The sequence below is a fragment of the Cochleicola gelatinilyticus genome (genome assembly GCF_001637325.1).
Taxonomy (GTDB): domain Bacteria; phylum Bacteroidota; class Bacteroidia; order Flavobacteriales; family Flavobacteriaceae; genus Cochleicola; species Cochleicola gelatinilyticus.
Genome location: NZ_LRXL01000026.1, coordinates 1 through 461,373, shown reverse-complemented (window position 1 = coordinate 461,373; position 461,373 = coordinate 1). Strand labels below are relative to the sequence as shown.

The window sequence follows — 461,373 nt, the reverse complement described above, 5'->3', positions numbered from 1 at the left end:
AATTGTTTGCCATTTCTTTGTTTTATAAATTTTCTTTGTTGACGTAAAGTTCTAACACCATAATTTATTCTTTCAGAATCAGATACTTTACTTGTGTCCATTTTGGCAAGTTGTATTGGTTTGCCATTTTGATATTGAGTTCCATAAATTTGAGGTTGATCTTTACTTAACAATAATCTGTCTACTGCCGCTGCTAAAAGCCATTTATCTGCGGTAGAGTCTAATTCAATAGATTTACGCATTAATTTAACAGCCATGCCATAAGCAATAGAATCTCTGCCATGTTGAAATATCATAGCTGCATGATGATAATCTTGTGATGTTCTCACCATATTTGAGTCTAAAAGTTGAGATACTCTAACTTCTCTCAAACTATCTCTTTTTAAAACTAAATTCCTATCCATATTATTCCTGCCTCGATCAGATTGATCATTTTTATAGATTTCAACTAATTCGGCATTGTCCATTATAGGATCAGTAAATACGTTTTTAGAGTTTTTCATTTTGCAGGAAGCAAGTACGAAAGTCAAAGTGATCACAATTGTGAATTTCATATAGTTTGGTTTTAATAAAGCATAACAACGTATATAGCTCATAGCTAATCAGTTGTTTATTTCAAAGTTAAGGCATATTTGCAAGTCCGCAAATTTTTTTAATTTGGCTTATTGAAAAGAAAAGGCAATAAGAAAATTAAAAAATTCGGCTCGAACTTAACCGAAAAGTTATCGCTAATTTGCACGCTACGAGCCATATACAAGGCCGTTAAGTACAGTTATTCTCCTTCTATTATTTCCAAAAGTCTATTCAGTTGATAATCTTCTTTTAAGAAAATTTGCTTTAAACTTCTTTCTATTTTAATGTCAGGTTCTGTTCCAATTCCATCTAATATTTTACCGTTCTTTTGAAAAGAAACCATTGTGCTTATTTTTCCGCGTAATTCTGAACTTGGTAATTCAAATCTTTCGCTGTTACCACTTGAACCATCTGTATTTACACCAACTATTTTTATGTTTGGTAAATTCTTAAATACAGAAACTAAAACAGAAGCAGCACTAAAACTCCTTTCATTCGCAAGTATATATATTGGTTTATTGTAATGAAATTTGCCTTTAGTTATTTTATGACCATTGAGAATATAATAATGAAATTCACTAAATTTTTCTTTACTCAAATCATACATTGGCTCAAATGAATGCATAAACTTGTCAACTGCATTTTGCTCGTCAATGTCTAAATCATCTCTTGAAAATAGATAACGACTTTGTAGTCTCTCTTTAAGTTCTTTATTTAAAGGTAGTTTTCCTCTTTGCTTGGTTGCATTAACGACATATACAGAATCGGGATGAATAAAATAGCCAGCCAATTCTTGGATTAAGTCACGAGTTCCACCTCCATTGTCTCTGACATCTATAATTAAAGCATCACTTTTTTTAGCTTCTGTCATAAATTCATTTAGATAATTGAAGAAAATTGGACAACTCTCTTTTTCTAACATTTCTCCAATTTGGATATAGCCAACATTATTTTTTAAGCTAAAAAATCTTTTGATAAAATCTATATCGTTATACTGTTCTTCCTTGACACGAAAAGTATTTTTAAAAAACCTTTCATCCCATAATGTTGCTCTGTTTTTACCATCAACAAGTTTTACGCTTATTTCTTTTTTATTTCCTTTATTGTCAGATAATGTTATTGGTAATGGATTTGGTAACTCTAATTTAAGTGTTCTAAAAATAGTTTCTATGTCTCTTAAATCTCGTATTGCACTTGTCGCATAAGCATCTTTTGGCGCAAGAATTTCGCCAATATGGATTTTTGGAAGAATTTCTTGGATAGGTGTTTTATTGATAGAATGTAAATATGGAAATTCTGAATTCCAAAATTTATATTCTTTAATATCTCTGTCAAAATCGACCACCAAAACTTTGTCCTTAAATGGTGCAAATGCAAGTGTTAGATAAAGTGAATCTCGTATATCATAATCTTTTATAAATGAATGTCTGTCCCCAATTTTCCCAATAGTTTTAGATAAGAACAGTCCAAAATCAAATTGGGTGATTTTATTGTCAACAACAGTAATTAAATAATTTTCAAAATCTACTCTGTAGTCATATCCGTTTAATCCTTGATAAGAAGATTTGTTTTGAAGAATGTCGTCAACTATTGCTAAATCCCTTTCGATTTGTGCTTTGGATAAATATTCAGTTTCACTTTGAGCCTTGCAAGAAAGCGTGAAGATTGATAATAAAATGATAAAGTAAATTTTCATTGACGATTGTATTTTTAATTGTGCCTAACAAATATATAAGAACCGAAAATAAAAAAGTTAAGATTCAAATGTATAATGAGTTACAGCTTACTTTAGAAGTTAAATTAGTTGAAGGCTGGATTTATTAATGAGTACCTTTTGCCTTAAACGCTCTCCCTTTCCATTCGTAACTTCCCGATACACTTTGTAAGAGTATCGTAACCGTTAGTAACGGATAGACCAACAACGAGGCTATCAGTGCTTTTGCGTTAATTTTAAGTTCAAAAAAATGTGCGGAGGTGTAAAGCATATAACTATCGATTCCCCATTTTAGAATTACAAATAAGAAGTAAAAATAGAAAGTCGATGGAGATATAAATGCAGAAACCCATCCTAAGAGCAATCCCAAGTTTGTCATCAATACCCACATTCCTAGTAGTTTCGAGATCCAATTTTCCTGTTGTGAAGTTTTCGAAGCCCACCGTACCCGTTGTGCAAGTACTTTTTTCCAAGTGGGTTGTGGATGTGTGGAAACAACCGCATCTTTCGATTTTAAATACGTAACCTGTTTTGGAAAATGGTCCCTGATTTTATCCAATAAAAAAATATCATCCCCACTCGCAATATGATCATTTCCCGAAAATCCGTTTACCGTTTCAAAAGCATCTTTCTGGTAGGCAAGATTAGCGCCATTGCAGAGTAGCGGATGTTGTAATCCGAAGCCACCCATAGTGACCATTTGTAGGCTCAGTCCGTCTAATTGCTGAAATTGTTGCACGACCTTAGTAGTGCTTGTATACAAAATAGGCGCGGCAATTAGCACCGGGTTTTGCAAAACGATGCAATTATGGAGTGCTGTGAGCCAAGTAGGAAGTACTTCACAATCCGCATCGGTAGTAACGATCCACTGGTTTTTTGCGTGGTGTAGGGCTTCAGAAATAGCATCTTTTTTAGGGGAAGCTGAGGTTCGTTTATTTTTTAAAATAGTATGTCTAAATTCAGGATGAGCTTTTAAGGTGTTACCTAGAATTGCTTCGGAAGCATCTTCGGAAGCATCATCTACAAAAAGCACTTCAAAAGCTTCAGAAGGATATGAAAGTTGTAATAAAGAGGCTACTAACTTCGGAAGGTGCTGTGCTTCATTTCGAAACGGAATAATAATAGAAAACCGGGTAACTTCTTCCGAAGCAGTTTCAGTAGTAGGTACTTTTTTATCTTCCAAAGCAGTTTCCGAAAGTGATCTAAAACCATACAATAGCATCCCTAGACTAAAAGCGTATCCTAACAATAGTATTCCGAAGATATAGATCATTCCTTTTCCAAAGTATAAGTGGCAACATACAGACTTCCCCAAACTGCTGGAATTACAAAATTAAGCAGCCACATGAGTAATACGGTAGAAAGTACGATTATTTCAGAAACGCCGGCGAGCGAAAATAACCAAACGGCGACTCCTCCACGTACGACAACATCTAATACAAATAACGTGGGAATGGCAGATACAAATAAGTACATGGCAAAAATGAGACACATGCCTTCCTGCCAAGAAATAACCGCTCCAAAGAACCATAGCGTAAGAAGAAACAAACTGCTAAATAGGGTGTATCGAATTAAGGAGAATAGAATAGTTTTTAATGTTACGTTCGTTGGTAGTTGCTTAATGTAGGCCGTCACATTTACAATCGAGAGTCCTTTGGTTAAGAAATCTCGCTCTTTAAAAAGGTATCCAAATACTACTAATAGTACAAAAATAACAAGGAATAATAGTGTATTTAGTATCGAAAAAGTTAGTACTTGTTTGTTGAGTAAATACGCAAGTCCGATACCACCAAAACAACCCGTAGCTGTAAGTTGCATTCCGTTCGAAAAAAACGTGAGTAGCAGTATTTTCTTTCGGTCTTTCTTCGGAAAAAAATAGGCTTTGGCTCCGTACTCTCCAATGCGATTAGGTGTAGCTAATGAAACTGTAAGCGAAGCTAGCGATTGTTTCAATGCTGTTTTAAAGGGTATGTGCCGCACTACTGAAGCTATTGTCTTCCATTTTAAAATCTCGAAAAACCAATTTAAAGCAGCGAGTAAAACAAACAAACAAAAAGAGCGAAGTACATGTTGTTTAGAAGCAATGAACTGTACAAAATCCGAAAACCTCAGTGTCTCGCTGTGAGTTACTTTGTAATAGATATACCCAAAGGTGATCGTTAGTATAAAAACCTTTAGGGCAACGAATAGATATTGTTTAGATTTGTGGGAAGGCTGCATACGCGTGCTAAAGTACTAAATTTACCCACGAATGACTTCAGAAAAAATCATATTAGGCATCGACCCCGGGACGACCATCATGGGGTTCGGACTCATAAAAGTGGTGGGAAAAAAAATGGAGTTTCTTCAGTTAAACGAACTGCAACTTTCTAAATACGACGATCATTATGTGCGTTTGCGCTATATTTTTGAACGCACCATCGAGCTCATAGACAGCTACCATCCGGACGAAATTGCGATCGAGGCTCCTTTCTTCGGAAAAAACGTGCAATCGATGTTAAAGCTAGGAAGAGCTCAAGGAGTTGCCATGGCAGCAGGATTATCACGGCAAATTCCCATTACTGAATATTCCCCTAAAAAAATTAAAATGGCGATCACCGGAAACGGAAATGCCAGTAAAGAACAAGTGGCTAAAATGTTGCAAAGCACACTTGGATTAAAAACGCTACCAAAAAACCTAGATAGCACCGATGGTCTTGCGGCAGCGGTGTGCCATTTTTACAATGCAGGACGTATCGAAACGGGAAAAAGCTACACGGGTTGGGCGGCATTTGTAAAGCAAAATGAAGATCGAGTTAAGAAGTAATTCTAAGCAAGGAACCAACAATGAGCGGCATCTACATCCACATCCCATTTTGTAAGCAGGCGTGTCATTACTGTGACTTTCATTTTTCAACCTCACTAAAACACAAACAGCGCGTTATCGATGCGATCTGTAACGAATTACTACTTCGGAAAGATGAAATTAATGAGGTCGTACAAACCATTTATTTTGGTGGAGGAACACCGTCTTTGCTTACTTCGGAAGAACTTATACAACTTTTTGAAACCATTCAAAAACACTACGTCCTCTCTGAAAATCCAGAGATCACACTAGAAGCCAACCCTGACGACCTTTCTGAAGCAACCCTCGAAGCTTTTTCAAAATCACCCATTAACCGACTTTCCATCGGAGTCCAATCCTTTTTTGAAGAAGACCTTACTTTAATGAACCGAGCACACAACGCAGAGGAAGCATTGGCGTGTATTAAAATGGCAACCAAATATTTTCCGAATAGTAGTATCGATCTTATTTACGGCGTTCCAGGAATGCCTGTCGAACGATGGATTAAAAACCTCGATATCGCGCTTAACCTAAATGTGCCACATCTTTCCTGTTATGCCTTGACTGTTGAGCCCAAAACCGCATTAGAAACTTTTATTAAAAAAGGAATAGTGCCTCCCGTCGAAGATGCTTTAGCGGCAGCCCATTACGAACATTTGTTGGAAAAAACCGAAGCCGCTGGATACGAGAATTACGAATTTTCAAACTTTAGTAAACCTGGTTTTTACTCTCAAAACAATACAGGCTACTGGATGGGGAAACCCTATTTAGGCGTAGGACCTTCTGGACATAGTTACGATGGTACACGCAGAAGCTGGAATGTGAGCAACAATACTAAATATATAAAGGCGATCGAAGCAGGCATTCTTCCTATAGAACGCGAAACACTTTCGGTAAGAGATCGGTACAACGAATATGTAATGACCCGTCTTCGCACCATAGGAGGTATTTCTTTGGAAGAAGTAGCAGCCAACTTCGGAAAAGATTATAAAACGTATGTATTACAACAAGCTGATCAACATCTTAACACTAAATTACTAGTACAGGAAGAAGACCGATTAAAAGTAACCCGAAAAGGAAAATTTTTAAGCGATGGAATCGCTAGCGATCTGTTTTTAATTTCACTTGATTAAGTATTATCTTCTATTATCGTATCTTGTTATCTCAACTTGATGGTACTATGCACGCAACTTTTAAAATTAACGATACGCTCTTAACTGCCGATCTTTCCAAACCATTAGATATATCGATTCCTTTATGTAATTCAGAAAAAAATCCATTAGCGTGGTATTTGGAGGCACCTAAAATAGAGCCCGTAAAGCTCGACAATTGGGTGGGAAAAGTGAGTGAGGGAGCTTCCGTAAATTTTAATACTATTATGTTTAATCCGCATGCACACGGTACACACACCGAATGTGTGGGGCATATTTCGAAAGAGTTTCATTCGGTGAACGAAGCCCTGCAATCGTTTTTTTTTCATGCAAAAGTGATTTCAGTCGTGCCAGAAACCATAGGAGAAGACGCAGTCATTCCGAAGTCACAGATCGAGAAAGTGCTTAATGGAACGATTCCCGAAGCATTAATTATAAGAACGCTTCCCAATACGGCTTCAAAAAAACACCGGCATTATTCTCATACCAATTGGCCTTACTTGCATGAGGAAGCTGCGTTACTTATACGTGAATTAGGAATACAGCATCTTTTGATTGATCTGCCTTCCGTAGATAAAGAAAAAGATGAGGGTGCTTTATTGGCCCACAAAGCCTTTTGGAATTACCCCGAAGCACCACGATACCAAGCCACTATTTCAGAATTAATTTATGTCCCTAATTCTATCCAAGACGGGGAATATCTTTTAAATTTACAAATAGCACCATTTCATAATGATGCTGCGCCAAGTAAACCTATTCTTTACACGTACATATAACATGAACCGCATTTTAAAAATCGAGGAATTTGCTCAGTTTGTCTTAGGTATCGCCCTATTTTCACAGCTTTCTTATGTGTGGTGGTGGTTTCCAGCATTATTGTTAGTGCCAGACATCGGAATGCTCGGCTATTTAATTAACCCCAGACTTGGTGCCATAACATACAATGTATTTCATCACAAAGGAATTGCAATCGGCATACTCCTTGCAGGAATGTTTTTATTCGGAGACCTTTGTACTTTAATTGGTGTAATTTTGTTCTCGCATTCGGCAATGGATCGCATGTTTGGCTACGGATTGAAATATCCCGATAGTTTTCAAAACACACATCTTGGAACGATAGGAAAAAAATAACAATGGAATTATTATTTATAGGATTAGCGTTTGGAGCGGTTGTCGCGTATTTTGTGTTCTCTTTTTTCAGTAAAGGAAGAAAGAAACAACGCGTTAATTCGCAGTCGGTTATTTTGATGGAAAAAATTCGAAGTGTCTGTAAATTTATTACGGTGGAAGGGGATTTTTCAGAAATATACCATTATGAAAATGTAAAAGATAAATGGCTCAATCTCTTCCTCGGAAGTAAAAAGGCACTCGTACTTATTGAAGCCAAAGCACATATCGGGTTCGATCTTACCAAAATAAAAATGGATGCCGATACGAATACGAGAACGATCACCCTTACCAATTTTCCGCAACCAGAAATGCTTACCATCGAAACCGACTTTAAATATTACGATAAAAAAGAAGGGTGGGCAAATCCGTTTACCGCGACCGACCTCACAGAAATTAACCGAGAAGCAAAACAACATATTGTAGACAAAGTGCCAAGTAGTGGCTTGTTACAGGAAGCATCTAAACAAGCTTTAGAAACCATTCATTTAATGGAAAAACTGGTAGAAACCATTAATTGGAAACTCGATTATTCGGCATTGCAGATAGAGACACCAGTAAAAAAAATAAGCTCAGAAAAAAATGAGATCGCTTAGTAGACTACAAATTAGGGGCGCCAGATTGGTTTTATTCGTATTGCTCTTCGTGGGAAGCTTTTCAATATCTTTTGCGCAGGATTACGAGCGCGTAGATGCTACCATTCAATTATACCCTGAAGAGTTTCAGAACGCGGAAGCACTCTCTAAATTAATAAGCCGTGATTTTTTTACTTCGGAAGAAAAAGTGCGTGCCATTTACAGTTGGATCATTCAAAATGTAGCGTACGATCCAGAAGAGTATAAGCAATTTAATTTCAGTTTTAAAGATTATAGGGAACGGAATACTAAAGAAGAGAAAACACGCGAACAGATCATAAAAAGAACGCTTCAAAAAGGAGTTGCCGTGTGTGAAGGGTATGCGCTGTTATTTGAAAAACTATGTGAATTACAAGGCATTCCTAATTATCTCGTGCGTGGAGACACCAAAGCTGGGTTTCAAGATATAGGAAGACCTTTTAAGAAAAGCCATATGTGGAATGTAGCAACCATCGATGGTAAGTCGTATCTTTTCGATCCTACCTGGGGTGCAGGAAGATACAACGGAACCTTTATAAAGGATCCAAGCTATTTCTATTTTAAAACACCGCCGGAATTATTTTTTAAAAACCATTATCCCGACATGTACGAAGATGCCTTTATCGATGAGGTAATTTCTAAAGAAGTGTTTGCGAGCATGCCAATTATAATTCCCGAAAAGTTACGTCGTGAGGATGTAGAAATGCCGCTTAACGGAATTATTTCTTCCCAAGGTGCCAACGGTGAAGTCACGTTTCAGTTACGAAATGTAAATCCGGAATTGATCTCATATTCGTATGGGGCTTCAAAAAAGGAAGTAACTCGTATTAAAAAAGAAGACAACCGGTTGCATTTTGTAGTGCCTTTACAAATTGGTGTTGAAAATCTGTTAATCTATTTCGACGGAGAACCAGCATTGGGGTATAAAATTCAATAATATGAATGTAGAAGAATTTAGAAGTTATTGCATGGCAAAAAAAGGCGTCACCGAGTCCTTCCCTTTCGATAACAGCACCCTTGTGTTTAAAGTAATGAATAAAATGTTCGCGTTGTGCTCGCTCGAAAAACATCCCTCTTCCGCCAATTTAAAATGCGATCCCGAACGTGCCCTCGAATTGCGGGAAGAATACGATGGAATAATTACCCCCGGATACCACATGAATAAACAACATTGGAATACGGTTGTATTGGAAGGAATTCCGAAGAAATTAGTGCTCGAACTTATCGATCATTCTTACGATCTAATAGTAAAAGGTCTCACAAAAAAATTACAAGCCGAATTAGCTGCTTTATGAAACAATCGCCCCTCGAATTTTATACCGCCCAAATTGAAAAATATCGTCAGGAATTACAGGTTCTAAAGAAAAAACTTACCCTGTCCAGTACATTACGGTTACTGATTTTTATAGGAATTTGCGTTGCAATTTATTTTGCCTTTGGAGATACTCGTATTGTTATTGCTATCATTCTAGCCGGAATTGTAAGTTTTATCTGGATGGTTTCACGACATAGTAACTTACAATACCAACGAGATCTTAAAAAAGCACTTATCGCGGAGAATGAAACAGAATTGGAAGTATTGAGTGGCGTATTTCATCACCTTCCTGAAGGTGCAAAATACCATGATCCCCTGCATGCGTATTCACAGGATATTGATCTCTTCGGAAGGGGTTCGTTTTTTCAGTACATGAACCGAACCGCATTAGAAAGTGGAAGCGATGAACTTGCACACTTATTTACTGAAAACTCGATTGAAAATATTCCAGAAAAACAGCAAGCAGTTGCCGAACTTTCTAAAAAAGCTTCTTGGCGACAACAATTTTCTGCCATCGGCTCTTTAGTAAAAACGGAAGTTTCATCGCACTTTGTAACAGATTGGTTGCAACACTATACAGCGTTTATACCTAAAGGGATCAAAGCCATATCGTATGGTTTCTCTATAGTGTCTGCACTTTTGCTGGGACTCTATTTTTTCGATCAGATATCAGGTTATATTGTTTTTGGGTGGTTTTTGTTAGGATTAGCAATATCGGGGCGGTATTTAAAAAAGGTAAACGAATTATCTTCTAAAACGAATGCCATACAGAGTACGTTCGAGCAATTTTATAAATTAATCGCTGCAATTGAAGGCGAAACATTTACTTCGGAATTATTATCGGAAAAAAGAAATGCAGTGATAACAAGCAACCGAAAAGCCTCTGAAGCGTTACAGCAATTCTCAAAACATCTCGATGCGCTCGACCAACGGGCGAATATGCTAATTGGTGTGATCGCTAACGGATTCATGCTACGCGATTTGTTACAGTCACACCGTATTGAAAAATGGATTTCTGAAAATAAAGATCAGGTGAACGGATGGTTTAAGACCGTGACTTTTTTCGATGCGTACAACAGTCTTGGAAATTATGCTTTTAATCATCCCGATTATGTATTTCCCAAAATAGCCAGCGGAAATGAACTACTTGCGATAACAGAAGCGGCACACCCGTTATTAAACCCGGACGTAGCTATACGCAATGACATTCAAATCGATTCTGAGGAATTTTTTATTGTCACCGGTGCGAATATGGCGGGGAAAAGTACGTTTTTACGAACGGTTGCTTTACAGATTGTTATGGGTAATGTCGGGTTGCCAACCAATGCAAAAGAAGCCCTCTACAAGCCAGTAAAATTAATCACGAGCATGCGTACCACAGACAGCCTCACCGATGATGAATCGTATTTTTTCAGTGAATTGAAACGCTTAAAATTCATTGTGGATGCGATAGAAAAAGACAGCTACTTTATTATTTTAGATGAAATATTAAAAGGAACCAACAGTACCGATAAAGCCATCGGCTCCCGAAAATTTGTAGAAAAACTAGTGGCGAGTCACTCCACGGGAATCATCGCAACCCACGATCTTAGTTTGTGTGAAGTTTCAGAAACATTGCCCGAAGTAAAAAATTATTATTTCGACGCACGAATAGATAACGACGAATTGTACTTTGATTATACGTTCAAGCCCGGAATTTGTAAGAATATGAACGCCTCTTTTCTCTTGAAAAAAATGAATATTGTAGACTAACCACAATGGACTCACTTACACAAATCGTTTTAGGAGCTGCCGTTGGTGAAGCGGTCTTAGGAAACAAAGTTGGAAACAAGGCGATGTTATACGGTGCCATTGCCGGCACAATCCCAGATTTCGATGTGGCTGCTCGATTTTTAACCGATACGGTCACTGCCTTGGAGATGCATCGCGGGTTTACACATTCTATTCTTTTTTCGGTGTTGTTTGCCCCTATCTTTGGATGGCTCACTTCCCGTTGGGAGCAGCGAGCCAGTTGGAAACAATGGTCGTGGCTTTGGTTTTTTTGTTTTGTCACACATCCGCTGCTGGATGCTCATACTACTTGGGGAACGCAATTGTTCTGGCCGTTTGATCTTCGAATGGCGTACAAAAATATTTTTGTGATCGATCCGCTGTACACGCTCCCTTTTTTACTCTTTTTGTTGTTGGCGTTATTTCAGAAGAAAGGCAGTGACCGACGAAGAAAATTAAATACCCTCGGACTAATTGTAAGCACAAGTTATTTAGCCATTACCCTTGTGTTAAAAGGAATTACCTATGTAAAATTTGTGGATGCGCTTGAGGATCAGAAGATTCTGTATACCGATATTGAGACCAAACCGAGTCCTTTAAATAGCATTTTATGGACCGCAAATGTTGAAACGGAAGATGCTTTCCTTATTGGAGATTATTCTTTTTTCGACACCCAGCCCATTGCCTTTCATTCCCATCCTAAAAATCATGCGGCTTTGGGTTCGCTTGAGAACGAAGACAAAATACAGCGATTAATAGACATTACGAACGGCTGGTATACTGTTTCAGAAAAGGAAGGAGCCCTTTTTTTCAATGACCTTCGATTTGGATTGCTTAGTGTCGATCCTAAAACCGATCGCTATGCTTTCAGTTACAAAATTGAAACCTCTTCAGAAGGAATAAATATTATTGAAGAACCCAAGGAACGTGGAGATGCGAAACAATTATTATCTGACCTTTGGCAGCGAATAAAAGGGAATTGAATTTAGCACTGCGAACAATCTACCCACAACTCATATCGGCAACAATCTTCCATTCCCCATCGATCTTTTTAAAAATGATCATAAAAATACCATTGGCATCGCCTATTTTTCGTTTCAGAAAAAATTCACCCATGACCCAATAACTTCCAGCTTCAATCTGGGAAATATCATTGATTTTAAAATTTAATGTTCCGCTGTGCTCTTTCGTGGGGTAGCCTTTTTTATAATTGTCGAGCGTTTGTTGCCAGCCTTTAGTTAATCCGCTTTTTCCGTAGAATTTAAGAGAATCACTTTTCCAGTAGCCTTGCATAAAAGCTTCTAAATCGTTGTTAGACCAAGCTGTTTGCTGGGTTTTTAGTACGGCTAAAATGGCCTCCTTGTCTTGAGCCTGTGTAGTTTTTTGCGCCGAACAGCTCACTATTACAAGCATGAAACAAAATACGAGTAGTTTCTTCATGGGTACGTAAGTTTATTTGTATTAAGATCTAATGTTCATTATTCTACGGGAGATTTATGTAAAGTGCGATTAGTTCTTAGCACTTTAATAAGTGGTCATAAAATCTTCCGCAAAAACGGTTTTCAGTCTAAAGATAAGTTCTTTAGCGTTGTCTTTGCTAAAAACCATTGGCGGTTTTATTTTAAGTACGTTGTAATCGGGGCCGTCGGTGCTCATTAAAATGCCCAGTTCTTTCATACGGTCGGCGAGGTAGGCTGCATGTTGCGGTAATGGCTTTTTCTCTGTGGTGTTAAGTTCAAAACCTAAGAAGAGACCTTCTCCCCGCACATCCCCAATAATAGGGAACTCTTCTTGTAAAGCAATGAGTTCATTTTTTAAGAAGCTACCAACGTCCAATGCGTGCTGTTGTAAACCTTCATCATCAATAATTTCCAGCACAGTTCTCCCAATCGCACATGAGACAGGATTGCCTCCAAACGTATTAAAAAATTCCATCCCGGTGTCGAAGGCTTCGGCGATTTCTTGGGTGCATGCGACCACTGCAAGGGGATGTCCGTTTCCGGCAGGTTTTCCCATGGTAACAATGTCAGGAATTACATCGTATAACTCGAATGCCCAGAAGGTTTTTCCCATACGCCCAAATCCGGTTTGTACTTCATCGGCAATGCAAATCCCACCTTCTTCTCGAATGTATTGATAGATTTTTTTAAAATAGTTTTTTGGCGGGACAATTTGCCCTCCACAACTCACCATAGATTCTCCAATAAACCCAGCTACTTTTTCGTCGATTATTTTTAAATGCTCAATATGACGTTTGGCATAGCTGGCGTATTTGCTGCCACTATCGGCATCGGTATGCCGTCCACGATAAGGGTCGGGCAGTGGGAGAATATGAGTGTGTTCGGGTTTTCCGCTGCCGCCTTTTCCATCGAATTTATAAGAGCTCACATCCATTGCGGCGTTGGTGTTTCCATGGTATCCAACTTCGATCGCCATGATCTCTTTTCTACCAGTGATAGATCGTGCCATGCGTAATGCTAATTCGTTGGCTTCACTTCCTGAATTCACAAAATGTAATACCGATAATTCCTTCGGAAGTTTTTTTAATAACGCATCGGCATAATTAATGATTTCTTCATGAAGGTAGCGGGTATTAGTATTTAACACTGCCATTTGTTGTTGTCCGGCGGCCACTACACGTGGATGTTGGTGTCCTACATGATTTACATTATTTGCCGTGTCCAAATATTTTTTACCCTCAATGTCAATAAGGTATGCACCTTCTCCCCGAACAATATGCAGTGGTTTTGAGTACGACAAACTTAGGCTTCTTCCTAAATGTTCTTTTCTGAAATCAATGATGGCTGTTTCTGAAAGTGAACTCTTTGAAGGAGAAAGATTTTCTTTAAAAATTAAATTTGGATCGGGGCAGATGCTTTTCCAAACGGGTATTTCTGAAGGAAACGCTACTCCATTAAAATTTTCGTTGTTTCCAAGCAGGTCCAAGATGAGCTGAAAATGTAAATGAGGTGCCCAGTTTCCGTTTTCAAAATGTTCACCGATACGTGCAATCTGTTGTCCTTGTTTTACAATGTCACCCACATTAAGTTGCTCGAGTGTCTCCAATGTTAAATGACCGTATAATGAATAAAATGTTCCTTCGGTAAAGGTATGTTCCAGAATAAGCATGGGACCATAATCTTTGTCGTAATCGTTATGGTGAACAATTTTTACAATTCCGTCGAAAGGTGCATGTATCGGCGTTTGTGCAGGTACCCAAAAATCGGTTCCCAAATGTGTGCTGCGGTATTGCGGACCGTTATTTCCTTCACTTTTAAAAGCTTCGGTCGTGTAAAATGGTCGTGTTTCTAAGTATCCATTTGCCAGAATTGTCGTTGGATTTGTTTTAGAAAACTGCTTCAGTTTAAATTCTGAAACCTCCGGATCGCTGTATTCTGAAAGGTTCCCAAGCAAGGTACTTCCCACACTCATGTCGAGCACGGTAACACTGTCGATGTGTTGTGTAGGAAAAAAGGTTGTAAGTGAAATGGTATTTGAAAGCGCCCATTTTTTAAAGGCTTCTTCGGAAGGGTGTGCAGGATATCCACAGGCATTTCTGAAAGTATAATGAGCAAAATTGTTATTCACTTCAGCCCATTTCTGAAGCGCTTGCCAAGCGGGTTTTTCACTAATTACATGATAGGTATTCGAAGGGTCTTCTTCTTTCCGAAGGGACGATTTTGTAACCGAGACCACCAACCGCATTCCAATAAGGACGTAGAGGAGTTCCAATTCTTTTTCTGAAAATGGGTACTCACTATGATAGCCTTTTACTACTTCGGCAGCTGCAGCCAATGGATCGGGAAGCTCCATAATCGCGTAGCAGATGGTAATGGCTGCATCGTTTATGGTTTGTGTGTATACAGCATCACCAAAATCGATAATACCGGCAACCTCCGGGTCTTTAAGATTGTTAGAAACGAGAATGTTGTAATCGTTTATATCGTTATGAACCACACTTTTAGGAAGCGTTTCATATTTTTTTTGAAGTGATTTAAACAGCCGTTGGAAATGTAAAATAAGATGTTGTTCTTCTTCTGAGAATCGATCGGCATATGGTACGGTCCAAGCTGCTTCAGCGAGATCCCATTCTAACGTACGTTGTGCGTGAGTATGTTTAAAATCTTGTAAAGCACATGTAATAGTTCCGGCTGCTATTCCTAAACTTTTACGAAGGCTTGTAGTCTTAGGATTTACACGTGCCCACAATCTTCCTGGCACCCAACTTAACATACGTAGTTGGTAAGTTGTACCGTTTAAAGTTAGGGTTTTTATATACGAAGCATCGGAAGTTGCCATAGCTTCGGGAAGCGCAATGGCTCGTGTTTTCTTTTTTAAATGTTGAAGAAGTTCTATCTGAAAATCTAAATATCCGGTGTCTGGTGTCGCTTCAGAAATTTTTAAAACTGCTTCTGAACCCGATTCGGTTTTAACATGAAAATTTATATCCATATCACCCGGTAACGGGGTTGTTTCAGAAGTTATTCCGAAGTGATTAAAAACCAGTTCTGAAGCTTTTTCCGTAGAAATAAGTGGTACCATAACATACATATTACAGTAACAATAATACTGAAAAAGTGTTAGCAGTCCCTTAAAATAATAGAGGAACTTTCTTAATTATATTAGGGGATGTTTTATAAGATACTTTTTTGTTTTTTATAAAAAGAATCGGCTTGTAACTGCATTAATTCTCTCGCTTTTTTACGTTTGTAGTCGTATAATTCTTGTTCTTCTGCGATATCGGCATACACCTTATTATTTATATTTCTATCTGTAGCAACTAATACATCACGCTGTAACTTTTGTTGGACAACCCAAGATTTTAAAGCACTTTCCTGTTCTTCTAATTTAAGATCGTAAGCACCTTTTGGTGCTAATAATTTGGCAATAATTGGTGACGTCTCGATTGCTAGAAACAATAAAAAGATAAAAAAGGAAGGAAGCCAGGGAAGTTTGTCTAAAGCATTCACTCTTGCCATTAGTCCATCGAAACCATCAATTACTGGTTGGGTTTCGGCTACTTTTGCATCATATTCGAGAGCGAGCGTCGCCATTTGTGCTTCTAGTCCTGAGATTTTTTCGGCATTCATCACCTTCAACGCTTGTAGCGCTGTTAATTCTGCATCATGTTTCTCTCGCTTCTCTTTGTATACAGGTCCTTTTCCTAATCGCTCAGTACCTTTTCTCCCTTCAGCTTCGGCAATATAAGTATCGTATAATTCATTAACAGATGCCTCCTTATTTATCACTTCATTTTTTAATCCATCGATCTCAGCTTCTAACGCTTGTAAAGAAGGGGTATATTGTAAAGCTAACTGATCTTTATTTGCTAGTGTTAAGTCATTTTTTTCTTGCAGAAGCACTTGATTTATCTCTTTTTCAAAAATTTTCATTTCAAGTGGTTTAGAGATTACAATGGCAATTATAATCGCTAAAACGATTCTAGGTGAGGCTTGTAAAATTTCGTCGAAAAAATTTCCTCTTTTTTTAATAGTCGAAACAATAAAACGGTCTAGATTAAAAATAAGAAGTCCCCAAATTATTCCGAAGAAAATCGCGGAGAATAGGGTGTCGAAAACAGTATATAGCGCGTAAGACCCTGCAATAGTCGCCATCACAGCGGTAAAGAAAACCGTAGCGCCAATGCCTGCGTATTTGGTGCGTTCCCCGGGTGAGCATTCTTTTAAAATATCGGTATCGGCACCGGAGCAGAAAATAAAAAAGCGTTGTAACATAATTTGAATGATTTTGATTGACACCATACAAAACGTTATTTCAAATAATTTGTTGTCACGATTAAAAGTATAAATAATCGTTAAAAGGTAATTAAAGTCGATTAAATACAATAATTTTTGTATTTTTGTTTTTCATTAACGTAACTTTAACAAAGTTTCGTCCTCAAATCTTAAGCTATGAGATATTTTGCCTATATACTATATATTTTTTTAATACCCTTTACGATGGGTGCACAAGTTGGAATTGGTACTACCAATCCACATCCGTCATCCATTATTGATATGACCTCTACCGAAGGGGGATTACTAACACCTAGAATGAATACTTTAGATCGTGTGGGTATTTCGAGTCCAGCCAAGGGATTGTTGGTGTTCGATACCGATTTAGATCAATTTTATTATTTTGATGGAACAGTTTGGACTCCCATTGGAGCAAACGATAAAAGAAACAATTATAAACTGGTAAAAGATATTTCTGATTTAGCTGACGAATTAGTCGCTGGGGGTGGCTCTAGGTATTTAATGAATGCTAATTATTTATATGAAATTAATGGTATCATAACGTTCGACTTTCCCATAGAAATGAATTCTTCTTATATAGAAGGGGTCGACGTAAGTGAAGATGTATTATATAATAATTCCGGTTCAACTTTATTTATTGGAACTACGGGAGGAAGTATGCGAAACCTTACAATTAACGCAAACGGAAATCAAATATTTAATATTACAGGATCGGGAGCTTCTAATATCATCTGTAACAGTATGATTTATCTAGGTGCAAGTTCCATTGGAAGCATAAGTGGAATGAATGTGGTTTATTTTAATGTATCGCAATATGTAGGGAATACTACGGGATTGTCTATGAGTAATATTTCTACTGCTTTTATGCAAAATGTCTTTTGGACAGCGTCTAATACAGGTACTTTTTTAACCCTAACCGGATCTATTACGAATTTTCAGGCTGCTAATGGAAGAATCGTTGTCGATAGTGGTGAAACGGGTGTAAATGTAAGTGGTAATCCGACGATTGTAAATTCTGCAGCCATTAGTGCCATTAGTTTTATTGGTGCTGGTGATCGGGTAAATGGATATACTTCGGGAAGTTATACCGGGTTTAATTTTACTAATGCATGGAACGTTCGATGCCAGGGAATACCAGAAGAAACAGATAACGAAGCAGCGGGAAATTTTTATAACACAAACACCCTTTCTACAGGTTTTACACAGTCTATTACTAATGGAACTGCACAGGAAATACAAGGGAACGGTACTTTTGCTGCCGATAAATTATTCCGTTTTAACGCAACAGGCGGAAACCGGTTAACCTACACAGGAGTGGATGCACGAAATTTTCAAGTGAGTGCTTCTGTGTCCTTGCGTGTAACCAATGCTGACACTAATTTTTATGCCGTAGTTCTTGCAAAAAACGGAGTTCTAGTAACCGAATCTAATGCCGTAGTATATATTGCTAACGATGCTCAAATCCAGAATGTCTCTATAAATAGTGTTGTATCTTTAGTTAGCGGAGACTTCATAGAATTATATGTGCAACGTCTTACCGGATCGGGTACAGATACTTTAGTGGTGTTTTCGGAAAATTTAAGTATTAAATAGACATATATAAAGAAAAAGAGCTTCGGTGATTTCGAAGCTCTTTTTCTTTTTTTACAAGTTACTCTTCCAGTTTAATACCCTTCTTCGAGATATTCACAATCGGATTGCTATTATTAAATGTCTGAGTTGAAATATTTAAATTCCGATTTTCTTTTATAAGTTCGATTGCTTTGTCTGATGAGATTCGCTTATTCTGATATAAAAATGCTGCGTTTTCTTTGGCCATTCTCACGATGTGATCAAGCGGATCTGTAGAGACTGGAGCAGGAGGTGGTGGTGGTGGCGGTAAAACCATTTTATTACTGTTATTTTTTCCAGTAGTTAAATATGCCCCTATCTGCTTATCTTTAGATTCACTCACAAAAAAATCATACTTCTTGGTTTTACCTACAAAGTCGATCGCCTTTTCTAACGTCACCACTTTGTCATTAATATAATAAGTCGTCTCTTTTTGGTTAAGATTTCGTAATCCTTTTTCAATTTCTGAAATGGAAAGATTCTCAGTTTTATAGACCGTGATTAAGGGACTCTCCGGTGCATGTGGAGGCGCTGGTGGAACTACAGCTGTAGGTTCTGAGGCTGGTGCAGGAGGCATTGGCGGTACAGGTTCCTTTGGTAGTTTTGGGAAATTGGGATACGGAGCTGCATTTTTGCGTTGCGCCACAGACATCAATCCGTATAAATACGTCAAGCGATCTATATCTCTTTTGTAAACTGTCATATTATTCGGATCCATCGCGTTATATTTTCTGGCTAACGTATTGTATTCAGCAAGTTGCTCCGGAGTTGCTTTCTGCTGTAACGGTTCGAATACAGGTATTTTAGCTTGTAGTTCCATAGCAGTAGTTTTAGAAAACACAGATTTTTTAAATGCGTTGTTTGCCTTGTCTATAAATTCACTCGAACTACTAGCAATAAGAATGGATGGATGCGCATTTTCATGATCGGTTTTTGACCAGTTTTCTGTGAGTGCATCCATATCTTCGGTTAAAGTTTCCAGAGAAGAGGTTCTCCCGTTAAGCATAATTTCATCTAAAGTAATCATAAGCACAAATGCTTTCTTATGGTTTCGAGCCGCCCCATTTAAATACTGTTGCGTGTAACCTTCTTGTAGTGGTGGCGTACACTCTGGAAAGGGTTGGGCTTCGTTTTTCTGAAGCGGAGACATTAGTCTATAGATGGTTTCTAACTTTTTTAATTCTGAAAGTGGCATCGTTCGATCTTCCGGATTTGCTTCAAAACGGGCATTCCAATACGACGCCATTTTGTTGTATGCCGTCAATTGTTCGGGTGTTACTTTTTCTTCGGAAACAATTTTTTCAGAATTCCTATCCGAAGCATTTATTTGCTGTACTTCTATAGCACTATCTGAAAAAGTTGTGACCGTCTTCGTACTACTGAAGCTGTACAATACAATACTTACTAAGGGAATAACCAAGAGGGTTCGAACCCACATGGCTCTTTGAGATGTTTGATGTTTCATAACTGTAAAACGTTTTTTGATTGATGAATAATTGATTGAATGTGCCATCGAAGGCGTTTGGACATTTGATGAGAATGCCAATACTAATTGTTGATAATGCTTTGCAGGAACCGACTGATTAAGAACAGATTGGTCTGCAAGAAATTCATGATTTAATTTAATGGCTTTTTTAATAAAATAGAGAAGGGGATTAAACCATAATACGATTTGTAAAAGCTCGAGTAGAATGACATCTATACTATGAAGTTGTCTTGCATGGGTTTCTTCATGCCAAAAAACCTCTTTCGGTATTGCTCCAGCATTATAACGTTCTTTATTAAAAAATATATGATTAAAAAATGTGTGCGGTATTATAGATTCGGTAAGCAGAACATGATACAAACGATTTTGACCGAACTTCGGATTTCGATACATCTTTCTAACAATATGATGTAGGTTCAAATAAAATCGAATGCTGAAAATTAAGACTCCAACTCCGTAGATACTCCAGAGTAGATAGGGGATGTAGTTTATTTTTTCTTCTAAAATAACTCCCGTACTTTCTATAGGCATCGAAGTGGCTAGTAATGACTCTTCCAAAGAAGGAATTTCTACATAATTGGTAAATGTAATTAACGGAATTAAAAGTGACGCTAAAAGACCTCCTAATAAATAATAGCGCTTAAACCTATGCAACGAACTGTTTTCAAGAAGTGCTTTATAAAAAACATAAAACACTAATAAACATGCGGCCGAATTTAAAAGATACCCTTCCATCTTATTTCTTTTTAATTTCTGAATCGATTAACTTTTTTAAATCTTCTAATTCTTTTTTAGTGAGATCGGTCTCTTTTGTGAAAAAGGAAGCAAATTGTGACGCCGAATCGTTAAAAAAGTTTTTAATAAGTCCGTTTACATGTTTCGAAAAATAAGCATCTTTCTTAACCAACGGAAAATATTCTCGTGAACGCCCTAACTTTTTATAATCAACAAAATTTTTGTCCTGCATTCGTTTTAAAAGTGTGGCAATGGTAGTTCCTGCAGGCTTTGGGTTGGGATAAGCTTCAATGAGATCTTTCATGACTGCTTTTTCCATACGCCATAGATGGTTCATTAATTCTTCTTCCGATTTAGATAATTTCATGAGATATATTCTTAATGCTCTACAAACATAGAGTAAAATTTTTAATTCTACAAGTGTAGAGTGTAATAAAGTTTTTAAATTCAAGCTTTTTAGTAAGTTATTTTTGTTTTCTTCGGAATACTACGTAGAAAGTTGTTAGCACAATCTTTTAAAAAAACAATCATGTTTTCAGCTACCTTTGCGTAAAATAATACTCATGAGTCTAGAAAGAGAAGTCTCGAAACGAGCAGAAAATAAATGTGAATTGTGTAGTTCGGTCGAAAAACTGAAGGTGTATCAAATTCCTGAAACCCCGGCACGAATTGAAGGAGCTGATGGCGCTATTTTAGTTTGCAACGTATGTGAATCGCAATTCGACGCGGAGGTGCGAGATGCCAATCACTGGCGTTGTTTAAACGATAGTATGTGGAGTACAGTACCTGCAGTGCAAGTAATGGCATGGCGCATGTTGCAACGGTTAAAATCTGAAGGCTGGCCGCAGGATCTTTTAGACATGATGTATATGGAAGAGGAAACAAAGGAATGGGCAAAAGCAGCGGGAGATGGTGTCGACACGAGCAATGCGTTAGTGCATCGTGATAGTAATGGGGTGGTGTTAGAAGCCGGAGATTCGGTGGTGCTTATTAAAGACCTAAAAGTTAAAGGATCGAGTATGGTCGCAAAGCAAGGTACTGCAGTACGGCGTATTTCTTTAGATCATGAAAATGAAAAATACATTGAAGGCAAAGTAGACGGGCAACAAATCGTGCTTATCACCGACTTTGTAAAGAAAACGTAATGTAAACTACGGAGTATGTTTTTTTCAAGAAGCACTAACATATGGCATGCTGCATTAATTACAATATTATTATTGGTAATTAATTCGGGTTATGCGCAAGAGAAAAAAAATACAACGCATTGGGACAATGGCAATCCTAAAGCTATTGGTTATAAAAACGATCAAGGTACGGCGATAGGGGAATGGACCTATTATAGAAAAGACGGGTCGATGGATGCCATCTTGAACTTTAATGATGAAGGAATTACAGAAGGTACTTTTAGTATGTTCTTTAAAAACGGACAGCTTCAAACGAAAGGAAGTTATTCGGGTGAAGGTTCTTATGAGATGGATGATGCCTATGAAGACTATTATAGCAATGGTCAGTTACGATCTAAAGGAACTTATAAAAAAAACAAACCTATTAACGAATGGATAAGGTATTGGGAAAATGGGACTCTTAAATCCCAAACAACCTATTCTGAAAGCGGAAATATTGAAAAAAACACAGAATATCATAAAAATGGTCAACTGCGTCTTGATGCAACGTATAACGAAAGCGGTGATTTTACGGGAAAGTTTGTTATGTATTACGACAACGGACAAATAAAATCTGAACAGGACTTTGATGCGATGGGGAATAAAACCGGTTGGTATACTGCCTATTTTAAAGATGGAACACTAAAAGAAAAAGGGGAATACTCCGGCGCCGATTATTTTCAGAAAAAAGGAATTTGGAACTCTTTTTACGAGGGCGGAAGTATTAAAAAGATAATTGAATACGATGGCAACGGAAAAAGAATCGGAGCTCCAAAATTATATGACGAACAAGGGAATTTAATTCCTCTTTCAACAAAAGACTAGGGCTTTCGGGTTAGGGATTGCAGCGGTTACCCCACAGCCGTCTTTTACGGCGAGGAGTAGTAGCGGAAAGCCCGACCTTCCCGATCGGGATCGGGAAGGGAACCTCCAAATAATATTACTTGTTCATCTTCGTAAAATGATGGTAGAATTGTGGAATGGTTTCAATACCTTTTAAATAATTCCATACGCCGAAATGTTCGTTTGGTGAGTGAATCGCATCACTATCTAAACCAAATCCCATTAAGATGGTCTTACTCTTTAGCTCTTTTTCGAACAACGCAACAATAGGAATACTTCCTCCGCTTCGTTGTGGAATTGGTGTTTTTCCGAACGTAGATTCGTAGGCTTTTTCTGCTGCTTTATAACCAGTACTTGTGATTGGAGTTACATATGCTTGTCCGCCGTGATGTGGCTTCACTTTCACAGTAACACCTTTAGGCGCGATGCTTTCGAAGTGCTCTTTAAAAAGTTGCGTGATCTTTTTCCAATCTTGATCGGGAACCAAACGCATGCTAATCTTGGCAAATGCCTGGCTGGCAATAACAGTCTTGGCACCTTCACCAATGTAACCACCCCAAATACCATTTACATCTAGTGTTGGCCGAATGGAATTTCGTTCATTGGTAGTATATCCTGCTTCACCGTACACATCCTCGATGGCTAAAGCTTTTTTATAGGCCTCTTTATTGAAAGGAGCTTCTGCCATTTTTGCTCTTTCTTCGGAAGATAATTCATCTACATCGTCGTAAAACCCAGGAATGGTAATGTGGTTATTTTCGTCGTGTAGCGAAGCAATCATTTTAGTGAGGACATTAATAGGATTGGCAACCGCACCACCATAGAGTCCACTGTGAAGATCGCGATTCGGCCCTGTAACTTCTACTTCTACATAGCTCAAGCCTCGTAATCCCGTTGTGATTGAAGGAACATCGTTAGCGATCATTCCGGTGTCGCTAATTAGTATTACATCGTTGGCAAGTTTTTCTCGATTGCGCTCTATAAACCAGCCGAGACTTTCGCTTCCTACTTCTTCTTCGCCTTCGATCATGAATTTCACGTTGCAGGGAAGTTGGTTGGTTTGGGTCATGTATTCTAATGCTTTAACGTGCATGTACATTTGTCCTTTATCGTCACAACTTCCACGGGCAAAAATTGCTCCTTCTGGATGTAATTCGGTTTTTTTAATGACTGGATCGAACGGTGGATTGTGCCAAAGATCTAACGGGTCTGGTGGTTGTACGTCGTAATGACCATATACTAAAACTGTAGGCAGGGATGTATCGATAATTTTTTCACCGTAAACAATCGGGTATCCGGGAGTTTCGCAGATCTCTACATGATCGCAACCTGCTTTTTTCAAGCTGTTTTTAACGACTTCGGCTGTTTTAATCACATCGCCTTTGTACGCAGAGTCGGCGCTAATGGATGGAATTTTAAGCAAGTCGATAAGCTCGTTTAAAAATCGTTGTTTGTGTTCTTGTATGTAAGGTTTTGCGTCTTTCATAGGTGTGAGCCCTTTTGGTACAGGGTAACTTTTTAAAAATTCGTCTTTTGTATTTTCACGAAGGTACGAAAGAGATGAATTTTTAATCGTTAAATAGTTTGTAAATTCTGAAAATCGATTATCTTTGCCGTCCCTAAGCGGATGTGGTGGAACTGGTAGACACGCTAGACTTAGGATCTAGTGCCGCAAGGTGTGCAGGTTCGATTCCTGTCATCCGCACAGAGCCTCTGAGAGATCGGAGGCTTTTTTTATGCTGTTTTTTTATACCTATAAGCAGGAATATTATACTGTGAAAACTTATTTCTAGTGCTTTTGTATGCTTCAAAGCGTATGGTTCTAGCTATATATTTGGAAAATGGGCTGGTTATTTAAAAGGATGAATCATTTCTAGTATATTACAGAGAGAAAATTCAAACTTTTTTTTGAAAATCATCTAGCCTATATGAATCAACAAACAGTAGCTTATTTAAAAGATCAACTTAGTAGTGCATTTAGAGAAACTATCCGGAATGATATTGGGATGGGGAAAGCAGGTGCTGTACTTTTTTTTTGGTATAGCTATCGGCAATTTAATAATGAGGAAGATCTTAAAACTTGTGCTACCCTTCTTGAGGAACTTTTGGAAAATCTAAATAAATCGTTGCAAAATCCTACCTCGTTTATTTTTGTTGAACTTACGGAAGTTTGTTATTTACTGTCTATACTTGAATCTTCTGATCTAAATAAGATTATTGCTCTCGATGAAATACGAAACGATTTAGAAAAGATTTTAAAAGAGACTACCTCAAAATTCATCACAGTTAAAAATCTAGATCCTTACAGTGGGGGTGGTTACATTTTTAATTATTTTGCAGACAATTATGACAAGGCCACCAGTGCTCTTTTTATAAATTTCATAAAAGAAAATTCCTATACAAATTCAAAAGAGAATTTAGTATTGTCTTTAAAAAAGGACGAACCAATTCAATTAGGAATCACTCACGGACTAAGCTTTATCGTGTTGTATCTTTCAAAAATAGCACCGTATACAGACCCAGACATTCTTCCTTTACTAGCGTCATTTTGTAGGACAATTGTTTCTCAAAGAAGAGCAAAAGATCACGAAGGATCTTTATTTAGTGAGTACTTAGAAGATGATCTGAAAAACTCTAAAATAAGTCTTTGCTATGGTGATCTCGGAATTTTTTACAGTCTCTATCGAGGATATGAGATTCTCGAGGATGACCAAAAAATGAAAGAACTTACTCCTTATATGATAAAAGAGGTAAATCGCTTAGAGGAATATTTTAAAAACACAGAGGACACCTCATTACTGTACGGCTCAGGAGGGGTTTTATTGTTGCTTTACTTTTTGAAACCATACGTACAACTCCCCGAACTAAATAGTTTATACGAAAAACAACTCGGTATATACAGGCAAAAGGTATTAACTACGCTAGCAGATTATTGTAATAAAAACACATTGCTAAGCAAAAAAGAATTGTCCTTTTCGCAAGGTATCTCTGGAAGTCTGATACTTCTAATGGGACTTGAACAAAACAACCTCTCTTCTGCTAAGCTGTTTTATCTAGATCATTAAATATTTTACTTCTGTGAAGGTCTATTAATAGGACAATTCGTTTTTCGTTAGTATGGTTCCAAGCTTCATGAATAAAGCTGTCATCGAAAATTAAAAACTCCCCTTCATTCCATTTTTTTTCTTTTCCATTCACTTTTAATTTACAGTCTCCCTGTGGAATAATTAATCCAAGGTGGCATCTTAAAACGTCATGCGGGCTTTTACGATCAAAATGAGGAAATATTTCTGTTCCCGGATTTAAGCTAGAGTAGGCAAGACTATAAATATAAGGCTCATATTTCTTGAAAAATGAAGTTAATACCGGACAGTGTTCCAAAATAGATTCATTCAATAACGTTTTGCCTTCATATCGGGTTCCAAGTACTTTCCATCCTTCATTGTAAATCTGCTTGCTTAACCATTCTAACAACATGTTATTTTTATAAATTTTCTCTGCTTCTTCTTTAAATTTTTCCGACTCTTTTTTAAAATCTTCTAATAAGGGATGTGTTACGTGCAGGTATTCTTCGTTTTGAATTTCCATATTTCAGTATTTAAAATTATTTATATTGATTTTATTTTTTTGAAAGTGTAAACAGATTTTCGTATAATTTTTCATGTGATTTTTCTTGATAAAAAAGTTTTGCAAACACTTTTTTACGGTGTATGTTTTCTGCTGAAAGACTGGGAACACTCATTTGAATCCAGGTATTCTGATTTTCAACTTTTATTGATTTAAATTCTGCGAAGTAATTTTCGTCTTCAACAATGAGCTTTACACTTGCCGATGCATCTTTTTCGATGACAGAGATAACAGTATCTAATCTAACACGCCACATTCCTTCTTGTAGTTCTTCCATTTCTGAAACCTGAACAAAATTCACGGAGTGTTTTACTCCATTTGTATTCAGAATAAAAAGTAATAGAAATACTATAAAACCCGCATACAGGAGAATAGCAGTTACTAATAATCGGGTGGGTTTATTTTCTATATCTCTCATAAGCTAACAGGACTTAATTGTTGTTGAACTAAATGATAATACCTGCCTTTTTTATCTATTAAAGCTTCATGCGTTCCGGTTTCAATAATTTGCCCATGATTAAATACCATTATTTTATCTGCATGCCGTACGGTGCTTAATCGGTGAGCCACCAAAATCACTGTTTTTTCCTTTGTATGCTTTTTAAGATTATTCATGATGTTAGTTTCTGTTTCAGAATCGAGAGCATTTGTAGCCTCATCGAACATAAGGATTTCAGGATCTCTATAAACAGACCTCGCAATTAGAATGCGCTGTTTTTGTCCTTGACTTAATCCTTTTCCATCGTTTCCTATTACGGTATTATGTTTTAATGGAAGTCCATCTACGTAAGAATCCATTTCTGCTATTTGAAGCGCTCTTATAAGTTTTTCTTTTTTATAGGGGGCTCCCATGGTAATGTTATGTGTTATAGTGTCTGAGAATATAAAATTGTCCTGCAAGACAACGCCACAATACCTTCGCCAAATATCTATATCGAGATCTCTCAACTCAAGACCATCGGCATGTATAGACCCTTTATAGTCTGAATAATACCCTAACAATAATTTTAAAATGGTGGTCTTTCCGCTTCCGCTTGTTCCTACTAAAGCAATAGTTTCACCTTTTTTAATTGTCATATTGATATCTTTTAAGGTAAAGTTGGAACCTTGTCCTCGGTGGTGAAAATTGAGATCTTTAAACGTAATGTTATTGGTAAACCCTTTCGGGATAAGCTGTTCGTCGTTTGTTTCTTCTTCGCTATCCCATAACTCATAAATTCGATCCATACTTAATTTGGCTTCAACTCCTTTTATTACAGACATTAAAATTTGTTGTACCGGACTTACCAGTTGACCAATAATAAATTCAATAGATAGCATGGCTCCCAACGTTAATTGATTGTTGAGGATGAGCCTTGCAGAATAATATAGTATAACGATTTGAGCCGCTTGATACAAAAAGGCTGCTCCTGTTTCTTGAATTTGATTAATTCGCAATGACTTAAAAGAAGTATTGATATAATCACGTTGATTTGCATCCCATTTATTAAACAGAAAACGATGAGCCCCATAAATTTTAAGGTCCTGGATTCCGTTTATCACCTGTATTAATATCGTCTGGTTTTGAGAATTTACTTCAAATCGTTCCCAATCTATTTTTTTTCTTGCATTCAGAAAAATAAGAATCCAGCTTACATAAAGTACGGTAGCTCCCAGAAATAAGAAAAAGAATATTTTATTGAAGATTAAGAGCACACACGAGAAAACAATTATTGTTAGTGTAGATATTATCACGTTTAAAACAGACTTTGTAATAAAAAGTTCTAACCGTTGATGATCTCTAATTCGTTGTAATAAATCTCCAATTTTTCTGTTTTCAAAAAAAGGAATGGTTAAACGAAAAAGTTTCCTTAGAAAATTAGAAAGTAGCGAATAATTTATTCGAACACTTAAATGTTGTACTACATAATTTCTAATTATTTCAAATCCCGCTTTACTAGCCATTAATACGGCTTGCCCCAATAATAAATATTGGATCATCTGCAAGTCGCCACTTTTAATCCCAATATCTACGACATTCTTAGTAATAAATGGAGTGACAAATTGAATCGACATTAACGCCAGTAATCCGAAAAGGATCACTAAGAAATACCGTTTCTTTTCACGTAAATGTGAATATATAAATTGGAGTTTGGGGATTTTAGAGGAGCTATCTTCCTCTAAAGATTTAAATTCTTCTGTAATTTTTAAAATCAGTACATAACATTCTTTATCTTCTTCATTGAGAATACTTTTTCTGAAAGCACGTCTGTAAAATTCATCGTAATCAACTTTTACCATTCCTCTAGATGGGTCGGCAATCGTTACCTTGTTTTTCCCAATGGCATACACCACTACAAAATGATTAGAATTCCAATGAACAATTACAGGAAGTTTGGAAGTCAGAAGTCGGAGTTGCCCAACGTTTTGAAGTCGCTTACCACTAGCTTTCAGCTTTAATTTTTCGGCTGTTTGTTTTATAGCAGCTAACGATACCCCGACCGATTCTATCTCTGTTAGAGAACGTAATCGCTTGGTGGAAATACGTTTGCCGTAGTATTTACAAACCATTCGCAAGCACGTAATACCACAATCTATAGCACTTTTTTGCCGATAAAGGGGCCATCTTTTAAACATGGCTTTCTAGCTTTTCTTTTTTCTTGGCAAGTGCATTTCTTTTCCCCACCTTCATTCTGTAATAATTTTCAAGAACAGAATAAATAAAATACTCATGTTTGCGATTTTTAGCAGGTAAATACCGCAGTAAAAACATATGAATAAAGCTTATGAGTAGGCGGTATTTCTTTTCTTTTGAAATTGTTTCATACACTGTATCAACTAATTCATTCATCTCATTCTCAAAAGCAGAGAATAACTGGTTAATTTCTTTAGACCAAAAAGTGTTATTAGTTTCTTCTAAAGCTTCTTCTATAGTAGATTGATAGTGTTTGTATTTGTTTAAAAGCTTTCTTCTTTGGGTTTTGTTAGCACTAAATTCTGTAGCAAAATGTTCTCTGTTTAATTCTGAAAACCACTTTTTACCGTCTAGATTTAGTGAAAATGCATTCATGTAGCTTTGGCAGACTTTAAGCGCTAAAAGCCAATAAAAGTCTTTGTTTTTTGAAGTTTCCACTATCTGTGAAAATCGCAGCGACCAAGTACTGTCTAAGTCAAAAACTTGCTCTGCAGCCTCAATAAGCTCACTTCCGCCATACCGCTCTAATTCGCGCTCGTAGGTGTCGATCTGAATTTTCCTGATAATTTTAGATTCTACGAGATCCTCCAAAGATTCGTAAAAGTGATTTATAATTGTACCTATAAATGATAGGTTTGTCACTCTAAAACGCACCCGAATGTGAGTGTCCGGATCGGAATAATTTATATAGAACCAACGGTCAATCCATTCATTTTCTTTAGCCATTTCCACAATTCTGGCTAGTTTATTTCTTACTTTTTGTCGGCTATGCAGTCCGGTGTAAATTTTAAAATAAATCCATTCTGAGCCAGGTAAAAAGGTACGTTTGCCTTCATCCAATTCAAAATTCAATTTTTCTTCTGAAGGAATACTTTCCAGCAAAGACATATTCTTAAATGGAATAATGAGTTCGTGAAAATAGGTTCCAGCTTCATTACTAACGATCCCTTTTTCAGTGTCTGAAAATGGGTTCTCTTCAATAATTATGACACCCTTTTTTTCAATTTCTTCTGTAAATAAGATATACGAAGCCTTAGGAGTTTTATTGAAATCAAGAAACAATCTATTATCTCCAGATTTTATAGAAAAGGACATCGGAAGTTTTTTCTCTGTGAGATACGCCTTCAGTTTTTCTAGACGCTCTTCTGTAGGTTGCATCCATAGCCAGTCGTAGTCTTTCTTTAAAAGTTTCCAAGTAGCCAAGCGAAAAATGTAATTTTCAAAACTAATTCTTGGTACATGATCTAACAACTTTGTAATGGGCCCTAAATGCAAACTCATATACGAAGTTTCTTGATCCGATTCATTTTGTATGTCGCTTAAAAATCGATATACAGGCAGTGTATCTTTATTAAAATTATGGGCATTGGAGAGCATTGGTATAATTTGCAGATCTTTCGTAGAATCGAGCACTTGAAATTTACCATTATGGAGACGAATGTGCAGATCGTGTACATTTATAAGCCGCTCTTTGTTTTCAGTATTTGATTTTGTGATGTAAGGAATTTCGAAATCACGAAACTTATTTCTGGCGGTGATATTTCCAATACGTGGACTGGCGAGATGATTTAATTCTGCAAGAACTTTGTTGTTGGGAAGGCAATCTTGCTCATGTTGCGCAATTTCTTCCACTATTTCATTTATTTCGGGACTTACACTTGAAAACCTCCCCAAGATGGTGGCTGCAGAGTCTGATCCCCAACTTCTAAAGTTGATTAATGGGTCATTTTTTTGCTGCGGAATCATTTGTACAAAAGCGACTAGACTAGCCGGAATTTTAGATTGATCGAATGAGAATGTATTAATCTCATTTTTGGTAAGCGCTACTGAAGTTTTATTCTCTATAGCTTTCACCATCTTTTTAAACAAAAAGTAGTGAATTCGGTTATCCCATTTAAAAGTGTCAAAATCTTTTTGTCGGGAACCAACCGGAATGTCATCAACAATCGGGGAATGAAACAACTGGTTGTCTGAAAACTTTCCGTAGTTAAGCCCCGATTCCGGATCTAGTAAATCGACCAACCGAACACATTGCGTACCATACCGATCGATGAAATTTTTCTTAAAAGCAGAAATTTTATCGTTTTGTTGTACAGCTGAAGCTAATTGAAAATATGCTTTCATTCCTTTTTTTACATTCCAGACATCATTTTTTTCCAAGTTTGCATTGGTGTGTCTTGAAACCGCATCTATTTGAATGAAATGCTTGGTATTCTTTATGTTATGTTTTTTGAAGTTCTTTCGAATTTTTCGATACTGTTTTGGACTCACTGTATCTGCTCCAATTTTCTGTAATTTTTGGTGGGTAGTGGTTAATTCAGAAATAATGGATTGCAATGAAGCGCTACATTGCATTTTGTCAAGCTTTGAAAAAATTTCAAGTAAATGTGTATCATAAGAATTGTCACTTACAATTAAGGGTTCGAGTTCAGAAAGTAATATTTTAGAATCGATAAGATTGTGGATAAACTCTGAAGCACTATCACTATCTATATTTTCATCCGTAAGGGATTTCAGTAAGGTTTTATAAGAAGCACCTTCACGCGCCAAAGCTATAAGTGCATCTAAATATTCATTTCTCTTTATATTGGTTAAAATGTGTTTTCGTCCTTTCGCCGTTTTCTGAAATTCAACGTATCGATATTCTTTTCCCTGAGCATACAAGGAATTATTTGTAAAGTATAAGAAGAGTTTGCGGTCTTCCTTGTTGGATAAAATGCGATCTTTAATTTGATCCAAAAACGCTATATCCAGACGGGCACTTCTTTGAAATGTATTTTGTTTTTGAGGATTTATTTGTGTTTTTTCTTGATTAATGGTTCCAACACCACAAGCTCCGAATAATCCGAAAGGAGTCGCTCTTGTACAAATTCGATTGATGTATCGTATGGAAGAATAACGAAAGCTATCCATCCGTTTTTTATTCTTAGCGATGTACTCTGTGTCTTCCAGAAAACGTTTCATTTCTCTAAAGAAGTCCGGAGAGGCTACATACAAAGCCTCTTGCATTTCTTTCTGACTAAAAAAATCTTTTATATAGGTGTCTATATCTTCATATGCTCCGGAAGCAAACCATTGATCAACGGGTTGGTTGGGAATTCTATAAACAAACTTTTGTAAAGGTTCAATATCAAACTTCATGATTCACTTTTTTATGGTTAGAAAGTATTAGTTTTTCGCTCAAAGACTCGAGTCCGTTGATGCGTTCAGAATTCAATGGATTTGCATCGTGAAAGATAAATTCATCGACTCCGAAATTTTCTTGGTGCTCCAGAAGTACATCTTGAAATTTACTAGCAGGGCCTAGTATGGCATTATGAAAATTTTTGTAGCCTGACATGGAAGCCAATTTTTGCGCTTCTTTTTCAGAAGGAGCACAGATTCCTGTAAACGCTACCGATGCTTTAGGGGTATATCCGTATCGATTTCTGAATTCACTTTTGTACCGTAGTACTTCTTCCTTTTGATAATTCATACTTTCTTTTTTATGAAAAATCGACTTTGAAATATTTAATTTTGAGGATAATGCCTTGTCAACCTTGTTGAATGAACTGCTCAATAAGAACATTTCCGGAACACGACCGCGATACGGCGGAATAATTATTTTATCACGTTCAGCGACCATATCTTCTGCATAAAAGAAATCGTGAATTTCTTTCATTTTTCGTTCTACAGTATCAGGTTTCTTTTCAAAATCTTGTTGGCTTAATAATTGAGAAATTTTTAAGGGAGGTGTTCCAGCCGCAAATCCCAGATCTACTCTGGATGGAAATAAATTTTCAAGCATTTTAAAGTTGGTGGCTATCTCATAAGATGAGTAATAGTTAATTAAGACTCCTGCCATTCCAATATTAATTCTTTCAGTTTCACATAAAAGCATTGGTAGTAGCATTTGCGGACTTGACCACGCTTCAGAAGAAGAGAAATTATGATGTTCTGCAAGCCAAAACCTTGAAAATCCAAGCTTGTCTGCTGCAATAGCATAATCGATAACATCCAATACTTTTCCCATACTGCTGTATTCTGTATTACGTTTACCAAAGTCGAGTAAGCCGAGTGATATTTTGTTGTTCATAATTTTTAAATTTTTAGTGAAGTAGAAATAAATCGTTCCAGGCGCTTGCCTTTTGATCGTGACGCGATAGTAGCGTTAAAATAACTCCCGCTCTACCATTAAGAAGGCAGTTTTTCGAGGTGTTTAGAATCACCTCCAGTTGTTCGTCGAGTACTGAAAGCGTGTCTATAAGAAGTGTGTTACTAGCCTCTTTATATCTTACATCGCCTGTTTTTTTGTAGAGTTGAAAAAACATGTTTGATACTCCTGCAGAGCCGTGACAGAAAAAAGCATTTTTAATTTTAGATTTTTCAGGAGTGATTCGCTTTGCTGCTTCAAGACCAATATAATTTGCTTTTTCTAACAGTTCTTTTTTGCCAAAAACCTCATATAATTTTAAGAACATAATGGCGTAGTTGAGGTCCCCATAACACCAAGCAAGGCGAGAGTCATAAAATGCTAAATTCTCTGGATCATCTGCCGGAATGTCTTCGATAATACTAACCGGGTACATGCCTCTATATCCTGTAGTTTTGGAATCTTTAAAAGATTGCTCGAAATAGCGAAGTCCTTGCTCAATGATATGCTTACACGTTTCTTTTTCAATTCCTTTTTGATATGCTTCTGCAATAATGATTAAATGACCTGCAAGACCATGAGCTAGACCTAGGTCATATTCTTCGGGTTTGCGCTCTAATAAGACTGTATTTCGCATGCGCAACCCTTTGTCATCTATCTTTGCGTTTTCTAAATAAACAGTGATCATTTTAGAAACACGTTCACGGTTATGAGGGAAACGAATTCTTTTCAAGAAATAATAAAGAACTCCCATGCCCCCATGTAAAAAATCACTTTTTTCAACACGTAATGATTTAAGTCCCATTTCATAAAGAAAGGTTTCGATCTCTTCAAGGCCTTCTGCATATTCTTTTTCCACAAACCCTTGATCGACTAAATGTTCTAATAAATAACATACTCCTGCAAGTCCATTGCAAAATGAAAACATATTAGATAGTTGAAAGGTTTGATTGTTTAGGTTCTCAATACAAAAGTCTAAGAGTGACTCGGCTTTTTTGGTAATTTCATTAGATGCTGTAAAACGACCTACGTAAAAACCACATAGAATTTTGCCGGAGGTTCCGGAAATAAGCCCCATGTTTTTCTTTTTTTCCTCATCATTTGTATCCCAGTCTCTAAACATTTCTAAAATATGTGACTGAATACGATCTTTTAATGTCGTTTCTATATTTCTAAAATCATCCTCTTTAGCGAATCGATATTTAGAGTTATTTTCTAGGGTTTGCAACATGCTGATTTTGTTTAGGATAAAACTATTTATTATCCTAAAGAATCTTTTTGGTGTTTTACACCCTTCTGTTACGGTTAAACCGTAGATATGCGTGTCGCAGGTTAAAACTTCAGAATTATTCTGTAGTTTGGTACTAATTAATATGGATTTAGATGTAAAATGATGATTGAACAACCGAAGAGCAGGCACCCAAAACTAGAAGATTTTTCGTACCCTTTACGAACTATTTCGAATGGATACACCTTTGTGACCAAATATGGAAATGAGATCGATCTAACTTTTTCAAAAGTGGGATTTTCATTAGAAGATATTATTTATTATCCCGAAGCTGATATTGATATTTATGAGTTTCAATTTGAAAGAAGAAAGTTTATTTCAAAAAAACACGATATAAAAGTATCACTTACAATTTTAAAGGGTGCTATTGAATATTTAAATAAAAACCGAGTTCTCTTTTTTACAGCAGATAGTCCTACTCAAAAAGACTTAGAACTATTTAAGCTATACGACCGGTGGTATGAAAAATATGTAAATAAAAAATACGTAACAAAACTAAATCGCATTGTTCATCTTGGTACAAACAATATTTATTTCTCCTGTTACATAAGGGATGATTTTATCTTTAGTAAAAATAAAGTGAATTCATTGTTTGATATTTTGTTGTTGGAAATTTACCCTAGATCAACCCTTTCAGAATTCAATATTTAAAATCATAAGGTTTATTAGAAAGTATAATATATGTTAGAGAATGATTTTAAATACATTACCTTATTTATTGAAAATAACTATCCAGGATTTCAAATTGCTATTCGAGAAAAAGGGATGCCAGCTTATAATGCTCTTAAATCGGAAGTAGAAATCTGGATATCACAAAACCCCGACGCAACTTCTACGCAATTTTTAAAAGCTATAAAGCCATATCTCTCCTTTTTTAAAGACAAGCATTTAAGAGCTTACGATCCTGAAACAATAGATGAAAAGGGATATTTTGAAAACATAAAAGAAGAAAAAAAACCCAAAATTAATCTTATAAAAGGCTATAAAAAAGGTGTTTGTTGTCTTACAATTCCTAGTTTTAATCTTAGGTTATGGAAAGAACTTGATGCCGTATATACTATTCTTCCAAAAGTAGCTAAGAATAAAGATCTTATAATCGATCTTCGGAATAATTCGGGAGGAGGAGAACGAATGTATAAAGAACTCTTACATATTCTGAAAAAAAGAAATGCAGATCAGACTGTTTTATTAATAAATCGAAATTGCGCAAGCGCTACCGAAGCATTTATTTTTAAGGCCTCTAAATTTAAAAAAGTTCTTTCGATGGGAGAGAATACAAATGGCCAGTTTGCGTATGGAGAAATAAAAAGAAATGTAACACCCCACTTAGGCATAGTTATTCTGATTCCCACAAAGGTTTATAAACAATGGTTGCCATATGAATATATAGGTTTAGCTCCAGATAAACATGTCGATACGAAGACGAGCATGAGCTATGCTTTAGAGTATCTAGAAGCATTGTACAATTAATAGTCTAAAAATGGTAAGGAAAAACCTTTTCAAGATTAAAATTACGACTTTCACATAAGGGAATTACGGTATTTACATACATCAATACTTTAGGCTATATGTAGTTTTACAATAGTATTAACAAACAAAACAATTATATTATGAAATTATTTTATGTCGTTGTATCATTATTGATTTCCCTGCCCTTAGTCACTTCTTGCGAAGCTGATTCTCTCGAAGAAGAACAGTTGCTAGATAAAAATATTGATAAAGAAGTTTTTCAAAACCTAAAAGATAATCCAAAAACACAATACAGTTCTCGTGAAGAAGATTCGACAGATACTTCTGACCCACAACGAGACCCAGATACTGGAGATCAAGGAAATCCAATCGACGAAGGTCATGATGATGACGATTAAAACAGATTGATTACCATACAATTTTGCTTTTTCTTATCTTTAAAAAAAAGCTTATTGATTGGTGTCTCGACTATTTTTTATACTTACTTGCTCGTTTTTCTTCATACAATGTGATACAGAAGAGGAAGAGAGAGAAATTCAGTTTAGTTCCGAAAACTATAAAATTGCGGAAGTCTCTAAATTGTTAAATACATCACCTAGGAACTATCCAACATCTTCTACAAAGATGTTGGATAGTGCATATCAAATAACAAATGAAATTCTAGAAGATTCCGTTAGGCTTGAAAAATTATCTGATATTTCATATGCGTACTATAAAATTGGAGATTCAGCTAAATTTAGACAGGGGAACCGTCGGGCGAGGCGTTTAGCGCAAACTCTTAAGGATACCAATAAATTAGCAAGATTGCATTGGGATCTAGGAAATTTTTTTTACGGCTCTGTATATAAAGACAGTGCTTTCTACCACTATTCTAAATCTGAACGTCTATATAGAAAGACAAATAATATGTTTTATGCGGGAAGAATGCAGATTAATAAAGCTATTATTCTTACTGCTATTGGTGATTACACGGGAAGCGAAATTGCTACATTTTCAGCTCTAAAAACATTACAGCCATTAAAAAAGTATAATCAAATATATCGATGTTATAACAACCTGGGTATTGTTAATAATGAATTGGAGCAGTATGAAAAGGCGTTGTATTATCATGAAAAAGCACTAGAAGTTCAAGATAAAATTTCGAAAGATAATTTTTTTGAAACCAATTCGATAAATAATATTGGAGTTGTAAAAAGAAATCAAAAAAAGTTTAAAGAGGCTCAATTCTATTTTAAAGAAGCATTAAATATTGATAGCCTTTATGTTAAAAATCCAAAATTATATGCGATGGTCTTGGATAATTATTACTACAGCACCTTTAAAAATGGAGAAGAAAAAGGTGTATTGGAGGGACTTCAAAAAGCACTGAAAATTCGTGATAGTATTAATGATTTTTTTGGAATTTCGATAAACCAGCTTCACTTAGCAGAGTATTTGGTTCGCAAAGAAGATACGTTGCAGGCATTAGATAAAACAATGAGCGCATATGATGTAGCCAAACAATCTGAAAACTTTAGAGATGTTCTCTCCTCGTTACTTTTATTATCAAAACTAAAGCGTGATCAAACTTCAGAATTTCTCACCGAATACATTACTCTAAAAGATTCATTACAGAAAGCAGAACGAAGAGAGCGCAATAAATTTACAAGAATAGCTTACGAGACCGAGCAATTTAAACAGGAAAACGCAACTTTGGAAAATCAAAAGGCTTTATTAATTAGTTTAATAATATCATTTGTGGTGGTAGCTTTTTTAATTGTTACCACGATCATGAACCGTTTAAGAAATAGATCGTTGTTGTTTAAACAAAAAGAGCAAAAAGCAAATGAAGAAATATATACACTCCTCTTATCTCAGCAATCAAAAATGGAGCAGGGTCGCTTACAAGAGAAAGAACGAATTTCTGAAGAATTACATGATGGCATATTGAACAAACTCTTTGGACTGAGGCTTAGTCTCGATAGTTTAAATAACCGGGATGATATTGAAGCTGTAAAACAACGGAAGCAAATCATTGATGAAATGATGGTTCTTGAAAAAGAAATCAGGGAAATTTCACATGAGCTTTCAGTTGGAGAAAACCTTCTTGACGTAGGATTTGATTTGCTAATTACTGAATTAGTTAAAGAAACTAGTAAAATAAGCGAATTACCCTATGAACTTGTCATCGATGAAGAAATACAATGGAATGAAATTAATAATTATATAAAAATCAATGTATATCGTATCATTCAAGAATCATTTCAAAATATTATTAAACATGCCGAAGCTACTTCTTTTCAATTATACCTTACTCTAAAGGGGAGTAACCTTGAAGTAATTGTAAGTGATACGGGCAAAGGTTTTGATATCGAAAAAAAGAGAAATGGTATTGGAGTAAAAAACATGACAGGTCGTATCAAGAAAATGGATGGAACGATTTCATTTAGCTCTCGAAAGGGAGAAGGAACTGTTATAACATGTATGATTCCAATTCAAAAAGAAAAAAATTGATTCCCTAAAACTAATTACTATGAAAAAAGAAATTAAAGTACTCATTGTCGATGATCACCCCATGATTTTGGAAGGATATAAAAATGCCATATCAGATCTTGAAAGTGATACATTAAAAATTGACTTGTTTAGCGCTCAGGATTGTGATAGTGCCTTTCAAAAACTTAAAAAAGCTTCCGTTACGAAGCCATTCGATATTGTACTGTACGATATTAATTTACCACCATCATCTGATCATAAAATTCTTTCAGGGGAAGACTTAGCATTAAAAACTAGAGCGCTTCAGCCAGAGACAAAAATTATGGTGTTAACCATGCATAGTAATAATTTCAGAATTCATAATATTTTAAGAAATATAGATCCGGAAGGTTTTTTAATTAAATCTGATTTGGGTTCCGAAGAATTAAAGAAAGCATTTGTTACTGTAATGAAGGACCCTCCTTATTATAGCCATACAGTTACGAAATTATTTAGATCGCAATTAAGCAATGATTTTATAATTGATGATCTCGATAGAAGTATACTGTATCATATATCTGTAGGAACCAAAACTAAGAACCTTCCAAATTACATTCCTTTATCCCTTGCGGCCATTGAGAAAAGAAAACGAAATTTAAAAGATGTATTTGATGTTACGGGTAAAGGGAATAAAGCACTCATCGAAATATCGAAAGAAAAAGGCTTTATTTAACATTAAGCCATTGAAACAGGGTCCTTTAGATTGTATAATTTATTGAGTCCTAATAACACCTCTTTCTCTATAAATTTCCATTGATCTTTTGGAGTATATCCACTTTTTACAGAACGACACACTGTAATAAGAAGAGGATTAATGTTTAAAGATTTTAAGGTGTTAATAAAAGTATCTATACGATCTTTTATAAGGGTTTCCGAGACTCTTCTGGGACTTGGAAAAACATCTTTATAGTAGTTTATAATTAAGAAATAAGAATCTTCTACAGATCTTGTCATTACTGTGTTAGAAATAAAACGTATTGGGTGGTAAGGATCGCTTTTAAAATTATTATACTCTTCTTGAGTCACTTCTATTATAATTTCTTTATTGTTTTCAGGCTGAATATTACAACTAAAATAATCTAAGTCAATATCCAAAAGTACATCTCCATACTTCTTATTTTCTAGATGCTTTACACCTAATTTTGTATAAGAAACTACTTCATGGTCAAACTCCAGCAGTGGGTTGTTTTTGGTTTCGGTGCCAGATAGTAAGTTTTTATAATCATTATTGTAAGAGGTAATAAAATATTTTGAAGAGACCTCTCTACCAGCATCAACTTTGCACCAAACCACATTTTTGAAAATACCCACGAAAGAGGCAGCTTTTATAAATGAAGCTATGGTTAACTCATCTCTCGCAAAGGTTTCTAATTGGTTATAAGACCAATCGAAAACCGATCGCATTGGTGTATTTACGCGGAGAGTTGTCATGTCACTATGATCATCAAAATGTAAGAGGGTATGACCACGTTTTGATAAATCAAAGTTGTTAATTGTTTTTATCCAAACTGGAAATGCTTCATTATGTTCTTCCAGGATGTAAATGGGAATTCTATGAGGTCTTTTACTATTAGATAAGTTAGTTTTTAAATCGTCCGGTTTCATCTGTGTCATCATCATTTAAATTATTGGTTGCCTTTTTCCATCCTAAATTAAGGTCATAGCTTAATGATAATCGAAAACGTTGCAAAGGTAGATCTCTACTGTAGCTCTTTTCGAATTCATCATAAAATGTTCTGTTGTTATAATCATAACTATCAAAAATATCATCAATACCAGCTGTGATTTTCATTTTGTTATCTAGCATAGATAGCGTTACACCTAAGTCTAATCGCCATCTGTTTTGCTGGTAAATTTGATAAAAGTTTGAATTAGACCGATATGAAAAACGGTTGTAAACTTTCAGGTTTTCAAATAATTTATAGGAATTATCAAAACGGAAAGTGAAATATGTAAAGTTATCCAGATCTTCTTCGTCTGTAATAAAGGCAGGGTCAATGTCGTAATTATAAGTTTCCCCATAGAGACTTAACTGACCATTCCATCTATTATTTAACAGACTAAAATAAACTGAAACATTTGCAAAAAAATCGTTTAAAGATGCTGCATTCTCAGGACGTGACAACGTTTGTAACCCGTTGTCTAATTGTCTTTTTACAACAAATATTTGATCGTTATACCTATGATATCCCATAGAAATGCTTAAAAAGTCTGAAATATTTGTCTCGAGACTCACCGTGTTTCTTTTTAAGGGCTTCAGGTTTGGGTTTCCTTCTCGAAACTCGAATTCATTAATGTAGTATCGATAGGGGTTAAGGTATATGTAATCTGGCCGGGTGATACCAGAGGTAAATTTTAAAGTTGAAGAAATATTCTTTCCTTTATAACTTAAGGCAACATTAGGTAAGATGTTTGTATACGAGTTTTCAGCAACGGTTTGAGTTGAAATATAAGAAGAGCTGTTATCGGTATGTTCTAGTCTGGCCCCAGCTTGTGCAGAAAAGGAATTAAACTTAAAACGAACTAAAGCATATGCTGCGAATACATTTTCCTTGTATGTTAAACTATCTGATCGGGATGTGTCTAATACGGTACCTTCGGGTAATTCATTAAAATATGTTACAAAATTATCAATTTCGCTATCCGTATATTTTGTTCCCATTTCTAATTTGATGGGATCTAACGGTAATTCAAAATCGATTTTTCCAATGTATTGGGATCCATTTAAAGGAATATTTGCGGTACCTGAGGCTAAAGAATCGGCAGGAGGGGAAGCAAATGTATATTCATTATTAAAATCCTGTTGTTCTTTTATGAAACCATCCAGATATCCTATTTTAGCTTTAAACTGAATGCCAGTAGTATCTACAGAATGCTCATATATGAAACTGGCATTTGTTAAGTTGTCTTTAATGTTTTTGTCATTATTAAAATCCAGCTGAAAATTAGAAGCTCCCGAATAAACACTGTTCTGTTGAACATGTAAATTGTTCTTATTGCTGTTGCTACTAAAAATTAGTGCCACCATATTTTCTCTGTCTATTTTGTAATTTAAATTTCCATAAAAATTTAAAGTTTTTTTCTTTCCATTGTAATCTAGCGTATAATCTTGTTTGGTTTCATTATTACTTTCTTTTCTGTAAAATGCAGTTCCCGTTTCATTATAATAGTTGTAAATATTTCCATAACCGGCAGATAAGGAAGCTGTGAAATTTCCTTTAGTGGCATTAAAAAAAAGATCGTGTGAATTACTTACCTCTTCATTGATAATTAAATCGTTAGACAGCCCTATGTAGATACCATCATATTTTTTGCTTTTAGTAATAACATTTATAATAGAACCACCAGTAGCATCATATTTAGCAGAACCTCCAGAGATAATTTCAACACGCTCTATGTTTTCAGCTGAAATTGATTTTAGTAAATCTATATCTTGCGAATTACGAAAACCTTGGCGTTGACCATTAATTAATATGGTTACATTTGCGCTACCGTTCAGTTTTATAGCATCATCCCCTTCTGTCCATACCCCAGGAAGTTTCCCCAATAGCTCAAAAGAATCGTTTCCTTCAATACCAGGAATACGGTTTACATAAACTTTTAATTTGTCACCTTCCATTTCAGCAACAGGATTTCGAGTGTCTAGAATTACAGCATCAAGTTCATATGATTTTACCGATAAGCTAAAATCTAAATTTGTAAAATGGTTATTAATAAGAAATGTTTCTTTGTTTAATACTGCATATTCTGGGTGTGAAACTCGCATAAAATAGGAGCCTTTTGATACAGAACGAATCGTATAGCGACCATTTTCATTCGTGTTTTGAAAAGAAACCAGACTCGAATCTGAAGCTTTAAATAATTCTACAAATCCTTGTTGAATTACCTTCTTAGTAGTTTGATCAGTCACAGTACCTTCAATAGAAAAGGTTTTTTCCTGCCCTACCACTGTATGTAGCGTTAATAGAAGTAGTACGCTGAGAATAAATATGTTTCTGTTAATTTTCAAAATAATTTTTTTGGATAAACATTCCGATCAGTTTAAAACTCAATCGGAATGTTTTATAAATAGAATTCTATTCTTGCAAGGTAATAATGCGCAACCTGATAGACCATAACTTTAAATCAATTAGATTAATAGGCTCGAACTACAACTTGTTCTTGTAGACACCTTGCTTCTTTAAAATAAATAAACATTTTAAAGCGTTCTTTTTAAGAGTTACATGATCTTCGGCAACAACTATCTTCAATAATATTTGTTTCAATAGTATTGCCACAGGCAGCTCCAGAGTCGTCCGACATATCATCGGCTCCGATTAAGGATTTCATCTGGTTTTCCTGAAGACTCATTAATGACTCTTTCTCTAAAATAATTTTCTTTTTTTTCATAAGGCTTATTTTAGTTTCCATTACAAGATCTACGGCAGCAAGATTCGTCAATCTCTATCGCCATTTCTACTGTGTTTTCGCAAACAGCTCCGGAATCATTAGACATTTCGTCTGCACCGATTAATGCACTCATCTGATCTTCTTGAAGATTCATCAAAGTGTCTTTCTCTAATTTTAACTTCTTTTTATTCAAAATATAAAATTTTAATTAATGTTAAATACATAGTACTTTACTATGTATGATGTTAACAGGATCTTCTGCAACAGCTTTCTTCAATTGCCGCGATTGGCACATCCACTGTATTGTCGCAAACTGCTCCCGAATCGTCAGACATGTCGTCTGCACCTAAAAGCGATTTCATTTGATCCTCTTGGAGATTCATCAAGCTCTCCTTTTCTAAATTGATTTTCTTTTTTTGCATTTAAAAAGATTTTAAATTAAACTTAAATTTGAATACCCTATAGCTAATAGAGTAATTGCTGAATTCAACATCTCAAATGTAAAAGAAGTCGTAAGTGTCTCTCGATGTTAAAAAAATGTTTATAGTAAGGTTATACCGTACTATTCTATTTGTTTCTTCTAAAATAGGCGTATAATAGATTTGTTTATAGGTGGTTAAGACACTATAGTTTCTGTTAAGATTAATAGTTTTTAACTGTCTGTGAGTTGCTCTTAATACTAAAGGTAGGTTGGAGATCTAGATGATGAATTAACGAATAACGCAACAAAAATTAAAGATCAGTAAGGGAAGTCATAATAGGAAGAAGGATGGGTGTACGTGCTTTGAGAACTGTAAATACTTAGAGAGATGTTGTGTTTCATTAAAATACGGCCTCTATAAATTTTAGTAAGGCAGGCTTTACAATGTCTATTCGCTCCCAGGCTAAGTTATGACCTACATTGGGAATAATCTTTACCGTGCTGTTAGGAAAAATACTATCTGTATATTTTAAATTTCCCACAGGAACGACATTGTCTTCAGATCCATGAAGATGGACGATGGGAATTTTAAGATTGTGCCAGTCTTGTTCTATTTTTTTTAATTCTGAAGCGTGTACCTTTTTCTCGTCCCCGGCGACCCTGTATCCTGTAGGAACCATCCAACGAGTTAGCCACCATCTGGTAAAACGGGATGCCCAAATATCTTTTTCCTGTGAAGGATCCATTGCAGCAGATAATAGCATCACCCCCTTTACATTTTTATTGTGTGTCGCGAGTCGTGCGGCCAATGGTCCACCATAAGAGGTTCCCACTGCAATTACATTGGTTAATTGTAGATCGTCTATAATCGCACTCATTAGTACAGCTTGGTTGTCTATGGAAGGCATTTCTTTTCCGAAATTTGAATACCCGTATCCAGGTCTGTCTATAGCATATAAATTAGCAGCCTCGGCAAGGTATTCATCTCCCATGTAGGCTTGCCATGCGGTAAGTGAACTGGGAGATCCGTGAAAAAAAATGACATTAACTTTTTTATTCGAATTGGATGCCTCTACATTTTGAATACGGATATCAAGGTCTAGGCTATCAATACGGTAATAACTTAGTTCGGTAATTATATCTTTTTCCGCAAAGCTCTTTACAATTTCTTTGTCAGTTCTTCTGTATTGAAGTGTAGTACAAGATAGGGTGAGGGTAGCAAACATCCATATTAATAGTACAGTGGAATATGGCTTTTTACTTTTTATCACTAGATCGTTCTTAAAATTGCATTCTTTTTCTCTATTTTTCAGCTTTGTCACGATAGGGGGATGAGGTCATTTTCTTTTCCTCTTTCTTCTACGACTAATTAGTTTAAAATTAGAGGCTAATGTTCTCTTTCTGAAAGTATTTTGCTTCACTGGTAGAGAGAATTTTTATATAGGCAGATTAATTGTTTTTTTCTGATTTATATTCTGAAATAATTTGAAAAATTGATTTATGAGCTCTGTCGGCTGCAGTTTCAAAATCTGAAGGAATATCGTTTGCTCCCATCTGGATGCCTTCATAAATACCTGCAATGACAGTGCCTAAGAAGGCTCCTAGCGCTGCTTTTCTTTCCTGTTCATAAGCAGATATAGACATAGGTTTATAGATTAAATTGGTGTGATAGACCTGATTTATCAATCTTGCTAATTGTTCCTGTGAAATTGCTTCACCGGCTAAATTATAGATTTTTCCGTGGTGATTATCTTCCAACAGCATTTTTGCGTATGCAAACGCTAATTCTATTCGGCTTGTATAGGCACATTTTCCGTCCCCAGCACAATTACTAATTGCGCCTTCTTTTTTATACGTTTCAATATAATCAAGATCGGGTTCAATATAGATTCCATTTCTTCCAATGGCCCATTGCAGTCCAGAATTTTGAATATCCTGTTCTGTTTGGCGATTGCTTTGAACTATCGGGCTAAAAGCCGTACCCTTTTCTGCACCAATAATACTCGTGTAAACTATTTTTTCTACATTATTAGCTTTTGCCGCTTCAATAATATTTCGGTGTTGTTGTATTCTTTTTTGGGGCGCATCCATTCCCGAAATCAATAATACAACATCAATATTTTTTAATGCAGTGTTAAAATCTTCTCGGTTATTGTAATCGCCTTGCCTAACTTCTATTGCTAAGTGAGCTGCTTTATTTGGGGTACGGGCTATACCTACTATGTTCTCTTTCCCAATTTTATTAATTAATTGTTCTATTATTGCTGTGCCTAATTTCCCGCTAGCGGACGTGACTGCTATTTTCATATTACTTTTTCAATTTTATTTTTTTTAGTTCTTTCTCTAGGGTCTCCGCTTTTGTTTTAAATTTTTCCATAGCGATTTTGAGCTGTCCAATTTTTTTGAATGCCTCTTCGTTTTGTACCGCTTCATAAATTATTTTTCCATCTTTCTCTTTGATTTTTGATGTACTTCCACAGGTTGGACAATTTGCTATTGTACTCATAATTTTTACTTGTTTAGGGTTATGAAGACTACTTTGTTACCAAACTTAGGCTGTAATTTATACATTTCATTTTCAGCGATCTTGTTTAAAAATAAGCGGCTCTCTTTCATATCTGCATTGTCAACATAGATTATCGTTTTTTTATGAAAACATTTTTCCAGAAGTAGAAACAATGGTAGATACAAATCCTTCCAACCATCCAATAGCAATAAGTCTATGGGGTCGGTATAATGTTTTAAGGTCTCCATCGCATTACCCACACGAACCTCAATTAAGTTAGACACTCCGGCCCTTTTAAAATTTTCGATGGCTCGTTGTGCTTTAGACTCAATTAATTCTGTGGTTATTATGTGACCTTCTGTTTCCAGTATTCCCTGTGCTAAAAAAAGGGTAGATATCCCAAATGAGGTTCCGAATTCAACGATATTTTTAATGTTTTTTTCTTTTATTAAAGCTGCCAGATCCTCACCTTGTTCTCTGGAAATGCTTAGGTAGGCATCTTTAAAATCGGATGGGCGCATCGGTCTCACTACACTTTTTGTGGCGCCTTTTATCATTTTAAGACGGTCGTATTTTGAATCGTTAAAAAGTTTAATGAGAACGGTCTCAACTTTTTCTTTTTCAATCATCACGCTTTTTATTTTTAGGACTAAAATATTATTTCATTGTATTAATAATGCTGTTATGCATTACTTAAAATAAGAATCCAAAAATACCTTGTAAGCTTATATTGAGAAAGGTGAAAATATTCCTGTTAAGTGTAAAAGTGTAACCTTCTAACTAATTTATAGAATTTCTGTATTGAAGAGGAGTTAGGGAAGTGTTTTTTTTGAAGAATTTAGACATATTAGCAGGTTCATCAAATCCGGTTAGGTAGCAAATTTCTTTAACTGTATAAGAGGTAGCTGCTAGATATCGTTTTATTTCAGTCGTCACAAATTCATCAATAAAAGATTTGGTTGTTTTTCCTCGAAGCGATTTGGTTATATCATTAAGTAGTTTGTAAGAGATGTTTATTTCTGAAGCATATGATCTTGAACTTCTTGTCTTAACATAATTTTTTTCTAGCAAATTTTTAAAATCGGTAAATTTTTCAATCCATCGGGGTTTTAAGATTTCTGAAGGAAGTCGATGCTTAATACGTTCTGCTTTCAAAAGAATAAGATGCAGTTGGTGTCTAATAATTTCATTTTTAGCGAAGGTGTCGGGAAAATGGTATTCAAAATACATTTTTGAAACAATCCCTTTAAAGTCATCTAAACCCATATCGACTTGATGAATAACAGGGGATTCAATATGGTAATTGTATAACCTATAAAGTTTAAGGTTTTTAGAATAAATATAGTGTTGCTCAAAAAATTTAGTGCTAATCACTATAAAATATCCTTCTGTGTTCTTTAGACTTTCCGTAAAATGATGAACTTGGTTTTTTGCAATAAATAAAACACTTCCTTCCTTTAATGTGAATGTTTTAAAATCTACAAAGTGAGAATATGTGCCTTTAGTAACCAGTAAAATTAAATAAAAATCTATGCGGTGCGATGAAAATGGGTCATGGTCGAGTTTAGCAGTAATACGCTCATACATCTCTGAGAGCTTCATTACTTCAATGTCTAATGGTTTCTTTTTATCGAAACCTACCCTTGGAAGTTCGCTGTTCATTATACTTCAGAAATTATGCTACATTAAAAGAGATCTTGATTCCTTCTATGATCATACTTGTTCCTATTATACCAATAATTAATCCCATAATTTTTCCAATTACAGAAATAACATTATTTCCTAAAAACCTTACAATTAAGTCACTAGCACGAAAGGTTGTATACATAAGAAGGCACATAATACCAAAAATAAGAATTACCAAACCTATTTTTAAATTGGAAGCATTTGCAACAGAATTCATAGCTGTTACAATAGTTCCCGGTCCTGCAATAATGGGTATAGCTAGGGGAGAGATAGCAATATTTTCATCTATGTCTACTTCCTTTAAATGTTTAACATTAGATTTTTTAGATTGTAGCATATCTAAGCCTATAAAAAATACTAGAATTCCTCCAAAAATTTTGAAGGCGGGTATGGTAATATGAAAAAGGTCAAAAATAAAATTTCCTAATACGACAAATAGTGAAACAATTATAAAGGCAACTATATTCGCCCTTTTATTAATGCTCTGTTTTTTTTTCTTGTCTGCTCCTTGTGTAAGAGACAAAAAAACGGTCATATTCGAAATAGGATTTGTAATTGCAAAAAAACCAGTAAAGACAGTAATCGAGAAAGTAATAAGATTATCCATTTAGCTATTTTTATTCTTAATTTAAATAGTAGTTTTTTTGTCTCCAACAGAACTACGTCCCACTTTTAAATCCTCTATTAAAAGTTTTTCTTGTTGTGCTATTTCTTCTTTAGCTTTAAAAATATATTCTTTCCCATTTTTTGGAGTAGTTGCTAACCGCTGCAAACTAGCCACGTCGAGTTTTATAAATTTTTGAGACTGCTCATCTGTTGCTTCTCTGTCAAATCCCATAAAATGAAGGACGTCACTCGCCATTTTCACTGAAGTATCAAGGGATTCCCGGTAAATATGCTCAATTCCGATATTGTGTAAATCGTATGCATCGTACCGATTTTTAGCACGAACCAATAGTTTTACGTTGGGATATTTTTCTTTTACTTTTTTTACAATTCCGTATGCTGCATCTGGATTGTCTATGGCGCAAATTAAATAATCGGCATCTGCAATGCCAGCAGATTCTAGAAGATCCATTCTTGATGCATCTCCATAAAAAACTTCAAATCCCATTTTTCTCAAGAAATCTACCCTATTAGAGTCAACATCGAGAATTGTCGTAGGCACACCGTGGGCACGGAGAAACCTTCCAACGGTACTTCCAAAATGCCCAAACCCTACTAAAATCACCTTATGGTTTTTCTGAATTTCATCCATAGGCCTTTTCTCAGATTGTTTTGTCCCTACTTTAGGAAGACAAAGGCGCTCGTTTAAAATCCATAGTATTGGAGTGAGTGTCATAGTAAGCGCTGTAACTACAAGCATTATATCGAGTTGTTCTCTTTCAAAAATGTTTAATTGAAAAGCAAAGGATAATAATACGAATGCAAACTCTCCTATCTGAGCTAACCCAACCATTAACATTAAACGCTGGTCAATTTTCAGTTTAAAAACAAGACCAACTATAAATAGAACAAGGGCTTTTATGAGTATAACTGATAGTACAAGACCACTGATTAACAGCGGATTATCGCCAATAACAACGAAATTTATAGAGGCTCCAACGGCCATAAAGAATAAGCCCAACAATAGTCCTTTAAAAGGGTCGAGCGTACTTTCTAATTCATGTTTAAATTCACTAGTAGCCAGTACAACGCCACCTAAGAAAGCACCGAGAGCAGGACTAAGACCAACCAATTCCATTAAAAATGAAATTCCTACTACGATAAGCAAAGCAGAGGCTACTAATAATTCTCTAACACGCGCTTTTGCTACTATTCTCAGCATTGGGACAATTAAATACCTTCCAATTAAAATAATTAGTGCTATTGAAAATACAATGGCTAATGCCTGTAGTCCCAATGGTAAGCCTTCTAATAAATTGGTATGACCACTATGTGATTTTGTTGAATTCGATGCATTATCTGAAACATTAGAAAGTAATGGTAATACACCCAGCATTACAATCACAATAATGTCTTGAAATAATAATATAGAGAAAGAGGAGGTACCATAGGTGGTTTCCATTAACCCTTTCTCTTTATTCGTTTGAAGCGTGATTGCTGTAGAAGATAATGCCACCGCCATCGCAACAGTCAATGACAAGCTCCAGTCTATTCCGAAGGCATTTAAAACAAAAAAGGTGAGTGCCATTGTGCCAAAAACCTGAATGCTTCCCATACCTAAAACAAGTCGTCTCATTTGCCAAAAGCTCTTTGGTTTTATTTCTAAACCAATTATAAAGAGCATCATCACAACACCAAATTCAGCAAACTCAAGAATGTCTTGCCCTTCTTGTCCTATAAACCCCAAGATATAAGGACCTATAAGCATACCCGCAACTAAATATCCAATTACAGAACTTAACCCCAGTCTTTTAGCTAGAGGAACGCATAAGACCGCACCTGCCAGAAAAATAATGGCTTCAAATAAAATACTTCCATTCATAAAGTGAAATTAGTATTTTAATACTAATTATACAGGCTTCTACTTAATTTTTGATCTATGGTTTAGGGCAGTAATCACTTTTTCTTTAAAGCAATTTCTTCAATTAACGGTATTCAGGGTTTTCAAAATTCCATCGAGAACCATCATCCCATTTTTCACGCGAATTTCCATAATTAGGATATCCTCCTTGACTTTTTAACATAGCCGCTAAATGAAGCAGGTTATACGTCATAAATGTTGTATTCCTATTTGTAAAATCGGAATCTGTTCCTAATGGAGGTGTAATTTCTTTTCCTTTCCATTCGGTATCTCCATAACTAGGCCCTGGTCCAACTTTACCTATCCATCCTGCATCAGCTTGTGGAGGAATAGAATATCCAATATGTTGCAAAGAATATAGAATTCCCATAGCACAATGTTTAATTCCATCTTCATTCCCTGTTATAATGGTGCCCCCTACTTTTCCGTAGAAAAGATATTGTCCTTTTTCATTTGTTTTCCCACTCATTGCATACAAGCGTTCAATTAGCTTTTGTGCAATAGAAGATTTTTCACCCAACCAGATAGGAGTTCCTAAAATTAAAATATCTGCATCAAAAATTTGTTCGAAAAGTGTGGGCCACTCATCTTCTTTCCATCCGTGTTCTGTCATATCTGGATACACACCAGTAGCTACATTATGGTCGATTAATCGAATTTCTTTAACCGTGACATGTTCTTTTTCTAGTATGGTTTTTGAAATTTGAAATAACGTATCTGTATGGCTGGTCTGTGGCGATTTTTTTAAAGTACAATTAACAAACACTGCTTTTAAATCGCTAAAAAATTTTTTTTTCATCTCGATGTTTTTGTAATTTATTCATTAAAGATACTGTATGAAGTACAGAATAGGGGGCGTATTAGCTTGTAATTTAATTGTGTCTTAAATTAAGTCGGGCAACAATTCCTTCAGATCAAGGTGATAAAATTCATTTTATTTTTTTCTGAAACAGCCGAGGATCATATCAATTTTTCATACATTGAAACGAAACATTTAAAATGAAGAAAACGATATTTTGTTCAACTTCTTCGGAAGCGAAACAATGAGATATACAGCTACCGTACATCGGTTAATCCCCAAGACAACAGCACTCTGGGCATTTAGTGAAAGCGGCTTAGGAGGAATTATGCATGCCATTCGAATTCCATTTAGTGGGATTTTCCTTGGAAGTATTTCGGTCATTCTTATCACATTTCTTGCATTTCATAGCAAAAATCGCTGGAAAACAATCATACAGGCATTGTTGCTTGTACTCATGCTAAAAGCAATGATTAGTCCTCATTCTCCAGTTATGGCCTATGTGGCAGTGGCGTTTCAAGGTGTTTTAGGAGCCACATTATACAGCATTTTTGGAGTTAATAGGTGGTCTGCTATTTCCTTTGGATGCATTGCCTTACTGGAGTCTGCGTTTCAGAAAATACTTACTCTTACCCTAATTTTTGGAGTAGAACTTTGGGAAGCGCTCGATACTTTTTTTCAGGAATTAACACAGAAGTTGCAGCTCGACGGATTTGACAACATTCCCATTATGTTAATTACTGCTTACGGAATTCTCTATGGCATCGTGGGAATACTTGCGGGAAATTTTGCCTTTCTACTTCCTAAAAGAATCGAGGAAACTGCAGCCGAATTGGCTACAAGTACTTGGACGAAAACAGCTGTAGATCCCTTACAACGCAAAAAATCGAAACGGTTTAAAAGACTTTTTTTCTTCGTAAGCATCCTTTTATTCATTCTTACATTATTTCTATTTACAGGTAAAGAAGAGAAAATAGGATATGTGGTGTTACGGTCGCTCTTGATTATTGCTCTTTTTTTATGGGTGATTACCCCTCTGGTGCGCTACCTTTTGCGACGATGGGTAGAAAACCGAAATCAGCACCAAAAAAAATTGCTGGACGAAGTATTGGTAGAGCTGCCTTTAATTCGTGAAAACACTAGCTTGGCGAATCAGTTAACGGGTACGATTAAAAATCCGTTGCGACGAGCTAAGCGTTTTTTACTAGTGTGGTTTAGCCTTTCTTTGTATTTTGAAAAAGAATGAATACTCAAGTCCTTATCGTATCCGATGCCATAGGAAGCGGCAAAACTACGGCGCTTAAAGAATGGTTGCGCACCAAACAAAGCATAGGGGGAATACTCACGCCGAAAGTTAATGGAAAGCGTGTGTTCGAATTCCTTCCGTTAGGTGAAACCCTGCCTATGGAAGCTGAAAATTCTGGACTCACCGTGGGCAAGTATCGATTTAACATTGCAAACTTTCAGAAAGCGGAATCAACTCTTTGGAACTGCTGGACGGATTCAGAAATAACGACCGTGGTGATCGATGAAGTTGGTCCGTTAGAACTAAAAAAGCGACAGGGGTTTCATGAGTTATTGGTAAAGATGGTCGCCACCCCTTCCGAAGTAAAAAAAACTCTAATTGTTGTGGTTCGCGATTATTGTCTTCAAGATTTTATTAAAACCTATCCCTTTCAGCATGTAAAAGTTTGTACCATTAAAGAATTTAAAATTAACAGTATAAAACCACCCATTGGTGTGGTGCTATGTGGAGGGAAAAGCCGTCGAATGCAGAAAGACAAAGCGCTTCTAGAATATCATTCTATGCCACAATGGAACTATGTGAGTCATTTAATACAGCCTTTTTGCAAAGAAGTTGTGCTCTCTGTAAATCTACAGCAACAACAAACGTGGGTACCCGACTCTATCGAGCATATTGTGGATAAAGAATACTACAAAAACCATGGTCCTTTGACGGGTGTTCTGTCTGCTATAGAAGATAACAAAAACCAAGCGCTGTTATTTGTTGCTTGCGATTATCCATTATTACGAATGGAACATATACTTGAAATTATGAAAAATAGGGCTCCAGAATTTGATGTGGTTTGTTATAAAAATAAGGACCAAATAGAACCTCTCATATCTCTTTTTGAAGTCTCAGCGTTTCAGAAATTAACGTCCTTTTTTGAAAGCGGTAATGATTCTATGGCTACCTTTATTGCAAGTGTAAGAACACATTATATTTCTGTCTCTGAAGTGGATTTTTTAAAAAATGTTAATCACCTAAAGGATTTCGAACAACTGAAGACAACAAAACAATGATTAAAGAAGTAACAATCATTCGTACTAAAGAAAAACAGCGTCAGACCTTGCAGGATGTTGTAGCCATAGAGGAGCCTCTTGAAATTCAGCTTGAGACAGGACCAGAGAACCAGAGAAATATACAGTCACTTTCGGTGACCATGAGAACGCCTGGAAATGATGAAGAACTTGCCGTAGGATTTTTATTTACCGAAGCACTTATTACCTCCCAGAAAAACTTAGCGACCCCACCCAGCAGTGTTCCAGCAGAGAACAAAATTATAGTTCGACTGCACGAGAATTTCGACGCACAATTAGATAAGGTAAAACGGAATTTTTACACGACCAGCAGTTGCGGAGTGTGTGGAAAGGAAAGTATCGAAGCTATTCATCAAGTGTGTAACATTCAGCCAGAACGTAAGCGTATTATCATCCCTGTAGCTGTAATCTCTCGACTCCCAGAACAATTGTATAAAGTTCAGAAAACATTTGCTTCCACCGGAGGAATTCACGCTGCAGCCTTATTTACTTTTAATGGCGATTTGGTATCGTTTCGTGAAGATGTGGGAAGACACAATGCGCTAGACAAAGTGATCGGGGCGGCATTTCTGGAGCAGGAAACTTCATTATTTCGCTTAGATCAAGTGATTTTACTATTAAGTGGGAGAGCGAGCTTCGAGTTAATTCAAAAAGCTGCGATGGCGGGCATAAAAGTGGTTTGCGCCATAGGAGCTCCAAGCAGTCTGGCGGTAGAAACTGCGGCTTCTTTCGACATGACCTTGATCGGATTTTTAAAAAATACCTCTTCTAACATTTATTGTGGGGAGCAACGTATAAAATTGTAAAAATGAAAATAAGAATTAAAGACAATAGCATTCGACTTCGATTAACCAAGACCGATGTAGACGATTTAAGAAACAAACATGTTGTTGCTTGTAGAACTGTAATTTCTAAAAAAAAATTGTTTCAATATGAATTGCGAATTCTGAAAGATGCCACGAAAATTTCGGCAGCCTTCGGTAACGGGAAAATAACGCTAACACTTTCGCCAGAAATAGCCCACGTGCTTACTGAAACCAATGAGATCACCGTAAAAGGAGAACAGAACAATGGATCCAATGAAAAACTTTCTCTACTAATTGAAAAAGATTTGCAATGCCTAGATGAGACCGAAGAGGATCAATCTGATATGTATGACAATCCAAATTCTGCTTGTTGATGATAGTATTTAATACTATCGAAATAAAAATCGTATTTTTAAATAAATAAGAAAATAATTCCTTTGTCGAAAAAACCACCCTATAAAGCAGATCCCGAAAACCCTGAAACATTTAGGGATATTAAAATAAGTCCTGTAGATAAAACTGCTGCAGGAGGAAAGGCAGTTGCGGTATCGGTAAGTCATATTCTGGAAGAAATGAATGTGTCGCGGGGATTTATCGCATTGCAAAAGTTAAATCAAGTAGACGGGTACGATTGTCCCGGTTGTGCTTGGCCCGATCCCGACGACCATCGAAGTAGCTTAGGCGAATACTGTGAGAACGGGGCCAAAGCAGTAGCGGAAGAAGCTACCACTAAGACATTACGTCCCGATTTTTTTGCGTCTCATTCTTTAGAAGAAATGAGTTCATGGGATGATTACGATATAGGGAAAAAAGGTAGAATCGCTCAGCCCATGTATCTTCCAAAAGGAGCAATGCACTACCAACCCCTTTCATGGGACGATGCTTTTTTAAAAGTTGCAACACACTTAAAAGCACTTACAACACCCGATGAGGCTATATTCTATACTAGTGGAAGAACCAGTAATGAAGCTGCTTTCCTGTATCAGCTTTTTGCTCGTGCTTACGGAACCAATAACATGCCCGACTGTAGTAATATGTGTCATGAGAGTAGTGGTGTTGCGCTTGGTGAGTCTTTAGGTATTGGAAAGGGCTCGGTGAAATTAGAAGATTTCTACAATACTGAGGTAATATTTATATTAGGGCAGAATCCTGGAACCAATCATCCCAGAATGCTAAGTGCTTTAAAAAAAGCGCAAAAGAATGGAACATATATTGTTTCGGTGAATCCGTTGCCAGAAACAGGACTTTCAGAATTTGCAGATCCACAGACCGTTTCAGGAATGTTGGGTATTGGTGCAACCATATCGAACATGCATCTACCAGTAAAGATTAATGGGGACATGCCGTTGTTACAGGCAATTAACAAGCTTCTAATTGCTGAAGACAAAAAAAATCCTGGAGCTGTATTAGACCATGACTTTATTGAAAAAGAATGTCATGGATATAAAGAATATGCAAAACACCTTTCAAATCAAAACCTTGAAGATTTAGCGAAAGAATGCGGAATTGAATTAGCACAAATTTACGAATTGGTCGATCGAATAAAGCACTCAAAAAAAATAATTACCTGCTGGGCGATGGGACTTACACAGCATAAAAATTCGGTTGATACCATTAAAGAAATTGTAAATTTATTATTGTTAAAAGGAAGTATTGGTAAACCTGGCGCTGGAACCTGTCCTGTACGTGGGCATAGCAATGTTCAAGGAGATAGAACCATGGGGATCTATGAAAAACCGTGGGATTGGCTCCTTGAAAATCTAGAGAAAAATTTCAATTTTACACCGCCAAAAGAGTACGGTTACGATGTTGTTGATGCTATTGAAGCCATGCACAAGGGAGATGCAAAAGTGTTTTTTGGTCTTGGCGGAAATTTTTTAAGCGCAACACCCGATACCCATTTTACAGCAGAAGCATTGCAGAAATGTGATTTAACCGTCCATGTAAGTACCAAACTAAATAGAAGTCATTTAATTACTGGAAAAGAAGCACTTATTTTACCTGTATTGGGTAGAAGTGATAAAGACATTCAAGCTGGAGAAGCGCAGTTTGTTACTTGTGAAAATTCGATGGGGGTTATTCAGAAAAGTCAAGGTGTTTTAGATCCAATTAGCGATGACCTCATTAGCGAACCCGAATTAGTGTGCCGTTTAGCCATGGCTGTCTTGGATGAAAATTCAAAACTTCCATGGCATTCCTTCTATAAAAATTATGATACCATTCGTGATGTTATAGAACAGAACATTCCGGGATTTAAAGATTACAATAAAAGAGTACGGGATTTCGGTGGATTTTACTTGCCTAACTCAGCACGTGAGGGTACGTTCCCTACAGAAACATCCAAAGCAAATTTTACAGTTTCAGAAACAACATCGATTCAATTAAAAGAAAATGAATTACTCATGATGACCATTAGGAGTCATGATCAATACAACACGACCATCTACGGATTAAATGATCGTTACCGAGGCATTAGAAACGAACGACGCGTTATTTTAATGAACATAAAAGATATGCAGGAGCGTAATTTAAACCAATTGGATGTGGTAGATCTATACAATTTCAGCGACGGGAAAGAACGTGTTGCAAAGAAATTCTTAGTGATCGAATATGCAATTCCAGAGCAATGTGTCGCTACCTATTTCCCTGAAACCAATGTTTTAGTGCCCATTAAATCGGTTGCTAAAAAAAGCAATACTCCTACCAGCAAATCGGTAGTAATCGAAGTAAAAAAACACGGAGTTAAAGAGAAACCTTTAGAAAAAGAACCTATTTAAAAATATGTAAGGGTGTCATTATCGCCAGACAGTTGGAGTAGTGCCTTCAATACGTTTAAATTGTTTTGAAAAATAGTTGAGGTTATTAAAACCACACTGGTAACAAACATCGGTAATTGTTAACAAGGGGTTTTTTAGAAGTTCTTTTGCTAGGTGAATACGCTGTCGGAGTACAAATTCAATCGGACTAATACCAAAATTTTGTTTAAAATTCTTATAAAAAAGAGGTTTGCTCATACAAGCAATTTTTGATAAATGATCTACTGTAATTTTTTGTGACAAATGCTGATGTATATATTCAATCACAGCTGTTAGTCGCTCGCCTAATTGTTTCGTGTCATGTTCAGCAAGGCTTATATTTTGTGTTTGAATAATACGTAAAAGCAAAAATTTTAAAGATAAATCGGCAAGCGCATCTTTAGCTGAGTTGTCTTCCATGCTTATACTAATAAGCTTGTTTACGCTTCCCGCCAATTCTCTGTTATTCTGAAAATGATATCGGTTAAAATTTAGTTCCCACAAGTATGGGGCCTCTATATTTGGATATGTTTCATTTAAATAATCGATATTTTTTTTTACCATATCCCAATCTAAAGCGAGGGTAGCACATTGTACCGGGTGGGATATATCAGCTTCGGGAAAATCAACCTTCATTGAAACTCCCTCAGGAATAATCACACTTTCACCTGGAACGAAATTAAAGCTTTTGGAACCGTCAATAGACATCGATTTTTTCCCCAACATCATACTCGACACCACTAAACCATTATACGATAGAAACACATTTTCACAAGCGTGAAAGGTTTCAAAAATACTTAATTGGCAATCTTTAAGATTGAAAATACGCTTATGTTCGACCAATGTGTCAAGTTGAGAAACGTCACTTAAATTAATTGGAGTTATATGGTTTTCGCTTAGTAACAAAATCGAGTTTTATTGATGAGTTATATTTAATACAAAGTACTTAAAATTATAGATGTTTTATAAATTTTAATTATAATTAATAGAATTCGTAAAAAAATAGAGGATTGTTTGTTGTGTTTATAGTATCGTTACAATAAGTAAGAGTAATTATTATTACTATTAATATATAAATAATTTAAAAAAAATACTATGAATATAACGTTAGAACAAGCGCAAAAAGTGGTGGCAGCAGCTATCTCGAAATCAAAAGAATTAAAAGTATTAATGGATATCACAGTAGTAGACGCGGGAACCAATTTGGTTGCCTTTGCAAGAATGGATGGTGCGTGGCTTGGCTCCATCGATATTTCAGCTAAGAAAGCACGTACAGCACGTTATTTTAATATGCCAACCGGAGAGATTGGAAAGCTTTCACAACCGGGCGAAGCTCTTTTTGGTATAGAACATTCTAATGGAGGATTAATTTCTTTCCCAGGAGGTGTGCTAATTAAGAACAGTAAGGGCGATATTATCGGAGCGATAGGTGTGTCGGGCGATTCTGTAGATAACGATCATACAGTAGCTCAAGCCGGTGCAGATGCACTTTAATAATTAAAATAAATAGGTATGTGTAAAAATCATGGAGTAGCTTACGTAAAGCCCGGTGTGGTAGAAGTAAGAGAGATAGCCTATCCTAAATTAGCATTAGGAAACAGAAAATGTGAACACGGTGTTATATTAAAAATCGTATCTACAAACATTTGCGGTAGCGATCAACATATGGTGCGGGGACGTACCACTGCACCAGAGGGTCTAATATTAGGTCATGAAATCACTGGTTTGGTGATCGAGTGTGGAAGAGATGTTGAGTTCATTAAAAAGGGAGATTTAGTTTCTGTGCCGTTTAATGTTGCTTGTGGAAGGTGTCGTAATTGCAAAGCGGGACAAACGGGAATTTGTTTGAACGTTAATCCCGAAAGACCCGGAGCAGCTTATGGGTATGTAGACATGGGTGGCTGGGTAGGAGGTCAGGCAGAGTATGTCATGGTTCCTTATGCGGATTTTAATTTATTGAAATTTCCAGACAAAGATCATGCTATGGAAAAAATCAAAGACTTAACTATGTTATCCGATATTTTTCCAACAGGATATCATGGAGCAGTTACCGCTGGTGTTGGTCCAGGAAGTATTGTATACATCGCAGGAGCGGGACCTGTAGGACTTGCATGTGCTGCCTCGTGTCATTTATTGGGTGCGGCTGTAGTGATAGTTGGAGATATGATCGAGGAACGTCTAGCACAAGCAAAATCATTTGGTTGTGAAGTAATCGACCTAAAAAAGGATGCTACTTTATCTGAGCAAATCGAACAAATTATAGGGACACCCGAAGTAGATTGCGCGGTAGATTGTGTAGGTTTTGAAGCTAAAGGACACGGATCTAACAGCGGCGAAGAGCAACCAGCTACAGTTTTAAATGCGATTATGAACGTTACACGTGCCGGAGGACAATTAGGAGTTCCGGGACTCTATGTAACTGGTGATCCGGGGGGCGTTGATGAAGCAGCCAAAAAAGGGAGTTTAAGCATTCGAATTGGTTTAGGCTGGGCAAAATCTCATTCAATCCATACAGGACAGTGTCCCGTGATGAAATACCACCGACAATTAATGAATGCCATTTTATTTGAAAAAGTACATATCGCTAAAGCAGTAAACGTTCAAGTAATTTCTTTGCAGGATTCCGTAAAAGGATACGACGCTTTCGATAAGGGAGCAGCAAAGAAATTTGTAATCGATCCTCACGGAATGATCGCTTAAAGAAGCTGAAAATTCTGGTAAGTCATTCAATTATTTTCGGATATTGAATGGCTTTTTTTATAGTTTTTCCTGAAAATTAAATCACATTAGTAACAATCCATCTTAAGTTGTTCCTGAAACAATAAGTCGTCCATCTGTAGGGTTTCAGAAGAAGCTAGGAGCACTTCTAAGGTTTCGAGAACTCCATGTTGCATCGATAACGACCCGCAAAGCATTAAACAGCCATTATTCTTTAAACTATTCAGAATTAATTGCGGATGTTTGGCAACCAGATCTTGAACATATTCTTTGTTGTCTTCTCTCGAAAAGCAAGTATATAATTGAAGCTTATTCTGTACTGAAAGATTCAAGTCCAGAAGTTGTTGATATATGGCTACAGATGCTTTCGTGCGTCCCCCCCAGAATAGATGAATTTCTACCTCCTTGTTTTCATGCAACATACCTAAAAATGGAGCGATACCAGTACCGTTTGCAATAAGTATCACAGAATTATTTTTCTTCGGAAAGTGAAAGTGCTTATTAGTCTCGATGGCCGCATGAATTGTAGTTTCTAACGGAAGGTTATATAGAAGATTAGAAGCCTTTCCCATGTCGTGCTTTTTAATACTTAACACAAGTGTATCCTCTATTTTAGCAATAGAATAGGGCCTCGAAATAGTACTGCCCTCTGGAAATATATGCAATAAATCTCCCGACACAAACGTAACTTTTTTTAAAGGCTGTAAGTGAATTATAAAAGTATCATCAATATTTAATTCGGTTCTTTTAACAACTTTAAAGGGAAGTTGTTTTAATTTTTTCTTTTTTTCTTCTGAAAGCTCAACATGTAATGGAATGCGCATCACTTCACTCCACTTTTTTATCCAGTTTTTAAAATCTGAAATGTCCGAATTGTTAATTTTATACAACGGCAAAACAGGTTGAAAATTTGAGTGCATCTGAAGCAATCCGTCTACTTTAATTGCAAATTGGCAGTAATCCGGATATTCTAACGATCCAAAACCAACGACAGAATAAGTAATAGCATGTGGCTGTTGCACGCCTGAAAATATGGTTTCAAATTTACGTGCATTGGTGGTTGCCTCTCCTTCCCCATAAGTCGCAGTAAATACAATGACATGTCGAGCAGCTTCGAAAGTGGTGTAGTTATTTAGTTCTGTTAAATAGACTTTTTTTCCACTATGGGTAAGAGCATTAAAAAAGGATTGTGCAAAAGTGTAAGTCTTGCCTGTCTCCGAACCTACTAAAATTACATACTCGCAACGATCTTTATCTGGCATACTAATAGGTGGTTTTTTAGTGTTTTTTAATCGCTTTAGCGTCATTACAAATCCCGAATACATAAAGAAAACAATCGAGGCGCTTGCCAATAATAACACGATCGACCATAACACACTTCCTTCTCCTGTGTGCAAGGCTAAACTAAGTCTAGAAGCCAAAGTCACAAACGGATAAGGAGCACTGCTTACTACAGCGCCTGTGACTTGATGTACTTTTACTTCTTTATCCTGTAATGAAACTTGAAAATATTCTTCGGGGTCTTCAGAAAAGGGAAATGCAATACTCCGAATTTCATTTAGGGTTGTTGTTTCAAAAAAGGATTTGCCTGTAGCATGCGCAGCCGTTTCAGAAGTAGATTCTTCAAATAATAGGGGTGTTTTGGGTAGCAGATCAAATTTTTCCGCAGAAAGATATACCCCAGTTGCTGCCACAATTAAAATGGGAATAAAGAACCACCGACTTAAAACTACATGGTAGCGCATTTCGAAATATTCTTTTTGAACTTTCGCAAACAACTTTTTAATACCTCCCTGTCGCTTTGCTAATAATACAATTCCAGTAACCGCAATAAAACAAAGTATTAAAGAGATAAGACCTACAAAAACTCTTCCTATAGTTTTAAGAAATAAAGAACGGTGTAGATTGGTGGAAAAACTATAAATAAACGGCCGTTCGGGGACCTCGCCTAATGCTTCGGAAGTGATTGGGTCGATGTAAATGTCTTTGGTTTCAAGATCTTGAGTGAGTACAGAAGCCTTTACAAATCCCGACGGTTCTACTTCCAATTCAAATACTTCATCATACTTTTTCTGAAGCGCATTTATGGTTGTGCCTACCGAGACAGTATTTAGGTCTGTAACCGCATAGCCCTTTGCCTGATGGGTAATAGGTTCCATGGCAAGAATCACCCCGGTTACAGAGGCAATGAGTAAAAAAAGGGAAGAAACAATAGCCAGCAAAAAATGACTATACCTCCAAACGGAAATGGTCATAGGTGTTTTTTATTGCGGAAGCATGCGTACGTATCGAATCCAGCCTTTGCCTTCTTGTTTGCTTTTTAAATTTTCGATGGTAAGAGCAAACTCTAGATCGTTGGTGTAATATTCCTGATCTTCAACCGATGTCTCAAACCGAATGGAATAACCTTGATCGACCTTGTCTTCTGGAATTTGGAGTACCGTTACCGTGCGCTCGCCACCACTTATGGTCGCTCCCGATATCGCATCAATATTAGGACGGTGCTTTCCGTAGAATTTCCACCATTCGGGAATTTCGCTGTACCATTCACTGTCTTTTCCCTGCACGTAAAGCGTTTCTTCGTATTCCCCTTCAGGATTTAACAACGACACAACAACATAGGCACCTTCACCACTATAGTTGGTCATTTGTATTAAACATTTTACTGCTTTACTTTCTAAGGTTGTAAATGCAGTAAAGACAAGCACGCAAACCAGTGCTATGGGTAGTATTTTAATTAACTTTTTCATATTATTTTAAAAAATTCAATGAGGTTTTATTTTTAGTCAACAATTCATTCTCACTTGCGAGATCGTAAACAGATTCTTCAAAATCGGTTTTAATAGTGGTGTCTGCATTCAACGCAATTAGATACTTTAACATTGCATCATCTTTCGCTTTCATTGCGGCTAAGTGCAAGGCAGTAAGTCCTTCGTTGTTTTTAGCATTTACCGGAATGTTATATTCTGAAAGCTTTTTTAATAAGCTTAGATCGTTGGCTTTAGCAGCCAGATGATAGAGGGTATTGCCTTCTGCTTGAACCTCGTTGAAAACAACTCCGTTTTTCTGAAGCATTGTCGCTTTCTTTTCAAATTCCTCTATTTTTTTAGCATTGAACGATTCAACCAAATAATAGGCGAGGGTATTGCCAGAGGAGTCTTTCGCCTGTGCATTACTCCCTTTTTTAAGCAAAAATTCTGTTACTTCAGGACTGTTCCCTTTTACCGCGAGCATTAAAGCAGTTTCTCCTTTTACATTTGCTCCGTTAAAATTAGATACTCTTTCTGCAAGTAATTTTACCATATCTAACGAATTACGTGATGCGGCATTTAGAAACGGTGTGTTTTTATCCATGTCTTTCTGATTCACGTCGGCTCCTGCCGAAAGAAAAAAGTTGAGAATGGCCGGATCGGTGGTGTTATATGCGAGTCGGTGTAATGGACTACCTCCTTTCTTGGTGACGATATTTGGCTCTAGACCGATTGTCTTCAGATAGGTGTACACGGCTAACGGATTGCTGTATCCACGGCTTCCCTGTGCTGCAAAAAGAAATGCGTTTCCACCTTCATTATTAAGGGTTTTGTAATCCACTCCTTTTTTCACTAAAAGTTTCAGAAAATCGATATTTCCTTTTTTTGCAGCATAATTAAAAATACCGTTGCCTTGAGGGTCGGTGCTATTCAGAAGTAATCCTTTTTCAGTAAAATAAGTGAGTTGTTCTTCATTTTCTAAGAAAGGAGCTACTAGTAAAAGTACGTTGGCTCCCTCTTCATTTTTTTCTTCAACCAGATCCACCCCGTTTTCAATAAATAGCTCATAGACCTTAGGGTTTAACTGTCCTGCACCTGCGGCAAAGGTAAGAGGTGTGTTTCCATGACTGTCTAAAGCCGTAACAGAAGAACCTCTTTCTAATAACGTTTTAACCATTTCGGTATTCCCAGCATAGGCAGCCCAGTGTAAATAGATACGACTGTCGTGAGTTCGTTTGTCCACAGGATTGCCTTGTTGATCCAGCAAATGCTTTACAACATCACTATTAGCATTTTCCAATAAGGCGTACACCACGCCGTCGAAAGCATTGGTGTTAAATGCTGTGGGGTCGTTTCCTTCCTTGATATGCTTCTTTACTGTTTCTAGATTAGGATCACCTTTCCAGAAAGAACGCTCTAAGAATACATTTTCTTTTTGAGCAAAGGTAACAGCCGATACGAGAAGGAGGATAAAAGTTGTAAGTTTCTGTAGGGTTTTCATGGTATGTTATTTTACGAACGATTCGATAAGTGCATCAATTTTCTCGCCAGTTTCGTAACCGTCGTCGAAAAGATATTTGTACAACACTTTGTTGTCTACTTTTTCTTCTAAAACGAGATCTTTATTACGGCTGTATACTTCGTCCCATTTTGAACGAACTAGCGCCCACTTTTGGTTGTTTTCTTTCCACCAGTTAGCGGCAGCTTCACAACGACTGTCGGGTACTTGTTTGTATACGTTGTAGCCTTTTTCTTTTGCCAACACAACATCTTCCTTGCCAGCTTCACGAATTACTTTGTCATTATTCTGGTCGTGAATCCACCCAAAATCTGTTATTTCATGGCGGTTGCCGCGTACGGTAAGATTGTAGTCGCTACGCTTGGTGTACTCACGTCTAGGAAGTGGTGCATTTGCGGTGTTTTCCCAAAAGCTTTTTCCGTCGACATGCACCCAAGTTGCAGACCCTTCGTACCTCGGACTATCATCTACCTGAAATACTTTTTGCGTCCATTGTCCTTTTACATCGTCTGCAGATTTTTTCTGAAACTCCCACTCGTTATTTGCATTGTAGGTATATAAATCGGTGTTTTCGAACAACCAATCTTGACGCCAGTGCTTTATGATCATAGGATCTGCAGGATTTCCCACTTGTAATAAATGCTGAATCACAATTTTATCATCTTTATCGGTTACGAGTTGCGCCCATTCCAATCCTTTGTCTACCTTGTTTTCCGAAGGTTTATACAAACTATCATTGCTATAATTAAAGGTTTCAGCAAAATTGAAGGTCACTTCATAACAGCCACACATTTTTTTGATGGCTTCCCGGTCTTGTTGTTTCTTAGTTTGTGCCATAGCCCCAAAGGTAAGGGTTACGGCAAAAAGGGTTGCTATTACTTGTTTCATTATTCTATTAGTTTAAAATTAATTTCTTTGTTGTACGGTTGTCTCCATTTGTAAAGGCTACAAAATAGATCCCGTTTTGAAGGGGAGTAAGGTCAAGTTGTTTGTTATAAAAACCTTCCGATTGAGATACGTATGTAGAAAACACGTTTCTTCCGTTGCTATCGTAAATCTCAATCTTATTTTCAGCAGTGTTGAAGGTATTAATGTCGTACACAATATTCACCTTTTTATTTTGTGACGGATTTGGATACATTCCGAAGGAAACCTCGTTTGTTACGTTTTCAATACCGAGAATGTCGGACACGTCTTCCATGTCGAATGTTATATTTCCGGTACTACTTCCTTCAAAATTGGTGAAGGTCACTCGGTATATAGTATTTTCTGAATGCTTTATGTAATAAGCCATATCGCTGTTTACATCGTATCCAGTTCCGTTGAACGATTTCCAGTCGTATCCGATGGTATTTATTTCTTCTGAATATTCCTGTGCATTAGGATCTCCTTCGCCCGAAGGTTCTTCATTCTGAGCCACAGTTACCCCAGGATTGTGTAACGCTCCAGTCACGATATAATTAGCTCCCGGAGGATCTAAATAGGTATTGTATTTTGTAAAAACGAAATCCCAGGCGTCTACTGCAGGTTCGGCAATTACTTCTTCGTTGTTCTGAAGAGAATAGTAATTATATCTGGTTTCAGGGTTGTTTGCATTCGATACGGTTTCGGTCGTTTCATTTACCCAGTCGGTACCATTCCAGGTCGCATATTTAAAAGTGTAACCTCCAAAATAGTCTTCATTAATAAATTTTATATATGTTCCGTCGGTATATTTTAGTACAAAAACAATGGTTCCTTCCACGTGGTGACTTACCGGATTGTATTCTCCCCAACCATATGTGGCAGATCCCTGCATAAAAGCACCATTGTCCCAATTGGTATCGTCGTTAAATAAGGGGGTCCAGTTCGCTTCATTCGAAACATCGATCGCATCAAAATCGGATGCATTGTTAGCAGCTTCAAAAACCTGAATGCCGATTCCGTCGTTTACACGAATACCAATACTCTGAGCATTTTCTCTAAGAAAAGCAATGTCCCAACTCGCTGCTTCGTAAGTGTTTTCGGTTTGGTCTGAAAGATTAAAATATACGTCATTTTCATATCCAGTTCCCATAGAAATCGTTACCGTTTCTTGAGCGGAGAGGAGGGTTGTGGCTAAGAGTATAGCCGATAGTAGTAGTTTTTTCATAGTATAATGTTTTAAAGTTTTTGTTCAGTTTATTGTAATAGATTGTATTTGAATTCTGGATAGCCGCGTTCGCCACTATCATTTAATAAGGCAGTAAATTTTAATTTATATTGGTTGCCATTTGGATCTTGGATGACATAAAAAATAGTATCGACAAGAACTTTATCGTCATTAATTACATCTCGCCAAGTGCTTCCAATGGCGCGTTGATCGAGCTCGAAACTGGATGGATTGACATCGGCTAGTTGAAATGCATCGTAAGCAATATCCTCGGTGCTTACTGCATAAACCGAAACGCCTCCTTTTCGGTTGTGAAGTACCCCGTCTGAAAAGCCGTACGAACCGGCACCCTCTAAAATATTGGTAAAGACCGTAAAGTTGAGGTCCCAGTTCTCTGCTTCCGGTTCTACGGAAAGTGTGTTGTTAGAATCGAAACTGAAAAAAGTAAAGTTATAAGCGGTATTTTTCTGAATAAAGACCTCATTGTGTGAAGTGTCATTTAGATCCGCGTACTGAAGCAAGTATCCATTATCTTGCTGCAACACCCGTATCTTTTTCCATCCTCGTGCTTCGCCTGCTACCGCGACGCTTCCAGGTGCTGGATTTTCGGTACCTACTTCGTATCCCAAATTAACCAAATACACCTTGTTTTCAGCTTCTATTGCGCTTACTGCTTCAAGTGCTGTTTTGGTAATTGTACCATCAGGATGGTCGATGTACGCTTCGTTTGCTGGATCGAAAGTTCCTACTGCCACTTGAGCTTGAAGGTCTGAGACATCTGCTTCAGAAATGGCATCGATATTTGTTTCCTCTAGTTGTGCTGCTGCCATATAAATCGATCCGTTAATAGCAACACGAAATTCATTTCCGCCGTAAAAACCAAGATCCCAACTGTCTCTTCGCACTTCGGTCTGGGTTTCGGTACTTAAATCGATATAGACTTGGTTGGGCTGATTGGGACCTCCTACATTAGGTTCGAAACCGCGGCCTAATGAAGCAGAACTATTTAAGGTAAAGGTGGTATTTCCTTGAATTTGTGAATTGGGATAGTCTACAGAAATAATACTGAATTTTATTTCTACAGTTTCATCTAGCGATGTATTCAATTTTGTGAATGTAAAATTGGTGTTGTTTGAACCTTGGGAAAGCGGTAATGTAATCGTGGTTTCTTCAGAAATCGGATTCGTAGTAAAATCTTCTCCATATACAGCGTTTGTACTTTCTAACAGCAAGGTCATGGTTCCTCCTTCCGAAGTAGTTTCAGAAAAAACCAAATTGATTTCTTGGCTATCATCGATGTCGTTTAAGTTTGCCGACAGGTTTTCAAAAGCAACCACAAAAGGATCGCTGAGTGTTTCTGAAGTATCGTCATCACTACACGAGATGGTTACTAGTCCTACGAGGAGCAAGAATATAGCAGTTTGATATGTTTTGAATTTTTTCATGGTTATAAGGTTAAATTGTAGGTGAGTTTTAGAAAGTATGAGCGTCCGTATCCCAATGGAACTTGAGTGGGTGGTCCGTTATGAGTGCCGCCTTCGAAGGCAGTGGTATTTACTTCTGTTACATCAAAAAGATTTCGGCATCCCAATGTGGTGGTAAAAGCTCCGTCGAAAAACGACTTGTGTATCGTGGCATCCATCCAACTGTAAGCTGCGGTTTCTCCCTGCACAAATTCCTGCTCTCCTTCGGCGTTGGTTTTTTCCACGAATTGTTGCTGGGTACCGATGTGTTTAAAAAAGACCGAAAAAGTAGTGTTCCAGTCAGGCAAAGAATAGGCAAGGTTTGAATTTAGTTGCACATTAAACAGGAAATCATCGTTGCTTTGTGTTTGGCTGTCTAGCACTTTGGAAACCCCTTGTACGGAACCTCCTAGTTGTGCTTTGAAATTTTTATAAAACACTTCGTTTTCTGAAAATACCCCAAGGGCAGTAAAGCGGTCGATGTTATTGTATTGAAACGACAACGGACTTTGATTCACAACAATCAATTCAATACGGTCGTTTAACCCTAAGTAATTAAAACTGAGTTTGTTTTTTAAGCGAATCGTATTGTTTGCTAGGGTGCTTTTCTTTTTAATATGAAAAAAAGCAGAGACTCCGTTTTCCGGTTTTAAATCTGGATTTCCCTGTACATCATGGTTTACATCGACAAAGTAGGTGTAGAGTTCATTGTAATTTGGAGTTCGGTTAGCAGAACCTAAAATGGCTCGCAATTCCCAGTCGTTGCTTAGTTGCTGTAAAGCACTTAGAGAACCGGTATATTGGGTATTAAATAAATTACTAAAAGAAGCTCTAAATCCGGGACGGAGCGAAAAGCGTTCGGTTACTTGTATTTCTGAAGCTGCAAAGAAGTCGTAATTATTAAGTTTTTGAGTTACTTCGTCGGAATCGGGATTAAGCACGATGGCAAGGGACGAACCGGAGCCTTTTTCATTAGTAATTTCATAACCTATCTGAAGATTAGCTTTTTCAGAATTTATACTATTACTGAAGGTCCCTCGCGAGAAAAAAGCGCTTCGTTGCTGGTATTCGCCTTCTTCAATATTTTCTTTCTGGCGGGTTTTAATGCGGTAGGTGTACCGTTCTAGGTCTTTGGTTTGTTCCTGATATGAAACTGAAATATTGTAACCTACTCGTTCGAAAAATGTTCCAGTACTATTTAAATGATGATAAAATCGGTTATTCGTATATAGTTCATCCAGTGCAGAAGGATTTGTGGTTCCTGTCGACGGATTTTCATTTAAAGAAACCGTTTCGTTGTATTTTTCGATACGTTCGTTTAAATAATCGAATCGGTAAAAGATATTGAACTTCTCTTTTTCGTATGCAAAAACTACTTTTGTATTTTGTTGAAGTTTGGGCAACCATTCATGCCCTCGTAATCCGTCATTTAGTGCATAGTTTTCACCCTGTTTATTGTCGTAAAAACCACCAAAATCGTTTCGGGTATACGTGGCATTGGCATAGAAATTTTCAGAAAAATTGTGCCCCACCTTCAACGATTGGATATGTCGGCCCTTATCGAACCATTCATATTCATCACCCACAGTTTCTTCTTGAACATATGCGGTAATATCCCAATCGTTGCGGGAGGACTTTTTAGTAATAATATTTATAATTCCAGAAACGGCGTTGGCTCCATATTGCACCCCCATAGCACCTTCTACAATCTCGATGCGTTCTATATCATCGAGGTTAATTAAGGAAAGGTCGGTATTGTTTCCTACTCCTTCTTCGTTAATTATAGGGATGTTGTCGATAAGCACTTTAAAATACTGACTGTCTAGGCCGAACAAACTCACTCCGCTTTTTCCAGTGGCGGTATTTGGTGTGATGTTAAGATTTAAGGTGGTGTTTAAAACATCGGCAAGAGTGTTTCCTGCCTGTCGATCGATGTCGCTTCTGGAAATAACTTTTACCTCGACCACAGATTTCGAAACCGACTGAGGATTAAGCTGCCCCGTAACAATAACTTCGTCTAAACTTTCGGGTTTTATAGTATCGTTTTTTTGCCCCACTTGGGCAAAGCAAAGAAAGGGGCAAAGTGAAAAAATGACTAGTGAAAAGTGGCGCATTAAGTTTGTTGTTATGAGCGCACAAAACTAGTTATTTTTATTTATTCTAAATAAGAATAGAGACAGATTTTTATTTTAATTGAGACTCAATCTAAATAATATTATTGTTAATATGTTGTGCTAGAGTTATTTATACGAATCGTTCTAAATAACAATAGAATTTGGTGATTGATTTAGGTTTAGGGTAATGGGCTGGACAGAAGGGTTTTGAGGGTGAGGTTTAAAGCATTAATTTGTAGTGAAAAGGTGTGCTAAAAGTATCGTTCCCTAAATTAAAACTTGTGAGTAATATTATGATTTGCCATCTTCAATTTTTTCTTCGATTTCTTCTCTCTCATCTCCGTTTAATTTTGTTTTACCTTGAATTTTCGCTTTTTTTTTATGGTATATCTCGTAATACATCGCAAAGTGATCGCTACCAAACGTCTTGGTACGTATCATTTTACCCACAAAGAGATCTTTGGTATGAAAAAGATGATCTAAGGGAAAACGCATAAACCAATATCCTGCGTGGTACGTAGGGAAAAAGCCACGTCCTATTCTTGGATCGATCATTCCCGACATTTTTTTAAATAGACGAGTTACTCGCGACCATACTACATCGTTCATGTCCCCACAAACGACCACCGGTTTTTTAAGTTCTCTAATTTTTTTGCCCACAATCATTAATTCGGCATCACGTTCTTTAGAAGTTTCATTTTCTGTCGGACTAGGAGGGGCAGGATGGAGACAGGCAAAAAATATATTTTCTTTTTCATTCACTGAGACTTCAAAAAAAATGGAAGGTACGTTGTCTTCAATAAAGAAATTAATTTTTGAATTTTTAAGGGGAATTTTAGAATACACGTGCATGCCGTAGAATTCTTCATTCGCAACTTTTACAGAATGAGAATAAGTTGGTTCTAATCGATTAAGATTTTTCTCCCATTCTTTATTCGATTCCATAGTTAAAACAATATCGGGATCAAATTTTTGGACCTCCTCTATGAACTTATCATACTCGGTGTTGGTCTGCAAAATATTTCCAGCTAGAATAGAAACCATACCATCGCTAGGAAAATCTGGTTTTTTTCTGGGGTATAGCGAACTGTATGGATATACTTTCGCAAGTTGGTATAGCATTGAAGCCACAATACTTCCTAGCACTATACAGTTGAAAACTGTATAATCATTTATAAATACCACTAAAAGTATTAATAAAATTAGCTGTATTACTATAGATTGCAATCTAACAAAATCTGCGGTGCGAAAGAACCAATGGGGATGTTCCGTTGCTGGTAGAAACGGGGAAAGTGAAAAAAAAATACTCAAGCAATACAGGAGAATCATCATTCTATAAAATTAGTATTTTTTGATTTCATAAAAACATTCTAAAAAAATAAATAATAAAATTTTAAATGAACTAAGAGAGGATTTTTAATAAGACAACAAGAATAAGTATTTTTATACTTCAAAATAAAAATATGAAAAAAACGACTCTTCTTACCGCATTCTTTTTTGTGTACTCTTTAATACTAACCGCACAGACTTATACCACGCCAAACACAGGAGTAACATGGACGCTCGACGATATCGCTGCTGCTAGTACTACAACTGTTTCAGGTTCGGGAAATGCTTATACTTTATCAGAAAACCTTGTTATCGCGGAAAACGACACCTTTATTATTGATACAGATCTTACCCTATCCATTGAAGCAGATCTACTAATAACGGTCTTTGGGAGCTTTTCTATTTCTGCTGCTGATGTTACCATAACCTCTGCCGAAACTTCACCATACGAAGGATTTCGATTTGAAGAATTTTCAGTAATAACAATACAGAATACAACTATCGAAAATGGAGGAGGGCTCCGCGTTCTTACTGAAGAATTTACATTAGATAATTGTGAAATTACAAATAACGTAGCAGGTGGTGCTACTACTGGGGCCGTAATCTCCTTGTCACGAGGAACCCCACAAATTACCAACAATACGATTACGTTTAACGAACTTCCGGCAATCGCCTCGGCAGCCAATTCTTCTGTTTCCGCAAATATCTCAAACAATTATATTGAAGGCAACAATATGGAAAATTCGAACCGCCCACAAATAAATATTGGAACCACACAAAATGCCATTCCCTTAATTATTTTTCAAAATACAATTATTGGAAATCCAGATCTAGATCAAGTAGGTGGAATTGCAGTGTCTAATTTTGTTGGAGGAGCAATTAATGCTGAAATAGACGAAAATGAAATACGTAACAACCGCTACGGAATCTCGATACTTGGAACCAATTCGTTTGCATACATACGAAATAATATTATTGAAGATAATAATACGCAAGGAAATCCACAGTTAGGTGGAAGTGGAATCTCTTTGAATTCGTCTTCTCCAGGAATGGATGTAATTGCTTCAGGAAACGAAATAAGAGGAAACCTTTGGGGCATCACCGTTATTGGAGAAGCAGCTATTAATTTAGGAAATGATATTCCCGAAAGTACAGGAGAAAACATTTTTTCTAATAATGGAAATGGAGGTGTAATTTACGCCCTTTATAATAATACTGCCAACACCATTCCTGCAGCAAATAACTGTTGGGTAGAAGGGGAAATAAACACATTAGAACTTGCCGAGTCGGTAATTTTTCATCAAGTTGATGATGCAGCTTTAGGAGAAGTATTGTTCGATCCAGTAGGCTGCGCCACGCTTTCTTCGGAAGATTTTAATATAAGCTCTATTTCGATCTATCCAAATCCGACGACAGGTACGATCCAATTTCAGAATAACCGAGAGATTGCAACAGTAGATGTCTTCGGAATTCAAGGGAATAAAGTAGCCTCTTTACCCGTTTCTGAAGGTTTAAACACACTTGAACTTGTGTTAACATCAGGGATGTATTTTCTAAAATTTAACACGACTGAAGCTTCATTTGTTCAAAAACTAATCATAAAATAACAGGAAGGCGGTCTGCTTAGAAAGCTGTACTTTTGCAGCCGAAAAGAAAACCGATTCCTGTGAAATTAACAGCCTTAGAAAAATTAGAACTTTCCAAAGATGACATGCGTTCGTATGGATATGCTGTGGTCGATGCTATTGTAGAACATTTTGAAAATCAGCACACAAAACCTCCAGTGGCAGTTGCTTCTAGAAAAGAAATGGATTCATTATTTCTTGAAGCTGCTCCAGAAAAACCATCAGACGCTAACGAAGTGCTTCAATTTGTGCTAGACAATGTAATGACGAAAAGTGCAATTGTTTCGCACCCTAAATCGTATTCATTCGTTCCAGGGCCAAGCAATTATATTAGTACAATGGCAGATACACTTGCCACAGGTTTCAATATTTTTTCGGGAGGTTGGGTCGCTTCTCCTGCAGCAGCAGAACTAGAAATTGTGACGTTACAATGGTTGCTTAAAATCTTCGGTTTCCCTCAGAAAAAAGGGGGTGGTATCTTTACAAGTGGTGGTTCTATGGCTAACTTAACAGCTATTGTTACTGCACGAAGAGTGAAATGTGGAGACGATTTTAGTAACGCAGTTATTTATCTTTCCGATCAGGCACATTCGTCGAATATTAAGGCCATACGCATTCTTGGTTTCCGAAAAGAACAAATTCGCATCATTCCAACCGATTCCGAATTTAAGTTTTCTGTAAATAAATTAAAGAACGCCATTGCGAAAGACCGTATTGAAGGCATGCATCCGTTTTGTCTTGTTGCAACTGCAGGAACCACGAATACAGGTACTGTAGACCCATTATCGGCACTTTCTAAGATCTGCAAAGAAGAAGACATTTGGTTCCATATCGATGGAGCCTATGGTGGTGCTGCTATTCTTGCCAAAGATGGAAAACAGTTATTAAAGGGAGTAAATAAAGCAGATTCGTTAACAGTAGACCCCCATAAGTGGTTTTTTCAACCTTATGAAATGGGATGCTTATTAGTTAAAAATCATAAATGGCTTAAAAGCACTTTTACCGAAAAACCTGAATATTTAAGGGATGTTGAAGGTAATGAATCTGAAATTAATTTTTACGATCACGGGGTGCAGTTAACCCGACGTTTCCGAGCACTGAAGTTTTATATGTCGATAAAAACCTTTGGTCTTAAAAGCTTCAGAAAAGCGATTACTTACAATATAGATCTTGCGGAACGAGCAGAAAAACACCTTCGAAAAAGTAAGAATTGGGAAATTATCTCTCCCGCAACCCTTGCTGTGATTAACTTCCGATTTAATCCGATAGGAAATTCTTTTTCAGAAAAAAAATTAGACGCACTTAATCAACGTATTTCAGAAAAAGTTATCCAGTCGGAAGAAGCCTTACTAGTCACAACCGTGCTTAATGGGCAGGTCGTTTTACGTATGTGTCTAATCAACCCAAGAACGACATTCGAAAATATAAAAGAAACACTTGCTGTGTGTGAGTCGTTTGCAGAAATTCTAGAAACCGCGTGAGAACTGCCGATATCGTAATAATTGGTGGCGGTGCTGCAGGGTTTTTTACAGCGATTAATGCTGCGGAAAATAATCCCGATGCCGTTATACTTATATTAGAACGAGGAAAAGAAGTGCTCACCAAAGTAAAGATTTCGGGTGGTGGAAGATGTAATGTTACCCATGCTGAATTTATTCCGAAAGAACTTTCTAAAAATTATCCAAGGGGTGAAAAAGAATTGTTGGGGCCATTTCATACTTTTATGACAGGCGACACCATTGCGTGGTTCGAAGCTCGGGGAATTGCATTGAAAATTGAAGAAGACGGCCGCATGTTTCCAGAAAGCGATACGTCACAAACGATTATCGATTGCTTTATTTCTGAAACCGAACGCTTGGGGATTGACGTGTTGAGAAACCAGGCAGTTAAAACTATTACAAAGCGACAGGAGAAATGGCAACTTGAGACCACTACTGAAATCTTTGAAGCAGAAAAAATAGTTGTTGCTACAGGAAGCAATCCGAAGATCTGGAAATTATTAGCGTCTCTAGGTCATACCGTAACGGCGGCAGTACCCTCTTTGTTTACTTTTAATATAAAAGATTCTCGAATTTCAGAATTGCCAGGGGTTGCGACAGAAGCTTCTGTAAAAGTGCTTGGTACGAACAAAAAAGTACTCTTAGAAAGTGAAGGACCTTTGCTAATTACCCATTGGGGAATGAGTGGACCGGCCATCTTAAAACTGTCTGCATGGGGAGCGCGTTTATTAGCACCAACAAAATATCATTTTACGATTCAGGTGAATTGGTTGCGGGATGTTTCCGAAGAAGAAGTTATAATAAGTTTAAAAAGTGTTCGCATTCAGAGTGGCAAAAAACACGTGTTGAAAAATCCTCAGTTCGATTTGCCCAAACGGTTATGGTATCAATTAATTCGAGCTGTAGGTGTTTCTGAAAATGATACTTGGGCAGCTCTTACTCGAACGCACCTTGAAAATATCGCGCAACAACTTGTAGCTTCCCCCTTTGAAGTAACTGGAAAGAGCACTTTTAAAGAAGAATTTGTTACTGCGGGAGGAGTGGAGCTAAAAGAAGTAAATTTTAAAACATTTGAAAGTAAGCTGCAACCAAATTTATTTTTTGCGGGTGAGGTATTAAATATTGATGCCATTACAGGAGGATTTAATTTTCAGAATGCATGGACTGGTGGATTTATTGTTGCTAGCGCACTTTCAAAAAATTGAATTCCAAAGTTTTAGTTTGAATTGCAATAGGAATTGTACCTTTAAGAAGATTTTTCTATTGTCATTTCTAAACACCAACCGCCATGCAAGCACAAGATCTACAGAAACACAAAGGCAGCGACCGAATTATAATAATTTCTTCTCCAGAGTTTGGAGATAAAAAAGCGGAAGAGCAAGTTGCTTTATTACGTTCACAAAAGGACGAATTAAAAGATCGTAAACTTATCGTGTACCAAGTAACTAACCATGGGTATGTAGAGAATTTTGGGTGGGGTATTGAGCCGTCGGTACGTACTCAATCGAAGATAGACGGCTTTTATGTAACACTTATTGGCTTAGATGGTACCGAAAAATTTTCTTCAGAAAATGTAGAACAGCCAGCAACATTTTTTAACCTAGTTGATTCGATGCCGATGCGCAAAGAAGAACTGCGTGAAAACGAATAATTGTTTTTTAAACAAAATTGATTTTTTATCAAACTCCTTTTGTACTGGAGTTTTCTAGTGACTCACTACGTTAAGGAAACGGTTACGATAATTTTTTTTCATGTAATTTGCACTTGAGTGATTGCTTCAAATTAAACTATCTTTGCGTTCAAACTATACATTTTTATGGCTGAACACCGCTTTATTATTCCATCGTATGAACATGAGTTAACTGCTGGAATTAGTGCATACCGATCGCCTAGCAATATCGCTTTGGTAAAATATTGGGGTAAGTATGGAGAACAACTTCCAAAGAATGCCTCTATTAGCTTTACACTTACCAACTGCCATACAAACACCACCCTTACATATAAAGAAAAAAGTACCAAGGGGTTCGATTTTCAAGTTTATCTCGACGGAAAAAGAGAGGAAAGTTTTGAGCCAAAAATCGAAAAGTTCTTTCACCGTATTACTCAATACCTTCCCTTTTTAGAAAAATTTACGTTTAAGATCGAAACCCATAACAGCTTTCCGCACAGTAGTGGTATTGCTTCTTCAGCCAGTGGGATGAGTGCACTTGCATTGTGTTTAATGAAGATGGAACAACAAATGCAACCCGAAATTGACACCGAATACTTCAATGAAAAAGCATCTTTTTTAGCGAGGTTGGGTTCTGGAAGTGCCTGCAGAAGTATTGAAGGTGATTTGGTAGTTTGGGGAGAACACCCCGATATTGATGGCAGTTCTAATAGCTTCGGAAAAAAATATCCTTATCAAGTTCATGAGGTATTTAAAGAATATCAAGACACGATATTATTAGTCGATAAAGGTGAAAAACAAGTAAGTAGTACGGTGGGGCATGAGCTTATGCACGATCATCCATTCGCAGAACAACGCTTTCACCAGGCAAATGAAAATTTATCGAAATTAATTCCAGTATTAAAAAACGGAAATCTTTCTGAATTTATAAAAATTGTAGAAAGTGAAGCTTTATCGTTACATGCAATGATGATGACCTCGATGCCGTATTTTATTTTAATGAAACCAAACACTTTAGAAATCATTAATAACATATGGAATTATCGGAAACAAACGGGTAGTAATCTTTGTTTTACGTTGGATGCAGGTGCCAATGTTCATGTGTTATATCCTAAAAAGGAAGCTGCCACAGTTTCAAAATTTATCGAAAATGAGTTAAAACCCTTTTGTAAAAGTGGGGAATATATTGAAGATATAATTGGATTTGGAGCTCAAAGGATAGACTAAATGGTTACGTTTAATGCAAAATTAATTTCGAACGGGCGATGACCTTGTTATTGCTTTCAAGTTGTAATAGATACACACCATCTAATAGATTACCACGTTCCACCTTTGTAATTCCTTTGGAAAGATGTTCGATACCATGTATTTTTTGTCCTAACGAATTAAAGAGTTGGATTGTGAATCCGGTTTCAGAAACTAATAAAGTTTCAGAAAAATTTAGCGAGATGTAAAAAAAATCGTCTGCAGGATTGGGATAGGGTGTAAAAGAAATAGCATCTTTTAAAAAATCTTCGTTATTTAATACGGCAATATCGGTTACTTTTAATGTTACAGATTCTGTATTGCAATCCACATCAAAAATATAATAATGATGGTCGTATAGCGCATAGACTTCTGCTGGAAGATTACAAGACGAAATAGCGTTGGTAGTTAAAATGGTAAATTCATCATCTAGTTCAAGATAGTCTGAGACGTTTACTTCAATAGTTCCATTTAGGTCGGGAAAGCCAGTAATATATAAATGATCGTAAGCACCTTCTTCGGCACCCTCAATATCGATTTCCAGCACCGCTTCCGAAGGGAAATCAAACGAATTTACTACCTCTAGATTTCCAACAAATTCACCACCTGGAGCTATGGTTCCTGTGTTTACAAAGGGGGCTGTAATGTCGTAGATGCCATTTCCTTCTATAACCCCATTATGGAAATTGGTAAGAGCTGCTTGTTGCGAAAGAATTAATAGGGTGGTGTTTTCATCGGTGCGAATTACTCCATGGTTCTCAATAGTTAAAATAAGATAGGAAGCCGCGTGGTCTGCGGTATGCAATGATTTTTGAATAAGACCTTCATTGTAAAACACTGCTGTTCCCGAGTTTTTAATGACAGAACCAACACCTTTCATTCGAAATATACCTTCAGGGCCATTCGTAATAACGGTGGTGCCATTAAGCCTCCAGATGCCTGTATCTAAAACTTCAATAAGTCCATTGTTAGTAATCGTAAGATTGGTGCAAGATTTTGCATTGTTTTGCATTACTCGTAAGGTACCCTCGTTCTCGATCGCTCCTCCAGAAATCACGCCGCTTATATAAGTTAATTGTCCTAAGAATGGAATGATCATCTCACCTGTAATTGTAAGATTGTTGGTGAGTTCCAGTTCGGCTGTGCCTTCCAATTCGATACTTTCAACAGCAGCTTCAGAAGTGCTAATGGTTACAAAAAATCCGTCGGGAATGTTCACTTGGCTGTTAGACTGTGGTACGGAATTAACATCCCAGTTTTCAGCAGTAAACCAATCCGAAGTACCCCCATTCCCCGTAAATATATGGGTTTGCGCCATTAAAAAAGTAGTGCTAATGCTTAGTAGGATACTAAATAATAGCACATTGAGTTTCATGATTTCTAGGGTTAGATGCCTTCTAAGGTACTAAAAAAGTGCTAGATAAAGATGTCTTTAATCTATAAAAAATGTCCAGAAAACGATATTTATATAGGAGTTAAACTATATCTTTGTATTAAATTTGTGTCAATACCCAGTTAAATCTGTATTTTTAGATCAATATTTAAAGCGTATGAGAGGTCCCTTATTTTATTCTAAGATCTTATTATTTGGAGAGTATGGAATTATTAAAGATTCTAAAGGACTCTCTATTCCTTATAATTTTTACAAAGGCGCTTTAAAAATAGATACTCACAAAACCATTTCCACAAAAAAATCGAACGATAGTTTACATCGGTTTGCGGTCTATTTAGAAACCCTTCAAAGTGAGAAGCCTGAATTAGTGAGCTTCGATTTAGAGGCATTAAAAAAAGATGTTTCTAAAGGATTGTATTTTGATTCTAGTATTCCACAAGGATATGGGGTAGGAAGTAGTGGAGCATTAGTAGCTGCTATTTACGACCAATATGCTTCAGATAAAATTACGGTACTTGAAAATTTAACGCGCGATAAGTTGCTTCAGTTAAAAGCAATTTTTTCAGAAATGGAATCCTTTTTCCATGGAAAATCTTCTGGTTTAGATCCCTTAAATAGTTATTTAAGTTTACCAATTTTAATTAATTCACACGACAATATTGAGCCTGCGGGAATTCCATCACAGACTGAAAACGGAAAAGGCGCTGTATTTTTATTAGACAGTGGTACAACGGGTGAAACAGCACCGATGGTCCAAATCTTTATGGAGAACATGAAGCAAGAAGGATTTAGAAGCATGTTAAGTGACCAGTTCGTAAAACATACCGATGCATGTGTCGAAGATTTCTTAAAGGGAGATGTAAAATCGTTGTTCGGAAACATGAAACAATTAAGTAAAGTGGTGTTGGATAACTTTAAACCCATGATTCCAAAGCAATTTCATACCCTATGGAAAAAAGGAATCGATTCTAATGCCTACTATCTAAAATTGTGTGGGTCTGGTGGCGGAGGCTATATGTTAGGCTTTACCGAAGATATCGATAAAGCAAAAAAAGCCTTAAAAGATTATAATTTAGAAGTAGTCTACAACTTCTAAATACTTCCTTTTTTTATTTAAAAGTAGCCTCATGCTGAGTAGAAAACAAAAGCACTTTTTATTAAAGTTTTTTAGCTTGTTTTCTATTGTCCGCGGATACAATATTTTGGTAATTGTATTAGCGCAATACCTTACCTCTATATACATCTTAGCACCCGACCTTCCCATTAGAGAAGTCTTGTTCGACCCTAATTTATTAATGCTCGTATTAGCTTCAGCTTCAGCAATTGCAAGTGGATACATTATAAATAGCTTTTACGATAGCGAAAAAGACTTAATTAATCGGCCTCGTAAAACGTTATTAGATAAATTAGTAAGTCAGCGTACCAAGTTGACCAGCTATTTTGTGCTTAATTTTCTATCGGTCATCTTTGCAAGTTATGTTTCGTTTCGTGCAGTGATCTTTTTTTCAATCTACATTTTTGCGATTTGGTTTTACTCACACAAGCTTAAAAAATATCCATTTATTGGAAATATCATCGCTGCAATTTTGGCGGTGATTCCTTTCTTTGCGGTGTTTATACATTATAAAAATTTCGATTTTGTAATTTTTGTTCATGCGACCTTTTTATTTTTATTAATCGCTATGCGAGAACTTACTAAAGATCTTGAAAACTTAAAAGGAGATCTCGCTCAAAATTACCGAACTATTCCAGTTGTGTATGGAGAAAGAGTGTCAAAGCGAATGCTCACTTTACTATGTATCTTAACCTTTGTTCCTACACTGCTTTTAATCACAACATTTCCTATTGGTTACATGGTATATTTCTTTTACGGAAGCATCCTTGCATTAGTCGTATTCCTCTTCGTATTATGGGTTTCAGAAAAAAAAATACATTATATACTCCTTCATAACATTTTAAAATTCATCATCGTAACAGGTGTTTTTAGCATAGTACTCATAGACATCAACGTATTGTTAAATCGTTTTTTATAACCTCTTGGGCGTGTCCCTTCCCTCCTTTTAAAAGAAGGAGCAAAGGGTCAGGCTTTCCGCTGTATCTCTAGTTTGCCTTTTAAGGGCAAACAAGAGGATGCCGCTGCAATCCTTCACGCAATAAACAGAAACTTTCAATAGGCACTAATTATTTCCCTTCTAACGTATTAAGGGTATTTCAGTATTTCTAACTATATTTAAATTTCAAAACCCACATCATAAGGAATAGGCCTAGAATTAATGCATGCATTGAGACAAAGAAGATAATTTTGTTTTAAAAAGTTCTTGTTGAATCGTTTCCGCTAATAATTATAAAAACGCTTATGAAATTAAACTACCGTAGTTTCTTACTACTTGTCGCTCTAACTTTTATCTTTAGAGCTGGGTTCGCCCAATCCAATGAAATCACGATTGAATTTTTGGGCAATTGTGGATTATATATGACTGATGGAACCTCGCATATCTACACAGATTTTCCCTACAAGTCTGGAGCTTTTAACTACATGGAGTTCAATGAAGCAGAACTCGACAGCATAAAAGAAAATGCTATATTTATTTTTACACATAAGCATGCTGATCACTATTCGAAAAAAATTTTAAAGAAAGTTCTAAAGGAGAAAAATGGTGAAAAATATGGAGTTTGGGATGTCTCAAAACTGGAGCGTTTACGTGAAGTTATCGATGATTTTAAAATAGAGGCCTTTAAAACCAATCATAAGGTATTCGGGATAAATTTTAAGCATTATTCGTACTTAATAACTTGGCATGGAAAGAGAATTTATTTGTCTGGCGATACGACCATTCCCGAAACAATTGGTAAAATGAAGAATATCGACATCGCATTTATTCCTAATTGGCTTTATGATAATGCCAAAGAACAAAATATTGAAATAGATGCCAATGAAATTGGAATTTATCACTTGTCTCCAGCAGAAATTGAATCAGCAGAGAAATTCTTTAAAGACAAAGAAAATGAGTATCCTTTAACAGAACAAGGCACAATAATTACAATCAAATTTTAACCGAATATTTCATAGGGTCAATCACATAAATAACTCCATAATTAATTTTTCGTGACATTAAATTATTATGACGGTTCCGTAAATACTTATCTTCAATTTTTGATTGAAAAATTTTAAAGTTAGAAGTAAAACATACCCTCTTATAATTAACAAACTCTCGTAACGTTTACTACAACTCTAGTTGTACACAAACCAATTAAGATGTTTTTGTTGTATACACTAAATAGGCGTGTGTTAATAATGGCAAGAGCTTTATAATAGGAGGAAAGAAAACAATGCATGAAAGATATTGAAATAAGAACTGTAGCAGTAACACAATACCTTCAGCCCTTACGGGAAGGAGGGTCGCTTCCCGCTATTGTAAAAGCTGAAGATGGATTTCTCTATGTATTAAAATTTAGAGGAGCAGGACAGGGAAAACGAGCATTAATTGCAGAACTCTTAGGCGGCGAGCTAGCTCGGGTTGTTGGTTTAAAAGTGCCCGAACTTGTTTTTATGGAGTTAGATGATTCTTTTAGTAAGACCGAACCCGATGAAGAAATTCAAGATTTGCTTTCTTTTAGTGTAGGTCTTAATCTTGGATTGCACTTTTTAAGCGGCGCCATAACCTTCGATCCTTTAGTAAATACACTAGACCCGGTAATCGCTTCAAAAGTAGTGCTAGTAGATAGTCTAATTAGTAACATCGATCGTACGGTTAAAAACACTAATTTATTGCTTTGGAATAAAGAATTGTGGGTGATCGATAATGGAGCTTCTTTTTATTTTCATCACAATTGGAATACGTGGGAAGAGCATCTTACGCGAACCTTTCCGTTAGTAAAAAACCATGTATTATTAGAGCAAGCAACTCGTTTAAAGGAAACTTCGAAAGAAATATCTCAATTACTTACTTTAGAAAAGATTCAAGAAATAGTAGCTTTAATACCAGAAGATTGGCTTATCGAAGAAGGAGAGTTGCTTACCCCAAATGAAATGCGTTCGGCATATCTTAAATTTTTAACCACCAGACTCTCCAAAATGGATTTGTTGGTAAAAGAAGCTGAAGATGCAAGATAAAGTTACATTCGAGTACGCGGTTATACGAGTAGTTCCTAAAGTAGAGCGGGAAGAGTTTTTTAATGTTGGAGTTATATTATTTTCAAAACGAAAAAAATTTCTAGGAATTAAATACAAAATCGACCCAAAACTTCTTGCTGCATTTTCTGAAGATTTGGACATTCAAATTTTAAATGAGAATCTACAAGCTTGGCAACAAATATGTAAAGGAAATCCTTTCGGCGGAGCCATTGGTAAGTTAGAAATATCAGATCGGTTTCGGTGGCTTACAGCTTGCAGAAGCACTATAATTCAAAGTTCTAATGTGCATCCAGGCCTCTGTAGTGATCCCGAAAAAATATTGGAGGAACTCTATAATACGTATGTACTCTAAATAAATAAGCTTCAGAAAAGTAAAAAACTCTTTTCTGAAGCTTACAGTTAGTTGATAAAATGATGAAGCTATCTGTTACTTTTTCAAATCAAATCGATCTAAATTCATCACTTTTGTCCAAGCTGCAACAAAATCTTTCACAAATTTATCTGATGCATCTTCAGAACCATACACTTCAGCAATAGCTCTTAATTCAGAATTAGATCCAAATATAAGATCGACTCTGGTCCCCTTATATTTTACTTCACCTGTTCGGCGATCGGTTCCTTCAAAAACAGTGTCATCGGCATCAGTAGCTTTCCAAGTAGTTGCAAAATCTAAGATATTCGTAAAGAAATCGTTCGTTAAAGCTCCTTTTCGATCTGTAAATACCCCATAATTTGAACCATTATAATTGGTGTCGAGAACTCTTAATCCACCTAAAAGCACTGTCATTTCGGGAATTGAAAGTGTTAGTAAATTAGCACGATCAATTAATAGTTCCTCAGGCGCTGGTTTCTGATTTGGTTTTATATAATTTCTAAATCCGTCTGCTCTTGGCTCCAAATACCCAAACGATTCTAAATCGGTTTGCTCTTGCGATGCATCACCACGTCCCGGTGTAAATGGAACATTGATTTCACGACCCGCATTTTTTGCAGCTTGTTCAATTGCAGCAGAACCTCCTAAAACAATAAGGTCCGCCATTGAGATTTGCTTGTTTCCAGATTGAGATTCATTAAAGTCTTTCTGAATGTTTTCTAAAATTGACAACACTTTTGAAAGTTGCTTCGGATTGTTTACTTCCCAATTCTTTTGAGGAGCTAAACGAATGCGACCTCCGTTGGCGCCACCTCGCATATCAGATCCTCTAAAAGTAGAAGCTGATCCCCAGGCAACTGAGACCAATTCTGAAATTGATAATTCTGAATCGGTAATCTTTTTCTTCAAATTAGTAACATCATGTTCATTCACCAATTCGTGATCGCTCATTGGGATAGGATCTTGCCAAATAAGTTCTTCTTTAGGAACTTCGGGTCCTAAATAACGAGAAATCGGCCCCATATCACGGTGCGTCAATTTATACCACGCTCGGGCAAAGGCATCTTCAAATTCTTTAGGGTTTTTATGAAAACGCTTAGAGATCTCTAAATATTCTGGATCCATTTTTAGCGCCATATCTGCTGAGGTCATCATTAAAGATTGTGTCTTAGAAGAATCTCCAGCTTTAGGTGCCATTCTTGCTTTTGAAGCTGCTGTGGGGGCATATTGATGTGCTCCAGCAGGACTTTTTGTTAATTCCCAGTCATAGTTTAATAGTACATCAAAATAATCATGATCCCATTTTGTAGGGTTCGGAGTCCAAGCTCCTTCAATACCACTCGTAATTGTGTCATCTAATACACCCGATCCAAATGAATTTTTCCAACCCAAACTCATTTCTTCAATTCCTGCGCCAGCGGGTTCGGCAGCAACATATTTTTCAGGATCTGCAGCACCATGAGCCTTTCCGAAAGTGTGACCACCTGCCGTAAGTGCTACTGTCTCTTCATTATTCATTGCCATACGACCAAATGTCTCTTTCATATCTTTTGCAGAACCAAGCGGATCTGGCGTACCATTAGGTCCTTCAGGATTCACATAAATTAATCCCATGTGTGCAGCAGCTAGGTCTCCCTCTAAATCCCCATCTTCATATCGTGCCTCATTTCCTAACCATTCGGTTTCAGAACCCCAATAAATATCTTGCTCTGGCTCCCATACGTCTTCACGGCCTCCGGCAAAGCCAAAAGTTTTAAATCCCATAGATTCTAATGCACAATTACCAGCAAGTACCATAAGGTCTGCCCATGAAACTTTATTTCCGTATTTCTTTTTTACCGGCCATAATAACAAGCGAGCTTTGTCTAAATTTCCATTATCGGGCCAACTATTTAAAGGAGCAAAACGCTGCGATCCAGAATTTGCACCACCACGACCATCACCTACACGGTAAGTACCAGCACTATGCCATGCCATACGAATCATGAACGGCCCATAATGACCGTAATCTGCAGGCCACCAATCTTGTGAGTTGGTCATTAGGTCGATAACATCTTGTTTCAATTGCGCAAAGTCAACACTTTTAAAGGCTTCTGCATAATTGAAATCGGCACCCATCGGATTAGATTTAGCACCTTGTTGTCTTAAAATATTTAGTTTTAATTCGTTGGGCCACCAATCGCGATTTTTAGTTCCACCACCAGCAACGGTTTTATGTTCCCCTCCAAAATAAGGGCATTTACTTGCATTGCTATCATTGATTTCCCAAACTTCTCCGTTTGTTCCTGTGTCTTTACTCATAATATTGTTAGATTTTAAAATGTGGTTTTTCAAATCTATAAAAATGTTTCTCTAAAACCATTGTTTTTGTATATATAAAATTAAACAAAACATCGATAAATTCTATAGTAATGCAAAGTTGTACAGTTTAAATTTTCTTCATTTATATTTGAACTTTATAGAAATGCATTTAAAAAAGTGCTTACATAAAACTTAAAGATCAATGGCATTAAGTAAAGGAATAGACAAGTTGCTAGCAGCATTTGGAAGTGAAAAGGCAGGGAAACGATTACAAGAGGAACCTATGTCGGAAACAAGAATCGAAGGTTTAGAAGAGAATCGAATTGCTGTTTCTGAAGACGCCATACTTTATGGGCAAATAGAAGAATTAAATGAATACCTGTTTTTGGAAACTATTCTCGTAACTCGATCGAAAATTAAAACTCTTAAAGGAGCTACATTAACCTTTAAAGGAACGACAAATTTTAAATTAATATCAGATACACAGGAGATTGAATCGGATCTATCAAATGTTTCTAACCGAATTTTAACCCGTATTAGTTTTGATATTACTGAAAAAGAAATCAACCTTATTAAAAATAAACAATACGAGAGTGTGATTTTTGAATGCAAAAAAATAGTTTTAAATCTTTCGAAGTCTACTTAAATTCCATTCCTTTTGTGCTTAGCAATTCATAGCCGAATAACCATTATTCTAGCTTGTTAGCACAAAGGCTTTCCGTATCTTTGCAAAAATATTAATTAAAAGATTTCCGCACAAGCGGAGTAAAAGTATGAGCAGAAAAGACAGCAAGGATAATGGAAAAGCTTCGGGTAGAGGAGATAATAATACCCGAAATAAAAGCTATTCAAGAGGAAATGCTCCCATAAAAAAAAATACGTCGAATAAAGCAACACCAAGTGGAATTGCGAAAAATAATACTCCAAAAGCCGGCGGAATTCGTTTGAATAAATATATTGCTAATAGTGGGATTTGCTCTCGACGTGAAGCAGATACTTACATTGCCACTGGTCTAGTTTCAGTAAATGGTAAAATCATTAATGAAATGGGATATAAAGTACAACTTTCCGACGATGTTCGCTTCGACGGAAGGCGTATTAATCCAGAGCCAAACACCTATATTTTATTAAACAAACCAAAAGGTTTTGCTACAACGACAAGTGAGAGCAAAGGACAAACCGTGATGGATCTTATTTCGAATGCGACCAATTCTAAAGTAACTCCTATTGGAAGGCTAGGAAGAAACGCAACCGGATTGTTGCTGTTTACTAACGATGATAAACTCAAAGAGAAGTTAAGTAAGAAAGGAATGGAGCGACTTTTTCATGTTGAACTCGATAAAAATTTAAAAGGCGATGACCTTAAAAGTATTAAAGAGGGACTTAAAGTTGACGGAAAAAAAATCACTGTTGAAGAAGTAAGCTATGTGGAAAATGCTCCAAAAAAAGAGGTGGGGCTTAAGATAAAACATATGGGGAACAGTGTAATTCGCGATATCTTTTCGCAATTAGGATACGATGTTGTTCGTATAGATTGTGTGACCATTGCACATCTTACTAAAAAGGACTTGCCGAGAGGACGATGGAAGGTGTTAACTCAGAGAGAAGTAGAGTTGTTCTCAATGTTGTAATTTTTCAGAAACAGTATAAAACGAACGCTAAATTGCTTGTTATTAAACAAATAAGTTGGCGTTTTTATATATAAGGTAAGGCTTCATTTTTTCTGAAAAAGTTATTGCAATTCATTTTTTTTTCATTCATTTGCATCGCATTTTAGCTGAACCATTGAAGAGTGTTTCTTTGTTCGGGTTTTTGAAAATCAGGAAGTCATATTCAAAAACAGCTCGCCAGGCGGGTGACCGAATTTTAAAGCTAGCTTCCGACTCCTTACTTCTAAATAGGAGAACTAATAAACCGGGTACTGCCTATAATAATAGGAACTCGGCTTCCTTTCAACGCTCGGCATATTGGTTAAACCCATTTCGTATCTGATTTTAAATTGGGTTAAATTTCTGTTATACTTTTCAATTCTGGGAAGTATCCATTATCATTTATTTATTTTTAGTTACAAGAAACGCTATAATGAACACAAAATATATCGACTTAATTAGTCAGACCTACGATTTTCCTCAGGATGAATTTACCTTAAAAAATAACACCCTTAATTTTCACGATATCGATCTCATGAAACTCGTGGAAGAATACGGAGCTCCTTTAAAATTCACCTATCTCCCTAAGATATCTGAAAATATAAATAGGGCAAAAGGTTGGTTTTCTGAAGCCATTCAAAAGAACAATTATAAAGGGACTTATAATTATTGCTATTGTACAAAAAGCTCGCATTTTAAACACGTCTTGAACGAAGCTTTAAATAACGATATTCACATTGAAACCTCTTCGGCGTTCGATATTAATATTGTTGAAAATTTAAAAGCAGAGGGAAAGATTAACGATAAAACGTATGTTATATGTAACGGGTTTAAACGAGACCAGTATATCGATAATATTTCAAGACTTATAAATAATGGACATAAGAATTGCATTCCGATTATCGATAATTATGAAGAGATCGGATTACTCTCGGAAGGAATCGATAAAAAGTTTAAAGTAGGAATTCGAATAGCTTCAGAAGAAGAGCCAAAGTTCGAATTTTACACATCCCGTCTTGGAATTGGATACAAAAACATTGTTCCGTTCTACGAAAAACAAATAAAGGAAAATAAAAAAGTAGAATTAAAAATGCTCCACTTTTTTATTAATACAGGAATTCGTGACAATGCTTATTATTGGAACGAATTGGTAAAATGTTTAACAGTGTATACCAAGTTAAAGAAAATCTGTCCTACATTAGATAGTCTTAACATTGGCGGTGGATTCCCGATTAAAAACTCACTTGCTTTCGATTATGATTACCAATACATGATCGATGAAATTGTGAATCAAATTAATTTAACGTGTGCGGAAGCCGATGTTCCAGTACCGCATATCTTTACAGAATTTGGTAGCTTTACAGTAGGTGAGAGTGGCGGTGCGATTTACGAGATCCTGTATCAGAAACAACAGAATGACCGCGAAAAATGGAATATGATTAATTCTTCATTTATTACTACATTACCAGATACTTGGGCAATCAGCAAGCGATTTATTATGTTAGCGATTAATCGATGGAATGAAGAGTACGAGCGTATTTTGCTAGGAGGTTTAACTTGCGATAGTGATGATTATTATAATAGTGAACAACATATGAATGCTATCTATCTTCCAAAATTCAAAAAAGAAAAACCCCTGTATATTGGATTTTTCAACACAGGAGCATATCAAGAAACTATTGGTGGATTCGGCGGATTGCAGCATTGCCTTATTCCATCACCCAAGCATATTTTAATTGATAAAGATGAAGATGGAAACATCTCAACAAAACTATTTTCTGAACAACAAACAAGCAAACAATTGTTAAATATTTTAGGTTATGAGCACTAAGACGTATGCAGGGATCCCGCAAAAATATGCGACCCTTGAAACTTCAAAAATTGTATTAATTCCAGTTCCTTACGACGGGACAAGTACCTGGCAAAAAGGTGCAGACAAGGGTCCTGAAGCTTTTTTAAATGCTTCAGAAAATATGGAATTGTACGATATCGAAACAAAAACGGAAGTGTATAAACAAGGCATCCACCTTACCGAGCCGATTGAAGAAAATTCTTCTCCAGAAGCGGTGGTCGATGCAGTACATAAAATGACGAAAGATTTTATTCTTCGGAATAAATTTGTAACTGTTTTTGGAGGAGAACACAGTATTTCGATAGGAACAATTCGTGCCTTTAATGAATGTTTCGACGATCTTACCGTATTGCACATTGATGCACATGCCGATCTTCGTAAAGAATATGATGGTTCAACCTGCAATCACGCATGCGCAGTTTATGAAGCCAGCCAGAATACCAATTTAGTTCAAGTAGGAATTCGAAGCATGGATGTTTCAGAAACTACAATCATAGATGAAGAGAAAACATGGTTCGCACATGACATGGCAGGCGATGAATATTGGATGGATAATGTGATTGAAGCATTGGGAGACAATGTGTTTATAACATTCGATTTAGACGCGTTCGATCCTTCAATTATGCCTTCAACTGGAACGCCAGAACCAGGAGGTTTGTTTTACTACGAAACATTAGAGTTCTTAAAACAAGTATTCGCAGAACGCAATGTGGTAGGCTTCGATATTGTAGAGCTTTGCCCGAATGAGAATGAGAAGTCTTCAGATTTTCTAGCAGCAAAATTATACTATAAGATGTTAAGCTATAAGTTTGAAGGAGCCGAAGAGGAAGATGAATTTGAAAGTAATTTCAACGATTCAAAAAGAGGAATTTCAAAATTTAACGACAACGAAGATGACAACTAATAAAGGAGCGATTTCAGAATTTATTCAAAAATATTACCTTCATTTTAATGCAGCGGCTTTGGTCGATGCCGCGAAAGGATACGAAGAACAACTCAATAATGGCGCAAAAATGCTTGTGTCGTTAGCTGGTGCAATGAGTACGGCAGAGCTTGGTAAAATATTCGCAGAAATGATCCGTCAAGATAAAGTGCAAATTGTTTCTTGTACAGGTGCAAACCTTGAGGAAGATATCATGAATTTGGTGGCGCATAGTCATTACAAGCGTGTGCCAAACTATAGAGACCTTACTGCTCAAGACGAGTGGGATTTGTTGGAAAAAGGATTAAACCGAGTAACCGACACCTGCATTCCAGAAGAAGAAGCGTTTCGAAGAATACAAGAGCATATCGTTAAAATATGGAAAGATGCCGAAGCGAAAGGTGAACGATACCTTCCGCATGAATACATGTATAAATTATTATTAAGTGGGGTATTAGAAGAACACTATGAGATCGACCTAAAAGACTCATGGATGTATGCCGCAGCAGAAAAGAATCTGCCTATTATTTGCCCAGGATGGGAGGATAGTACGATGGGGAATATTTTTGCAAGCTATGTGTTAAAAGGTGAGCTTAAGGCATCGACCATGAAAAGCGGAATTGAATACATGACATTTTTAGCCGATTGGTACACCGACAATTCTAAAAATGGAATCGGGTTTTTCCAAATTGGTGGAGGAATCGCTGGTGACTTTCCAATTTGTGTGGTACCCATGCTATATCAAGATATGGAACGAACCGAAACCCCTTTTTGGAGTTACTTTTGCCAGATAAGCGACTCTACAACTAGTTATGGAAGTTACTCAGGTGCGGTACCAAACGAAAAGATCACTTGGGGGAAATTAGACATCGATACACCAAAATTTATTATTGAAAGTGACGCGACAATTGTGGCGCCTCTTGTTTTTGCATACCTTTTAGGAATGTAATTTTTAAGCAGTAAGGCTAACTAGCAAAGGGAATCTTTCATCGCATAATCGCTTCGACAAGCTCAGCGTGACTCCTTTTATTAGTTGGCTTTATAAAAAAATAATGCAATATCTTTAAAAAAAATCCACAAACTAAATTTTACTCAATACTCAACATCTAAATGGATACTTCCAAAATTGAAAATATAGAATTAAAGTTTTTAACGCTCGAAGATTACGATGCGTTAAAAGAAGCCACGCTTCAATCCTACGGTGGACTTCCCAATTCGTATTGGAAACTGGAAGAGATCGGGAAGCTTATTTCGTTGTTTCCAGAAGGACAAGTTGTAATTAAAATCGACGGGGAGATCGCAGGTTGTGCGCTGTCTATTATTGTCGATTACGATAAAGTAGAAGATCAACACACCTACGACGATATCGCCAGCGACCCTAATTTTAAGATCCACGACCCAGAAGGAGATGTATTATACGGGATCGATGTATTTATTAAACCCGACTTTCGAGGTTTGCGTTTAGGAAGACGTTTATACGATTACCGAAAAGAGTTATGTGAAAATCTAAATTTAAAGAGCATTGTTTTTGGCGGACGAATGCCGAATTATCACAAGCATGCCGATAAGTTTTCACCAAAACAATACATTCAAAAAGTCAAGCGAAAAGAAATCGAAGATCCAGTTTTAAATTTTCAAATCTCGAACGATTTTCATCCAGTACGTGTATTAAAAGGATACCTTGAAGGCGATACAGCTTCAGGAGAATTTGCTGTATTAATGGAATGGGACAATATTTACTACACCAAACCTACCAAGAAGCCCAGCGCGACCAAAAGTGTAGTGCGACTAGGGTTAATACAATGGCAAATGCGACCGTATAACGATTTCGATGAACTTATGCATCAAGCAGAGTATTTTATCGATAGTGTAGCAGGATACCGTTCCGATTTTGCTGTTTTTCCAGAGTTCTTCAACGCCCCTTTAATGGCAAAATACAACCATTTAAGTGAGCCCGATGCCATTCGTGAATTAGCAAAATATACGAAAGAGATTAAAGAAAAAATGTCTGAGCTTGCCATTAGTTATAACATCAATATAATTACTGGAAGCATGCCCGAAATAGTTCGTAACAAGCTTTACAATGTAGGGTATTTATGTCGTAGAGACGGAAGCGTAGAACGTTACGAGAAAATTCACTGTACCCCCGACGAAGTAAAAGTATGGGGGATGCAGAACGGAAATACCCTGCAAACTTTCGAAACCGACAGTGGAAAAATCGGAATTTTAATTTGTTACGATTCTGAGTTCCCAGAACTTTCCCGCCTGTTGTCCGATGAAGGGATGGACATATTATTTGTGCCTTTTTTAACCGATACACAAAATGGGTATTCCCGCGTCCGACTCTGTGCCCAAGCCCGAGCGGTCGAAAACGAATGCTATGTAGCCATTTCAGGTAGTGTAGGGAATTTGCCTAATGTGCATAATATGGATATTCAATACGCTCAATCAGCGGTATTTACTCCTTGCGATTTTTCATTTCCGAGCAATGGTATTAAAGCCGAAGCCACTGCAAATGCCGAGATGATACTTGTAGCCGATGTCGATCTCGATCTGCTTCGTGAGTTACATTCGTTTGGTGCTGTAAAAAACTTAAAAGACCGACGGAAAGATTTTTATCGTCTCGAACGAGTAAAAAAGAATTAAGATCAAGATCGTGTTCTATTATGTGGGCAAGCCCCTTTTTCGCTGTCGCTACAAAGGGTCGGGCTATACGCGCTACACGGTAGCTTGCTGCTATCCCTCTTGCAGTGTTTGAGGCTTTAGTGTTGCTATTTCCCATACCGCATACCCAATAACTACTAGATACTCCATCGCTACCAACCAAAGATTTTCAGAAAAACCTTCAGCTCCATATGCCGAATAGCTCAATACCACAAAACCACTCCACACCAGCGGAAACCGATAACGGGTAAATAAGCAAAGTAGTAGAGGCGTCGCTACATACCAAGGATGCACCGTAGTGGAAAGCAGGAAATAAAAAGACATCCCAAAAAGCATCGCAGTAATAAGTTGTCGCATGGTTGCATTCTTTCGGAATACCGCTAATCCTAATAAGAATAAAATTACGATCAAAGGCAAAACCTTCCCAACACTAGCAATAATGTTCCATCCTACAGTTTGAAATCCGATCCATCGAATGATATAATACACACTCGCATTAAACTCGAAATTCTGAAACCATAAGGAGATCGTCGCCGAAAAATTCTGAATAAATTCTGAAGAAACAAAGGGTAGAAATGTACAAACTACCGTTCCCAATGTGATGAGATAGAAAAGCAATAACCTACTAAAGTTTAATCCGGTGGAATTTTCCTTCCGAAGAAACCATGATAAGAACAGCGGTAAAAACAGCAAAGGAAGTAGTTTTACCGAAACTGAAATACCTAATAAGACTCCCGCTAATACCCATTTCCTTTTGTGAAGTAGATACAGCGACCAGACCACAAAAAAGAGCATCACCCCTTCAAAATGCAAGTTTCCTGTCATTTCGATAACGATAAACGGATTCAAAAAATACCAAAACATGGTGTGTGGATTCAGATCGAGATTTCGCAATAGTTTTCTTCCGAAGTAAAGAATTCCAACATCTGCAGCGATTAAAAGTATTCGAAGTACGATCACAGAGCCAAGAATAGAATGTTTTGCAAACAATGCAGCAATGGCAAAAAAGAACTGATTTACCGGTGGGTAATTGGTAAAATGACTAGCGTTTAAAGCTCCCATTCCAGCTACTAATTCGTGAGCCTGTGGGACGATATTAGGAAGGGATGTCATATAAGTTTCGGGTGTAACTAAATATGGATTTATTCCTTGTAAAAGCAACCTTCCATCCCAAAGAAAACGATAAAAATCTTGAGACAGATTCGGAATACTCCCCATAAAAACCAAACGAAAAGCGATTCCGAATCCGGCAAGTACCCAAAAATTGCCTTTAGTGATCTGGATGAGTTTGTAGGCAAAAAAGAACAAAGCCCCGTACAAAGCAATGAGTTTAGGAAAATCGTTTCGTTGCAGGTCATAGGCAAAAGTCGCATAAAAGGCTATGCTGAGCAAGGCGAAAAGTAAGGGAGTGCGATATAATTTAAGAAAGTCTAATACGTTTATAGCCATAAAAAGATCTTTTTAAAATTAATTGTTATTGTTCGTGTTGCATTTTCCCTTTAATCCTGCCACTCTGCGATAAAGAGATTGGTATCGCGCCCGCCACCATTGTTTCGGTTGGAAGAAAATACCAGTTGTTTTCCATCGTTCGAAAATACAGGAAAAGCATCGAATGTTTCCCCGTGTGTCACACGTTCAAGATTCTTTCCATCGAGATCGATCATGTACAGGTTAAATGGAAATCCGCGTTCGGCTTCGTAATTACTTGAAAATAATACCTTTTTTCCGTTAGGGTGAAAGAACGGACTCCAATTTGCATTACCAAGATTTGTGATTTGACGCAGGTCACTTCCATCGGCATTACAGATGTAGAGTTCCATCTCGGTGGGTTGCACCAGTCCTTGCGCTAGCAGATCCTTATATTCTTTTATTGCTTCTGGAGTTTTAGGGCGAGAAGAGCGAAAGATGAGCTTGGTGCCATCGGGAGAGAAAAAAGCACCACCATCGTACCCCAGTTCGTCTGTAATTTGTTGCACGTTGCTTCCGTCGAGATTCATGGTGTATAATTCAAGGTCGCCGCTGCGCATGGAGGTAAATACGATCTTATCACCCTGGGGAGATACTGTTGCTTCGGCATCGTATCCGGGTTCTGTAGTGAGTTGTGCAGTGATGTTTCCGTCGAGATCAGAAACAAAAATATCGAAGCTATCGTATACGGGCCATACATATTTTCCGTTTTTCCGAAGAGGGACTTCCGGACATTCTTCGTCCACTAAATGAGTAGATCCGTAAACGAAATGTTTGTTATCGGGCAAAAAGTATGCACAAGTAGTACGACCTTTACCAGTGCTAATCATGGGTGGTTTTTTATCTTTAAAGTTTTCCGAAGCATTCATTAAAAACATCTGGTCGCATTCTAATCCCCATTCGTTGTAATTTGATTGAAACACCAGTTGTTTGTCATCGAAACTCCAGTAGGCTTCAGCGTTATCACCCCCAAACGTAATCTGTCGAATCGATTTAAAATGTTTTTCTTCTGGGTAAATAAGCGAATCGTTTGTTTGAATGGTACTTTCTTTAGAAAGGGGTGTTGCGGTAGTTGTAGTTTCTAAAGTACCTTCTGGATTTTGGACTTCATTTTTACAAGAAAAAATAGTGACAAGTGAAGCGAAAAGAATGATTAATCTCATATTTAACCTAATTTTGTACAAAAATAAGAATATGAGATTTGTTGCACTCCTTTTTTTAGCAGGAATACTAGTTAGTTGTAAAAAAGAAATCGTAAAAAAAGTATCTATGAAAGAGGATGTTACAATTCTCGCAGATGATACCTTTAACGGAAGAGAAACTGGAACCGAAGGAGAACTCCAAGCAGCAAAATATATTTTAGGTCGGTTTAAGGAAATCGGACTACTACCGAAAGGAAGCCAGGGTTCATTTACCCAAACATTTACTTTTAGACCTTCGTTAAATCCACACGAAGAAGCCGAGTTTACAGGAATGAAAACCGATAGTACCTTAACTGGAACAAATGTCGTAGGGTATATCGATAATAATGCAGAAACTACGGTGGTAATAGGTGCTCATTACGATCATCTAGGAATGGGAGGAGAGGGATCGTTATATCGAGAAGGAGAAGCGATTCATAATGGGGCAGACGATAATGCCAGTGGTGTAGCAGTGATGCTTTATCTCGCTTCCCGATTGGTAAAAGTAGACTCTGTAAACACTAAGAATAACTATTTATTTATTGCATTTTCCGGAGAAGAAATGGGGTTGTTAGGGTCTAACTATTTTGTAAAGAACCCGACGATAGATACAAAGAAAGTAAGCTATATGATTAATATGGATATGGTGGGGCGACTTAATAACGAACGAACTTTAGCTGTTCACGGGGTAGGAACCTCGCCTATCTTTAAACAAACTTTATTTGCCAATAACAAGGTTGACCTCAATATAGCGGAGCATGAAAGTGGGGTGGGGCCTAGCGATCATACCTCATTCTATTTGGCAGATATTCCAGTCCTTCATTTTTTTACTGGACAACATGAAGATTACCATAAACCAGGAGATGATGCTGAAAAATTAAATTATAAAGGCATGGAAACGATCGGAAATTATATCTACAGTATTATTTCAGATCTTGACGATAATGGAAAAATCGCTTTTAGAAAAACTAAAAATGAAAGTGAAGCCGTACCTGACTTTAAAGTAACATTAGGAGTGGTTCCAGATTACCTTTATACTGGTGAGGGAATGCGAATCGATGGGGTTAGTGAAGACCGTCCGGCGCAAAAAGCTGGATTACAGAAAGGAGATGTGGTTCTCCAATTAGGCGAACATGAAACTAAGTCTATGATGAAGTATATGAAAGCGCTCTCGAGATTTGAGGAGGGTCAAAACACTACTGCAATTATAAACCGAAATGGTGAAGTCATGGAAGTGGCGATTACTTTTTAAATTACAATTTATTTTTTTCGGCTTCTAGTGTTTGAAAGTACTTGCTTTCTTCTTCCGTTAGGAGTCGTGACTGTATTAAAAAACGAAGTCCTAATGGAATCTCTACCGAAAAGCTGGAACCTCGTCCTTTGGTAATAGCCACAGTAAGGTGAGTATGCTTCCAGTATTCATACTGATCTTGATTCATATAAAAATGTACGCCTGCAACTTCTCCTAAAAGAATGTCACTTTCGTCAAGATAAAAATCATCTTTAGTTAATAGCATGGGGGAGGACCCATCGCAACACCCTCCGCTCTGATGGAAAATTAATTCGCCGTGTTGCGACTTCATTTTCTCTACGATCTCGGCTGCTTCTTCTGTTATAATTACACGGGATTTTTTCATAATGTATCGTATTAAAAAGGGGTCGAAAAAGTTTTCGACCCCTGGGGAGTTAGAATTAGCAATTGGTTTAAAAGAAACCTAATTTCTTTTTATCGTATGAAATTAACATGTTTTTGGTTTGGCGGTAATGGTCGAGCATCATCTTATGGTTTTCTCTTCCAATACCTGATTTTTTGTATCCTCCAAAGGGCGCATGAGCTGGATATGCATGGTAGTTATTAACCCATACTCTCCCTGCCTTAACTTTTCTAGCTACTGTATAGGCTTGATGTGTGTCGCGGGTCCATACTCCAGCGCCTAATCCGTATAAAGTGTCGTTTGCGATTTCAATCGCTTCTTCTTCATCTTTAAAAGTTGTTACACAAACCACTGGTCCAAAAATCTCTTCTTGGAACACACGCATTTTGTTGTTTCCTTTTAGTATCGTGGGTTGAATGTAATAACCTCCTTCAAGTCCTTCATTATAAGCAGCTTCTCCACCCGCCAGTACTTCGCAACCTTCTTCTTTTCCGATTTTAATGTAGTTCAGGATTTTTTCATACTGATCGTTCGACGCCTGTGCACCCAGCATGGTTTCTGGGTCTAGTGGATGTCCAATTTTAATAGCATTGGTGCGTTCAACCACTCGTTTTATAAAATCATCGTAAATACTTTCTTCCACTAAAATCCTAGACGGGCATGTACAAACTTCTCCTTGATTAAAAGCAAATAGCACTGCACCTTCTATAGCTTTATCAAAATAGTCATCATCAGCGTCCATGATACTTTTAAAGAAAATATTTGGTGATTTACCTCCAAGTTCAAGGGTTACTGGAATAATGTTTTTAGAAGCGTATTGCATTATGAGTTGTCCAGTTGTAGTTTCTCCAGTAAATGCAATTTTGCTAATTTTAGGGTGAGATGCTAATGGCTTTCCTGCTTCTAATCCAAATCCATTTACAATATTTAATACCCCTGGTGGAATCACCTCTTCTAGCATTTCTGCTAATATCATAATGGCTACAGGAGTTTGTTCTGCAGGTTTTAATACCACACAGTTTCCAGCTGCCAATGCAGGTGCTAGTTTCCAAGTTGCCATTAATAACGGGAAATTCCAAGGAATAATTTGTCCGACCACTCCTAAAGGCTCCCAGATATTGAGTGATAGTGTATTTTCATCTAATTCGCTGGCGCCTCCTTCTTCAGCACGTATAGCTCCGGCGAAATATCGAAAATGATCTACTGCTAAAGGTAGATCAGCATTGATGGTTTCTCTAAAAGGCTTTCCATTATCCCAAGTTTCGGCTTTCGCTAACACCTCCATATTTTTTTCAATAATGTCTGCAATTTTTAAGAGCATATTGCTTCTTTCAGTTGCTGAGGTGTTATTCCATGATGCTGCTGCTTTCCAACCTGCTTCAACGGCTAAGTCGATGTCTTCTTTTGTAGAGCGAGCTATCTTTGTAAAGGTGTTTCCATCTACTGGAGAAATACTTTCAAAATATTCGCCTTTTACCGGACTTACCCATTTACCTCCAATAAAGTTATCGTACTGATTTTTAAATTGTGGTGCAGAAATTGTTTTTCCCTCTGCCGTTTTTACCGTGCTCATATTCGTAAAATTTTAATGATTATTATACAGTTATCTTAATGATCCTAAAGATATTTTATAAAAAAAACAATATCTTGAACAATCCTGCATGATCCTAACACATTTCTGCTTATAGAGTTACGATCAGTTAAAATTTTGTAATATTGATTATGGGACACTCTTTATCACGACATAGAGAAAGTAGAAAGATCTACACATTGGTTGAAAATAAAACCACATATAATTCTGCGTATTCTGAATTAAATATTTTTGAAACTCATAAAGTAGCCGAAAAGGTTTCACTTACATTCGATTTTCCAGTTATTGCCAGTATGCTAACAGGTAAAAAAGTAATGCATCTTAATGGCTTGCCTTCCTTCGAATTTTTGCCAGGTGAGTCGGTGGTAATGCCTACAAACGAAGAAATGGTAATCGATTTTCCTATAGCGACCCTCGAAGCACCAACACAATGTCTGGCACTAGGGATCGATCCTGATAAGATCATGGAGGTAGCGTATCGATTTAACGAGGATGTCGCAATCGAACGCGAAAATAATAATTGGAATTTGGAAGAAGGCGTTGCTTCACATTTAACCAATCAACAAGAAGTAAACATTTTAATCGATCGAATGGTACGTACCTTCACTCATACTATAAATTCTAAGGATGTTTTACTTGACTTAATGATTCAGGAATTAATTGTACGGTTGCTTCAAACAAAGGCTAAAACCAGCATTTTAAATGATACTTTAAACGTTTTTCGAGATACTCGCATTGGATCGGTTGTGAAGTATATACGAGAAAACTTAACCAATAAAGATATTAGCGTAGATATGTTAGCACAACAGGCTTATATGAGTACATCGAGTTTTCATAAGAAGTTTAAAAATACGCTGGGTATTTCTCCTGTGGATTTTATGAATTCAGAAAAAATAAAATTTGCCAAAAAATTAATGAAACGAAATAAAAAGTTGTTAATTTCTGAAGTAGCGTTTCAATCGGGATTTAACAATGTTAGTTATTTTAACCGTCAATTTAAAAAACTGGAATTAATGACACCGCAGCAGTTTAAGAATTCGCTTCAGTATTAAGCTTTACTGAAGATACTTTTAAAAAATACAAAGGCAAAACCTACAAAGAGCATTAAATGAAAAGGGAACAACCCAAAGTCACTTTCATCGGTTCCTACTATAAATGCACTATACATTCCGAAAGCAAAATAGAGCATTAAAATCCCTTCAATAACAGTGTTGAATGAAAAATTGTGGGTGATATACTTATTGTCTTTCCAAGAATCCTTTAATGCATTAATATTAAATTTTGGAGTTCGAATAAAATCGCTTTTTTTTCCGAAGTGACCTTCTAGAACTGCTAGAGAATTATGAACCGAAAAGCCCATCGCAATCGAAAAGAAGGTAAAAAACATGCCAATATATTGTATAAAATTCTTTAACCCACCTCCATGAATTTTGGAGTATGTGCGCCAGTAGCAGATAAAAAATATTACTGTGCTTAATGCAAAGCCTGCAAGCACATAAAAGATAGGTTTCCACTCAGGATGCGCAGCTTTTATATATAGCATTGGAACACTTAATACCGCAACAATTAATACTAATAAAAACATGCTGCTATTAAGCAAATGAAAAAAGCTGTGAAATTTTGTTTTCCAAGAAACCGATGCATCGGTAAGTAATCGAGGATATAATTTCTGAAAATTTTCTGCCGCTCCCTTATTCCATCTAAATTGTTGTGATTTTGCTGCACTTATTACGACAGGCAATTCTGCAGGAGTTTCTACATCTTCAAGGTATTTAAATTTCCAATGTTTTAATTGAGCTCTGTAGCTAAGGTCAAGATCTTCTGTAAGAGTGTCTCCCTGCCAATTTCCTGCATCCAGAATACATTGCTTTCGCCACACTCCAGCTGTACCGTTAAAATTTATGAAGTGGTTGCCAAAATTTCTTCCGACTTGCTCTAGTATAAAATGGAAGTCTAGCGCAAAAGCCTGAATTTTAGTAAGCAAAGAATAATTCCTGTTTATATGGCCCCACCGTGTTTGCACTACACCAATCTTAGGATCTTTAAAATAGGGTATGGTTTGTAGTAGCCAATTTTTCTTCGGAAGAAAATCCGCATCAAAAATTGCAATAAACTCTCCTTTAGCTGTTTTTAAGCCTTCTTTTAGAGCGCCTGCTTTAAACCCTGAACGGATCTCTCTACTTAAATGCGTAATGTCTAGTCCTGTAGCCTGTAATTTTTTTATATGTAATGCGGTTGCTTGAAACGATTCATCGGTTGAGTCGTCGAGTACTTGTATTTCAAGCTTGTTCTTTGGATATTCTAAGGCGGCAATGTTGGTAAGCAAACGTTCCATCACATACATTTCATTGTAAACAGGCAGTTGTATGGTTACGTATGGGATTTCATTAGAATTCGTGAAATCGTATTTTGGTGCAGTACGATTCTTTTTTTGCGCCTTTAGGTAATTAACGTACAAATTGAGTTGCGCCAACGCATAGAAAAATATGATGAAAAGAGAGAGGGTATAAATTGCGACTATGCTAACGTCCAGAATCATTTTTTAAAGCTATATTTAAATATCCAGGTTAGGATTTTTACGCCTGCAAATATAGCACCTTTTACGGTACCAGAAACTTTTGAAACGCCTATTCTATTACGATATCTCACGGGAACTTCGGTATAAGTATATTTTCGTTTTAATGCCTTCAATTGCATCTCTACGGTCCATCCATATGTTTTATCTTCCATATTTAATGCTACCAACTTGTCATATTTTATAGCACGGAAGGGGCCCAAATCTGTAAATTTAGATCCAAAAAATAGGCTCATTAAACTTGTGGCCAACCAATTTCCAAATCGCTGTGGGAGGGTCATCGATCCTGGTTCTCTTAAAATTATATGTCGTGCTCCTACAACGAAATCGATATTTTTTTGGATAATCGGAGCGACAATAGCTGTTAATTCTGATGGATAATCACTATAATCGCCATCCAGAAATACAATAATATCTGGTTTTTTTTCTTGTTGGGAGACATATTCCATACCTTTTAAACATGCATATCCATATCCTCTTTTTTCTTCGGAAAGAACCGTCGCACCTGCTTCTTTAGCAATAGCGGCGGTGGCATCGGTAGACTTGTTACTCACTACGATCACTTCTGAAACTATTTTCGGAATAGCCACGATCACATGAGCGATAGAATCGGCTTCATTATAAGCAGGAATAATAACTTTAATTGTAGGTTTCATACTATTGGGGAACAAGAAATCCTGAGAGGCGAAGGTCGTATATTTTTTAGAATGTATTAAATAATTAGACGATTAAAAGAATTGTACCTAACACAAAAAAACGAGTCAACTTTTTTTTGAATTTGGCACCTAATTCATTTTAATATGGCGCTATAAAATGATTATTTTCTATTTACTAAGTCCATTAAATTAACATCGTTTCCTAATAAAATTTCGTTGCTATCTATGCGCCCGTTCATGCCATCGTTTTCAAGCTTTAAAACACCTCGTGGACAAACAGCAGAACAAATTCCACAACCTACACAAGAACTGCGCACAATATTTTCTCCTTTTTGAGCATAGGCACGTACATCAATACCCATTTCGCAATAGGTTGAACAATTTCCGCAGGAAATACACTGTCCGCCATTGGTGGTTATTCTAAATTTTGAGAACAAACGTTGTTGAAAGCCTAAGATCGCCGCCATTGGGCATCCAAATCGGCACCAAACTCTGCTTCCAAAAATAGGGTAAAATCCAACTCCGATTACTCCGCTAAACATGGCTCCAATGACAAAGCCGTACGTTTTGCGTAATTGATACGCATCGAAGAAAAATAGTTTTCCCGGACTGCTAAAATAGGTAAACAATAAAATAGATATAACAACCACAAAATATCCAATAGCACCATACGTAGCATCTTTCGCTAATTCTTTTCTTTTAAAAAGCATTACCCATCCAAAGACTAGTGTGAGTAAAATAATAACAAACCAGATAAAGACATCTTTTGATAGCCATAAATTATCATAAAATACCGTTTCCTGTTTTTCAGCTATGGAAAAGTTCGGGCCGTTGGGATAATCATTTAAGAGTACGGCACCTTTTCCGTTTTCGATATTTTTTAATGCTTGTGCATTTTCCGATTCTGAAACTATGGCATAATCTATTGTAATTCCTTCTGTTGCCTCAATATTTGGAGGCTGTTTTGTAGGGTCTTCATTTATAAAAACGACCCCTTTCGCACCTGCTTTTTGAGCTGCTAAAATACGTTCTCCAATAGGCTTTCCTTCTGCATCACTCATAAATATAACTTTATTCTCGAGCTGACTCCATTCTGAGATTTGCTGCGATTCGTTTCCTTTTAGGTAGGAAAAGACGACAGCAGTAGTCATAACAGTTACAAATACCACAACACTATGAACGACCCATCGTTCTATTTTCCATGCAGCCTGACTTTTATCACTTAAATGCCGAAAAGGATCTCCCGCTGTTTCAGCAAGGCCTCCGCAACCACAAACCCAACTGCAATACCATCGTTTCCCATATTTGTAGGTTAATATTGGAGTGATCACAAAAATGGAAAGTATTCCGAAGATCAACATAATAAGCCCTACATCTCCTGCACTTAAAAACTCATCGATCTTATACCCGGCGAATAACTCGTAATTAAGCGGCCAGATATTTTTAAAATCGTAATACGGCTGATTTAACCGCACTAAAATTTCAGGGATAATAAAGGCTAAACTTAACTGAAAGAACATAACCGAAATAGTTCGTATTATTTCGTATTTATTGTGTCTGTATTTATAGATGAATTTTATACCAAAAGATAGAATGGCAAGCGTATATAAAGTTCCATATAAAAACCATTGACTGGCAGGGTTTCCACTTAAAAATTTACTTAATGGGTCAAACAAAGCAACTACACCAGTATTATCACCATCTTTTACAACACCTAAATATTGGGGAAACCAGTAAAGAGCCACATAGAATAATGTAAGGGCAATTCCAATAAGGTACGCCCACAACCCACGGGAAGAAATAGACTTAAAATAAACTCCGTCGTTTTTAATCCCTGCATGTTTATGTACATAGGCAGCTCTTGCAAACCAAACAATTCCAGTGCCCATTGCAACTAATGAAATTGTTAGCCACAGCGTTTTGTTAGGAAAATTAACATTAAAAAGTGCCGCCATTAAAATAGCAAAGCCGGTTAATCCTAGTGCACTAGCAATTTTTTGTTGGGTATTGATCGATTTAGGATCGCCCGTAAGCGACATATCCCGTTGAATTGTGCTCATATTATGCGGTAATTGTTTGTTGATTAGTATATGCCGAACAGATTTCTGGCTCGTATTTTTTATAAAATTCGGGATCGAAATTAGCCTCTTTGAGATGTTCAATTACATAGTCGATAGATCGTTTCTCTGTGAGCCATCGATCTATTACTTCATGGCGCATTCTAATTCCGAAGGTGTTAATACCTAAAAAGACATTCGTGTCTTTATGAAACGATATGGTGACGCAACGTTGGTCACTTTCACATTTCCAATGGAACTGTGCTTCGTGATCTTTTAATTTTCGTTTAGAATGAACCCATCCATACGTCTGGTATTCGATGTCGAAAAATTTAGCACTGTTGAACCAATGACCTGGATTGTATTCCATATTGTTTCCACACAGGGTTTGCGCAAGTACCTCGCCCATCATTCTACCGGTATACCAAACTGCTTCCACTGCTGGACGATACCCAATGGGTTCCCGTTGTTGAGCACAATCACCAATGGCAAAAATGCCAGGAATATTAGTTTCAAGGTTCCTATTTACTAAAACCCCTTTATCGGTTTCTATCTTTGAATCTTGTAAAAAAGCAATATTTGGTTTTACTCCAGTGGTTATCCCTACAATAGAGCAAGGAATTTCTTCTCCTTCTTTGGTTACTACTGCTCGTACATTCCCGTCGGCATCGCCTAAAATTTTGTCAAGATTTGTTTCATGTCTCAGGTCAACACCATGGGATTGAATATGTCTGGAGATCATTTCAGCTTCTGGATTTGGTAATACCCCAGTCCAAAATCCTTTTTCACGAACCAAAAATGTAACCTCTATATTACGGGTACGTAACATTTCAGCTAATTCTACTCCAATTAAACCACCGCCAACAATTACTGCTCTAGGACATTCTAAATTGTTCGGCGCATATTGTTCTAAAGATTCAAGGTCTTGTTTCGATACAAGGCCCAAAACACCTTTAAGATCTAATCCTTCCCAGCCAAACGTATTTGTGGTCGAACCGGTCGCAAGAACTAGTTTGTCATATCGAAGTGTATCTCCTTCTTTAAAAAATAATGTTTTAGTTTCGGTATCGATTTTTTCTACAAAACCTTTTTTTAGATCCAACCGATTTTTCTCCCAAAACCAAGATTCGTAAGGTTCTAAATGATTCCATTTCATATGACCCATATATACATACATAAGTGCCGTACGTGAAAAGAAATATTCTGTTTCAGCAGAAATAATAGTAATTTTTTTGTCGGAAAGTTTTCGAATGTGTCTTGCCGCAGTAATGCCGGCGATGCCATTTCCGATAATAACAATGTGTTCCATGTTGTAGAAGTAATGACTATTCTGTCGTATTTAAAAATACATATTTACAATTCGGTAATATGTTTTTTTTTCTGAAATCTTTTTTGAAAGGATGTAAGTTCTTTGTGAGGTATACCGACTGAAACTACCTAGCTATAACAAAACATGAAAAAAGCAATTGTTTTATTCCTCATTATTTTTACCAGTATTCTTACAAATGGATTTTCTCAAACCACCACAGAATTCTTTCGCGATGCTGATACGTTTTTTAAGACTTATGTGAAAAACGGAAAAGTAAATTATAAAGAGATTAAACAAAACGAGGCTTCTTTATCTTCTCTTTTAGAAAAAGCTTCAAAAATCACGGTGGCTTCTTCGCGTGCAGCCGAATACCAATCGTTTTGGATCAATGCGTACAATCTTTCAGTAATTCAAGGAGTTATAGCCAATTATCCAATCGAATCCCCTTTAGACATTGATGGGTTTTTTGATGCCACGACCTATTCTTTAGGTGGTGTAGATATTACTTTAAACGATATTGAAAATAAAAAATTACGCGCCCAATTCGACGAACCTCGATTCCATTTTGTACTCGTGTGCGGGGCAAAAGGCTGCCCGCCATTAATTGCCGAAGCGTATAAACCAGCAACACTTGAAAAACAATTGCAAAGACAAACAGTAAAGGCGTTAAACGATTCTTCTTTTATAAAAGTCTTTGAAGCAAAAATTGCTATTTCCGAAATATTCTCATGGTATAAAGAAGATTTTGTAAAGAACAGAATGAATGAAATTGATTTTTTAAATCTTTATAGAAAGGAAAAAATTTCTTCAGATTGTATTATTGAATATTATTCTTACGATTGGCGATTAAATTCTTATTAGATCCTTCATTTAAATTGTTTCCGCTTGTCGTAACTCGCTCTAAATTGGCAGGTCATGGGAAACATTTTAGAATACTTTACGAGATTCATTTTTGAAGGGATGCCCATAGTATCCATTTAAATTGTATTTTTCGTTCTGAAGAGAATTCAATTTTTTATGAACCATCGATGTTTCTTTCTCGTAGTAATTTTAGCGACTGTCTTTTCTGGATGTGCGCAAAAACAGACGTCCCCTTCTGAAGCCGTACAACTTAATAATCCAACATCAAAGATAAATGGAGTGAGTTTTGTTGCATCTAGAAACACGGTAATACAAGAGCATATAGATCCTTTGATACAATTGCATGCCAATTATGCTGCCGTTATGCCATTTGGATTTATACGCAATATTGAAACGCCAGAAATTCTTCATAACAACGATCGACAATGGTTTGGTGAAACACGATCTGGGGTAAAGCAATATGTAGAAATGCTTCATAAAAATAACATTCGAGTCATGATAAAACCCCAATTGTGGTTGTGGCATGGAGAATATACGGGGTTTTTAAAAATGACTTCAGAAAAAAATTGGACCACGTTAGAAGCATCATACCGAAGTTTTATACTCGAATATGCCGAAGCAGCTTCAGAATTAGGAGTTGAAATATTTTGCATTGGGACCGAATTAGAGCAATTTGTTTCGCAACGACCAGAGTATTGGTCTCAACTCATTTCAGAAATTAAAACTGTGTACTCAGGAAAACTTACCTATGCTGCTAATTGGGATGAATATAAACGAGTTCCTTTTTGGAAAGAATTAGATTATATTGGCGTAGATGCTTACTTCCCAGTTTCTGAAAATAAAACACCAACTGTAGAATCGGTTCGAAAGGGTTGGGCGCCGTGGAAGCAGGAACTAGAAAATATAGCACGTCAAGAGAACCGAAAAATATTATTTACCGAGTTTGGATACCGAAGTGTTGATTTTAGTGGAAAAGAGCCATGGAAAAGTGACCGACACGAACAAGTTGCCAATATGGTAGCACAAAACAATACCACTCAAGGGTTGTTTGAAGAATTTTGGTCTGAGGATTGGTTCGCAGGCGGATTTATATGGAAATGGTTTATAGATCACTCGAAATCTGGCGGGCCAAAAAATAATCAGTTTACGCCACAAAACAAACCTGTGGAAAATTTAATAAGAAACCATTATAAGAACCACAGGGAGTAATTTTCTATAATTTATTTGGTTCTTCTTTCTTTCATTGATTCTTGATATGCTTTAGAAAGATCGGTCTTTTGTTTTTCGGTAAAAACTTTTCCTGCTAATTGAAAAAAAGATTTTTCCTCATCTTCTAAATGGTGGTGTACCTTATCACAAAGTTGTTTTGCGTACGTTAACCAAGCGGGAGAATCCATTTCGGCTTCTTCTACCTTTTCAATGAGTTCGTCGATTTCGTGATGTTCGGCAATTCCATGTCGAGCGTGTTCTTGCATCATATCGTTATGGATAAGGGGAGAGTAGAAATGACGTTCCTCTGCATCTTCATGATGAATTAATTCGCTCTTTAACGCTTCGAACAATTGTTTTCTATCTTTCGATTTTCCACTAGTATCAAGGACACGTTTGCATAAATCTCTCTGAATATCGTGGTCTTCTCTAATGGCTTCAAATATAGTTTTCATAGGGTTGGTTTTTGTGAATTCTGAAAATACAATGAATCCTTCAGTTTTAATGTTTACAAAGTATTAAAATTGTGGAATTAATTTTCAGAAGAAAAAAAGGAGAATGCTAATTTATTTATCTGAAAAAACTTCTTTGGGTTGCACGCCCTTTTCTGAAAGAGTAGCTGAAGTCTTACGATGCAATTTAATATGCTTAACGTAATAGGCGTAAAGTTCTTCTGCATCGGCCCCCAACCATCTCTTGACATAAATCGCCCAAAAATGATACTGTAAATTCCAAATTCCTTTTTCTCTGTACAAACGAGCGGAGGACGTGATCCATTCTTGTATAACGATAAATTTATTTCGCGAGTAAAGTTCGTTGATGAGAATATTATCCTCATAAATTACAAATGTTTCATCGAAACCTCCAATTTCATCGAAAAGTGCTCGGGTAATAAACTGACTTTGATCGCCACCTCGACAGGCTCTCCAATTAAATTTAGTGAGCCAACTAGCCAAACGAAGCCACCAATGATCGCTGTCGAACTTCATTTTAAAACATCCCGCTGGATTCCCTTTTTGCACTGCTTCGGAAATCAAACTATCATATCCTTTGGGAGGAAAGGAATCTGCGTGAAGAAAGTAAAGAATAGTTCCAGTAGCATGCTGTGCTCCTGTGTTCATTTGTTTTGCTCTTCCCTTTTCTGAAGCAATAAGTTGAATAGGAAATGTGGAATTTCTTGAAAAACGCTGCACAATTGTACGCGTATCATCGGTACTTCCACCATCGATCACCAAAATATCAGCGATTTGTGTTTCGGAAGCATTTTTACACAAATGAAGCAGTAACGACTCGATCGTTACTGCTTCATTTAATACGGGAATGATGATACTAATCATACAGGCGTAAACATACAAAAATATAAAAGAGTGTTACAGGTTTTATTTTTGTTCGTTTAAGTTCCAATCGTATTCTTTAAAAACGATGGGTGCTCTGGTATTGATCTCAATATCGCTATATTGATTAATATATCCAGCTAGATTTTCTTTACCGGCTACTTTAAAATCTTTGGTGTAAAAGTCGAAAATTTTTGAAAGTTTTGGAGAATTTGGAGTAATCTCGTTTTTATCACTATTAATAAATTCGTTAGTTACACGTTCTAACTGCTCATTGATCTTTCCGGCCGTATACGCTTCATTTAATAATTTTGGACACGAGATAGACGCACAGTTAATGGCAAAGTGTATTCGTGGTTCGTCCATTTTCCGAAGAATTCCATTTTCAATACCTCCTAGGGAAAGCTCTCTATTTCCAACGGGAATAAACCCTTTTGTAAATGCACCTTTAATATCTTGAATACTTTTTGTTGGGTAATTGTCTAGAATTAAATCTACGGTATATACATTATAAAGATTTATATAATATGCTAATAACTCCTGTACACTCCAGTCATTGGTGGGGTCATACGACGATAAATTAGTCATGTATGCGTTTAGTTCGGCACGGTCTTTTTGAAATCCTTTGTAATCAACTAGTCCGTTTTTATCCACGTGCTTTTTAAGCAATTTGTCCCATGCGGAGTGGTCTACATTTACTTCAGAATTTGCTGTTGTGGAAGTTAATTCCCCTTCTACTTGTTTGGTAGGTTGTCCGTTGCTGGTAATTCCTGCTGCACTTGTTAAATTGCAACTTTGTAATGATATAAAGAACGTTGCGAGTACAGAAAATTGTAATAGAAATTTCATAAAAATAATGTTAGATGGTTTAAAAAATACGCAGAAACTTACTTTTTGGTTTTAACAGGATATACTCCCTGTTGCACAAATCCTTTCGGAAAAGCATCGTCTCCTTCGAATCCCAACTCTATATCACGCCCATCGTGGGGAATATGGTTGGTTTTGAAAAGATAATCCCAAACACTTAAAGTGAGACCGTAATTAACACCGTATTTAGTGTGTTTTGGCAAAACTTTAGCGTGATGCCAGATATGCATTTTCGGATTATTAAAAATGTATTTTAAAACTCCATAATCCCATCCAAGGTTTGCGTGATTTAAATGTCCTACTGTAAGAGCGAAGAAATGAACAATAGCTACCGCCTCTATTTCGAAGCCTCCAATAATGGCTAAGGGAATATATAAAATGGATTTGTACACAATAGGTTCCATCCAATGGTATCGTAAATGTGCAGCAAATCCCATCTCTTTTACAGAATGATGTAGTTTATGAAAATTCCAAAGAAACGGAACCCTATGTAAAAGTCGGTGTGTATTCCACTGTACAAAATCTGATATGAGGAAAAAAATTAAAAGTCCGAGGCCAAAAGGCAAGGCATTTAGCTCAAGTAGTTGAAAATTGGATAACTCGATTCCTGCGAGACCTAAAATGTCATTTAATAAAGCTTCAGCCGTGTTGGAAAGAAAAATAAGTACAATAAGATTCAGAAGAAAAAAATTAAAGAACATATAGAATGTATCGAGCCAAAAATCTTTACGAAATATTTTCTGATTCTTTCGCCAAGGAAAAGCCAGTTCTAAGCCCCAGACCACCAAAGAAACAATGATCAATCCGTAGAAATAATTCTCCCAATGAAAACTAGTAATTTCTTTGAGCAGATAGTTGAAATATCCTGAATACGAATCTTTGAATATGTTGCTATATTTTTCCATAAAAAAACCTGCTTTCGTAGTCGGAAAGCAGGTTGTGAAATTACAGGTTTCTTAAAAGACTAGCAACATCCACCACCATCGTAATGAAAGGTAGACTCACTAAAATAAATATCTTCTCTGCCAAGATTTTTTAAGGCGCTTGCTGTTTTATCGCATATAGCAAGCGGTTGATTTTTAAGTAAAATATGACCTTTATCATCATCGAAATAATCTTGATCTCCATAATAAATAGCAGCTTTCCCAGTAAAAATACAAGGACCATCTTCTGGCATCGGATCTTTAATGGCAGCTACTTCTATAGATTCGATGTAGATGAGTTCGTCGGTAGGATAGTTTTTTGGGTCTAAAATTCGGTATGGTTTACGAGCACGTATTTCGATAGTTCCAAAGCCTACATCTGTTAATGCTTTTACATATTCTGAAATTGGAAGGCTGCCACTTAAACAAAGGGCTCGCAGGCGCTCATCGCTTCTAAGGGTTTCGTTCATTTGTTGTTCACAGGTAGGATCGCTCATGACCAATTTACCATGAGGTTTTAAAACCCGATACATTTCTTCGATCGCTTTTTTTAGATCTTCTGCCTTAAAAATGTTGAAGAGGCAGTTCTGTGCAGCTACATCTATAGAGTTATCGTCTACTGGAAGATTTAAAGCGTCACCTTTTTTAAGGTCGACAAATTCACTTTTAAACCAGTCATTTTCTTTTTCCGCAACTTTAAAATTTTTACGGGAAGCTTCTAGCATTTCGTCTACTACATCGATACCTACAACACCATTTTTTTGACGATTAAAGTAGGAAAACTGAAGTAATTCCATTCCACCACCAACACCTACATATAGCATTTTAGGATTGTTAGAAAGATCACGGGCATGTACGGTACTTCCGCAACCGTAATTCATTTCCTGCATGATCTTTGGGATTTTTAATCCAGGGAGTTCCCAAATAGGGTTTGTTGTACAGCACAACCCTACATCTGGGGTAAGCGCGGCTTCTTTGTATACGTCGTGTGTAGTGTCTAGGTAACTCATAAAGTTTTAAAGTGATTTTATTAATTCTGTGAATAGCGTAATCATATTTGGTTCTGCTTTTCCCGCTGCTGCAATAATGTCGGGAATGTCTACTGGTTTTAAATTATCGGGATCACACTCGTCTGTTAAAACAGAAACTGCAGAAACGGGCAGTCCTAAATGATTTGCCACAATGATTTCTGGTACGGTGCTCATTCCAACTGCATCAGCTCCAATAATTTTTAAATAGCGGTATTCTGCGCGAGTTTCCAGCTGCGGTCCTACAACGCTTGCATAGACACCTTTGTGAAGCGTAATATTATTTTTTTTAGCTATCGACTCTATTGTTTCATTCATTTTAGAATCGTATGGAGCACTCATATCTACAAAACGTTCTCCCATTTTCTCTACTCCTCGGAAAGCCAATGGCGATCCTCCCTGTAAATTAATATGATCATCGATAAGCATGATTTCTCCTTTTTTATAGTTGAGATTAATCGCGCCAGATGCGTTACTTACCAATAATTTTTTAATACCTAATTGATACATTACTCTAACTGGAAACGTAACATCTAACAAGGTGTACCCTTCATACAAGTGAAAACGACCCTGCATAAGAATCACTTTTTTTCCACCTAAGATTCCGTAGATAAGTTTTCCTTTGTGAAATTCTACGGTCGCTGTTGGAAAGTTAGGGATATGGTTGTAACTAACTTCGGCGATTACTTCTACATTTTCTATAATTTGTCCTAATCCGGTGCCAAGAATAATTCCTATTTCAGGAGCTTCAAAACCACGTTCTTTTAAAAATTCTACCGATTGTTTAATAAATTTTTTCATGAATCTTTTTTAGGGTTGGTTGGTACACTTAAAAATTGTTTAAATACATCAATATCTTTTATGTCTTCGTAATAATCTACGTCATTACGGATGGACAATTTGCATACAGAATGGTCTTTAAGGTCTTTAAGTGTTTCTTCAAGGACAGTATTGGTTCCCCAAGTTTTGTTTCTAAAAACCGAAGCGGTTAGATGTTTCATCCCTAAAAGATAATACCCGCCGTCTTCGGCAGGACCAATTACAAACTCATTATTTTCTAAGGCAGAAAACGCTTCGTTTAAATCTTGAGTGCTTAAATCGTACATATCGCTGCCAATAACAATTGCATTTTCGTATCCTCTTCTAAAAACATCGGCAAATGCATGATACATTCGTGCTCCAAGATCTTCTCCAACCTGCTCTGTTTTGCTGTAAATCATATTTTCCCATTGATCATTATTCTGCACATTTTCAGAATAGAAAACAAATTTGTCTGCATTGGCTAGTTTAGTGATCGAAACAGTATGCTGAATTAGAAATTCGTAAATTTTTAAGGCACTTTCATCTCCTACAGTTGCTGCAAGCCTCGTTTTACATTTTCCTAATTCTGGATTTCTGGTAAATATAATCAATGCATTTTTTGACGTAGGAAAATGAAATACATCTTTTGCATCTTCTTTATTATCATGATTTTTTGTGCCTAGAATTGCCATTCTATATGTTTTTTGCTTTTATAATTTTCTTTAAAATAACTCATTCTTCATTGTACACTTTTTCTCCTTCTGTTAACCATTTGCTCCAAGCTTTAGAAAACGCATGTATTTTTTGAGTTTCAGTTCCTGTAGAATCTATTACAGGATAGTTTTTATTTTTCCATTCAAAGATACCTCCATATAAATTATGAACATTTGTGAATCCGGCTTTTTGTAACTTCTCACCTATTTTTTCGGAACGAATTCCGAGGGAACAATACACAATAATTGGAGCGTGTTTATTAGTTATTTTTTCTGAAACTTCTTCCGAAGAAAAATTAGTATATCCAATAAAACTTGAAGACTCAATATGACTTATTTTAAATTCTTCTTCTTCTCGGGAATCTAAAATAACCACTGCTTCGTTCATTTGAAGCATACGTAATTCTTCGACTGAAATATACGGAATACTTCGCGTATTGTATTGTTTTAATAATGTATCTATCGATTTTTGAGCCATTGTGGCTGTCGAAACAAAAATGAATAGTATGATAAGTAATTTTCGCATTTATATCTGTTATACGGTAATTCCGAAGCCTTGCAGACCACTTTCTACCGGAGGCAAAATCTCTGTGTTGTCCCAAATTCCCGTTATAATCGTACGGGCATATTCTTCGGGTAACAATCCGTTTTGCATTAATTTGCTGGTTAACTGATAGTGATAATCGAACGATATATGCTCAAAGATCAATCCGTTTTTAGTTTCCTCCATTATGGCACACCAGACTTGGGGTGTACCATCGTTAGCGGGCATTCCAATAACCCCAGGATTCAGCCAGAGTAGATCTTCATGTTGATCGTGAAAAGGCAAACCACAGTGCCCCGCTATAATTACGTCACTTTTCATAGCTATAAAATTGGGCGCTTTTACTTCCCAAGGTGTCGACTTAAAGATAAATTCAGATATGTTTTCTGAAGATCCATGAACTACAGTTGCTTTCTTCCCTGCATACCTAAATTGAATATGATCTGGTAATGTTTTCATGAAATTAAGCGAATCTTGCGATAATTTGCTTTGAGCAAACGGATACCATTGTTGCGAAAAAGTATCACAACGCGACCCTTTTTTAAAATCACACCCACAATCTTCGGCTCCCTCTTGTAACTGAAGCTCTACATTTCCAGCAATACTTTGTGCTCCCCATAATTTAAACAATTGTACAGTTTCTTCAGGCTGCGCACAATAGCCTACAATATCTCCAGTGCAAATACAATTCTCGGGAGGAATCCCATGTTGTTCTGCCATGTGTTTTAATTGTTCGAGTGCTTGCAAATTACTATATACCCCACCGAACAGTAGCACTTTTCCCTTTAAGGTTCCAATATTTTTTATCGTTTTATCCATACCGGTATAAAATATAAAATGATGCATGTTGTAATTCCCCAAGCATTGATCCATAGTAAGTCTGCATATTTTCCACTTGTAAAAATTAATTGCTTCGGAAAGAGATCAAGCACGAGTAAAAATCCGAAAACCAATCCACAGATTACACTCGCATAAAAGCTAAGTTTTGGTGCTTTTATGTTCCAGAATAAAAACACAGGAGTTAACCCTATAACCATCGTTCCTGAAATGGTAGTAGCAGATAAAATTTCGGCATTCAAAAAAACGGGAATGGTCCCTAACATAGCAATAGCTACCATGGCGGCTCGTCCAAAAGTAAGATCGATTCCCATTTTAAGGTCGACGGCAGTTAGTTTTGAAAATGACGAGAACGTCGAATCTAAGGTGGAAGCAGCTGAGGTAATCATGATAAAATTAATAACCAAAAGAATAACCACTCCAAAAGCTTTTCCTACTTCAACGGCAGCTTGTCCTTTCATTCCCTGCGATTGCGCATATACACCCACTAAACTAAATAATACAATGCAAATTGCACCTAGTACACTAGCCCAAAGAAAACTTGTTCTTGTCACTTTCGGAGAACTTAGAAAAGCTCTATCGGTAAGTACAGGATCGTGAAAGGGATAGCTAAAAGATTGTATAATAGCAGCAAATAATAAATTTAAACCGAGCTCGAAACTCCAAACTCCAGAGGTAGCTGCTTCTGTAACTGTAAATTTTTCCGAAGAAAATATAACGAAAAGTATGACCGATAGTAATACAGCAAACAATCCCATTTGAATGACATCTGTAAAAATAGAACTGCTTAGCCCTCCTTTTACTGCGTAAGCGAGGGTGAGGCCTGTAAATAGTAGGATTGCTATATAATAGGGCGTACTTCCTTGATCTCCAAAGTAGGTTCCAATAACCATTGTATTGCTCCATACTTCATTAAACAATCGAATGGCAATTAAGATAGAGAACAATGCCATAGCACCTCTTCCAAAACGAGAGGTAAGAAATTCATGAATACTTTTAAAACCACCTTTGGTTCGCATGTTATAAATAAGAACTCCCGCTACAGCAAAAGAGAGATAATATCCCGCATAGGCAACGCCACCCACTATACCAAAATCAAGACCTAGGTTTGCTGCGTTGGTAATGCTTTTTGCGAAAATCCAGGAAATAATAAGACTTCCTGTAAGCATAAAAACATTCGGACTTTTTTTAAGATGTGTCGCTTTAAAGAACTGATCTGTGGTTTTTGCCAATGGAGAAAGAAAAAACAATACCAAACTTGATACTGTGATTAGACCCCATTGCCAAATATAAATGCTCATAGTATGTTACCTATACAATTAAAACAGATATTAGTTTTCGTCCCACCAAACTGGAACGTTGATGCTATTGCCATCTGTATTGGCTGCTGCTTGTTGATAATTTTCAGCGTTTAAAGCTTCTTCTTCGGCTGGGTAAGGCATACGAACAGGAATTAACCCTCCGTTAAGACTTGCTGCTACAGAATTAAATTCTGGAAAACCAGTTCTTCGATATTCTACCCATCCTTCATAACCATTAATAATGTTGGCGATCCATTTTTGTGTTACAATTTGTTGTATTGGGGTAGTGCCGGTTGCATTGTAAGCTGCCGGCCCAGATAAATAAGCTGCAGGAAGGGGTGTGTTCCAGTACTCAAAAGCTAATTGAACTCCAGTCTCATATAATGTTCGAGCATCTGCAGCGATTAGTCCTCTCTCTGCTGCTTCTGCAAGATTGAAATACGTTTCCCATGCTGTTAAAAAGTTTGCGTCTAATGTCGATGTATCTTCACGAAAAATGGTGCCAGCCAACGAATATTCTGACAAATCAATAGAGGTTGATGAAGCATCAATACCGTTAATAAGCCCGTTGAAATCTCCAGTAGTTGAATCTTCGAATGGGCGAAAAAAGGTGGCATCACGTGGGTCATTTAGGTTTTCGAATAGGTCATCCATGGTTTTCGATAACACAAAATTATTGAAGTCTCCAACCCTTAATTGTGCAAGTCTGAAGCTATTCGGATCTGTATTTGTAAAATCGAACGTTGCATTTTGTGCGTTGGAAGTAAAATAATTTCCAGAATCGAAAATAGTTTGTAGTGCTTCGGAAACTGCTACCTTATCTGAAATACGAAGCAATTGTTTAATTTTAATTGAATTAGCAAAAGTGACCCAACTTTCTAGATTTCCATTGAAGAGAATATCTCCTTCTAAAGGAATTACATCATCGTATGCTTCAATAGCGGCAATTCCTTTGTCAAGATTGTCTAAAATTCCATTCTCTAAAAGATAAATATCTTCTTGATTATCGTAAACGGGTGTTACAGTTCCATTAATACCATTAAATGCTTCAGAATAAGGAACGTCACCAAAAAGATCGGTTAAGCCAGCCGTCATGAAAGCTTTCAGAATTAAGGCTGGTCCTTCATAAACCGTAAAATTTTCAACAGTTTGTGATTGCTGTATGATAATTTCATTGTCTCTTAAATTGGTGTAAAAAACAGGCCATGGATTTCCACCTAATTGCGGCGATTTTAACGCATGGCGGTCAAATAAATTAAAATCGATTGCAGTACGATGTTGAGATAATAGGTCTCCTGCCACGAAGCCTTCGTAACTCATTTCTTCTCCAAAATTGTAAATAACTTGTCTTAATAATAAACTAGGTTGTACATTATTTGGTGCATTAGGATTTGTATTAATCGTTTCAAAATCTTTCGTGCAGCTGCTTCCGAAAAGTAGAAGAATGATGCTGCTTATATATGCTATATTTTTCATGTCTTTATTTCTTAAAAATCAATACCTAATTTAAATCCTAAACTTCTGCTCGTTGCATAGCTCATATCCTCTACACCGCTCACAAATCCATTACCTTGTACGGCTAATTGTTCGGGGTCGAAATGTGGATTTTCGGTGATTGCAAAGAGGTTTCTTCCGATAAGTGATAGATTAATTTTCATCCCGTCTTCGATACCTAGAAAACCGTCGGCTGTATTAAAAGAATACCCAATAGAGGCCTGTCTTAATTTTACATAGGAAGCATCATAGATATTATTTTCTTCGTGATTTCGGTCGTAAAATTGCCGATAGTAACTTTCGGCAGAAATAGGGAAGGTGTTTGGGGTGTAATTGGGTTGCTCTGCAGTTCCTATATTCACTACTCCTTCTGCAATAATGCCTTCGTCTGGACGTACGGTGGTCTCTGCTAACTGCCCACCTACATTTCCTAGAGCTCGGGTACGAGAAACAATTTCACCACCCTGTCGCCAATCGATTAGAAAACCGACGTTCCAGTTCTTTATTTGAAATTGGTTGTTCCATCCCACCATAAAATCGGGGTTGTAGTTCCCTAATTTCTGAAGTTCGTTGTTGGCAATATAGTTACCAAATTTATCGATAAGGAAATCTCCGTTTTCGTTTCGTAAATAGCCTGTACCGTAAAAATCACCAATCTCGCCACCTTCTTCAACTTGAAACCAAACGGTTTGGTTGGCACTGTCGTAAATACGACTAAAACCTAATGTTAGACGTCCGTCATTTTGGGGTAATTCTTCTACAATAGATTTGTTGGTGCTAAAATTAAAAGTAGAATTCCATCGAAAGTCATTTTGTCGTACTGGGGTAAGTCCTAAAACTGCTTCGATACCTTGCGTGCGAACCTTACCTGCATTTACAACTTGTTGAGTGTAGCCCGAAGCTACTGCAATAGGAAGAGAGACAATTTGATCTTCTGTTAAAGCATTGTAATAAGTTACATCCAGTCGAATTGCATCATTAAGAAAACGAACATCGGCACCTACTTCGTATGAGGTTACCTGTTCTGGCTTCAGTGCGTTGTTTGGAATTATATTTTGGTTGCTGGTAGTTGGTTGTCCTAAATAGGAAGTTTGCGAATTAAATGAATTTGAAGTTTGATATGGATCTGTATCGTTTCCTACTTGTGCAATACTGGCTCTTATTTTTGCGAACGAAATTGTTTCCGGAAGAAAAATGGCTTCAGAAACAACAAAACTTAACGACGCTGAAGGATAGAAGAAAGAAGTGTTGTCTACCGATAGCGGTGTAGATAAAGCACTTGACCAGTCGTTACGCCCAGTGATATCTAAAAATAAAAAGTCTTGATATCCAAATTTCGCAAGTCCGTAAAATGAATTGATACGTTTTTCAGATTTAAATTGAAAAACTTCTATAGGGGAAGCTGCGTTATTAAGGGTGAAAATACCTGGTTGTGCCAGATTAACGGTTTGCGATTGCTTGGTCGATGCTTTTTGGTCAAGTCGATTACCTCCTAATGAAATGTCGAATGTAACATCGCTAAGCTCCTTTTTATAATTTATTAAAAAGTTGGTATTAACTTCTCGGTACAACACATCGTGTTCAGCGTAGGCTCCGTTTTTAAAGCGATTAGAGCTAAATGCACGTCGAAGTTGTCTTGTTTCGGTCGAAAAATCCATTCCGCTATTTACCGAGATGGATAAATCTTCGGTCAAGTTTTGTGTAATACCAATAGTTCCGAAGACGCGATCTCTATTAAAAGAGTTCCTGTTTTCATATAAAATAAAATAAGGATTATCAAAGAAGGTATAATTAAATGAATATTGTTGTATTCCTTCTAAACCTGGTTGCCAGTAATCTTTAAGGTTCTCAATATTTAAGGAGCGTGGTCCCCAAGCTACAAGAGAATAATTCACATTTTCACTTCCATACCCATTGGAAGGGCGGTTGTCACTTCCAGAGTTCATATAACTCACAGAAGCTTTAAATCTTGTTTTCTCGGAAGGTTCGAAGTTTAATTTAGTTGCAACAGTTTGTCGGTCTAAATTTACTCCCGGAATAATCGATTCGCTTCTTAGGTCTGTAAAAGAAAGGCGGTAATCTCCTTTTTCAAAACCACTTGAGACCGATGCATTATTAATGGTAGTTATACCCGTCTCGTAAAAGTTTTTAAGGTTGTCTGGTTGCGATACGAAAGGGGTCGGAGTAATGGGAAGACCATTATGTACCGAAGTATCTCCTCCTCTAACTACACTGCCATCGGGAAGCGTTACAGGACTGTCGTATTGCGGAATTAATAGCCCGTCATTTAATCTTGGTCCCCATGAGTAGGTTATGTTGTCGTTGGTTCCTCCTCCGAGCCCATCAACATAAGCAAACTCACCAGAATTTCCTTGTCCGAACTGGTTTTGAAATTCCGGAAGTTTAAAAGCGGTGTCCATAAAAATGGAAGAATTAATACTAATTCCCATTCCTTTGCTTCTTTTCCCATCTTTCGTTTCAATTACAATTACTCCATTAGAAGCACGAGTACCATATAACGCGGCCGCACTAGCTCCCTTTAAAACCGAGACAGAAGCAATGTCATCAGGATTTACCTCCATAGCTCCGTTCCCGAAATCAATTTCTTGAAATCCAGCGGCTGCTTCATTTGTAAAATTAAATACAGTACTATTGTTAATTGGCACCCCATCTACCACAAATAATGGGTTGTTGTTTGAAAAAGACGCTTCACCACGAATAGTGATTTTAGAAGAAGATCCTACGCCGGTAGCTCCTTGTGATATTGTAACTCCTGCTAGTTTTCCAGAAAGATTATCGAGAAAGTTAACAGCCTTAACTTCAGAAATCTCTTCAGCTTCTAGCGACTGAATTGCATACCCCAATTCTTTAGTTTCTCTTTTTAACCCCAAAGCCGTTACAACAATTTGGTCTAATGTTGTTTGAGAAACATCGAGTATTACATTAATAACGGTTTGTTCACCCACCGTAATATTTTGCGATTTAAATCCAGTAGACGAAAAATTCAAGACATCATATTGATCTGAAACTTGAATGCTGTACGTTCCATCTTCTTCAGTAAATGTGGTTTCGCCATTAGAGCAGATCACATCTACATATGGAACAGGTTCATTGTCGATCGTGCTTTGTACAACGCCAGTGATCGTTGTTTGTGCATAGGATAAAACCGAGCAAAACAACAAGGTGAGAAGTAATGTTTTTTTCATAAAAGTTTGATAAGTTACTAATTGTGAAATAAGAAATGACTTTGAGTAATCGAATAATAACAATAAAAATTGGACAAGAACAGCACGGCTAAATTTAATACGTTATTAAAATTATTAAATGCTGAAATAAAAATTTATTGTCGCATTAATATCGGGGAGCCTTTGTTGAGAAAGATATTCTTGAATAATGAAGAAATTAGTAGTTCCTTTTTAATTTGGAATTTTTTCTTCGGAAGAATAATGTGTTTTAAAAGACTAATTAGCTTTTCTGAAAATAATTTACTGTCTTGTAAAACGGCGAATATATCTGAAGCAGAATCAATATCTGAAAGTGTCTTAAGAAGCACTATATCGAGTTGCCTTTCTTTGAGAAATTGAGAAACCTCTGCTGCAAGAGTATCTGTTTGCCACGAAAAATTTAAAAATTCATTTTGATTAAAATGAGATTTATTTATCCCTAGTAAATAATAACCGCCATCGCAAGAAGGCCCCAGTACCATCTTATTGGTTGCAAGCAAATCTGCTGTTTTAAGCAGTTGAGAGGATTGTAAATGTGGGGTGTCGTTTCCAATGGTGATGACATTGTCGAATCCTTGATCGAAAACTCCTTGAACTGAATGTGTGTAGCGCTGCGCAAAAGAGTTTCCTATTTGTTCTTTTTCTGAACTTATAAAATAAGGAAGCCCAGTGCTTATTACTTTTTCAAGTATATTTTTGTTTAATTCACGAAATAGCACAACCGACTTCCGAAAAGATTTTAAAGAGCCTTCCCGTTTTGCGGAATTGGCAAAAATCAATATAGCGGTTTTTGGTTGGGTCATATTGTATGGTTTCAAAATAGAAACACTTTGCTATTTTTAATACATTATTCTGCTACAGTTCCTTGACAGCTACTTCCAGCTCCTGCCGTGCATCCATAACAGTGTTGCGAAATTAGAATATTTCTATCATTTAAGATCGCTTCATTATAGTCTTTTATATGCTGCACTTTACTAGCAACCTTTAATCCTAACATTTGGTTAAAGTCGCAATCGTATAGCCAGCCATCCCAGCTAATTGATATTGTGTTGGTACACATTACATTAGCTACTGCAGAAGGGTTGTATGCCTCGACTAATTGGTACATGTAATCTTCGTAATTTTCCGAAGCAATTAAATAATCTAAAAATCGTGCAATAGGTAAATTCGTAATGGCAAAAAGATTGTGAAACTGAATATCGAAATCTTCTTTCAATGCTTTTTTAAAATCTTTTTCCATGGCAGCTTGGTCGCCAGGTAGGTACGCGCCGTTCGGATTGTAAACCAAATCGAGTTTTAATTCACTGTTTGGCATTCCGTATCCTCTTGCGTTTAGTTCCTGCAATGCCTTAATAGATTGATCGAACACACCTTCTCCTCTTTGTTTGTCTGTCTTTCCTCGTGTCCAGTGCGGCATCGAACTTACCACATGTACATTGTGTTTTTTAAAGAAATCGGGTAAATCATAGTATTTTTTATTCGCCCGAATGATAGTTAAGTTACTTCGAACTATAAAATCTTTAATACCAGCTTTGCTAGCTTCCTCAACAAACCATCGGAAATTAGGGTTCATTTCGGGTGCTCCGCCAGTAAGATCTAAGGTGTGTGCTCCTGTGTTTTTTATAACATCCAAGCATTGTTTCATGGTTTCGACCGTCATGATCTCTTTTCGATCTGGACCTGCATCTACATGACAATGTTCACATACTTGATTGCACATGTACCCAACGTTAATTTGCAAAATCTCTAACTTTTTGGGTCGCAAAGGAAATTGGTTTGTTTCTTTAATTTTTTTTGCAAAAGTAGGGAGTTCGCCACTTTGAAAAATTCCATTGGAAAGTATTTCAAGCTGCCGATTGGCATTGGCTAATTCGTCTTCTCTTTTATGTAGGGATTGGGTTTTAACTTTTGTCATACTTTTTTCCCGGAATGCGGGAAGCTATTTTTTTTAGAATAATGATTTACTTCTATAATTACGAAGTTTACATTTCTAATTTATTTACTTTATTCATCATCATAGTTCCATGTACCAACGTGGCGCCACTTTTAATAGCTGCACCAACGTGAATTGCCTCCATCATTTGTTCTTTTGTAACGCCACGCTGCAAGGTGTCTTTAGTGTAAGCATCAATGCAGTAAGGGCATTGTTCTGTGTGAGCAACAGCCAAAGCAATTAATGCTTTTTCTCGAGCAGTTAAAGCACCTTCTTCAAAAACCTTTCCGTAGTAATCAAAGAATTTTGTACCTAATTCTTCGCTCCATTCTGTGATCTTACCGAATTTGCGTAAGTCGGATGGATCGTAATAATTGTTGTTTGCCATAATATATTATAAACGTACGAAAGTTAGTATCGTATGGTTTTTCATTTTTGGTAAATATACTAATGTAGTATGTTTTTAGCCGTTAGCCTTACGAAAGTTTTAGAAAATCAGTCGAATGTATAGGCAATGCCTGTGGTGAGATCGTATTGGGAGGTAGGAATTCCGAGAGCTGGTAGTGCGTCGTACGTAAAGGTATAACTCGTTTTTAACGCAAAATTTTTAAATAAACCTACTAGCAAACTCGTCTGACTCGATATGCGGTAATCATTAAAGTTTTTAATAAGCGGTTGATAGTATGTGGTACTTACCACACTCATATTTTCATTGGGATAGATACTAAAAGAAAAATAAGCACTTCCACGGAAATTTCTTTGAAGTGGAGTAACTCCATCGTTGACCTCTTCTTGCTCTAACATAGCTAGGGTGCCTAAATAAAACTTATAAGTGTCTGAAGTTGTAATTTTAAATCTAGGCCCTGTTCCAAATAAACCTCGAAAATCAATTTTCGATATTTTATTATATTGGGCTTGGGCAAATACTTCCCAAGAAATGCGAGGTTTTATTTTATAATTATATCGTATGTGTTGAATTCCGCTGTTTTCAAAATTAGCACCTTCAATTTTCTGAAACGCAATGTCATTTTTAAACAATACGAGATGATTGTTCATTTTATATTGTACATGAATGTTGTTAGAAAGCTTAAAAAACGTATTCGTATTTCGCTTTAAGTTTACATCAAGACTTGCTGCACCTGAAAAACCAGAAGTATCTGTAACCTTTCTAAGTGATTCTGCATTTAATATTTGGGCATGTGATGCAAAGGTGGAAACTAAAAAAAGAAGAATAATTTTATACATTTATGCGGTTTCAGAAATGTCGCAAAATTAAAAAATCTATTATTTCTGAAGATGATTTTCACGAGATAATGTTTCATTGCAAAGAGTAATATTCCGAAGAAAATGAACTACCTTTTCTGAAGCCATTTCACAGGGTTTTAATAAAAAACCTCTTTTAGTGATGTAATAGTTCAAGCTAATAAAATCTGAACCATCGGAGGCTTCGGCAAAAATTTTTCCAGATTTCCCTTTGTTAAAGATTTGTTTTGTAATTCGGTAGGGAGTCTTATTATAAAATCCTTTACAAAATCCTTCAGGAATACTATTTAGATAGGGCAACATCATTTTCATACAGATAGTTTAATTATACAAGTAATTTAAGGTAGTTCGAGGAGTTTTTTTACTATTTAACAGCGCAATGTGGAAAAGTAGGTGTTAAAGTTTTGTTTAACCCGTAGGCGTATCATTAAAACGGTTGTACTTTGGGCGGATTAAAAAATTCTTTGGATATGGATATTATTGAAAAAGCAGAACGCTTCGAACAAGAAAAAACAACCTTTAAAACTACCAGCGAGCGTATTGAAGCATCAAGAAAAGCAAAAGAGCTTATTTTGGGATTAAACGAAGTTTACAAACAAAATAAAGAAGCAGCAATCATGGATCTTATGAAGCGGCTTACTGTAATAAAACAAAAGATCGAAAAACGATTAAAGGGAAGGTTAACAGTTTAACTTTTTCTGTTACTTCGGAATTAAAAAAAAATATTTAAAACAAAAAACTCCCAAAACGTAAGTTAAGGGAGTTTTTGTGGTACCTCCAGGAATCGAACCAGGGACACATGGATTTTCAGTCCATTGCTCTACCAACTGAGCTAAGGTACCAGTATTTCAATATTTTTTCTTACCCTAAAAATCCATTTTGTTTTAGATAAACTACCAATGGTAATTGTAAGAGGGTGCAAATATAAACCTATTTTATCTTTTGCAAAATTTATACACGAAATTTTACAAGATATTTTTTTTCAATTTAATACCCCGTTAACAATGCGCATGGCAATGATGTTGTATTTTTAGCCTCTCAATAAATAAAATGAAGTTAATAATTGACGTTGGAAATACGCTTGTAAAAGTCGCAGTGTTTGAGAATAAGACACTCCAACTGAAAAAAATTTTTATAAAAAAGGATTTTCTTGACGTACTTAAAGATGTGGCAGAAAAATTTCCTTCAATAAATCAGTGTATTGTCTCTACCGTTGGAAATCTTTCAGAACACCAATATAAAATTTTGCGTAACTATTACGCTACTTTAGAGTTATCACATACAACTAAAGTGCCCTTTATAAATAATTACAGTACACCCACGACATTAGGAGTAGATCGTATAGCATTGGTAAGTGCTGCTGCAGTACAATACCCTAGAAAAAATGTTTTAATTATAGATGCGGGTACTTGCATTACTTACGATTTTATTACAGAAGAAAATAAATATCAAGGAGGAGCGATTTCTTCTGGGATAAGTATGCGCTATAATGCATTGCATACGTTTACCGCCAAACTACCGTTGTTAGATGCAAGTGTCCCTAAAATGTTAGTTGGGAACAGTACAGCATCGTCAATTCATTCGGGAATTTTAAATGGTGTTTTGTTTGAAATAGATGGTTTTATTGAAGCTTATAAAATTAAGTATTCCGATTTAACAGTTATTTTAACAGGAGGAGATGCACATTTTTTGCGAGATCGCTTAAAAAATGACATCTTTGCCAACTCAAATTTTTTGCTAGAAGGCTTACTTTATATATTAGAACATAACAATACCTGATGTTGAAACATATTATAATTGCAGTATTTATAGTTATTACAGGAGCTACTACTTTCGCACAGGAAGGAACCTCCTCACCTTATTCTTATTATGGTATTGGACTTCCTAAATTTAAAGGAACTGCCGAAAATAGATCCATGGGAGGGATTAGCATATTATCTGATAGTATACACTTAAACCTTCAAAACCCTGCTTCTATTGCAGATTTGCGATTGGTTAATTTCACAGTTGGTGCGAGTCATAAATCTTTTACACAAGAAACTAGTAGCGATTCTCAAAAAACTTCTGCTACAACTTTAGATTATTTGGCTGTCGGAGTTCCTTTAAGTCCGAAATTTGGAGGGTCCTTTGGATTAATACCTTATAGTTCGGTTGGATATAGTGTTTTAAATGAAAACTCTGAAGGCTTTTCAACTTTTGAAGGAGAAGGTGGTTTAAATAAAGCATTTATTAATTTGGGGTATAAAATTACTCCAGAATTAAGTGTAGGTATCGACGCAAACTACAACTTCGGAAAAATTGAAAATGATTCTTTTACTCGTATTAATGATGCTGAATTTGGTACACGAGAGTCTAATCGCTCAGACCTTTTAGGTTTTAGTTATAATTTTGGAGCACAATATAAAACGATGGTTTCAGAAAACTTGCAACTATCAACTTCATTGAGTTATACTCCCGAAACAAGTTTTACTTCAGAAAATTCCCGAGAAATAGCAGCTATTGTTATCACGGGAACTGGGCAAATTGCCGAAGCAGATGTTAGAAATGTTCCAGTAGATGATACCGAGTTTACATTCCCCTCACAATATACAATTGGTGTTGGTATAGGAAAACCTAAAAGCTGGTTTGCTGGATTGGAGTATCAAGATCAAAAGACAAGTAATTTTACAAATCGTGCTCTGGATATCGATGATGTTTCATTTAATGATGCTACAAAGATTAGGTTAGGTGGGTATTATATCCCCAATTATAATTCTTTTGGTAATTACGCGAAAAGAATCGTATATCGGGGAGGATTTAGAATGGAAGAGACAGGAATTACCGTGCGTGGCGAAGAGATTAACGAGTTTGGCATATCTTTTGGAGTAGGATTACCTGTTGGAAGATTGTTCTCAAATGCAAACCTCGGTTTCGAGTACGGACAACGAGGAACTACAAATAGTGGTTTAGTACAAGAGAATTTTTTCAATGTTTTCTTAAGTTTGTCTCTTAACGACAAATGGTTCGAAAAAAGATACATAGATTAATATAATAAACACTTAACATTATGAAAACGAAAGTAATTTTACTATGCACTATGCTGTTTTGTGCACTTGGTGGAAATGTAAAAGCACAAGCGCCAGATGACTGTGCAGCAACACTATCATTATTTGTTGAACCAGCCAAAGCAAAAAACTACGAAGCTGCGCTACCTCATTACGAAAAAGTCGTTAATGAATGTCCTAAATATAGTTTAGCTACATATCAGTACGCTGAACGAATGTTTAAACATTTTATAGAAAAAGGAGATAAGACAAAAGTTAATGACCTAATTAAATCGTTTCAAATGCGTTTGCAAAATTTCCCAGCAAAGACCAAAGAGGGGGATGTGTTAGCAGATATAGCGCAAGTGAAGTATGATAATGATATGGGTACTAAAATGGAGCAGTTTAAAGCTTTCGATGACGCCTTTAAAAAAGACAGCGAAAGTTTTACAAGTCCTAAAAGTATTTATACGTATTTCTCTCTAGGAGTAGATCTTCAAAAAGAGGGGCAAATGGATATTCAAGATGTTTTTAATCTTTATGATACTCTTATTGAAAAATTAGAGAACGAAGAGAATGATCTTGCGAAAAGATTAACTCCTATCATTGAAAAAGAAGACGCAGGAACTGCTCTAAATTCTAAGGAGCAAAAATTTAAAAAAGCTGCAGAAACAAACTTAGGGGCTTATAGTAAAGTAAAAGGGAGTGTGAATGGTAAATTAGGAATTCTTGCCGATTGCCCTAACTTAATCCCAATGTATGAGCGTGATTTTGAAAACAAAAAGAACGATGTACAGTGGTTAAAAAGCTCAGCTGGAAAATTAAGTGCAAAAGATTGTGATACACCTATGTTCTTTAAAATGGTGCAGCAATTACACAATTTAGAGCCTTCAGCAAAATCAGCTTATTACTTAGGGAAATTAGCGGATAAAGATGGAAACTCAAGTAAAGCCTTAGAGTACTATAATCAAGCAGCCGACTTAGAAACAAATTCTAACGATAAGGCTAGAGTGTATTACAGTATTGCTGAAAACTTTCGTAAGAAAGGAAGTTACGGTTCAGCTAGAAGTTATTACTTAAAGCAAGTTGAAGCTAAGCCATCTGCAGGTATCGCATATTTAAAGATAGCGCAAATGATTGGTTCAAGTTCTAACAGTTGTGGAGCTACTCCATTCGAGAAAAGAGCTATCAACTGGAAGGCAGCAGAATTTGCAGACAAAGCGGCTCGTGTAGATCCTTCATTGGCATCAAACGCTCGTTCGGCAGCGAGTAGTTACCGACAGAGAGCTCCTAGTAAAAGTGATATCTTTAATGCAGGGATGCAAGGAAAGACAGTAAGCTTTAGCGGATGCTGGGTTGGTGGAAGCGTACGAGTTCCTAACCTATAAGAATGCAAACTCATAAACATATGTATAAGGGCGTGATGATACTCATTAGTATCATCACGCTTTTTGCATGTGACGGAAGTTATAAAGACAAGCAACGTCTTAGCTTAGCCGATGAGGCCCCGCTTGCAGAAGGCACTGCTATTAATTTAAAATATACCGACTCGGGTAAGGTTGTAACCAATTTACTTGCACCTCGATTACTCGATTTTTCAAATTATGAATTTCCCTACCAAGAATTTCCCGAAGGCGTTGAAGTAAGATTTTGGGATAAGGACAATAAGAAAAGTACGATTACCTCAGATTATGCCATTCGTTTCGATGGTACCGATATGGTAGATCTTCGCAAGAATGTAAAATTAGTTACAAGCGATAGTCTTGTGCTAGAAGCAGAACAATTGTATTGGGATCAAAAAAATCAATGGGTATTTACAGATCAACCCTATCGAATTAAATTTAAAGATGGCTCCTATAACGACGGTGCTCGTTTTGATTCTAACGAAGATTTTACTAACTTTTTATCTCGAAAGAACGAAGGAGTTCAACTAGTAGAAACAAAAGAAAATAACGATGAGAACTAAAATTTATCAACTTTTTGAATATGCATATCTTGTCATGGCAGCATTTTCTCTATATTTAGTGTATACAAACTGGTACGAAAACAGAACCCGTGCCTATTTATTCGCTTTCTTTGCAGTAGTTGCTGTGTTCATGTTTTTCTTTAAAAGAAGATTTCGTAAAAACATGGAAGAACGTTATAAAAAATAAATTACAATTCTGAATGTTAACTTCAGAATTCATCTATGGAAGTAAGCCTGATCATTATTGTATTGTCTTTACTCTTTTCCGCTTTTTTTTCAGGAATGGAGATTGCATATGTTTCTTCTAATAAGATTCATATAGAAATTGAAAAAAAGCAAAATAATTTCTTAGCAGGTGTGCTTCAAAAAATAACCAACCGGCCTTCAAAATTTATTGCCACCATGCTTGTGGGAAATAATATTGCGCTGGTTGTTTACGGGTTCTATATGGGCGATCTGCTCGTTCAGTACTTTCCTTTTGAGGGATTTACAGGATTGTTAATCCAAACCGTGATCTCTACCTTGGTTATATTATTAACGGCAGAGTTTCTTCCAAAAGTTTTCTTTCAGATTTATGCAAACGACCTTGTTAAGATATTCGCGGTTCCTGCCTATTTCTTCTATGTGTTCTTTTCTCTTATTTCTGAATTTATTATCTGGATATCAGACCTGGTTCTGAAGATCTTTTTTAAAACTGAAGGTGATATTGTGCAATTAAGCTTCAGTAAAATTGAACTCGGAAACTACATTAGCGAACAAATGGACAGTGTGGAAACCGATGAGGAGATGGATTCCGAGATTCAAATCTTTCAGAATGCATTAGATTTTTCTGAAGTAAAATCGAGAGAAGCCATGATTCCTCGCACAGAGATCGTTGCTGTAGATATTGCTACTTCTCCTAAAGAGCTAGGGAAATTATTTACCGATACGGGACTTTCAAAAGTGCTTGTGTACAACGAAAACATCGATGATATTTTGGGATATGTACATTCGTTCGAATTATTTAAAAAGCCTACATCGTTAAAAAAAGTACTAATGCCAGTGAATTTTGTTCCTGAGACAATGTTAGCAAAAGATGTATTGAATATCCTTAGTAAAAAAAGAAAAAGTATTGCTGTAGTTATAGATGAATACGGTGGGACTTCGGGAATTATTACGGTTGAAGATATTATAGAAGAACTCTTCGGTGAAATTGAAGACGAACACGATAGTGTCGAACTTATTGAAGAGGAGTTAAAAGAGAATCATTTTAAATTTTCCGCGCGGTTGGAGGTCGATTATCTCAATGAAATGTACAAACTCAATCTTCCAGAAAGTGAAACTTATGAAACCCTTGGAGGAATGATTGTCAACTTTACAGAGCAAATCCCAGATCAAGGGGAACAGGTTGAAATTGAGGGGTATACCTTTACGGTTCTTGAAGTTTCAAATACAAAAATAGAATTGGTCGAGGTTAAAAATACTTCCGAAGACTAATTTTTTTGCATTTCCTTCATTTTTTCAAATTAACTTTTTTATTAATGGTAGGAAAATGGTATTTTCGCCCCCTTAATACATAAAAATAAACCCCAAAAGATTTAGAAACTTCAATTTCAAATTTTTGGGAATATAGAACACATACCGCTTGAATAGGAATACTTTACAAGCGCAGTTAAATAAAAACGACAGATGGCAGTTTTAAACAAAATTAGACAACGATCGGTATTTTTGATCATCATTATCGCTTTGGCATTATTTTCTTTTGTCCTTGCAGACGTGATTCGTAACGGCGGATTTTCTTCACAGAAAGACCAAACTACGGTTGGTACAGTGAATGGTATAGATCTTCCACGCGAGGATTTTATGCAGCAAGTAGAGTTACAACAACGTAACTTAGGGCCTAATGCGAATGCAACACAAGCAATGAATTCTGTTTGGGAGCGTGAAGTACGTCGCGTATTGCTAGAAGAGCAATTCGAGGAACTTGGTTTAACAGTAGAAAAGGAGCAAATTAATAATGCACTTAGAACTAGTTTAGCAAACAATCCTACCTTTCAAAATGAGGCAGGTCTTTTCGATGAAGGAAAAATGCAGGAGTATATTGCCGATGTAAAACAAAATTCACCACAACTGTATCAGCAATGGTTGGATTTTGAAACGAATACTGCACAAACGTTGCTTCAAACTACCTATTACAACATGATTAAAGCAGGAATGGGTGGTACTATGGCAGATGGAGAACAGGCATATCGTTTCGAGAACAATAAAATTAATATGGAATATGTATATGTTCCTTATTCAAAAATTCCAGATGCTGATGTTGCGGTAAGTAATGAAGAGATTCAAACATATGTAAAAAATCATGCTTCAGAATTCGAAGTAGAAGCACAGCGTGATATTCAGTATGTGTCTTTTACTGAAGAGCCTTCACAGGCAGACATCGATGGTTTTAAAGGGGAAATGGCTTCTTTGCTAGAAGATCGTATCGAAGGAACCGATACCATCCCTGGTTTTAGAAATGCCACAGATAATGAAGCATACATTAATTCTAATTCAGATACTGGTTTTGTTGATAGATGGTGGTTTAAAAAAGACTTACCTCCAACAGTAGCAGATAATATTTTCGCTTTAGACAAAGGGGGAATTTACGGACCGTACCAATTAAACAACTCATACAACATCACGAAAGTACTTGAGGTAAAGCAATTGCCCGATTCAATTCAGTCGAAGCATATTTTAATTCGTTATGAAGGTACTTTAAGAGCAACTCCAGATGTGACTCGTACTAAAGAAGATGCTAAGAAACTAGCCGATAGTATTCTTACCGTAGTAAAACGAGATGACGCAAAATTTGCAGAATTAGCTGGAAAATTTTCAGACGATTTATCTAATAAAGATAAAGGAGGTGATCTTGGATACAATGCACCGGGAAGAATGGTACCAGAATTTGATGCATTTACAATCGATAACAAAGCCGGAACGGTTGGTGTTGTAGAAACAGATTTTGGATATCATGTTGTAAAAGTGGAAGATCAAAAGAATATGCAAAAAGCAATTAAAGTTGCAAAACTTACTAAAGAGATCGAAGCTTCAGAAAAAACTATAAACGAAGTATTTGCGAATGCTACAAAATTTGAAGTAGCGTCTCAAAAAGGAGATTTCGTAGAAGTTGCTAAAGCACAAAATGTTTCTCCAAGGCCAGTAAATAAAATCGGAAGAATGGATGCTACAATTCCAGGTATTGGAAATAACAGAACAATAGTTTCATGGGCATTTGGAGAAGACGCAAAAGTTGGTGATGTTAAGCGTTTCAATGTACCTAATGGTTATGTAATTGCGCAGATAACACGCAAGAGTCCAAAGGGTTTAATGAGTGTTTCAGAGGCGTCAGCTAAAGTAACTCCAATACTAAGAAATCAGAAAAAAGCTAAGAAAATTCGTGAAGGTATTTCTGGAGACGAACTTCAAGCTATAGCAAGTTCGCAAGGAGTTTCTGTTCAAAATGCAACAGCGGTAACTATGGCAGCTCCAACGATACCAGGTGCGGGAAGCGAACCTAAAGTTGTAGGTGCAGCTTTTGGTAAAAAAGCAGGAGAAACTACTGGATTAATTGATGGAAAATTAGGGGTATATAAAGTACGAGTTACTGCGGTAAACGAAGCTCCTAAATTAGATAACTACGTAGCTTATACTAATAAATTAAATACTGCTACAAGTCCTGTTGTTATTAATAATGTATATCGTGCTTTAAAGAAAAATGCTGAGATTGATGATAATCGTGCAACCTTCTTTTAATAGGGCTAGGCGTTAAAAACCATAAAAAATCCTCTTCTTTTTTAGAAGAGGATTTTTTTATTTTAATACCCTCGCAAGGCAGTCTTTATTGTAAAAGAGAATTATTTAACCTCGCTTTTTTAATCATTTCTGAAAATGGAACGATTGTTTCAAATCCTTTTTCTCTAAAATAATTTAGGGTAGTTTTCGTGCCTGTCGCAAGAAAGAAATCACCACCCCAAGCTCCTAAGCTTTTTACTACATTCGGGTAATCTGGAAATGTACTTTCTTTAAGAGTTGGCAGCCCAATTATTTCTGAAACAACCCGTTCGTGTGCTACAATAAGTTGTTCAAATTCTGAAAGTGTGTAACACAACAATAATTTTTTGCTAAGATCAGATATGTATTCAATTTGCTTTTCTGAAACCGTCGTTTTCCGATAGTGGGCAATTCCTTCTTTACTGTCCTTTTTTTCATTTAAATAAATAAAAAAAAGCGAATCGGTAAATTCCCAAGGAAGATGCACTTCTCTAAAGGTACTTGCATTTTCACTTACTTCATATAAAATGGGGGCATTACACTGCGCAGAAGCAATGTCGTAACCACTACCTCCAAAGCTTTTTTGAAGCAACGTAAAAGCATCAACCTGTGCCCACTGTGCGATATTATTTATAAGAGTTGAGGAAGTGCCCAGACCCCAATTACGGGGAAAATCTAAGTGTGTAGAAATTTGATATCCAGTGTTTGTCTGAAGAAAAGCAGGGTTTAATTTTCGTGCGATATTTAATATATTCAATAGAGTTTTAGCGGTCTCTAGATACGTATCTGCGCAGGTATGTAATTGAAAGGTAGTACCATTATTTTTAAATGTTGCTTCAAACCAAATAGCATTATGTATGTCGAAACTTTTCCAATGAAGTAGGTCACTTTCCGAAGTGTGTATCTTTAACGATTGCCCATAGCGAGTGGGGATCGATAAAGCAGTAGCACCATCGAGCACAAGGTACTCTCCGGTGAGTAATAATTTTCCGTTGCTGTAGAATGTCTTGTTCAAAATTAGTTGCGCATCGATTCAACAAAGGTTAATACAGAACTATGAGAGATGGGGTGATCTTTAAAGTATTGAACCGCTTTTTGTTTTTCTTCGGAAGTGGTTTGCAACTGATTTAAAATATTCATTAAATGCATTTTCATATGCCCTTTCTGAATGCCTGTAGTAACTAACGAACGAATGGCAGCAAAATTTTGAGCAAGTCCGGCGACCGCAGTAATTTCCATTAATTGTTTAGCGTTGGGCGATTGCAATAAGTTAAACGCAAATTTTACCATAGGGTGCAACGATGTAAGTCCGCCAACAGTTCCTAGGGCTAAAGGGATTTCGATGCTGAAGGTGAACACATCATCTTTTACTGAAGCGTGCGTTAGACTGGTGTATGTGCCGTCTTTGGCTGCATAGGCATGAACACCTGCTTCTACTGCTCGGAAATCGTTTCCAGTGGCAAGTATTACTGCGTCGATGCCATTCATAATTCCCTTATTGTGGGTTACTGCTCTTCTTGGTTCTGCTTTTGCAATATTTACGGCTCGAACAAATTTAGCCGCAAACGTTTTTCCGTCAAAGTCTTTGGTGTCGAGTTGTGAAACTTGGCAACTCACTTCTGCTCGCACTAAACATTCGGGTACGTAGTTAGAAAGAATGCTTAATACTACCTCTGGTTTTTCGGTTTCAGAAAAACTTTTAAAGGTAGTAGCTTCCGTTTCGAAAGTTCGGGCGATTTCTTCTAGGCAACTGTTTATAAAATTAGCTCCCATTGCATCTAAGGTTTCGAACGTACAATGCAGTTGATAATATCCCGATAATTTTTCAGAAGAATTTTTTAACACAATATCGAGTAGACCTCCACCTCGACGTTTCATGTTTGTTTGGATAGCTTCAATACTTGCAATTAGTTTCGGTTTTACAGCTTCAAAAAAATGTTTTAGAAGTGTTTCTTTTCCGAAGAAATTAAGATGAATTTGTCCGTTCTTTTCTGTGCCAATAACTTTTGCTTTAAATCCGCCACGTTCAAGCCAGAATTTTGCTGCATTACTCGCAGCTGCTACCACAGAGCTTTCTTCAATTACCATGGGTAACGTGTATAGTCTGTCGTTAATTTTAAAATTAGGTGCGACGCCCAAGGGTAGGTAGTAGTTTGAAATTGTATTCTCTATAAAGTCGTCGTGTAATTGTTGAAGTGCTGTGTCGCTATTCCAATACTTTTTTAAAGTAGCTAATGCTTCTGTGTCGTTTTGAAGGTAGGTGGAAAGCAGCCAATCTATCTTTTCTTTTTTAGTTTTTTTTGAGAATCCGGTTACAGGGGCGATCATACTATATTCTATTAAGTGACAAAGATAGTATTTTCATATTCTTCATAAGATTTCATTTACGAATATTGATGCTGTGTAACTTACCTTTGAAAGGATAAATGTGTTGCTCTTTAAAGGGGTTAAAATGCTTCAAAATTCATGGGTTTATCCCCAATAAAACTGTTCATTTAACACAAAAACCACCCGAAATTAGCGAAAATTTTAGTAAACTTGGCATAACAAAAATGTAACAATTTGAAAACAAAAAATCTCACCCGATTTTTGGTGCTGTTTCTTACTGCCACCACCATACTTTCCGCACAACAAGATATTACGTTAAACGACATTTACGGAGGTGCTTTTCGCACAGAAGGCCTTGATGCTCTTAGATCATTGAAAAATGGTACGGAGTATTCGGTATTAAATTACGATCGTGATGCGAAAGCTTCAACTATTGATGTTTATAATTATAAAACCGGAAAAAAAGAACGAACATTATTGAGCTCTAATGATCTTCCAGGGATCGATTATCTTATTTCATACGAATTTAGTGATGATGAGTCTAAATTATTATTAGCAACTAAATTAGAGCAAATCTATAGACGCTCTTCTTTAGGAACGTATTATGTGTATGATTTGAAGTCTAAAGACCTTACATTGGTTTCTGAAAATCAGATTCAAGAACCTACTTTTAATAAGAATGGAAGCAAAGTAGCATATGGTTATAACAATAATTTATATATTAAAGACCTTAAGTCTGATGCAACTAAGCAAATTACTTTTGATGGGAAGAAAAACAGTATTATTAATGGTATAACTGATTGGGTATACGAGGAAGAATTTGGCTTTGTACGTGCTTTCGATTGGAATAATGCTGGAAATAAACTAGCTTTTATTAGGTTTGATGAAACCGACGTCCCCCGTTTTTCTATGGATGTGTACAAGGAAACATTATATCCCGATCAACAGGTTTTTAAATACCCTAAAGCGGGAGACCCTAATGCAAAAGTATCATTACATATATATGATGTGACATCCGAAAAGACTTCAAACATTGGTCTCTCAGACTACAACAGTTATTATATCCCGAGAATACAATGGACCAAGCAAGATAATATTTTAAGTGCTCAGTTAACAAACCGGTATCAGAATACGGTAGACCTTATCTTTGTTGATGCTGAAACTAATACGAGTAAATTAGTTCTTCAAGAAAAAGATGATGCATATGTTGATATTACCGATAATCTTACATTTTTAAATGATAATAGTTTTATTTGGACCAGTGAAAAAGATGGTTGGAATCATATTTACTTATATGATAAAACTGGAAAGTTGCAAAATCAAGTAACTAAGGGAGACTGGGAGGTTACTAATTATTATGGATTCGATCAAAAAACTGGTCGTATTTATTATCAGAGTACCGAAAACGGAAGCATAAATCGTGATGTGTATTCTGTATTAAGTTCGGGCAAAAATAAAGCCAGACTTACTCAAAACACCGGGTCTAACAGTGGCGCCTTTAGTGCAGATTACACTTATTTCATCAATACTTTTTCTAGTGCAGATACCCCTTACAAATTTAGCTTACACAACGCGCTTAATGGGAAAGAAATTAGAGAGATTGCTTCGAATGATGCCCTTGTTACTAAATTGAAAAATTACAACATGTCACCTAAAGAATTCTCGACTATTACGGTAAATGGGAACGAGTTGAATATGTACATGATTAAACCCAAAAATTTCGATCCTAATAAATCATATCCTTTATTTATGTATCAATATTCTGGACCTGGGTCTCAGAATGTAGCGAATCGCTGGAATGGAGCAAACGATTACTGGCACCAGATGCTCGCACAAGAAGGATATGTAATTGCTTGTGTAGACGGTCGTGGTACCGGATTGAAAGGGCGTGATTTTAAAAAAATGACTCAAAAAGAACTTGGGAAATACGAAGTAGAAGATCAGATAGCAGCGGCTAAAAAATTAGGAGCGCTACCTTTTATCGATGCAAACAGAATTGGTATATGGGGATGGAGTTATGGTGGTTTTATGGCGTCAAATTGTTTATTTCAAGGAGCAGACACTTTTTCTATGGCAATTGCAGTAGCACCAGTAACTAGTTGGAGATTCTACGATACCATTTACACAGAACGATACATGACAACTCCACAGGAGAATGCTACAGGGTATGATAATAATTCACCAATTTCGCATGTTGAAAAACTTGAAGGGGACTTCTTATTAGTCCATGGAAGTGCAGACGATAATGTGCATGTACAGAATACAATGCGTTTAGTAGAAGCTTTGGTTCAAGCTGACAAGCAATTCGATTGGGCGATCTATCCAGATAAAAATCATGGAATTTACGGAGGAAACACTCGCCTGCACTTATTTAAAAAATTGACCAATTTTGTTTATGATACATTAGGAGAATCTCAACCTGTCATGACAGAAACTAAAAAATAAACAACTCTTTACTAATTAACACTTAACTATATGGAATTTAAATTTGGAGGTTCAGAAACGAATCAAAAAACCGTACTAGGACATCCTTCGGGACTATTTGTATTGTTCTTCACGGAAATGTGGGAACGTTTCTCATATTATGGAATGCGTGCCTTACTCGTACTCTTTTTAGTAGCATCTATACTTGATGAAGGATGGGGCTGGGATAGAGCAGATGCTTTAGTCTTATATGCATGGTACACAGGGCTTGTTTACGTAACTCCAATTTTAGGAGGATTAATTGCAGATAAAATCATGGGGTATCGAAATGCGGTGATCGCTGGAGCCCTACTAATGACTTTAGGCCACGCTTCTATGGCACTTGAAGTTTTTTCAGATCCTTTTTTCTTCATCGGACTCGGTTTACTAATTGTTGGAAATGGACTATTTAAACCGAATATCTCTTCGATGGTTGGTCAACTATATAAAAACCAAGGAAAAGAAAAAGATGCTGGGTACACCATATTTTATATGGGTATTAATGCTGGAGCCTTTTTAGGAATTCTTTTATGCGGATACATAGGAGAGAAAGTAGGATGGCATTACGGTTTTGGATTAGCTGGGGTATTTATGTTCTTCGGAATGTTACAATTTTATTTCGCTCAAAAAATCTTTGGGAGAATCGGACTTTCACCTGCAGGAACTAAAGATTTTGATGCTTTAGAAGATTCTCTTGAAAAAACTGAGGACGCTATTGAAGATACTATGGATGATGCCAAAAGATCGAAAGTTACTCGTGACAGATTAATTGTGATTGGAGTGTTCGCCTTCTTTACTGTATTCTTCTGGTGGGCGTTTGAGCAGGCAGGTGGATCGATGACCATTTTTGCAGCCGATTATACCGACCGTGTTTTAGTGGATAATGGAGCATTAATTTTTAAGATATTCAACACGTTATTAACTGTAATACCTATGTTAATTATTAGCTGGGTTCTTATAATGCTTTTTAAACAAACTTTTTCTAAATACGCTTTATCAAATATCCTGTTAGGAACAAGCTTTGTTATAATTTGGGGAATTGTTATTTGGATGCTTCAAAGAGAATTCGTAGCCGAAAGTGCAGAAGTACCTGCATCTTGGTTTGGTATTTTAAATTCCTTCTTTATCATTGCTTTTGCACCGTTATTTTCAAAAATATGGCAGAGTAGACTAAATCCATCAGGTCCGGTTAAATTTGCAATTGGATTAATTCTTGTAGGACTCGGATTTGGAATACTTGCGTATGGGTCTATGGGAATACCATTAGGAGCTAAAACCGCATCTGTAAGCATGATCTTCTTAATTCTAGCTTATTTATTCCATACATTGGGAGAACTATGCGTGTCTCCAGTAGGATTATCGTATGTAAGTAAACTAGCACCAGTAAAATTGGTTGGATTAATGTTTGGAGTGTGGTTCGTAGCGAACTTCATCGCAAACCTTACTGCAGGTGTTACTGGTAGTTATATCGATCCAATTGTAGAAGAATATGGGATGACAACATTCTTTATGATATTTACACTTATACCTATCGGAGCAGGTGTAGTAATGTTAATTTTAAACAGAACACTAATTCGTATGATGCACGGTATTCGATAAGTCATACAATACATTTAAAAAAAAAACGTTCCCATTATTGTGGAACGTTTTTTGTTTTAAGTGGTTACACTCAATAATATACTATGAAAAGAATACTACTACTTCTTGTCTTATGCATGGCAGGAACAATCACAGCTCAAAAGATTAATTGGATAACCATGAATGAAGCTTTAGAAGCTCAAAAAAAGGTTCCCAAGAAAATATTTATGGATGTTTATACGGTTTGGTGTGGACCGTGTAAAATGCTCGACAAAAATACTTTTAGCAACAAAGATGTTATTGCGTATGTAAATGAAAATTTTTACGCAGTTAAATTTAATGCCGAAGGAACCGAAGAAGTCGTTTTTGAAGATTTTACATATACCAATCCTAATTACCAAGAGGGTAGAAAGGGACGAAATGCAACTCATTTCTTTGCAGATGCATTAAAATTAAGAGGCTATCCTAGCATGGTTTTCTTTAAAGAAGATGGAACGTTAATTCAGCCCATTACCGGATATCGAACACCACAACAATTAGAAATATACTTAAAAATGATCGCTAAGGATGATTATCTAGCTGTTAACACAGTTGAAGACTGGGAAGAATATCAAGCGAATTTTAAGAACACATTCAACGAGTAGGGTTTTTAGTTAAGTGTTTCGCTACTCTGCGATAAAAGCTCCCTTACTGCCAGTATGGTAAAAGGGGAGCTTTTTTATGTTACATGTGTTTCGCCAACGATTCACATACGAATTATAGTTGCTCCCATCAGCAATTATAAACTTTGGTTGCAAGGAATCAATAAGTCGTTCCAAATGTATTTTTGGACTATCGATTAAAAGTACGATTGAATTTTTTATTCGTTTTAAATAAATACCCGTACTATCTATTACTTGAACGTGCATATTGTTATACTGAAATTGCTTTGGAAGTGGTTCTTCTGAATACCTTGAAATAAAAGCCTCGATTCTATAGTCTTTAACAGGATTTAAATTCTTTTGAAGCATTGTGTCACTACTGAAAACTTTCAATTTATCTCCAGATTTATAGGCTATAAGTGTTTTTGCGTGCTTATGAAAAATTATTAAACTATTTGAAGCAGAACTATATTTTTCGAATATGAGAACTCCTAAAACTATTATAGTGCTAAATAAACAAAGTTGTATTCGATAATACGTAATACGATACCCTATTGCAATTAGACTTGTTATCAATAAATAAAATGCAATTACATATGTCCCAGGAAAGCTTATGTCGGTAAAAATGAAATGTTCTTGATGTGCTATAATACTTATAACCTTATTCATGTATTCTATGAGAGTACTGTACCAGATTGCTAGCTTTTCAAAAAGAAGTTCGAAGGCAGCAAGTACCACCACTATAATCCCAAAACACAATATAAATCCCAAAAACGGAAGGATAACTAAACTTGTAATAAAAAAGAGACTAGGAAACTGATGAAAATAATATAAGGTTAGGGGTAGAACTCCAAGCTGGGCAGCAATAGAGACTGTAAAGATATTCCATAGTAAACGATCTAAATAAAAACGGGGTTGGTAAAATCTTTTTAAAAGAGGATGTACTAATACTATAAAAAGTACAGCCAAATAACTTAATTGAAACCCCACTTGAAATAGCCATAACGGATTTATGGCTAGCAACACAAAATAAGATAGAAACAATGTATTTATTGTTTGGGTGGGTCGATCTAAAGTTTTTGCCAGAGCAAAAAATGTGAACATTGTTACTGCTCGGGTTACAGAAGGAGAAAGCCCTGTGATAAAAGCAAACCCCCATAAACAAAGAATTATAACACTTATTTGAACTCCTTTTCCAAATCTAATTCGCCGTAATGGATTAGATATAAAAAATAAAATAGCATACAATATGCCTACATGTAATCCAGAAACTGCCAGAATATGAATTGCTCCCGCCGCAGCATAATCAGAACGTAGATCTTCCGAAATATCACTTTTTTCTCCTAAAACTAACGCTTGTAGTATTCCTCTTGCGTCTTCCGATATAGGTGTCTTTTTTAATTGTTTAATTAAGTATAATCGAAATTTCGAGGCCTGTCCTCTTAAACTAAAGCTTCCTTTTCTTTGTTTTAAAATTGAAGCTGATTCGATAGAAACTTGATGTGAAATTCCTAAAGTTCTTAGATAGGCACCATAATTAAATTGAAAAGGGTTTAAAGGTTTTGTAAGTGCTTTAACTTTAACTGGCACTAAAATAATAGCGTCTGCAAGTAATAAGTATGGTACAGTGTCTTGTTTTATTGAGAGCAACACTTTACCTTGGGTACTTTGTTTGTTAGTTACTATTACTTGAGCAATATATTTTTGGCTATACCGATTTGGTTTTAATGTTTCAATGATTTTTAATTGTAGAAGCGTGGAAGAAGCTTCAGAAGAGCGGGAAGCATTTTCAATAAGATGTTGAGAAAAATGCTTTGGTTGAAATTCTGGGAGGCGAAGGTGATAATGAAAATAACCTATTCCGAAGAAACAGGCGTAAGAGAAAATTCCGAAGTAAATATGTTGAATTAATTGTCTTCGTGCAATCCACCAAAAGAAAAAGAGAACTATAAATAGAATAGGAATAGCAAATACTACCCACGTATTAGGTGACGAAAAATAATGTCCTGTCAGAATTCCTAAGGTGAGAAACACTGAAAATTTTACTATTGCTGTATTTATAAATTGCATGGTTGGCATTTAGAAGGCCAACAGGGGAGGAATTTAAATGTACAATTTTTTTAGAAAACTTACATTCTACATTTTTAGAATAAATTCAAAAGAATTTAGCGTACTTTATCGATGTGTTAAATAACTCTTCTAGCTTCTATAAAAGCACTTTTCCAATAATTTTCTTCAAGAGAAGAAATTATAACACCCCGGGAAGTAGTGGAATGGATAAAGAAAATTTCGCCGCGTTTGTTTTCTACTACAAGTCCTACATGATTTATAACTTTACGGTTTTTATTGGTTTGAAAGAATACTAAATCCCCCTCGTTGGTTTCTCGAAGCGAAATGCGAATGCCTCGCTTTGCCATATCCCTAGAAATACGGGGCATTATAATATCTTCTTCTTTAAAGGCAGTATATACTAGGCCAGAACAATCCATTCCTTTTTTAGTAGTACCTCCAAATTTATAACGGGTACCTTCAAAACGCTTTGCGTGATCCACTACTTTTTCAACCGTGTTATTCGAAATTAACACCTTATCGGGCTTATTTACAGTTTTATTGGGAATACGGCGTGAGCTTCCGCAAGAGGCTAAAAATATCGGGAAAAGTGCTAATAGAAGTAGTTTTTTCATGTAGGTTTTATAACGTTCTAAAATTATAAAAATTTCCTTCTAATTGGGAGGTGTCGTTTCCTAAATTTTTAATCATTAACTACATTTATGCGTTCTGTAAATAAAGATATAAATACATAAATGTAAAGTTTATTTGTCAAAATGTAAAATATATTTATATTTGTGTAAAGAATACTTGTTTTATTAAAATTATACTATTATGAATGTAAAGTCATTTATGGAATGTGAAAGAAAAAGTCTCGTAAATATGAAGCGATACCAGCTTCCGAATATATTCAAGAAAATTGGTGTAGGAATCATTATACTGTCTCTGGTTGTTTTAATTGTGAATAAATTTTCAATCGAGAATATCGACTTAAAGCTAACAGCCAAATATGGGATACTTGTAGGTTTATTGTTGATATCCATTTCCAAAGAAAAAATAGAGGATGAATTGGTTACTTCGCTTAGAATGCAATCGTATACCTTTGCATTTATTGCGGGTGTAATTATTACGCTATTAACAAACCCTTTGTTTAATTATATTTCTAATTTAATTTCAGAAAAGCAAGCTGAACATTTTGAAGGTGTTGGAGATTGGGAAATATTATGGATTCTGTTAAGTGTGCAGGTTTTTTATTTTGAATTCTTAAAACGAATGAATAAATGAAAAATCGATTAAAAATTGAAAGGGCAATACTTGAGCTTACACAAGATGAACTTGCTAATAAAATAGGAGTCTCTCGACAAACGATAAGCTCGATCGAAAAAAATAGATATGTTCCTTCAACGGTACTTTCATTAAAGCTTTCACATTTGTTCGGTAAACCTGTAAATGAGATTTTTATATTGGAAGAAAGTGAAATGCCTTCTTAAAGAAATGTATACTAGTTGCCAGAAATTAATATCTGTAGTGGTGTACATCCTTTTACGCAGCTTATAAGGTCTAAATTGAGTTTAATATTTTAAAAAGAAATAGATGTTACTTTGCCAGTTTAAGGGGCATTATGTATTATTTTTTTTCCCATTTCTCCTTATTTCAAAGCTTCTACAATTAACGTCGCAGTTTTTTCACTAGCACCTTTACCACCTAACTTATTTTCAAGATCGTAATAGTCTAAAAATAATGTAGCACGTTGATAAGGATCAAGAATATTCTTGAGTTCTTTTTTAAGCCGTTTTTTATTGAAATCGGTTTGAATGAGCTCGGTTACGACTTCTTTATCTAGAATAAGATTTACTAATGAAATGTATTTTAAATTAATTACACGTTTAGCAATTTCATACGAAATACGACTTCCTTTATAACAGACTACTTGTGGTACTTTAAAAAGACCTGTTTCTAGTGTTGCTGTTCCCGAAGTAACCAATGCTGCAAACGAGACACTCAACAGGTCGTATGTCTTGTTGAGGAGCAAATGCACGTTTTGTTTCTTAATAAAAGGTGCATAGAAATCGGCTTCTTGGCTAGGGGCTCCAGCAATCACAAATTGATAATCGGAAAAATCTTCAACTACCGAAAGCATCACTTCTAGCATTTTTGAGATTTCTTGTTTTCTACTTCCCGGGAGTAACGCAATAATGGGACGTTCGTCTAAGCCATGCTTTTCTTTAAATGTAGTAGGGTCGACTTGTTCTCGGTTCGAAATTTCATCTAGGAGCGGGTGTCCTACAAAATGAACGGGAAAATCATGTTTGTTTTCATAGAATTCTTTTTCAAAGGGTAGAATTACATACATGCTATCCACATCACGTTTTATCTTTTTTATACGATTTTCTTTCCATGCCCAAATCTGTGGAGAAATATAGTAATGTGTTTTAAACCCTTCTTTCTTTGCCCATTCTGCAATACGCAGGTTAAAACCAGGGTAATCAATAAAAATGATCACGTCAGGCTGAAAGCTTTCAATGTCTTTTTTACAGATTGAAATATTTTTTAGAATCGTACGTAAATTAAAAAGCACTTCTACAAAACCCATAAAAGCGAGATCTCGGTAGTGTTTTACTTGCGTGCCTCCTTGTTGTTCCATTAAATCTCCGCCCCAATACCGAAAGTTTGCTTTAGCGTCTTGACGCTTTAAAGCTTTCATTAAGTTGGCTCCGTGTAAATCTCCGGAAGCCTCTCCGGCTATGAGGTAGTATTTCATTTTCAGTAGAATTTAGAAATAAGGACAATGATCGATGCTAAGATTACAGCAAAAACAGCACCTCGAGCTCTGTATATCTGATTTTTTTTCAGAAAAATAAAAAAAGCGCATAACGTTAATACAGCTCCCAATGCAATAATATTTCCAAGAACATCTTCTTCTAGCGCAATTTGGAGCGTAGTTTCTAGGGTATATTCAGAAAAGAAAAAGATATACAAATAGCTCCCGGCAATGTTGGCCGCAATACCAATTAGAAATCCGATGAGTAATTCTTTCTTCATGATAACTCCCAAGTGTTAATGTCTTTAATTGCGTGATGCGCTGTTAGGTCAAATTGCACAGGAACCACAGATACGAATCCATTAGCAAGTGCCCATTCGTCGGTGTCTTCTCCTTTGTCATTATTTACAAACTCGCCCGTAAGCCAATAATAATCTCGTCCTAAAGGATTGGTGCGTTTGTCAAATTTTTCTTCCCAATGTGCATTGGCCTGTCGACATACTTTGACTCCCTTAATCTCTTTTGCGGATAACTTTGGAATATTTACATTAAGAACCACTCCTTTTGGCAATCCGTTTTCGATACATTGATTAACTAGTAATTTAATATATTTTTTTGCAGGTTCGAAGTCTGCTTCGAGCGAATAATCAAGTAAAGAGAAACCGATTGAAGGAATTCCCAATGTTCCTGCTTCTACTGCGGCACTCATGGTTCCACTGTAAATTACATTGATTGAAGAATTACTCCCATGATTTACGCCACTTACACAAAGATCAGGTTTTCGTTTTAAAATTTCGTTCACAGCAAGTTTAACACAATCAACTGGAGTTCCACTGCAACTATATTCTTGTTGTGGTTCGTCTTTGGTTACTTTCAATTTGTTGCAATACAGGGTGTCGTTAATAGTAATTGCGTGACCCATTGCACTTTGGGGGGCATCGGGAGCGACAACATATACATCTCCAATAGTATTCATTACTTCGATTAGGGCGCGAATACCTGGTGCGGTGATTCCGTCATCATTGGTCACTAATATAAGGGGTCTTTTCTTTGCCATTTTTAAATTTTCAAACAGCTAAAATACGGCTATTAATTTTGAATGCCATATTCGGAAAACTATTAATAATTACGAGTTTATTTTCCGAAGAAATAATACAATAAACCATTTTTCTGAAAGTTATCTAGTCAATTACTTTGTTTTGCTTATTTTGGTTTAACAAAAAATTAGTATCGATAAGGTTTATTGGCACAGTTTTTTATATACTTTAGAAGACTCAAATTTAAGATGATTGCTATGCGAATTATGAAAAAGAATTTTAAAATATTATTCCTTGCGGTTTTTGTAGCCGCAGCCTCTTGTAGTTTTACTACTAAAGAATTTAATGACCCCGATAAAGATAAACTTCTGGTAGACCTTATTACTCATGTATTGCAGCGTGGTCACTATGATTCTAAAGATTTAAACGATGAGTTTTCTGAAGGGGTATATACTAATTTTATCGATGGACTGGATCCTATAAAGAGGTATTTTCTTGCTTCAGATATTGCCGATTTCGAACAATTTAAATATGATATCGATGATCAGCTAAAAGAAAAGGACATTACTTTTTTCAATTATGTGTACGAACGTTTTGAAAAACGATTGGAAGAAGTAAAAGGAATGTATGCAAAAGTACTTGAAACACCTTTTGATTATACAGTAAATGAATCTATTAACGTAGATTATGACCATATGGCCTTTGCAGCAACACAAGCAGAGCGAGAAGAACGTTGGAGACAACAGCTTAAATTTTCTACTATATCGTCGTATTATGATCTTATTGAAGAAGAAAAAACTAAAGCGGATACCGAAGAAGACCACACCCCTCTTACTTCTACCGAATTAGAAAATAAATCGAGGGAACAAACACAAACTTCTTTGAAAGAATATTTTGACTTTACGAAGGATCTTGAACGCAAAGATTATTTCGCAATCTTTTTAAATACTGTTGTTGAGGAGTTCGACCCTCATACCAATTATTTCGCTCCACCAGATCGTGATCGTTTCGATTTACGCATGTCGGGTAAGCTGGAAGGTATTGGAGCGCGTCTTCAAAAAAAGAACGACTATATCAATGTAGTTGAAGTTATTAGTGGTGGTCCCGTTTGGAGAGGCGAGCATCTAGAAGTTGGAGATGTATTGCTAAAAGTACAACAAGAAGATGAAGATGAAGCTGTGAGTATTGTTGGTATGCGAATCGATGATGCTATTAAGTTTATAAAAGGGCCAAAAGGTACTAAAGTAACACTTACTGTAAAGCGAGTGGATGGCACGATCGATGAAGAAACGATCACAAGAGATGTGGTAGAATTAGAAGAGACCTACGCAAAATCTACGTTAATTAATACTGGAGAGAGAAATTTTGGCTTAATTAATTTGCCTCAGTTTTATTTTGACATGGAAAATTACAAAGAACGAAATGCAGCAAGCGATGTTAAAAAAGAAATAGTTCGCCTTAAAGAAGAGGGGATGGAAGGTCTAGTGTTAGATCTTAGAAACAACGGTGGTGGATCCTTAAGAACGGCAATAGATATTGCGGGACTTTTTATTAAGAAAGGGCCTGTAGTGCAAGTAGCCTCAAATGGAACTAATAAAGAAGTTTTAGAAGATGAAAGTGATGAGGTAGTTTGGGATGGTCCCTTAGTAATCTTAGTAAACGAATTATCTGCTTCTGCTTCAGAAATTTTAGCAGCAGCTATGCAGGATTATAAACGTGCAATAATTATTGGAAGTGCTCAAACTTATGGAAAAGGAACGGTACAAAATGTGATCGATCTAAACCAATGGATACGTCAAAGTGACCTTGGAGATATGGGAGCGTTAAAAATGACCACTCAAAAATTTTACCGAGTTAATGGTGGTTCTACACAATTGGAAGGTGTTAAAAGTGATGTGGTAATGCCAGATCGTTATAGCTACATAGAAATTGGAGAACGTGATTATGACAATCCGTTACCTTACGATAAAATTGAACCTGCCGATTATGAGATATGGGACGGATATGTGGATTTTCAGCAAACTATAGAAAAGAGTAAAGAGCGCATGAAAAAAAGTGAGCAGCTATCTTTAATTGATGAAAATGCACGATATATAAAAGATCGTCGAGATGAACTTGAAGTGGATTTAAACTTTAATAATTACACAGCAGAAATCGATCGCAGAAAAAATGAAACTAAGAAATTTGATGCTATCGACGAATACGATAATAAATTAAATTACACTTCTTTACCTGCCGAAATCGCATTAATGAAACAGGATACAACATTGCGAGAAAAGCGTAAAAGGTGGCATAAAAACTTATCTAAAGATATTTATGTTGAAGAAGCGATACATGTATTAGAAGACTTAAAATTAAATAACATTAAGGCATCTAAAGTAGCAAATCTTAAAAATTAGAATAGCTTGGTAAAGTACTCGGTATTTGTAATCCGCAACTTTTCCTTCCTCGATATTTTAAGTACATTTACGAGGTGAAAAAAGCAACCTCATTGACAAAAATTGCGCTCCAAAAGTTTAAGAAAAACTTTTGGGGCGTTTTTAGTTTTTGTTTTTTAGTAGCCTGTTTACTTGTTGCGATTTTTGCATATGCTATTGCCCCAGACGATTCTCAAAATGCAAATCAGATGCATTTGTCTATTCATTCAAAAAAGCCAGGATTTCAGGTTACCATGTTGACAATACCTTCGGCTGTAGATGAGGGTAATGGGATAACCGATTTTTTCTTCGGAAAAAAAAACACTGCCACAGAGATCCCGATCACACAATATAAGTTAAAGAAACAAGCAATTGAGATTACAGAGTACACAGCCGATGATATGGAGGGGCTTGAAAAAGAATATGCGCTTAGCTTATTTCCTAATGCACAAACAGTAACGGAAATTCCGAAGCAATATATAACTCAGCGTACATTTCATTTAGGAACCGATAAATATGGAAGAGATCTTTTAAGTCGTATGCTTATTGGTATTAGAATTTCTCTATCTATTGGTTTTGTGGCGGTGTTTATTTCGCTAGTAATAGGTATAACATTGGGTGCAATAGGAGGTTATTTTGGGGGTAAGATTGATGCTGCTATAATGTGGATAATAAATGTGACTTGGTCTATTCCTACCTTGCTTTTAGTAATAGCGATTACGCTCGCCTTAGGTAAAGGGTTTTGGCAGGTGTTTATTGCAGTTGGGTTGACCATGTGGGTAGAAGTAGCGCGAGTGGTAAGAGGGCAGGTTATGAGTGTAAAAAGAATGCAGTATGTAACTGCGGCACGAGCATTAGGATATACCGATTTTAGAATTATTACCAAGCATATACTTCCTAACGCAATGGCGCCAGTGATAATTATTAGCGCAGCAAATTTTGCCGGAGCGATTCTTATTGAAAGTGGCCTAAGTTTTTTAGGAATCGGGGCGCAACCACCAATGCCGAGTTGGGGTGGTATTATTAAAGATCATTATTCTTATATAATCTTAGGAAAACCTTTTTTAGCGATTATTCCTGGAATCGCCATTATGAGTTTGGTAACTGCATTTATGCTCATTGGAAATGCTTTACGAGATGCCTTAGATGTACGGAATACTTAATTTGTCCCTATGAATAGAAAATACCTTTACCCAATTTTAATTGTGCTCATAACCGCTGGTTTGTATTATGCAGAACAATATGTTGATAGAGAGAACGAACACTATCCCGATATTGAAAAGGAAAATAAAACAACTATTTCTTCGGAATTTAATAGCTCTTTCCTGCCAACCTCTACGACAGGAGCCATTGTGGAACATGTATATTATACACTATCCTATTCTGAAGCACATGAACAAGCCGAATGGGTAGCTTATTCTTTAGACAAATCACATTTTCGAAAAAATGACTTTAAAAGACCTTATTTTGTGGAAGACCGAGATGTAACGACTAAATCTGCCGACTGGCGTAATTACAAAAAATCAGGCTACGATCGTGGACATTTATGCCCAGCAGGAGATCGTGGTTTTTCGTACGATGCCTTTCATGAAACTTTTTTAACCAGTAATATTAGTCCTCAAAATCATGAATTCAATTCTGGAGTTTGGAATTATCTCGAGCAAAAAACAAGATATTGGGCTGAAAAGTATGATGGTGTATATGTAGTCACTGGGGGGGTGCTAAACAACGGACTAAAAGGGATTGGTTACGAAAATGTTTCAGTTCCTGAAGAATTTTATAAAATAGTTCTAGATGTGTCTCACGGAAACTATAAAACAATCGCATTTTTAATTCCCAATCAGCCTACGAACCAATCATTCTACGATTACGTAGTGTCCATTGATGTAATTGAAGCTAAAACAGGCATCGATTTCTTTCCGAAGCTATCAGAAAAAATAGAAAAAAAACTTGAATCTACGATCGATATACAGGCATGGGGAAAGAGAAATTAGTGTCTATTTCTAAGTATAATAATAATTTGAGCCATCTAATCGTACAAAGATAAATAGGAGAATTGTAAAGCCCCAAAGTCCAGAGCCTCCATAACTAAAGAAGGGGAGTGGTATTCCTACCGTAGGAAAGAGTCCCGTTACCATCCCTACATTCACAAAAAAGTGAAGAAAGAGAATAGCAGCTACACTATATCCATATACCCTGCTAAATTGGTTTTTTTGCCGTTCGGCTAACACGAGAGTTCTTAGAATTAGCCCTACAAATAGAGCTACAACAACAAGACTTCCTGCAAAGCCCCATTCTTCCCCTACGGTACTAAATATATAATCTGTATGTTGTTCTGGGACAAAATTTCCTTTTGTTTGTGTGCCTTGCGTCCATCCTTTTCCAAACCAACCTCCGCTTCCGATGGCAATCTCACTTTGGTTTGTATTGTAGCCAATACCTTTTGCATCTACTTCTTTTCCTAAAACAATATTAAATCGGTCGCGGTGACGTTGCTCGAATACATTGTTAAAAATATAACTTACCGAAAATGCAAATCCAATACACGCGATGGCAATTGTAGCGTATTTTAAAAGGTTTGGTCGGCGCTTACGGTTCTTCAAAAATACTAATACAGTTGCAAGCAATACGGCAAGCATTACCCAAATGGCCCCAAAGGCAAGTGTTGAAACAAATAAAGCAGCAGCAAAAAATCCTAATAAAAGGTATACGAAGTGTAGGCCTTCACGATAGAGTGGAAAGACAAATGCAGCATATACTAAAGCACTTCCAGGGTCGGGTTGCGGAACAATAAACAAAGCAGGAAGAGCTATTATAAGGAATGCGAATAACTGATGCCTAAACTCATTCATATTTGTTTGTATGTCACTCACATATTTCGCCAATGCTAAGGCGGTTGCTGCTTTGGCAAACTCACTTGGCTGTAAACTAACACCTCCAAATACATACCAAGAGGTGGCTCCAGAAATGTTTTTTCCGAAAACAAAAAGTCCTATCAACGAAAGGAGGGATACGATATATATAATACTAGCAAAGCGCTCATAAAATTTTGCGTCGAGCGCGAGTATAAAAATGATTAGCACGATACTTAATCCAATCCAAACTAATTGTTTTATATAGATCTGATTCATATCGAAAAACCCCGCTGTAGAATCACTTAATGAAGCAGAGTAAATATTCATCCATCCAATAGCTACTAGAGCAAGAAATAACACTATAGTGATCCAATCGAAACGAACAATGCTCTTGCCAAATGCCATTAGATATTTATTCTAAAAGGTTCGCCACTATGTGGTTTGGCATATTCTTCTTCCAGACTTCCTTCTAGCACGAACTTTTCCATATCGGTACGAGTAATTTCGCCTTTAATGTATTTTTCAATCATTAAACTGGCAATTCGTCCAGCCCATCTTGAACCCCAATATCCATTTTCTACAAATACTGCGATAGCGATTTTAGGATTGTCTTTTGGTGCGAAAGCAATAAAAATAGAATGGTCGGTGAGCTGAACCCTTTTTCCATCAATTTTGGTATAATTCTCGGCAGTACCTGTTTTACCACAAATTTCAATATCTGGAATACGAAGTCGTGTAGCGGTCCCGTTATTATAAACATCGTGCATTCCATCTACCACGGGTGTAAAATATTGTGGATCGATCGTGGTATGGTGCTTCTCTTTGTACACATTCGGGATAGTGTCTACTTTTTCTACATTCTTAATTATATGTGGTTTATAGTACCAGCCTCTATTTGCAATAGTAGCAGTAAAATGTGCCATTTGCATTGGGGTTAATGAAATTTCACCCTGTCCTATCGCATTTGAGATGGTTGCTGTAGCATACCATCTTCGTTCTGGATAATCATGAATCTTGTTGTAATATTTAGCATCTGGAATAAAACCGGGTCGTCCGCTGGGTAGATCATAGCCTAAAAAATCTCCTAAACCAAAACTACTTAAATGATTATTCCACCTATCTATGCCTTCTTGTGGAGTTGGATATTTTTCGACGGCCCTACGATACACAGTACAGAAATAAGCGTTACAGGAATTAGCGATTCCACCAACCATGGCTAACGGACTGCTATGATGGTGACACCCTAGTTTTCGGCCTCTGCCATAAACATATCCACCATGACAAGAGATACGTTCTTCGGCGTCTATAACGCCTTCTTCTAACCCAATAAGTGCTGTTAATGTTTTAAACGGCGATCCAGGAGGATACTCTCCTGAGAGTCCTCTATCGAATAGTGGCTTTGCAATGGTATCGTAATAGAGTTTCGTAAAATTTTTAGAGCGCTCTCGACCTACTAATAATGCAGGATCATAATAAGGCGCTGTTACCAAAGAAAGTATTTCTCCGGTAGCGGGTTCGATTGCAACAATGCCCCCCCGTTTGTTGACCATGAGTTCTTCTGCATATTTCTGAAGTTGTGCATCAATAGTAAGTGTGATGTCTTTTCCTCTTTCGGGCAGGGTGTCGAAAATACCATCTTTGTAAGGACCGATATCACGATTGAAGCGATCTTTCTGAATGTACTTTACACCTTTAACTCCACGGAGCACATCTTCATATTGGCGTTCTATTCCATTCATCCCGATAAGGTCTCCCATTTGATAGTATGGATTTTTATCGATGATACGATCGTTTACTTCAGCAATATACCCCAACACGTTGGCAGAATGAGAAACTTGATAATCACGAAGGGATCTTTTCTGAATATAAAAACCTTCGTATTTGTGCATTTTTTCTGATAAATATGCATATTCCGCTTTTGTTAATTGCGGAATAACAGGAGAGGGTAAACGAGGAGAGTATACCCGTGCCTTCTCAAGAATAGTTTCTAAACTTTCTTTATTTAGTTTTAATAAATTACAAAATTCTAGCGTATCGAAAGGTTGTACTTCTCTAGGAATCACCATTACATCATAAGAAGGTTGATTCGAAACTAAAAGGTCCCCGTTTCTATCGAATACATACCCGCGTTGTGGATAATCATATATTACTTTAATCGCATTATTATCAGATAGTTGTTTAAAGCTCGTGTCGTAAATTTGAAGATAGAAAAGTCTGCCCGCGAATACAACGCCAGTGATTAAGACTAGGGATAATAGTAATAATTTTCTCATTTGTTTCCGAAGTAATTTTCGGGGATTTTCAAATTAGTTCTTGCGGCTGAACAAAAGTAAGGTGCACAAAATTAATATCGTACTGAATACTCCTGAAAATAACGTAGATTTTAGTATCAAGAGTATGTGTTGAAGGCTAAAAATTTCAAAAATAAATAAAATGAAATGATGAAGCAGTACCATGATGGTGATATAAACAATTCTTTCGGTTACCGGGGCTTTGTTTAATTTAATCATGTTGTATTCGTAACTTACTCCAAACGAAAACTTTAAGGCTAGTGGGCGAATATAAGCGATAAAAACGGAGGCGGCTGCATGAACTCCTCCAGAATCACTAAATATGTCGATACTTAGTCCTAGTAAAAAGCTTAAAAATATTAGCAATGATTTGTTTCCGTCGAAGGGGAATACTAAAATGAAAATAATATAAAGATAGGGGTTAATGTATCCTAAAAAATTAATATGGTTTAAGAGCAGGGCTTGAAGCAATACTAGAGCAACAAATCGAAACAAGTTTGTTATAATGTCACTATTCTGCATCGTTTACCGATTTTTCCAGTTCTTTAATCTCTTCCGCTTCGGTGTTCTTTATGAGGTAAACATGATCTATACTAGTCATGTCGTTAAATAATAATATATCCAGATCGTAATAATTATCGTCTTTCCCCAGTTCAAATTCTTTGATAATTCCAATTAATATACCTTTTGGGAAAATGGTTGAGCGTCCTCCAGTAACAATAGTATCGCCTACCATCACAGGTGCTAAGCGAGGAACATCAATAAGTTGTACTACATTTGGATCTTTAGTATTCCAGACCAACGATCCAAAATGATTCGATTTTTTCAGTTTCGCATTAATTTGGCTGTTCGTGTTTAGAATCGATTGCACTGTAGCGTAATTCTTAGAGGTTTTATTAATTATACCCACAATACCTTTTGAAGTAATGGCGCCCATATCGGCCTTTAAACTATCGGAAGCCCCTTTATTTAGTGTAATAAAGTTTTTAGATCTTGAATACGAATTATTTATTACTCTCGCGCTACTAAACATATAGCGTGAAGGCAATAGGCTGCTATCGATTTTAACACTTATTTCTCCATTTTTAAAACCTTCTAATTGCTTTCGAAGGCGCATATTTTCTTCGATCAGATTTTTATTCTCATCTCCTAGTCTAAAATAATCGGTCACATTATTTCTAATAGAATAAATTCCGCCGCTAAAAAAATTCGCAGAACTTACAAATTTAGAAGTATGAAACGAGTGTGATTGAACGGTAAGAATAAAAGAGATAAAAAAAAGCAATGCAAACAACAGGAAGTTCTTATTCCGAATAAAAAAGAAAATGATCTGTTGCACGCTTTAGGGGTTTTAGCAGTGACGTAAATTAATCAGCTTGTTATTTGATCAATACGCTCTTGTATTTACTTAGGTTTTTAAGACAGATTCCTGTGCCACGAACTACTGCTCTTAATGGATCTTCGGCAATATATACAGGAAGATCTGTTTTTTGTGATAGTCGTTTGTCTAGTCCGCGTAGCATAGATCCACCACCAGCAAGATAGATTCCAGTATTATAAATATCAGCGGCTAATTCGGGTGGTGTTTGCGATAAGGTTTCCATTACTGCATCTTCAATTCGAAGTATGGATTTGTCTAATGCTTTTGCAATTTCACGATAGGAGGCTTGTACTTGTTTTGGTTTTCCTGTGAGTAAATCACGTCCTTGCACTGCCATATCTTCTGGAGGAAGTTCAAGGTCTTCAGTAGCGGCACCAATTTGTATTTTAATTTTTTCAGCAGAACGCTCTCCTACGTATAAATTGTGTTGTGTTCGCATGTAATACACAATGTCGTTGGTGAATACATCTCCTGCAATTTTAACCGATTTGTCACAAACAATACCACCCAGCGCGATTACCGCGATCTCTGTGGTACCACCTCCTATATCTACAACCATATTTCCTTTGGGTTGCATAATATCAACTCCAATACCAATAGCCGCAGCCATAGGTTCGTGAATGAGGTATACTTCTTTTCCGTTTACTCGTTCTGCACTTTCTTTTACTGCGCGCATTTCAACTTCGGTAATACCACTTGGAATACAGATCACCATACGAAGTGATGGGGTTAACCATTTCTTTTTTAGCGCAGGGATGTCTTTAATGAACATATTGATCATCTTCTCACTGGCATCGAAATCGGCAATAACACCGTCTTTTAAAGGACGAATGGTTTTAATGTTTTCGTGTGTTTTTCCTTGCATCATCGCAGCCTCTCTTCCCACTGCGATAATTTTGCCTGTGGTGCGGTCGCGTGCTACAATGGATGGAGCGTCAACAACAACTTTATCATTATGAATAATAAGTGTATTGGCTGTTCCTAAATCGATCGCTATTTCTTCGGTTAAGAAGTCAAAAAATCCCATAAGTTATTGGTGCAGTATTGGTGATAAAACGTGTTAAAATTCTGTATGTCACAAATGTAATAAAATTTAATGCTTAAAATGACGAGTACCTGTAAATACCATCGCCATTTTATGTTCGTTGCAATAATCGATGCTCTGCTGATCTTTAATAGAACCTCCAGGCTGAATTACTGCAGTGATCCCTGCGTTATCTGCTATTTCTACACAATCTGGAAATGGGAAAAATGCATCACTTGCCATCACCGCTCCATTAAGGTCGAAATTAAACGATTTTGCTTTTTCTATAGCTTGCTTTAAGGCATCAACTCTTGAGGTCTGTCCCGTACCACTTGCACACAACTGCCTTCCTCTTGCGAGCACAATTGTATTAGATTTTGTGTGTTTACAAACCTTAGATGCAAAGATCAAATCTTTTAACTCATTTGCGTCGGGTTTATTGTTAGTTGCATGAGTTAATCTGTCAATGCTGTCGGTAATATTATCTTTATCTTGAACGAGCGCTCCGTTAAGGCAACTCCGTGTGGTAGTTTGCGGTAAGGCAGTCTCTTTCTGAATTAATAAAATTCGGTTCTTTTTTCCTTTTAATATTTTTAAAGCAGCTTCAGAAAAAGAAGGAGCGATTACAACTTCACAAAATAATTTATGTATTTCATCTGCGGTAGGTTCATCTATTTCAGTATTACAAATTAAAATTCCACCAAATGCTGAAATTGAATCTCCAGCTAAGGCTGCTTCATACGCTTCAAGGATACTGTCCCGCTGAGCAATTCCACAAGCATTGTTGTGTTTTAAGATTGCAAAAGTTGGATCTTCTCCGGTAAATTCATTCATTAAATTTACTGCGGCATCAACATCTAACAAATTGTTATAACTTAATTCTTTTCCGTGAAGCTTGTCGAACATGGCTTCGAAATCACCGAAGAAGTATCCTTTTTGGTGTGGATTTTCTCCATAACGCAACACTTTCCCATTCGTCTCACTTATCTTTAATGCAGGAATACTACGGTCTAAATTGAAATAATTGAAAATCGCTGTGTCGTAATTTGAAGAAACATTAAACGCTTTTGCAGCGAATTTTTTTCGTGTTGCTAATGAAATATTTCCTTGGTCTTCTGAAAGTGCTTCCAAGAATTCTGAATAATCTTCCATAGAAGATACACAGACGGTGTCTTTAAAATTCTTTGCTGCAGCACGAATTAATGAAATACCGCCGATATCGATTTTTTCAATTATATCTGCTTCGGAAGCGCCTGAAGCTACAGTTTTTTCGAAAGGGTATAGATCAACAATTACCACATCTAATTGCGGTATATTATATTGCCCCATTTCCCGAACATCATTCTCGTTGTCTTGACGGTTTAGAATTCCTCCAAAAACTTTTGGGTGCAATGTTTTAACCCGTCCTCCTAGAATGGAAGGGTAATCTGTAACATCCTCCACAGGAATTACATTAATTCCTAGATCATTAATAAATTTTTGAGTACCTCCTGTAGAGTAGATCATCACACCTAGTTCGTCCAGTTTTTTTACAATAGGCGCAAGCCCGTCTTTATGAAATACAGAAATTAATGCTGAGGTTATTTTTTTTGTGGCACTCATGGAAGTTATGTGTTAAGAAATTTTGGTCTTAAAAGGTGCAAAAATACATAATCAACGTATAATTTTGTAACAATTGTTAATAGAAAACGTCATACGTTTCATAACTTTATTGTTCGATGATGTTACTGTTTTTATAGATTGAAGGTGCGCTATGTTTCGAATAGCAGAAATGAATTAAAAAGAATAAGGTTTTACACTTAAACTATGAATGCATAATTTTAACCAATTACCAGTATAACCCACATGCTAATTTATCTTCGTGTTCTTAAAGAAAGTTTTAATTTTGCGATTAACGCATTAAAAAACAACAAACTACGCACATTTTTGTCGTTGGTAGGTGTTACAATTGGTATCTTTTCTATTATTGCTGTACTGGCGGCAGTCGATTCGTTGAAAAAAGAAATTGAAGGAAGTATTAGTAGTTTAGACACTAGTACTATAATTATTATGCGTTTTTCTTTTGGTCAAACTGATATTCCACGATGGAAATCACAACAGTTTCCAGACGTGACTTACGAAGAATTTCAACACATCGAACGATATACTCCTAATCTCGATGCCGCAACATTTACTATGAATGTTCCCAATGAAACTATTAAATATGAAGATCGACAAGTAGATGATGTACCAGTAGCTTCGGTGACCGATAGTTATTATTATATCGAATCGCTTCAGCTTGCAGAGGGACGTTTTTTCAATGAATCTGAATCGAACAGTGGTTCTCCTGTAGTTGTGTTAGGAGATAAAATTGCTGAAGAATTATTTGGAGGTGCACAAAATGCAATAGGTAATGAAATACGGCTCTACGGAAGAAAGTTTTCGGTAATTGGTGTGCTGGAAAGAGAGGGCTCTGGTTTGTTTGGAGGCTCAAAAGATACTTCAGTTTGGATTCCTGTGAATATGGTGCGTCGTATTTTTGGCGATAATAACAAAAGTACCTTTCCGCAAATTGTTGTGAAACCTGAGAAAGGTGTCGATAATGCTGAGTTTATAGCTTTATTAACTCAGCAACTACGATTAAAACGAGGATTACGGCCTGATGAGGGAAATACTTTCTTTGTGAATCAGTTGCAAGGGTTTGCAGATTTTATCGATGATATTACGGGTACTATGAATTCAATCGGATGGCTTATCAGCGGATTTTCATTGTTAGTAGGTGGCTTCGGAATTGCCAATATCATGTTTGTAAGTGTAAAAGAACGAACGAATTTAATTGGAATTCAAAAATCATTGGGCGCCAAAAACAAATTTATACTGTTTCAATTTTTATTTGAAGCAGTGATCCTGGCAGTTATTGGAGGATTAATTGGACTTGTTTTAGTGTTTTTTGTTTCGCTACTGGCATCGCAGTTTACTGGTGATTTCGAATTTGTACTTTCTCCCTGGAATATGTTTTTAGGAACAGCGATTTCTGCAATAATTGGATTGATAGCGGGAATACTACCTGCGATTTCTGCTTCAAAATTAGATCCAGTAGAAGCAATTCGTACAGGAATGTAAGTTCGATCAAGTGCTTAAACTAAAAATATGGAAGTGTACAGATAAAATAGCTAGTGGTGCTGTTATAGTAGTTATAAAATCAACGCTACTTTTTCATTAACCCATTCTAAAAATCGTTCGTCTTCAATAGAAAAGGGATCGGCAATATGAGAATCAATATCTATTTGCCCAATATTCACTCCGTCTTTAAATAAAGGAACCACAATTTCAGCTTTTACATACAGATTGCAGGCGATGTAGTTGTTTTGTGCTTTTACATCTGGTACTACAAAATTTGCATTGCTTTCGGCAACTTGTCCACAAATACCTTTTCCAAAAGGAATAACGGTGTGTTCTGTGGGTTCACCTGCAAAAGCTTTAAGGTGCAAGGTTCGTTCGGCTTCGTTCGCAAAATAAAATCCAACCCAGTCGTAATATCCAATAGAGCTTTGTAGCAGCTCACATACTTCGATAAGTCGTTGCTCGCTAGTTTCACGGTCGTTCGCTAAAATTGTATTTACTTTAGGTTTTAAAGCATCAAAAGGCATGGTGTCTAATTTTAAGTAAATGTATTTTAAAAACGCTTCATCTGCCAACATAGAATGCTGTATTTTTGTTAAAATCATAGAATCGATTGAAATCACTCTTTTTAAAATATGCAAGCGTTGTTCGGTTTATAGGGTTGTTTTTTGGAACATACCTAATACTTAGCTTACTTTATGCAGGGTACTTGCACCTGTCTACAAACAGTATGTATTATCCCGATCCTATTACCCATTTAGTAGCAAAGCAAAGCACAAATGCCATCCAAGGATTTGGTTATAATGCGACAATTCTTCCTCACGAGTTTAAGCCTCAAATGGTTTTAAATATGAATGGAACTTATCTTGCTAGCATTGTTGAAGGTTGTAATGCTGTTAGTATTATAATCTTGTTTTTTGCTTTTGTAGTTGCTTTTGCAGAAGGTTTTAAAAAAACATTTCTATTCTTAGTTACAGGAGCGGTTTTAATTTACGCGATGAATATTGCCCGAATTATCATTTTAGCTATAGCGCTACATGCATACCCACAACACGAAAAAATATTACACGGTGTTTTGTTTCCTGCGCTTATCTATGGAATGGTGTTTTTATTATGGGTTTTTTGGATTCGAATGTTAAACACAAATGCGGTCGAAAAAAATGAATAAAATTTTAAAAATAGGGTTTCTAGCACTTTTAGGTTTTGGATTTTTAGTGATACGTATGTTCGAAGAATCTCTTTTTTATGATCCTTTGCTTGCCTTCTTCAGAAGTGATTATAGCCAACAATCACTTCCAGATATGAATACGTTCAAATTAATTGCAAATATTGGTTTTCGCTTTTTTCTAAATACGGTTCTTTCGCTAGCCGTTCTTTTCGTTTTATTTCAGAAAAAAGGAATTCTATTATTTTCCGTAGTAATGTACATTTTGTTTTTTGGGGTGCTTTTGCTGTTATTTTTATTTTTTCTTTTCACTTCAGAAACAGGTGAGTATATGGCATTGTTTTATATAAGGCGCTTTTTAATTCAGCCAATATTATTACTTCTTTTAGTGCCTGCATTTTATTTTCAACTTAGTAAGAAGTAGAAAATTTTGGTATCTTTGAAAAGCTAAAGAAACGCACTATGAAAAATTATATCTTTATTACTTTTTTGGTTAGTTCACTTGTTTTTATTGGGTGTAAAAATGAAACCAAAGAAGCAACTCCCGAAATTAAAACTGTAGAAACTACCCTTGAGAAAGACAAAGATGTGGCAGCGGTAACGGGAGTGGAATTTGAAGATCCCAAAATTGGAAGTGCTTATACTGCTTACATTAATCTTAAAAAAGCATTAGTTTATACCGATAATGTAAAAGCTTCGGCAGCCGCATCAAACTTAATGACGGCCTTTGCAAATGTTGGTGTAGATAAAGAGTTACTTCAAGCTACTCAAAACCTTCAAGATGCTGCGGATGTAGAAGTACAACGCAAAGAATTTGTTTCAATTACTAAAGGGGTTGAGAAAATGATCGATGGGGCCTTAACTTCAGGTACAATTTATAAACAATATTGTCCAATGGCTTTTGGGAATACTGGAGCCTATTGGTTAAGTGAGAGCAAGGAAATTAGAAATCCATACTTTGGTGATAAAATGCTAAAATGTGGTAGAGTAGAATCTAAGATTGAATAAAAGACTATAATTTAAAAGGAGTTTCTTCGCTTATTTAAAGTAAGTTTAGTTTTATATCTTTGCATTGGTGAAAAAAATTATTTCCATAGTAATGATTCTTTTGCTGCTCACAAGCAGTACAGGTATTTCGTACGCACAACATTTTTGCGGTGATTTTGAAATTCTTTCAGAAATAACTTTTGGTAAAAAAGAACTTTCTTGTGGAATAGACATGAAAGGTCCTAATTGTGATATGAAGGTTTCAAGTCACAATTGTTGCGATAATCATTACACCAGTATTAGTACCGACGATCATTTTGCAAAAGTGCAATTTCAGGTCGATTTTACTACAATTTATATTACTTCATCCGTTCCTGTTTATGAGTTGCAGAGCGAAATACAATACAATGCATCATTACTTTCTTATGCGGAAAATCATCCGCCACCGTTAGAGCAAAACCTTCTTATCTTGTTCAGTACCTTCCTTATTTGATTTCTTTTTTTAATTGAATTTTCACGAATACGTATTTATCGTTCGAAAATTCTAGTACACTTTAATAATTACAAAAACAGAACTTCAAGAAGGAGTTTTAAACCTATATATTTTTTTAATTTTTAATGTTATGAAAAAAATCTTATTTGTAACGGTAACCATTTTGTTGTTAATGGGCTGTAATAAATCATCAGAAAGCATAGTTTGGCAATATGTTAAGACTATAAAGACAGAAGGAGTTCAGCCAGAAGGAATTATTAATTCAGATATTGGAATCTGGTTGAGTGATCCGAATAAAAATCGTCTAGTTTTAATTGATTCTGAAGGTGTCATTAAGAGAACAGAAGACTCATTAAATAAACCCATGCACCTTGCTAGCGATGGACGTTTTATTTTTATTCCCCTATCAGGAAGTGCACAAATTACCATGACCGATGGTGTAAACAGTGGAGTGGTTCCTATGGAAGAGAAGTTGAATGCTCCTTCGTCGGTTTCTGTGTATCAGCGAGAAATGGGGATTTCCGATCAAAATAACCATAGGATTTTATTTTCTACAGACGGCCAAATATGGAATAGTATTGGTAGCAAAGGAAATAAAAAAGGAGAGTTATTAAATCCATCCGATGTACATATTTCTACCGATAAAATATGGATTGCAGATACCGGAAATAACCGTATTCAGGCTTTCGATAAGAGCGGAAATTCAATGTTACTAATTGGTGAGGATAACAAACTGAAGCATCCTAAGGGACTTTTTGTAAATGAAACTAATGTTTTTGTTTCCGATACCGGGAATGATCGGGTTTTGGTATTCGATTTAAAAGGGAATTTGCTACATGAAATTACAGAACACATTAAAGCTCCTTCAGATGTTTTAATTATCGAAGGTAAACTCTATGTAATTAATGGTAAAAATGGAGAACTCAATATTTTTCAATTACCTCAATCTCATATTACTTCGGAAAAATAAGTCATCTCAAATGAAGATTCTAAAATATATATTTTTATTCTTTCCAGCCCTTTTGTTTGCTCAAGATTCACTCAATGGGGTGATTTTTGAAGTCGATGAAAATGATTCTGAAATTGGATTGTCGGGTGCGAATGTGTATTGGTTAAACACATCTATTGGAACGGTTACCGATCTCGATGGTAATTTTAGCATTCCCTATAATTCTCAACAGAAAAAATTGGTTGTTAGTTATGTTGGTTACGAAACAGACACGCTCACCGTTACTACAAAAAAAATGGTTCGCCATCAACTATCCCCAAAAGGGAGCCTTGATGAAATTGTAATTCGATCAGAACAAAAAGCCAGCTCCAGATCTTTCTTACAATCACAAAATGTATTAAATGTAAGTAGCGATGAGTTGTTGAAAGCAGCTTGCTGCAACCTCTCAGAAAGCTTTGAAACCAACCCATCGATCGATGTTAATTTCGCCGATGCAATCACGGGAACTAGACAAATAAAAATGCTGGGATTAACCACACCCTATACATTAATTACCCTCGAGAATATCCCTGCAATACGAGGAGCTGCACAAGCATACGGATTTAGTTTTATTCCAGGAACATGGGTGGAAAGTATTCAAATTACGAAAGGCGCTGGAAGTGTTGTGAACGGATTCGAAAGTATTGCTGGACAAATTAATGCTGAATTGCAAAAACCTTCAAAAGATGATAAGTTGCTTGTAAACCTTTACGGCGCGACAAATGGCAGGTATGAGATTAATACGCATATTAATACTCAACTAAGTGAGCGTTGGTCTACAGGACTTTATATGCATGGAAATATAAGGGATACAAAATTCGATAAAAATGATGATGGCTTTCTAGATACACCACTTGCAAATCAAATTAACCTGTTAAATCGCTGGCAGTATACCGATGCCGAAAAGGGATTTGTTACTTTTTTTAATTTTAGATATTTAAAAGATGAAAAGCAAGTCGGGCAAACAGATTTTAACCCAAATGAAGATCGTTTTACAACCAATGCATGGGGAGGCGAAATTAATACAGAACGCTTTGAAGTTGCAGGAAAATTGGGGTATGTATTCCCGGAAGCTCCTTATCAAAACATTGGCGTACAACTCGCTTACAGTCACCACGATCAAGAATCTTATTTTGGTTTAAGACCTTACAATATAGAACATAGTAGTGCCTATGGTAATGTAATTTTTAAATCTATTATTGGCGACTCACGACATAATTTTAAAACAGGGATTAGCGCCACACATGATGACTACAAAGAATTTGCAGATATCGAGGGTTACAATAGAACCGAAAATTCTTTGGGTGCCTTTTTTGAATATGCTTATGATGATCTTGAAGATTTTACAGCAACTGCGGGACTTCGTGTAGACACGCATAATTTGTTAGGTACTTTTATAACTCCAAGAGTTCACGCCCGATACACCCCTTGGGAAAAAGCTGCCCTACGAGTTTCTGCAGGACGAGGAAAGAAGAGCGCAAATATATTTACTGAAAATCAAAGTTTATTCTCAACATCAAGAGCGATAGTTATTGAAAACTCTGGAGGTTCTATTTATGGGCTTGATCCCGAGATTGCATGGAATTATGGGATTTCCTATTTACAAGGATTTAATCTCTTCGGAAGAAAAGCAGATGTAGCGTTCGATTTTTATCGTACCGATTTTCAGAATCAAGTGGTAGTAGATTGGGAGAATACACGAGAAATTCGATTTTATAATCTGAAGGGTTCCAGTTTCGCCAATAGCTTTCAGTTCGAGTTCAACATCAATTTATTAAAAGGGTTAGATCTAAGATCGGCGTATAAGTATTATGATGTACAAACCGATTATAATTCTGGTAGATTTGAAAAGCCACTAACTCCAAAGCATCGAATTTTTGGTAATATAGGGTATGAAACTCCCATTACTTTAAAAGGATCACGCTGGAAGTTTGATGTTACTTATAATTGGCTGGGAGAACAACGATTTTCGAATACGAGCCAAAATACAGCTGACTTTCGTTTACCAGAATATTCGCCCACGGTTGGTACTTTAAACGCTCAAGTTACCAAAGTGTTTTCTCCAAAATTTGAAGTATATTTAGGAGGCGAAAATATTACAGATACAAAACAAAATAATCCTATTCTTAGTGCTGAAGATCCGTTTAGACCCAATTTCGATTCCACATTTGTGTATGGTCCGATTTTTGGAAGTACGTACTACGCAGGATTACGATATAAATTATAAAAACTATAAAATTATGAAGAAGCTAGTAATTACAACATTATTAATTTGTTTGAGCATCACTACATATGCACAGAATAAGAATGCGAAAGCGACATTAGAAGTAGATGGCGTATGTATGATGTGTAAAGAACGAATAGAAAAAGCATCTATTAAAACTAAGGGAGTGAAGTCTGCCGTATGGGATGTAGAAACCCACGAGCTAAAAGTTATTTTCGATGAGCGAAAAACCGACCTAGCAACCATTAATGCTAATATCGCAGCGGTTGGACACGATACTAAAGAAGTTAAAGCAACCGATGAAGCATATAACAGTGTGCATCCATGTTGTTTATATCGAGATGAGGATGTAAAGAGTGATCATAAAAACGACTAGTTTTAGTTAAATATTAGCTAATAAAAATTGAAAATTGAAAACTGCGATGTACATTTATTCTATTCTTAAATGAATATAATTATGGCACAAAAGTCAAACAGCAAGCCGCAGCCTAAACAGGCTCAGCCTAAAAAACAGGCTAATAAGGCACCGCAGACTGCTCCTAAAAAGAAGTAATTTGCGAAGAGGTTTGTTTCGAACAGACCTGATTTCAATTAATAAGAAATTAGAAAAAAACCACCTCCTAAAAAAGGTGGTTTTATATTTTTTAGAATGTTAGAACCATAAAAAAAGTCTCTGTTATTAACAGAGACTTTTTAAGTGATAAATGTGATGATCTAAAATTAGATTACATCATTCCAGGCATCCCGCCGCCACCCATAGGAGGCATTGCTGGAGTATCTTCTTTTATGTCAACCAAAGCACATTCTGTAGTAAGGATCATTCCTGCAACCGATGCGGCATTTTCTAATGCAATACGTGTTACTTTTTTAGGATCGATGATTCCTTCTTTCAACATGTCTACATAGGTTTCAGTCTTGGCATCGTAACCAAAGTTTTTCTTTCCTTCTAGTACTTTGTTGATAACAACCGAACCTTCACCACCTGCATTTTCAACAATAGTACGTAAAGGTGATTCAATTGCTTTAGATACGATTTGGATTCCAGTAGACTCATCTAGTGTGTCAGTAGTAAGCTTTTCTAGCACTTTTTGTGCACGTACCAATGCAACACCACCACCAGCAACAATTCCTTCTTCTACCGCTGCACGAGTTGCATGAAGAGCATCGTCAACACGATCTTTCTTCTCCTTCATTTCAACTTCAGAAGCAGCACCTACATATAATACAGCAACACCACCGGCTAATTTTGCCAAACGCTCCTGTAATTTTTCTTTATCGTAGTCACTGGTCGTTGTTTCAATCTGAGATTTTATCTGATTGATGCGTCCTTTAATGTTATTCTTATCGCCAGCACCATTAACAATCGTAGTATTGTCCTTATCGATTGTAACGTTTTCAGCAGAACCTAACATGTCTAACGTTGTGTTCTCTAATGTGAAACCACGCTCTTCACTTACGACAGTTCCTCCGGTAAGAATAGCAATATCTTCTAACATTGCTTTTCTTCGGTCACCAAATCCAGGTGCTTTAACCGCAGCAATTTTTAAAGAACCTCTTAATTTATTAACAACCAAAGTAGCTAATGCTTCACCATCTACATCTTCAGCAATAATTAAAAGTGATTTTCCTTGTTGCACAACGGGTTCAAGAACTGGCATTAAATCCTTCATTGAAGAGATTTTTTTGTCTACTAAAAGAATCATTGGATTCTCCAGTTCTGTTTGCATTTTTTCAGAATCGGTTACAAAATATGGAGATAAATATCCACGGTCAAACTGCATTCCTTCCACAACATCTACATAGGTATCGGTTCCTTTTGCTTCCTCTACAGTAATTACTCCTTCTTTACCAACTTTTCCAAAAGCTTTTGCTATTAATTCACCAATTACATCATCGTTGTTTGCTGAAATAGAAGCAATCTGCTTTATTTTATCTGATGAGTTTCCAACTTTTGTTGCCTGCTTTTCAAGGTCTTTTACGAGTGCTTCTACCGCTTTGTCGATTCCTCTTTTAAGATCCATTGGGTTTGCACCTGCAGCAACATTCTTAAGGCCTTCTTTTACGATAGCCTGTGCAAGAACAGTAGCCGTTGTAGTACCATCACCAGCAAGGTCGTTAGTTTTAGAAGCTACTTCTTTTACCATTTGTGCACCCATATTTTCAAGTGCGTCTTCTAGTTCTATTTCTTTAGCAACAGTAACTCCATCTTTCGTTACTTGTGGAGCTCCAAAGGATTTACTAATAATTACATTTCGTCCTTTTGGTCCTAATGTTACTTTTACTGCGTTTGCTAATGCATCTACACCACGCTTAATTGCGTCCCGTGCTTCTGCATCAAATTTTATATCTTTTGCCATCTTTATATTGCTTTATGCCATAAGCGGTATGCTTTAGGCTATTAATTTTTGTTTGAGTGAATAAATTTTCAGCCTCGAGCCATTAAATAATTGCAAGAATATCTTCTTCCTTCATGATTAGGTAATCTTTACCCTCATACTTTAATTCACTTCCTGAATACTTTCCGTAGAGAACAGTATCACCAACTTTTACAGTCATTTTGTAATCTTCTTTTCCTTTTCCTACAGCTGCAACAGTTCCTTGTTGAGGTTTTTCTTTAGCAGAATCTGGAATATATAATCCCGATGCTGTCTTGGTTTCGGCTTCTTGAGGCTCCACCAAAACCCGGTCTGAAAGTGGTTGAATTTTTAATGCCATTTCAATTGTATTTTTAGTAGTTAATTAATGTTTCTTTTGTCCTTCCCATAAGGCAGAAACTATGCCACTGCCTGTTATCTGACATATTGAAACAAAAAATGCCAGCTTTGTGACAAGCTGGCATTTGTGTAATTTATGTTGTAAAGTACTAGTTCTCTTCTGTACCGGTAGAAGTGTCTGCTGGAGGAGTTACCGGAAGAGTAGTTTGTACTGCATCTTCATCGAATGCTTTCGACTCTGCTACTCCGTTTCCACCCATGATCGGGATGTTCGATAATAAAATAAGTGCAAGCATTAAGGTAGCTAGGGTCCAAGTACTTTTATCTAAAAAGTCTCCTGTCTTTTTTACACCTCCTAATTGCTGTGTTCCACCTCCACCAAAAGAAGTAGATAAACCACCACCTTTAGGGTTTTGTACCATGATAACTACGACCAGTAAAAAGGCCACTAAAATAATTAAGATCAAAAATATTGTAAACGTGCTCATTTCTCTTCAGTATTTGTCAATTTTTCTATTGCCCGAATTTGGTCTGCAAAGAAACCACTTTTTTCGGGATTTTTCAAAATTAAAATTTTATATGCTTGAATCGCTTTTTTATAATTCTTTTGTTGCAGATATACCTTGGCTAAAGTCTCTGTCATTAGGGCGTCTGGCGATTGTGTAAAAGGTTTCGCCAGATTTTTATTGTCGTTCGAAATTGGTTTAGGCTCCATTTTTGGTTTTTCCTGAATAAACTTATCGATGAGTTCGAACTTTCGCACTTTAATATCTTTTACTTCGTCACTTTCTAAACTATCCTCAATAATGGCAATCGTCTTAGATGGAGATCTGTCGATAGGTTTGGCGCGCGTAAGTTTTAACCATTCGCTAAAGGAGTGCGTATCTTTTTTGGTAAAAGGCAATGGAGTGTCAAGCTCAAGAGAAGAGGAGGTTTCTTTTGTCCTTTCCTGTGTTGGTGTGTTTTTTTTAGGTGTTTCGGAAACCGTCCCACTAGTACTTGTTGTTGCTTCGGAAGTATTTTCAGGAGGTAAATTTGTTTCAGTCATTTCTGAAACAGCTTCTTTTTTTCGTTGAAACAATTCTGGATTCAAGATCGCTTCTGCTTTCTTTAATTCCGCTTTAAGACTGTTGTCGATTTCGATACTTACTTGTTCCGAAACATTTTCAGAAATCACTTCTAATGTGTTTACAGCTTCGTCGTGCTGTAGAATTTGTTGAGAAATTTCATTTTGCACAAAACTTTCCGAAGTAATATATTCAAACAAAATATCGCGATCGGTGGTGTAAGCAGCGGTTACCTTAAGTGCATCATTGTATAAAAAACTGTTTTGATCTTTTAAACTTTTTAACTGCAACGCTCTTGCACTTTGAACATACGGGTATTTTTCGATCACTTCTGCCAACGCTTGTTGATGCGTCTTAGAAAGATGTTGCGGATGGGCGAGCAGGTATGTGTATTGATCTTTATTCAAAAGCTACCAATTTGCGAGTGATTTGTTGAAAATATCTTGTGTAATTCGTTCGAAGATTACAGCTATAGCGTCGTTTAACTGACTGCCCGTTAAAAGGTTTTGTCCGTTGTAATCGAAATAAAATGAAAAGCGTTGCTCAAAATCTTTTTCAGCGTTCTTGGTGTTAAAAAACCGCACATTTACAATAATAGTTAATCGGTTTTGGGCAGCGGTACTTTGCGATGTGGCTGTGATGGGCGCAGTGTAATATTCAACGATTTCCCCTTCATACACAAGATCGCCATTATTATTTACCAGATCGAGGCTGGTTTGATTTAATAAAAGATCTTGCAGTAAAATTGTAAAATCTCTTGCAATACCGGGCTCTACCTGTGCAGCATTGTTCTGAAAATAATTAACCTGAAAGGTCTTTGTTTTCGAATAATCGATGTCAGCACCCGTAAAAGAATAGGCGCCACACCCTTGAAATAAGGCTGTAATACTAAGTATGCAAAAAAGTTGAATGAGGTATTTCATAAATATTTCTGAAAGATACGTGCTTTCAATTTATAAATTATATTGTTTAATTTTACGGTAGAGCGTGCGTTCGGAAATCCCTAGTTCGTCAGCGGCATCTTTTCGTTTCCCTTGATATTTTTCAAGCGACTTTTTAATAAGTTCTAATTCTTTTTCCTGCAAAGAAAGGTTTTCTTCTTCTTCTATTTCTTCTGCAAAATCATACTTGCTTTTCTTTCCCTCTAAAGTGCCTCCCGATGAAAGTCCTAATACCTCCACGTCGTTAGAAGATTGTTCGGTATCGCTATCTTCTACAAATGAAGCCAACTCTTCTTCATGATTATTATCCTCATAAATTTTATTGATAAGGCCCGAATTTTCTTCTTTCACTTTCGCAGCATTGCCATTTTTCATTAATTCGAGTGTTAACTTTTTAAGGTCGTTCACGTCGCGTTGCATATCGAACAATACTTTGTAAAGAATCTCTCGTTCACTACTAAAATCGCTTTCAGATTTTTTAGAAGAGATCACAGCAGGTAGATTACTTCCCATGTCGGGGAGGTAGTGGCGCAGTGTCTGGTAATTAATTTCCCGATCTTGCTCCAGCACCGAAATTTGCTCGGCTACATTGCGTAATTGACGAATGTTCCCACTCCAACGGTATTTTAATAGCAATTGTGTCGCCTGCTCATCCAACCGGATTGTGGGCATTTTATATTTTTGTGCAAAGTCTGAAGCAAATTTTCGAAATAATAAATGAATGTCTTCGCTTCGTTCCCGTAAGGGTGGAATGTTAATGTCGACAGTGCTTAAACGATAAAAAAGATCTTCTCTAAATTTTTCTTTCTGAATGGCTTCTACCATTTTTACATTGGTTGCCGCAACAATACGTACGTCGGTCTTTTGAAGTTTAGAAGACCCCACTTTTAAGAACTCACCATTTTCTAACACCCGAAGCAAACGTACTTGTGTTGGCAACGGAAGCTCTCCAACTTCATCTAAAAATATAGTTCCCCCGTCGGCAACTTCAAAATATCCGTTACGAGTTGCGGTAGCTCCTGTAAAGGCTCCCTTCTCATGACCAAATAGCTCACTGTCGATTGTCCCCTCGGGGATGGCACCACAGTTCACGGCAATGTATTTTCCGTGTTTTCGATGGGAAAGGGAATGAATAATCTTTGGAATACTTTCTTTACCCACACCACTTTCTCCAGTTACTAACACCGAAATGTCGGTTGGTGCAACCTGAATCGCTTTTTCTACGGCGCGATTTAACTTAGGATCGTTTCCTATAATTCCAAATCGCTGTTTTGTTGCTTGTACACTTTCCATAGGCCGTCAAATGTTTCTTGAGAGTTTAATAGCTATTGTTAGTAATATTCAAAAGTAAATTCCTCTGTGGTCTCATCAAATTTACTTACTGTCGCATTTACCAGATATCCGCTGTCATTATACGTATTGGAAACTTCTCTATTTATATAAGAATTGTTGTAAAACGTATCGTGTATTGTTTCTCGTGTAATATTACCCTGCAGATGACTGTAGATTCCAGTAAAATCAATATCCTGTAAACTATGATTTAAAATTATGTACTGTAAAGGTTTTTCGAAAAAAAGTGTGTCAAAAAGTGGGTTGGTATTGTCATCTGTTTCGTAAATGAATACATAAGACCCTTGCTGATATGGTATTCTTACTTCAGATACTTTGTTGTTTTCATAAATAAGCTCTTGTTCAATAATCCCACTTGGTCCTGCGGTATGACCTGTTTTTGAAATTCTGCCTAAATCATCTAAAAGAATATAACCAGTTTTATTGGTTTCCACTTCAACATAGTCAATTCTATTATTAGAATAAGAAAAAGACGTGGTATAAGGTCCGTTCTCCCCATCACCATAGTCGATTACCGATGTTAATATATTCTGAGAATTGTACATATAAACACGTTCATTTCGAATAAATTCGTTGTCAGAGTTAAATATTTTTTTTGCAATTAGGTTTCCTTGTTCATTATATTCATAAATATTATAACCAGCATTATCTTCAGTTATATTTGAAAAAAGACTTAAAGATTTTTCTAATGTTCCATTTGTATTAAAATATAGAACTGATGAATTATCAAAATCCACATTCTTATATGTAAATTTTTTTAAAATTAAATTTTGTGGATCTTCCTGATTATTACTATTGTTATCATCATCGCTTGAACAACTAAATACGATAATTGCAGTAAGGAAAATAAATATTTTTTGTAGCATACGAATAATTTTAATTTTAATGTTTGTCTTACTATTCAACAGCCTCTCCTATGAGTGTGGCGCTGGTGCAGTCGTTTATCTTTACTTTTACAAAATCTCCTGGTTTATACTGTTCTTTAGGAAATACAACTACGATGCTTTGCTCGTTTCGACCGCTCCATTCGTTTTCGTTTTTCTTTGATTCCCGTTCAATTAATACTTCGGTAGTTTTGCCAACAAATTGTTGCGTTCTATAAGCGCCATGTTTTCTTTGGGCATCGACTATTTCTACCAGTCTCCTTTTCTTTGTTGCTTCAGGAATATCGTCTTCAAATTTTCTTGCAGCCATGGTTCCGGGACGTTCTGAATATTTATACATGTATCCGAAGATAAATTTTACTTCCTCCATTAATCGTAGCGTATCGTTGTGATCCTCTTCGGTCTCACCCGGAAAACCTACAATGATATCTTGCGAAATGGTACAGTTGGGAAGTATTTCCCACATTCTTTTAACCAACTTTAAGTATTCTGCTGCTGTGTGCTGGCGATTCATTGCTTTTAACATGCGGTCACTACCACTCTGAAAAGGTAGATGAATATGATTGCAAATATTAGCATGTGCTGCCATGACATGAAATACATCTTCGGTCATGTCTTGTGGGTTCGAAGTTGAAAAACGAATACGCATTTTAGGTTGTGCTTCTGCGACCAACGTTAATAATTCGGAAAAACTCGTTGCTGTTGCCTTTTGCATTTCCGAAGCCTTTTCAAAATCTTTTTTAAGTCCGCCGCCATACCACACATAACTATCCACGTTCTGCCCAAGTAAAGTAATTTCTTTATACCCTTTCGCCGCCAGATCGTTCACTTCTTTTAAGATACTTTGTGGATCCCTACTTCGTTCTCTTCCGCGTGTAAACGGAACCACACAAAAGGTGCACATGTTATCACAGCCCCGGGTAATACTAACTAAGGCGGTAATGCCATTTGTGCCTAAACGTACTGGAGCAATATCACCATAGGTCTCATCTTTCGAGAGTACTACATTCACTGCGTCACGACCTTCGTCCACTTCTTCCAGTAAATTAGGTAGATCCTTATACGCATCGGGACCAACAACCATGTCCACAATTTTTTCTTCCTCGAGAAATTTGCTTTTTAACCGCTCTGCCATACAGCCAAGCACTCCTACTTTCATCTTCGGATTGTGATCTCGCTTTACAGCATTAAATTTTTCGAGACGTTTGCGAACGGTTTGTTCTGCTTTATCACGAATGGAACAGGTATTTACCAAAACAAGGTCGGCCTCTTTTAGATCTTGAGTCGTACTATATCCTTGTTTTGTAAGAATAGACGCTACAATTTCACTATCGCTGAAATTCATTTGGCATCCGTAACTTTCAATATAGAGTTTGCGACTCGTGTCGCCTTTTACATCTGTTACGAGCGTAGTTCCCTGTTTTTTTTCGTCAATAATCTTTTCCATAGTGGGTTGTCGCGACATAGTTTCTATTCCTGTATCAATGAACATGCAAAGATACAAATTTTATGCACTTATGACAATCTGGCAGATTTCTTTTTTATAGCTTTACCGCTTTTATAAAAATAACCAACGTTATATGAAGACAACCATTTTTCAACGAATTGAACGAGCTACGACTTTCGATTTTGGTGATGTGCTTTCCAAAAGTTTTGAACTTTTTAAAAAAATATGGGTCGAAGGATTGATCCATATATTACTGTCTATTGCGGTGGTTCTCCCTATTCTTCTCATTGTATATGCACCGCTGATCCCTCTATTACTAAATGCACAAGAAACAACGTATGCAAGTGAATTTAATCCTTTTGTTGCGTTTCCTGTGGTGTGGATGATTGGTTATTTTATCCTTGTATTTGCACTTATTTTAGTCCTTCAGGTTTTTGTAACCTCAATAACGGTCCATTTCTTCAGGCTTTGTAAAAAAGAAGATATGGGCATACAAGAACCTATCGGGGGCTATTTTAGTTTTATAAAAGAAGCAACTTTCATGAAAATTTTTATGCTTCAACTCGCTGTTGTGGGAATATCTATTGCAGCAATGCTCTTGTGCTACCTTCCTTTATTTTATGTAATAGTCCCTTTAAATTTAGCTATTGTAATCTTAGCGTTTAATCCCAAACTAACTGTTTCGGAACTACTTAAAGCATCATTTAAACTTGGAAATAAATTCTGGTTATTGCTTTTTGCCATGATGCTGGTTTCGGGGCTTATTGCTGAACTGGGAATTATTGCTTGCGGTATTGGTATTCTAGCAACGGTCTCGTATGTACATATAGCTATGTATTATGTGTATAAAGACACTGTAGGTTTTGAAGAAACAGATTTTGAAATGAACAATGAAACTTTAAAGCTTTAAGGTTATTTTTAGTGCTATATAACAACAATTGTTTTCTTTATTTCTGAAAGAGCTTCGATCTCATCACCCCAGCCTAAAACTTTAATAGGTTCTGTGTCATAATTTAAAAACCAAAGCTGAATAATCTCAACAGCCTGTGGATAGTTGCTTTTAAATTCACTAAAGGTTTTAGCCGTCACTGTTTGCAAAGCAGGATCTGAAGGAATGGCAAGAATTTTATAATCTTCTTCTCCATCATCTATAAGTTTTAAAACACCTAAGGGAATGGTTTGTAAAATTGTGCCCGACGGAAGGGTTTCGGCAATCACCAAAACATCTAGTGCGTCACCATCGCCACCTTTCTCAGGATCGGAATAAGTGCCTGCAATGTATCCGTAATTTCCAGGGTAGGGCAGGAATTGAATCACTCGGTCTTTGCCATCCCGTTGATCGATCTCAAAACGATAGGTTTGTTTGTTTTGTTCAATCTTTTTATTAGTACCTGCTGGAATTTCAATGACACAAGTTACTGTATCGGCTTCAGAAAGGGTGGTGAGCACGGTGTATTTTTCTGAAGAACTACAACAAGAAAACAGGATGAGTACACTAATAGAAAAAAGGAATTGTTTCATAAATGTTGTTTCAGAAAAATGTTTTTTATTATTTGTTTCCGAAGAAATATTTAGGGTTGCTTTCATGCTTTAACAGACTGTCGATATGAGTAAATCGATAGGTTATTTCGTTACCCTGATTTTTAAATAGCAGCGCTTTGTTTTCTTCTCTCGGGTGCCACACTCCATTTCCTAAAAAGGTAATTCCGTTTGTGTCGACATATTCAAAAGATGATGTTTTGTAGCCCAGATCGCCTCCAATCCAAAAAATATTTTTGCCTTTGTTTTTTATTTTTAAAAGTTCAGGATATATTTCTGCTTGAAAGTTGTTCGGGTTTAAGCAATAAAAACAATCCCCCTTTCTTCCGTTACTAGTTTCATTAATAAGTGGATCCATGATATGGTGCTTATCCATGAATATGAGTTTATGACATAGAATTACAACATTTTTGGTTGTAAGGGTGTCGAGAGTTGTAAGAAGAAATTCTTTTTGTGCTCCAACGATCGAGCTCAAGCTGTCTTGAGAGTCTAAGGTGATAAAGCTTGCATCGTCTTGTTGATAGTGGTGAAACTTATTTTTCCCTGTTAGCGCTCTAAATTTTTCATTGGAGGTTCTGTCGTGATTGCCAATGCTCCAAAGTGTTGCTTTATGTTTAAAATTAAATACCGCATCGAGATGGTTTTGTATTGTGTCATTAGCGAACGTTGTTTTAGCAAGATCTCCTCCTAAAAGAGTCGCCGAATATCGATCGAAATCTATACCGTAAATCTTATTGTAGATGCTGTCGTTCGTTTCTAAGCGCGTGTGAGAAATATAGAGGTAGTATATAGGAGTGGCAGTTTGATCGATTTCAGATCTTTTTTCGCAACTGTATCCTATTATAAATAGACTAAAAAGAAATAGCCTCCACACCACGTACATATTTAGAGTTTTTAGATAATCGGGAATTAATTTCCTGACTTAGTAGTCTGCTTTCATCATCGTGTTCTCGATTGTATTTTAATTCGAGCACGACGTCATTGGTAGTCATTTCTGAAGCATAAAAATCAGCGTAGTTCGGATTATAGAACTTCATGTGATAATCTAATGTAATTCTGAAGTTGCCGCACTGCGATAAAAAATACCTTCGATCGTAACTGTTGTACAAAGTAGGAAATAAATTTTGAAGTTTTCCCAGCAATGCAGGATTGTTTTCTTCAGAAATACGTTGTAACAGTTGATTGTGAACTGCGTCTGCTGATTGGGTGCGAAGGTCAACATTAAAATCTTTCAGTTTAAAAGAAATTTTATCACCCACATCACCAAATTTCTTCTTTACTTCTAACGTCGATTTTTCGATGGCATGAAACTCTTTTCCATACCAGCGTAATCGGTATTTCTCGCGAATATCCACTCCAGAAACATTTTGTTTGTAACAGGTAAGATCGCCATCGTCGAAATAGATATTATTTACCGTTCGTTCATGAAAGATCTCGCTAAAAAGAAATGAGTTGGTATGTACCGTGAAATTAAGAACATCTTCTAGAGACTGGTTGGTGAATACAAATTTTCGTTCGAAACGAAGGTTGTAATAAGCGTTTTTATCGACTGCTTTTCCCATATTCATTTCCATACATTTTGTCGATTACATTATTGGTTACAGTTTCAACAGCGATATTGTTGAGTGTAAGGTGTGAGCCGGTTTCGATGAGGTGGTCCAGTTCGTTATTTTGCAAGGTGGCTTCAGAAATGGTAAGGGTGCCTGTGCCATATTCTGTTTTTTTCTGAAAAGCCGATAGGGCAAGATGGGTGTCTTTTATAATCACATTTTCAAACGTAACTGAAGAGAGATCTTTGCTTACAATACCAATTTCTCCTCCTGTAACCTGAATATTTTTTCCTGTGATTTGGCTGTCTTCACCAGCGCTTATCGCCTTGTCTGAAGGATTTTCAATACGAATGTTTTCTAAATACAGTGTAGTTCCCGAGACGTCAATTCCGTCGTTACCAGAGTTAATAAATAAGGAATTGGTAATGCTTCCCTCAACAAAATCCCCGTCGAAGGCATCTGAAAATGTATTTTTAAAAGTACAATCTGTCACCGAAAATTTAGAGCGAATTACATTTAGTCCATCTTCACAACGATTGCCTTCAAATACAGAGTTTGAAATGGCGACCTCACTTTCGTTAAAATTTACCGCTCCCGATAACTCCCACAAGTCGTTGGTGGGATTTGAAAGATTCATAAAGATACAATGGTCGAGTGTAGATGATTTGATGGTGTTGGTAACAAATATTCCAGCTCCCGAGTTGTTACTGCTTTTAAATGTAATAGGTAGTGTTTTTGTTCCTTTAGCTTCAATGGCACTGTAAGAGATAAATGAAGCGTTGTTTTTTAAGTCCAGGGTGAATCCGGGCTCAATAATCACGGTGTATCCAGCGGGAATTTTGAGGTCTTGTTGTATTTCGAAAGATCCTTTTTTAAGTCGTACGGTTTGGGTTGCATCGTCAATACTCACGAACTTAAAAGTAGTAGCGTTACTGCTTCGGAAGTCGGAATAATTATCGAGATTCTCATCTAAGTTAGGGTTTTTTCCAAAGGAAGCAATCATCACAGATTTTTCGATAGAAATTCCCGGGATATGATGAATTATGCGCAATTTAGACACATCTTTCGGGTATCTGAAACCTGCTTTTTTTGTTTTTTTTGAAACAAATGCATTGTCGAACGATCTGTTAAGCGGAAATGAAATTATCTTTTCCTCATCGGGTAAAAGACGAGTAATAGGGAAATTCTTGTCTAGTTTTTTTCCGTCTTCGTGGGTAAGACCAGTAATGTCGATAGGCATACCCGAAACATTTTTTACATTCACCTTCATCACATTTTTGGAATGATCGGCCAGACTGGTTAAAAGGGTGTTCGATGGATTGAGTTTCTTTTTAATAAAGTTGCTGTTATGTTCTAAGACTGCAAGATTTATTTTCCAATTGAACTCAGACATGACTTGCCGGTCTAGTTGTTCTAATTGTGACACATAGGGAAGAACTTGATTTTTAATAAAACTTTCACTACTCACAAGGCGAAGTTTTTTGTTTAGCATTTCCTCGTACTTCGTATCATTAGATACGTATGGGAAATATGCTAGATCAAGGAGTCTGTTTCCCGCATTCGAATCGAACGAAACAGGTTCTAATTTACCAGTTACTGGATTGTAATATATTCTTAGATTGTGAAAAATCAATCCATGTTTGCCTCCAAATAAGTTCGCTAATGCGACATATGTGGTTAATTTATCAAGATCGAAGACTTCTGAGACTTTTAATTTTTTAGTTCGTACTCCTTCAAGCAAGCTTTTTGCAGTCTCAAACTGCTTAGTTAATTTAGGGTCACCAAGCACTTTGTTTTCATTATAAACTTTAATAGGCAGATTTGCGCGATAAAAATCACCATCGGCAGCTGTTTCGTCGATGTCTAGGTTGAGTTCGTTCTTTTGGGCTCTGTCGTTCCAGATAAGAGATTCTTCAAAACCAAGAATTAAGCCTTCTCTGCGGTTATTGTTTTCGATAAGTATTTTATCGAACGATTCTTCAATAGCCATATAGCCCATAGAAATTGGTTCGTTACTTCCGCTTCTATCAATATAAAGGTTTGCGGGTACAAATTCATATCGAAGTCCAATAAGCCCAGCATCTTTAACCAATTTGTTGAACAGCCACTCCCAGCTATAGTTTCGGGTACGTGGGTGTTGTACCGAGAATTTACGCATTCCGAAGAGTGTTTTATTTCCATCTAAAATAACACGATACGACCATTTATTGGGATGCTTTAAATGATCTGTAAAGTCGCCTTTTAACCGCAAGTCTGCTTTTAGTGGGGCGGTGGTTCCATTTTCATCTTGTAGCGTTACCTTTGTTTTTACAATATCATCATCACCCGAAAAAAGGATGCCTTTTTCTAGTGCGGCTTTTCGTTGAGTTTTTATTTTGTTATAACTTTTCTCAGAAATGTAAATGGAGAGTAAACGTTCAGATTCCTTATTAATGCTCTCTTCTGTTTTTTTAGCACTAATTTTTAAATCATTTACACCGTGCGAACGTCCTTCGCCAGATGCAAATCTTCCAGTATTAATATATTCTATTGCATTAAAAGGGATGTCTTTTCCTTCGAAAGCATAGTGATGAAGTTGTCTAGTAAAGAATATATACTTGGTTCCATCAACGGTGTACTCTGTAGCGTTGTCTGATGGAAAAAAATCTAATCCGAGAAAAGGCTCTTTAGAAGAACTTGATTTTGTTTTTAATGAATCGTTAATAAAGAGGTGAAGAAAAAATTTATCGGTTTTTTTACGACCTAATAAAGGCGCTTTATACACATAAATAAGTTCTGCCTTGCCCCGAACTTCATTCGCATATATCGAAAATTCTGAATCACGATGAATGAGATTGATGTCTGCCTCGATCATTCGTTCGTAGGTTGTTTCGGTAATGAGTGTGGTAGGGGTGTCTAGCTCATCTACTGCTAAGTTTACTTTTTTTGGAGCTCCCCAGGTAAAGTGTAAAATGATTAGCGTAACTAATAGAAGGATCCCTGCACTAAAATAAAATAGTGTCGAATTTGTAATCCGTTTTTTTTTATTTTCAATCCTCATAATTCAGTACTACACATATTATAATTGAGTATCTATAAACGTTATGTCCATTGTATTGTCTATTGCCATTAGGTCCTCGTTTATAGTGTTCAATTTTTTTATAGAAGATACATTAACAAGAAAATTTAAGTGCACTGTATCCTCGTTAAATTTTAAACGTTTTAAATCTACTTGATTGGATTGCTTCATAATTACATCTGTAATTTGATCTGCGATTTTTGTTTTTTGTTCGTTTGTGGTTGGAACAGCAATAAGAAGATTTTGGGTAATGGCAGACCTTACATTTCTTTTGTTAAGTACGATTACAATAATGCACACAACGAAAAATCCTACGATGGTAGGGTAGAGTTGTCCTGCACCCATACCTAATCCCATAGCAATTGCAATAAAAAAGTACCCTAATTCTTCTGGTTCTTTTATCGCAGTACGAAAACGAACAATCGATAAGGCACCTACCAGACCTAAAGAGAGGGCTAGTGAGGACTTTACAATCGAAATAATAATAAAGGTAGTAAGCCCTACTACAATAAGTACTTTAGAAAGTTGTGATCGATTAGAGATCGATTTGCCATAGCGGATATATACAAAAGAGAGAATAAATAATAAAACACTACATATGGCAATATTTAGCAAATAGTTAATTAGAGAAAAAGTAGCTTCTGAATTCGCGTTGAACTGATTTAATAATTCTTCCATAAGAAAGGCTGCAATAAATTGATGTTACGAGATGGTTATGTAATGGTAAATTTTGTGCAAGATTACAATTTTAAATGCGATATGGCAAGTTTGCTTAGAATCTTACTATTTAATTATGTGCAAGAAACAGTATCAAATCACAGTTTTTGTAAATCACAAATTTGTAGAAAATGAAGATTTAAAATATCGTGTTAAAAAAATAATATACTTTTGTAGCCCTAATAAAATGAACATGGCAAAGAATTTAGTAATTGTTGAGTCCCCCGCAAAAGCGAAAACCATCGAAAAATTTCTCGGAAAAGACTACAAGGTGTCCTCAAGTTTTGGGCATATTGCAGATTTACCCTCCAAGGAATTGGGTGTGGATGTTGATGGGGATTTTACACCTAAATACATAGTGTCGAGTGATAAGAAGAGCATTGTAAAAGAATTAAAGGCACTTGCGAAGAAAGCTGAAATGGTCTGGCTAGCGAGTGATGAGGATCGAGAAGGAGAAGCAATTGCATGGCATTTAGCCGAAGAGTTAGATCTTAAAGATGAAAAAACCAAAAGAATCGTTTTTCATGAGATCACCAAAACAGCAATTCTAAAAGCAATCGAGAATCCCAGAAAAATAGACTATAACCTTGTAAATGCACAACAAGCACGACGCGTATTAGATCGTCTTGTTGGATATGAATTGTCTCCTGTGCTTTGGAGAAAAGTAAAAGGAGGGCTTTCAGCAGGCCGGGTTCAAAGTGTGGCTGTACGTTTAATTGTAGAGCGGGAGCGAGAAATAGAAGCTTTCAGTCCTGTTAGATCCTACCGCATCGATGCAGAATTTAGTACTGCCGACGGAAGTAGTTTTAAAGCAAAACTTCCGAAGAACTTCGATACCGAAGACGAAGCACGAGAATTTCTAAAAAAGAACCTAGGGGCATCTTATTCTATTGCAGACTTAACTAAAAAACCAGCAAAAAAATCACCAGCAGCACCCTTTACAACATCGACGCTTCAACAGGAAGCAGCTCGAAAATTATATTTTTCAGTAGGAAAAACGATGACGATCGCACAACGACTCTACGAAGCAGGTCGCATTACCTATATGAGAACCGATAGTGTGAATCTTTCAAACGATGCAAAAGCAGCGGCAGAAAAAGAAATCACAAAATCCTACGGAAGCGAATACAGCAAACCTCGAAACTATAAAGGGAAATCGAAAGGTGCTCAAGAAGCGCATGAGGCGATACGTCCCACCGATATGTCTTTGCATTCCATTAGCGGAGATCGCGATCAAGAACGTTTGTACGACCTTATCTGGAAACGAACTCTTGCATCTCAGATGAGTGATGCGCAATTAGAACGTACCAATGTGAAGATCGCAGTGAATGGAAAGTCATCTGTTTCAGAGCAATTCACGGCAAACGGAGAGATGATAAAATTCGACGGTTTTCTAAAAGTGTATCTCGAAGGAACCGATTTCGAAGACGAAGAACAAGATGGAATGTTGCCTAAATTAAGCAAAGGAGACAACCTAGATAATAATTATATTACAGCGACCGAACGATTTACAAGACCTCCGTATCGCTTTACAGAAGCTTCTTTAGTAAAGCAACTCGAAGAATTGGGTATCGGCCGACCCTCTACTTATGCTCCCACAATTTCTACCATAATTAGTAGAAACTATGTGGAAAAAGGAACAATCGACGGGACAGAGCGAACCTATCTTCAGCTAACGTTAGAAAACGACACGCTAAAAGACCAATCACTTACTGAGACTGTAGGGTCCGACAAAGGGAAATTGGTTCCGACAGATGTTGGGCTTATTGTAAACGATTTCTTAGTGGATCACTTCGGAAACATTCTTGATTATAATTTTACAGCCAAGGTAGAAGAAGATTTCGATGACATAGCAGAAGGCAAAGAAGAATGGAAAAAAATGATGAAAGATTTCTACGGAACCTTTCATCCGCAAGTAGAAAATGTACAGGAAAATGCAGACCGAGAAAGTGGAGAACGTATTTTAGGAGATGATCCCGAAACAGGGAGACCTGTGTTAGTGCGATTAGGAAAATTTGGACCTATGGCGCAAATCGGAGCTCCAGATGACGAAGAGAAAAAATTTGCAAGCTTACGCCCCGACCAACAATTACACCTAGTTACTTTTGAAGAAGTAATGGATTTGTTTAAGCTTCCGAAAACCTTAGGAGTATACGATGGAGAAGAAGTAGAGGTAAATAACGGAAGGTTTGGGCCGTACGTAAGGTTAGGAAAAACGTTTATTTCGCTTCCGAAGGGAACAGACCCTTTAGATGTAGATATGACACTGGCAAAAGAACTTATTGAAGAAAAGAAAAAAGCCGATGCCCCAATTTATGAATACGAAGGACTTCCGGTTCAGAAAGGAAAAGGAAGATTTGGTCCATTTATAAAATGGAATGACATGTTTATTAACGTGAATAAAAAATATGATTTCGATAATCTTTCCGAAGAAGATATTATAGAACTTATTGAAGTTAAAAAACAAAAAGAAATAGATAAGCTTATTAACGAATGGCCAGATGAAGGAATTCGTTTAGAGAAAGCTCGTTGGGGTCGTTTTAACCTTATAAAAGGAAAAACGAAAGTAGAATTGCCAAAAACAACGAAAGCTGAAAAGATTACGTTAGAAGAAGCACAGGCGATTTTAGAAAAGAAAGCACCTAAGAAGAAAACGACCAAGAAGAAGAAGACTGCCAAAAAGAAAACCACGGCTAAGAAAAAAACTACTGCGAAGAAAAAGTAATGATCGAATTTTTATCCCCTGTTTCTAAATCTGTACAAGCTCATAAAGAAGTGCTTCCTGAGGGAGTACTGGCCAAACAAATTAAGATACATTCTAAGTCGGGTGAACTCCCTGATCTTAAAAACGTAAAGTTTGCATTGTTAGGGATTTGTGAGAATAGAAACGATGTAAATTATATAGGTGCTTCGGTAAATTTCGATGAGTATAGAAAAGCATTCTATGCGCTATATCCTGGGAATTGGATTCACACTATTGCTGATTTGGGAGATATTCAAGAAGGAGATACTGTAGCAGATACTTACTATGCAGTAAAAACTGTAGTGGGTGCGTTATTAAAAGAAAATATTATTCCTTTGCTTTTAGGAGGGAGTCAAGACTTGGTGTATGCGCAATACCGAGCTTACGATGTGCTTAGTAAAATGATCAATTTTGTAAATGTTGATTCCCGATTTGATCTTGGCGATGCCGAAAAACCAATTTCGAACGTGTCTTATGTCGGAAAGCTTATAATTGAAAAACCTTATAATTTATTTAATTACAGTACCCTCGGATATCAATCTTATTTTAATCCGCCGCAAGAAATTTCATTAATGGAAAAATTGTATTTCGATGCGTATAGATTGGGCGAAATAACATCAGATATTACCATAACAGAACCTATCATGCGTAATGCAGATCTAGTCTCTGTAGATATTACCGCAATAAAGGGGGGAGAGGTAAATTACACAAATAATACGGGTCCTAATGGATTCGACGGCAGGGAAATATGTGCCATTGCTCGCTATGCAGGTATTAGTAATAAAGTAAGCTCATTTGGTGTGTATGAATTAGGTGATGTAACTCTGGCAAAAGGTGGTGCTGTTTTAGTGGCACAAATGCTTTGGTATTTTATAGAAGGAGTTAATTTTAGAGTTGATGACGAAGATTTTGACGATGAAATGCTTTTTACAACCTATAAAGTGCCGGTAGAAGAAGAGGTGTTGGTGTTTAAAAAGAGCCATAAAACGGGGCGATGGTGGATAGAATTACCTTTTATTTCAAATGTTAATAATAAATTAAAAAGGAGAACGTTATTACCTTGCACTTATGGCGAATATTTGGGTGCATGCAATCAGGAAATTCCTGAACGGTGGTTTAAAGCACGCCGAAAGAATGAAGTATAAATCAAACTAGCTAACTAACAGATTTAAAGGAGTATTTTTGAAAAAAATGTTGTTTTTTAAAAAATTTATAAATAGGTTTACGCCCTTGAATCTCGAAATTTAACCTAAATACCTATGAAGAAGTTTATTGCATTTACTGCGATTGTTGCCTTTATGTTTAGTTGTAACTCTGGTGACAGAGGAGAACTTGTTGGAGCAAAAGGTAAAAAATGGTATCCCGAAAAGCCTTATGGTATGACGCTTATCCCTGGTGGATCTTTCATTATGGGTAAAGCCGATGATGATTTTGTTGCCGTGGATGATGCCCCTACTAAGACTGTTACTGTTCGTTCATTTTATATGGATGAGACAGAAATTACTAATGCCGAATACAGACAATTTGTAGAATGGGTTCGTGATTCGACCATTCGCTTGCGTTTAGCGATTCTTGCGGACGAAGTTGGTTCTACACCCGGAGATGGTGGTATTGGTGATTTTGCTTTTGTTGATCAAGAGAACGAAGAAATGACACCGTACGATCAATACATGTACGATAACTATTACGGGATGGGTGAAGACTTTTATGCCGGTCGTAAAATTAATCATGATATAGACCTTATTTGGGATACAGCAGAATACCCTGATGAGTATTATGTAGAGGTAATGGATAGTATGTATATACCTTCTGAAGAAGCTTATAATGGGCAACGTACTATAGATGTGAGTAAGTTGAATTTCCAGTATTCTTATATGGATATTCAAGCTGCGGCACGTAATAAAGATAAGCGAAGAAAAGACTTTATTAAAAAAGAAGAAGTTAATATCTATCCAGATACTGCGGTATGGATTAAAGATTTTAATTATTCATACAACGAACCAATGCATAATGATTATTTCTGGCACGAAGCTTATGGAGAGTATCCCGTGGTTGGTGTTACATGGAAACAAGCAAAAGCATTTTGTGCATGGAGAACGTTGTATAAAAACGGATACCAAAAGTCAAGAGATAGAGAGTTCGTAAACTCTTTCAGATTACCTGGAGAAGCAGAATGGGAATATGCTGCCCGTGGTGGACTGGAATCAGCAACCTACCCTTGGGGTGGTCCTTATGCTAAAAACGACAGAGGTTGTTTCTTGGCAAACTTTAAACCGCTTCGTGGAGACTATGCTGCCGATCAAGCCTTATACACAGTCGAAGCTGATGCTTACGAGCCGAATGACTTTAACCTTTATAATATGGCAGGAAACGTTGCAGAATGGGTAGCTTCTTCTTACGATCCCGCATCTTATGAATACACCTCTACAATGAACCCTAATGTGAATGATGAAAACAATATGCGAAAAGTAGTTCGAGGAGGATCCTGGAAAGACGTTGCATATTTCCTTCAAGTTAGTACACGAGACTATGAGTACGCTGACTCAGCACGTAGTTATATTGGCTTCAGAACTGTTCAAGATTATATGGGAACAGATGTTGTATTAAACCAACAATTTGGAGACGCCCGCTAAATTTAATACCCCTTAACTTACTATATTAATAAATCTTAACTAAACTAAAACTAGTATTATGGCACAATCAAGATCCTCTAAAAAATTATTTAATATGGCCTACGGGCTAGGAGCTTCCATCGTTATTATTGGAGCTTTATTCAAGATTCTTCACTGGGAATTAGGTCCCCTTAATGGTGGAATCCTTTTAGCAATCGGTCTAATTACGGAAGCAATCATTTTTGCAATTTCTGCTTTCGAACCGGTAGATGACGATCTTGACTGGTCTTTAGTGTATCCTGAATTAGCAGGAGGTGCATCTTCTACTAAAAAGGCCGTAGTAGCTCAAGACGACGCTGACGGACTATTATCTAAAAAATTAGATGAAATGTTAAAAGATGCGAAGATCGATTCAGAATTAATGAATAGTCTTACAGACAGCATTCGTTCTTTTGAAGGAGCTGCTAAAGGAATGGCACCTACTGCCGAAGCTATGAGCTCTACTAAGAAATACAGCGAAGAAATGGCTTTAGCTGCAGCACAAATGGAATCATTAAATAGTCTTTATAAAGTACAGGTGGAATCTACAAGCCGACAAGCGGAAGTAAATGAGCAAGTAGCTCAAAATGCAACCCAATTAAAGCAGCAAATGGAACACTTGGCAACAAACCTTTCTTCTTTAAATGGAGTATACGGTGGAATGCTTTCTGCAATGAACAGAAACTAATTGTTTTCAACTAACTATTAATCTTTAAAAAAGACTAAAAAATGGCAGGAGGAAAACAATCCCCAAGACAGAAGATGATTAACCTAATGTATTTGGTTTTCATCGCTATGTTAGCACTTAACATGTCCAAAGAAGTATTATCTGCTTTCGGACTGTTAGACAAAAAGATCTCGGAAGCCAATACGGCTACTTCAGAAAGGAACGATGCTTTTATGGCAAATTTAGCTGAAAAAGCAAACGATGCTCCCGAACAATATGCGGCTGTAAAACAAAATGCAGATAAAGTATCTGAGATTTCACAAGAATTAGATACGTATATTCAATCGTTAAAAACAGCTGCAATAGCAGATTTGGAAGATCCATCAGATTATGAAGTTATGGATAAACCCGATCATTTCAACAACTTGTTTTTTACAGGAGATAATTACAAACCGGAAGGGCAAGAGTTTATCGATAAGATGAATGAGTATCGCACCAAAATGATGGCAGTATTACCAGACAGTTCGTTCCCTAATGTAAAGAAGGCAATCGCTCAGAATTTTTCTACCGCAGAAGAAACGAACCGTGATGGAAAACAAGTAGAATGGTTAAATTACAATTATGAAGGATTTCCTTTAATTGCATCTTTAACTAAGTTGACACAAGTTCAAGCAGATATTAAAACAACCAAAAGTGAAGTGTTGCAAAAAATGTTAGCTGGACAACAAGCGTCGGCACTTTCATTGAGTAATTACAACACTTTTATGGACGTTCCAAAATCAGCTTTCTATCCAGGTGAAACTTTTAATGGAGCTATTTTATTAGGTAGAACCGATGCGAGTACGGTGCCACAAAGAGAAGATCTTAAATTGGACGGTAGAAAGTTAGAAAAAGGAAAAGACTACGACATTCAAGGTGGTAGAATTGTTCTTAAAGTTGGAGCAGGAAGTCCTGGTGATCATAAGATCGAAGGTTTCTTGTATTACGGTGAAGGTGGTAAAGAAATTGAAGTGCCTGTAAATACAGGATTTGCTACAATCTCTAAGCCAAATGCTGCTGTAATTTCTGCAGACAAAATGAATGTTGTATACCGTGGTGTGGATAACCCAATGACAGTTTCTATTCCAGGTATTCCAGATAATAAGGTGAGCGCATCAGGTGCAGGTCTTTCAAAAGTTTCTGGTAGTAAATACGTAATGCGTCCAACAACGGGAAGAACGGTTACTATTTCTGCAAGTGGGACATTACCTGATGGTCAAAAGGTAAGTAGTGGAAATGAATTCCGTATTAAGGATATTCCAGCACCTATCGGAACCATTCGAGGAGAATCGGGTATTGTAAAGATGCAACGTCAAGGTCTTGAAATCTCTAGTATTGGAGCAGATTTGCCAGACTTTGAATTTGATCTTGGATTAAGTGTTACTGGATTTAGCTTTAGAGTTTCTGGGCAACCAACTGTAAAAGTAAACGGAGGTCGTTTAAACGCACAAGCAAAATCTGCGCTTAAAAGAGCAAAACGAGGAGAGACTGTACAAATATTCGATATCAATACTGCGCTTAAAGGAAGCGGTGTAAAGCTTAAGAAAACAGCTCCAGTAGTTATTGAATTGACAAATTAAAATTAAAAAGGAATTTATGAAATATGCAAATGTTGTTCTATGTACTTTAGGGGTGCTTTTTGGGATGTCCGGTGTACACGCACAGGTAAATGTCTTAAATGCAAAAACACCTGAAGATATAGGGAAAAAGACAGAGGCACAGATCGCCTACGACAACGATGAACCGTTACCTTACGGGTACGTCGATGAGCGTGACGTGTTATGGTCAAGAACCACTTGGGAGATCATCGATCTTGATGAACGTGTAAATTTCCCGTTGTACTATCCTATAGATACAAACAACATTGGTTCCGATAGACGCTCTCTATACGATGTGTTAGTACGTGCGATTAAAGATGGTGAAATTGAAGATGTCTATACCGATTCGTATTTTACTGAAAAACGTACACTAGATGACATTAGTGCATCTTTAGTATATCGTGATACTACCGATCTTGGTATTGAACAATACAATGCAGAAGGTTTTGTAGATCGTGAGTACATTCGTGAATTTACATTAGATGCAGGAGATATCGAAGAATGGAGAATTCGAGGATACTGGTATGTTGATAAACGTCAAGGAGAATTAAAATATCGTTTATTAGGTCTTTGCCCTGTTGCTGGAGAAGCACGATCAAAAGCATTTGAAGACACTGGTGTGGATTCAAAGGTAGAATTGTTCTGGATCTGGTTCCCTGGTGCTCGTGATGTATTACATAATGCGAAAGCATTCAATCGAAAGAACACATCGCAACCTATTTCGTACGATCATCTCCTTAATTCAAGACGCTTTAATGCTGTTATTTATAAAGAAGACAACGTGCAAGGCGATCGAAGCGTGAATGCATATATCAATGACAATGCATTAATGCAACTCTTGGAATCTGAACGGATTAAAGAGGGTATTCGTAACATCGAAATTGATCTTTGGAATTACTAAATTCTTATTTTAAAGTATAAACTAAAACCCTCTAAGGAATTTTCTTGGAGGGTTTTTTTATAGTTTCATTATAACGTACTATGCACGGTTTCTCACTCGTTTTCTTCTAGGATAAACTCCTTTCCTCGTATCTTTGTCGTATGAAAAATGTGGATTACATTATTGTAGGACTGGGCATCGCCGGTGTGGCTTTTTGTGAGCAATTGCAAAAGCATAAAAAGTCGTTTGTAGTTATCGATCATAACGCTAGATCATCCACCGCTGTTTCTGGTGGAGTCTTTAATCCTGTAGTGTTAAAACGCTTCACTAAAGCCTGGAATGCCTCTCAACATCTTGACGTAGCAGTACCATTTTATGAGAATATTGCTAAAAAATTAAAAGTTCCTTTTATTGAGTCAACTCCAGTGTTACGAATTTTTAATACCGTAGAAGAGCAGAACGATTGGTTTGTTGCTAGTGATAAAAACGAACTGGCTGCGTATCTTTCTTCGGAAGTCGTTCCAAATTCTAATCCTTCAATAAAGGCAAAACATGGCTTCGGAAAAGTTATAGGAAGTGGAAGGATCTTTCCGAAGCAATTACTTGAAACCTACCGAAGCTATTTAAAAGAGAACGATCAACTCGTTTCTGAAGCATTTCAGTATGAGTTGCTTGTTTCCGAAACAAATTACCTTCAGTATAAAGCTATTTCAGCCTCAAAAATTGTTTTTTGTGAAGGTGCTTCCGTAGTTAAAAATCCGTTTTTTCCAACATCTTTTCTTATTGGAAATAAAGGAGAATATCTTATTATACACGCTCCAACGCTTCAGTTAGAAGAAATTCTAAAAGGGCCCCTTTTTATTATTCCGTTAGGAGAAGACAGGTATAAAGTAGGGGCTACTTATAGTCGGGAGGATTATTCGCATCACCCTACTTCCGAAGCAAAAGAACAAATTAGCACCAAGCTTAAAAAAATGATTTCTTGTCCTTTTAAGGTGATCGATCAAGTTGCAGGGGTGCGTCCCACAACCAAAGACAGAAAACCACTCTTGGGAGCTTTACCAGCAGATTCAAAAAAAATATTCTTTAATGGATTGGGCACGCGAGGTATTTTAATGGCGCCATTACTTTCAGAAATTTTATATAATTATACAGAAATGGATATGCGACTGCCTTCAGAAATTGATATTACGAGACTGGCTTGAGCAATAATTATTCGTTATGAAAAACACCCTACTTGGTTTAATTATAGTATTAGTGGCTTTAGGCTGCAAAACTGAAGGGGCTCATAAAAATAAAATTAGTATTCAAGAAACAAGTTTAAAAGTACAGGCGGATACCTTAAAGAAAGCAAACGGATTTGACTTTCCTGTTGGAAAACCAGATGCTAAAGGATATTATAATGCGCAAAAGTTTCAAGAAAATAACCACCTCGGTGACGACTGGAATGGCGTAAATGGAGGGAATTTAGATTTAGGGGATGCAATTTATTCTGTTGCAAATGGATACGTCTCGTTTGCTGAAAATGTTGGAGGTGGATGGGGCAATGTAATTAGAATTACTCATTACATACAAGACGGGAAGCAGATTGAATCACTGTATGCTCATTGTCTTGCGATCAACGTTAAAAAAGGGAGCTATGTAAGTAAAGGAGATAAGATTGGAACTATTGGTACTAATAATGGATATTATCTAGCTCATTTACATTTAGAAATAAGAGACGAAGTTGGGTTACCCATTGGCGGTGGATATTCAACCAATACTAAAGGTTATTTAGACCCAACAGTATTTATTAAAAACAACCGATCACAATAGTTTTAGACTATTATGATCGTACTGCTTATTATTTTCTTAAGCGAAATTTCTTAATTTAATTAGCTTTCTCTGGGTCGTATGTAAAAAACATGTTGATCCAGATATTTCGAGACAATCGCAGAATTAACGGGAAAGAAACAAGCAACGTAATCATGATTACAAAAAAGGTTTGTAGTCGATCCAGTCCAAAAACAAAAAAGGCAAGAATAAATGCAGCAATGGCAATCGCAACCCCGACTCCGTAACTTACATACATTGCGCCGTAAAAGAAGGATGGTTCAATTTTAAATTTTGTGTCACAATGCGGACAACGGTCATTCATTTTTAATGTTTCTGAAAAAACATACGGATTGGGTTTTTTATACATTTTTCCGGTATGACATACTGGACAAGTACTAGTGAATATGCTGTAGAGTTTAGAGTCTTTCATGAGTTTGTGCTAGAAGGTAGTAGTTCGTTTTTTTTGCATTACAAATTTAAGCATCTTTGCAGTCCTCAAAATCAATAAAGAATAAATTTTTCAAATAGACATATGCTGAATATACATAACCTTTCCGTTTCCTTTCAAGGAGACTATTTATTCGAGAAGATAACGTTTCAACTAGGCGCAGGAACTCGTGTGGGATTGGTAGGGAAAAATGGAGCCGGAAAGTCCACATTGCTTAAGGTTATTTCTGGAGAACAAGAATACGATGAAGGAGCGATTGCAATGGACAAAGAAGTGTCTATTGGGTTTTTAAAGCAAGATATCGACTTTGTAATGGGTCGTACGGTATTGGAAGAGTCGTATGAAGCTTTTGTTGAAATTAAAGCACTCGAAAAACAATTAGAGAAAATTAATACGCAATTAGCAGAAAGAACCGATTATGAAAGTGAAGGCTATCACCAACTCATGGTCGATCTTAATGAAGTGCAGCACCAATACGAGATTCACGGAGGTTACAACTATCAAGGAGAAACCGAAAGAATTCTGTTAGGATTAGGGTTTCAGCGCGAAGATTTTGATAAAGCCACCGATACGTTTTCTGGAGGATGGCGTATGCGAATCGAATTAGCAAAATTGTTACTTCAAAATAATGATATTTTATTGCTCGATGAACCTACCAACCACCTCGATATCGAATCGATTCTTTGGTTGGAAGAATTTTTAACAGGATATCCCGGAGCTGTGGTCGTTGTGTCTCACGATAAAATGTTTCTCGATAATGTAACCAATCGAACTATTGAGATTTCCCTCGGAAAGATCTACGATTATAATAAACCGTATTCAAAATATTTAGTACAGCGAGAAGAGCTTCGGGAACAACAATTGGCTTCTCAGAAAAATCAACAAAAACAGATCGAGCAAACCGAAAAACTTATCGAAAAGTTTCGTGCCAAGGCTAGTAAAGCAACAATGGCGCAATCGTTAATAAAGAAACTTGATAAGATCGACCGTATTGAAGTAGATGAAGATGATAATAGTGTAATGACGTTAAATTTTCCAGTGTCTGTAACCCCAGGAAAAGTGGTTGTCGAAGCTGAAAAGATTTCAAAAAATTACGATGAAAAACAAGTATTAAAAAATGTGAGTCTTACTGTAGAACGCGATAGCAAGATTGCTTTTGTGGGTCAAAACGGACAAGGAAAGTCTACCCTCGCAAAAATCATCGTTAATGAAATACCACACGGTGGCGTACTGAAACTGGGTCATAATGTTCAGATTGCATATTTTGCACAGAACCAAGCAGAATACCTCGACGGAAGCAAAACCGTACTCGACACCATGATCGATGCTGCAAATGAAAAAAACCGAAGTAAAGTTCGAGATATTTTAGGCTCCTTTCTTTTTAGAGGAGAAGAAGTAGACAAATATGTTAGGGTGTTAAGTGGAGGAGAACGCAATCGATTAGCATTGGCTAAGTTACTACTACAACCCTTTAATGTGCTTGTAATGGACGAGCCGACAAACCACTTAGATATTAAGTCGAAAAACGTTCTTAAAGATGCATTAAAGAATTTTGAAGGTACGTTGCTTTTAGTTTCTCACGATAGGGATTTTCTACAAGGTTTAACCGATAAGGTTTATGAATTTAAAGATCATAAAATAAAAGAATATCTTGGTGACATCGATTATTTCTTAGAACAGAGGAATCTTCAAAATCTTCGGGAGGCAGAAAAACGTACTGTTATAGCTTCGGAAGGTTCATCAAAAGAAAGTAGCGGGAAGCAATCGTACGAAAATCAGAAGAAATTTAAATCGCTCACGAACCGTCTGAGTAAAACCGAAGCGAATATCAATAAATTAGAACGTGAAATTAAAGCCATCGATGTTGAGCTGGCTATAAATTACGACCAGACCATTGCCAAACCAAATTTCTTCGATAGCTACCAAGCTAAAAAAGACAAGCTAAGTGAACAGATGGAACAGTGGGAGAAGATCACGCTTCAGTTGGAAGAATTGGGATAGAAAATTAGTTATTTAGGAAAGTTTTAACAAATGCAAAAATTCGCAACCCTATTTTTGAAAGCAAAAGGTAAACATATTTATAATGCGAAAAATTATACTTTTTGCCATCGGTGTTGTAATTCTAGTTGTAGCTGTTGTTGGCGCGAATTACATTATTAAAAGCAACGAAAAGGTAAAACCCGAAGCTAAGAAAGTAGTTAAAACAGTTTTTGTTGAAGAAGTGAAAAATGGTACGGTACCTATTGTTTTACCTGCCAACGGAAACTTAGTCGCAAAAAACCGACTTGAATTATACAGCGAGGTACAGGGTGTTTTCGAATCTAGCTCGAACGATTTTAAACCCGGGCAACGCTACCGAAAAGGACAAACGTTAATTCGCATGAATTCTTCAGAATATTATGCGTCGGTGCAAGCTGCCAGAAGTGAATTTTACAACCTCGTTACTTCCTTGATGCCCGACCTTCGGTTAGATTATCCAGATGCTTTTCCTGTCTGGAATACATACCTTGCAAATTTTGACATGACTAAATCGGTTCCAGAACTTCCTAAAATGTCTTCCGAGAAAGTAAATTATTTCATTACAGGTCGTGGTGTTTCTTCTTCTTATTTTAATGTGAAAAATCTAGAACAACGCTTAGGAAAGTATAGCATTCGAGCTCCTTTCGATGGGATTGTTACCGAAGCTCTTGTAACCCGTGGGACACTTATTCGATCGGGTCAAAAACTTGGAGAGTTTATCGACACCTCTGTGTTCGAATTAGAACTTTCTGTAGCAAAAAAATTTAGTGACCTATTAAAAATAGGTGAATCGGTACAACTTAAAACCATCGAAACAAATAAAGCCTATACAGGAAAAGTAGTTCGGGTAAATGGAAGAATTGATCAAGCAACGCAAACCATCAAGGTTTTTGTGGAAGTAAATGGAGATGACCTTAAAGAAGGAATGTATCTCGAAGCACAATTGGAAGCCGATAAAGAAGAAAATGCCATTAGAGTAGCGCGAAAACTACTTGTAGATGAGAATAAACTATTTATATTAAAGGATAGTGTTTTGGGGTTAATAGAAATAGATCCCGTTTATTTCTCGCCAGAGAATATGGTAGTAAAAGGAGTGCCTAATGGAACAAAAATCCTTTCTAGGCCTGTGCCGGGGGCATATGCTGGAATGCTTGTGAAAGTTGGGGATGAAGAAAATTTTACGCCTTCTAAAGATACTTCAGCGACTAAAGCAGTTCAAGAATGAAAAAAATTATAAGTTATTTTATTAAATACGAGGTAGCTACCAACGTGCTTATCCTCGGATTTATAATTTTTGGAGTTATTGGGATTTTTCAGTTAAAATCGTCTTTTTTTCCTTTGCAGGATGCCGAAATTATTACCATTAATATAGCCTATCCTGGGGCAGCACCTCAAGAGATTGAAGAAGGAGTTGTTTTAAAAATTGAAGACAATCTAAAGGGACTTATTGGTGTAGAACGTGTGACATCGGTTTCTCGAGAAAGTGGCGGAAGCATTACGGTAGAAATTGAAAGTGATGAAGATATTAATGCGATGCTTGCCGAAGTTAAAAATGCGGTAGATCGAGTTCCTAATTTTCCCACAGGAATGGAACCTCTTGTTGTTGCTAAACAGGAACAGATACGACAAACCATCGATTTTTCAATAAGTGGAGAGGCAATCGAGTTAGGGGTTCTTAAACAAATAGGAAGACAAATTGAAAATGATTTGAGAGCGATGGAAGGAATCTCTCAAATTTCAGTTTCAGGATATCCTGAGGAAGAAATCGAAATTGCAGTTCGTGAAAACGACCTTTTGGCGTACAATCTTACATTTACTGAAGTAGCCAACGCAGTAGCACAAGCAAATATTCTTACCACTGGTGGAAATATAAAGACCGAAGCTGAAGATTATCTTATTAGAGCCAGCAATCGATCGTATTATGGAGATGAATTGAACAATCTAGTTGTGCGTTCGCAACAAAATGGAACTTTGGTGTTGCTTCAAGATGTTGCAACCATAAAAGATCGTTTTTCAGAAACTCCCAATGCTTCTTTCTTTAATGGAAACGTAGCGGTTAATATCGAGATCACCAACACCAATAGCGAAGATCTTATTTCTACAGCCGAGCAAGTAAATGCATATATCGAGGAATTTAATCAGAAGTATACGGGGGTGGAAATTGCCGTGGTAAGCGATTCTTCCATTCGGCTCGAACAAAGAACCGCCCTTTTATTAGAAAATGGGGCAGTAGGGATACTTTTAGTATTATTGTTTCTTTCCTTTTTTCTAAATACACGGTTAGCATTTTGGGTGGCATTCGGACTCCCAATTTCATTTTTAGGAATGTTTATATTCGCCGACCTTTTCGGTGTTACCATAAATGTATTGTCCCTCTTCGGAATGATCATCGTAATAGGAATATTGGTCGACGACGGAATTGTTATTTCTGAAAATATCTACCAACATTACGAAAAAGGGAAACCAAGAATACAAGCAGCAATAGATGGTACGATGGAAGTGTTGCCACCAATTATTGCTGCTATCACCACCACAGTATTGGCATTTTCAACCTTTCTTTTTCTTGAAGGAAGAATAGGTAATTTCTTTAGTGAAGTTTCAGTCATTGTGATTCTTACGTTAATTGTCTCGCTAGTTGAAGCACTTATTATTTTGCCTGCTCACATTGCGCATTCAAAAGCACTAGTTTCAGAAACCGAAGAAGAACGAAAAAATAAAAAAGGAATCGCTAAAGTCTTTTCTAAACTACGGGTTATTAATGAGTATGGAGATCGTTTTATGGCGTATTGCCGAGACACTATTTATAGTCCTATGCTACGATTCGCCTTGAAGCAGCGATTTATCACGTTTGCAATTATGGCGGCGTTAATGATTCTTACTATTGGATCGTTAGAAGGTGGAATAATACGTACTGCATTTTTTCCAAGTATTGCCAGTGACCGGGTTAGTATAGACCTTCTTATGCCCGAAGGAACCAACCCGAAGATAACAGACTCTATTATTACTTTAGTAGAGGATGCTGCTTGGCGCGTAAATAAAGATTACACAGCACGACAAAGCGGAAACAAACAAGTGGTAGAGAATATTATTAAACGTGTAGGGCCTGGGAACAACAAGGCTTCACTGCAAGTTAATTTACTCCCCGGGGAGGAACGTGATTTTTCTTCTCCAGACATTACAAATTCGATACGAGAAGAAGTAGGTCCCGTTTTTGGAGTCGAGCGACTTACCTTTGGATCTGGAGGAAACTTTGGAGGAAGTCCTGTTTCTATCTCTCTTTTAGGTAATACCACCGACGAACTAAAAGCGGCAAAAGAGGAGCTTCGAGCAGTGCTTGAAAACAATCCGTTACTTGCCGATGTTACCGATACCGATCCAGAAGGAATTAAGGAAATTTATGTAGAACTTAATGAAACAGCTTACGCATTAGGGCTTAATTTACGAGACGTAATGAGCCAAGTACGCGCAGGATTTTTTGGTTTACAAGCACAGCGGTTTCAGCGAGGACAGGATGAAATTAGAGTATGGGTGCGATATAGTCGAGAAAATAGAGAGTCGATTAATAACCTGGACGACATGCGAATTGTAACCCCAGGCGGAGAGCGGGTGCCATTTAGAGAGATCGCAACCTATAAAATTGAAAGAGGTGATGAGTCCATTAGTCACTTAAATGGACAACGGGAGATACAAGTAAATGCAGATCTTACCGACCCTAAAGGAAGTCCCACCGAAATTCTAGCGGAAATTCAAGAGAAAGTCATGCCCGATTTACTCTCAAAATACCCTACCGTTAGTGTTTTATATGAGGGACAGAATCGAGAAGCTAAAAAATTAACCGACTCCGCAGGTACTGTAGTGCCAATTGTTATTTTCTTAATTTACATTGTTATTGCCTTTACATTTCGAAGTTACAGTCAGCCGCTGTTATTAATTATTATGATTCCGTTTAGTTTTATTGCTGTAGGTTGGGGACACTGGATTCATGATTTTCCTATTAATATTTTATCAGCATTAGGAATTATCGCTTTAATAGGAATTATGGTAAACGACGGACTAGTTCTCATTGGAAAGTTCAATTCATTTTTACGAGAAGGAATGAAATTCGATGAAGCATTATATGAAGCAGGAAGGGCACGTTTTAGAGCCATATTTTTAACCTCACTTACTACCATTGCAGGAATCGCTCCGTTGCTATTAGAAAAGAGCCGACAAGCGCAATTTTTAAAACCTATGGCAATTTCGATTGCTTATGGTATTGGTATTGCCACGGTCTTAACCCTGTTAATTTTGCCTTTGTTGTTGTCTTTTACCAATTCTGTAAAAACAGGATCAAAATGGTTGGCAACGGGATCTAAAGTCACAAAAGAAGAAGTAGAACGCGCTATTAAAGAAGAACATGAAGACGAGCATTAATTTTATTGGAATCTTTTTGGGTTGCTTCGGAAGCATTTTCGGGCAAGTGAATCTTTTAAGTAAAGAGGAGGCAGTTTCAGAAACATTAAAAGAAAATTTCGGAATTATAATTGCACAAAACAATGTCGCCATTTCCGAAAATAATGCAGGAATTTTAAACTCTGGATATTTACCCTCCTTAACTGGAAATGCGGGTGCAGGATATAATATTGAAGACCAAACAGTAGAGTTTCAAGACGGATCGGTATCTGATATTACCAATGCAGAAACCACAAGGTACAATGCTTCAGTAGATTTAAATTATACATTATTTGATGGTTTGGGGCGTTTTTATAACTACAAGCTTTTAAAAGAAACGTACAACTTAAGCCAATTAGAAGCGAGAGAAACTATTGAAACTACAGTGCTTCAGTTGTTCTCTGTGTACTACGAGGTCGCACGTCTTACCGAAAATGTTTCTGTATTAGAAGAAACCTTTCAGAATACAAAAAAACGATTAGAACGGGCTCAATATGCGTTCGATTACGGACAAGTAAATAAGTTGGAAGTACTCAACGCAGAAGTAGATATTGTAACCGACAGTACAAACCTTTTAAACACCCGGCAACAACTTAGAAACACAAAACGTGATCTAAATGTGGTGGTGAATCATGAGAACCTAGAGCGTAATTTTAGAGTAGATACGATGGTGGTTTTTTCGAGTCCTCTAATACTTGAAGATTTTATACAGCAATCGGACACCAACAACGTACGACTTCTTCAAGCAAACGCAAACAAACGTATTAATGAGTTTAATTATAAAGCCAGTAAATCGGTTTTTCTACCCAATGTGGGACTTACTGGATCTTATGGATGGAATGAAGGTAATTTTCCGTCGACGAGTTTTGCACGGAGCAATACTACTACTGGTTTTTCTGCTGGTCTAGCACTTACATGGAGTTTGTTCGACGGCGGAGGCGGAATTACCAATGTGAAAAATGCTAAAATACAAGTTGAAAATACAGAGATAATTAAACGGCAACTTATTACTGAAGTAAAAAGAGATATTGCCAATGCAGAAGGAAATTATACCAATAGATTGGCGGTTTTTCGGTTACAAGAACAAAATGTCACTACCGCTAGAAATAATTTTGATCGCAGTAACGAACGTTATAAAGTAGGGCAAATAAGCTCTGTAGAATTACGACAGGCACAGATTAACCTTTTAAATGCACAAACCAATAAAAATCAAGCCAAATATGAGGCTAAATTGGCAGAATTAGAACTACTTCAATTAACTGGACAATTGTTGAATATTGAGTGGTAGATAGTGTTTTTAAATGGCATAAGATGATTATTGTAAAATGAATTTTTAACCAATAAACTTGAGATGTATGTTTGAACATTTTTTTCAATGTCCTTACTGCTGGGAAGAAATATCAATGCTTTTGGATGCTTCAGTCTCACAACAAACGTATATTGAAGACTGTGAAGTTTGTTGTAACCCTATTCAAATTACTGCCCATTTTGACGATGCCGAACTAGTAGTATTTACTGCAGAAAATATCGAGCAATAATTTAACGACATCAAATAAACTTTTGTCTCATATAAGATAATGAGTTTGTTTTTACTACCTTTAGTTGACAAACCAAATCAAACAACCCCCTCGTGCTTTCAAGTTTTAGTTTTGCCGATGATACCGTAGGATTTCTTATTGAAGGGAAATTCGACGATTCCCTTGTTGAAAATTTAACCAAACGAATTTCTGAAAAATTAGAACATTTTGATCGTATTAACCTTTATCTCGAAGATAGCAACATCGAAGACTTCTCAATCTTGGCTTTAATTAAAGAAATTATTTTTAAAATGGAGCATTCAAAACGCTTTTACAAAATTGCGTTGGTATCAGACCGTAAATGGGTGCAGTTATGTGGTAAAATTGAAGGAATAATTATGGATGCAGAGATAAAAAACTTCGATTCAGAAGATCGAATGGATGCCATTGCTTGGATTGCTCAAAAAAAATAAATTAATTTTTATCGTTACCAGTAAGGATGCTTTTTAATCCGTCGCGAGTATTCAACCAAAAATAATTAAATATCGATTTAGTTTTATCTCGAGATACAGTAGCACTTCCTTCTCTAAAGTCTTCACTATTTTCATCGCTTTCTTTTTTTATAAAAATGTTTACAATAGCCGATAAAAATTTGTTCTTTTTATTCCCCTCTTTGTTTAATACCGAAACTTTAAAATCATCATAGCGCATTTTCATATCTACATGCGAACGGGTATGATCCCCTGAAATTGTAAAATAGGTTTTTTCAACTTCGCCTTCCATCATCACTTTTAGATTTGGAACGGTAAATTTGTTTAATTTTTCTGCCGAAAGTTTGCCTATATCTGCTTTAAAAATAAAAGTATCTGCTGTGTTATTCACATCGAAATCCCAATCTACGGCAATAGATGTATTCTCCATAAAATTAGATTTAATATCGAGTGTTGTTCTGGTGCCTTTAGGGTAAGTATTGCTTGCATTTTGAATGTTTGCATAAAGATTATCGAAGTTAATTGTACCTCCCGAATTATCGTCTTTTACTTTTTCGGTATATGCAATTGCCGCATTTTTAATTGCGATCTTTTCCATTGTAAGCTGAAAAGGGAGTGTGCGAAGCATTTCGCTATAGAGTGGTTTTCTTGTTAGATCATCTGCAACTGTTTTATCTCTAAAAATTTTCAGATTGGGTTGTTCTATGGTCATAGAAGTGCTTCCTGCAAATAGAACTCGATTTTTGAATCCGAAGTTGATCCCATCAAGAGTAATTTTAGGAATTATCAAATTAAAGTGATCTCGTTCTTTAGATATAAGTTGTGAAAGTCTCGTTTTCGAATATTTTGTTTGTAAGGATAACGAGTTAAATTCCCCTTTACCTTTTTTTATGAAGAAATCCCCAGAAGAAAGGTTTTCGTATGGTCCTGCTTTTAAAAAAATAGAATCTCCTTCGGCTTCATAATCGCTGAAAGTTATAGGCAATCGTTTTTGCAATGTTTCCCGGTTCACTAAAATATCGTCGATCTCTACAGTGATATTTTTACCATATAGCGATATCGAGTCTTTAGTTCCGTCATAGATATGTAGCGTTGCATTGTCAATGCTCAGTTCATCAATTAGCACTGGTTTATACAAGGTAATTGGGCTTTTCCTTACTGAATCTTTAGAGGGGCTAAGCATGTGAGAGTAATACTTAATAATGGGGCTTTTAAGTTTAATATCTTCAATATGTATTTCTTTCTGAAAGACATAATCCATATAACTAATGTCTTCAATAATAAATTTATCTACGGCTACTTGAGTATGAACTTTATCATCTATTTTATTTTTAAGCACGACTGAAACTTCATTAAAAGTAAGAGTGCCTTGAAATATATTTAGGGTTAAGTCTGAATAGGTAGCTGAAATATTAGGTGGAATACGAGTAGCTAAGAAATTTTCTGCTTTATTTTTAAGAATTATATTACTCGCAATCCATATGCCTATGCTAATAATTAGAATTCCGATGAAAATAAGGAGGAAGAGTCGTAGATTTTTATTCATCACGTAAAAATAGGGAACAAAGCACTGCCAGCGAAATGTTTATGAATTTTAGTTAAAATTAAACAAAACAATGCTTGCAGAAGACAAAATCCTTTGTATCTTTGCAGTCCAATATTTCTGTCGGCATTATGAACCGAAAGTTAAAAGCTAAGAGAATGTTGGAGCATACATCGCGGGATAGAGCAGTAGGTAGCTCGTCGGGCTCATAACCCGAAGGTCACAGGTTCGAGTCCTGTTCCCGCTACTAGCTTAAAGGGCTGTTTAACAACAATTAAGCAGCCTTTTTTTATGCCTAAAAAAATCATTCCTTTAACAAACGCCCCTACAAACGCCCCTAGTTTGGTCGTGGAAATTGTGAAAATGGAGTATTCAGAAGTAAAATTACATATACCTAAAACCATGGTAAATGGTAAAAAGGTTCCTAGTGTTGCTCCAGGGGCGCGTTGGTATGTATATTTTTACTATCGCAATCCCGATACCGGCAAATTTGATAGCCGAAGTAAATTTGACTTTAAGCATGGGATTAATAGGTATAAAACGGTAGCACAACGCAAGGCCTTCGGAAAATCATTAGTTCGTGCTTATACCCGGCTATTATCGGAAGGGTTTAATCCGTATGAAAAAACATTCCCCCCAAATTTCAATTATTATGATCCTAGTGTTTCTGTTTCAGCTGCTCTTAACGATGCATTAAAACAGAAAAAAGCAGAATTAGCACCCAATACCTTTAGCGATTGGAAATACCGTCTTAAAGCGTTTTTAATCTACGCCAAATTACAGGGATTCGATCAATTACCAGCGGACGATATTAAACCACGTCATGTGATAATGTTTTTAAACCAATTAGACCAAAGTGGAAAATCGATCAATAATTTTAGATCCTGTTTGGGAAGTTTGTTTTCTAAATTACTCAATGATACCGTAATTAGTTCCAACCCGGTAACTGCTATAAAAAAACGCAAAGAAAATCCTACCAAAAATAAACCTTTCACCCCTGGGGAGATCCAGGATATTAAAACCAAGCTATCCAAAGAAAATCCCGATTTACTTTTATTCATGCGATTTGTAGCCCTGGCGTTTTTGCGCCCGGTTGAAGTGGTACGCATTCGAATTAAGGATATAGACTTAGAAGGATCGAAACTTACCGTGCGAACTAAAACCGAAAATAATGCAACGGTTCGACTAATCCCGCAGCTTAAAAACTATCTTACTGAAATATTAAACCAGGACACCTACAACCCGGAAGATTTTTTGTTTACTTCATCCGGTACGCCTGGTCCTTACACCTACAGGGGCAAAACCGTTAAAGAAGCGGGCCGCCGTGATTGGTTTACATCGCAATTCGCCCAGGTAAAAAAAAGCATGCAATTCGATCACCGCTACGGTATTTATTCCCTTCGACATAGTTTTTCAGTAAATTTATATAACTCATTTATTGCTGCTGGTGCTACAACCGCGGAAGCTGAATTAAAAATGTTGCCTATTACAAGGCATAAGAGTGTGTCGGGCCTTCGTAATTACTTGCGAGATATTGGCGCGCTAATGCCAGGAGATTACAGCAAAAATATTACAATCGATTTTTAAAATAACGATTGATTATTTACTGGATCAAGAATATAGGGTTTATTTGTATCAATAGAACGTTTGTATAAATCTCTGCTAACAGAATGCGCCCTAAATTCTTTTGAAGTAAAACCATTTTCCATTATTTCTAGGATATTCTTCTCGTGTAACGCATCACTTAACCATTCCTTTTTTAATTCTTCATCTAAAACGATGGGCATTCTTTTTTTTACGTTGTGAACCTTTGCAAAAAAATCATTTGCATCTTTAGTTAATATAGTACAGGAATATGCAAATTCATCAATTTCTGAATACAGACCGGCAAATACGAATATATCACGACCATCTTTGTATTTATCGCTAGGAATATAGCAGTAATTTGGAACCGATATTCCTTTCTCCTTGTGGGGTTCGAAAAACCCATCTGAAAGTATTAAACAGCGTTTATCTCGCGCACTATTTTTATAGGTTCCCGAGGTCAAAATCGTTTCACTTTTAGCATTAAATGTGTTGTATTTTTTTCTGAAACCATCTATATTTTTCATGGCCCATTCGGGAATAAAACCCCAAGTAGCTGGGAAAATGTGTGAAGGATCTTCCATTTTTATTATTTGCAAATTCGGATATCCAAATGCTGATCTATGATAGAAGGGTTCGTATTCTAATGGAACCGCAAAATTTGCACCGGAATAATCTTCCATTTGTTGCTTAATCTTGGTTGAAGAAGTTTCGTAACACATTATTTTACTTTTTTAGACAATTTAAGCATTTCCTTCATTAATAGTATTGGTTCTTTTCGCCCAGTTAATGAATTTAAAGATTTTGTTTGTCTATATGTCTTGTTGTGATTTTTAGAAATTTGTTGAGTTTCAGAAGATGAAACGATTAAAGATTCCATAAAAACGATATTTAGTAAGCGTTGCCATTGTTCCGCACTAAGATCGGGAACTCCGTAATTTTTTAGATAGAATGAAAAGTAATCGGTGTATTTCATATCTAGGAATATTTCCACAAAAATAGGAATATTTCCAATTTTAATTTACTTAAAACTCTTCTGATAAATTTGTTTAATTTTTAATTTTAATCTTTATGAACAATTTGTTTCCCTAATCCCGATGTTTTTTTCTTCAAATTTGTTAACAACCATTGAAAACTATATACATAAATTGAATCTATTATATTTTATCTTTGACTAAACCAAAAAACTCGAGATATGATTATAATTGGTTAAATATCTCAAAATTCCGCAGTAAGATGAGATATTAATAATGCCACCTTGACCACGGCATAATATTTTTTTTATGTTTAAACTGCTAAAGAGTATTCGAAAGTGGTTAAAAAAAAATAAAGCATTAATTGGCTTTATTTTTAGCCTATCTAATGCTTTATTTACCATTTTAGAATTTCTAGTTAAGGACTAGAAAAAATTGTTAAACCTGAGGAGTATTTGTTTAGAAGCGATACTCCTCTTAATTTTTAACAAAATTTATTGTTGTATGTTACAAATATATAATTTGTCTGTGACATGGTTATGATATTATTTGTTAATTCTTATATCCCATAATCCGCGCGTTTTCTTTTGCTTTTTGTTTGCTTGAAAACCCTTCGGAGCTGGCACCTACAATTTTTCCGTTGTCGATGCTGGTTTTTTTCCAGCGGTGTTCTCCGCTATTATCTTTGTAAAAATTCCATTTGTATGAAGGCATAGGGATATTTTTTAATTAAACAGTTTCAAAATTATATTTTAGATCCGGCACCGATGTTTTTGGGGTTGCTTCAGTTTTGGTATCTATACTACTTTCATTTTCTTGTTTTAGATCTTCCATAATTTGAGCGTAGCGTTTCGGATTGTATTTTTTGGCTCCTTCATCCCACATAATACGCTCGCCGGTACCGTACCGCCCCTTACTATCCATAATATAATTATCTAAAGTTAATAACTGATCGACTACGTGCGTCCAGGCTTGATCCCCTTTAAAATTACCATCTTTGGTTACTTCGAATACTAAAATGAAAGAAGTGTCGGGATAACGGCGCAAAAACTGATCTTTAAACTCGTGGGCCTTAATTCCCGTGCTATCGATAAATTGATTAATCATATCAATAAAGACAAATTGCGGGTTTACTTGCTGTATATCCTGGTGCAGATCTTCCAGGGTTACAGAAGTAGTTACATAGGCATTTTGTTTTTGATCTAGGCCACTTAATTTAATGAGTTTTTTAGTACTTAAACTAATGCCTTGATCGGCAAAATTATATAGAGTAGGACCAAATTTTGTAAAGTAGCTGGCAATTTGTAAACAGCTGACCGTCTTTCCGTTTTTAGGACCGGCCCATACAGCCATATTCATATTCTTTGCCGGGGTTTGAAATAAATTCTCCCAGCCTTCATCTAATTGTAAAATTTCAAATTCCATCGCTCCTACTTCCGAAGCGGTTAAAATATTCCCTCTTTTTGAAGGTGGTACCGAAACAGCCGCCCGGGAAGTTCCCCCCGAAACTTCTTTCCCGGTCGCTGTGTTTATTGGTTCGGTTTCTACGGCTTTAAGTCCGTTTTGTTTCTTTTTTGGTACAGTTTTCTTGATTTTTGGTACGATTTTCTGTTTTTTGGAACGGTTTTTTGATTTTGCAGCTCCCAATAGTGCTAATTGCTGGGGGTCTTTATTTTCCCTTTTTGGTTTTCTATTTGGCTGCGGTTTTACAGTAGTAATAATTTTAGCAGGGAATACTCCTACTTTTCCATTAAAAATAACTCGGTGCATTGGCTCTCCATTCGATGCTTTTCGCTCTTTTCGCTCACTAATTTTACCAATATCACCAGGCTTTACATTACCCCATTGTTTTAATAAAGTAACGACGTCACCATTTTTAAACTTTGAAACTACTACCGTATTTTTTTTTGGTGCTCGAGTATCTTTTTTTTTGGTGGTGAGGGAAGTGTTTTTCTTATAAAAATATGCTGGAGCTCCTTCCTTATTTTTATCAAGTATAAAATCGGCAGCTTCCTGGGCTTTACTTGAAGCACGAAAAAAGAATCGGTTATCATCTTCCATGTTTTTTACAATTCTTCTACTCCATCCAGCAAGATATTTTGCACTATTTTCTATAACCGAAAATAAAATCCCTGTTTCAGCACATAAAAAAACAGCTCCCATTTCTGCAACTAGTTCTTCCTTTGCATAATCGGTCTTTGAGGGTTTTATATATACACTCATTGTAGATCTATTTAATCTATTAGGGTGGCCGGTACTGTGAACTAATTCATGAAATAAAGTACTGTAATAGGTATTTTCATCTTTAAATGCTGTTATAGGTGTCATTCGTACATGATCGTAACTAGGATAGTATGCTGGCTGATTACCTCCGTAAATTATCTCCGGTTTCTTTGGCATTAATTCAATTACCCTTTCTGCAACTTCGTAACGTTGCTTTTCTGTTTTGGTGTAATTTGTATTTTTTACAGCCTTGGGCCATTCTATTCCGGTTACATCGGCACCATGAAAAACATTATAATACTTTAAGATTGGAATGTAAGAATTTGCAAGTCTTTCTATCGACATGTTTTTTAGTGCTCGTAGCTGTTTTTGATACTTCTTGATCCAGGCTAAAAATTTGGCTTTATTATAGGTGCTGATTGTTAAATTATTACCATTTTCATTTTGTTGTGTGTGCGTGTACAGTTTTGTAAAATAAACTACTCTTGTGGCTTGTGCTCCCTTTTTTATTTTACCCTTGTTTTTCTTGATTTGATTAAGAGTTAAAAAATACGGATTGGTTAAGTCGCGCTCAACAAGTACCCATTTATCCCCTTTTTTTTCCGGTTTAAAATTAACCATCCAATAATTTACGCCCCGATAGGGTTTTTTACTTTCAAAATTTACAGCTTGTCCGCCATCCCAAAGTGTAATTGTTTTATCCCAATTTCGTTGCCAAGGCAAATGACCTACTTCTTTAATTGTATTTATCATCATATCGGTTATATACTGATAAATATCATCCGGTGACACCGCTTTATTTAAACCCGAAATTTCACTTTCACCAATATAACTAGGAACCACATCGATACCGGGTAACGAATTTTGAGGTACTTGCTCAATAACATTCCCACCCGTTTTAAATTCATTGATACCGGCCGCTTTTGCAGCTTCAATAGCTTTTTTTATTCTGTTTTCAAGGTATTGTTGTCCTTCTGAATTAGCTAATTTTAATAAACTTTCAAGGGTTTGAGTATCAATAATGGAACCGTTAAGGCCGTTGAATTTTTTAACTGCGTTGCTCATGGTTGGGGGATTTTATTAAACTACGATGGTTTGTCCAGCCGCTTGGATCTCGACGGTGGTAATTAGTTCCGAAAGCTGATCTAATTGGGTAATGATCTGCACCATGTTAGTAGTTTCGATCGTCGCGGGTACAGCTTCTAAAATAGTGGTTCCGTATGCGGGGATCTCTAAACTACTAACATTGGGGCGTGCAGATCCAATATAAATTTTGTTTTTTGAATAAATATTAACTTTAGAAATGGTTACTAAGCCGCCAGCGTTTAAACTAAATGGGTTGGGGGTTGGGTTTGATACCGCAACATCTACATTTAAAGTAATCACTCTACCGGTTATAGCTACATTTTTAACTCCAATTATTCTAGTTTTTATATTCTTATAAACACTATATGCATTCGATGCTTTACCGAAAACATAATAAGTAGCATAGGCGATTGCTGCATATTTAAGTAGTTTCATAGTTCGGGGGTTTTAGCTTTTAAGAGTTTTACAATAGCAGAAGTTTTACGGCTTTGTAAATACATAAATCCGAAAACTGCCAAAAAAAGAAAACCAAAAAAGAACACATACCAGGGAACGGAAATTTTTAATTTTTGCCACCAGCTGCGTTGCTCTATTTTTGTCTTTTCTGAAATTTCTTCGGAATCTTTTGTTTCCTCTATGTTGGTTTCAATATTCTTGTCTGTAGCTTTCTTATTGTTATTGTAGCTGTGTTTTGCGTTTTGTGAAACGGTTGTGCCATCAACGGTTGAAACGCTCATAGGCTTGCTTGGATCTATTGGCACCCAATTTCCCGAAATATCATGCTCGCGAATTTTGCTAAAGTCAAATGCAGTGATGTTCTTTGTAGTGTTTTCATTTTTAGAAGTTGCTGCAGTATCTTCACTTTTGAATTCACCCCCTTTTTTGCTAGTAATAGCACATGAGGACATTAGAAGTGAAATTATAAATAATATTAAAAAACCTATCTTATAGATTGTAACATACACTTTAAAATAATTAGGGGAATACTTCATTATTTATTGCTTATATGTAATATTGCCCGGGTATCGTTCCCCATTGCAGCATGAAAATTATTTAGTGTATTTCGGCTATTTGTTACATCGTAATAACCATCTTTATTAATATCTTTTAAAAGCTGCCCTGGGGCGATGCAACCATTTAATTGAAACCAATAATTTGCTGCATGAAATTTACACTCACTACGGTTTTCAACTCCATAAACTTCCCATAACAATCGATTAAATCTCGGGGATTTTTCTAAACGTATTTCGTATAAACCTACAGGAATACAACTCACCATTTTTTTATTATCAACCCAACCGCGCTCCATACATATACCCGCAAATAAAGGCCTGCCAAATTCATCTTGAACGGTCATAAAACCAAGTGTTTGTTTACTTGTTGGTTCACTTTTATCGTGCCAGGTTCGGTATATTTGTACAGTTTTCATAGTGTTTTATGTTTGTGCTGGGGTAACATTTGCATTAATTCGTTGCTTTAAATGCTCGATCATTTCTACTGCATCATTATCTTCAATTCGCCGTAATGGTATTTCAATAAGGGGAAGCATTGCAGACATTTCAATTTGGAATTGCTTATGCCTTAATAATTCCTTTTCCGTTTTTTCCAGCCTACCTCTTAAATTTTCCTGTTTAGCTTCTTTTTTTAAACGCCAGGATTTAATGATCTCGGGAAGCCCAAAAGCCCCGGTTAATCCTACAATTGAGGAAGCAATAATTCCAAGTGTTTCGTTTGTCATGTGTAAGCATTACTGTATATCGATGTTTGCGGCGATCTGTTTTTTTGTTTCCTTGCTTATGTTTAATTGTTCAATTTGAATTTTTGCAATGGTTTTTAAGTTTTCTACAGTATTTTTATGATCGATGATGCTTATGTTTTTTTCAACAAATTTTGGAATCGATAAATAATAAGTTGTTACCGTTGCAATTATTAAAATTGCTTTTAACATTAAAAAAAATGAGGTAACATAGGGATTGATATAAAATAAAATATATAAAACAGTAAGAATTTCGGAAATTGCCAAAAGCGCAAACAACCAATTAAATATTGATACCGTTTTTCTACGTTTATAGTTTTTATCTCCTTTGTGGGATTTTATTACGTAACGACCAATCAACACAAAACACAACATGCCTAGTGCGGTAATTACCATTGCGGCTATTTTTGCTATATTAAAATGAGTTTCCATAATTTTTATACGCTTATCGCTTCAATTAATTCAGTTTGCCCCCATGTTCCAGGAGTACCCGATTCAACACATACAAATTTTCTATATTCTCCAATTGTAGCTGTATTATTAATCCTTGTATCACCTACATTATAGGTTCCGGTAGTTGGTGGAGTAGCCCCAAAATCAATAAAATTTCCATTTAGGTAAAATGGCTCGTTAATAGAAACAAACGCTGTGTTTTCAGCCTTTTGGGGTCCTGTTTTAATATAGGCCCCTGGTTCAATTGCATTATCTTGAAACTGAACTTTTGCCACTTCACAGCTTGCGGATGCTACAGAATAGGTTTCGGGGGTTATCCTTAATAAATACAAATTAAAATCTTCCGTTGCTTCTGCTGATATATAGTATCTTTTCCATTCGCTAGAATGATTGTTCGAAAAAGCATTGTTTACAATATCAACATAGGTACCATCGGAAGATCTTCGCGCTCTGATTTTTGCAGTAGCTTTGCCGCGTAGCCAAAAAGAAAAGCAACATTTACTCCCTGTATTGAATGCTTTAAAAATTGAATAATATGTATCGTGAGATCCAACTGTTTTAGTTACAAGGTTTGAAACCTTACCTTCTAAAAAGTTATTTTCTTTTGTTATTACCGCGTTACCTTGCCAGGCAGCTATATCTTCGGAATTTGCAATTAAATTTTTTGCTAATCCTACTCCCAGGGAATTAAATTCATTATGTTTTATAAAATGCTTGTCATTAAAACCGGAAATACCTTGAGGGGGTAAAACTCCTCTACAATTTTCATCAAATTGTATATTTGACATTGGACCTTCTACACTAAAAGGGTTAACACCTAAATCACAAGAATTAAATTTTACATTTCTACAGTTAGTAAATTTGTGTGAATATTCAGTATCATCACCACTATCGTTAAAGTATGTATTATTAAAAGTTACACCCGAAACGTTCTGTAAAACTATTCCATTTGTTCGGGCATTTTCTAAATACAAACCATTAACTGTAATACTTCGCGAAGTAGTAAGACTATCTCCAATCCTTAATAATGTATGACAAGATTCTACACTACACCCATTTAATCTAATTGCATGCGTGGCGGCGTAAATCCCTGTATTATAAGAACAGTTAGAAATATAGCATTCATTTAAAGACATCGTATTACTGAATGTGTTTTTCCTATCGATATGAATAATTCCATTCTCAATATCTACATCATTATTTCTAAACTCTACCCGCTTTCCACAGCCAAAAGCATAAATACTATATACATTTAAGTGGCTTTGTCGAACTGTTTTAATAGCACCACCTCCTAAATTTATAAATTCACAATTTTTTATATCAACATTTAAAACCCCTTCATTATAAATTGCATAGCCATAGTTTTTTTCGTCATTCGGCCGATCATCAATAAATTTAATTCCATAAATAACCCTACTCGAATCACTTGCTGTATTGTTTCCTAAAAGACTAACAATATGATCTTTTTTTGTGTTTAGTTCATCTAATGCTGGAATAATAGAATATAAATTGGTGCTCATACTTCCAGCCCCCGAAATTCCTACATATAAGGGAAGTTTTATTTCTTTTGAAGTAAACCAATCCCCAGAGATCAAAGAAATATTACCGCCTGTTTCACGTAACATTTCCCCGGCTAACGTAATTGCTTTAAAATCATCCACCCCATTTAAACCGCCAAACCATTGCGGGCGGGAAGTTCCAACATACCACGTACCATCAATATTAACATCATCCCCAAAAATTGGGTTTAACGTATCGCTCACAGTCGATTTATTTCCGATAATGGTACAGTTTGATAATCTTCCTCCTTCTTCTTTAATTTCCGATCCTTTGGGAAGTATAATTTGGGCACCTCCTAAATCTCGAGATTGTCTAATAATCAATATTGTGTTCTTGTATTTTTCATCAATATTTTCCCAATCAAATGATGAAGACGTATAGTGTACCCCTCTTTGATTTTCTGACGAAACAATATCTCCTTGTTTTTGAAGGACGGACGTTTTTTCAGTTTCGGTTAAATCCACAGCAAGATCTGTTAACCTTTCGTCAAGTCCTTCATATACATTCGTTACAGAAACTAAATTTCTTGGACCCATTATTATGCTGTTTTTAAATTTGTTGGTTGATTTAAACTATATACGCCGTAAATAATTACTGCGGATAAAAGGATTAATTGTGAGGATATTATTTTACCGCTATTATGCGCTGCAAAATCCTGTAATCTTGTAAGCCAGCCATTTAAAAAGGTTGGGCTGTTGCTTAACCTTCGATAGTAGTTTTCGCGTTCTCTATTGTAAAGTGTGACAAAATCTACCGGATTAACGCTGTTTATTGCTGCTAATGTCTTTGGACCCATTCCGTTATCGGTTGCAAGGTTTTTTCCAAAATTATCGTTTAGTACTTGTTGGGCCAATCTTATACCATTGCCAGCATTAACAAAATGATCTACAACGGTATCGGCAACTGCTTGACTTTTAATTTCGTTGGCTCTCGCTTTATTCCAAAAATATACCCGAAATAATTCGGTTGCATTTGCTTGTGAAATACTTAGCATATCTTGGCGCGATGGCGGTCTGCCTATAACAGTTTCATAGAAACGTGCTGAAATTCCATAATTTGTACCTACTAAAACTTTTAAGCTATTATAATTGCCGGCATCTTCCGGGTTGTCCTGGAAGCCACCTTCGGCATTTCGAAGTTTCGGTATGTACGAATTAAAGTTTGCCATTGCTTATACTGTTATTACTTTATTTTTAGCGGTTTTACTAGCTTTCTTTTTTTTCTTGGCTTTAGTTTTAACACCCGCCAATCCCTTTGCTTTTTTAGGCTTGGTAGTTCTGTAAGAAAAGTAAAATATCGCCGCGGCTCCCAAAACACCAATTAAAAGGCTTCTGTTGGCTTTTTGCTGTTTAGTTAGCACAACTTCATCATTGGTAATTACTTCGTCTTGCATGGTTTGTAAACCGCCTAGATCGCTCAACCTGGCTTGTATTGTCTTTTTGCCTGTATAAGAAATTGTAATGATGTCTGCGGGGGTTGTAGCATTGATTGTTGCATTTCCATTGGCATCTGTAACTACCCCTTTACGATCCCAGCTTACATGTACCCCTTCTAATGGGTTCCCTGTAACATCAACAACTTGTATAGATTTAATTAGACCGCCGGTAATACCTGTATTGTACGGCATGTCTTGGGTCGCGGGCATGGTTGGAAATGTGGGGAAAAATTCTTCTAGTAGGATTTGTGTGTTTATGTTATTGTTCATGGTGTGGGTTTTAAACTAATACGTTAGGCATTTTTTGTTTTAAGGTTTCATATTGATTGTTAGATAGTTCCGATTGTAGCCAATAAGCAAGGTTTCGGAACTTGTTAGGCCAGGGGCCTTTTGCAATACCGGTATATCTTTCCTCTCCAAATTCATTACTTATTAAGGCGTAATCTTTGGCCGTTTTATCTTCTAGGACCGCATATATCGTAGAAACATCGGTACCCACTATATTCATGGCATTTAATAACCTTGAAGCTGCGATCTTTGCTTGATTTTTAGTAATGGTGCCGCCTATTTGTACGGTATTATCGGCATTGGTTGTTCCCATATTGCCACTTCCAGCATCAGGATCGTTTTCAACTTGAACAGCATTACTAATTCCTTTAACCGTTTTATATAACATATAGCCACCAACGGCAATTCCTAATAAAATCAAAAGTTCTTTTGAATTATTAGAAGCAAATTCAGCTGTTTTTTTTACAGCTTGATTTTTCGATGGTATTTTGTTGGCAATTGATTTCATGTTAATTGATAAATTTTAAAAGGTTTCTTAACTTAGGATCTTTAAGGGCTTTTTGTAATTTTTGCAATTCTTGGGTATTTGCATTCTCTTGAAGCGCTTTTAATGCTTCAAAACGCTTGCTTTCGTCCATTGCTCCATTATCGCTAGTAATAGTTAGTGTCTTAGCCATTGTGATCTACTTTTTTTAAAATTGGTTCGGAAAGTAAACTTTCTACTACTTCAATTTTTGAAGTTTCATTATTATTATACCACTTTAAAACTTCCATGAGTTTCGCGCAATATTCATCCGGTACTGTTTCTATAGACTGAATTAATATTTTTTGTACTGGTGATAAATGCTGTGTGTTTTGATTTTGGGCTGGATTGGCAGCTTGTAACCCGCCATTTCTTCCGGCTAGTACTTTATTTATTAAATCCATTGCTATCGATGGATTTTCAGCTAAACCGTTTAACATGGTAGCGGCAGCACCCGGTTGGGTTTTTTTCTCAATTTCGTAATCTTGACAGATTTTCCGGTACTTCTTTTTACTAGATTTTTGCCGTTCTATTTCAGCTTTTAACTCTTGTATTTCTGTATCCTTTTTCTTTACTTCGTCGATGGCGGTTTGTCCTCTAAAAACATCCATTGCGTTTAATCCCATCGAAGCCATAAGGCCCGTTGAAGGTGTTTGTGGGTCTTGTAACGCTGGTTTTGGTGTTGCTGCAGCACCCTCTAAAAGAACGGTAATCACCGGGGAAGGATTTTTAATACCGCTGCCATTTTTGATGTACGGAAATAATTGTACTTTTTTTATTCCACGACTTTTAAGGGAATTTAAGTATTGGGAAATATCGCCATTATATTTTTCATCCAAATTTTTCTGAAAAATATAACCGTCGATAAATTGTTCTGTAGCGCAATTCATTACCCTAAACAACTGTAAAGAGTTGTTTTTTAAGGCAATTGCTAAATTTTCAAGTTCTTTTTTTTGCATTACTAGGGGGGATTAGTTGCATTTTTTTGGTTCATCGATCATTACATAATTCATCGCAATACGGCTTTTGCCGGTGCCCTCGAAACGTAATGAGATACTTCCTGTAATAGCAACTCCCTGGGGGCCAAACTCAAAAAACCCTTTTGGTTCTACTTCTTGATCGTTAATAAAAACAGAAGTAGTACCAATATTGTTTAGAGTAGGAGTAACCCATTTTTTCATTTCGATAGTGTTATTCTTATCGGTGAAAAAACGTGTGTTAAATTTGCCTGTAGGGAATGCCATAATTTAATTTTTAACAGTGATCTGTTGTTGCGCTGTAGTTTTCTTTGCTATAAGCATCATCATCGTAAAACAAAATAACTTTTGCTTTAAATTTTTCGCCTTGGGGGATTGCATCACCTACACTAATGCGTACAGTAATATCACCAGGATTAGTAATTTTTACCGGTACTACTTTATCGCTAAATCCACTATTAGTAGAAGTTTCTGTAATCGATAAATCAAGTGGCCGCATCATTTCGGTTGCTCCATCTAGTATAGATACATCGCCGTGATTTCCTTCTACTAATGGGGTAATATTTCTAGTAGCAATACCGAACACATCTTTTCGTGAAGGAATTGAAATTCGGGCTTCCCCAACTCGTTCACCTTCTAATATTGCAACGATCGCCTGTTCGTGTTTTGGATTTTTCATGTTTTCTTATAAAGGATTAAAAAAAGCCTTGCCTAACTATTTTAAGACAAGGCTTTTCAACTTAACTAACTAACTCAACTTATTTTTTGATAGTTCGGTGGCCCGCCATTCTTAATTCTGCATAAGAATAGTTTGTGGTTTCACCAGCTGGCATGGCTACCCCTCTTGGAAACTTAAAACTTACGGTAAAATCTGTATCATCTGTAATGTATAATAATGATCCTACGAAAGTAAAATTATCATGTTCTGTGCTTCCACTATCTTTATTGTGAAAACTTGCAACCGGCATATTAAGTACAACACGCCCATTTTGTCTGATTTCAAGTTCTGCATTTCTAAGTGCATTGGGAAGTGCCGAATTGTAGGCAACATCGCCAACCTTATTAACGGCATCTTTAGAATACCTAATGGAAAGTCCATTAAAAATAAAAGCCTCATTGCTCGCTAATCGGCCTTTGTCGATGTTTGAAATACCTTGCGCCTTATCGGTGGTGTTATTTATGAATTCATAAATTCCCGATGCTGCGCTAATATCACCTCGAGCGTATAACTCATAAGGTTGTACGGTTACACTTTCCGGGTTCTCTTTAAGTTCTTTCGATAAACTTGCCGAAAGCACGTTCATTGGTACTAAAATAGTTGTTAGAAATGCCCATACAACTAAGTGTCCTGCTAAATTTTTCATCTTTTTTGTTTTTGATAAAATTGATTAATAATTAAAAATTGTTTGTTGCCCTTTTTTATCGGTTAGGCTCCGGCAAATTCGTAAGTAGTATCGATAATTTCTTCACCGTTAGTGGCTCCATTCCATACCACCGCTTCTAGGGTTTTACTACCATAGGAAGCATTTAACTGTGCTTGTGCTGGATATTGAGTTTGGTTGCATCCGCAGCCGTTTAATCCCATAGCATCATTAATGAAGTTTTCTACGGCTCCATCGTCTGCCTTTCTTGAAAGGTTTTCGGCTGCATACGTATCGATTAGATCTCCGGCTTGTTCACTTGCCATTCCAACGCAACCAGCAATAACAAGATCTTTATTTTTACCGGTGTAAGCTGCTGCTAGTCCAAGTGACAATAAAGCGATACCACCCTTTACATATTCGGGCTTTGTCGTTGGTAATTGTCTTTGAGTTAAACCGGCTGCACCTCTCGATGCACGTTTTCCGGCTTCGAATGCTGCAAATTGAAGGGCAGCTCTTTTTACCGTTTTTTCACTAGGTTTTTTAAATTTCATCTTTTTAAAGATTTAAGGGTTATAAATAATTATAGCAATTGGTTACTGCTGCCAGCACTTCAATAGTTATTTTTTAAGTAGTAGCCATAATCCTATTCCTATGGCTCCAAATTTTAATAATTTTGATTTATTTTTTTCTTCTGAAACTACCTCGTTAGTAGGGGTATTTGAAGGAGTATTTCCAGGATCAACCGTATTAGGATTAATTGGCGGTGTTTCTATTGTTGTTTGAGTTGGTACTTTTGGCGTATTATTTCCTGTAGTTGTTTGTATAGGAACTATAGGCGGGGTGTAAATGGTTGGATTTGGAATAGTTTCTATATCGCCTTTTATTGGCCCTGTTCCCGATCCACCTTTAACCGGTCCTTGATTGTTGTTATTGTTTAAAATATCTGTGTTTAATCCAGGAGTATTAGTTTCTATAATATCGGGCGGTGTTCCCCCTGTTGGTGAATTGTTTGATTTACTTACAACCTTGTAACCGGTTGCTGTTGCTTCCGAAATACCATTCCAATTAAGAAAATCGGTTCCTATTCTTTTATATGAAATCGGGTTAAATTGATACTCTACCAATTCTAAATTTGCATTTTTTAATCTAATTATTTCCTCATAGGTTCCTAACAGCACTCTTAGTGATTCAGCAATTGTAGAAACCTTTTCTTGATTCATTAAATTTTCATTTTCATTCTGACTTTTTAAAAGCTGAAATTCATAATATGCTTTTAAGGCATAGATCTCTTTTATCTTATCATTAAATTTTGGTATTAATGAGGATAAAACTATCTCGGGAGTATTTTTATCAAGTATATTAATAGCAATATAAAATGTTAAAGGCTCTAATACATTTAATAACCAAATACTAAAAGTTCGTTGAAGGTGTTCTGGTAGAGTTTCACCACCTCTAGCAGAAAAAGCGTCTATGAAATCCATAATAATTGACGTAACAAGAAAGTTATCAAGAGTTTCACGAATATTTTTCCATAGACTTCGAAAACTAAATTTACCAAGTCCGTGTTGGTTATATGTAGCTTGATTTTGCATTATGAAAGTCTTTTTTGAGTGGTTTTTTTATTCTTGTTATAGTACCAAGTACCAGCAATTAACCCTACAATTAAAAGAGGATTTAGTGATGCTTTATTAACCTTACTATTAGCCCCTACAGTAGTAAATTGATGTTTAGGGTTTTGCGGCTTTGTAGGTCCATTATTAGTATTCCCGCCTGTATTTTGTGGGTTTGAAGTACCAGGGTTATTAGATCCGGTTGTTGGCTGGTTAATTACATCTGTTGATAATCCACCGGTTTGAGGGGGAACGGCAATAGGTACAGGCGAAACAACGCTATACACCGGTATTGAAACTCCTGTTATGCTTCCGTGAGGGTATAAACTACCATTATGATACCCCGAAGGCAACGGAATTGAATAGCTAGATAAATTTGTATCGGTTATTTTTGATATACTACCATTATTTTCGTTTAGCAATCGGGTAACTGCATCCATGATAGTATCTCGATACCCTTTCATAGCGGCTAATCCAGCTACGTTTCCTTTTCGAGTACAGGAAGCTAAATCGTTATTCGTACTCCCAAATTCTCTATGCTTAATATATAAAGTGGTTAATTTTATGAAATTATTAACCGATTGTGTTGTGATTTGATTAGTAAGACCCGATGCTTTAAAAAAAGCGGGGGCATCGATCGCAACTTCTTCTTTACTTTTTTTAGGGTTGTTACTAGCACCCCAGCACGTAAGATCCCAACCATTACCAAGTACAGCACCAATAGTGCTATTGAAAAAATCTCCTTTTAATAGATCTCCAGCAATTTGGGTAATTTCTTCCCCCAATTGTTCTTCCAGGTCACCTTCGCCGTTAAGCCCCGAACGTTGGCGCGTAGGGGCTTCTTTTGCTTTACGGCTGGCTAAGTATAAAGGGCTTTTAAAAGGGCGTGGTAATTCGTTTTTTGGGTTGTAGGTATAGGGGAAAATTTGTTTTTCAATTTGAAATCCTTCTTTTAATATTTTGAAATAGGGATCTATTCCGCGATTAAAAAAAGTAGTTGCATAATTACGCGCTGCGCAAATCATTTTTGGGTGTACGCCTACATCTTTTAAGAAGGAAAGAAAGTTTTCGAATGCTTCTTTTACATCGGTTTTAACCGGTTGCGATCTTCCGTAAAAATCTGTGTTTTGGCTGATTGTAGTAGATCCAGCTGCGGCAAGTCCAATGTGTTGCATAGGTATATCGTATTTATCAATATAATCGGGTTCAGTATTAATTCGTTTCGTTGCATCGATCACTAGGTGGCCTTTGTTTAAATCTCCGGTTGCCTGGTTGTTTGGTACTACGATATATACATGTGTGAACTGATTGGGAAGCATCCCCGGTTGTTTGATCTTTCTAATTAGGAATTTTATTCCCAATGATCGAAGTATGCAACCGGCAAAAATGGAATAACTTTTACAGTCGATCCCATTTTTACGATCGTGCCAAGAACATGCGGGGCTTCTTAATTGCTGATCGCTGCCGTCTGCTTTGTACTGAATATTCCAATACAGAAAATCATAAATAGATTTTACGGTTTGTGGTAGCGTTCTTTTGTTTAGAACCGAAGCAACTTTTTTAGTTTGTTGGTGGTATTTATCAATGTATTCTTTAATTAGATCCATTGAATAATACGTATCTCCATTACTTAATATGGTTGCTTTGCACGTACTTGAAGGAAATAGGGAATTAAATTTTTTACCATCCTTAATTGGTCGGTATAACATTAAATCGATAGTTCCTTTCGCACTCATACAGAATTTTAATGAACGTTTAGGCTGTAAATATGCGAAAGGGAAATAGTATCGTTTAACGATACCTTACTGTAAAAGAATACAGTTGAGGGTAGTTAACAATAAAATGTTATAAACTACTTTAAGAGAAGAAAGCGAACTTTAAAAATCCCGGTTGCAACTAGATATGCAACCGGGATATATATTATTTTATTTTAGTAACAGTCATTTCAATAAGGTATTGATGATCCCGGTAACGTTCTTTTTTTACCACTTTTGAAATTACAGTATGTCCTTCCTTATTTTCAGAAAGTATGTCGATTAACTCATTTTTAGTGTTTAGAAGGCTACTCATGGGCTTTTTGATTAATTTTATAATACCCAGGGGCAGTTCCTAATTCATTAACTATAAACAGTATGTGTTTTTCATTTAATATACGTATTCGAAGGGAAGATTGAACCGAACTATTTTTATTAACGTGTATAATTGCTGCACGGATTACCTGCCGTACTAGTTCCGAAGATAATTGATTGTACATCGTAAATATTTTAGATTTGGGTGCAATCTTAGGAACCGTTTTAAGCTGCGGGGTTGGGGATTGGTTTTCCATTTTATATATGTTCTTTGTTTGAAATTTCTTTATTTGCCACTAGATCATTAAAAACCGATAACTGTATTCTAAGGGATCTTTGCCATATAACTACCGTACAACCGGACTTATTAAAAATCTTGGGTTTTTTGTTGCTCAAATGGTGAAATAAGGTGCCTTGTTTGTACAACCGGCGGCGGTCGCTATAAAATTCACGTTTCAATACATAAACTTTTAATAGCCAATAGAGGAAATTAAGATCGTTTCTAAAAAATACAATCATCCCGATTGCCGGAATCAAAAACAATAAAAAAGGGTTGTACCAAATTGAAAATATTGCGAAAATAGCAAATACCAGGATCACAATTTTATTGAGCGTAACCATGTTACGTATGGCCCACTTTTTTAATTTTGATGGTTCACTTTGTTTTTTATAGGGTATGGTAAGTGCTGTTCGATTTTTTGCTTTTGCTTTTAATAGCTGGGCGGCAAATTGCTTTTTTTGTTTTGCTGCAGCACCTTTATTTTTTAGGTTGCTGGATCTTGTTTGGGTATGGGTTTTCATAAAGGGGTATTTATTTGAATTAGACAATCTTTTATTTTTAAGGCAACTATTTCAACAATATCTGTCGTAACTGCATTGCCCATTAATTTATATCGCTGGGTATTGGGAATTTCTTTCTCTTGATTACTTTGAAATTTAATTAGCGCGCTCTCGTACATTTTTTGAAATAGATCTGGGTGTGTGAATCGTTTCCTTTTTCGTAGGTAGTTTTCTATCCATTTTGGTAAAAACAGGCCTTTTTTCGTCCAATCGTCCGGGAATCCTTGTAAGCGTTCCCATTCAATATTCGTAAGCCTTCTAATTTGTTTATTTTGATATACAGCTTGTTGCGGGTCGGTGTCGAGGGTGTGGGTTTTTCCCTTTCCTACTTCACCTCTCCGGGTTTTACTTTTGAGCGCCTTTAAGTTTAAACTATCACCGTTTTCAAGTTCCTTTGTTTGGGTAATCATAATACCATGATGATCCTGGCAGTTTAAAGTAAATGAAGGTTCCCCAGCTTCTTTAAATCTTCGACCGTTTTGCCTTTTGATCTTTCGATCGATTGTTAAGACCGGTTGTATTTTTATTACTGGTTGATTATTTCCATCCTTACGTACTCTCGCACTAAGGGAAGGAGAAAGATCACTTTGAATTTTTCTAAAATCTGTACCTTTAGAAAATGTTCTAAGTACTCCAGTTTCAATTGTTGTCATGTCTGAATTCAGCCCACCACTATTTCCACCCCCGGAAAGGCAACCGGCTTTTTTAGGCACTGATATGTACGTATCATCCTTTTTTAAATTATCATTTCCCTTTAGGCATTGACAATTTTCGGCTTGTGGTTGTCTTTGGATCTTGTTTCTAAATAATCGATCATTTTTTGAGATAGGAAATACTCCGGGGAAACTTGCTCCTGTAAGATGTCCAATAAGGTAAATTCGCTCTCTATTTTGGGGTAATACCCAATCTGTGTTAAGCAATTGCCATTCAAGTCGATAACCCCCAAGGTTGGTAAACTCTCGCAATATTGCTTGAAAATCCCTTCCCTCGTTGCTACTGAATGCCCCTTTAACGTTTTCCCACACAAAAATACTTGGTCTTTTTTCAGAAATGAGCCGAATTGCTTCCCCGATAAGACTAGATTTTTCGCCGTCAAGGCCGGCACGGTTTCCAGCAATGCTAAAGTCTTGGCAAGGGCTTCCGAAGGTGATAATATCAATTCTTGGTAATTGGTTTCCTCTAATATGTTTAACTGATCCGGCATAGGTTGCTTTTTTAAAATTATATTTATAGTTTGCAATGGCATGTTTGTCTATTTCAGAGAAAAACACATTGTTGAAGGTGAAACCGGCTTTTAAAAAACCTTGAAGAAAACCTCCAGCACCGCTAAATAATTCAAGTAAATTTAGATCTTTATTATGCATCATTCCCCCAATTTCTTACCGATGAAATACTTACTACCTTTTGATTTAATTCATTCTTAATTATTTCGTAGGCATTGCGTTTAAAATCATCTTTGGTTTCAGTAATGTTATATAATAGTGCGCGTTGAAATATAATTGCATGGTGTACTTCTAATTTAAAAGAATGCGTTTCGGCTGGCGATCTTTTTTCTAGCTGCTTGTTAAAATGGCGTACAAGTTCGGCGGCGATCGATGCTGTAATTTGTTTATCTTCCGATATCTTTTTATGACTGTTTTGTACGGATTCGGAAACTATTAATTCGAAATCCAAAAAATTTAGCATTACGTCCGGAAGCAATTGCAACCGGGAATGCGATAGCTTAATTTTAATAACTGTTGTATTCATAGTGTAAAATCTAAATCTGCGATTAATTGTCCTCTCTCGTAAAAATGTACCTTTCTTACTGCGTGACGAAGGGCGTTCTTTTGCAACCGGGTTACCATTTTCTTAATTATTTGTAGATCATCTTTGCGATTGTCTTTATAGAAACTGTACCACACAGGATTGTTACCATCTACTTTGTACTGATCCCATCCAGGAAGTAAAAGAATTACCATTTTTAGGCGGCTACATCGACTGCATACACCATTGTTTTTACTTCCACATTCACATTTGTTAGCATGTGCCATGTTATGAGGACCTTAAAATTTTACAATCCTTATACATTCGTTTCATTCGCACAACGAATTTTTTTGCTTCCTTCGGACATTTAAAATTGTGGGATCTGTTTACCGGTTGCGCTCCTGGATAACCGGGGGTGTAATTGAGTTCTACTTTCATTTTTATTTAGTTATTTAGTTATTTAGTTATTCGCATATATTAAAAACACTTTTACATTCTGTACTTTCATATCCAAATTCCTCCAATAGACTAAATTGAATATTTTTATCGGTGATATATTTAACTACATCGCCTATTGTACAAATCGATTTACCACTTTTGGTATCAAAACCACTATGGTATCTCTGCGGAATGTAATCGGGAGAAAAGAAAGTACCTTCAACATAATATTCAGCTTTTTTAATTTTTTCTATCGTATCGGGAAATTCTGTGATTATCAATTGTATTTCATCATGCCGGGCATTTTTACAAGGAAAACAGCCAACTCTTGAAGCACCCCTAAAATAAAGAGGGTTAATTTTATAATCTCGATCTAAACAATAGTATATAACGTCCTCTGCGCTACTATTAAAGAATGGCCTGTGTATATCATCTGAATATTTTTCACACCACTTAAAAACATCTTTTTTACGATAGGTGAAAAATTTTTCGTCATTGTGACCTAACAATAAACGATCTATTGCTTTGCGTTCTTTTTTCTTCTGTTTATCTGTAATAGGTGGTTTTTTAAAAAATTCTTCTAACACTATCATATTGCTTGTATAAGGCTGGAAATAATATTTAAAGTATCTGCATTCTTCATTCATTTGAGCGCGTTTTTTACTTTCGTCACTTCTTATACCTTGAAAAATCATAACATTTTCATCCAGCGATAAAACGTAATCGATCATCGGTACAACTTTTAATTCTATAGTGCAAAAACCAACCTGGCTACTCGGAAAACGCTTTTTCTTTTTACATAAATCAACAAATCCATCATATTTATTACTTGATAATACTTTGAATTTTACACCACTTTTTTCGACTGTATAACTTAAGTGATTGTAAGTAAGTTCATGCTCCCATTTTGTATCACAAAAAACTGCTTCAATGTTTTCAACCCCAAATTTTTCAATGCAATATAGTAGGGTAGCCTGGCTATCTTTACCCCCCGAAATTGGTACTATTAATTTCATAATTATTTTATTAAGTTTTTCAAATTAAGTTCGTTCATACGTGATGGTAGTTGGTCCTGTTGTTTCTTCGGAAGCTGTTTTGTGACGTACTCGGTTAATTGTTCCAGGGAATACGTTTTATTGAAATATTTTCGAATAGCCCGATCTAGTTTTTCGTTTTCTTTTTTATCCTGGATTAGTGCTTCTTTTTTGGCGGCAGCTTGAAACGCTTTCTTTTTGCGCGCTGCGGAATTGTCTTGCTGGCGTTTAAGTTCTTTGGTCCAAAATTTTTCGGTGTATTTCCAAGCTACATCGCAAGGAAGATCATTCAGCGGATCGAAATAATCGCTGGCATATCGTACCGCTTTCCAATTTCGTTTGTTAAACCAAGAAACCGCACGGCGCAATCGGTACCGAAATTCCATTAGTTTGCTATAACAATCTGATTTTGAAGTTACTTTGCCTGTAAATCGAAGGCACCCAAATTGTTTATCGATGTGCTTAATAGCTAAGCCCCAACTTCCGGCACCCGCTTGATCGTAGCGGTTAAGCTGGGCGGCACTACGTATAAAATCTTGGATGACTATTTCTCTAAAATCCTCGGAATCAATACCCGGGCTACGTTCCATCTTGCGAAGATCTTCGGTTGCAATCGGTGTGTAATAATTATAAACTCCCTGGGAAAGTTTGCCAGCAAGATCGAAACGGTTATCTATTTGGTTTAACCATTTTTCTGTTAATTGATCATGCACCGTATTTTCTGCGGGTACTGCAGCAGCTGATACCCCTATTTTTGAAATGAGTGCACCGCTAGTTTCAATTTTCGCGGCCCGGTTTGCTTTTTTTGCACGGAAGGCATCTACTGCCTTTGGATGAATAGGAATTTTTTCGCCTGGTTTGGTGTTAAAATTTTGCGCCGGTGAATTTTTTTCGCCCTCTTGCGTTTGGGTGACCTTGTAATATTTTAAATTGGAAAGTAAATTCGAAGAATTTTCCTTATCTCGGGAATGTTTGTTAACATTCCCTTTAATTTCTAATTTATCTTTAAAGGATCTAGTATCTACTTTGGTATGCGGTAAAACATTCCTTTCGTCAGAATTAATAAATTGATTTTCAGCGTTTTGAGTTTTTGGGGTATATCCTTCAAAAACGACTAAAATTTTAGGGTTTATAGCAAATTTAACAGGGCGTGAAGTACCCCTGTACTCTTTTTCAATAAGCACCCCGGCCTGTTCTAAACGTTCCCTATGGTTGCGTATGGTTTTGCCGCAAAGATCCAAATTAAGCGTTCCTTTACGTTGTTGGCAAGATATTTCATAAGGATTAATAGACATCTTAGGAAGGGTAGTAGGGGTTGTTTTGCCTATTTGCCGGAAGATCTTAACTTGCGCTTGTAATTGCACCGTAAAACCGTGAAGAAACGCTTCAAATACTTGTAACGATAAGGGTTTAACGGTTTGAAAAGGCAGCTTTTTTATATATAGACCATGCGTATCGTTAAAATTTTCAACTTCCTTATTGTAGGCATTGTTTTTATAGTGATGGTATTTGCTAGTGAATAATTTTAGGAGCAAAATTTTATTTTCTGTTACCGGGTTTTTTTCAATAAACTTTTCAACATTTTTATTGTAGTGCCGTATATCTTTATTGATTGCCTTTAATTGATCGTTGTATGCAGCTACGTATTTGCGGTAATTGTCTAAAGTAGCTTTGTGGGCTTCTTTTGTAATAACAGGATGTGCAAACGTGTTGGGTGAAGCTACCGATCGAGTAACATTTTTTTTAAGGGTATCTTCAAGATTAATAGCTATTTTTAAATGCGGGGGGAAGCTGTTTTGTGAGTTGCTTTGTGGTTGCATTTTTTAAAGTATTTCCGGTTGTACTACATTAATTTTTATTGCGCGGGCGGTCTGCGATGGTCCTAATAGAAATACAGACAACCTTCTTAGTAGCTGTTTAATTCGAGTATCGTAGTAACTTGATAATTGCCTTTTTTGGGATAGGGAGTATTTTTCTGCTGGTGCAGCTTCCAAGGCTTCTTTTTGATTAAAAAGTTTATTTAACGCCTGTTCTGTTTGCGTTTGATTAATAGATACGTTGTTGATACTAGCAACTTGGCTCCTTGCCATTAGTTGCATTGCGTTATTCCTGTTGCTTTCCTTTAAATGTTTCATGGTTTTAATTTTAAAATGGTACATCTGCGTATTTATCCACCTCGTGATATTTTTTAACATTGGCACGAAGTGACATAATTTGAATATTGTCTATGGAATATCCTTTCGAATTATCGATGCGATCGATACTTGCAGCGCGGCCCCTAAATCCTTTGGTAATTATATACCCGGTTTCTTTGCATAGTTGCCTAAATTCATCGAGGGTAATACTGAATGATTTTCCGCGAGTTTTTGCGTTGTGCTTCATTTGGTGGTATCGAGCATGTACAGGATCTAAAACCCTTCTTTTTCTCTTATAATGAGTATGGCAAAGCCCGCCCTTTCGGTCGCATGGTTCATTATAACAACCATAAGCGCAACAATAGGTACCTATTTCCTTTTTGGATTCGCTAATCGAAAACGGTATTTTGGGTGTGTTTTTTTTCATAATAAAAAATACCCCCAGGCATAGAACTAAATCAATAGCCTATTGCAAGGGGGTACACGCAAATGCTTGCGGTTTGGGTGCTTTAGTAATATTTAATTGTCGTAGAACAGTTTGGTACACGGCTTCATCGGTGGCGTGTTCGGGTTTAAGTGTAACCTTTTTTGCACGCTTTTTAGCCGGTTGCGGCCGGTTGGCTTCCGCACTCTTAATTTTAGCGCGGATTGCCTTCCGATCCTCTGCGGGGAGTTCAAAATATAAGGTTAAAAATAAATCTGCTTTAGACATTGATTTAATTTTGTACCTTTGATAGCGTAAGGGTGTGGTAACTCTTACAGACTACAAAGGCGATTATTCGTTTTTGTGGTAATTGTTATAAACAATACCCCGGCGTTGGCGCGCCGGGTTTCTTTTTTTTAGCGGGCAAAAGAAAACCGCAACCGTGGGGATTTAATCCGGTTGCGGGCTTCAATAAACAACTCACGTAAAAAATTATTTTTTTGGCTTGGTTGGTTTTTAAATTCTTTCCATAACTGCATTACAGTTAGTTTGTTAGCGTTAATACAAGTGCTTCCAGGCTTAATAATTTCGAAGGTTTCTAAAAATTGGTAAAACTCTTGAAACTCATAAAATGAAACATTGCTTGCAATCGGGGTATAATTAGCCGAAATATTTTCTAAAAATGTAGAAAAAAACAACGCTCTAGTGCGGTTATCTACTAACATTTTACCTACTAAACTACTGTGATTCAACTGTTTCATATTTTGGCATGTTTTTAGCATAGCTTTCTTTAACAACTTAATTAACTTTCTTTTATGAACTCTCAATTTAACTTACAACCGACCCGGTTGCAGCACAATTCTCCGTTACACCTGGTACACTTTTTTGATCCTCGTTTTCATCTTCATTTTCTGCCATAATAATTTTCCAAGCTTCTTTTGCATAGGGGTACGCTTTATTATAAATTAAGGAGTTTACCTTTCCAGCAGACATTCCCTCGATCTCTGATGCAACAATATCACAAGCCTTTTTAACTTTCGTTCCGCTGTCTTTAAGTTCGTTAAAACGTCTTATTGCTTTGGCTGCGGTGTCGATATAATATTGTTGTAAAGTATTTGCCATTTTGTTAACTTGTTAAGACAAACGTACAACAAAACATAACAAATACAAAAAAAACTAACAATTTTTCGACGAAATACTTCATGAAAAATCATATTTCACACAATATCAAATACTTGTGCGAACAAGAAAAACTAACTCAAAATGAATTTGGACAACGAATTGATGTCGGAAGAAGTGTTGTTGGACAATGGATTACAGAAAGAACTTTACCTAAAATTGATGCTATTCAAAGAATAGGCGTTGAATTTAACCTTTCATTAGATGATTTTATTAATAAAAGACTTGATGATGTAGAGCGTGGCATTAATGCGTTTCAAGAAGATAGTGCAACCTATGGAAATCCAATATTACAGGACCTTCTTAAATCGAAAGACCAACAAATAAAAGATAAAACTTTAATTATTAAAATGCTTGAAGATGAAGTTACCCGGTTGCGCGGTGATGTGCCTTCAAGTAAATCCCGAACCGCTTAAAAATAGTATGGCGTTCCCGTAGAAGGTATTTACGTAGTGCCAACATTAATAGTTTTCAATAACTTAACACATATACTTAAAAATGAAACACATTTACACAATCATCGCTTTTACATTAGTATTACAATCATGTGGCGGCATCGCTGCTGGTATGGCAAATCGAATATATATAGATACTCCTAATGATAAATATGTTGCAAAAAAAATTAATGAATTAAAGCCTTTGTTTTTAACCGAAGAACAAACTCAACAAGCCGAATCGTTGTACTTAGAAGAAATTGAAGATCTTAAAGAAAATGCTTATCGTGAAAAGAAAAAGGAAATTTCTAATTCCGGTTCCTTGGATTTTATACAATATCGTTGGTTAAAATCTGAACTTCTTTTACGCAACCTTTTAACTGAAAGACAACTTGAAGTTTATATAGCACCCACGGGTATGTCTAACTATTCAGAAAAGCGTATAAATCGGGAGCGAAAGAAATTAGAGAAAATGGGATATGAAGTTCCAAACTAAAGCACCTGCAAACGCCCCTAGAATATAATCTTTTCGGGTGTTTATCAATTATCAATATATTGTTTTACAGGCTTTTATAAAATTAGCAGCGTTCAATTTAGGCTCATAACCCGAAGGTCACTGGTTCGAGTCCAGTTCCCGCTACTAAGCAGAGCAAGGCTTTCGAGAAATCGGAAGCCTTTTTTTATGCCTTGGGTACAACATAGGTACAACATTTCACAGTTTTCCTGTCCCTAATTCATAACGACGCTATTCGGCATCAAATGAATATAAAAAACATTCTTTAAGCCTTCTTACCATAGCACTTATAACTTCTAATAAAGAAAAACAGCATTTGCTTACCCTTCATTAGCAAGACAAATAAATGTTAATCTCAGTGATAATGGTTAAATATTTGTAATTTTGCATTAAATGAAGCAATTTTTTCACAAATCAATGGCAATATTTATGGCAGCCGTAGTTCTTATGACTACGATGTCATTTACTATTGATATGCATTATTGTGGAGATTCATTGGTAGATTTTTCCTTTGTTCAGAAAGTAAAAACTTGTGGAATGGAAAAAGCTCAGGCTACAACCAGTTGTGAGAACCCAACCCTTTCAGAAAAAACGTGTTGTACGGATAAGCAAGTCATTAAAGAAGGAAAGGATGATTTAAAAGTTTCATTTGACCAACTTACCTTAGAGCAACAAGTCTTTGTTGCCTCATTTACCTATTCGTATTTAAGTCTTTTTGAAGGAACTGAATCTAAAGATGTTCCTTTCTTAGATTACCCGCCCCCCTTTGTCAAACGGGATGTGCAAGTGCTGCACCAGACTTTTTTAATTTGATTTATTAGACTTTTGAAACAAAGCCCAACAGTTACGCTGTAGTGGGCTAAATCTCGTGTACGGTATTTTAAGCTGTGCACAATTCCAATTATCTAATAATCATATCGTATGCTAAATAAAAGCATAAAATTTTTCATAGAAAATAAACTTATTGCCATTCTACTACTCGCCCTTTTAGTGGGTTGGGGAGTGGTTAATGCACCCTTTAATTGGAAAACTGGTATTTTAGCAACTGATCCAGTAGCCGTGGACGCCATCCCCGATATTGGCGAAAACCAACAAATTGTTTTCACCAAATGGCAAGGGCGTTCACCGCAAGACATTGAAGACCAGATTACCTATCCACTCACAACTTCATTGTTGGGAATTCCTGGTGTCAAGACCATCCGAAGCTCTTCAATGTTCGGTTTTTCCAGTATCTACATCATTTTTGAAGAAGATGTAGAATTCTATTGGTCGCGTAGCCGTATTCTTGAAAAACTCAATTCACTTCCTGCAAATCTATTGCCCGATGGTGTAAACCCTGCTTTGGGTCCGGATGCTACGGGATTGGGCCAAATTTTTTGGTACACCCTGGAAGGTCGAGACAAAGATGCCAACGTAACTGGCGGTTGGGATTTACAGGAATTGCGTAGCATACAGGATTATTATGTGAAATACGGATTGTCTTCGGCAAGCGGTGTTTCTGAAGTGGCATCTATTGGTGGGTATGTCCAGGAATACCAAGTGGATGTTGACCCTGAGAAAATGCGGCAGTACAACATCGGATTAAGTGAAATTGTAAAGGCGGTCAAGGAAAGCAACCAAGACATTGGAGCACAGACGTTGGAAATCAATCAAGCTGAATATTTGGTTCGTGGTTTGGGATATGTGAAATCTGTCGCCGATATCGAAGACGCGGTAGTCGCTTCTGAAAACTTCACTTCTATCCGAATCAAGGACATCGCTAATGTTCATCTTGGACCACAGACCCGTCGCGGTATTTTAGATAAAGAAGGTGCCGAAGTGGTAGGCGGCGTTGTGGTAGCTCGCTATGGTGCAAATCCATTGGAAGTCATCAATAATGTAAAAGATCAAATCGCCGAATTAGCATCCGGACTACCCACAAAAACCTTGGCAGATGGCCGTATTTCACAAGTGACTATCGTTCCCTTTTACGATCGCACACAACTTATTCAGGAAACACTTCACACGCTCAATGAAGCCCTTACACTTGAAATCCTAATTACCATTTTGGTCATCATCGTAATGGTGTTTAACCTACGCGCATCTATTCTAATCTCTGGCTTGTTGCCTGTTGCCGTTTTAATGGTTTTCATAACGATGAAGCTTTTTAATGTAGATGCCAACATTGTTGCCTTGTCAGGAATTGCAATTGCTATCGGTACGATGGTAGACGTGGGCGTCATACTCGCCGAAAATATGATTCGGCATCTGGAAGATGAAAAATTACGCTTTGGCGAAAGCGGAATAGAATACACTACAAACGAAATTATTTACAACGCAACTGCGGAAGTTTCTGGTGCAATCTTGACCGCTGTACTCACGACGATTATCAGTTTTCTACCTGTGTTTACTATGATAGGTGCTGAAGGAAAATTATTTCGACCACTCGCATTTACAAAAACAATGGCACTTTCTGCATCGCTTGTAATCGCGCTATTTTTAATACCGCCATTTGCCGCGTTTCTTTTCAGAAAAACAAACATTCGCCAGCGATCTAAACTGCTTTTGAATGGTCTTTTAATCGCACTCGGCATCACTGCACTTGTATTTGGGTACTGGCTTGGGTTGATTTTGATAGCTTTTGGATGTAGTGGTTTATTCTTTTCGCTTAAAGCGAAAAAGGAATACAACCATACCATTGCTGGCTACAGGCTCAACATCAATCAAAATGTAGTAAATATCATCATTTCCTGTATTGCTATCGTCGTGCTGTTAGCCGAATACTGGCGACCACTTGGTTTTGACCGTAGTATTCTAATGAATTTGATTTTTGTAGCGATTATCTGCTTTGGACTGCTTGGTGTATTTACAGTTTTCCGAAGATATTATGACAGCATTTTACGCTGGGCGCTTCAAAACCGATTGCTGTTTCTAATAGTTCCAACCACGGTGCTAATTTTAGGTGTGGTCATAATGCGTAACACAGGGAAGGAATTTATGCCAGCACTTAATGAAGGTTCATTTCTTTTGATGCCCACATCCTTACCGCACGCAGGTGTCGAAGAAAACAAGCGTGTACTGCAACAGCTCGATATGGCTGTGGCGAGCATACCAGAAATTGAAACGGTAGTTGGGAAAGCGGGTAGAACGGAATCTGCTCTTGACCCTGCGCCACTATCGATGTATGAAAATGTGATTCAGTACAAGTCTGAATATATGCGTAATGAGAATGGCGAGAGACAACGCTACCAGGTAAACGATGATGGTCTATTTGTTCTGAAAGATGACAAGTTCATTATCAACCCCAATAATGAAATTGACGACCGTGCTAATTATGAAGCGTCACAACTCAAAACAAATGCAACACGCAATGATTTGATTGAAGATAATGATGGCGAATATTATCGAAACTGGCGACCGGAAATCAGTAGTCCTGATGATATCTGGAATGAAATCGTAAAAGTGACCAAGTTTCCAGGCGTGACTTCTGCGCCCAAGTTGCAGCCCATCGAAACGCGACTCGTGATGCTACAAACAGGTATGCGCGCACCTATGGGAATTAAGGTCAAAGGTCCGGATTTAAAAACCATAGAAAACTTTGGACTTCAACTGGAAGATATTTTAAAGCAAGCCGAAGGTGTTAAAGAACAAGCCGTTTTTGCAGACCGAATTGTGGGTAAGCCTTATTTGTTGATTGACATTAAACGAGACCAGTTGGCACGCTATGGGATTTCCATTATGGATGTTCAGGAAGTGCTTCAGGTTGCTGTGGGCGGTATGCCACTTACCCAAACAGTAGAAGGACGTGAGCGCTATGGTGTGCGTGTACGCTATCCACGTGAATTGCGAGCAAATCCTGAAGACTTAAAAAGTATCTATGTGCCTGTATCAACTGGTAGTCCGGTTCCTTTGGGCGAATTGGTAGATATACGATATGAGCAAGGTCCACAGGTCATTAAGAGTGAAGATACCTTCTTGATTGGCTACGTGCTGTTTGATAAGCTCGATGGCTTTGCCGAAGTAGATGTGGTGGAAAATGCCCAAGCGCTCATTCAACAGAAAATCGATAATGGCGATTTGGTCGTGCCACAAGGAATCAGTTACCGGTTTACGGGAACGTACGAAAATCAATTGAGAGCAGAAAAAACGTTATCGGTAGTTGTGCCGCTTTGTTTGCTGGTCATTTTCTTGATTTTGTATTTCCAGTTCAGGTCTGTTTCTACGTCGCTTATGGTTTTTACTGCCATCGCTGTAGCCTTTGCAGGTGGTTTTATAATGATTTGGTTATACGGACAGGATTGGTTTTTCAATTTTAGCTTTTTTGGCGAGAACTTGCGGGATTTGTTCAATATGAAAACCATCAATTTAAGTGTGGCCGTTTGGGTCGGTTTTATTGCCCTTTTCGGTATTGCGACTGATGATGGTGTTGTAATGGCAACCTATTTAGACCAATCATTTAAAAGCAACGAGCCAGACAGTAAAAAAGGCATACGTCTCGCCACATTAGAAGCCGCAGGAAAAAGAATACGTCCTTGCTTGATGACCACCGTGACCACAGTTTTGGCATTGTTGCCAGTACTCACATCTACAGGAAAAGGAAGCGACATTATGATACCGATGGCCATCCCCATTTTTGGCGGAATGATAATCGACGTCACATCTTATTTCCTTTTACCAGTTCTATATAGCTGGAAAAAAGAATACCAACTTAAAAGAGCAAACAAATGAAAAATATTAAAATCATAATCTGTCTTTTGTTTGTTTCCGCTGAAGTTTATGCTGAGCGAAGACAAAGTGCGAAAGCCCATCTGAACGCACTACTAATAATGAGCATTGGACTGATTTCAATCAGCGGGCAGGCGCAACAACTACAAAGCTATATTGAAGAAGCCGTAAGTAACAATCCAGAAATTCAGGCTTTTGAACTACGCTACAATATTGCCGAAGAAAAGGTCAATGAAGCAAACTGGCTACCTAATACCGAAATAAGCGCAGGCTATTTTGTAAGTGAGCCAGAAACAAGGGTGGGCGCACAAAGAGCACGGATAGGTGTAAAACAGATGTTGCCCTGGTTTGGTACCGTTACCGCACGTGAAAACTATGCGACTTCAATGGCCGAAGCTGAATATGTGGAAATCACAATCGCCAAACGAAAACTAGCGCTCTCTGTAGCACAATCCTATTATCGATTGTATGAAACAAGAGCAAAGCAACTGGTACTCGACGAGAACATTCAACTATTAAAAACCTATGAGCGACTTGCCCTGACCTCGGTAGAAGTAGGCAAGGCATCTGCGGTAGATGTATTGCGGTTGCAAATTCGTCAAAATGAATTGCAGCAGCAAAAAGAAGTATTGGAAGAGGAATTTAGCGCAGAACAAACAACCTTCAATAATCTTCTCAATCGGGATGAAAATAGGACGGTTGATTTAGTCGCAGTAATGGAAATTCCAGAGAATGACCCCATATACGGAAAAGACGCACTATCGCTAAATCCTGAATTGCTCAAATACGATAAGCTCTACGAATCCATAGCTAAATCAGAATTGCTCAACCAACGTGAAAACTTACCTATGATAGGCTTTGGAATAGATTATCTCCCTGTAAGCGAGCGTACCGATATGAACCCAATAGACAACGGAAAAGACGTGGTGATGCCTATGGTTTCGGTTTCAATACCCATTTTTAATAATAGGTACAAGTCTATTACAAAGCAAAATAACCTACGCCAACAAGGAATAGAAATGCAAAAAAAACAACGAATAAATGTATTGGAATCCGCTTTTGCGAAAGCAATATCACAACGCAATCAGGCTCGAATTAAATTTAGAACACAATCGAAGAACTTAAAACAAGCCAAGGATGCAGAAGAGATTCTAATAAAGAATTATGAAACAGGAACGATAGATTTTAATGATGTGCTCGATATACAGGAATTGCAATTAAAATTTCAAATAAACCAGATTCAATCGGTGCATTTGTACTATAATCAGCAGTCAGTTATTAATTATTTAATCAAATAACAATGAAACATACCTATCACATACAAGGAATGACCTGCAACGGTTGCCGAAATCACGTTGAGCAAACACTTTCTAAAGTGGAAGGTGTGATTAACGCTTCGGTTAATTTAGAGAAAGAAGAGGCGACCATCGAAATGGAATCTCATATCCCTATCGAAACATTTCAGAAAGCATTGAAAGAAGATGGCGGTTCATACAGTATTCACAAACCAGGCGAGCATCATCATAAAGATGATTCCGCTTCCGCGAAAAAGCAAAAACCTAATGGCAAAGGAACAGGAATCTTCTACTGTCCAATGCATTGTGAAGGCGACAAAACCTACGACAAGCCAGGAGATTGCCCAGTATGCGGAATGGATTTAGTCGAAGAACAAAATTTGTCAGCAACGACTTCAGAACAATGGACGTGCCCAATGCACCCAGAAATTGTCAAAGAGGAACCTGGAGCTTGTCCCATTTGCGGAATGGATTTGGTACCGATGGAACCTGATTTATCTACAGAAGAGAAGACCTATAAGAATTTGCTCAAGAAATTTTGGATAGCAGTAGCCTTTACGCTTCCTATTTTCCTAATCGCTATGAGCGAAATGATTCCCAACAATCCGCTATACGATGTAATGGAACAGAAATGGTGGAACTGGATTCAATTTGGGCTTTCCATTCCAGTAGTGTTTTATGCTACTTGGATGTTCTTTGAACGTGCTTATCGAAGTATTAAAACCTGGAATCTCAATATGTTTACACTAATCGGTATAGGTGCAGGCGTGGCTTGGCTCTTTAGTGTTTTCGGGATGTTGTTTCCAGACTTTTTTCCTGCGCAATTTAAAACGGAATCAGGAGCAGTCCACGTGTATTTTGAAGCCGCTACCGTAATTCTCACATTGGTTTTAATGGGGCAGGTTTTAGAAGCACGGGCACATAGCAAAACTAATTCCGCAGTCAAAGAATTATTAAAGCTCGCACCTAACAAAGCTATTAAAGTAGTGAACGGGAATGAAGAAGAAGTCTCCATCGATCAAATTAAAAAAGGGGACTTGCTACGAGTAAAACCTGGAGATAAAATTCCTGTGGATGGCAAAATTACCGAAGGCGAAACTACCGTAGATGAGTCAATGATTTCGGGAGAGCCTATCCCAGTTAATAAAACTATAGATGATAAAGTACGTAGCGGTACCATTAACGGTAATCAATCTTTCTTGATGGAAACCGAAAAAGTAGGTAGCGATACTCTTCTTTCACAAATCATACAGATGGTAAATGATGCTAGTCGTAGTCGTGCCCCTATTCAGAAATTGGCCGATACGGTTTCAGGCTATTTTGTACCTGTTGTAGTTATTATTTCATTAATCACATTTGCAGTATGGGCAATATGGGGTCCAGAACCAGCTTATGTGTATGCTTTGGTAAATGCCATTGCCGTATTGATTATAGCATGTCCTTGTGCCTTAGGGCTAGCTACACCTATGTCTGTGATGGTAGGCGTTGGTAAAGGCGCCCAAAATGGAGTGCTTATAAAGAAAGCAGAGGCGCTTGAAAAAATGAATAAGGTAGACACACTCATCATAGATAAAACAGGAACCATTACCGAAGGAAAACCAACAGTTGAAAAAATTGGTGTTTTTGGAGCGCAATTTAGTGAAAGCGAAATTATTCATTATATCGCATCCCTTAATAATTCTAGCGAGCATCCCCTTGCCGAAGCTACCGTGAAATATGGAAAGGAGCAGAAGGTCGAAATATCAAAGACCGAAAACTTTAGTGCAGTAACGGGTAAAGGCGTAGAAGGAACGGTCGATGGTAAGAAGCTCAATTTGGGAAATGCCAAAATGATGAAGTATGCAAATGCCAAGCTGTCCTCTGAAATGGAGAGCGAAGCACAATCCTTTCAGAAACAGGGAAAAACGGTTTCCTACTTATCCATTGATGGCGAAGTTTCAGGCTATGTGGTTATTAGCGATAAAATAAAAGAAACGAGTGCCAAGGCAATTAAAGAGTTACAGGACAAAGGCATCGAAGTAATAATGCTTACAGGAGATAATCACGAAACTGCTCAGGCAGTAGCGAGTGAACTCAACCTTACCGATTTTAAAGCGGGAATGTTACCTGAAAACAAGCTGGAGGAGGTTAAAAAACTACAAGAACAAGGTCACGTAGTTGCAATGGCGGGGGACGGTATAAACGACGCGCCAGCTCTGGCAAAAAGTGATGTGGGGATTGCAATGGGTACAGGAACCGATGTCGCTATTGAAAGTGCGATGATAACACTGATTAATGGCGATTTGCACGGCATAGTTAAAGCGAGAAATTTAAGCCATAAAGTGATGCAGAACATCAAACAAAATCTATTTTTTGCACTGGTATATAACACCCTAGGAGTGCCCATCGCTGCAGGGGTGCTGTTCCCGTTTTTCGGAATTTTATTATCGCCCATGATCGCTGCTTTGGCAATGAGTTTTAGTTCGGTTTCTGTAATTGCAAACGCACTAAGACTCAGAACAAAATCTATTGATTAATAATTTAAAATTCAAAAAAAGATGAACTCAAATGAAACTAATCACAACAAAATGAAAAAAGGAAATTACTCTAAGTTCGTAGGAATGCTCGCAGCATCCTTCGTCGCCATGTACATTACAATGTACCTAAATACCTATGCGTGGGACCACGTATGGTTTAGTCTAACGCGTTTTTATATGGTCTGTTTAGGGATTGCAGCAATGGCCATTATCATGTTTGTAGCCATGCGCGGGATGTATCAAAATAAAAAGAAGAATATCGCCATTGTTTTAGGAAGTATACTACTATTTGTAGGAGCTTTGGGTCTCGTACGTAATCAAAAAGCAACTGTGGGCGATGTGCTCTGGATGAAAGCAATGATCCCGCATCACTCTATCGCTATATTAACCAGCGAGCGCGCCGATATTCAAGATCCCGAAGTAAAGCAATTGGCTGAAGATATTATAAAAGCACAACGAAGAGAGATTGAAGAAATGAAGCAAATGATAGAACGATTGGAAAATAGTAAATAATTGCATTAGGGCGCTCGGGCGGGCTTTTCGCTATATCTTTTTTGTGCAGAAAAGCACTAAAAAGGATGCCGCTGCAATCCCTAGCGCACATCGTGCATACAATTAAACTTTAGTAGTTATGAACAAGAATATTTTATACATAGCAATCGCAGTAACTGTGGGTTTAGCGGCAGGCTGGCTCATTTTTGGAAGTTCTGGCAATGATGCCAATACCAACAAAGATGGAGCTAACACGACCAACTCTCACAACCACTCAGATAAGTCGGAAAACCAAATGTGGACCTGCTCCATGCACCCACAGATTATGCAATCAGAAGCTGGCGATTGTCCTATATGTGGTATGGATTTGATCCCAGCCGAATCTAGTGCAGATGGTCTTGCCATGAATGAGATTAAAATGACAGAGAACGCGATGGCACTGGCCAACATTCAAACTACTATTGTGGGTAATGGTACTATGTTAGAAGATGATGGACAGATTTCACTTTCGGGCAAAATCGCCACCAACGAAGAAAACAATGCGGTCCAAGCAAGTTATTTTGATGGGCGTATTGAGCGCTTACATGTGAATTATGAAGGACAAAAAGTAAATCGTGGTCAATCACTGGCCACCATTTATGCGCCAAATTTGGTCGCTGCACAACAAGAATTGCTCACGACAGCTTCTTTAAAAGAATCGCAGCCAGCATTGTATAAAGCAGTGCGAAATAAATTAAAAAATTGGAAGCTTTCCGATAGCCAGATTGATGCCATAGAATCCTCTGGAAACGTGCGCGATAATTTCCCTGTATATGCCACTGTCTCAGGTACTGTTTCAGAAGTGATGGCACATGAAGGTGATTATGTGAAACAAGGTCAGCCCATTTTGAAAGTAAGCAATTTGAATTCGGTTTGGGCAGAATTTGATGCTTATGAAAACCAAATTTCAAATTTAAATGTAGGTCAAAAAATAAAAGTAGTAACCAATGCGTATGCCAATAAAGAATTTAATGCCATGGTTTCTTTTATTGACCCAATCTTAAATAATGCAACGAGAACGGTTACTGTAAGAGCAACACTTAAAAATACAGATGATCTCTTTAAACCAGGAATGTTTATTACAGGTAAAATTGATGGAGAATTAAAAAAGGATATTGAAATAATTTCTGTTCCTGCAACTGCCGTGATGTGGACAGGGGAACGTTCATTGGTTTATATTAAAACTCGGCCAACTGAACCAATTTTCGAAATGCGCGAAGTAACCATTGGTAACCGAAATGGCGAAATTTATACAATTACAGATGGCTTAAAAAATGGTGATGAGATCGTAACCAATGGCACATTCACAGTAGATGCTGCCGCACAACTACAAGGTAAAAAATCTATGATGAATCAAGGAGACAGTGGTGATTCTATGAAGCCAATATCTAAAATGGAACTGCCTGCCAGCGAGAGAGAAATGAAGTTTTCAGAGAATTTTCAAAATCAATTTAAGATGGCGCTCAAGCCTTATCTACAGATGAAGGATGCTTTAGTAATGAGCGATGCAAAGCAGGTTTCAACTTTTGCGAGAACGACATCAAAATCTTTAAAATCTATAGAAATAGACAGTCTTGAGCCCATGGTAAGGTCACTTATTAAGAAAAGCATTGAAAGTTTAGATATAATGATGGAGAATGGCGATCTCGAAAAACAACGGGAGCAATTTGTAACGGTAAATAAAAATTTAATTCCAATAGCAACCAAGATGAAAAGTATGCAACCCGTACTATATGTTCAGAAATGTCCTATGGCGAATAACAATAATGGTGCACTCTGGTTGAGTATTGAAAAAGAAATTCGCAATCCTTATTTTGGGGATGACATGCTTACCTGTGGTAGTGTGATCGAGGAGGTAAAGTAAAATAGCTCTGTATCACACAGAACGGTATTCTTGCTGATGGACCTACCCAACTATAAATTTTGAACTAAGGGTAGGGGAACATACAACTACGTAAATAATGAAATTAATGAGACATAACTAGTAATTAGACAGTCCTATCTAAAATTAGAGTGGGTTTATACTCGAGAATTAGATTAGGATGGAGGTAGAGATATTAGCGACTAATACCATGATATTAAGTGCTTGGTTTAAGATGTATGGTTTTCGAAATATTCGTAAGTAGCAATTTGTGAACGTACTTTTGGCTGATCGTTTTCTACAAATTTGTTTTTTTGTTCCGAATCGATAATGCGTGCTTTTACATTGTCGGCAAGCTGAATATCGATAAGTTCCCGAATTGTTTTTTTGTGGTCCTCATCATAAATAGGTGTTACTACTTCAATTCGGTGGCTTAAATTACGCTTCATCCAATCGGCAGAACCTATATAAATTAATTCTTCTCCTACATTTCCGAAAATATATACACGGCCATGTTCTAGAAAGCGATCTACAACCGAAGTAACTGTTATGTGTTCACTCTGCCCTTTAATGCCAGGAACTAAAGAACAGATACCTCTAATCAATAAACGCACTTTCACACCGGCATTACTCGCGCGATATAAAAGTTTGATCATGTCTTTATCCTCAAGGCTATTCATTTTAAGAATGATATAAGCCTCTTTCCCTTCGTTAGCTGCTTCGATCTCGTTATTTACCATTTCAGCAAATTTTACGCGCGTGGTAAATGGAGAGACTAATAAGCGCTTGGTCTTAGGAACAATGATCGTTCGGTCTAGTACTAAAAAGAGTTTGTTTAATTCTTTGGTAATCTTTTTATGAGCGGTCATTAATCCGAAATCCACGTAAAGTGTAGCGGTTTTCTCATTAAAATTACCAGTAGCGATATAGGCATATCGTTTTGTTTCATCCTCTACATTGCGTTCAATAAGGAGGATTTTAGAATGCACTTTAATATCTGGATAGCTATAAATAACATTTGCACCATTGTCTTCAAAAATAGCGCCCCATTTAAGGTTGTTGTTTTCGTCGAAACGGGCTTTAACTTCAATGAAAACCGTTACTTCAACTCCTTTTTTGGCTGCGAGAGCAATGGCATCATTTAAACGGGATTTTTCTGCAGCGCGATAAATGGTGATCTTTAATTTTGTGACCGTTGGATCTACAGCTGCCTCCTCCACTAATTGAATAATGGGTTCGAATGACTGATATGGATAGTGCAACAGTTGGTCCTTAGCTTCAATTGCTTCAAAAACTGTGTCGTAATTAGAAAGCATAGGATGCTCTAAAGGAGGGAGTTCTTTAATTGAAAGATCTTTATTTGTTGGATTTGGAAATGCAAAAAAGTCTTTAAAATTATGATACACACCCCCTTCAATAATATCGGTGTTATTTACATCCAACGCATTCTTTAATAACTCCTGAAATTTCTTTGGAATAGCAGGATCCATTAATACTCGGGTGGCTTGCCCAGTATTACGTTTTGGAAGCGATTTTTTAATCTTTTCCATTAAATTTCCCGAGAATTCATCTTCAATATACAATTCGGCATCGCGTGAAATCTTGATAGAATAAAAATTTAGATTCTCTTCTTTCTTGGGAGTTTGTTTTAAACTGTATTTTAAAACATCATCTATAAATGTGATGTAGTAATTTCCATTTTGCTTCGGAAACACAAAAAATCGAGGTTCTTCTTTCGGAATTTCTACGATTTTTAGCGTGTCTTCATTTTCAAATGCGGTAAGGTATAAGGCTTCGTTGCGAACAAAAATACTGTTCTTGTCTTTGGTGCTGTAATGTTCAATATTTAGTTTCGCCTTTAGAGTGTCTTCAAAATAGTTTTGAGCAACCAATTTCTGAGTGCTTGAAAATTGAGTATGATCGATAAGATGAATGCATTCCTTTTTTAACTGCGGAATGATTTCAGTTTTAAAAATTCTTCCAAATTCTTCTTGCTGAAGGTGAACTTGATGTTTAATTTCTTTTAAAACCTTATTGGGTTTAGTAATAAGCTTTTTTCTAAGAGGCTTTTCGATATTCTTAATTTGCCGAATGTCGGAAACACGAACTCTAAAAAACTCATCAAGATTAGAAGAAAAGATCGCCAAAAATTTAATGCGCTCGTATAATGGATTTTTCACATCGGATGCTTCTTGTAAGACCCGGTGATTAAATCGAAGCCAAGAAAGGTCCCGATGGTAGTATTTTGTGTTATAAAGTGATGCCATAGTCTGGTCGCAAAGAAAGGAAATTCAACGGCAACCCACTGTTTTGGAAATGTTAAGTTTTAGAAATCTTTTGGAAACTTAACCTCTTATATTATAGCTAAAACAACCCGTGAAGTTCGGCGTCGATCTTATTAATCACTTGTCCTAAATGTTCTGGATTATCAACAAAGTCTAAATTGTCAACATCGAGTATAATAATGTTTCCCTTATCGTAATTATGAATCCAAGCTTCGTAACGCTCATTTAATCGGCTTAGATATTCAATACTAATAGAATTTTCGTAATCGCGTCCCCTTTTGTGAATCTGGCTCACTAGATTTGGGATAGAACTTCGCAAATAAATTAGCAAATCGGGTCCTTCGGTGACACTTTCCATTAAATCGAATAACGACCGGTAATTTTCGTAATCTCGATTGGTCATTAATCCCATGGCATGAAGGTTGGGCGCAAAAATATAGGCGTCTTCATATATGGTTCGATCTTGAATAACATCTTTCCCTTTTTCGCGAATTTCCAATATTTGTCGAAACCTACTGTTTAAAAAATAGATCTGTAAATTAAAAGACCAACGCTCCATCTGATTGTAAAAATCATCTAAATACGGATTGTCTTCTACGTCTTCAAATTGCGGTTTCCATTTATAATGCTTCGCTAGTAAACGAGTGAGTGTTGTTTTTCCTGAGCCTATATTTCCTGCAATTGCGACGTGCATACAACTTACTTCTTTGGTTGAGTTATTGATAAAGTGTGGAGTGTTTTTCCGTCGTAAATATAGAGGAAATCCTGTGTTAGCTGCAAGTCTTTTATAGTGTTTTCGGAGACCGGAAGTTTTATTGGGGTGATTGTGTCTTCAGTAATAGTGTATAGTTGATTTTCTTTCAGGGCAATACGAGTTTCATTGTGTTGCACCACTTTTGTAAATCCGTTGTTATCTTTTTCTGAAAGTAAACTTCCGTAGACATTAAATGTTCTAAACTTAAATTCGGTTAGCGTAAAACAGTAATTGAAATTACTTGCTTGCGAGATCAGCTTTCCTTCAAAGGGTTGAGAAACCGTGGTTTTCCGGTTGTCTCTATAATTGTAAAGTTCTAGCTGTTGCGTATCTATATTGAAGATCCAAAGTCTGTTATTACCCGCATTCGTTGCAGTACTTACATTTATAAATTCTGGCAAATTATTGAAGCTTATACGCTCCATTTCACTTAGTTTATTATCGAGCAAGACCACAGTATTGGTATCTTCGTAAAAAACGACCACTTTTAACGGATTAATAATATCTACCGAAGTAATGGTGCCTAATTGTAGATCGTTAAAAACAAAAGAACCGTCGGGGCCTTCTTTGTGAAGTACAAAATCTTTGGTGTAATAGGTGTTGTTATAGGGGTCGATACCCACAAACGAATCGGCTATTAGTAGTGCTTCCGAGCCTTTTTCGAACGTTTGTGCCACGCAAAGTTGCGACACTAATAAGAGAATAAAGTAAATAGATTTCATACAGGAAGCAAGATACAAAAAAGGGGGGTGAGCTTTTTAATTTGAAACTATTAATTGTTTTCATAGTCTATTAAATAACTATAAACCATCTTTATGAAAACACAGTACATTAAATTTTGTTTGATTTTCCTTGGAATATTTTCCGCAAATGCCCAAGAGATAACAGGAATTGCAACCTATAAGACACACCTCAAAATCGATTTTCCGAAAGACAGTATCGTGAAACCTAGTGCTGCGCTCAATGATATTCATGCAAGTCTTTTGAAAGCGAATCAAAAAGAATACGCTCTTCATTTTTCTTCTTCAGAATCGTTTTACAAAGAAGTTGCAAAATTGACAGCCCCAACCGCCGGATCCTTGGGAATTATTTCCGGTATGTCTGTTGGAGGTTTTGATGAAACTTATAAAAACATCAAGGCAGCTCGTTATTTACGAGAAACACAGATTATGGGAAAAGAGTTTCTAATTGCAGATACGCTTCAGAAAAAAAACTGGGTGCTGGAAAAAGAGAGCAAAACAATTGGCGAATACGTTTGTTTTAAAGCGACTTTTACTGAAGAAGTAACAGTCGATAAATTTAATAGTAATTCTTCAATGTACGATGAAGTGAAAGAGATGCGAACCGTAGAAGCATGGTACACTCCGCAAATTCCCGTTGAACATGGTCCCGGCTTATTCTGGGGATTGCCTGGTTTGGTGCTAGAAGTGGCCGATGGAGATACTAAGATCCTGTGCTCTAAAATTGTATTAAATCCGAAAAAGAACATTGAGATAAACATTCCGAATAAAGGTACTAGAATAACGCAGGATGAGTTTGATAAGCTGAAAAAAAAGAAGTTAAGGGAGCAATTGGAATTTGCGAAGCAGCATTAATTTTTTCTGAAACCGAACCTTTTCAAAGTCACTTTAACCATTATTTATTTATTGACCTTGAAACAATAAAGATTAAGTGTCGTCTTTAAATTGAAATTTAATTTATATAGTATGAAAGCAAAATACTTCTTGTTTAGTTTTTTTTTCTTCGGAATAGTATCTGCCATCGCTCAAGATTTTAATGGAATTGCAACTTACAAAACACATCGTAGTGTCGATCTAAAAATGGACAGTACGCAAATGAATGTTGAAATGCAAGCCTCCTTACAAGCGCAACTACGTAAACAATTTCAGAAAGAATATACCCTTTCCTTTACACCTTCAGAATCTATTTATAAAGAAATAGAAAAATTAGACACACCCGCTCCTTCTTTAGGCGGTGGTATTACAATTACCGTAGGAGGTTTGTCTGATGTTCTATATAAAAACCTTAAAAATTCACAATACGCTCGGCAAACAGAATTCATAGGAAAAGAGTTTCTCGTAAAAGACTCTTTGGCTGTAGAAGATTGGGTGCTAGAGAAGGAAAGTAAAAATATTGGAGAATATATTTGTTTTAAAGCAACCCTAACCAAAGAGGTTACAGAAGAAACCTATAATAGTGAATTAGAGGACATCGAAATGGTTACTAAAACTCGTGTTACTACCGCCTGGTACACCCCGCAAATCCCCGTGCAAAACGGACCCGAAATGTACGGCGGACTTCCAGGTTTAATTCTAGAGATAAGTGAAGGAGACTATTCAATTTTGTGTACGAGAGTGACTTTAAATCCAAAAGAACCTTTAAAGATTGAGGTCCCAAAAAAGGGGAAAGAGATTAGTCAAACAAAATTTGATGTCATTAAAAAAGAAAAAAGCCGAGAAAGTATAGAAATGATGAAAAGTAACCGGAAATCGAACGATGGAAAATCATTTAGTATAAAGATAGGAGGTTAAATTTACTTTAAAAAATGTGCATGCCGATAAAACCTTCCGAAGAAATTAGAGTCAAAAACAATGTAACTTTATTTGCATTTTGCTACTAATAAGTGACTTTAAAATATAACTATGAAATTCTCACACCTTATACTACTATTTCTTTTTACAGCAACTTCGTTTGCACAAAATATTAGCGGGAAAGCCTACTACCAGTCTAAAACCACGGTCGATCTGGACGAATTTGGAAACCGGGAAATGACCGAGGACATGAAGAAAATGATCATGCAGCGTATGAAAAATTTTCTCGAAAAGACCTACATACTTACCTTCAATAATAACGAATCTATTTACAAAGAAGAAGAAAAACTGGAAGCAGGCGCAGGAAATGGAGGCTTCGGAATGATGATGGGAAGTTTTAGTCCTGGTGCGCAGTATAAAAACTTGGAGAAAAATCAAATTTTGGAAGAGCGTGAGTTCTTCGGAAAAGAATTTCTTATTAACGATACCATTACGAAATTGGATTGGGAGATTGGAAAAGAATCGAAAATGATCGGACAATATCTTGCTATAAAAGCTACTGCTGTAAAACAGATCGATGAAAACGATATAAGTATGGCTCGGCGACGTGGAAATAGAAAAGATGACGAGAATAAAGAAGGAGAAGTTGCAAAAGACAGTACGAGTTCAGAAGATCCGTTTGATCAAATAGAAGTGCCAAAAGAAATTCTGGTAACAGCTTGGTTTACGCCTCAGATCCCAGTAGGAAATGGTCCCGGTGAATACGCAGGTCTGCCTGGTTTGATTTTGGAATTAAATTTCTACCGAACTACTATTTTATGTTCTAAAATCGTATTAAATCCTAAAGAGGCAGATGCGATCGATGCTCCTACCAAAGGAAAAGAAGTATCTCGAATTGAATATAATAAGATCGTAAAAGAAAAAACCGACGAAATGCGAGCAAATTTCCGAGGACGAGGAGGTCGCGGCGGACGTTTTGGTGGATAAACCGATTAAAAAATACATTCTAAACTTTACTTAGCCCATATTCCGTTAGGGATTAACCAACCAATTGCATGAAAAATCTACTCTTAGTAACAGTGTTATTTGTTACGGCAATAGCTTCGGCCCAAAGCATAAAGGTGCGGGGCACCATTAAAGACAGTATTGGAGATCCTTTAGAATTAGCAAATGTTATTGCCACCGTTGAGGGGAGCGGCGATATCGAATCGTATGCGATTACCAATTATGAAGGAAGGTATCAATTAGATCTTCCAAAAAATGGGACGTATCTTTTAACAGCAAGCTTTTTAGGGTATGAAACAGTGAGAAAAACAGTGGTGATTCCTGAAGATGGCGAAGACAGGGAGGATCATTTTATTCTAAATTCACTTGCCGATGAACTAGAAGGTGTAGAGATTACCTACGAAATGCCTGTAACGGTTAGTGGAGATACTATATCGTATAATGCCGACTCTTTCAATACTGGAAATGAGCGTAAGTTGGGAGATGTAATGAAAAATTTACCTGGAGTTGAGGTAAATGAAGATGGAGAGATCGAAGTGGAAGGTAAGGCGGTAACAAAAGTTATGATCGATGGGAAAGATTTTTTCGATGGCGATTCAAAATTAGCTACTAAGAACATTCCTGCCGATGCGGTCGATAAGGTACAGGTACTTCGTAACTATAATGAGGTAAATCAAATGCGTGGATTGGGGAACGATCAAGACAATGTTGCGATCAATATCAAGCTAAAAGAAGGAAAGAAAAACTTTTGGTTTGGTGAGGTTACTGCAGGAGGCGGGGTTATTGGTGAAGACGAAGCTGGCTATCTGGCGCATCCAAAACTTTTTTATTACAGTCCGAAGTACAGTATTAATCTCATTACCGATTTCAATAATATTGGAGAAGTTCCCTTTACACCCCGGGATTATTTTAATTTCACAGGAGGTTTTAGAAACTTTAATCGCGGCGGTGGTACCACCTTTAATATTAGTGAAAGTGATCTTGGGTTTGCAGTAGCACAGAACAATCGCGCCAGTGAACTTGAATCAAAATTTATTGCAGGAAATTTTAGTTATGCAGCTTCAAAAACGTTAGATCTAAGTGGTTTTGCCATTCTTTCAGATAATAAAACGAATATTGTAAATAATAACATCCGGCAATTTATAGGAACGGGTACTACGGAAACTACAACGAGTACGAACGATCAACGAAGTCAGTTAGGAATGCTGAAACTAAGCAGTGTTTTTAAACCGAATGTAAACTTTCAGTTAGACTACGATGCTTTGATAAAATTGTCGAAACAAACTGAAGATGCTGGAACGCTTTCGATTGTAAATAGCTTTCCGAATGATATTTCCGAAGTAAAAGAAAACACTCCTGTTTCTATAAATCAGAACACCAACGCTTATTATACACTAGACGACAAGAATATTTTTGCGGGACAGCTTCAACATTTATATCAGAATGAAGACCCTTTTTATAATGCGATTCAAGATGCAATCCCATTTCCGGGCGTGTTCACACAGGGGGAAAATGGAGAGATTTTCGATCCTTTAGAAGCCTCAGACCGGTACAATATTAATCAGCGAAAAAAGGTTGTTTCCAATAAAATAGACGCAAAAATTGACCATTATTATGTGCTGAATAATACCAGTAATTTAAATTTTACTTTGGGAGCCACTTTAAGTTCACAGCAATTTGATTCGGGGATCTTTCAGATTTTAGATAATGGAACTACAAATACTTTTACAGAAGCCGATTTTAACAACGATGTTACCTATAATTTTAGCGACATTTTTCTCGGGGCACATTACAAAGTTAAATCGGGAGAGTTCATTTTCACTCCGGGACTCACACTGCACAATTACACATTAAAGAACGAACAACTAGGTACTACAGTGAAGCAAAACGACTGGAAAGTGCTTCCCGATGTAAATGTGATTTGGGAAATTAAAAAGAGTGAAAATTTACGTTTTAATTATTCGATCGCCGCGCAGTACACCGACATTAATGATTATGCACGTGCGTATGTTTTTAATGATTACAACAGATTATTCCGCGGAAATCGTAATTTGGAGAATGCTCTTTCACATAATTACAATCTAACCTATTTTAGTTTTAACCTTTTTAATTATACCAATGTAAGTGGTTCTTTAAATTATACACGCCGCATCGATGGATATAAAAATAATTCAAGAATAGAAGGGATTAGCCAAGTAGGAAGTCTGTTTAATATCGATAGTAATTTCCCTGATGAAACTTGGTCGGCTTTTGGAAGGTTCAGTAAACGCATCAAGAAATTACAATTCGCTATTAGCGGTAGTGTATCATTAAATACGTCGAACAACCTTATTAATGCTGATATTCGGGAAAGCAAAAATTTTACTCAGAATTATAATCCCAGTGTTCGTAGTAATTTTAAAGAGTGGCCTAACTTCGAAGTTGGGTACCGTTTAAATATTAATGAATACGAAAATGGAGGAACGGTGAATACTTTTTTCACCAACCGACCGTATGTAAATCTTGATGTTATTTTCTTAAAGGACTTTACATTAAATGCAGAATGGGATTACTATAAGTATACCAATAAAGCAAATACAGTAGATAACAGCTATTCGTTTGTAAATGCTAATTTGTATTATCAAAAAGGGGAAAGTCCGTGGGAGTTTCAGATTCAGGCGACTAACCTCCTAGATACAAAATCGATTAACAGTGATAGTTTTAATGAACAATTTAATACGACTTCGGAATATGCGGTGCTCCCTCGCATCCTTATGTTTGTGGTAAAATATGATCTTTAAAAGAAGACGAAGGAATAGAGATGAGGATGTAATTTGAGATGTAATAGAAAAGCCAACTAGTTCGCTACTGGTATCCTGAGCTTCTTGAAGGATTATTTGAAGTTTTAATGAAGAATGAATAAGAAATAATTAGGATGATTTGAAAACTTCTACATTAAATTATACCTTCATTATGGGAAGCTTCTCGAGGCACGCTATAAAAATCTGTTAACGACACCTGCTAACTGTGTTCATTTTGTACCTTTAATACTTCAAACCTTATTATTTCATAAAATGCGGAATATCCTCTTCGGAATTGTAATAGCCCTTATTATTGTTTTTGGACTCCGGTATTGTGAACATCAAAAAGATGAACGGGAAGTTCTAGAAGCTAATACAGCCCTTATTGAAAAGCAACTTAAAAACGTTGGTAAATTGATTGTTACCGAAGGTAATTATGCCCAAGTGTTTAGTTACAGCGACAGTAAAGACCTAATGATGGGATTGTTCGATGCGCGAAAAAAAGCATTGGTAGTGGTAAATGCCGAAGCATCGATCTCTTATGACCTAAGCCTGGTGGAAACCCAGATCGATGAGGTAAGTAAAACCGTAAGTATTGTTTCAATTCCCGAACCAGAACTTAAGATCAATCCCAATATTGAATATTACGATGTCACGCAGGATTATCTTAATCAGTTTAATGCAAACGATTATAATACTATCAAAAAACGCGTGGAGAACTCACTTCGTTCTAAAATTGAAGCTTCAGAACTGGTTACTAATTCACAAAATCGTCTGATTTCAGAATTACAGAAAATCTATATTCTTACCAATTCTATGGGTTGGACCTTACGATATCAAGGAGAACCTATGAAAGAAGAAGATGATCTTCAGAAAATAAAAATGTAATAGAATTTTTTTACTTTTAATGAGATCACTTCCCTATCCGTCCTCAAGGAGGAGGTTATTGTAAAGTCCTTAAGTGTTACAGGTTTTTTTACACGTACTTATTGCGATCCTCTTTCAACTTAAAACTATGAACACCTCCCTAATCCTCTTCAAGGAGGGAAATATTGCAACAATTATTTTGGGAGTAGAGGAGCGTTTTTTATCTTCAACTACCAACTACCAACTACCAACTACCAACTACCAACTACCAACTACCAACTACCAACTACCAACACTTTTAAATCATATACCGTTCTGCATGTCCATTGGTTACCAACCATTCATTTACGTCGAGATCGCCCAGCATGATATTTGCAAGATACCTTCCGTATTTTCCCTGTTTGTCTTTGAACGATCGAATCTGAACATCTTTATCTAAAATCATATCGCGCAGGATATCTCGAACGATTAGTCCCCGTTCCCGTTCTACTCCGCGAACTTCTGGTGTGTCAATTCCATAAAGGCGTAATTTCATTTCTTGGGTGTGGAGAAATCCTAAGTCGACTAATGCGGTCACGGTATCGCCATCGTACACGGCGATAATTTTTGCGTTGTAATGATACATACCAAAGGGTATTGAATAGAGGAGGAAATCTCTAAAGGTATAAAATATTTTGTAAACTCCTAATAAGTAGCTAGTTGTTTAGTTTTTTATAAAGCGACGCCCAGCCGCCACCATTCATAGCTTCCACACCACCGCCTTTTAAAATAGCGGCAGCACTTCCACTTCGTACTCCACTTGCACAACAAGTGATTACAGGTTTGTTCCATTTTTTTATTTCAGAAATTTTACCCTTTACTTGTTGCAACGGGATGTGTTTCGATCCCGGAATGGCACCGCTTTCATATTCACTCTTGCTGCGAACATCTAAAATCACTGCATCACGATCTTTAAAATCTTGAATCTTTTTTGTTTTGTTTCCGAAGAAAAAATCAAACAATCCCATAATTAATGCCCGAAAAGTCGGGTGCCTTTTATGCCTGTGAGTACAGGGCTTACATTAGTAAATGTATTTGTAAATCACCCCTCAGTTTTCACCACTGGTTGCTCTAGCAATGCTAACCCTCCATCGATAAGGTGTGCAATTTCGGGTCTTATTTCTTTTAGGTTACTTAAATAAGCGAACACACGATTCGAAAAATCAGAAGAATTAGATGTTGCCAATTCGTAAATTTCAAGAGGTAATAACCAATCGTTTGGATGTTCTTTTACTACCTTTTTAAATATATTCGATAAAGTAGTTTCATCTAAATGCTGTGTATCGGTAGATCGCTCATTTCTCAATCTTCGCACTTTTGCATACATATCGTTTAGGGCTTTTTCTCCTTCAGATAGTTCCATGCGAATGGTTTCACTCGACGGACTATGATGCACCAGATCGAACGATAAATAATCGGCAGCTCCGGCAAACGCCGAAACAATCTCTTTCCCTACGGCCATGTCGAAATCACCGTCTTTTGGAGAAAACAATATTTCATCTTTGTATGTGACCGTGCAATCGGTGAACTGAATCAACATTAACTCTCCTTTAATATTTCGCATCCCAGTAACGTTCATCCCTTTCACCTTAATACCGCTTTCAAACTCAAACTCGATCGGCTTTCCGTCGTAAAAATTATAGGCAGAAAGATCCCGAGGTCCCATATTTTCAATGGCAAGGTTGATGCCCTTCAGTTTGCCTAACGGACTCCTAAAACCATTTTGGTGACGCGAGATTCCATGCCCGATCACTTCCGTTTCCCGAAAAGCCAAAGCTGTTTTTCCTTCCGTTTCAAAATAAACTACTTCGTTATCTTCATTGCGGATCATTCGGGTAAAATTCCCTGTAATTTGTAATCCTGTGCTAATTTCGATCGTTCCCAATTGTTTCGAATCGATTAATTTTTGCAATCCGCGCCAGCCCCCTTTTCGAACTGCCATGGTATTTGCAAATTCCTCTAGTACTTCCTGTAGATATGCGAAATCGGGTGTGACATACAGTTGAGGTTGCGGTTTTGTGATATCAAAATCCTGATACGCAGCGTCGATCGAATAGGGAATCTTTTTAACTTCCTCTTTCATACACCATGTACTTTCTCCAATCGAAGAAAGCAAACCAGCACCATAAATTTTAGGATCTTCAACAGTTCCGACCATTCCATACTCCACGGTCCACCAGTGCAGGTTTCTAATTAGGGCGATTTCCGAAGGAACTACTTCTTTTTGTTGTAAGATTTCCACTTGGTCTTCTACGGCTTTAATTTGTTCTTTCGAACTACCTTCCGCTTCTTTCACAATGGAAAGTTCCCGAACCGCTTCGTACAATTCAAAATCATGAGCACTCGAAATTGCCTTCGCACCAATTTCTCCGAAACGTCGTAAATATTCTGCATAATCGGGGCTGGCAATAATTGGTGCATGCCCGGCTCCTTCATGAATAATGTCGGGAGCAGGGGTGTATTCAATGTTTTCTAATTGGCGAATATCACTAGCAATCACCAGCACTTTATACGCCTGAAATTCCATAAAGGCATTCGGCGGAATAAACCCATCAACAGCCACCGCTGCCCAGCCAATTTCCTTCAAAATACGGTTCATCCCATACATCGACGGAATCGTTTCGATCGAGATCCCCGTTTTTTGAAGTCCGTCCAAATAACTTTCATGCGCCACTTTACTAAGATAGTCCACATTTTTTCGCATCACATACCGCCACACCGCTTGGTTTATGGGCGTGTATTGTTCGTAATTTTGCGGTTTGATATACTGCTTTAAATGCGGCGGCAATCGGTCTAAAAGTTCATTGCTTTCAACAGGCTGTTTCATAGGTTCAAAAATACTATTTTTTGGGCGTTCCCCACCTACGCTTTCAAAAAAGAAAGCTTCGGTGGGTCGGGCTTTCCGCGCTACACGGTAGCTTGCTGCAATCCCTAACGCAGATTCCCAACGATAATTACTATCTTGCATTCCCATGAAAACCGGCACCCGAAAACAAGAGATCGTCCATGTAGCTTCCCAGCTCTTTAAAGAGAAAGGGTACAATGCTGTTTCTATGCGTGACATTGCCAAAGCATTAGGAATGAAAGCGGCTAGTTTGTACAATCATATTAGTGGAAAACAAGAGCTTCTTGCCACCCTTATCATGGAAGTTGCCTATGAGTTTACTTCCGGGATGGAAACGGTATTGCAGCAGCAATCATCACCTATTCAAAAGATTGAGCAGCTCATAGAAATTCACATCGATATTACCGTAAATTTTTCCGAAGGACTGGCAGCCCTTAACAACGATTGGATGCATCTTGAGAACGAAGATTTAAAAGCATTCGTTGCGATGCGGGAAAGTTACGAAGCGAATTTTAGAGACATCATAAAAGCAGGAATTGCTTCCGAAGAAATTAAACCACGACATCCAGAAGTAATCTTATTCTCGATGCTGTCAACCTTACGAACCTTGCATTTATGGTACGAAAAACGAGGTAAGCTCGATGTAAATATTCTTAAAAAGGATATGGTGGCGGTGTTGTTAAAAGGGATCGTGTAAAATCTTTACTTTAACCCTCAATAGGAGGGAGTAGAAGTTCTCCCCCTTGAGGGGGAGTTAGAGGGGGTGTTTTTTTTGTTTGGATAGTATTATTATTTTGAATAAAAAGAGTATATGAACACCCCACCCCAGCCCTCCCCTCGAGGGGAGGGGGAGAGTTAAATCCTCCCCATTGAGGGGGAGCTAGAGGGGGTGTTTTAACAGAATAAATTAATACTTGCAATTCTAACTAACAATCGTTAGTTTTGTGTTTAAAATACGACAAAAATCAAGTGGCTACATTCTATAAAATTAAGGTTAAAGACATTTACAAAGAGACCGACGATTGCTCGGTGATTACATTCGATGTTCCCGAGGAAGCGACATCAGATTTTCATTTTAGACAAGGGCAACACCTTACTTTAAAAGCAGATATTAACGGCGAAGACATTAGGCGTTCTTATAGTTTATGTTCAAGTCCGTTGGATAACGAATGGCAAGTTGCGGTAAAATTAATCCCAGAAGGTAAATTTTCCAGTTATGTGAATACAACCCTTAAAAAAGGAGATACATTGGAAGTGATGGCGCCTAGTGGTGCTTTTGGAGTTGAGGTGAATCCCGACACACATAAAAATTATCTGTTCTTCGCAGCGGGGAGTGGAATCACTCCAGTTTTATCAATGATTAAAACACATCTCGCCGCAGAGCCGAATGCAACTTGTAAGCTGTTTTATGTGAATAGAACAGCAAAATCCATTATCTTTAAAGAAGCACTGGAACAGCTTCGAAACACCTATTTTGGGCGTTTCGAAATATATTATTTCCTCACAAAAGAACGCCGCGATATCGAATTACTAAACGGCCGCTTCGATGATGAGAAGATGAAGGTGCTTACAAATACATTTATCGATATTCCCGATACCAGTGAAGTATTTCTTTGTGGTCCCGAATCGATGGTAAACTATGTAAGTGATTATTTGGTGAAAGCCGGCTTGCCAAAAGAATTAATTCATTTCGAATTATTTGTCACCGGACTTTCCGAAGAAGATAAAAAAAGAGCAGAACGACTGGCGAAGCAAAATGTTGAAGGAGTAGAAGTAACCATCGTGGATGGCGGGAAAGAATTCCAGTTCACCATGACCAAAGATTATGATAATATTTTAGATGCGGCACTTGGAGCAGGAGCCGACCTTCCTTTTGCCTGTAAAGGGGGCGTATGTAGTACCTGTAAGTGTCAAGTAGTTGATGGAGCGGTAGAAATGAAAATAAATTATGCTTTAGAAGAAAAAGAGGTGGCTCAAAACTTTGTATTAAGTTGCCAGGCAGTACCTACTTCCAATAAAGTAACAGTAGATTTTGATGTCTAATAGCATTGGGCTTATCGCCTAACGCTTAAAGCAAAAAATTATGAGCGAACATGAAGTTAAAAAATTAGAAGAGATTTTTGAAGCACGTATTGCACGTGATGAAAAAATAGAACCGAAAGATTGGATGCCTGAGAAATATAGGAAAACACACATCCGTCAGATGTCACAGCACGCCCACTCTGAAATTGTGGGAATGCTTCCAGAAGGAAACTGGATCACCAGAGCTCCTTCGCTTCGTAGAAAAGCAGCGCTACTTGCGAAAGTACAGGATGAAGCTGGACATGGATTATACCTGTATTCTGCCTGTGAAACATTAGGGGTTTCAAGAGACGAGCTATTTGAACAACTCCATAGCGGAAAAGCCAAATACTCTTCTATTTTTAATTACCCTACAGTCACTTGGGCAGACATGGGAGCGATTGGCTGGTTGGTCGATGGTGCTGCTATTATCAATCAAGTGCCGCTATGTAATACATCATTCGGACCCTATGCCCGTGCGATGGTGCGTGTGTGTAAAGAAGAAAGCTTTCACCAACGACAAGGATACGAAATCATGCTTACGCTTTGTAAAGGAAGTGAAGAACAAAAAGAAATGGCGCAAGATGCGTTAAATCGGTGGTGGTGGCCGAGTTTGATGATGTTGGGACCTACCGATGCAGAATCGGTTCATACCGAGCAATCCATGAAATGGAAACTGAAACGAAAGTCGAACGATGAGCTGCGACAACAATTTATCGATCAGACCGTGCCACAAGCAGATATTCTTGGATTAACTATTCCAGATCCAGACTTAAAATGGAACGAAGAAACAGGACATTACGACTTTGGAGAAATCGATTGGGATGAGTTCTGGCAAGTAGTGAAAGGTCATGGTCCTTGTAATAAAGAACGTATGAAGGCGCGCGTTGACGCTTGGGAAAACGGAGCTTGGGTACGAGACGCTGCCATGGCACATGCCGAAAAGAAACAAAAGAATTTAAAAGAAGCAATATAATCTGAATTATGAAAAAGAACTGGCCACTTTGGGAAATATTTGTTCGTAGTAAAAACGGACTCGAACACCGGCATTTTGGTAGCTTGCATGCTTCCGATGCTGAAATGGCGTTGGAAAATGCAAGAGATGTTTACACCAGACGAAACGAAGGTGTAAGTATTTGGGTCGTGGAAAGTAAAAATATTACGGCCTCAAATCCAGATGATAATGGTGAGTTATTCGAACCAGCACAGGATAAGGTGTACAGACATCCTACATTCTACGAACTACCAGATGATGTAAAACACATGTAATATATACTTGAACCTGAATTCTAAATCGAAGTTGAAAATTATGGAGGCTAAGAAATTTGATTTAAGTGACCGATTGGAGAATTTTGCTGCTTCAATAATTATACTTTACAGTAAAAAGCCACAGAGTTTTGCAGGAGAGTATTTAGCTAAACAATTATAAGGTCTTCTTGCTCGTAGCCGTTAAATTACGGAGAGGCTTTAGGAGCAGGAACAAGTAGAGATAAAGCCAATAAGTTGAGAATCTGCTTGAAAGAATTAAGGGAGAGTTTGAGGAACTTGAACATTCAATCCAAAGCAAATTTATTTTCAAAAGAAAATTTAATTCCTTTAAAAGATGAGAATGATCAACTAATACGAATTATTGTAACAAGAATTAAAAACATTAAATAAGAATTTCAACTTCAACTTCAATTTCAACTTCATGAATAACAATCTATATAACTACATTTTGGGAGTCGCAGACAATTCTCTAATATTGGCGCAACGCCTCGGTGAATTGTGTGGTCACGGCCCCACCCTTGAAACCGATATTGCACTCACCAATATTTCGCTCGATCTGTTGGGGCAAACTAGAAGCTATTACCAATATGCAGCGAAGATTAAAGGAGAGGATGCTACAGAGGACAGTATCGCTTTTCTCCGGTTAGAACGCGAATACAAAAATGTGCTGCTCGTTGAGCAACCCAATACGCACTTCGGATTTGTAATCGCACGTCAATTTCTATTCGATGTTTATCATTATATGATCATGCAACAGCTTCAGAACAGCAAAGATCTTAATCTGGCAGCAATAGCAAATAAGGGGATTAAGGAAGTGAGTTACCACAAACGCTTTTCTTCAGACTGGGTAAAACGTTTAGGGGATGGTACTTCAGAAAGCAATCAGAAAATTCAGGAAGCAATCGATGCCCTGTGGCGCTTTACCGACGAATTATTCGATATACTGGAAGCCGACCAAAAAATGATTAACGAGGGTGTTGCAGTTGATGTTTCAAAATTAAAAGCCGCCTATTACGAAGAAGTTTCCGAGGTATTAAAAGAAGCGAATATTCAAATTCCCGAGAGCAAGTACTTTACCAGAGGTGGAAAGAAAGGAATTCACAGCGAACATATGGGTTACCTTCTCGCAGACCTGCAATACATGCAGCGCACCTACCCAAATATGACGTGGTAATGAATTCTCAATTCTCAACTCTCAATGCATAATATTCATAGATATGGAAAGGAAATTCGATTTAGAGGAACGACTTATCAATTTCGCTGTGGAATGTATAAACTTGTTTATGAGAACTAACAAAAGCTATGCACTCGATCATTTGAGTAAACAACTTATAAGGTCATCTACTGCTGCAGCGCTGAATTATGGAGAAGTTCAGGGTGCCGAATCATCAAAGGATTTTATTCATAAAATGGGAATCGTTTTAAAAGAATTAAAAGAATCTAGAGTAAACTTAAAAATTCAAATAAAAGCTAACTTACTTACCGAGATAACAAAAGCCGAGTCTGTACTAAATGAATGTAAACAACTTGTAGCGATATTTTCAAAAAGCATTCAAACAGCAAAAGCAAAAAAATAATTTATTGACATTGAACATTGAACATTGAACATTGAGAATTGAATATTGAAAGTTTAAATATCGAATCACATTTAATTCCAACATTGGAAACCGTAAGCGATCCCGAAATTCCAGTGCTTACGGTATTAGACCTTGGGGTAATTCGCGAAGCCGTCGAAAAGGACGGAATCATTCAAATTAAATTAACCCCAACGTATTCCGGTTGTCCTGCGATGGACGTGATTAGCGACGATCTAAAAGCTGCCTTTGCAACAATTGGAAAAGAAGTTAATGTTGAGTTGGTCCTTGCACCCGCATGGTCTACCGATTGGATCAGTGAAGAAGGGCTTCAGAAAATGGAAGAATATGGCATTGCCAGACCGCTTTCAGAAACAGCCGATAAAGACGTATTGCTCGGACAAAAAAAATTAGTAAAATGTACCAATTGCGGAAGCACCAACACCCATTTGGTCAGTCAGTTTGGTTCCACGGCGTGTAAAGCATTATTCAAGTGCGACGATTGCCAAGAACCTTTCGACTATTTTAAATGTTTAAAATAACAAGGGCGTTACCATCTTATTTCTGAAATGAAATAAGAAGGTCGGGCTTTCGGCAGTCGCTTTCACTTTCGCCTCACGGCTTCAGTAAAGAGCTCCAACAAAGCCTCAATCCCTAACGCAAAAGAAAACTATTAACAAGAACAACAACCATGAAAAGCATTACCACCCACATAGAAAATAAGGTAGCAACCCTCACTTTAAACAGACCCGATAAGTTTAATAGTTTTAATCGTGAAATGGCGTTTTTATTGCAAGATGCATTAGATGCCTGTGAAAAGAACAGCGAAGTTCGGGCCATAATAATTATTGGGAACGGAAAAGCTTTTTGTGCCGGACAAGACATCGGCGAAATTACCGATCCCGATATCGATTTCGGATTTCAACAAATTCTCGACGACCATTACAATCCCATTGTACAACGAATTCGTACCATCAAAAAACCGGTGATTGCAGGCGTAAATGGAGTGGCAGCCGGAGCAGGAGCAAACATCGCTTTAGCCTGTGATGTGGTAATTGCTTCAGAAGCGGCGAGTTTTATTCAAGCATTCAGTAAAATAGGGTTAATTCCCGACAGTGGAGGAACCTTCTTTCTTCCACGGTTAATAGGGTTTCAGAAGGCCTCTGCCCTTATGATGTTAGGCGATAAAGTAACTGCTTCCGAAGCAGAAAAAATGGGTATGGTATACAAAGTAGCTTCCGTAGAAACGTTCGAAGAAGTTGTACATACAACCGCGTTAACTCTTGCAAACATGCCCACCAAAGCGTTGGGGCTTACCAAGCAGTTATTAAACCAATCCATGTCGAACGATTTTAATGCACAATTGGAGTTAGAATCGAAACTGCAAATCGAATCCGCACAAAGCGAAGATTACCAAGAAGGGGTTTCAGCGTTCGTAGCAAAAAGAAAACCAGAATTTAAAGGAAACTAATTATGATTCATAAAGTAGGAATTATTGGCTCTGGAACTATGGGAAGCGGCATTGCACAAGTAGCTGCTACTGCAGGATGTGCGGTAAAGTTATACGATGCAAATACCGAAGCACTCGACAAAGCCAAAACGTCTTTAAAAAAAATATTAAATCGGTTGATAGAAAAAGGCCGTATCGACGAAGCAGAAAAGTCCAGGATCCAATCGAACATTCAGTATGTATCTTCTTTAAAGGACTTAAGCGATTCAGAACTAACCATCGAAGCCATTGTTGAGAACATAGAAATTAAAAAGAAAGTCTTTCAAGAACTCGAAAGCTATGTGTCTAAAAAAACAATTATTGCATCAAATACGTCATCACTTTCTATCGCATCGATTGCTTCTGCACTAAAAAAACCGAGTCGTTGTATCGGAATACATTTCTTTAATCCAGCACCATTAATGAAGTTGGTGGAAGTAATTCCTGCCATTCAAACTTCCGATAAAGTGCGACGCAAAACAGCAGAAAATATTAAGAATTGGGGCAAAACCGTTGCCCTTGCTAAAGATACTCCAGGGTTTATTGTAAATCGCGTAGCGCGCCCTTTCTATGGAGAATCGCTTCGTATCTATGAAGAAGGAATCGCCGATTTTGCTACCATAGACTGGGCGATGAAACGGCTGGGAGGATTTAGAATGGGCCCCTTTGAATTGATGGATTTTATTGGAAATGATGTAAATTATGTAGTGACCGAAACTGTTTTCGAAGCTTTTTATTACGACCCCAGATACAAGCCTGCATTTACCCAAAAACGCTTTGCCGAAGCTGGATATTTAGGGAGAAAAAGTGGGAAAGGATATTATGATTATTCTGAAAAGGCAAGCAAACCGCAACCTAAAGAAGATGTGGCGCTGGCACAAAAGATCTTCGATCGGGTGTTGGTCATGCTCATTAATGAAGCAGCCGACGCGTTATTTTGGCAAGTCGCTTCCGAAGAGGATATCGATAATGCAATGACCAAAGGCGTTAATTATCCAAAAGGATTATTAGCATGGGCAAACGAAAAAGGAATCGATTGGTGCGTCGAAATATTGGATGCACTCTATAATGAATATCATGAAGAGCGGTATCGATGCAGTCCGTTGTTACGAAGAATGAATGCAAATAATGAGACATTTTTTAGGGATAAGCTGTGATATTAACTCAAAGCTTTTTTTAAAAAGAATTAATAATTAGAAATGAAAAATCTTAAACCTCAGACCGCACACCTTAAGCCTGAAGCAATTCCGTACAAAATGCTCTCACAAGATGCGTTTAGCCAATGGTTGGGCATCGAAATTCTCGAATGCGAACGGGGCCGGTGTAAAGTCGGTATGACCATTCGCAACGAAATGCTGAATAGTATGGGAAAAGCTCACGGAGGAATAAGTTATGCACTTGCCGATACCGCTTTCGGATTCTCTGCCAATACGCACGGAAAATACGCTGTCTCTATCGACACTTCGATCAATCACATTGAAGCGTTGGAAGAAGGAGATTACCTTACAGCAGAAGCGACGCTGGATCTGCAAAAAACGAAGGTCGGATTTAATATTGTAGAGGTAAAAAGAGGGGAAGAACTGGTAGCATTATTTAAAGGTGTCGCCTACAGAACAGGCAAAGACTGGGAAGAATAAAAAAATACGATGGCAAATGTCGATGTTATTATTTCAAGTCGTCATTCGTTAATTTAAAAATACAATTATGAAACAAGCATATATAGTAGACGGAATACGAACTCCAATCGGGAATTACAAAGGATCTTTAAGTACCATTCGTACAGACGATTTGGGCGCACTAGTGATTTCTGAAATTGTTAAAAGAAATCCGAATATCCCAAAAGAAGCTTATGACGATGTGATCATGGGATGCGCCAATCAAGCCGGAGAAGACAATCGGAATGTTGCACGAATGTGTTCATTACTGGCAGGATTGCCATTTACGGTACCGGGAGAAACCGTGAATAGACTATGCAGCAGTGGGTTATCAGCGATTATTCATGCGAACCGAGCCATCAAAGCTGGGGACGGAGAGCTATTTATTTCTGGTGGTGTTGAGAACATGACGAGAGGCCCCTATGTAATAGCAAAGCCTTCAAGTGCCTTCGGAACAGATGCCAAAATGTACGATAGCAGTTTCGGATGGAGATTCGTTAACCAAAAAATGCACGACATGTATGGTACCGACGGCATGGGGAATACAGCCGAAAATCTGGTAGAAAAACACAATATTACTCGTGAAGATCAAGATGCCTTTGCGTATCACAGTCAGATGAAAGCTTCTGAAGCCCAAAAAAACGGACGTCTAGCCAAAGAGATCATACCGGTTGAAATCCCACAACGTAAAAAAGACCCCATCATTTTTAAAGATGATGAGTTTATAAAACCCGGTACTACAAAAGAAATTTTAGGAAAATTACGCCCTGCTTTTAAAAAAGACGGGAGTGTTACCGCGGGTAATAGTTCTGGATTGAATGATGGAGCCGCAGCTACGATCATTGCTTCCGAAGAAGCCGTTAAGAAATATAATCTAAACCCGTTAGCGCGAATTGTAAGTTCTGCCGTAGTAGGGGTGGAACCCAGAATTATGGGAATTGGTCCCGTAGCAGCTTCTAACAAAGCGTTAGAAAAAGCAGGCTTAACAATGAAAGATATGGACGTAATCGAACTTAATGAGGCATTCGCATCGCAGGCATTAGCGTGTATTCGTGAGTGGGGGTTGCAGGATGACGACCCGAGAATTAATCCCAATGGTGGATCCATCGCTATAGGTCATCCGCTAGGTGTTACTGGTGCACGATTGGCATATTCGGCAGCGTTGGAATTAAAAGAACAAAATAAAAAATACGCCTTAATCACGATGTGTGTGGGTGTAGGACAAGGATATGCTGCGATTATTGAGAATATGAATAGCTAAAAGGCAACGAATGTAAATTACATACACATTTATTATATTTACATTTTATAAATATATTATGGCAACATTTACATCTTCTTTACCAGACGAAGTATTAGATCAATTAGCGCAGGCAGCTAAAGACCTTAAGCTTCCAAAAAATAAAATAATAGAGAGAGCTCTAAGTATATATTTAGAGCAATTAGACAGAGCCGCTTATGCAAAATCGTATAAAAAAATGGCGAACGATCCAGATATGTTGGCTATGGCAGAGGAAGGAATGGAAACATATTGCCGAATGTTGAATGAAGCAGATAAAGAATGAAAAAAGGGGATGTGTATGAGGTGTTTTTAGATCCTACACTTGGTAGTGAACAATCAGGTAGGCGTCCAGCTGTAATTATTTCAGGAGATCTGGCGAACACGAATCTTAATACAGTAATTGTGGTTCCGTTTACTACCAAGCTCAAGAAATATCATAACAACTTAATTCTGAATCCAAACAAAAAAAACGGACTTTCAAAAAAGAGTGAAGCAATGCCTATCCATATTCGCTCACTCGCTAAAGAAAGATTAAAAGTAAAAATAGGTACATTGACTGTTTCAGAAATGAATAAAATTATTGACGGTTTAGAAAAAATTATAAAATATTAAATAATGCCTTATACGGTTCCGAAAGAGAACATTAAAGGCAAGCAAGCGCAGAGAAACGATGCAAAAAACACAACACTACGTATTAGGACAATGGACAGATGGTAAGGGTGAAGGAAGTCCGATTTTAGACTCGGTAACCGGTGAACATTTTACAAGTGTAACTACCGAAGGACTCGACATCCCGGAAATATTACAATACGGACGCACACAGGGAAATGCACTTCGTAATATGACATTCCAGGAGCGTGGAAACAGGATTAAAAGCCTCGCACTATACCTTACAAAACGAAAGCAACAATTTTACGAAATCAGTTATAGAACAGGTGCCACCAAGATCGATAGTTGGGTTGATATTGAAGGAGGCTTCGGTAATCTTTTTGCCAATGCATCCCTTCGGAAACTGTTTCCCAATCAGTCGTATCACGTTGAAGGCGACCCGATCGATCTTTCCCGTGGAGGGCGGTTTATGGCACATCATATCATGGTGCCCCGCGAAGGAGTTGCTGTACATATCAACGCTTTTAACTTCCCTGTCTGGGGAATGCTTGAAAAATGCGCTGTAAATTGGATGGCAGGAATGCCCGCAGTAGTGCTACCTGCACCTCAAACAGCTTATTTAACGGAAGCCGTTGTAAAAGAAATAATAGCCTCCGGAATCCTGCCGGAAGGTTCTTTGCAACTTATTAGCGGTACCGCTAAAAATATTTTAGATACTGTTGAATCGCAAGACGTGGTCACCTTTACAGGGTCTGCCAGCACAGGAAGAATACTAAAACAACATCCAAGGCTTATTGAAGAATCGGTGCCATTCACCATGGAAGCCGACTCTCTTAATGCCGCTATTTTAGGAGAAGATGCAGTACCTGGGACACCAGAATTTGACCTTTTTATTAAAGAAGTTCGAAACGAAATGACAGTAAAGTGCGGACAAAAATGTACTGCGATTCGAAGAATTATTGTGCCCGCTAAGCTCATTGAAGATGTACAGATCGCCCTCGGAAAGCAACTCGATAAAGTGACCATTGGTGATCCCCGATTAAAAGAGGTGCGCATGGGGGCATTGGTAAATGATGCTCAGCGAAATTCAGTAAAAGAACAAATTGAAAAGATCAGCAAATCTGCCGAGATTGTGTATGGTGATTTCGAAACAGCAAAAACCATTGGTGCAGATGCAACGAAAGGAGCGTTTATGAAACCTATTTTGCTAAGGGAAGACAATCCGTTACAAAATGAAGCAGCACATATTACTGAAGCATTTGGCCCCGTAAGCACGTTAATGCCGTACGATTCTTTAGAAGAAGCCATTCAACTTTCAAAAATGGGAAAAGGTTCTTTGGTAAGTTCGATCGTGACAAACGACAATGCCATCGCAAAAGAGTACACTATTTCAGCAGCAACCCATCATGGACGTATTTTAATTCTGAATCGAGAAAGCGCCAAGCAAAGCACCGGTCATGGTTCGCCATTGCCTAATTTAATTCACGGTGGACCGGGACGTGCCGGTGGTGGAGAAGAAATGGGAGGAATGCGTGGTATTAAACATTATTTACAACGCTGTGCAATTCAGGGGTCGCCAACGACTTTGACGGAAGTTACGGGTATTTACCAACCGAAAGCAGCCTACAAAAATACGGAAGATCACCCGTTCGCCTATCATTGGGAAGATATCCAACCAGGAATGTCACTTAAAACCCATAATCGTACCATCACCGATACCGATATTATTAACTTCGGAAACCTTACGTGGGATCATTTTTATGCACATACCGACATTACCTCCCTTGACGGAAGCATTTTCGAAAAGCGAACCGCCCATGGTTATTTTATCATTGCAGCGGCAGCAGGATTATTTGTTTATCCCAATAAAGGTCCGGTAGCAGCAAACTACGGATTAGAAGAATGCAGATTCTTACGACCTGTGTATCACAACGACACGGTGTATGTACGATTAACGTGTAAACAAAAAATAGATCGCGATCAACGAGGTGCCGAATTACCTTCAGGAATCGTGAAGTGGTATGTTGAGGTGTTCGATGCAACTATAGACGAACATTCTTCAGAAGAGGAGAAAGAACAGGAGTTGCTCGCGGTGGCAACGATCTTAACGATGGTTCAGAAAAAGCAAACGGTTTTTACTGAAATGACTTCGGAAACTATTAAGAAATGCCTAAGTCGCCTTACTGAAGATACAAAACCAAAATGGGGTGTGTTAACCGCGCAGCACATGATCGAACACTTAGAACAAACCTACCGAATCGCTTCGGGAGAATTACAGGATTTCGATGTTGCTACGCCCGAGAAATACCTTCAGAAAACGTACGAATCATTATACAATTACGAGCCTTTTCCGAAGAACACCAATTTTCCGTTATTAGAAAAGGGAATTCTGGCAGACTTACAGCATCCTGATCTCGACACCGCTAAAACGAAATTTCTGGAAGCAAGAATAGAATATATGAGGTATTTTAAAGAAAATCCTGAATCAAAACTAAACAATATAGTTTTTGGAGAATTAGATAAATTCGAGTGGTATTTGCTCGAACGAAAGCATTTAAATCATCATTTTGAGCAATTTGGGCTATTGGACTAAATTGATCAAAATTCCCAAATTAGGAACTGAAGCAAAGTTTAATAATTAAAAAGATTCCCCTTCGCGGGAAGTAACCATGACAGCACCTTACGTAAAACAAAATATAGAAAACGGAATAGCAACGATCGAATTTTTTCATCCAGCGCACAACAGCCTGCCTGGAGATATTCTGGCAAAACTAGCGAATACGATCACGGAAGCTGGTGAAAATGAAGCCGTAAAAGTAATTGTCCTAAAAAGTGGTGGAGAACGTACTTTTTGTGCCGGAGCCAGCTTTAAAGAATTGATCAATATCAACGATGCAGAAACTGGAAAAGTCTTTTTTAGTGGTTTTGCGAACGTGATTAATGCGATGCGTAAATGTCCCAAGTTTATTATTGGTCGTATTCAGGGTAAAACCGTTGGAGGTGGCGTTGGAGTAGCTTCAGCAACCGATTATTGTATGGCGACAAAATTTGCAGCGATTAAACTAAGTGAATTGAATATCGGTATCGGACCCTTCGTTGTAGGACCTGCGGTAGAACGCAAATTAGGACTTAGTGGAATGTCACAAATAGCCATCGATGCGAATAGTTTTTACGATGCCGAATGGGCGCGACAAAAAGGATTGTACGCAAGTGTCCACGAATCAACCGAAGCATTGGATGTAGCGGTTCAAGCATTTGCTGAAAACCTTTGCAAGTACAATCCGGAAGCCATGAAAGAAATGAAAAAGATCATGTGGCGTGGTACCGAAGATTGGGATACATTGCTAGCCGAAAGAGCTGTGATTAGCGGAAAACTAGTACTTAGTGAATTTACAAAAGAAACATTGAAGCGGTTTAAATAATATATGAGCTTGAACATCCCTCTAAATCTCCCTTCAAAGGGAGACTTGTAACACCTCCTCTTGGAAGGGGAGGATGGGTGGGGATGTTCTGCCAGAAGTTTACTAAAATGATATACTCTTTTAAAGGACACATACCAGTAATTCACGAATCAAGTTTTGTGCATCCGCTTGCGGCTGTTACGGGGAATGTGATTATTGGCAAAAATTGTTATGTTGGTCCCGGGGCTGCAATTCGCGGCGATTGGGGTGAGATTATTTTGGAAGATGGAGTAAATGTGCAGGAAAATTGTACGGTACATATGTTTCCGGGGAAATCGATTGTCTTGAAAGAGGGAGCACATGTAGGGCATGGAGCGATTATTCACGGAGCAAATTTAGGACGTAATTGCCTTATCGGAATGAATAGCGTGATCATGGATGATGCTGAAATAGGAGAAGAGTGTATTGTAGGGGCGATGGCATTTGTAAAAGCAGAAACGGTATTTCTGAAGCGTCAGTTGATTGTTGGGAATCCGGCGAAAGCGATTAAAGAGGTTTCAGAAGAGATGATCGCATGGAAAACGGCCGGAACAAAATTGTACCAACAATTGCCTTCAGATTGTCATGAAAGTTTACAAGAAGTGGAGCCGTTGCGTAAGCTTCCGAAGCACAGACCTGTACAAGAAGATTTTTACAAGACGTTGCAGGAAATGAAAACAAACAATAAAGAATAACGAGAAAAGACGAGATGTCAGATACAAAATCAAGTAAGACTAGTACTACTTCGGCTGCTACGCGTACTGAATTTAAAATGCCCAAAATGGGTGAGAGTATTACCGAAGGAACCATCATTAATTGGTTGGTTCAAGAAGGTGATTCTTTCGAAGAAGGGGATATTCTAGTAGAAGTGGCAACCGATAAAGTAGACAATGAAGTACCGGCACCTTCAGCAGGAACGATGCTCGAGCATAAAGTAAGAGCGAAAGATGTGGTTCCGGTAGGAGATGTAATTGCTTTATTGGAACTTTCAGATAAGGTGGCTAATGCGGGTACTCAAACTTCAGAAAAAACGACCCAGCAATCCACGGGTGAATCTGGTAAAAAGAAATCCCTTCCGAAGAAAAAAGCGGCAACCACTACGAAATCCATATCAGCGAATGCTATAAATGAGCATGTGTTTATTTCTCCTCTTGTGGATAGCATGGCTCGAAAACATCATATTAGTTACGAAGAGCTTGCACGAATTCAAGGTACAGGAAATGAAGGTCGTTTGCGAAAAAGCGATGTCGTGAATTATATCAAGGAAGGGCGTCCGTTTCAGTTTGCACAAGTGGTTTCAGAAAACAACGGATTTAAAATACCCGACCTCAAATTTGATAAAGGAAAAGGAAAGATCGTCGAGATGGATCGCATGCGACAAATGATCTCAGATCATATGGTATTTAGTGCGACCACCGCACCTCATGTGACGGCGTACGTTGAAGCAGATTTAACCGATATGGTTACTTGGCGAAATGCAAATAAAGTGGCGTTTCAGAAAAAGTACAATGAAAAACTAACTTTTACCCCTTTGTTTATAGAGGCGGTTGCGAGAGCCATCAAAGAGTTTCCGATGATCAACTCTTCACTCGATGGAACGAATATTATTGTAAAAGACGATATCAATATTGGAATGGCAACTGCATTACCCAGTGGAAACTTAATCGTTCCGGTGGTTCGAAATGCCGATAAAAAAAATCTTAAAGAGTTGGCTGAAAGTACCAATGAATTGGTGTCTAAAGCCAGAGAAAATAAACTGAAAGGGGACGATACCAAAGGCAGCACATTTACCATTAGTAACGTAGGTACTTTTGGAAGTTTAATGGGAACCCCAATTATTAATCAACCGGAAGCCGCTATTCTGGCAACTGGAATTATAAAAAAGCGTGCTGAGGTGATGGAGCGGGAAGATGGCGATACGATCGAAATCCGGCACATGATGTATTTATCCTTGTCGTTCGATCACCGTATTGTTGATGGTTATCTGGCAGGTTCATTTCTTCGGAAAATTGCCGATCACCTAGAGCAGTTTGATGGGAAACGGAGCATTTAAATAAAGTGATTTCCTCTTTGAAAGAGGGCTGGGGGGATGTTACTATTAGACATTGTAAAACATCCGTTCCCGACTTCCCTATCCAAGGGGAGGAGAAAAACAAAAAAAATGAAAAAAAATATAACCAAAGAGACATTAAAAAAAGCCTTTAAAAATCTGGTGACTGCGAAGGCGATGACCGAGATTTATGAAGCGAACTTTAAAGTGGTTTCTAAGTATGTACATGCCACTTCGCGCGGTCATGAGGTAATTCAAACTGCTGTAGGAATGCAATTGCAGCCTCAGGACTATATGTTTCCCTATTATAGAGACGATGCGATGTTATTGTCGATTGGAATGACTCCGTACGAACTTATGCTTCAGGTGCTGGCTAAAAAAGACGATCCATTCTCTGCGGGCCGTACGTATTATTCGCATCCCAGTTTACGGGATGATGATAAGCCAAAAATTCCGCATCAGAGTAGTGCTACAGGAATGCAGGCAATACCAGCGACTGGTGTGGCTATGGGAATGTGGTACAAAGAATCTATGAATTCTGAATTCGATAGCGAAGAATCAAATTTACCCATTTCGGTTTGTTCCTTAGGAGATGCCTCTGTGACCGAAGGGGAAATTGCCGAAGCATTTCAGATGGCGGCCTTAAAACAACTTCCAATATTATATCTCGTGCAAGATAACGGGTGGGATATTAGTGCGAATGAAGCAGAAACAAGAGCTCAGAATGCATACGAATATGCCGCCGGATTTCACGGTCTTGAAGCCATTTCGATCGATGGAACCGATTTCGAACAAAGTTTTCATACGGTAAAAAAAGTAATAGAAACCATTCGTGCCGAACGACGTCCTTTTTTAATACATGCAAAGGTTCCTTTGTTAAACCACCACACATCGGGAGTACGTATGGAGTTTTATCGCGATGATCTAGAAGAAGCAAGAAGTCGAGATCCGTATCCGAAATTAAAAGCGTTACTACTGAAAAATGATTTTACTGAAAAACAACTTTCAGAAATCGAGGCTAAAACTGAAAAGGAAGTCAAAGCAGCACTAGACAAGGCATTAAAAGCAGCAGACCCAAAACCTGAAGATCTCTTTACGCACGATTTTGCACCTACTCCAATAACGGAAGAAGTGGGAGAACGATCTCCTAAAGGAGGAGAAAAAGTTGTGATGGTAGATTGTGCGTTGTTCGCGATCGAAGAATTAATGGCAAAACATAAAGAATGTTTGTTATACGGACAGGATGTTGGCGGTCGTCTGGGAGGTGTTTTTAGAGAAGCTGCAACGCTAGCACAGAAATTTGGCGATAACCGGGTTTTTAATACCCCTATACAAGAAGCATTTATCGTAGGATCAACCGTTGGAATGAGTGCGGTTGGCTTAAAACCCATTGTAGAAGTTCAGTTTGCCGATTATATCTGGCCTGGTTTAAATCAGTTGTTTACGGAAGTAAGCCGAAGCTGTTATCTTTCTAATGGAAAATGGCCCGTTTCGATGATCTTACGAGTTCCTATTGGGGCTTATGGAAGTGGGGGACCGTATCATTCTTCTTCCGTAGAAAGTATTGTAAGCAACATCAGAGGATTAAAAATTGCATATCCGAGTAATGGTGCCGATCTAAAAGGGCTGTTGAAAGCTGCGTATTACGATCCGAATCCAGTGGTGATTTTTGAGCACAAAGGTTTGTATTGGAGTAAAGTAAAAGGAACCAAAGGTGCAACGAGTATAGAGCCTTCTGAAGATTATATGCTTCCTTTTGGAAAAGCTTGGGTATTACAAGAGATCTGGGGACAGGAAGCGGAAGAAACCCTTTCAATTATTACCTACGGAATGGGAGTGCATTGGGCGATGAATGCTTCTGCGGAATTGGGAATGCAGGACCGTATTGAAGTGGTGGATCTTAGAACGTTGCATCCGTTGGATTATGAAACAGTATTTAAGTCGGTTAAAAAGTGTGGGAAATGTTTGGTGGTAACCGAAGAGCCTTCAGATAATGGATTTAGCAGAAGTTTACAAGGTCGTATTCAAGAAGAATGTTTTCAGCAACTGGATGCCCCAGTCATGCTGATAGGTTCAGAAAATATGCCGGCTATTCCTTTGAATTCGGTCTTGGAAGAAACGATGATCCCTTCCGTAGAAAAAGTAAAAGCTAAGATTAATAATATCCTGAATTATTAGAATGCTGTATCTTGTAGTATTATATTTTAAATAATGCTTTTACGAATACTCTGTTTTCTTTTATTACTTCAAAGTACATGGGCGCAACAGCCTGAAATCGTATTATTGGATAGTCTTTCTATGGCTACTTCGGAAAGAGAACGCGCACGAATTAGTAGTTTAATTGCGTTCGAACTTAAGAACGATAACTGGGAACGCGCACGGAATTATATTGAAATAGCAGAAGAACACGCCAAGAAATCGGCTTCAGATAGTGTGATGGCAGCATTTTATAAAGCTACCGGAGACATTTATTCCTCTAAAGATGCCCTCGATATAGCACTTAAAAATTATCTGAAAGCATACGATTATTATAAACTTCAACCGGCTTCAGAACGGTTTCGATTAGAAAATAGTCTTGCCATAGTATACGCCAGAACTAAAAATGATGAAGCAGCACTGAAGTATTTTAGGAAAGTATTAATTTTTCAGAAACAACAAAAGGATACGCTTAATCTGGCACGAATCTATAATAATATGGGTACGCTGTATTTGGAGAAAAATATAGATTCCTCATTGGTTTATTTTAAGCGATCGCTGCAATTGGCAGATACCATTAATGATGAAAATCTTGACGTGTATGTACACACGAATCTGGCACGATGTTACAGCCGTAACGAAGATGAAGAAGCAGCAAAATTTCATTTTAAAAAAGCACTAAATTCATTGTCTCAAACTGTTAGTGTGAGAGCAAAGGCGTGGTTGTTTAATGAGTATTCTGAGTATTACTTAGACCAATCTAACTCCGATTCTTCTATCTATTTTGCAAAAAAGGCAATGCTTTTGTACGATAGTGTGGCTCCGTATAGTTTCGAACATGAGCGATCTGTCGGCTTGTTGTACAAAGCTTTGCTGAACATAGACCGTTATGAGGATGCATCTGTTTATTTTGAAAAATACAACACCATTCGGGATACATTAAATCTAGAAGATAAGAGGGTTAATCTTGAAAAACTTCTAATTGAGGAAGAGTACAAAGCAAAAGAGAAGTTGCAGAGTCTTGAAGAGGCTAAAAAGCGTTCTAAATATTACATCATTTTATTAAGCTTACTCGCGGTATTATTATTTCTGGGAATGTTACTTATACGCTTTAGAAACAAACTAAAGCGGAGTGAACTTGAAAAGCAATTAGTACAGGCTAAACAAAAGGAACTTGATACAAACCTAGAATTAAAGAACAAAGAGCTTATAGGTAAAGCAATGATAGAGATACACCGTACAGAAATTATCGAAGAAATATTGACCGACCTCAAAGATATTAAACGGAAAGCGGTAAAAAAGGAAACACAACAGGCAATCGACTATATTGCCAAACGGTTAAAGCGCGATACGACTACCAACTTATGGGATGAATTTGAAGTGCGCTTTGAACAAGTTCACGAATCTTTTTATCGAAATTTAAAACAAAAACATCCCGATCTTACTCCACGCGATAAACGTTTGTGTGCGCTCTTAAAATTACATCTTACGTCAAAGGAAATTGCTCAAATTACTGGTCAGACTTCAAAATCGGTAGAAAATGCTCGTACCAGACTTCGAAAAAAATTAGAACTTACACATGAAAATACCGATCTTTCACTTTACCTGTCTTCATTAGAGTAATTTTTTTAAATTTAATAAATGCCTTAAAATCAAATAATTGCGTTTATTTGAGTGGTTTTGCTATGGTTTTTTTTTCTGAATGAGTGATTTTGTAAGGGTCAAATTTTAGGTGTCATTCTAAATGCTAAATATATTTGAACCGTTCGAACTTTAAAAATTGAAAAATTGAAAAAAGAACCTAAAAACACATTAGACGATTTTTTAGAGCATAATAAGGATAAGAAAAACGCATTAAAAAAAATCGTTAAAGAACTTGATAAGAAGGAAATCAATAATTCTAAAACTAAATAAAATGAAACATATGAAAACAATTTTTACACTTTTTGCACTATTTATTATAAGTGCATCTTATGCACAATGGACCGATGAAACCAATGTTAATACTTTAGTGGCAGAATCTGAAGCAACAGATATGCAATCCATTGGTACATCTGCCGGAAGTACTTATGTAATTTCTTGGAAAACGGTACCTGCACCGACAAATTTTGAGCTGCGTTTGCAAATTTTAGATCCCGATGGAAATAGCACACTCGGCGCCGATGGAGTGTTAATTAGCGATCAAATCCCTATGTCAACTTTTACAGTACAATGGAATTTGGCTCTTGATGAAGCAGATAATTTATACCTCAGTTTAACTGGAACAGGTGCTGGTAATCCCGCTTACGTTTTTAAAATAGATCCCGATGGAAATCAATTGTGGGGTGAAAATGGTGTGAATGTAGGAAGCGGCTATTCAGTTACGGTCTTACCCTTGAGTGCCGGAGGAGCAATTGTAAGTTGGTTGGCTTCAAGTGGTGCTGTGATGCAGAAATATGACGAAACAGGAACAGCGCTTTGGGCAGATACACAGCCTATCGCACTAAGTTCGGGTCCTACCGCTCCTGGGAATTTCTTCGAATTAGCTAACGGAGAATATATTGCCGTTTTTCATGCTTTAATTGGAGGAATCAACTCAAATTTATATGCTCAGCGATATGATGTAGACGGGAATTCAGTTTGGACCGAAGCAACTCAAATTTCAAATAAGCAAACTGCGTTTAATAGAGCCTATCGTGGTGTACAGGATGGGGATGTAGTATATATGGGCTATTTTGGCGTTGCCGATAACAGATTTGATTCTTACCTACAACGAATTAATGCGGATGGAACATTACCATGGGGTATTAATGGATCCGATTTCGATACTTCAAATACTAATTTCGAAATGAATACCGACATTGCTTTTTCGGAAGGTGCCGATCATATATGGTCAATTTGCACTTACTCCAATACTAGTCAGAGTGAAGTTGGAGAGTTTGTGCAAAAGTTTGATAAAGATTCTGGAGCAAGATTGCTTACAGATACTGCAAAAATTGTGTTTCCCATCGGGGAGCAGAAAACACATGAAGGGCAGCTGCAATTAAAAAATGGAACCCCATTATTCTTAATTGAAGAAAGTGCTCTTGGCGAAGTCCCTACTTCATTACACGCGGTAGAATTAGATGCAAATGGAGATTTTGTGAATTCTGAAGAACCAACTACGCCTATAGCTACGTTTGAAGCTTCTAAAAGCAGAGTGCAGTTTACAAAATTTGTAGATGGGCAGAGTGTTGCTGTATTTGTTGAAGATAAAGGAGATGGAGTAAAAATGTATGCACAGAATTTTGGAGAAGTAACCCTATCTGTAGAAAGTTTTGATAAAGTAAAAGCTTCGATCTTATTTAATAATCCCGTAACAGACGTGATTCATGTTAAATCAGAATCTCAAATCACTGAAATATCTCTTTACAATATGTTAGGCCAAAAAATAATGAATGTATATTTTCAAGAACTAGGAGAGGTTAGAGTTCCGTTATCTTCACTAAGTTCAGGACAATATATTATGAATGTTACAACAGCTGCTGGTGTTGTGCAGGGATTAAGAGTTCTTAAACAATAATTGGTTAATACTCGAATAAAAAGGGCTGCCAATTGGCAGCCCTTTTTTCTATAATTAATTTATTTGGTTTCTCATTGTTTTCTAGATGTATTGCTTACTTAAGTAATCAAGTTAAGGTTTAAGATACTTGCTTCAGTAAATGGTAACCATCATATTTTATTTCCGAAGAAAAATTGCTGTTCCGTTCGTTTAGGAAATTCTTTTTAATGTTTTAAATGAATGATAGGTTTAGTTTATTTAACCTTACTAATAGTAAAAAAGTTGCTGCCTGCTTCTGGTCGCATGCGTACAGTTCCACTATTTCCAGCACGTTCTACATAGATGTAAACCTGATCACCAGATTGCATTTCTATTGTTTCATTGATAATGATACTTGAAGTATTTATGTTGTTAACGTTTTTAATATAGTTATTTGAAATCGTAGAACCTGGGTATAGTGTATTTGCTCCTCTATTAATTAAAAGCTGAGTGTCTAGTTGAAGGTCTTGATTAGTGGTAATCGCGACAATGGTTACATTAATATGAATAGTATATCGTCCATCTTCGTTAATGGTCAGTCTTGTAGCAGAAGGCCCTTCAGAAACAGAAAAGAGATTAGAGTCGTCGTTCCATTCATTAAACTCGAATAATTCTAATTCGGTACCACTTGTTACGTTTAAATTTTTAGTGCGATTTGCTGCGTTTCCAAAACGAGCACTTCTGTCTTCGTTTTTTTGCGGGATCCAACGCCCATTTTGCCATACGTAGAATCCTACTCTAACATCATTGCGATATCCTGCAGGAGATAAGTTTCGATTGGTATTATATACCAGCAATCCATCTGCGGGAGAAGTTACTGGGGCAGCAACCGATGCGTTGGTAAGTGCTACTCGATTTACAAGAAGACCTTTATTGGCTCCAGTGAGTTCAAGCGTAGCGCTCGCATCTATCGATGTGTCGCCAATTCCTACAGCACCATTGGTTACAATATTATCGTTAATATTATTAGGTTGAGTGGTGGTGCCTTCTTCGTACCAGTCATGATCTAAGTCATCGGTAGTTAGCATTCTTTTCCATCGGGAATCCCAAAAATACATTCCTTTTGGATTTGCAGAAGCAGGACCAGAGGATGTAGAGTTGTTCCATACTAATAACCCATTTGCTGGAGCAGAATTTATCGGACTAAAATTTGAAAGATTGTTTAATATTACTCGGTTTGGCATAAAACCTTGATCGTTTCGAGCTAATGAAAGTGATGCATATTCTGGATTATTGTTGGCACCAATTTCTACATTTATTTTAGTTGGATGGGTTGAAATTATGACATTGCTGTCTGATCGTACTTGAAAATTTATATCTGGATCTCCATCGGGGTTTATGGTAACTTGACCTCCTGATGCTCCAAAGCTATCGTAGGATATAAAGCGTTTGCCAACACTACTGAGGCTTAAATTAGTTGCATTGTGCATATACATACCCGAATTCGGACTAGACGCAAAACTATAAACAGGAGCCGATTCACTCCCTAGCCCTTGTGATAAAATTTTTGACTGAGAGCTGGTTCCAGCAGGAATTGTAAATTTAGTGTTGTTCGAGGTTTTAAATACTAGCGGTTGTGCATTTGTCGTTCCAAGAAAATCACTTGCATTAATATTGTTTCCAGACAATGACCAATCGTCTCCGAGAGGAATCCATCTATTAGAACCATTCCAATAATAAAAACCTGGCTTTACTGCGTTTGCTCCAGTAACTGTTGCGGTATTATAGACTAATGTACTTTCCGTCAATGTTGAGCCAGATAGACTTATAGCCGATAAGGAATTATTAGCTGTTAAGGCGACTCTCGGAATAAGAATTCCTTGATCATTTGTGCTAATATCTAATGCAGCACCATCTGCTGGAGAAGTAGTTCCAATACCAACTTGTGCAAAAGTTATATTGAGGTATAAGAATAGAGATAAATAGGTAAAAATCTTCATAGTAGGAATTTAGGGTATGCAAATCTAACGCATATAAGTCTTATAATCGCTCATATAATACCGATAATCGACAACATGCAAATATTACCGACGAAAATTCCTACAAGGTGTATTCTGTGACCTGTTTTTAAATTTCGAGCATCAAGAACAGGTGTTTTTTAATAAAATAAAAACCCCCTTAATCCAATGACTAAGGAGGTTAAAAACAAACTTAAAATTATATAAAAGATAGATAGTAGTTAGATCATGCCCCAAGACATTGAAATATTATTTTTAATAAATGTCTTGCGCTTCATATTGAGTAAATTTTAAAATTACTTCCCACAGCAAAATAACTACTAAGTAAAATCGAATAAGAAAAGTACTTGCTCTTTTAATTAAACTGCTTTAGCTGTTTATCTATAATTTATTATAGATCAAAACCAGTTAACCCTAAGAAATTAAAGGCTCCTGGTTGACCTTGTCCACTTTGGGTTGTATTTAAAAGTATTTGTTCTCTAAAATCAAGTCCATTACTAGTAATGTCAAATACATTCATTGAAAAAGATTGAAAAGCTCCTATATGATATAAATAGGAATTGTCTGAGGTAATCCACATATCTTTTGAATCCCCAGCTGGCATTGTACCTTCACGCGTCTCAAATGGAAGCGTTTCTGTTATTGCGCCACCTGCACCTAAAGCGTAAGGAGTAATCACATTTGCCTTAAAACTGGAAACGTATAACCTATCGTTGTTTGGGCTTATTACCGTCCAGCATGCTTCATCAAGATCATCACCATTACCCGCATTAAAATTAGCAGTCTTTACAACCTCAGAACCTGTGTCGTTAAGTGAAATAACACTGTTCTCAGCTTTCGCAACAGTAACGTTAAAATTGGTTGAATACAGATTTGTATTGCTATTAGGAGCCCAGCTAATCCCAATGGTTCCAGCAACTCCAGATTCTTCAAAAAATCGAGGGTTAGAAACTGTACCGTTATTAAAATCATATACATAAACTCGGCTTGGGTGTTGCTCATCTAATGAAGGACTGTCTGTTAAAAAGTGAGCAATACCCCATAAAGAAACTGCTACCTTAGATCCATCTTCACTAAAAAGCACTTGTACGGGTCCACCGTTTTCTCTTACGTAATTATCCATTACTCCTTGTGGACTTAAAGTCCCATCAGTTGTATTAAATCTAAATAGAGCAATATTTCTTTCGGCGTCAGATGCGTCTGCCTCAGTGAGATCCATCATATGGAAGGCATCGTTTGGATAACGTTCAACATCGGGTACATTCTTTTGCACATTAGGATTGTTCCATTGATTACCAACCATCACCCAGAATTCTGTTTCACTCCCATTCACAGGAGTGCTGCTAATGCTTACAGGACGTGTTCCGCCGGAAGCTGTGTTTCCTAGTAGCGAAATATCACCATTGCTTCTATCTAAAGAAAATACCGAAACAGTATTTCCTCCAGCATTTACATTAAGTAAATAGTCATCAATAATTTGAATAGCACCCTGAGAGTCGAAATCTCCAAATGCATCGCCACCTACACCTATGTTTGAACCCCCTTGACTGTTGGTCGCATAAGCAGTTTCATTTTCGATAGAGCCATCTTGCAACCTGTCAAATCTAATAACTTGATTTATTCCTTGCCCATTTGTAGTAGTATAGATGTATCCAGCTACTGTGTTTTCTCCATCGGGAGGAGTGTTTCCATTGTCATCGTCACTACAGGAGTAAAAAGTAAATGCCAAAGCACTTAAAAGTATTAAAGATAAATTTTTCATATTCATTGTAATTTTATTATTTATTAGAATTTTTAGGTCGCTAATAAATAGATGAAATTTCCTGAATAGTATTTTTTGTGAAGGACTTAACACAAATAAGGTCAATAATAATGCGGCTTATGAAGATATTTCCCGAAAGGTTATGGATTGTTCCTTTGTTGATAGAATTCATTTTTTTTTCTAAACTGAACAGGACTGCAGCCTTGATTTTTTTTAAAAAAAGATGAAAAATGGCTTACATATGTATATCCTAAATTCTCAGCGATTTCTTTCACTGGTTTTTCTGAAAACAATAACATTCTTCTTGCTTCTAACAAAATACGCTCATTAATTACCATGAGAGGTGTAGTTTTGGTATACTTTGAAAACACGTTTGCTATGGTCTTTGGTGATTTTGAAAGTAATGAAGCGTAATCTGAAACTTTGTGAAGTAATTTATAATGCTTTTCAGTTAGAATGTTGAACCGTCGAATTACATCCTTTTCTGAAAGATTTAATTCATTTTCAAATTTCTTTTTATCTAATAACCTATTAGACTTTATTAAGAGTCGTTTTAATAATGTGCGCAACATCTCTCCTTGAAAACTATCTATAAAATTAAATTCACTTTTAAAATTTTCAAAAATATCATGTATATCCACTGAATCTTTAGATTCTAGATTTATGACTACAGGGTTTGAGGAACCATAAAATAAATATCCATTACATGAAACCTCATCATCATTATCTAAAATGCAGTAGAATTCTCTATTAAAAACAAAAGATACAATTTTACTTTCAGCATCGAATAAAGTAATAACGTTTAATGGGGTGCAAAAAATAAGGTGGTCTTTTTTTAAAGTAGTATAACAGCCATCGATCAACAATTTTAAATCTGAGCCTCGAGCCCATATAATTTTATAGAGTCCTTTTTGTTTTAATAAACTTCTCCCATCTGCACAGGAAAAATCTGTAATAGTGATATTGCTATTTTCTGAAGCGCTTTCATAAATTAAATTCACAAATAGGAGGGTGTTTACTATTTCATTTTTAAAATCTTCAGTAAGTAGTATTACAAAATGAAGTTTTGTATTTTCGGTGTTGCTAATTGTGTTGGACGCTTATAATTTTAATCCTTACAGTTCTTAAGTCGGTTTAAAAAGAAGCTGTACCTCTCTACGAATGCTAATTGAATGAAAATACTTTTGGATTTGTAAGCCGAGTTGATTAAAGCTCATAAATAACATTTTAAAATTAAAAAAGCCCTCGATCGAGGGCTTTGAAGTTATTTTAATTGTTCATTTTATTTGGTGGATATTCTGCCAATACCTCATTTACAATTTCCCGAATACGTTCATCTTTTTTATCGATGTCACTTCCGGTATGCAAGCTAGCAGTTCCAATTCCTTGCCATACCAATTCGTTTGTTTTAGTGTCGATAAGGTCTATGTATAAAGATCCTTCCGTAGAACGGGAAACACTATTTCCATAATTTCCGTAGAACCAAGGATTCCAACCCCAACCATACCCGAAGTTATTATTATACACATCTACACGTTCGCGTTCTTTAGTAAAGATACTCACGAGCAGATCGGGTGATTCAGATTTAATCATGCCTTTCGAGGTCATTGCCGATTCGATTGCACGAAGAATTCTTTTCTTATCAAGGTCAGATATTTTTGCTTTGTCAATCCCAGGCTTATAAAACGCAAACGATCCATAGCTGTTAAAGTTTGCTTTCTTATCGTAATCACTTGCAACACGAACACTCGTACAGGAAGCAAATACAAAAAGAACTAAAAGCGGTAAAAATTTTAATGCTTTCATAGTAATTTCTATGTTTAGTTAAACAATGTGTCATCTACAAAATTAGGAAGTGTTACTTGTAATTGAGGATTGTTCTTCATCGCTCTTTTAATTGCAAATACTGCTTCTTCATTTCGTGCCCAACTGCGCCGTGCGATCCCGTTATTTACATCCCAGAATAGCATAGATTCTAAACGTCGTTGAGCGTCTTTAGTACCATCAAGAACCATACCGAATCCGCCGTTTACAACTTCTCCCCATCCTACACCGCCGCCATTATGAATGCTAACCCAAGTAGCACCTCGAAAGCTATCTCCAATAACATTTTGTATTGCCATGTCTGCAGTAAAACGGCTTCCGTCGTAGATATTCGAGGTTTCTCGGTACGGAGAATCGGTTCCCGAAACATCATGATGATCACGCCCTAGAATAACTGTCCCTATGGTTCCTTCAGAAATAGCCTTATTAAATGCCGAAGCAATCTTCATTCTGCCTTCTGCATCGGCATATAAAATACGTGCCTGGCTACCAACCACAAGTTTATTCTCTTGCGCCCCTTGAATCCATTGAATGTTATCGGCCATTTGCTGCTGAATTTCTTCTGGAGCATCCTTTTTAAGGGTTTCGAGCACTTCTGAAGCAATCGTATCTGTTTTTTGAAGATCTTCTGGCTTTCCTGAAGCACACACCCAACGAAAAGGGCCAAACCCATAATCGAAACACATTGGGCCCATAATGTCTTGAACGTACGACGGATATCTAAATTCTTTTTCAGATCCTTTCGCCATGATATCGGCACCAGCTCTGGAAGCTTCTAATAGAAACGCATTTCCGTAGTCAAAAAAATACGTCCCTTTATCTGTGTGTTTATTTATGGCATCGGTTTGTCTTCGAAGGCTCTTCTGAACTTCCTTTTTAAATGCTTCGGGATTGTTCGCCATCATTTCATTAGCTTCTTCATAGGTAAGTCCTACCGGGTAATAACCACCCGCCCACGGATTATGCAGAGAGGTCTGGTCACTCCCCAGATCGATCTTTATGTCGTGAGTATCGAATGCTTCCCAAACGTCGACAATGTTTCCATTGTAGGCTATAGAAACCGTTTCTTTGGCTTTAGTTGCTTCTTTTACGCGTTTGCAAAGTTGATCTACATTCGAGATCACTTCATCGACCCAGCCTTGACTGTGTCTTGTTTGGGTCGCTTTTTTATTTACTTCGGCGCATACTGTAACACATCCAGCAATGTTTCCTGCTTTGGGTTGCGCACCGCTCATTCCTCCCAATCCAGATGTAACAAATAACCCTCCTTTAGGAGCTTTTTTAATTTTTCTGAAACCATTTAATACCGTGATCGTGGTTCCGTGCACAATACCCTGTGGACCAATATACATATAACTTCCCGCGGTCATTTGTCCGTATTGCGTTACCCCGAGCGCGTTAAATTTTTCCCAGTCATCGGGTTGTGAATAATTGGGAATCATCATTCCGTTGGTTACTACAACGCGAGGCGCGTCTTTGTGAGAAGGAAACAAGCCAAGCGGATGTCCCGAATACATTGCCAGCGTTTGTTCATCGGTCATTTGAGATAAGTAGAATAATACCAATCGATACTGTGCCCAATTTTGAAAAACGGCGCCATTTCCACCATAGGTGATTAATTCGTGTGGATGTTGCGCCACGGCATGATCCAAATTATTCTGAATCATAAGCATAATCGCTTTTGCTTGTTCACTTTTCCCTGGATATTCAGAAATAGGCCGAGCATATATTTTGTGTTCGGGACGAAAGCGATACATATAAATTCGACCGTACTCCTTCAGTTCTGCTTTAAATTCTGGTAGGAGTGTAGCGTGATGTTTTTTATCGAAATATCGAAGTGCATTGCGTAAAGCGAGTTGTTCTTCTTCCGAAGTAAGAATCTTTTTTCTCTTTGGTGCGTGATTTACTTCCGTATCGTATGCTTTTATTTCGGGAAGTTGTTCGGGAATGCCTTGTTGTATCTCTTCTTTAAAAGTCATAGTACTTAATATTCAGAATTTATATTTAGAGCAGTTTTTTAATTTTCCTTATTCCTGGTGTTCGTTTTCTTGTTAAATCCGTAGGGACAATGACGGCATCCGCTTTCGCAACAATAGCCTCTTTTTAGGTGATACTGTTCTGTAAAGCATTTATAACCTTCGGGCGTGAGGTAGTAATCACCTTCTTCTAGTTCTATTTTTTTCTTCGGAAACAACATCTAACAAAAATAACATTTTACAATTTCTGAACTTCATGAAACGGAAACAATTATAGCTAAGCAGGGGCTAAATAAATGGTGATGTTTAGTTTTTTAGTATCTTTTCTGAATGATAATTTTAGTAAATCGTTTTTTACTTCGGAAGCATTTCACGGGAATCAGCCTTTGGCCTTTTGTGATTGTTCGAAGCAGAGAAATGAAAAAAGACCTTACTTTTCTAAATCATGAGCGGATTCATTTAAAGCAGCAAACAGAATTGCTTGTCGTACCTTTTTACATCTGGTATGTAGTGGAATATGGGGTTCGTTTATTGCAATATAAAGATCGATATAAAGCATATAAGAACATTAGCTTTGAGCGAGAAGCATACGCCAATGAAGGGAATCTTCAGTATTTAGAGAAACGACATTTTTGGAATTTCTTAACCTATTTATAAAAAAAGCCTGAACATTAAGTTCAGGCTTTTAAATTTAAGGGAATTGATGTGTTATAATTTCATGACCTTTTTAGTAGTCGATCCACTTTCTGTAGTAATTTTAATAAAATACATGGCAGTAGTTAGATTTGAAAGATCTATAGTGTTGTTGTTTTGTACATGGTACTTTTTCTCACTTACTTTTCTTCCTTGAATATCATAAAGTTTAACGCTGGTCACAACAGTATTTGGAGCTACAATATGCACTTCATTTTGTGTTGGATTAGGGTATACACGAACTGTATCTAAATTGGTTTCGTTGGTGTTTAAAATGGTTTGATCTCTAAAGATTACGGTAAAGCGGTTAGAGAACGTCCCTGCATTGCTGGTAAATTCATAATCGGTTTCATTTAATAGAGTTTGCGTGCTATTTAAATTATCGATAAGAATGATATCGGCATTTTCAAGGTTTTGTCCATTAAAATCATGAAGTGATACACGGTAAGTCACATTTTCTTCAACTTGAGTTGAGAACCCTAATGAAACCGAGTCGCTAAATTCAAACAATTTTCTTCCTTGAATTCCTAGCTCTTCACCAGTGCTTAATTCTGAGTAAAGAGAAACTGGTGTTGCTAAACGAGAAATATCTGCTCCCTGATCAAATTGATCTGTAGTGACGTTGGTGAATGCTACTCCAGTAGTACTTCCTATATGATATGTATCGTTGAAAATATTGATCCATAAGCGATCTCTAATTTCTTCATCTCTATTAAATGTGTCATTATTATCGACAACACGCATGCTGTTGTTAAATACAACATCGGTTCCCGATACCGCCTTCACACCAAACCCTTGCCCTGAAGCAATATACTTGTTTGGCGTAGCGCCTCCGTTTGCTGCTGGTAATCCCATTTTTAACACGTCATTATACAAAGAGATATCGCCCATACTATAGTTGTTAGCGTTGTATCCATTATACGTATTTGAAGGACCCGTTAAATGATTCCAAAGATACACTACCTCAATTTCATCATTAACTCCCATAAAAATCTCTGCGTCGATAGCAGATGCATAAGGATTTCCTAAAATGTTCGGACTTGCATTTTGGGTTCCGTTGTATAGAATATCGAAGGTTACTTCTCCATTGTTAAGCGTACCTTCTGCGCTAGTTTGTTCAAAATTAAAAGTATAATCTGCTGGACCTCCAATTGTAGGAGTGGTTTGAGGCATTACTAAATATCCTTCTCCCGGATTCATGGTGCCTGCATAGTGTAGCCAGTTATTTCCGTCATTATCTGCAAAATTTGAAGCTCCTGGATAGTTATCCTCTACTTCTGGATGTGGAATAAAATTTCCAGTAACGTGATTTCTAAATTGAATAGGTGCTCCAAATGCATCTTTATTTTCTGTCGTCATCATACTCGCACCTATAAAGAATCCTCTGTTTCCTATGTCGGTAATTCCTTTTTGTACTGAAATTGTACCATTGTTAATTACAGTCGCACTATCATCTAATTGCACAAGACTTCCCCCATCTTCGATAACAAGCGTACCGTCGATCGTGATATCACCGTCGATCAAAATATGTGTTCCAGAAGAAATTGTTAAGGTTTTCTCTGTATTTACAGTAAGCGTACAAGCTTCAATGTTGGCAATCGTTGTGTTGTAATTTTCGTTTATAATGGCAGGGCGGGTTGCAATTGGAAGCCCATTTGTCCATCCTCCAGAATTATATTGTGTTGCGATAGTACATGGAATTTCAGTCACTGTAATATTTACATCATCAACCGCCATGTCACTAGCAAAACCGGCACCTGTGGTTGCATCGAATCGTAGTTTCACAGTTCCACCTGCAAATTGGCTTAGGTCTATCGTGGTATCATTAAACCAACTAGCTCCTTTATTTCCAGATTCAGACCAGAGCTCTACCCAACCTGTACCGTCATTTGCGGTTACCTTTAGTGTTCCCATATTCGCACCAAACATATGGTAATCGAAACTCATAGTTGCAGTATGGTTTAAAGGAATTTCAAAACATGGAGATCCCATGACCACTCTATTTTCAAATCCTTGATTATTGATATCTGAAGCTTCCACATATGCATAAAGTGTACCTTCATTAGCTCCATTTGGACCTGTATTGCTTGATAGTGTTGGAAATCGACTTCTAATCCACGAACTGTTAGTACTGCACGTTTGTTCTTCTTCCCAAGATTTTGTTTCAAAATCCATTATATAAGGAAATGTGTTAATTGTTTCACGACATAAAGGTGTACTAACTGCAGCGTCATAACTACATTGAAGTACATCAATTGGCTCAACTTGGGCAATATTCGGATAAACAGAAATGTCTATATATGGGTTGTTTAAAGCATCTTGAGGGCGTAGAACTTTAATAAATGAAGCTCTACCGCTAATACCTTCACCTTGACATCGATTATCTCCTCCAACTCGTTTAGCGCCTTGTAAAGCAGCCATGAGTTTGTGCGCTAGGGTTCCGTTGGCATTCTCGAAAGCGGCTCTCATATCTTCAAGTAAATCCTGACCGTTCTGCGTGTCTAGAATATTTCCTTGTACTGAGAAATAAAAACCGTCATCACTCGCTTGTAAATCATTTGCATAATTTCCATTAGAATTTCCTGTAAATCCTGCAGTTCGAACTGTGCCAGCACCGTCGATTCCAACAATACCGTATTGCCTGTTTGCAATGGATCCTCCAGTATTAACATCGTTATTTCTAAGCCAATTAATAATTTGAGCAGGAGTATCTCCATTACGCATTCTAGCTCTTGCGTTAGCTTGATTGGTTGCATTATAGGCAGCCTGAGAGTGGATAGCTCCTAAAAGCGTACCGTCGTTGGCGCGAATAATATCATTTAAGAAATCTATTTCGCCACTGTAACAACTACAACCAGCACCACCAATTTCGCCGGTATTCGAGTCGTAAGCAACAATAGAGAAGGTGTCTCCTTCAGAATCTCTTGAACGATCTATTTCAACAAGATCTGATTTTTCTGAATTAATTTTAGAACTTTTGTTAATTGCCAAAACTGAAACTGAAGCCAAAGCGACAACAGCTAGTAATGCTGAAAAATTGCGGGGTAACTTATTTTTCATAATATAGATTTTAATAAATATAAATTGGGGGTTAATATTGTCTTAATAAGGTTACGGTCATGTAGGCGTTTTGGGCGTTGTCGATCGTGGGTAAACCACCTTCATACACATCGGTACGAATGCCCCATATTCCGTAATTACCATTTACGATAAAATCAAGGTCTCTAGTGTCTTGATTTACTTGTCTCCATTCTCTCACAGCGGCAAAAAGGTTATAGGATTGACCCTCAACCATATCGACATTATGGATTATAGTGGTTTGCTCTCCAAGAGCTCGAAATGCTCCAGGAGTTGTTTTTGATATTGATTGGATAAAGCTTTCAGAAACTTTAGTACCATCTACATATAACATTACAGACCCATACCCAAGAGCCTTTCTTGAGGAAAATCTTCCATAAGGTGCCGCATAATAAGCAGTGATATGAACTTGATAGAGTCCAGTATATGGAGCTACAATAGTTTGATTTAAACCTGGAATAATATAGGTGAAAGATTGGTTTGCAGATCGCACCGCTGAGGTTTGTTCAAATTGTCGAGTGTAGCCTTCATTGTACAGTCGTACCCATTCGGTACCATCATAAAAATAGAAACCTTCATTTACTCTATTCTCACCAATGCCTGAGTCTGCTGTATTATAAACCCATAAGCCTTCAGGTTCAACTCCAGTAATTGTAGTATGATCATCTCTGCCAGTTAATGCGACTCTAGGTATCATAAACCCTTTATCTTCACTGTCTAACTGCAACATTGCACCATCGGCAGCGTCTACACCACCAATAACTACTTGCGAATGTAAGGTGAGAGACGTTGAAATAACTATTACAAACAATAATAGCTGCTCACGAAATTTTTGTGAATGTATCATGAATGTATGTTTTAAAATTGCTTGATAAGTGAAATACTCATAGTGCCTCTTTGAGCATCGTTAACACTGCTAGCGCCTGAATAGCTACTCGTGTTTTTTCCATAGTACCCTCTAGAAACATTATTTGTTTTCCATTCTCTTCCTCGTACTTGAAATCGGTATGTTTTGGTTACATCAAGATCAATGTTTACGAGAATTGTAACACTTTGTGCTAAATTATTTACAACAGTCCCATTAACACTTTTCGAAGTGGTTGTTACATACGCCTCTTTAAGAGTAGAGAGCGCTCCACCGTTTTCACTTACCGCTAAACTTATTGAGCCTTGTGCTGCGCCATCGTAGGAGTTACTTATAAGATTTCCTGCGGCGTAAAAACCATGTATTATAATTTGGTACGTTCCGCTAAAAGGTACTGTGATAGTTCCAGTATTTAAGCCTGGTAAATTTGTGTAAACTGTAGAAAGTGCACTAGCCCTTGCTTCACTTGTTTGATCATATTTAAGAGTATATCCTTGATTATAGAGTCGTCTCCATTGTACTCCGCTCCAGTAATAGAAACCTGGAGTAACTTGTGTTGCTAAGGGGCCCGCAGTTACTGTATTGTAAACTAACAAACCAGTAGTAGCTGAGGGAGTAATTGTGGTTACATCGTTGGTTCCTGTAAGTTCAACACGCGGCATTAAAAAACCTTTATTAGAACTTGAAACATCTAACAGAGCACCGTCCGCAGGTGTTGTTGTATTTATTCCTACTTGGGCATGGCTGCCGTATAGAAAGAAAATAAATAAGCATAAAAAAGCGCAAAGATTTGCAGAACTATTTTTTCTCATATTAATTGGGGCATGATTAATAATTGTCAATGATAATTATATTGTCGATTAAAAACAAATTAAATCGATTAAAAGCAATATTTATTAACAAGTTTTCAGTAGTCTGTAAAATATATATTAATTAAGAATAGGTATTGTCGTATTTTATACCTGAGTAAAATTTTTCAGATTAGCTTTGCAAACACTATGAATTTATTCCCCGAAATGATTTCAAATATGGCCATTAAGCATCCTGTTCTTGAAGATGCTTCAGTTTCACTATTTTTAAAGCGGGAAGATCTAATTCATCCATTTGTCTCAGGGAATAAATACAGAAAATTAAAATACAATCTACAGCAGGCTAAGGTTGAAGGTAAAGATGTACTACTTACCTATGGAGGTGCTTTTTCTAATCATATAGCGGCTGTTGCTTCGGCAGGAAAAATGTTTAATCTAAAGACCATAGGGATTATTCGTGGAGAAGAACTTGCTGATAAACCATTAAATTCAACCCTTCGTTATGCAGAAGCCTGCGGAATGCAATTGCATTTTGTGTCTAGAGAAGCTTATCGATTAAAAGAAACGCCTGAAGAAATTCATTTACTTCGGAATGTATTTGGAGATTTTTATCGTATTCCTGAAGGCGGTACCAACGCCTTAGCGGTGAATGGCTGTAAAGAGATTATTACTGAAAAGGATAAAGAGTTTGACTATCTAGCGGTTTCAGTAGGAACGGGAGGCACCATGGCAGGAATTATTGAAGCTTCAGATGAAACACAAGAAGTGATTGGTTTTTCTGCATTAAAAGGAACCTTTCAGCTTTCAGAAATAAAAAAATACACTTCTAAAAACAATTTTATGCTTACCGATCGTTATTGTTTTGGAGGCTATTCTAAAGTCACTCCAGAGTTAATTCAGTTTATAAATTTATTTAAAAAAAATACAAATATATTACTGGATCCTGTCTACACTGGGAAGATGATTTTTGGAATTATAGCTATGGTAGAAAGAGGGTATTTCAAAAAAAATAGCCGTATTTTAGCCGTTCATACGGGTGGACTACAAGGAATTCCTGGCATGAATGTGAAATTAGAAAAGAAAAATTTACCACAAATTATCGTGTGATATGAATGTAAAAATAGGTACACTGCTTATTATACTATTACTATGCTTTACAGGCTGTAAATCTAAAAAGGGGGCAACTGGTTATAAAAAAGTACCAAGATCCGAAAGAATTAAAAGACCCGTAAAAATTGCTGGAACTAAAAATACCGCACCAGATAAGGTGGAAGAGTCTCCTACAGTGGTAGTAGTGCCCGCAACAAACGCAAGTTACGATGAGGTGGTTGCAGCATATATTAGCAATTATGGTACAATCGCTAAAGAAGAAATGGAGCAATATGGCATTCCTGCCAGCATTACGATAGCTCAAGGAATTTTAGAGAGCGGCGCTGGTAGAGGGGAGTTAACTAGAAAAGCAAAAAATCACTTCGGAATTAAATGCCATAAAGGATGGACAGGAGGGCGCGTTTATCACGATGATGACGCATCTCAAGAATGTTTTAGAAAGTATGATGATCCTAAACATTCTTACCGTGATCATTCGCTTTTTTTATCGGGAAGAAGTAGGTATGCTGACCTTTTTACATTTAAAAAAGATGATTATAAAAGTTGGGCAAAAGGATTAAGAAAAGCGGGTTATGCCACAGATCCTAAGTATCCAGATAAATTAATAAGCATTATAGAACGTTATAATTTAGCATTACTCGATGATGCAGTTTTAAATAAAACCGGTAAAGGGATGCTTCCTGTAGCCTCCCACACTTCTACCGAAAGACATTCAAGTTCTACGTACACTGTTATTAAAGGAGATACGCTTTATAGTATCTCTAAACGTTACGGACTTTCTGTCGATAGGTTAAAGCAACTTAATGGCTTGACCTCTAACGAAATTTCAATTGGACAAAAACTAATTACGTCCCAAAATTAAACCTATAGTATGATTTACAAACGAAGTAGTGAGCTTTTTAACGAGGCACAACAAGTTATTCCTGGTGGAGTTAATTCACCTGTAAGAGCATTTAAAGCTGTTGGAGGAGATCCTATTTTTGTTGAAAAAGCAAAGGGGGCTTATCTTTATGATGTTGACGGAAATACTTTCATAGATTATATAAATTCTTGGGGCCCTATGATATTAGGGCATGCTCATAATCCTGTTGTAAAAGCAGTTTCTGAAGCTGCAGAGAATGGTACTTCTTTTGGAATGCCTACCGAAATTGAAACTAAAATTGCTGCTTTAGCGGTTTCTATGGTGCCTAATATTGATAAAATCCGTTTTGTGAATAGTGGTACCGAAGCCTGTATGAGTGCTGTAAGACTGGCACGGGGCTATACTGGAAAAGATAAGATAATAAAATTTGCAGGTTGTTATCACGGTCATAGTGATTCGTTTCTCATTCAAGCAGGAAGTGGGGCGGTTACCTTTGGAACACCTAACAGTCCGGGTGTAACGAAAGGAACAGCGAAAGATACCTTGTTGGCTACTTACAACGATATTGATAGCGTTCGGAAACTTATTGCTGAACATACAAATGAGATTGCTTGCATTATTATAGAACCAGTTGCAGGGAATATGGGGTGTATTCCACCGAGTGAATCCTTTTTACAAGACTTAAGACAAGAGTGTGATAAAAATAATATCTTATTGATTTTTGATGAGGTAATGACTGGTTTTAGACTGGCAAAAGGAGGCGCTCAAGAACTCTATGATGTAGCTTGTGATATTGTAACCTTCGGAAAAGTAATTGGTGGAGGACTTCCTGTAGGTGCATTTGCTGCGAGAGATGAATTCATGAAAATGTTGGCGCCAGAAGGACCCGTTTATCAAGCAGGGACCTTAAGCGGTAACCCATTAGCTATGGCTGCAGGATATGCGATGCTGTCTGAATTAAATTCGAAGCCAGAATTGTTCACTTCACTAGCCGAAAAAACAGCTTATTTGCATGAGGGTATCGCAAAGCAATTAGAACAAAATAACGTAGTGCATACTATAAATCGTGTAGGATCTATGATATCGGTGCATTTTTCTGAAACACCCGTGACTAATTTTGAAACTGCTGCTCAGGGAAATAACGAAACCTTTAAGGCTTTTTTCCACGGCATGCTCAAGGAAGGAATTTACATTGCTCCAAGCGCTTTTGAAACCTGGTTTATTACAGAGGCGTTAAGCTATAAAGATCTTGATAGAACCATTGCTGCTTGCGGAAAGATAGCAGCAACATTGCATTAAAAAAAATCCCTCTAAAACATTCGTTAAAGAGGGATTTCTTCTTTTTAGGAGAAATTATATTTATCCTTTTTTCATTTTAACCCAACTTTCATATTGTTCTTTAGTTAGGGTTTTTTTCATGTTTTCGTCAAGCGAGCTATCAAACTTCTTTTTGGAAGCTACTACGGTAGGGTCACTTGCTTTTTTTCCATTAACATGCTTCTTATAATTAATTTCATTTGCAACTAAAGCTCTGAAAACAGCACGGCTTTGTTCTCCGTTTAAGCTCAACTGCTCTGTTAATTCGGCAGTTTGTTGTTTTGCAATAACCTCAGGTCTATCTTGGTCCTGCGACAATTTAGTTTGTGCTGTAGTAGTTTGTATACTTAGCACCATTGCAAATGCGAAAGCAATTCCTGTAATTAGATTTTTCATTTGTTTATTGTTTTTGAGATTACTAAAGTAACCAATTTCTAAGATAATATCCAAAAACTGAGCCAAAAACAGGAATCGATTTAATTATTTTTTTCTGTTATTAGACCGTTTTCCTTTCTTTCCCATGTGTTTTCTACGTTTTTTATCCATCTGCTCCCATTTTTCAAATTGTTCTTCATTTAAAATCTCTTTCATTTTCTTCTTCATGGCAATTTCTTGATCTAAAAACTGCTGGCGATTTTCAAAGAGTTGATCTGCCGTTTTATCGGTAGTTTCTTTTTTCTTTGCCATTACATCTTTTCTTTCTGAAATAGCTTGCGTTAAAACCTTAGTAATTTCAGTTTGTTGTTTTTCTGAAAGATCTAGCGCTAATGTCATTTTTTTAGCTTTTAACTGCGCTTTTTGTTCAGGAGAAAGCGATTTCATTTTTTCTCGCATTTCTTTTCGGTTTTCTTTTCCTTCTTTCATGCGATCTTGCGCAAATGTGCTCATGCTTATTAAAGCGATGCATACAATTAATACCTTTTTCATAATTTATTTTTTTTATGTTCAACGTTGTTTGGACGATAAAAATGAAAAAAGGTTTAATTTAATTTGTTGAAATAGAAAAAGCCACCTACAAAAGATGGCTTTAAAATATCTAGATAGCAAAAACTAATCTTCGATTGCTTCGAGGTATGTTAATAGCATGGCAACTGCTTCTTCATGAACTATGGTGCGACCCAACTGTGGCATTCTGTAGGTGGGTGCCGTACTTTGTATTCGTGCTTCTATTTCACCACGATTTGCATAAATACCAGTATCATCGAAAGGAGTTTCAAATCTAAAATCGATATCAAAATTACTTACTTCACCTCCGGGTTGGTGACAATGTGCACAATTTACATCCATATAGGCGCGTGATCGTTCAAAAACATCCCATGTTGCTTCATCGGTCCAATCGGGCAGGGTGCTTACTAAGGAGCTTGAGCTAAGTCCAGTAAGTAATCCGTTATTAATAAAATAGTCTAATTGATTTTCGTTAATAGTTTCATTATCTGGATTAAAATTCATGCTTCGTAGCTTCATTCCGATAGGAAACACCATGTCATTATTGTTATGGCACGTGGCACAATCCTGCTGTGAAGGAATTTCATACGCTATATTCTGAGTAGCTCCATCACTATCGATATAACTAATCGCTTCAATACTTCCCAATTCGCGATAGGTAGCTTCCGTTTGATCTGAATTCCAAATGTAATTCCCAGTTTTCCATGAGCCCTGAATTTTCAGAAAAACACGTGTTTCAATAAGTTGCTTCCCAAGGTTAGGGTCACGATCATCAATGTTATAATAAAATGTTTTTGCAATAAGTGTATTGTCTGGAAATAAAGGAAGTAATTCATCTCCGTTATATTCCATCGATTTCCCTTCAGGAAGGCGGATTAAGCGTTGTTTGGAAGCGTAATCGGTAAATAATGTGCTGTTAATCTCATACAATTGAACCCCTTCCGCAGGAGTAATTTCAGAAAGAGTTCCCGTGAAAATACCCATTTCAGAAAGTGTTTCTGTAAAAGCAATTGGTGTTAGTGCCGTAGTTACAGAAAGAGTATTGCTGGCATTCGATTCATTGTTTTTTGCATCAGAAGCAGTTACGTAAAAAGTATAAGTTGCATCTTCTTCTAAATCGCTAACTAGAACCGATGTGGTTTCTAGATTGTCTAAAACAATTACGTTGTCTTGATACAGCGTATATCCTGTTACCGCCACATTATCGGTTGCTGCTCCCCATGAAAGGCTTATCGAATTTTCAGAAACCGTCGTAGCCTCTAAGTTAACGGGAGCCGTTGGAGCTTCCATATCGGTTTCCTCAACAGGTACATACTCATCATCTCCTCCACAGGCAGTAAGCATGCACAGTGCCATACAAAGCAAAGCGTAGTAAGTTTTCATATTTTAAAGTAATTTTCTCTAAAAATAGAAAATTCGGTTGAAAGTGAGACCATAAGCGTGTTAATTCTAAACTACCTCGAATGGGTGGTTCCCTCATCAAAAACCTCGATTCCCTCAGGGGTGTTTTTATAATGAAAGGGATTGCGATAGTTTCGGTACGAATTAAAACTGAAACGCTATGAAAACAAAATTGATCTTAACTGCATTTCTTGCCTTGGTAGTTAGCACTTTTTTATTACTCGATTTCTCCACAGAAAGCTACGCAGAAACCAAACGAACTCTTGAGCCTATTGAAGGGTGTGTTTTTATGACCACTATGGGGGAACAATCTTCGGAAGGATTTAATGTTTATAAAACTAATGAAAATCTAAACCTGTCGGTACGCGACGGACTCACATGGCTGGCGGAGGCTCAATTAAAAAATGGTGGGTACGGGGCCGGAAGTCACAATGCGCAGAGTATTCGAGATCCACATGCTGTCGAAGCAGATCCTGCCACGACTTCGATGGTTGCTATGGCTTTGTTGCGCAGCGGTACCACCTTAAAAACTGGACCCTATGCTGAGAACCTTCAGAGGGCATTGCAGTTCTTATTAAAAACAGTAGAAGAAAGTTCGAGTGATAGCCCTTTTATTACTACTGTTCGAGGTACTCAGATTCAAACAAAATTAGGTGAAAATATCGATGCTGTATTAACGGCTCAGTTCTTCTCAGCTTTGTTAGATCGCAACGTGAAAGGGGCAGAAGAAAAGCGAATAGTACGAGCATTAGATCGCTGTATCTCGAAAATTGAAAGAGGAACCGATGCTTCGGGAAGACAAAACGGAGCAGGTTGGGCAGGTGTGTTGCAAAGTGGATTGGCAAACAGCGCGTTAGAAGCTGCAGAAGCTGTGGGAGTAACTGTAGATAAAGATGTTTTAAAGCGAACCAGAGACTATCAAAAAGACAACTACAATGCTTCTTCGGGAGCAATAAAGACCGAAGACGGAGCAGGGGTAATGCTATACTCGGTAAGTGGAAGTGTTCGTGCAAGTGCCAAACAAGCCCGTAAAGCTGAAGAGGCAATTAAAAAAGCTTCTAAAAATGGTGCTATTCAAGAAGAAGCTGTTACAGTATCTAACCTCGAAAAAGCTGGGTATTCGAAACCCGAAGCAATCGAATATGCGGCTTCTTACAATGTGTATCAAGCGGCGAAAGAGACTGCCCAACAACAAGATGTGCTTAATGGATTTGGAAACAACGGGGGAGAAGAGTTTTTAAGTTTTCTGCAAACGGGAGAGTCTTTAGTGGTGAATAAAGATAAAGATTGGAAAAAATGGTACGATGATATGAGTGGACGAATTCTAAAAATTCAGAATGAAGATGGTAGTTGGAATGGGCATCATTGTATAACAAGCCCAGTGTTTTGCACAGCAACTAGTGTTTTACTACTAACCGTAGAAAATGACATCGCATATCTTCGTAAAGTAGGAGCTTAGCGTGAAAATTTAAGTAGTAGGTTGGATGAACGCCGTTCGTGATTTCAATAGAAATATTGAGCTTTTTTGCCGAGAAGAGTTATATGCGAATGGCGTTTTTACTAAGGTCTGAAAGTAGTTTCCTTTTTTCGAGACAAATACTGTAATTCATATTTATTAAAAACATCACTAACATTCCCGAAGCGATTTCGGGCCACCTATGCCAAAAGGATGGAAATAATGGTAGTGGTGTTTCTTATTGTGCTAACTTCAATGTAGTTTCATACAATGAGGTTTGTTCCATCTTCGATTTCAACCAAGCATAGAAACTCATTACGAAAATATCTTCTTGTTCTTTCCCAATCCATTCGAACGAATTTTCAACCTTATTTTTAAACTTTTCTGAAGTTACTGCCATTGGGTTTTCGTAATATAAACGCACCAATTTCATAAATTGAATCACCCTATTTTCTCCTACTTTTTTAAGCCGTTTTCCAAACCGTTTATTAAAACTCTCTAAGCGCGTTAACACCAAATCTAACTTGTCTAATTCCATAAGAAGTAAAATTTCGATGATGTTTTTCTTTAGTACCCAGATCCACCCTGTTTTTTTTTCATACCATCGATCACTGTGCTGAAAATGCTTCAGTATTGCATAGGCTTCCTTGTAGTTATTTTGTTGAAAATGACACATTACAAGAGTAAGTTTTATGTCTAGCGAATCGCCTTTATATTTTTGAAGTAGTGAAATGGCATTACTGGAAGCACCTGTGTAATTTTGGTTTAGCGCTTTTAGAACAGTCCATTTTTCAAGAAAACGATTGTAATACGTGCTATTCTGTTTCAGCATTTGCGTTTTCATGAGCGTGGTAAATTCCGAAGAAGCTCTAAAATTTTTATTTCTGAAATTAGTGATCGCCATTAAATTGAGAATCTCAATATGATAATACAAATGTTTGTCTTTAGTGAGGGTTTCTTTTTGTTTTTCTGAAACAATCTTGTACAAGGTGAGCATGTACGGAGAAATTTGATGGTAATCACTTTGAAGCGTAGCTGCTGTGGCTGTAATATTAAGAAGCTGGTACAATGATTTAAAGGTAAGTGTGGTGTCGACTTCAATATTAAATTTAGAAAATGCCTCAAGGATAATTTCGTTTACGGGCTTTGTGGTATTCGACTTAAGTTGCGCTTTTATACTCGCATATGCCATGTTAAGATGTTGTTCACGTTGCACTAAGTGTAGGTTGTGTTGCGTTGAAGCAATAAGCTCGTTTAAATCCCAATATTCATTGTAATGGGCATACTGTATTTTAGTATGATTAATTTCGGCAAGAAGGGTGTACACATCTAATGATAAGGCAAGTTTTTCTGCCTTCTGAAGGGTTTTAAATGCAATCTTATATTCTTTGTATTCAAAGAAAATACGAGCAGCTAGAAGGAATTTAAGAATATCCATTTCTTCGCTCGTTTCTTCTGAAAATCCTTTTGTAGCGATAAAATCTATCAACGCGTCCTGAAGGCGTTTCGATAAGGCGTGATAGGCATTTTTGGAAGGTTTTCCGTATAGCTCTTCATCGATTTGTCCTTTAAAATCTTTAGCGATTAACTGAAAGAGCTGTACGTTCTTTGTGTCTCCTCGACGATTCTTTTTGTTAAGAAAAGCCACGAATTCTTTTCGGTCTGCTTCAGAAAGGGTATGTATTATTTTTGAAATTGTGCTCATTTAATCGTAAGTTATATGAAAACAGCTGTTTTTAATTTCAGTAGTAAACACGCTAAAATTACTATTTTAATCGTAAGTGTTAGGATTATTTTTCTTTTTTCAATGCCATCGATTGAAGCATCTTTGTTTTAGAATCGAAATAAATTCATTTAAAACTTAAGATTATGGAACATGAGATTTCAAATTCTCCGATCATGGGAAAATCAGATAAAAAGCCCGTAAATGCATCGCTTATTGAAAACATGAAAAGTGAAACTAAAAAGAACCCAACATTTAGCTGTAAGCCAACTCCTGCTTTTATATCGGCGAGTTGGACCGCTTTATTCGCAGGGATGATCTCGTACTGCATCGGATTATGGAATGCGGACATGTGGCTGAATGAGAAAGGCTATTATTTTACGATTTTGCTCTTTGGTTTGTTCTCTGTGGTTTCTGTACAAAAAAGTGTACGAGACCGCATGGAAGAAATCCCAGTAACCGATATTTACTACGGAATTAGTTGGTTCACGACCATCGCATCTATTTTATTACTCATTATCGGACTCTGGAATGCGGACCTCGAGTTAAGCGAAAAAGGATTCTACGGAATGTCTTTCTTGTTAAGTTTATTTGCAGCCGTTGCTGTTCAAAAAAATACACGGGATGTTCAATGGGCAAATCAGCAGGATAGATAAGCTTGGTAACAACAAAAGCTCCAAAGGGACATAGGTTCCTTTGGAGCTTTATTAATTCTAGGTGTGTGATTTTAAGAAACGGCTTCTACAAACAAGCCATCGTCGGTTTTACTAACTTTTGCAACTTGGCTTTTTGTTAATCCTTTAATGGTCTTATCCCATTTCTTATTACTCAATCCGCTTTGGGTTTTTAGTGCTTCTAGTTCAATAGGAGAATTCGCTTTAAGAAGTGTAAAAACAGCTTTCTCTTCTTCGGTCATGGCAACTTTTTTCTTTTCCGGTTTCATTTGAGGGAAAAATAATACTTCTTGTATTGACGCATTATTGGTTAAAAACATAATAAGTCGGTCCATTCCAATTCCCATTCCACTCGTAGGTGGCATTCCGTATTCTAATGCTCGTAAGAAGTCATAATCGATAAAAGCTGTAGCCTCGTCATCTCCTTTTTCGGCAAGTTTTAATTGTGCCTCAAATCGTTCTCTTTGATCTATTGGGTCGTTTAATTCGCTATATGCGTTGGCGATCTCTTTTCCGCAGACCATTAGTTCGAAACGTTCTGTAAGCTCCGGATTGTCGCGATGTTCTTTACAAAGCGGGCTCATCTCCTTTGGATAATCGGTAATAAAGGTTGGCTGAATAAAGTTTCCTTCACATTTTTCACCAAAAATTTCATCGATTAATTTTCCTTTCCCCATGGTAGCATCCACTTCGACTCCCAGATCTTTTGCGGCTTGGCGTAATTCGTCTTCAGATTTTCCGTTAATGTCGAAACCTGTGAATTTTTTAATAGCATCTGCCATGGTCACTCTTGGATAGGGCGCTTTAAAATCGATTTCATGCTTTCCGAAGGTAGCTTTCGAAGTTCCATTTACTTCCGTAGCACAGAATTCAAGTAATTGCTCACAGAAGTCCATCATCCAATTGTAATCCTTATACGCCACGTAAATTTCCATAGCGGTAAATTCTGGGTTGTGGGTACGGTCCATCCCTTCATTTCTAAAGTTTTTAGAAAACTCGTACACCCCATCGAATCCACCTACGATAAGACGTTTTAAATAAAGTTCGTTTGCAATTCTCATGTAAAGCGGCATGTCAAGAGAATTATGATGCGTTACAAAGGGACGTGCTGCTGCACCACCAGCTATAGGTTGCAATACTGGTGTTTCAACCTCAAAATAGTCACGTTCGTTAAAAAACGTACGCATGGCATTAAAAAGTTTTGTTCTTTTTTTAAAAACTTCTTTTACATGTGGATTCACGACCAAATCTGCATACCGTTGGCGGTATCGTAATTCAGGATCGTTGAACTCGTCATGTTTGTTTCCTTCGCTATCTACTTTTGGTAAGGGGAGTGGGCGCAATGCTTTAGAAAGCAATACAAAGTTTTTCACCATGACCGTTTTTTCCCCTACTTGAGTTGTAAATAACTCACCCTCGATACCGATAAAATCACCGATGTCCAGTAATTTTTTATACACATCGTTGTACAAAGATTTATCTTCTCCAGTACAAATTTCATCCCGGTTAAAGTAAACCTGTATACGGCCTTCAGAATCCTGTAGTTCTGCAAAAGAGGCTTTCCCTTGAATACGTCGCGACATTAATCGGCCTGCAATTACAACCTTTTTACCCTCTTTAAAGTCCTGTTTCAGCTGTTTTGTTGTGTGATCTACTGGGTATAAATCGGCTGGATACGGGTTGATGTTTAGCTGGCGTAATTGTGAGAGTTTCTCTCTACGTACTTGTTCCTGTTCAGAAAGTTGCATACAGTGGTTCTTTAATTTAAAGCTGCAAAATTAGGGTATTTCGCAGAATTAACCGATATGGCTTTCCTAAAACCTTCTTAACTTTTTCACTATTTAAAGTTTGTTGAAATAACTAGTTATAATTTTACTATTCGCTAAATGTGTAACATTTGCCTTAACAAAAGACATATAGGCTATAGTATTAATTTGTAAATTTGTTTCTATGAGTTTTTGGAGAGTTGTGCTTTCTGTTTTATTTCCGCCTCTTGCTGTAATCGATAAAGGTTGCGGGTCGGTGTTAATTGTTTTAATATTGACCATCTGTGGATGGATTCCTGGAGTTATTGCTGCACTTATTATTCTTAACAATCCTAAATAAATTTTTGATGAAGCAGTTTTTAGCATTAATAAGTATTGTTGTTTTTTTTGCCAGTTGCTCTTTTACTGAAACTATGACCTTACAAGAGGATGGAAGCGGACGTATGGCGATCGAAATGGATTTAAGTGAAATGATGGCATTTGGGGGTGATTTAATGAAAGACTCTATTCCGAAACGTATCGATTCTATTATCTCATTTAAACAATTTTTAGAAGAAAAAAAGGATAGTATTGCGACGCTTCCTGAAGCTGAGCAGCGCAAATTGAAAAAATTAGAAAATTATAAATTACATATGGTAATAGATACCGATGAAGGTACTATGGTCTTCGATATGTTTACCGATTTTTCTAATGTAGCTGAAGCAAATGAATTAATGAATGGCATGCAAAACTCTTCGCGCTTAATGCCTTCTATGGGAGATACCAATGTGAGTAAAACCGAAGATGCTTCAGGTGAGGTTTTTGGTACAAGTTTTTCGTTTACAAACGATGTTTTTAAACGAGATGCCTATATTATCGATGAAGCAGCGCATAAAAAACAACTCGATAGCATGCAGGGAATGGAAGCCTTTATGGGGAGTTCGACCTATAAATTAAAATATACCTTTCCGAAGAAAATTAAGGAAGCCTCTGTAGAAGATGCAACATTTTCCTTAGACGGAAAAACCATTGTAATAGAACGATCTTTTACAGCGTATATAAGAAATCCCGATGTACTCGACTTGGAAGTCATTCTAGAAAACGAATAATTTAAATTTAAACCATTATATATGAAAGTATTATTAATTTCTTTAGCGCTTATCCTGGCAAATTCATGTAAATCTACTTCAGAGAAAGAAGCAGAGCAACAAGGAAACACCACCGAAACCTCTATGAATATGAAAGAAATGTGTCCTGAAGGCGGTGAATGTACTGTGGAAGTAAGAGAAAATGCAACGTTAACTGTTGCCGATGATGAAGCCACTGGAGGTTTGTATTCGGTAATAGAAGCAGGAAATAAAACCGTTGTAACCTATACCTATGCAAAAAAGGGGCCTGCAGGAACGGCAGATGGAAATTATTCTGAAACTATTCAATTTGAACTTCCTGAAGTAACTAATACAATGAGCTTGAGCGATTCTAATTTGCAAGATGTACAATTGCTCTTCGGAAAACAATGTTACTGCAAAGGAGAGGCAGGGCATTATAGAGTAACTAACGGAAGCCTAAAGTTAGAAAAAACAAATAAAGGAATTATGATGCATTTGGATTTTAAAGTGCCTGAAGTAACAGAACAGCGAGTTACTTCGATCTCGCGAATGATTTCAATGTAGGTGATCTAATATTACCATACAAAAGCCGTGCTGACAAGTGCGGCTTTTTTTATTGAAATAAACTGGGCATTTTAAACCTTCAAAGAATACATGTGTTCTTTGTTGAAACAATCGGTCTTAGTTTGTATTTAGTGGTTGAATACTTTAGAAGTATATTTAGTAAAAGACGCTAATATTAGAAAGCGTATTTCCTTTGAACTCTTCTGAAGTTTACCGCTGCACGATATGAGGTTCTAGTTTCTGAAATTAAGATAAAAAAAAAGGCTCGGAATACATTCCGAGCCTTTTTAAAATCAATAAGTTAGATCAATTAGTTCTTCATTAATTTTGAAGTTAATTGCTTGTCACCATTTGTGATTTTTACAAAATACATTCCAGTATTTAACTTAGAAGCATCGAAGCTTTCAGAAAAAGTTCCTGAAACATTTTCGAATGTTTGTTGGCTAATTACTCGACCTCTAATGTCGTAAAGCGCTACTTCTACTTTGTCTGAAGACTCAGGAATAAAAGATAGGTTAAACGTCCCATTAGCAGGGTTTGGCCATAATGCGAAATTGTCGAAAGCAAATTCTTCAGCTGATAATGATGGGTCGATGTCGAATTGCCCTGCATTTAATGCATAAAAAACATTATCAACAGAACGTACCATGATTTTCGCTTCGTCTGTAAACGGAATATCAGGAACTGTGATATCTGCTGATCCGTTATTTGATACTCCAGTAGCTAATTGAAAATCAAAAGATTCACCATTATTTACAGATAAAAGAATATCTACGGTTGGAGTGTTAAATGGAGCACTATCGGTTCCTGCTACATCCCATGTAACCGTTTGAGTACTGTTAATTTGCCATTCTGCAGTAGCTGTAGGAGATGTTACCGCAAAAGGTCCGTCGGTATCATTAACAGTAATAATAGTATTATCACTTGCAGTTCCTGCTCCACCCGCTACGTTATCACGTACCGTAAGGCGAAAACGCATGATTCTTGAGACTGCAGGTAAACGTTCCCATGTAGTTCCTGTGCTTCCGTTTAACAATACTCTTTCAAAATCTGGAAAAAAGCGTTGTGTGTCGGTCGAAGGGTCTAAAGAACGAAAAGTAGGTCCTACCGTAGAAGAAGTACTTGGAGGCATAGTTGCAATTTGATTGTCATATTGTTCCCAGCAGTAAGTTAATGCATCACCATCACTATCGGTACCTGTTCCAGTTAATACGAAAGGTGTCGATGGAGGAATTACATAATTTTCACCAGCATCTGCAATAGGTGCTGCATTCATCGTTTCACTTAACATAGCACATGTGCTACCCGATCCTGCCGAAATATTATTCCACATTTGGTTGATACTTGCTGCATGAAAGTAATCATCACTTGCATTCTGTACATTTGGTCCGCAAATCCCTGCGTATGCCATAATAGTAGATCCACTTCCTGGCTCGTAAGCAGTAGAATTGGTTCTGTTTCCGCCACACGAATTGTTGAAAGTGTGTGTAGCTCCCCATTGGTGACCCATCTCATGTGCAACATAATCAACATCGAAAGGATCGTTGATCGGACTGTTTGTTCCAGTCACACCTCGAGCTTTACTTGTAGTACAAGGAGAATTTAATTGTGCAACACCACCACCACCGGTGCTAAAAACATGACCAATGTCGTAATTTTCTGACCCTATAATGTCATCACAGGTTTCTTGGTTCTCATCTAATAAAGCAAATGCACTGTTATTGGTATATGGATCTGAAGAAGCATTTAAAAAGATGATATCTGTATTGTTATCTATAATGATCATAGTAAGTGCAGCATCTCTTTCAAAAAGTCCATTTACACGGGTCATCGTAACATTCATAGCAGAAAGTACTGCTTCTTTTTTTACTTCATCGGTTGCAGTAGAAGGAACTCCCTGTTGATTTAAATGAAATTGAGAGTATTCTCCTGTCGCACCAATTGCAAGACGGTAAGTACGTAACATACCATCATCCGCGTTAAATAGTGCAGCATCTAATTCGGGACCTTCATTGTCATCAATAAGACAGGCAAAGTTGTTCTCTGTTTGGGATACATCTCTTCGAGAATATCCAATATAAGTACTGTTATCTGCAGTATACGGATCCATATAATAGGTTCCACGAACTCCTGAAGTAATCATTACATGAAGACCAATGGTAGAATAGCTAAAACGAGCTATTGCAGTTGGATCGTCGATTCCTTGAGCTACATACGAACCAATATTTGGAAAACGAGCTCTTAAACCTTCGCTAAGAACATCGGCTCTGGCTACTTTAAAATTTTGCAATTCTCCATTTTCATTAGGAAGTTGAATGATCACATTTGAAGTTGCAACCTCGCTACGCTGTGGTGCAGTATGTAACGCTGCCGATAAGTTTTCACTATTTAGTCTGAATAATTCATAATCAGCAGGAGTAGAAACACGTTGCTGTAATTGTTGGCTGGCTACATCGTTTTCCGAAACAGCTGTCCAGAAAGATGAATTTTGAGCAGCCATCCCCATACTAAAGAACAGGAAGGATACCGCCAAAATTGATTGTAGGGTAATTCTTTTCATTTAAGATTATTTTATTGAAAAATTAATTTTGAAGATGCAAGATAATGAAAGTGTTAATAAAAGTATAAGACAACGTGCGTTTTAACATATAATCATGGTAATTAATACGATTTGCTTAAGCCTACTGTCATTATATAATTGAGTATCTTTACACCCTATCAAATCACTAGGAATTTTGAATAAAAAAATCATACTTGAAGATCTAGGCTTAAAAGATTATAAACAGACTTGGGAATATCAAGAAAAGCTGTTTCAATCAGTATTAGATACCAAGATTAAGAATCGGAGGGAAGCTTCAGAGTTGCCAACTTCAAATCACTTTCTTTTTGTAGAACACCCCCATGTATATACATTAGGGAAAAGCGGTGATCTTTCTAATTTATTAATTTCAGAAGAGAAACTTTCAGAAATAAATGCTACATTTTATAAAATTAATAGAGGTGGAGATATTACCTATCACGGGCCGGGGCAGATTGTTGGGTACCCAATCCTAGATCTTGAAAACTTTTTTACCGATATTCATAAATACCTGCGGTTTTTAGAAGAAATGGTAATTTTAACTTTGGCAGAATACGGTCTTAAAGCAGAACGATCTAAAGGAGAAACTGGAGTTTGGCTCGATGTGGGTACACCATTTGCACGTAAAATTTGTGCATTGGGAGTTCGTGCTAGTCGCTGGGTAACCATGCATGGATTTGCACTTAATGTGAATGCCGATCTTGGGTATTTCGATCATATGATTCCTTGCGGAATTAAAGGCAAAGCTGTAACTTCCCTTAATGTGGAACTAGGAATTGCAGAAGTATCTACAGAAGAAGTTAAAGAGAAATTACTAACTCATTTTTCTACATTGTTTGAAGCCGAACTAGTACAAACTAATCCGGCCTCTTAACCTAAATAAACATAAAAAAAATTTAATTTGAAAAAGCGGTAAGTAAACTGCTACTGGTCACGCGCCCACTCCTATTATAATCTTCTTGCTTAACCATACCTACTCCTTCGGCAATCCATTGCTTGGAAGTTCCGGTACGACTCATTCCCATTCTCATATCCATTGTATACTCTATTACAAAACAGTTAAAAGTTCCTGCTGGGGTTGTTACACTTTCAAGGTTAGTGACTCTACGATCTGTAATGCCTACATTCATATTCATATTAATACCTGCCATATTAATTCTCATTTGCATGTCAGCGTCTGGGAGTGTTTGGCCCACTTGAAGGTTGTTTGGAAACTCGATATTTGTACCCGAGACTTCATACTCCATCGATTGGTACTGTTCAAATAATTGAGGGGATATTAAAGATTTCGAATCTATGGCAACCGTTTCTCCCGAACAAATAATGTCGAAGGTGGTCTCTGCGATGGTCTCTCCATCTTCATCTTTAACTACAGACTGCATTGCGGCAACTTCGCTCCCTCCCGTATTTGAAACCTGTGTTACGGTATAATCGACAATCGCTGCAGTTCTACCGCGTCTGTCATAAGTTGTGATTTGACTCGTAGTTCCTTCGGAAAAAGGATAATAATCACTGCATTGACTTTGCCCGAAGCTCAAGGCACTACAAAAAGTTAGAATGAATGTAAATAGAAGTTTTGTTTTCATCGTGATAGGTTTAATGGTTATTTTAAATACTGAATTTAATAATTTAATTATTCTTACTTCTGAAGCTTACTACATAGCAATAAATTCTACCCGTCTATTCTGTGCTTTCCCAGAAGCAGAAGTATTATCGGCTACGGGTTGCGTATCTCCTTTTCCGTCAACCTGAATTCTATTCGCTTCTACGTCATATTGAAGAAATAATTCTTCTTTTACAGCGGTAGCGCGATCTTTAGATAATGTAAGATTGGTAGCATCGTTACCATCGGAGTCTGTGTGTCCAACAATCATTATCTTTAATTCAGGATTTGATTTCATAGCACCAGCTACTTCACGAAGTACAGCATCTGCACCACTTTTAATCGTTGCGGAACCCGTGTTAAATAAAATGGCATTTGTAGATAAACGTCCTTCTGTTAGTAATTTACTTCGGTTATCGGCTCCAGCTTTTCCAATTCTTACATTGGTAATGTATACCTCATCTACATTTCTCATGTCGCGTAGTCCTCTAGTTTTTATTTTAAACACATCTGCAGCTTCATCTCGCAATCTTGGCACATCTACTATTTTATTATCGTTAAGCCAAACTCGAATTCGTGTTTTGTTGACCGCAACGCTTACAGTAGATTTTCCGTTAATGGTATTTCGATAATCTTTTCCGATCTGGTTGCGAAGTATGCGTTTTCCGTTTACTTGCTTTTCTACAACCCCTAAATTACCTATAAATTGACAAGGAGATATTTCTACCATACTCCATGTGGAAGGTTTTTCATAGCCCTTAGTATCTTCAAAAGCAAGTGTTACATAAGCCTGTGAACTTGTTTTTTTATCTAGTCCCTGTGTTAATAAATCAAATTGTACGGTGTAGTTTTCTGGCAGCGTAGTTGTTGTCATGGGGATAAATGTGCTGCTGTTCCCTAACCGAAACCATTTCTTTCCATTTATGGTCACTAATTCTCCTGAGCCATTGGTGTCCCATTTAGCAGGAAAATCGCCTGGACCATCTTTTGAAAAATCATCATTAAAAATGGAAACGGTTCCCGGAGTAAAGTCGAAATTTGAGGATACCGTGTAGTCAGGTTCGTTAGAAGTGTTGTTTTCTTGATTGGGTGCACCACCAATTACATTGCCCGAGTCGTTTTTGTTACGGCGATTTCGTTTGCGCTTCTTTTTAGATTTTGGTGCTTCTATTATAGTATCGAGCGTTCTGTCGGTCGATTTTTCTGTTTCTCTTTCTACCCGACGCTCTACAGTTCTCTCAACACCACGTTCTGCGGCTTTTCCAACTTTCTCGCCTAATTTTTTGAAAAATTGAGCATTAGAATTTGTCGTGCAACATGCAAATAGAATACCAGTAAATAGGATTATTTTTTTCATAATGTTTAGAATTAGGTCACTATACTTTTTTAAATGAGGTTACTTTAATCACTTTATTTTTATGTAAAATTTTAAGTGTATAGGAACCTTTTTGCATGTGTGTTACATTTAATAACACTTCCATTTCTGGAATTGCTTTGAGCGTTCCGGAATACACTTTTTTCTTTTTTGCCATACCTTGGGGAAGTAGTTCGAAACAAATGTATGCGGATACAAATACAAGTAATAGTACCATTGTAACCAATGCTGTGAAATATGTAACAGCGTAGTGATTATAGGGGTTAAGAGGTTTAAAAAAGTGTTCTTTTGGGTTATTTGGATTAGAAGAAAAGGAGTTTTTTTAGAATTATGAGCTATCTAATAAGCGCTTACTATCAGCAATTAATTATAAAAGAAATGCTTCAACTATAAATCAAATTTAATGACGCCTTTTAGTATTGAGTTTCATTTTTAGTAAAGCGCTTACAGTTATCTCGAAACATATTGCGTAGGAGAACATCCAAATTCTTCTTTAAAGCATTTTGTAAAATAAGAAGGATCATTAAATCCTACCGAATAGGCCACTTCAGAAATTGTAACCGTGTTTTTCTTTAATAATACTATGGCGAGCTTTAAGCGCTGTGAACGTAAAAATTCACTTGTAGACTGACCTGTGAGTGCTTTTAATTTTCGGTGAAGTTGCATTCTGCTTACACCCATTTCTTTTCCAAAACGTTCTACGGTGAATTCTGAATTTGTAATATGATCGTCCATAACCACTTGAAGTCGTTCTAAAAACTGTTCATCTGCAGAAGACAAAGCAATTTCCTTTGGACGTAAAATTACTTCTTGTGAGAACCGTTGTTGTAGTTTTCTTCTGTTTTCAATAAGATTGGCTACTGTGGCTTTTACCAATTGAGAACTAAAAGGCTTGGTTAAATATGCATCGGCGCCAACACCCATTCCTTCTAGCTTGTCTGTTACTTTTGTTTTAGCGGTTAATAAGATAATTGGAATGTGTGCTGTAAGTTCGTGTTCTTTGAGCTTTTTTGTCAAACTAAAGCCATCTTCCTCGGGCATCATTACATCGCTAATTACCAAATCGGGAATTTCTATAACTGCTTGCTCGAAAGCTTCATTACCATTTGCAGCCTGTAAGACTTTGTAGGTAGTTTCAAACACAGAAGTTACATAATCACGAATGTCTTTCGAGTCATCAACAATAAGAAGGACTGGGGCATCATCTGGATGCAGTAATAATGCTTCAGTTACTTCGGTTGTCTTTTTTTGAATTTCAGAAGAAATAATTTCTGTTTCTAAAGTAATGGAATCTTTAGTTTGTAAAACTTCAGAAAGTAATTCAGTATCTATAAAATCTTCTTTACTAGTGGGTAGTAAAATTGTAAACTGCGTGTATCCATTTTCTTCACTGTCTAAAGTAATCTGTCCTTTATGAAGTTCAACAAGTTCTTTTGTAAGAGCAAGACCAATGCCTGTCCCAGAGTTTTTTGGATTAGATTGATAAAAACGTTTAAAAATAGATTGTTGTTCTTCTATGGAAATGTAAGCTCCAGAGTTGATAATACTTAATTCGAATTGATGCCCTATACGTTTTCCCAATACCTCAACGCTACCATTCTCGGGAGTGTATTTTACAGCATTTCCAATAAGATTGAATGTTATTTTTTCTAGCATGTCACGATCGAACCAATCGGTGTTCTCGTCGTTTTCAATCTTTACGGAATAATCGATCTTTTTTTCAAGGCATTGGTACGAAAAGGCTTCGGTTTGAGCCGTTATAAAACGAGGGAGGTTTCCAGGTTGTACTTGTAAAGGGATGGTTCCGTTTTCTAGTTTCGAAAGAGCTAATAGTTGCTCTACTAAAGCTTCGAGTCGAGCAGTGTTGCGTTGTGCCGATCTTAAATTTTTTCGCTGAGATGTTGTTAGGTTTGAAAGTTCTAATTGATCTTCTATAGGTCCTTTTATTAAAGCTAATGGAGTGCGAAACTCATGAGAAATGTTAGCAAAGAAATTAGATTTTGCGGCATCTAGTTCTTTTAATTTATTCGACACTTTTTTACGGTTTCGAAGTTGAAAAAATAAAAAGAGTCCCCCGAGTGCAACTAAAATTAAACCACTTAACAAGATGGTTTTCTGATTCTTTCTGCGTTGCTCCGAGAGTTCATTTTTAGATTTTAAGAGGGCAATTTCCTGTTTTTTCTTTTCACTTTCATAACGGGTTTCAAGAGAACGTGTTAAACTATTGTTTTCTTTTTTAACCAGAGCTTTTTTTGTTTCGTACGTCTTTTGGTAATACGCATAACCCGCTTTGTAATCACCAATTTCTGCATTGCATAACGCCAGGCCTTCCATGAGGTACATGTATCGGTCACTTTCTTTTTCTGCTAAGGTGTCGTAGATGGCTTTTGCCTTTTCAAACTGTTCGATTGCTTTGGTACAGTTTTTACGACGTTTTCTAAAATAGGTGCCATACGCGGTTAAAACACTTGCTAATTCATATGGGTTGTTTTTGTTTTTTAGATAAGCGATTCCTTCTTCTAATTTCTTGCCCGCTGCATCATAATCATCTATTGCGTAATAGTAATTCATATAGGTTAGATACACCTTAGTGAGGCGTTTGGGGTTGTCTTTAGTGCTATAATACTTAAAGGCGAGGTCAGTATATCGTTTGGCTTCAGAAACATCTCCTTGCAGTCCTCTCATATCGGCAAGGCGTAGATAAATGTTGTTAATGAGTTCTTCAGATTCGAGTTGCTGTGCCAATTTTAATGCAGTCTCCTGCAACGCTGAGGCCTGTTCTACTCCTTCATATGTAAAGGTTGTTCTAGCTATTTCAGATCGATCTAGAATGGCATTTACCATGATCTCATTCTGAAAATTATAAATGCGTGCAAGAGAATCCACTTTTATGTAATAGGGTTGTGCCGTACCCATTTCACGTTCTAGAAAATAAGTTCTTCCTTTGGTATAGTAGACCTCTGCCAGTTGTGTCCAGTTCTTTTTTTGAAGTGCTGCATCTACTGCTTGTTGGTATACTATTTCTTTTTCTTCGGAATTTGTTTTTGCAGAAACTAAAATGAGTTGGTTACGAGCAATATGAAGGAGGGAATCGTTTTCTGACTGACTAAAATAATCGAAAGCACTTTTAGCTTTTTGGTAGGCCTCATCATACTTTTTTTCAGCGTATAACTTTTCTGAAGCATTTAACGATAATAGGGCGTCTTCTCTTTTCTCTTGTGATTGTCCAAAAGAAAATGAAGCCAAAAAAATAAACAGTAAAGGTATTTTTTTCATGCCCTGAAATCATAGTATCATTTCTACTAAGATAGGCAATAATATGTAAATCAGAAGGATAGCGCTAGTACTATTGTAACATTTTAAGCTTACTTAGGTGAGACGCTAAAATTATCGGTAACGGTATAAAATAAGTTCTTTGTCTTCTCCTTTTACTACGATATCTAAAGATCCTCGTTGGGCAGCGTCTTTACTATACGCTTGTGACGTACCATAAATAGGAAAGCCCGAAACTAAGGTTCCATTTTTGTCGAACACATATACTTTGTTCTCTTGTGTTTCTGTAACTGTTACATATGTTGTTCTATTGGCATTAAAAACCATGGGTTTGGTGTAAATTCCAAAGGGTAGTTCGGCTAATTTTCCGTTGATGCGGAGTAAGTTATCATCTAAGGTAGCTTTTGTATTTCCCAAAATAGAAAACCCGTAATTTGCAGTAACGTTAAGGGGTTGCGAATTTATAGTACCCGTTTGTGAAATCGTTTCTTTTGTAAGTCCTTTAGTAATTACAATAAAATTGCCTTCTTCGGCTAGCACCGGAGTTTCAGAAAACTGAAATGTATTTTTAACCGGTACTCTTAATTTTCCAGTGCGACTTAAAATAGTTAGTTTTCCATTTTCTTCGGCGATAACAATATAGTCTTTGTTGTTCATTCGAATGTGCACTGGTGGGAGTACAATGTTCGAAGCCGCTTTTTTATATGTAAAGCCTTTTACGATTTTACCGTCTTTATCGTACATAAAAACTTCATTGCCTTGAGTAATTATAAAACGGTATTTTCTATTCGTATCGTAATCGAACACCGAGAGCGGCTGCGTGATGTCATCTTTAAATTTAATAGGAAAAGGTGCGACTGGATTTCCATTTCTATCTAAAACGTAGAAATTGTTTTTAGTAGCAAACGCAAGTTGTTTTTTGCCATTTCGAAGCAAATCTACTTCTTGAACCGTTCCAAGAATGGGAGCATCTAATTTTTTAGACCATAAAACATTGCCTGTGTCTGAATATAAATACAACGTATTGGTAACATCTTGCACCACGACATCATTTCCTTTGGTTCGGTGGTTGCTAAATAGGGATGGAAGACCAAGAATCTCGTTTTTTAACGTGGAATTAAATTGTTCTGAAACTGTTCCAATAGTTTGTTTGTCTGAGGTTGTGCCATGTGTAGCACTGTAATTTACATGTGCAAAATCACGGTCGTAGGTAAACTGAAGTGCCGTAAGGGGATAATCGTCTGCAGCTATCTTAACAAGTTGAGCAGCTGTTTCTTCTGAAAAATAGTCGGTGAGGAGCGATGCTTCAGATCCTTTTAGGTTATAATACAATAGCGAAGAAGAGGTGCTTAACTGTGCTGCTGAAGTTTCAAAATAACCTGTTTTTGCCATTGTATTTCCATTAATGAAGGCAGAGATAATGGCTTCTGCTTCTGTTTGCGTTTCAGTAAAAATAAAGAAAGATTCTAATGCAAACATGTAGTTGGTTGTTACAGAAGGAAGCACAGGTGAAAATGCATTGGCTAGTAAATTTGGTTCATTGAAAGTATATAGTTTAATTTCTCGAAAACTATCTGCTTCAGAAATATACCGAGCGACCGATTGGTTCGTCAAGTCGGGATCGATACTTTTTAGTGCTAAGGCAGTTCCGTTATCTAATTCGATATAACCAACTTCATTAATAGATTCTAACAAACCATTTGCGGGTTTATTGAGACTGTCACCACGAACTATTTTTAGTTCTTGCTGTAATTTTTCTGCATCGCTATATGTTAAAGAAATACCCTTGCGTGCCGTTGCTGGTAATAGGGTAGCAAGGTCGTTTTTTTGCGGTTGTTGCCCTTTAAAAATAGAGAGAATTTGCGGAATGGTATCTCTTGCAAGAGCAACCCCAGTAGCGGTTATTCCATTAGAAAGAACTTCGATATGTAAATTGGTGTGTGAAGCAAACGAAGGAGTGGCGCTATTAATGCGTCTTTTTTTCGGGAGAGAAATAAGAGCGGTGAGGTTTGAAGGGTCGTTCATGTTATACAATTTCAAAAAAGTAGGATCTTTTTCAATTTTTCCCTCCAAAATCGACTGTAACAGAGCTTGAGAAGAAGACGCAATAAACATGCTGTCCTTTACTGCTACATAGGCATCGTTGTTTTGTATGGTAACTTTTTTTAGACTAAAATCTCCGTAGGTAAATGTCTCGACGCTGGTATTTGGTATCGAATCGCTTTCAAATAGATCTGGTGTTTGCCTTGTAATGAAAGTATAAGCTGAGGTGCTATCTGTATTTTTTGAGACACAAAGAATACTTTCTTGAGAAGGTGCGATTTGAGATAGTAATGGAGCATCTTCAGAAAAGAAAGTAAACGCATTGGTTTTAGAATATTCCGAAAGAAGATCGCTATTACGAAGGTCGTTTTGAAGTGACTGCCAGTCTTTAATCTTAAATACCACCGAAGTACCTTCAGGAAGATACGACGATAATGCTCCTTTGGTTACGGGTGCTTCGTTGCAGTTCCACAACAATAGAGAAGTGCAGACCAGAACTAGTAGTTTCAGCAGTTGTTTCATACTACAAAAATAGGAAGGAATTTTCGTGTTCCTTTATTTTATGAAAGAGTTTATCGACGTGTTTTCAACAGTTTTGTAAAGCAATTTAAAAATCAAAACAGTATTGTTCGGGTAATAATTTGAAGCTTCTTCGGTGATAAGGCGTTGGGCCAAAATCCCGAATGGCTTGTCGGTGTTCTTTTGTGGGATAGCCTTTGTTCTTTTTCCAATTATAGGCAGGAAATTCCTCGTGTAGATTTGCCATGTATTCATCCCGATAGGTTTTTGCTAAAATTGAAGCGGCAGCGATGTGTAAATATTTACTGTCTCCTTTTATAACGCATTCGTACGGGATTTTCCCGAATGGCTTAAACCGATTGCCATCGATTGCAATAAATTGAAGCGGTGAGACAAGTTGCTCGATCGAACGATGCATGCCTAAAATGGAAGCATTTAAAATGTTTAGTGTATCGATCTCATCCATCATAACATGGGTAACACCAAAAGAAATTGCTTCTGCTTCAATAATTTCTTTTAATTCCAAACGTTTTTTTTCTGAAAGTTGTTTCGAATCGGTTAGAAACGGGTGGTTAAAATCATCTGGAAGAATTACTGCAGCTGCAGTTACAGGGCCTGCCAAACATCCGCGGCCTGCTTCATCGGTGCCGCATTCGATTAGATGAGGATGTATTTTAAGTGATAGCATGGCGGGAAAATACAAATAAGCCTTTTGAAAAATTAAAATATAGCATGATTTTTTTAGTCTTTAAACGGCGTGTAAATGCATTGAGAATAGAATTTTCAAATTTTCAAATTTTCGAATCCTTCAATTATAATTTAAAAATTACCTTTGACCCTAGAAAAAAGATAGATGAATAGAACGCTTTTAGTACTTTTTTTGATTTTTGTAGCAGGGTCTGTGTATTCTCAAGAAGATGAAGGGGAAATACGGGATGCAGTTCCGACCGAAAAAATAGAAAAACCACCGATCGATCTGTATAAAATTATTTCAGCCGATCGCGATACCACTTTTCTCGACACTACGCTGTCTATAAAAAAGGATTATAAATTTAATTATCTTCGAAAAGATGCCTTCGAATTGCTGCCGTTTTCGAACGTCGGACAAACCTATAACTCCTTGGCTTATTCATTTGATCGGCTTAACCTGAAGCCTTTATTTGCAGGGCAAGCACAACACTTTGCGTATTTGGAAATAGAAGACATGCGGTATTTTAATGTGCCTACACCCCTAACTGAATTATATTATAGAACAGCTTTTGAACAAGGACAACAATTAGACGCTACATTTACTATTAATACCTCCGAACAGTTTAATTTTTTTATTGGGTATAAAGGGGTGCGCTCTTTAGGTGCGTATCAGAATATTTTAACAAGTACCGGGAATTTTAGATTTACCACAAACTATCATACAAAAGACAATCGTTACAACATTAGGGCGCATGTCGCAGCTCAAGATAATACCAACGAGCAGAACGGTGGATTGGCAGATGACTCACTCCCTTTATTTATTAATGATGATCCCGATTTTGACGATCGTGGCAGGTTAGATGTGCAATTTGAAGATGGTGAAAACAAACTAGAAGGATTGCGTTTTTACGGAATTCACGAATACGAACTTATAAGTAAAAAAGACAGTACAGGGTATAATGTACTGGCGATAGGAAATGAAATTACGTATGAAGATAAATACTATCAATACAAACAAGCAGTTCCTTTTGCAGACTTTGGTGAATCCTATCAAACGGCTAATTTAAAAGACAAAGTAAAACTAGAGGACTTTAATACAAAGGCTTTTGTCCGGTTCGATAACTCACTGCTCGGAAACTTGAGAGCGCATATTGGCTACACAGACTATAATTATGGGTACGATGCTGTGTTGATATTCGATGAAGGCCGTATTAACAACCGTTTAAAAGGAACTATTCTTGAAGCAGGAGCCGAATATCGGAAAGTTTACAAAGGATTTCAACTCTACGGAAAAGGCGCGATTAATGTGGCGGGAGATTTTGACGGGAATTATTTACAAGGAGCTGCTTCGTATCGTTTAGATCCCGATAACGTTGCAGAGGCTTCGATCACGGTGCATAGCGTAGCCCCCAATTTTAACTTTCTCTTATTTCAAAGTGATTATGTAAATTACAATTGGCAGAATAATTTTGAAAATGTAAAAACACAGGAACTAAAGTTCGATCTCAATTCAAAAAAGATTGCTGCTATTTCTGTAAGCTATACGGGAATCGATGATTACACTTATTTTGGGGTAAAAGAAAACGATTCTACTCCTACACCACAACAGTCGGGAGATCGTGTGGATTACCTAAAAGTTAAAGTAGGGAAGGAGTTTCGGTATGGGAAGTTCGGACTTGCCAATACGATTATGTATCAGAAAGTTACCAATGGTACAAATGTTTTTAAGGTCCCAGAGCTTATAACTCGGAACACCCTTTATTATCAAGATGAATTATTTAAAAAGGCCTTATTTCTTCAGGCTGGGGTCACATTTAAATATTTTACCGAATACGAAATGAACGATTACGATCCGGTGTTGGGAGAGTTTTTTGTGCAGACGGGACAGCAACTTGGAGGGTTTCCGCTAGTCGATGTGTTCTTTAATGCAAAAGTTCGGCAAACCCGAATTTATTTTAAATACGAACATCTTAATTCGTTGTTTAATACTACGAATAATTACTTTACTGCCCCTGGATATCCGTACCGCGATGCTTCGTTTCGTTTTGGTCTGGTTTGGGATTTCTTTTTGTAGCCTTTTACCAAACAGTTGTTCGTGAATTTTGGCGTACTGTGATTTAGAAATGATTAAAAAACTGCAACATACAGATCTTGAGATGGCAAAACAAATACGTGCTGTTTTTCAGGTGTCGTATGCGGTGGAAGCAGAACTCTTAAAAGCGGTCGATTTTCCTCCCTTACAAAGAGAGTTGGAAAGTTTTATTTCTAGCAGCAATGATTTTTTTGGATATTTTGAAAATGACACCCTTGCGGCGGTTGTTGAGATTGCGCATCGAGATACGTTTCTTCACATACAAAGCTTGGTGGTAGCTCCTAAGTTTTTTAGAAGAGGAATTGCAGGAGTAGTTATGGAGTTTGTTCTGAAGTCGTTCGATACCAATTTGTTTATGGTAGAAACAGGAGTGGCAAATCTTCCAGCGATTCAGTTGTATAAAAAATATGGCTTTACCGAAGTAAAACAATGGGATACTGACTTCGGAATCCGGAAAGTGCGTTTCGAGTTGCGACAGGGATAGCAGCGGTTACCCCACAGTACCGACTAAAGGGAGGTGCGAGGCGTAAAAGCGAATAGCCCGTTTTGCTGTAGCAGCGCGGAAGCAAAGTTGCCCCAATAAAAAACCCGACACAAAAAATGGCCGGGTTCTTCTATAAGTGTTTTTAGATTTAGTCTCTTAATAGTCCTCTAGAAATTACGATCTTTTGTATTTCTGAAGTCCCTTCGTAGATCTGTGTGATCTTTGCGTCACGCATCATACGTTCTACGTGGTATTCTTTTACGAATCCGTTTCCACCGTGTACCTGAACAGCTTCTACCGAAACATCCATTGCCACTTGTGAAGCGTATAATTTTGCCATAGCACCACTCATGTCGTAGTTGTTACCTTGGTCTTTGTCCCAAGCTGCTTTCATTACCAAGTGACGTGCTGCTTCGATGCTGGTGTGCATGTCGGCAAGTTTAAAAGCGATGGCCTGATGATTACAGATTTCGGTTCCGAACGTTTTACGCACTTTACTGTATTCTCGCGCTAGATCGTACGCACCTGCTGCAATTCCTAAAGCTTGAGCGGCGATACCAATACGTCCTCCGGCAAGAGTTTTCATTGCGAATTTGAATCCGAATCCTTCTTCGCCAATGCGGTTTTCTTTAGGAACTTTTACGTCGTTAAAATTAAGGGTGTGGGTGTCGCTTCCGCGAATTCCGAGTTTGTCCTCTTTAGGACCTACTTCAAATCCTTCCCAGCCTTTTTCAACGATAAAAGCATTAATTCCTTTGTGTTTTTTCTCTTTATCGGTTTGTGCGATTACTAGATAATAATCTGCAGAACCTCCGTTGGTGATCCAGTTTTTTGTTCCGTTAAGTACGTAGTGATCGCCTTTGTCGATCGCTGTAGTGCGTTGCGAAGTTGCATCACTTCCTGCTTCCGGTTCGCTTAGGCAGAACGCTCCTAATTTTTCACCGGTCGCTAATTTGGTAAGGTATTTTTGTTTTTGATCTTCGGTTCCGTAGGCTTCAATTCCGTAACATACTAATGAATTATTTACAGAAACAATCACCGAACACGAAGCATCAATTTTACTTAATTCTTCCACAACAATCGCATACGAAATCGTATCCATTCCGCCACCGCCGTACTTTGGGTCGACCATCATGCCTAGAAATCCTAGCTCTCCCATTTTTTTTACCTGTTCGGCTGGAAAGCGTTGTTCGTTATCACGTTCTATGACACCGGGTAATAATTCGGTTTTAGCGAAATCACGTGCTGCGTCGCGAATCATTAAGTGCTCTTCGGAAAGACTAAAATCCATGCTAGTATATCGTTTGAATTAGTTTTAAAAAAGTGATGCAAAGGTACTTCTAAAAAAAGAAAATCGAAAACGATTGATATTGAAAATATACCTATTTAATTATTTGAAAAATTAGTGTGTTCCGCTTCTTTCGATTTGTATCTTTCGGGAACGAATTACGTAGCATACGCGATGTCGAGCAATATATTATTTATTTAATAGACCATGAAAGAACAGTACCACATACTAGGAATTATGAGCGGAACATCCCTCGACGGGATCGATTTGGTGGAGGTTGATTTATTTGTTTCTGAAAAAGGACTATGGGATTTTGTAATTAAAACTTGTGAAACCATTGCGTATGCGGCAACATGGAAACAAAAGCTCACTCAGGGTATTACCAACTCTGAAGCTGAATTAATACAACTTGATAAAGACTATACCGTGTATCTCTCCAAGGTAATTTTATCATTTATTAAAAAGAACCATATTACAGATCTTGATGCGGTTTGTAGTCATGGACATACAATTTTACATCAGCCGGAGCAGGGAGTTACGTTTCAAATCGGAAATCTGCCGGAATTGGCAAATGCCATAAATGAGCAAGTGGTGTGTGACTTTAGAGTGCAAGATGTTGCTCTGGGCGGGCAAGGAGCTCCTTTGGTTCCTATTGGAGATCGATTGCTTTTTTCTGAATATGACTATTGTTTAAACCTTGGTGGATTTGCAAATATTTCTTCGGAAGTAAATGGCAAACGCATTGCGTACGATATTTGTCCGGTGAATATTGTACTGAATTCTTTGGTAGAAAAACTGGGATTTCCTTACGATGATAAAGGGAATATAGCAGCGTCGGGTGCCTTAAATGAAGCACTTTTAAAAAGATTAAATGAATTAGATTTCTATAAACAAAGTGCGCCAAAATCGTTAGGGCTAGAATGGGTTCAAGATCAAGTCTTTCCGATATTAGAGGCTTCAGAATTGTCTGAAAAAGACCTTTTAAGAACGTTTGTTGAACATTGTGCCCTACAAATTGCGGCTCAGTTTAAAGAGGAAGCTTCAGTATTAATTACAGGGGGAGGAGCGTATAACGATTTTTTAATTTCAAGATTAAAAGTACACACAACAGTAGCAATTGTGATTCCTTCCGAAGAAATTATAGAATATAAAGAAGCGTTAATATTTGGTTTATTGGGCCTATTAAAACTACGCAATGAGGTAAATTGTTTGTCGAGCGTAACCGGCGCAAATAAGGATCATTCTTCGGGAACTGTTTATCCCCGTAAATCGTAGGAGCCTTTCAACATCATCTTATTTTTCGAATCGTAATACTTGAAGTTCCAGTGTCTTTAAAATTAATAGGATCATCATCACCGCGTCTAAAAGAACGAAGGCTTAAGATTTGATTGGCGTTTATTTGAATTGTTTGTGTAAAATGAATTGAAAAATCGCCCCCATTACCAGAATCTTCTGGTGCTACTCCATACACGCGGTCTCCAGTACTAGTGCCATTAAGTTGAAGACGTAATTCAATATAACGCTCTATGCGATCTGAATTTAAGGATAGATTAACTGTTACCTCATAATACCCTGAATCTAAAATTCGAACTTGTTCATCATTTATAAATTGATACAGAGTAGTGTCCTCATTCCATCGTTGCGTACCAAATATATCGATTCGGGTTCCTGTAGTGGAAGAACTATTAAAGTCTGTATTTAATGAGGTACTTGCGTTAGAAAATTTAACGGTTCTATTAACCTTCGTGTCGTTAATATTACGCCATTGATTAACATCCCAAAAATAAAATCCAGGTATTACATTGTTAGGGAAAACGCCCGACACAGCCGTATTAAAAACTAAAGTTCCAGTAGTTAATGTACCCGTGAGTGGTGTAGTTGCCGATCTGGAAACCAAAGCTACTCTTGGTAATAGGACACCAGAATTGGAACTTTCTATTTGTAACATCACTCCATCACTAATAGTAGTTGTGTTAACGCCTACTTGAGCTTGGACAATAAAATAACTAAAAAAAAGTGATAATTTTAGAAAATTAGTCATAAGATTTGGGGTCTTTAGGGAGCCAAATATATAACTATCAGTTCACTACACCTTTTTTTTTAAAATGAAAAAATAATATTTCGATAAAATGTTAATTTTTTCGACGAAACTCCTTTTTTATCGATGAGAGGTAATGGGTGCATTTGTTTTATATAAAGTAATAGCTTCAAAAAAGAATGCATATCCTAACATTATAAATTCATTAATTATAATTAAAGAACTGTTTAAAAGTAATTTTAATGACTTAAAAAAACTTTATAAAATATTTTTTGAAGTAACTTTATTAATTGAATTAGATGAATCGGATCTATTTATTTTGTGATAAATAAAATTCTCTAAAATTGAGCTAAATCCCTTTTGAAGTTTTTTATATTTGTCTTCCAACTTCATAATCTATTTCAAGAAGTTGTATAACCACCCATTTAATGAAAGAATTACTTACCAAGTACGAAAATAAAGAACCCGAAATTGTTTTTCACTGGAACGACCCCGAAACAGAAGCCGAAGGCTGGACGGTGATTAATTCCTTACGAGGAGGTGCCGCTGGTGGTGGTACGAGAATGAGGGAAGGTCTCAACGAAAATGAAGTCCTTTCACTGGCTAAAACTATGGAGGTTAAATTTACCGTGTCAGGCCCTGCTATTGGGGGTGCAAAATCGGGAATTAATTTCGATCCAAGTGACCCTCGTAAAAAAGGAGTTTTGGAGCGCTGGTATAAAGCAGTTTCCCCATTGCTAAAAGCATATTATGGTACGGGTGGAGATCTTAATGTAGATGAAATTCATGAAGTAATTCCAATTACCGAAGAAAGCGGTGTTTGGCATCCGCAAGAAGGAGTTTTTAACGGCCATTTTACACCTTCAGAAGCTGATAAAATAAATCGCATCGGTCAATTACGTCAGGGAGTAATTAAAGTATTGGAAAATCAAACGTATTCACCAGATGTATCACGAAAGTATACCGTTGCCGACATGATCACAGGATACGGTGTCGCCGAAGCAGTACGTCATTATTACGATATTTATGGAGGTGATGTAAAAGGCAAACGTGCTATAGTACAAGGTTTTGGTAATGTAGGAGCAGCAGCAGCCTATTATTTAGCACAAATGGGAGCTAAAGTGGTAGGAATTATAGACCGTGTTGGAGGGGTTATAAATAAAGACGGTTTTTCTTTTGAAGAGATACAACAACTTTTTTTAAGAAAAGATGGCAATACGCTTAAGGCTGACAATATGCTTTCTTTTGAAGAAATAAATGAAAAAATATGGACATTAGAATGTGAGGTGTTTGCACCATGTGCTGCCTCTCGTCTAATTACCAAAGAACAAATTGCTTCAATGATCGATACAGGACTTGAAGTAATTAGCTGTGGTGCCAATGTTCCATTTGCCGACAAAGAAATTTTCTTTGGTTCTATTATGGAATTCACAGACGAACGTGTGAGCCTTATTCCCGATTTTATTAGCAACTGTGGAATGGCAAGAGTGTTTGCTTATTTTATGGAACGGAAAGTACAAATGACCGATGAGGCCATCTTTAATGACACCTCAATGACCATTCGCAATGCCATTCAGAACACATTCGACAACAATAGTACAAAGACTAATATTAGTAAAACTGCTTTCGAAATAGCACTTAAACAATTATTATAACATGATTATGGTTTCGATCATAATCTAATCCAACCTCATTTTCTATGGAATCGATTATTATTTTAATTTTCATTATTGGGTATCTTTCAATTACCCTCGAGCACCCTTTAAAATTAGATAAAACTGTGCCTGCCTTGATTATGGCAGCTTTAATATGGGCAGTATTAGCTATAGGTTTTCATGCCGGCTGGTTCGATGTTATCGACACCCATGAACATGCATATAATTTCCTTAAAGGAGGAGAGGCTGCAGAAGAAGGCTTTGATAATACTTTATTGCATCATCTTGGTAAAACTGCAGAGATTCTAATTTTCCTAATTGGTGCTATGACGATTGTTGAGATCATCGATTTACACCGTGGTTTTGAAGTATTAAAAGGTGCTGTAAAGACCAAGAGCAGGAGAAAATTATTATGGATTATAGGGATTCTTGCATTTATCTTATCAGCAATTATCGATAACCTAACTGCAACAATTGTATTAATTACATTACTAAGAAAGCTTATTGTAGTTCGAGAACAACGCCTATGGTACGCTGCCATGGTTGTGATTGCCGCGAATGCAGGTGGAGCTTGGTCGCCAATTGGAGATGTAACAACCACTATGCTCTGGATCGCAGACAATGTGACAGCCGCCGGACTTATAGAATACGTGGTCATTCCATCAATCGTTTGTTTTGTTATACCCTTTTTTATTGCAAGTTATTTGCCAGCCTTCCGAGGACAAATACAGGTAGATAGCTCCTCAGATGAAGTTGCTGAGCGTCTTTTAAGTAGTAAGACAATGCTCTTTTTAGGATTGGGTATGATCGTTTCAGTACCAGTATTTAAAACACTTACTCATCTACCTCCTTATGTAGGAATGATGCTTGCTTTGGGAGTTGTATGGTTAGTTTCAGAATATATTCACCCTGAAGAGGACTTTTCAAAAGAACGTCGTCACTTATATTCAGCCCATAAAGCCTTATCACGAATTGAAATATCTAGTATCCTGTTCTTCTTAGGAATTCTAATGGCAGTAGCTGGACTGGAAAGTTTAGTATATGGAGTTGCTGAAAATGGTGATCCAGTAGGAACATTGCGTTATTTGGCAGAAGTATTGCAAGCCGCAATTCCTAATCAGGATGTGGTTGTAATTTTATTAGGAGTACTTTCTGCAATAATCGATAATGTGCCATTAGTAGCGGCCTCTATGGGAATGTACGATTCACCAACCGATTCGGTATTGTGGCATTTTATAGCCTATTCTGCTGGTACAGGAGGAAGTATGCTTATTATTGGTTCTGCCGCAGGAGTTGCAGCCATGGGAATGGAGCGTATCGATTTTATCTGGTATCTTAAAAAGATTACATGGCTTGCTTTTATTGGGTTTATTGCTGGAGCAGGAGTCTTCCTTTTAATAGAAAGAGTGTTATTTGCCCACACCTAACAATTTATAGTAAACCCATTCGTTATTCTTAAAAACCGAAACACACTATGCTTAACTTTCTAATTCAGGAAGGAGCCGAAATTGCTCAAGACCTGGAAACAATCCCTGAAGAAAAAACCCTTTCTGTCATGGAACTGCTCCTAAATGGAGGTGTCGCAGGACAAGTCATAATTGGCGTTCTATTTATTTTACTTTTTGTAGCAGTATATATTTATTTTGAACGTTTGTTTGCTATAAAAGCAGTCTCCAATGTAGATGGTAATTTTATGAATCAAATTAGAGATAACGTAGCAACCGGGAATATTCAAGCGGCAAAAGTACTTTGCGCACAGCAAAACACACCAGTGTCGCGACTTACCGAAAAAGGTATATCAAGAATCGGAAGTCCGTTAGAAGACATTAATACAGCGATCGAGAACGCAGGGAAACTTGAAGTATACAAATTAGAGAAAAATGTAAGTGTGCTTGCAACCATTGCCGGAGCAGCACCTATGATTGGTTTCTTAGGTACCGTAATTGGTATGGTATTGGCTTTTCACCAATTAGCAACCAGCAGTGGACAAGCGGAAATGGGAACCTTAGCCGAAGGAATTTACACCGCCATGACAACCACAGTTGCTGGATTAATTGTTGGAATTATCGCCTATATGGGGTACAACCACATCGTAGTTAAAACAGATAAAGTGGTGCACCAAATGGAAGCTACGGCAGTCGACTTTTTAGACATCTTAAACGAACCGGCGTAATGAATTTACGAGGAAGAAATAAAGTAAGTGCCGAATTTAGCATGAGTTCCATGACAGATATTGTATTTCTGTTGCTGGTATTTTTTCTATTAACATCGCCTGCAATTACCCCCGATGCGCTTGACCTTATTCTGCCAAAGGCAAAAGGGAAAAGTACCAACGTACAGAAAGCTTCCGTAAGTATAACCAAAGACGGTGCCTACTACGTTAACAAAGAACGAGTAAGCGAATACAGTATAGAAAAAGAATTAAAAACGGTACTAGCCGGAACAGAGGATCCCACGATTATCCTCCGTGCTGAAGAAGGGGTTCCGATCGAAGACGCTGTTTTTGTGATGGACATTGCCAATAAAAATAGTTATAAAGTCGTTTTAGCAGTACGGCCTAATTAATTAATGTGGCAAGACCCTAGGTCGGGTCGGGCTATCATCGCTACACGGTAGCGTATTCTATCCCTCTTGCAAAAAAATAAATAAAACATTCCTTGAGCCTACTAAATACAAAACATAAGAGAAAAAGTATGATCATCACAGTGATTCTTCACGTGCTGGTGCTACTATTATTATTTTATGTGGGTTTAACGTATTTAGATCCTCCACCAGAAAATGGAATCGCTGTAAATTTTGGAACCACCGAGACAGGAAGTGGAAATGTCCAGCCGAGAGAAAAAATTCAGTCCGCTCCAAAACAATCAAATCCCGAACCTGTAACCCAGCCGAAGGCAGAAATCAAAGAAGAGGTCGTCACACAAAATACCGAAGATGCTCCCGTTATTAAAAAAGAGAAACCTGTAAAAGAACAAAAGGAAACTCCAGTAAAAGAGCAACCCAAAAAAGAACCCGTTAAAAAACCAGACCCCACTCCCGACAAATCCACCAAAGATGCATTGTCTAGTTTAATCAATGGTCCTAAAAGCGATGGTACGGCAAAGGGAGGAGAGGGAAACGATAAAATGCCTGGTGACAAAGGCGACCCCAATGGCGATCCAAACGCAAGTAGTTATTACGGTACTGGAAAGGGTCTTGATGGTGACGGAAATTATCTTTTAGGTGGGCGTAAGGCACTTAATAAAGAAAAATTTGTTCAAGATTGCAATGAAGCAGGCGTAGTTGTTGTTAGTATCGAAGTAGATAGAAATGGAAATGTTATTAAAGCAACACCAGGAGTGCGGGGTACTACTAATAACTCACGATGTTTGTTAGAACCCGCTAAAAGGGCAGCAATGGCCACGCGTTTTAATAGCGACGATAAAGCACCTGCAAAACAAATAGGAAAGATCATATACCGCTTTAGTCTCTCCGAATAAGTTAATCTGTTTTTAAGATTTTTCTTACATTACGGCTTTAAATAATCTTAGAAGCCGTTGTCACAAGTTTATAGTCTTTTAATATTTGCTGTAGGAATTACATCTGTAGTGATATCTATTCTATTAGGTAATGAGTTTACTGTAAATATAAAACCTATATTTCATTTGTTGCTTTTAGCCTATTACATTGTATCGGTAAAACATATAAAAATACCAGTCTTGGTGTTTTTTGTATGTGCGATGGTAGGAGAGACCCTTGTAGCTAAGGGGTTTGAAGAAAATTATCAGTTTATTGTTTTTCTTTTTACAGTCTGTTTTGCGAGTGGTATCGTAGTGGTGTATCCTTTTTTAGGAAAAACCGTTTTAAAGTTTAAGTTACCCGAAATAATTACCACATGTATTGTGATATTTGGGGTGGGTTATATCATGGTTCTAATGTTCAATATATTTACTAATCGCTTACAGGAATATGTGCAATTTGGGTTGGTCTCTGCAACTTTTATCGTTTACATAGCTTCATGCTTTTACATTGCGGCATTCAATACACATCCTAAAAGACTTTCGTTATTTCTAGTAGGGTGCTGTTATATTATTACCGTGGTTGGTACGCTCATTCATGAATTATTTTTTCAACATCCATTATTAATGGGGCTAGTGAATCTTTCTGAAATTATAGCTCAGTTTTCTTTTGCGTATTTTGCAGTACACTATTATAAAAAAAGAACCGTTACCTCAGAACTCATTTAATTCTACAGATTATTAATTATCAGGATACACTTCAATGGCTTTTTTCTCAGTTACCCATGTACCAACGCATTGGAAATGCAGCCTATAAAGCCGATCTAAATAATACGAATCTATTAATGTCGAAGCTTAACGCCCCTCAGGAAGGCTTTAAGAGCATTCATGTTGCAGGTACTAACGGAAAAGGTTCTACCAGTCATATGTTAGCTTCAGTGCTTCAGGAGGCTGGATATACCGTTGGTTTGTATACTTCTCCGCATTTAAAAGATTTTAGAGAACGTATTAAAATAAATGGGGAAATGATTCCGAAGCAATTTGTAACGGAGTTTGTAACTATGCATCGCTTATTTTTCGAAACCCATCAGCTTTCATTCTTTGAGATGACTGTAGGAATGGCGTTCGATTACTTTAGAAATAAAAAAGTTGATATTGCCATTATCGAAGTAGGATTAGGAGGTCGGCTAGATAGTACTAATGTTATTCTTCCTGAAGTTTCAGTAATTACCAATATTGGCTTGGATCATACCAAATTCTTAGGTACTACACTACGTGAAATTGCTTCAGAAAAAGCTGGAATTATAAAAACTAACATCCCTGTAGTTATTGGCGAAACTACTCCCGAAACCAAACTAGTTTTCGAAAAGGTTTCAGAAGAAAAAAATGCACCTATAATTTTTTCAGAAGAACAAAATCATTCTCAATATCAGACCGATCTTTTGGGAAGGTATCAAGAAAAAAACCAACGTACAGTCGTAACAACACTTTCAATTCTTATCGAAAAAGGCTGGCAAATTTCAGGATCTGCAATCACAAGGGGCTTGTTGAATGTCGTTAGGAATACTGGATTGATGGGGCGTTATCAGATTTTAAATTTAGTGCCAAAGGTAGTTTGCGATACTGCGCATAATAAGGAGGGATTAGCAATTGTCTTAGAACAAATTTCTGAGGAACAATATGATAAGTTACATATGGTGCTTGGGGTGGTGGATGATAAAGATTTGGATGGCATGCTCCCTATGTTTCCTGTACATGCGACCTACTATTTTTGCAAACCAGATGTTCCCAGAGGTTTGGCGGTTGCTTATTTAGCTGAAAAAGCAGCAAAGTATCAATTAAAGGGAAGTGTCTATAAAAGTGTATTGGATGCTTATAATGCAGCTTTACAAAATGCGTCGGAAAATGATCTCATTTATATTGGAGGGAGTACGTTTGTGGTAGCGGAAGTTGTTTAATTTAAAAGCTATTTAGTTGAGCTAAAATTAGGCAACATGTTTGCCTTTAAGTGGGGCATGCAGGATTCGAACCAGCGACTTCCACGTTGTCGACGTGACACTCTGAACCAACTGAGTTAATGCCCCTTAAGTACTACCTAAAATCTTAATTAAGATTAATTGTAGAGTTATCTAAAACCAAAAAAGACCTCCAAATGGAAGTCTTTTAGTGGGCGTTGAGGGATTCGAACCCCCGACCCCTTGGGTGTAAACCAAGTGCTCTGAACCAACTGAGCTAAACGCCCTTAACTTGTTAGCGGTTGCAAATATAAGGTAGTTTTTAAAACCCGCAAACATTATTTTAAAAAAATTATAGTAAATCTAAAATCCGTTCTAGTGCCATTCCACGTGAAGCTTTAATTAACAGCGTACTATCTGTTATTTTTTGTTCATTTATTTTTTCTTTTAAGTCTTCAAAAGTGATAAATTTTTTAATGTGAGGTGCTTCAGTGTTGGTGTTGTAAAAATTGGAGCCAATTACATATACTTCTCCGAAGGGGTTTTCTTTCAGAAATAAGATTATTGCTTCGTGTTCTTCTGCAGTATCTTTTCCAACCTCAAACATATCTCCTAAAAACATTTTTTTATTACTCCCCGCAAACTGTTTAAAATTTTCTAAAGCGGCTATCATGCTAGTGGGATTTGCATTATAAGCATCCAAAATAATTTTATTACTGTCTTTATCGATTACCTGTGATCGGTTATTGGTTGGGGTGTAACTCTCAATAGCTTTTTTTATGGCTGCAGTAGGGATGTTTAAATAGGATCCTATAGCAATGGCTGCAGCAATGTTATGGAAGTTATAGGAGCCTATAAGCTTACTTTGTATAACTTCGTTGTTATATTGAACAATTAATTCATTAGAAGCATCTTTAAGACTAATGGGGATGTATTGTTGATCTGTGCCGAAAACAACTCTATTGATATTTTTAGAGTGTATCATTTGCTTGGGGTCGTTTCCATTCACAAACACAGTTTTTTTGTGGTCTTTCAAGTAGTCGTACAATTCGGTTTTTGCTTGAACAACTCCTTCGAGGCTTCCAAACCCTTCTAGGTGAGCTTTGCCGAAATTGGTGATGTATCCAAAATCGGGTGCGGTTATCGCACATAATTGTTCAATTTCCTTATGGTGATTTGCTCCCATTTCAACAATGCCGTATTGTGTATCGTTATTCATAGCAAGCAATGTTAAGGGAACTCCAATATGATTATTTAGATTTCCTTTGGTTGCTGTAGTGGTATAAGAAGTTGAAATTACGGCGTTAATTAGCTCTTTAGTGGTAGTTTTACCATTACTCCCTGTAAGAGCGATTATAGGAACCTTTAAGTAGTTTCTATGATAGTGTGCTAACTTTTGAAGTGCCTCAAGTACATCAGCACATAAAATAGTTTCTCCAGTATTTTTATGATAGCGAGTTTCGTCTATTATAACTTTATATGCTCCTTTATCTAGGGCTTCTTGTGCAAATTTATTGCCATTAAAATTATCTCCTTTTAAACAGAAAAAGAGCATTCCTGGTTCTATATTTCTAGTGTCGGTAGAAACACCAGAACTATTTAGAAAATGGGTGTGAAGTTGTTTTAGTTCCATGGCAAACGGGTACAAAAAACCCTCCGACGCATAGTGCAAAGGAGGGTGTTATAATATTTTTTTAAAGGTATTATTTGTTTCTTGGTCTTTTTCCTTCTTTAGATTTTGATCCTACACGTGACATTGCACATCTAAATCCGATATAGTCTGTTGCCATATCTTGTGGAAAATACCTTCTTTGAGCGGGATCTAACCAGTAATCACGGTCTCTCCAAGAACCTCCTTTGTAAACACGTACTTCATTATTTACTAAGGTAGTTCTATTAGAAGATTGGTCAAACTGACGATCTAATGTTCCAGTACTATCTGAAGCAACCCGATGTTTAGGTGAATTATACATACGTTTCGATTCATCGATTTCTTCGTCTTCTCCAAAAGTTTGAAAGTAACGTGAAGAACGTTTATCACCATCTCGATAATCGCGATTGTCACTTTCTGAGAATTGTGTTCTTAAATACGTTTCTTTTTCGTCTACAGGTACTTGTAAAATTTCTCCAGGAAGATTTCTTGCGATGATCTTTCCATTGCTTAACGTATCGTATACGATTGAATCTGCAGTAATAACTCTTACTTTACCGTTTTTGTCTATCGCATTTTTGGTATATACATTTCCACGATAGTAGTTGAAGTCGTTAAATTCGTCATCTACAATTGGTCTATATACATCGGCTACCCATTCGGCAACATTTCCTGCCATATCGTACAATCCGTAATCGTTTGGTTCGTAAGATTTTACTTCAGCTGTGATATCGGCACCATCATCACTCCATCCTGCAATACCACCATAATCACCATCCCCTTGTTTAAAGTTGGCTAATTGGTCGCCACGAGATCTTCTGTTTCCAGAACGAGTATATTGTCCATCCCACGGATATTTCTTTCTACCACGATATACGTTGTAGTTTCTAAGTTCGATTAATCCAAGAGCAGCATATTCCCACTCAGTTTCAGTTGGAAGTCTGTAAGATGGCATTAACAATCCGTCTTTTCGTTGTACGAATAAACCAGTGCTATCTTCGTTCTTTCTAAGAAGACCTTCAGATTTTTTTCCACCTCTTGTCAAGGAATCTTTTCCTCCGTACGTTAAGGTTGGTGCATTTAAATAAGTTTCAGTATTAAAGGTTTCTCCTGCTTTTACGTCGAAACGAGCGTTTCTTGCAGTATATCCTTCTTGCTCTAAAATTAGCTCATTCACACGATCGGTTCTCCAGTTGCTAAATTCAACAGCTTGAATCCAGCTTACTCCCACCACAGGATAATCAGCGTATGCCGGGTGTCTTAAGTAGTTGTTGGTCATCACCTCATTATAACCAAGACGATTTCTCCATACAAGAGTGTCTGGAAGTGCACCTTCATAGATACGTCTAAAGTTTTCGTCAGACGGAGGGAACACACTTTTAAGCCAATCTAAGTATTCTAGATACATTAAATTGGTAACTTCTGTTTCGTCCATGTAAAAAGACTGAACATGTTGTTGGGTTGGAGAATTGTTCCAGTCGTGCATAGGATCATCTTGCACTTTACCTTTAGTGAAGGTTCCTCCTTCAATAAAGACAAGACCAGGACCAGTTTCCTGCTCTTTTGCTTTGGGGTTGTACTGGAAGCCACCGTCTTTGGAGTTCATTTTCCAACCGGTTGCTCTCGAACTGTCTTTGTAATCACGAGACTTGTTGCAACTGGATAAAAAGGCGGTTGCAACTATTGCGATTAATAGCTGTAATACTAAGGTTTTTCTCAAGTTCATGCTTTCAAATATGAAAAAATTGGGTTTGCAATATAATAATTAACGACAAAAATGCAATATTATTTTACATATAATGCAATGTTAGTTTTGGAAGGTTTTTCCCACTAACGTATTGTTAACGTATATTTTTTTACAATAGTATACATTCCTAAATTTTCCTTTCTGATTTATTAGAAACAATCATACTAAGTCTATATTTGCAACGTTATTTGTTATGATGAAAAGAATTTTATTTTTAATAGTTTTTTTAGTGTTTCCTTTTATTGTTGAAGCACAAGTAAAAACGGTTACCATTAATTGGCAGCAAGAGGTGCCTTCAAAAAGTAGTGTTGCCAGTAAAACGAATTCTCAAAGTAGTAAGAATGCCAAAACTTCTATTTTTGGGGTTTATGAAGGAGGCAGTACGACGTATGTTGAACAATGGGAAGATACAGGGTATGCTGATAAAAATTCACTTCAAATAAGTAACGTACGTTATGGAAATCTTTCTTCCGAAGAATTAAAAAGGATAGATAGTGCTACAATTCCTGAAACACTTCAATATTCTATTAATTCAACAAAAGCTCGTGAAAAGTTATTTACGCAAGTTGCTATTTCATCTATAGTAAAACAAAATGGGGTATTTAAGAAAGTTCTTAGTTTCTCCATAAGTTATAGTAAGTCTATTCAAAATAGATCGATTGGGGCACGACTACCTTTATCTAATTCTGTTTTGGCGACAGGAGATTGGTATAAATTTAAAGTCGAAAAAACAGGTGTATATCGCCTTACCAAAGATTTTCTAGAGGATTTGGGAATGAATACCGGCGGAATTAACCCTAGAAATCTTAAAGTATACGGAAACGGAGGAATGCCACTTCCGCTGTTAAACATTGATAATACAATATTCGATTTACCTGAAAATCCGATTCAAGTTGTAGGGGAGGAAGATGGAACTTTTAATAATGGAGATCACATCTTATTTTATGCGGTAGGTACGAGAGGCCCTATAAATTATAAAGATGGTACTAGCGAAGCAACTAAAATAGATACCCATGTAAATCCCTATGATGATAATGCTTATTATTATGTGACGGTAAGTGGAGGACAAGGGTTACGTATTCAGCCTATGGTGCAACCTACTGGGGCTGCTAATGAAGTTATTACAACCTTTAACGATTATCAGTTTTATGAAGAAGACGACTTTAGTCCTGCAAAAGTAGGAAGAAGGTGGTATGGTAACCGATTTGATATAGAAAATGATCAAACTTTCGAGTTTTTATTTCCAAACATAGTCTCGAGTGCTCCTATGGACGTGGTGATTGAGGCTGCTGCTGCTTCTGAGATTGGGACCTCATTCGCTGTTTCTGTAAATCAAACCAGTTTAAACGCCATTACATTCACCGGCTTAAATGGAACTCTTTTATTAACAAAACGAGTCGAGGTGGATATTCCAGCATCTGAGGAAACAGCTACGGTAGAGATGAATTATAATAATGGAGGAAACCCTGCGAGCATTGGTTATTTAGATTTCATTAGTATCGAAGCACTTCGTGAGCTTACTGGTGTAGAGGGGCAATTGGCTTTTAAATATAATGCTTCTGAAAATCTATCTGGTATTGGGCAATATCAAATAAGTAATGCCGCTCAATTTTCACAAGTTTGGGATGTAACGAACTTATATGCTGTAAGTGCTGTAGAAAATCAAGATAGTGAAGGTGTATTTACTTTCAAAGCTCCTTTAGGGCAACTGCGAAATTATGTTGCCGTAAATCCTAATGATTACTTTGCGCCACTTCGAGTGCCAAACCCACTCGTGCAGAATCAAGATGTAAAAGGCACTGTTTTTAAAGATGCCTCTGGAAATTTTCAAGATATAGATTATTTAATAATTACTTCTCCGTTTTTATTACAACCCGCATTACGTCTTGCTAATCACAGAAGCAGTGTTGATGGGTTAAATATAAAAGTAGTTACTACCGATAAGATTTATGAAGAATTTAGTTCTGGAAAACAAGATATTGGTGCGATTCGTAATTTCGTGCGATACGTGTATGAAAACGCGTCTTCAGATGAAAAACGAGTAAAGTATCTTTGCTTGTTTGGGGATACATCGGTAGATTATAAAAACAGGCTAACTGGGAATAATAATATTGTTCCTGTGTTTCATACCTTAAAAAGTATAAGTACTACTTCAGATTTTATGACAGATGATTTCTACGGAAGTATGGATCCTATGGATGGGTTTATGAAATCTAATGAATTATTAGATATTGCTGTTGGAAGAATTGTGGCAGATGAGGTGTCTCTTGCGAACAGTCTGGTCGATAAAATTATTACTTACGATTCTAAAAAGGCATATGGAAACTGGAGAAATACCTTTACCCTTATTTCAGACGATGTCGATGAAAGTTCTTATGAATATAGAAGAATTGAAGCTACTTTAGATTCTTTAGGTCAAGAAATAACGAGACAAAAGCCATTTGTAAATGTTAAGAAAATTCATAGCGATGCGTTCCAGCAAGAGACCTCTGCTGGTGGAAATCGATATCCAGAAGTAAATAAAGAAATTTTAAACAACATTGAAGTAGGATCTTTAATTGTCGATTACTTTGGACATGGTGGAGAAGATGGGCTCGCAAAAGAATTTATTTTTACAAAACAAGATGCACAGAGTCTTAAGAATAAAGAGAAGTTACCGCTCATTGTTACGGTAACTTGTGAGTTTACAAAGTTTGATTTGCCCACGCGAGTTACCGCAGGAGAGCTTACCTATTGGAATAAGGATGGGGGTGCTATTGCTCTTATAACAACAACGAGGTCTATTAGTGTTTCGTTAGGGGTTACCTTTAATGAAAAATTAGCAGCTCAGTTATTTGGATTCGATGTTAATGTCCCTGCTCCTCCCGCTGAAGGGCTTCGTATCTCTAAAAATGATATTTCCGATGGGCTAAAACGAGTGGTTCATTATATTGGAGATCCCGCTATGCATTTAGCCTTTCCTAATCAAAAAATTAGAATTACCTCGTTAAACGACGTGCCGATTGAACAAGCTACAGATACTTTAAAAGCGTTAAGTAGAGTGCGATTTGGGGGTGAAGTGGTGGATGTAGCTGGAACTCTCCAAGCCGATTACAACGGTGTGTTGGAAGCTCAGGTATTTGACAAACGAGTAGAACGTCAAACCTTAGGAAATGACGGAATAAGATTTACTAGTGGGCCTAATAATGGTGAACTTCAAATATTAAATTTTACCACTTTAGGAAACGTAATCTTTAATGGAAAAGCCACAGTGACTAACGGAAAATTTAATTTCGAATTTGTCGTGCCCAGAGATATTCGTATTCCTGTAGGGCAAGGTAAAATTAGTTTATACGCACAAAAAAATAACGAATTGGAAGATCATACTGGGTTCAACTTAGATATTAATGTTGGGGGAATTAATGAAAATGCTCCCGAAGACAATGTGGGGCCTGTAATTCAACTTTTTATGAATGATGAGAGTTTTGTGTCCGGAGGAGTCACTAACGATTCCCCAATATTTATTGCTAAACTCGAAGACGAAAATGGAATTAATACATCGAGTGGAATTGGGCATGATATGGTTGCAATACTAGACGGGGATGAATCGAACCCATTTGTGTTAAACGATTACTATCAGGCAGAAGTAGATGATTATACACGAGGAATTGCCAATTTCCCATTCAGAGATCTTGAAGATGGGTTGCATACACTAACATTTAAAGCATGGGATGTTTACAATAATTCATCAACGGCAGAAATACAATTTGTCGTTGCTGGAAATGATCAATTAGTAATCGAACGCGTATTAAATTATCCCAATCCATTTGTTAACTATACCGAGTTTTGGTTTAGTCATAATCGAGAAAATGAACCACTTGATGTACAGGTGCAAGTATTTACTGTGACGGGAAAAATAGTTTGGACTAAAACAGACACATTCGCTCCTACTGGAAGTAATTTATTTAGAAGCATTTCATGGAATGGATTAGACGATTTTGGAGACCGGGTTGGAAAAGGTGTCTATGTTTATAAGATAACTGTAAAATCTACGTTAACCAATCAGCAAGTTGAAAAATTTGAAAAACTGGTGATCCTTTAAAAATTAAATTATATTTGTCCAAAATTTAAACCTCATGAAGAAGTTCTTTATCCTTATATTACTTTGTTTATTTACTGTTAAATCCTTTGCTCAAGTACAAGAGAACAACCGTGTTATTACCACTGGTGTTCCTTTTATACTTATTGCTGCCGATTCCCGTGCTGCGGGTATGGGTGATATTGGTGTAGCTAGTTCTGCTGATGCTTTCTCACAACAATGGAATCCTGCAAAATATGCTTTTGCACTATCTAAACAAGCAGTAGGGGTTACCTATACACCATATCTAAGTAACTTAGTAAACGATATTTTCTTAGGAAATCTTACGTACTATAATAGAATTAATGAGCGAAGTGCTATTGCAGGTAGTTTGCGCTATTTTAGTTTAGGAGATATCGATTCTAGAGTCGATGCGCAACAAGTTGATCCATTAATTTTAAGTCCAAACGAATTTACTTTCGATCTCTCGTATTCACTTCGATTAAGTGATCGATTTGCTATGGCGGTAGCTGGGCGTTATTTACGTTCCGATTTAAAACTTCAGGTGTCTCAAGAAGATGCTTCAGCAGCGGGTTCATTCGCAGTTGATATTGCAGGTTTTTATCAGAGTGAAGAGATCGCTTACAGTGATTTTGATGGACGTTGGAGAGCAGGTTTTAACTTCTCTAATATTGGACCAAAAATAAAATATGATGATGTTGGACAAGAAAACAATTTGCCAACAAACATGGCTTTAGGTGCAGGGTTCGATTTCATATTGGATGAATATAATAAAGTAGGCGTTCATGCTGAAGTTAATAAATTATTAGTGCCAACTCCTCAAGATCCAGATCTAAATGGGGATGGTGAGGTTACTTCAGAAGAAGTGCTACAGAATCAAGCAGACTACGAGGATATTAGCTTTTTCTCTGGAATTTTTCAATCGTTTGGTGATGCACCCGACGGATTTAGCGAAGAGTTAAAAGAATTTACTTGGGCATTAGGAGCAGAATATTGGTATCAAGATGTGTTTGCTTTACGAACAGGATATTTTAATGAAAGCGATGAAAAAGGTTCTCGTAAATTTGTCTCATTAGGAGCAGGGTTCAAATACACAGCCATCAATATAGATCTATCGTATCTTTTCTCTACATCGGCAGTAAGAAGCCCATTAGAAGGAACCCTTCGTTTCGGATTAACTTTCAACTTCGGAGACGAATACGACGAATACTAGACGTGTGAAAAAACTAACTATTGAAACACATCTGGAGGTTTTTGAAACCTTTTCAGAACTTCCTTTAGAAGTACAAAATCTTATGAATAAGGCGCAGCAAGCACGTGAAAATGCTTATGCGCCTTATTCACATTTTAAAGTGGGAGCAGCCCTTCAATTAGCTTCTGGCGAAACTGTAATCGGGAATAATCAAGAAAATGCAGCATTTCCGTCTGGTTTATGTGCAGAACGGGTTGCAGTATTTTATGCAGGAGCGTCCTACCCAAGTGCGATAATTAAAATGATGGCAATTACAGCACGATCTCTTAAACAAAAAGTTACGACACCTATTCCGCCTTGCGGTGCTTGTAGGCAGTCTTTGGTGGAGTACGAGGTAAAACAAAATGCACCTATAATTCTCTATTTCATGGGAGAATCAGGAAAAATTGTTAAAGCAAATTCTATAAAAGATTTGCTGCCGCTTATCTTCGATAGTTCGTATCTTTAGTAGTAATTAAAAGCAACGGTTCAGGCATTTCTTTTCAAATGTTTAAACGAATTTTATCCTATTATTTTTTTTAATTTGAAGTTGCTCTTCTTTTGCAGAACTTTTATAAAATAGTATTTTTGTTACTTATGCATTAAATTCCCTTGCAGGGATTACCAGCAAAAACGCGATGAAAAAAATCACCAAAAAAACCTATTTAGATTGGTACGAGAACATGCTCTTCTGGCGAAAGTTTGAAGATAAACTCGCACAGGTATATATAAAACAAAAAGTGAGAGGTTTTCTCCATTTGTATAACGGTCAGGAAGCTGTGCTTGCGGGTGCGTTGCATGCAATGGATCTGGATAAAGACCGAATGATTACCGCCTATAGAAATCACGTACAACCTATTGGTATGGGAGTAGATCCCAAGAAAGTGATGGCAGAACTTTATGGAAAAGCAACGGGTACTTCTCAAGGACTTGGTGGTTCTATGCATATCTTTTCTAAAGAACACCGATTTTATGGTGGGCATGGTATTGTAGGTGGGCAAATTCCATTGGGAGCGGGGCTTGCATTTGGCGATAAATATTTCGATCGAGATGCTGTGACGCTAACTTATATGGGAGATGGAGCCGTTCGTCAAGGTTCTCTGCATGAAACATTCAACCTTGCGATGCTTTGGAAATTACCCGTTGTGTTTTGTTGTGAAAATAACGGCTATGCAATGGGAACCTCTGTTGCTAGAACAGCAAACCATACCGATATCTGGAAATTAGGACTAGGTTACGAAATGCCTTGCAAACCCGTTGATGGTATGAAACCAGAAGTGGTTGCCAAAGAAATGGATGAAGCGATCGCACGCGCACGTCGAGGAGAAGGACCTACCTTTTTAGAAATTCGAACCTATCGATACCGCGGGCACTCCATGAGTGATGCGCAACATTACCGAACCAAAGACGAAGTAAAACAAAAGCAAGAAGAAGACCCAATCTCATGGGTACTACATAAGATCTACGAAAATAAGTGGGCGACCGAAGACGAGATCAAAAAAATAGATAAAAACGTTAAAGAACGCGTACTGGAATGTGAGAAATTTGCTGAAGAATCTCCATACCCAGAGAAAAATGTTATGTACGATGCAGTCTACGAACAAGAAGACTACCCTTTTTTATCTCATAAATTATAAAATACCATGGCAGAAGTAATTAACATGCCGCGATTAAGCGACACAATGGAAGAAGGTACCGTAGCCAAATGGCTCGTGAAGAAGGGAGATAAAATTGAAGAAGGAGATATCCTTGCAGAGATCGAAACCGATAAAGCTACAATGGAATTCGAATCTTTTTACGAAGGAACATTGTTGCATATTGGTATTGAAGAAGGCGAAACAGCAGAGGTTGATAAACTACTTGCGATTATTGGTGAGGAAGGCGAAGATATCTCAGAACTACTTAAAGGTGGGGCTGATAAGAAAACTTCGGAAAATGATACAGAAAAAAATACTTCGGAAGAAAAGTCTGATAAGGATGCTTCAGATAAAGAAGACTCTAAAAAAGACACTTCGGAAGAAGATAAAGATGAAGAAGATACAACTGAAGCAGATGAGGATACAGAAGACACTTCCGAAGGAACAGTGCCTGAAGGTGTAGAGGTAATCAACATGCCTCGGTTAAGCGATACCATGGAAGAAGGTACAGTGGCATCATGGCTTAAAAAAGAAGGAGATACGGTTGAAGAAGGTGATATTCTTGCCGAAATCGAAACCGATAAAGCAACGATGGAATTCGAAAGTTTTTATTCGGGAACCTTACTGAAAATAGGTATTCAAGAAGGTGAGACGGCTAAAGTTGATACCTTGCTGGCAATTATTGGACCCGAAGGAACCGATGTTTCAGGAATTTCTGGCGCTCCTAAAAAAGAGAAGAAAAAACCGGAAGCGAAAAAGGAAACTTCAGATAAAACTTCCGATAAAAAAGCAGCTTCAAAAAAGGACACTTCCGAAGAAAATAGGGCTTCCGAAGAGAAAAAATCTGGAGAAGATTCTAAGAAAAAATCAAGTTCAACAAGTGGATCAAACGACCGAAGAATTTTTGCTTCTCCCTTAGCTAAAAAACTGGCTGAAGAACGAAACATTAATTTAAATCAAGTGAATGGAAGTGGTGATCACGGACGCATTGTTAAAAGCGATATCGAAAACTTTCAGCCCGGAACAGGTGGTACAGATTATACACCAGTGGGAGAAGAGAGCTTCGAAGAGGTTAAAAATTCGCAAATGCGTAAGACCATTGCCAAGCGTCTTGGAGAATCGAAGTTTTCGGCACCGCATTACTATCTAACGGTCGAACTCGATATGGATGGGGCTATTGCGGCACGTACAGCGATCAATTCAGTTCCCGAGGTGAAAATTTCTTACAATGACATGATTGTGAAAGCATGTGCAATGGCGCTTAGAAAGCATCCGCAGGTAAATAGTCAATGGACTGCAGATGCTACAAAAATAGCAAAGCACATTCACGTAGGCGTTGCTGTAGCAGTTGATGAAGGCTTATTAGTGCCGGTTTTAAAATACACCGACCAAATGACGTTCTCACAAATTGGAGCCCAAGTAAAAGAACTAGCAGGAAAAGCTCGAAATAAAAAGATCTCTCCCGATGAAATGTCTGGAAGTACATTTACTGTTTCGAACTTAGGAATGTTTGGTATTAAAGAGTTTACTTCAATTATTAATGCACCTAATTCTGCGATTCTTTCGGTGGGAGCGATCGTGCAAAAACCGGTTGTTAAAAACGGAGCGATCGCCATAGGAAATACGATGACTGTGACATTAGCATGCGATCATAGAACAGTAGATGGTGCGACTGGAGCAAAATTCCTTCAAACCGTACGACAGTATATTGAGAATCCTGTGACAATGTTTGTGTAATTGTTAGCATAATTTCTTCGGAATGCATTCTAAATTATTTAAAAAATGTCCCGCTGTTCTCTTTTGAAGCAGCGGGTTTTTTTATTACTGAAACTCAATTATGGAATTTAGCACAGAACGTTTACAGATTCGAAAATTGAAACCAGAAGATCGAGATGCATTTTTCGACCTTATGGGGAATCCGAAGGTGATGAATCCAATTCCGTTGCCTGCAATGACTGAAGCTGAAAGTGATGCCAAGATGCAAGAAGTGTTTGAGTTCGATAATTCTAAAAAGGGAAAACAGATACGAGTCGTTACGTTAAAGGAAGAAGACGAATTATTGGGACTCTGCATGCTGCTTACCAACAATGAAGGAGATACCGAATTGGGGTACCGATTTCGGGAATGCTATTGGGGGAAGGGTTATGCAAAGGAAGTGACCGAAGGGATGATTGCCTATTGCTTTAATACGATAGGAGTAGAAAAGGTAACAGCCGATGCTGATATACGAAATGTTGCTTCCTTAAAGATTTTAAACAGGTATCTTAAAGAAATAAAAGATATTTATAAAGACGGAAAGATTGCAGACAAACGATTTGCATTATTTAAAAAAGAGTGGAATAAATAGCGGTATGAAAAACATTATTATTACAGGAACGAGTCGGGGAATTGGTTATAAAATGGTGCAATGTTTCGTAGAAGCAGGACATAAAGTATTAGCACTATCTAGGAATTTAGAACCCGTAGAAAAACTGAAGCTTCAGAACTGCACTTCGATGTCGTGCGATATTTCTAAAGAAAATGATATTGCTATAGTTACAGAGTATATAAAAAATGAATGGGAGCAGGTGGATGTGATCATACATAATTCCGGTTTTTTAATAAATGCCCCGTTTTCAGAAATAAAAATGAGCGATTTTAAAAAAAGCTACGAAGTAAATGTTTTTGGCGTTGCAGCATTAACACAAGCAGTACTTCCATTTATGAACAACGACGGTCATGTAGTAAATATTAGTAGTATGGGCGGCATACAAGGGAGTGTAAAGTTTCCTGGTTTGAGTGCGTATAGCAGTAGTAAAGGAGCCCTTATTACTCTCACCGAGCTGTTAGCAGAAGAATATAAAGAATCTGGTCCATCATTTAATGTGCTAGCCCTTGGCGCCGTGCAAACTGAAATGTTAGAAGAAGCATTCCCTGGATATGAAGCTCCATTAACCGCAGATGAAATGGCACAATATATTATGGATTTCGCCTTAAACGGAGCTAAGTTTTACAACGGAAAAATTTTGCAGGTGTCCAGTTCAACGCCTTAATTATATGACTGAAACGTTAGAAAAATATATCCCTAAGGCTGCGGTGGCACCTGTGTTCGAGTTAATTCGAATACATCATGTACACCTTAAAATTGTTAATGAACGAGTGTCGCGACATGGCGATTACCGAAAGTTACCCGATGGCGCGCATCAAATTACCGTCAATGCCAATTTAAATCAATACCGTTTTCTAATGACATTGGTGCATGAAATTGCGCATTTAGTAGCGTTTCAGAAATACGGTAGGGCGATAAAGCCGCACGGACTCGAATGGAAACGGACCTTTCAAGTGCTTATGTTGCCTTTAATACGACCAGAGATTTTTCCGAATAAAATATTGCCTTTGCTCGCTATTCATTTTAAAAATCCGAAAGCAACAAGCGATACCGATGCTAGATTATCATTGGCTTTAAAACAATTCGATCCACCAAACGATAAAAACTATATATTTGAAATCCCAATGGGAGGCACATTTCGCCTACCCAACGGAAGAATGTTTAAGCGAGGAAATAAAAGAGTAAAAAGATATGAATGTCTTGAAATAGCTTCCGGACGTATTTATTTATTTAATCCGAATGCAGAGGTTGAATTTATTAAGTAACGTGCCTATTTGGCTGCTTTGTAATTTAAAGAAGGATGCTTATATTCGAATACGATAGGTAGATTATAAAATTGTACCCGACTTCTCGGGCAATCGATATGAATAAAAACTATTACGCAGTTATTATGGCAGGAGGAATTGGTTCGCGATTCTGGCCAGTAAGTACCAAAGAGCTTCCTAAGCAGTTTCACGACATGTTGGGTACTGGGCAAACCTTGCTTCAAAAAACGTTTTCTAGATTAAACGCTTTAATGCCTTCAGAAAACATCTACATACTTACCAACGAGCGTTACTTGTCATTAACGTTGCAGCAGTTGCCTGAAATTTCAGAAAAACAAGTGGTATTAGAACCTGCAATGCGAAATACGGCACCTTGTATTTTACTTTCTGCTTTAAAAATTAAGAAAGAAAACCCCGATGCATTAATGCTTGTTGCTCCTAGTGATCATTGGATCGAAGATGAAGCGGCTTTTGCGACAGATGTACAAGCTTGTTTCGATGCAGCACAACGCGATGACCGGTTGGTAACGTTAGGGATCGCACCTACCTTTCCGAATACTGGATATGGATATATTGAGAGTGAAAAAGAGGGACATTCACCTATTAAAAAAGTTCGACAGTTTCGAGAGAAACCTGATTATGAAACAGCAAAACAATTTTTAGCTGAGGGCAATTTTGTGTGGAATGCAGGAATTTTTATTTGGAGTGTAAAAAGTATTATTCGTTCTTTTGAAAAGAATATGCCAATAATGCATGCGCTCTTTTCTGAAGGAAATCCAGTTTATAATACTTCGGAAGAGGCCTCTTTTATTTCTAAAAACTATCCGTTATCTGAAAATATTTCGATCGATTACGGTATTTTAGAAAAAGCAGAAAATGTATATGTGAAACAAGCAACTTTCGACTGGAATGACCTTGGAACCTGGGGAGCATTGCACGATAAACTTTCTAAGGATTCTCACGAGAATGCGGTTGTTCGAGCAATTCCTAATCTAAAAGATGCTCATGGGAATATGATTTATACGGAAACACAGAAACTAGTAGTGGTAGAAGGTATTGATGATTACATTATTGTTGATAAAGAAAATGTGTTGCTTATCTTTCCGAAGAAAAAAGAGCAGGATATAAAAACACTACTAAATGAAGTGGGAACTAAATTTGGTGAAAAATATACATAAATGAGCACACCCGATAGCAATAAAGATATAAAGGTTACGCCCAATGATGAGGAGTTCAATAGTGTAAAATTGAATACTTGGGCGAATATTAAAAAATTTATTTCGGAATTGTTCGATATGAAAACAGACTCCGATCGAGATGCCACGATCGAAGCTGTAAAGAAAGATATTCCGTTTAAAGGACACACAGCTTGGATTCTTATCTTTTCGATCTTTGTTGCTTCTATAGGACTTAATGTGAGTAGTACAGCAGTGGTAATAGGAGCCATGTTAATTTCTCCTTTAATGGGTCCAATTGTAGGTATTGGTCTTTCTGTAGCTATTAACGATGTAGAAACGTTGAGACGGTCTCTTATAAACCTTGGGGTGATGGTCTTTTTAAGTGTACTAACAGCCTTTCTTTACTTTCGCATTTCTCCACTTACCGAAGAAACCCCAGAACTGTTAGCAAGAACCTATCCAACCATTTTAGATGTACTCGTTGCTATTTTTGGAGGATTAGGCTTAATTGTAGCAAAGACAAAAAGTGGTACGATCGCAAGTGTAATATTTGGAGTGGCTATTGCTACCGCTTTAATGCCTCCCTTATGTACGGTAGGATATGGATTAGCAATAGGAAATATGCAATATGCTGGAGGCGCTTTATACCTCTTTTCTATCAATGCAGTTTTTATCGCGTTAGCTACATTTATTGTTTCCAAGTTATTACGTTTTCCGATGGTTCGTTATGCCAATTCTCAGCGACGAAAAAGAATTGCCCAAGTGGCCTCTCTTATCGCTTTGGTGGTTATGGTGCCAAGTATCATTCTTTTTATTAATTTATTGGAAGTTCAAGTATTTGAAAATAAAACTAAAGAATTTATTAGAGATGAATTGACATACGATGGGGCAGAGGTAGTTAAATTTACACAAGATTTTGAAACCAAAAATATTGATATTTATTTTATAGGACAGCCAGTGCCACAATCTGTTTTAGCAGAATGGCGATCGAAACTTAAAGAAACAGCGAAATTAGAAGAAGCAAACCTTAGGATCTATCAAGGAACCGATCAAAGTGGGGCCTTTGCAGAAAAGTTATCAGGAGAAGTAAAAGCTGGAATTTTAGAAGATTTGTACGTTAAGAATGAAAAAACAATTCGAGATAAAGATGACCGGATCGAGTTTCTAGAAAACGAAATAGCAAATTTAACGGTAAAAGATAAAGTGCCTTTTAAAGACCTTTCTGAAGAGCTTCAAATTCAATTTGCAGAAATTAGTTCTTTCGGATATTCAAAAAAGATTGTTACAGATTTCAAGAAAATAGATACCATTCCAGTATTCAGTATTGATTGGAAAAATGGAACCTCAAGAAAACAAAAAGAAGAACATCGTACCAGATTAGAAGCGTGGTTGCGTTACAAGATGAAATTAGATACTCTACAGATTGAGGAGAGACCATAATGTCATTTCCTTTCTAATAATAAAAAAAAAGCCGCTCTGTAATTCACAGAGCGGCTTTTTACACTTTATTATTTTGGTTATTTTTTTATGAATTTGTAATTCACTAATTTGTTTTCAACTTTTAAACGAAGAAAATAAATTCCGCTACTTAAAGATGAAATATTAATATCGTTGTTGCTAGAAATTAATGTACTTCTTACGTGTCTTCCGTTGCTGTCAATAATTGTTACTGGAGTATTAGCAAGTCCTTTTAATGAAAAATTTACTATTTCTACAGCAGGATTTGGATACAGATTGATGCCTTCTCTTTCAAAATCGGTTATGGCTAATGGTGAACTTCCTTCTTCTAAAATATGGTGTGTATTAATTTCAGGACTAAGAAATTCATCTACCATTCCCGATGGCCATCGTACGATGATGCTATCGATGTTTTCACTTTCACCTATTCCGAAGTGAACATTTAGTGAGTTCATGTGACTGAAACCTTGCCCCGAACGTAGTTCTCTTATTTGTATTCCCCATTCTCCATAAATTTCTACTCGCGCTCCAATTCCATTTAGATTACTTTCAACTCCTACTAATCCCATTTTAACCCAATTATTATCATTGCCATTATTGGTGAATAATTGGCCCTGTACTAAAACATCTAAGTGACCATCGTTATTCATATCTGAAATTGCTCCCTCGTCAAAATCAAGATCCATTCCTGTAAATGTCATGTCACCGTTATTAATATATAATTCTTTAGACAGTTCTGAAAAAATATCAACAAAACCATCGTTATTAAAATCTGCTGCTTGATTTTCCCATGCTCCTAAATCGGCTGAGTTTATTCCTGTAGTTTCAATGATATTGGTAAAATTGCCATTTCCATCATTTTCAAAAAAGGTATTGGCTCCATTATGATTTACTATAAACGCATCGAAATCACCATCATTATCAAAATCTTCAAAAACCGTAGCCCAAGAGCGCGCACTATCTTGCAAACCAATAGATAATGCATTTTCTGTAAATACTCCATTGCCGTCGTTGGTATACATTGCATTTTCATTGTGCGGATGTCCCACAGGTTCTCCGCCTTTACATTTAGTGATATACATGTCTTGATCTCCATCATTATCGTAATCTACCCAAATTGCGGCGTAATTCCCTGGAGCCGCAATGGTTTCAATAAGTGTTTGGTCTAACGTCATATTTCCATCCCCGTCATTTCTATAGGGGTGACTTAAAGCGAGATCGTGGCAAACAAAAGCATCAAGATCTCCATCGTTGTCTATATCTGCCATGGTAGAACGTTGCGAAAAAATACCTTCACTAAAAGGAACTTCTGTAAATCCAGTTCCGGTGGATCTGTTCATTACAAAAGAAACAAACGATCCATTTCCGAGAACCATATCGTTAAATCCGTTTTCATCAAGATCACCTGCCGCAATACTCCAGTTAGGTACATTTTGGATGGGCATGTCGTACATTACAGAATTAAAAGTACCATCTTCCTGTTGGTAATCGACAAAAATTCCGTTCTCGCTCACTCGTGCATAATCATCGAGGAAATCACCATTCATATCTACTGCTAATTGTGACCCTACGCCATCGAATTCGCCAAGCTTTGAGCTTTCGTTAGTAAATGAAATTTGAGCAGTGAGTGTAACTGTAACCAATAAAAGGGTAAAAAGGATAGTTTTTTTCATGGTTTATATTTTATAAAAAAGTCTTTAAAAATAGTTATAAAATATGTGATTAACACATAGTTACCTTATGAAATTATCCTTCTTTAAGTTGTACTTCCCTAATTTTTTTGAAAAGGTCTGAACTATATACAAAGTTGGTAACATCTTCATTGTCTGTTTTGAAGATTTCATTTTTGTCTCCTTGCCATGCAAGTGTGCCATTTTTAAGGAGGACTACTTTCTCACCTATTTCCATAACCGAGTTCATATCGTGAGTTACAACTACTGTTGTAATGTCATTTTCATGAGTAATTTCTTGAATCAAGTTATCGATAAGTGTAGCTGTTTTAGGATCTAGCCCAGAGTTGGGCTCATCACAGAAGAGGTATTTTGGTTTGTTTACTATAGCTCGAGCAATAGAAACTCTTTTCTGCATTCCACCAGAAATTTCTGCAGGATATTTTTTATTTACATTGTTAAGATCGACACGCGACAAAACTTCATTAACGCGACCAAGCATCTCACTCTTCTTTTGCTTAGTAAACATACGAAGTGGAAACATTACGTTCTCTTCAATAGTCATCGAATCGAACAGGGCTCCACCTTGAAAAAGCATCCCTATTTCCTCTCTAAGATCCCGTTGCTGGTCGTCATCCATATCTTGTATGGCATTTTCTTCATAGTATATTCGACCTTCTTCAGGCTTAAATAGCCCAATAAGACATTTCAATAATACAGACTTACCACTACCACTCTGCCCAATGATAAGGTTGGTTTTTCCTTTTTCGAAGGTGGTAGTAATTCCTTTTAAAATTTCCTCCTCACCAAAACGCTTTTTTACATTTTCTACTTTTATCATTAGCTTAAGAGTAGTTGAGTTATTATATAGTTAGTGAGGATAATAAGTACACTTGTCCAAACAAAAGAGTTTGTACTGGCACGACCTACCTCTAAAGCTCCACCTTTCATGTAATATCCCTGCCAAGAGGGAACCGTAGCTAGTATAAAAGCAAATAAAAAGGTTTTTATAAAGGCATAAGTTAGATGAAACGGATCGAAATCGTCCTGTAATCCTTGAATAAATTGTTCTGCAGAAGAAAAACCACCATATACACTCGCCATCCATCCACCTAAAATACCTAGAAACATTGCAATGGTTATAAGCAATGGGTATAACATGAGTGCCACAATTTTTGGTAACACCAAATAGTTCAGTGAATTAATCCCCATTACTTCGAGTGCGTCTATTTGTTCGGTAACGCGCATAGAACCAATGCTCGATGTGATAAACGACCCAACCTTTCCTGCCATGATAATAGACATAAATGTTGGTGCAAATTCAAGGATGATCGATTGCCGCGTGGCGAAACCAATAAGTGATTTTGGAATCAACGGATTATTAACATTTAACGCTGTTTGAATAGCAATAACACCTCCAACAAAGAAGGAGATAAATGCGACAATACCTAAAGAGTTAATGATTAGATCGTTAATTTCTTTAAATATAAGTTCTTTTAAAACAGAAGCTTTTGTCGGACTGCTAAAAACCTTCCGAAGCATTAAAAAATAGGAGCCAATATCCTCAAGATATTTCATAAACGTTCGATTAATGCGAAGATAACAAATGTAGCGGTTTGTTTTGGGAAAGCTTGCTTCATTCGATTCATTATTTGTTTAAAAGCAGCATCATTTTATCATAAATTGCTGTGTTCTCATAAATTCCACCAAATAATGATGCACCGGGACCTTCTGCGAATACTGGAACCATGGTGCCTGAATGTCCTCCAGTTGAAAAAACAGGGTCTAACTTATTGTAATCTCCTCCTTTAGTCGCTAAAGTGAATCCGCCAGTTTCATGATCGGCAGTTACAATTACCAATGTTTCACCATTTTTTTTAGCAAAATCGAGTGCTACAGCAAGTGTTTCATCAAAATCTAATAATTCAGAGATTAAATAATCAGCATCATTGGAGTGACCACCCCAATCTATTTGAGAACCTTCTGCCATTAAAAAGAACCCTTTTTTGTTTTTCGAAAGGTGTTTTAAGGCTAATGCGGTAGCTTTTGGTAGAAAATCACCACGGTTGTCCACCATTTTCGGCATGCCATCTTCCGCTAATAGAATAGCTTGCTTTTTACCATTTAATGTAGTAGGAAGTTTATCGGTATGGATTTCAAAATCTTTTGCTTTTAGTTCTGCAATTAAATCTCTACCATCTTCACGCTGATTAAAATACTTTAAGCCTCCTCCTGCGAAAAAATCAACTTCAGAATTTGGCATAAACGAAGCAATTTCATCATACAAGCGTCTGGATTTTACATGCGCGAAAAAACTTGCGGGTGTTGCATGCACAATAGAAGATGTGGCCACTAGCCCAGTTGAAATTCCTTTTCGTGAAAGTTTTTCAACAATGGTTTCAATAGCCAAAGTATCTTTATCTACTCCAATAGCTCCATTATACGATTTCTTCCCAGTTGAAAAAGCAGTAGCCCCCGCAGCAGAGTCGGTTACCAAATGGCTGGAAGCTGATGTTTTACTTAATCCAATTGTTGAAAAACGCTCAAAATTTGGCACCCCTTTTTTGTAGTAAATAGCGGCAGATACTTCACTTAAGCCCATGCCGTCACCCACAAGAAGGATGATGTTTTTAGGTTTTTTTCCAGTATAATTGTCTTTTTTGGTTTGAGCAATTCCAGACGAAACTGCAAAACATAATATGAAGAGAATAATTAAAGGGCTTCGTTTCATTTTAGTCATTATTAGGGAATATCAAAAATACATATAAACTAAAAAAAACAACGTTAAGATGAGATTATATCCTATAAAAAGAGTTTGTTCTTAATTGTTTGCCATCGCACCTTTCTAATGTATTTTCCTTCTTCGGAAGTAACCGAATAGGCTGTTTGATTTCTACTAGAGTGAATAAAGCCTTGTACACAATATATAAAGTACGAAACACTTTTTTTTTGAAACCCAAGTTTTGCAGAGGCAATGAATGCTAGCCAGAATCCATAACGCATTCGGTAAAAAGCCTCTCCTTGTTTGTATTTAGCAGCTTGGGTGTAAACATGCCCTGTAGGTTTTAAATGTTTTACATGAAGCGATTTTAGCGTAGCGATTTCCCACTCGTGGTAGGTGGCTAATAATCCATCGATCGTATCCCAACCAATGGTTTTTTTTAAGCCTCCAATAGCTTCAAAACATTTGTTGCGGTATAATTTTATAGGCCCTCTTACTTTCGTTTTTTCTGAAATATTTTCATATTCCCATTTTAGTGTTTTCTTAATGTACAAGTTTCCTCCAGCAATGCCTAAAGAATCATTCGCTTTAAAAAGCTTCAGAAGCTCTTCAAAATATTGCTTTGGAAGTACAATGTCGGCATCAAATTTCCCGATAAGGTCAAAGTCTTTGTCCAATGTGTTGAAACCAAAATAAAATGCTTCAACTACTTTACTTCCTGGTGCATGTTTCGCTTCCGAAGAATATTGAATCGATTTAATAAAGGGGTGCTTTTCTGAAAATGAATCTATAATTTGTTGTGTGTTATCTGTAGAGTTGTCATTTACTACGAGTAATTTCGTGGGGCGAATTGTTTGCGCAACAAACGACTGAAGCGTTTTTCCTATATAAGCGGCTTCATTGTGCGCAGGTATGACGATGTAAAAGATCATTTTTTTCGTTCAGCGTACACTAAATAATAGCGGGGTGTAAATCGTCTAAGAATGGGGCGAATTCCAATTTTTTTTATTGGATTTGTAAATTTTATTCTTTTTTTAACCTGCCATCCTGCCTTTTCCAGTAACCAGTCAAATTGCCAATCTTCAAATTCATGGTAGTGGCGATCCCAAGGGTCTGTCTTGCTTTTATATGCCGAAGCAAACCATAATTTTAAAGGAACCGAAGCCACTAGTTTAGTTGCTTTAATGTCGTTTAATACATTAAATGGAGATACCAAATGTTCGAAAATTTCGAAGGCGGTTACTGCATCGAACTCAGAATTCGTTACTGCTGAAGTATCTAGGTCGAGGTCTTCCCCCGAGGTATTGGTAATATTGAAATTATTATCTTGAAGAATTTCTGAAAAAGGATTGGAAACTCCAAGATCTAGTATTGAGTCATTTTTAGAAAGGACTTGTTTTACAAAGTCGAGTGTAATAGCATACCTTTTGTGGGGATATTTGCCTTCATACATAATTTAAACTCTGTAAGCAATGGCGTTAATATTCATACCTGCGCCTACGCTAGCAAACATTACGATATCTCCTGGGTTTACTTCATGACCATTCATTTTTCCTTTCGATATAAGATCGTAAAGTGTAGGCACCGTGGCAACACTAGAATTGCCAAGTTTATTTATGGTCATAGGCATAATGCCGTCGGGCGGGGTGCTGTTATATAATTTATAGAACCTCTTTACGATGGCTTCATCCATTTTTTCGTTGGCTTGGTGTATAAAAATCTTTTTAAGATCTTTAATGTCATTTCCACTTTGGTCCAGGCATTTTTTCATGGCATCGGGAACGTGATTTAGTGCAAATTCGTAAATTTTTCGGCCATACATTTTTATGTACTTCCTAGTGTCACTTAACTCTTGGTTATATGATTCGCCAAAATAGATAAAGTGGGCTTCGTCGATAGCATGTGTAGCACTAACATGATTTATAATACCCCTATCTCCTTCTTTGTATTCTAATACTGCCGCACCTGCGCCATCACTATAGATCATCGAATCCCGATCGTGCTGATCGACCACGCGTGATAAAGCTTCGGCGCCAATTACGAGACATTTTTTTGCGAGTCCGGCTTTAATAAATGCATTAGCTTGTATCACACTTTCATTCCAACCTGGGCAACCAAAGAGCATATCGTATGCTACACACGACGGATTACTAATTTTAAGATTGTGTTTTACTCTAGAACCAATACTTGGTACCGTGTCACTTTGAACAGAACCGTGTTTTACATCCCCATAATTATGGGCAACAATAATATAATCAAGTTCTTCTTTATCTATTCCAGCATCTGCTATGGCTTCTTCGGCTGCATACGTGGCAATGTCCGATGTGGTAAGTTCGTCTTTTATATAACGTCTTTCAGAGATTCCTGTTATGGCTTTAAATTTTTTAATAATGACATCGTTTTCATGCCCAAATCTAGAACCGTCTAAATTAAAGAATTCATGATTTTCAAATTGATTATTTGGTGCTATTCCACTTGGAATAAAGCTTCCGATTCCTGTTATGGTAACGCTCATTAGGGAAAAAATTTAGGGGTAAAAATACGTAATTTGAAGAAGGTAGCAAGGATATCTGTACTGAAAAAACAGCTATTTTAAAGATGTTTAAAGATTTGCCTTGAATTTTATCGAATAGTGAAAATATACTCTTAAAATTATGATGTTATTAAAATACCATTGTGCTTTCTAACGTAGAAAACACAATGGTGTTTAATTATGCTTCCATATATGCTTCAATTGGAGCACAGGTACAAATTAAATTTCGATCTCCATATGCATCGTCGACACGACGAACTGAAGGCCAAAATTTATTTTCTGAAATATAAGGTAATGGGAAAGCCGCTTTTTGTCTAGAGTAAGGAAGCTTCCAATCTTCTGTTGTAAGCATTTCTAACGTATGAGGTGCATTCTTTAATACATTGTTTGGTTCCTCTTTATCGGTAGCATCAATTTCTTTCCGAATGGAGATCATAGCATCACAAAAACGATCGATTTCTGCTTTGCTTTCACTTTCGGTAGGTTCAATCATCATAGTCCCATTTACTGGAAACGAAACAGTTGGTGCATGAAATCCATAATCCATTAAACGCTTTGCAATATCTACCACTTCAATACCATTTTGCTTAAACGGACGGCAATCGATAATCATTTCATGAGCGGCACGTCCCCGTTCTCCAGTGTATAAAACCTCAAAGCTTCCTCGAAGCCTTTCTTTGATATAATTGGCATTTAAAATTGCATATTGTGTAGACTTTTTTAGCCCTGGTTCTCCCAACATTGTGATATATGCATATGAAATTAGGCAAGCTAACGAACTACCCCAAGGTGCTGCCGATATAGCTGTAATTGCATCTTTTCCTCCAGTCTTAATAATAGGGTTAGACGGTAAAAATGGAACTAATTGCGTAGCAACACATATTGGACCTACTCCTGGACCACCACCACCATGTGGAATAGCAAAGGTTTTATGTAAGTTTAAGTGACAAACATCAGCACCTATAGCTCCTGGATTGGTAAGTGCAACTTGTGCATTCATATTGGCGCCATCCATATATACCTGTCCGCCATTTTCATGAATAATTCCTGTTATTTCTTTAATAGCAGATTCGTAAACTCCATGGGTGGAAGGATAGGTAACCATTAAAGCCGCCAAATTATCCTTGTGTTTAAGTGCTTTCTCACGAAGATCTTCAACATCTATATTTCCATTCTCACTGGCCTTCGTAACAACTACCTTCATTCCAGCCATTACCGCACTCGCAGGATTAGTACCGTGAGCAGAACTTGGAATTAAACAAATATTACGATGATTATCGCCTCTCGATTGGTGATAAGCACGGATTACCATAAGTCCAGCATATTCTCCTTGTGCTCCAGAGTTTGGTTGTAGTGATGTACCCGCAAATCCTGTGATCTCCGTAAGCTGGTCTTCTAATTTTTTTAATACTTTTTGATATCCTTCAGCTTGTTCTGTAGGTACAAATGGGTGTACATTCCCCCATTGTGGATCACTCAAAGGAAGCATTTCTGCAGCTGCATTAAGTTTCATGGTACACGATCCTAAAGAGATCATAGAATGGTTTAGCGAAAGATCTTTGCGTTCTAATTTTTTAATATAGCGCATTAATTCGGTTTCGCTATGATAGGTGTTAAAAACGTCGTTGGTAAGGAACTCGGTTTTGCGAGCTACCTCTTTCGGAATTTTATTTCCAGTAAGTAATTTTGTAATTTTTATCGTTTCTTTTTTTACACCTTCTGCAAAAATAGAAACGATTTTATTAATGTCTTTTAGTGTTGTAGTTTCATTGATCGAGATAGATACCGTTTCTTCATCTGGATAATAAAAATTAACCTCTTTCGCTTCAGCTAAAAATTTAATTTTGGTCGCATCGGTTTTAATTGCGATCGTATCAAAATACGTGTCATTTGCTTGATAAAATCCTAATTTTTCAAGAGTGTCTGCTAGTGTTGCAGCAGTATTGTGTACTTTATCGGCAATGTATTCAAGTCCTTTAGGCCCATGATACACCGCATACATTCCAGCCATTACTGCTAATAAGACTTGTGCAGTACAAATATTAGAAGTTGCTTTGTCTCTCTTAATATGTTGTTCTCGGGTTTGTAATGCCATACGCAGCGCCCGATTGTTATCCATGTCTTTAGTTACTCCAATAATACGACCTGGAATACTTCTTTTATACGCTTCTTTCGTTGCAAAATATGCAGCATGGGGTCCACCATACCCTAAAGGAATTCCAAAACGTTGGGTGGTTCCAACAACTACATCCACCCCAAAATTACCAGGAGATTCTAATTTAACCAGACTTAAAATATCTGCTGCAACTGCAACTTTTATTTGTGCTTTTTTCGCTTTTTCAATAAAGGCAGTGTAATCATGTACTTTTCCAGTTTTTCCTGGATATTGAAGCATAATTCCGAAATAACCTTCAGAGAAATCAAATTCATCTGTATTTCCTACTACAATTTCAATCCCTAGCGGTTCCGATCTTGTTTGAAGCAACGCAAGGTTTTGCGGAAGTATTTCTTCAGAAACAAAAAATTTGGACGCATTGTTTTTCTTTTGCTCGCGTTCCCGCACATTAAATAAAAGCGACATAGCTTCGGCAACTGCAGTAGCTTCGTCTAATAACGATGCGTTAGCAAGTTCCATCCCAGTGAGGTCGGTTACCATGGTCTGATAATTAAGTAATGCCTCTAAACGGCCTTGAGCAATTTCCGCCTGATATGGAGTGTAAGCGGTATACCAGCCTGGATTCTCTAAGATATTACGTTGAATGACCGGAGGTAAAATAGCTTGATGATACCCTAGACCAATATAGGTTTTAAATACTTTGTTCTTAGAAGACAATTCTGTTATATGCTCTAGATATTCTTGCTCACTCATCGCAGTATCTAACGTGAGATCTTCTTTAAGGCGAATATCGTTAGGAATCGTTTCGTAAATTAATTGATCCATAGAATCAACTCCAACAACGGAAAGCATTTCTGAAAGGTCACTTCTACGCGGACCAATATGTCTAAGGGCAAAAGAATCTGTATTCATAGGTATAACTGTAAAACGGGAAAATTTTAATTGTCAATATACTTTAATGAAACCTCATTTTTAAATTCGGCTTAATATTGCGCAAAACTACATATTTAAAGCGTTACAACTTCATATTTTAACGTATGTCACCGAAGAACTTTTCAACTAAAACGGGAGGTTACTAACATAAAAACTACTTTTGTTCTATGAAGCTGTTTAAAGGGCTATTTAATTTTTATCTCAATAGTAGTATTCACGTCGCTTTAGCCATATGTTCGCTAGTAGCTATAACCGTTATAGAATATAATTTAAACTTAGAATATGCCGTATTAGGTTTTATTTTCTTCGGAAGCATCACTGGTTATAACTTTGTAAAATACGCAGCCGTAGCAGGGTTGCATCACAGAACTTTAGCTGCGTCTTTAAAAACCATTCAAGTGTTTTCATTTATTGCCTTCGGATTGATGTTGATGTGTATGTCACAATTATCGATTAAAACATTACTTGTGGCTGTGGTCTTCGGAATGGTTACATTTTTATATGCGGTCCCACTTCTGAAGCGTAAAAACTTAAGAACTTTTGGAGGAATAAAAATTTTGGTTGTTGCCTTAGTATGGGCGGGTGTCACTGTGTTTGTTCCTATGATAGCAGATAATATGAGGTTAGAGACCGATTGTTGGATTACTTTCTTTCAACGAATTCTTATTGTAATTGTATTACTACTTCCTTTCGAAATAAGAGACCTACAATTCGATTCTATTGTATTAAAAACATTTCCGCAGCAGTTGGGCGTGAAAAACACGAAGTTTGTTGGTGTTGTGCTTTTAGGGATTATTTTGCTGCTTTACGGTTTCAAAGATGAAATATCATGGTTCTTTTTTACGCCACTATGCATTGCGTGTTTGTGTATGGCTGTAGCGTTGCTGTTTGCAAAAGAAAAACAGTCGCCATACTTCTCATCATTCTGGGTGGAGGGGATTCCAATTATTTGGTTTGTTATTTTACTCGGGTTTAGACATTTCTTTTTGTAAACGTTCTTTAATGTCTCTTTTGTACGAATCTGGTAATGTTTGAATATTTGATTTTTTAAAAGCTCTTGTTAATTTCATGTTGCGAGCCGTATACTTTCTGCACGCTGCACAATAAATAAGATGAAAATTAAGCTTGATAATTTCCCAAAACGAAGCCTCTTTGTACTGATTCTTATCACAGGAGTGATTGGCCTCTTCACATTTAATAAATAGATTCATTGCATTAATTTAACCAGGTTTTTTCCATGCATTCGGCCATAGATTTTCGTGCCCGATGAATGATGACCCACAAGTTAGACGGAGTGATATTAAATTCATTACAAATCGCTTCCGTATCAAAATCATCGATTGTTTTCATTTTAAAAATAGCCGCCTGTTTGTCGTTTAATTTTTCAAGACAATTCATGATCGCTAGTCCTAATTCCTCATTTTCCATGTTATCTTCCGCAGTTTTGTCGAAAGGATCACGAACACGTTCTTCGAGCCATTCTCCTTCAGCATCTTGATCGTTATAGTCGATGTGTACTTCTGCTTTTCCTTTTTTCGAATTCTTTTTTCGGTAATGGTCTATAATTTTTCTTTTAAGAATTGCGATAAGCCACGTGCGCTCACTTGCTTCTCCCTTAAAATTTTTCTTAGATTTTAATCCTGCGAAAAAAGTTTCAGAAATAAGGTCTTGTGCAACTTCATGATCGTTAACTCGCACAATGGTATAATTGTATAGATAATCGGAATACCGATCTACCCATACTTCAGGATTTAATTTTTCTTTTGGCATCATAGTTTGCTCATAGCACTTCAAAAATAACAAAGTTTGTGCTAGTGTACCTTATTTTAACGGAATGATAATTAATTTATAGAAAAATAACTGTAGAATTTTAAGTGTCGGTAATAAATTAACATGCTTTATTCTTCAACATATAGTAATTAGACTAATTTTAGATCCGTAAAAAATTACAATTGTTATGAAAATTAAATTACTACCCGTATTTCTAATGCTTTTTTTGTCTTTTGGAATATCGGCTCAAGAAACTACTTCTTTCTATGCGACAATGAGTTTAAGCGACGCTGAAAATTTTAAAAAAGAGTATCCTGATGAAATTGAGATTATTGCTCAAAAGCGCAATGAAGCAGCTGTGTATTTATCTTCCGAAGCAACGCACCTTATCCATGAACGTGTTTTGGTACATGGTCCTGGCTATATTTTTAAAGCTTCACGAGAAGATGCGATTCGGGATTTAGAACCTATGGAACCAGCGACCGAGTTTAATTTAATGAATTATACAATTACAGAAGATGCCATTGTAAATTCTACTCTTAACTTAATAAATACACAAAATATTGAAGATCATATTTTAGAATTGGTTGCTTATGGAACTCGATACCATAATCGTCCATCTGCGACACAATCAGCGATAGATCTTAAAGCTAAATGGGAGGCTATGGCGGCTGCTTATAATCGAACAGATGTTTCGGTTCGACTTTACGATCACGTAAACACTGGGATGCCTTCTGTTATATTAACTATTCAAGGAGCCGTAACTCCCGAGGAATTTGTAGTTGTGGGAGGACATTTAGATTCTACCGCTTTTCCTTCTTTCGATAATGCTCCAGGAGCAGATGATGACGCCTCTGGTATTGCAACAATGACAGAAGCAGTACGCGCAATTTTCGAATATGGATTTACTCCAGACAGAACCATAGAAATGATGGCGTATGCCGCTGAAGAAATAGGTTTAGTGGGGTCTGCCGAGATCGCACAACAGTATAATAATGATGGGGTAAATGTAATTTCTGCCGTTCAGTTTGATATGACCAACTTTAATGGATCGGCTAACGACATTGTTTTTATTACAGATGATTTTTCAACAGATCAAGATTTAACCAACTTTTTAATGGAACTTATCGATCATTACAATTCCACAGGAGACCATGTATTTACATATGGGACTTCGCTGTGTAATTATGGATGCTCAGACCATGCAAGCTGGACGAATGCAGGTTATCCTGCGGCCTTTCCTTTCGAAGCTACTTTCGATCAGAGTAATGATGAGATTCATAGTGCTAACGATGTGTTTAGTGTTTCTGGTGATGCGGTACATGCCACCAAATTCGCAAAACTGTGTGTAGAATATTTAATTGAAACTGCAAAAGGTGAAAGTGTACTTTCTATTCCAGAAGTAGTAGCCGAAAATTTTGAGTTTTCAGTTGTAAATCAAAATTTAATGTACCGTTCTTTAAATGGTAATAATCTAGAAGGTATTACGATTTATGATGCTTTAGGGAAACAAGTTAAGCAAGTAGTTATCACAGAAAATAATGGCGTTATTGCTTTAAACAATCTTTCAGATGGGGTGTATATTGCTTCGGTACAAGTAACAGGTAAAGGAGCTGTAACCAAAAAATTTATTCTAAAATAAATAACAGAATTAAAAACAAAAAAGAGCTTACAGCATTAATGTTGTAAGCTCTTTTTTGTTTTCTATAATGAGAAACTTTTTTAGTGTAGGATAGTTTTATGCAAATTTTTTTTAAACAAAATAAAATAACTCATTACTGCTATGTTGATTAACATTTATAATAACGAGATTAAATTTTGAGTAAATATTAAAGAGAATACTACAGCAAACAACACGAACAAAGCATTCATGCCAAAGCCACCCCATTTAAAAATAAATTTCTTCGGAATATCATACATAGGATAGTATGCGATTTGAGTAGCGACTTTTCCCACCCAATATGCAGCGATTAAACCCGTAATTGCTAAGGCAAGGGGGCTTCCGTTTTTTAGATCTGAAGCCAAGCAGATAGCTATAAGTCCAAAAGAAAAATTTAAACCTTGAATGTATCTCCCATAAGTTTTGGCAATTTCTTGATTGAGCGGTTTTAATTTTTTGACATCGTTATACCAATCAAAAACCTTGTGACGAATGTATGGATATACCAACGCGGTAAAAATCTGTCCGGCCCCTGCAATTATAATTAGCCAATTAGGAATATCGATTCTCATTGTTTTCAATTTAAACCTGTAAGATAATCGAAAGTTTATTTTTTCACACTACTTAGTAGAGTATTACAAAAGACCTGCTCGTTTTAGTAATGCATCTGGATTGGGTTTTTGTCCTCGGAATTTTACATACAGTTCCATAGGGTCTTGAGTTCCACCTTGTGATAGTATGTACTCTTTAAACTTGTTGGCAACTTTTTTGTTAAAAATTCCTTCTTCCTTAAAATAGGCAAAAGCATCTGCGTCGAGAACTTCTGCCCACTTATAGCTATAATAACCAGCAGAATATCCTCCTTGAAAAATATGAGCGAATGAGGTGCTCATACAATTCTCTGGCACATCGGGATACAATTTTGTTAATGCGAAAGCTCCTTTTTCATACGCTTTTACATCGGTAATTTCTCCAGGGTCTTTGCTGTGCCACGCCATATCGAGCATTCCAAAACTTAATTGGCGTAACGTCTGCATGCCTTCATGAAATGTAGAAGAAGCTTTTATTTTTTCTACATATTCCATCGGAATTACTTCCCCCGTTTTATAATGTGTGGCGAATAATTCTAACGTTTCTTTTTCATAACACCAGTTCTCTAAAATCTGACTCGGCAATTCTACAAAATCCCAGTATACACTCGTTCCCGATAAGCCTTTGTACGTGGTATTTGCGAGCATCCCGTGTAAAGCATGTCCAAATTCATGAAATAAGGTGGTAACTTCATTAAAAGTAAGTAGCGACGGCTTACTGGCTGTAGGTTTAGTAAAATTACAAACTATAGAAACATGAGGACGCTCATTTACTCCGTCTTTTATTTGTTGAGGTTTATAAGAAGTCATCCATGCACCCCCTCGTTTTCCAGCTCTAGGATGGAAATCGGCATAGAAAATTGCCACTAATTCCCCATCGGCATCGTTTACGCGGTACGTTTTAACATCGGGGTGATACGTATCGATAGCTGTGACTTGCTCGAATTGAAGTCCGTATAATTTTTGTGCAACCGTAAAAACCCCGTCAATTACTTTCTGAAGCTCAAAATAAGGTTTTAGCTTTTCGTCATCTAAATTAAAGCGTTGTTGTTTTAATTTTTCAGCGTAATAAGCACCATCCCATTTCTGAAGCACTTCAATCCCGTCCATTTCTTTAGCAAAAGCTTGTAATTCTTTAAATTCTTCTTCTGCGGCAGGCTTTGCTTTTTTTAGTAACTCCTGTAGAAAATCCTGTACTTTTTTAGGCGTTTCTGCCATTCGTTCTTCTAATACAAAATGGGCATGGGATGCATAACTGAGTAATTTTGCTCGTTGGTGACGTAATTCCGCAATTCGTAATACATTTTGTTGATTGTCTAGCTTGTCGTTATGAAATGCTTTAGCGCCAAACGCAATCGATAATTGTTTTCGAAGTTCCCGATTTTTAGCATATTTCATAAACGGAATGTAGCTTGGGTAATCGAGTGTAAAAACCCAACCTTCTTTATTTTTTTCTTCCGCTGTTTGTGCGGCAGCTTCTTTCGCACCTTCTGGAAGTCCATCTAGCAAGGACTCATCGGTGAGGTGCATTTCAAAAATATTGGTTTCTTTTAAAATATTTTCACCAAAAGTTAATTTTAATCGAGAAAGATCGCTGTCGATTTTGCGAAGTTTTTCTTTTTTTTCTTCGGAAAGATTGGCGCCATTTCTTGAAAAACCTTTGTACTGTTTTTCTAAAAGCATCTGTTGTTCAGCATTCAGATTCAGATTTTCTCGGTCGTTATAAACGTGTTGTACTTTTTCAAATAACGCTACATTTAAAAGCAGATCATTTTGAAAGTCTGAAAGTAGTGGAGAAACCTCTTGAGCAATTTGTTGCAATTCATCGTTAGTTTCAGCACTGTTTAGATTAAAGAAAATACTAGTAGCACGATCTAATTGCAAACCTGTATTTTCTAAAGCTTCCACCGTATTTTCGAAGGTAGGTGCTTCAGTATTTTGAACAATAGCATCAATCTCTTGTTTTGTGGCTTCAATAAGAGATTTTATCCCTGGTAAATAATGCTCGTTTTTCAATATTGAAAAGGGAGCCGTATCAAATTGTTCTAATAAGGGGTTTTCCATAATATGTTTTTTGGGTAAAAGACTGATTGAGGGATACTTGTTTTTAAGTACAGTTTTGGCTGTTGAAATAACGAAAATTTAGACTAATTGTTTTTCATCTCTATCGCACCTTGTTCCACTTTCATTTTTAATCCCTCTTTGTAAGCTACAATTTTATCAAGAATGCATTTATCTGAAGCTCCCAGAATCTGTGCAGCCAAAATCCCAGCATTCTTAGCGCCATTTAATGCTACGGTTGCAACCGGAACCCCTCCTGGCATTTGAAGAATAGACAATACAGAGTCCCATCCATCGATCGAGTTGCTCGATTTTACAGGAACACCGATTACTGGCAGAGGAGATAGTGATGCAATCATTCCTGGTAAATGCGCAGCTCCACCCGCACCAGCGATAATTACTTTAATATCTCTAGTATGTGCGTTTTTTCCGTAATCGAATAATTTGTCGGGAGTACGATGCGCCGAAACTATATCGACATCTACTTCAATGTCGAATCCTTTTAAAATATCGATTGCGTCCTGCATTACTGGCAGATCGCTCGTACTTCCCATAATTACTGCTACTTTCATACACGTTTATTGTTTAGATGCCAAGACTGAGTCTCTAGTGCCGTTTTATTTGCTAATTACTTGAATTGTTTTCTTTACTTCTTCCGCTATTTTTCTAGCTTCAGAAAGATCTTCGTTTACAATGGTTACATGTCCCATTTTTCGAAAGGGACGAGTTTGTTTTTTTCCGTAGATATGCGGAGTAACCCCATCCATTCCTAGAATTTGTTCTATGTTTTTATAGTCCACCGCGCCCGTATGTCCTTCGGCACCCACAAGATTTACCATAATCCCTCCAACCTTGCTGTCGGTTTTTCCCAAGGGCAGGTCGAGAATTGCGCGGAGGTGTTGTTCGAACTGATTGGTGTAACTCGCTTCAATACTATAATGACCGCTGTTATGAGGTCGTGGCGCCACTTCATTGACCAAAATCTCGTCGTCTTCGGTCTGAAATAGCTCAACGGCTAATAACCCAACATGTTGAAATGCTTCGGAAACTTTAGACGTCACCGCTCTTGCTTTTTCTGCAACATTTTCATCGATTCTAGCAGGACAAAGAACGTATTCTACTTGATTGGCTTCGGGATGAAACTCCATTTCCACCACGGGATAGGTTGTAACTTCACCCGACGGATTTCTAGCTACGATTACTGCAAGCTCATTTTTAAAAGGAATGAGTTTTTCTGCAATGCAAGCACCTTCGGGCAATGGTATTACAGCTTCCGCATCGCGAATTACACTTACTCCTTTACCGTCGTAACCACCAGTACAACTTTTCCATACAAAGGGAAAAGTAAGGTCTTTACGAACAATGGCTTCATTTAACTTGTATTTATCTTCAAAAACAAGAAATGGTGATGTAGGAATTTTATGTTCGCTATAGAATTTTTTCTGAACTCCTTTGTCCTGAATATTCCGAAGTGTCTTCGAAGATGGATATACTTTTTTGCCTTCCGACTCTAATTTTTCGAGTGCTTCAATATTCACCCCTTCAATTTCAAAGGTGAGTACATCAACGTCTTTTCCGAAGTGATAGACCGTGTCGAAATCCATAAGGTCCCCTTGTTGAAATTCGTCGCATGCAATACGCGATGGAGCTTCGTTACTGGGGTCGAGCACTTTTGTGCGAATATCGAATTTACGTGTTTCGTAGAGCAGCATTTTGCCTAATTGGCCGCCGCCTAAAATTCCGAGTGTGAAATTTGAAGAAAAATATGTTGCCATTTTGCAAAGGTACAATCTTCTTTGAAATGGAGCTCTTAATGGTACGCCAAAACCTTCAGAAATCGTTCGCAATTTACAGAAACATCTTCCGAAGAAAAACAACCTCTTGATCCCGATGAAATTGGTATCTTTGCACCCTCTCTATAAAAAAGAGGATTTCATAGTATGTGGAATTGGATTAAATTAGTATTTCAGAAGAAAAAATTACGAATGAAAAATATCGTTTTATTTGGCCCTCCGGGTGCAGGAAAAGGAACTCAGGCAGAAGTTTTAAAAGAAAAATACCAACTTATTCATTTATCGACCGGAGACATGTTTCGGTACAATATTAAAAATGAAACAGAATTAGGCAAGCTAGCTAAAAGCTACACTAGTAAGGGGCATTTAGTTCCCGATTCTGTGACAAACGATATGCTGAAAGCCGAAGTTGAACGACATCTGAAGAAGAATCCTAACGGATTTATTTTCGACGGATATCCAAGAACTAAAGCGCAGGCAGAAGTTTTAGGGTCTTTTTTGGAAGAAAAAAACACCAAAGTAGATGCCATGGTCGCATTGGAGGTAGATGATGAAATTTTAGTGCAACGGTTGTTGGAGCGTGGTAAGACTAGCGGAAGACCCGACGATGCCAACGAAGAAGTAATTAGAGAGCGTATCGCTGAGTATTACAGAAAAACCGATATTCTGAAAGACTATTATATGGCTGAAGATAAATACTACGGAGTTGATGGGGTAGGAGAGATTGATGCTATCACAGCTCGATTAAGTAAAGTGATCGATACCCTTTAAAGAACGTTTCGCAACATTTGAAATTATAAGGCACGTTTTAGACGTTTCTTGACTTTTACCTGTAGCCTTTAAATTTTTAAATTACTATGACTGAAGGAAATTTTGTTGATTACGTTAAGATTCATGTAACTTCTGGTAAAGGAGGTAAAGGAAGTGCGCATTTGCGCCGGGAAAAGTACATCCCTAAAGGAGGTCCCGATGGTGGTGATGGCGGTCGTGGTGGACATATTATCCTTCAGGCGAATCGAAATTTATGGACCCTTTATCATTTAAAATTTAAGCGTCACTTTAAAGCAGGTCATGGGGAGCATGGAAGCAAACAAACGAGTACGGGTGCCGATGGAGAAGATGTGTATGTGGAAGTTCCATTAGGAACGGTAGTTCGAGATACCGAAACTCAGGAGATTTTGTTTGAAATGACCGAAGATGGAGAAGAGCGCATCATCGCAAAAGGAGGCAAAGGCGGATTAGGAAACAACCACTTTAAAAGTGCCACGAGACAAACTCCCCGCTATGCACAACCTGGTATGGAAGGTGAAGAAGGAGATTTCACCTTAGAGATGAAAGTACTTGCCGATGTAGGGTTGGTTGGATTTCCAAATGCAGGAAAATCTACTTTATTATCGGTAATCACAGCGGCGAAGCCAAAAATTGCTAATTACGAGTTTACGACTTTAAAACCCAATCTTGGAATTGTAGACTATCGTGACCATCAGACCTTTGTGATGGCAGATATCCCCGGAATTATTGAAGGTGCTGCGGAAGGAAAAGGATTAGGACATTATTTTCTACGCCATATTGAACGTAATTCTACATTGTTGTTTTTAATCCCTGCCGACGCGAAGGACATTAGAGAGCAATACGACATTCTATTGGACGAGCTTAAGCGTTACAATCCCGAGCTTTTAGATAAAGAACGACTTATCGCAATTTCAAAAAGTGACATGCTCGACGAAGAATTAAAAGCCGAAATGAAACAAGTATTAGATAACGAATTTACCGGATTACATTACTTGTTTATCTCGTCGGTGGCACAACAAGGACTCATGGAATTAAAAGATACTTTGTGGGCGATGTTGAATGGAACGAGTGTGCAATAAATTAACTTGCTAATAGGTTATTATTCAGGGAATTCAACTGTTTTTTTTTGGTAATTGTTTTATTAATGGCGATATTTAGTTTCAATTATTTTTGAAATTATCGTTATGGTAAAATTTGTACTCAGGTTTTTATACTTCTGGAAACCAATTTTGTTAGTTACTTTTCTATTAATTTCAACTCCTATATTATCGCAGTGTCCTGAGGAATCTGTGTATCTTAATACACAAGCGAAAATCAATCAATTTGTAGCTTTGTATCCTAATTGCACTCAAATTCAAGCACCATATCTTTTAAGTATTGGACACCCCAATGGGAATACAAATATTACCGATTTAAGTCCATTGTCTCAGATTACTTCGGTGAGCGGACATATAGAGGTTTTTGGAAACCCCAATCTAACCAGTCTTGATGGTCTTCAAAATATGGTTTTTCAACCAAATTCTGGCTTAACAATTGTAAATAATATTCAACTTACTTCCCTTCAAGATGCCGGGTCACTCGCCTCCACAAATTTTTCATTATCAATAAGCAATCTACCTTTGCTTTCAGACTTTAGTAGTTTACCAAATTTTTCGGTTCTTAAATCTTTTTCGTTATACCAAACCGACTCTTTCTCGGATCTTTCGGGCTTAGAAAATATTACTTCCATTACTGGTGGCATTAGTATTTCGGAGAATTCGGGACTCACAAATTTAAATGGTCTTCAGGTAGACTTGTCTGAAAGCCCTAATAATTCAAGGATAACGATTATTAATAACCCAATCTTACAAACTATTTCCGGGCTTTTAAATTCGGCGACAGGTACTTTCTCAATAATTGTCATAAATAATCCTAATTTAAACTCCCTTTCCGGTTTGGAACCCATCGATCAAATTCAATCGCTTAGAATTGATAATAATGATGCACTACAAAATTTGGTAGGTCTAGAAGGAGTGACAGAATGCCGTGAATTTTTACTTCGCGACAATGAACAAATGGTAGATGTATCGGGTTTTCAGCAAGTAGCTTTTACAGATCTTAGTTTTATCGATAAATTTGTAGTAACAAACAACCCTTCCTTAATTTCATTATCCGGGCTTACTACAGGAAGTGCGGAACTTAAAGAGGTTTTAATTGCAAATAATCCACTCCTCGAAAATCTTGATGGATTAGAAGGTGTTTCTTCGGTGCGGTATAAGCTTGAAGTTAAAGAAAATGATGCTTTGGAGCATTTAGATGGTCTTGTAAATGTAAGCTCATTTGGAAGGGATTTAATCATTAAGAATAATCCTTCCTTGCTTCATGTTGATGGGCTTATAAATTGTGTGTTTCTAAGACGATCACTAATTATACAAGATAATGAGGCACTTCAAAATCTAAATGGTTTGGCTAATATTCAGAATGAAATTTTGTTTACAGCACAGTACCTTTTCGATGCGAATCCACAACTTAGCGATATCTCAGGGCTTGCTAACTTTAATTTTACCTCGTTGAATGCAGAGAGTGAGCTCTCTTTTCAAGGAAATACGAGTCTTTCAAGTTGTGCTGTTGAAAGTGTATGCGATTTTTTAGCAAGTGATTCTCTTGCCGAAATTACCATTATGAATAATGCTCCGGGGTGTAATAGTGAGCCTGAAGTAATTTTGGAATGTGATCTGGATATTAATATAATTAGTGGAGAAGTACGTTTCGATTTTAACAATGATGGGTGTGATATAACAGATCTGGTAGCCCCTAATATTCTAATTGAAACTACCGATGGGACCAATACCTATGGTGCTTTTACCAATGCAGAAGGGTTTTATCAGAATTTTGTGGAGGCAGATGGATCGGTCACCACATCGGTAGCCGGAGGTTCACTTCCACCTTTTTATATGGCAACCCCAGCTACCACTACTACTGTTTTTTCTGGATTTGGAAACGAGGAAATTGTCGATTTTTGTCTTACAGCATCAGAAGATATTGATGATGTAAAGATTACGATCGTTCCCATTACAGTCGCTAGAGCAGGATTTAATGCTAGGTATCAGCTCATTTATGAAAATCTGGGAACTACAATTGCGAACGGTCAGGTGTCTTTACAATTTGATACGAGTCGACAAAACTTTGTGAATGCAACACCGAATCCAACGACAGTTTCTGGGGGTCTTATTGAATGGGATTACGCAACCTTGCAGCCCTTTGAAATTAGAACAATCGATGTAACACTTTTTACACAGGCGCCTCCAGTGAATCAGCCAGATGACGAGTTATTATTAATAGCGCATGTCGATCCAATTACCAATGATGTGGATATTGAAAATAACGATGCTACTCTCAAACAACTCATAGTTGCTAGTTACGATCCTAACGACAAACAAATAGTGCAAGGTGCAGAAATTTCGGAAGATGAAGTGGGTGGGTATCTCGATTATATCGTCCGGTTTCAGAATACAGGGAATGCGGAGGCACTTCAGGTAATTGTTACCGATACGCTCCATTCAAATCTAGATTGGGGAACGGTGCGCCCTTTGAGTGCAAGTCACCAATACACAACGCAAATTTTTAACGGAAATGCTGTTTCTTTCACATTTAACGACATTAATTTACCTCCCGAAGTCTCAGATCCAGTGGGAAGTCAGGGGTATGTTGCCTTTCAAGTTAGAACTAAAAATGATCTGTTAGTAGGGGATGTTATTGAAAATACAGCGAATATCTTTTTCGACGCAAACCCTCCAATTATAACCAATACCACTGCTACAACTGTTATAGATACAACTCCTCCCACAGCGGTCTGCCAAACAGTGCTCGCTGTTTTAGACGAGAATGGTGAAGTTATAGTAACGGCAGATGAGGTTGACGGGGGAAGCACTGACGCAAATGGAATAAGTGATTTAGAAATTAGTCAAACCGATTTTAATTGTTCTCATGTTGGTGAAAATGACATAATACTTACGGTTACAGACACCTCAGGGAATCAAAGTACTTGTACAGCGAATGTATTTGTCTTCGACCATACACCTCCGATATTCGACTCGGATACCTTACCCTTGGATCAAGTTCGACAAGCGGAATCGAATGGGTTCTATATGCTAGAAGACTTTACTGAAAATTTGCTAGTTTCAGATAATTGTACCGATGATTTGGAAGTGGTGCAAAGTCCGGAAATAGGGAGTTCATTAGAGCCGGGAGTACATTTTATCACATTGTCATCCATAGATACTGCTACAAATGATGCGACGTATGTGTTTCAACTAACGGTCGAAGAGTTCCTTTCAGCTACCGACTTCACGTTGAAAAACGCTATCACGATCTATCCCAATCCTGCTTCAGAAAAACTTTTTATTGTTACTTCGGAAGGTGTTTCCGTAGAAAATATAAGGATATACTCTGTAGTAGGAATACAAGTTAAAACCACTTCCGAAGCCACCCTCGATATTTCAAATTTTTCCGAAGGGATCTATTTTGTTAAGATAAAAACTAACCGCGGAAACATCACCAAAAAAATCGTGATAGAATAAGTGCAAAGACCTGTAAATGCGATATTTCCAAAAATTATACTATTTTCGTCTTTGTCCGGCATTCAGCCATCTCGTTGTTTCATCCCCCGGCAACGATATTGGCGATGAGGATTAATTTTAAAAAACTACTTATGTTTCGATTTCTACTGCTTTCCTTTTTTTTGTTTTCTTATACCTTTAGTATCGGACAGTGTCCTGCAACACCTATTTTGCTTTCCTCTCAGGCTGAGGTAGATGCTTTTTCGACAACCTATCCTGGGTGTACCGAAATTCAAGACTTCTTTACAATCGAAGGCGCAGATATTACAGACCTAAGTCCGCTTGCTGTGATCACCGGTTTCGGACGTGGGATTCAAGTGACTAATAATCCTATGCTTCAAAACCTAAGCGGTTTGGAGAATGTGGTGGAATTAGGAGTATCAAGTGGTGCTTTTATCTCGATTATGAATAATGCGCAACTCACTTCTATCGCAGCATTAAACAATATGGTGGTGCCCATAGGAAATAACAATCCGCCCGATATTTATATCGTTGACAATCCGCTGTTAGAAAACCTGCAAGGCCTTGATGGAGTTGCCGGATATACTTACACTTTTGAAATAAGAAATAACGATTCACTGGTTGACTTAGAAGGTCTGGAAAGTATTACCGGGGCCGATGATCTCAATATTGAGGAAAACGATAATCTTAGCTCCTTAAACGGAACTGAGAATTTTGAAAATGTTGGATTTTTAATGCTGAATGATAATCCGCAGTTAGCAAATTTAGATTCACTAAGTCCCGATTTTATACAAACCATATGGATCGATAATAACGATCTGCTTACCAACATAAATTCGTTTGAAGGAAATTCCACGATTAGAGATATTAAACTGATTAATAATGCGCAACTTACGGATATCTCAGGGGTTGCCGATGCGGTGCTTCGTATTGAACCTAATGTAGAGACGTTGCATATCGAAAATAATCCAATGCTGGAGATGTGCAGTGTAAGCAGTGTTTGTAACTACTTGTCTGACGGGAATCCTGCTATTATTTTAAATAATGCGGCAGGTTGTAACAATGAAATCGAAATTACAGCCGATTGTATTATATGTCCTCCTGGTAATATTGACTTTTTAACACAAGCCGAAATAAACCAGTTTGCCTTAGATTACCCCAACTGTTCCATAATTAACGGAAGTATTATGATAGGTAGCTTTGCGGTAACCAATAACGATATTGTAGATCTAAGCCCGCTATCCTCAATCGAGCGTGTGGAGAATCTTAATATTGCGGGTAACAATGCACTCATTACTTTAAACGGTTTAGAAAACATTACAACCATCGATCGAAATCTAAAGCTTGTTGAAAATCCGGTGCTACAGGATATCGCTGCCTTACAGAATTTGAATCTTATGGGAGCTCCTTCAACCTTTGATATTTCATTTGAAGATTGTCCTTTAATAAATTCATTAATGGAAATTTTTAATCCTGCTGTACCTCTGCAGGTAAACTATCTTATTCTAAATGACATGCATGGATTGCAAAACCTAAACGGACTGGAATCCATAAATAATGTTTCTTATTCTATCGAGATACAACGCAACGATAATCTTGAAAATCTTGACGGCCTATCTAATGTGTCAGGAGAAACTGTAGTCCTTGGTCTTACAAACTGTCCTGCCCTGACAAGTATCTCCGGGCTTTCTGGAATCACAACATTAACTAATGATGTAAACATGGAAGTGCCTACAGCCATAGTAATTAGAAATTGTGATGCCTTGACAAACCTTAACGGTCTTGAAGGCATTAATACAGATTTATCTTCCCAACTGGAATTCTATGAAATTAAAGACAATGAATTATTGTCAGATATTTCTGCACTGTCACAGATCTCTTTTTCTTCAATAAATACTTTACACCTTAGTATCACAGATAACCCCTCCCTTTCTCAATGTAATATTACGAGTGTATGTGATGTGCTATCGTCAGGTTTACCCCAGCAACAAATTGAGATAGAAAACAATGCATCGGGATGTACAGCTGTTTCTGAAGTAGAAGATGCTTGTGGGCTTAATGTGTGTCCCAGTCAACAGATAACCTTCACCTCCCAAGCTCAGATCGATGCTTTTGCAGCTACCTATCCCGATTGTACAGAGCTGAATGTAAATGCTTTTATTTTAGGGGAGGATATTACTAATTTAAATGGAATAAGTCAGATAACAGTATACAATGAGATTTTAAATATTTCAAATACAAGTATTACTACATTGGATGGTTTAGATGAGGTCACTGCTGTAAATTATATCCTTAGTATTGTAGGCAATGATGCCTTGATTGATCTATCGGGAATGGGGTCTTTACATACGGTTGGTTTCTTAGGCATTGTAGAAAATGAGAATCTGGTTAGTGTTTCCGATTTTGGAGTAATTTCAGAAGTAATTTTGCCATTGGAAGGAATTTCTATAACCGATAATCCATCATTAGAAACGATCGAAGGATTTTCGAACTTAACTGCAGATGTAAGCATGTTTATCTCGAATAATCCTAGCTTGACCAATCTTACTGGTCTTGAAAATATTGAATTTTTAACAGGCTTAACAATAACCGACAATTCACTTCTTACCGATATTTCTGCATTAGAAACTATACCTTTTATACCAGATGTCAGTGTCTCTGTTGCTAACAATCAGAATCTGTCGCAATGTAGCATTAGCAGTATTTGTACCGCATTGGCAAACAATGAAAATGTTGTGATCGAAAATAATGCTACAGGCTGTAATAATACTGTGGAAGTTGCCGCAGGATGCACAGAAAACTTTAACTCGGTAACGGGCACGGTATTATTTGATTTTAACTTGAACAATTGTGATGCTGGTGATTATCCAGTTGCAAATGCAAACATTGAGCTGACCAATGGTATCGTTACGTATCAAACCTTAACAACTGCAGATGGAATGTATTCACTATTTGTTCCTGAAGAGGGAACTTATGCCGTTTCAGTATTAGATGCATCACTACCAGACGATTATACTGCAATGCCTGTTTCAGAAACCGTAGTGCTCTCAGGATCTGGGAATACAGAAATTGTTGATTTCTGTGCCAGTACTTCTAATGTCTATAACGATCTTTCGATTAGCATGATTCCCCTTGCCGAGGCACGTCCAGGGTTTGATTCAGATTATCTACTTACGTACGAAAATCTTGGAACAAACATTCAAAGCGGGGAAGTGAATGTTCAATTTAATGATGCGCGACAATCGTTTTTAGATGCAATTCCTTCGGAAACTTCTTCGACCCCGGACATGTTCACTTTTCAATATGAAGATCTGTTACCCTTTGAGCAACGTACCATTACAATCACGATGCAAAACTTTCCTCCGCCTACAAATAATGCCGGCGATCTATTGGTATTCAATGCTGAGGTGAGTCCGATGGCGAACGATGCAAACCCTGAGGATAATACCACCATCTTCGAGCAAATTATTATAAATTCGTACGACCCTAATGACAAACAAGTCACGCAAGGAACAGAAATTCTCGAAGAAGAAGTTGGCGACTACCTTGATTATGTCGTGCGTTTTCAAAATACTGGAACTGCAAGCGCGATTAACGTAGTTATTACAGATACACTTAGTAACAATTTAAACTGGAATACAATTAGAACGCTTTCGGCGAGCCATGACTATCGTGTTGAAATCGTGGATGGCAATGCAGTGAGTTTTATTTTTGAAGATATCAATCTTCCGGCAGAGCAGGACGACCCCGAGGGAAGCAATGGATATATAGCGTTTAAAGTGCGCTCTTCGGAAACGCTTCAGTTAGGCGATGTCGTTGAAAACACAGCAAATATCTATTTCGATTTTAATGAACCCATTATTACTAACACCGTTTCTACTGAAGTTGTTGCACCTCTAAGTGTTGACGAATTTTCTTTGGAAGTCGCCATTACGATCTATCCCAACCCTGCTTCAGAAAAACTATTTATTGTTACTTCGGAAGGTGTTTCCGTAGAAAATATAATCGTATACTCTGTAGTAGGAGCACAAGTTAAAACCACTTCCGAAGCCACCCTCGATATTTCAAATTTTTCCGAAGGGATTTACTTCGTAGAAATTACGACCAATCAAGGAGGTGTCACTAAAAAAATTGTTAAAGACTAACACCGAAAAATCTATTGGCTTGCTTTTTGCGTACTTTTATATAGCGTTGCAAAACGAAAATTTATAAATACACGAAAAGCTTACTATGAAGTACCTTTCTTTATTCTTTGTTTTACTCCTTATAAGCTGCGGAACAACCGTAGGAATCGATTATGACAAAAACACCGATTTCTCACAGTATAACAGCTATAATTATTTTCCCACGATCGATTCTGGTTTAAATGATCTGGAGGATAAACGTATTATTCGGGTAATGGATAGCCTCCTGCAACAACGTGGTTTTGTACAGTCTGAAACCCCTCAACTACTCATTAATTTCTTTGCGAAAGAACAAGTTTCTAACTCTAGAAATACTGTAGGTATTGGTATCGGCGGTGGCGGAGGAAATGTAGGAGTTGGTGTAAGTGGTGGGATTCCTATTGGGGGCCGCGAAATTAATCAAGTGCTTACCGTAGATTTTATTGATGCCACAGACGACAAGCTAGTATGGCAGGCTGAGGCAGATGGTTCCTTCAAAGAACGCGCAACTCCACAACAAAAAGAAGCGTATTACGTTTCAGTACTTCAAAAGATATTAAAAAAATATCCGCCTGAGAATAAATAAAATTTCTTTTTAAGTATTCCCACATTTAAATCTTTAAACCCCACAATAGATTATGAAATATATTTTAGTATCGTTAACGTTATTAATTGCATCAATAGCTAGTGCGCAAAGCGATTTTGAACGTGGCGAGGTGTTTTTTAAAAAGGAACAATTCAATAAAGCAAAACCTTATTTTGAAGCTTATTTAGACGAACATTCGAACGATCTAAAAACATTAGAATATTTAGGGGATATCGCAGGATATAAGAAAGATTGGGATACTGCGATGGACTATTATGAACAACTTGTAGATGAGAATGATACAAGTGCGAATTACCATTTTAAGTATGGGGGTTCTATGGGGATGAAGGCTTTAGAAATAAGTAAAATAAGAGCGGTAACATACATAAGTGATATTAAGTATCATTTCGAAAAAGCAGCCGAATTAGATCCAAAACATATTGAAGCACGTTGGGCATTGGTTGAGTTTTATATTCAATTACCCAGTATTATTGGAGGTAGTGAAAAGAAAGCACTCGGATATGCAGAAGAGTTAGCTAAACTTTCTTTGGTTGACGGTTATCTAGCTAAAGGATATGTCGCAGAATACAGCGACCGATCCGACGATGCGGAACGTTATTACAAAAAAGCGATCGAAATTGGAGGTTCGGTAACTACGTATGATAAGCTTACCACCTATTACGAAAAAAACAACCGCCCTAAAGAGGCGATTGAGACTGCCAATAAATCGCTGCAAAAGCACAAACGCAATCAGTTAAACTATCAGATTGGAAAAATTTCAGCGCAATACAATTTAGATTCAGCTCAAGGAATACAATGCCTACAAACATATATCGATAATTATTCTGTTAAAGATGGTGTACCTAAAGATTGGGCGTATTTCAGGCTCGCACAAATCTATCGCAACGAAGGCAATAAAGACAAGGCGATGTTGTGGATAGAAAAAGCACTTTCAGACCGATCCGATTTTAAAGAAGCTAAAAAAGAGAGACAGGAAATTCTTTCGATGTAATCGTTCTAAAACAACTCAAATTAATCTTGTACCTTTACATAACAAAGCGTTGTTACATACGCTATCTACTAAAAAGTAAACGTACATAATGCACATTCATTTTATAGCAATTGGCGGAAGTGCCATGCACAATTTGGCCCTCGCACTACATAATAAAGGCGAACAGATTACAGGAAGTGATGATGAGATTTTCGATCCTTCAAAAAGCAGATTAGAAGCAAAAAGATTATTGCCTGAAAGCTATGGCTGGTTTCCTGAAAAAATTACAACAAGCATAGATGCTGTGATTCTTGGAATGCATGCAAAAGCCGATAATCCTGAATTGTTAAAAGCAAAAGAATTAGGACTTAAAATTTATTCCTATCCCGAATATTTATTTGAGCAATCGAAACATAAAACACGTGTTGTAATTGGTGGTTCACACGGAAAAACAACCATAACTTCGATGATCCTACATGTAATGCATTATCACAATAAAGAGGTGGATTATATGGTAGGAGCACAGCTGGAAGGCTTTGATACGATGGTGCACCTTACCGAAGAGAATGATTTTATGGTATTAGAAGGAGATGAATATTTGTCGTCTCCAATCGACCGTCGGCCAAAATTTCATCTATATCAGCCAAACATTGCATTGTTGAGTGGTATTGCTTGGGACCATATTAATGTGTTTCCCACTTATGAAAATTATGTGGAGCAGTTTCAAATCTTTCTCGAACAAATTACCGATGGTGGAGCCATAATTTATAATGAAGAAGATCCAGAAGTAAAACGTGTAGTGGAAGCTTCCGAAGCTCGTATAAAAAAGTATCCTTATACCACCCCAGAATACACGGTCGAGAATAACGAAACCTTATTAGAAACACCAGAAGGTGCCATGCCCATTGAAGTCTTCGGAAAACACAACCTAAATAATTTAGAGGGCGCCAGATGGGTATGTCAGTTAATGGGGGTAGATGCCGACGATTTTTACGAAGCCATTGCTACGTTTAAAGGTGCTAGCAAAAGATTAGAGAAAATTGCTGAAACCCAAACAGCAGTTGCTTACAAAGATTTTGCACACTCTCCTAGTAAAGTTAAAGCTACCACGCAAGCGGTAAAAAATCAATATCCAGATAGAACGTTAATTGCGTGTCTAGAATTACATACCTACAGTAGTTTAAACCCAGAATTTTTATCAGAATATAAGGGTGCTTTAGATGCAGCAGACAGCGCTGTGGTCTTTTACTCGCCACATGCGGTTATGGTAAAAGGTCTAGAAGAAATTAAAGGGGAACAGATCGATGAAGCTTTCGATCGTGAAGACCTTATTGTGTTTACTAATCCGGCTGACTTTAAAACGTATTTGTATTCTCAAGATTTCGACAATGCGGCACTGCTTTTAATGAGTAGTGGAAATTACGGCGGACTCGATTTCGATACCGTGAAGGACTACATCAAGTAGGTTAGCGGTATATGGTTTCTATAAAGTTGCGTATCGATTCGGTGTTTTTTCGAATCAATGCTTCTTTGGCTCTTTTAAAATCTTCGGGGTTTTTATCCTGAGATAGTTTAAATTTTCCTTCCCAGCTCAAGTTTTCAATTTCAAATGCCTGAATATAATGCACCAAACGGTCCATTTTTGGGTCTTCTTTTTGAAGTTGATACTTATAGTCGGGTGCCTCCAAAAAATCGGTCATGACAACCATGGTTTCTTTGGCAACATTAGGATCGTGCAACAAGCGGATAGTTCCTGTAACGTGCACTAAAAGATAATTCCATGTAGGAAGCTGCTCGGTGGTATAGATTGAAGGCGAAATATAAGCATCGGGACCTTTAAAGACGACGGTTGCATTGGCTCCATTTACAAGAGATGCGACTTGCGGATTTGAACGGTCTATATGTGCAACTAATTTATTTGATTCAGAATTATAAATTACCGGAATATGTGTGATAAAAGGAGTTCCTTCTGAAGCTGTAACCAGCATCGCTAATGGAAACTGCTTAACAACTTCAATCATTTTCTGAATATCTTCCGATTGGTGATGAGGTGGTGGGTACAATGTATATTTAATTTTCCTTATTCCTTTTTTTTTTCCCGCTAATGTCCAAACTGCTTTAAATGATGGTCCAAATGTTTGTATTGAAGTTGTCCCCATTGCTGTTTGGTAAACACACCAAAGCCAGGGTGTGGTGCCCAATTGGTGCGATCTCTTTGTGCTTCAAATTCGGAAAGAAGTGCTTTTAATTTTGGTTTTTCAACTGCAAGATCACGAGGCTCGGTTTCTTTTAGGAATTTTGCAGTAGGCAGATTTTTTCTGAAAGGTTTGTCGTTATACAACATTTTTTTAAAGAAAACTTTAGCCAACCAATTGGGTTTCATTCCGTAGTCTTCTTTTTCTAGCATAATATTAAAAGGTCCTTGGCAATGCTTCGCCATTTGTCCAGCAGACATAGTTCCCCATTGGCGATCTGAATTTTCAGATAAATTTTCAAGACGTGTATTTATTTCTGAAAGCGTTTCGGTATCGAAGAGAGATTTCATAATAAGTAGTTTAGAAGGAGAAAGGTACGAACAAAATTTAAATTGGTATCTTTATTTTTTATGTTCGACTGAAGCATCAACTTCCCGATTTTAGTCTGAAACAATGTCCGATCCACAGCAATATTTCTCCATTAAACAATGGCATGAAGAAGATCGTCCTCGTGAAAAATTAGTGCTTAAGGGAAAAGCTTCCTTAAGTGATGCCGAATTACTTGCCATTCTTATTGGCTCCGGAAGTAAAAACGAAAGTGCTGTGCGTTTAAGTCAGCGCATATTAGTTTCCGTAGAAAATAATTTGCAGCAATTAGGAAAGCTTACAATAAAAGATCTTACTTTTTTTAAAGGTATTGGTAAAGCAAAAGCAGTCACTATCGCAGCTGCAATGGAGTTAGGTAGGAGAAGAAGAGATGGCGACTTGATAGATCGAGCTAAAATTTCATCGAGTGCTACGGTCTTTGAAGTGATGCAGCCCATAATCGGGGAGCTTTCTCATGAAGAATTTTGGGTGTTGTACTTAAATAATTCTAATAAAATAATGCACAAATTGCAATTGAGTAAAGGTGGTATTACAGGAACGATTGTAGATGCTCGAATCGTATTTAAAAATGCATTGCAATGGGGAGCCGTTGCGGTAATACTTGCACACAACCATCCTTCGGGTACTCTAAAGCCCAGTAAGGCTGATGTTTCAATTACACAAAAGTTAAAAAAAGCGGGAGAAACTCTCGATATTAAAGTGCTTGATCATTTAATCGTTACTGAAAAAGCGTATTTTAGCTTCGCAGATTCATCGCTATTATAAAAATTTATGATATTAGTCTATACCCAAAAAATGACACCACGCATCGCTTATGTATTTAAGCATATATGTACACGTATTTTGGGAGTTGAGGTGCATTTTACATCGGTTATAGAAGAGCTTATTGCGCATAGCGGGCCCAAATTATCCTACGGAAAACAACCCATGGGAAATGAATTATTTCTACAAAGTCATGGTTTATTACAACAGCAAGGAATCGAATCGATCGACCTTACTGTTAAAGATTGGGAAGAGACTCGTTGTTTCTTTTCTGTAAGTGATAAGAGTGTGTTGCCATTCGATATTTTTTCGGCAAGTTTCTTTTTATTGAGTCGGTATGAAGAGTATTTACCACATGTTAAAGATGAATTTGGTAGGTACCCAGCTTCAGAAAGTCTAGGTGCGAAAGAACATTTTTTGCACGTTCCAGTGATCGATATTTGGGCACTGAAATTTCAGAAGGTATTACAGAGGAGTTTTCCCGATATGGTTTTTCCGAAGCGAACTCTTTCTATTCATTCGGTTGTTGAAGCACGAGAACCATGGGCGTATAAACAAAAAGGGATGTTTAGAACTTCTGTAGCGTTTTTAAATGATCTGGCACAACTAAATTTTAAAAATTGCTGGAAGCGAATGCAAGTAGTTGTTGGTTTAAGAAAAGATCCCTACGATACTTTTAAATGGATTATAAATACGGTAAAAAAAAGCACAAGTAAACTTACCGTATTCTTCTTGCTTGGCGAGGCACAAATGTTTAGTGAAAGTATGAATACGCGAAGGCTTCAGTTTAAGTTGTTAGTGAAGTTTATGGCAGATTATAAAAATGTCGGTCTTTTGTTTTCAACTGCTTCCGAAGGAAATGAAACGCTTCAAAAAGAAGAGAAAGTTAGGATGGAAGAGTTGCTTAATAGACCTCTTCAAAGTGCCATGAACACAAACTATTTGGTAAATTTACCAGATCATTATCGCAATCTTGTAGAATTAGAAATTACCGAAGATTTTACAATGGTGTATGAAGATACTATTGGTTTTCGTGCGGGAACATGCACTCCTTTTTTGTTTTATGATCTTGATTATGAGATAAAAACACCTTTAATTGTTCAGCCTATTGCCATGACCACCTGCGCCTTTAAACATAAGTTTTCTTCCGATATTAAAAAATCGGTAGAACAGGTACATGATTCTGTTGCAAAAGTTGGCGGTACATTTTCTATAATTTTTAGTAACAAAGATTTTTCATTTACAGAGCGGAACCGCGTTTGGCGCGACCTGTTTTCTTCAAAGTTATATGCTAATGAATCCCACTAATATTACCGACGTTTTTTTTGATTTGGATCACACCCTTTGGGATTTCGATCGTAATTCTAAACGGGCTTTTGCACGGGTATTCTCGAAGCATCGTATCGCAATTAATACCGATGGATTTCTAAAAGAATATGAACCTATAAATTTTGAGTATTGGAAACAGTATAGAGAAGACAGTGTTACTAAAGAAGAGTTACGAAGAGGAAGGTTGATCGATACATTTAACCGCTTTAAAATGTCATTTCCAATCGAGCAGATTGATGCTCTTGCCGTTTCATATATAGATGAACTTCCAATAGATAATTTTTTGTTTGATGGTACACTGGAGGTGTTAGAATATCTTTCACATAAATATACCTTACATATAATTACCAATGGTTTTGAAGAAGTACAACAGCTAAAACTAAAAAATAGTGCCATTGCACATTATTTTAAAACAGTGACCACTTCGGAAGAAGCAGGGGTTAAAAAGCCAAATCCGTTGATATTTTCACTTGCTCTCAAAAAAGCCGAAGTTGTTTCTTCTAATTGTATCATGATCGGCGATACGTTTGAAGCGGATATTTTAGGAGCTGAAGCTTCGGGCATGCACACCCTTTATTTTAATTATAGAAACGAGAAGATCCCTAAAGACTATAGAAAAGTGAACAATTTAATAGAAATAAAGAATATATTGTGATAATATTTAGCTGACAATCAGCGTTATTAAGAGCGAATCCCCAAAATCCCCCGATTATGAAACGAAGCTTAACCTTTCTTTCAATACCTATATTACTGATTTTCTGTTTTACAGCCTGCGTAAAAGATACCGATTTTAAGCAAGGTGATGATGTGTCCCTAACTCCAGTTGTTGAATTAGATTTAATTTATTTTAATTTAGTTGCTGAAGATTTTTTTGATCAGGTAACTCAAACACCAGTGCTTACGGTAAATGATACTACTAAAATTGAATTTTTAAATGAAAGCGGGGTTAGAGAGAACCTTGTGAAAGCAGATTTTCAGTTTACGTTTACTAATTCGATTCCTCGCCAATTTCTAGCTGAGTTTAATTTTCTAAATGAAAATAATGAGCAGAAATACACAATTACTACAAATGTGGAAAGCGGAAGTGAAGACGACCCTGTAATCACCAATTTCTTTGAAACGATAGAGGGAGCAGACATTACCCGTCTTACAAGTTCTAATAAAGTGGTGGTGTCGGTTACTATACCTTCTTCAGATATTAATCTAGAAGGGACTTTAAATCTTAAGTCGAAAACTACCTATTTTCTCGAATTTTAAAAGATGCAAAGACTTCTATTTATTTTTGCGGTCTTTATGACCCTCGGTGCTATGGCGCAAAATAAGCAGCTACTTTACGGTTTCGATAAAGTCCCGCAATCTTTATTATTAAATCCGGGTGCAAGAGTTTCTCAGAAAGCTCATTTTGGAATCCCTTTTCTTTCACAAATACATGTAAATGCTGGTAGTACAGGAGTAACTGTTTTCGATATTTTTAAAGAGGATGAGAGCTCTATTAATGATCGTATACGAGAACAGATTTTTAGCTTGAATAATAAAGATTTTTTTACAGCGAATCAACAATTAGAAATTCTAAATTTTGGTTGGAAGAATAAAAATGGAACTTATTTTTCGGGAGGAATTTATCAAGAACTTGACTTTATGCTTTATTTTCCTAAAGATCTTGCAGTTTTGGCGTGGGAAGGAAACAGAAACTACATTAATAATCCGTTCGATTTTAGTGATCTTACTTTTACGGGAGAAGTTATTACTGCATTTCACTTTGGCCTAAATAAAGAGGTTAATAAGAACTTAACAGTAGGTATTAGAGGAAAAATATATTCAAGTATTATCGATTTTAGAAGCACAAATAATTCTGGTACTTTCTTGACTCGAGAAGGGGAGGGACTCGATAATTTCTATGAACATTCAATTAATAATGCAGATGTTTCAATTCAAACATCTGGATATAGTTCTTTAAGAGAAATGGATGGCTCAGATGAGGTTGTAAAAGAGCTTTTGGGCAGAACACTATTAGGAGGAAACTTAGGCGTTGGAATAGATATAGGTGCCACTTATCGTCCTAATGAGCTTTGGGAATATAGTGCAAGTATGCTAGATCTAGGAGCAATTTTTTATACAAAAGATGTGGAAAACTATAGTGCAAAAGGAAGTTATGCACTTCAAGGTATTGAACTTATTTTTCCGCCAATTGTTAACGGGGAACCAGGAATACCTTACTACGACACTATTGGGGATGATTTAAAAGAAGCAATACCTATCGACACTCTTAGTAACTCATATACTCGGCTACGACCTTTAAAAATGAATGCAAGTATAAAACGTAATTTTGGGAGGCGTGTAGGTTCAGAATCTTGTGATTGTTTAAAAATGGGCGGTTTACAAGATTATAATCAGGCGGTTGGGGTACAACTTTATAATATCTTTAGACCCAAAGGGCCACAGTTAGCAGGAACCTTGTTTTATCAAAGACGATTTGGGAGATATTTGTCTGCAAAAGCTACGTATACTGCTGATCCTTTTTCGTATACAAACATTGGATTTGGAATAGCAGCAGATATTTGGAAAATCAATTTTTATCTTGCAGCAGATAATCTTTTAAGCTATTCGAATCTAGCAAAGTCGAATGGAGTATCTTTACAATTTGGATTAAATATTAAAATAAAAGAGGAGGAATGAAAAATAGTATAGTAATCTTAGTCTTGTTAATAAGTCTCACTGGGTATTCTCAAAAATCGATAAACGATTACAGCTTTGTCGTAGTGCCAGAAAATTTTGAGTTTTTAGGGGAAAATGATAAATATGAGCTTAATTCTATGACTAACTTTCTTTTAAAAAAGTATGGGTTTAATTCTTACATGGAAAATGAACTGCCAAATGTTAAGAGGTGTGATGGAGTATACGCAGATGTACTAAAGAAAAATCATATGCTTCGTACCAAGTTAACTTTAGTTATAAAAGACTGTAATGGAAATTTGCTGTTTCAAGCAGAAGAAGGAAATAGTAAGGAAAAAGATTTTAGAAAATCGTATCAAGATGCGCTTCGAAAAACCTTCAGAAGTCTTTCGAAAATGAATGTTTCGCAAAGTTCAATGATGGTTTTTGAAGAAAATTCGCAACCAAATGTTTCCGAAGAGATGCTTCCTAACGTGGATAACTCTGTAGGTGTTAACGATAATAGTGAAATAAAGGAAGCGCCAAATTCAGAAATAAATAAAATGAAGGAAAGTAAAAAGGAAACTCTTAAAGTAATAGAGAGCCCAAAATTTCCTGAATCTAAGTTTTCAAGCTATACACATAATGAAACCCCATACTTGCTTCGGAAGACGAAAGTGGGTTACTCTTTATATGAAGAAACCGATACAGCGGAAGATGGACTTTTACTGGTCGGGGAATTAATTTTTAATGAGCAGGGAGGTATATTAACTCAATCAACTACAGGTAAAGTATTTACTGCCTCTTTTGATGCTTCAGAAAACCTTGTTATTGAAAATGAAGATACAATGTTACGGTATGTAGCACTGCATTAAAAATTATATTTGGTCTTCCAAAGATTCTTTAAATGATTTCGCAATTGATTTTCTCTCGGATTATTTCCTGGTCTATAAAGTTGTGTTCCTTCAATTGTCTCGGGTAAAAACTCATGCGGAACAAAGTTACCTTCGTAGTTATGGGCGTATTCGTAATTTTTTCCGTAGCCCAATTCTTTCATCAATTTAGTGGGAGCATTACGAATAGATAAAGGAACCGAAAGATCTCCAGTTTGTTTTACCAAACGTTGTGCTTCGTTAATTGCAGCATACGACGCATTGCTTTTAGCTGAGGTCGCTAAATAAATGGTGCACTGGCTTAGTATAATTCTAGCTTCAGGATAGCCAATAGTATTCACCGATTGAAATGTAGTATTTGCGAGAACCAATGCTGTTGGATTTGCATTTCCAATATCTTCAGAAGCCAATATAACTAGTCTTCTTGCGATAAATTTAACATCTTCGCCACCTTCAATCATTCGAGCTAACCAATACACAGCAGCATTAGGGTCGCTTCCACGTATCGATTTTATAAATGCAGAAATAATGTCGTAATGCTGTTCGCCCGTTTTATCATAAAGCACGGTGTTTTTTTGAACTTTCTGAGTAACCATGGCATTTGTAATCTCTACTTTTTCGGTATTTTCTGAAAGGACCACAAGTTCCAACATATTAAGTAATTTCCGTGCATCCCCACCAGAAAGTCGAAGCAATGCCTCAGTTTCTTTAAGAGTTATCTCTTTCTTAGAAAGTAATGTGTCTTTGGCTATAGCGCGTTCTAATAATGCCTCAAGATCACTTTTAGTAAAGGCTTTTAAGACATATACTTGGCATCTTGATAATAATGCAGGAATTACTTCGAAACTTGGGTTTTCGGTGGTGGCACCAATAAGGGTGATCCATCCTTTTTCAACAGCACCTAGTAATGAATCTTGTTGCGATTTACTAAAACGATGAATCTCATCAATAAATAAGATTGGATTTTTAGTTGCAAATAGGGTGTCTTTTTTTTTAGCTTTTTCAATAACTTCCCTTACTGCAGCTACGCCGCTATCTACCGCACTTAATGTGTAAAAGGGTCTATCTGTTCGATTGGCGACAATATTCGCTAAAGTTGTTTTTCCTGTACCAGGAGGACCCCAAAGAATCATTGAAGATAAAAGTCCGTTTTTAAGTTGTGTAGTTAAAGCACCGTTAGGTCCAATAAGGTGGTTTTGACTTAAATATTCTTCTAAGGTTTCTGGGCGGATTCTTTCGGCGAGGGGTGTATTCATGTTAGCAAAAATACAACATTATCGGTTTTCGGTTACTGACATTTTATCATACCTTTCTAGTTAGGTTCACTTTTTGACTCTATGCCATTATGTTAAAACAGAAAGGACTTTATTTTTCCACAGGAACCATCGCATTCCCTATAGTAATCGTTCTCTTAATGTGGTTTGTCTTTTGGGCAGAGATACGTTTTCATTATAATTTTACAGAATGGGGTGTTTATCCACAAAAACCTTTGGGGCTTCGAGGCGTTATTTTTGGTCCCTTCATTCATAGTAGTTTAAAACATTTATTTAATAATTCGGTACCTATGCTCGTGCTTACTACAGCACTATTTTATTTCTATAACAATATTAAGTGGCGTGTGCTTATTTTGGGTACGTTAGCGGCAGGTTTAGCCACATGGGTTATTGGAAGGCCAGCGTATCATATTGGAGCGAGTGGGGTGGTATATATGCTTGCGGCCTTTTTGTTTTTTAAAGGAATATTTTCCAAACACTATCAGCTTACCGCCTTGTCTTTTGTTGTAGTATTTCTCTACGGAAGTTTATTATGGTATGTATTTCCAATAGATGCAAAGATATCATGGGAAGGGCACTTGTCTGGTTTTGTAGTGGGGATTGTATTTGCAATTCTTTTTAGAGACCTGCCGATTGAAAAAAAGAAATATGTGTGGGAAGAAGATGATTTCGATCCCGATGAAGATCCTTTTTTACGGCAATTTGATGCCGATGGTAATTTTATTGAAATTGTTCCTGAAACTGAAGAGATCGAAGGAATAGACGAAACACTTGAAAAACAATCTCAAGTAGTCGTTAAATATACGATCAAGAAGAGAGGAACTACTTCTGAAGATTCTCTATAAAGATTTTTGACGAACGATCTCGTAAAGTATTGCTCCGCAGGCAACTGAAACATTAAGTGAGTTTATCTCTCCTAATAGTGGTAATGCCGCTTTTTCGTTAACTAAATTGAGAACAGATTTTGACACTCCTTTTCCTTCAGAACCCATTATAACTGCTAATGGTTTCTTTAATTCTAGGTCGTAAATCGCACTTTCTGTTTTTTCAGTAGCAGCTATGGTATGTATTCCGGATCCCTGAAGGTAGAATATTGCATCTTTTATATGATCTACTTTACAAATAGGTATTTTAAAAATTGCTCCGGCGGAAGTTTTTACGGTATCTCCTGTTACAGGTGCTCCTCCTTTTTTCTGAATAATGATCGCATCTACACCGGTACATTCAGCAGTACGAATTATTGCACCGAAGTTACGAACATCACTAATTTGGTCTAGAACAAGAAATAAGGGGAATTCTTTTTCAGCAATAATCGCTTCAACGGTAGTTTCTAAAGAGGGGAAAGTAATAGGAGAGGTTACTGCAACAATACCTTGGTGATTACCTCGTGTTAGTCTGTTGAGCTTTTCAATAGGGACAATATTAATAGTTACATTGTCTTTTTCAAGAGCATCAATAATTTCTGTTAGTTTATCACTATTAAGGTCTTTTTGAATGTATACCTTGTCAAAGGTAACTTCAGAGCGAATTGCTTCTTTAACGGGATAGATTCCAAAGATGGTGTTTTCTTTATTGCTCATAAAAATAAACTTAAATTATTTGTGCGTTACAAAATTAGCGATTAGAATGTTATTGGTAGACAGAATAGAAAGTTTATATATAAAAAAAGACCGTCGCTAAACGGTCTTTTTAAAATTAAGAACAGTATTTAATTAATATCCAGGATTTTGATTCTCCTGATTAAGTAGTGAATTTCGGTCTAACTCATTCTGAGGGATAGGCCAAAGTAATAGTTTCTCACGGTAAGTAATTCCTTTTGCACTAATAACAGTTGGTGCAAGTCCTAGCCTTTTAACATCTTCCCAACGTTTAGCTTCCCCGTAAAATTCAATACGGCGTTCTTGAGCGATACGTTCTACAACATTCGATGAGTTCAACGTAACTGGATCAAGAAGAGCTCTTTCACGTACTTCATTTAAAAAATCAGCTGCATTAGGAGCATTTCTTCTAGCAAGTGCTTCAGCGTACATTAATAATACATCTGCATATCTGTATATATATGGCTGATCTGTGGGAGCAGTCCATTTTCTGATAAACACAGTATTTATGTCATCATCATTAGCGATTCTATCTAAACGATCATCATTTGGTTCGAAAGCATCTAATAATGATTGAGTAGGTGCAACTTCGCGACGTCCCGTAGGTGTAAAGAATGCTGACAGTCCATTAGAGTCGGTACTATTATAGTTAACTCTCCAAATAGATTCACTATTAGGACCATCTTCTCTGTATAAATCTCTATACTCTCCAACCAAAGCATATTCTCCAATTAATGGTGCTAAAGTATTTTCAACACCAGGATAATCACCTGTAAATAATAACACTTCAGCCTTTAATACTCTTAAAGCATCTGCTGTCATTCTTCCAAATTCTGTAGTAGCAATACCTCCTTCTGCTAAAGCAATTTCATTTAAAATATAAGTGTAAACTTCTGCTTCTGAAGAACGCGGAACATCTTTAGCTCCAGGTCCATCTAAAGGTACTGTCATCTCTGTAATTGGAAGCCCACCAAAAACTTTAACTAGCTGAAAATATCCATACGCTCTTAACCCATGGGCCTCAGCAATGATTGCTTGTTTAACTGCTGGTTCGATTGCGACATCATCTAATACTTCAGTAAGGCGAATAACCTCTGTTGTAGTATTAATTATATCGTAATGATTTCCAAAAATTGGGGTTGTCCCTGCATTATTAGGAAGGAAATTATTGAATAAAGCCTCGTCTAAATGTGGGAATGAACCTGGATGCATCAATTCATCAGAATATAATCCTTGGATCATTTTCATTTCGGCACCTGCTACATATCGATCTTGAACGTCGTCGTAAGCCTTAAATAAAGCTTGCAATGCAGTTTCTCCATCAACAATAAAGGCTTCTGCCGGTAGTTGTGTTGGATCTTGGGTGTTTAAATCCCCTTCACAACTCACCATAAATATGGCGGTCATGATAATCGTAATTTTTATTAAAATTGTTTTCATGATTTTTTATTTTTTAGAATGATAGATTTACACCAAACTTCCAAACTCTACTATTTCCTTGAGTTAAGAAATCTGTACCTCTAGCAATGTTTGAGTTACCAAATGTATTAATTTCAGGATCAACACCAGAGTAGTCTGTTATAAGAACCAAGTTGTCCCCAGATACAAATACGCGAGCAGATGCTAACCATTTAATTTCTGGTAATGTATATCCTAACGTTACGTTTCTTAATTTAATATAAGATCCATCTTCAATAAAACGTGTTGCATCTTGATTATTATAACCTGCCGTTACAGTATTTGGTCTTGGAATTTCTGTGTCTCGGTTTTCAGGTGTCCACCAGTCAAGTTGACTTGTAAATTTTCCAAAAGTACCACTTGAAGAAGCTCCAGCGAATTGAATATTGTTATTATAGATTTCTCCACCTTCAGACATAGCCCATAAGAAAGATAAATCAAATTTCTTAAAGCGGATGTCGTTTTTCCAGCTCAAAGTAAAATCTGCCCATGGATCTCCTCCATTAATGAAATCGTCATCATTAATTATTCCATCTCCATTTTGATCTATATATTTCACATCACCAGGTGCAACACCTTGGTCCTGTAATTCTTGAGGTATCTCACTAATATCTTGGTAGAGTCCGTCACTTTCAAGTACGTAGAAAAAACCTAATGGTTCACCTTCATCTACACGACTTACGAAACCTGCATTAATTGGTTCTGTTTCACCAAACTCATTTTTAGGCAGAAAAGTTACCTCGTTATCTAATGTTCCAAAGATGAAAGAGGTGTTCCATGAAAAGTTATCGTTTCTTACAACTCCAATGTTAAGATCTATTTCATGACCTTTATTTTCCATAGCTGCTACGTTTTGAGGCGTGATAACTGAACCTTGGTTAGTAGGAAGCGCAACTGGCAGTACTAACGAATTGTCATGTGTTTGCTTAAGGAAATAAGCATAATTTAAATCTACACGACTATCCCAAAATTTAACATTAAATCCAACATCAATTTGTTCAGTTTCTTCCCATCTAGCTGTCGCTTCACCAATTGTTAAAAATAAGGCTGCTTGATCTGCATATTGAGAAGTAGCTACAGCAGGAGCGAAGTAGCGATCAAATGGAGATTCGTTACCAGTAATACCGTAAGAACCTCTAATTTTCAAATAGTCCACGAAATTGTTTTCAAACCAATCATGCTCTGAAACAATATAAGCGGCAGAAAGTCCTGGGAAATATCCTGTTCTGTCGTCTTCAGAAAACCTAGAAGAAGCATCGGCACGAATAGAACCTTCAAGAATTAATTTATTCCAGAATGTAAATCCAAGTCTTGATATTAATGAAGCTCGTTTGTTTTCTCCGAATTCTGAACTACTAGTTAAAGGGGTAATACCTTGTCCAACATACTGAAGTAATGGGCTAGGGAAATCTTCTGCTGCTGCGATAACGAAACGTGTTGAATTAGTTTCATATTCACCTCCTAAATACGCACGCATTCTAATGTTTTCCCAAGATTTGTTATAAGAAAATGATTGACGTACTTGATAAATTCTACGGGTTGCTTGGGTTTCTTGTCCAAATCCATTATTAACTCCAAAGTTACCCTGAGCTGTAGTGGATGGATTGTAAATTCTTTCAATAACTTCAGACTGGTCAAGACCAACTTTTGTTTCTGCTGAAAATTCATCGGTGATTTGAAAATTAAGAGCGGCGTTACCAATAACTCTAAATGTTCTTAATTTACCAAGGTCCTCTAAGGCATTCTGCAAAGGGTTTGAAAAGGTAAATTGCTGGTATGGTGTAAAATCTCCGTTCTCGTCTCTTAGATCTAAACCTGGACGTTCTAATATACCTGTAGAAAGTACACCGAAAATGTTATTGTCATTTACAATTTGATTTACAAACTCATCTGTAATAGAAACACCACCAACAAAATCAATTGAATTTGAAATTTGTTGTGTAATATTTAAACGAGCACTTTTACGATCAAAATCTTGAGTAAGAACAGTTCCTTCTTGAAAGAAGTGGGAAGCTCCAAAATACATCTTGGTTTTATCATTTCCTCCACTCAAATTGAAGTTATTGTTTCTCGTAACCGCATTGTCAACGTAAACTTCGTCGATATAACTATCTCCAACATCTGCAACAGAATCATAGAAAGCTTGTAGCGTTTCCTGTGAAGCCCCTAATAGTTGAGGCATGTCAGCATCGTTGGCAGAAAAACTCCCTGAATCAGCTCCACCATTTTGAGATGCAGTATCTCTAAATTTTAGCCACTGACCATAATTCATAGTATCGTATTTCTCGATCGCATTTTGAAAACCAACAGTACTATTAATGTTAATTCTAAATCCACCTCTTTTTCCTTGTTTGGTGGTAATTAAAACGACACCATTCGATCCTCTTTGTCCGTAAACGGCAGTTGAAGCAGCATCTTTAAGAACTTCAACACTCTCGATGTCATCGATATTAAGGTTGGATAATGCACTGTTTTGTTGATTACCAAAATTATCGGAAATGGTTGCTTCAGTAATCATTGGAATACCATCTATCACGAATAATGGGTTACTATTACCATTAATCGTAGAAGCTCCACGAATTCGAATAGATACTTCTCCACCCGGCGCACCTGATACAGAATTAATCTGCGCTCCAGCTACGGTTCCTTGTAATGCCCCTGCAACATTGGAGGTCGTAATGCTTTGAACCGTTTCCATGTCTGGTTTAGAAACATTTGTGGTTAAATCACGAGCAGTAGTTCTACCATAAGTAGTAATTACAACTTCGTCAAGTGCGTTGCCAGGAGCCATTTGTACACTAATTGTGTTGGAAGCTTCAACCACAATTTCTTGTGTTTCAAAACCAACATAACTAAATGTAAGAGTTTTTCCAGGTTCTACACTAATAGCGTACTTTCCGTCGAAATCGGTCTGTGTACCACTACTGCTGCCCTTGATAATTACATTGGCGCCAGGTAATGGAAGTCCCGAATCATCAGAAACTGTACCTGTTACTGTTTTTTGCTGTGCAAAACTAACTTGCACAACTAACGCCAATAAAAGCGTTAAAATTCCACTAAACTTTGTTTTCATTGTATAATTTATTTGAATTAGCCACGCCAAAAATCATAATAAAAAGTTAATAAAGCAACTTTTTAAACTTAAATTTTACATTTATTTAAGGTTTAGGTTACTCTGATAGTGTATTTATAATTAAAATTTGCTGCTTAAACTTAGATGGATTTTTGTATTAGAAAATGAAAATTCTTGATTTTCAGTATTTCCATTAGCAAAGTTAAATTTAAAAAGACCAGCTTTTGTTTTTAGCCCCAGGCCAATGCCAAAACTGTAAATTTTTTGCTTTAAATCGATTACCTCATTTTCAAAATATCCAAAATCTATAATACTATGAAGGTATATGCTTTCATTAAATTGAAAACGATATTCTGTATTAAGTGTTGAGAATAATGAAGCATCAATGCTATTTTCATTGAAACCCCGTATGCTATTAATTCCTCCGAAACGAAATAACTCATTAGTAATATAAGAGTTGCTAGTTAAAAAACTTGTAGCATTTTTTACAAAAATCGAGTTCGTTGAATTTAATTGAAAAATTGTACTTGCTTCACTGTTAAAACGAACTTGCTGTAAAGAACTTTCACTAGCATTCCTTTTTCCTAATTCTGCGCCTAAAGCTATATTTGTTTTAATTGGAAACAGAGTGTTGCTTTGTGGAATGCGATAATTTATTCCTGCTATAACAAAGCTTGAAGTATAGTCGATAATTGGATTTCCTATGAGCGTTGTGTCTAGTAGGTTGCTAGATTCGTACGCTTTATAACCAAAATATGAGGTAGAAGATGGATTTATTTGATAGGTTGCTCTAACCTGTTGTTCGGTTGTTACAAACGTACTGTCTCTTTTAAAAATGCGCAAACCCGCTCCTAAGCCAAAAGAGGATTTAAATAAATAGGGTAAAGTAACAGCTACGTCAAAGTTTATTTGTTCGTTGCCGTCTGCTTTATAATTTAAGGTAAGTTGTTCTCCATAGTTAAGGTTGTTGTTAAGTTCGAGGTTTAAATATCCATTGAGTTTTAATTGCTGCGTTTCTTCATCTGTTGTAAAGCCGAGTATACCGTCAAACAGGTTGTTTGTTTTCTTTTTTAAGTAAAAATAAATAACTGTTTTGTCTCTTCTGAAAAGTGCTTCTGGTGGCTTAATAGTTTCTACGAATCCTAAGCTATTCAAGGCATTATTTTGTTTAATTATTTTTTTTAGATTAAATGGTTTTCCTTTGCGTACACCGCTATAATGTCTCAAATAAGAAGTTGGGAACTTATCGTAGCCTTTAACTACGATTGAATCGATTTTTCTAGTATTTCGAGCATCAACCGACAATTCTGCTTCTAAAAAACCATTGGAGAGGAATAAATTTTTTAGGGATAAAGAGGCAAATGCATCACCAGTTTCAGTTTGTAAAGAATTTAGTTTCTGAAGGTCTTTTTCTGCAGTTTCAAAAGGGAGAATGAAATAGGTGTCTGTAACCTTTGATGATATACGCTCTAGTTGTTTTCTTTTGAAAATTTCTTCAGAATAGAACACTTTTAGATAGCTAAGTTTTTTTCCGAAGTAATAGGTAGCTTTATATAATGTGTCCGATTCTTTCTGAAGGTTTTTAAGCTCACTTTCAAGATACCCCATGCGTCGAAGAAGTATTGGTAAGCTGTCAACTTCATTTTTTAAAGATGAGTAGTCCTTAAAAGTTGTTTTAAGGAGCAATGAATCTTTTAAATTTTTTGAAATCGGCTTTTCTGCATAAACCTCAAGTTTTAAAGATTGACTATGTCCTAACCAATATACAGAGGTATATATATTAAGGTATAAAAAGATGTAAAAAAATTGTTTCAATAATAAATATTTATTGCTTGTAAAGCTAACGCTTGAACGGCAGTTATTGTATTTAAATCTTAAAATATTAAAACTCTATTGAAAATTAATTTATTAAGGTTTGATAGTTCGGTTTTTATTTCTATTTTTGCAAGCCCTTAAAACAGGGTATTTTATTATTAAATAAAGTGTAATACATATTTTATATGCCAACAATTTCACAATTAGTACGAAAAGGAAGAGCCAAAATAACCAAGAAGAGTAAATCGGCTGCTTTAGATTCGTGTCCTCAAAGACGAGGTGTGTGTACGCGTGTATATACTACAACACCTAAGAAACCTAACTCTGCAATGCGTAAAGTAGCAAGGGTAAGGTTGACAAATGGTAAGGAAGTAAACGCATACATCCCTGGTGAAGGTCACAATTTACAAGAGCACTCGATAGTATTGGTTAGAGGTGGAAGGGTAAAAGATTTGCCGGGAGTTAGATATCACATTGTTCGTGGTGCATTAGATACCGCAGGTGTCGAAGGTAGAACGCAACGTAGATCTAAGTACGGAGCTAAACGCCCTAAGAAGTAATTAACAACTTTTAAAGAGAAGACATGAGAAAAAGACAGGCCAAGAAGAGACCACTTTTGCCAGATCCAAGGTTTAATGATCAGTTGGTAACACGTTTTGTGAACAACATGATGTGGGACGGTAAGAAATCGGTAGCCTTTAAAGTATTTTACGATGCAATGGATATCGTAGAAGAGAAAAAAACAGACGAAGAGAAAACGGCTTTAGAAGTCTGGAAAGATGCATTATCTAATGTAATGCCTCACGTAGAAGTTCGAAGTCGAAGAGTAGGTGGAGCAACGTTCCAAATACCTATGCAAATACGTGCAGATCGTAAAATTTCTACCGCTATGAAGTGGTTAATTGGCTATGCCAGAAAAAGAAATGAAAAGTCGATGGCACAGAAACTGGCTGCTGAAGTATTAGCAGCTGCGAAAGAAGAAGGAGCAGCCGTGAAAAAACGTACAGATACGCATAAAATGGCTGAAGCAAACAAAGCATTCTCACATTTCAGATTCTAAAAAATGGCACAAAGAGATTTAAAATTTACTAGAAATATAGGTATTGCTGCGCATATTGATGCCGGTAAAACTACCACTACAGAGCGTATTCTTTATTATACAGGTGTAAGTCACAAAATTGGAGAGGTGCATGATGGTGCTGCTACAATGGACTGGATGGAACAAGAGCAGGAAAGAGGTATTACAATTACTTCTGCTGCGACTACTTGTACCTGGAAGTTTCCGATGGAAAATGCAGAAACTACGCCTGAAACTAAAGACTACCACTTCAATATTATTGATACTCCTGGTCACGTTGATTTTACTGTAGAGGTAAACAGGTCATTACGTGTATTAGATGGATTGGTATTCCTTTTTAGTGCAGTAGATGGTGTTGAGCCACAATCTGAAACAAACTGGAGACTTGCTGATAATTACAAAGTGCCACGTATTGGTTTTGTTAACAAAATGGACCGTCAAGGGTCTAATTTCCTTGCTGTATGTCAGCAGGTGAAAGATATGTTGAAATCTAACGCTGTGCCAATTGTATTGAATATTGGTGATGAGGGAGATTTTAGAGGAATTATCGACCTTGTAAAGAACCGTGCGATTGTATGGCATGACGAAACTCAAGGGGCGACTTTTGATGTTATTGAAATTCCAGAAGAGTTGAAAGCTGAAGCTCGTAAGTATAGAGCAATGCTTATTGAGGAGGTTGCTACATACGATGAGAACCTTTTAGAAAAGTTCATGGAAGACGAAGATTCAATTACTGAAGACGAGGTGCATGCTGCCCTTCGAGCTGCTGTAATGGATATGGCAATTATTCCAATGATCTGTGGGTCGGCCTTTAAAAATAAAGGTGTACAGTTCTTATTAGATGCTGTATGTCGTTACTTGCCTTCACCAACCGATAAGGAGGGTATTGTAGGAGTAAATCCTGAAACAGAAGAAAAAGAATTACGTAAGCCAGATGTTAAAGAGCCGTTTTCTGCTCTGGCATTTAAGATTGCTACAGATCCATTCGTTGGTCGTTTGGCATTCTTCCGTGCTTACTCTGGGCGTTTAGATGCAGGGTCATACATTCTTAATAACCGTTCAGGTAAAAAAGAACGTATATCGCGTATTTATCAAATGCACTCTAATAAACAAAATGCGATCGATTATATCGAAGCTGGTGATATTGGAGCTGCAGTTGGGTTTAAAGATATTAAGACGGGAGATACCATGTCTGATGAAAAACACCCAATCGTACTTGAATCTATGGATTTCCCAGATCCAGTAATTGGTATTGCTGTAGAGCCTAAAACAAAAGCAGATGTTGATAAATTAGGTATGGCTTTAGGAAAGCTTGCTGAAGAAGATCCAACATTTACAGTACGTACCGATGAAGCTTCTGGACAGACCATTATATCTGGTATGGGTGAGCTACACTTAGATATTATTGTAGATCGTTTACGAAGAGAATTCAAGGTTGAAGTAAATCAAGGGCAGCCACAGGTTGAATATAAAGAAGCTATTACTCGTAAAGCTGAGCACAGAGAAGTGTATAAAAAGCAATCGGGTGGTCGTGGAAAATTTGCCGATATCGTATTTACATTAGAGCCTGCTGAAGAAGGTGCTGAAGGATTAGAGTTTGTTTCTGCTATTAAAGGTGGTAACGTGCCTAAAGAATTTGTTCCTTCTGTAGAGAAAGGTTTCAAAATGGCAATGGTAAACGGACCTCTAGCTGGATACGAAGTTGATGCTATGAAGGTTACTTTAACAGATGGATCGTATCACGATGTGGATTCAGATCAACTTTCTTTTGAGTTGGCTGCAAAACTAGGATTTAAAAATGCTGCAAAAGCTGCCAAGGCAGTAATCATGGAGCCTATTATGAAACTTGAGGTAATTACACCTGAAGAAAATATGGGGGATATTGTAGGAGATTTAAACAGACGTCGTGGACAAGTAAGTGATATGGGGGATAGAGCTGGTGCTAAAACTGTTAAAGCGACAGTGCCACTTTCTGAAATGTTTGGGTATGTTACCACATTAAGAACATTATCGTCAGGTCGTGCAACATCCACAATGGAATTTTCACATTATGCAGAAACTCCTTCTAATATTTCAGAAGAAGTAATCGCTGCAGCAAGAGGAACCGCTAACGCATAATATTTCAGCAATGAGTCAAAAAATAAGAATTAAATTAAAATCTTACGATCACAATTTAGTGGACAAATCTGCTGAAAAAATCGTAAAAACCGTAAAGAGTACAGGTGCTGTAGTTACAGGTCCTATTCCTTTACCAACACATAAAAAAATCTTTACCGTATTACGTTCACCGCACGTTAATAAGAAGAGTAGAGAACAGTTTCAATTAAGCTCTTACAAGCGTTTACTTGACATTTACAGTTCTTCTTCAAAAACGATCGATGCTCTAATGAAATTAGAGTTACCAAGTGGTGTTGAAGTAGAGATCAAGGTGTAATTTATTTCTGAATTCGATAACTTGAATTCAGAATTAGTAAACATGTCCTTAACGATGGTTGGGGAAAAACGGAAACAAAATAACATTCAGGGTTGAATTTATTTTGACCCTGTTTTTTTCTGAAAGATTTTTTGAGGATCGTGTTATAGAATGAACAAGAATAATTAGTAATAATCAATAAATAAGTAAATATGTCTGGGTTAATTGGAAAAAAGATAGGGATGACCAGCATCTTTGACGAGAACGGAAAAAATATGCCGTGTACCGTTATTGAAGTTGGACCTTGTGTTGTCACCCAAGTCAGAACCAAAGAGGTTGACGGGTACGAAGCTCTTCAACTTGGTTTCGATGACAAAAAGACTGCTACGAAAGCTGCCGAAGGGCACGCCAAAAAAGCAGGAACCGTTGCAAAACGTAAAGTCGCCGAATTCCAAGGATTTGAAGAAGAATTAAAATTAGGTGATACAATCACTGTGGAGCATTTTGCTGAGGGAGAATTTGTCGATGTGGCAGGGACTTCTAAGGGAAAAGGATTTCAAGGGGTTGTAAAACGTCACGGTTTCGGCGGTGTAGGTCAAGCGACCCACGGTCAGCATAACCGATTAAGAGCACCGGGTTCTATTGGTGCGGCATCATATCCTGCGAGAGTATTCAAGGGAATGAAAATGGCCGGACAAATGGGAAATGAAAAGGTGAAAGTACAAAACTTAAGAGTGTTAAAAGTAGTAGCTGAGAAGAATCTACTTGTTGTGAAAGGGTGTGTGCCTGGACATAAGAACGCTTACTTAACGATTCAGAAATAATGAAGGTAGCTGTATTAGATAGTAACGGAAAAGACACAGGTAGAAAGGTTGAACTTTCTAAAGATGTGTTCGGAATTGAGCCTAATAATCACGCTGTATACCTTGATGTGAAACAATACCTTGCAAATCAAAGACAAGGAACGCATAAGGCTAAAGAGCGTGCTGAAATTACTGGTTCAACCAGAAAGATAAAGAAGCAAAAAGGAACTGGTACTGCCCGTGCGGGAAGTATCAAGTCTGGTATATTTAAAGGTGGGGGTAGAATGTTTGGTCCAAGACCAAGAAACTACTCGTTCAAATTAAATAAGAACTTGAAGCGATTGGCGCGTAAATCTGCCCTCACAATGAAGGCAAATAATAAGGCAATTATGGTCGTTGAAGACTTTAATTTTGATGCTCCAAAGACAAAAGATTTTACTGCAATTTTAAAGACTTTAGGTCTTGAAGATAAAAAATCTTTATTTGTGTTGGGAGAGTCGAATAATAATGTATATTTGTCTTCTCGAAATTTGAAAGGTACTGAAGTTGTAACTAACTCACATTTAAGTACTTATAAAATAATGAATGCAAACAGTGTTGTGCTGTTTGAGGGTTCTTTGGAAGCAATTGAAACAAACTTAAGTAAATAGAAACGAGATGAGTATCTTAATAAAACCTATTATTACAGAAAAAGCCACTGCAGATGCGGAGCTTAATAACCGATACGGTTTTGTAGTAAGCCCAAAGGCGAATAAGGTAGAAATCAAGAAAGCGGTAGAAGCTGCTTACGGTGTTTCTGTTCTTAAAGTTCGCACATTAAATGTCCGCCCTGATAGGAAGACCCGTTATACAAAGACAGGTGTTCAAACTGGTAAAACAAATGCTGTTAAAAAAGCAATTGTACAGGTGGCGGAAGGTGATACAATAGATTTTTACAGTAATATGTAATCTTAGGATTGCATTAAATCAAGACAAAAATGTCAGTAAGAAAATTAAAACCTATCACCCCAGGTCAGCGTTTTAGAGTTGTTAATGGTTTTGACGCCATTACAACTGATAAGCCGGAGAAAAGTTTATTAGCTCCGAACAAAAGATCTGGTGGTAGAAACAGTCAAGGAAAAATGACCATGCGCTACATTGGTGGTGGTCACAAAAAGAAATATCGAATTATCGATTTTAAACGTGACAAAGTGGGAGTTCCTGCTACAGTCGCAACTATAGAATACGATCCAAACCGTACGGCTTTTATCGCATTGCTTAATTACCAAGATGGTGAGAAGCGTTATGTGATTGCTCAAAACGGACTACAAGTTGGACAGAACATTGTTTCTAATGAGCAAACTGCTCCTGAGATTGGAAACGCAATGCTTCTTTCAAATATTCCATTAGGTACAATTATTTCTTGTATTGAATTACGTCCGGGACAAGGAGCTGTTATGGCTCGTAGTGCTGGTGCTTTTGCTCAGTTAATGGCAAGAGATGGTAAATACGCTACAGTTAAATTGCCTTCAGGGGAGACGAGATTGATATTAGCTACATGTATGGCGACTATTGGTGCTGTTTCAAACAGTGATCATCAATTGTTGGTCTCTGGTAAAGCAGGTAGATCAAGATGGTTAGGTAGACGTCCTAGAACAAGACCAGTGGTTATGAACCCAGTTGATCACCCAATGGGTGGTGGTGAAGGGAAATCTTCAGGTGGGCATCCGCGCTCTAGAAACGGAATTCCTGCTAAAGGATACAGAACCCGTACCCGAACTAAAGCAAGTAATAAATACATAATCGAACGTAGAAAGAAATAAGCTATGGCAAGATCGTTAAAAAAAGGACCTTACGTTCACTACAAGTTAGAACAGAAAGTTGAACAAAATGTTGAGTCGAATAAAAAGACTGTGATCAAAACTTGGTCGCGAGCTTCAATGATCACTCCAGATTTTGTTGGGCAAACCATCGCAGTACATAATGGGCGTCAATTCGTTCCTGTGTATGTTACTGAGAATATGGTAGGACATAAATTAGGAGAATTTTCACCGACCCGATCATTCCGTGGTCATGCAGGTGCAAAAAATAAAGGAAAAAAATAATAGGCCATGGGAGTTCGTAAAAGAGAAAGAGCAGAAGCTATCAAGGAAGCGAAGAAAACACAATACTTTGCTAAGTTGAATAATTGCCCTACATCGCCAAGAAAAATGCGTCTAATGGCGGATTTAATTCGAGGTGAAAAAGTGGACAAAGCGCTTAATATTTTAAAGTTCAGTTCGAAAGAATCATCACGTCGTTTAGAAAAACTTGTCTTGTCTGCTATTGCAAACTGGCAATCTAAAAATGAAGATGCTTCTGTTGAAGATGCAGATCTTTTTGTTAAGGAGATCCGAGTGGATGGAGGAACGATGTTGAAGAGACTACGTCCAGCACCACAAGGTCGCGCACACAGAATTAGAAAACGTTCCAATCACGTAACACTCGTGCTTGGTGCTAACGATAACACACAAAGCAATTAATTAAATGGGACAGAAGACAAATCCAATCGGAAACCGCTTAGGTATCATTAGAGGATGGGAATCCAACTGGTACGGAGGGAACGACTACGGCGATAAATTAGCCGAAGACGATAAGGTTAGAAAATATGTTCATGCTCGTTTAAGTAAAGCAAGTGTGTCAAGAGTGATTATTGAGCGTACGCTTAAACTTGTAACCGTTACTATAACTACAGCTCGTCCCGGTATTATTATCGGGAAAGGGGGTCAAGAAGTAGACAAGTTAAAAGAAGAGCTTAAAAAGATCACAGATAAAGAGGTACAGATCAACATTCATGAGATCAAAAGACCTGAATTAGACGCTCATCTAGTAGGTGCTAGTATTGCAAGACAAATTGAAAATAGAATTTCATACCGTCGTGCAATTAAAATGGCAATTGCTGCAGCGATGCGTATGAATTCTGAAGGTATTAAAATACAGATCTCAGGACGTTTAAATGGTGCTGAAATGGCACGATCGGAGTCTTATAAAGATGGTCGTATACCTTTATCAACATTCAGAGCCGATATCGATTATGCTTTAGTTGAGGCACACACTACTTATGGTAGATTAGGTGTTAAAGTATGGATCATGAAAGGTGAAGTATATGGAAAAAGAGAGCTTTCTCCACTAGTTGGCTTAGCCAAAAAAGGTGGAAAAGGTGGAAATTCAGGACGCGGTGGTAACAAGTCACGTCGTAGAAAGTAATTTTTTAAATAGAAGAAAATGTTACAACCTAAAAGAACAAAATACCGTAAGCAACAAAAAGGCCGCATGAAAGGTAATGCTGGTCGCGGAAATCAATTGGCATACGGAACCTTTGGTATAAAGTCTTTGGATTCCAATTTCTTGACAGCTCGTCAAATAGAGGCTGCACGTATTGCTGCAACGCGTTTTATGAAAAGAGAAGGTTCTATATGGATCATGATCTTTCCAGACAAACCGATCACCAAAAAACCTCTTGAGGTACGTATGGGTAAAGGTAAAGGTGCTGTTGAATATTGGGCTGCTGTTGTGAAACCTGGTAGAATTTTATTTGAAGTTTCTGGAGTTCCTTTGGAAACTGCTAAAGAGGCACTTCGTCTTGCGGCGCAAAAGCTTCCAGTAAAAACGAAATTCGTGATGTCTAGAGATTATCAAGATTAATTTTTTTGAAGATGAAACAATCAGAAATAAAAGAAGCATCAACAGCAGAGCTACAGGAAAAACTTGCTGAAGCTAGAAAAGCGTATTCAGATTTTAAAATGGCTCATACCATTTCACCGTTGGAGAATCCAATTCAATTAAGATCGCAGCGTAAAAGCATTGCGAGAATTGCGACAGAACTAACTAAAAGAGAAGTACAATAGTACAAGCTGAAAGATGGAAGAAATTAAAAGAAACTTAAGAAAAGAGCGTATAGGTGTAGTAACCAGTAACAAAATGGAAAAGTCTATTGTTGTTGCCGAGGTAAAAAAAGTGAAGCACCCTATGTATGGAAAATTCGTTTTAAAAACGAAAAAATATGTAGCGCACGACGAGAAAAATGACTGTAACGAGGGAGATACTGTAAAGATCATGGAAACAAGACCTTTAAGTAAAACCAAGAGTTGGAGGTTAGTAGAAATAATTGAAAGAGCGAAGTAACCATGATACAACAAGAATCAAGACTTAGAGTAGCAGATAATACCGGTGCTAAGGAAGTCCTTACTATCCGTGTATTAGGAGGTACAAAGAAACGATATGCTTCTATTGGAGATAAAATTGTAGTTTCTGTTAAAGAAGCAACACCTAATGGAAACATTAAGAAAGGTGCCGTCTCTACAGCTGTAGTAGTTCGTACACGAAAAGAAGTAAGGCGACCAGATGGATCGTACATACGTTTCGATGATAACGCTTGTGTACTTTTAGGTCCACAAGGTGAGATGAGAGGAACACGTGTTTTCGGACCAGTAGCAAGAGAGCTTCGTGATAAACAATTTATGAAAATAGTATCATTGGCACCTGAGGTGCTTTAATACGAATAGTAAGATGGCAAAGCTTAAAATAAAATCGGGAGACACTGTAGTTGTTACTGCTGGAGAACATAAAGGTTCAGAAGGTAAAGTAATGAAAGTGATCCTTGACAAAAACAAAGCAATAGTAGAAGGAGTTAATACTGTAAAGAAACACGAGAAGCCTAGTGCTGCAAATCCTCAAGGTGGAATTACAGAAAAAGAAGCTCCAATTCATATTTCTAATCTTTCATTAGTAGATCCTAAAACAGGAGGACCAACGAGAGTGGGTTATAAAATGGAAGACGGAAAAAAAGTACGATTTGCTAAAAAATCGAATCAAGTATTATAGTTATGGCATATACACCAAGACTTAAGGAAGAGTATAAAAGTCGCGTTATGAACGCGCTTACAGATGAGTTCGGCTACAAAAATGTAATGCAAGTACCAAAACTAGAGCGCATAGTGGTGTCTCGTGGAGTAGGTGCTGCAGTTGCAGACAAGAAGCTGATTGAAAACTCAGTTGAAGAGTTAACTCACATTGTAGGACAACGAGCAATCGCAACAATATCTAAAAAAGATGTTGCGACATTTAAGCTACGTAAAGGAATGCCTATTGGTGCTAAAGTAACATTGCGTGGTGAACGTATGTATGAGTTTTTAGATAGACTCATTACATCTGCGTTGCCTAACGTACGTGACTTTAACGGAATAAAAGCAACTGGTTTTGACGGAAGAGGAAACTACTCTTTAGGAATTACTGAGCAGATTATTTTTCCTGAAATAAATATCGATAAAGTGAAGAAAATCGAAGGTATGAATATTACTTTTGTGACCACTGCTGAAACCGATAAGGAAGCAAAATCATTATTAACCGAACTAGGGTTACCTTTTCAAAAGAACTAAGAGATGGCTAAAGAATCAATGAAAGCCCGTGAGGTAAAAAGACAAAAAATGGTAGCTAAGTATGCCGATAAGCGCAAAGCTCTAAAAGAAGCTGGCGATTGGGAAGGTTTACAAAAATTACCTAAAAACGCTTCGCCAGTACGTTTACACAATCGTTGTAAATTAACTGGAAGACCTAAGGGGTATATGAGAACGTTTGGAATTTCACGTGTAATGTTTCGTGAGATGGCAAACAAAGGATTAATCCCAGGAGTACGAAAGGCTTCTTGGTAATTATATAAATGGGTAGCAGGTTCAGATCAAATATTTTGAAAAGAAAACCATTACCGTAAATTAAATTAAATGACAACAGATCCAATCGCAGATTATCTAACACGTGTTAGAAATGCAGTTAAAGCAGGACACCGTGTAGTGGAAGTTCCCGCTTCTAACCTTAAAAAGGAAATTACAAAAATCCTTTTTGATCAAGGATACATTTTAAGCTACAAATTTGAGGATGATAAAGGGCCACAAGGAACTATTAAAATCGCCTTAAAATATGATAAGCTTACAAAAGACCCAGTGATCAAGAAAATTCAAAGAATTAGTAAACCAGGTTTACGTAAATATGCGAGTTCTACCGAACTTCCACGTATCTTAAATGGGTTGGGTGTTGCTATCGTTTCAACTTCTTCGGGAGTAATGACAGGAAAGCAGGCTCAGTCTCAAAAAGTAGGTGGAGAAGTATTGTGTTACGTATACTAAAAATAGACAAGAAATGTCAAGAATAGGTAAAAACCCGGTAACAGTTCCAGAAGGAGTGACAGTTGATGTAAAAGACAACGTAATTACCGTAAAAGGAAAATTAGGAGAATTAACACAGGAATATTCTGATGTTACAGTTAAAGTAGAGGACAACGATGTTATAGTTGAACGTTCTTCAGACTTTAAAGACCATAGAGCAAAACACGGATTGTACAGAGCTTTGGTTCATAACATGATCGAAGGTGTATCTACAGGTTGGACAAAACAACTTGAATTAGTAGGAGTAGGATATCGTGCTAGTAATCAAGGACAAAGATTGGATTTAGCACTAGGATTCTCTCACAACATTGTGTTAGATATTGCTCCTGAAGTGAAAGTGGAAACAATTTCAGAAAAAGGAAAAAATCCAATCGTAAAGTTAACATCTCACGATAAGCAATTAGTAGGTCAAGTAGCCGCTAAAATTAGAGGCTTCAGAAAGCCTGAACCTTACAAAGGAAAAGGTGTGAGATTCGTAGGAGAACAAATTAGAAGAAAAGCAGGTAAATCTGCATAAGAAATAAAGTTATGGCATTATCAAAAAACGATAGAAGAGATCGCTTGCGTTTCAGAATACGTAAGACAATTTCGGGAACAGAACAACGTCCGCGTTTAGCTGTTTTCAGAAGCAATAAAGAGATTTATGCGCAACTTATTGACGATGTAAATGGAAAAACTATTACCGCCGCATCTTCAAGAGATAAAGATATTGACGCTTCCAAAGTAAATAAAGTGGAAGCGGCTAAATTAGTAGGAAAAGCAATCGCTGAAAAAGCACAAAAGGCCGGCGTTGATGCTGTGTCATTTGACAGAGGCGGTTACCTATATCACGGAAGAGTTAAATCATTAGCTGAAGGCGCTCGCGAGGGAGGTCTCAAATTCTAAGTAGTATGTATCAAGATTATAAAAACATAGAATTAGTAAAACCGGGAGGTCTTGAATTGAAAGATCGACTAGTAGGAGTACAACGTGTAACGAAAGTTACTAAAGGGGGTAGAGCCTTCGGATTTTCAGCTATTGTAGTGGTAGGTGATGAGAATGGAGTTGTAGGTCAAGGTCTAGGAAAATCTAAAGACGTTGCTAGTGCAATCGCAAAAGCAATTGAAGATGCAAAGAAAAACCTTGTTCGTATTCCATTGAACAAATCGACGCTTCCGCATGAGCAAAAAGGGAAATATGGTGGTGCAAGAGTAAATCTTCTACCAGCGGCCCCAGGTACCGGTGTAATTGCTGGTGGAGCTGTACGTGCTGTATTAGAGGCAGTTGGTGTACACGATGTATTGTCGAAGTCACAAGGGTCTTCTAACCCACATAATGTGGTAAAAGCAACATTTGATGCATTATTACAATTACGTAGTGCGCAAACAGTTGCCAAGCAACGTGGAATCTCTTTAGAGAAATTATACAAAGGATAAATCGAAAGAAGATGGCAAAAATTAAAGTTAAAAAGGTGAAAAGTGCAATTAACCGTACTCAAAACCAAAAGAGAACGCTAGAAGCTTTAGGTCTTAAGAGAATAGGCCAAGTGGTAGAGCATGAAAATACGCCAAATATTCTTGGTATGATAAAAAAAGTTAATCACTTGGTTTCTGTAGAAACCGCTTAAGATAAAAAAAATGGATTTAAGTAGCTTAAAACCAGCCGATGGTTCGGTTAAAAGACAAGGAAAACGCGTAGGTCGCGGACAGGGATCCGGTAAAGGAGGAACTGCAACTCGTGGTCATAAAGGTGCAAAGTCTCGTTCTGGATACTCCAAGAAAATCGGATTTGAAGGTGGACAAATGCCTTTGCAACGTCGTGTTCCTAAGTTTGGATTTACAAATATCAATCGTAAGGAATATCAAGGTGTAAATCTTGATGTACTTCAGCAATTGGTAGACGACAAAAAGATAGAAGGTACAGTTGACTTTGAAACTCTAATTGGACTTGGTCTTGTTGGGAAAAATGAAATGGTGAAGATTTTAGGAAGAGGAGAATTAAAGGCAAAATTGAAAGTATCTGCACATAAGTTTACTGCCACAGCAGCGAAAGCTATTGAAGCGGCCGGTGGTGAAGTAGTAACAATGTAATAAAGCATCCCAATGAAATTTATTGATACCTTAAAGAATGTTTGGAAAATAGAGGAACTGCGTAATCGTATTATGGTTACCTTGGGTTTATTACTTGTATACCGATTCGGTGCACAGGTGGTGCTTCCAGGTATCGATGCTTCGAGATTAGCAGAATTCTCCGGAAAATTTGATGCCGGAGGAATTGGTGGTTTATTAAATGCATTTACAGGAGGGGCGTTTGCTAATGCTTCCGTTTTTGCATTAGGTATTATGCCATATATCTCTGCTTCCATTGTGGTTCAATTGATGCAGATTGCGGTGCCATACCTTCAGAAATTACAAAAAGAAGGAGAAAGTGGTAGAAAGAAAATCAATCAAATTACTCGATGGTTAACTATCGGTATTTGTTTGGTTCAAGCGCCTAGTTATTTAGCAGGTCTTCCAGCCTTAGGAGTACCAGCTGAAGCATTTATATTAGGACAAACACCAATGTTTTATGTTTCTTCTGTAATCATTTTAGTTACAGGTTGTGTATTTGCAATGTGGCTGGGAGAAAAGATTACTGATAAGGGAATTGGAAATGGTATCTCTATCTTAATTATGGTGGGTATTATTGCCACTTTGCCATTATCTTTTGTTCAGGAATTTGCCGCGAGAGTATTTGAATCGAACGGAGGGTTAATCATGATTCTTATAGAACTGGTCATTTGGTTTGTTATTATTCTTGCATGTATTATGTTGGTTATGGCGGTCCGAAAGATACCAGTACAATATGCGAGACGAACAGCTAGTGGAGCGTATGAAAAAAATATTTTTGGCGCGCGACAGTTTATTCCGTTAAAGTTAAATGCTTCAGGAGTAATGCCTATTATTTTTGCTCAGGCAATTATGTTTGTTCCCTCTGCAGTAGCGGGGCTATCAGATAGTGAATTTGCACAATCGCTTCAAGCTAATTTCAGTGATATTTTTGGACTTTGGTATAATGTTATGTTTGCAGTGTTGATCATCATCTTTACCTATTTCTATACAGCGATAACAGTTCCAACCAATAAAATGGCGGACGATTTAAAAAGAAGTGGTGGATTTATTCCAGGTATTAAACCAGGTACAGATACCGCAGAATTTTTAGATAGAATAATGTCACAGATTACATTGCCTGGATCTATATTCTTAGCTTTGATCGCTATTTTTCCAGCGTTCGTTGTGAAGTTGTTAGGAATTCAGCAAGGATGGGCTTTATTTTATGGCGGAACCTCTCTATTGATTATGGTAGGGGTTGCTATCGATACCATGCAACAAATCAATTCGTACTTATTGAACCGACATTATGACGGTCTTATGAAGTCCGGTAAGAATAGGAAAGCAGTAGCATAAACTAATTTAAATATTGAGTGTAGTTATTGGTATGACTATTGAAACAAACAGTTCGTATTAATAATTAAAATTTAAAATTAAGAATGGCAAAACAACCCGCAATAGAACAAGATGGAAGCATAGTTGAAGCATTATCGAATGCTATGTTTCGTGTTGAGTTAGAAAACGGACATATAGTTACTGCACACATTTCAGGTAAGATGCGTATGCACTATATTAAATTATTACCTGGAGATAAAGTAAAATTAGAAATGAGCCCATACGATTTAACAAAGGCTCGCATAACATACAGATACTAAAATGAAAGTTAGAGCATCAGTAAAAAAGAGAAGTGCCGACTGCAAGATTGTACGCAGAAAAGGCCGTTTATATGTAATTAATAAAAAGAACCCTAGGTTCAAACAAAGACAAGGATAAGTTATGGCAAGAATCGCAGGTGTAGATATTCCTAAACAAAAAAGGGGTGTAATCGCGTTAACGTATATCTTTGGGATCGGTAAAAGCCGTGCTCAAGAGATATTAGAGAAAGCCGGAGTTAGCGAAGACAAAAAAGTTAGCGAATGGGACGATGATGAAATCGGAAAAATTCGTGAAACTGTAGGATCTTTCAAAATCGAAGGTGAATTACGTAGTGAAGTTCAATTAAGTATTAAACGCTTAATGGATATTGGTTGTTACAGAGGTATTCGTCACAGATCGGGTCTTCCTTTAAGAGGACAACGAACTAAGAATAACTCAAGAACAAGAAAAGGAAAACGTAAAACAGTTGCTAACAAGAAAAAAGCAACTAAATAATACCTAGAGATATGGCAAAAACTAGCTCAAAAGGTGCGAAAAGCGCTAAAGGTACAAAGAAACGTAAAGTAAATGTTGAATCTGTTGGACAAGCTCATATTACGGCTTCTTTCAACAATATCATTATTTCTTTAACCAACAAGAACGGAGATGTGATCTCTTGGTCTTCTGCCGGTAAAATGGGATTTAGAGGTTCTAAGAAAAACACACCTTACGCTGCTCAATTGGCAGCTGAAGATGCTTCTTCTGTTGCACACGGTGCCGGTTTACGTAAAGTGAAAGCTTATGTAAAAGGACCTGGAAATGGAAGAGAATCTGCAATACGTACTATCCACAACGCAGGTATTGAAGTAACCGAAATTATCGATGTTACGCCAATGCCACATAATGGATGTCGTCCTCCAAAAAGAAGAAGAGTATAACAATTTATTATTTTAGAACTACGAAACTTTATGGTGTCGTAGTTCTAAAAAATTGTTTATTTTCGCGAATTATTTAATAAATATCAATCGAAGGAACTTAGAAGTCTAGAGGATTAACGTAAGACCTTAATTTAGATTTCCCCTTCATAACAAATTAGAAATGGCAAGATATACTGGTCCAAAAACTAAAATAGCCCGAAAATTCGGTGAAGCTATCTTCGGAGACGATAAGTCTTTTGAAAAAAGAAATTATCCTCCAGGACAACACGGTAATAACCGTCGTCGTGGAAAAAAATCTGAATACGCAATCCAATTAATGGAAAAGCAAAAAGCGAAATACACCTATGGTATTTTGGAAAAGCAATTCAGAAATATGTTTAAGAGAGCAACTGCTGCTCCTGGAATTACAGGTGAGGTATTATTACAATTAGCAGAGTCACGCCTAGATAACGTTGTGTTTCGTATGGGCATTGCGTCTAGTCGTCCTGCAGCACGACAGTTAGTTTCTCACCGTCACATTACTGTAAATGGTGAAAAAGTAAACATTCCTTCTTACCAACTTAAAGCAGGGGATGTAGTAGCAGTAAGAGAGAAATCGAAGTCTCTTGAAGCTATTCAAAATTCATTAGCAAACGCAAATCATGTTTACGAATGGATCACTTGGAATACTGAAAAGAAAGAAGGAACGTTTGTTTCTGTTCCACAACTAATTCAGATTCCAGAAAACATAAACGTTCAGTTTATCGTCGAATTATATTCTAAATAATAAAATAATCATATTGGTATTTAGCCAAAGGATTTTTAGTGTTCTTCAAACTTTTAAATCGCGCAACTAAATAACAATTAAAACGAAGAAAATATGGCAGTATTTAGTTTTCAGAAGCCTGATAAAGTTATCATGATTAATTCTACCGATTTCGAAGGGAAATTTGAATTTCGCCCTTTGGAACCTGGATACGGATTAACCGTAGGGAACGCATTAAGACGTGTATTACTTTCCTCATTGGAAGGTTTCGCGATTACATCCGTTCGTATTGAAGGTGTAGATCATGAATTTTCAACCATTGCAGGAGTCGTAGAAGACGTTACCGAAATCATCCTTAATTTGAAACAAGTACGTTTCAAAAGACAGATCGATGAGATCGATAATGAAACAGTAACTATTTCCGTTAATGGAGGGAAACAATTAGTAGCCGGTGATTTTCAGAAATTTATTTCAGGATTTCAAGTGTTAAATCCAGATTTAGTTATCTGTAACATGGATGCTAAAGTGAATCTTAATTTTGAGATCACGATTGAAAAGGGTAGAGGATATGTTCCTGCTGAAGAGAATAAAAAAGCAAATGCACCATTAGGTACCATTTTCACAGATTCTATTTACACTCCAATTAAAAATGTTAAATACAGCATTGAGAATTTCCGTGTTGAGCAGAAAACAGATTACGAAAAATTAGTTTTCGAAATCATTACCGACGGTTCTATACATCCAAAAGATGCATTAACTGAAGCTGCAAAAACGTTAATTCACCACTTTATGTTATTTAGTGATGAGCGTATTACTCTGGAAGCAGATGAAATTGCTCAAACTGAAACATACGATGAGGAATCATTGCACATGCGTCAGTTGCTTAAAACTAAATTAGTAGACATGGACCTTTCAGTTCGTGCACTAAACTGTTTAAAAGCTGCGGAAGTAGATACATTAGGAGACTTAGTATCTTACAATAAAAACGATTTGATGAAATTCAGAAACTTCGGGAAAAAATCATTAACTGAATTAGAAGAGTTAGTGAACGTAAAAGGCCTGAACTTCGGAATGGATCTTTCAAAATATAAATTAGATAAAGACTAACAGATTTGCGATTTTAGATTTGCGACTGTTTAAATTGGCAATCGTAAATCTAAAATTTAAAACTTTCAATTAATTTAACCCATCATAGTTTGCTCTTCGCTCGAGGCGGATCTGGAAGCAAGATGATGAAAACAAAATGTCATGAGACACGGAAAAAAAGTAAATCACTTAGGGAGAAAAACAGCACATAGAAAGTCTATGTTGGCGAATATGGCTTGTTCCTTAATTGAACACAAAAGAATCAACACTACCGTTGCTAAAGCGAAAGCATTAAAGCAATTTGTAGAACCAATGATCACAAAGTCTAAAGAAGATACTACGCATAACCGTCGTATCGTAATGGCGAGACTCCGTCAAAAAGAAGCCGTAACAGAGCTTTTTAGAGAAGTAGCTGTGAAAGTAGGCGATCGTCCTGGTGGATACACTCGTATCATCAAATTAGGAAATCGTTTAGGAGATAATGCAGATATGGCAATGATCGAGTTGGTTGATTATAACGAACTTTACAACGCAGGGAAAGCAACTAAAACTAAATCTACACGTCGTAGTCGTCGTGGTGGTTCTAAACCAGTTACTCCTGTTGATACTAAAGCTACGAAAGAAGCTGAGAAAGAAGAAGAATAAACACCCTTCATTTATGAAATATTTGGGGAAAACATTCGTGTTTTTCCCTTTTTTTTAACCCTAAAATCAACAGCCGAATGTATAAAAATCTACTTACTATTGCCGCTCTTTTAATAACTGGTTTTTCCTTTTCACAAGGTTCCTATTCTTTTAATGTGAGCAACCAGACCTATGAGAATCTAGAGAATGCTACCTCGCTGAATGATGGCGAAGTATGGGATGATCCCGAATTTTTAATTCCTATCGGATTCGAATTTCAGATTAGCTCCCAAACGTTTAATTCAATCTATATTGTTGCTTGGGGTGTAGGTGGTGAATTGTCTCCATCGCAAACCGACTCCGGGGTATTGTCTATTCTATCACCTATAGCTCAAGATATTATCGATCGTGGTTTTGTCAATGAAGTTTCCGAATCGAATATCTCGTATACTACCGAGGGTACTTCAGGGAATCGAATTTTAAAAATAGAATGGAACAATGTAGGCTTCTTCGATGATGCCACAGAAAACGATTTTATGAATTTTCAGGTATGGCTCTATGAAGATACTAACACCATAGAGTATAGGTATGGTCCCAATGAGATTGCGAACCCATCCGACTCGTATGAGGGAGAGACGGGACCCATCGTATCCCTTCAGCCGTCGGTAGATCTGGATGAAGGCCCTTTGGAAGAGGCTTATATCCTTTCAGGGAATCCGGCGAACCCAGTCTATAATGTGGTGTCACCCGGCGAGGAATACGATGGTGATGTTTTGGAAGGAACCATCCCGAACGGAACGGTTTATTCGTTTATTCCTGCAACGCTTTCTTCGGAAGAATTTGAAGCTGCTACAGTGGTGCTTTATCCAAATCCTGTGTCCGATATTCTAAGCGTTCGGGGGAACAGTACAGGTTCTAAACTAAGCCTGTATAATAGCTTGGGGCAAAAACTACCCATGGTCGAATTAGGCAACGGAAGCTACGATGTGTCTGCGCTGTCATCGGGACTTTATCTTTTGGAAATTAGAACCGCTACAGGAACATCCATAAAACGTATTGTTAAGAACTAATCTATTTGTTGAAAAATACAAGGGGATTTGTACTATGCAAATCCCCTTTTTTTATTTTATGACGATTTAATACCCCGAAGCGCCTTCCTTGAAAAGATTTGCTTTCTTAAATAATTCAACTATAAAACATTTAGTAAAATAGTTCACTATGGAACTCATAAATTGGAGTTTTAGATCTTTTTGATTTAAACACGGATATTTAAGGTAAATAGGCGAATTAATAATTTCTTACTATCAATTGAACATTATTAAGCGGAATATAAATTATTTTGACTTATCTAAATATAATTACTGATTTTTAAGTTAAAAGTAGAAAATTCCTTTAAGGTGCTTATAGTATGGATTAAATTTGCCCTCTTAAAATTTTAAGTAATATAAAAATGAAACTAAAATTACAGAATTTAATTAAAAATAATAATCCTAGCTTTGCCTACAGAATAGTGATGATTCTTGCTGTATTTTCCTTTAGCTCATGTGAGAATGATTATTTTGAGGGTGAAGTTCAAAACACAATTAATTATGGTAATGAAATTTCCGTAATTGATGGTAGAATGTATTTTCCAAACAGAGAAGTCTTTGTAGAAACTTTTAAGGGTTATGCTGATGAATCAAATGATAAGATTTTTAGTTATATGTCTAAACACTACAATAACGATTTTGTTTCATTAAGAATACCCGTAACTGAGAATAATGAAGAAGAAGTTTTAAAAATTTATGAAAAGAAAATTGAACTATTACCAAATGGTATTTTGAATAGGTCTGTTGGAGATTTATATGATGATATAGATGATCTAGAGGATATAATTGGAGATGATGCATTTTCTGCATTCTTGAACTCAGATGCAGAAATACAGGTAGCAGACAAAATTTATAAGTATACTGATGTAGGTTTATTTTTTACAACCGTTAATAAATACAATATTCTCGAAGAATATTTGGCAATAAAAAACATTTCGAACAATTTACTAGTTCCTACTTTGGAGAGCGCAAGGCAGTTGATCGAAAGTGAGATACCTAACGCAGGAGAAACTTCCTTGATGGGTGGCGATTTAAGATATTATATTACACCTTGTAATCAAGAGCCTGGAAATCAGGATAGGTGTCTTTCTACAATTGGCAGTAGCGGTAATGGCAATGGTGGTAACGGCGGTAATAATGGAGGTGGTTCCCAATCCGTACCATTGGAAGGATTAGAGCCGTATTTGAATAGCTTAGATATTTGCGATAGTAGAAATGGTTTATTTGGTACTCTTTTTGGCACTAATAAAATTTGTATTGATCAATATGAAAGTAAAAGAAGAGTAAAGACAAAGGTTTTTAACTACAATTATTATTTAGTATACCACATAGGTGCTAAAGTCAAACACCAAAAGAAGGGCTGGACAGGAATATGGAGACAAGAGGATACTGATATCGTTGCTGCAGGAATAGAAATGGCTCAATTTGAATACGATTATACGCCGATCGTACAACCTGATTTAAGTTATGTTCTTAATAATCGCGCTAGTTATTCTTACAAGCCTTTGAATATTAAATATAACGTAGAATCTGGTATTTATAATTCTCCTACTGGTTATGCACCATATACATACCTGAATCAGGAAACATGGATAAGTTCGAATCATTATCCAAGAGTATTTTGGGACGATTTAACAATAGAATATACAACGAAAAATAGCGTTCTGGATTATGGTATTAGCCAATTTGATAAGAATTTCACAAGTCAAAAATTAAATGAGTTATTTTGGAATTCAGTATATAATAATGTTAGAAATCAACTTAGAGATTTTACGAATAACAACTCATTTGAACCGCCAAAAAATATAACACTTATTTCGAACCATCCTGGCTATGGTAAGTTACTTGTTCAAAAAACGTATTTCTCAAATTGCGCGAATTGTTCTAAAAGGGAAAGAACATTCGATTTCGATGGATCTGCCCAGGTTGGCGTATCTTTCAATGGAAATACAGGTAAATTTAATTTTTCCGGAGGAACTGGAGAATTAATAACTCCAGAATCACTACGAGTTAAAATGTTTGGTGTCGCTAAAAGAAATGGTACTTGGCATGGAAGTAAAATGGAAGTTGGAATAGAATAAATAATATGAAGCATTTGATGATGGCTCTTGTTATTTCTTTTTCGGCGTTTTCTCAAGACTCCGAAAGGAGTAACTTCTTCAAAGAAAATTATACTTCAACCACAACACTCGGAATTGTTGGAAATTATGATGGTAGATTTTCCAATGAGGGAGAATCGAAAATACAAAAGGGGTTAGCTGTCGAAGTGAATACCTTGCACGGACTTTTTTTCTTTAATTATGTGTCTGTATCGGTAGGATTAGGGATTGACTGGAATATAGACCGAACATTTTGGACACTTCCCGTATTAGCCGATTTGCGAGTATATTTTAATGAGCACGGAAATGACAATTCGCCATTTGTCTTCTTGCAAATGGGAAAAAATATTCAAATAAACAATGTTTTTAAAGAGGGAAGACCTGTAAAGCTAGGTGTGGGTATTACACTCGAAGAATCAGAAAGGCTTCAGTATATTTTAGAAATGCATAAAAAATTCAAAGAAGTGGTTTTTATTGGAGAACGAGGTTTTTATAATGTGACAGGTTTTGGCGTCTCCTTCGGAATTAAATTTTAAAAGTTTTTTATTGTGAAGAAATTTACTTTAATATTTTTTATTTGCTGGGCTGGTTTAGTCTCCGCGCAGGAAGAAGTCGCCACAGAAACAGTATGGAGACTAAATTTTATTAATCCGGGGGTCGAGTTTGAAACACCCGTTTCTTCATTAAGTACCTTTTCAACAAATTTTGGTATTGGTTATAATGGATCGTACCCAGAATTAACATTCGGCGGAGACACCGGAATCGTTTACGTCATTGCACCATTTTTGGATATTCAGTATAAACACTTTTATAATTTGGATAAAAGAAATGCCGTAGGTAAGAATGTGGAAGAAAATTCCGGAAATTTTATTTCAGCTAGGATCGTTGCAAGAGGAAGTTCAATCGCAGATAATGTTATAAGAAAATCCGACTTTGATTTTGCAATTGGACCTACTTGGGGAATTCAAAGAGCCTTTGGGAAAATTCACTTTCTATTCGATGTTGGACCCCAATTTTACTTCGACACAGAAGGGAATAATGGCTTTTGGCTGCTTATGGCGCAACTTAATATAGGTTTAAACCTATATTCAAAAAGGTGATTTTTTTTAAATGAGAATTGAAGGGGATTTGTTGTACGCAAATCTCCTTTTTTTATATATTTTTGCATCATATTTTCTTATTATGAAGTACCAAAACAGAAAAAAAGCACTTATTTTATTAGCCGACGGCACTATTTTTTACGGGAAAGCCGTAGGAGGAAAAGAAGGTTCGGCCTTCGGGGAAGTTTGTTTCAATACCGGAATGACTGGCTATCAAGAGATTTTCACAGATCCCTCTTACTTCGGGCAACTCATGGTCACTACCAATGCTCATATTGGAAATTACGGAACCAATGTCGATGAAGTAGAGTCTGAAGGAATTAAAATCGCTGGTCTAATTTGCCGTAATTTTAGTTATCACCACTCACGTCCTTCAGCTGACAAATCGTTAGAAGATTTTCTTTCTGAAAATAATTTGTTAGCGATCAGCGATGTGGATACGCGTGCTCTCGTAAACTACATTCGCGATCATGGCGCTATGAATGCGGTGATCTCTACCGAAGTAAATGATATCGATGGGTTGAAAAAGAAACTATCTGAAGTGCCGGATATGAAAGGCCTTGAGTTAGCTTCAAAAGTATCTACACAAGAACCTTATTTCTTCGGAAACAAAGACGCTACTTATAAAATTTCAGCGTTAGACATAGGAATAAAAAAGAACATTCTACGAAACCTTGCAGAACGTGACTGTTACATAAAAGTGTTTCCTTATGATGCTTCTTTTTCAGAATTAAAAGCATTTAACCCCGATGGTTATTTTCTTTCAAATGGTCCTGGAGATCCAGAACCTCTTCAAAATGCGATTGAGCTAACTAAAGAAATTATTAAAGAGAAAGCTCCTTTGTTCGGAATTTGTTTAGGGCATCAGGTCTTAGCTTTAGCAAATGGAATTTCCACCTATAAAATGCACCACGGTCATAGAGGGATAAACCATCCTGTTATGAATTTGCTTACCGGAAAGGGTGAGATTACTTCACAAAATCATGGTTTTGCAATTAATCGTGAAGAAGCAGAAGCTCATACCGATATAGAGATTACTCACGTACATTTAAATGATCATACCGCAGCTGGAATACGAATGAAAAGTAGGCCTGTATTTTCGGTGCAATATCACCCTGAAGCAAGTCCCGGACCGAATGATGCAACTTATTTGTTCGATGACTTTATTGAAAACATTAAAAAAAGCAAATTAGAAACTGTATAATAACGCAAAGGGAAAATAGTTAAAAACAACATGGTACAAATGTTAATTATTTGTCGATCTTAATAAATTTAACTTTAACTGAATACTGAAAAAACCACGCCTATGAGTATAATTATAGACATTCACGCACGACAAATATTCGATTCAAGAGGAAATCCTACAATAGAGGTAGATGTGCTTACTGAAAACGGATTCTTAGGACGTGCAGCAGTGCCTTCAGGGGCTTCCACAGGAGAACACGAAGCAGTTGAATTACGTGACGGTGGTGATGCTTATATGGGAAAAGGGGTATTAAAAGCGGTAGAGAATGTCAATGGGAAAATAGCAGGTACATTATTAGGGATTTCGGTATTCGAACAAGCACTAATCGATCAAACCATGATCGAACTTGATGGGACACCCAATAAGGAAAAGTTAGGGGCCAACGCTATTCTTGGAGTTTCATTAGCTGCTGCAAAGGCTGCAGCAAACGAACTTGGGTTGCCTTTATATCGCTATGTAGGTGGCGTGAGTGCTAAAACGCTTCCTGTGCCTATGATGAATATTATAAACGGAGGTTCTCATAGTGATGCGCCAATTGCATTTCAGGAATTTATGGTCATGCCTGTTGAGGCAACTAACTTCACAGAAGCCATGCAAATGGGATCTGAAATTTTTCACCATTTAAAGAAGGTTCTTCACGATCGTGGATTGAGTACCGCAGTAGGTGATGAAGGTGGTTTTGCGCCTACGCTCGATGGTACCGAAGATGCATTAGATACCATCGCAAAAGCAGTTGCAAATGCTGGATATACCTTAGGAAAAGAAATTATGATCGCATTAGATTGTGCTTCCGCAGAGTTTTATGTAGATGGAAAATACGACTACACTAAATTTGAAGGCGATAAAGGAAAAATAAGAACTTCGAAAGAGCAGGCGGATTATCTGGCTGAATTGTCCGAGAAGTATCCCATTATTTCTATTGAAGATGGGATGGATGAGAATGATTGGGAAGGCTGGAAATATTTAACTGAAAGAGTAGGAGCTAAAGTACAACTTGTAGGAGATGATCTTTTTGTAACTAATGTAGAGCGACTCTCAAAAGGAATTGAGACTAATACCGCCAATTCGATACTTATTAAAGTAAATCAGATTGGAACATTAACTGAAACTATTGCTGCAGTGAACATGGCACATAACGCAGGATATACCTCGGTTATGTCTCACCGAAGTGGTGAAACAGAAGATTATACAATCGCCGACCTTGCAGTTGCTTTAAACTGTGGACAAATTAAAACTGGTTCTGCTTCCAGAAGTGATCGTATGTCAAAATACAATCAATTATTGCGTATTGAAGAAGAATTGGGGAAAACTGCATACTATCCTAGACGAAAAGCTTTTAAGATATAAATAAAGCATAACGTTTACTATATCTTTTGCTTAATAGATCAAATAAAGAAACCGTTCTAAAATTAAAGAGCGGTTTCTTTAATTTTTACTAAACAGATGCAATTACATTTATTTAAGGATTTTTTAACCTAACTCAACGTGCGAGTAGATAGAAAAATCGTGTTAAATTTTGTATCTTAGCAGCTTCAAATGGCGGCTGATACACAGTAGATCCGCTACGAATTTTTCAAACACAATCAAAAATTATATATGTCAAAGACAGCGACTCTCGAAATCGATGGAAAAAAGTACGAATTCCCTTTAGTGGTAGGTACAGAAAATGAAGTTGCGATAGATATCAAAACCTTACGCGGCGTTACAAACGGAATTACAACTATTGATCCAGGATATAAGAATACGGGATCATGCGAAAGTGCAATAACGTTTCTAAATGGAGAAGAAGGGGTGTTACGCTATCGCGGATATGCTATAGAAGAACTGGCTGAGAAAGCAGATTTTCTTGAAGTTGCCTATTTGCTAATATTCGGAGAATTACCTTCAAAAGACAGGCTTGCTAAATTTCACTCAGACATAAAAGCGCAATCACATGTAGATGAAGATGTAAAGAAAATTCTTGATGGCTTTCCAAAATCGGCCCATCCTATGGGAGTGCTCTCGTCACTTACTTCGGCGTTAGTAGCTTTTAATCCTACTTCTGTGAATGTGGATAACGATGAGGATATGTATAAAGCGATTGTAAAAATATTAGCTAAATTTCCAGTCTTAATTGCTTGGACATACCGTAAAAGAGCTGGGTTACCTTTAGATTATGGAGATGATTCGTTAGGATATGTAGATAATTTCCTAAAGATGATGTTTAAAAAGCCTAATGGTGAATATGCTTCAGACAAGAAAGTTGTAGATGCCTTAGATAAATTATTAATTCTACATGCAGATCACGAACAAAACTGTTCAACATCAACCGTTCGTATTGTTGGCTCTTCACATGCTGGTTTATTTGCTTCACTTTCAGCAGGAATTAATGCATTATGGGGACCATTACATGGAGGTGCTAATCAAGCAGTAATCGAAATGCTCGAAGCTATTAAAGAAGATGGAGGAGATACGCATAAATTCATGAACAAAGCAAAAGATAAAGAAGATCCTTTCCGTCTAATGGGCTTTGGTCATAGAGTATACAAAAATTTCGATCCACGTGCTAAAATCATTAAGAAATCTGCCGATGATGTTTTAGATAGCCTAGGAATAGAAGACCCTGTCTTAGACATTGCTAAAGGACTTGAAAAAGAAGCGTTAGAAGATTCATACTTCGTAGATCGCAAATTATATCCAAATGTAGATTTTTATTCGGGCATAATTTATCGTGCACTCGGGATTCCAACAGAAATGTTTACACCTATGTTTGCATTAGGTCGTCTGCCAGGTTGGATTGCACAATGGAGAGAAATGCGTTTACGAAAAGAGCCAATAGGACGTCCACGCCAAGTTTATATTGGAGAAACCCTTCGTTCGTTTACCCCTATCGAAAAGCGATAAAAGTTTCTAAAAATTTACAAAAGCACCTCAATCTAATTGAGGTGTTTTTTTATATTTGGTCCTATGATACATTTAAATATTACAGATGAAATTTCAAGATTAAGAGCTGTAGTGGTAGGTACCGCTGCTAGCAATGGCTCAGCGCCTGATCTTGAAGATGCTTACGATCCAAAATCGGCAGAGCACATTCGCAAAGGAACCTATCCTAAAACATCAGACATGATTCCCGAAATGGAAGCTTTAGTAGCTGTATTTAAAAAATACAATGTCGATGTATATCGCCCCAAAGAGATCAAAGATTATAATCAGATATTTTCCAGAGATATCGCGTTTGTGATCGATGATAAAATTATTAAAGCAAATATCCTTCCCGATCGCGAAAAAGAGATTGAAGCCATTGAGCATGTATGGTCACAAATACCTAAAGAAAACAGGATTAAACTCTCTGAAGCAGCTCATATTGAAGGAGGTGATGTGATGCCTTGGAACGATCATATTTTTGTAGGTACCTATCGAGGTGCAGATTATGCGAATTATATCACAGCACGCACCAATATGACGGCTGTTCGTGAATTGCAGGAGCTTTTTCCGAAGAAAACAGTGAAGTCTTTTAATTTAAGGAAATCAAATACCATCGCACGCGACAACGCATTGCACTTAGATTGCTGCTTTCAACCCCTTGGAAAAGGAAAAGCAATTATTCATAAAGAAGGATTTTTAGAGGAAGAAGAATACACGTGGTTGGTAGATTTCTTCGGAAAAGAAAATTGTTTTCATATCACCAAAGATGAAATGTACCATATGAATAGCAATATTTTTTCTATTAGCCCGGAAGTTATTATTTCTGAAAAAACATTTACTAGGTTAAATACTTGGCTCCGGTCTGAAGGATTTACCGTAGAAGAAATTGCTTACAGCGAAATTGCAAAACAAGAAGGATTGTTGCGGTGTTCTACATTGCCATTAATTCGTGACTGATTATAGAAATCACTGAAAATTTTTTATTGACTTTTGTCTATTATTATAGAGAGCTTAAACCTATACTTTAAAACTCAAACTGTAATTTTTGTATTAAAATAGCTGCCAGCAAGTTGAATACTACACTGTGGTTTGTATTAAAATCCTCAATAAATATAAAGTTTGGTATTTATTCGACACTTGTGTAGATACATAGATTCACTTTGATTTAATAGGCTATTATTATGTTTGATAATATTAAAACGAAACCCTAAGTAATCTATTTTCTTCTTTCTGAAAGTTCAGAATTAAAGTTTTTAAAAAAATCCAAATAAAATTAATTTTACAAAGCATTCGATGTTGAAACTTCAGCAAATTTTATCTTACATTTGAGCCAAAATTTGAAGCTCTTGAACAAACAGATAACCAATACAATTTTAATGATTCGCCCCGTAGGTTTTCGTATGAACGAAGAGACGGCGGTAAACAACTATTTCCAAGAAGATCTCAATATTAAAAATGCAGAGATCAATGCAAAGGCACAAGAGGAGTTCGATGCTTTTGTGGAAAAACTTAGAAACGTAGGTGTAAACGTTATTGTTGAAAATGATGATCTTAAAATGGATACACCCGATTCTATCTTTCCAAATAATTGGGTGAGTTTTCACGAGAATGGAGATGTTGTTGTGTACCCTATGTTTGCAGTAAATCGCCGAAGAGAACGTCGCGAAGAAGTGTTTATGCGATTGGAGGAAGAAGGCTTTGAAATTAAAAATATTATAGACTATACAGCTGCCGAAGAAGAGGATTTATTTTTAGAAGGTACAGGGAGTATTCTAATGGATCGCGTTCATGATAAAGTATATTGTGCTTTATCTGCGCGTGCCGATGAGGAGCTAATTATTGAGTTTTGTGAGGATTTTGATAGCATGCCAGTAATATTTACTGCAAATCAAACCGTTGATGGGAAGCGAAAACCAATCTATCATACGAATGTTATGATGTGTCTCGCAGAAGCTTTCTGTGTAATTTGTCTCGATACAATAGATGACAAACAGGAGAAGAAAAATGTAGTGCATCATTTAAAAGAAAGTGGAAAAGAGATCATCACAATTTCTGAAGCACAAATGCATCAGTTCGCAGGTAATATGCTTCAGGTACAAGGAACCGATAAAAAATACCTCGTAATGAGTGCCGCTGCTCATAATAGTTTAGATGCAGGGCAAATTGCAGCAATAGAAAAACACTGTGCTATTTTAAGCAGTGACCTTACTACCATCGAAACGTGTGGAGGAGGGAGTGCCCGTTGTATGATGGCTGAGGTTTTTCTTCCGAAGAAATAAAAGCAGAAAATATCATTATTTTTTAAGTCACATTTTTAAAACTACGATGACGATTTAGCAATATTTCGAATCATTCCTCCAAAAATAAAGTAATGAAATGGAAGCATCGTATACCAATATAAACGACCCCAAAGTCCTTTAGGTCTAAAAGTAGCGGTTTGGTATAAGACATTGTCTTTATCAATCTTAAACTCCAACCACGCTTCTCCTGGAACTCTCATTTCAGCAAATAATAATAACCTACGTTCATTTTTGTCTGCTAAAATTACCCGCCAAAAATCTAAAGAATCGCCTTCGTAAATTTTAGAAGGATGTGTTCGTCCACGGCGCAATCCCACGCCGCCAAATAGTTTGTCTAAATACCCTCTAAATTTCCACAATGTGTTTCCATAATACCAGCCTCGTTTTCCACCGATCGACCAAATATTATGTAGTGCTTGTTCGGGATTAGTTAATTTTATTTTCTGAACATCTTTTAAGCACCCATGATCGGGAACTTCAACGTATCTACGAAGGTCTTTTCTAAAACGACCACTTACCATAGAATCTTTCCAACTTGAAACTACTTGATTTTGTTTGATCTTTTTAAAAGCGAGCTCGATCGATTCACGATATGATATCGGAGTAACATTTAAGATTTCCTGCAATCGTTTATCTTTAGTTATTACTTCTATACGCATACTATCAACCAAATTCAGCGCAAGCTTATAAGAGGTTGAAGTAACAAAGTACAACCAGTACGAGGAAAGTTTAGGCGACATAAACGGAACATCGAAAATATAAAGTTTTAAATTCCGGACTTTCGAATATTCCTGCATCATTTGTTTGTATGTGAGAATATTTGGCCCGCCCACATCGAACGACTCGTTATAGCAGGATTTATTTCCCAAAACACCTGTTAAATAAGTGAGTACATCTCGAATCGCAATGGGCTGACACTTCGTTTTTACCCATTTCGGAGTGATCATGACCGGAAGTTTCTCGCACAGATCCCGAATAATTTCGAATGATGCACTGCCCGAACCTACAATAATGGCGGCCCGTAGTACAGTTACATTTGCTTTACTTTCATATAAAATATCCTCAACATTTTTACGCGACCATAAATGTTTCGAAAGGTTTTCTTGATTCACAATTCCGCCTAAATAGATCACTTGCTTGCATTGTGTATGCTTAATATATGCATTGAAATTACGTACCGAGGTCTCCTCCTTTTCGTCAAAATCTGAGGTGCTGGCAGACATAGAGTGAATTAAATAGTACGCAGCATCAATATCGTTTGGGAGTATTTCCGGATCGGGATCATCCAGAAAATCAATCTCAACTACTTCGATCTTTTTTCTAAGTTCAGGGTCAACTGACAATCTATTTGCATTCCGTACAGAACAAACTACTTCATGTCCCTGTTCAATGAGTAAGGGAAGCAATCGCATTCCAATATATCCGTTCGCTCCGGTAAGTAAAATTTTCAATGGTCTAGTTTTGTTTAAAGATAATTTGTTTTTGTTAAACACTAGGTTAAATTGTCGTTAAGATGACGAAGGCTGTATGAGCTATTTTAGTATCTTTCACAGCTAACCAAAACACTAACCCATGAAGGTTTTAAAATTAGTGCTTATTATCGCAGGAGTTGTTCTTATCGTACTCGGATTGTATAATGCATTTGTTCCACAAGAAGTACTCGACATAGGACCTCTAGAAGTTTCGGCGAAAGAAGGATTAAGCAATCAGACACTGGGAATGATTGGTTTAGGAGTATTGGCACTAGTCGCTGGGGCGTATCTTAAAAACCGACGTTAGTTACAAATCTTCAAGTGGGGTAGGCGCTGCTTCAGATTTAGCAGTAAGAACTTTATTCATAAAATTATGGATAGCTTTATCATTCGGTCTTGCTTCAATTTTAATAAAATAAGTGTCGCGATAAATTGAATATTCTGCTGCTCTACCTTTGTATATTACTAATTTGTAATAAGGTATTACCAGCGCATAACTTTCTAACAGGGAACGAAAACCCACAATAATACCATTAGGTCTCATTTCTATATTGCACTGATTTCTATTGCTATCTAAAATTAGCAGGTTGTTAATGTGGATGCTAGTTTCAGTAATAATTAATTTTGGAGAACCAATACCACGGCGTTTAATTCGTTCGGCAAGTGTAAATGGCTTTCCTACTTCCTGATCTATTTTATCTCTAATTTGCTTATTGTTATACGATACGTTGAGGAGCATGTAAAGTTTTCTTTTAAAGATACCGATTTTCAAAGAAACGATACGTCCAAATTCTTGTATCTTTGCACTCGCATAAAAGGTGTGTACGTGCCTTCTTATCGCAACTTGTTCAGAAGAGAACAAGACAATTTATTTTAAGTTACACACGATCACAAATTTGAACCTATGTCTATAGCTCAATTACAGGAAACACTTTCCGAAGCCATAAAAAATGCTGTTACAGAACTTTACGACGCCCATTTAGAAAGCGTTGAATTTCAAACAACTCGTAAAGAATTTGAAGGAGATACAACCGTTGTGGTGTTCCCAATGTTACGAGTAGTAAAAGGAAATCCTGTGCAAATAGGTGAGGCAATCGGAACGTATTTAGTAGAACATGTAGACGAGGTAGAACGATTTAATGTTGTGAAAGGATTTTTAAATCTTGTGTTAAGCGATGCTTATTTTCTTTCCTTTTTTAAAAATGTCGCTAATTTTTCTAACTTCGGAAAGGTCCCGCAAACCAACGATGCTGTATTGGTAGAATACTCTTCTCCAAATACTAACAAACCCTTGCATTTAGGGCACGTTCGAAATATTTTATTAGGATATTCGGTAGCGGAAATTGTAAAAGCTTCGGGAAAGAAAACCTATAAAACCCAGATTATTAACGACCGTGGTATTCATATTTGTAAAAGTATGTTGGCGTGGAAACGCTTCGGAAACGAAGAAACCCCTGCGTCTTCAGGTCTGAAAGGAGATAAACTTGTTGGGAATTATTATGTAAAATTCGATCAAGAATACAAGAAACAGGTAGCTCAATTACAATCGGAAGGAAAAACGGAAGATGAAGCCAAAGCGGAAGCTCCTTTATTAACGGAAGCGCAAGAAATGCTTCGGAAATGGGAAGCGGGTGATACTGAGACGGTAGCACTTTGGAGTAAAATGAACGGCTGGGTGTACGACGGATTCGCAAAAACGTATGAAGCAATCGGGGTGGATTTTGACAGTTATTATTATGAAAGTGAGACGTATTTATTAGGAAAAGATAATATTGAAGAAGGACTTAAAAACGGCGTTTTTTATAAAAAAGATGACGGTTCGGTGTGGTGCGATTTAACCGACGAAGGTTTAGATGAAAAATTAGTGTTGCGAAGTGATGGTACCGCGGTGTACATGACACAAGATATCGGGACTGCGATTCAACGCTCAAAAGATTTGCCTGATGTGGGTGCAATGATCTATACGGTAGGGAACGAGCAAGATTATCATTTTAAAGTGTTGTTTTTAATTCTGAAAAAATTAGGCTACAGCTGGGCAAAGAATTTACACCACCTAAGTTACGGAATGGTCGATCTCCCTTCTGGAAAAATGAAAAGTAGGGAAGGAACCGTAGTGGATGCAGACGATCTTATTGAAGAAATGGCACAAACCGCTCGTGAGATTAGCGAAGAGTTAGGTAAGATCGATGATTTTAATGAAACTGAAAAGGAAGAGTTGTTCCGAACCATCGGATTAGGAGCTTTAAAGTATTATATCTTAAAGATCGATCCTAAGAAACGAATTCTCTTTAATCCCGAAGAGAGTGTCGATTTTCAAGGAAATACAGGACCGTTTATTCAATATACCTACGCGCGAATTCAATCTATTTTACGCAAAGCCGAAGAGCAATCGGGAGCAAGAACCATTGCAGACCTTTCGTTAGAAGGGTTTACACTTCATGAGAAGGAAAAAGAGGTGTTAAAACTGCTTCAGCAATTTCCAGATGTGATTCAATTGGCGGCAGAACAGTACAGTCCTGCGGTTATTGCAAATTATACGTACGATCTGGTGAAAGAATTCAATTCTTTTTATCAGAATGTATCCATATTAGCCGCAGATTCGGAAGCGGAGAAACAGTTTAGAATTCAACTAGCCAAAGCCGTAGCAGCGGTACTAAAAACTGCTTTTGGTTTGTTAGGAATTAACGTTCCGGAAAGAATGTAGTACGTATCTAAATTCTTTCCGAAGAAATTATTAATACTTCACCACCGAGAAAGTTACGTTTAGTGCTCCATTAGTAACGACGAGAAAATATGTTGCTCCTGCCAATCCTGAAATACTCATTCGTTGGTCTGTGAGTACCGAACTTAAATCGTATTCGCGTAAGAGTCTGCCGTGTACATCAAAAAGTTTTGCTCCTTCAAGAGAAACATTGTTCGGATTTCGTAACCATATAAACTCATCTGCTGGATTGGGATCTATACGTAATGCATCCAGACTAATATTTAAGGGAGGGCGTTGCAAATCGACAGTAACATCGCACGTTGTTTCGTTGCCATATGCATCGGTAATGGTAATGGTGACGGGTAGCTCTCCCAATTGCAGGTTGGTCCCCACTGGAGGGCTCTGAGTAACAGTCATGAATTCAGATGGAGTACAATTGTCTGTAATGGTAATCATACTATCTACAATCATATTTGGTAACGGGAAAGGTTCAACGCCATAAATTACGAGCGATTCTGAAGGGCACTGAATACTTGGCGCCATCGCATCAATCACTTCTACCATTGCAATACACGAATCACTATTTCCATTGCCATTACTAACGGTAAACATAACTGGTACGGGATTGCCTATATCGCTACAGTTGAAGGTGTCAATATTTACTGACATAGTACTTTCACACGCATTAAATACAGAACCATTATTAAGGTCGTTAGGGGTGATCGTAGCAATTCCAGAATCGTTCAAGAATACTGTGATATTTTGGCATATCGCCTGCGGGGTTGCTGTAGTTTGTGTGACTGTAACAATAGCTGTGCAGGTACTCGTATTTCCGCTAGCGTCGGTAACTGTAAATACAACCTCGTTCTCTCCAATGTCATCACATCCAAAATTATTCTGATTTATTTCAATAGCGGCTATTTCACAATTGTCGGTACTTCCACCGTCAATTTGAAAAGCATCAATAGTAGCACTGCCGTTTTGATCTAGCGCTACAGATATATTTTGGCAAACAGCTTGTGGTAAAATTGTGTCGATCACGGTTACAGTTGCAGTACATTGTGATGTATTTCCGGAAGTGTCGATGCCTGTAAGTACTACGGAATTTTCTCCTAGATCATCACAGGAAAATGTAGTTGTGTCGATAGTGAGTTCTGCAATTTCGCAATTATCACTGCTTGTTGCATCTAAGTCGGTAGCTGTGATGGAAGCAGTTCCCAAAGCATCCAATTCAATCGTTATGTTAGAACAAAATACTGTTGGAGGAACTTCATCCAATACGGTAACTATGGCAGTGCATTCGGTTGCATTTCCGTTTGCGTCTTGAGTAATTATAAGCACTTCATTGTCTCCTATATTTTCACACGTAAATTGTGTTGGGCTAATAGATGTGGAGCCAATGCTACAATTATCTTCTAGTGTGGTAATCACATCGGTTTCAGAAAGAATCGCATTCCCAAACTCGTCTAAAAATAGGGTTGTATTGGTGCAAACAAGAATTGGTGGTGTGGTGTCTTCAACAGTTACAGTTGCTTCACACGTAGTACTGTTTCCACTTGCATCGGTTACTGTTAGTACTACTGTATTCTCTCCAATAGTACTACAGTCGAAAACCGTTTGATCTAGTTCCATCGTAATAGCACTACAGCTATCATAACTACCGTTGTCGATCTGTGCTGCATCTACAGTGGCTTCCCCCGTAGCATCTAAGGTGATAAAAATATCTTGGCAGGAAGCCACGGGTGGGGTCGCATCTGTAATTATTAGGTTGAAAGTACATTGCGACGAATTGCTCCCGTCGTTTGCTATTAAAAGTATTTCGGTAGTTCCTACACTAAGTATTGTACCCGGAGCTGGCACTTGACTAATTTCAGAAATTCCACAATTATCTGTTGCCACGGCGAGGGAAGTATAATCAGGTAGTATAAAAGAGCAGTCGGTAGCTGCGGTTTCATTTTGATCTTCTGGACATGTAATTGTTGGAGGAGTGGTATCATTTACTGTAATTGTGGTTTCACAGCTAGCAGTTTCTACGCCATCACTTACAGTAAGAGTAACTTGAGTTATGCCTAAGCCATAAGGACCTTCAGGCAGTATAGAATAGGTTAGTGATGCGCCTTCAGGGTCGTAAGAGCCATTATTAAAATCTTCTGCACTTGCCGTTGCTACACAGTTTTCATCGGCTGAGGTAACAATAGGTTCACAAATTGCAACTGGAGGTTCATTACACGCAAATAAAGGATCTTCCACCGTAACAATTGTAGTACATATACTTGTATTTCCAGAGCTATCGGTTGCCGTTAGCGTTATGGTATTTTCTCCCACTGAATCGCAGTTAAATTCTGTGATATCTATTGAAACTGTAGCTAGCTCACAATTATCTGTAGAATTATTATGTATATCTGAAGCAGAAATTGTGGCTACTCCATCGGCATCTAAGGATACTGAGAAAGGAGCTACACATGAAGCTATGGGAGGAGTGGTGTCGTGTACCTCAATAGTAAATGTGCACGTAGATTGGTTGGTTCCATCGCTTGCTGTTAAAGTAATTTCGGTTGTTCCTAATCCGACTTGTGTACCAATAGCAGGAGTTTGTGTAAGGGTAGTGCTTCCACAATTATCTACTGCATTGGCGAGTGGAGTATAATCTGGAATTGAAAACATACAATTGGTTCCAGCAGACTCATCTTGGAGTGGTGGGCAGCTTATTTGAGGAGCGATGACATCCATAACGGTTACTTGGAAGGAGCAAGTAGATGTATCTCCATCGGGATCGGTAGCGGTGAGGGTGATTGTTGTTTCTGAAGCAATTGAAGTTCCTGGAGCTGGGTCTTGAGAGAGTGTCGGGACCGTGCCGTCACAGGTATTGCTAGCGGTTGCTAATGAAGTATAATCTGGTACGATGAATTCACAGGCATCATTTAATGTTCCTGTTTGATCTTCCGGGCAAGTAATTTCGGGAAAAGATGTTCCATCTACGTCAAGAGTAAACGAGCAAGAGCTTGTATTTGTTCCATCAGTTGCGGTAATCGTTATTACAGTAATTCCTGCACCAACTGTCGAGCCTGGAACTGGATCTTGCACTATAATCGGCATGGCGCAGTTGTCGGTAGCAGTTGCCTCTAAAGTATAATCTGGAATGGTAAACAGACACGTCGAATCGATGCTTCCTATTTGGTTTTCGGGGCATACAATTTCTGGAGCGATGGTATCTCGAATGGTAACCACTGCAGTACAAGTAGCTGTATTTCCATCAGTATCGGTCACGCTAAGTATAACCGTATTGTCTCCAATGTTTTCGCAGGTAAAGGTGTCGGTGTCTAAAGAAAGCGTTACGGGCCCGTCAGGATCTGAAGAACCTCCATCTACATCTTCAGGTTGAATGGTAACGGTTCCATTGGCATCAAGATCTGCACTATAGTCTGTACACAGTGCGATTACATTCGAAGGAATTTCAGTACGGAATGATTCTTCTGCACATTCAGTTGCATCTCCAATGTCATTGTACGGTATAATTGTCACATAGATCAATCTGTTTTCAGGAAGGTCTACAGGGATATCGTACGTGGTAACATTTCCTACATCGAGATTTGTTACAATTTCATTTCCTCCTGAAGTGGTTCCTACGATAAGCAAGTAACCCGTTGCATTGGGAACAGGATTCCAGCTAAGATCTGTAGTTATAGGAACATCTACAGCACCGTCAAGTGGATTAGTAAGAGTTGTACATTCTGGTGGGGTTGGAATGGTTTCAGTAATAAAAGTTTCTTCTGCACAGTTGAGTGCACTTCCTACTTCGTTGTAAGGAATAACCGTCACATAAATCGTAGTGTTTTCAGGAAGATCGTTAGGCAGGTCGTAGGTAGTAACGTTGCCTACATCAACATTGTTTTCTATTTGGGTTCCGCTGGGCGAGATACCTATATTAATTCGGTATCCATCGGCGTTTGCTATGGGGTTCCAGCTAAGGTCTGTGTTGATTACAACATCGGTTTCCCCATCAAGAGGAGTGGTTAGGTTTGTACATTCGGGAAGGGTTGGGGTAGCATCATCAACTATAATAAAACTTTCTTCAGGACAGGGCAACGCATCCCCACTGCCATTAAAGGGGGTTATCGTTACGTACACGGTTTCACCACCTGAAAAGTCTGTGGCAAATTCGTAGGAAGTTTCATTAATAATGGTCTCGTTATTTACAATAGTGATATTACCCGGATCTACACGAACTGTAAGTCTATAGCCTCTTGCAAATAATGTGGGTTCCCAAGTAAGATTTGTATTTACGGGAACATCTATGGCTCCGTCGAGAGGAGAAATAAGTTGGGTGCATTCTGGAATTGGGCAATCTAAGACATCTCCTACAATATTCCAGCCAAACGCATCGATCATAGATTGTCGTTCTTCTAAGGCATCACAATAGGGAACGCCAAAAGCACCTAATGTTATTCCAGATGTAAGGGATTGCTCAGACCAAGCGATGAGTGTGTTGTCGTAATTGGTTCTAGATAATGCCGAATTGTCTAACATATTCGCCATATCGGAAACTTGAGAAATATTCCAATCTCCAAGGTATTGGTCGTATGTATCGGTATTTTGAAACATGGCTCGCATGCTAACATTTCCAATATTCCAGGCGTTAAGATCTTGATTAAATGAAGCCGCATCTCTAAACATTCTATTCATGTTTTGCACATCTGCAACACGCCAGTTCTCTAGTGGCTGATTAAATTGTTGTGCACGGTCGAACATTTCTTCCATGGTTGTGATACCACGAGTATTCCAATCGTTTATAAACTGATCGAAAACAATCGCTCCTTTGAACATGCGTTCGGTGGTAGTTACAGAAGCAATATTCCATGAGTTTAATGGCTGGTTAAATGCTGTTGCTTCTTGGAACATCCCTTCAGTCGTGGTTACAAACGAGACATTCCATGGTTCAATATTTTGATTAAATAAAGAAGCTCCCCTAAACATTTCTTCCGTAGTTAATACTTCTCCCGTGTTCCAGCTTTCTAATGGCTGATTATAAACAGCGGCATTTTTAAACATTTCTTGCATTGTTGTAACTGAAGCAACATTCCAAGGATTTATATTTTGATTAAATACTTGAGCATCTTCAAACATTGAATTCATTAACGTTACCGAACTTACATCCCAATTTCCGATAGGTTGATCAAACAATTGAGCATCTTGAAACATAGACGCCATTGTGGCAACAGCACTTACATTCCAGTCTTGGATTGGTTGATTAAATACTTGAGCATTTTCAAACATCGATGACATGTCTACTACAGAATTAACATCCCAATCACTAAGTGGTTGATCGAAATTTTCAGCACTTTCGAACATGGATTTCATATTGGTTACCCTAGAGACATTCCAAGAATTAATATTTTGATTAAAAAGCACGGTACTTTGAAACATCGCACTTGTGTTTATTACTGAAGACACATCCCAAGAATTAAGTGGTTGGTTAAAACTTTGTGCATTTCGAAACATGTTGTTCATATAAAGAACTGAAGACACGTCCCAATTATCAATGGGTTGATTAAAATTTGTAGTATTATTAAACATACTACTCATATTAGTAACATTGCTTGTATCCCATTCTGCAAGAGGTTGATCGAAACTTTGCGCAGAAGAGAACATTGCGCCCATATTGGTAACGTTCGATACATTCCAGTTTTCAATATTTTGGTTGAATCCCGATGCATTAAACATGTTATTCATATCGGTGACATTAGCTACTTGCCACGTATTCAGCGGTTGGTTAAAATCAACATTCCTTCTAAACATGTACGCCATGTTCGTTACATTGCTCACATTCCAACTGTTTAAAGGTTGATTAAAAGCCATGTCAAATATGAACCCATCAAAAGTGTTTTCCATTGAAGTAACATTGCTTACATCCCAATCACTTAAAGGTTGATTAAAAAGTAGTGCCCGTTCGAACATATAAGAAATGTCGGTTACATTACTCACATCCCACTCGTTTAAAGGTTGGTTAAAAGATTCTGCTTCAGAAAACATTCCCGACATATTTGTTACATTACTTACAACCCAAGAATTAATGGAACCATTAAACATTTCTGCTTGCCTAAACATTTCACTCATGTTCGTGACTTGAGATAGATCGGGGATGTCGGTAGCGTTATACGTCATATTTTCACACCTAATAAAAGAACGCAACATTGACTGCCATGCTATAGTTCCCCATTGATCTATAGTAAGTAGCTTTCTATAATCACTCGTGTTATACCCATCTGAATGCGTAGGGTATGTGCCTATTATTGCAATAGTGTAGATACCTGGAGCATCATAGGTATGTCTTATATCTGACGAAACATTGTTATTAAATTGACCATCTCCCCAATCGATAGAAAAATCATAGGTAAAGTTAGAGTTTACATTTATTTCCAGTTGATTTGTAGACGAAGAACCCCCATACACAATTGACGTGTCGTAGGTAAGCTTAAATGACTCTGGACTGCTGTGCCAAGGCGCAACTATTGTAAAAGATATTGTTTCGCAATTTTCTGCAGGTCCTTCAGAATTAAATGGAATTACCAACGCAGTAACTATATCTCCTGGAGCAAAATCTGTAGGGAAATCATAAACCGTAATATTACCTACATTTACATTATCTACTACCGTAGTTACAGTCCCACCCGTATCTTTAGTAACGGTAAGACGGTATCCAGTAGCGACTGGAACTTCCTCCCAAACAAGATTAAAGTCGGCAGGTACATTGGTGTCTCCATCTATAGGGGATATAAAAGGCGTACATAATACAAAATCACAGTTTATTATATCATCATTAATCGACCAATTATAGGTGTCTATAATATCTTGTCGGGCAAATCTTCCATCACAATATAAAAGAGTGTCGGCACCTAGAACTACATTGTTTTGAAGATTTTGAGACGCCCATCCAATTAAAGTATTGTTATAATTTTCTTCGGAAAGACCACTATTATCTAACATGTTGGTCATGTTTGAAACATTTTCAACGGTCCAAATTCCAAGGTTTTGATTAAAGACTGAAGCAGAGCTAAACATCATGTCCATTCGTGTTACCGAACTTACATCCCAAGTGTTTAAAGATTGATTAAAAGCTGAAGCATTTCTAAACATACCTTGCATATCGATAACTGAAGCAACATTCCAAGTATTTAAGGGTTGATCGAATACCGAAGCATTGTTAAACATATCTGCGGAAGAGGTAACATTGCTTACGTCCCAACTTGATAATGATTGATTAAAGTTTAAAGCACGATTAAACATGTCTTCCATTGTTGTAACATTACTAACCGTCCAGTTATTAATGGGTTGATTAAAACTAGAGGATCTAAACATCCCTTGCATATTCTCAACGGCACCTACATCCCACTGGTCCAGTGGTTGATTAAAGATGGTTAGCGTTGAAGTGGATCCCATAAACATTTCTTGCATGGTAATTACGCTACTAACATCCCATGGGTTAATGGGTTGATTAAACGCATAGTTCCCTGCAAACATTCGGGACATATCGGTTACTTTGCTAACATCCCAATTTCCAATGGGTTGGTTAAATGGGCAATATGCAAACATAGATGACATATCGATTACATTTCCTACATCCCAACTATCTAAGGGTTGCATAAACTGGCTATTAGAAAACATTTCCGACATATTTTCCACGTTGCTTACGTCCCATGAATTTAAAGGGGTATTAAAATTGAGTCCGAGGTAAAACATCTCTTCCATGTCTGTAACATTACCCACATTCCAAGTGTTTATGTTCTGGTTAAAATCGAAAGCGAATCGAAACATTCTAGCCATAGAAGTTACCGACCCTGTATTCCAGTTATCTAAAGGTTCGTTAAAGTTCTGTGCATTATTAAACGTATCGGACATATCGGTCACATTTCCAGTGTTCCAATTATCCAAGGGTCTGTTGAATGTATTTGCATTCATGAACATACCCGAAATATCTGTAATGGTGCTTACATTCCAGTTATTAAGAATCCCATTAAAAAGATTTGTATTTCGAAACATGTTCTTTAAAGAAGTAACTTGAGAAAGATTGGGGGAATCTATAGCGTCAAAATTTAAGTTGGTACATCCAAAAAAGGCATTTTCCATGCTTTGCCATTCGATCATTCCCCAAGAAGTAATCTCAATTATTTTTTGTCGGTCTCCAGCAATGTTAAAATAGATAGCAGGGAAAGTGCCAGAAATTTTTACTGTATAAATTCCTGGTGATGCATACGAGTGCGAAATATCTCCAGTGACATTTGTATCGTTTGTGCCATCTCCCCAATCTATAGAATAATTGTAGCTAAATGCCGGGTTTGTAGGAATTGTAATGTCTGTATCTAGAGAGGGTCCCGGCAATGATGTATTCCAGATAGTTTCAAACTCACCGGCTAACGGAGTGAAGTTAGTATTGCTAACAGATTTATAGGTATTGGCATCGCAGTATAGTAAAGGTCTGTTTACAGATGAAATACTTTTACTTACAGCATTTGTTAGTGGAAATGTGTTCTCTAAAGTATGAGCTTGTAAACAGTTTATTGTAACAAGTAAAAAGAATATAAATAAGGGAATTTTTCTATTCATAAAAATCATAGAATACAGATAAATTTAAGAATAACAGACGACTAAAAGTTTTTTAAACTAGTTTAAATTGTTCTAATTCTTATACAATTTTTGTGCTGCAGCTTCATAAGTATCTCCTTTTGTCCATACAGGTGTTTTAGCATCATTACCAATAAGTCTTCCCGCTAATACATATCCTTGAAAGAACTTCAGTAAATAATCATAATCGAGACTGTCTGCCTCATCTCCAGGGCGGTGATAGTACTTTGTTACATCTCCATTGAAAGCTGTAAACCCTAACGAGAAAGTTGGTGCTGGAATTCCTTTTTTTGCAAAATGTACGTTGTCACTTCGGTCAAATAATCCTTGTTCTGGAGCTGGGTCGTCGGTCGCCGTTAATCCAAAAGCAGCCACGGCATCTTTAATGTTTTTATGAGCCGTTGTTCTTTCTAATCCTACAATAGTACTAATCGAAGTATCATTATATCCTGCATTATCACTGTTAAAACAAAATACCATTTGCTCTAAAGGAAGCACTGGATGTTCTACATAATAATTACTGCCTAAAAGTCCTTTTTCTTCTCCAGTGAATAAAATAAATAGAGCAGAACGTTTTGTCGGATATTTCGCAAGATTCTCAGCCATACTTAAAACCGTGGTAGTACCTACAGCGTTGTCTCTTGCACCATTGTAAATAGTATCTCCAGTTTTATCGGGAGTGCCAATACCTACGTGGTCATAATGCCCAGAATAAATAATATATTCATTTTTTAAATTCGAATCGGTTCCTTCAACAATACCAATTACATTTTGTGACTCGATAGTTTGTTGTATTTCATTTTCTACTGAAAGTGTTATGTTGTGTTTTTCTGAAGCTGCTATTTTTGCTGCTAATGTATTATTTGGATCTTGTACCCATAGGTAAGGCATTGATGAGCTTTTGTTTTCTTCTGAAGCCATTTGAAGCCGCTCTGTATTAAAATTATGATCAATGAATTCCCACATCTCATCTGCCGCTGGAAGCATTTCAATAATAGCAATAGCACCCGCTTTTTGTGCTAATTCCACTTTTTTATCGATCATTCTAAATGCAGCTCTCGCATCTTTACTATCTGGGCTACCTGCCTTTAGTATAACCGCTTTTCCTTTAACATCTGTTTTCGCATAGTCGCTTTCTAAGCCATACCCTAAATAAACACCCTCTCCAGAATGGTTTATTCCTTTATTGCGTACAGCAACTTTATTTTTAATGTCGGAACCATCAATTTGTAGCACTGAAATTTTAGGAGCAAAGGTTTTTAACAAAGGTACCGATTGAAAATACGTGCCAGTTTTGGGATTGGGTTTTACGCTATAGCTTCGTAGTGTATTTGCAAGATAAGAAGCCGCTATCTTATTTTCTGGAGTTCCTGTCTCTCGTCCTTTTAATAAATCATCTGCCAAGAAATAGACATGTGCTTCAATAGTGCTTTTATTTACAGTATTTAAAACTTTTTCTTTTTCAGTTTGACAAAATACGGTTAGCGAAGTGAGCAGTACTGCCAGAGTTAGTGTAATATTTTTCATATAAGCGACTATAAATTTAAAGTCTAAAGATAATAATTCAGAATAAAAAAAACCGACACATTTCTGAGTCGGTTAATATTGTAAATAAAGAGATGTTTTAAACTGTGTATGAATACGTTTCCATAGTTCCAAAGTCGTAAAATTCGATCATGTTTCCATCTACAACTCCCTCGTAAAAAGAACCTGTAGAATAAGAGTATCCTTTAAACTTTCGTCCGTTTTCGTAAATTTCGAAGTCTATATAAGCATTTTGTCCATAATCGTATAAATTGTATTTCTCATCAGATAAATATCCCTCAACGATACATTCTCTTTCAAAATCGTATATTTTTATACTGTCTTTATCATATTCCCCAGTAAAGGTTGAAAATTTCACATCTTTATAATCAAACACACTTTCTACATTTTCATCAATGAGTGTCATTGCTGCAATAAATGCGATAGATTTTCTTAATTCCTCTTTCATAGTTTTTTGTTTTGGTTTGTTAAAAATTTAAATTCTTGGGGACATTGAGTTTGCTAAGATACCTATTCTAGATTCGTTTTCCCTTTAAATAACGTTAAGCTTGTGAAAATCATTTGTTTGTAAGAAGGTTCTTTCGAAATTATATTTTAAAATGTCGTACTAGTTTTAAGAAATGTTGTTTGAATCTCGTGGAGAAAATAAAACGTATCTTTGCATTTTACAACCGTCTTCACGAGTTAAAGCGAAACACAGTTTCTCATCCCTCCATAGCGCATAACTAAATAATAAAAGCGCAGCGGTCTAATCATTATACAATTTTATGACATTTAAATCACTTGGGCTATCGGACGCCCTGCTGAAAGCAATCAGCAAAAAAGGATATACCGAACCCTCTACAATTCAAGAAAAAGCAATACCAAAAATATTAGAAGGAAAAGACGTTCTTGCTTCTGCTCAAACAGGAAGTGGAAAAACAGCCGGTTTTGCATTGCCAATTCTTCATCTATTGCAAAATAAAACTTCTCTTCGAAAAAGACCTGTAAGAACATTGGTGCTTACTCCAACAAGAGAACTAGCCGCACAGGTAGGGCAAGAATTTAAAGATTATAGCGAATTTACAGACCTTAAAACTACTGTGGTTTTTGGTGGTGTAGGAGCTAATCCACAAATTAAAGCGCTTCGTAATGGTGTGGATATTTTAGTGGCGACGCCAGGGCGGTTGTTAGATCTTCACGAACAAAAAGTATTTTCACTGGCTAGTGTTGAGGTTTTAGTATTAGACGAAGCCGATAGAATGCTCGATATGGGTTTTCTTCGAGATATTAAAAGAGTATTTGCTTTGCTTCCAAATAAAAGGCAAAACTTATTATTCTCGGCAACATTTTCAAAAGACATTAAAAAATTAGCCAACACATTTTTGCATCAGCCCGTATTAGTGGAAGCAACTCCCGAGAATACAACGGCAGAGAAAGTGGATCAGGTTATTTACAAAACCGACAAAAGTAAAAAGACAGAATTAGTTACAAAACTAATTTCCGACGGAGACTGGCAACAGGTGCTTATTTTTACTAGAACAAAACACGGTGCCAACCGACTTGCTCAAAAACTGGACAAAGCGAATATTTCTTCGGCTGCCATACATGGAAATAAAAGTCAGGGAGCACGAACAAAAGCACTCGCTGGATTTAAAAGTGGAAGAACTCGTGTCTTAGTAGCTACCGATATTGCTGCTCGAGGACTAGATATTCCTTTGCTACCACATGTTATTAATTATGAACTTCCTAATGTTCCCGAAGATTATGTACACCGAATTGGTCGTACTGGGCGTGCAGGTGCTAGTGGAGAAGCTATTTCTATTGTGAGTATCGACGAGTTCGATTATGTAAAAGGCATTGAAAAGTTACTTGGGGAACGTCTAGATCAAGAAACTATTGAAGGTTTTGAACCTACCGAAACTTTGGCAGAAGTATTAGATAAAAAAGCTGAAAATAAAGCGCAACATCAAAGGGGAAACCGAAACAATCGAAATTCTGGAGGCGGGAGAAGGCGCTAATTTCTTACTTTTTATTCAAAGCAATGTCATTGGTAGTTGGTGCTCCAAATCCGAAGTTAAGGGCTAACAGTGATATGAGGGTGTTTTTAGGTTCGAAAATAGTTTTAAAGCGGCTACCCAAGGTATACGTTAGAATGATTCCATCGGTTACATTATAGCTAAAATTACCAGTATATTGTAAATCTGATTTTGTTTCCTTTCTAAAAAGGTCGTTGCCAAAATCATCTGTCGCGATACTTATTTCAGAACTGCTATGTCGGCCTATTAGTTCGAATTGTAAAGAGAAACGCTTAAATTCTGAAATTATAGATATACCATAGTCGAGATTATTTTTAAAGACAAACGTGTCGGGAAAATAACGGTCGTAGTATGTATCATGATACCATTCGTAACGAAAGACGCCCAAGGCTTTTAAAAAATCGAAGTTATTGGTAAAACGATACGAGGGTGTAATCCAGAGAGAACTTTTTGGAACATACGAAAATTCAAATGTATTGTCGGGGAAATTTAATAAGGTCGCTAAGCCAATATCCAATGTTAAACCCTGTCGTCTCGTTAAATATTCTTCAAAATTACTTATAAGGCGGTAGGTTTGATATTCTTGATCCAGAATTTGTGAAAATTGATCTAAAAAAGCATCCTTAGTGGCTGGAGTAATCTCTGGTAATGCTAGAAGTTCAGCTTCAAATTTATTTAAAAATTTCTGTAACTCTTCTGGATCTGAAAAATGCTTCGATTTATTTATTTCAGAAATAACAGTAGGCATTATTTCTTTTAAAAAATCAGCTTTACTCGCTTCAGGATTTATTTCTAAAAACAAAATAGCTGGTGCACGTATCTCATTTTTCAAATTAAAATCGTTTCGAATTTCCCCAATAGATTTTTCGACAATTGCTTTATCTTTTTTGTTTGGGAAGAAGAAAGAAGCGCGATAGCCAATTCCTAATGCATTAGTAGAGGTAGAATCTCCAAGAACAAAATTTTGTGTTGAGGCGATGGATACCGAAGACGAGCGGAGTAATTGTGTACCTAAATTTTCTGGATAAAGATACTCTGTAATCGATAGTCCATGGTTTTTAGTCCAGTAGGGTGTAAATTCTAATGCAAAATCTGTGGGAATGACCGTTTCATTGTTACTATTTACAAAATTAGAGTATAAGGCGGTTTCTAATGCTTGATAAGATTTTGGTGCTAAAGTTACGGTAGGGTTAAGATCTAACAGTGCAGCAGCAGGTGAAGTAGGAGTGGTAAGTTGCGCAAGCGGTTCTTGCGCTAAAAAAATTGATGGAAATAAAAGCACAAAAAGTTTGAAAGAACTCATGGCATTGGAAATTTTAAGAATAGAATAATTGTAGGATTTATTTCTTCCGATTTTAAATTGTGATGTTCTACCATAAGCGTATCATTTAAAAGATACCGCACTCGAATCTCGTCTTCATTCAAATTTGAATTAGTCGCTTCGGTAATACAGATCGTTATTTTTCCTCTTAATTCTGCTCCTGTACCAATTAGTTCTGTGCCAGAATCTGATATTTTGGGATTATTACCAATGGATCGATAAATTAACGTTTCTGCAATTCCGCCGTCAGACAAAAACTCAACAGTTAACTTTACTTCGGTGGCATCATCCACCGGAAAATCTAAATCTCGGTATCGGTATGTTTTTCGCATTGGTTTCATTTATAAGTGATAGTGCACATACTAAGCAACTTGAAATTAAAAATGCGTAAATATTGGGGAGTCCATCTAATCATGATGATCGATTAAAACTCTAAGATACCTAAAAAAATAGAACTAAAATATGGGTTTCTAAAAATCGATTTACTGTGGTTCGTATGAAAGGTCTTCTCTCATATAACCATTTAAAGTTTCAACTTTAGAAATTGTTTTTAATAATTCATCATAGATTTTATCGCGATCTGTTCCTAAAAGTTCTTTATTTTCAATACGAATTTTTTCATATTCGGATGCATTTTTTGCTGAAATAGCAACGATGATAAATTGTCCTTGCGAACCAAAACCACTTCTAAAAACACGGTAATATTCTTTTGATTTCTTATTGGCATAAAGTTCTTTAAATGACTTAGCCAAATCGAGTAGTTTTTCAAAATTTTGTGGTGTTGCATAGAAAAATTCAAGTTTTACAAAAGCAGAACCCGAACCACTAGGATCTATTCCCTCCGGCATATAAGATAGATCATCATCTAAATGAATAATATAGTCGAAATGATTATCGTAACAATTATCAAAATTTTCGAAAAGTTGATTAAATTCTTGCTCGCCCATTTTATCTTGCAGTACCGAGAATCGGCTTTGATCTAAATCGGCCATTTTTTGAATTGGAGAAATATGAAAATATCTAAGGTCATCTGTAGAAATAGTAAACCAATTCGCTTTTTTAATGTCATATTTTTTACTGTTAACTGCAAGCGTTGAACAGTACGCTTCATAATCAGCTGCTTTTGCAGGATATACTGGATCTTCATGAACCCAAAAAGCTTGCTGAGCAGAAAGATTAGGACAAAGAAGAAAGAATAGGAGGAACGATAAAAGAATCTTGATAGTTTTCATAATTCTAAATTTTATAGTGTTAAAGAACGTGAGAGAACAAAAAAATAGGAACTCCTTCTTAAAGGTACGTAAAGTTTTGATTTTTAGTGTATAAAAAAATAATTAATTATTATGCGCCTAGTGAGATTTATTAAATAGGTAAAAAAAAAGCGGAAACAATTGTTCCCGCTTAATACTTATAAATCCTTAAGAATTTCTTTACTATCCATTCAATGCCATCATAGCTTTTGCATTTACAAACTCTTTAATACCAAATCCTCCATGTTCGCGACCATAACCTGAATTTTTTACACCACCAAAAGGCATATTAGGTTGTGCTAGTCCAAAAGAATTAATGAAAACCATTCCTGTATCGAAATGCTTCTCTGCCAGTTCGAATGCTTTTTTACTGTCCTTGCTAAAAATTCCACCACCTAGGCCAAATCGGCTGTCATTAGCAATTCGCATGGCATCCTCCGTGTCTTTAGCACGAATTAATGAAGCTACAGGCCCAAATAATTCATCATCGTAAGCAGGCTGTCCTGGAGCAACGTTTTCTAAAACAGTTGCTGGATAGAAATACCCTTTTCCTTCTGGTAGTTCTCCACCACACAAAATTTTCGCTCCGTTTTTTACACTTTTTTCAACTTGTTCGTGCAGATCGTCACGTAGGTCTTTGCGTGCCATCGGTCCAATTTTTGAATCGGATGCCGTAGGATCCCCAGCTTTAATTTGCTTCATTTTATCTACAAAAGCTTTTTTAAAGTCATCATAAATGGCATCTACAACTACAAAACGTTTTGCAGCAACGCAGGTTTCACCATTGTTGTATATTCTTCCATTTACACAGCTTTTAACGGCAACTTCTAAATCGGCATCTTCTAATACCACATAAGCATCGTTACTTCCCAGTTCGAGCACTGTTTTTTTAAGTGCAGCTCCTGCCTTCTCACCAATTGCTTTTCCAGCTTTCGGACTTCCCGTTAAAGTTACTCCTCGCACTAGATCGTTTTCAATAATTGTATCGGATTGGTCATGATCGATCACAAGTAATTTAAATAAATGTTTAGGTAATCCGGCTTGTTCGTAAATTTCTTCAAGCATTTTACCACAACCAGTAACGTTTTCAGCATGTTTTAGTAACACACCATTTCCTGCCATTAAATTAGCAATAGAATATCTAATTACTTGATATACAGGGAAGTTCCAGGGTTGAATACCGTATATTACTCCTATTGGGGAATACGCAATTACACCTTTCCCGCCTTCAGGTAACTCCCGTTCTTCATTCGCAAGAGCTTTGGGTCCAGTTTTGGCTGTATAGTCACAAATACCAGCACAAAGCTCCACTTCTTGCTTGCTCTGTTTTAATAGTTTACCCATTTCTTGAGTCATGAGTGCTGTAAGTTCTTCACTACGGTCTTTCAATTGTTTTCCTATAGCTTTAATTATTTTAGCACGTTCTTCAATCGGTGTATGTCTCCATTCTAAAAAAGCGTCGTGACATTGCTGTACAGCTTCTTTAGCTTCTGTATTAGACATTAAGTTATACGATTCAATTTTTTCTCCAGTAGCTGGATTTATTGTTTCTATGGTCTTCTTATCGCTCATCATCTTTAATTTTAGTTATTAGTTTATATTATTACAATTCCGAATTAGGAATCATTTCTTTTCTTGCTTTTGCTTCATAATCGGTGTAGCCCTCTATTCCTTGCGTATAGAATGTATCTTCATCCCATTCACTTGTGGGGATATTCATTTCGAATCGTTCTACAAGATCGGGATTAGAAACATACAGTTTTGCAAATGAAACCAAATCGGCATCACCACGCTCCAATACTGCATTTCCTTTTTCCTGATTAAAACCAGTGCTAATCATTAGATTTCCCTTATAAATAGGTCGGTATCTTTTTGCTATTTCTGGCTCAGCGAATTCAACATCCGAGACATCGTTAAATGGCTCACTTAAATGAAGATATGCAAGGTCATATTCATTAAGTTTTTCTATGATATAATCAAAGGTGGGGATTGTGTCTTCATCCATGGTCATTCCGAAGATACCATGTAATGAAGGGTTTAGTCGCAACCCAATACGATTTTCGGGAATTACTTTCTTTACAGAATCAAGCACATCGAAAAGAAAGCGAGCCCTATTTTCATTACTTCCTCCATAGTTGTCGGTTCGTTTGTTCGACGTTCCATTAAAGAATTGGTGAAACAAATATCCGTTACTGGAGTGAATTTCAATTCCGTCAAAACCAGCTTCAACGGCATTCTTAGCAGCATTGGTGAAATCCTGTATGGTTCTTTCAATATCTTCGAGAGTCATTGCTTTAGGCGTCACTGTTTCTTTGAACCCTTCTGGAGTATACGATTTAGATTCAGGATTAATAGCTGAGGGTGCCAAGGGTAAATTCCCATCATGAAAATCTGGGTGAGACATTCTACCCACGTGCCACAACTGAATAAATATTTTTCCACCAGCAGCATGTACTTCCTTCGTCACTTTTTTCCATCCTTCAACTTGAGCTTCAGAATGAATTCCTGCTGTATAAACGTATCCTACAGCTTCTTCAGAAACTTGAGACCCTTCTGTTATAATAAGTCCTGCAGATGCGCGCTGGGAATAATAAATATCGTGCATTCCTACCGTTGGTTTTTTTTCAGGATTGTTTGCACGACTCCGCGTCATAGGTGCCATTACTACTCGGTTTTCAAGTTGTGTAGCGCCAATTTTTATTGGTTGTAAGAGAGGTTGTGATTTCATATAATGTTAGTTGTATTTATTTTTTTTCTGAAGATGTTCATACTTATTTATATAGCGTACAAATTTCTTCTGAAACTTTTTAGATTAAATAGAATAGGATACATAAGAGAAAAGTAAAAAGTAAAAATTGCTTATAATGCATTTACAATTATCCCTTTACTGAAGGATCCTAAAAAAGAGGTTTACTTAGCTGAAAGAATATCGATCTTTTTAATATCTGGATCTTGACTTAGTAATCGGTCGGCATTTTCCATAAGTGCTTTAGCAATGTCACCATTAAGGTGTGCATCTCTTCCTTCTTCAGTTTCGAATGTGTCGAAGATACCAAATGTGTTTTCGTCGATTTGAAAACTATACCAAGAAAGTGTTTTATCTTCTTTTCGAGCAAGTTCTACAGCCCCTTTTATAAAGGATTGAACTTCTGTTTCTTTTCCTGATTTTGCCTTTAACGTGGCTAGTAACCCTAACTTTTTCATCGTGATTGATTTTTAATTCAATCAAAGATAAAAGGAATGAGCGCCAATTGTGTTGATGTAGGTTATGGGCTGGTGTTAAAAAGCGTTAAGCTATGCTAATTCTTTCCGAATTCGACTTAAACTTTCGGGTTTAATGCCAAGATAATTTGCAATATGGTAGTTGGCGACGCGTTGTTCAATTTGCGGATATGCCATGCAAAACTCAAGATATCGTTCTCGAGAATTTTTCTGAAGGGAAGAGAGAATTCGTTGGCGTAAGGATACAAAAGCAGCAGTGGTCTTTAATCGGAAAAATCGTTCGAACTTCGGAATTCTGCGATACAATTCCTCTAGCGTATCTAGATGTATTTCTAACAGTTCTGAATCTTCAATCGCTTCTACATATAATTGCGCAGGAATTCGAGTGAAAAATGCTTCAAAATCACTAATCCACCAATTTTCTATTGCAAATTGAATGATGTGTTCATCTCCTTTATCATCTAAATAGTACGCTTTTAAACACCCGCTAACAACAAAGTATTCATTAGAAACAATTTCCCCAGGTTGAATGAGCCATGATTTTTTTCGGATTTTACGTTCAGAAATAACACTTATAAATTCAAGTTGTTCTTCCGAAGTAAGCGAAATATCCTGCAATACATGCTCAAGTATCTTTTGGTGTGAAGCTTTCATGAACGTATAAAATTACTTAAAAAATAAGTATCGTAAACTATTAGGAAATTAAAAAATTAAAAAAGCAGAATCCTAAAAAAGTTTTAGCAACTACCGGCTTTGTAACTCGCTCGCAGAATGCTATCTTTGTGCTCCGATTCGGACGTCTCTAAACCTTCGAATCACCTTAAAAAAGTACCAAAGATTATGTTCGATAGTTTAAGTGATAAGTTAGATAAAGCCCTTCATGTTTTAAAAGGGCATGGAAGTATTACAGAAGTAAATGTAGCGGAAACGTTGAAAGAGGTACGTCGTGCCTTATTAGACGCCGATGTAAATTTTAAGACTGCAAAAGAGTTTACCTCTACTGTAAAAGAAAAAGCATTAGGACAGAACGTGCTTACAACCCTTCAGCCAGGGCAGTTAATGGTGAAGTTAGTGAAAGATGAACTTACCGCCTTGATGGGGGGTGAGACGGCTGAGATGGATTTAAGTGGCGCACCAGGAATTATTTTAATGTCTGGTTTGCAGGGTAGTGGTAAAACTACTTTTTCTGGTAAACTCGCTAATTATTTAAAAACAAAAAAATCTAAAAAACCTTTATTGGTTGCCTGTGATATATATCGTCCGGCGGCAATTAATCAATTACATGTTGTAGGTGATCAAGTAGGCGTAGAGGTGTATAGTGAACCGGATAATAAGAACCCAGTTTCGATCGCTCAAAATGCGATTGCACACGCAAAGCAAAATGGTCATAATATTGTAATTATCGATACCGCAGGTCGTTTGGCGGTCGATGAAGAAATGATGGCCGAGATCGCGGAAGTACATGCTGCCATTAAACCCAATGAAACGTTATTTGTAGTAGATGCTATGACAGGGCAGGATGCTGTTAATACAGCAAAAGCCTTTAATGAACGTTTGGATTTCGAAGGGGTAGTACTTACCAAATTAGATGGTGATACTAGAGGGGGTGCTGCAATTTCTATTAAGAGTGTTGTTGATAAGCCCATAAAATTTATTGGTACTGGTGAGAAAATGGACGCTATCGATGTCTTTCACCCAGCACGTATGGCAGATCGAATTCTCGGAATGGGAGATGTTGTTTCGTTAGTAGAGCGGGCACAAGAACAGTTCGATGAAGAGGAAGCTCGGAAGCTTCAGAAAAAAATTGCCAAGAATCAATTTGGGTTCGATGATTTTCTAAATCAAATCCAGCAGGTAAAAAAGATGGGGTCCATGAAAGATCTTGTCGGAATGATCCCAGGTGCTGGAAAAGCTTTAAAAGGAGTAGAGGTTGATGATGATGCTTTTAAAGGAATTGAAGCAATCATTCATTCAATGACTGTTCAAGAACGTACCGAACCTTCGATTATTAATGGAAGTAGAAAAAAACGAATTGCTAAAGGGAGTGGAACTTCTGTACAGGAAGTAAATCAGTTGTTGAAACAATTCAACCAAATGAGTAAAATGATGAAGATGATGCAAGGCGGCGGTGGTCGTAAAATGATGCAAATGATGAATAAAATGCGCTAAAAACTTGTGAATAAAGAACGCTGCATGTTTGCGAGTTGCTTTATGTATTTTTTATAAACAAAACATTACTTCTAAGGACTAAAAAATGACAATTCTCGACGGAAAAAAAATAAGCAACGATATAAAAAATGAAATCAAGGCAGAAGTCGATAAGATGAAAGCTAACGGTGAGAAAGTGCCGCATCTAGCTGCAGTATTAGTTGGGGATGATGGAGCAAGCTTAACCTATGTAGGAAGTAAAGTACGTTCTTGTGAGCGTGTCGGTTTTGAATCGACTATGGTACGAATGCCACATACTACTAGCGAACTTGAATTGCTAAAAAAAATTAAAGAGTTAAATAAGAACGATGATATTGATGGATTCATCATTCAATTACCGCTACCTCCACAAATCGATACGCAAAAAGTTTTATTAGCAGTCGACCCTAGCAAAGATGTTGATGGTTTTCATCCCGAAAATTTTGGAAAGATGGCACTCGATATGAGTACTTTTATTCCAGCAACTCCTTTTGGGATCTTAGAATTATTAGAACGTTACGATGTAGATACTAAAGGAAAGCATACTGTTGTAATTGGTAGAAGTCATATTGTAGGTCGCCCTATGAGTATTTTGATGAGTCGTAAAGGTTGGCCAGGAAATAGTACGGTAACCCTGACCCACAGTAACACAAAAAATATCACGCAAATTACTTCGCAGGCAGATATTATTATTTCCGCTTTGGGGGTTCCCAATTTTCTAAAAGCTGAAATGGTTAAAGATGATGTGGTTATTATCGACGTAGGTATTACAAGAGTAGAAGATGATAGTCACCCTAAAGGCTATGTAATCACTGGAGATGTTGATTTCGAAAATGTAAGTAAGAAAGCCAGTTTTATTACTCCAGTACCCGGAGGAGTTGGGCCTATGACTATAGCCATGCTACTTAAAAATACACTGTTAGCGAGAGAACAACGAAGAAATCCATAATTGGATTTCTATATATAAAAAAAAAGAGGCTGTTTTAAACAGCCTCTTTTTTTTTATATTTCTTAAAATTAAATTCCCTTTTCATGCTCTAAACGCCAGTCTAGATAACGGTGAAGATCACTTTCAATCCATCCCACTCCAATACTCAATACTGCGATATCATCGATATAACCAATACCTGGAATAAAGTCTGGAATAATATCCATCGGATTTAAAACATATAGAAGAGCCAATACAATAGTTGCAATTGTAAACCAAGGGATATTCTTGTATTCTCCTTTTTTTACATCCTTTAACATGCTCATCATAATACGACCAAGTTCCATATATTTTGATAGACCGTTACTACCACTAAATTTTTTGTCAATATTTTCTTCATTTTTAAGGACCACCTCTACATCATCTTCATCGATTTTAGAAACCTCCTCTTGTACATAATTTTCATCAACACCGGTATCTCTATTTCCAGGATTGAAGTAGAACTTGTTTTTATTTTTTCCGAATAGCATGGTATGAGTTTTTAAGTTGCTTAAAGATACTGTAACTCGTTAAGACGATGTTTTAAAGTTTTGTTATAAAAGTTTCAGAAGCATATAAAATATTCCCAAAAAAATAAGCGTATATATGAACCAATACGGTTTAATGCTCTTAGGGTTTTTTCCGAAGAAAAGTATGGTAATCTTATAAAAGAGAGGGCGATGTTTAGCAATAAAATTATAACCATGATCACTGAGCCATCTAAATATTGTTGAAGAATGATACCAGCGATGCCATGGAAGTGATTTATTACTATAGGTGTAGCTTTTATATGCAGAATCTGGACCGCTAAAAATAGTGCCATTGAGGTCAATAAACCGGGATGCTTTTTTAAATTCTTTGATGGGTATGTCAGGAAATTCTGAAGCAACTTCTTGGTACGTTCTAAATCGAACTCGATCTTTAATAAGTTGCTCCCATCGTAATACCCAATACTTACAAAAGCCACATTCACCATCCCAAATTAAAACTGGTTTGGTGTTTGGAGGATATTTGGTAGTGGGAATTTTAGCAAACATTAATTATAGAACATCTTTAGAAGCCTCTTTTTTAATTTCTGGAGAGTCTGTTTCTTTTCCATATTCTTTGCGATAAATTCGTAAAACTATGAGAAATAAACTTAAAAGTAAGGGGCCAAATATAAGCCCAATAAATCCAAATAATGGAACTCCAACGATTACACCAATAAGTGTTATGAGCGGGTGTACATTGTCTAATTTTTTTAATACATATAGACGAATAACGTTGTCGGTAGATCCTACAATAATTAATCCGTACAGTAAAATTCCCCATGCTTGAAAATTATCACCACCAGAAAGAGATAAAATAAATACTGGCAATATGCCTATGAGCGTACCCACAAACGGAATCATAGAGCCTATAGTTACAATCACAAACCAGAAAAAGGGATCTGGGATACCAAATATAATAAAACCTATAAGGGCTATAATTCCTTGAGCGATTGCTACCATAGGAATTCCTAATGCATTCGATCTAACCATGGCCTGGGTTTCTCCACCAATTTCTTTAAGATTTTCCTTATTTATTGGAATATACTGATACAGAGATTCTTTAAGTTGCTTACGGTTGGTGAGCATATAATATAATAGGAAATACATCATCCCAATGGCAATAATAATATTAAAGGTCCCTCCAGCGAAACTTTTAAGATTTTCTGAAACCCAAGACGATACGGCGCTTACATCAATTTGAGAACTAAGATCGTATCCAATTTTATCTTCCCAATTAGCAACTTGACCTTTAAAGGCTGAAACCACTTCTTCGGAATTCTGTACTGCTTCACCAATTTTATTTCCAAGCATGAGCACAATTCCAGCAACTGGAAGAAGAATGCCAACAAACGAAGCAAACATTAATAATGCTGCTGCCAAATCGGGATTCCATTTTTTCTTCTTTACTAAAAATGCCATCCATTTCCTCATTAATACGTAAATGGTAATGGCGCCTAATACACCCGAAAGGTATGGAAGCATTTCTTTGAAAATTAATGTTCCCATTAAAAGAATAAGTAGCAAAACAAATATCTGCCGAATGACCTGTGGATGGATAGTTTTCATAATGTATTATTTGGCAAATAGTTGTGAGCGATCTTTAAAAGCTTTAAACTCTAAGGCATTTCCCGAAGGATCTTTAAAAAACATGGTTGCTTGTTCTCCAGTTTTTCCTTCAAATCGAATGTAAGGTTCTATTATAAATTTAATGTTTTTCTTCTTTAGTTTTTCTGAAAACTCACGAAAGGTTTCCATGTCTAATACTACACCAAAATGAGGCACGGGTACTTCTTTTCCGTCCACACTATTTTCAATAGGATTTTCCAAGGATTGCTTTTCTTTATAATGAATCACTAACTGGTGACCAAAAAAATTAAAATCCACCCAATGATCGCTACTGCGTCCTTCTTCTAGTTCAAGTATGTCTCTGTAAAAAGTACGACATGCAGCAAGGTTATCTACAGGAATAGCTAGGTGGAAAGGTGAGAGTGGTTTCATTAATTTGTTCTAAGTGATTTAATAAGTTCTTTTTTATTCATTTTAGAGCGACCTTTAATCCCTACATTTTTTGCTTGTTCGTAGAGTTCTTTTTTAGTCCATTGTTCATACGGGCTCGCTTTTCCTCCTTTTTCTCCAGCATTAGGAGTGTTTGCAATTCGAGCAGATTTCTCCTTACTATATCCCTTTTCTCGAAGGGCTTCGTACTGGTCTTCATTTTTTATACGTGACTTTGCCATAATTATTAAATATAAAAAAACCCTCAAAGAAGAGGGTTTGTGTTGCATCTATTCTATTATGTTTGATCGGTATCTTTTCTGTTTTTTAATAGTCCAATTCCGGCGATAAAGAAAATTACACCTAGTATTATAAGTGCCCACGGACTCATGCCTATATCCATACTGCCAAAAACCCCTAGAATCCCCATTACAAGAGAAATTGCACCTGCGATCGTTAAAATAAATCCTAAAATTTTTATCATATCTAAATTGATTGGTTAGAATTTAAAAATACGATATACGCTCGAATCTAGGGAGGGCATTAACAAAACATTGAGTTTATTCTGCCGATTTCGTAGCCTTTGAAGCCTCCCAACCAATCATAAAGTACTTAAACTTGGCTTCATCGGGAATCTGAGAAGCTTCAATTTTTAGACTAGGGTCATAACGTAAGTTTTCAGATAATTGTTTTTTATCGATTGTTACATATACATCGGTTTCTTCAAGAAAAATAACAACCGAATTAATAGTTGTTTGAATATTTGTAATGGTGTAATTATCTTTTAAATCTTTAAAAGTACTTCCGCTATTTAATCCTTTCTCTGTTTTGTAACGCGTGTCAAATACCTGAATGTTTGTAATTGTACTGTTGGGATCTCTTTCGTTATCCGGAGAAAGTAATAATAATTTTTCACCGTTTTTATCCCAAACTTCGACCTCTCCTTGTGTTCCTAAAGCATTTTCTGTAGGATTTAGTTTTACAATAGAGTCTGTTGCGAATATTGAGTCGATTTGTTTGGTTTGTAAGTCTTTAGTAAAAGAGCCAACCTGCCCATTCGAAATCATAAACGGATCTTTTTCTTTTCCGCATTGAACAAATAACAAGGTGGCGATTGCGCCTAATAATAGGGTCTTTTTCATAGTATGTGTAAAATTTATTTTTAGTTTAATAGTATCAAAATAGTCTTTAGTATGTGACGGTCATATTTGTTTTTAAATATATTAGAAATTGAATGTTTTTTTTTTAGCCTATCGCATCATTTTTCCTAGAATTCCAAGAACACTTCTTATTACCGTAGGACTCGAAAGAGTTTTTAATAAGGTGCTTTGTGTCGATCGACTACTTCGGCTTTTGCTAGAACGGGACGAACTTTTTTTAACGGCTTCTCTTTCTTTTTTAGCTTTTTCTTTTACTTCTTCTTGTTCGGCAACTTCAATTTTTTTAGTTAGTAATTCGTATGCACTTTCACGGTCGATAAGATCATTGTATTTCTCTGAAAGTTTAGAGCCATTCAACAACTCTGTTAATTCTGAATCTTCCAAAACATCCATTCGGCTCATAGGAGCACGTAACATTGTTGCCGCGAGAGGTGTAGGAATCCCTTTTTCACTCAAAGCACTTACCAAAGCTTCACCAATTCCTAATGAAGTTAACACCTCGTCGGTTTTGTAATATTCAGAAATAGGATAATTCTCTGCAGTTAACTTTATCGCTTTCCGATCTTTAGCTGTGAACGCACGAAGCGCATGCTGTACTTTCAGACCTAACTGGCTCAATACTTCGTCGGGCACATCTGTTGGGTTTTGTGTTACAAAATACAATCCAACCCCTTTCGATCGAATAAGTTTTACAATACTTTCAATCTGATTTAATAATGCTTTACTCGCTTGTTTAAAAATAAGATGAGCCTCGTCTATAAAAATAACGAGTTCGGGGCGACCACTGTCTCCTTGTTCTGGAAATGTGGCATAGATTTCAGCTAATAAGGATAGCATAAAAGTAGAAAACAAACTAGGACGATCTTGAATATCGGTAAGACGAATAATATTTATATACCCCATTCCATTTTCATCGACACGCAATAGGTCGTCGGTGTCGAACGATTTTTCACCAAAAAAAAGATCTGCACCTTGTTGTTCTAAAGCCACGACCTTACGTAGAATCGCTCCAGTGGAAGCCGCTGAAATACGACCATAATCTTTTGCTAATTCTTCTTTCCCTTCGTTGGTGGCATATTGAAGTACGCTTTTAAAATCTTTTAGATCAAGCAGCGGTAGCTTATTGTCATCACAATATTTAAAGATCACAGAAATTATTCCAGCTTGAGTATCGCTCACGTCTAAAATTCTTGAAAGCAATACGGGGCCAAATTCACTAACAGTTGCGCGCATTCTAACTCCTCCTTGGTCTGAAATCGTTAAGATCTCCACAGGAAATTTCTTTGCTTCAAACGGAATTCCAATCTTCTCGTGGCGTTCGTCGATTTTTGCATGTCCTGGACTCGGCTGCGCAATACCACTAAGATCTCCTTTCATATCCATAAGCAACACAGGAATCCCTTTTTCCGAAAGGTTTTCTGCTAAAACCTGTAATGTTTTAGTCTTTCCTGTTCCAGTAGCTCCGGCAATCAATCCATGACGGTTAAGTGTTTTTAATGGCACTTTTACCAAAGCGTTGGTAATCGTTTCACCATCCAGCATTGCTGCTCCCAGTGTAATAGCCTCACCCTTTGTTGTGTTTCCGGCGTTAATATGGTCGAAAAAAGCCTGTTTGTCTGCCATGATTTAAATTTTCGATAAAAATAACAATTGTAACTTTGGTATAGAAATAAATGGTCCTTTAAAATTTTTACTATGAATGCACTTATTAAATTTTCCTCTTACAGTATATTTTTATTGTTTTTCTTCGGAAGCTTAGGGTGTCGCGAGAGTGTGTCGAATTCTAGAGCAACAATCTCAACTTCTAACAGTGATTCGCTTTCAGTGCGTCCCATTACTGAAGCAATTTCACCTAAGTTTCATGCTTCTCACGAACCAAAGAAAAAAAACGCTCCATTTAGTGATGCTGTTTCGGCAGGAAATTTCTTGTTTCTTAGTGGCCAAATAGGAATGAACCACGCTACCCGTGAATTAGTGCCAGGCGGAATTGCTGCAGAAACAAAACAAGCTTTAGAGAATATAAAAAGCGTTCTTATACACCATCAGCTTCAGTTGGATGATGTAGTAAAAGCGACTGTTATTCTTTCCGATATAGATGATTTCGAAGCATTTAATTTGATTTATTCGCAATACTTTCCGAAGAAACCCGCCCGTACTACTTTTGCTGCTTCGGGACTTGCAAGAAATGCTCGCGTCGAAATTGATGTCATAGCAGTAAAATGATAATAAATTTACTTAAGGTTCTATAGTATCTAAATTGCTATAAACCTTTTAAAAGAATGTATTCTCTTTTTTTAAAGTATTAAAATCTGTGAACTGCTAAGATTAACTAACAACTAAAATCCCTACCTTTGCGGCTTATGCAAAAAGAGATTCAGGACTTAGTAAATGCTGGTGAAATGCTTCCCTTAATGGAAGAATTTTATACCATTCAAGGAGAAGGTTTTCACAAAGGGACCGCAGCCTATTTTATTCGTATTGGCGGTTGCGATGTAGGATGTCACTGGTGTGATGTAAAGGAAAGTTGGAATGCCGATCTGCATCCGCCAACAAAAAAGGATGCGATTGTAGCCAATGCTTCTGCATATTCTAAGACCGTTGTAATAACGGGTGGAGAACCCTTAACTTGGGATATGGGGCCGTTGACATCGGCGTTGAAAGAAAAGGGCATGCAAATACATATTGAAACTTCTGGAGCATACGCATTAACTGGAACTTGGGATTGGATTTGTCTTTCTCCTAAAAAGATTAAACTGCCACAACCAGAAATTTATGAAGTGGCGCACGAACTAAAAGTAATTATTTTTAACAAAGATGATTTTCGATTTGCGGAAGAGCAAGCGGCTAAAGTAAATGATAATTGCATACTATATCTGCAACCAGAATGGAGCAATCGAGACAAAATGAGTCCATTAATCGTAGATTATGTAATGCAAAATCCGAAATGGAAAGTATCACTGCAAACCCATAAATATTTAAATATTCCATAAAAAAACTTCCCGTGATAGCGGGAAGTTTTTTACTTGTATAAGTGTAAGCTTGTGGTTATTTCTTCATCTTCATCGTGTCCATCTTAGCACTTGTGAATGGAACTTTTACTCGAGTAGTTCCCCATCCAAGATGCATGTCTACACCATCATCGCTTTTATCGAAAGCAATCGAAAATGCCTCAAGGGCTTTATTATCTTCGGTAACAGGAACTGTTATTCGTGCAACATCATTGCCTTCCTTGTAAAAATACGATCCCCATACATTTAGGTCGGTACTTACAATGGCAGTCCATTCTTTTGCTCCTGGAATTACATAGAATGTGTAGGTTCCAGCCTTTACTTTAGTGTCTCCCAACATCATGTCTGCATACAGCGTAAGTTCTGCTGCTTCATTTGCACCTGTACGCCATACTTCTCCATTTGGAGCTAGTTTTTGAAGAGTTCGTCCTTTTAACTGTGGACGGCTATACTGTATTTTAATAAGTTTATTTGCGTCTTTATAGTCGGAAGGAAATGCCGCAACATCCATTGGGCTTTTATCTAGGTCTTTAAATTCTTGGGCGTTGATTTGAATGGTAAATAAAAGTAAAAACGCCATTGTTGTTGTTGCAAGTAAATTTCGTGTTTTCATAGTATCGTTTTAATTAATTATGCTTTTTTGAAAGGAATTTCTACATATGTGGTATCCCAACCAATCATTAATGTAGTGCCGTTAGTGTCGGGTCTAAATACCATAGAAAGGGATTCGGCTGGAGCAGCTGCATCGCGAACGGGAACATCGATGCGTACGGCGTCTTTCTCCTCTTTGTAGCTAGATGACCCCCAAACATTGGTGTCACGGTTAATTATGATTGTCCAAGTATCTTCATTTGGAATAGTATATAGTGTATATGTTCCAGGTTCTAATCTTTCGCCACCAATCATCATCGGTACATACAGCGTAAGCTCGGTAGCTTCATTGGCTCCGGTTCTCCATACTTTTCCGTAGGGAACAAGATCTCCGAAAATATCGCGGCCTTTTTTCGTTGGTCTGCTATAAATTACACGTGCAATTGGAGGAGTGTTGCGATCGGCACGAGCCATAGTAAGGTCCATTGGACTAGAGTCCATTTTAGGAAAATTTTGGGCTTGTGCTGATTGTGGTGAAAAAAGTAGCGTAGCAATAAGCGCTACACTGCTAAGAAATAATTTCATAGTATTTATTTTTTTTGAGTTTTAAATGTACACTTTCAGAATTATAACTGTTTTAAAGTTATGTGAAAGTTTTATTTAGACTCATATGAAAGCAAAAGGTTTGATGGCTTGTTGCTTTTTTTAGATATATAATTCAGTTCTAAAGAATACAGTTATTTTTTCACAAGTATTGTTAATAACTTATAAGGTAGGTGTGCCCAAATACCCTGATTTTGTTGGGTGTTTTGTTATATTTGTTTGTTGCGAAAAAAATGAAAATTACAACCTAAATTTATATGAGCGAAGAACAGAAAAAAGGCAATTACGGAGCTGATAGTATTCAGGCATTAGAAGGGATGGAGCATGTGCGTATGCGACCATCGATGTATATTGGTGATGTTGGAGTGCGTGGATTGCACCATTTGGTGTACGAAGTGGTAGATAACTCTATTGATGAGGCCATGGGAGGTCATTGTGATACCATCGGTGTCTGGATTAATGAGGACAACTCTGTTACAGTTAAAGATAACGGACGGGGAATTCCTGTCGACATGCATAAAAAAGAGGGGGTTTCTGCCTTAGAGGTAGTTATGACCAAAATCGGTGCCGGTGGTAAGTTCGATAAAGATTCTTATAAAGTTTCGGGTGGATTACACGGAGTAGGTGTTTCTGTAGTGAATGCACTTTCGGAAGATTTAAAGGCTACGGTGTATCGCGAAGGGAAAATTTATGAGCAAGAGTATCAACGCGGAAAAACACAATATCCTGTAAAGGCAGTTGGAGAAACAGAAGAGCGCGGTACAATTGTTACATTTAAGCCAGATTCGCAAATTTTTCAACAGTCTTTAGAGTTCAATTACGATACGCTCTCAAGTAGAATGCGTGAACTCGCTTTTCTAAATAGAGGCCTAACTATTACAATTACAGACCGCCGTAACAAGGAAGAGAATGGGGAGTTTGTCTCTGAAACCTTCCACAGTGAAGAAGGGTTAAAAGAATTTATCCGCTTCTTAGATGGAAATCGTGAAATGTTGATTAATGATGTGATTTCTATGGAAGGTGAAAAGAACGATATTCCTGTGGAGGTTGCCATGGTGTACAATACGTCGTTTAATGAAAACCTTCATTCATATGTAAATAATATTAATACTCATGAAGGAGGGACGCACTTATCTGGTTTCAGAAGAGGGCTTACTACCACTTTAAAGAAATATGCTGATGCCTCGGGAATGCTCGATAAATTAAAGTTTGATATTGCGGGAGATGATTTTCGTGAAGGATTAACTGCGATTATTTCAGTAAAAGTAGCAGAGCCTCAATTTGAAGGGCAAACAAAAACAAAATTAGGAAACAGAGAAGTTACTGCTGCCGTTAGTCAAGCAGTTTCTGAAATGTTGGAGAACTATCTAGAAGAAAACCCTAACGATGCTAAAACGATCGTTCAGAAAGTTATTTTAGCTGCTACAGCACGTCACGCCGCAAGAAAAGCTCGTGAGATGGTTCAGCGTAAAACGGTAATGAGTGGTGGAGGGCTTCCTGGAAAACTATCCGATTGTAGTGAGCAGGATCCCGAAAAATGCGAAGTGTTTCTAGTCGAGGGAGATTCGGCAGGGGGAACGGCCAAGCAAGGTCGTGACCGTAATTTTCAGGCAATTTTACCTTTACGTGGAAAGATCTTGAATGTTGAGAAAGCAATGCAGCACAAGGTTTTTGAGAATGAAGAAATTCGAAATATTTATACTGCACTTGGGGTGACAATTGGTACCGAAGAAGATAGTAAAGCTTTAAACTTAGATAAATTACGTTACCATAAAGTGGTGATTATGTGTGATGCCGATGTCGATGGTAGTCACATTTCAACATTAATCTTAACCTTCTTTTTCCGTTACATGAAAGAGTTGGTAGAAGCAGGGTATGTGTACATTGCAACACCTCCTTTATATTTGGTGAAGAAAGGTGCCAAGAAAGAATACGCATGGAGTGACAAGGCGCGCGACGAACTCAATGAGCAATTTGGAGGAAGCGCAAGCATTCAGCGATACAAGGGTCTTGGGGAAATGAATGCAGAACAATTATGGGACACAACGATGAATCCAGAATTTAGAACCCTTCGTCAAGTAAATATCGATAACGGTACCGAAGCAGATCGTATCTTCTCTATGTTAATGGGAGACGATGTGCCGCCACGTCGTGAATTTATTGAAAAGAATGCTGTGTATGCGAATATCGACGTGTAAATTATAGCTTCTATTTATATTGTAAAAGACACTCAGAAATGAGTGTCTTTTTTTATGCTTATTAGTTTATTGTGTTCAAGAAATTAACGTATTTATTTTGATAACCAAATTGCTTTAAAAACTATAAAGACGAAATACTCGTATTTATCGTTATCTCAATGTATGATCGTATATTTATAAAAGAGACGATTTTATTTAAAAACCATATTATGAAAAATCTATTTACGGCAATTATGTTGTTAATTTCAACATTGTTATATGCGCAAGAAGGGTTGGATAATCTTCTTGCTGCTGGTATTGAAGATGCCCAACGATTTACTACAGATTATATATCACCAGCTACAGAGGGAATGCTTTATAATACATCGAACGGCTGGATTCAATCTGCCAATGTAAAAAAACCTTTAAAATTCGAGCTTTCAATTATTGGGAATGCATCTTTTGTAAAAGACGAGCACAAAGCATTTACCTTAAATACCTCAGAATATAATAATCTACATTTTCGGGATGGAAGTACGTCTAAGCAGGTGGCTACTGCATTTGGTGAGAATAATCCAGAGATACTTGTTTTTTCTGAAGTGACGGATGACTCTGGTCTTTTTACAGAAGAAATAGAATTTATTCTGCCACAAGGGCTAGCTTCAGTAAATGTGAATGTGCTTCCAAGTGCCTTTCTTCAAGGTAGATTAGGAATTTTTAAAGGGACTGAAATAAAACTTCGTTATGTGCCTAAAATAAAACAAGAGGATGTAGAAACGGGATTAGTGGGAGCCGGTTTGCAAGTGGAATTTACAGAATTTCTTCCCGCTGGCAACCTTTTTCCTCTTGCCATTTCAGGGTTGGTAGCATACACTAACCTAAATGCGAATTACGATTTTACCGACGATGAAATTATTGAAGGTGAAAATCAGCAATTCGATCTTGTACAGAATAGTTGGTTGTTTCAGGCGCAAGCGAGTACAAAACTTCCAGTGATTAATTTTTATGGTGGAATTGGATACGTAACAGGAACGTCCGATTTTGATGTATTAGGAACATATCGCGTTCGTGGAGGAATTCCACTATTTGAAACCCAACGAGAATTTACCAATCCATTTTCAGTAAAAAATAAAATTTCAGGGGTGCGAGCTACAGTTGGAGCTAAATTAACACTAGGTTTTTTCGGACTTCATGCAGATTACAATCTTTCAGAATACAATACAGCTTCAGTAGGAATTCACTTCGGAATATAATCGCTTAATCTTTCAGCAATTAAAACAGTGTTTTGTACTTTTGTATCGCTTCTTCGGAAGCATATAAAAGTAATTCAATCGATAACAATAAAAACAAAAGAATGAAAGTAACAGTTGTTGGAGCAGGTGCAGTAGGTGCTAGTTGTGCTGAATACATTGCCATTAAAAATTTTGCAAGTGAAGTCGTATTAGTCGATATTAAAGAAGGATATGCTGAAGGAAAAGCTATGGACCTTATGCAAACCGCTTCTTTAAATGGATTTGACACGCGTGTTGTAGGAACAACAGGCGATTATACCAAAACTGCCGATAGTGATATCTGTGTAATTACGAGTGGTATTCCAAGAAAACCCGGAATGACGCGCGAAGAATTAATTGGTATAAACGCTGGAATTGTAAAAGATGTTTCTTCAAGCTTAGTAAAACATTCTCCAAATACCATTATTATCGTTGTGAGTAACCCTATGGATACCATGACTTATTTGGTACATAAAACAACTAATTTGCCTAAAAATCGAATCATTGGTATGGGTGGGGCTTTAGATAGCGCCCGTTTTAAATATCGTTTAGCAGAAGCGTTAGAAGCTCCTATTAGCGATGTGGATGGAATGGTGATTGGTGGACATAGTGATAAAGGAATGGTTCCGTTGACACGTTTGGCAACCCGGAATAGTGTTCCTGTTACTGCTTTTATTTCTGAAGAACGACTTAATCAAGTAAAAGAAGATACTAAAGTAGGAGGAGCAACCTTAACTAAATTGTTAGGAACCTCTGCTTGGTATGCTCCGGGAGCTGCGGTTAGTGGTTTGGTTCAAGCTATTGCTTGCGATCAGAAAAAGATATTCCCTTGTTCTACATTCTTAGAAGGAGAATATGGCTTAAATGATCTCTGTATTGGAGTACCAGTAGTATTAGGTAAAGATGGAATTGAAAAGATCGTTGAGCTAGAGCTAACTGATGCTGAAAAAGACCATATGAAAGAAAGTGCAGAAGGTGTTAGTAAAACAAACGGATTGCTAGAGTTATAAATCATTCTTTCTATAACATTATAAAATAAAGACCGTTGCGAAACGGTCTTTATTTTTTATATTTGGCACGTGAAAATGAATCGATATCTCATTCTATTTGTAGGTGTGCTAGCCATTGCAGGGCTTAGTATGGTTCAATTTACTGTGCCTAATCAGGAAATTATTGTTCAGTTTGGCAGTAGCGTTGTTTCTTCGGAAGAAGCTTCAGATGCGGTATTGGTGTTGAAAGAACAGTTACAGGAGTTGGGCGCTGATAATATTTACGTTCAGAAAAGAAGTGATGGTAGCGTTAAGATCTCGTATTTTAGTACGATTGATGTTTCTTCAGTAAAGCATTCTCTTTTAAAAGAAAAACAATCTGCTCTCGGTATTATTGATGAAGGGAAAACTACCAATTTTCCTTTTAATGATTCTTCAGAAACATTTAAGATAAGTGTGTATGAAATTCAAAATGGAGATGATTTTTCCTCTAGCTTGAATGGTTGTGCTATTGAGATAGAGCATAAAAATGTACGCTTTTATAAACCAATACTTTTACCTGCTCACACTACAATTAATGAGGTTGTCGCAACTCCGTTAAAACAAGGAAAAAATGTTGCTGGAGGAGTGTGTGCTTTTAAGTTAACTAAAGGGCTAAACCGGGGAGTTCCGGAGGGCAGGGCAGGACCTCTTACATAAAACAAGGAGTTTGTGCAACGGTTTTTTAGAGCTATAATCCGAACCAAATTTCTTCACCTTAATAACTGCGATTTTTAAATTTCGCGGTAGACTTTCAGAAATCTTACTGAAAGTTTTATAATTCATATTTAACGTAAAACAATTGTCAGGTTAGGCGGTATATTCTATATTCGCGCGTTTAAAAATCTGACCACAAAAGAAAATAAAATGCAAAACAAAGGACTTATTACAGTATTTGCTGTGTTGTTTGGATTGGTAAGTTTGTACCAATTATCCTTTACATACATCGCAAACCAAGTGGAAGGCAATGCAGAAGAATTTGCAAAAAGCAAATTTGCTGAAAACATGCCAAATGAAAGAGCAGCTGCAGAAGCTAACTATTTAGATTCTGTTGCAGCCGAGCCTGTATTTATGGGAATCGACTATAAAACAGCGAAAGAAAAAGAATTAAATAAAGGACTTGACCTTAAAGGAGGGATTAACGTTATTCTTCAAGTATCTGTTCAAGATATCTTAAAAGGGTTGGCAAACAACACTAAAGATCCTGCTTTTAATCAAGCGCTTCAGAATGCAAATGAACTTCAGAAGCAATCACAGGAAACCTATTTAGAATCTTTCTTTACAGCGTTTGAAGCGCTTCCAGGAGAAAATAATTTAGCGTCTCCTGATATTTTCTTCAACAAGAATTTAGAGGAAGATATTAATGCTACCATGACCAATGATGAGGTGCGACCTATTATCGAAAAGAAGATCGATGAGTCGATTACTTCTGCATTCGAAGTACTTCGTAAGCGTATCGATAAGTTTGGTGTTACACAACCCAACATTCAGCGTCTGGGACAATCTGCGCGTATTCTTGTGGAATTACCAGGAGCGAAAGATGTGGCCCGTGTTAAGAAATTACTTCAAAGTACCGCACAATTAGAATTTTGGGATGTGTACAAGTCTGAAGACATGGCACGTTTCTTACAGCAGGCAGATTCTAAAGTAGCAGAACTTCAAGTTGGGGAGACTCCAGAAGAAAAAGTTCAAGATTCAACACAAACCGATGAAGATGCAGCAATTAATGAGCTGTTAGGTGGAGATGATGTAAACGATACCGTTGCTGATATGGCAACGACCAACCCTATTCTTTCTAAAATGGTTTCTCCAGGATTTCAAGGACAACCAGTTATTGCTCGTTTTGCACTAAAAGATACGGCGGTTATTAATAAATATTTAAGCATGCCGCAAGTTCGTGCCTTGTTACCGAACAGTCAGCGATATACAAAATTTGTATGGGAATTACCAGAAACACTTGAAACGCAGGACGGAGAGTCTATTGTAACTTCAGGTCTTTATGCGTTAAAAGGAAACCGTGAAAATGCACCACCATTAGGAGGTGCTGTAGTTACCGATGCAGCGCAATCGTATGATAATTTAGGACGTGTAGCCGTAGACATGCAAATGAACGGACGTGGTGCTAAGGTTTGGGAAGAACTTACCGGAAACGCGTATACCAATCAGAGCCAGATCGCCATTGTATTAGATAATGTTGTATACTCTGCGCCAGGTGTAACTTCAGGACCTATTTCAGGTGGACGTAGTTCTATTACGGGTGATTTCACAATTACACAAGGACAGGATTTAGCAAATGTATTACGTGCGGGTAAACTTCCTGCTTCTGCAGATATTATTCAAGGAGAAGTTGTAGGTCCAACTCTTGGACAAGAAGCCATTAATAGTGGTATTATTTCTTTCGCAATTGCACTTGGATTCGTGTTACTTTGGATGATCTTCTATTATGGAAAAGCAGGAATCTTTGCCGATATTGCTTTAGCAGTTAACATTCTTTTTATCTTCGGAATTTTAGCAGGATTAGGAGCTGTATTAACTTTACCAGGTATCGCAGGTATTGTATTAACAATAGGTATTTCGGTAGATGCAAACGTGCTTATTTTTGAAAGGATCCGCGAAGAATTAGCTAAAGGTAAATTGCAAAAGGACGCTATTAAAGATGGTTTTAACAATGCATTATCTTCCATCCTTGATGCGAATATTACTACAGGGCTTACTGGTCTTATCTTATTGGTCTTTGGAACAGGTCCTATCCAAGGATTTGCAACGACATTATTAATAGGTATTCTAACATCACTATTTACTGCGATCTTTATTACGAGATTATTTATTGATAGTTACACGAAAAATGGAAAATCATTACCGTGCTCTACAACATTCACGAAGAATTTATTCAAGAATGTAAATGTAGATTTCCTTAAGAAACGTAAAGTAGCTTATGTAATTTCTGGAATCATGATTGCTATTAGTTTAGTTTCATTATTTACTAATGGCTTAAATCAAGGTGTAGATTTTGTTGGAGGACGTACCTACACAGTGCGTTTCGATAAAGATGTGAATGCAAATAAAGTGGCACAAGATCTTACCGCAGTCTTTGGAAGTGCAGAAGCAAAAACATATGGAGGAGATAATCAATTAAAGATTACTACGAAATACAAAGTAGAAGATACCGGATCTGAAGTAGATAACGAAATTGAAGCTATGTTGTTTGAAGGACTAAAGCCTGAATTACCAACGGGAATGACATTCGATCAATTTACAGATGATTTCGAAGGTAAGGAAGCGGGGCGAATGGAATACTATAAAGTGAGTCCTACCATTGCAGATGATATTAAAAAAGATTCATTCTGGGCTGTATTAGGTTCGTTACTTGTAGTATTTTTATACATCCTGTTACGATTTAGAAAATGGCAGTTTAGTTTAGGTGCTGTAGCTGCAGTATTTCACGATGTATTAATTGTATTGGGAATCTTTTCATTAACATATCAGTTCATGCCATTTAGTATGGAGATCGACCAATCTTTTATAGCGGCGATCCTTACAGTAATTGGATACTCACTGAATGATACCGTGGTTGTTTTCGACCGTATTCGGGAATATTTCAATGAGCATACCACGTGGAAAACAAACCGTTTGATCAACGCGGCATTAAACAGCACATTAAGTCGTACATTAAATACCTCGATCACTACGTTAATTGTGTTATTATGTATCTTCTTTATTGGTGCAGAATCGATACGAGGATTGATCTTCGCATTGATTGTAGGTGTACTTGTTGGTACATATTCATCGTTATTTATTGCAACCCCAGTAATGTTTGATACGGTTAAGAAAAAAGGTATCGATCTTAAAACTAAAAAGAAAGAAGAAGACGTTACAGTTTAATCTTATTTTCTCCGGAAATTTTAAACCCCGCTACAATCGTTGTAGCGGGGTTTTTTATGTTTTAGCTTTAATGTTTCCAAGCATTAATTTTAAGAGAAAAAGAAGCTCGTCTCCCTTTAAATAATTAGAACGAACAAGCTACATTGTATATGAGGCTAACTGAATTTTTATGAGAACTACAGCATAATTCCTAGAAAGGCAGGTCATTAAAGAGTATACAATTTTAAAAAAAATAATCGAAATTTTATTATATAGCAGCAACTTCTCTAAAAAGTAATGAGTAGAAGTTTCTAAAAAGGGAAGTTAAGGTAGGGTGTATCCTATATTGAAATTGTTTATTCTGAAACCTTATTCCACTCCACAACATCTCCCTTTTGTAAATTCCAAAGGTCAGTTAACCCAGCATTTACTTCCAAAACATATTGCGCGGGCCCTTCTGAAGGTAAAGAGGTTTTATCAAGAGGTTTCGCATTTTTTTGAATGCTTACAATTGTATTTTCAGAATCTATAAAAATAATATCTAACGGAAATTCGGTATTCTTCATATAAAAAGCACGAGGTTCTTCTTCATTAAAAACAAAAAGCATGGCTTCGCTATCTAGCATCGATTGTCGGTACATTAAACCCGTTTGGGTTTGATATTCATCATCGGCAATTTCTATGTCTAAAGATACTAATGTGGAATCTGATGTTGCTTTTTTTAATATAAGAGAACCTTCTTTCGTGAAGACTACTTTTTTGGTAAGAACAACTTCTTCAGTTTTTTCCTTACATGAGGTACTAAGTAAAAATGCTGCGATTAACGATGCGCTTATAAAAATTCGTTTCATGATGGTGTATACTGCTTTTTTGAAGACCTTAAGACCATGAATATTCCGATTATGATAAAAGGTATGCTTAATAACTGCCCGGTGTTTAAAACCCAGTCTGCTCGTTCTCCAACTTGTGCTTCTTTTACAAATTCAACAAAGAAACGTACCGTCCAAAGTAAGATCAAGAACATTCCGAAGAGAAACCCAAGGTGCTTACGTTTGTCTGTTTTCCAGTAGAAGTACCATAATATTAAAAATACAAAAACATACCCAGCAGATTCATAAAGTTGAGCTGGATGTCTAGGGAAATCTTCACCCAGTTGTTTAAAAATTACTCCAAAGTCTGAATTGGTTGCTTTTCCAATAATTTCAGAATTTATAAAGTTACCAATCCGTACAAAAATGGCACCAGCAGCAACTGTAATTACAACACGGTCTAAGATCCATAGCACTGGTTTTTTTAAGACTTTTTTGCTATAGATAAACATCGCAATAATTATTACGATCGCTGCACCGTGACTAGCCAATCCTTGAAATCCTGTAAACTCAAATTCTGGAACGGTTCGAATGGGTAGAAATACCGATAGTGGGTCTTGTGTGATTAACTCACTCTGATAAAAAATAACATGCCCGAGTCGTGCGCCAATAAGCGTTGCTACAACCATGTAAATAAATAGACTGTCTAATTTTTCTTGGGATTCATTTTCGTTTTCGAAAATTCGTTTCATGATAAACCAACCAAGCGTAAATGCAATTACAAACATTAAACTATAATATCTAATTACGTAAAAACCTAGGTCAATTCCCGAAGAAGGGTCCCAAACAAAACTTAAATAATGATGCATCTATTTTTTATTTATTAGTTACACTAAATAGGATAGTGTGAGAGCGTAAAGATAGCAAAAGCCATAGTATACTTAAACCTCTCTTTTGTTTTCTTTTCTAGGCGGAACGGGATCATACCCTTGACCACCCCAAGGGTTGCAACAAGCAATTCTTTTTAGTGAAAGCCAACTACCATAAAACAACCCATGTTTTTGTAATGCTTCTACAGTATAATAGGAACACGTAGGAGAGTAACGACACGTAGATGGGGTAAGTGGAGAAATAAATTTCTGATACCCTCTTATGAGTATAATAAAGGGGTATGTTATTATTTTTCTCACAATTAAAAATGATTTTTAAGTACCAAGTAAATTGGGGTTGCTACTAATTGAGTGAATATGTAGTTCCCTCTTTTCCGTCTTTTAGATGAATGCCCACTTCCTGTAATTCATCTCGAATTCGATCGCTTGTGCTAAAATCTTTATTGGCACGAGCTTGGTTTCTAAGTTCAATAAGTAATTCGATAGCTCCATTTAATTTACTGCTATCATCTCCAGTCTCATGTGTCGTATCAACCAATCCCAATACATCGAATAAAAAGTCATGCATAGTTTTTTGCAGCAACTTAAGGTCTTCTTCGGTTATAGATTCTGTACCTTCTTTAAACGCATTAATTTGCTTAGAAGCTTCAAATAAATGAGCGATTAAAATAGGGCTGTTAAAATCGTCGTTCATTGCGTTGTAACAAGCTTGTCTCCATGAAGTAACATCAAAGCTGCTTTTTTCAGAAGTACTTATAGAATCAATACTTCGGAAGCTATCCATTAAACGGTAAAAGCCTTTTTCTGAAGCTGCCAGTGCTTCGTCTGAAAAATCGAGGATGCTTCGATACTGTGCCTGAAACATAAAGAACTTGGCTACAGTTGCGGGGTATGCTTTGCTAAGAATATCATTATTACCACTTATAAGTTCGTTAGGAAGAATATTGTTCCCAGTCGACTTAGACATTTTCTTTCCGTTCAACGTTAACATATTCGCATGCATCCATACGTTTACGGGCGATTGCTTATTCGAAGCTTCCGCTTGTGCAATTTCACATTCGTGATGTGGAAATTTAAGATCCATTCCTCCACCGTGAATATCAAATTGGTGTCCCAGATATTTGGTGCTCATTGCAGTACACTCTAAGTGCCATCCCGGAAATCCATCGCTCCATGGAGAGGGCCAGCGCATGATATGTTGAGGTTCAGCTTTTTTCCACAATGCAAAATCTTGGGGATTTTTCTTTTCGCTTTGTGCCGCTAGTTCACGGGTATTGGTGATCATATCTTCTAGCTTCCTTCCACTTAACTTTCCGTAATCATGTGCTTCGTTAAATTTTACGACATCAAAATAAACCGATCCGTTTTTTACATAAGCAAAGCCTTCAGAAATAATTGTTTTTACAATATCGATCTGTTCGATTATATGTCCAGTAGCTGTTGGCTCAATGCTAGGGGGAAGTGCATTAAATTTTTCCATTGTCGTGTGAAAATCTACCGTGTATTTTTGAACCACTTCCATTGGTTCAATACGTTCTAGTCGTGCTTTTTTAAGAATAGGATCGTCTCCACTTTCTCCATCATTTTCAAGGTGTCCAGCATCGGTAATATTTCGAACGTAACGAACTTTATACCCCAAATGTTTAAAGTATCTAAAGACAAGATCGAAAGACAAAAAGGTACGGCAATTTCCCATGTGTACATTACTGTAAACGGTTGGTCCACATACATACATTCCAATTGCACCTTCATGAATAGGTGTGAATTTTTCTTTCTTTTTGGAAAGGGAATTATAAATGTGAAGTTCTTGTTGCTCGTACAATTTCATGGGATTTGGTGTAAAGGGGATTAAAAACTAATCAATAGTTAAGATAACTACTTCTGAAAAGTTATTGCGAATTAGGGTTAAAAATCTGTATCTAAATTAATATAATCTAGGAAGTCCCGTCTTGTTTCTGGATTTTTGAAGGCACCCCCAAACTCACTGGTTACGGTACTGCTGTCAACATCACGAATTCCTCTTGAATTAACACAGAGATGCTTTGCATCTATCACACAGGCAACGTCCTCTGTGCCTAACACTTTTTGAAGCTCTTGTACCACTTGCATGGTTAATCGTTCTTGTACTTGAGGTCTTTTTGCATAGTAGTCAACAATTCGGTTCATCTTACTAAGCCCAACAACATTTCCATTCGAGATATAAGCGATGTGTGCTTTTCCTACGATAGGTAATAAATGGTGTTCGCAAGTAGAGTAGAGGGTTATATTCTTCTCTACAAGCATTTCTTTATATTTATATTTATTGTCGAAAGTAGAAGCTTTTGGTTTTCGGTCGGGGTGAAGACCACCAAATAATTCTTGTACGAACATTTTAGCTACACGTGTAGGAGTTCCTTTTAAGCTGTCGTCTGTAAGATCAAGACCAAGTGTATGTAAGATATTGTGGACATCTTTTTTAATACTTGCAATTTTTTCAATATCACTAAGCTCAAATGCATCTTTTCGAAGTGGAGTGTCTGAAGCAGTTCCTATGTGATCGTTACCTAGATCTTCTATTGTATTAAACAGTTTTTCTGAATCCATTCGTGCGCTACCTTATAAGGAATTTTTTTAAAATTATAGAAAATAGATGGCAAAGATACGCAATCAAGCCATGGTATTAAAAAGCAGATCTCACTTATTTTAACGATTTTGTTTCATAAAATTTTCTTAATTTTCGCAAATTATTCCATTAGCAACATCGAAATGAAAAAATACTCCTTAATAACCTCATTATTATTTCTTTTATTCAGTACCACATTAACATTTGCGCAAGGAAGTACGTGTGCCGATATAGAGCCTTTTTGTGCCGGTGGTGATAACTCGTTGATTTTTGAGAACTGCTCCGATATGGGGGGTGCCGACTGCTCTGGTACAGCAGAAGCTGGGCCAGACTATAACTGCCTCACAACGCAACCAAATCCTGCTTGGTTCTATTTACAAATTGATACTGGAGGAGATTTAAATTTTGAAATCGTTCAGAATACCGCTTTTGATGCAAACGGAAATCCCATTGGAGATCCATTAGATGTTGATTTTATTGCGTGGGGACCTTTTGATGAGGATGACGATTATTGTGATCCTTCATTTTTACAGCTTGGAAATCAGGTGGGTTGCGATTATTCGATCGATCCAATCGAACCCCTCAATATTACAGGAGCTAATCCTGGAGATATTTATGTGTTAATGATTACAAATTATGCGAATATGGCTGGCTTTATTAAGCTAGAACAAGTAGGAGGAACGGGTACTACCGATTGTTCTATTGTTACAACACAAGAAGGGTGTGAGGGAGACACTTTTACACTAGACGGTACAATTATAAGTGCTACAAATTACGAATGGCAATATGACGATGGAAGCGGATTTGTCACTATTTTTAATGGAAATTTTCCAACAATAGATGTAACGCAAGGAGGTGTATATCAAGTAATTTATACAATTCCAGGTGGTGGTGTTCCAAATAAGGAGTTTGAAGTTGTTGTAAATCCATCTCCTATAATTTTTTCTACTCCAGAAAACTTATTTATTTGTGATGATGGGATGTCAGTTGGTATTTTTGATCTTACAGAAAATACAGATAATGTTTTAGGGACACAGGATCAAACTTTGTTTAATGTAACGTATCATACTTCTCAAGCTGACGCAAATTCTGGAGCGAATCCAATAGCAAACGATACTAATTACCCAATTACAGGAACTGAAGAAACAATTTTTGTTCGAATTGAAGACCTTTCAGGCACTTGTTCTGAAACAGCCTCATTCCTTATTAGGTTTGTTCCAACTGCAATAGGAACGCTTACTAATGAAAATATTTGTGATACAGGAAACAACGGGTTTGAAACTGTTAATCTTAGTGATTTAAAAGATTTACAAGTTTTAGGAGGTCAAAATCCCCTAGAATATGTAATTACGTACCACAACTCGCCTGCAGATGCAACGATGGGTGTGGATGCTCTTCCAAATAATTATGATGTAACTGGCCCAACAGAATCCATATCCGTTCGTATTGAAAGTGTTGTGAATCCTAATTGTTTTGCTACGGGTTCTTTTACAATTACTTTAACTGAAACTCCAGAAGTCGTCGAACCTACCCCTTATGTTCTTTGTGACGAAGCACCTAACGATGGTAGAGCAGAATTTGATCTAACGACAAAAGATGGTGAAATTACTGGAAATAATCCAGATGCAATAGTTACATATTTTACTTCTTTTGCTACTGCTGAAGCTAATTCTTTTCCAATTTTAAATCCAACAACATTCATAAATAATACTCCCAATTTTCAAACGGTATATGCAAGAGTTGCAAATACAAATAATTTAGATTGTTATACAATTCAAGAACTAGACCTTCGTGTGGACATGGCTCCTATGATCACAGATCCTATCGATTCTTATTTGGTATGTGATACCGATCAGGATGGTGTTGAGGTTTATGATTTACGAAGCAAAGATGCTGAGATACTCAACACTCAAGTTGGGCT

The 461,373-nt window shown here is 36.9% G+C and carries 423 protein-coding genes, 5 tRNA genes and 2 pseudogenes (1 of these 430 only partly in view); 222 read left to right on the top strand and 208 right to left on the bottom strand.

Annotated features, from left to right (window positions below; genetic code table 11):
* The 4 genes from ULVI_RS04055 to ULVI_RS04040 form a co-directional block, all read right to left on the bottom strand.
* A protein-coding gene (locus ULVI_RS04055; protein ID WP_068590015.1) for a tetratricopeptide repeat protein crosses the window boundary here: on the bottom strand, positions 1-554 show its 5' portion. The gene continues 331 nt to the left of window position 1, outside the view; 554 of the gene's 885 nt are visible here — the first part of the coding sequence; it begins with the start codon at positions 552-554; the stop codon falls past the left edge of the window.
* Between the two features lie 218 nt (positions 555-772).
* The gene (locus ULVI_RS04050; protein WP_068590013.1) at positions 773-2,269 is read right to left on the bottom strand and encodes a S41 family peptidase; all 1,497 of its coding nucleotides are present in this window, start codon (positions 2,267-2,269) and stop codon (positions 773-775) included.
* 124 nt (positions 2,270-2,393) lie between these two features.
* Entirely contained in the window at positions 2,394-3,560 is a 1,167-nt protein-coding gene (locus ULVI_RS04045; protein WP_068590011.1) for a glycosyltransferase family 2 protein, read from the bottom strand.
* On the bottom strand, positions 3,557-4,507 hold the full coding sequence (locus tag ULVI_RS04040; RefSeq protein ID WP_068590009.1) for a lysylphosphatidylglycerol synthase domain-containing protein: 951 nt from the start codon (positions 4,505-4,507) through the stop codon (positions 3,557-3,559). Before ULVI_RS04040 ends, ULVI_RS04045 begins: the two co-directional genes overlap by 4 nt.
* 31 nt (positions 4,508-4,538) lie before the next feature.
* Between ULVI_RS04040 and ruvC the strand changes: the two genes are divergently transcribed.
* Genes ruvC through ULVI_RS03995 form a run of 9 tightly spaced genes read left to right on the top strand, consistent with a single transcriptional unit; the run spans position 4,539 to position 12,111 of the window.
* Positions 4,539-5,093: a crossover junction endodeoxyribonuclease RuvC gene (gene ruvC, locus ULVI_RS04035; protein WP_068590007.1), complete on the top strand. Its 555-nt coding sequence runs from the start codon at positions 4,539-4,541 to the stop codon at positions 5,091-5,093.
* 20 nt (positions 5,094-5,113) lie between these two features.
* Entirely contained in the window at positions 5,114-6,244 is a 1,131-nt protein-coding gene (hemW, locus tag ULVI_RS04030; RefSeq protein WP_068590005.1) for a radical SAM family heme chaperone HemW, read from the top strand.
* A 47-nt stretch (positions 6,245-6,291) separates the two neighbouring features.
* Complete coding sequence (locus tag ULVI_RS04025; protein ID WP_068590003.1) at positions 6,292-7,038, top strand: cyclase family protein; 747 nt, start codon at positions 6,292-6,294, stop codon at positions 7,036-7,038.
* A gap of 1 nt (position 7,039) precedes the next feature.
* The gene (locus ULVI_RS04020) at positions 7,040-7,393 is read left to right on the top strand and encodes a DUF4260 domain-containing protein (RefSeq protein ID WP_068590001.1); all 354 of its coding nucleotides are present in this window, start codon (positions 7,040-7,042) and stop codon (positions 7,391-7,393) included.
* A 2-nt stretch (positions 7,394-7,395) separates the two neighbouring features.
* On the top strand, positions 7,396-8,025 hold the full coding sequence (locus ULVI_RS04015) for a DUF4230 domain-containing protein (protein ID WP_068589999.1): 630 nt from the start codon (positions 7,396-7,398) through the stop codon (positions 8,023-8,025).
* On the top strand, positions 8,012-8,980 hold the full coding sequence (locus ULVI_RS04010; RefSeq protein WP_068589997.1) for a transglutaminase domain-containing protein: 969 nt from the start codon (positions 8,012-8,014) through the stop codon (positions 8,978-8,980). The genes ULVI_RS04015 and ULVI_RS04010 overlap by 14 nt, the downstream gene beginning before the upstream one ends.
* 1 nt (position 8,981) lies before the next feature.
* On the top strand, positions 8,982-9,338 hold the full coding sequence (locus tag ULVI_RS04005; RefSeq protein WP_068589995.1) for an MmcQ/YjbR family DNA-binding protein: 357 nt from the start codon (positions 8,982-8,984) through the stop codon (positions 9,336-9,338).
* Entirely contained in the window at positions 9,335-11,110 is a 1,776-nt protein-coding gene (locus ULVI_RS04000; protein ID WP_068589993.1) for a MutS-related protein, read from the top strand. Before ULVI_RS04005 ends, ULVI_RS04000 begins: the two co-directional genes overlap by 4 nt.
* 5 nt (positions 11,111-11,115) lie before the next feature.
* Positions 11,116-12,111, top strand: a complete 996-nt coding sequence (locus ULVI_RS03995) for a metal-dependent hydrolase (RefSeq protein ID WP_068589991.1) — start codon at positions 11,116-11,118, stop codon at positions 12,109-12,111.
* 19 nt (positions 12,112-12,130) lie between these two features.
* Here ULVI_RS03995 and ULVI_RS03990 read toward each other — a convergent pair whose 3' ends face one another.
* The 3 genes from ULVI_RS03990 to ULVI_RS03980 form a co-directional block, all read right to left on the bottom strand.
* Positions 12,131-12,568, bottom strand: a complete 438-nt coding sequence (locus ULVI_RS03990) for a YybH family protein (protein WP_068589990.1) — start codon at positions 12,566-12,568, stop codon at positions 12,131-12,133.
* Between the two features lie 84 nt (positions 12,569-12,652).
* The gene (locus tag ULVI_RS03985) at positions 12,653-15,670 is read right to left on the bottom strand and encodes an aminotransferase class III-fold pyridoxal phosphate-dependent enzyme (RefSeq protein ID WP_197463479.1); all 3,018 of its coding nucleotides are present in this window, start codon (positions 15,668-15,670) and stop codon (positions 12,653-12,655) included.
* Positions 15,671-15,762: 92 nt separating this feature from the next.
* Positions 15,763-16,863: a DUF4407 domain-containing protein gene (locus ULVI_RS03980; protein ID WP_068589986.1), complete on the bottom strand. Its 1,101-nt coding sequence runs from the start codon at positions 16,861-16,863 to the stop codon at positions 15,763-15,765.
* Positions 16,864-17,088: 225 nt separating this feature from the next.
* On the opposite strand from ULVI_RS03980, the gene ULVI_RS03975 reads away from it, so the two are divergent.
* A complete protein-coding gene (locus ULVI_RS03975) occupies positions 17,089-18,477 on the top strand; it encodes a cell wall anchor protein (protein WP_241780952.1) in 1,389 nt (462 codons plus the stop codon).
* 58 nt (positions 18,478-18,535) lie between these two features.
* Here ULVI_RS03975 and ULVI_RS03970 read toward each other — a convergent pair whose 3' ends face one another.
* Positions 18,536-20,716, bottom strand: a complete 2,181-nt coding sequence (locus ULVI_RS03970) for a M56 family metallopeptidase (protein WP_068589981.1) — start codon at positions 20,714-20,716, stop codon at positions 18,536-18,538.
* A 1-nt stretch (position 20,717) separates the two neighbouring features.
* Complete coding sequence (locus tag ULVI_RS03965) at positions 20,718-21,083, bottom strand: BlaI/MecI/CopY family transcriptional regulator (RefSeq protein WP_068589979.1); 366 nt, start codon at positions 21,081-21,083, stop codon at positions 20,718-20,720.
* Positions 21,084-21,279: 196 nt separating this feature from the next.
* Here ULVI_RS03965 and ULVI_RS03960 point away from each other — a divergent pair, with 196 nt between their 5' ends.
* Both ULVI_RS03960 and ULVI_RS03955 read left to right on the top strand, forming a co-directional pair.
* Positions 21,280-21,861, top strand: coding sequence for a PhnA domain-containing protein (locus tag ULVI_RS03960; RefSeq protein WP_068589977.1), 582 nt, complete (start codon positions 21,280-21,282; stop codon positions 21,859-21,861).
* A gap of 15 nt (positions 21,862-21,876) precedes the next feature.
* Positions 21,877-22,704 carry a toxin-antitoxin system YwqK family antitoxin gene (locus ULVI_RS03955; protein WP_068589975.1) on the top strand — a complete coding sequence of 276 codons (828 nt, stop codon included), beginning with the start codon at positions 21,877-21,879 and terminating at the stop codon, positions 22,702-22,704.
* A gap of 115 nt (positions 22,705-22,819) precedes the next feature.
* Here ULVI_RS03955 and ULVI_RS03950 read toward each other — a convergent pair whose 3' ends face one another.
* The gene (locus ULVI_RS03950; RefSeq protein ID WP_068591368.1) at positions 22,820-24,208 is read right to left on the bottom strand and encodes a dipeptidase; all 1,389 of its coding nucleotides are present in this window, start codon (positions 24,206-24,208) and stop codon (positions 22,820-22,822) included.
* A gap of 137 nt (positions 24,209-24,345) precedes the next feature.
* On the opposite strand from ULVI_RS03950, the gene ULVI_RS03945 reads away from it, so the two are divergent.
* Positions 24,346-24,427 (top strand) — tRNA-Leu (locus ULVI_RS03945).
* A gap of 223 nt (positions 24,428-24,650) precedes the next feature.
* On the top strand, positions 24,651-25,787 hold the full coding sequence (locus ULVI_RS03940; RefSeq protein WP_068589973.1) for a lanthionine synthetase LanC family protein: 1,137 nt from the start codon (positions 24,651-24,653) through the stop codon (positions 25,785-25,787).
* Here the strand turns inward: ULVI_RS03940 and ULVI_RS03935 are convergent.
* The 6 genes from ULVI_RS03935 to ULVI_RS03910 are packed head-to-tail and all read right to left on the bottom strand — an operon-like array spanning position 25,762 to position 34,386.
* On the bottom strand, positions 25,762-26,310 hold the full coding sequence (locus ULVI_RS03935; RefSeq protein WP_068589971.1) for an aspartyl/asparaginyl beta-hydroxylase domain-containing protein: 549 nt from the start codon (positions 26,308-26,310) through the stop codon (positions 25,762-25,764). The two genes, ULVI_RS03940 and ULVI_RS03935, sit on opposite strands and share 26 nt — an antisense overlap.
* Before the next feature lie 31 nt (positions 26,311-26,341).
* A complete protein-coding gene (locus tag ULVI_RS03930; RefSeq protein ID WP_068589969.1) occupies positions 26,342-26,767 on the bottom strand; it encodes a hypothetical protein in 426 nt (141 codons plus the stop codon).
* The gene (locus ULVI_RS03925) at positions 26,764-28,965 is read right to left on the bottom strand and encodes a peptidase domain-containing ABC transporter (RefSeq protein WP_068589967.1); all 2,202 of its coding nucleotides are present in this window, start codon (positions 28,963-28,965) and stop codon (positions 26,764-26,766) included. Before ULVI_RS03925 ends, ULVI_RS03930 begins: the two co-directional genes overlap by 4 nt.
* Entirely contained in the window at positions 28,958-32,164 is a 3,207-nt protein-coding gene (locus ULVI_RS03920; RefSeq protein WP_068589965.1) for a lantibiotic dehydratase, read from the bottom strand. The genes ULVI_RS03925 and ULVI_RS03920 overlap by 8 nt, the downstream gene beginning before the upstream one ends.
* On the bottom strand, positions 32,154-33,098 hold the full coding sequence (locus ULVI_RS03915; RefSeq protein WP_068589963.1) for an LLM class flavin-dependent oxidoreductase: 945 nt from the start codon (positions 33,096-33,098) through the stop codon (positions 32,154-32,156). The genes ULVI_RS03920 and ULVI_RS03915 overlap by 11 nt, the downstream gene beginning before the upstream one ends.
* Before the next feature lie 13 nt (positions 33,099-33,111).
* Positions 33,112-34,386, bottom strand: a complete 1,275-nt coding sequence (locus ULVI_RS03910) for a lanthionine synthetase LanC family protein (protein WP_068589961.1) — start codon at positions 34,384-34,386, stop codon at positions 33,112-33,114.
* A 159-nt stretch (positions 34,387-34,545) separates the two neighbouring features.
* Between ULVI_RS03910 and ULVI_RS03905 the strand changes: the two genes are divergently transcribed.
* From ULVI_RS03905 to ULVI_RS03885, 5 genes are all read left to right on the top strand, one after another.
* Positions 34,546-35,094: a hypothetical protein gene (locus ULVI_RS03905; RefSeq protein WP_157632564.1), complete on the top strand. Its 549-nt coding sequence runs from the start codon at positions 34,546-34,548 to the stop codon at positions 35,092-35,094.
* A gap of 30 nt (positions 35,095-35,124) precedes the next feature.
* The gene (locus tag ULVI_RS03900; protein WP_068589957.1) at positions 35,125-35,913 is read left to right on the top strand and encodes a S41 family peptidase; all 789 of its coding nucleotides are present in this window, start codon (positions 35,125-35,127) and stop codon (positions 35,911-35,913) included.
* Between the two features lie 140 nt (positions 35,914-36,053).
* On the top strand, positions 36,054-36,311 hold the full coding sequence (locus ULVI_RS03895; RefSeq protein WP_068589954.1) for a hypothetical protein: 258 nt from the start codon (positions 36,054-36,056) through the stop codon (positions 36,309-36,311).
* Positions 36,312-36,372: 61 nt separating this feature from the next.
* Positions 36,373-38,406 carry an ATP-binding protein gene (locus ULVI_RS03890; RefSeq protein ID WP_157632563.1) on the top strand — a complete coding sequence of 678 codons (2,034 nt, stop codon included), beginning with the start codon at positions 36,373-36,375 and terminating at the stop codon, positions 38,404-38,406.
* Between the two features lie 19 nt (positions 38,407-38,425).
* The gene (locus ULVI_RS03885; RefSeq protein WP_068589950.1) at positions 38,426-39,097 is read left to right on the top strand and encodes a response regulator; all 672 of its coding nucleotides are present in this window, start codon (positions 38,426-38,428) and stop codon (positions 39,095-39,097) included.
* Positions 39,098-39,099: 2 nt separating this feature from the next.
* On the opposite strand, the gene ULVI_RS03880 is transcribed toward ULVI_RS03885, so the two are convergent.
* The 12 genes from ULVI_RS03880 to ULVI_RS03830 all read right to left on the bottom strand — a co-directional run bounded on the left by ULVI_RS03880 (position 39,100) and on the right by ULVI_RS03830 (position 50,752).
* Positions 39,100-40,029: a peptide arginase, FlmR/OhkR family gene (locus ULVI_RS03880; RefSeq protein ID WP_068589948.1), complete on the bottom strand. Its 930-nt coding sequence runs from the start codon at positions 40,027-40,029 to the stop codon at positions 39,100-39,102.
* Positions 40,004-42,433 carry a TonB-dependent receptor gene (locus tag ULVI_RS03875; protein WP_068589946.1) on the bottom strand — a complete coding sequence of 810 codons (2,430 nt, stop codon included), beginning with the start codon at positions 42,431-42,433 and terminating at the stop codon, positions 40,004-40,006. The genes ULVI_RS03880 and ULVI_RS03875 overlap by 26 nt, the downstream gene beginning before the upstream one ends.
* 390 nt (positions 42,434-42,823) lie before the next feature.
* Entirely contained in the window at positions 42,824-43,006 is a 183-nt protein-coding gene (locus tag ULVI_RS15730; RefSeq protein WP_068589945.1) for a class I lanthipeptide, read from the bottom strand.
* Between the two features lie 52 nt (positions 43,007-43,058).
* Positions 43,059-43,196: a hypothetical protein gene (locus tag ULVI_RS15400; RefSeq protein ID WP_157632562.1), complete on the bottom strand. Its 138-nt coding sequence runs from the start codon at positions 43,194-43,196 to the stop codon at positions 43,059-43,061.
* Positions 43,197-43,635: 439 nt separating this feature from the next.
* Positions 43,636-44,460, bottom strand: a complete 825-nt coding sequence (locus ULVI_RS03865; RefSeq protein WP_068589942.1) for an alpha/beta fold hydrolase — start codon at positions 44,458-44,460, stop codon at positions 43,636-43,638.
* Positions 44,461-44,683: 223 nt separating this feature from the next.
* Positions 44,684-45,541, bottom strand: coding sequence for an NAD(P)H-binding protein (locus ULVI_RS03860; RefSeq protein WP_068589940.1), 858 nt, complete (start codon positions 45,539-45,541; stop codon positions 44,684-44,686).
* A gap of 1 nt (position 45,542) precedes the next feature.
* Positions 45,543-45,740, bottom strand: coding sequence for a hypothetical protein (locus ULVI_RS03855; protein ID WP_068589937.1), 198 nt, complete (start codon positions 45,738-45,740; stop codon positions 45,543-45,545).
* 5 nt (positions 45,741-45,745) lie between these two features.
* The gene (locus ULVI_RS03850) at positions 45,746-46,369 is read right to left on the bottom strand and encodes an O-methyltransferase (protein ID WP_068589935.1); all 624 of its coding nucleotides are present in this window, start codon (positions 46,367-46,369) and stop codon (positions 45,746-45,748) included.
* 151 nt (positions 46,370-46,520) lie between these two features.
* Complete coding sequence (locus ULVI_RS03845; RefSeq protein ID WP_068589933.1) at positions 46,521-47,402, bottom strand: AraC family transcriptional regulator; 882 nt, start codon at positions 47,400-47,402, stop codon at positions 46,521-46,523.
* Positions 47,403-47,415: 13 nt separating this feature from the next.
* Complete coding sequence (locus ULVI_RS03840) at positions 47,416-48,033, bottom strand: MarC family protein (protein ID WP_068589931.1); 618 nt, start codon at positions 48,031-48,033, stop codon at positions 47,416-47,418.
* A gap of 21 nt (positions 48,034-48,054) precedes the next feature.
* Entirely contained in the window at positions 48,055-49,914 is a 1,860-nt protein-coding gene (locus ULVI_RS03835; protein WP_068589929.1) for a monovalent cation:proton antiporter-2 (CPA2) family protein, read from the bottom strand.
* Between the two features lie 103 nt (positions 49,915-50,017).
* Positions 50,018-50,752, bottom strand: a complete 735-nt coding sequence (locus ULVI_RS03830; RefSeq protein ID WP_068589927.1) for a flavodoxin family protein — start codon at positions 50,750-50,752, stop codon at positions 50,018-50,020.
* 244 nt (positions 50,753-50,996) lie between these two features.
* Between ULVI_RS03830 and ULVI_RS03825 the strand changes: the two genes are divergently transcribed.
* From ULVI_RS03825 to ULVI_RS03805, 5 genes are all read left to right on the top strand, one after another.
* Positions 50,997-51,998 carry a hypothetical protein gene (locus ULVI_RS03825; RefSeq protein ID WP_068589925.1) on the top strand — a complete coding sequence of 334 codons (1,002 nt, stop codon included), beginning with the start codon at positions 50,997-50,999 and terminating at the stop codon, positions 51,996-51,998.
* Positions 51,995-53,056 (top strand): NTP transferase domain-containing protein, encoded by a 1,062-nt coding sequence (locus ULVI_RS03820; RefSeq protein ID WP_068589924.1) that lies wholly within the window; start codon positions 51,995-51,997, stop codon positions 53,054-53,056. The genes ULVI_RS03825 and ULVI_RS03820 overlap by 4 nt, the downstream gene beginning before the upstream one ends.
* A complete protein-coding gene (gene fdhD, locus ULVI_RS03815; RefSeq protein WP_068589922.1) occupies positions 53,053-53,880 on the top strand; it encodes a formate dehydrogenase accessory sulfurtransferase FdhD in 828 nt (275 codons plus the stop codon). Before ULVI_RS03820 ends, fdhD begins: the two co-directional genes overlap by 4 nt.
* A 2-nt stretch (positions 53,881-53,882) precedes the next feature.
* On the top strand, positions 53,883-54,254 hold the full coding sequence (locus ULVI_RS03810; RefSeq protein WP_068589920.1) for a DUF7009 family protein: 372 nt from the start codon (positions 53,883-53,885) through the stop codon (positions 54,252-54,254).
* 63 nt (positions 54,255-54,317) lie between these two features.
* Entirely contained in the window at positions 54,318-56,657 is a 2,340-nt protein-coding gene (locus tag ULVI_RS03805; RefSeq protein ID WP_068589917.1) for an FdhF/YdeP family oxidoreductase, read from the top strand.
* Positions 56,658-56,675: 18 nt separating this feature from the next.
* Here ULVI_RS03805 and ULVI_RS03800 read toward each other — a convergent pair whose 3' ends face one another.
* The gene (locus ULVI_RS03800; RefSeq protein WP_068589915.1) at positions 56,676-57,581 is read right to left on the bottom strand and encodes a helix-turn-helix domain-containing protein; all 906 of its coding nucleotides are present in this window, start codon (positions 57,579-57,581) and stop codon (positions 56,676-56,678) included.
* A gap of 189 nt (positions 57,582-57,770) precedes the next feature.
* Here ULVI_RS03800 and ULVI_RS03795 point away from each other — a divergent pair, with 189 nt between their 5' ends.
* Entirely contained in the window at positions 57,771-58,169 is a 399-nt protein-coding gene (locus tag ULVI_RS03795) for a GlcG/HbpS family heme-binding protein (protein WP_068589914.1), read from the top strand.
* An 18-nt stretch (positions 58,170-58,187) separates the two neighbouring features.
* Entirely contained in the window at positions 58,188-59,375 is a 1,188-nt protein-coding gene (gene fdhA, locus ULVI_RS03790; protein WP_068589912.1) for a formaldehyde dehydrogenase, glutathione-independent, read from the top strand.
* Positions 59,376-59,461: 86 nt separating this feature from the next.
* On the opposite strand, the gene ULVI_RS03785 is transcribed toward fdhA, so the two are convergent.
* From ULVI_RS03785 to ULVI_RS03750, 8 genes are all read right to left on the bottom strand, one after another.
* On the bottom strand, positions 59,462-61,648 hold the full coding sequence (locus ULVI_RS03785; protein WP_082830781.1) for a PepSY domain-containing protein: 2,187 nt from the start codon (positions 61,646-61,648) through the stop codon (positions 59,462-59,464).
* Positions 61,649-61,657: 9 nt separating this feature from the next.
* Positions 61,658-62,143 carry a DUF2271 domain-containing protein gene (locus ULVI_RS03780; protein ID WP_068589910.1) on the bottom strand — a complete coding sequence of 162 codons (486 nt, stop codon included), beginning with the start codon at positions 62,141-62,143 and terminating at the stop codon, positions 61,658-61,660.
* Position 62,144: 1 nt separating this feature from the next.
* Positions 62,145-63,644 (bottom strand): ankyrin repeat domain-containing protein, encoded by a 1,500-nt coding sequence (locus ULVI_RS03775; protein WP_068589908.1) that lies wholly within the window; start codon positions 63,642-63,644, stop codon positions 62,145-62,147.
* 6 nt (positions 63,645-63,650) lie between these two features.
* A complete protein-coding gene (locus ULVI_RS03770; RefSeq protein WP_068589906.1) occupies positions 63,651-64,550 on the bottom strand; it encodes a DUF6607 family protein in 900 nt (299 codons plus the stop codon).
* A 7-nt stretch (positions 64,551-64,557) separates the two neighbouring features.
* Positions 64,558-65,793 (bottom strand): T9SS type A sorting domain-containing protein, encoded by a 1,236-nt coding sequence (locus ULVI_RS03765; protein WP_068589904.1) that lies wholly within the window; start codon positions 65,791-65,793, stop codon positions 64,558-64,560.
* 29 nt (positions 65,794-65,822) lie between these two features.
* Positions 65,823-67,238: an HmuY family protein gene (locus ULVI_RS03760; RefSeq protein WP_068589902.1), complete on the bottom strand. Its 1,416-nt coding sequence runs from the start codon at positions 67,236-67,238 to the stop codon at positions 65,823-65,825.
* A 2-nt stretch (positions 67,239-67,240) separates the two neighbouring features.
* Complete coding sequence (locus tag ULVI_RS03755; RefSeq protein ID WP_241780951.1) at positions 67,241-69,313, bottom strand: TonB-dependent receptor plug domain-containing protein; 2,073 nt, start codon at positions 69,311-69,313, stop codon at positions 67,241-67,243.
* Between the two features lie 348 nt (positions 69,314-69,661).
* Positions 69,662-70,702, bottom strand: a complete 1,041-nt coding sequence (locus tag ULVI_RS03750; protein WP_082830780.1) for an endonuclease/exonuclease/phosphatase family protein — start codon at positions 70,700-70,702, stop codon at positions 69,662-69,664.
* A 131-nt stretch (positions 70,703-70,833) separates the two neighbouring features.
* Here ULVI_RS03750 and ULVI_RS03745 point away from each other — a divergent pair, with 131 nt between their 5' ends.
* From ULVI_RS03745 to ULVI_RS03725, 5 genes are all read left to right on the top strand, one after another.
* Positions 70,834-72,306 carry a T9SS type A sorting domain-containing protein gene (locus tag ULVI_RS03745; RefSeq protein ID WP_068589898.1) on the top strand — a complete coding sequence of 491 codons (1,473 nt, stop codon included), beginning with the start codon at positions 70,834-70,836 and terminating at the stop codon, positions 72,304-72,306.
* A 104-nt stretch (positions 72,307-72,410) separates the two neighbouring features.
* Positions 72,411-73,805: a pyridoxal phosphate-dependent decarboxylase family protein gene (locus tag ULVI_RS03740; RefSeq protein WP_068591362.1), complete on the top strand. Its 1,395-nt coding sequence runs from the start codon at positions 72,411-72,413 to the stop codon at positions 73,803-73,805.
* Complete coding sequence (locus tag ULVI_RS03735) at positions 73,802-75,028, top strand: BaiN/RdsA family NAD(P)/FAD-dependent oxidoreductase (protein ID WP_068589895.1); 1,227 nt, start codon at positions 73,802-73,804, stop codon at positions 75,026-75,028. Before ULVI_RS03740 ends, ULVI_RS03735 begins: the two co-directional genes overlap by 4 nt.
* Positions 75,029-75,111: 83 nt before the next feature.
* Positions 75,112-75,474, top strand: coding sequence for a DUF4174 domain-containing protein (locus ULVI_RS03730; RefSeq protein ID WP_068589894.1), 363 nt, complete (start codon positions 75,112-75,114; stop codon positions 75,472-75,474).
* Positions 75,475-75,639: 165 nt separating this feature from the next.
* Positions 75,640-76,719, top strand: a complete 1,080-nt coding sequence (locus ULVI_RS03725) for a diphosphomevalonate/mevalonate 3,5-bisphosphate decarboxylase family protein (protein WP_068589893.1) — start codon at positions 75,640-75,642, stop codon at positions 76,717-76,719.
* Positions 76,720-76,729: 10 nt separating this feature from the next.
* Here the strand turns inward: ULVI_RS03725 and ULVI_RS03720 are convergent, their stop codons facing one another.
* Positions 76,730-78,112: a T9SS type A sorting domain-containing protein gene (locus ULVI_RS03720; RefSeq protein ID WP_068589892.1), complete on the bottom strand. Its 1,383-nt coding sequence runs from the start codon at positions 78,110-78,112 to the stop codon at positions 76,730-76,732.
* Between the two features lie 175 nt (positions 78,113-78,287).
* Here ULVI_RS03720 and ULVI_RS03715 point away from each other — a divergent pair, with 175 nt between their 5' ends.
* From ULVI_RS03715 to ULVI_RS03695, 5 genes are all read left to right on the top strand, one after another.
* Positions 78,288-79,226: a mevalonate kinase family protein gene (locus tag ULVI_RS03715; protein WP_068589891.1), complete on the top strand. Its 939-nt coding sequence runs from the start codon at positions 78,288-78,290 to the stop codon at positions 79,224-79,226.
* Positions 79,227-79,257: 31 nt separating this feature from the next.
* Positions 79,258-80,163: a geranylgeranylglycerol-phosphate geranylgeranyltransferase gene (locus ULVI_RS03710; RefSeq protein ID WP_068589889.1), complete on the top strand. Its 906-nt coding sequence runs from the start codon at positions 79,258-79,260 to the stop codon at positions 80,161-80,163.
* A gap of 323 nt (positions 80,164-80,486) precedes the next feature.
* The gene (locus ULVI_RS03705) at positions 80,487-81,185 is read left to right on the top strand and encodes an MBL fold metallo-hydrolase (protein ID WP_068589886.1); all 699 of its coding nucleotides are present in this window, start codon (positions 80,487-80,489) and stop codon (positions 81,183-81,185) included.
* A 279-nt stretch (positions 81,186-81,464) separates the two neighbouring features.
* On the top strand, positions 81,465-82,244 hold the full coding sequence (locus tag ULVI_RS03700) for a HipA family kinase (RefSeq protein ID WP_068589884.1): 780 nt from the start codon (positions 81,465-81,467) through the stop codon (positions 82,242-82,244).
* The gene (locus ULVI_RS03695; protein ID WP_068589883.1) at positions 82,234-82,617 is read left to right on the top strand and encodes a DUF3037 domain-containing protein; all 384 of its coding nucleotides are present in this window, start codon (positions 82,234-82,236) and stop codon (positions 82,615-82,617) included. Before ULVI_RS03700 ends, ULVI_RS03695 begins: the two co-directional genes overlap by 11 nt.
* Before the next feature lie 75 nt (positions 82,618-82,692).
* Here the strand turns inward: ULVI_RS03695 and katG are convergent, their stop codons facing one another.
* On the bottom strand, positions 82,693-84,939 hold the full coding sequence (gene katG / locus ULVI_RS03690) for a catalase/peroxidase HPI (protein ID WP_068589881.1): 2,247 nt from the start codon (positions 84,937-84,939) through the stop codon (positions 82,693-82,695).
* A 202-nt stretch (positions 84,940-85,141) separates the two neighbouring features.
* Between katG and ULVI_RS03685 the strand changes: the two genes are divergently transcribed.
* From ULVI_RS03685 to ULVI_RS03660, 6 genes are all read left to right on the top strand, one after another.
* Positions 85,142-85,585 (top strand): hypothetical protein, encoded by a 444-nt coding sequence (locus ULVI_RS03685; protein WP_068589879.1) that lies wholly within the window; start codon positions 85,142-85,144, stop codon positions 85,583-85,585.
* A gap of 127 nt (positions 85,586-85,712) precedes the next feature.
* Positions 85,713-86,570: a pseudouridine synthase gene (locus ULVI_RS03680; RefSeq protein WP_068589877.1), complete on the top strand. Its 858-nt coding sequence runs from the start codon at positions 85,713-85,715 to the stop codon at positions 86,568-86,570.
* 451 nt (positions 86,571-87,021) lie between these two features.
* A complete protein-coding gene (locus tag ULVI_RS03675; protein ID WP_068589875.1) occupies positions 87,022-88,419 on the top strand; it encodes an arginine decarboxylase in 1,398 nt (465 codons plus the stop codon).
* Entirely contained in the window at positions 88,409-89,344 is a 936-nt protein-coding gene (speB, locus tag ULVI_RS03670) for an agmatinase (protein WP_068589873.1), read from the top strand. The genes ULVI_RS03675 and speB overlap by 11 nt, the downstream gene beginning before the upstream one ends.
* Positions 89,334-90,311, top strand: a complete 978-nt coding sequence (locus ULVI_RS03665; RefSeq protein ID WP_068589871.1) for a deoxyhypusine synthase family protein — start codon at positions 89,334-89,336, stop codon at positions 90,309-90,311. The genes speB and ULVI_RS03665 overlap by 11 nt, the downstream gene beginning before the upstream one ends.
* 161 nt (positions 90,312-90,472) lie before the next feature.
* Positions 90,473-92,008 (top strand): bifunctional GNAT family N-acetyltransferase/carbon-nitrogen hydrolase family protein, encoded by a 1,536-nt coding sequence (locus tag ULVI_RS03660; RefSeq protein ID WP_068589869.1) that lies wholly within the window; start codon positions 90,473-90,475, stop codon positions 92,006-92,008.
* A gap of 90 nt (positions 92,009-92,098) precedes the next feature.
* Here the strand turns inward: ULVI_RS03660 and ULVI_RS03655 are convergent, their stop codons facing one another.
* Positions 92,099-93,475 (bottom strand): glycosyltransferase 87 family protein, encoded by a 1,377-nt coding sequence (locus ULVI_RS03655; RefSeq protein ID WP_068589867.1) that lies wholly within the window; start codon positions 93,473-93,475, stop codon positions 92,099-92,101.
* A gap of 50 nt (positions 93,476-93,525) precedes the next feature.
* A complete protein-coding gene (locus tag ULVI_RS03650) occupies positions 93,526-94,656 on the bottom strand; it encodes a TolB family protein (protein ID WP_068589865.1) in 1,131 nt (376 codons plus the stop codon).
* Positions 94,657-94,687: 31 nt separating this feature from the next.
* Between ULVI_RS03650 and ULVI_RS03645 the strand changes: the two genes are divergently transcribed.
* A complete protein-coding gene (locus tag ULVI_RS03645; protein WP_068591360.1) occupies positions 94,688-95,926 on the top strand; it encodes a M28 family peptidase in 1,239 nt (412 codons plus the stop codon).
* Between the two features lies 1 nt (position 95,927).
* Here the strand turns inward: ULVI_RS03645 and ULVI_RS03640 are convergent, their stop codons facing one another.
* Together ULVI_RS03640 and ULVI_RS03635 are read right to left on the bottom strand one after the other, a co-directional pair.
* Positions 95,928-96,311 carry a DUF779 domain-containing protein gene (locus ULVI_RS03640; RefSeq protein WP_068589862.1) on the bottom strand — a complete coding sequence of 128 codons (384 nt, stop codon included), beginning with the start codon at positions 96,309-96,311 and terminating at the stop codon, positions 95,928-95,930.
* Positions 96,312-96,378: 67 nt separating this feature from the next.
* On the bottom strand, positions 96,379-97,902 hold the full coding sequence (locus tag ULVI_RS03635; RefSeq protein WP_068589860.1) for an aldehyde dehydrogenase family protein: 1,524 nt from the start codon (positions 97,900-97,902) through the stop codon (positions 96,379-96,381).
* Between the two features lie 149 nt (positions 97,903-98,051).
* Here ULVI_RS03635 and ULVI_RS03630 point away from each other — a divergent pair, with 149 nt between their 5' ends.
* The gene (locus ULVI_RS03630) at positions 98,052-98,972 is read left to right on the top strand and encodes an AraC family transcriptional regulator (RefSeq protein WP_068589858.1); all 921 of its coding nucleotides are present in this window, start codon (positions 98,052-98,054) and stop codon (positions 98,970-98,972) included.
* Here the strand turns inward: ULVI_RS03630 and ULVI_RS03625 are convergent.
* The 4 genes from ULVI_RS03625 to ULVI_RS03610 all read right to left on the bottom strand — a co-directional run bounded on the left by ULVI_RS03625 (position 98,969) and on the right by ULVI_RS03610 (position 104,517).
* Complete coding sequence (locus ULVI_RS03625) at positions 98,969-100,459, bottom strand: cellulose synthase family protein (protein ID WP_068589856.1); 1,491 nt, start codon at positions 100,457-100,459, stop codon at positions 98,969-98,971. The two genes, ULVI_RS03630 and ULVI_RS03625, sit on opposite strands and share 4 nt — an antisense overlap.
* The gene (locus ULVI_RS03620) at positions 100,456-101,151 is read right to left on the bottom strand and encodes a glycosyltransferase family 2 protein (protein WP_068589854.1); all 696 of its coding nucleotides are present in this window, start codon (positions 101,149-101,151) and stop codon (positions 100,456-100,458) included. Before ULVI_RS03620 ends, ULVI_RS03625 begins: the two co-directional genes overlap by 4 nt.
* A 161-nt stretch (positions 101,152-101,312) precedes the next feature.
* Complete coding sequence (locus tag ULVI_RS03615) at positions 101,313-103,211, bottom strand: 4Fe-4S dicluster domain-containing protein (protein WP_068589851.1); 1,899 nt, start codon at positions 103,209-103,211, stop codon at positions 101,313-101,315.
* Position 103,212: 1 nt separating this feature from the next.
* Positions 103,213-104,517, bottom strand: a complete 1,305-nt coding sequence (locus ULVI_RS03610) for an NAD(P)/FAD-dependent oxidoreductase (protein WP_068589850.1) — start codon at positions 104,515-104,517, stop codon at positions 103,213-103,215.
* Positions 104,518-104,661: 144 nt separating this feature from the next.
* On the opposite strand from ULVI_RS03610, the gene ULVI_RS03605 reads away from it, so the two are divergent.
* The gene (locus ULVI_RS03605) at positions 104,662-105,378 is read left to right on the top strand and encodes a DUF547 domain-containing protein (RefSeq protein ID WP_068589849.1); all 717 of its coding nucleotides are present in this window, start codon (positions 104,662-104,664) and stop codon (positions 105,376-105,378) included.
* Positions 105,379-105,534: 156 nt separating this feature from the next.
* Entirely contained in the window at positions 105,535-106,587 is a 1,053-nt protein-coding gene (locus tag ULVI_RS03600) for a glycoside hydrolase family 113 (protein WP_082830779.1), read from the top strand.
* 11 nt (positions 106,588-106,598) lie between these two features.
* Here ULVI_RS03600 and ULVI_RS03595 read toward each other — a convergent pair whose 3' ends face one another.
* The 17 genes from ULVI_RS03595 to ULVI_RS03515 form a co-directional block, all read right to left on the bottom strand.
* A complete protein-coding gene (locus tag ULVI_RS03595) occupies positions 106,599-107,042 on the bottom strand; it encodes a hemerythrin domain-containing protein (protein ID WP_068589848.1) in 444 nt (147 codons plus the stop codon).
* A 111-nt stretch (positions 107,043-107,153) separates the two neighbouring features.
* The gene (locus ULVI_RS03590) at positions 107,154-107,924 is read right to left on the bottom strand and encodes a TIGR04283 family arsenosugar biosynthesis glycosyltransferase (RefSeq protein ID WP_068589846.1); all 771 of its coding nucleotides are present in this window, start codon (positions 107,922-107,924) and stop codon (positions 107,154-107,156) included.
* Between the two features lie 42 nt (positions 107,925-107,966).
* A complete protein-coding gene (locus ULVI_RS03585; RefSeq protein ID WP_068589845.1) occupies positions 107,967-108,770 on the bottom strand; it encodes a DUF547 domain-containing protein in 804 nt (267 codons plus the stop codon).
* A gap of 38 nt (positions 108,771-108,808) precedes the next feature.
* On the bottom strand, positions 108,809-109,693 hold the full coding sequence (locus ULVI_RS03580; RefSeq protein WP_068589843.1) for a sterol desaturase family protein: 885 nt from the start codon (positions 109,691-109,693) through the stop codon (positions 108,809-108,811).
* 59 nt (positions 109,694-109,752) lie between these two features.
* Positions 109,753-110,721: an arsenosugar biosynthesis arsenite methyltransferase ArsM gene (gene arsM, locus ULVI_RS03575; RefSeq protein WP_068589841.1), complete on the bottom strand. Its 969-nt coding sequence runs from the start codon at positions 110,719-110,721 to the stop codon at positions 109,753-109,755.
* A gap of 6 nt (positions 110,722-110,727) precedes the next feature.
* The gene (locus ULVI_RS03570) at positions 110,728-111,540 is read right to left on the bottom strand and encodes a purine-nucleoside phosphorylase (RefSeq protein ID WP_068589839.1); all 813 of its coding nucleotides are present in this window, start codon (positions 111,538-111,540) and stop codon (positions 110,728-110,730) included.
* A complete protein-coding gene (locus ULVI_RS03565; protein ID WP_068589836.1) occupies positions 111,537-112,232 on the bottom strand; it encodes a TIGR04282 family arsenosugar biosynthesis glycosyltransferase in 696 nt (231 codons plus the stop codon). Before ULVI_RS03565 ends, ULVI_RS03570 begins: the two co-directional genes overlap by 4 nt.
* 40 nt (positions 112,233-112,272) lie before the next feature.
* Positions 112,273-112,779, bottom strand: coding sequence for a rhodanese-like domain-containing protein (locus ULVI_RS03560; protein ID WP_068589834.1), 507 nt, complete (start codon positions 112,777-112,779; stop codon positions 112,273-112,275).
* A gap of 9 nt (positions 112,780-112,788) precedes the next feature.
* Positions 112,789-113,616 (bottom strand): metallophosphoesterase family protein, encoded by an 828-nt coding sequence (locus ULVI_RS03555; protein ID WP_068591355.1) that lies wholly within the window; start codon positions 113,614-113,616, stop codon positions 112,789-112,791.
* Entirely contained in the window at positions 113,601-114,935 is a 1,335-nt protein-coding gene (locus ULVI_RS03550) for an SLC5/6 family protein (protein ID WP_068589832.1), read from the bottom strand. Before ULVI_RS03550 ends, ULVI_RS03555 begins: the two co-directional genes overlap by 16 nt.
* 30 nt (positions 114,936-114,965) lie before the next feature.
* Positions 114,966-116,411, bottom strand: a complete 1,446-nt coding sequence (locus tag ULVI_RS03545; protein ID WP_068589830.1) for a SusD/RagB family nutrient-binding outer membrane lipoprotein — start codon at positions 116,409-116,411, stop codon at positions 114,966-114,968.
* Between the two features lie 11 nt (positions 116,412-116,422).
* Positions 116,423-119,635: a SusC/RagA family TonB-linked outer membrane protein gene (locus tag ULVI_RS03540; protein WP_068589827.1), complete on the bottom strand. Its 3,213-nt coding sequence runs from the start codon at positions 119,633-119,635 to the stop codon at positions 116,423-116,425.
* A 134-nt stretch (positions 119,636-119,769) separates the two neighbouring features.
* Positions 119,770-120,456 (bottom strand): TIGR04282 family arsenosugar biosynthesis glycosyltransferase, encoded by a 687-nt coding sequence (locus tag ULVI_RS03535; RefSeq protein WP_068589826.1) that lies wholly within the window; start codon positions 120,454-120,456, stop codon positions 119,770-119,772.
* Between the two features lie 44 nt (positions 120,457-120,500).
* Positions 120,501-121,568 carry an arsenosugar biosynthesis radical SAM (seleno)protein ArsS gene (arsS, locus tag ULVI_RS03530; RefSeq protein ID WP_068589825.1) on the bottom strand — a complete coding sequence of 356 codons (1,068 nt, stop codon included), beginning with the start codon at positions 121,566-121,568 and terminating at the stop codon, positions 120,501-120,503.
* Between the two features lie 67 nt (positions 121,569-121,635).
* Positions 121,636-121,974: an arsenosugar biosynthesis-associated peroxidase-like protein gene (locus ULVI_RS03525; protein ID WP_068589822.1), complete on the bottom strand. Its 339-nt coding sequence runs from the start codon at positions 121,972-121,974 to the stop codon at positions 121,636-121,638.
* A 107-nt stretch (positions 121,975-122,081) separates the two neighbouring features.
* Entirely contained in the window at positions 122,082-122,831 is a 750-nt protein-coding gene (locus ULVI_RS03520; RefSeq protein WP_068589821.1) for a DUF481 domain-containing protein, read from the bottom strand.
* 39 nt (positions 122,832-122,870) lie between these two features.
* Entirely contained in the window at positions 122,871-123,161 is a 291-nt protein-coding gene (locus ULVI_RS03515) for a peptide methionine sulfoxide reductase (protein WP_241780950.1), read from the bottom strand.
* Between the two features lie 158 nt (positions 123,162-123,319).
* On the opposite strand from ULVI_RS03515, the gene ULVI_RS03510 reads away from it, so the two are divergent.
* Positions 123,320-123,541, top strand: coding sequence for a hypothetical protein (locus tag ULVI_RS03510; protein WP_068591352.1), 222 nt, complete (start codon positions 123,320-123,322; stop codon positions 123,539-123,541).
* A gap of 77 nt (positions 123,542-123,618) precedes the next feature.
* Here the strand turns inward: ULVI_RS03510 and ULVI_RS03505 are convergent.
* Positions 123,619-123,691, bottom strand: a tRNA-Phe gene (locus tag ULVI_RS03505).
* A gap of 208 nt (positions 123,692-123,899) precedes the next feature.
* Here ULVI_RS03505 and ULVI_RS03500 point away from each other — a divergent pair.
* From ULVI_RS03500 to ULVI_RS03470, 7 genes are all read left to right on the top strand, one after another.
* Positions 123,900-124,628 (top strand): type III pantothenate kinase, encoded by a 729-nt coding sequence (locus ULVI_RS03500; RefSeq protein WP_068589819.1) that lies wholly within the window; start codon positions 123,900-123,902, stop codon positions 124,626-124,628.
* A complete protein-coding gene (locus ULVI_RS03495) occupies positions 124,628-125,875 on the top strand; it encodes a hypothetical protein (protein WP_068589817.1) in 1,248 nt (415 codons plus the stop codon). Before ULVI_RS03500 ends, ULVI_RS03495 begins: the two co-directional genes overlap by 1 nt.
* Positions 125,876-125,895: 20 nt before the next feature.
* Positions 125,896-127,260: a tetratricopeptide repeat protein gene (locus tag ULVI_RS03490; protein WP_068589815.1), complete on the top strand. Its 1,365-nt coding sequence runs from the start codon at positions 125,896-125,898 to the stop codon at positions 127,258-127,260.
* 2 nt (positions 127,261-127,262) lie between these two features.
* Positions 127,263-127,838 (top strand): LPS export ABC transporter periplasmic protein LptC, encoded by a 576-nt coding sequence (gene lptC / locus ULVI_RS03485; protein ID WP_068589814.1) that lies wholly within the window; start codon positions 127,263-127,265, stop codon positions 127,836-127,838.
* Positions 127,828-128,025: a hypothetical protein gene (locus ULVI_RS03480; RefSeq protein WP_068589812.1), complete on the top strand. Its 198-nt coding sequence runs from the start codon at positions 127,828-127,830 to the stop codon at positions 128,023-128,025. The genes lptC and ULVI_RS03480 overlap by 11 nt, the downstream gene beginning before the upstream one ends.
* Positions 128,026-128,060: 35 nt before the next feature.
* Positions 128,061-129,314, top strand: coding sequence for a hemolysin family protein (locus ULVI_RS03475; protein WP_068589811.1), 1,254 nt, complete (start codon positions 128,061-128,063; stop codon positions 129,312-129,314).
* A gap of 192 nt (positions 129,315-129,506) precedes the next feature.
* Positions 129,507-131,612, top strand: a complete 2,106-nt coding sequence (locus tag ULVI_RS03470; protein WP_068589808.1) for a peptidylprolyl isomerase — start codon at positions 129,507-129,509, stop codon at positions 131,610-131,612.
* 85 nt (positions 131,613-131,697) lie between these two features.
* Here ULVI_RS03470 and ULVI_RS03465 read toward each other — a convergent pair whose 3' ends face one another.
* Positions 131,698-132,645: a GYDIA family GHMP kinase gene (locus ULVI_RS03465; RefSeq protein WP_068589806.1), complete on the bottom strand. Its 948-nt coding sequence runs from the start codon at positions 132,643-132,645 to the stop codon at positions 131,698-131,700.
* Between the two features lie 2 nt (positions 132,646-132,647).
* Positions 132,648-133,973, bottom strand: a pseudogene (locus ULVI_RS03460) (hydroxymethylglutaryl-CoA reductase, degradative); the annotation flags it as partial.
* 219 nt (positions 133,974-134,192) lie between these two features.
* On the opposite strand from ULVI_RS03460, the gene ULVI_RS03455 reads away from it, so the two are divergent.
* The 3 genes from ULVI_RS03455 (at position 134,193) to ULVI_RS03445 (ending at position 138,643) form a co-directional block, all read left to right on the top strand.
* A complete protein-coding gene (locus tag ULVI_RS03455) occupies positions 134,193-136,403 on the top strand; it encodes a S9 family peptidase (RefSeq protein ID WP_068589802.1) in 2,211 nt (736 codons plus the stop codon).
* A gap of 30 nt (positions 136,404-136,433) precedes the next feature.
* Positions 136,434-138,020 (top strand): peptide MFS transporter, encoded by a 1,587-nt coding sequence (locus tag ULVI_RS03450; RefSeq protein ID WP_068589800.1) that lies wholly within the window; start codon positions 136,434-136,436, stop codon positions 138,018-138,020.
* Positions 138,021-138,103: 83 nt separating this feature from the next.
* Positions 138,104-138,643 (top strand): thioredoxin family protein, encoded by a 540-nt coding sequence (locus tag ULVI_RS03445; protein WP_068589798.1) that lies wholly within the window; start codon positions 138,104-138,106, stop codon positions 138,641-138,643.
* A 21-nt stretch (positions 138,644-138,664) separates the two neighbouring features.
* On the opposite strand, the gene ULVI_RS03440 is transcribed toward ULVI_RS03445, so the two are convergent.
* The gene (locus ULVI_RS03440; protein WP_197463476.1) at positions 138,665-140,710 is read right to left on the bottom strand and encodes a ComEC/Rec2 family competence protein; all 2,046 of its coding nucleotides are present in this window, start codon (positions 140,708-140,710) and stop codon (positions 138,665-138,667) included.
* A 116-nt stretch (positions 140,711-140,826) separates the two neighbouring features.
* The gene (locus ULVI_RS03435) at positions 140,827-141,324 is read right to left on the bottom strand and encodes a C40 family peptidase (protein ID WP_068589797.1); all 498 of its coding nucleotides are present in this window, start codon (positions 141,322-141,324) and stop codon (positions 140,827-140,829) included.
* 199 nt (positions 141,325-141,523) lie between these two features.
* Here ULVI_RS03435 and ULVI_RS03430 point away from each other — a divergent pair, with 199 nt between their 5' ends.
* Together ULVI_RS03430 and ULVI_RS03425 are read left to right on the top strand one after the other, a co-directional pair.
* Complete coding sequence (locus ULVI_RS03430) at positions 141,524-141,973, top strand: hypothetical protein (protein WP_068589795.1); 450 nt, start codon at positions 141,524-141,526, stop codon at positions 141,971-141,973.
* A complete protein-coding gene (locus ULVI_RS03425) occupies positions 141,970-142,179 on the top strand; it encodes a helix-turn-helix transcriptional regulator (RefSeq protein WP_068589793.1) in 210 nt (69 codons plus the stop codon). Before ULVI_RS03430 ends, ULVI_RS03425 begins: the two co-directional genes overlap by 4 nt.
* Before the next feature lie 158 nt (positions 142,180-142,337).
* Here ULVI_RS03425 and lpxB read toward each other — a convergent pair whose 3' ends face one another.
* The 3 genes from lpxB to surE are packed head-to-tail and all read right to left on the bottom strand — an operon-like array spanning position 142,338 to position 144,507.
* Positions 142,338-143,450, bottom strand: a complete 1,113-nt coding sequence (gene lpxB, locus ULVI_RS03420; protein WP_068589792.1) for a lipid-A-disaccharide synthase — start codon at positions 143,448-143,450, stop codon at positions 142,338-142,340.
* Between the two features lie 2 nt (positions 143,451-143,452).
* Entirely contained in the window at positions 143,453-143,731 is a 279-nt protein-coding gene (locus tag ULVI_RS03415) for a hypothetical protein (protein ID WP_317039820.1), read from the bottom strand.
* On the bottom strand, positions 143,728-144,507 hold the full coding sequence (gene surE, locus ULVI_RS03410; protein WP_068589791.1) for a 5'/3'-nucleotidase SurE: 780 nt from the start codon (positions 144,505-144,507) through the stop codon (positions 143,728-143,730). Before surE ends, ULVI_RS03415 begins: the two co-directional genes overlap by 4 nt.
* 246 nt (positions 144,508-144,753) lie before the next feature.
* On the opposite strand from surE, the gene ULVI_RS03405 reads away from it, so the two are divergent.
* From ULVI_RS03405 to ULVI_RS03395, 3 genes are all read left to right on the top strand, one after another.
* Positions 144,754-146,886 (top strand): carboxy terminal-processing peptidase, encoded by a 2,133-nt coding sequence (locus tag ULVI_RS03405; protein ID WP_068591346.1) that lies wholly within the window; start codon positions 144,754-144,756, stop codon positions 146,884-146,886.
* Positions 146,887-146,960: 74 nt separating this feature from the next.
* Entirely contained in the window at positions 146,961-148,067 is a 1,107-nt protein-coding gene (locus tag ULVI_RS03400; RefSeq protein ID WP_068589789.1) for an ABC transporter permease, read from the top strand.
* Positions 148,068-148,076: 9 nt separating this feature from the next.
* On the top strand, positions 148,077-148,898 hold the full coding sequence (locus tag ULVI_RS03395) for a DNA/RNA non-specific endonuclease (protein WP_068589787.1): 822 nt from the start codon (positions 148,077-148,079) through the stop codon (positions 148,896-148,898).
* A 9-nt stretch (positions 148,899-148,907) separates the two neighbouring features.
* On the opposite strand, the gene rodA is transcribed toward ULVI_RS03395, so the two are convergent.
* From rodA to purH, 5 genes are all read right to left on the bottom strand, one after another.
* Positions 148,908-150,164 (bottom strand): rod shape-determining protein RodA, encoded by a 1,257-nt coding sequence (rodA, locus tag ULVI_RS03390; RefSeq protein WP_068589785.1) that lies wholly within the window; start codon positions 150,162-150,164, stop codon positions 148,908-148,910.
* Entirely contained in the window at positions 150,164-152,032 is a 1,869-nt protein-coding gene (gene mrdA / locus ULVI_RS03385; RefSeq protein WP_068589783.1) for a penicillin-binding protein 2, read from the bottom strand. The genes rodA and mrdA overlap by 1 nt, the downstream gene beginning before the upstream one ends.
* A gap of 529 nt (positions 152,033-152,561) precedes the next feature.
* The gene (gene mreC, locus ULVI_RS03375) at positions 152,562-153,389 is read right to left on the bottom strand and encodes a rod shape-determining protein MreC (RefSeq protein WP_068589777.1); all 828 of its coding nucleotides are present in this window, start codon (positions 153,387-153,389) and stop codon (positions 152,562-152,564) included.
* Between the two features lie 40 nt (positions 153,390-153,429).
* The gene (locus ULVI_RS03370; protein ID WP_068589775.1) at positions 153,430-154,458 is read right to left on the bottom strand and encodes a rod shape-determining protein; all 1,029 of its coding nucleotides are present in this window, start codon (positions 154,456-154,458) and stop codon (positions 153,430-153,432) included.
* A gap of 66 nt (positions 154,459-154,524) precedes the next feature.
* Positions 154,525-156,057 carry a bifunctional phosphoribosylaminoimidazolecarboxamide formyltransferase/IMP cyclohydrolase gene (gene purH / locus ULVI_RS03365; RefSeq protein ID WP_068589773.1) on the bottom strand — a complete coding sequence of 511 codons (1,533 nt, stop codon included), beginning with the start codon at positions 156,055-156,057 and terminating at the stop codon, positions 154,525-154,527.
* A 243-nt stretch (positions 156,058-156,300) separates the two neighbouring features.
* Between purH and ULVI_RS03360 the strand changes: the two genes are divergently transcribed.
* On the top strand, positions 156,301-157,557 hold the full coding sequence (locus ULVI_RS03360) for an ABC transporter permease (protein ID WP_068589771.1): 1,257 nt from the start codon (positions 156,301-156,303) through the stop codon (positions 157,555-157,557).
* A gap of 71 nt (positions 157,558-157,628) precedes the next feature.
* Here the strand turns inward: ULVI_RS03360 and ULVI_RS03355 are convergent, their stop codons facing one another.
* Positions 157,629-158,084: a GAF domain-containing protein gene (locus tag ULVI_RS03355; RefSeq protein ID WP_068591343.1), complete on the bottom strand. Its 456-nt coding sequence runs from the start codon at positions 158,082-158,084 to the stop codon at positions 157,629-157,631.
* An 86-nt stretch (positions 158,085-158,170) separates the two neighbouring features.
* Here ULVI_RS03355 and xrtF point away from each other — a divergent pair, with 86 nt between their 5' ends.
* The 7 genes from xrtF to ULVI_RS03320 all read left to right on the top strand — a co-directional run bounded on the left by xrtF (position 158,171) and on the right by ULVI_RS03320 (position 163,790).
* Positions 158,171-158,725 carry an exosortase family protein XrtF gene (gene xrtF / locus ULVI_RS03350; protein WP_068589769.1) on the top strand — a complete coding sequence of 185 codons (555 nt, stop codon included), beginning with the start codon at positions 158,171-158,173 and terminating at the stop codon, positions 158,723-158,725.
* Entirely contained in the window at positions 158,718-159,146 is a 429-nt protein-coding gene (locus ULVI_RS03345; protein ID WP_068589766.1) for an exosortase F system-associated membrane protein, read from the top strand. Before xrtF ends, ULVI_RS03345 begins: the two co-directional genes overlap by 8 nt.
* A gap of 38 nt (positions 159,147-159,184) precedes the next feature.
* Positions 159,185-159,730 carry a DUF3347 domain-containing protein gene (locus ULVI_RS03340; RefSeq protein ID WP_068589764.1) on the top strand — a complete coding sequence of 182 codons (546 nt, stop codon included), beginning with the start codon at positions 159,185-159,187 and terminating at the stop codon, positions 159,728-159,730.
* A 67-nt stretch (positions 159,731-159,797) separates the two neighbouring features.
* A complete protein-coding gene (locus ULVI_RS03335) occupies positions 159,798-160,202 on the top strand; it encodes an HYC_CC_PP family protein (RefSeq protein WP_157632561.1) in 405 nt (134 codons plus the stop codon).
* 130 nt (positions 160,203-160,332) lie between these two features.
* Complete coding sequence (locus ULVI_RS03330; RefSeq protein ID WP_068589760.1) at positions 160,333-161,172, top strand: NHL repeat-containing protein; 840 nt, start codon at positions 160,333-160,335, stop codon at positions 161,170-161,172.
* 10 nt (positions 161,173-161,182) lie between these two features.
* The gene (locus ULVI_RS03325) at positions 161,183-163,417 is read left to right on the top strand and encodes a TonB-dependent receptor (RefSeq protein WP_068589758.1); all 2,235 of its coding nucleotides are present in this window, start codon (positions 161,183-161,185) and stop codon (positions 163,415-163,417) included.
* A gap of 13 nt (positions 163,418-163,430) precedes the next feature.
* Positions 163,431-163,790 carry a heavy-metal-associated domain-containing protein gene (locus tag ULVI_RS03320; protein ID WP_068589756.1) on the top strand — a complete coding sequence of 120 codons (360 nt, stop codon included), beginning with the start codon at positions 163,431-163,433 and terminating at the stop codon, positions 163,788-163,790.
* Between the two features lie 349 nt (positions 163,791-164,139).
* Here ULVI_RS03320 and groL read toward each other — a convergent pair whose 3' ends face one another.
* From groL to miaB, 8 genes are all read right to left on the bottom strand, one after another.
* Positions 164,140-165,771 (bottom strand): chaperonin GroEL, encoded by a 1,632-nt coding sequence (gene groL, locus ULVI_RS03315; RefSeq protein WP_068589754.1) that lies wholly within the window; start codon positions 165,769-165,771, stop codon positions 164,140-164,142.
* 82 nt (positions 165,772-165,853) lie between these two features.
* The gene (locus ULVI_RS03310; RefSeq protein ID WP_068589752.1) at positions 165,854-166,129 is read right to left on the bottom strand and encodes a co-chaperone GroES; all 276 of its coding nucleotides are present in this window, start codon (positions 166,127-166,129) and stop codon (positions 165,854-165,856) included.
* A 148-nt stretch (positions 166,130-166,277) separates the two neighbouring features.
* The gene (gene secG, locus ULVI_RS03305) at positions 166,278-166,616 is read right to left on the bottom strand and encodes a preprotein translocase subunit SecG (RefSeq protein ID WP_068589750.1); all 339 of its coding nucleotides are present in this window, start codon (positions 166,614-166,616) and stop codon (positions 166,278-166,280) included.
* Positions 166,613-167,602 (bottom strand): hypothetical protein, encoded by a 990-nt coding sequence (locus ULVI_RS03300; protein WP_068589748.1) that lies wholly within the window; start codon positions 167,600-167,602, stop codon positions 166,613-166,615. The genes secG and ULVI_RS03300 overlap by 4 nt, the downstream gene beginning before the upstream one ends.
* A gap of 3 nt (positions 167,603-167,605) precedes the next feature.
* Positions 167,606-168,118, bottom strand: coding sequence for an LptE family protein (locus tag ULVI_RS03295; RefSeq protein WP_068589746.1), 513 nt, complete (start codon positions 168,116-168,118; stop codon positions 167,606-167,608).
* Between the two features lie 30 nt (positions 168,119-168,148).
* Positions 168,149-169,429: a sigma-54 interaction domain-containing protein gene (locus ULVI_RS03290; protein ID WP_068589744.1), complete on the bottom strand. Its 1,281-nt coding sequence runs from the start codon at positions 169,427-169,429 to the stop codon at positions 168,149-168,151.
* A 38-nt stretch (positions 169,430-169,467) separates the two neighbouring features.
* On the bottom strand, positions 169,468-170,352 hold the full coding sequence (locus ULVI_RS03285) for a hypothetical protein (RefSeq protein WP_068589741.1): 885 nt from the start codon (positions 170,350-170,352) through the stop codon (positions 169,468-169,470).
* A 31-nt stretch (positions 170,353-170,383) separates the two neighbouring features.
* Positions 170,384-171,817 (bottom strand): tRNA (N6-isopentenyl adenosine(37)-C2)-methylthiotransferase MiaB, encoded by a 1,434-nt coding sequence (gene miaB, locus ULVI_RS03280; protein ID WP_068591341.1) that lies wholly within the window; start codon positions 171,815-171,817, stop codon positions 170,384-170,386.
* A 133-nt stretch (positions 171,818-171,950) separates the two neighbouring features.
* Between miaB and ULVI_RS03275 the strand changes: the two genes are divergently transcribed.
* Positions 171,951-172,727: a hypothetical protein gene (locus tag ULVI_RS03275; RefSeq protein ID WP_068589740.1), complete on the top strand. Its 777-nt coding sequence runs from the start codon at positions 171,951-171,953 to the stop codon at positions 172,725-172,727.
* Between the two features lie 14 nt (positions 172,728-172,741).
* Here the strand turns inward: ULVI_RS03275 and ULVI_RS03270 are convergent, their stop codons facing one another.
* From ULVI_RS03270 to ULVI_RS03250, 5 genes are read right to left on the bottom strand one after another with little or no spacing between them, the layout of a single operon-like run.
* Positions 172,742-173,404, bottom strand: a complete 663-nt coding sequence (locus tag ULVI_RS03270; protein ID WP_082830776.1) for an inorganic diphosphatase — start codon at positions 173,402-173,404, stop codon at positions 172,742-172,744.
* Positions 173,367-174,239 (bottom strand): hypothetical protein, encoded by an 873-nt coding sequence (locus tag ULVI_RS03265; RefSeq protein WP_068589739.1) that lies wholly within the window; start codon positions 174,237-174,239, stop codon positions 173,367-173,369. The genes ULVI_RS03270 and ULVI_RS03265 overlap by 38 nt, the downstream gene beginning before the upstream one ends.
* The gene (locus ULVI_RS03260) at positions 174,208-174,918 is read right to left on the bottom strand and encodes a polyphosphate polymerase domain-containing protein (RefSeq protein WP_197463475.1); all 711 of its coding nucleotides are present in this window, start codon (positions 174,916-174,918) and stop codon (positions 174,208-174,210) included. Before ULVI_RS03260 ends, ULVI_RS03265 begins: the two co-directional genes overlap by 32 nt.
* Positions 174,899-177,946, bottom strand: a complete 3,048-nt coding sequence (locus tag ULVI_RS03255) for a right-handed parallel beta-helix repeat-containing protein (protein WP_068589735.1) — start codon at positions 177,944-177,946, stop codon at positions 174,899-174,901. The genes ULVI_RS03260 and ULVI_RS03255 overlap by 20 nt, the downstream gene beginning before the upstream one ends.
* Before the next feature lie 18 nt (positions 177,947-177,964).
* Entirely contained in the window at positions 177,965-178,642 is a 678-nt protein-coding gene (locus ULVI_RS03250) for a DUF4956 domain-containing protein (RefSeq protein WP_068589732.1), read from the bottom strand.
* Positions 178,643-178,874: 232 nt separating this feature from the next.
* On the opposite strand from ULVI_RS03250, the gene topA reads away from it, so the two are divergent.
* The 8 genes from topA (at position 178,875) to ULVI_RS03210 (ending at position 189,074) form a co-directional block, all read left to right on the top strand.
* Positions 178,875-181,406, top strand: a complete 2,532-nt coding sequence (topA, locus tag ULVI_RS03245) for a type I DNA topoisomerase (RefSeq protein ID WP_068591337.1) — start codon at positions 178,875-178,877, stop codon at positions 181,404-181,406.
* A complete protein-coding gene (locus ULVI_RS03240) occupies positions 181,406-182,569 on the top strand; it encodes a formimidoylglutamase (protein WP_068589730.1) in 1,164 nt (387 codons plus the stop codon). The genes topA and ULVI_RS03240 overlap by 1 nt, the downstream gene beginning before the upstream one ends.
* Before the next feature lie 114 nt (positions 182,570-182,683).
* Entirely contained in the window at positions 182,684-184,057 is a 1,374-nt protein-coding gene (gene porK / locus ULVI_RS03235) for a T9SS ring complex lipoprotein PorK/GldK (RefSeq protein ID WP_068589728.1), read from the top strand.
* Positions 184,058-184,115: 58 nt separating this feature from the next.
* Positions 184,116-184,763, top strand: coding sequence for a type IX secretion system motor protein PorL/GldL (gene porL, locus ULVI_RS03230; protein ID WP_068589726.1), 648 nt, complete (start codon positions 184,116-184,118; stop codon positions 184,761-184,763).
* A 41-nt stretch (positions 184,764-184,804) separates the two neighbouring features.
* A complete protein-coding gene (gene porM, locus ULVI_RS03225) occupies positions 184,805-186,361 on the top strand; it encodes a type IX secretion system motor protein PorM/GldM (protein WP_068589723.1) in 1,557 nt (518 codons plus the stop codon).
* Between the two features lie 16 nt (positions 186,362-186,377).
* On the top strand, positions 186,378-187,280 hold the full coding sequence (gene porN, locus ULVI_RS03220; protein ID WP_068589721.1) for a type IX secretion system ring subunit PorN/GldN: 903 nt from the start codon (positions 186,378-186,380) through the stop codon (positions 187,278-187,280).
* Between the two features lie 140 nt (positions 187,281-187,420).
* Positions 187,421-188,464 (top strand): NAD(P)/FAD-dependent oxidoreductase, encoded by a 1,044-nt coding sequence (locus ULVI_RS03215; RefSeq protein ID WP_068589719.1) that lies wholly within the window; start codon positions 187,421-187,423, stop codon positions 188,462-188,464.
* A 16-nt stretch (positions 188,465-188,480) separates the two neighbouring features.
* Positions 188,481-189,074, top strand: a complete 594-nt coding sequence (locus ULVI_RS03210) for a M23 family metallopeptidase (RefSeq protein WP_068589715.1) — start codon at positions 188,481-188,483, stop codon at positions 189,072-189,074.
* A 55-nt stretch (positions 189,075-189,129) separates the two neighbouring features.
* Here ULVI_RS03210 and ULVI_RS03205 read toward each other — a convergent pair whose 3' ends face one another.
* Entirely contained in the window at positions 189,130-189,504 is a 375-nt protein-coding gene (locus ULVI_RS03205) for a DUF983 domain-containing protein (RefSeq protein ID WP_068589713.1), read from the bottom strand.
* A 102-nt stretch (positions 189,505-189,606) separates the two neighbouring features.
* Between ULVI_RS03205 and ULVI_RS03200 the strand changes: the two genes are divergently transcribed.
* From ULVI_RS03200 to ULVI_RS03175, 6 genes are all read left to right on the top strand, one after another.
* On the top strand, positions 189,607-191,523 hold the full coding sequence (locus ULVI_RS03200; protein ID WP_068589712.1) for an ABC-F family ATP-binding cassette domain-containing protein: 1,917 nt from the start codon (positions 189,607-189,609) through the stop codon (positions 191,521-191,523).
* An 82-nt stretch (positions 191,524-191,605) separates the two neighbouring features.
* A complete protein-coding gene (locus ULVI_RS03195; protein ID WP_068589709.1) occupies positions 191,606-192,766 on the top strand; it encodes an efflux RND transporter periplasmic adaptor subunit in 1,161 nt (386 codons plus the stop codon).
* Positions 192,763-195,954, top strand: coding sequence for an efflux RND transporter permease subunit (locus tag ULVI_RS03190; RefSeq protein ID WP_068589707.1), 3,192 nt, complete (start codon positions 192,763-192,765; stop codon positions 195,952-195,954). The genes ULVI_RS03195 and ULVI_RS03190 overlap by 4 nt, the downstream gene beginning before the upstream one ends.
* Complete coding sequence (locus ULVI_RS03185; RefSeq protein WP_068589706.1) at positions 195,938-197,260, top strand: TolC family protein; 1,323 nt, start codon at positions 195,938-195,940, stop codon at positions 197,258-197,260. Before ULVI_RS03190 ends, ULVI_RS03185 begins: the two co-directional genes overlap by 17 nt.
* A gap of 67 nt (positions 197,261-197,327) precedes the next feature.
* Entirely contained in the window at positions 197,328-197,510 is a 183-nt protein-coding gene (locus ULVI_RS03180; RefSeq protein ID WP_068589704.1) for a CPXCG motif-containing cysteine-rich protein, read from the top strand.
* A gap of 92 nt (positions 197,511-197,602) precedes the next feature.
* Complete coding sequence (locus tag ULVI_RS03175) at positions 197,603-197,962, top strand: SpoIIAA family protein (protein ID WP_068589703.1); 360 nt, start codon at positions 197,603-197,605, stop codon at positions 197,960-197,962.
* Between the two features lies 1 nt (position 197,963).
* Here ULVI_RS03175 and ULVI_RS03170 read toward each other — a convergent pair whose 3' ends face one another.
* A complete protein-coding gene (locus ULVI_RS03170; RefSeq protein ID WP_157632560.1) occupies positions 197,964-199,526 on the bottom strand; it encodes an AsmA family protein in 1,563 nt (520 codons plus the stop codon).
* Positions 199,527-199,697: 171 nt separating this feature from the next.
* Between ULVI_RS03170 and ULVI_RS03165 the strand changes: the two genes are divergently transcribed.
* Both ULVI_RS03165 and ULVI_RS03160 read left to right on the top strand, forming a co-directional pair.
* Positions 199,698-199,770: transfer RNA gene (locus ULVI_RS03165), tRNA-Met, on the top strand.
* 44 nt (positions 199,771-199,814) lie between these two features.
* Positions 199,815-201,110: a tyrosine-type recombinase/integrase gene (locus ULVI_RS03160; RefSeq protein WP_068589700.1), complete on the top strand. Its 1,296-nt coding sequence runs from the start codon at positions 199,815-199,817 to the stop codon at positions 201,108-201,110.
* Here ULVI_RS03160 and ULVI_RS03155 read toward each other — a convergent pair.
* From ULVI_RS03155 to ULVI_RS03005, 34 genes are all read right to left on the bottom strand, one after another.
* A complete protein-coding gene (locus ULVI_RS03155) occupies positions 201,107-201,829 on the bottom strand; it encodes an SOS response-associated peptidase (protein WP_068589698.1) in 723 nt (240 codons plus the stop codon). The two genes, ULVI_RS03160 and ULVI_RS03155, sit on opposite strands and share 4 nt — an antisense overlap.
* Positions 201,829-202,083, bottom strand: a complete 255-nt coding sequence (locus tag ULVI_RS03150; protein ID WP_068589696.1) for a hypothetical protein — start codon at positions 202,081-202,083, stop codon at positions 201,829-201,831. Before ULVI_RS03150 ends, ULVI_RS03155 begins: the two co-directional genes overlap by 1 nt.
* 550 nt (positions 202,084-202,633) lie before the next feature.
* On the bottom strand, positions 202,634-202,795 hold the full coding sequence (locus ULVI_RS15305) for a YegP family protein (RefSeq protein WP_082830774.1): 162 nt from the start codon (positions 202,793-202,795) through the stop codon (positions 202,634-202,636).
* 15 nt (positions 202,796-202,810) lie between these two features.
* Positions 202,811-205,369: an ArdC family protein gene (locus ULVI_RS03145; protein ID WP_068589694.1), complete on the bottom strand. Its 2,559-nt coding sequence runs from the start codon at positions 205,367-205,369 to the stop codon at positions 202,811-202,813.
* 15 nt (positions 205,370-205,384) lie between these two features.
* The gene (locus tag ULVI_RS03140) at positions 205,385-205,825 is read right to left on the bottom strand and encodes a hypothetical protein (RefSeq protein WP_068589691.1); all 441 of its coding nucleotides are present in this window, start codon (positions 205,823-205,825) and stop codon (positions 205,385-205,387) included.
* Complete coding sequence (locus tag ULVI_RS03135; protein ID WP_068589689.1) at positions 205,822-206,382, bottom strand: hypothetical protein; 561 nt, start codon at positions 206,380-206,382, stop codon at positions 205,822-205,824. Before ULVI_RS03135 ends, ULVI_RS03140 begins: the two co-directional genes overlap by 4 nt.
* A complete protein-coding gene (locus tag ULVI_RS03130; protein ID WP_068589687.1) occupies positions 206,382-206,819 on the bottom strand; it encodes a DUF5675 family protein in 438 nt (145 codons plus the stop codon). The genes ULVI_RS03135 and ULVI_RS03130 overlap by 1 nt, the downstream gene beginning before the upstream one ends.
* 6 nt (positions 206,820-206,825) lie before the next feature.
* Positions 206,826-207,128: a hypothetical protein gene (locus ULVI_RS03125; RefSeq protein WP_068589685.1), complete on the bottom strand. Its 303-nt coding sequence runs from the start codon at positions 207,126-207,128 to the stop codon at positions 206,826-206,828.
* 9 nt (positions 207,129-207,137) lie between these two features.
* A complete protein-coding gene (locus ULVI_RS03120) occupies positions 207,138-207,578 on the bottom strand; it encodes a hypothetical protein (RefSeq protein ID WP_068589683.1) in 441 nt (146 codons plus the stop codon).
* A gap of 5 nt (positions 207,579-207,583) precedes the next feature.
* Positions 207,584-209,695 (bottom strand): hypothetical protein, encoded by a 2,112-nt coding sequence (locus tag ULVI_RS03115; protein ID WP_068589681.1) that lies wholly within the window; start codon positions 209,693-209,695, stop codon positions 207,584-207,586.
* A gap of 2 nt (positions 209,696-209,697) precedes the next feature.
* Positions 209,698-210,327, bottom strand: a complete 630-nt coding sequence (locus ULVI_RS03110) for a glycoside hydrolase family 108 protein (RefSeq protein WP_068589679.1) — start codon at positions 210,325-210,327, stop codon at positions 209,698-209,700.
* Between the two features lie 3 nt (positions 210,328-210,330).
* Positions 210,331-210,864 carry a peptidase associated/transthyretin-like domain-containing protein gene (locus ULVI_RS03105; RefSeq protein ID WP_068589677.1) on the bottom strand — a complete coding sequence of 178 codons (534 nt, stop codon included), beginning with the start codon at positions 210,862-210,864 and terminating at the stop codon, positions 210,331-210,333.
* Between the two features lie 10 nt (positions 210,865-210,874).
* Positions 210,875-211,390, bottom strand: a complete 516-nt coding sequence (locus ULVI_RS03100) for a hypothetical protein (protein ID WP_068589675.1) — start codon at positions 211,388-211,390, stop codon at positions 210,875-210,877.
* 1 nt (position 211,391) lies between these two features.
* Positions 211,392-211,559: a hypothetical protein gene (locus tag ULVI_RS15395; RefSeq protein WP_157632559.1), complete on the bottom strand. Its 168-nt coding sequence runs from the start codon at positions 211,557-211,559 to the stop codon at positions 211,392-211,394.
* A complete protein-coding gene (locus ULVI_RS03095; protein WP_068589673.1) occupies positions 211,552-212,364 on the bottom strand; it encodes a hypothetical protein in 813 nt (270 codons plus the stop codon). Before ULVI_RS03095 ends, ULVI_RS15395 begins: the two co-directional genes overlap by 8 nt.
* A gap of 12 nt (positions 212,365-212,376) precedes the next feature.
* Complete coding sequence (locus ULVI_RS03090; protein WP_068589671.1) at positions 212,377-212,649, bottom strand: hypothetical protein; 273 nt, start codon at positions 212,647-212,649, stop codon at positions 212,377-212,379.
* 10 nt (positions 212,650-212,659) lie between these two features.
* Positions 212,660-213,061, bottom strand: a complete 402-nt coding sequence (locus ULVI_RS03085) for a hypothetical protein (RefSeq protein ID WP_068589669.1) — start codon at positions 213,059-213,061, stop codon at positions 212,660-212,662.
* Positions 213,062-213,140: 79 nt separating this feature from the next.
* Positions 213,141-213,746 carry a hypothetical protein gene (locus ULVI_RS03080; RefSeq protein ID WP_068589668.1) on the bottom strand — a complete coding sequence of 202 codons (606 nt, stop codon included), beginning with the start codon at positions 213,744-213,746 and terminating at the stop codon, positions 213,141-213,143.
* Between the two features lie 62 nt (positions 213,747-213,808).
* Complete coding sequence (locus ULVI_RS03075; protein ID WP_068589666.1) at positions 213,809-214,297, bottom strand: hypothetical protein; 489 nt, start codon at positions 214,295-214,297, stop codon at positions 213,809-213,811.
* Positions 214,298-214,363: 66 nt separating this feature from the next.
* Positions 214,364-215,338: a hypothetical protein gene (locus ULVI_RS03070; RefSeq protein WP_068589664.1), complete on the bottom strand. Its 975-nt coding sequence runs from the start codon at positions 215,336-215,338 to the stop codon at positions 214,364-214,366.
* Entirely contained in the window at positions 215,338-217,092 is a 1,755-nt protein-coding gene (locus ULVI_RS03065; protein ID WP_068589662.1) for a hypothetical protein, read from the bottom strand. Before ULVI_RS03065 ends, ULVI_RS03070 begins: the two co-directional genes overlap by 1 nt.
* Positions 217,093-217,276: 184 nt before the next feature.
* Positions 217,277-217,426 carry a hypothetical protein gene (locus ULVI_RS15390; RefSeq protein WP_157632558.1) on the bottom strand — a complete coding sequence of 50 codons (150 nt, stop codon included), beginning with the start codon at positions 217,424-217,426 and terminating at the stop codon, positions 217,277-217,279.
* Positions 217,419-217,682 (bottom strand): hypothetical protein, encoded by a 264-nt coding sequence (locus ULVI_RS03060; RefSeq protein ID WP_068589661.1) that lies wholly within the window; start codon positions 217,680-217,682, stop codon positions 217,419-217,421. Before ULVI_RS03060 ends, ULVI_RS15390 begins: the two co-directional genes overlap by 8 nt.
* A gap of 1 nt (position 217,683) precedes the next feature.
* Positions 217,684-218,226 carry a hypothetical protein gene (locus tag ULVI_RS03055; protein ID WP_068589660.1) on the bottom strand — a complete coding sequence of 181 codons (543 nt, stop codon included), beginning with the start codon at positions 218,224-218,226 and terminating at the stop codon, positions 217,684-217,686.
* Positions 218,223-219,632 carry a DNA (cytosine-5-)-methyltransferase gene (dcm, locus tag ULVI_RS03050; RefSeq protein ID WP_068589658.1) on the bottom strand — a complete coding sequence of 470 codons (1,410 nt, stop codon included), beginning with the start codon at positions 219,630-219,632 and terminating at the stop codon, positions 218,223-218,225. The genes ULVI_RS03055 and dcm overlap by 4 nt, the downstream gene beginning before the upstream one ends.
* Positions 219,622-220,014 carry a hypothetical protein gene (locus ULVI_RS03045; protein WP_068589657.1) on the bottom strand — a complete coding sequence of 131 codons (393 nt, stop codon included), beginning with the start codon at positions 220,012-220,014 and terminating at the stop codon, positions 219,622-219,624. Before ULVI_RS03045 ends, dcm begins: the two co-directional genes overlap by 11 nt.
* Entirely contained in the window at positions 220,011-220,226 is a 216-nt protein-coding gene (locus ULVI_RS03040) for a hypothetical protein (protein WP_197463474.1), read from the bottom strand. The genes ULVI_RS03045 and ULVI_RS03040 overlap by 4 nt, the downstream gene beginning before the upstream one ends.
* A gap of 249 nt (positions 220,227-220,475) precedes the next feature.
* The gene (locus ULVI_RS03035) at positions 220,476-221,465 is read right to left on the bottom strand and encodes a phosphoadenosine phosphosulfate reductase domain-containing protein (protein ID WP_068589654.1); all 990 of its coding nucleotides are present in this window, start codon (positions 221,463-221,465) and stop codon (positions 220,476-220,478) included.
* A gap of 2 nt (positions 221,466-221,467) precedes the next feature.
* A complete protein-coding gene (locus ULVI_RS03030) occupies positions 221,468-223,303 on the bottom strand; it encodes a hypothetical protein (RefSeq protein WP_068589652.1) in 1,836 nt (611 codons plus the stop codon).
* Positions 223,304-223,306: 3 nt separating this feature from the next.
* Entirely contained in the window at positions 223,307-223,618 is a 312-nt protein-coding gene (locus ULVI_RS03025; RefSeq protein ID WP_157632557.1) for a hypothetical protein, read from the bottom strand.
* A 10-nt stretch (positions 223,619-223,628) separates the two neighbouring features.
* On the bottom strand, positions 223,629-224,045 hold the full coding sequence (locus tag ULVI_RS15385) for a hypothetical protein (protein ID WP_157632556.1): 417 nt from the start codon (positions 224,043-224,045) through the stop codon (positions 223,629-223,631).
* A 39-nt stretch (positions 224,046-224,084) separates the two neighbouring features.
* The gene (locus ULVI_RS03015; protein WP_068589644.1) at positions 224,085-224,330 is read right to left on the bottom strand and encodes a hypothetical protein; all 246 of its coding nucleotides are present in this window, start codon (positions 224,328-224,330) and stop codon (positions 224,085-224,087) included.
* Positions 224,331-224,458: 128 nt separating this feature from the next.
* Positions 224,459-224,839, bottom strand: a complete 381-nt coding sequence (locus ULVI_RS03010; protein ID WP_197463473.1) for a hypothetical protein — start codon at positions 224,837-224,839, stop codon at positions 224,459-224,461.
* Positions 224,840-224,870: 31 nt separating this feature from the next.
* Positions 224,871-225,164, bottom strand: a complete 294-nt coding sequence (locus ULVI_RS03005; RefSeq protein WP_068589640.1) for a hypothetical protein — start codon at positions 225,162-225,164, stop codon at positions 224,871-224,873.
* Between the two features lie 80 nt (positions 225,165-225,244).
* On the opposite strand from ULVI_RS03005, the gene ULVI_RS03000 reads away from it, so the two are divergent.
* The 8 genes from ULVI_RS03000 to ULVI_RS02965 all read left to right on the top strand — a co-directional run bounded on the left by ULVI_RS03000 (position 225,245) and on the right by ULVI_RS02965 (position 237,079).
* Entirely contained in the window at positions 225,245-225,637 is a 393-nt protein-coding gene (locus tag ULVI_RS03000) for a helix-turn-helix transcriptional regulator (protein ID WP_068589638.1), read from the top strand.
* 82 nt (positions 225,638-225,719) lie between these two features.
* The gene (locus ULVI_RS02995; RefSeq protein WP_068589633.1) at positions 225,720-226,151 is read left to right on the top strand and encodes a hypothetical protein; all 432 of its coding nucleotides are present in this window, start codon (positions 225,720-225,722) and stop codon (positions 226,149-226,151) included.
* 411 nt (positions 226,152-226,562) lie between these two features.
* Positions 226,563-226,982: an HYC_CC_PP family protein gene (locus ULVI_RS02990; RefSeq protein WP_068589631.1), complete on the top strand. Its 420-nt coding sequence runs from the start codon at positions 226,563-226,565 to the stop codon at positions 226,980-226,982.
* A 108-nt stretch (positions 226,983-227,090) separates the two neighbouring features.
* Complete coding sequence (locus ULVI_RS02985) at positions 227,091-230,876, top strand: efflux RND transporter permease subunit (protein WP_068589629.1); 3,786 nt, start codon at positions 227,091-227,093, stop codon at positions 230,874-230,876.
* A 98-nt stretch (positions 230,877-230,974) separates the two neighbouring features.
* Positions 230,975-232,171, top strand: coding sequence for a TolC family protein (locus ULVI_RS02980; RefSeq protein ID WP_068591335.1), 1,197 nt, complete (start codon positions 230,975-230,977; stop codon positions 232,169-232,171).
* 2 nt (positions 232,172-232,173) lie between these two features.
* The gene (locus tag ULVI_RS02975; RefSeq protein WP_068589627.1) at positions 232,174-234,684 is read left to right on the top strand and encodes a heavy metal translocating P-type ATPase; all 2,511 of its coding nucleotides are present in this window, start codon (positions 232,174-232,176) and stop codon (positions 234,682-234,684) included.
* Positions 234,685-234,705: 21 nt separating this feature from the next.
* Positions 234,706-235,197 (top strand): DUF305 domain-containing protein, encoded by a 492-nt coding sequence (locus tag ULVI_RS02970; protein ID WP_068589625.1) that lies wholly within the window; start codon positions 234,706-234,708, stop codon positions 235,195-235,197.
* Positions 235,198-235,315: 118 nt separating this feature from the next.
* The gene (locus ULVI_RS02965; RefSeq protein WP_068589623.1) at positions 235,316-237,079 is read left to right on the top strand and encodes an efflux RND transporter periplasmic adaptor subunit; all 1,764 of its coding nucleotides are present in this window, start codon (positions 235,316-235,318) and stop codon (positions 237,077-237,079) included.
* A 227-nt stretch (positions 237,080-237,306) separates the two neighbouring features.
* Here the strand turns inward: ULVI_RS02965 and ppk1 are convergent, their stop codons facing one another.
* From ppk1 to ULVI_RS02950, 3 genes are all read right to left on the bottom strand, one after another.
* A complete protein-coding gene (gene ppk1 / locus ULVI_RS02960; RefSeq protein ID WP_068589621.1) occupies positions 237,307-239,343 on the bottom strand; it encodes a polyphosphate kinase 1 in 2,037 nt (678 codons plus the stop codon).
* Positions 239,344-239,440: 97 nt separating this feature from the next.
* Positions 239,441-240,055 (bottom strand): deoxynucleoside kinase, encoded by a 615-nt coding sequence (locus tag ULVI_RS02955; protein ID WP_068589620.1) that lies wholly within the window; start codon positions 240,053-240,055, stop codon positions 239,441-239,443.
* 5 nt (positions 240,056-240,060) lie between these two features.
* On the bottom strand, positions 240,061-240,837 hold the full coding sequence (locus ULVI_RS02950) for a hypothetical protein (protein ID WP_068589619.1): 777 nt from the start codon (positions 240,835-240,837) through the stop codon (positions 240,061-240,063).
* 93 nt (positions 240,838-240,930) lie between these two features.
* Between ULVI_RS02950 and ULVI_RS02945 the strand changes: the two genes are divergently transcribed.
* The 5 genes from ULVI_RS02945 (at position 240,931) to ULVI_RS02925 (ending at position 247,319) form a co-directional block, all read left to right on the top strand.
* Positions 240,931-241,710, top strand: a complete 780-nt coding sequence (locus tag ULVI_RS02945) for a GLPGLI family protein (RefSeq protein ID WP_068589618.1) — start codon at positions 240,931-240,933, stop codon at positions 241,708-241,710.
* A 111-nt stretch (positions 241,711-241,821) separates the two neighbouring features.
* Positions 241,822-242,646: a GLPGLI family protein gene (locus tag ULVI_RS02940; protein ID WP_068589615.1), complete on the top strand. Its 825-nt coding sequence runs from the start codon at positions 241,822-241,824 to the stop codon at positions 242,644-242,646.
* Between the two features lie 111 nt (positions 242,647-242,757).
* Positions 242,758-243,633 carry a GLPGLI family protein gene (locus tag ULVI_RS02935; RefSeq protein ID WP_068589612.1) on the top strand — a complete coding sequence of 292 codons (876 nt, stop codon included), beginning with the start codon at positions 242,758-242,760 and terminating at the stop codon, positions 243,631-243,633.
* Between the two features lie 68 nt (positions 243,634-243,701).
* Positions 243,702-246,431: a TonB-dependent receptor gene (locus ULVI_RS02930; RefSeq protein WP_068589607.1), complete on the top strand. Its 2,730-nt coding sequence runs from the start codon at positions 243,702-243,704 to the stop codon at positions 246,429-246,431.
* 273 nt (positions 246,432-246,704) lie between these two features.
* On the top strand, positions 246,705-247,319 hold the full coding sequence (locus ULVI_RS02925) for a DUF4230 domain-containing protein (RefSeq protein WP_068589605.1): 615 nt from the start codon (positions 246,705-246,707) through the stop codon (positions 247,317-247,319).
* Positions 247,320-247,596: 277 nt separating this feature from the next.
* Here ULVI_RS02925 and ULVI_RS02920 read toward each other — a convergent pair whose 3' ends face one another.
* The 3 genes from ULVI_RS02920 to ULVI_RS02910 all read right to left on the bottom strand — a co-directional run bounded on the left by ULVI_RS02920 (position 247,597) and on the right by ULVI_RS02910 (position 250,164).
* Positions 247,597-247,923, bottom strand: coding sequence for a thermonuclease family protein (locus ULVI_RS02920; protein ID WP_068589602.1), 327 nt, complete (start codon positions 247,921-247,923; stop codon positions 247,597-247,599).
* A 70-nt stretch (positions 247,924-247,993) separates the two neighbouring features.
* A complete protein-coding gene (locus ULVI_RS02915; RefSeq protein WP_068589599.1) occupies positions 247,994-248,305 on the bottom strand; it encodes a rhodanese-like domain-containing protein in 312 nt (103 codons plus the stop codon).
* Between the two features lie 74 nt (positions 248,306-248,379).
* On the bottom strand, positions 248,380-250,164 hold the full coding sequence (locus ULVI_RS02910; protein ID WP_068591333.1) for an aromatic amino acid hydroxylase: 1,785 nt from the start codon (positions 250,162-250,164) through the stop codon (positions 248,380-248,382).
* 145 nt (positions 250,165-250,309) lie between these two features.
* On the opposite strand from ULVI_RS02910, the gene ULVI_RS02905 reads away from it, so the two are divergent.
* The 22 genes from ULVI_RS02905 to ULVI_RS02800 all read left to right on the top strand — a co-directional run bounded on the left by ULVI_RS02905 (position 250,310) and on the right by ULVI_RS02800 (position 271,348).
* Positions 250,310-250,879, top strand: coding sequence for a TetR/AcrR family transcriptional regulator (locus tag ULVI_RS02905; RefSeq protein WP_068589596.1), 570 nt, complete (start codon positions 250,310-250,312; stop codon positions 250,877-250,879).
* A gap of 272 nt (positions 250,880-251,151) precedes the next feature.
* Positions 251,152-252,225 carry a 2Fe-2S iron-sulfur cluster-binding protein gene (locus ULVI_RS02895; RefSeq protein ID WP_068589590.1) on the top strand — a complete coding sequence of 358 codons (1,074 nt, stop codon included), beginning with the start codon at positions 251,152-251,154 and terminating at the stop codon, positions 252,223-252,225.
* Between the two features lie 40 nt (positions 252,226-252,265).
* Positions 252,266-253,219 (top strand): 1,2-phenylacetyl-CoA epoxidase subunit PaaA, encoded by a 954-nt coding sequence (paaA, locus tag ULVI_RS02890; protein WP_068589584.1) that lies wholly within the window; start codon positions 252,266-252,268, stop codon positions 253,217-253,219.
* An 8-nt stretch (positions 253,220-253,227) separates the two neighbouring features.
* The gene (paaB, locus tag ULVI_RS02885) at positions 253,228-253,512 is read left to right on the top strand and encodes a 1,2-phenylacetyl-CoA epoxidase subunit PaaB (protein ID WP_068589581.1); all 285 of its coding nucleotides are present in this window, start codon (positions 253,228-253,230) and stop codon (positions 253,510-253,512) included.
* A gap of 234 nt (positions 253,513-253,746) precedes the next feature.
* Positions 253,747-253,902, top strand: a complete 156-nt coding sequence (locus ULVI_RS15635; protein WP_241780949.1) for a four helix bundle protein — start codon at positions 253,747-253,749, stop codon at positions 253,900-253,902.
* Positions 253,903-253,933: 31 nt separating this feature from the next.
* Positions 253,934-254,686 carry a 1,2-phenylacetyl-CoA epoxidase subunit PaaC gene (gene paaC, locus ULVI_RS02875; RefSeq protein ID WP_068589579.1) on the top strand — a complete coding sequence of 251 codons (753 nt, stop codon included), beginning with the start codon at positions 253,934-253,936 and terminating at the stop codon, positions 254,684-254,686.
* 43 nt (positions 254,687-254,729) lie between these two features.
* On the top strand, positions 254,730-255,089 hold the full coding sequence (locus ULVI_RS02870; RefSeq protein WP_068589576.1) for a four helix bundle protein: 360 nt from the start codon (positions 254,730-254,732) through the stop codon (positions 255,087-255,089).
* A gap of 38 nt (positions 255,090-255,127) precedes the next feature.
* Positions 255,128-255,628, top strand: coding sequence for a 1,2-phenylacetyl-CoA epoxidase subunit PaaD (paaD, locus tag ULVI_RS02865; RefSeq protein ID WP_068589573.1), 501 nt, complete (start codon positions 255,128-255,130; stop codon positions 255,626-255,628).
* 149 nt (positions 255,629-255,777) lie between these two features.
* Positions 255,778-256,557: an enoyl-CoA hydratase-related protein gene (locus tag ULVI_RS02860; RefSeq protein WP_068589570.1), complete on the top strand. Its 780-nt coding sequence runs from the start codon at positions 255,778-255,780 to the stop codon at positions 256,555-256,557.
* 2 nt (positions 256,558-256,559) lie between these two features.
* Positions 256,560-257,732 carry a 3-hydroxyacyl-CoA dehydrogenase NAD-binding domain-containing protein gene (locus ULVI_RS02855; protein WP_068589567.1) on the top strand — a complete coding sequence of 391 codons (1,173 nt, stop codon included), beginning with the start codon at positions 256,560-256,562 and terminating at the stop codon, positions 257,730-257,732.
* A 42-nt stretch (positions 257,733-257,774) separates the two neighbouring features.
* On the top strand, positions 257,775-258,212 hold the full coding sequence (locus tag ULVI_RS02850; protein WP_068589564.1) for a PaaI family thioesterase: 438 nt from the start codon (positions 257,775-257,777) through the stop codon (positions 258,210-258,212).
* 67 nt (positions 258,213-258,279) lie between these two features.
* Positions 258,280-259,491, top strand: a complete 1,212-nt coding sequence (gene pcaF, locus ULVI_RS02845) for a 3-oxoadipyl-CoA thiolase (protein ID WP_068589561.1) — start codon at positions 258,280-258,282, stop codon at positions 259,489-259,491.
* A gap of 58 nt (positions 259,492-259,549) precedes the next feature.
* Entirely contained in the window at positions 259,550-259,795 is a 246-nt protein-coding gene (locus tag ULVI_RS02840) for a ribbon-helix-helix protein, CopG family (RefSeq protein WP_068589557.1), read from the top strand.
* Positions 259,792-260,124, top strand: coding sequence for a type II toxin-antitoxin system PemK/MazF family toxin (locus tag ULVI_RS02835; RefSeq protein ID WP_068589555.1), 333 nt, complete (start codon positions 259,792-259,794; stop codon positions 260,122-260,124). Before ULVI_RS02840 ends, ULVI_RS02835 begins: the two co-directional genes overlap by 4 nt.
* A gap of 58 nt (positions 260,125-260,182) precedes the next feature.
* Positions 260,183-262,714 (top strand): phenylacetic acid degradation bifunctional protein PaaZ, encoded by a 2,532-nt coding sequence (gene paaZ, locus ULVI_RS02830; protein WP_068589552.1) that lies wholly within the window; start codon positions 260,183-260,185, stop codon positions 262,712-262,714.
* Between the two features lie 76 nt (positions 262,715-262,790).
* Entirely contained in the window at positions 262,791-263,543 is a 753-nt protein-coding gene (locus ULVI_RS02825; protein WP_068589550.1) for an enoyl-CoA hydratase/isomerase family protein, read from the top strand.
* A gap of 107 nt (positions 263,544-263,650) precedes the next feature.
* Positions 263,651-264,256, top strand: a complete 606-nt coding sequence (locus ULVI_RS02820; protein ID WP_068589547.1) for an acyltransferase — start codon at positions 263,651-263,653, stop codon at positions 264,254-264,256.
* A 14-nt stretch (positions 264,257-264,270) separates the two neighbouring features.
* Positions 264,271-265,614 carry a dihydrolipoamide acetyltransferase family protein gene (locus tag ULVI_RS02815; protein WP_241780947.1) on the top strand — a complete coding sequence of 448 codons (1,344 nt, stop codon included), beginning with the start codon at positions 264,271-264,273 and terminating at the stop codon, positions 265,612-265,614.
* 108 nt (positions 265,615-265,722) lie between these two features.
* Entirely contained in the window at positions 265,723-267,789 is a 2,067-nt protein-coding gene (locus ULVI_RS02810; RefSeq protein WP_068589544.1) for an alpha-ketoacid dehydrogenase subunit alpha/beta, read from the top strand.
* 33 nt (positions 267,790-267,822) lie between these two features.
* Positions 267,823-269,430: a tetratricopeptide repeat protein gene (locus ULVI_RS02805; RefSeq protein WP_068589541.1), complete on the top strand. Its 1,608-nt coding sequence runs from the start codon at positions 267,823-267,825 to the stop codon at positions 269,428-269,430.
* Between the two features lie 165 nt (positions 269,431-269,595).
* Positions 269,596-269,721: a hypothetical protein gene (locus ULVI_RS15725; protein WP_262485576.1), complete on the top strand. Its 126-nt coding sequence runs from the start codon at positions 269,596-269,598 to the stop codon at positions 269,719-269,721.
* A 10-nt stretch (positions 269,722-269,731) separates the two neighbouring features.
* Positions 269,732-271,348 carry a T9SS type A sorting domain-containing protein gene (locus tag ULVI_RS02800; RefSeq protein ID WP_197463472.1) on the top strand — a complete coding sequence of 539 codons (1,617 nt, stop codon included), beginning with the start codon at positions 269,732-269,734 and terminating at the stop codon, positions 271,346-271,348.
* A 233-nt stretch (positions 271,349-271,581) separates the two neighbouring features.
* Here ULVI_RS02800 and ULVI_RS02795 read toward each other — a convergent pair whose 3' ends face one another.
* The 6 genes from ULVI_RS02795 to ULVI_RS15520 all read right to left on the bottom strand — a co-directional run bounded on the left by ULVI_RS02795 (position 271,582) and on the right by ULVI_RS15520 (position 279,107).
* Positions 271,582-273,306: a hypothetical protein gene (locus ULVI_RS02795; RefSeq protein ID WP_068589535.1), complete on the bottom strand. Its 1,725-nt coding sequence runs from the start codon at positions 273,304-273,306 to the stop codon at positions 271,582-271,584.
* Positions 273,307-273,715: 409 nt separating this feature from the next.
* Positions 273,716-275,086: a lactonase family protein gene (locus tag ULVI_RS02790; protein ID WP_157632555.1), complete on the bottom strand. Its 1,371-nt coding sequence runs from the start codon at positions 275,084-275,086 to the stop codon at positions 273,716-273,718.
* Between the two features lie 140 nt (positions 275,087-275,226).
* The gene (locus ULVI_RS02785; protein ID WP_068589529.1) at positions 275,227-276,087 is read right to left on the bottom strand and encodes a helix-turn-helix domain-containing protein; all 861 of its coding nucleotides are present in this window, start codon (positions 276,085-276,087) and stop codon (positions 275,227-275,229) included.
* Positions 276,088-276,355: 268 nt separating this feature from the next.
* The gene (locus ULVI_RS02780; RefSeq protein ID WP_068589525.1) at positions 276,356-276,892 is read right to left on the bottom strand and encodes a DUF4136 domain-containing protein; all 537 of its coding nucleotides are present in this window, start codon (positions 276,890-276,892) and stop codon (positions 276,356-276,358) included.
* A gap of 14 nt (positions 276,893-276,906) precedes the next feature.
* Positions 276,907-278,889, bottom strand: a complete 1,983-nt coding sequence (locus ULVI_RS02775; protein ID WP_068589523.1) for a urocanate hydratase — start codon at positions 278,887-278,889, stop codon at positions 276,907-276,909.
* 38 nt (positions 278,890-278,927) lie between these two features.
* On the bottom strand, positions 278,928-279,107 hold the full coding sequence (locus ULVI_RS15520) for a DUF5522 domain-containing protein (protein WP_082830772.1): 180 nt from the start codon (positions 279,105-279,107) through the stop codon (positions 278,928-278,930).
* A 109-nt stretch (positions 279,108-279,216) separates the two neighbouring features.
* On the opposite strand from ULVI_RS15520, the gene ULVI_RS02770 reads away from it, so the two are divergent.
* Entirely contained in the window at positions 279,217-279,543 is a 327-nt protein-coding gene (locus tag ULVI_RS02770; RefSeq protein ID WP_068589515.1) for a hypothetical protein, read from the top strand.
* A gap of 51 nt (positions 279,544-279,594) precedes the next feature.
* Here the strand turns inward: ULVI_RS02770 and ULVI_RS02765 are convergent, their stop codons facing one another.
* The 3 genes from ULVI_RS02765 to ULVI_RS02755 are packed head-to-tail and all read right to left on the bottom strand — an operon-like array spanning position 279,595 to position 284,334.
* A complete protein-coding gene (locus ULVI_RS02765) occupies positions 279,595-282,639 on the bottom strand; it encodes a DUF1028 domain-containing protein (protein ID WP_068589512.1) in 3,045 nt (1,014 codons plus the stop codon).
* Between the two features lie 31 nt (positions 282,640-282,670).
* Positions 282,671-283,504 (bottom strand): hypothetical protein, encoded by an 834-nt coding sequence (locus ULVI_RS02760; RefSeq protein WP_068589509.1) that lies wholly within the window; start codon positions 283,502-283,504, stop codon positions 282,671-282,673.
* 11 nt (positions 283,505-283,515) lie between these two features.
* The gene (locus ULVI_RS02755) at positions 283,516-284,334 is read right to left on the bottom strand and encodes a hypothetical protein (RefSeq protein WP_068589506.1); all 819 of its coding nucleotides are present in this window, start codon (positions 284,332-284,334) and stop codon (positions 283,516-283,518) included.
* Between the two features lie 186 nt (positions 284,335-284,520).
* Here ULVI_RS02755 and ULVI_RS02750 point away from each other — a divergent pair, with 186 nt between their 5' ends.
* The 3 genes from ULVI_RS02750 to hemL are packed head-to-tail and all read left to right on the top strand — an operon-like array spanning position 284,521 to position 287,602.
* Entirely contained in the window at positions 284,521-285,438 is a 918-nt protein-coding gene (locus tag ULVI_RS02750; protein WP_157632554.1) for a 1-aminocyclopropane-1-carboxylate deaminase/D-cysteine desulfhydrase, read from the top strand.
* A 1-nt stretch (position 285,439) separates the two neighbouring features.
* Positions 285,440-286,303, top strand: coding sequence for a glucosaminidase domain-containing protein (locus ULVI_RS02745; protein WP_068589503.1), 864 nt, complete (start codon positions 285,440-285,442; stop codon positions 286,301-286,303).
* A gap of 9 nt (positions 286,304-286,312) precedes the next feature.
* Positions 286,313-287,602: a glutamate-1-semialdehyde 2,1-aminomutase gene (gene hemL / locus ULVI_RS02740; RefSeq protein ID WP_068589500.1), complete on the top strand. Its 1,290-nt coding sequence runs from the start codon at positions 286,313-286,315 to the stop codon at positions 287,600-287,602.
* 60 nt (positions 287,603-287,662) lie between these two features.
* On the opposite strand, the gene ULVI_RS02735 is transcribed toward hemL, so the two are convergent.
* From ULVI_RS02735 to ULVI_RS02725, 3 genes are all read right to left on the bottom strand, one after another.
* Positions 287,663-288,016 (bottom strand): hypothetical protein, encoded by a 354-nt coding sequence (locus tag ULVI_RS02735; protein ID WP_068589497.1) that lies wholly within the window; start codon positions 288,014-288,016, stop codon positions 287,663-287,665.
* Positions 288,017-288,100: 84 nt separating this feature from the next.
* Positions 288,101-288,547: a hypothetical protein gene (locus ULVI_RS02730; RefSeq protein ID WP_068589494.1), complete on the bottom strand. Its 447-nt coding sequence runs from the start codon at positions 288,545-288,547 to the stop codon at positions 288,101-288,103.
* A 123-nt stretch (positions 288,548-288,670) separates the two neighbouring features.
* A complete protein-coding gene (locus tag ULVI_RS02725) occupies positions 288,671-289,948 on the bottom strand; it encodes a fibronectin type III domain-containing protein (RefSeq protein ID WP_082830771.1) in 1,278 nt (425 codons plus the stop codon).
* Between the two features lie 178 nt (positions 289,949-290,126).
* On the opposite strand from ULVI_RS02725, the gene ULVI_RS02720 reads away from it, so the two are divergent.
* A complete protein-coding gene (locus ULVI_RS02720) occupies positions 290,127-291,425 on the top strand; it encodes a prenyltransferase/squalene oxidase repeat-containing protein (RefSeq protein WP_068589492.1) in 1,299 nt (432 codons plus the stop codon).
* Positions 291,426-291,660: 235 nt separating this feature from the next.
* On the opposite strand, the gene ULVI_RS02715 is transcribed toward ULVI_RS02720, so the two are convergent.
* The gene (locus ULVI_RS02715) at positions 291,661-293,127 is read right to left on the bottom strand and encodes a hypothetical protein (RefSeq protein WP_068589489.1); all 1,467 of its coding nucleotides are present in this window, start codon (positions 293,125-293,127) and stop codon (positions 291,661-291,663) included.
* Positions 293,128-293,369: 242 nt separating this feature from the next.
* Here ULVI_RS02715 and yiaA point away from each other — a divergent pair, with 242 nt between their 5' ends.
* On the top strand, positions 293,370-293,801 hold the full coding sequence (gene yiaA, locus ULVI_RS02710) for an inner membrane protein YiaA (protein ID WP_068591325.1): 432 nt from the start codon (positions 293,370-293,372) through the stop codon (positions 293,799-293,801).
* Positions 293,802-293,872: 71 nt separating this feature from the next.
* On the opposite strand, the gene lysS is transcribed toward yiaA, so the two are convergent.
* Entirely contained in the window at positions 293,873-295,567 is a 1,695-nt protein-coding gene (gene lysS / locus ULVI_RS02705) for a lysine--tRNA ligase (RefSeq protein ID WP_068589486.1), read from the bottom strand.
* Positions 295,568-295,769: 202 nt separating this feature from the next.
* Between lysS and ULVI_RS15295 the strand changes: the two genes are divergently transcribed.
* From ULVI_RS15295 to ULVI_RS02695, 3 genes are read left to right on the top strand one after another with little or no spacing between them, the layout of a single operon-like run.
* Entirely contained in the window at positions 295,770-295,925 is a 156-nt protein-coding gene (locus ULVI_RS15295) for a YqaE/Pmp3 family membrane protein (protein WP_082830770.1), read from the top strand.
* Between the two features lie 7 nt (positions 295,926-295,932).
* On the top strand, positions 295,933-296,673 hold the full coding sequence (locus ULVI_RS02700; RefSeq protein WP_068589484.1) for a hypothetical protein: 741 nt from the start codon (positions 295,933-295,935) through the stop codon (positions 296,671-296,673).
* Between the two features lie 21 nt (positions 296,674-296,694).
* Positions 296,695-297,237 carry a hypothetical protein gene (locus ULVI_RS02695; RefSeq protein ID WP_068589480.1) on the top strand — a complete coding sequence of 181 codons (543 nt, stop codon included), beginning with the start codon at positions 296,695-296,697 and terminating at the stop codon, positions 297,235-297,237.
* Between the two features lie 310 nt (positions 297,238-297,547).
* Here ULVI_RS02695 and ULVI_RS02690 read toward each other — a convergent pair whose 3' ends face one another.
* On the bottom strand, positions 297,548-299,797 hold the full coding sequence (locus ULVI_RS02690; protein WP_082830769.1) for a zinc-dependent metalloprotease: 2,250 nt from the start codon (positions 299,795-299,797) through the stop codon (positions 297,548-297,550).
* Positions 299,798-299,972: 175 nt separating this feature from the next.
* On the opposite strand from ULVI_RS02690, the gene lipB reads away from it, so the two are divergent.
* Positions 299,973-300,689, top strand: a complete 717-nt coding sequence (gene lipB, locus ULVI_RS02685) for a lipoyl(octanoyl) transferase LipB (protein WP_068589476.1) — start codon at positions 299,973-299,975, stop codon at positions 300,687-300,689.
* A gap of 22 nt (positions 300,690-300,711) precedes the next feature.
* On the opposite strand, the gene ULVI_RS02680 is transcribed toward lipB, so the two are convergent.
* The 6 genes from ULVI_RS02680 to ULVI_RS02655 form a co-directional block, all read right to left on the bottom strand.
* The gene (locus ULVI_RS02680) at positions 300,712-301,401 is read right to left on the bottom strand and encodes a TapB family protein (protein ID WP_068589474.1); all 690 of its coding nucleotides are present in this window, start codon (positions 301,399-301,401) and stop codon (positions 300,712-300,714) included.
* A gap of 69 nt (positions 301,402-301,470) precedes the next feature.
* Complete coding sequence (locus ULVI_RS02675) at positions 301,471-302,775, bottom strand: OmpA family protein (protein ID WP_068589471.1); 1,305 nt, start codon at positions 302,773-302,775, stop codon at positions 301,471-301,473.
* A 19-nt stretch (positions 302,776-302,794) separates the two neighbouring features.
* A complete protein-coding gene (locus ULVI_RS02670) occupies positions 302,795-303,010 on the bottom strand; it encodes a hypothetical protein (RefSeq protein WP_068589468.1) in 216 nt (71 codons plus the stop codon).
* 233 nt (positions 303,011-303,243) lie between these two features.
* Complete coding sequence (locus ULVI_RS02665; protein WP_068589466.1) at positions 303,244-306,069, bottom strand: response regulator; 2,826 nt, start codon at positions 306,067-306,069, stop codon at positions 303,244-303,246.
* Positions 306,070-306,180: 111 nt separating this feature from the next.
* Positions 306,181-308,631, bottom strand: coding sequence for a PQQ-binding-like beta-propeller repeat protein (locus ULVI_RS02660; RefSeq protein WP_157632553.1), 2,451 nt, complete (start codon positions 308,629-308,631; stop codon positions 306,181-306,183).
* A gap of 85 nt (positions 308,632-308,716) precedes the next feature.
* Complete coding sequence (locus ULVI_RS02655; protein ID WP_068591321.1) at positions 308,717-309,316, bottom strand: ribonuclease HII; 600 nt, start codon at positions 309,314-309,316, stop codon at positions 308,717-308,719.
* A 165-nt stretch (positions 309,317-309,481) separates the two neighbouring features.
* On the opposite strand from ULVI_RS02655, the gene ULVI_RS02650 reads away from it, so the two are divergent.
* A complete protein-coding gene (locus ULVI_RS02650) occupies positions 309,482-311,392 on the top strand; it encodes a putative porin (RefSeq protein ID WP_068589460.1) in 1,911 nt (636 codons plus the stop codon).
* A gap of 49 nt (positions 311,393-311,441) precedes the next feature.
* Positions 311,442-311,894, top strand: a complete 453-nt coding sequence (locus tag ULVI_RS02645) for a GNAT family N-acetyltransferase (protein WP_068589457.1) — start codon at positions 311,442-311,444, stop codon at positions 311,892-311,894.
* Between the two features lie 148 nt (positions 311,895-312,042).
* On the opposite strand, the gene ULVI_RS02640 is transcribed toward ULVI_RS02645, so the two are convergent.
* On the bottom strand, positions 312,043-313,185 hold the full coding sequence (locus ULVI_RS02640; protein ID WP_068589454.1) for an acyl-CoA dehydrogenase: 1,143 nt from the start codon (positions 313,183-313,185) through the stop codon (positions 312,043-312,045).
* A 204-nt stretch (positions 313,186-313,389) separates the two neighbouring features.
* Here ULVI_RS02640 and ULVI_RS02635 point away from each other — a divergent pair, with 204 nt between their 5' ends.
* Positions 313,390-314,457 carry an anhydro-N-acetylmuramic acid kinase gene (locus ULVI_RS02635; protein ID WP_068589451.1) on the top strand — a complete coding sequence of 356 codons (1,068 nt, stop codon included), beginning with the start codon at positions 313,390-313,392 and terminating at the stop codon, positions 314,455-314,457.
* A gap of 13 nt (positions 314,458-314,470) precedes the next feature.
* Here the strand turns inward: ULVI_RS02635 and ULVI_RS02630 are convergent, their stop codons facing one another.
* Positions 314,471-315,223: a hypothetical protein gene (locus ULVI_RS02630; RefSeq protein WP_068589449.1), complete on the bottom strand. Its 753-nt coding sequence runs from the start codon at positions 315,221-315,223 to the stop codon at positions 314,471-314,473.
* Between the two features lie 425 nt (positions 315,224-315,648).
* On the opposite strand from ULVI_RS02630, the gene ULVI_RS02620 reads away from it, so the two are divergent.
* From ULVI_RS02620 to ULVI_RS02590, 7 genes are all read left to right on the top strand, one after another.
* Complete coding sequence (locus ULVI_RS02620; RefSeq protein WP_068589444.1) at positions 315,649-316,875, top strand: Glu/Leu/Phe/Val dehydrogenase dimerization domain-containing protein; 1,227 nt, start codon at positions 315,649-315,651, stop codon at positions 316,873-316,875.
* A gap of 44 nt (positions 316,876-316,919) precedes the next feature.
* Positions 316,920-318,302 (top strand): sodium:proton antiporter NhaD, encoded by a 1,383-nt coding sequence (nhaD, locus tag ULVI_RS02615; protein WP_068589441.1) that lies wholly within the window; start codon positions 316,920-316,922, stop codon positions 318,300-318,302.
* Between the two features lie 47 nt (positions 318,303-318,349).
* Positions 318,350-319,048 (top strand): MotA/TolQ/ExbB proton channel family protein, encoded by a 699-nt coding sequence (locus tag ULVI_RS02610; RefSeq protein WP_068589438.1) that lies wholly within the window; start codon positions 318,350-318,352, stop codon positions 319,046-319,048.
* A complete protein-coding gene (locus ULVI_RS02605) occupies positions 319,048-319,440 on the top strand; it encodes an ExbD/TolR family protein (protein WP_068589435.1) in 393 nt (130 codons plus the stop codon). The genes ULVI_RS02610 and ULVI_RS02605 overlap by 1 nt, the downstream gene beginning before the upstream one ends.
* Before the next feature lie 92 nt (positions 319,441-319,532).
* Positions 319,533-320,354 (top strand): energy transducer TonB, encoded by an 822-nt coding sequence (locus ULVI_RS02600; RefSeq protein WP_068589433.1) that lies wholly within the window; start codon positions 319,533-319,535, stop codon positions 320,352-320,354.
* A 57-nt stretch (positions 320,355-320,411) separates the two neighbouring features.
* On the top strand, positions 320,412-321,101 hold the full coding sequence (locus ULVI_RS02595) for a hypothetical protein (protein ID WP_157632552.1): 690 nt from the start codon (positions 320,412-320,414) through the stop codon (positions 321,099-321,101).
* Between the two features lie 11 nt (positions 321,102-321,112).
* Positions 321,113-322,330 carry a bifunctional folylpolyglutamate synthase/dihydrofolate synthase gene (locus ULVI_RS02590; protein ID WP_068589426.1) on the top strand — a complete coding sequence of 406 codons (1,218 nt, stop codon included), beginning with the start codon at positions 321,113-321,115 and terminating at the stop codon, positions 322,328-322,330.
* A gap of 51 nt (positions 322,331-322,381) precedes the next feature.
* Here the strand turns inward: ULVI_RS02590 and ULVI_RS02585 are convergent.
* From ULVI_RS02585 to gldJ, 4 genes are all read right to left on the bottom strand, one after another.
* A tRNA-Val gene (locus tag ULVI_RS02585) sits at positions 322,382-322,456 on the bottom strand.
* 83 nt (positions 322,457-322,539) lie between these two features.
* A tRNA-Val gene (locus ULVI_RS02580) sits at positions 322,540-322,614 on the bottom strand.
* 65 nt (positions 322,615-322,679) lie between these two features.
* Positions 322,680-323,960, bottom strand: a complete 1,281-nt coding sequence (locus ULVI_RS02575) for a UDP-N-acetylmuramoyl-tripeptide--D-alanyl-D-alanine ligase (RefSeq protein ID WP_068591320.1) — start codon at positions 323,958-323,960, stop codon at positions 322,680-322,682.
* Between the two features lie 70 nt (positions 323,961-324,030).
* Complete coding sequence (gene gldJ / locus ULVI_RS02570; protein WP_157632551.1) at positions 324,031-325,704, bottom strand: gliding motility lipoprotein GldJ; 1,674 nt, start codon at positions 325,702-325,704, stop codon at positions 324,031-324,033.
* 214 nt (positions 325,705-325,918) lie between these two features.
* Between gldJ and porU the strand changes: the two genes are divergently transcribed.
* The 10 genes from porU (at position 325,919) to ULVI_RS02520 (ending at position 338,922) form a co-directional block, all read left to right on the top strand.
* On the top strand, positions 325,919-329,806 hold the full coding sequence (porU, locus tag ULVI_RS02565; RefSeq protein WP_241780946.1) for a type IX secretion system sortase PorU: 3,888 nt from the start codon (positions 325,919-325,921) through the stop codon (positions 329,804-329,806).
* A 34-nt stretch (positions 329,807-329,840) separates the two neighbouring features.
* Complete coding sequence (porV, locus tag ULVI_RS02560) at positions 329,841-331,016, top strand: type IX secretion system outer membrane channel protein PorV (protein WP_068589423.1); 1,176 nt, start codon at positions 329,841-329,843, stop codon at positions 331,014-331,016.
* 4 nt (positions 331,017-331,020) lie between these two features.
* The gene (gene cdd, locus ULVI_RS02555; protein WP_068589419.1) at positions 331,021-331,503 is read left to right on the top strand and encodes a cytidine deaminase; all 483 of its coding nucleotides are present in this window, start codon (positions 331,021-331,023) and stop codon (positions 331,501-331,503) included.
* A 169-nt stretch (positions 331,504-331,672) separates the two neighbouring features.
* On the top strand, positions 331,673-332,671 hold the full coding sequence (gene pdhA, locus ULVI_RS02550) for a pyruvate dehydrogenase (acetyl-transferring) E1 component subunit alpha (RefSeq protein ID WP_068589416.1): 999 nt from the start codon (positions 331,673-331,675) through the stop codon (positions 332,669-332,671).
* A gap of 6 nt (positions 332,672-332,677) precedes the next feature.
* Positions 332,678-334,408 (top strand): pyruvate dehydrogenase complex dihydrolipoamide acetyltransferase, encoded by a 1,731-nt coding sequence (locus ULVI_RS02545; RefSeq protein WP_068589414.1) that lies wholly within the window; start codon positions 332,678-332,680, stop codon positions 334,406-334,408.
* 100 nt (positions 334,409-334,508) lie between these two features.
* Positions 334,509-335,018, top strand: a complete 510-nt coding sequence (locus tag ULVI_RS02540; RefSeq protein WP_068589411.1) for a GNAT family N-acetyltransferase — start codon at positions 334,509-334,511, stop codon at positions 335,016-335,018.
* 4 nt (positions 335,019-335,022) lie between these two features.
* A complete protein-coding gene (locus ULVI_RS02535) occupies positions 335,023-335,703 on the top strand; it encodes an SDR family NAD(P)-dependent oxidoreductase (protein WP_068589409.1) in 681 nt (226 codons plus the stop codon).
* A 4-nt stretch (positions 335,704-335,707) separates the two neighbouring features.
* On the top strand, positions 335,708-336,304 hold the full coding sequence (locus ULVI_RS02530) for a SprT-like domain-containing protein (protein ID WP_068589405.1): 597 nt from the start codon (positions 335,708-335,710) through the stop codon (positions 336,302-336,304).
* A gap of 98 nt (positions 336,305-336,402) precedes the next feature.
* Entirely contained in the window at positions 336,403-337,482 is a 1,080-nt protein-coding gene (locus tag ULVI_RS02525) for a mannose-1-phosphate guanylyltransferase (protein ID WP_068589402.1), read from the top strand.
* Positions 337,483-338,922: a DUF389 domain-containing protein gene (locus ULVI_RS02520; RefSeq protein WP_068589399.1), complete on the top strand. Its 1,440-nt coding sequence runs from the start codon at positions 337,483-337,485 to the stop codon at positions 338,920-338,922.
* Positions 338,923-338,999: 77 nt separating this feature from the next.
* Here the strand turns inward: ULVI_RS02520 and ULVI_RS02515 are convergent, their stop codons facing one another.
* The 8 genes from ULVI_RS02515 to gcvP all read right to left on the bottom strand — a co-directional run bounded on the left by ULVI_RS02515 (position 339,000) and on the right by gcvP (position 348,893).
* Positions 339,000-340,613 (bottom strand): FG-GAP-like repeat-containing protein, encoded by a 1,614-nt coding sequence (locus tag ULVI_RS02515; protein ID WP_068589396.1) that lies wholly within the window; start codon positions 340,611-340,613, stop codon positions 339,000-339,002.
* Between the two features lie 73 nt (positions 340,614-340,686).
* On the bottom strand, positions 340,687-341,451 hold the full coding sequence (locus ULVI_RS02510; protein WP_068589393.1) for an ABC transporter ATP-binding protein: 765 nt from the start codon (positions 341,449-341,451) through the stop codon (positions 340,687-340,689).
* A complete protein-coding gene (locus ULVI_RS02505) occupies positions 341,451-342,188 on the bottom strand; it encodes an MlaE family ABC transporter permease (protein WP_068589391.1) in 738 nt (245 codons plus the stop codon). The genes ULVI_RS02510 and ULVI_RS02505 overlap by 1 nt, the downstream gene beginning before the upstream one ends.
* 70 nt (positions 342,189-342,258) lie before the next feature.
* Entirely contained in the window at positions 342,259-343,341 is a 1,083-nt protein-coding gene (locus ULVI_RS02500; protein WP_157632550.1) for an alkaline phosphatase, read from the bottom strand.
* 71 nt (positions 343,342-343,412) lie between these two features.
* Positions 343,413-344,264, bottom strand: a complete 852-nt coding sequence (locus ULVI_RS02495; protein WP_068589385.1) for a glycosyltransferase — start codon at positions 344,262-344,264, stop codon at positions 343,413-343,415.
* A complete protein-coding gene (locus tag ULVI_RS02490; RefSeq protein ID WP_068589381.1) occupies positions 344,261-344,785 on the bottom strand; it encodes a methyltransferase domain-containing protein in 525 nt (174 codons plus the stop codon). Before ULVI_RS02490 ends, ULVI_RS02495 begins: the two co-directional genes overlap by 4 nt.
* Positions 344,786-344,788: 3 nt before the next feature.
* The gene (locus tag ULVI_RS02485; protein WP_068589379.1) at positions 344,789-345,847 is read right to left on the bottom strand and encodes a 3-oxoacyl-ACP synthase III family protein; all 1,059 of its coding nucleotides are present in this window, start codon (positions 345,845-345,847) and stop codon (positions 344,789-344,791) included.
* Positions 345,848-346,043: 196 nt separating this feature from the next.
* Positions 346,044-348,893, bottom strand: a complete 2,850-nt coding sequence (gcvP, locus tag ULVI_RS02480; RefSeq protein WP_068589376.1) for an aminomethyl-transferring glycine dehydrogenase — start codon at positions 348,891-348,893, stop codon at positions 346,044-346,046.
* A gap of 188 nt (positions 348,894-349,081) precedes the next feature.
* Here gcvP and ULVI_RS02475 point away from each other — a divergent pair, with 188 nt between their 5' ends.
* On the top strand, positions 349,082-349,906 hold the full coding sequence (locus ULVI_RS02475) for a UbiA prenyltransferase family protein (protein ID WP_068589373.1): 825 nt from the start codon (positions 349,082-349,084) through the stop codon (positions 349,904-349,906).
* Here ULVI_RS02475 and ULVI_RS02470 read toward each other — a convergent pair.
* Together ULVI_RS02470 and ULVI_RS02465 are read right to left on the bottom strand one after the other, a co-directional pair.
* Positions 349,877-350,125: a hypothetical protein gene (locus tag ULVI_RS02470; RefSeq protein WP_068589370.1), complete on the bottom strand. Its 249-nt coding sequence runs from the start codon at positions 350,123-350,125 to the stop codon at positions 349,877-349,879. The two genes, ULVI_RS02475 and ULVI_RS02470, sit on opposite strands and share 30 nt — an antisense overlap.
* A gap of 4 nt (positions 350,126-350,129) precedes the next feature.
* A complete protein-coding gene (locus tag ULVI_RS02465) occupies positions 350,130-350,684 on the bottom strand; it encodes a sigma-70 family RNA polymerase sigma factor (protein ID WP_068591314.1) in 555 nt (184 codons plus the stop codon).
* A 187-nt stretch (positions 350,685-350,871) separates the two neighbouring features.
* Between ULVI_RS02465 and ULVI_RS02460 the strand changes: the two genes are divergently transcribed.
* Complete coding sequence (locus tag ULVI_RS02460) at positions 350,872-352,326, top strand: M20/M25/M40 family metallo-hydrolase (RefSeq protein WP_068589367.1); 1,455 nt, start codon at positions 350,872-350,874, stop codon at positions 352,324-352,326.
* A gap of 155 nt (positions 352,327-352,481) precedes the next feature.
* On the opposite strand, the gene ULVI_RS02455 is transcribed toward ULVI_RS02460, so the two are convergent.
* From ULVI_RS02455 to ULVI_RS02440, 4 genes are all read right to left on the bottom strand, one after another.
* Positions 352,482-352,916: a hypothetical protein gene (locus tag ULVI_RS02455; protein ID WP_068589364.1), complete on the bottom strand. Its 435-nt coding sequence runs from the start codon at positions 352,914-352,916 to the stop codon at positions 352,482-352,484.
* A 63-nt stretch (positions 352,917-352,979) separates the two neighbouring features.
* Positions 352,980-354,998 carry a M3 family metallopeptidase gene (locus ULVI_RS02450; protein ID WP_068589361.1) on the bottom strand — a complete coding sequence of 673 codons (2,019 nt, stop codon included), beginning with the start codon at positions 354,996-354,998 and terminating at the stop codon, positions 352,980-352,982.
* An 83-nt stretch (positions 354,999-355,081) separates the two neighbouring features.
* Positions 355,082-355,567: a 5-(carboxyamino)imidazole ribonucleotide mutase gene (gene purE, locus ULVI_RS02445; RefSeq protein WP_068589358.1), complete on the bottom strand. Its 486-nt coding sequence runs from the start codon at positions 355,565-355,567 to the stop codon at positions 355,082-355,084.
* 45 nt (positions 355,568-355,612) lie between these two features.
* Complete coding sequence (locus tag ULVI_RS02440) at positions 355,613-356,770, bottom strand: 5-(carboxyamino)imidazole ribonucleotide synthase (protein WP_068589356.1); 1,158 nt, start codon at positions 356,768-356,770, stop codon at positions 355,613-355,615.
* 210 nt (positions 356,771-356,980) lie between these two features.
* On the opposite strand from ULVI_RS02440, the gene ULVI_RS02435 reads away from it, so the two are divergent.
* The 7 genes from ULVI_RS02435 to ULVI_RS02405 all read left to right on the top strand — a co-directional run bounded on the left by ULVI_RS02435 (position 356,981) and on the right by ULVI_RS02405 (position 369,344).
* Entirely contained in the window at positions 356,981-357,559 is a 579-nt protein-coding gene (locus ULVI_RS02435) for an adenylate kinase (RefSeq protein ID WP_068591312.1), read from the top strand.
* Positions 357,560-357,645: 86 nt separating this feature from the next.
* Positions 357,646-358,659, top strand: a complete 1,014-nt coding sequence (gene obgE / locus ULVI_RS02430; RefSeq protein WP_068589353.1) for a GTPase ObgE — start codon at positions 357,646-357,648, stop codon at positions 358,657-358,659.
* A 105-nt stretch (positions 358,660-358,764) separates the two neighbouring features.
* Positions 358,765-362,139 carry a T9SS type A sorting domain-containing protein gene (locus ULVI_RS02425; protein WP_068589350.1) on the top strand — a complete coding sequence of 1,125 codons (3,375 nt, stop codon included), beginning with the start codon at positions 358,765-358,767 and terminating at the stop codon, positions 362,137-362,139.
* 131 nt (positions 362,140-362,270) lie between these two features.
* The gene (locus tag ULVI_RS02420; protein WP_068589337.1) at positions 362,271-366,284 is read left to right on the top strand and encodes a DUF7619 domain-containing protein; all 4,014 of its coding nucleotides are present in this window, start codon (positions 362,271-362,273) and stop codon (positions 366,282-366,284) included.
* A gap of 85 nt (positions 366,285-366,369) precedes the next feature.
* Positions 366,370-366,888 carry a DUF4136 domain-containing protein gene (locus tag ULVI_RS02415; RefSeq protein ID WP_068589333.1) on the top strand — a complete coding sequence of 173 codons (519 nt, stop codon included), beginning with the start codon at positions 366,370-366,372 and terminating at the stop codon, positions 366,886-366,888.
* A gap of 52 nt (positions 366,889-366,940) precedes the next feature.
* Positions 366,941-367,900, top strand: coding sequence for a tetratricopeptide repeat protein (locus tag ULVI_RS02410; RefSeq protein ID WP_068589329.1), 960 nt, complete (start codon positions 366,941-366,943; stop codon positions 367,898-367,900).
* Between the two features lie 88 nt (positions 367,901-367,988).
* Complete coding sequence (locus ULVI_RS02405) at positions 367,989-369,344, top strand: UDP-N-acetylmuramate--L-alanine ligase (RefSeq protein WP_068589326.1); 1,356 nt, start codon at positions 367,989-367,991, stop codon at positions 369,342-369,344.
* Position 369,345: 1 nt separating this feature from the next.
* Here ULVI_RS02405 and ULVI_RS02400 read toward each other — a convergent pair whose 3' ends face one another.
* Both ULVI_RS02400 and ULVI_RS02395 read right to left on the bottom strand, forming a co-directional pair.
* Positions 369,346-370,038, bottom strand: a complete 693-nt coding sequence (locus ULVI_RS02400) for an FMN-binding negative transcriptional regulator (protein WP_241780945.1) — start codon at positions 370,036-370,038, stop codon at positions 369,346-369,348.
* Positions 369,981-370,424, bottom strand: coding sequence for a DUF1569 domain-containing protein (locus tag ULVI_RS02395; protein WP_068589322.1), 444 nt, complete (start codon positions 370,422-370,424; stop codon positions 369,981-369,983). Before ULVI_RS02395 ends, ULVI_RS02400 begins: the two co-directional genes overlap by 58 nt.
* Positions 370,425-370,527: 103 nt before the next feature.
* Between ULVI_RS02395 and radC the strand changes: the two genes are divergently transcribed.
* Genes radC through ULVI_RS02365 form a run of 6 tightly spaced genes read left to right on the top strand, consistent with a single transcriptional unit; the run spans position 370,528 to position 376,079 of the window.
* On the top strand, positions 370,528-371,226 hold the full coding sequence (radC, locus tag ULVI_RS02390) for a RadC family protein (RefSeq protein ID WP_068589319.1): 699 nt from the start codon (positions 370,528-370,530) through the stop codon (positions 371,224-371,226).
* A gap of 6 nt (positions 371,227-371,232) precedes the next feature.
* The gene (locus ULVI_RS02385) at positions 371,233-372,531 is read left to right on the top strand and encodes a DUF7033 domain-containing protein (RefSeq protein WP_068589317.1); all 1,299 of its coding nucleotides are present in this window, start codon (positions 371,233-371,235) and stop codon (positions 372,529-372,531) included.
* Positions 372,518-373,207 carry a YjjG family noncanonical pyrimidine nucleotidase gene (locus ULVI_RS02380; RefSeq protein ID WP_068589314.1) on the top strand — a complete coding sequence of 230 codons (690 nt, stop codon included), beginning with the start codon at positions 372,518-372,520 and terminating at the stop codon, positions 373,205-373,207. The genes ULVI_RS02385 and ULVI_RS02380 overlap by 14 nt, the downstream gene beginning before the upstream one ends.
* A gap of 56 nt (positions 373,208-373,263) precedes the next feature.
* On the top strand, positions 373,264-373,809 hold the full coding sequence (locus tag ULVI_RS02375; RefSeq protein WP_068589311.1) for a hypothetical protein: 546 nt from the start codon (positions 373,264-373,266) through the stop codon (positions 373,807-373,809).
* Positions 373,810-373,812: 3 nt separating this feature from the next.
* Complete coding sequence (locus ULVI_RS02370; protein WP_068589308.1) at positions 373,813-375,228, top strand: DUF5723 family protein; 1,416 nt, start codon at positions 373,813-373,815, stop codon at positions 375,226-375,228.
* Entirely contained in the window at positions 375,225-376,079 is an 855-nt protein-coding gene (locus ULVI_RS02365) for a hypothetical protein (protein ID WP_068589306.1), read from the top strand. Before ULVI_RS02370 ends, ULVI_RS02365 begins: the two co-directional genes overlap by 4 nt.
* Here ULVI_RS02365 and ULVI_RS02360 read toward each other — a convergent pair.
* Positions 376,076-377,353 carry a replication-associated recombination protein A gene (locus tag ULVI_RS02360; RefSeq protein WP_068589303.1) on the bottom strand — a complete coding sequence of 426 codons (1,278 nt, stop codon included), beginning with the start codon at positions 377,351-377,353 and terminating at the stop codon, positions 376,076-376,078. The two genes, ULVI_RS02365 and ULVI_RS02360, sit on opposite strands and share 4 nt — an antisense overlap.
* Before the next feature lie 89 nt (positions 377,354-377,442).
* Between ULVI_RS02360 and ULVI_RS02355 the strand changes: the two genes are divergently transcribed.
* Positions 377,443-378,216, top strand: a complete 774-nt coding sequence (locus ULVI_RS02355) for a rhomboid family intramembrane serine protease (RefSeq protein WP_068589300.1) — start codon at positions 377,443-377,445, stop codon at positions 378,214-378,216.
* Here the strand turns inward: ULVI_RS02355 and rlmB are convergent.
* From rlmB to ULVI_RS02335, 4 genes are all read right to left on the bottom strand, one after another.
* Positions 378,211-378,951 carry a 23S rRNA (guanosine(2251)-2'-O)-methyltransferase RlmB gene (rlmB, locus tag ULVI_RS02350; protein ID WP_068589297.1) on the bottom strand — a complete coding sequence of 247 codons (741 nt, stop codon included), beginning with the start codon at positions 378,949-378,951 and terminating at the stop codon, positions 378,211-378,213. The two genes, ULVI_RS02355 and rlmB, sit on opposite strands and share 6 nt — an antisense overlap.
* 132 nt (positions 378,952-379,083) lie before the next feature.
* Positions 379,084-380,409 carry a RagB/SusD family nutrient uptake outer membrane protein gene (locus tag ULVI_RS02345; RefSeq protein ID WP_068589295.1) on the bottom strand — a complete coding sequence of 442 codons (1,326 nt, stop codon included), beginning with the start codon at positions 380,407-380,409 and terminating at the stop codon, positions 379,084-379,086.
* Between the two features lie 13 nt (positions 380,410-380,422).
* Entirely contained in the window at positions 380,423-383,500 is a 3,078-nt protein-coding gene (locus tag ULVI_RS02340) for a SusC/RagA family TonB-linked outer membrane protein (RefSeq protein WP_068589292.1), read from the bottom strand.
* A gap of 120 nt (positions 383,501-383,620) precedes the next feature.
* The gene (locus ULVI_RS02335; RefSeq protein WP_082830763.1) at positions 383,621-385,315 is read right to left on the bottom strand and encodes a POTRA domain-containing protein; all 1,695 of its coding nucleotides are present in this window, start codon (positions 385,313-385,315) and stop codon (positions 383,621-383,623) included.
* Positions 385,316-385,500: 185 nt separating this feature from the next.
* Here ULVI_RS02335 and rpsL point away from each other — a divergent pair, with 185 nt between their 5' ends.
* From rpsL to ctlX, 41 genes are all read left to right on the top strand, one after another.
* Positions 385,501-385,875, top strand: coding sequence for a 30S ribosomal protein S12 (rpsL, locus tag ULVI_RS02330; RefSeq protein WP_010230128.1), 375 nt, complete (start codon positions 385,501-385,503; stop codon positions 385,873-385,875).
* 23 nt (positions 385,876-385,898) lie between these two features.
* Positions 385,899-386,375, top strand: a complete 477-nt coding sequence (gene rpsG, locus ULVI_RS02325) for a 30S ribosomal protein S7 (RefSeq protein WP_068589289.1) — start codon at positions 385,899-385,901, stop codon at positions 386,373-386,375.
* Positions 386,376-386,378: 3 nt separating this feature from the next.
* The gene (gene fusA / locus ULVI_RS02320) at positions 386,379-388,511 is read left to right on the top strand and encodes an elongation factor G (RefSeq protein ID WP_068589286.1); all 2,133 of its coding nucleotides are present in this window, start codon (positions 386,379-386,381) and stop codon (positions 388,509-388,511) included.
* A 10-nt stretch (positions 388,512-388,521) separates the two neighbouring features.
* Positions 388,522-388,827 (top strand): 30S ribosomal protein S10, encoded by a 306-nt coding sequence (rpsJ, locus tag ULVI_RS02315; RefSeq protein WP_010181931.1) that lies wholly within the window; start codon positions 388,522-388,524, stop codon positions 388,825-388,827.
* 191 nt (positions 388,828-389,018) lie between these two features.
* Entirely contained in the window at positions 389,019-389,630 is a 612-nt protein-coding gene (rplC, locus tag ULVI_RS02310) for a 50S ribosomal protein L3 (protein ID WP_068589283.1), read from the top strand.
* Entirely contained in the window at positions 389,630-390,259 is a 630-nt protein-coding gene (rplD, locus tag ULVI_RS02305) for a 50S ribosomal protein L4 (RefSeq protein WP_068589280.1), read from the top strand. Before rplC ends, rplD begins: the two co-directional genes overlap by 1 nt.
* A 7-nt stretch (positions 390,260-390,266) precedes the next feature.
* Positions 390,267-390,557 carry a 50S ribosomal protein L23 gene (gene rplW, locus ULVI_RS02300; protein ID WP_068589278.1) on the top strand — a complete coding sequence of 97 codons (291 nt, stop codon included), beginning with the start codon at positions 390,267-390,269 and terminating at the stop codon, positions 390,555-390,557.
* Between the two features lie 29 nt (positions 390,558-390,586).
* Positions 390,587-391,411, top strand: a complete 825-nt coding sequence (gene rplB, locus ULVI_RS02295) for a 50S ribosomal protein L2 (RefSeq protein WP_068589276.1) — start codon at positions 390,587-390,589, stop codon at positions 391,409-391,411.
* 3 nt (positions 391,412-391,414) lie between these two features.
* A complete protein-coding gene (rpsS, locus tag ULVI_RS02290; RefSeq protein ID WP_068589273.1) occupies positions 391,415-391,693 on the top strand; it encodes a 30S ribosomal protein S19 in 279 nt (92 codons plus the stop codon).
* Positions 391,694-391,699: 6 nt separating this feature from the next.
* Positions 391,700-392,110: a 50S ribosomal protein L22 gene (gene rplV, locus ULVI_RS02285; protein ID WP_068589270.1), complete on the top strand. Its 411-nt coding sequence runs from the start codon at positions 391,700-391,702 to the stop codon at positions 392,108-392,110.
* Between the two features lie 4 nt (positions 392,111-392,114).
* Positions 392,115-392,834, top strand: a complete 720-nt coding sequence (rpsC, locus tag ULVI_RS02280) for a 30S ribosomal protein S3 (RefSeq protein WP_068589267.1) — start codon at positions 392,115-392,117, stop codon at positions 392,832-392,834.
* Positions 392,835-392,852: 18 nt separating this feature from the next.
* Positions 392,853-393,272: a 50S ribosomal protein L16 gene (gene rplP / locus ULVI_RS02275; protein WP_068589264.1), complete on the top strand. Its 420-nt coding sequence runs from the start codon at positions 392,853-392,855 to the stop codon at positions 393,270-393,272.
* A gap of 11 nt (positions 393,273-393,283) precedes the next feature.
* The gene (gene rpmC / locus ULVI_RS02270) at positions 393,284-393,475 is read left to right on the top strand and encodes a 50S ribosomal protein L29 (protein WP_068589261.1); all 192 of its coding nucleotides are present in this window, start codon (positions 393,284-393,286) and stop codon (positions 393,473-393,475) included.
* Between the two features lie 13 nt (positions 393,476-393,488).
* A complete protein-coding gene (gene rpsQ, locus ULVI_RS02265; RefSeq protein ID WP_068589258.1) occupies positions 393,489-393,752 on the top strand; it encodes a 30S ribosomal protein S17 in 264 nt (87 codons plus the stop codon).
* A 2-nt stretch (positions 393,753-393,754) separates the two neighbouring features.
* Entirely contained in the window at positions 393,755-394,123 is a 369-nt protein-coding gene (gene rplN, locus ULVI_RS02260; RefSeq protein WP_068589255.1) for a 50S ribosomal protein L14, read from the top strand.
* A gap of 13 nt (positions 394,124-394,136) precedes the next feature.
* Positions 394,137-394,451 carry a 50S ribosomal protein L24 gene (gene rplX, locus ULVI_RS02255; RefSeq protein WP_068589252.1) on the top strand — a complete coding sequence of 105 codons (315 nt, stop codon included), beginning with the start codon at positions 394,137-394,139 and terminating at the stop codon, positions 394,449-394,451.
* 2 nt (positions 394,452-394,453) lie between these two features.
* Positions 394,454-395,005, top strand: a complete 552-nt coding sequence (rplE, locus tag ULVI_RS02250) for a 50S ribosomal protein L5 (RefSeq protein ID WP_068589249.1) — start codon at positions 394,454-394,456, stop codon at positions 395,003-395,005.
* A gap of 3 nt (positions 395,006-395,008) precedes the next feature.
* Entirely contained in the window at positions 395,009-395,278 is a 270-nt protein-coding gene (gene rpsN, locus ULVI_RS02245; RefSeq protein ID WP_068589247.1) for a 30S ribosomal protein S14, read from the top strand.
* A gap of 69 nt (positions 395,279-395,347) precedes the next feature.
* Positions 395,348-395,749: a 30S ribosomal protein S8 gene (gene rpsH, locus ULVI_RS02240; protein ID WP_068589244.1), complete on the top strand. Its 402-nt coding sequence runs from the start codon at positions 395,348-395,350 to the stop codon at positions 395,747-395,749.
* 13 nt (positions 395,750-395,762) lie between these two features.
* Positions 395,763-396,305 carry a 50S ribosomal protein L6 gene (gene rplF, locus ULVI_RS02235; RefSeq protein ID WP_068589241.1) on the top strand — a complete coding sequence of 181 codons (543 nt, stop codon included), beginning with the start codon at positions 395,763-395,765 and terminating at the stop codon, positions 396,303-396,305.
* An 11-nt stretch (positions 396,306-396,316) separates the two neighbouring features.
* The gene (gene rplR, locus ULVI_RS02230) at positions 396,317-396,673 is read left to right on the top strand and encodes a 50S ribosomal protein L18 (RefSeq protein ID WP_068589239.1); all 357 of its coding nucleotides are present in this window, start codon (positions 396,317-396,319) and stop codon (positions 396,671-396,673) included.
* A 5-nt stretch (positions 396,674-396,678) separates the two neighbouring features.
* Positions 396,679-397,203 (top strand): 30S ribosomal protein S5, encoded by a 525-nt coding sequence (rpsE, locus tag ULVI_RS02225; protein WP_068589236.1) that lies wholly within the window; start codon positions 396,679-396,681, stop codon positions 397,201-397,203.
* Between the two features lie 11 nt (positions 397,204-397,214).
* A complete protein-coding gene (gene rpmD / locus ULVI_RS02220) occupies positions 397,215-397,394 on the top strand; it encodes a 50S ribosomal protein L30 (protein ID WP_068589233.1) in 180 nt (59 codons plus the stop codon).
* A gap of 10 nt (positions 397,395-397,404) precedes the next feature.
* On the top strand, positions 397,405-397,857 hold the full coding sequence (rplO, locus tag ULVI_RS02215) for a 50S ribosomal protein L15 (protein ID WP_068589230.1): 453 nt from the start codon (positions 397,405-397,407) through the stop codon (positions 397,855-397,857).
* Between the two features lie 12 nt (positions 397,858-397,869).
* The gene (gene secY, locus ULVI_RS02210) at positions 397,870-399,213 is read left to right on the top strand and encodes a preprotein translocase subunit SecY (protein WP_068589228.1); all 1,344 of its coding nucleotides are present in this window, start codon (positions 397,870-397,872) and stop codon (positions 399,211-399,213) included.
* 83 nt (positions 399,214-399,296) lie between these two features.
* Entirely contained in the window at positions 399,297-399,512 is a 216-nt protein-coding gene (gene infA / locus ULVI_RS02205; protein ID WP_068589225.1) for a translation initiation factor IF-1, read from the top strand.
* A 1-nt stretch (position 399,513) separates the two neighbouring features.
* Positions 399,514-399,630 carry a type B 50S ribosomal protein L36 gene (ykgO, locus tag ULVI_RS15290; RefSeq protein ID WP_013305171.1) on the top strand — a complete coding sequence of 39 codons (117 nt, stop codon included), beginning with the start codon at positions 399,514-399,516 and terminating at the stop codon, positions 399,628-399,630.
* A 3-nt stretch (positions 399,631-399,633) separates the two neighbouring features.
* On the top strand, positions 399,634-400,008 hold the full coding sequence (rpsM, locus tag ULVI_RS02200; protein ID WP_068589223.1) for a 30S ribosomal protein S13: 375 nt from the start codon (positions 399,634-399,636) through the stop codon (positions 400,006-400,008).
* Positions 400,009-400,019: 11 nt separating this feature from the next.
* Positions 400,020-400,430 (top strand): 30S ribosomal protein S11, encoded by a 411-nt coding sequence (rpsK, locus tag ULVI_RS02195; protein WP_068589220.1) that lies wholly within the window; start codon positions 400,020-400,022, stop codon positions 400,428-400,430.
* 160 nt (positions 400,431-400,590) lie between these two features.
* Entirely contained in the window at positions 400,591-401,196 is a 606-nt protein-coding gene (rpsD, locus tag ULVI_RS02190; protein WP_068589217.1) for a 30S ribosomal protein S4, read from the top strand.
* A gap of 93 nt (positions 401,197-401,289) precedes the next feature.
* Positions 401,290-402,282 carry a DNA-directed RNA polymerase subunit alpha gene (locus ULVI_RS02185; RefSeq protein ID WP_068589211.1) on the top strand — a complete coding sequence of 331 codons (993 nt, stop codon included), beginning with the start codon at positions 401,290-401,292 and terminating at the stop codon, positions 402,280-402,282.
* Positions 402,283-402,423: 141 nt separating this feature from the next.
* Positions 402,424-402,906: a 50S ribosomal protein L17 gene (rplQ, locus tag ULVI_RS02180; RefSeq protein ID WP_068589210.1), complete on the top strand. Its 483-nt coding sequence runs from the start codon at positions 402,424-402,426 to the stop codon at positions 402,904-402,906.
* Positions 402,907-402,983: 77 nt separating this feature from the next.
* Complete coding sequence (locus tag ULVI_RS02175) at positions 402,984-403,955, top strand: T9SS type A sorting domain-containing protein (protein WP_068589208.1); 972 nt, start codon at positions 402,984-402,986, stop codon at positions 403,953-403,955.
* A 380-nt stretch (positions 403,956-404,335) separates the two neighbouring features.
* Positions 404,336-406,054: a hypothetical protein gene (locus ULVI_RS02170; protein WP_068589197.1), complete on the top strand. Its 1,719-nt coding sequence runs from the start codon at positions 404,336-404,338 to the stop codon at positions 406,052-406,054.
* 5 nt (positions 406,055-406,059) lie between these two features.
* Positions 406,060-406,608 (top strand): hypothetical protein, encoded by a 549-nt coding sequence (locus ULVI_RS02165; protein WP_068589194.1) that lies wholly within the window; start codon positions 406,060-406,062, stop codon positions 406,606-406,608.
* 12 nt (positions 406,609-406,620) lie between these two features.
* Positions 406,621-407,172, top strand: a complete 552-nt coding sequence (locus ULVI_RS02160; protein WP_068589191.1) for a hypothetical protein — start codon at positions 406,621-406,623, stop codon at positions 407,170-407,172.
* Between the two features lie 82 nt (positions 407,173-407,254).
* Entirely contained in the window at positions 407,255-408,376 is a 1,122-nt protein-coding gene (gene carA / locus ULVI_RS02155) for a glutamine-hydrolyzing carbamoyl-phosphate synthase small subunit (protein ID WP_068591307.1), read from the top strand.
* A 102-nt stretch (positions 408,377-408,478) separates the two neighbouring features.
* A complete protein-coding gene (eno, locus tag ULVI_RS02150; protein ID WP_068589188.1) occupies positions 408,479-409,765 on the top strand; it encodes a phosphopyruvate hydratase in 1,287 nt (428 codons plus the stop codon).
* 249 nt (positions 409,766-410,014) lie between these two features.
* The gene (locus ULVI_RS02145) at positions 410,015-411,301 is read left to right on the top strand and encodes a citrate synthase (protein WP_068589184.1); all 1,287 of its coding nucleotides are present in this window, start codon (positions 410,015-410,017) and stop codon (positions 411,299-411,301) included.
* Positions 411,302-411,364: 63 nt separating this feature from the next.
* Entirely contained in the window at positions 411,365-412,279 is a 915-nt protein-coding gene (locus tag ULVI_RS02140) for a dimethylarginine dimethylaminohydrolase family protein (protein WP_068589182.1), read from the top strand.
* A 419-nt stretch (positions 412,280-412,698) separates the two neighbouring features.
* A complete protein-coding gene (gene ctlX / locus ULVI_RS02135; protein ID WP_068591305.1) occupies positions 412,699-413,601 on the top strand; it encodes a citrulline utilization hydrolase CtlX in 903 nt (300 codons plus the stop codon).
* Between the two features lie 41 nt (positions 413,602-413,642).
* On the opposite strand, the gene ULVI_RS02130 is transcribed toward ctlX, so the two are convergent.
* On the bottom strand, positions 413,643-415,073 hold the full coding sequence (locus ULVI_RS02130; RefSeq protein ID WP_068589180.1) for an SDR family oxidoreductase: 1,431 nt from the start codon (positions 415,071-415,073) through the stop codon (positions 413,643-413,645).
* 121 nt (positions 415,074-415,194) lie between these two features.
* Here ULVI_RS02130 and ULVI_RS02125 point away from each other — a divergent pair, with 121 nt between their 5' ends.
* Positions 415,195-415,401 (top strand): hypothetical protein, encoded by a 207-nt coding sequence (locus ULVI_RS02125; protein WP_068589175.1) that lies wholly within the window; start codon positions 415,195-415,197, stop codon positions 415,399-415,401.
* On the opposite strand, the gene ULVI_RS02120 is transcribed toward ULVI_RS02125, so the two are convergent.
* Positions 415,402-415,956, bottom strand: a complete 555-nt coding sequence (locus ULVI_RS02120; RefSeq protein WP_317039817.1) for a hypothetical protein — start codon at positions 415,954-415,956, stop codon at positions 415,402-415,404.
* 42 nt (positions 415,957-415,998) lie between these two features.
* Here ULVI_RS02120 and argS point away from each other — a divergent pair, with 42 nt between their 5' ends.
* Entirely contained in the window at positions 415,999-417,798 is a 1,800-nt protein-coding gene (gene argS / locus ULVI_RS02115) for an arginine--tRNA ligase (RefSeq protein ID WP_068589174.1), read from the top strand.
* Between the two features lie 30 nt (positions 417,799-417,828).
* Here the strand turns inward: argS and ULVI_RS02110 are convergent, their stop codons facing one another.
* The 3 genes from ULVI_RS02110 to ULVI_RS02100 all read right to left on the bottom strand — a co-directional run bounded on the left by ULVI_RS02110 (position 417,829) and on the right by ULVI_RS02100 (position 428,410).
* On the bottom strand, positions 417,829-426,399 hold the full coding sequence (locus ULVI_RS02110) for a BspA family leucine-rich repeat surface protein (protein ID WP_197463471.1): 8,571 nt from the start codon (positions 426,397-426,399) through the stop codon (positions 417,829-417,831).
* 72 nt (positions 426,400-426,471) lie between these two features.
* Positions 426,472-427,944, bottom strand: coding sequence for a M28 family peptidase (locus tag ULVI_RS02105; protein WP_068589168.1), 1,473 nt, complete (start codon positions 427,942-427,944; stop codon positions 426,472-426,474).
* A 97-nt stretch (positions 427,945-428,041) separates the two neighbouring features.
* Positions 428,042-428,410, bottom strand: a complete 369-nt coding sequence (locus ULVI_RS02100; RefSeq protein ID WP_068589164.1) for a hypothetical protein — start codon at positions 428,408-428,410, stop codon at positions 428,042-428,044.
* A gap of 319 nt (positions 428,411-428,729) precedes the next feature.
* On the opposite strand from ULVI_RS02100, the gene ULVI_RS02095 reads away from it, so the two are divergent.
* Positions 428,730-429,962 (top strand): DEAD/DEAH box helicase, encoded by a 1,233-nt coding sequence (locus ULVI_RS02095; protein WP_068589163.1) that lies wholly within the window; start codon positions 428,730-428,732, stop codon positions 429,960-429,962.
* Positions 429,963-429,966: 4 nt separating this feature from the next.
* Here the strand turns inward: ULVI_RS02095 and ULVI_RS02090 are convergent, their stop codons facing one another.
* The 7 genes from ULVI_RS02090 to ULVI_RS02060 all read right to left on the bottom strand — a co-directional run bounded on the left by ULVI_RS02090 (position 429,967) and on the right by ULVI_RS02060 (position 436,427).
* Positions 429,967-431,283 (bottom strand): hypothetical protein, encoded by a 1,317-nt coding sequence (locus ULVI_RS02090; protein WP_068589162.1) that lies wholly within the window; start codon positions 431,281-431,283, stop codon positions 429,967-429,969.
* Positions 431,280-431,633, bottom strand: coding sequence for a hypothetical protein (locus tag ULVI_RS02085; RefSeq protein WP_068589160.1), 354 nt, complete (start codon positions 431,631-431,633; stop codon positions 431,280-431,282). Before ULVI_RS02085 ends, ULVI_RS02090 begins: the two co-directional genes overlap by 4 nt.
* Positions 431,634-431,783: 150 nt before the next feature.
* The gene (locus ULVI_RS02080) at positions 431,784-432,533 is read right to left on the bottom strand and encodes a hypothetical protein (RefSeq protein WP_068589158.1); all 750 of its coding nucleotides are present in this window, start codon (positions 432,531-432,533) and stop codon (positions 431,784-431,786) included.
* Between the two features lie 201 nt (positions 432,534-432,734).
* Positions 432,735-434,123, bottom strand: a complete 1,389-nt coding sequence (locus ULVI_RS02075) for an NAD-dependent succinate-semialdehyde dehydrogenase (RefSeq protein WP_068589154.1) — start codon at positions 434,121-434,123, stop codon at positions 432,735-432,737.
* 31 nt (positions 434,124-434,154) lie between these two features.
* The gene (locus tag ULVI_RS02070; RefSeq protein ID WP_068589152.1) at positions 434,155-435,279 is read right to left on the bottom strand and encodes an alkene reductase; all 1,125 of its coding nucleotides are present in this window, start codon (positions 435,277-435,279) and stop codon (positions 434,155-434,157) included.
* A 182-nt stretch (positions 435,280-435,461) separates the two neighbouring features.
* Positions 435,462-435,755 (bottom strand): putative quinol monooxygenase, encoded by a 294-nt coding sequence (locus ULVI_RS02065; protein ID WP_068589149.1) that lies wholly within the window; start codon positions 435,753-435,755, stop codon positions 435,462-435,464.
* A gap of 90 nt (positions 435,756-435,845) precedes the next feature.
* A complete protein-coding gene (locus ULVI_RS02060; protein WP_068589148.1) occupies positions 435,846-436,427 on the bottom strand; it encodes a Crp/Fnr family transcriptional regulator in 582 nt (193 codons plus the stop codon).
* Positions 436,428-436,613: 186 nt separating this feature from the next.
* Between ULVI_RS02060 and ffh the strand changes: the two genes are divergently transcribed.
* Both ffh and ULVI_RS02050 read left to right on the top strand, forming a co-directional pair.
* A complete protein-coding gene (ffh, locus tag ULVI_RS02055; RefSeq protein WP_068589145.1) occupies positions 436,614-437,942 on the top strand; it encodes a signal recognition particle protein in 1,329 nt (442 codons plus the stop codon).
* A gap of 85 nt (positions 437,943-438,027) precedes the next feature.
* A complete protein-coding gene (locus ULVI_RS02050; protein WP_068589142.1) occupies positions 438,028-438,909 on the top strand; it encodes a bifunctional 5,10-methylenetetrahydrofolate dehydrogenase/5,10-methenyltetrahydrofolate cyclohydrolase in 882 nt (293 codons plus the stop codon).
* 68 nt (positions 438,910-438,977) lie between these two features.
* Here the strand turns inward: ULVI_RS02050 and ULVI_RS02045 are convergent, their stop codons facing one another.
* The 8 genes from ULVI_RS02045 to ULVI_RS02010 form a co-directional block, all read right to left on the bottom strand.
* The gene (locus ULVI_RS02045) at positions 438,978-439,418 is read right to left on the bottom strand and encodes a YkvA family protein (RefSeq protein ID WP_068589140.1); all 441 of its coding nucleotides are present in this window, start codon (positions 439,416-439,418) and stop codon (positions 438,978-438,980) included.
* Positions 439,419-439,481: 63 nt separating this feature from the next.
* Complete coding sequence (locus tag ULVI_RS02040; RefSeq protein WP_068589138.1) at positions 439,482-439,964, bottom strand: thiol-disulfide oxidoreductase DCC family protein; 483 nt, start codon at positions 439,962-439,964, stop codon at positions 439,482-439,484.
* Positions 439,965-439,967: 3 nt separating this feature from the next.
* Positions 439,968-441,023, bottom strand: a complete 1,056-nt coding sequence (locus tag ULVI_RS02035) for an AI-2E family transporter (RefSeq protein WP_068589135.1) — start codon at positions 441,021-441,023, stop codon at positions 439,968-439,970.
* A 6-nt stretch (positions 441,024-441,029) separates the two neighbouring features.
* The gene (locus tag ULVI_RS02030) at positions 441,030-441,455 is read right to left on the bottom strand and encodes a VOC family protein (protein ID WP_068589132.1); all 426 of its coding nucleotides are present in this window, start codon (positions 441,453-441,455) and stop codon (positions 441,030-441,032) included.
* The gene (locus tag ULVI_RS02025; protein WP_068591302.1) at positions 441,455-441,694 is read right to left on the bottom strand and encodes a DUF7218 family protein; all 240 of its coding nucleotides are present in this window, start codon (positions 441,692-441,694) and stop codon (positions 441,455-441,457) included. The genes ULVI_RS02030 and ULVI_RS02025 overlap by 1 nt, the downstream gene beginning before the upstream one ends.
* 56 nt (positions 441,695-441,750) lie before the next feature.
* Positions 441,751-441,936 (bottom strand): hypothetical protein, encoded by a 186-nt coding sequence (locus ULVI_RS02020; protein WP_068589129.1) that lies wholly within the window; start codon positions 441,934-441,936, stop codon positions 441,751-441,753.
* A 76-nt stretch (positions 441,937-442,012) separates the two neighbouring features.
* Positions 442,013-442,594 (bottom strand): hypothetical protein, encoded by a 582-nt coding sequence (locus ULVI_RS02015; protein ID WP_068589126.1) that lies wholly within the window; start codon positions 442,592-442,594, stop codon positions 442,013-442,015.
* A 108-nt stretch (positions 442,595-442,702) separates the two neighbouring features.
* Positions 442,703-444,235, bottom strand: a complete 1,533-nt coding sequence (locus ULVI_RS02010) for a helicase HerA-like domain-containing protein (protein ID WP_068589123.1) — start codon at positions 444,233-444,235, stop codon at positions 442,703-442,705.
* 72 nt (positions 444,236-444,307) lie between these two features.
* Here ULVI_RS02010 and ULVI_RS02005 point away from each other — a divergent pair, with 72 nt between their 5' ends.
* Together ULVI_RS02005 and ULVI_RS02000 are read left to right on the top strand one after the other, a co-directional pair.
* A complete protein-coding gene (locus tag ULVI_RS02005) occupies positions 444,308-444,835 on the top strand; it encodes a RidA family protein (RefSeq protein ID WP_068589118.1) in 528 nt (175 codons plus the stop codon).
* A 137-nt stretch (positions 444,836-444,972) separates the two neighbouring features.
* Positions 444,973-445,602 carry a 7-carboxy-7-deazaguanine synthase QueE gene (locus ULVI_RS02000; protein ID WP_068589115.1) on the top strand — a complete coding sequence of 210 codons (630 nt, stop codon included), beginning with the start codon at positions 444,973-444,975 and terminating at the stop codon, positions 445,600-445,602.
* Positions 445,603-445,657: 55 nt separating this feature from the next.
* On the opposite strand, the gene ULVI_RS01995 is transcribed toward ULVI_RS02000, so the two are convergent.
* Together ULVI_RS01995 and ULVI_RS01990 are read right to left on the bottom strand one after the other, a co-directional pair.
* Positions 445,658-446,233, bottom strand: coding sequence for a DUF2911 domain-containing protein (locus tag ULVI_RS01995; protein WP_068589112.1), 576 nt, complete (start codon positions 446,231-446,233; stop codon positions 445,658-445,660).
* Between the two features lie 17 nt (positions 446,234-446,250).
* Positions 446,251-446,796 carry a DUF2911 domain-containing protein gene (locus ULVI_RS01990; protein ID WP_068589108.1) on the bottom strand — a complete coding sequence of 182 codons (546 nt, stop codon included), beginning with the start codon at positions 446,794-446,796 and terminating at the stop codon, positions 446,251-446,253.
* A gap of 275 nt (positions 446,797-447,071) precedes the next feature.
* On the opposite strand from ULVI_RS01990, the gene gyrB reads away from it, so the two are divergent.
* From gyrB to secDF, 5 genes are all read left to right on the top strand, one after another.
* A complete protein-coding gene (gene gyrB, locus ULVI_RS01985) occupies positions 447,072-449,012 on the top strand; it encodes a DNA topoisomerase (ATP-hydrolyzing) subunit B (RefSeq protein WP_068589105.1) in 1,941 nt (646 codons plus the stop codon).
* A gap of 209 nt (positions 449,013-449,221) precedes the next feature.
* Complete coding sequence (locus ULVI_RS01980) at positions 449,222-450,244, top strand: DUF6588 family protein (RefSeq protein ID WP_068589102.1); 1,023 nt, start codon at positions 449,222-449,224, stop codon at positions 450,242-450,244.
* A gap of 101 nt (positions 450,245-450,345) precedes the next feature.
* Positions 450,346-451,272 (top strand): malate dehydrogenase, encoded by a 927-nt coding sequence (mdh, locus tag ULVI_RS01975; protein ID WP_068591300.1) that lies wholly within the window; start codon positions 450,346-450,348, stop codon positions 451,270-451,272.
* Positions 451,273-451,347: 75 nt separating this feature from the next.
* Positions 451,348-451,950 (top strand): hypothetical protein, encoded by a 603-nt coding sequence (locus tag ULVI_RS01970; RefSeq protein WP_068589099.1) that lies wholly within the window; start codon positions 451,348-451,350, stop codon positions 451,948-451,950.
* A 207-nt stretch (positions 451,951-452,157) separates the two neighbouring features.
* Positions 452,158-455,172 (top strand): protein translocase subunit SecDF, encoded by a 3,015-nt coding sequence (gene secDF, locus ULVI_RS01965; RefSeq protein ID WP_068589096.1) that lies wholly within the window; start codon positions 452,158-452,160, stop codon positions 455,170-455,172.
* 335 nt (positions 455,173-455,507) lie between these two features.
* Here the strand turns inward: secDF and ULVI_RS01960 are convergent, their stop codons facing one another.
* The 5 genes from ULVI_RS01960 to folE form a co-directional block, all read right to left on the bottom strand.
* Positions 455,508-456,002: a DUF192 domain-containing protein gene (locus ULVI_RS01960; RefSeq protein WP_068589092.1), complete on the bottom strand. Its 495-nt coding sequence runs from the start codon at positions 456,000-456,002 to the stop codon at positions 455,508-455,510.
* Positions 455,999-456,829 (bottom strand): prolipoprotein diacylglyceryl transferase, encoded by an 831-nt coding sequence (gene lgt / locus ULVI_RS01955; RefSeq protein ID WP_068589089.1) that lies wholly within the window; start codon positions 456,827-456,829, stop codon positions 455,999-456,001. The genes ULVI_RS01960 and lgt overlap by 4 nt, the downstream gene beginning before the upstream one ends.
* 72 nt (positions 456,830-456,901) lie before the next feature.
* Positions 456,902-457,153, bottom strand: a complete 252-nt coding sequence (gene yidD, locus ULVI_RS15285; protein WP_082830762.1) for a membrane protein insertion efficiency factor YidD — start codon at positions 457,151-457,153, stop codon at positions 456,902-456,904.
* Between the two features lie 40 nt (positions 457,154-457,193).
* Positions 457,194-458,678, bottom strand: coding sequence for a cysteine--tRNA ligase (gene cysS / locus ULVI_RS01950; RefSeq protein ID WP_068589086.1), 1,485 nt, complete (start codon positions 458,676-458,678; stop codon positions 457,194-457,196).
* Positions 458,679-458,755: 77 nt separating this feature from the next.
* Positions 458,756-459,433 carry a GTP cyclohydrolase I FolE gene (gene folE / locus ULVI_RS01945; protein ID WP_068589079.1) on the bottom strand — a complete coding sequence of 226 codons (678 nt, stop codon included), beginning with the start codon at positions 459,431-459,433 and terminating at the stop codon, positions 458,756-458,758.
* A 162-nt stretch (positions 459,434-459,595) separates the two neighbouring features.
* Between folE and ULVI_RS01940 the strand changes: the two are divergent.
* A pseudogene (locus ULVI_RS01940) lies at positions 459,596-461,373 on the top strand (hypothetical protein); the annotation flags it as partial.

Excerpts from the sequence above, each read along its gene's own strand:
- ULVI_RS04050 (WP_068590013.1), bottom strand. The coding sequence starts at position 2,269 with ATGAAAATTTACTTTATCATTTTATTATCAATCTTCACGCTTTCTTGC.
- ULVI_RS04045 (WP_068590011.1), bottom strand. The coding sequence starts at position 3,560 with ATGATCTATATCTTCGGAATACTATTGTTAGGATACGCTTTTAGTCTA.
- ULVI_RS04040 (WP_068590009.1), bottom strand. The coding sequence starts at position 4,507 with ATGCAGCCTTCCCACAAATCTAAACAATATCTATTCGTTGCCCTAAAG.
- ruvC (WP_068590007.1), top strand. The coding sequence starts at position 4,539 with ATGACTTCAGAAAAAATCATATTAGGCATCGACCCCGGGACGACCATC.
- hemW (WP_068590005.1), top strand. The coding sequence starts at position 5,114 with ATGAGCGGCATCTACATCCACATCCCATTTTGTAAGCAGGCGTGTCAT.
- ULVI_RS04025 (WP_068590003.1), top strand. The coding sequence starts at position 6,292 with ATGCACGCAACTTTTAAAATTAACGATACGCTCTTAACTGCCGATCTT.
- ULVI_RS04020 (WP_068590001.1), top strand. The coding sequence starts at position 7,040 with ATGAACCGCATTTTAAAAATCGAGGAATTTGCTCAGTTTGTCTTAGGT.
- ULVI_RS04015 (WP_068589999.1), top strand. The coding sequence starts at position 7,396 with ATGGAATTATTATTTATAGGATTAGCGTTTGGAGCGGTTGTCGCGTAT.
- ULVI_RS04010 (WP_068589997.1), top strand. The coding sequence starts at position 8,012 with ATGAGATCGCTTAGTAGACTACAAATTAGGGGCGCCAGATTGGTTTTA.
- ULVI_RS04005 (WP_068589995.1), top strand. The coding sequence starts at position 8,982 with ATGAATGTAGAAGAATTTAGAAGTTATTGCATGGCAAAAAAAGGCGTC.
- ULVI_RS04000 (WP_068589993.1), top strand. The coding sequence starts at position 9,335 with ATGAAACAATCGCCCCTCGAATTTTATACCGCCCAAATTGAAAAATAT.
- ULVI_RS03995 (WP_068589991.1), top strand. The coding sequence starts at position 11,116 with ATGGACTCACTTACACAAATCGTTTTAGGAGCTGCCGTTGGTGAAGCG.
- ULVI_RS03990 (WP_068589990.1), bottom strand. The coding sequence starts at position 12,568 with ATGAAGAAACTACTCGTATTTTGTTTCATGCTTGTAATAGTGAGCTGT.
- ULVI_RS03985 (WP_197463479.1), bottom strand. The coding sequence starts at position 15,670 with ATGGTACCACTTATTTCTACGGAAAAAGCTTCAGAACTGGTTTTTAAT.
- ULVI_RS03980 (WP_068589986.1), bottom strand. The coding sequence starts at position 16,863 with ATGTTACAACGCTTTTTTATTTTCTGCTCCGGTGCCGATACCGATATT.
- ULVI_RS03975 (WP_241780952.1), top strand. The coding sequence starts at position 17,089 with ATGGGTGCACAAGTTGGAATTGGTACTACCAATCCACATCCGTCATCC.
- ULVI_RS03970 (WP_068589981.1), bottom strand. The coding sequence starts at position 20,716 with ATGGAAGGGTATCTTTTAAATTCGGCCGCATGTTTATTAGTGTTTTAT.
- ULVI_RS03965 (WP_068589979.1), bottom strand. The coding sequence starts at position 21,083 with ATGAAATTATCTAAATCGGAAGAAGAATTAATGAACCATCTATGGCGT.
- ULVI_RS03960 (WP_068589977.1), top strand. The coding sequence starts at position 21,280 with ATGAGTCTAGAAAGAGAAGTCTCGAAACGAGCAGAAAATAAATGTGAA.
- ULVI_RS03955 (WP_068589975.1), top strand. The coding sequence starts at position 21,877 with ATGTTTTTTTCAAGAAGCACTAACATATGGCATGCTGCATTAATTACA.
- ULVI_RS03950 (WP_068591368.1), bottom strand. The coding sequence starts at position 24,208 with ATGAAAGACGCAAAACCTTACATACAAGAACACAAACAACGATTTTTA.
- ULVI_RS03940 (WP_068589973.1), top strand. The coding sequence starts at position 24,651 with ATGAATCAACAAACAGTAGCTTATTTAAAAGATCAACTTAGTAGTGCA.
- ULVI_RS03935 (WP_068589971.1), bottom strand. The coding sequence starts at position 26,310 with ATGGAAATTCAAAACGAAGAATACCTGCACGTAACACATCCCTTATTA.
- ULVI_RS03930 (WP_068589969.1), bottom strand. The coding sequence starts at position 26,767 with ATGAGAGATATAGAAAATAAACCCACCCGATTATTAGTAACTGCTATT.
- ULVI_RS03925 (WP_068589967.1), bottom strand. The coding sequence starts at position 28,965 with ATGTTTAAAAGATGGCCCCTTTATCGGCAAAAAAGTGCTATAGATTGT.
- ULVI_RS03920 (WP_068589965.1), bottom strand. The coding sequence starts at position 32,164 with ATGAAGTTTGATATTGAACCTTTACAAAAGTTTGTTTATAGAATTCCC.
- ULVI_RS03915 (WP_068589963.1), bottom strand. The coding sequence starts at position 33,098 with ATGAACAACAAAATATCACTCGGCTTACTCGACTTTGGTAAACGTAAT.
- ULVI_RS03910 (WP_068589961.1), bottom strand. The coding sequence starts at position 34,386 with ATGTTGCAAACCCTAGAAAATAACTCTAAATATCGATTCGCTAAAGAG.
- ULVI_RS03905 (WP_157632564.1), top strand. The coding sequence starts at position 34,546 with ATGATGATTGAACAACCGAAGAGCAGGCACCCAAAACTAGAAGATTTT.
- ULVI_RS03900 (WP_068589957.1), top strand. The coding sequence starts at position 35,125 with ATGTTAGAGAATGATTTTAAATACATTACCTTATTTATTGAAAATAAC.
- ULVI_RS03895 (WP_068589954.1), top strand. The coding sequence starts at position 36,054 with ATGAAATTATTTTATGTCGTTGTATCATTATTGATTTCCCTGCCCTTA.
- ULVI_RS03885 (WP_068589950.1), top strand. The coding sequence starts at position 38,426 with ATGAAAAAAGAAATTAAAGTACTCATTGTCGATGATCACCCCATGATT.
- ULVI_RS03880 (WP_068589948.1), bottom strand. The coding sequence starts at position 40,029 with ATGAAACCGGACGATTTAAAAACTAACTTATCTAATAGTAAAAGACCT.
- ULVI_RS15400 (WP_157632562.1), bottom strand. The coding sequence starts at position 43,196 with ATGAATCTCCAAGAGGATCAAATGAAATCGCTTTTAGGTGCAGACGAC.
- ULVI_RS03865 (WP_068589942.1), bottom strand. The coding sequence starts at position 44,460 with ATGTTTGCTACCCTCACCCTATCTTGTACTACACTTCAATACAGAAGA.
- ULVI_RS03860 (WP_068589940.1), bottom strand. The coding sequence starts at position 45,541 with ATGAAAATAGCAGTCACGTCCGCTAGCGGGAAATTAGGCACAGCAATA.
- ULVI_RS03855 (WP_068589937.1), bottom strand. The coding sequence starts at position 45,740 with ATGAGTACAATAGCAAATTGTCCAACCTGTGGAAGTACATCAAAAATC.
- ULVI_RS03850 (WP_068589935.1), bottom strand. The coding sequence starts at position 46,369 with ATGATTGAAAAAGAAAAAGTTGAGACCGTTCTCATTAAACTTTTTAAC.
- ULVI_RS03845 (WP_068589933.1), bottom strand. The coding sequence starts at position 47,402 with ATGAACAGCGAACTTCCAAGGGTAGGTTTCGATAAAAAGAAACCATTA.
- ULVI_RS03840 (WP_068589931.1), bottom strand. The coding sequence starts at position 48,033 with ATGGATAATCTTATTACTTTCTCGATTACTGTCTTTACTGGTTTTTTT.
- ULVI_RS03835 (WP_068589929.1), bottom strand. The coding sequence starts at position 49,914 with ATGAATGGAAGTATTTTATTTGAAGCCATTATTTTTCTGGCAGGTGCG.
- ULVI_RS03830 (WP_068589927.1), bottom strand. The coding sequence starts at position 50,752 with ATGAAAAAAAAATTTTTTAGCGATTTAAAAGCAGTGTTTGTTAATTGT.
- ULVI_RS03825 (WP_068589925.1), top strand. The coding sequence starts at position 50,997 with ATGAGATATACAGCTACCGTACATCGGTTAATCCCCAAGACAACAGCA.
- ULVI_RS03820 (WP_068589924.1), top strand. The coding sequence starts at position 51,995 with ATGAATACTCAAGTCCTTATCGTATCCGATGCCATAGGAAGCGGCAAA.
- fdhD (WP_068589922.1), top strand. The coding sequence starts at position 53,053 with ATGATTAAAGAAGTAACAATCATTCGTACTAAAGAAAAACAGCGTCAG.
- ULVI_RS03810 (WP_068589920.1), top strand. The coding sequence starts at position 53,883 with ATGAAAATAAGAATTAAAGACAATAGCATTCGACTTCGATTAACCAAG.
- ULVI_RS03795 (WP_068589914.1), top strand. The coding sequence starts at position 57,771 with ATGAATATAACGTTAGAACAAGCGCAAAAAGTGGTGGCAGCAGCTATC.
- fdhA (WP_068589912.1), top strand. The coding sequence starts at position 58,188 with ATGTGTAAAAATCATGGAGTAGCTTACGTAAAGCCCGGTGTGGTAGAA.
- ULVI_RS03785 (WP_082830781.1), bottom strand. The coding sequence starts at position 61,648 with ATGACCATTTCCGTTTGGAGGTATAGTCATTTTTTGCTGGCTATTGTT.
- ULVI_RS03780 (WP_068589910.1), bottom strand. The coding sequence starts at position 62,143 with ATGAAAAAGTTAATTAAAATACTACCCATAGCACTGGTTTGCGTGCTT.
- ULVI_RS03775 (WP_068589908.1), bottom strand. The coding sequence starts at position 63,644 with ATGAAAACCCTACAGAAACTTACAACTTTTATCCTCCTTCTCGTATCG.
- ULVI_RS03770 (WP_068589906.1), bottom strand. The coding sequence starts at position 64,550 with ATGAAACAAGTAATAGCAACCCTTTTTGCCGTAACCCTTACCTTTGGG.
- ULVI_RS03765 (WP_068589904.1), bottom strand. The coding sequence starts at position 65,793 with ATGAAAAAACTACTACTATCGGCTATACTCTTAGCCACAACCCTCCTC.
- ULVI_RS03760 (WP_068589902.1), bottom strand. The coding sequence starts at position 67,238 with ATGAAAAAATTCAAAACATATCAAACTGCTATATTCTTGCTCCTCGTA.
- ULVI_RS03750 (WP_082830780.1), bottom strand. The coding sequence starts at position 70,702 with ATGATGATTCTCCTGTATTGCTTGAGTATTTTTTTTTCACTTTCCCCG.
- ULVI_RS03745 (WP_068589898.1), top strand. The coding sequence starts at position 70,834 with ATGAAAAAAACGACTCTTCTTACCGCATTCTTTTTTGTGTACTCTTTA.
- ULVI_RS03740 (WP_068591362.1), top strand. The coding sequence starts at position 72,411 with ATGCGTTCGTATGGATATGCTGTGGTCGATGCTATTGTAGAACATTTT.
- ULVI_RS03730 (WP_068589894.1), top strand. The coding sequence starts at position 75,112 with ATGCAAGCACAAGATCTACAGAAACACAAAGGCAGCGACCGAATTATA.
- ULVI_RS03725 (WP_068589893.1), top strand. The coding sequence starts at position 75,640 with ATGGCTGAACACCGCTTTATTATTCCATCGTATGAACATGAGTTAACT.
- ULVI_RS03720 (WP_068589892.1), bottom strand. The coding sequence starts at position 78,112 with ATGAAACTCAATGTGCTATTATTTAGTATCCTACTAAGCATTAGCACT.
- ULVI_RS03715 (WP_068589891.1), top strand. The coding sequence starts at position 78,288 with ATGAGAGGTCCCTTATTTTATTCTAAGATCTTATTATTTGGAGAGTAT.
- ULVI_RS03710 (WP_068589889.1), top strand. The coding sequence starts at position 79,258 with ATGCTGAGTAGAAAACAAAAGCACTTTTTATTAAAGTTTTTTAGCTTG.
- ULVI_RS03705 (WP_068589886.1), top strand. The coding sequence starts at position 80,487 with ATGAAATTAAACTACCGTAGTTTCTTACTACTTGTCGCTCTAACTTTT.
- ULVI_RS03700 (WP_068589884.1), top strand. The coding sequence starts at position 81,465 with ATGAAAGATATTGAAATAAGAACTGTAGCAGTAACACAATACCTTCAG.
- ULVI_RS03695 (WP_068589883.1), top strand. The coding sequence starts at position 82,234 with ATGCAAGATAAAGTTACATTCGAGTACGCGGTTATACGAGTAGTTCCT.
- katG (WP_068589881.1), bottom strand. The coding sequence starts at position 84,939 with ATGAGTAAAGACACAGGAACAAACGGAGAAGTTTGGGAAATCAATGAT.
- ULVI_RS03685 (WP_068589879.1), top strand. The coding sequence starts at position 85,142 with ATGGCATTAAGTAAAGGAATAGACAAGTTGCTAGCAGCATTTGGAAGT.
- ULVI_RS03680 (WP_068589877.1), top strand. The coding sequence starts at position 85,713 with ATGAGCAGAAAAGACAGCAAGGATAATGGAAAAGCTTCGGGTAGAGGA.
- ULVI_RS03675 (WP_068589875.1), top strand. The coding sequence starts at position 87,022 with ATGAACACAAAATATATCGACTTAATTAGTCAGACCTACGATTTTCCT.
- speB (WP_068589873.1), top strand. The coding sequence starts at position 88,409 with ATGAGCACTAAGACGTATGCAGGGATCCCGCAAAAATATGCGACCCTT.
- ULVI_RS03665 (WP_068589871.1), top strand. The coding sequence starts at position 89,334 with ATGACAACTAATAAAGGAGCGATTTCAGAATTTATTCAAAAATATTAC.
- ULVI_RS03660 (WP_068589869.1), top strand. The coding sequence starts at position 90,473 with ATGGATACTTCCAAAATTGAAAATATAGAATTAAAGTTTTTAACGCTC.
- ULVI_RS03655 (WP_068589867.1), bottom strand. The coding sequence starts at position 93,475 with ATGGCTATAAACGTATTAGACTTTCTTAAATTATATCGCACTCCCTTA.
- ULVI_RS03650 (WP_068589865.1), bottom strand. The coding sequence starts at position 94,656 with ATGAGATTAATCATTCTTTTCGCTTCACTTGTCACTATTTTTTCTTGT.
- ULVI_RS03645 (WP_068591360.1), top strand. The coding sequence starts at position 94,688 with ATGAGATTTGTTGCACTCCTTTTTTTAGCAGGAATACTAGTTAGTTGT.
- ULVI_RS03640 (WP_068589862.1), bottom strand. The coding sequence starts at position 96,311 with ATGAAAAAATCCCGTGTAATTATAACAGAAGAAGCAGCCGAGATCGTA.
- ULVI_RS03635 (WP_068589860.1), bottom strand. The coding sequence starts at position 97,902 with ATGAGCACGGTAAAAACGGCAGAGGGAAAAACAATTTCTGCACCACAA.
- ULVI_RS03630 (WP_068589858.1), top strand. The coding sequence starts at position 98,052 with ATGGGACACTCTTTATCACGACATAGAGAAAGTAGAAAGATCTACACA.
- ULVI_RS03625 (WP_068589856.1), bottom strand. The coding sequence starts at position 100,459 with ATGATTCTGGACGTTAGCATAGTCGCAATTTATACCCTCTCTCTTTTC.
- ULVI_RS03620 (WP_068589854.1), bottom strand. The coding sequence starts at position 101,151 with ATGAAACCTACAATTAAAGTTATTATTCCTGCTTATAATGAAGCCGAT.
- ULVI_RS03615 (WP_068589851.1), bottom strand. The coding sequence starts at position 103,211 with ATGAGCACAATTCAACGGGATATGTCGCTTACGGGCGATCCTAAATCG.
- ULVI_RS03610 (WP_068589850.1), bottom strand. The coding sequence starts at position 104,517 with ATGGAACACATTGTTATTATCGGAAATGGCATCGCCGGCATTACTGCG.
- ULVI_RS03605 (WP_068589849.1), top strand. The coding sequence starts at position 104,662 with ATGAAAAAAGCAATTGTTTTATTCCTCATTATTTTTACCAGTATTCTT.
- ULVI_RS03600 (WP_082830779.1), top strand. The coding sequence starts at position 105,535 with ATGAACCATCGATGTTTCTTTCTCGTAGTAATTTTAGCGACTGTCTTT.
- ULVI_RS03595 (WP_068589848.1), bottom strand. The coding sequence starts at position 107,042 with ATGAAAACTATATTTGAAGCCATTAGAGAAGACCACGATATTCAGAGA.
- ULVI_RS03590 (WP_068589846.1), bottom strand. The coding sequence starts at position 107,924 with ATGATTAGTATCATCATTCCCGTATTAAATGAAGCAGTAACGATCGAG.
- ULVI_RS03585 (WP_068589845.1), bottom strand. The coding sequence starts at position 108,770 with ATGAAATTTCTATTACAATTTTCTGTACTCGCAACGTTCTTTATATCA.
- ULVI_RS03580 (WP_068589843.1), bottom strand. The coding sequence starts at position 109,693 with ATGGAAAAATATAGCAACATATTCAAAGATTCGTATTCAGGATATTTC.
- arsM (WP_068589841.1), bottom strand. The coding sequence starts at position 110,721 with ATGAGTTACCTAGACACTACACACGACGTATACAAAGAAGCCGCGCTT.
- ULVI_RS03570 (WP_068589839.1), bottom strand. The coding sequence starts at position 111,540 with ATGAAAAAATTTATTAAACAATCGGTAGAATTTTTAAAAGAACGTGGT.
- ULVI_RS03565 (WP_068589836.1), bottom strand. The coding sequence starts at position 112,232 with ATGGCAATTCTAGGCACAAAAAATCATGATAATAAAGAAGATGCAAAA.
- ULVI_RS03560 (WP_068589834.1), bottom strand. The coding sequence starts at position 112,779 with ATGCGAAAATTACTTATCATACTATTCATTTTTGTTTCGACAGCCACA.
- ULVI_RS03555 (WP_068591355.1), bottom strand. The coding sequence starts at position 113,616 with ATGGATAAAACGATAAAAAATATTGGAACCTTAAAGGGAAAAGTGCTA.
- ULVI_RS03550 (WP_068589832.1), bottom strand. The coding sequence starts at position 114,935 with ATGAGCATTTATATTTGGCAATGGGGTCTAATCACAGTATCAAGTTTG.
- ULVI_RS03545 (WP_068589830.1), bottom strand. The coding sequence starts at position 116,411 with ATGAAAAATATAGCATATATAAGCAGCATCATTCTTCTACTTTTCGGA.
- ULVI_RS03540 (WP_068589827.1), bottom strand. The coding sequence starts at position 119,635 with ATGAAAAAAACATTACTTCTCACCTTGTTGTTTTGCTCGGTTTTATCC.
- ULVI_RS03535 (WP_068589826.1), bottom strand. The coding sequence starts at position 120,456 with ATGACCCAACCAAAAACCGCTATATTGATTTTTGCCAATTCCGCAAAA.
- arsS (WP_068589825.1), bottom strand. The coding sequence starts at position 121,568 with ATGACAAAAGTTAAAACCCAATCCCTACATAAAAGAGAAGACGAATTA.
- ULVI_RS03525 (WP_068589822.1), bottom strand. The coding sequence starts at position 121,974 with ATGGCAAACAACAATTATTACGATCCATCCGACTTACGCAAATTCGGT.
- ULVI_RS03520 (WP_068589821.1), bottom strand. The coding sequence starts at position 122,831 with ATGTATAAAATTATTCTTCTTTTTTTAGTTTCCACCTTTGCATCACAT.
- ULVI_RS03515 (WP_241780950.1), bottom strand. The coding sequence starts at position 123,161 with ATGAAAATGATGTTGCCCTATCTAAATAGTATTCCTGAAGGATTTTGT.
- ULVI_RS03510 (WP_068591352.1), top strand. The coding sequence starts at position 123,320 with ATGGATATTATTGAAAAAGCAGAACGCTTCGAACAAGAAAAAACAACC.
- ULVI_RS03500 (WP_068589819.1), top strand. The coding sequence starts at position 123,900 with ATGAAGTTAATAATTGACGTTGGAAATACGCTTGTAAAAGTCGCAGTG.
- ULVI_RS03495 (WP_068589817.1), top strand. The coding sequence starts at position 124,628 with ATGTTGAAACATATTATAATTGCAGTATTTATAGTTATTACAGGAGCT.
- ULVI_RS03490 (WP_068589815.1), top strand. The coding sequence starts at position 125,896 with ATGAAAACGAAAGTAATTTTACTATGCACTATGCTGTTTTGTGCACTT.
- lptC (WP_068589814.1), top strand. The coding sequence starts at position 127,263 with ATGCAAACTCATAAACATATGTATAAGGGCGTGATGATACTCATTAGT.
- ULVI_RS03480 (WP_068589812.1), top strand. The coding sequence starts at position 127,828 with ATGAGAACTAAAATTTATCAACTTTTTGAATATGCATATCTTGTCATG.
- ULVI_RS03475 (WP_068589811.1), top strand. The coding sequence starts at position 128,061 with ATGGAAGTAAGCCTGATCATTATTGTATTGTCTTTACTCTTTTCCGCT.
- ULVI_RS03470 (WP_068589808.1), top strand. The coding sequence starts at position 129,507 with ATGGCAGTTTTAAACAAAATTAGACAACGATCGGTATTTTTGATCATC.
- ULVI_RS03450 (WP_068589800.1), top strand. The coding sequence starts at position 136,434 with ATGGAATTTAAATTTGGAGGTTCAGAAACGAATCAAAAAACCGTACTA.
- ULVI_RS03445 (WP_068589798.1), top strand. The coding sequence starts at position 138,104 with ATGAAAAGAATACTACTACTTCTTGTCTTATGCATGGCAGGAACAATC.
- ULVI_RS03440 (WP_197463476.1), bottom strand. The coding sequence starts at position 140,710 with ATGCAATTTATAAATACAGCAATAGTAAAATTTTCAGTGTTTCTCACC.
- ULVI_RS03435 (WP_068589797.1), bottom strand. The coding sequence starts at position 141,324 with ATGAAAAAACTACTTCTATTAGCACTTTTCCCGATATTTTTAGCCTCT.
- ULVI_RS03430 (WP_068589795.1), top strand. The coding sequence starts at position 141,524 with ATGAATGTAAAGTCATTTATGGAATGTGAAAGAAAAAGTCTCGTAAAT.
- ULVI_RS03425 (WP_068589793.1), top strand. The coding sequence starts at position 141,970 with ATGAAAAATCGATTAAAAATTGAAAGGGCAATACTTGAGCTTACACAA.
- lpxB (WP_068589792.1), bottom strand. The coding sequence starts at position 143,450 with ATGAAATACTACCTCATAGCCGGAGAGGCTTCCGGAGATTTACACGGA.
- ULVI_RS03415 (WP_317039820.1), bottom strand. The coding sequence starts at position 143,731 with ATGAAGAAAGAATTACTCATCGGATTTCTAATTGGTATTGCGGCCAAC.
- surE (WP_068589791.1), bottom strand. The coding sequence starts at position 144,507 with ATGGCAAAGAAAAGACCCCTTATATTAGTGACCAATGATGACGGAATC.
- ULVI_RS03405 (WP_068591346.1), top strand. The coding sequence starts at position 144,754 with ATGAAAAAGAATTTTAAAATATTATTCCTTGCGGTTTTTGTAGCCGCA.
- ULVI_RS03395 (WP_068589787.1), top strand. The coding sequence starts at position 148,077 with ATGAATAGAAAATACCTTTACCCAATTTTAATTGTGCTCATAACCGCT.
- rodA (WP_068589785.1), bottom strand. The coding sequence starts at position 150,164 with ATGGCATTTGGCAAGAGCATTGTTCGTTTCGATTGGATCACTATAGTG.
- mrdA (WP_068589783.1), bottom strand. The coding sequence starts at position 152,032 with ATGAGAAAATTATTACTATTATCCCTAGTCTTAATCACTGGCGTTGTA.
- ULVI_RS03370 (WP_068589775.1), bottom strand. The coding sequence starts at position 154,458 with ATGGGATTTTTTGACTTCTTAACCGAAGAAATAGCGATCGATTTAGGA.
- purH (WP_068589773.1), bottom strand. The coding sequence starts at position 156,057 with ATGAGTGCCACAAAAAAAATAACCTCAGCATTAATTTCTGTATTTCAT.
- ULVI_RS03360 (WP_068589771.1), top strand. The coding sequence starts at position 156,301 with ATGCTAATTTATCTTCGTGTTCTTAAAGAAAGTTTTAATTTTGCGATT.
- ULVI_RS03355 (WP_068591343.1), bottom strand. The coding sequence starts at position 158,084 with ATGCCTTTTGATGCTTTAAAACCTAAAGTAAATACAATTTTAGCGAAC.
- ULVI_RS03345 (WP_068589766.1), top strand. The coding sequence starts at position 158,718 with ATGAATAAAATTTTAAAAATAGGGTTTCTAGCACTTTTAGGTTTTGGA.
- ULVI_RS03340 (WP_068589764.1), top strand. The coding sequence starts at position 159,185 with ATGAAAAATTATATCTTTATTACTTTTTTGGTTAGTTCACTTGTTTTT.
- ULVI_RS03330 (WP_068589760.1), top strand. The coding sequence starts at position 160,333 with ATGAAAAAAATCTTATTTGTAACGGTAACCATTTTGTTGTTAATGGGC.
- ULVI_RS03325 (WP_068589758.1), top strand. The coding sequence starts at position 161,183 with ATGAAGATTCTAAAATATATATTTTTATTCTTTCCAGCCCTTTTGTTT.
- ULVI_RS03320 (WP_068589756.1), top strand. The coding sequence starts at position 163,431 with ATGAAGAAGCTAGTAATTACAACATTATTAATTTGTTTGAGCATCACT.
- groL (WP_068589754.1), bottom strand. The coding sequence starts at position 165,771 with ATGGCAAAAGATATAAAATTTGATGCAGAAGCACGGGACGCAATTAAG.
- ULVI_RS03310 (WP_068589752.1), bottom strand. The coding sequence starts at position 166,129 with ATGGCATTAAAAATTCAACCACTTTCAGACCGGGTTTTGGTGGAGCCT.
- secG (WP_068589750.1), bottom strand. The coding sequence starts at position 166,616 with ATGAGCACGTTTACAATATTTTTGATCTTAATTATTTTAGTGGCCTTT.
- ULVI_RS03295 (WP_068589746.1), bottom strand. The coding sequence starts at position 168,118 with ATGAAATACCTCATTCAACTTTTTTGCATACTTAGTATTACAGCCTTA.
- ULVI_RS03290 (WP_068589744.1), bottom strand. The coding sequence starts at position 169,429 with ATGGAAAGTGTACAAGCAACAAAACAGCGATTTGGAATTATAGGAAAC.
- ULVI_RS03285 (WP_068589741.1), bottom strand. The coding sequence starts at position 170,352 with ATGCTACAAAAAATATTTATTTTCCTTACTGCAATTATCGTATTTAGT.
- miaB (WP_068591341.1), bottom strand. The coding sequence starts at position 171,817 with ATGGAAAAGATTATTGACGAAAAAAAACAGGGAACTACGCTCGTAACA.
- ULVI_RS03275 (WP_068589740.1), top strand. The coding sequence starts at position 171,951 with ATGAAGACAACCATTTTTCAACGAATTGAACGAGCTACGACTTTCGAT.
- ULVI_RS03270 (WP_082830776.1), bottom strand. The coding sequence starts at position 173,404 with ATGAAAGCAACCCTAAATATTTCTTCGGAAACAAATAATAAAAAACAT.
- ULVI_RS03265 (WP_068589739.1), bottom strand. The coding sequence starts at position 174,239 with ATGTACGTGGTGTGGAGGCTATTTCTTTTTAGTCTATTTATAATAGGA.
- ULVI_RS03260 (WP_197463475.1), bottom strand. The coding sequence starts at position 174,918 with ATGGGAAAAGCAGTCGATAAAAACGCTTATTACAACCTTCGTTTCGAA.
- ULVI_RS03255 (WP_068589735.1), bottom strand. The coding sequence starts at position 177,946 with ATGAGGATTGAAAATAAAAAAAAACGGATTACAAATTCGACACTATTT.
- ULVI_RS03250 (WP_068589732.1), bottom strand. The coding sequence starts at position 178,642 with ATGGAAGAATTATTAAATCAGTTCAACGCGAATTCAGAAGCTACTTTT.
- topA (WP_068591337.1), top strand. The coding sequence starts at position 178,875 with ATGGCAAAGAATTTAGTAATTGTTGAGTCCCCCGCAAAAGCGAAAACC.
- ULVI_RS03240 (WP_068589730.1), top strand. The coding sequence starts at position 181,406 with ATGATCGAATTTTTATCCCCTGTTTCTAAATCTGTACAAGCTCATAAA.
- porK (WP_068589728.1), top strand. The coding sequence starts at position 182,684 with ATGAAGAAGTTTATTGCATTTACTGCGATTGTTGCCTTTATGTTTAGT.
- porL (WP_068589726.1), top strand. The coding sequence starts at position 184,116 with ATGGCACAATCAAGATCCTCTAAAAAATTATTTAATATGGCCTACGGG.
- porM (WP_068589723.1), top strand. The coding sequence starts at position 184,805 with ATGGCAGGAGGAAAACAATCCCCAAGACAGAAGATGATTAACCTAATG.
- porN (WP_068589721.1), top strand. The coding sequence starts at position 186,378 with ATGAAATATGCAAATGTTGTTCTATGTACTTTAGGGGTGCTTTTTGGG.
- ULVI_RS03215 (WP_068589719.1), top strand. The coding sequence starts at position 187,421 with ATGAAAAATGTGGATTACATTATTGTAGGACTGGGCATCGCCGGTGTG.
- ULVI_RS03210 (WP_068589715.1), top strand. The coding sequence starts at position 188,481 with ATGAAAAACACCCTACTTGGTTTAATTATAGTATTAGTGGCTTTAGGC.
- ULVI_RS03205 (WP_068589713.1), bottom strand. The coding sequence starts at position 189,504 with ATGAAAGACTCTAAACTCTACAGCATATTCACTAGTACTTGTCCAGTA.
- ULVI_RS03200 (WP_068589712.1), top strand. The coding sequence starts at position 189,607 with ATGCTGAATATACATAACCTTTCCGTTTCCTTTCAAGGAGACTATTTA.
- ULVI_RS03195 (WP_068589709.1), top strand. The coding sequence starts at position 191,606 with ATGCGAAAAATTATACTTTTTGCCATCGGTGTTGTAATTCTAGTTGTA.
- ULVI_RS03190 (WP_068589707.1), top strand. The coding sequence starts at position 192,763 with ATGAAAAAAATTATAAGTTATTTTATTAAATACGAGGTAGCTACCAAC.
- ULVI_RS03185 (WP_068589706.1), top strand. The coding sequence starts at position 195,938 with ATGAAGACGAGCATTAATTTTATTGGAATCTTTTTGGGTTGCTTCGGA.
- ULVI_RS03180 (WP_068589704.1), top strand. The coding sequence starts at position 197,328 with ATGTTTGAACATTTTTTTCAATGTCCTTACTGCTGGGAAGAAATATCA.
- ULVI_RS03170 (WP_157632560.1), bottom strand. The coding sequence starts at position 199,526 with ATGAATAAAAATCTACGACTCTTCCTCCTTATTTTCATCGGAATTCTA.
- ULVI_RS03160 (WP_068589700.1), top strand. The coding sequence starts at position 199,815 with ATGCCTAAAAAAATCATTCCTTTAACAAACGCCCCTACAAACGCCCCT.
- ULVI_RS03155 (WP_068589698.1), bottom strand. The coding sequence starts at position 201,829 with ATGTGTTACGAAACTTCTTCAACCAAGATTAAGCAACAAATGGAAGAT.
- ULVI_RS03150 (WP_068589696.1), bottom strand. The coding sequence starts at position 202,083 with ATGAAATACACCGATTACTTTTCATTCTATCTAAAAAATTACGGAGTT.
- ULVI_RS15305 (WP_082830774.1), bottom strand. The coding sequence starts at position 202,795 with ATGCCTTCATACAAATGGAATTTTTACAAAGATAATAGCGGAGAACAC.
- ULVI_RS03145 (WP_068589694.1), bottom strand. The coding sequence starts at position 205,369 with ATGAGCAACGCAGTTAAAAAATTCAACGGCCTTAACGGTTCCATTATT.
- ULVI_RS03140 (WP_068589691.1), bottom strand. The coding sequence starts at position 205,825 with ATGAAACTACTTAAATATGCAGCAATCGCCTATGCTACTTATTATGTT.
- ULVI_RS03135 (WP_068589689.1), bottom strand. The coding sequence starts at position 206,382 with ATGAAGTATTCCCCTAATTATTTTAAAGTGTATGTTACAATCTATAAG.
- ULVI_RS03130 (WP_068589687.1), bottom strand. The coding sequence starts at position 206,819 with ATGAAAACTGTACAAATATACCGAACCTGGCACGATAAAAGTGAACCA.
- ULVI_RS03125 (WP_068589685.1), bottom strand. The coding sequence starts at position 207,128 with ATGACAAACGAAACACTTGGAATTATTGCTTCCTCAATTGTAGGATTA.
- ULVI_RS03120 (WP_068589683.1), bottom strand. The coding sequence starts at position 207,578 with ATGGAAACTCATTTTAATATAGCAAAAATAGCCGCAATGGTAATTACC.
- ULVI_RS03115 (WP_068589681.1), bottom strand. The coding sequence starts at position 209,695 with ATGGGTCCAAGAAATTTAGTTTCTGTAACGAATGTATATGAAGGACTT.
- ULVI_RS03110 (WP_068589679.1), bottom strand. The coding sequence starts at position 210,327 with ATGGCAAACTTTAATTCGTACATACCGAAACTTCGAAATGCCGAAGGT.
- ULVI_RS03105 (WP_068589677.1), bottom strand. The coding sequence starts at position 210,864 with ATGAACAATAACATAAACACACAAATCCTACTAGAAGAATTTTTCCCC.
- ULVI_RS03100 (WP_068589675.1), bottom strand. The coding sequence starts at position 211,390 with ATGAAATCAATTGCCAACAAAATACCATCGAAAAATCAAGCTGTAAAA.
- ULVI_RS15395 (WP_157632559.1), bottom strand. The coding sequence starts at position 211,559 with ATGGCTAAGACACTAACTATTACTAGCGATAATGGAGCAATGGACGAA.
- ULVI_RS03095 (WP_068589673.1), bottom strand. The coding sequence starts at position 212,364 with ATGCAAAAAAAAGAACTTGAAAATTTAGCAATTGCCTTAAAAAACAAC.
- ULVI_RS03090 (WP_068589671.1), bottom strand. The coding sequence starts at position 212,649 with ATGGCATTCCCTACAGGCAAATTTAACACACGTTTTTTCACCGATAAG.
- ULVI_RS03085 (WP_068589669.1), bottom strand. The coding sequence starts at position 213,061 with ATGAAAAATCCAAAACACGAACAGGCGATCGTTGCAATATTAGAAGGT.
- ULVI_RS03080 (WP_068589668.1), bottom strand. The coding sequence starts at position 213,746 with ATGAAAAATTTAGCAGGACACTTAGTTGTATGGGCATTTCTAACAACT.
- ULVI_RS03075 (WP_068589666.1), bottom strand. The coding sequence starts at position 214,297 with ATGAAATTTAAAAAACCTAGTGAAAAAACGGTAAAAAGAGCTGCCCTT.
- ULVI_RS03070 (WP_068589664.1), bottom strand. The coding sequence starts at position 215,338 with ATGCAAAATCAAGCTACATATAACCAACACGGACTTGGTAAATTTAGT.
- ULVI_RS03065 (WP_068589662.1), bottom strand. The coding sequence starts at position 217,092 with ATGAGTGCGAAAGGAACTATCGATTTAATGTTATACCGACCAATTAAG.
- ULVI_RS15390 (WP_157632558.1), bottom strand. The coding sequence starts at position 217,426 with ATGAGTAGCCTTCTAAACACTAAAAATGAGTTAATCGACATACTTTCT.
- ULVI_RS03060 (WP_068589661.1), bottom strand. The coding sequence starts at position 217,682 with ATGGAAAACCAATCCCCAACCCCGCAGCTTAAAACGGTTCCTAAGATT.
- ULVI_RS03055 (WP_068589660.1), bottom strand. The coding sequence starts at position 218,226 with ATGAAAACCCATACCCAAACAAGATCCAGCAACCTAAAAAATAAAGGT.
- dcm (WP_068589658.1), bottom strand. The coding sequence starts at position 219,632 with ATGATGCATAATAAAGATCTAAATTTACTTGAATTATTTAGCGGTGCT.
- ULVI_RS03045 (WP_068589657.1), bottom strand. The coding sequence starts at position 220,014 with ATGAATACAACAGTTATTAAAATTAAGCTATCGCATTCCCGGTTGCAA.
- ULVI_RS03040 (WP_197463474.1), bottom strand. The coding sequence starts at position 220,226 with ATGGTAATTCTTTTACTTCCTGGATGGGATCAGTACAAAGTAGATGGT.
- ULVI_RS03035 (WP_068589654.1), bottom strand. The coding sequence starts at position 221,465 with ATGAAATTAATAGTACCAATTTCGGGGGGTAAAGATAGCCAGGCTACC.
- ULVI_RS03030 (WP_068589652.1), bottom strand. The coding sequence starts at position 223,303 with ATGCAACCACAAAGCAACTCACAAAACAGCTTCCCCCCGCATTTAAAA.
- ULVI_RS03025 (WP_157632557.1), bottom strand. The coding sequence starts at position 223,618 with ATGAAACATTTAAAGGAAAGCAACAGGAATAACGCAATGCAACTAATG.
- ULVI_RS15385 (WP_157632556.1), bottom strand. The coding sequence starts at position 224,045 with ATGAAAAAAAACACACCCAAAATACCGTTTTCGATTAGCGAATCCAAA.
- ULVI_RS03015 (WP_068589644.1), bottom strand. The coding sequence starts at position 224,330 with ATGTCTAAAGCAGATTTATTTTTAACCTTATATTTTGAACTCCCCGCA.
- ULVI_RS03005 (WP_068589640.1), bottom strand. The coding sequence starts at position 225,164 with ATGGCAAATACTTTACAACAATATTATATCGACACCGCAGCCAAAGCA.
- ULVI_RS03000 (WP_068589638.1), top strand. The coding sequence starts at position 225,245 with ATGAAAAATCATATTTCACACAATATCAAATACTTGTGCGAACAAGAA.
- ULVI_RS02995 (WP_068589633.1), top strand. The coding sequence starts at position 225,720 with ATGAAACACATTTACACAATCATCGCTTTTACATTAGTATTACAATCA.
- ULVI_RS02990 (WP_068589631.1), top strand. The coding sequence starts at position 226,563 with ATGAAGCAATTTTTTCACAAATCAATGGCAATATTTATGGCAGCCGTA.
- ULVI_RS02985 (WP_068589629.1), top strand. The coding sequence starts at position 227,091 with ATGCTAAATAAAAGCATAAAATTTTTCATAGAAAATAAACTTATTGCC.
- ULVI_RS02980 (WP_068591335.1), top strand. The coding sequence starts at position 230,975 with ATGAGCATTGGACTGATTTCAATCAGCGGGCAGGCGCAACAACTACAA.
- ULVI_RS02975 (WP_068589627.1), top strand. The coding sequence starts at position 232,174 with ATGAAACATACCTATCACATACAAGGAATGACCTGCAACGGTTGCCGA.
- ULVI_RS02970 (WP_068589625.1), top strand. The coding sequence starts at position 234,706 with ATGAACTCAAATGAAACTAATCACAACAAAATGAAAAAAGGAAATTAC.
- ULVI_RS02965 (WP_068589623.1), top strand. The coding sequence starts at position 235,316 with ATGAACAAGAATATTTTATACATAGCAATCGCAGTAACTGTGGGTTTA.
- ppk1 (WP_068589621.1), bottom strand. The coding sequence starts at position 239,343 with ATGGCATCACTTTATAACACAAAATACTACCATCGGGACCTTTCTTGG.
- ULVI_RS02955 (WP_068589620.1), bottom strand. The coding sequence starts at position 240,055 with ATGCACGTCGCAATTGCAGGAAATATAGGCTCAGGAAAAACAACACTC.
- ULVI_RS02950 (WP_068589619.1), bottom strand. The coding sequence starts at position 240,837 with ATGAAATCTATTTACTTTATTCTCTTATTAGTGTCGCAACTTTGCGTG.
- ULVI_RS02945 (WP_068589618.1), top strand. The coding sequence starts at position 240,931 with ATGAAAACACAGTACATTAAATTTTGTTTGATTTTCCTTGGAATATTT.
- ULVI_RS02940 (WP_068589615.1), top strand. The coding sequence starts at position 241,822 with ATGAAAGCAAAATACTTCTTGTTTAGTTTTTTTTTCTTCGGAATAGTA.
- ULVI_RS02935 (WP_068589612.1), top strand. The coding sequence starts at position 242,758 with ATGAAATTCTCACACCTTATACTACTATTTCTTTTTACAGCAACTTCG.
- ULVI_RS02930 (WP_068589607.1), top strand. The coding sequence starts at position 243,702 with ATGAAAAATCTACTCTTAGTAACAGTGTTATTTGTTACGGCAATAGCT.
- ULVI_RS02925 (WP_068589605.1), top strand. The coding sequence starts at position 246,705 with ATGCGGAATATCCTCTTCGGAATTGTAATAGCCCTTATTATTGTTTTT.
- ULVI_RS02920 (WP_068589602.1), bottom strand. The coding sequence starts at position 247,923 with ATGTATCATTACAACGCAAAAATTATCGCCGTGTACGATGGCGATACC.
- ULVI_RS02915 (WP_068589599.1), bottom strand. The coding sequence starts at position 248,305 with ATGGGATTGTTTGATTTTTTCTTCGGAAACAAAACAAAAAAGATTCAA.
- ULVI_RS02910 (WP_068591333.1), bottom strand. The coding sequence starts at position 250,164 with ATGAAACAGCCTGTTGAAAGCAATGAACTTTTAGACCGATTGCCGCCG.
- ULVI_RS02905 (WP_068589596.1), top strand. The coding sequence starts at position 250,310 with ATGAAAACCGGCACCCGAAAACAAGAGATCGTCCATGTAGCTTCCCAG.
- paaA (WP_068589584.1), top strand. The coding sequence starts at position 252,266 with ATGAGCGAACATGAAGTTAAAAAATTAGAAGAGATTTTTGAAGCACGT.
- paaB (WP_068589581.1), top strand. The coding sequence starts at position 253,228 with ATGAAAAAGAACTGGCCACTTTGGGAAATATTTGTTCGTAGTAAAAAC.
- paaC (WP_068589579.1), top strand. The coding sequence starts at position 253,934 with ATGAATAACAATCTATATAACTACATTTTGGGAGTCGCAGACAATTCT.
- ULVI_RS02870 (WP_068589576.1), top strand. The coding sequence starts at position 254,730 with ATGGAAAGGAAATTCGATTTAGAGGAACGACTTATCAATTTCGCTGTG.
- ULVI_RS02860 (WP_068589570.1), top strand. The coding sequence starts at position 255,778 with ATGAAAAGCATTACCACCCACATAGAAAATAAGGTAGCAACCCTCACT.
- ULVI_RS02855 (WP_068589567.1), top strand. The coding sequence starts at position 256,560 with ATGATTCATAAAGTAGGAATTATTGGCTCTGGAACTATGGGAAGCGGC.
- ULVI_RS02850 (WP_068589564.1), top strand. The coding sequence starts at position 257,775 with ATGAAAAATCTTAAACCTCAGACCGCACACCTTAAGCCTGAAGCAATT.
- pcaF (WP_068589561.1), top strand. The coding sequence starts at position 258,280 with ATGAAACAAGCATATATAGTAGACGGAATACGAACTCCAATCGGGAAT.
- ULVI_RS02840 (WP_068589557.1), top strand. The coding sequence starts at position 259,550 with ATGGCAACATTTACATCTTCTTTACCAGACGAAGTATTAGATCAATTA.
- ULVI_RS02835 (WP_068589555.1), top strand. The coding sequence starts at position 259,792 with ATGAAAAAAGGGGATGTGTATGAGGTGTTTTTAGATCCTACACTTGGT.
- paaZ (WP_068589552.1), top strand. The coding sequence starts at position 260,183 with ATGCAAAAAACACAACACTACGTATTAGGACAATGGACAGATGGTAAG.
- ULVI_RS02825 (WP_068589550.1), top strand. The coding sequence starts at position 262,791 with ATGACAGCACCTTACGTAAAACAAAATATAGAAAACGGAATAGCAACG.
- ULVI_RS02820 (WP_068589547.1), top strand. The coding sequence starts at position 263,651 with ATGATATACTCTTTTAAAGGACACATACCAGTAATTCACGAATCAAGT.
- ULVI_RS02815 (WP_241780947.1), top strand. The coding sequence starts at position 264,271 with ATGTCAGATACAAAATCAAGTAAGACTAGTACTACTTCGGCTGCTACG.
- ULVI_RS02810 (WP_068589544.1), top strand. The coding sequence starts at position 265,723 with ATGAAAAAAAATATAACCAAAGAGACATTAAAAAAAGCCTTTAAAAAT.
- ULVI_RS02805 (WP_068589541.1), top strand. The coding sequence starts at position 267,823 with ATGCTTTTACGAATACTCTGTTTTCTTTTATTACTTCAAAGTACATGG.
- ULVI_RS02800 (WP_197463472.1), top strand. The coding sequence starts at position 269,732 with ATGAAAACAATTTTTACACTTTTTGCACTATTTATTATAAGTGCATCT.
- ULVI_RS02795 (WP_068589535.1), bottom strand. The coding sequence starts at position 273,306 with ATGAAGATTTTTACCTATTTATCTCTATTCTTATACCTCAATATAACT.
- ULVI_RS02790 (WP_157632555.1), bottom strand. The coding sequence starts at position 275,086 with ATGAAAAATTTATCTTTAATACTTTTAAGTGCTTTGGCATTTACTTTT.
- ULVI_RS02780 (WP_068589525.1), bottom strand. The coding sequence starts at position 276,892 with ATGAAAGCATTAAAATTTTTACCGCTTTTAGTTCTTTTTGTATTTGCT.
- ULVI_RS02775 (WP_068589523.1), bottom strand. The coding sequence starts at position 278,889 with ATGACTTTTAAAGAAGAGATACAACAAGGCATTCCCGAACAACTTCCC.
- ULVI_RS15520 (WP_082830772.1), bottom strand. The coding sequence starts at position 279,107 with ATGTTGTTTCCGAAGAAAAAAATAGAACTAGAAGAAGGTGATTACTAC.
- ULVI_RS02770 (WP_068589515.1), top strand. The coding sequence starts at position 279,217 with ATGATAATTTTAGTAAATCGTTTTTTACTTCGGAAGCATTTCACGGGA.
- ULVI_RS02765 (WP_068589512.1), bottom strand. The coding sequence starts at position 282,639 with ATGAAAAATAAGTTACCCCGCAATTTTTCAGCATTACTAGCTGTTGTC.
- ULVI_RS02760 (WP_068589509.1), bottom strand. The coding sequence starts at position 283,504 with ATGATACATTCACAAAAATTTCGTGAGCAGCTATTATTGTTTGTAATA.
- ULVI_RS02755 (WP_068589506.1), bottom strand. The coding sequence starts at position 284,334 with ATGAGAAAAAATAGTTCTGCAAATCTTTGCGCTTTTTTATGCTTATTT.
- ULVI_RS02750 (WP_157632554.1), top strand. The coding sequence starts at position 284,521 with ATGAATTTATTCCCCGAAATGATTTCAAATATGGCCATTAAGCATCCT.
- ULVI_RS02745 (WP_068589503.1), top strand. The coding sequence starts at position 285,440 with ATGAATGTAAAAATAGGTACACTGCTTATTATACTATTACTATGCTTT.
- hemL (WP_068589500.1), top strand. The coding sequence starts at position 286,313 with ATGATTTACAAACGAAGTAGTGAGCTTTTTAACGAGGCACAACAAGTT.
- ULVI_RS02735 (WP_068589497.1), bottom strand. The coding sequence starts at position 288,016 with ATGAAAAATCTAATTACAGGAATTGCTTTCGCATTTGCAATGGTGCTA.
- ULVI_RS02730 (WP_068589494.1), bottom strand. The coding sequence starts at position 288,547 with ATGAAAAAGGTATTAATTGTATGCATCGCTTTAATAAGCATGAGCACA.
- ULVI_RS02725 (WP_082830771.1), bottom strand. The coding sequence starts at position 289,948 with ATGAAAACTTACTACGCTTTGCTTTGTATGGCACTGTGCATGCTTACT.
- ULVI_RS02720 (WP_068589492.1), top strand. The coding sequence starts at position 290,127 with ATGAAAACAAAATTGATCTTAACTGCATTTCTTGCCTTGGTAGTTAGC.
- ULVI_RS02715 (WP_068589489.1), bottom strand. The coding sequence starts at position 293,127 with ATGAGCACAATTTCAAAAATAATACATACCCTTTCTGAAGCAGACCGA.
- yiaA (WP_068591325.1), top strand. The coding sequence starts at position 293,370 with ATGAAAAGTGAAACTAAAAAGAACCCAACATTTAGCTGTAAGCCAACT.
- lysS (WP_068589486.1), bottom strand. The coding sequence starts at position 295,567 with ATGCAACTTTCTGAACAGGAACAAGTACGTAGAGAGAAACTCTCACAA.
- ULVI_RS15295 (WP_082830770.1), top strand. The coding sequence starts at position 295,770 with ATGAGTTTTTGGAGAGTTGTGCTTTCTGTTTTATTTCCGCCTCTTGCT.
- ULVI_RS02700 (WP_068589484.1), top strand. The coding sequence starts at position 295,933 with ATGAAGCAGTTTTTAGCATTAATAAGTATTGTTGTTTTTTTTGCCAGT.
- ULVI_RS02695 (WP_068589480.1), top strand. The coding sequence starts at position 296,695 with ATGAAAGTATTATTAATTTCTTTAGCGCTTATCCTGGCAAATTCATGT.
- ULVI_RS02690 (WP_082830769.1), bottom strand. The coding sequence starts at position 299,797 with ATGAAAAGAATTACCCTACAATCAATTTTGGCGGTATCCTTCCTGTTC.
- ULVI_RS02680 (WP_068589474.1), bottom strand. The coding sequence starts at position 301,401 with ATGAAAACAAAACTTCTATTTACATTCATTCTAACTTTTTGTAGTGCC.
- ULVI_RS02675 (WP_068589471.1), bottom strand. The coding sequence starts at position 302,775 with ATGAAAAAAATAATCCTATTTACTGGTATTCTATTTGCATGTTGCACG.
- ULVI_RS02670 (WP_068589468.1), bottom strand. The coding sequence starts at position 303,010 with ATGGTACTATTACTTGTATTTGTATCCGCATACATTTGTTTCGAACTA.
- ULVI_RS02665 (WP_068589466.1), bottom strand. The coding sequence starts at position 306,069 with ATGAAAAAAATACCTTTACTGTTTATTTTTTTGGCTTCATTTTCTTTT.
- ULVI_RS02660 (WP_157632553.1), bottom strand. The coding sequence starts at position 308,631 with ATGAAACAACTGCTGAAACTACTAGTTCTGGTCTGCACTTCTCTATTG.
- ULVI_RS02655 (WP_068591321.1), bottom strand. The coding sequence starts at position 309,316 with ATGCTATCACTTAAAATACATCCTCATCTAATCGAATGCGGCACCGAT.
- ULVI_RS02650 (WP_068589460.1), top strand. The coding sequence starts at position 309,482 with ATGAATAGAACGCTTTTAGTACTTTTTTTGATTTTTGTAGCAGGGTCT.
- ULVI_RS02645 (WP_068589457.1), top strand. The coding sequence starts at position 311,442 with ATGATTAAAAAACTGCAACATACAGATCTTGAGATGGCAAAACAAATA.
- ULVI_RS02640 (WP_068589454.1), bottom strand. The coding sequence starts at position 313,185 with ATGGATTTTAGTCTTTCCGAAGAGCACTTAATGATTCGCGACGCAGCA.
- ULVI_RS02635 (WP_068589451.1), top strand. The coding sequence starts at position 313,390 with ATGAAAGAACAGTACCACATACTAGGAATTATGAGCGGAACATCCCTC.
- ULVI_RS02630 (WP_068589449.1), bottom strand. The coding sequence starts at position 315,223 with ATGACTAATTTTCTAAAATTATCACTTTTTTTTAGTTATTTTATTGTC.
- ULVI_RS02620 (WP_068589444.1), top strand. The coding sequence starts at position 315,649 with ATGAAAGAATTACTTACCAAGTACGAAAATAAAGAACCCGAAATTGTT.
- nhaD (WP_068589441.1), top strand. The coding sequence starts at position 316,920 with ATGGAATCGATTATTATTTTAATTTTCATTATTGGGTATCTTTCAATT.
- ULVI_RS02610 (WP_068589438.1), top strand. The coding sequence starts at position 318,350 with ATGCTTAACTTTCTAATTCAGGAAGGAGCCGAAATTGCTCAAGACCTG.
- ULVI_RS02605 (WP_068589435.1), top strand. The coding sequence starts at position 319,048 with ATGAATTTACGAGGAAGAAATAAAGTAAGTGCCGAATTTAGCATGAGT.
- ULVI_RS02575 (WP_068591320.1), bottom strand. The coding sequence starts at position 323,960 with ATGGAACTAAAACAACTTCACACCCATTTTCTAAATAGTTCTGGTGTT.
- gldJ (WP_157632551.1), bottom strand. The coding sequence starts at position 325,704 with ATGAACTTGAGAAAAACCTTAGTATTACAGCTATTAATCGCAATAGTT.
- porU (WP_241780946.1), top strand. The coding sequence starts at position 325,919 with ATGATGAAAAGAATTTTATTTTTAATAGTTTTTTTAGTGTTTCCTTTT.
- porV (WP_068589423.1), top strand. The coding sequence starts at position 329,841 with ATGAAGAAGTTCTTTATCCTTATATTACTTTGTTTATTTACTGTTAAA.
- pdhA (WP_068589416.1), top strand. The coding sequence starts at position 331,673 with ATGAAAAAAATCACCAAAAAAACCTATTTAGATTGGTACGAGAACATG.
- ULVI_RS02545 (WP_068589414.1), top strand. The coding sequence starts at position 332,678 with ATGGCAGAAGTAATTAACATGCCGCGATTAAGCGACACAATGGAAGAA.
- ULVI_RS02540 (WP_068589411.1), top strand. The coding sequence starts at position 334,509 with ATGGAATTTAGCACAGAACGTTTACAGATTCGAAAATTGAAACCAGAA.
- ULVI_RS02535 (WP_068589409.1), top strand. The coding sequence starts at position 335,023 with ATGAAAAACATTATTATTACAGGAACGAGTCGGGGAATTGGTTATAAA.
- ULVI_RS02530 (WP_068589405.1), top strand. The coding sequence starts at position 335,708 with ATGACTGAAACGTTAGAAAAATATATCCCTAAGGCTGCGGTGGCACCT.
- ULVI_RS02525 (WP_068589402.1), top strand. The coding sequence starts at position 336,403 with ATGAATAAAAACTATTACGCAGTTATTATGGCAGGAGGAATTGGTTCG.
- ULVI_RS02520 (WP_068589399.1), top strand. The coding sequence starts at position 337,483 with ATGAGCACACCCGATAGCAATAAAGATATAAAGGTTACGCCCAATGAT.
- ULVI_RS02515 (WP_068589396.1), bottom strand. The coding sequence starts at position 340,613 with ATGAAAAAAACTATCCTTTTTACCCTTTTATTGGTTACAGTTACACTC.
- ULVI_RS02510 (WP_068589393.1), bottom strand. The coding sequence starts at position 341,451 with ATGATAAAAGTAGAAAATGTAAAAAAGCGTTTTGGTGAGGAGGAAATT.
- ULVI_RS02505 (WP_068589391.1), bottom strand. The coding sequence starts at position 342,188 with ATGAAATATCTTGAGGATATTGGCTCCTATTTTTTAATGCTTCGGAAG.
- ULVI_RS02500 (WP_157632550.1), bottom strand. The coding sequence starts at position 343,341 with ATGAAACGAAGCCCTTTAATTATTCTCTTCATATTATGTTTTGCAGTT.
- ULVI_RS02495 (WP_068589385.1), bottom strand. The coding sequence starts at position 344,264 with ATGATCTTTTACATCGTCATACCTGCGCACAATGAAGCCGCTTATATA.
- ULVI_RS02490 (WP_068589381.1), bottom strand. The coding sequence starts at position 344,785 with ATGTATGAAGGCAAATATCCCCACAAAAGGTATGCTATTACACTCGAC.
- ULVI_RS02485 (WP_068589379.1), bottom strand. The coding sequence starts at position 345,847 with ATGAGCGTTACCATAACAGGAATCGGAAGCTTTATTCCAAGTGGAATA.
- gcvP (WP_068589376.1), bottom strand. The coding sequence starts at position 348,893 with ATGAATACAGATTCTTTTGCCCTTAGACATATTGGTCCGCGTAGAAGT.
- ULVI_RS02475 (WP_068589373.1), top strand. The coding sequence starts at position 349,082 with ATGAAGCTGTTTAAAGGGCTATTTAATTTTTATCTCAATAGTAGTATT.
- ULVI_RS02470 (WP_068589370.1), bottom strand. The coding sequence starts at position 350,125 with ATGAATCTATTTATTAAATGTGAAGAGGCCAATCACTCCTGTGATAAG.
- ULVI_RS02465 (WP_068591314.1), bottom strand. The coding sequence starts at position 350,684 with ATGCCAAAAGAAAAATTAAATCCTGAAGTATGGGTAGATCGGTATTCC.
- ULVI_RS02460 (WP_068589367.1), top strand. The coding sequence starts at position 350,872 with ATGAAAATTAAATTACTACCCGTATTTCTAATGCTTTTTTTGTCTTTT.
- ULVI_RS02455 (WP_068589364.1), bottom strand. The coding sequence starts at position 352,916 with ATGAGAATCGATATTCCTAATTGGCTAATTATAATTGCAGGGGCCGGA.
- ULVI_RS02450 (WP_068589361.1), bottom strand. The coding sequence starts at position 354,998 with ATGGAAAACCCCTTATTAGAACAATTTGATACGGCTCCCTTTTCAATA.
- purE (WP_068589358.1), bottom strand. The coding sequence starts at position 355,567 with ATGAAAGTAGCAGTAATTATGGGAAGTACGAGCGATCTGCCAGTAATG.
- ULVI_RS02440 (WP_068589356.1), bottom strand. The coding sequence starts at position 356,770 with ATGGCAACATATTTTTCTTCAAATTTCACACTCGGAATTTTAGGCGGC.
- ULVI_RS02435 (WP_068591312.1), top strand. The coding sequence starts at position 356,981 with ATGAAAAATATCGTTTTATTTGGCCCTCCGGGTGCAGGAAAAGGAACT.
- obgE (WP_068589353.1), top strand. The coding sequence starts at position 357,646 with ATGACTGAAGGAAATTTTGTTGATTACGTTAAGATTCATGTAACTTCT.
- ULVI_RS02425 (WP_068589350.1), top strand. The coding sequence starts at position 358,765 with ATGGTAAAATTTGTACTCAGGTTTTTATACTTCTGGAAACCAATTTTG.
- ULVI_RS02420 (WP_068589337.1), top strand. The coding sequence starts at position 362,271 with ATGTTTCGATTTCTACTGCTTTCCTTTTTTTTGTTTTCTTATACCTTT.
- ULVI_RS02415 (WP_068589333.1), top strand. The coding sequence starts at position 366,370 with ATGAAGTACCTTTCTTTATTCTTTGTTTTACTCCTTATAAGCTGCGGA.
- ULVI_RS02410 (WP_068589329.1), top strand. The coding sequence starts at position 366,941 with ATGAAATATATTTTAGTATCGTTAACGTTATTAATTGCATCAATAGCT.
- ULVI_RS02405 (WP_068589326.1), top strand. The coding sequence starts at position 367,989 with ATGCACATTCATTTTATAGCAATTGGCGGAAGTGCCATGCACAATTTG.
- ULVI_RS02400 (WP_241780945.1), bottom strand. The coding sequence starts at position 370,038 with ATGGGGACAACTTCAATACAAACATTTGGACCATCATTTAAAGCAGTT.
- ULVI_RS02395 (WP_068589322.1), bottom strand. The coding sequence starts at position 370,424 with ATGAAATCTCTCTTCGATACCGAAACGCTTTCAGAAATAAATACACGT.
- radC (WP_068589319.1), top strand. The coding sequence starts at position 370,528 with ATGTCCGATCCACAGCAATATTTCTCCATTAAACAATGGCATGAAGAA.
- ULVI_RS02385 (WP_068589317.1), top strand. The coding sequence starts at position 371,233 with ATGATATTAGTCTATACCCAAAAAATGACACCACGCATCGCTTATGTA.
- ULVI_RS02380 (WP_068589314.1), top strand. The coding sequence starts at position 372,518 with ATGAATCCCACTAATATTACCGACGTTTTTTTTGATTTGGATCACACC.
- ULVI_RS02375 (WP_068589311.1), top strand. The coding sequence starts at position 373,264 with ATGAAACGAAGCTTAACCTTTCTTTCAATACCTATATTACTGATTTTC.
- ULVI_RS02370 (WP_068589308.1), top strand. The coding sequence starts at position 373,813 with ATGCAAAGACTTCTATTTATTTTTGCGGTCTTTATGACCCTCGGTGCT.
- ULVI_RS02365 (WP_068589306.1), top strand. The coding sequence starts at position 375,225 with ATGAAAAATAGTATAGTAATCTTAGTCTTGTTAATAAGTCTCACTGGG.
- ULVI_RS02360 (WP_068589303.1), bottom strand. The coding sequence starts at position 377,353 with ATGAATACACCCCTCGCCGAAAGAATCCGCCCAGAAACCTTAGAAGAA.
- ULVI_RS02355 (WP_068589300.1), top strand. The coding sequence starts at position 377,443 with ATGTTAAAACAGAAAGGACTTTATTTTTCCACAGGAACCATCGCATTC.
- rlmB (WP_068589297.1), bottom strand. The coding sequence starts at position 378,951 with ATGAGCAATAAAGAAAACACCATCTTTGGAATCTATCCCGTTAAAGAA.
- ULVI_RS02345 (WP_068589295.1), bottom strand. The coding sequence starts at position 380,409 with ATGAAAACAATTTTAATAAAAATTACGATTATCATGACCGCCATATTT.
- ULVI_RS02340 (WP_068589292.1), bottom strand. The coding sequence starts at position 383,500 with ATGAAAACAAAGTTTAGTGGAATTTTAACGCTTTTATTGGCGTTAGTT.
- rpsL (WP_010230128.1), top strand. The coding sequence starts at position 385,501 with ATGCCAACAATTTCACAATTAGTACGAAAAGGAAGAGCCAAAATAACC.
- rpsG (WP_068589289.1), top strand. The coding sequence starts at position 385,899 with ATGAGAAAAAGACAGGCCAAGAAGAGACCACTTTTGCCAGATCCAAGG.
- fusA (WP_068589286.1), top strand. The coding sequence starts at position 386,379 with ATGGCACAAAGAGATTTAAAATTTACTAGAAATATAGGTATTGCTGCG.
- rpsJ (WP_010181931.1), top strand. The coding sequence starts at position 388,522 with ATGAGTCAAAAAATAAGAATTAAATTAAAATCTTACGATCACAATTTA.
- rplC (WP_068589283.1), top strand. The coding sequence starts at position 389,019 with ATGTCTGGGTTAATTGGAAAAAAGATAGGGATGACCAGCATCTTTGAC.
- rplD (WP_068589280.1), top strand. The coding sequence starts at position 389,630 with ATGAAGGTAGCTGTATTAGATAGTAACGGAAAAGACACAGGTAGAAAG.
- rplW (WP_068589278.1), top strand. The coding sequence starts at position 390,267 with ATGAGTATCTTAATAAAACCTATTATTACAGAAAAAGCCACTGCAGAT.
- rplB (WP_068589276.1), top strand. The coding sequence starts at position 390,587 with ATGTCAGTAAGAAAATTAAAACCTATCACCCCAGGTCAGCGTTTTAGA.
- rpsS (WP_068589273.1), top strand. The coding sequence starts at position 391,415 with ATGGCAAGATCGTTAAAAAAAGGACCTTACGTTCACTACAAGTTAGAA.
- rplV (WP_068589270.1), top strand. The coding sequence starts at position 391,700 with ATGGGAGTTCGTAAAAGAGAAAGAGCAGAAGCTATCAAGGAAGCGAAG.
- rpsC (WP_068589267.1), top strand. The coding sequence starts at position 392,115 with ATGGGACAGAAGACAAATCCAATCGGAAACCGCTTAGGTATCATTAGA.
- rplP (WP_068589264.1), top strand. The coding sequence starts at position 392,853 with ATGTTACAACCTAAAAGAACAAAATACCGTAAGCAACAAAAAGGCCGC.
- rpmC (WP_068589261.1), top strand. The coding sequence starts at position 393,284 with ATGAAACAATCAGAAATAAAAGAAGCATCAACAGCAGAGCTACAGGAA.
- rpsQ (WP_068589258.1), top strand. The coding sequence starts at position 393,489 with ATGGAAGAAATTAAAAGAAACTTAAGAAAAGAGCGTATAGGTGTAGTA.
- rplN (WP_068589255.1), top strand. The coding sequence starts at position 393,755 with ATGATACAACAAGAATCAAGACTTAGAGTAGCAGATAATACCGGTGCT.
- rplX (WP_068589252.1), top strand. The coding sequence starts at position 394,137 with ATGGCAAAGCTTAAAATAAAATCGGGAGACACTGTAGTTGTTACTGCT.
- rplE (WP_068589249.1), top strand. The coding sequence starts at position 394,454 with ATGGCATATACACCAAGACTTAAGGAAGAGTATAAAAGTCGCGTTATG.
- rpsN (WP_068589247.1), top strand. The coding sequence starts at position 395,009 with ATGGCTAAAGAATCAATGAAAGCCCGTGAGGTAAAAAGACAAAAAATG.
- rpsH (WP_068589244.1), top strand. The coding sequence starts at position 395,348 with ATGACAACAGATCCAATCGCAGATTATCTAACACGTGTTAGAAATGCA.
- rplF (WP_068589241.1), top strand. The coding sequence starts at position 395,763 with ATGTCAAGAATAGGTAAAAACCCGGTAACAGTTCCAGAAGGAGTGACA.
- rplR (WP_068589239.1), top strand. The coding sequence starts at position 396,317 with ATGGCATTATCAAAAAACGATAGAAGAGATCGCTTGCGTTTCAGAATA.
- rpsE (WP_068589236.1), top strand. The coding sequence starts at position 396,679 with ATGTATCAAGATTATAAAAACATAGAATTAGTAAAACCGGGAGGTCTT.
- rpmD (WP_068589233.1), top strand. The coding sequence starts at position 397,215 with ATGGCAAAAATTAAAGTTAAAAAGGTGAAAAGTGCAATTAACCGTACT.
- rplO (WP_068589230.1), top strand. The coding sequence starts at position 397,405 with ATGGATTTAAGTAGCTTAAAACCAGCCGATGGTTCGGTTAAAAGACAA.
- secY (WP_068589228.1), top strand. The coding sequence starts at position 397,870 with ATGAAATTTATTGATACCTTAAAGAATGTTTGGAAAATAGAGGAACTG.
- infA (WP_068589225.1), top strand. The coding sequence starts at position 399,297 with ATGGCAAAACAACCCGCAATAGAACAAGATGGAAGCATAGTTGAAGCA.
- ykgO (WP_013305171.1), top strand. The coding sequence starts at position 399,514 with ATGAAAGTTAGAGCATCAGTAAAAAAGAGAAGTGCCGACTGCAAGATT.
- rpsM (WP_068589223.1), top strand. The coding sequence starts at position 399,634 with ATGGCAAGAATCGCAGGTGTAGATATTCCTAAACAAAAAAGGGGTGTA.
- rpsK (WP_068589220.1), top strand. The coding sequence starts at position 400,020 with ATGGCAAAAACTAGCTCAAAAGGTGCGAAAAGCGCTAAAGGTACAAAG.
- rpsD (WP_068589217.1), top strand. The coding sequence starts at position 400,591 with ATGGCAAGATATACTGGTCCAAAAACTAAAATAGCCCGAAAATTCGGT.
- ULVI_RS02185 (WP_068589211.1), top strand. The coding sequence starts at position 401,290 with ATGGCAGTATTTAGTTTTCAGAAGCCTGATAAAGTTATCATGATTAAT.
- rplQ (WP_068589210.1), top strand. The coding sequence starts at position 402,424 with ATGAGACACGGAAAAAAAGTAAATCACTTAGGGAGAAAAACAGCACAT.
- ULVI_RS02175 (WP_068589208.1), top strand. The coding sequence starts at position 402,984 with ATGTATAAAAATCTACTTACTATTGCCGCTCTTTTAATAACTGGTTTT.
- ULVI_RS02170 (WP_068589197.1), top strand. The coding sequence starts at position 404,336 with ATGAAACTAAAATTACAGAATTTAATTAAAAATAATAATCCTAGCTTT.
- ULVI_RS02165 (WP_068589194.1), top strand. The coding sequence starts at position 406,060 with ATGAAGCATTTGATGATGGCTCTTGTTATTTCTTTTTCGGCGTTTTCT.
- carA (WP_068591307.1), top strand. The coding sequence starts at position 407,255 with ATGAAGTACCAAAACAGAAAAAAAGCACTTATTTTATTAGCCGACGGC.
- eno (WP_068589188.1), top strand. The coding sequence starts at position 408,479 with ATGAGTATAATTATAGACATTCACGCACGACAAATATTCGATTCAAGA.
- ULVI_RS02145 (WP_068589184.1), top strand. The coding sequence starts at position 410,015 with ATGTCAAAGACAGCGACTCTCGAAATCGATGGAAAAAAGTACGAATTC.
- ULVI_RS02140 (WP_068589182.1), top strand. The coding sequence starts at position 411,365 with ATGATACATTTAAATATTACAGATGAAATTTCAAGATTAAGAGCTGTA.
- ctlX (WP_068591305.1), top strand. The coding sequence starts at position 412,699 with ATGATTCGCCCCGTAGGTTTTCGTATGAACGAAGAGACGGCGGTAAAC.
- ULVI_RS02125 (WP_068589175.1), top strand. The coding sequence starts at position 415,195 with ATGAAGGTTTTAAAATTAGTGCTTATTATCGCAGGAGTTGTTCTTATC.
- argS (WP_068589174.1), top strand. The coding sequence starts at position 415,999 with ATGTCTATAGCTCAATTACAGGAAACACTTTCCGAAGCCATAAAAAAT.
- ULVI_RS02110 (WP_197463471.1), bottom strand. The coding sequence starts at position 426,399 with ATGAATAGAAAAATTCCCTTATTTATATTCTTTTTACTTGTTACAATA.
- ULVI_RS02105 (WP_068589168.1), bottom strand. The coding sequence starts at position 427,944 with ATGAAAAATATTACACTAACTCTGGCAGTACTGCTCACTTCGCTAACC.
- ULVI_RS02100 (WP_068589164.1), bottom strand. The coding sequence starts at position 428,410 with ATGAAAGAGGAATTAAGAAAATCTATCGCATTTATTGCAGCAATGACA.
- ULVI_RS02095 (WP_068589163.1), top strand. The coding sequence starts at position 428,730 with ATGACATTTAAATCACTTGGGCTATCGGACGCCCTGCTGAAAGCAATC.
- ULVI_RS02090 (WP_068589162.1), bottom strand. The coding sequence starts at position 431,283 with ATGAGTTCTTTCAAACTTTTTGTGCTTTTATTTCCATCAATTTTTTTA.
- ULVI_RS02085 (WP_068589160.1), bottom strand. The coding sequence starts at position 431,633 with ATGCGAAAAACATACCGATACCGAGATTTAGATTTTCCGGTGGATGAT.
- ULVI_RS02080 (WP_068589158.1), bottom strand. The coding sequence starts at position 432,533 with ATGAAAACTATCAAGATTCTTTTATCGTTCCTCCTATTCTTTCTTCTT.
- ULVI_RS02075 (WP_068589154.1), bottom strand. The coding sequence starts at position 434,123 with ATGAGCGATAAGAAGACCATAGAAACAATAAATCCAGCTACTGGAGAA.
- ULVI_RS02070 (WP_068589152.1), bottom strand. The coding sequence starts at position 435,279 with ATGAAATCACAACCTCTCTTACAACCAATAAAAATTGGCGCTACACAA.
- ULVI_RS02065 (WP_068589149.1), bottom strand. The coding sequence starts at position 435,755 with ATGAAAAAGTTAGGGTTACTAGCCACGTTAAAGGCAAAATCAGGAAAA.
- ULVI_RS02060 (WP_068589148.1), bottom strand. The coding sequence starts at position 436,427 with ATGAAAGCTTCACACCAAAAGATACTTGAGCATGTATTGCAGGATATT.
- ffh (WP_068589145.1), top strand. The coding sequence starts at position 436,614 with ATGTTCGATAGTTTAAGTGATAAGTTAGATAAAGCCCTTCATGTTTTA.
- ULVI_RS02050 (WP_068589142.1), top strand. The coding sequence starts at position 438,028 with ATGACAATTCTCGACGGAAAAAAAATAAGCAACGATATAAAAAATGAA.
- ULVI_RS02045 (WP_068589140.1), bottom strand. The coding sequence starts at position 439,418 with ATGCTATTCGGAAAAAATAAAAACAAGTTCTACTTCAATCCTGGAAAT.
- ULVI_RS02040 (WP_068589138.1), bottom strand. The coding sequence starts at position 439,964 with ATGTTTGCTAAAATTCCCACTACCAAATATCCTCCAAACACCAAACCA.
- ULVI_RS02035 (WP_068589135.1), bottom strand. The coding sequence starts at position 441,023 with ATGAAAACTATCCATCCACAGGTCATTCGGCAGATATTTGTTTTGCTA.
- ULVI_RS02030 (WP_068589132.1), bottom strand. The coding sequence starts at position 441,455 with ATGAAACCACTCTCACCTTTCCACCTAGCTATTCCTGTAGATAACCTT.
- ULVI_RS02025 (WP_068591302.1), bottom strand. The coding sequence starts at position 441,694 with ATGGCAAAGTCACGTATAAAAAATGAAGACCAGTACGAAGCCCTTCGA.
- ULVI_RS02020 (WP_068589129.1), bottom strand. The coding sequence starts at position 441,936 with ATGATAAAAATTTTAGGATTTATTTTAACGATCGCAGGTGCAATTTCT.
- ULVI_RS02015 (WP_068589126.1), bottom strand. The coding sequence starts at position 442,594 with ATGAAAAAGACCCTATTATTAGGCGCAATCGCCACCTTGTTATTTGTT.
- ULVI_RS02010 (WP_068589123.1), bottom strand. The coding sequence starts at position 444,235 with ATGGCAGACAAACAGGCTTTTTTCGACCATATTAACGCCGGAAACACA.
- ULVI_RS02005 (WP_068589118.1), top strand. The coding sequence starts at position 444,308 with ATGAATGCACTTATTAAATTTTCCTCTTACAGTATATTTTTATTGTTT.
- ULVI_RS02000 (WP_068589115.1), top strand. The coding sequence starts at position 444,973 with ATGCAAAAAGAGATTCAGGACTTAGTAAATGCTGGTGAAATGCTTCCC.
- ULVI_RS01995 (WP_068589112.1), bottom strand. The coding sequence starts at position 446,233 with ATGAAAACACGAAATTTACTTGCAACAACAACAATGGCGTTTTTACTT.
- ULVI_RS01990 (WP_068589108.1), bottom strand. The coding sequence starts at position 446,796 with ATGAAATTATTTCTTAGCAGTGTAGCGCTTATTGCTACGCTACTTTTT.
- gyrB (WP_068589105.1), top strand. The coding sequence starts at position 447,072 with ATGAGCGAAGAACAGAAAAAAGGCAATTACGGAGCTGATAGTATTCAG.
- ULVI_RS01980 (WP_068589102.1), top strand. The coding sequence starts at position 449,222 with ATGAAAAATCTATTTACGGCAATTATGTTGTTAATTTCAACATTGTTA.
- mdh (WP_068591300.1), top strand. The coding sequence starts at position 450,346 with ATGAAAGTAACAGTTGTTGGAGCAGGTGCAGTAGGTGCTAGTTGTGCT.
- ULVI_RS01970 (WP_068589099.1), top strand. The coding sequence starts at position 451,348 with ATGAATCGATATCTCATTCTATTTGTAGGTGTGCTAGCCATTGCAGGG.
- secDF (WP_068589096.1), top strand. The coding sequence starts at position 452,158 with ATGCAAAACAAAGGACTTATTACAGTATTTGCTGTGTTGTTTGGATTG.
- ULVI_RS01960 (WP_068589092.1), bottom strand. The coding sequence starts at position 456,002 with ATGAAACGAATTTTTATAAGCGCATCGTTAATCGCAGCATTTTTACTT.
- lgt (WP_068589089.1), bottom strand. The coding sequence starts at position 456,829 with ATGCATCATTATTTAAGTTTTGTTTGGGACCCTTCTTCGGGAATTGAC.
- cysS (WP_068589086.1), bottom strand. The coding sequence starts at position 458,678 with ATGAAATTGTACGAGCAACAAGAACTTCACATTTATAATTCCCTTTCC.
- folE (WP_068589079.1), bottom strand. The coding sequence starts at position 459,433 with ATGGATTCAGAAAAACTGTTTAATACAATAGAAGATCTAGGTAACGAT.